Source organism: Massilia varians (assembly GCF_027923905.1).
GTDB classification, from domain to species: Bacteria; Pseudomonadota; Gammaproteobacteria; order Burkholderiales; family Burkholderiaceae_D; genus Telluria; species Telluria varians_B.
On record NZ_AP026966.1, the window covers coordinates 1,794,353 to 2,249,869 of the forward strand.

409 protein-coding genes, 4 tRNA genes, 1 other RNA gene, 3 pseudogenes and 2 riboswitches (2 of these 419 only partly in view) are annotated in these 455,517 nt (G+C 66.6%); of the genes and pseudogenes, 245 read left to right on the forward strand and 172 right to left on the reverse strand.

Annotated features, from left to right (window positions below; genetic code table 11):
* The 11 genes from pheA to MasN3_RS08270 form a co-directional block, all read left to right on the forward strand.
* Positions 1-689, forward strand: partial view of a prephenate dehydratase gene (gene pheA, locus MasN3_RS08220; RefSeq protein WP_281913474.1) — the 3' portion only. Its footprint begins 382 nt before the window's first position; 689 of the gene's 1,071 nt are visible here — the last part of the coding sequence; its start codon lies off the left edge, out of view; its stop codon occupies positions 687-689.
* Between the two features lie 24 nt (positions 690-713).
* Entirely contained in the window at positions 714-1,817 is a 1,104-nt protein-coding gene (gene hisC / locus MasN3_RS08225; RefSeq protein WP_281913475.1) for a histidinol-phosphate transaminase, read from the forward strand.
* Positions 1,817-2,722: a prephenate dehydrogenase gene (locus MasN3_RS08230; protein ID WP_281913476.1), complete on the forward strand. Its 906-nt coding sequence runs from the start codon at positions 1,817-1,819 to the stop codon at positions 2,720-2,722. The genes hisC and MasN3_RS08230 overlap by 1 nt, the downstream gene beginning before the upstream one ends.
* The gene (gene aroA / locus MasN3_RS08235; RefSeq protein WP_281913477.1) at positions 2,719-4,050 is read left to right on the forward strand and encodes a 3-phosphoshikimate 1-carboxyvinyltransferase; all 1,332 of its coding nucleotides are present in this window, start codon (positions 2,719-2,721) and stop codon (positions 4,048-4,050) included. Before MasN3_RS08230 ends, aroA begins: the two co-directional genes overlap by 4 nt.
* Before the next feature lie 63 nt (positions 4,051-4,113).
* The gene (gene cmk, locus MasN3_RS08240) at positions 4,114-4,776 is read left to right on the forward strand and encodes a (d)CMP kinase (protein ID WP_281913478.1); all 663 of its coding nucleotides are present in this window, start codon (positions 4,114-4,116) and stop codon (positions 4,774-4,776) included.
* 272 nt (positions 4,777-5,048) lie between these two features.
* Positions 5,049-6,755: a 30S ribosomal protein S1 gene (rpsA, locus tag MasN3_RS08245; protein WP_281913479.1), complete on the forward strand. Its 1,707-nt coding sequence runs from the start codon at positions 5,049-5,051 to the stop codon at positions 6,753-6,755.
* A 21-nt stretch (positions 6,756-6,776) separates the two neighbouring features.
* Positions 6,777-7,082: an integration host factor subunit beta gene (locus MasN3_RS08250; RefSeq protein WP_036216108.1), complete on the forward strand. Its 306-nt coding sequence runs from the start codon at positions 6,777-6,779 to the stop codon at positions 7,080-7,082.
* A 174-nt stretch (positions 7,083-7,256) separates the two neighbouring features.
* Positions 7,257-7,574 carry a LapA family protein gene (locus MasN3_RS08255; RefSeq protein WP_281913480.1) on the forward strand — a complete coding sequence of 106 codons (318 nt, stop codon included), beginning with the start codon at positions 7,257-7,259 and terminating at the stop codon, positions 7,572-7,574.
* A 31-nt stretch (positions 7,575-7,605) separates the two neighbouring features.
* Positions 7,606-8,781: a lipopolysaccharide assembly protein LapB gene (gene lapB / locus MasN3_RS08260; protein WP_281913481.1), complete on the forward strand. Its 1,176-nt coding sequence runs from the start codon at positions 7,606-7,608 to the stop codon at positions 8,779-8,781.
* 13 nt (positions 8,782-8,794) lie between these two features.
* Entirely contained in the window at positions 8,795-9,772 is a 978-nt protein-coding gene (gene rfaE1 / locus MasN3_RS08265) for a D-glycero-beta-D-manno-heptose-7-phosphate kinase (RefSeq protein ID WP_281913482.1), read from the forward strand.
* 102 nt (positions 9,773-9,874) lie between these two features.
* Positions 9,875-10,234, forward strand: a complete 360-nt coding sequence (locus MasN3_RS08270) for a ComEA family DNA-binding protein (RefSeq protein ID WP_281913483.1) — start codon at positions 9,875-9,877, stop codon at positions 10,232-10,234.
* 48 nt (positions 10,235-10,282) lie between these two features.
* Here the strand turns inward: MasN3_RS08270 and MasN3_RS08275 are convergent, their stop codons facing one another.
* On the reverse strand, positions 10,283-10,645 hold the full coding sequence (locus MasN3_RS08275) for a hypothetical protein (protein ID WP_281913484.1): 363 nt from the start codon (positions 10,643-10,645) through the stop codon (positions 10,283-10,285).
* Between the two features lie 196 nt (positions 10,646-10,841).
* On the opposite strand from MasN3_RS08275, the gene MasN3_RS08280 reads away from it, so the two are divergent.
* Complete coding sequence (locus tag MasN3_RS08280) at positions 10,842-12,221, forward strand: M28 family metallopeptidase (protein WP_281913485.1); 1,380 nt, start codon at positions 10,842-10,844, stop codon at positions 12,219-12,221.
* 253 nt (positions 12,222-12,474) lie between these two features.
* Positions 12,475-13,377 carry a cysteine synthase CysM gene (cysM, locus tag MasN3_RS08285; RefSeq protein ID WP_281913486.1) on the forward strand — a complete coding sequence of 301 codons (903 nt, stop codon included), beginning with the start codon at positions 12,475-12,477 and terminating at the stop codon, positions 13,375-13,377.
* A 169-nt stretch (positions 13,378-13,546) separates the two neighbouring features.
* Here cysM and MasN3_RS08290 read toward each other — a convergent pair whose 3' ends face one another.
* The 5 genes from MasN3_RS08290 to MasN3_RS08310 all read right to left on the reverse strand — a co-directional run bounded on the left by MasN3_RS08290 (position 13,547) and on the right by MasN3_RS08310 (position 19,465).
* Positions 13,547-13,882: a hypothetical protein gene (locus MasN3_RS08290; protein ID WP_036216124.1), complete on the reverse strand. Its 336-nt coding sequence runs from the start codon at positions 13,880-13,882 to the stop codon at positions 13,547-13,549.
* Positions 13,883-14,331: 449 nt separating this feature from the next.
* Positions 14,332-15,531 carry a lytic murein transglycosylase B gene (gene mltB, locus MasN3_RS08295; RefSeq protein ID WP_281913487.1) on the reverse strand — a complete coding sequence of 400 codons (1,200 nt, stop codon included), beginning with the start codon at positions 15,529-15,531 and terminating at the stop codon, positions 14,332-14,334.
* The gene (locus MasN3_RS08300) at positions 15,528-17,537 is read right to left on the reverse strand and encodes a transglutaminase TgpA family protein (RefSeq protein WP_281913488.1); all 2,010 of its coding nucleotides are present in this window, start codon (positions 17,535-17,537) and stop codon (positions 15,528-15,530) included. Before MasN3_RS08300 ends, mltB begins: the two co-directional genes overlap by 4 nt.
* Complete coding sequence (locus MasN3_RS08305) at positions 17,534-18,544, reverse strand: DUF58 domain-containing protein (RefSeq protein WP_281913489.1); 1,011 nt, start codon at positions 18,542-18,544, stop codon at positions 17,534-17,536. The genes MasN3_RS08300 and MasN3_RS08305 overlap by 4 nt, the downstream gene beginning before the upstream one ends.
* Positions 18,545-19,465 (reverse strand): AAA family ATPase, encoded by a 921-nt coding sequence (locus MasN3_RS08310; RefSeq protein ID WP_281913490.1) that lies wholly within the window; start codon positions 19,463-19,465, stop codon positions 18,545-18,547.
* Positions 19,466-19,623: 158 nt separating this feature from the next.
* Between MasN3_RS08310 and MasN3_RS08315 the strand changes: the two genes are divergently transcribed.
* From MasN3_RS08315 to MasN3_RS08330, 4 genes are all read left to right on the forward strand, one after another.
* Positions 19,624-20,553, forward strand: a complete 930-nt coding sequence (locus tag MasN3_RS08315; RefSeq protein ID WP_281913491.1) for a histone deacetylase family protein — start codon at positions 19,624-19,626, stop codon at positions 20,551-20,553.
* Positions 20,554-20,657: 104 nt separating this feature from the next.
* Positions 20,658-21,539, forward strand: coding sequence for a hypothetical protein (locus MasN3_RS08320; RefSeq protein ID WP_281913492.1), 882 nt, complete (start codon positions 20,658-20,660; stop codon positions 21,537-21,539).
* Positions 21,540-21,734: 195 nt separating this feature from the next.
* A complete protein-coding gene (locus MasN3_RS08325; protein ID WP_281913493.1) occupies positions 21,735-22,610 on the forward strand; it encodes a hypothetical protein in 876 nt (291 codons plus the stop codon).
* Positions 22,600-23,823: a hypothetical protein gene (locus MasN3_RS08330; RefSeq protein ID WP_281913495.1), complete on the forward strand. Its 1,224-nt coding sequence runs from the start codon at positions 22,600-22,602 to the stop codon at positions 23,821-23,823. Before MasN3_RS08325 ends, MasN3_RS08330 begins: the two co-directional genes overlap by 11 nt.
* Positions 23,824-23,833: 10 nt before the next feature.
* Here the strand turns inward: MasN3_RS08330 and MasN3_RS08335 are convergent, their stop codons facing one another.
* The gene (locus MasN3_RS08335; RefSeq protein ID WP_281913497.1) at positions 23,834-23,986 is read right to left on the reverse strand and encodes a hypothetical protein; all 153 of its coding nucleotides are present in this window, start codon (positions 23,984-23,986) and stop codon (positions 23,834-23,836) included.
* A 169-nt stretch (positions 23,987-24,155) separates the two neighbouring features.
* Here MasN3_RS08335 and ylqF point away from each other — a divergent pair, with 169 nt between their 5' ends.
* Positions 24,156-25,103, forward strand: coding sequence for a ribosome biogenesis GTPase YlqF (gene ylqF, locus MasN3_RS08340; protein WP_281913499.1), 948 nt, complete (start codon positions 24,156-24,158; stop codon positions 25,101-25,103).
* 65 nt (positions 25,104-25,168) lie between these two features.
* Here the strand turns inward: ylqF and MasN3_RS08345 are convergent, their stop codons facing one another.
* Both MasN3_RS08345 and MasN3_RS08350 read right to left on the reverse strand, forming a co-directional pair.
* Positions 25,169-26,092: a hypothetical protein gene (locus MasN3_RS08345; protein WP_281913500.1), complete on the reverse strand. Its 924-nt coding sequence runs from the start codon at positions 26,090-26,092 to the stop codon at positions 25,169-25,171.
* Positions 26,089-28,302, reverse strand: a complete 2,214-nt coding sequence (locus tag MasN3_RS08350) for a M1 family metallopeptidase (protein ID WP_281913501.1) — start codon at positions 28,300-28,302, stop codon at positions 26,089-26,091. The genes MasN3_RS08345 and MasN3_RS08350 overlap by 4 nt, the downstream gene beginning before the upstream one ends.
* Positions 28,303-28,428: 126 nt before the next feature.
* Positions 28,429-28,667: riboswitch (cobalamin riboswitch) on the forward strand.
* 85 nt (positions 28,668-28,752) lie between these two features.
* Between MasN3_RS08350 and MasN3_RS08355 the strand changes: the two genes are divergently transcribed.
* The 4 genes from MasN3_RS08355 to MasN3_RS08370 all read left to right on the forward strand — a co-directional run bounded on the left by MasN3_RS08355 (position 28,753) and on the right by MasN3_RS08370 (position 32,769).
* Complete coding sequence (locus MasN3_RS08355; protein WP_281913502.1) at positions 28,753-30,738, forward strand: TonB-dependent receptor family protein; 1,986 nt, start codon at positions 28,753-28,755, stop codon at positions 30,736-30,738.
* Positions 30,738-31,625 carry a cobalamin-binding protein gene (locus MasN3_RS08360; protein ID WP_281913503.1) on the forward strand — a complete coding sequence of 296 codons (888 nt, stop codon included), beginning with the start codon at positions 30,738-30,740 and terminating at the stop codon, positions 31,623-31,625. The genes MasN3_RS08355 and MasN3_RS08360 overlap by 1 nt, the downstream gene beginning before the upstream one ends.
* Before the next feature lie 125 nt (positions 31,626-31,750).
* On the forward strand, positions 31,751-32,413 hold the full coding sequence (locus MasN3_RS08365) for a thiol:disulfide interchange protein DsbA/DsbL (protein WP_281913504.1): 663 nt from the start codon (positions 31,751-31,753) through the stop codon (positions 32,411-32,413).
* Positions 32,410-32,769 carry a hypothetical protein gene (locus MasN3_RS08370; protein WP_281913505.1) on the forward strand — a complete coding sequence of 120 codons (360 nt, stop codon included), beginning with the start codon at positions 32,410-32,412 and terminating at the stop codon, positions 32,767-32,769. Before MasN3_RS08365 ends, MasN3_RS08370 begins: the two co-directional genes overlap by 4 nt.
* 3 nt (positions 32,770-32,772) lie before the next feature.
* Here the strand turns inward: MasN3_RS08370 and MasN3_RS08375 are convergent, their stop codons facing one another.
* Positions 32,773-33,357: a DUF6151 family protein gene (locus MasN3_RS08375; RefSeq protein ID WP_281913506.1), complete on the reverse strand. Its 585-nt coding sequence runs from the start codon at positions 33,355-33,357 to the stop codon at positions 32,773-32,775.
* A gap of 1 nt (position 33,358) precedes the next feature.
* Positions 33,359-34,738 (reverse strand): ATP-binding protein, encoded by a 1,380-nt coding sequence (locus MasN3_RS08380; RefSeq protein ID WP_281913507.1) that lies wholly within the window; start codon positions 34,736-34,738, stop codon positions 33,359-33,361.
* 288 nt (positions 34,739-35,026) lie between these two features.
* On the opposite strand from MasN3_RS08380, the gene MasN3_RS08385 reads away from it, so the two are divergent.
* The 3 genes from MasN3_RS08385 (at position 35,027) to MasN3_RS08395 (ending at position 37,872) form a co-directional block, all read left to right on the forward strand.
* Positions 35,027-36,259 carry a hypothetical protein gene (locus MasN3_RS08385; RefSeq protein WP_281913509.1) on the forward strand — a complete coding sequence of 411 codons (1,233 nt, stop codon included), beginning with the start codon at positions 35,027-35,029 and terminating at the stop codon, positions 36,257-36,259.
* Between the two features lie 69 nt (positions 36,260-36,328).
* Positions 36,329-37,174, forward strand: coding sequence for a MipA/OmpV family protein (locus tag MasN3_RS08390; protein ID WP_281913510.1), 846 nt, complete (start codon positions 36,329-36,331; stop codon positions 37,172-37,174).
* A complete protein-coding gene (locus MasN3_RS08395; RefSeq protein WP_281913511.1) occupies positions 37,174-37,872 on the forward strand; it encodes a hypothetical protein in 699 nt (232 codons plus the stop codon). The genes MasN3_RS08390 and MasN3_RS08395 overlap by 1 nt, the downstream gene beginning before the upstream one ends.
* Here MasN3_RS08395 and MasN3_RS08400 read toward each other — a convergent pair whose 3' ends face one another.
* Positions 37,873-38,562, reverse strand: a complete 690-nt coding sequence (locus MasN3_RS08400; protein WP_281913512.1) for a response regulator transcription factor — start codon at positions 38,560-38,562, stop codon at positions 37,873-37,875.
* Between the two features lie 168 nt (positions 38,563-38,730).
* Here MasN3_RS08400 and MasN3_RS08405 point away from each other — a divergent pair, with 168 nt between their 5' ends.
* On the forward strand, positions 38,731-40,704 hold the full coding sequence (locus MasN3_RS08405; RefSeq protein ID WP_281913514.1) for a S9 family peptidase: 1,974 nt from the start codon (positions 38,731-38,733) through the stop codon (positions 40,702-40,704).
* A gap of 107 nt (positions 40,705-40,811) precedes the next feature.
* Here the strand turns inward: MasN3_RS08405 and MasN3_RS08410 are convergent, their stop codons facing one another.
* A complete protein-coding gene (locus tag MasN3_RS08410; RefSeq protein ID WP_281913515.1) occupies positions 40,812-41,882 on the reverse strand; it encodes a tartrate dehydrogenase in 1,071 nt (356 codons plus the stop codon).
* Positions 41,883-41,976: 94 nt separating this feature from the next.
* Here MasN3_RS08410 and MasN3_RS08415 point away from each other — a divergent pair, with 94 nt between their 5' ends.
* The 4 genes from MasN3_RS08415 to MasN3_RS08430 all read left to right on the forward strand — a co-directional run bounded on the left by MasN3_RS08415 (position 41,977) and on the right by MasN3_RS08430 (position 46,576).
* Entirely contained in the window at positions 41,977-42,906 is a 930-nt protein-coding gene (locus MasN3_RS08415) for a LysR substrate-binding domain-containing protein (protein ID WP_281913516.1), read from the forward strand.
* Between the two features lie 262 nt (positions 42,907-43,168).
* On the forward strand, positions 43,169-44,569 hold the full coding sequence (locus MasN3_RS08420; RefSeq protein ID WP_281913518.1) for an alpha/beta hydrolase family protein: 1,401 nt from the start codon (positions 43,169-43,171) through the stop codon (positions 44,567-44,569).
* A gap of 4 nt (positions 44,570-44,573) precedes the next feature.
* Complete coding sequence (locus MasN3_RS08425; RefSeq protein WP_281913519.1) at positions 44,574-45,803, forward strand: sensor histidine kinase; 1,230 nt, start codon at positions 44,574-44,576, stop codon at positions 45,801-45,803.
* Positions 45,804-45,805: 2 nt separating this feature from the next.
* Positions 45,806-46,576 (forward strand): LytR/AlgR family response regulator transcription factor, encoded by a 771-nt coding sequence (locus tag MasN3_RS08430; RefSeq protein WP_281914462.1) that lies wholly within the window; start codon positions 45,806-45,808, stop codon positions 46,574-46,576.
* Between the two features lie 6 nt (positions 46,577-46,582).
* Here the strand turns inward: MasN3_RS08430 and MasN3_RS08435 are convergent, their stop codons facing one another.
* From MasN3_RS08435 to MasN3_RS08445, 3 genes are all read right to left on the reverse strand, one after another.
* Positions 46,583-47,044: a Rid family detoxifying hydrolase gene (locus MasN3_RS08435; protein WP_281913521.1), complete on the reverse strand. Its 462-nt coding sequence runs from the start codon at positions 47,042-47,044 to the stop codon at positions 46,583-46,585.
* Between the two features lie 121 nt (positions 47,045-47,165).
* Entirely contained in the window at positions 47,166-47,765 is a 600-nt protein-coding gene (locus MasN3_RS08440) for a response regulator transcription factor (RefSeq protein ID WP_281913523.1), read from the reverse strand.
* Between the two features lie 7 nt (positions 47,766-47,772).
* Positions 47,773-49,902 carry a sensor histidine kinase gene (locus MasN3_RS08445; RefSeq protein WP_281913524.1) on the reverse strand — a complete coding sequence of 710 codons (2,130 nt, stop codon included), beginning with the start codon at positions 49,900-49,902 and terminating at the stop codon, positions 47,773-47,775.
* 183 nt (positions 49,903-50,085) lie between these two features.
* Here MasN3_RS08445 and MasN3_RS08450 point away from each other — a divergent pair, with 183 nt between their 5' ends.
* Positions 50,086-51,423 carry an MFS transporter gene (locus MasN3_RS08450; RefSeq protein ID WP_281913525.1) on the forward strand — a complete coding sequence of 446 codons (1,338 nt, stop codon included), beginning with the start codon at positions 50,086-50,088 and terminating at the stop codon, positions 51,421-51,423.
* 73 nt (positions 51,424-51,496) lie between these two features.
* On the opposite strand, the gene dmeF is transcribed toward MasN3_RS08450, so the two are convergent.
* From dmeF to xseA, 5 genes are all read right to left on the reverse strand, one after another.
* The gene (gene dmeF, locus MasN3_RS08455; RefSeq protein WP_281913526.1) at positions 51,497-52,486 is read right to left on the reverse strand and encodes a CDF family Co(II)/Ni(II) efflux transporter DmeF; all 990 of its coding nucleotides are present in this window, start codon (positions 52,484-52,486) and stop codon (positions 51,497-51,499) included.
* 22 nt (positions 52,487-52,508) lie between these two features.
* A complete protein-coding gene (locus tag MasN3_RS08460; RefSeq protein ID WP_281913527.1) occupies positions 52,509-52,685 on the reverse strand; it encodes a DUF1289 domain-containing protein in 177 nt (58 codons plus the stop codon).
* A gap of 7 nt (positions 52,686-52,692) precedes the next feature.
* Positions 52,693-52,968: a metal/formaldehyde-sensitive transcriptional repressor gene (locus MasN3_RS08465; RefSeq protein ID WP_281913528.1), complete on the reverse strand. Its 276-nt coding sequence runs from the start codon at positions 52,966-52,968 to the stop codon at positions 52,693-52,695.
* Positions 52,969-53,264: 296 nt separating this feature from the next.
* Positions 53,265-53,843 (reverse strand): superoxide dismutase, encoded by a 579-nt coding sequence (locus MasN3_RS08470; RefSeq protein WP_281913529.1) that lies wholly within the window; start codon positions 53,841-53,843, stop codon positions 53,265-53,267.
* 85 nt (positions 53,844-53,928) lie between these two features.
* A complete protein-coding gene (gene xseA, locus MasN3_RS08475) occupies positions 53,929-55,302 on the reverse strand; it encodes an exodeoxyribonuclease VII large subunit (RefSeq protein WP_281913530.1) in 1,374 nt (457 codons plus the stop codon).
* Between the two features lie 1,261 nt (positions 55,303-56,563).
* Between xseA and MasN3_RS08480 the strand changes: the two genes are divergently transcribed.
* The 6 genes from MasN3_RS08480 to adk all read left to right on the forward strand — a co-directional run bounded on the left by MasN3_RS08480 (position 56,564) and on the right by adk (position 60,417).
* Positions 56,564-57,169: a MotA/TolQ/ExbB proton channel family protein gene (locus tag MasN3_RS08480; protein WP_281913531.1), complete on the forward strand. Its 606-nt coding sequence runs from the start codon at positions 56,564-56,566 to the stop codon at positions 57,167-57,169.
* A complete protein-coding gene (locus MasN3_RS08485) occupies positions 57,169-57,612 on the forward strand; it encodes an ExbD/TolR family protein (protein ID WP_281914463.1) in 444 nt (147 codons plus the stop codon). The genes MasN3_RS08480 and MasN3_RS08485 overlap by 1 nt, the downstream gene beginning before the upstream one ends.
* 30 nt (positions 57,613-57,642) lie before the next feature.
* Positions 57,643-58,671, forward strand: coding sequence for a tetraacyldisaccharide 4'-kinase (lpxK, locus tag MasN3_RS08490; RefSeq protein WP_281913532.1), 1,029 nt, complete (start codon positions 57,643-57,645; stop codon positions 58,669-58,671).
* Positions 58,652-58,822, forward strand: a complete 171-nt coding sequence (locus MasN3_RS08495) for a Trm112 family protein (RefSeq protein WP_224946452.1) — start codon at positions 58,652-58,654, stop codon at positions 58,820-58,822. Before lpxK ends, MasN3_RS08495 begins: the two co-directional genes overlap by 20 nt.
* Positions 58,823-58,826: 4 nt before the next feature.
* A complete protein-coding gene (gene kdsB / locus MasN3_RS08500) occupies positions 58,827-59,579 on the forward strand; it encodes a 3-deoxy-manno-octulosonate cytidylyltransferase (protein WP_281913533.1) in 753 nt (250 codons plus the stop codon).
* Between the two features lie 181 nt (positions 59,580-59,760).
* Entirely contained in the window at positions 59,761-60,417 is a 657-nt protein-coding gene (gene adk, locus MasN3_RS08505) for an adenylate kinase (RefSeq protein ID WP_281913534.1), read from the forward strand.
* A gap of 221 nt (positions 60,418-60,638) precedes the next feature.
* Here adk and MasN3_RS08510 read toward each other — a convergent pair whose 3' ends face one another.
* Positions 60,639-61,151, reverse strand: coding sequence for a DsbA family protein (locus tag MasN3_RS08510; RefSeq protein ID WP_281913535.1), 513 nt, complete (start codon positions 61,149-61,151; stop codon positions 60,639-60,641).
* A gap of 163 nt (positions 61,152-61,314) precedes the next feature.
* Here MasN3_RS08510 and MasN3_RS08515 point away from each other — a divergent pair, with 163 nt between their 5' ends.
* The 41 genes from MasN3_RS08515 to MasN3_RS08715 all read left to right on the forward strand — a co-directional run bounded on the left by MasN3_RS08515 (position 61,315) and on the right by MasN3_RS08715 (position 115,853).
* Positions 61,315-61,989 carry a hypothetical protein gene (locus tag MasN3_RS08515; protein ID WP_281913536.1) on the forward strand — a complete coding sequence of 225 codons (675 nt, stop codon included), beginning with the start codon at positions 61,315-61,317 and terminating at the stop codon, positions 61,987-61,989.
* 140 nt (positions 61,990-62,129) lie between these two features.
* Complete coding sequence (locus MasN3_RS08520) at positions 62,130-62,888, forward strand: 3-hydroxyacyl-CoA dehydrogenase (protein ID WP_281913537.1); 759 nt, start codon at positions 62,130-62,132, stop codon at positions 62,886-62,888.
* Positions 62,889-62,983: 95 nt separating this feature from the next.
* Positions 62,984-64,768 (forward strand): gamma-glutamyltransferase, encoded by a 1,785-nt coding sequence (gene ggt, locus MasN3_RS08525; protein WP_281913538.1) that lies wholly within the window; start codon positions 62,984-62,986, stop codon positions 64,766-64,768.
* Positions 64,769-64,781: 13 nt separating this feature from the next.
* Positions 64,782-65,390, forward strand: a complete 609-nt coding sequence (locus tag MasN3_RS08530; RefSeq protein WP_281913539.1) for a class I SAM-dependent DNA methyltransferase — start codon at positions 64,782-64,784, stop codon at positions 65,388-65,390.
* Positions 65,391-65,539: 149 nt separating this feature from the next.
* Positions 65,540-66,685, forward strand: coding sequence for a patatin-like phospholipase family protein (locus MasN3_RS08535; protein WP_281914464.1), 1,146 nt, complete (start codon positions 65,540-65,542; stop codon positions 66,683-66,685).
* Positions 66,682-70,956, forward strand: a complete 4,275-nt coding sequence (locus tag MasN3_RS08540; RefSeq protein WP_281913540.1) for a hybrid sensor histidine kinase/response regulator — start codon at positions 66,682-66,684, stop codon at positions 70,954-70,956. Before MasN3_RS08535 ends, MasN3_RS08540 begins: the two co-directional genes overlap by 4 nt.
* Before the next feature lie 51 nt (positions 70,957-71,007).
* Entirely contained in the window at positions 71,008-71,685 is a 678-nt protein-coding gene (locus MasN3_RS08545) for a response regulator transcription factor (protein WP_281913541.1), read from the forward strand.
* Between the two features lie 82 nt (positions 71,686-71,767).
* Positions 71,768-73,405 (forward strand): AMP-binding protein, encoded by a 1,638-nt coding sequence (locus MasN3_RS08550; protein ID WP_281913542.1) that lies wholly within the window; start codon positions 71,768-71,770, stop codon positions 73,403-73,405.
* 6 nt (positions 73,406-73,411) lie between these two features.
* On the forward strand, positions 73,412-73,915 hold the full coding sequence (locus MasN3_RS08555; RefSeq protein WP_281913543.1) for a MarR family winged helix-turn-helix transcriptional regulator: 504 nt from the start codon (positions 73,412-73,414) through the stop codon (positions 73,913-73,915).
* A gap of 88 nt (positions 73,916-74,003) precedes the next feature.
* Positions 74,004-74,078: transfer RNA gene (locus MasN3_RS08560), tRNA-Arg, on the forward strand.
* 134 nt (positions 74,079-74,212) lie between these two features.
* The gene (locus tag MasN3_RS08565; protein ID WP_281913544.1) at positions 74,213-76,969 is read left to right on the forward strand and encodes a PAS domain-containing hybrid sensor histidine kinase/response regulator; all 2,757 of its coding nucleotides are present in this window, start codon (positions 74,213-74,215) and stop codon (positions 76,967-76,969) included.
* A 116-nt stretch (positions 76,970-77,085) separates the two neighbouring features.
* The gene (locus MasN3_RS08570; RefSeq protein WP_281913545.1) at positions 77,086-79,047 is read left to right on the forward strand and encodes an ATP-binding cassette domain-containing protein; all 1,962 of its coding nucleotides are present in this window, start codon (positions 77,086-77,088) and stop codon (positions 79,045-79,047) included.
* 36 nt (positions 79,048-79,083) lie between these two features.
* The gene (locus tag MasN3_RS08575) at positions 79,084-79,824 is read left to right on the forward strand and encodes a CAAX prenyl protease-related protein (protein WP_281913546.1); all 741 of its coding nucleotides are present in this window, start codon (positions 79,084-79,086) and stop codon (positions 79,822-79,824) included.
* A 56-nt stretch (positions 79,825-79,880) separates the two neighbouring features.
* Entirely contained in the window at positions 79,881-81,104 is a 1,224-nt protein-coding gene (epsL, locus tag MasN3_RS08580) for an XrtB/PEP-CTERM-associated polysaccharide biosynthesis outer membrane protein EpsL (protein WP_281913547.1), read from the forward strand.
* A gap of 19 nt (positions 81,105-81,123) precedes the next feature.
* On the forward strand, positions 81,124-82,506 hold the full coding sequence (locus MasN3_RS08585; protein ID WP_281913548.1) for an undecaprenyl-phosphate glucose phosphotransferase: 1,383 nt from the start codon (positions 81,124-81,126) through the stop codon (positions 82,504-82,506).
* A gap of 275 nt (positions 82,507-82,781) precedes the next feature.
* A complete protein-coding gene (gene gmd, locus MasN3_RS08590; protein WP_281913549.1) occupies positions 82,782-83,897 on the forward strand; it encodes a GDP-mannose 4,6-dehydratase in 1,116 nt (371 codons plus the stop codon).
* Between the two features lie 2 nt (positions 83,898-83,899).
* Positions 83,900-84,937, forward strand: a complete 1,038-nt coding sequence (gene fcl / locus MasN3_RS08595) for a GDP-L-fucose synthase (RefSeq protein WP_281913550.1) — start codon at positions 83,900-83,902, stop codon at positions 84,935-84,937.
* 169 nt (positions 84,938-85,106) lie between these two features.
* Positions 85,107-86,171 (forward strand): EpsD family peptidyl-prolyl cis-trans isomerase, encoded by a 1,065-nt coding sequence (locus tag MasN3_RS08600; protein WP_281913552.1) that lies wholly within the window; start codon positions 85,107-85,109, stop codon positions 86,169-86,171.
* 47 nt (positions 86,172-86,218) lie between these two features.
* A complete protein-coding gene (gene epsE / locus MasN3_RS08605; RefSeq protein WP_281913553.1) occupies positions 86,219-87,007 on the forward strand; it encodes a polysaccharide export protein EpsE in 789 nt (262 codons plus the stop codon).
* Positions 87,008-87,197: 190 nt separating this feature from the next.
* A complete protein-coding gene (gene epsF / locus MasN3_RS08610) occupies positions 87,198-88,604 on the forward strand; it encodes a chain length determinant protein EpsF (RefSeq protein WP_281913555.1) in 1,407 nt (468 codons plus the stop codon).
* 48 nt (positions 88,605-88,652) lie between these two features.
* Positions 88,653-89,552, forward strand: a complete 900-nt coding sequence (gene epsG, locus MasN3_RS08615) for a chain length determinant protein tyrosine kinase EpsG (protein WP_281913556.1) — start codon at positions 88,653-88,655, stop codon at positions 89,550-89,552.
* A gap of 1 nt (position 89,553) precedes the next feature.
* Positions 89,554-90,537, forward strand: coding sequence for an exosortase B (gene xrtB / locus MasN3_RS08620; protein ID WP_281913557.1), 984 nt, complete (start codon positions 89,554-89,556; stop codon positions 90,535-90,537).
* A complete protein-coding gene (gene epsI / locus MasN3_RS08625; RefSeq protein WP_281913558.1) occupies positions 90,534-91,286 on the forward strand; it encodes an exosortase-associated protein EpsI, B-type in 753 nt (250 codons plus the stop codon). The genes xrtB and epsI overlap by 4 nt, the downstream gene beginning before the upstream one ends.
* Positions 91,287-91,310: 24 nt before the next feature.
* Complete coding sequence (locus tag MasN3_RS08630) at positions 91,311-92,774, forward strand: O-antigen ligase family protein (protein ID WP_281913559.1); 1,464 nt, start codon at positions 91,311-91,313, stop codon at positions 92,772-92,774.
* Positions 92,774-94,297, forward strand: coding sequence for an oligosaccharide flippase family protein (locus MasN3_RS08635; protein ID WP_281913561.1), 1,524 nt, complete (start codon positions 92,774-92,776; stop codon positions 94,295-94,297). The genes MasN3_RS08630 and MasN3_RS08635 overlap by 1 nt, the downstream gene beginning before the upstream one ends.
* Before the next feature lie 3 nt (positions 94,298-94,300).
* Complete coding sequence (locus MasN3_RS08640; RefSeq protein ID WP_281913563.1) at positions 94,301-95,521, forward strand: glycosyltransferase family 4 protein; 1,221 nt, start codon at positions 94,301-94,303, stop codon at positions 95,519-95,521.
* Positions 95,511-96,332 carry a glycosyltransferase family 2 protein gene (locus tag MasN3_RS08645; protein WP_281913564.1) on the forward strand — a complete coding sequence of 274 codons (822 nt, stop codon included), beginning with the start codon at positions 95,511-95,513 and terminating at the stop codon, positions 96,330-96,332. The genes MasN3_RS08640 and MasN3_RS08645 overlap by 11 nt, the downstream gene beginning before the upstream one ends.
* Positions 96,333-96,622: 290 nt before the next feature.
* Positions 96,623-98,857: a DUF4962 domain-containing protein gene (locus MasN3_RS08650; protein WP_281913565.1), complete on the forward strand. Its 2,235-nt coding sequence runs from the start codon at positions 96,623-96,625 to the stop codon at positions 98,855-98,857.
* A 120-nt stretch (positions 98,858-98,977) separates the two neighbouring features.
* A complete protein-coding gene (locus tag MasN3_RS08655) occupies positions 98,978-99,838 on the forward strand; it encodes a beta-1,6-N-acetylglucosaminyltransferase (RefSeq protein WP_281913566.1) in 861 nt (286 codons plus the stop codon).
* Positions 99,825-100,784 carry a cation diffusion facilitator family transporter gene (locus MasN3_RS08660; protein ID WP_281913567.1) on the forward strand — a complete coding sequence of 320 codons (960 nt, stop codon included), beginning with the start codon at positions 99,825-99,827 and terminating at the stop codon, positions 100,782-100,784. Before MasN3_RS08655 ends, MasN3_RS08660 begins: the two co-directional genes overlap by 14 nt.
* 122 nt (positions 100,785-100,906) lie before the next feature.
* Positions 100,907-102,124 (forward strand): glycosyltransferase, encoded by a 1,218-nt coding sequence (locus MasN3_RS08665; RefSeq protein WP_281913568.1) that lies wholly within the window; start codon positions 100,907-100,909, stop codon positions 102,122-102,124.
* 126 nt (positions 102,125-102,250) lie between these two features.
* Positions 102,251-103,357 (forward strand): glycosyltransferase, encoded by a 1,107-nt coding sequence (locus MasN3_RS08670; RefSeq protein ID WP_281913570.1) that lies wholly within the window; start codon positions 102,251-102,253, stop codon positions 103,355-103,357.
* 38 nt (positions 103,358-103,395) lie between these two features.
* Positions 103,396-105,360, forward strand: coding sequence for a heparinase II/III family protein (locus MasN3_RS08675; RefSeq protein WP_281913571.1), 1,965 nt, complete (start codon positions 103,396-103,398; stop codon positions 105,358-105,360).
* 26 nt (positions 105,361-105,386) lie between these two features.
* Positions 105,387-106,187 carry a WecB/TagA/CpsF family glycosyltransferase gene (locus MasN3_RS08680; RefSeq protein WP_281913572.1) on the forward strand — a complete coding sequence of 267 codons (801 nt, stop codon included), beginning with the start codon at positions 105,387-105,389 and terminating at the stop codon, positions 106,185-106,187.
* Between the two features lie 196 nt (positions 106,188-106,383).
* Complete coding sequence (gene galE, locus MasN3_RS08685) at positions 106,384-107,382, forward strand: UDP-glucose 4-epimerase GalE (protein WP_281913573.1); 999 nt, start codon at positions 106,384-106,386, stop codon at positions 107,380-107,382.
* 36 nt (positions 107,383-107,418) lie between these two features.
* Entirely contained in the window at positions 107,419-108,597 is a 1,179-nt protein-coding gene (locus MasN3_RS08690) for an NDP-sugar synthase (protein ID WP_281913574.1), read from the forward strand.
* Positions 108,594-110,012, forward strand: coding sequence for a mannose-1-phosphate guanylyltransferase/mannose-6-phosphate isomerase (locus MasN3_RS08695; protein ID WP_281913575.1), 1,419 nt, complete (start codon positions 108,594-108,596; stop codon positions 110,010-110,012). Before MasN3_RS08690 ends, MasN3_RS08695 begins: the two co-directional genes overlap by 4 nt.
* Before the next feature lie 106 nt (positions 110,013-110,118).
* Entirely contained in the window at positions 110,119-110,859 is a 741-nt protein-coding gene (locus tag MasN3_RS08700) for a PEP_CTERM-anchored TLD domain-containing protein (protein ID WP_281913576.1), read from the forward strand.
* Positions 110,860-110,954: 95 nt separating this feature from the next.
* A complete protein-coding gene (locus MasN3_RS08705) occupies positions 110,955-112,001 on the forward strand; it encodes a TIGR03790 family protein (RefSeq protein ID WP_281913577.1) in 1,047 nt (348 codons plus the stop codon).
* Between the two features lie 200 nt (positions 112,002-112,201).
* On the forward strand, positions 112,202-115,207 hold the full coding sequence (locus MasN3_RS08710; RefSeq protein ID WP_281913579.1) for an ExeM/NucH family extracellular endonuclease: 3,006 nt from the start codon (positions 112,202-112,204) through the stop codon (positions 115,205-115,207).
* Between the two features lie 22 nt (positions 115,208-115,229).
* Positions 115,230-115,853, forward strand: coding sequence for an NF038129 family PEP-CTERM protein (locus MasN3_RS08715; RefSeq protein ID WP_281913580.1), 624 nt, complete (start codon positions 115,230-115,232; stop codon positions 115,851-115,853).
* 118 nt (positions 115,854-115,971) lie between these two features.
* Here the strand turns inward: MasN3_RS08715 and MasN3_RS08720 are convergent, their stop codons facing one another.
* Positions 115,972-116,304: a hypothetical protein gene (locus MasN3_RS08720; RefSeq protein ID WP_281913581.1), complete on the reverse strand. Its 333-nt coding sequence runs from the start codon at positions 116,302-116,304 to the stop codon at positions 115,972-115,974.
* Between the two features lie 321 nt (positions 116,305-116,625).
* Between MasN3_RS08720 and MasN3_RS08725 the strand changes: the two genes are divergently transcribed.
* From MasN3_RS08725 to MasN3_RS08790, 15 genes are all read left to right on the forward strand, one after another.
* Entirely contained in the window at positions 116,626-117,051 is a 426-nt protein-coding gene (locus tag MasN3_RS08725) for a hypothetical protein (RefSeq protein ID WP_281913582.1), read from the forward strand.
* Positions 117,052-117,200: 149 nt separating this feature from the next.
* The gene (gene gspG / locus MasN3_RS08730) at positions 117,201-117,665 is read left to right on the forward strand and encodes a type II secretion system major pseudopilin GspG (RefSeq protein WP_281913584.1); all 465 of its coding nucleotides are present in this window, start codon (positions 117,201-117,203) and stop codon (positions 117,663-117,665) included.
* A gap of 66 nt (positions 117,666-117,731) precedes the next feature.
* Positions 117,732-118,934 (forward strand): type II secretion system F family protein, encoded by a 1,203-nt coding sequence (locus MasN3_RS08735; protein ID WP_281913585.1) that lies wholly within the window; start codon positions 117,732-117,734, stop codon positions 118,932-118,934.
* Entirely contained in the window at positions 118,931-120,625 is a 1,695-nt protein-coding gene (locus tag MasN3_RS08740) for a GspE/PulE family protein (RefSeq protein ID WP_281913586.1), read from the forward strand. The genes MasN3_RS08735 and MasN3_RS08740 overlap by 4 nt, the downstream gene beginning before the upstream one ends.
* Entirely contained in the window at positions 120,618-121,424 is an 807-nt protein-coding gene (locus MasN3_RS08745) for a hypothetical protein (protein ID WP_281913588.1), read from the forward strand. The genes MasN3_RS08740 and MasN3_RS08745 overlap by 8 nt, the downstream gene beginning before the upstream one ends.
* Positions 121,421-121,981, forward strand: coding sequence for a PilN domain-containing protein (locus MasN3_RS08750; protein WP_281913589.1), 561 nt, complete (start codon positions 121,421-121,423; stop codon positions 121,979-121,981). Before MasN3_RS08745 ends, MasN3_RS08750 begins: the two co-directional genes overlap by 4 nt.
* Positions 121,978-122,553: a hypothetical protein gene (locus MasN3_RS08755; RefSeq protein WP_281913590.1), complete on the forward strand. Its 576-nt coding sequence runs from the start codon at positions 121,978-121,980 to the stop codon at positions 122,551-122,553. Before MasN3_RS08750 ends, MasN3_RS08755 begins: the two co-directional genes overlap by 4 nt.
* On the forward strand, positions 122,550-123,092 hold the full coding sequence (locus MasN3_RS08760) for a hypothetical protein (RefSeq protein ID WP_281913591.1): 543 nt from the start codon (positions 122,550-122,552) through the stop codon (positions 123,090-123,092). The genes MasN3_RS08755 and MasN3_RS08760 overlap by 4 nt, the downstream gene beginning before the upstream one ends.
* A 41-nt stretch (positions 123,093-123,133) precedes the next feature.
* Positions 123,134-125,134: a secretin N-terminal domain-containing protein gene (locus tag MasN3_RS08765; protein ID WP_281914465.1), complete on the forward strand. Its 2,001-nt coding sequence runs from the start codon at positions 123,134-123,136 to the stop codon at positions 125,132-125,134.
* Positions 125,134-125,604, forward strand: a complete 471-nt coding sequence (locus MasN3_RS08770) for a type II secretion system protein (RefSeq protein ID WP_281913592.1) — start codon at positions 125,134-125,136, stop codon at positions 125,602-125,604. The genes MasN3_RS08765 and MasN3_RS08770 overlap by 1 nt, the downstream gene beginning before the upstream one ends.
* 5 nt (positions 125,605-125,609) lie before the next feature.
* Positions 125,610-125,993: a type II secretion system protein gene (locus tag MasN3_RS08775; protein ID WP_281913593.1), complete on the forward strand. Its 384-nt coding sequence runs from the start codon at positions 125,610-125,612 to the stop codon at positions 125,991-125,993.
* Positions 125,994-125,995: 2 nt separating this feature from the next.
* A complete protein-coding gene (locus MasN3_RS08780) occupies positions 125,996-126,718 on the forward strand; it encodes a type II secretion system protein (protein ID WP_281913594.1) in 723 nt (240 codons plus the stop codon).
* Positions 126,719-126,832: 114 nt separating this feature from the next.
* Positions 126,833-127,102: a hypothetical protein gene (locus MasN3_RS25205; RefSeq protein ID WP_307730412.1), complete on the forward strand. Its 270-nt coding sequence runs from the start codon at positions 126,833-126,835 to the stop codon at positions 127,100-127,102.
* Between the two features lie 9 nt (positions 127,103-127,111).
* Positions 127,112-128,509, forward strand: coding sequence for a glycosyltransferase family 39 protein (locus tag MasN3_RS08785; RefSeq protein WP_307730420.1), 1,398 nt, complete (start codon positions 127,112-127,114; stop codon positions 128,507-128,509).
* Between the two features lie 38 nt (positions 128,510-128,547).
* Positions 128,548-129,594, forward strand: a complete 1,047-nt coding sequence (locus MasN3_RS08790) for a bifunctional UDP-4-keto-pentose/UDP-xylose synthase (RefSeq protein ID WP_281913595.1) — start codon at positions 128,548-128,550, stop codon at positions 129,592-129,594.
* A 59-nt stretch (positions 129,595-129,653) separates the two neighbouring features.
* Here MasN3_RS08790 and MasN3_RS08795 read toward each other — a convergent pair whose 3' ends face one another.
* The 4 genes from MasN3_RS08795 to murJ all read right to left on the reverse strand — a co-directional run bounded on the left by MasN3_RS08795 (position 129,654) and on the right by murJ (position 134,322).
* A complete protein-coding gene (locus tag MasN3_RS08795) occupies positions 129,654-130,592 on the reverse strand; it encodes a xylanase (RefSeq protein WP_281913596.1) in 939 nt (312 codons plus the stop codon).
* Between the two features lies 1 nt (position 130,593).
* Positions 130,594-131,508, reverse strand: coding sequence for a formyltransferase (locus MasN3_RS08800; RefSeq protein ID WP_281913598.1), 915 nt, complete (start codon positions 131,506-131,508; stop codon positions 130,594-130,596).
* 9 nt (positions 131,509-131,517) lie between these two features.
* The gene (locus tag MasN3_RS08805) at positions 131,518-132,543 is read right to left on the reverse strand and encodes a glycosyltransferase (RefSeq protein ID WP_281913600.1); all 1,026 of its coding nucleotides are present in this window, start codon (positions 132,541-132,543) and stop codon (positions 131,518-131,520) included.
* Positions 132,544-132,771: 228 nt separating this feature from the next.
* Positions 132,772-134,322, reverse strand: coding sequence for a murein biosynthesis integral membrane protein MurJ (gene murJ, locus MasN3_RS08810; protein ID WP_281913602.1), 1,551 nt, complete (start codon positions 134,320-134,322; stop codon positions 132,772-132,774).
* A 230-nt stretch (positions 134,323-134,552) separates the two neighbouring features.
* On the opposite strand from murJ, the gene rpsT reads away from it, so the two are divergent.
* A complete protein-coding gene (gene rpsT / locus MasN3_RS08815; protein ID WP_027864728.1) occupies positions 134,553-134,819 on the forward strand; it encodes a 30S ribosomal protein S20 in 267 nt (88 codons plus the stop codon).
* A 300-nt stretch (positions 134,820-135,119) separates the two neighbouring features.
* Positions 135,120-137,354 (forward strand): NADP-dependent isocitrate dehydrogenase, encoded by a 2,235-nt coding sequence (locus tag MasN3_RS08820; RefSeq protein ID WP_281913605.1) that lies wholly within the window; start codon positions 135,120-135,122, stop codon positions 137,352-137,354.
* A 120-nt stretch (positions 137,355-137,474) separates the two neighbouring features.
* On the opposite strand, the gene MasN3_RS08825 is transcribed toward MasN3_RS08820, so the two are convergent.
* A complete protein-coding gene (locus MasN3_RS08825) occupies positions 137,475-138,023 on the reverse strand; it encodes a pseudouridine synthase (RefSeq protein WP_281913608.1) in 549 nt (182 codons plus the stop codon).
* A gap of 173 nt (positions 138,024-138,196) precedes the next feature.
* Here MasN3_RS08825 and icd point away from each other — a divergent pair, with 173 nt between their 5' ends.
* The gene (icd, locus tag MasN3_RS08830) at positions 138,197-139,450 is read left to right on the forward strand and encodes an NADP-dependent isocitrate dehydrogenase (RefSeq protein WP_281914466.1); all 1,254 of its coding nucleotides are present in this window, start codon (positions 138,197-138,199) and stop codon (positions 139,448-139,450) included.
* 36 nt (positions 139,451-139,486) lie between these two features.
* Positions 139,487-139,618, forward strand: a complete 132-nt coding sequence (locus tag MasN3_RS08835; protein WP_281913610.1) for a hypothetical protein — start codon at positions 139,487-139,489, stop codon at positions 139,616-139,618.
* A 60-nt stretch (positions 139,619-139,678) separates the two neighbouring features.
* Here the strand turns inward: MasN3_RS08835 and cspE are convergent, their stop codons facing one another.
* Positions 139,679-139,882: a transcription antiterminator/RNA stability regulator CspE gene (cspE, locus tag MasN3_RS08840; RefSeq protein ID WP_020653506.1), complete on the reverse strand. Its 204-nt coding sequence runs from the start codon at positions 139,880-139,882 to the stop codon at positions 139,679-139,681.
* A 319-nt stretch (positions 139,883-140,201) separates the two neighbouring features.
* Between cspE and clpS the strand changes: the two genes are divergently transcribed.
* The 4 genes from clpS to MasN3_RS08860 all read left to right on the forward strand — a co-directional run bounded on the left by clpS (position 140,202) and on the right by MasN3_RS08860 (position 148,043).
* Entirely contained in the window at positions 140,202-140,504 is a 303-nt protein-coding gene (clpS, locus tag MasN3_RS08845) for an ATP-dependent Clp protease adapter ClpS (RefSeq protein WP_027864722.1), read from the forward strand.
* Complete coding sequence (gene clpA / locus MasN3_RS08850; protein WP_281913616.1) at positions 140,501-142,801, forward strand: ATP-dependent Clp protease ATP-binding subunit ClpA; 2,301 nt, start codon at positions 140,501-140,503, stop codon at positions 142,799-142,801. The genes clpS and clpA overlap by 4 nt, the downstream gene beginning before the upstream one ends.
* A 121-nt stretch (positions 142,802-142,922) precedes the next feature.
* Positions 142,923-146,327, forward strand: a complete 3,405-nt coding sequence (locus tag MasN3_RS08855; protein ID WP_281913617.1) for a S41 family peptidase — start codon at positions 142,923-142,925, stop codon at positions 146,325-146,327.
* A gap of 105 nt (positions 146,328-146,432) precedes the next feature.
* Entirely contained in the window at positions 146,433-148,043 is a 1,611-nt protein-coding gene (locus MasN3_RS08860) for a methyl-accepting chemotaxis protein (RefSeq protein ID WP_281913619.1), read from the forward strand.
* On the opposite strand, the gene MasN3_RS08865 is transcribed toward MasN3_RS08860, so the two are convergent.
* From MasN3_RS08865 to MasN3_RS08875, 3 genes are all read right to left on the reverse strand, one after another.
* Positions 148,044-149,480 carry a PA domain-containing protein gene (locus MasN3_RS08865; RefSeq protein ID WP_281913620.1) on the reverse strand — a complete coding sequence of 479 codons (1,437 nt, stop codon included), beginning with the start codon at positions 149,478-149,480 and terminating at the stop codon, positions 148,044-148,046.
* The gene (locus MasN3_RS08870; protein WP_281913621.1) at positions 149,467-149,889 is read right to left on the reverse strand and encodes a post-PEP-CTERM-1 domain-containing protein; all 423 of its coding nucleotides are present in this window, start codon (positions 149,887-149,889) and stop codon (positions 149,467-149,469) included. Before MasN3_RS08870 ends, MasN3_RS08865 begins: the two co-directional genes overlap by 14 nt.
* Positions 149,890-150,288: 399 nt before the next feature.
* Entirely contained in the window at positions 150,289-150,741 is a 453-nt protein-coding gene (locus MasN3_RS08875; RefSeq protein ID WP_281913623.1) for an FKBP-type peptidyl-prolyl cis-trans isomerase, read from the reverse strand.
* 95 nt (positions 150,742-150,836) lie between these two features.
* On the opposite strand from MasN3_RS08875, the gene MasN3_RS08880 reads away from it, so the two are divergent.
* From MasN3_RS08880 to MasN3_RS08895, 4 genes are all read left to right on the forward strand, one after another.
* A complete protein-coding gene (locus MasN3_RS08880) occupies positions 150,837-151,301 on the forward strand; it encodes a DUF2127 domain-containing protein (protein WP_281913624.1) in 465 nt (154 codons plus the stop codon).
* Positions 151,302-151,330: 29 nt separating this feature from the next.
* Positions 151,331-152,644, forward strand: coding sequence for a family 1 glycosylhydrolase (locus tag MasN3_RS08885; RefSeq protein ID WP_281913625.1), 1,314 nt, complete (start codon positions 151,331-151,333; stop codon positions 152,642-152,644).
* 8 nt (positions 152,645-152,652) lie between these two features.
* On the forward strand, positions 152,653-153,387 hold the full coding sequence (locus MasN3_RS08890) for an SDR family NAD(P)-dependent oxidoreductase (RefSeq protein WP_281913626.1): 735 nt from the start codon (positions 152,653-152,655) through the stop codon (positions 153,385-153,387).
* Between the two features lie 218 nt (positions 153,388-153,605).
* Positions 153,606-154,751 carry a GGDEF domain-containing protein gene (locus MasN3_RS08895; RefSeq protein WP_281913628.1) on the forward strand — a complete coding sequence of 382 codons (1,146 nt, stop codon included), beginning with the start codon at positions 153,606-153,608 and terminating at the stop codon, positions 154,749-154,751.
* On the opposite strand, the gene MasN3_RS08900 is transcribed toward MasN3_RS08895, so the two are convergent.
* The 3 genes from MasN3_RS08900 to prpR all read right to left on the reverse strand — a co-directional run bounded on the left by MasN3_RS08900 (position 154,752) and on the right by prpR (position 159,181).
* Positions 154,752-155,924 (reverse strand): trans-sulfuration enzyme family protein, encoded by a 1,173-nt coding sequence (locus MasN3_RS08900; RefSeq protein WP_281913629.1) that lies wholly within the window; start codon positions 155,922-155,924, stop codon positions 154,752-154,754.
* Complete coding sequence (locus tag MasN3_RS08905) at positions 155,921-157,300, reverse strand: cystathionine beta-synthase (protein WP_281913630.1); 1,380 nt, start codon at positions 157,298-157,300, stop codon at positions 155,921-155,923. Before MasN3_RS08905 ends, MasN3_RS08900 begins: the two co-directional genes overlap by 4 nt.
* A gap of 270 nt (positions 157,301-157,570) precedes the next feature.
* The gene (gene prpR / locus MasN3_RS08910) at positions 157,571-159,181 is read right to left on the reverse strand and encodes a propionate catabolism operon regulatory protein PrpR (RefSeq protein WP_281913631.1); all 1,611 of its coding nucleotides are present in this window, start codon (positions 159,179-159,181) and stop codon (positions 157,571-157,573) included.
* Between the two features lie 161 nt (positions 159,182-159,342).
* On the opposite strand from prpR, the gene MasN3_RS08915 reads away from it, so the two are divergent.
* The 7 genes from MasN3_RS08915 to MasN3_RS08945 all read left to right on the forward strand — a co-directional run bounded on the left by MasN3_RS08915 (position 159,343) and on the right by MasN3_RS08945 (position 170,321).
* A complete protein-coding gene (locus MasN3_RS08915; protein WP_281913633.1) occupies positions 159,343-159,681 on the forward strand; it encodes a DUF485 domain-containing protein in 339 nt (112 codons plus the stop codon).
* Positions 159,678-161,339, forward strand: a complete 1,662-nt coding sequence (locus MasN3_RS08920) for a cation acetate symporter (RefSeq protein WP_281913634.1) — start codon at positions 159,678-159,680, stop codon at positions 161,337-161,339. The genes MasN3_RS08915 and MasN3_RS08920 overlap by 4 nt, the downstream gene beginning before the upstream one ends.
* A 203-nt stretch (positions 161,340-161,542) precedes the next feature.
* On the forward strand, positions 161,543-162,433 hold the full coding sequence (gene prpB, locus MasN3_RS08925; RefSeq protein WP_281913636.1) for a methylisocitrate lyase: 891 nt from the start codon (positions 161,543-161,545) through the stop codon (positions 162,431-162,433).
* Between the two features lie 23 nt (positions 162,434-162,456).
* The gene (gene prpC, locus MasN3_RS08930) at positions 162,457-163,617 is read left to right on the forward strand and encodes a bifunctional 2-methylcitrate synthase/citrate synthase (RefSeq protein ID WP_281913638.1); all 1,161 of its coding nucleotides are present in this window, start codon (positions 162,457-162,459) and stop codon (positions 163,615-163,617) included.
* A gap of 18 nt (positions 163,618-163,635) precedes the next feature.
* A complete protein-coding gene (gene acnD, locus MasN3_RS08935; RefSeq protein ID WP_281913639.1) occupies positions 163,636-166,242 on the forward strand; it encodes a Fe/S-dependent 2-methylisocitrate dehydratase AcnD in 2,607 nt (868 codons plus the stop codon).
* Between the two features lie 123 nt (positions 166,243-166,365).
* Entirely contained in the window at positions 166,366-167,571 is a 1,206-nt protein-coding gene (gene prpF, locus MasN3_RS08940; protein WP_281913640.1) for a 2-methylaconitate cis-trans isomerase PrpF, read from the forward strand.
* 140 nt (positions 167,572-167,711) lie between these two features.
* Positions 167,712-170,321 (forward strand): sensor domain-containing protein, encoded by a 2,610-nt coding sequence (locus tag MasN3_RS08945; RefSeq protein ID WP_281913641.1) that lies wholly within the window; start codon positions 167,712-167,714, stop codon positions 170,319-170,321.
* 3 nt (positions 170,322-170,324) lie between these two features.
* Here the strand turns inward: MasN3_RS08945 and xth are convergent, their stop codons facing one another.
* Positions 170,325-171,092, reverse strand: coding sequence for an exodeoxyribonuclease III (gene xth, locus MasN3_RS08950; RefSeq protein ID WP_281914468.1), 768 nt, complete (start codon positions 171,090-171,092; stop codon positions 170,325-170,327).
* 500 nt (positions 171,093-171,592) lie between these two features.
* Between xth and MasN3_RS08955 the strand changes: the two genes are divergently transcribed.
* The 3 genes from MasN3_RS08955 to MasN3_RS08965 all read left to right on the forward strand — a co-directional run bounded on the left by MasN3_RS08955 (position 171,593) and on the right by MasN3_RS08965 (position 172,696).
* Positions 171,593-171,943, forward strand: a complete 351-nt coding sequence (locus tag MasN3_RS08955; RefSeq protein ID WP_281913643.1) for a hypothetical protein — start codon at positions 171,593-171,595, stop codon at positions 171,941-171,943.
* Positions 171,944-172,168: a DUF1653 domain-containing protein gene (locus tag MasN3_RS08960; RefSeq protein WP_281913644.1), complete on the forward strand. Its 225-nt coding sequence runs from the start codon at positions 171,944-171,946 to the stop codon at positions 172,166-172,168.
* Between the two features lie 69 nt (positions 172,169-172,237).
* On the forward strand, positions 172,238-172,696 hold the full coding sequence (locus MasN3_RS08965; protein ID WP_281913645.1) for a hypothetical protein: 459 nt from the start codon (positions 172,238-172,240) through the stop codon (positions 172,694-172,696).
* A 100-nt stretch (positions 172,697-172,796) separates the two neighbouring features.
* Here MasN3_RS08965 and MasN3_RS08970 read toward each other — a convergent pair whose 3' ends face one another.
* Positions 172,797-174,299 (reverse strand): leucyl aminopeptidase, encoded by a 1,503-nt coding sequence (locus tag MasN3_RS08970; protein ID WP_281913646.1) that lies wholly within the window; start codon positions 174,297-174,299, stop codon positions 172,797-172,799.
* 76 nt (positions 174,300-174,375) lie between these two features.
* Here MasN3_RS08970 and lptF point away from each other — a divergent pair, with 76 nt between their 5' ends.
* From lptF to MasN3_RS08990, 4 genes are all read left to right on the forward strand, one after another.
* The gene (lptF, locus tag MasN3_RS08975; RefSeq protein ID WP_281913647.1) at positions 174,376-175,542 is read left to right on the forward strand and encodes an LPS export ABC transporter permease LptF; all 1,167 of its coding nucleotides are present in this window, start codon (positions 174,376-174,378) and stop codon (positions 175,540-175,542) included.
* Positions 175,539-176,723: an LPS export ABC transporter permease LptG gene (lptG, locus tag MasN3_RS08980; protein ID WP_281913648.1), complete on the forward strand. Its 1,185-nt coding sequence runs from the start codon at positions 175,539-175,541 to the stop codon at positions 176,721-176,723. The genes lptF and lptG overlap by 4 nt, the downstream gene beginning before the upstream one ends.
* A gap of 7 nt (positions 176,724-176,730) precedes the next feature.
* Complete coding sequence (locus tag MasN3_RS08985) at positions 176,731-177,099, forward strand: sirohydrochlorin chelatase (protein WP_281913649.1); 369 nt, start codon at positions 176,731-176,733, stop codon at positions 177,097-177,099.
* A gap of 200 nt (positions 177,100-177,299) precedes the next feature.
* The gene (locus MasN3_RS08990; RefSeq protein ID WP_281913650.1) at positions 177,300-179,558 is read left to right on the forward strand and encodes a DUF4214 domain-containing protein; all 2,259 of its coding nucleotides are present in this window, start codon (positions 177,300-177,302) and stop codon (positions 179,556-179,558) included.
* A 9-nt stretch (positions 179,559-179,567) separates the two neighbouring features.
* Here MasN3_RS08990 and cobA read toward each other — a convergent pair whose 3' ends face one another.
* Genes cobA through MasN3_RS09020 form a run of 6 tightly spaced genes read right to left on the reverse strand, consistent with a single transcriptional unit; the run spans position 179,568 to position 185,540 of the window.
* Positions 179,568-180,284, reverse strand: coding sequence for a uroporphyrinogen-III C-methyltransferase (cobA, locus tag MasN3_RS08995; RefSeq protein ID WP_281913651.1), 717 nt, complete (start codon positions 180,282-180,284; stop codon positions 179,568-179,570).
* A gap of 13 nt (positions 180,285-180,297) precedes the next feature.
* Positions 180,298-181,605, reverse strand: a complete 1,308-nt coding sequence (locus tag MasN3_RS09000) for a sulfate adenylyltransferase subunit 1 (protein ID WP_281913653.1) — start codon at positions 181,603-181,605, stop codon at positions 180,298-180,300.
* Positions 181,605-182,543 carry a sulfate adenylyltransferase subunit CysD gene (gene cysD, locus MasN3_RS09005; RefSeq protein WP_281913654.1) on the reverse strand — a complete coding sequence of 313 codons (939 nt, stop codon included), beginning with the start codon at positions 182,541-182,543 and terminating at the stop codon, positions 181,605-181,607. The genes MasN3_RS09000 and cysD overlap by 1 nt, the downstream gene beginning before the upstream one ends.
* 25 nt (positions 182,544-182,568) lie before the next feature.
* A complete protein-coding gene (locus MasN3_RS09010; RefSeq protein WP_281913655.1) occupies positions 182,569-183,285 on the reverse strand; it encodes a phosphoadenylyl-sulfate reductase in 717 nt (238 codons plus the stop codon).
* A 10-nt stretch (positions 183,286-183,295) separates the two neighbouring features.
* Entirely contained in the window at positions 183,296-183,859 is a 564-nt protein-coding gene (locus tag MasN3_RS09015) for a DUF934 domain-containing protein (RefSeq protein WP_281913657.1), read from the reverse strand.
* Positions 183,852-185,540: a nitrite/sulfite reductase gene (locus tag MasN3_RS09020; protein ID WP_281913658.1), complete on the reverse strand. Its 1,689-nt coding sequence runs from the start codon at positions 185,538-185,540 to the stop codon at positions 183,852-183,854. The genes MasN3_RS09015 and MasN3_RS09020 overlap by 8 nt, the downstream gene beginning before the upstream one ends.
* Positions 185,541-185,728: 188 nt before the next feature.
* Here MasN3_RS09020 and MasN3_RS09025 point away from each other — a divergent pair, with 188 nt between their 5' ends.
* The gene (locus MasN3_RS09025) at positions 185,729-186,667 is read left to right on the forward strand and encodes a CysB family HTH-type transcriptional regulator (RefSeq protein WP_281913659.1); all 939 of its coding nucleotides are present in this window, start codon (positions 185,729-185,731) and stop codon (positions 186,665-186,667) included.
* A gap of 15 nt (positions 186,668-186,682) precedes the next feature.
* On the forward strand, positions 186,683-187,342 hold the full coding sequence (locus MasN3_RS09030) for a class I SAM-dependent methyltransferase (RefSeq protein WP_281913660.1): 660 nt from the start codon (positions 186,683-186,685) through the stop codon (positions 187,340-187,342).
* A 9-nt stretch (positions 187,343-187,351) separates the two neighbouring features.
* On the opposite strand, the gene ygiD is transcribed toward MasN3_RS09030, so the two are convergent.
* On the reverse strand, positions 187,352-188,218 hold the full coding sequence (gene ygiD / locus MasN3_RS09035; RefSeq protein WP_281913661.1) for a 4,5-DOPA dioxygenase extradiol: 867 nt from the start codon (positions 188,216-188,218) through the stop codon (positions 187,352-187,354).
* A gap of 179 nt (positions 188,219-188,397) precedes the next feature.
* On the opposite strand from ygiD, the gene MasN3_RS09040 reads away from it, so the two are divergent.
* Positions 188,398-188,907, forward strand: coding sequence for a hypothetical protein (locus MasN3_RS09040; RefSeq protein WP_281913663.1), 510 nt, complete (start codon positions 188,398-188,400; stop codon positions 188,905-188,907).
* Positions 188,908-188,920: 13 nt separating this feature from the next.
* On the opposite strand, the gene nhaA is transcribed toward MasN3_RS09040, so the two are convergent.
* The 3 genes from nhaA to MasN3_RS09055 all read right to left on the reverse strand — a co-directional run bounded on the left by nhaA (position 188,921) and on the right by MasN3_RS09055 (position 192,389).
* Entirely contained in the window at positions 188,921-190,138 is a 1,218-nt protein-coding gene (gene nhaA, locus MasN3_RS09045) for a Na+/H+ antiporter NhaA (RefSeq protein WP_281913664.1), read from the reverse strand.
* A gap of 180 nt (positions 190,139-190,318) precedes the next feature.
* Positions 190,319-191,791, reverse strand: a complete 1,473-nt coding sequence (locus MasN3_RS09050) for an alanine/glycine:cation symporter family protein (protein ID WP_281913665.1) — start codon at positions 191,789-191,791, stop codon at positions 190,319-190,321.
* Between the two features lie 190 nt (positions 191,792-191,981).
* Positions 191,982-192,389, reverse strand: coding sequence for a DUF2141 domain-containing protein (locus MasN3_RS09055; RefSeq protein WP_281913666.1), 408 nt, complete (start codon positions 192,387-192,389; stop codon positions 191,982-191,984).
* Positions 192,390-192,514: 125 nt separating this feature from the next.
* Between MasN3_RS09055 and MasN3_RS09060 the strand changes: the two genes are divergently transcribed.
* Complete coding sequence (locus tag MasN3_RS09060) at positions 192,515-193,042, forward strand: sterol desaturase family protein (protein ID WP_281913668.1); 528 nt, start codon at positions 192,515-192,517, stop codon at positions 193,040-193,042.
* On the opposite strand, the gene crtB is transcribed toward MasN3_RS09060, so the two are convergent.
* From crtB to MasN3_RS09110, 10 genes are all read right to left on the reverse strand, one after another.
* A complete protein-coding gene (gene crtB, locus MasN3_RS09065; RefSeq protein WP_281913670.1) occupies positions 192,945-193,919 on the reverse strand; it encodes a 15-cis-phytoene synthase CrtB in 975 nt (324 codons plus the stop codon). The two genes, MasN3_RS09060 and crtB, sit on opposite strands and share 98 nt — an antisense overlap.
* Positions 193,916-195,469, reverse strand: a complete 1,554-nt coding sequence (locus MasN3_RS09070; protein ID WP_281913671.1) for a phytoene desaturase — start codon at positions 195,467-195,469, stop codon at positions 193,916-193,918. Before MasN3_RS09070 ends, crtB begins: the two co-directional genes overlap by 4 nt.
* A complete protein-coding gene (gene crtY, locus MasN3_RS09075) occupies positions 195,466-196,635 on the reverse strand; it encodes a lycopene beta-cyclase CrtY (protein ID WP_281913672.1) in 1,170 nt (389 codons plus the stop codon). The genes MasN3_RS09070 and crtY overlap by 4 nt, the downstream gene beginning before the upstream one ends.
* Positions 196,636-196,639: 4 nt before the next feature.
* The gene (locus MasN3_RS09080) at positions 196,640-197,947 is read right to left on the reverse strand and encodes a glycosyltransferase (RefSeq protein ID WP_281913674.1); all 1,308 of its coding nucleotides are present in this window, start codon (positions 197,945-197,947) and stop codon (positions 196,640-196,642) included.
* A 16-nt stretch (positions 197,948-197,963) separates the two neighbouring features.
* Positions 197,964-198,965 carry a polyprenyl synthetase family protein gene (locus MasN3_RS09085; protein ID WP_281913676.1) on the reverse strand — a complete coding sequence of 334 codons (1,002 nt, stop codon included), beginning with the start codon at positions 198,963-198,965 and terminating at the stop codon, positions 197,964-197,966.
* A gap of 363 nt (positions 198,966-199,328) precedes the next feature.
* Positions 199,329-200,342, reverse strand: a complete 1,014-nt coding sequence (locus MasN3_RS09090; protein WP_281913678.1) for a porin — start codon at positions 200,340-200,342, stop codon at positions 199,329-199,331.
* Positions 200,343-200,481: 139 nt separating this feature from the next.
* Positions 200,482-201,627, reverse strand: coding sequence for a PAS domain-containing sensor histidine kinase (locus tag MasN3_RS09095; protein ID WP_281913680.1), 1,146 nt, complete (start codon positions 201,625-201,627; stop codon positions 200,482-200,484).
* A gap of 151 nt (positions 201,628-201,778) precedes the next feature.
* Entirely contained in the window at positions 201,779-203,206 is a 1,428-nt protein-coding gene (locus MasN3_RS09100; RefSeq protein WP_281913681.1) for a cytochrome P450, read from the reverse strand.
* A gap of 75 nt (positions 203,207-203,281) precedes the next feature.
* Entirely contained in the window at positions 203,282-204,058 is a 777-nt protein-coding gene (locus tag MasN3_RS09105; RefSeq protein WP_281913682.1) for a LytR/AlgR family response regulator transcription factor, read from the reverse strand.
* Between the two features lie 100 nt (positions 204,059-204,158).
* Positions 204,159-205,427 carry a sensor histidine kinase gene (locus MasN3_RS09110; RefSeq protein WP_281913683.1) on the reverse strand — a complete coding sequence of 423 codons (1,269 nt, stop codon included), beginning with the start codon at positions 205,425-205,427 and terminating at the stop codon, positions 204,159-204,161.
* Between the two features lie 306 nt (positions 205,428-205,733).
* On the opposite strand from MasN3_RS09110, the pseudogene MasN3_RS09115 reads away from it, so the two are divergent.
* Positions 205,734-206,099, forward strand: a pseudogene (locus tag MasN3_RS09115) (exopolyphosphatase); the annotation flags it as partial.
* A 13-nt stretch (positions 206,100-206,112) separates the two neighbouring features.
* On the opposite strand, the gene MasN3_RS09120 reads toward MasN3_RS09115, so the two are convergent.
* The 5 genes from MasN3_RS09120 to MasN3_RS09140 all read right to left on the reverse strand — a co-directional run bounded on the left by MasN3_RS09120 (position 206,113) and on the right by MasN3_RS09140 (position 211,292).
* Positions 206,113-206,514 (reverse strand): hypothetical protein, encoded by a 402-nt coding sequence (locus MasN3_RS09120; RefSeq protein WP_281913685.1) that lies wholly within the window; start codon positions 206,512-206,514, stop codon positions 206,113-206,115.
* 2 nt (positions 206,515-206,516) lie between these two features.
* Positions 206,517-206,819, reverse strand: a complete 303-nt coding sequence (locus MasN3_RS09125) for a metalloregulator ArsR/SmtB family transcription factor (RefSeq protein ID WP_281913686.1) — start codon at positions 206,817-206,819, stop codon at positions 206,517-206,519.
* Between the two features lie 72 nt (positions 206,820-206,891).
* Positions 206,892-209,279: a sensor domain-containing protein gene (locus tag MasN3_RS09130; RefSeq protein WP_281913688.1), complete on the reverse strand. Its 2,388-nt coding sequence runs from the start codon at positions 209,277-209,279 to the stop codon at positions 206,892-206,894.
* 128 nt (positions 209,280-209,407) lie between these two features.
* On the reverse strand, positions 209,408-210,676 hold the full coding sequence (locus MasN3_RS09135; protein WP_281913689.1) for a nitronate monooxygenase: 1,269 nt from the start codon (positions 210,674-210,676) through the stop codon (positions 209,408-209,410).
* A 130-nt stretch (positions 210,677-210,806) separates the two neighbouring features.
* A complete protein-coding gene (locus tag MasN3_RS09140) occupies positions 210,807-211,292 on the reverse strand; it encodes a YajQ family cyclic di-GMP-binding protein (protein ID WP_281913690.1) in 486 nt (161 codons plus the stop codon).
* 147 nt (positions 211,293-211,439) lie between these two features.
* Between MasN3_RS09140 and murB the strand changes: the two genes are divergently transcribed.
* Together murB and MasN3_RS09150 are read left to right on the forward strand one after the other, a co-directional pair.
* Positions 211,440-212,468 carry a UDP-N-acetylmuramate dehydrogenase gene (gene murB, locus MasN3_RS09145; protein ID WP_281913691.1) on the forward strand — a complete coding sequence of 343 codons (1,029 nt, stop codon included), beginning with the start codon at positions 211,440-211,442 and terminating at the stop codon, positions 212,466-212,468.
* 11 nt (positions 212,469-212,479) lie between these two features.
* Positions 212,480-213,196, forward strand: coding sequence for an SDR family oxidoreductase (locus tag MasN3_RS09150; RefSeq protein ID WP_281913693.1), 717 nt, complete (start codon positions 212,480-212,482; stop codon positions 213,194-213,196).
* Between the two features lie 18 nt (positions 213,197-213,214).
* On the opposite strand, the gene MasN3_RS09155 is transcribed toward MasN3_RS09150, so the two are convergent.
* The 6 genes from MasN3_RS09155 to MasN3_RS09180 form a co-directional block, all read right to left on the reverse strand.
* Positions 213,215-215,848 carry a sensor domain-containing protein gene (locus MasN3_RS09155; protein WP_281913695.1) on the reverse strand — a complete coding sequence of 878 codons (2,634 nt, stop codon included), beginning with the start codon at positions 215,846-215,848 and terminating at the stop codon, positions 213,215-213,217.
* Positions 215,849-215,946: 98 nt separating this feature from the next.
* Entirely contained in the window at positions 215,947-217,179 is a 1,233-nt protein-coding gene (locus MasN3_RS09160; RefSeq protein WP_027866212.1) for an argininosuccinate synthase, read from the reverse strand.
* A gap of 104 nt (positions 217,180-217,283) precedes the next feature.
* Positions 217,284-218,210: an ornithine carbamoyltransferase gene (gene argF, locus MasN3_RS09165; protein WP_281913697.1), complete on the reverse strand. Its 927-nt coding sequence runs from the start codon at positions 218,208-218,210 to the stop codon at positions 217,284-217,286.
* A gap of 186 nt (positions 218,211-218,396) precedes the next feature.
* A complete protein-coding gene (gene rsgA / locus MasN3_RS09170) occupies positions 218,397-219,287 on the reverse strand; it encodes a ribosome small subunit-dependent GTPase A (protein WP_281913699.1) in 891 nt (296 codons plus the stop codon).
* Positions 219,284-219,616, reverse strand: coding sequence for a 4a-hydroxytetrahydrobiopterin dehydratase (locus MasN3_RS09175; protein ID WP_281913700.1), 333 nt, complete (start codon positions 219,614-219,616; stop codon positions 219,284-219,286). Before MasN3_RS09175 ends, rsgA begins: the two co-directional genes overlap by 4 nt.
* Complete coding sequence (locus MasN3_RS09180; protein WP_281913701.1) at positions 219,613-220,875, reverse strand: M48 family metallopeptidase; 1,263 nt, start codon at positions 220,873-220,875, stop codon at positions 219,613-219,615. The genes MasN3_RS09175 and MasN3_RS09180 overlap by 4 nt, the downstream gene beginning before the upstream one ends.
* A 163-nt stretch (positions 220,876-221,038) precedes the next feature.
* Between MasN3_RS09180 and orn the strand changes: the two genes are divergently transcribed.
* Together orn and MasN3_RS09190 are read left to right on the forward strand one after the other, a co-directional pair.
* Positions 221,039-221,629, forward strand: a complete 591-nt coding sequence (gene orn / locus MasN3_RS09185) for an oligoribonuclease (RefSeq protein ID WP_281913702.1) — start codon at positions 221,039-221,041, stop codon at positions 221,627-221,629.
* A 66-nt stretch (positions 221,630-221,695) separates the two neighbouring features.
* A complete protein-coding gene (locus tag MasN3_RS09190) occupies positions 221,696-224,185 on the forward strand; it encodes a hybrid sensor histidine kinase/response regulator (protein ID WP_281913703.1) in 2,490 nt (829 codons plus the stop codon).
* Here the strand turns inward: MasN3_RS09190 and MasN3_RS09195 are convergent.
* Complete coding sequence (locus tag MasN3_RS09195) at positions 224,178-224,570, reverse strand: VOC family protein (protein ID WP_281913704.1); 393 nt, start codon at positions 224,568-224,570, stop codon at positions 224,178-224,180. The two genes, MasN3_RS09190 and MasN3_RS09195, sit on opposite strands and share 8 nt — an antisense overlap.
* Before the next feature lie 11 nt (positions 224,571-224,581).
* A complete protein-coding gene (locus tag MasN3_RS09200; protein ID WP_281913705.1) occupies positions 224,582-225,538 on the reverse strand; it encodes an MBL fold metallo-hydrolase in 957 nt (318 codons plus the stop codon).
* A gap of 157 nt (positions 225,539-225,695) precedes the next feature.
* Here MasN3_RS09200 and MasN3_RS09205 point away from each other — a divergent pair, with 157 nt between their 5' ends.
* On the forward strand, positions 225,696-226,847 hold the full coding sequence (locus MasN3_RS09205) for an HPP family protein (RefSeq protein WP_281913706.1): 1,152 nt from the start codon (positions 225,696-225,698) through the stop codon (positions 226,845-226,847).
* A gap of 23 nt (positions 226,848-226,870) precedes the next feature.
* Here the strand turns inward: MasN3_RS09205 and MasN3_RS09210 are convergent, their stop codons facing one another.
* Entirely contained in the window at positions 226,871-227,563 is a 693-nt protein-coding gene (locus MasN3_RS09210; protein WP_281913707.1) for a UPF0149 family protein, read from the reverse strand.
* Positions 227,564-227,652: 89 nt separating this feature from the next.
* Here MasN3_RS09210 and MasN3_RS09215 point away from each other — a divergent pair, with 89 nt between their 5' ends.
* Both MasN3_RS09215 and MasN3_RS09220 read left to right on the forward strand, forming a co-directional pair.
* A complete protein-coding gene (locus MasN3_RS09215; RefSeq protein ID WP_281913708.1) occupies positions 227,653-228,660 on the forward strand; it encodes a serine/threonine protein kinase in 1,008 nt (335 codons plus the stop codon).
* A gap of 100 nt (positions 228,661-228,760) precedes the next feature.
* Positions 228,761-231,097, forward strand: coding sequence for a hypothetical protein (locus MasN3_RS09220; RefSeq protein ID WP_281913709.1), 2,337 nt, complete (start codon positions 228,761-228,763; stop codon positions 231,095-231,097).
* 53 nt (positions 231,098-231,150) lie between these two features.
* On the opposite strand, the gene MasN3_RS09225 is transcribed toward MasN3_RS09220, so the two are convergent.
* Entirely contained in the window at positions 231,151-231,552 is a 402-nt protein-coding gene (locus MasN3_RS09225) for a hypothetical protein (protein ID WP_281913710.1), read from the reverse strand.
* Between the two features lie 96 nt (positions 231,553-231,648).
* Positions 231,649-232,698 carry a DUF475 domain-containing protein gene (locus tag MasN3_RS09230; protein WP_281913712.1) on the reverse strand — a complete coding sequence of 350 codons (1,050 nt, stop codon included), beginning with the start codon at positions 232,696-232,698 and terminating at the stop codon, positions 231,649-231,651.
* Positions 232,699-232,877: 179 nt separating this feature from the next.
* Here MasN3_RS09230 and MasN3_RS09235 point away from each other — a divergent pair, with 179 nt between their 5' ends.
* From MasN3_RS09235 to ltrA (MasN3_RS09250), 4 genes are all read left to right on the forward strand, one after another.
* A complete protein-coding gene (locus MasN3_RS09235) occupies positions 232,878-233,297 on the forward strand; it encodes a divergent PAP2 family protein (protein ID WP_281913713.1) in 420 nt (139 codons plus the stop codon).
* A 246-nt stretch (positions 233,298-233,543) separates the two neighbouring features.
* The gene (locus MasN3_RS09240) at positions 233,544-234,728 is read left to right on the forward strand and encodes an efflux RND transporter periplasmic adaptor subunit (RefSeq protein WP_281913714.1); all 1,185 of its coding nucleotides are present in this window, start codon (positions 233,544-233,546) and stop codon (positions 234,726-234,728) included.
* Between the two features lie 30 nt (positions 234,729-234,758).
* Positions 234,759-237,965, forward strand: coding sequence for an efflux RND transporter permease subunit (locus tag MasN3_RS09245; protein ID WP_281913715.1), 3,207 nt, complete (start codon positions 234,759-234,761; stop codon positions 237,963-237,965).
* Positions 237,966-238,426: 461 nt separating this feature from the next.
* A complete protein-coding gene (gene ltrA / locus MasN3_RS09250; protein WP_370662352.1) occupies positions 238,427-239,788 on the forward strand; it encodes a group II intron reverse transcriptase/maturase in 1,362 nt (453 codons plus the stop codon).
* Positions 239,789-240,219: 431 nt separating this feature from the next.
* Here the strand turns inward: ltrA (MasN3_RS09250) and MasN3_RS09255 are convergent, their stop codons facing one another.
* The 4 genes from MasN3_RS09255 to MasN3_RS09270 form a co-directional block, all read right to left on the reverse strand.
* Entirely contained in the window at positions 240,220-240,636 is a 417-nt protein-coding gene (locus MasN3_RS09255; protein WP_281913717.1) for a hypothetical protein, read from the reverse strand.
* Between the two features lie 230 nt (positions 240,637-240,866).
* Entirely contained in the window at positions 240,867-241,865 is a 999-nt protein-coding gene (locus MasN3_RS09260; protein WP_281913718.1) for an NAD(P)H-hydrate dehydratase, read from the reverse strand.
* A gap of 9 nt (positions 241,866-241,874) precedes the next feature.
* On the reverse strand, positions 241,875-242,636 hold the full coding sequence (locus MasN3_RS09265; protein ID WP_281913719.1) for a histidine phosphatase family protein: 762 nt from the start codon (positions 242,634-242,636) through the stop codon (positions 241,875-241,877).
* Positions 242,637-242,746: 110 nt separating this feature from the next.
* The gene (locus MasN3_RS09270; protein ID WP_281913720.1) at positions 242,747-244,147 is read right to left on the reverse strand and encodes an L-cystine transporter; all 1,401 of its coding nucleotides are present in this window, start codon (positions 244,145-244,147) and stop codon (positions 242,747-242,749) included.
* A gap of 266 nt (positions 244,148-244,413) precedes the next feature.
* On the opposite strand from MasN3_RS09270, the gene MasN3_RS09275 reads away from it, so the two are divergent.
* The gene (locus MasN3_RS09275; protein ID WP_281913721.1) at positions 244,414-246,144 is read left to right on the forward strand and encodes a methyl-accepting chemotaxis protein; all 1,731 of its coding nucleotides are present in this window, start codon (positions 244,414-244,416) and stop codon (positions 246,142-246,144) included.
* 64 nt (positions 246,145-246,208) lie between these two features.
* Here the strand turns inward: MasN3_RS09275 and MasN3_RS09280 are convergent, their stop codons facing one another.
* A complete protein-coding gene (locus tag MasN3_RS09280; protein ID WP_281913722.1) occupies positions 246,209-246,391 on the reverse strand; it encodes a hypothetical protein in 183 nt (60 codons plus the stop codon).
* Between the two features lie 634 nt (positions 246,392-247,025).
* Here MasN3_RS09280 and MasN3_RS09285 point away from each other — a divergent pair.
* Positions 247,026-247,454, forward strand: coding sequence for a hypothetical protein (locus MasN3_RS09285; RefSeq protein ID WP_281913723.1), 429 nt, complete (start codon positions 247,026-247,028; stop codon positions 247,452-247,454).
* A gap of 66 nt (positions 247,455-247,520) precedes the next feature.
* Here the strand turns inward: MasN3_RS09285 and MasN3_RS09290 are convergent.
* The 9 genes from MasN3_RS09290 to MasN3_RS09330 all read right to left on the reverse strand — a co-directional run bounded on the left by MasN3_RS09290 (position 247,521) and on the right by MasN3_RS09330 (position 253,936).
* Positions 247,521-247,596 (reverse strand) — tRNA-Lys (locus MasN3_RS09290).
* Between the two features lie 71 nt (positions 247,597-247,667).
* Positions 247,668-248,423, reverse strand: coding sequence for a tol-pal system protein YbgF (gene ybgF / locus MasN3_RS09295; protein ID WP_281913724.1), 756 nt, complete (start codon positions 248,421-248,423; stop codon positions 247,668-247,670).
* Between the two features lie 112 nt (positions 248,424-248,535).
* Positions 248,536-249,060, reverse strand: coding sequence for a peptidoglycan-associated lipoprotein Pal (pal, locus tag MasN3_RS09300; RefSeq protein WP_036216443.1), 525 nt, complete (start codon positions 249,058-249,060; stop codon positions 248,536-248,538).
* Positions 249,061-249,097: 37 nt separating this feature from the next.
* Positions 249,098-250,357, reverse strand: a complete 1,260-nt coding sequence (gene tolB, locus MasN3_RS09305; protein WP_281913725.1) for a Tol-Pal system beta propeller repeat protein TolB — start codon at positions 250,355-250,357, stop codon at positions 249,098-249,100.
* A gap of 20 nt (positions 250,358-250,377) precedes the next feature.
* Positions 250,378-251,367, reverse strand: a complete 990-nt coding sequence (tolA, locus tag MasN3_RS09310) for a cell envelope integrity protein TolA (protein ID WP_281913726.1) — start codon at positions 251,365-251,367, stop codon at positions 250,378-250,380.
* A 1-nt stretch (position 251,368) separates the two neighbouring features.
* The gene (locus MasN3_RS09315; protein ID WP_281913727.1) at positions 251,369-251,800 is read right to left on the reverse strand and encodes a biopolymer transporter ExbD; all 432 of its coding nucleotides are present in this window, start codon (positions 251,798-251,800) and stop codon (positions 251,369-251,371) included.
* A gap of 16 nt (positions 251,801-251,816) precedes the next feature.
* On the reverse strand, positions 251,817-252,500 hold the full coding sequence (tolQ, locus tag MasN3_RS09320; RefSeq protein WP_036216452.1) for a protein TolQ: 684 nt from the start codon (positions 252,498-252,500) through the stop codon (positions 251,817-251,819).
* Between the two features lie 45 nt (positions 252,501-252,545).
* Positions 252,546-252,950, reverse strand: a complete 405-nt coding sequence (ybgC, locus tag MasN3_RS09325) for a tol-pal system-associated acyl-CoA thioesterase (RefSeq protein ID WP_281913729.1) — start codon at positions 252,948-252,950, stop codon at positions 252,546-252,548.
* A gap of 239 nt (positions 252,951-253,189) precedes the next feature.
* Complete coding sequence (locus MasN3_RS09330) at positions 253,190-253,936, reverse strand: SDR family oxidoreductase (protein WP_281913730.1); 747 nt, start codon at positions 253,934-253,936, stop codon at positions 253,190-253,192.
* Positions 253,937-254,070: 134 nt separating this feature from the next.
* Positions 254,071-254,189, forward strand: a riboswitch (ZMP/ZTP riboswitch).
* 95 nt (positions 254,190-254,284) lie between these two features.
* Here MasN3_RS09330 and glyA point away from each other — a divergent pair.
* From glyA to MasN3_RS09375, 9 genes are all read left to right on the forward strand, one after another.
* Complete coding sequence (gene glyA, locus MasN3_RS09335) at positions 254,285-255,532, forward strand: serine hydroxymethyltransferase (RefSeq protein ID WP_281913732.1); 1,248 nt, start codon at positions 254,285-254,287, stop codon at positions 255,530-255,532.
* Between the two features lie 48 nt (positions 255,533-255,580).
* Complete coding sequence (gene nrdR / locus MasN3_RS09340; protein ID WP_027866181.1) at positions 255,581-256,039, forward strand: transcriptional regulator NrdR; 459 nt, start codon at positions 255,581-255,583, stop codon at positions 256,037-256,039.
* A gap of 142 nt (positions 256,040-256,181) precedes the next feature.
* Entirely contained in the window at positions 256,182-256,697 is a 516-nt protein-coding gene (pilV, locus tag MasN3_RS09345; RefSeq protein ID WP_281913734.1) for a type IV pilus modification protein PilV, read from the forward strand.
* Between the two features lie 26 nt (positions 256,698-256,723).
* Entirely contained in the window at positions 256,724-257,626 is a 903-nt protein-coding gene (locus MasN3_RS09350; protein WP_281913735.1) for a PilW family protein, read from the forward strand.
* A gap of 6 nt (positions 257,627-257,632) precedes the next feature.
* Positions 257,633-258,367, forward strand: coding sequence for a pilus assembly protein (locus MasN3_RS09355; protein ID WP_281913736.1), 735 nt, complete (start codon positions 257,633-257,635; stop codon positions 258,365-258,367).
* The gene (locus MasN3_RS09360) at positions 258,364-258,813 is read left to right on the forward strand and encodes a type IV pilin protein (RefSeq protein WP_281913737.1); all 450 of its coding nucleotides are present in this window, start codon (positions 258,364-258,366) and stop codon (positions 258,811-258,813) included. The genes MasN3_RS09355 and MasN3_RS09360 overlap by 4 nt, the downstream gene beginning before the upstream one ends.
* Positions 258,801-259,379 carry a GspH/FimT family protein gene (locus MasN3_RS09365; protein ID WP_281913738.1) on the forward strand — a complete coding sequence of 193 codons (579 nt, stop codon included), beginning with the start codon at positions 258,801-258,803 and terminating at the stop codon, positions 259,377-259,379. Before MasN3_RS09360 ends, MasN3_RS09365 begins: the two co-directional genes overlap by 13 nt.
* A gap of 84 nt (positions 259,380-259,463) precedes the next feature.
* On the forward strand, positions 259,464-260,567 hold the full coding sequence (ribD, locus tag MasN3_RS09370; protein WP_281914470.1) for a bifunctional diaminohydroxyphosphoribosylaminopyrimidine deaminase/5-amino-6-(5-phosphoribosylamino)uracil reductase RibD: 1,104 nt from the start codon (positions 259,464-259,466) through the stop codon (positions 260,565-260,567).
* Positions 260,568-260,572: 5 nt separating this feature from the next.
* Positions 260,573-261,199 carry a riboflavin synthase gene (locus MasN3_RS09375; protein WP_281913739.1) on the forward strand — a complete coding sequence of 209 codons (627 nt, stop codon included), beginning with the start codon at positions 260,573-260,575 and terminating at the stop codon, positions 261,197-261,199.
* Between the two features lies 1 nt (position 261,200).
* On the opposite strand, the gene MasN3_RS09380 is transcribed toward MasN3_RS09375, so the two are convergent.
* Both MasN3_RS09380 and MasN3_RS09385 read right to left on the reverse strand, forming a co-directional pair.
* Positions 261,201-264,128 carry a M16 family metallopeptidase gene (locus tag MasN3_RS09380; RefSeq protein ID WP_281913740.1) on the reverse strand — a complete coding sequence of 976 codons (2,928 nt, stop codon included), beginning with the start codon at positions 264,126-264,128 and terminating at the stop codon, positions 261,201-261,203.
* A gap of 88 nt (positions 264,129-264,216) precedes the next feature.
* Positions 264,217-266,892 (reverse strand): two-component system response regulator, encoded by a 2,676-nt coding sequence (locus MasN3_RS09385; protein ID WP_281913741.1) that lies wholly within the window; start codon positions 266,890-266,892, stop codon positions 264,217-264,219.
* A gap of 358 nt (positions 266,893-267,250) precedes the next feature.
* Here MasN3_RS09385 and ribBA point away from each other — a divergent pair, with 358 nt between their 5' ends.
* The 5 genes from ribBA to MasN3_RS09410 all read left to right on the forward strand — a co-directional run bounded on the left by ribBA (position 267,251) and on the right by MasN3_RS09410 (position 270,553).
* Positions 267,251-268,357: a bifunctional 3,4-dihydroxy-2-butanone-4-phosphate synthase/GTP cyclohydrolase II gene (gene ribBA, locus MasN3_RS09390; protein WP_281913742.1), complete on the forward strand. Its 1,107-nt coding sequence runs from the start codon at positions 267,251-267,253 to the stop codon at positions 268,355-268,357.
* Positions 268,358-268,425: 68 nt separating this feature from the next.
* Entirely contained in the window at positions 268,426-268,905 is a 480-nt protein-coding gene (gene ribH / locus MasN3_RS09395) for a 6,7-dimethyl-8-ribityllumazine synthase (protein ID WP_281913743.1), read from the forward strand.
* A 31-nt stretch (positions 268,906-268,936) separates the two neighbouring features.
* Positions 268,937-269,407 (forward strand): transcription antitermination factor NusB, encoded by a 471-nt coding sequence (gene nusB / locus MasN3_RS09400; protein ID WP_281913744.1) that lies wholly within the window; start codon positions 268,937-268,939, stop codon positions 269,405-269,407.
* A 133-nt stretch (positions 269,408-269,540) separates the two neighbouring features.
* Positions 269,541-270,086, forward strand: coding sequence for an antitoxin Xre-like helix-turn-helix domain-containing protein (locus MasN3_RS09405; protein WP_281913745.1), 546 nt, complete (start codon positions 269,541-269,543; stop codon positions 270,084-270,086).
* Positions 270,083-270,553 carry an RES family NAD+ phosphorylase gene (locus MasN3_RS09410; RefSeq protein ID WP_281913746.1) on the forward strand — a complete coding sequence of 157 codons (471 nt, stop codon included), beginning with the start codon at positions 270,083-270,085 and terminating at the stop codon, positions 270,551-270,553. The genes MasN3_RS09405 and MasN3_RS09410 overlap by 4 nt, the downstream gene beginning before the upstream one ends.
* A 67-nt stretch (positions 270,554-270,620) precedes the next feature.
* On the opposite strand, the gene MasN3_RS09415 is transcribed toward MasN3_RS09410, so the two are convergent.
* Complete coding sequence (locus MasN3_RS09415) at positions 270,621-271,481, reverse strand: transglycosylase SLT domain-containing protein (protein WP_281914471.1); 861 nt, start codon at positions 271,479-271,481, stop codon at positions 270,621-270,623.
* 527 nt (positions 271,482-272,008) lie between these two features.
* On the opposite strand from MasN3_RS09415, the gene ubiD reads away from it, so the two are divergent.
* The 9 genes from ubiD to MasN3_RS09460 all read left to right on the forward strand — a co-directional run bounded on the left by ubiD (position 272,009) and on the right by MasN3_RS09460 (position 281,431).
* A complete protein-coding gene (gene ubiD, locus MasN3_RS09420; protein ID WP_281913748.1) occupies positions 272,009-273,493 on the forward strand; it encodes a 4-hydroxy-3-polyprenylbenzoate decarboxylase in 1,485 nt (494 codons plus the stop codon).
* 83 nt (positions 273,494-273,576) lie between these two features.
* Positions 273,577-274,263 carry a type 1 glutamine amidotransferase domain-containing protein gene (locus tag MasN3_RS09425; RefSeq protein ID WP_281913749.1) on the forward strand — a complete coding sequence of 229 codons (687 nt, stop codon included), beginning with the start codon at positions 273,577-273,579 and terminating at the stop codon, positions 274,261-274,263.
* A gap of 51 nt (positions 274,264-274,314) precedes the next feature.
* An RNA gene (gene ffs, locus MasN3_RS09430) (signal recognition particle sRNA small type) lies at positions 274,315-274,413 on the forward strand.
* A gap of 235 nt (positions 274,414-274,648) precedes the next feature.
* Positions 274,649-276,073, forward strand: a complete 1,425-nt coding sequence (locus MasN3_RS09435) for a methyl-accepting chemotaxis protein (RefSeq protein ID WP_281913750.1) — start codon at positions 274,649-274,651, stop codon at positions 276,071-276,073.
* A gap of 74 nt (positions 276,074-276,147) precedes the next feature.
* Positions 276,148-278,283: a DNA polymerase III subunit gamma/tau gene (locus MasN3_RS09440; RefSeq protein WP_281913751.1), complete on the forward strand. Its 2,136-nt coding sequence runs from the start codon at positions 276,148-276,150 to the stop codon at positions 278,281-278,283.
* A gap of 51 nt (positions 278,284-278,334) precedes the next feature.
* Entirely contained in the window at positions 278,335-278,661 is a 327-nt protein-coding gene (locus MasN3_RS09445) for a YbaB/EbfC family nucleoid-associated protein (protein ID WP_281913752.1), read from the forward strand.
* A 19-nt stretch (positions 278,662-278,680) separates the two neighbouring features.
* The gene (recR, locus tag MasN3_RS09450; protein ID WP_281913753.1) at positions 278,681-279,271 is read left to right on the forward strand and encodes a recombination mediator RecR; all 591 of its coding nucleotides are present in this window, start codon (positions 278,681-278,683) and stop codon (positions 279,269-279,271) included.
* A 137-nt stretch (positions 279,272-279,408) separates the two neighbouring features.
* Entirely contained in the window at positions 279,409-280,542 is a 1,134-nt protein-coding gene (locus MasN3_RS09455) for a glycosyltransferase (RefSeq protein WP_281913755.1), read from the forward strand.
* Between the two features lie 13 nt (positions 280,543-280,555).
* The gene (locus MasN3_RS09460; protein WP_281913756.1) at positions 280,556-281,431 is read left to right on the forward strand and encodes a polysaccharide deacetylase family protein; all 876 of its coding nucleotides are present in this window, start codon (positions 280,556-280,558) and stop codon (positions 281,429-281,431) included.
* Here the strand turns inward: MasN3_RS09460 and MasN3_RS09465 are convergent.
* A complete protein-coding gene (locus MasN3_RS09465; protein WP_281913757.1) occupies positions 281,334-281,615 on the reverse strand; it encodes a hypothetical protein in 282 nt (93 codons plus the stop codon). The two genes, MasN3_RS09460 and MasN3_RS09465, sit on opposite strands and share 98 nt — an antisense overlap.
* Positions 281,616-281,789: 174 nt before the next feature.
* Here MasN3_RS09465 and MasN3_RS09470 point away from each other — a divergent pair, with 174 nt between their 5' ends.
* Positions 281,790-284,189, forward strand: a complete 2,400-nt coding sequence (locus tag MasN3_RS09470) for a penicillin acylase family protein (protein WP_281913758.1) — start codon at positions 281,790-281,792, stop codon at positions 284,187-284,189.
* 120 nt (positions 284,190-284,309) lie between these two features.
* Here MasN3_RS09470 and MasN3_RS09475 read toward each other — a convergent pair whose 3' ends face one another.
* From MasN3_RS09475 to MasN3_RS09490, 4 genes are all read right to left on the reverse strand, one after another.
* Positions 284,310-286,499: a putative bifunctional diguanylate cyclase/phosphodiesterase gene (locus MasN3_RS09475; RefSeq protein WP_281913759.1), complete on the reverse strand. Its 2,190-nt coding sequence runs from the start codon at positions 286,497-286,499 to the stop codon at positions 284,310-284,312.
* A gap of 1 nt (position 286,500) precedes the next feature.
* Positions 286,501-289,377, reverse strand: a complete 2,877-nt coding sequence (locus MasN3_RS09480) for a hybrid sensor histidine kinase/response regulator (RefSeq protein ID WP_281913760.1) — start codon at positions 289,375-289,377, stop codon at positions 286,501-286,503.
* A gap of 274 nt (positions 289,378-289,651) precedes the next feature.
* A complete protein-coding gene (locus tag MasN3_RS09485; protein ID WP_152571087.1) occupies positions 289,652-289,858 on the reverse strand; it encodes a YbdD/YjiX family protein in 207 nt (68 codons plus the stop codon).
* Positions 289,858-291,924, reverse strand: coding sequence for a carbon starvation CstA family protein (locus MasN3_RS09490; protein ID WP_281913761.1), 2,067 nt, complete (start codon positions 291,922-291,924; stop codon positions 289,858-289,860). The genes MasN3_RS09485 and MasN3_RS09490 overlap by 1 nt, the downstream gene beginning before the upstream one ends.
* A gap of 329 nt (positions 291,925-292,253) precedes the next feature.
* Here MasN3_RS09490 and MasN3_RS09495 point away from each other — a divergent pair, with 329 nt between their 5' ends.
* From MasN3_RS09495 to MasN3_RS09520, 6 genes are all read left to right on the forward strand, one after another.
* Positions 292,254-293,618 (forward strand): cache domain-containing protein, encoded by a 1,365-nt coding sequence (locus MasN3_RS09495; protein WP_281913762.1) that lies wholly within the window; start codon positions 292,254-292,256, stop codon positions 293,616-293,618.
* On the forward strand, positions 293,615-294,253 hold the full coding sequence (locus MasN3_RS09500; RefSeq protein WP_281913764.1) for a response regulator transcription factor: 639 nt from the start codon (positions 293,615-293,617) through the stop codon (positions 294,251-294,253). Before MasN3_RS09495 ends, MasN3_RS09500 begins: the two co-directional genes overlap by 4 nt.
* 108 nt (positions 294,254-294,361) lie before the next feature.
* Positions 294,362-295,534, forward strand: a complete 1,173-nt coding sequence (locus MasN3_RS09505) for an EAL and HDOD domain-containing protein (RefSeq protein ID WP_281913765.1) — start codon at positions 294,362-294,364, stop codon at positions 295,532-295,534.
* A 1-nt stretch (position 295,535) separates the two neighbouring features.
* On the forward strand, positions 295,536-297,581 hold the full coding sequence (locus tag MasN3_RS09510) for a putative bifunctional diguanylate cyclase/phosphodiesterase (RefSeq protein ID WP_370662353.1): 2,046 nt from the start codon (positions 295,536-295,538) through the stop codon (positions 297,579-297,581).
* A 48-nt stretch (positions 297,582-297,629) separates the two neighbouring features.
* Positions 297,630-297,719 (forward strand) — tRNA-Ser (locus MasN3_RS09515).
* Positions 297,720-297,860: 141 nt separating this feature from the next.
* Positions 297,861-299,042, forward strand: coding sequence for a tyrosine-type recombinase/integrase (locus MasN3_RS09520; RefSeq protein ID WP_281913767.1), 1,182 nt, complete (start codon positions 297,861-297,863; stop codon positions 299,040-299,042).
* A gap of 246 nt (positions 299,043-299,288) precedes the next feature.
* Here the strand turns inward: MasN3_RS09520 and MasN3_RS09525 are convergent, their stop codons facing one another.
* From MasN3_RS09525 to MasN3_RS09545, 5 genes are all read right to left on the reverse strand, one after another.
* A complete protein-coding gene (locus MasN3_RS09525; protein ID WP_281913768.1) occupies positions 299,289-299,714 on the reverse strand; it encodes a hypothetical protein in 426 nt (141 codons plus the stop codon).
* Between the two features lie 112 nt (positions 299,715-299,826).
* The gene (locus MasN3_RS09530; protein WP_281913769.1) at positions 299,827-300,321 is read right to left on the reverse strand and encodes an Hcp family type VI secretion system effector; all 495 of its coding nucleotides are present in this window, start codon (positions 300,319-300,321) and stop codon (positions 299,827-299,829) included.
* Positions 300,322-300,585: 264 nt separating this feature from the next.
* The gene (istB, locus tag MasN3_RS09535) at positions 300,586-301,371 is read right to left on the reverse strand and encodes an IS21-like element helper ATPase IstB (RefSeq protein WP_281907820.1); all 786 of its coding nucleotides are present in this window, start codon (positions 301,369-301,371) and stop codon (positions 300,586-300,588) included.
* Positions 301,368-302,447: an IS21 family transposase gene (istA, locus tag MasN3_RS09540; protein ID WP_281907819.1), complete on the reverse strand. Its 1,080-nt coding sequence runs from the start codon at positions 302,445-302,447 to the stop codon at positions 301,368-301,370. The genes istB and istA overlap by 4 nt, the downstream gene beginning before the upstream one ends.
* Before the next feature lie 446 nt (positions 302,448-302,893).
* Positions 302,894-304,075, reverse strand: a complete 1,182-nt coding sequence (locus tag MasN3_RS09545) for an acyltransferase family protein (protein WP_281913771.1) — start codon at positions 304,073-304,075, stop codon at positions 302,894-302,896.
* A gap of 337 nt (positions 304,076-304,412) precedes the next feature.
* Here MasN3_RS09545 and MasN3_RS09550 point away from each other — a divergent pair, with 337 nt between their 5' ends.
* The 4 genes from MasN3_RS09550 (at position 304,413) to MasN3_RS09565 (ending at position 309,213) form a co-directional block, all read left to right on the forward strand.
* The gene (locus MasN3_RS09550; protein WP_281913772.1) at positions 304,413-305,555 is read left to right on the forward strand and encodes a TRAP transporter substrate-binding protein; all 1,143 of its coding nucleotides are present in this window, start codon (positions 304,413-304,415) and stop codon (positions 305,553-305,555) included.
* A 168-nt stretch (positions 305,556-305,723) separates the two neighbouring features.
* A complete protein-coding gene (locus MasN3_RS09555; protein ID WP_281913773.1) occupies positions 305,724-306,308 on the forward strand; it encodes a TRAP transporter small permease subunit in 585 nt (194 codons plus the stop codon).
* Positions 306,305-308,230: a TRAP transporter large permease gene (locus MasN3_RS09560; protein WP_281913775.1), complete on the forward strand. Its 1,926-nt coding sequence runs from the start codon at positions 306,305-306,307 to the stop codon at positions 308,228-308,230. Before MasN3_RS09555 ends, MasN3_RS09560 begins: the two co-directional genes overlap by 4 nt.
* A 335-nt stretch (positions 308,231-308,565) precedes the next feature.
* Positions 308,566-309,213 carry a YitT family protein gene (locus MasN3_RS09565; protein WP_281913776.1) on the forward strand — a complete coding sequence of 216 codons (648 nt, stop codon included), beginning with the start codon at positions 308,566-308,568 and terminating at the stop codon, positions 309,211-309,213.
* Between the two features lie 18 nt (positions 309,214-309,231).
* Here the strand turns inward: MasN3_RS09565 and MasN3_RS09570 are convergent.
* Positions 309,232-310,315 (reverse strand): annotated as a pseudogene (locus MasN3_RS09570) (serine hydrolase domain-containing protein).
* Positions 310,316-310,526: 211 nt separating this feature from the next.
* Here MasN3_RS09570 and MasN3_RS09575 point away from each other — a divergent pair.
* The 4 genes from MasN3_RS09575 to MasN3_RS09590 all read left to right on the forward strand — a co-directional run bounded on the left by MasN3_RS09575 (position 310,527) and on the right by MasN3_RS09590 (position 314,649).
* Positions 310,527-312,221, forward strand: a complete 1,695-nt coding sequence (locus MasN3_RS09575) for a sensor domain-containing diguanylate cyclase (protein ID WP_281913777.1) — start codon at positions 310,527-310,529, stop codon at positions 312,219-312,221.
* 19 nt (positions 312,222-312,240) lie between these two features.
* A complete protein-coding gene (locus MasN3_RS09580; protein ID WP_281913778.1) occupies positions 312,241-312,972 on the forward strand; it encodes a helix-turn-helix domain-containing protein in 732 nt (243 codons plus the stop codon).
* 226 nt (positions 312,973-313,198) lie between these two features.
* Positions 313,199-314,140 carry a porin gene (locus tag MasN3_RS09585; RefSeq protein WP_281913780.1) on the forward strand — a complete coding sequence of 314 codons (942 nt, stop codon included), beginning with the start codon at positions 313,199-313,201 and terminating at the stop codon, positions 314,138-314,140.
* Positions 314,141-314,214: 74 nt separating this feature from the next.
* Positions 314,215-314,649: a hypothetical protein gene (locus MasN3_RS09590; protein ID WP_281913781.1), complete on the forward strand. Its 435-nt coding sequence runs from the start codon at positions 314,215-314,217 to the stop codon at positions 314,647-314,649.
* Here the strand turns inward: MasN3_RS09590 and MasN3_RS09595 are convergent.
* Positions 314,611-315,630 (reverse strand): SDR family oxidoreductase, encoded by a 1,020-nt coding sequence (locus tag MasN3_RS09595; RefSeq protein WP_281913782.1) that lies wholly within the window; start codon positions 315,628-315,630, stop codon positions 314,611-314,613. The two genes, MasN3_RS09590 and MasN3_RS09595, sit on opposite strands and share 39 nt — an antisense overlap.
* Before the next feature lie 167 nt (positions 315,631-315,797).
* On the opposite strand from MasN3_RS09595, the gene MasN3_RS09600 reads away from it, so the two are divergent.
* Positions 315,798-316,352: a hypothetical protein gene (locus tag MasN3_RS09600; protein ID WP_281913783.1), complete on the forward strand. Its 555-nt coding sequence runs from the start codon at positions 315,798-315,800 to the stop codon at positions 316,350-316,352.
* A 10-nt stretch (positions 316,353-316,362) separates the two neighbouring features.
* Here MasN3_RS09600 and MasN3_RS09605 read toward each other — a convergent pair whose 3' ends face one another.
* Both MasN3_RS09605 and MasN3_RS09610 read right to left on the reverse strand, forming a co-directional pair.
* Positions 316,363-317,376, reverse strand: a complete 1,014-nt coding sequence (locus MasN3_RS09605) for a sulfate ABC transporter substrate-binding protein (RefSeq protein ID WP_281913784.1) — start codon at positions 317,374-317,376, stop codon at positions 316,363-316,365.
* 93 nt (positions 317,377-317,469) lie between these two features.
* Positions 317,470-317,682 (reverse strand): hypothetical protein, encoded by a 213-nt coding sequence (locus tag MasN3_RS09610; RefSeq protein ID WP_281913785.1) that lies wholly within the window; start codon positions 317,680-317,682, stop codon positions 317,470-317,472.
* 163 nt (positions 317,683-317,845) lie between these two features.
* Here MasN3_RS09610 and MasN3_RS09615 point away from each other — a divergent pair, with 163 nt between their 5' ends.
* Together MasN3_RS09615 and MasN3_RS09620 are read left to right on the forward strand one after the other, a co-directional pair.
* Positions 317,846-318,592, forward strand: a complete 747-nt coding sequence (locus MasN3_RS09615) for a phosphatase PAP2 family protein (protein WP_281913786.1) — start codon at positions 317,846-317,848, stop codon at positions 318,590-318,592.
* A 24-nt stretch (positions 318,593-318,616) separates the two neighbouring features.
* Positions 318,617-319,453 carry a metallophosphoesterase family protein gene (locus tag MasN3_RS09620; protein WP_281913787.1) on the forward strand — a complete coding sequence of 279 codons (837 nt, stop codon included), beginning with the start codon at positions 318,617-318,619 and terminating at the stop codon, positions 319,451-319,453.
* A 51-nt stretch (positions 319,454-319,504) separates the two neighbouring features.
* On the opposite strand, the gene cls is transcribed toward MasN3_RS09620, so the two are convergent.
* Together cls and MasN3_RS09630 are read right to left on the reverse strand one after the other, a co-directional pair.
* Positions 319,505-320,893, reverse strand: a complete 1,389-nt coding sequence (cls, locus tag MasN3_RS09625; protein ID WP_281913788.1) for a cardiolipin synthase — start codon at positions 320,891-320,893, stop codon at positions 319,505-319,507.
* Complete coding sequence (locus MasN3_RS09630; RefSeq protein WP_281913789.1) at positions 320,890-323,004, reverse strand: site-specific recombinase; 2,115 nt, start codon at positions 323,002-323,004, stop codon at positions 320,890-320,892. Before MasN3_RS09630 ends, cls begins: the two co-directional genes overlap by 4 nt.
* A 126-nt stretch (positions 323,005-323,130) precedes the next feature.
* Between MasN3_RS09630 and MasN3_RS09635 the strand changes: the two genes are divergently transcribed.
* Positions 323,131-323,967, forward strand: a complete 837-nt coding sequence (locus tag MasN3_RS09635; protein ID WP_281913790.1) for a branched-chain amino acid aminotransferase — start codon at positions 323,131-323,133, stop codon at positions 323,965-323,967.
* A 63-nt stretch (positions 323,968-324,030) separates the two neighbouring features.
* On the opposite strand, the gene MasN3_RS09640 is transcribed toward MasN3_RS09635, so the two are convergent.
* The 5 genes from MasN3_RS09640 to MasN3_RS09660 form a co-directional block, all read right to left on the reverse strand.
* Positions 324,031-324,711 carry an NUDIX domain-containing protein gene (locus MasN3_RS09640; protein ID WP_281913791.1) on the reverse strand — a complete coding sequence of 227 codons (681 nt, stop codon included), beginning with the start codon at positions 324,709-324,711 and terminating at the stop codon, positions 324,031-324,033.
* Positions 324,712-324,882: 171 nt separating this feature from the next.
* Positions 324,883-325,551 (reverse strand): OmpA family protein, encoded by a 669-nt coding sequence (locus MasN3_RS09645; RefSeq protein ID WP_281913792.1) that lies wholly within the window; start codon positions 325,549-325,551, stop codon positions 324,883-324,885.
* A 111-nt stretch (positions 325,552-325,662) separates the two neighbouring features.
* On the reverse strand, positions 325,663-325,809 hold the full coding sequence (locus MasN3_RS09650) for a lmo0937 family membrane protein (RefSeq protein ID WP_020652694.1): 147 nt from the start codon (positions 325,807-325,809) through the stop codon (positions 325,663-325,665).
* A gap of 115 nt (positions 325,810-325,924) precedes the next feature.
* Complete coding sequence (locus MasN3_RS09655; RefSeq protein ID WP_281913793.1) at positions 325,925-326,152, reverse strand: hypothetical protein; 228 nt, start codon at positions 326,150-326,152, stop codon at positions 325,925-325,927.
* A 181-nt stretch (positions 326,153-326,333) separates the two neighbouring features.
* A complete protein-coding gene (locus MasN3_RS09660) occupies positions 326,334-327,134 on the reverse strand; it encodes a glycine zipper 2TM domain-containing protein (RefSeq protein ID WP_281913794.1) in 801 nt (266 codons plus the stop codon).
* 208 nt (positions 327,135-327,342) lie between these two features.
* Between MasN3_RS09660 and MasN3_RS09665 the strand changes: the two genes are divergently transcribed.
* Complete coding sequence (locus MasN3_RS09665; RefSeq protein ID WP_281913795.1) at positions 327,343-328,071, forward strand: Crp/Fnr family transcriptional regulator; 729 nt, start codon at positions 327,343-327,345, stop codon at positions 328,069-328,071.
* Positions 328,072-328,526: 455 nt separating this feature from the next.
* Complete coding sequence (ltrA, locus tag MasN3_RS09670; RefSeq protein ID WP_281908382.1) at positions 328,527-329,894, forward strand: group II intron reverse transcriptase/maturase; 1,368 nt, start codon at positions 328,527-328,529, stop codon at positions 329,892-329,894.
* Between the two features lie 102 nt (positions 329,895-329,996).
* Here ltrA (MasN3_RS09670) and MasN3_RS09675 read toward each other — a convergent pair whose 3' ends face one another.
* The 4 genes from MasN3_RS09675 to MasN3_RS25215 form a co-directional block, all read right to left on the reverse strand.
* The gene (locus MasN3_RS09675) at positions 329,997-330,218 is read right to left on the reverse strand and encodes a glycine zipper 2TM domain-containing protein (RefSeq protein WP_281913796.1); all 222 of its coding nucleotides are present in this window, start codon (positions 330,216-330,218) and stop codon (positions 329,997-329,999) included.
* A 21-nt stretch (positions 330,219-330,239) separates the two neighbouring features.
* Complete coding sequence (locus MasN3_RS09680) at positions 330,240-330,551, reverse strand: BON domain-containing protein (protein WP_281913797.1); 312 nt, start codon at positions 330,549-330,551, stop codon at positions 330,240-330,242.
* 92 nt (positions 330,552-330,643) lie between these two features.
* Complete coding sequence (locus tag MasN3_RS25210; RefSeq protein WP_307730413.1) at positions 330,644-331,984, reverse strand: AsmA family protein; 1,341 nt, start codon at positions 331,982-331,984, stop codon at positions 330,644-330,646.
* Complete coding sequence (locus MasN3_RS25215) at positions 331,942-332,727, reverse strand: AsmA family protein (RefSeq protein WP_307730414.1); 786 nt, start codon at positions 332,725-332,727, stop codon at positions 331,942-331,944. Before MasN3_RS25215 ends, MasN3_RS25210 begins: the two co-directional genes overlap by 43 nt.
* 192 nt (positions 332,728-332,919) lie before the next feature.
* Here MasN3_RS25215 and MasN3_RS09690 point away from each other — a divergent pair, with 192 nt between their 5' ends.
* The 7 genes from MasN3_RS09690 (at position 332,920) to MasN3_RS09720 (ending at position 337,515) form a co-directional block, all read left to right on the forward strand.
* A complete protein-coding gene (locus MasN3_RS09690; RefSeq protein WP_281913798.1) occupies positions 332,920-333,330 on the forward strand; it encodes a DUF4398 domain-containing protein in 411 nt (136 codons plus the stop codon).
* 74 nt (positions 333,331-333,404) lie between these two features.
* Complete coding sequence (locus MasN3_RS09695) at positions 333,405-334,325, forward strand: OmpA family protein (RefSeq protein WP_281913799.1); 921 nt, start codon at positions 333,405-333,407, stop codon at positions 334,323-334,325.
* A gap of 35 nt (positions 334,326-334,360) precedes the next feature.
* Positions 334,361-334,894 carry a ferritin-like domain-containing protein gene (locus MasN3_RS09700; RefSeq protein ID WP_036216650.1) on the forward strand — a complete coding sequence of 178 codons (534 nt, stop codon included), beginning with the start codon at positions 334,361-334,363 and terminating at the stop codon, positions 334,892-334,894.
* Between the two features lie 43 nt (positions 334,895-334,937).
* Complete coding sequence (locus tag MasN3_RS09705; RefSeq protein ID WP_281913800.1) at positions 334,938-335,291, forward strand: DUF883 family protein; 354 nt, start codon at positions 334,938-334,940, stop codon at positions 335,289-335,291.
* Between the two features lie 18 nt (positions 335,292-335,309).
* Complete coding sequence (locus tag MasN3_RS09710) at positions 335,310-335,696, forward strand: phage holin family protein (RefSeq protein ID WP_281913801.1); 387 nt, start codon at positions 335,310-335,312, stop codon at positions 335,694-335,696.
* Positions 335,697-335,720: 24 nt separating this feature from the next.
* Positions 335,721-336,107, forward strand: a complete 387-nt coding sequence (locus MasN3_RS09715) for a hypothetical protein (RefSeq protein ID WP_281913802.1) — start codon at positions 335,721-335,723, stop codon at positions 336,105-336,107.
* A gap of 208 nt (positions 336,108-336,315) precedes the next feature.
* Positions 336,316-337,515 (forward strand): ISL3 family transposase, encoded by a 1,200-nt coding sequence (locus tag MasN3_RS09720; protein WP_370662345.1) that lies wholly within the window; start codon positions 336,316-336,318, stop codon positions 337,513-337,515.
* 133 nt (positions 337,516-337,648) lie between these two features.
* Here the strand turns inward: MasN3_RS09720 and MasN3_RS09725 are convergent, their stop codons facing one another.
* On the reverse strand, positions 337,649-338,017 hold the full coding sequence (locus MasN3_RS09725; RefSeq protein ID WP_281913803.1) for a hypothetical protein: 369 nt from the start codon (positions 338,015-338,017) through the stop codon (positions 337,649-337,651).
* A gap of 223 nt (positions 338,018-338,240) precedes the next feature.
* A complete protein-coding gene (locus tag MasN3_RS09730; protein WP_281913804.1) occupies positions 338,241-338,708 on the reverse strand; it encodes a glycine zipper 2TM domain-containing protein in 468 nt (155 codons plus the stop codon).
* Positions 338,709-338,924: 216 nt separating this feature from the next.
* On the opposite strand from MasN3_RS09730, the gene MasN3_RS09735 reads away from it, so the two are divergent.
* From MasN3_RS09735 to MasN3_RS09745, 3 genes are all read left to right on the forward strand, one after another.
* Entirely contained in the window at positions 338,925-339,473 is a 549-nt protein-coding gene (locus MasN3_RS09735) for a hypothetical protein (RefSeq protein ID WP_281913805.1), read from the forward strand.
* Positions 339,474-339,563: 90 nt separating this feature from the next.
* Positions 339,564-339,878: a BON domain-containing protein gene (locus MasN3_RS09740; RefSeq protein WP_281913807.1), complete on the forward strand. Its 315-nt coding sequence runs from the start codon at positions 339,564-339,566 to the stop codon at positions 339,876-339,878.
* 45 nt (positions 339,879-339,923) lie between these two features.
* Entirely contained in the window at positions 339,924-341,183 is a 1,260-nt protein-coding gene (locus tag MasN3_RS09745; protein ID WP_281913809.1) for an AI-2E family transporter, read from the forward strand.
* 774 nt (positions 341,184-341,957) lie between these two features.
* Here MasN3_RS09745 and MasN3_RS09750 read toward each other — a convergent pair.
* Together MasN3_RS09750 and MasN3_RS09755 are read right to left on the reverse strand one after the other, a co-directional pair.
* Positions 341,958-342,908 (reverse strand): YihY/virulence factor BrkB family protein, encoded by a 951-nt coding sequence (locus MasN3_RS09750; RefSeq protein WP_281913810.1) that lies wholly within the window; start codon positions 342,906-342,908, stop codon positions 341,958-341,960.
* 115 nt (positions 342,909-343,023) lie between these two features.
* Entirely contained in the window at positions 343,024-344,055 is a 1,032-nt protein-coding gene (locus MasN3_RS09755; RefSeq protein WP_281913811.1) for an OmpA family protein, read from the reverse strand.
* A gap of 408 nt (positions 344,056-344,463) precedes the next feature.
* Here MasN3_RS09755 and MasN3_RS09760 point away from each other — a divergent pair, with 408 nt between their 5' ends.
* The 5 genes from MasN3_RS09760 to MasN3_RS09780 all read left to right on the forward strand — a co-directional run bounded on the left by MasN3_RS09760 (position 344,464) and on the right by MasN3_RS09780 (position 348,443).
* Positions 344,464-345,069, forward strand: coding sequence for a winged helix-turn-helix domain-containing protein (locus MasN3_RS09760; RefSeq protein ID WP_281913812.1), 606 nt, complete (start codon positions 344,464-344,466; stop codon positions 345,067-345,069).
* A 211-nt stretch (positions 345,070-345,280) separates the two neighbouring features.
* Complete coding sequence (locus MasN3_RS09765; protein ID WP_281913814.1) at positions 345,281-346,042, forward strand: glutathione peroxidase; 762 nt, start codon at positions 345,281-345,283, stop codon at positions 346,040-346,042.
* A gap of 1 nt (position 346,043) precedes the next feature.
* Positions 346,044-346,943, forward strand: a complete 900-nt coding sequence (locus MasN3_RS09770; protein WP_281913815.1) for a zinc-dependent peptidase — start codon at positions 346,044-346,046, stop codon at positions 346,941-346,943.
* Positions 346,944-347,020: 77 nt separating this feature from the next.
* On the forward strand, positions 347,021-347,578 hold the full coding sequence (locus tag MasN3_RS09775) for a hypothetical protein (protein WP_281913817.1): 558 nt from the start codon (positions 347,021-347,023) through the stop codon (positions 347,576-347,578).
* 121 nt (positions 347,579-347,699) lie between these two features.
* Entirely contained in the window at positions 347,700-348,443 is a 744-nt protein-coding gene (locus tag MasN3_RS09780; protein WP_281913818.1) for a 3-oxoacyl-ACP reductase family protein, read from the forward strand.
* Positions 348,444-348,479: 36 nt separating this feature from the next.
* On the opposite strand, the gene MasN3_RS09785 is transcribed toward MasN3_RS09780, so the two are convergent.
* From MasN3_RS09785 to MasN3_RS09815, 7 genes are all read right to left on the reverse strand, one after another.
* On the reverse strand, positions 348,480-349,028 hold the full coding sequence (locus MasN3_RS09785; protein WP_281913820.1) for a hypothetical protein: 549 nt from the start codon (positions 349,026-349,028) through the stop codon (positions 348,480-348,482).
* 12 nt (positions 349,029-349,040) lie between these two features.
* Positions 349,041-349,910, reverse strand: coding sequence for a hypothetical protein (locus MasN3_RS09790; RefSeq protein WP_281913821.1), 870 nt, complete (start codon positions 349,908-349,910; stop codon positions 349,041-349,043).
* 115 nt (positions 349,911-350,025) lie between these two features.
* A complete protein-coding gene (locus MasN3_RS09795; RefSeq protein ID WP_281913823.1) occupies positions 350,026-350,391 on the reverse strand; it encodes a VOC family protein in 366 nt (121 codons plus the stop codon).
* A gap of 44 nt (positions 350,392-350,435) precedes the next feature.
* A complete protein-coding gene (gene hyi, locus MasN3_RS09800; RefSeq protein ID WP_281913824.1) occupies positions 350,436-351,242 on the reverse strand; it encodes a hydroxypyruvate isomerase in 807 nt (268 codons plus the stop codon).
* A gap of 61 nt (positions 351,243-351,303) precedes the next feature.
* Entirely contained in the window at positions 351,304-351,768 is a 465-nt protein-coding gene (locus tag MasN3_RS09805) for a MarR family winged helix-turn-helix transcriptional regulator (protein ID WP_281913825.1), read from the reverse strand.
* A 173-nt stretch (positions 351,769-351,941) separates the two neighbouring features.
* Positions 351,942-353,342: a DEAD/DEAH box helicase gene (locus tag MasN3_RS09810; protein ID WP_281913826.1), complete on the reverse strand. Its 1,401-nt coding sequence runs from the start codon at positions 353,340-353,342 to the stop codon at positions 351,942-351,944.
* A gap of 274 nt (positions 353,343-353,616) precedes the next feature.
* The gene (locus MasN3_RS09815) at positions 353,617-354,396 is read right to left on the reverse strand and encodes an inositol monophosphatase family protein (RefSeq protein ID WP_027866095.1); all 780 of its coding nucleotides are present in this window, start codon (positions 354,394-354,396) and stop codon (positions 353,617-353,619) included.
* A gap of 175 nt (positions 354,397-354,571) precedes the next feature.
* Here MasN3_RS09815 and MasN3_RS09820 point away from each other — a divergent pair, with 175 nt between their 5' ends.
* The 10 genes from MasN3_RS09820 to MasN3_RS09865 all read left to right on the forward strand — a co-directional run bounded on the left by MasN3_RS09820 (position 354,572) and on the right by MasN3_RS09865 (position 363,907).
* Complete coding sequence (locus tag MasN3_RS09820; protein ID WP_281913827.1) at positions 354,572-355,333, forward strand: RNA methyltransferase; 762 nt, start codon at positions 354,572-354,574, stop codon at positions 355,331-355,333.
* A gap of 132 nt (positions 355,334-355,465) precedes the next feature.
* The gene (locus tag MasN3_RS09825; RefSeq protein WP_281913828.1) at positions 355,466-355,984 is read left to right on the forward strand and encodes a twin-arginine translocation signal domain-containing protein; all 519 of its coding nucleotides are present in this window, start codon (positions 355,466-355,468) and stop codon (positions 355,982-355,984) included.
* Complete coding sequence (locus MasN3_RS09830; RefSeq protein ID WP_281913829.1) at positions 355,981-357,603, forward strand: GMC family oxidoreductase; 1,623 nt, start codon at positions 355,981-355,983, stop codon at positions 357,601-357,603. The genes MasN3_RS09825 and MasN3_RS09830 overlap by 4 nt, the downstream gene beginning before the upstream one ends.
* Before the next feature lie 9 nt (positions 357,604-357,612).
* Positions 357,613-358,584 carry an esterase/lipase family protein gene (locus MasN3_RS09835; RefSeq protein WP_281913830.1) on the forward strand — a complete coding sequence of 324 codons (972 nt, stop codon included), beginning with the start codon at positions 357,613-357,615 and terminating at the stop codon, positions 358,582-358,584.
* A gap of 57 nt (positions 358,585-358,641) precedes the next feature.
* Positions 358,642-359,406 carry a response regulator gene (locus MasN3_RS09840; protein WP_281913831.1) on the forward strand — a complete coding sequence of 255 codons (765 nt, stop codon included), beginning with the start codon at positions 358,642-358,644 and terminating at the stop codon, positions 359,404-359,406.
* Positions 359,407-359,464: 58 nt separating this feature from the next.
* Entirely contained in the window at positions 359,465-359,947 is a 483-nt protein-coding gene (locus tag MasN3_RS09845) for a phasin family protein (protein WP_281913832.1), read from the forward strand.
* 73 nt (positions 359,948-360,020) lie between these two features.
* Complete coding sequence (locus MasN3_RS09850; protein ID WP_281913833.1) at positions 360,021-360,716, forward strand: TetR/AcrR family transcriptional regulator; 696 nt, start codon at positions 360,021-360,023, stop codon at positions 360,714-360,716.
* A 20-nt stretch (positions 360,717-360,736) separates the two neighbouring features.
* Positions 360,737-361,291 carry a TIGR00730 family Rossman fold protein gene (locus MasN3_RS09855; protein ID WP_281913834.1) on the forward strand — a complete coding sequence of 185 codons (555 nt, stop codon included), beginning with the start codon at positions 360,737-360,739 and terminating at the stop codon, positions 361,289-361,291.
* Positions 361,292-361,380: 89 nt separating this feature from the next.
* On the forward strand, positions 361,381-362,751 hold the full coding sequence (locus MasN3_RS09860) for a DUF1800 domain-containing protein (protein WP_281913835.1): 1,371 nt from the start codon (positions 361,381-361,383) through the stop codon (positions 362,749-362,751).
* A 1-nt stretch (position 362,752) separates the two neighbouring features.
* Positions 362,753-363,907: a DUF1501 domain-containing protein gene (locus tag MasN3_RS09865; protein WP_281913837.1), complete on the forward strand. Its 1,155-nt coding sequence runs from the start codon at positions 362,753-362,755 to the stop codon at positions 363,905-363,907.
* On the opposite strand, the gene MasN3_RS09870 is transcribed toward MasN3_RS09865, so the two are convergent.
* The gene (locus MasN3_RS09870; RefSeq protein WP_281913838.1) at positions 363,884-364,813 is read right to left on the reverse strand and encodes a carbohydrate kinase family protein; all 930 of its coding nucleotides are present in this window, start codon (positions 364,811-364,813) and stop codon (positions 363,884-363,886) included. The two genes, MasN3_RS09865 and MasN3_RS09870, sit on opposite strands and share 24 nt — an antisense overlap.
* Positions 364,807-366,654 carry a glycoside hydrolase family 13 protein gene (locus tag MasN3_RS09875; protein WP_281913839.1) on the reverse strand — a complete coding sequence of 616 codons (1,848 nt, stop codon included), beginning with the start codon at positions 366,652-366,654 and terminating at the stop codon, positions 364,807-364,809. The genes MasN3_RS09870 and MasN3_RS09875 overlap by 7 nt, the downstream gene beginning before the upstream one ends.
* Positions 366,655-366,892: 238 nt before the next feature.
* Here MasN3_RS09875 and MasN3_RS09880 point away from each other — a divergent pair, with 238 nt between their 5' ends.
* The 3 genes from MasN3_RS09880 to MasN3_RS09890 are packed head-to-tail and all read left to right on the forward strand — an operon-like array spanning position 366,893 to position 368,415.
* On the forward strand, positions 366,893-367,396 hold the full coding sequence (locus tag MasN3_RS09880; RefSeq protein ID WP_370662354.1) for a DUF4142 domain-containing protein: 504 nt from the start codon (positions 366,893-366,895) through the stop codon (positions 367,394-367,396).
* 9 nt (positions 367,397-367,405) lie between these two features.
* Complete coding sequence (locus MasN3_RS09885; protein ID WP_281913842.1) at positions 367,406-367,741, forward strand: cupredoxin domain-containing protein; 336 nt, start codon at positions 367,406-367,408, stop codon at positions 367,739-367,741.
* A gap of 11 nt (positions 367,742-367,752) precedes the next feature.
* Entirely contained in the window at positions 367,753-368,415 is a 663-nt protein-coding gene (locus MasN3_RS09890; protein ID WP_281913843.1) for an RNA polymerase sigma factor, read from the forward strand.
* Positions 368,416-368,422: 7 nt separating this feature from the next.
* On the opposite strand, the gene MasN3_RS09895 is transcribed toward MasN3_RS09890, so the two are convergent.
* The 9 genes from MasN3_RS09895 to MasN3_RS09935 form a co-directional block, all read right to left on the reverse strand.
* Positions 368,423-368,806, reverse strand: coding sequence for a response regulator (locus MasN3_RS09895; protein WP_281913845.1), 384 nt, complete (start codon positions 368,804-368,806; stop codon positions 368,423-368,425).
* Positions 368,807-368,867: 61 nt separating this feature from the next.
* Complete coding sequence (locus MasN3_RS09900; protein ID WP_281913846.1) at positions 368,868-369,962, reverse strand: GGDEF domain-containing protein; 1,095 nt, start codon at positions 369,960-369,962, stop codon at positions 368,868-368,870.
* A complete protein-coding gene (locus MasN3_RS09905) occupies positions 369,959-372,652 on the reverse strand; it encodes a bifunctional diguanylate cyclase/phosphodiesterase (RefSeq protein ID WP_281913847.1) in 2,694 nt (897 codons plus the stop codon). Before MasN3_RS09905 ends, MasN3_RS09900 begins: the two co-directional genes overlap by 4 nt.
* A 4-nt stretch (positions 372,653-372,656) precedes the next feature.
* Positions 372,657-373,088: a phosphate ABC transporter substrate-binding protein gene (locus tag MasN3_RS09910; protein WP_281913848.1), complete on the reverse strand. Its 432-nt coding sequence runs from the start codon at positions 373,086-373,088 to the stop codon at positions 372,657-372,659.
* Between the two features lie 8 nt (positions 373,089-373,096).
* The gene (locus MasN3_RS09915) at positions 373,097-374,386 is read right to left on the reverse strand and encodes a hypothetical protein (protein WP_281913849.1); all 1,290 of its coding nucleotides are present in this window, start codon (positions 374,384-374,386) and stop codon (positions 373,097-373,099) included.
* A 115-nt stretch (positions 374,387-374,501) separates the two neighbouring features.
* A complete protein-coding gene (locus tag MasN3_RS09920; protein WP_281913850.1) occupies positions 374,502-375,050 on the reverse strand; it encodes a YgjP-like metallopeptidase domain-containing protein in 549 nt (182 codons plus the stop codon).
* Between the two features lie 158 nt (positions 375,051-375,208).
* Complete coding sequence (locus MasN3_RS09925; protein ID WP_281913851.1) at positions 375,209-375,547, reverse strand: KGG domain-containing protein; 339 nt, start codon at positions 375,545-375,547, stop codon at positions 375,209-375,211.
* Positions 375,548-375,690: 143 nt separating this feature from the next.
* Entirely contained in the window at positions 375,691-376,257 is a 567-nt protein-coding gene (locus MasN3_RS09930; protein ID WP_281913852.1) for a hemerythrin domain-containing protein, read from the reverse strand.
* 133 nt (positions 376,258-376,390) lie between these two features.
* A complete protein-coding gene (locus MasN3_RS09935; RefSeq protein WP_281913853.1) occupies positions 376,391-377,422 on the reverse strand; it encodes an NADP-dependent oxidoreductase in 1,032 nt (343 codons plus the stop codon).
* A gap of 137 nt (positions 377,423-377,559) precedes the next feature.
* On the opposite strand from MasN3_RS09935, the gene MasN3_RS09940 reads away from it, so the two are divergent.
* Positions 377,560-378,102: a YaeQ family protein gene (locus MasN3_RS09940; RefSeq protein WP_281913854.1), complete on the forward strand. Its 543-nt coding sequence runs from the start codon at positions 377,560-377,562 to the stop codon at positions 378,100-378,102.
* Positions 378,103-378,142: 40 nt separating this feature from the next.
* Complete coding sequence (locus MasN3_RS09945; RefSeq protein WP_281913855.1) at positions 378,143-378,592, forward strand: copper chaperone PCu(A)C; 450 nt, start codon at positions 378,143-378,145, stop codon at positions 378,590-378,592.
* 42 nt (positions 378,593-378,634) lie between these two features.
* Here the strand turns inward: MasN3_RS09945 and MasN3_RS09950 are convergent, their stop codons facing one another.
* Complete coding sequence (locus MasN3_RS09950) at positions 378,635-379,423, reverse strand: head GIN domain-containing protein (RefSeq protein WP_281913856.1); 789 nt, start codon at positions 379,421-379,423, stop codon at positions 378,635-378,637.
* Between the two features lie 217 nt (positions 379,424-379,640).
* On the opposite strand from MasN3_RS09950, the gene MasN3_RS09955 reads away from it, so the two are divergent.
* The 5 genes from MasN3_RS09955 (at position 379,641) to MasN3_RS09975 (ending at position 384,074) form a co-directional block, all read left to right on the forward strand.
* Positions 379,641-380,114: a DMT family transporter gene (locus MasN3_RS09955; protein WP_281913857.1), complete on the forward strand. Its 474-nt coding sequence runs from the start codon at positions 379,641-379,643 to the stop codon at positions 380,112-380,114.
* An 81-nt stretch (positions 380,115-380,195) separates the two neighbouring features.
* Positions 380,196-380,672, forward strand: a complete 477-nt coding sequence (locus tag MasN3_RS09960; RefSeq protein WP_281913859.1) for a DUF4118 domain-containing protein — start codon at positions 380,196-380,198, stop codon at positions 380,670-380,672.
* Positions 380,621-382,264, forward strand: coding sequence for a putative bifunctional diguanylate cyclase/phosphodiesterase (locus MasN3_RS09965; protein WP_281913860.1), 1,644 nt, complete (start codon positions 380,621-380,623; stop codon positions 382,262-382,264). Before MasN3_RS09960 ends, MasN3_RS09965 begins: the two co-directional genes overlap by 52 nt.
* Positions 382,265-382,374: 110 nt before the next feature.
* Positions 382,375-383,496, forward strand: coding sequence for a type IV pilus twitching motility protein PilT (locus MasN3_RS09970; protein ID WP_281913861.1), 1,122 nt, complete (start codon positions 382,375-382,377; stop codon positions 383,494-383,496).
* 62 nt (positions 383,497-383,558) lie between these two features.
* Complete coding sequence (locus MasN3_RS09975; RefSeq protein ID WP_281913862.1) at positions 383,559-384,074, forward strand: hypothetical protein; 516 nt, start codon at positions 383,559-383,561, stop codon at positions 384,072-384,074.
* Positions 384,075-384,080: 6 nt separating this feature from the next.
* On the opposite strand, the gene MasN3_RS09980 is transcribed toward MasN3_RS09975, so the two are convergent.
* Positions 384,081-386,918 carry a M16 family metallopeptidase gene (locus tag MasN3_RS09980; RefSeq protein WP_281913863.1) on the reverse strand — a complete coding sequence of 946 codons (2,838 nt, stop codon included), beginning with the start codon at positions 386,916-386,918 and terminating at the stop codon, positions 384,081-384,083.
* Positions 386,919-387,160: 242 nt separating this feature from the next.
* Between MasN3_RS09980 and MasN3_RS09985 the strand changes: the two genes are divergently transcribed.
* The 3 genes from MasN3_RS09985 to MasN3_RS09995 all read left to right on the forward strand — a co-directional run bounded on the left by MasN3_RS09985 (position 387,161) and on the right by MasN3_RS09995 (position 389,568).
* Positions 387,161-387,604: a DUF2231 domain-containing protein gene (locus MasN3_RS09985; RefSeq protein ID WP_281913864.1), complete on the forward strand. Its 444-nt coding sequence runs from the start codon at positions 387,161-387,163 to the stop codon at positions 387,602-387,604.
* A 29-nt stretch (positions 387,605-387,633) separates the two neighbouring features.
* Positions 387,634-388,890 carry a PQQ-dependent sugar dehydrogenase gene (locus tag MasN3_RS09990; RefSeq protein WP_370662355.1) on the forward strand — a complete coding sequence of 419 codons (1,257 nt, stop codon included), beginning with the start codon at positions 387,634-387,636 and terminating at the stop codon, positions 388,888-388,890.
* 108 nt (positions 388,891-388,998) lie between these two features.
* Complete coding sequence (locus tag MasN3_RS09995; RefSeq protein ID WP_281913866.1) at positions 388,999-389,568, forward strand: hypothetical protein; 570 nt, start codon at positions 388,999-389,001, stop codon at positions 389,566-389,568.
* Positions 389,569-389,824: 256 nt separating this feature from the next.
* On the opposite strand, the pseudogene MasN3_RS10000 reads toward MasN3_RS09995, so the two are convergent.
* The 5 genes and pseudogenes from MasN3_RS10000 to MasN3_RS10020 form a co-directional block, all read right to left on the reverse strand.
* Positions 389,825-391,252, reverse strand: a pseudogene (locus MasN3_RS10000) (IS1182 family transposase); the annotation flags it as partial.
* Positions 391,253-391,425: 173 nt separating this feature from the next.
* A complete protein-coding gene (locus tag MasN3_RS10005; protein WP_281913867.1) occupies positions 391,426-392,685 on the reverse strand; it encodes a c-type cytochrome in 1,260 nt (419 codons plus the stop codon).
* Positions 392,682-393,407 (reverse strand): c-type cytochrome, encoded by a 726-nt coding sequence (locus tag MasN3_RS10010; RefSeq protein ID WP_281913868.1) that lies wholly within the window; start codon positions 393,405-393,407, stop codon positions 392,682-392,684. The genes MasN3_RS10005 and MasN3_RS10010 overlap by 4 nt, the downstream gene beginning before the upstream one ends.
* Before the next feature lie 154 nt (positions 393,408-393,561).
* On the reverse strand, positions 393,562-394,155 hold the full coding sequence (locus MasN3_RS10015; RefSeq protein WP_281913869.1) for a 3'-5' exonuclease: 594 nt from the start codon (positions 394,153-394,155) through the stop codon (positions 393,562-393,564).
* The gene (locus MasN3_RS10020; RefSeq protein WP_370662337.1) at positions 394,155-394,724 is read right to left on the reverse strand and encodes a ProQ/FINO family protein; all 570 of its coding nucleotides are present in this window, start codon (positions 394,722-394,724) and stop codon (positions 394,155-394,157) included. Before MasN3_RS10020 ends, MasN3_RS10015 begins: the two co-directional genes overlap by 1 nt.
* 566 nt (positions 394,725-395,290) lie before the next feature.
* On the opposite strand from MasN3_RS10020, the gene rpoD reads away from it, so the two are divergent.
* The 3 genes from rpoD to MasN3_RS10035 all read left to right on the forward strand — a co-directional run bounded on the left by rpoD (position 395,291) and on the right by MasN3_RS10035 (position 401,309).
* The gene (gene rpoD, locus MasN3_RS10025; protein WP_281913871.1) at positions 395,291-398,011 is read left to right on the forward strand and encodes an RNA polymerase sigma factor RpoD; all 2,721 of its coding nucleotides are present in this window, start codon (positions 395,291-395,293) and stop codon (positions 398,009-398,011) included.
* 120 nt (positions 398,012-398,131) lie between these two features.
* On the forward strand, positions 398,132-398,908 hold the full coding sequence (locus tag MasN3_RS10030) for a transporter (protein ID WP_281913872.1): 777 nt from the start codon (positions 398,132-398,134) through the stop codon (positions 398,906-398,908).
* 205 nt (positions 398,909-399,113) lie between these two features.
* Positions 399,114-401,309: a family 10 glycosylhydrolase gene (locus MasN3_RS10035; RefSeq protein WP_281913873.1), complete on the forward strand. Its 2,196-nt coding sequence runs from the start codon at positions 399,114-399,116 to the stop codon at positions 401,307-401,309.
* A gap of 126 nt (positions 401,310-401,435) precedes the next feature.
* Here the strand turns inward: MasN3_RS10035 and ppc are convergent, their stop codons facing one another.
* Positions 401,436-404,240, reverse strand: coding sequence for a phosphoenolpyruvate carboxylase (gene ppc, locus MasN3_RS10040; RefSeq protein ID WP_281913874.1), 2,805 nt, complete (start codon positions 404,238-404,240; stop codon positions 401,436-401,438).
* 178 nt (positions 404,241-404,418) lie between these two features.
* Between ppc and hemC the strand changes: the two genes are divergently transcribed.
* The 7 genes from hemC (at position 404,419) to ppa (ending at position 409,822) form a co-directional block, all read left to right on the forward strand.
* Positions 404,419-405,411 (forward strand): hydroxymethylbilane synthase, encoded by a 993-nt coding sequence (gene hemC / locus MasN3_RS10045; protein ID WP_370662356.1) that lies wholly within the window; start codon positions 404,419-404,421, stop codon positions 405,409-405,411.
* 3 nt (positions 405,412-405,414) lie between these two features.
* On the forward strand, positions 405,415-406,188 hold the full coding sequence (locus MasN3_RS10050; RefSeq protein ID WP_281913876.1) for a uroporphyrinogen-III synthase: 774 nt from the start codon (positions 405,415-405,417) through the stop codon (positions 406,186-406,188).
* Entirely contained in the window at positions 406,185-407,309 is a 1,125-nt protein-coding gene (locus tag MasN3_RS10055) for a uroporphyrinogen-III C-methyltransferase (RefSeq protein ID WP_281913877.1), read from the forward strand. The genes MasN3_RS10050 and MasN3_RS10055 overlap by 4 nt, the downstream gene beginning before the upstream one ends.
* A gap of 1 nt (position 407,310) precedes the next feature.
* Positions 407,311-408,507 carry a heme biosynthesis protein HemY gene (locus MasN3_RS10060; RefSeq protein ID WP_281913878.1) on the forward strand — a complete coding sequence of 399 codons (1,197 nt, stop codon included), beginning with the start codon at positions 407,311-407,313 and terminating at the stop codon, positions 408,505-408,507.
* Positions 408,508-408,540: 33 nt separating this feature from the next.
* A complete protein-coding gene (locus MasN3_RS10065) occupies positions 408,541-408,687 on the forward strand; it encodes a hypothetical protein (RefSeq protein ID WP_281913880.1) in 147 nt (48 codons plus the stop codon).
* Between the two features lie 89 nt (positions 408,688-408,776).
* Positions 408,777-408,905 carry a hypothetical protein gene (locus MasN3_RS10070; RefSeq protein WP_281913881.1) on the forward strand — a complete coding sequence of 43 codons (129 nt, stop codon included), beginning with the start codon at positions 408,777-408,779 and terminating at the stop codon, positions 408,903-408,905.
* 377 nt (positions 408,906-409,282) lie between these two features.
* Complete coding sequence (ppa, locus tag MasN3_RS10075; RefSeq protein ID WP_281913882.1) at positions 409,283-409,822, forward strand: inorganic diphosphatase; 540 nt, start codon at positions 409,283-409,285, stop codon at positions 409,820-409,822.
* A gap of 97 nt (positions 409,823-409,919) precedes the next feature.
* Here ppa and MasN3_RS10080 read toward each other — a convergent pair whose 3' ends face one another.
* The 10 genes from MasN3_RS10080 to MasN3_RS10125 form a co-directional block, all read right to left on the reverse strand.
* Entirely contained in the window at positions 409,920-411,380 is a 1,461-nt protein-coding gene (locus tag MasN3_RS10080; RefSeq protein WP_281913884.1) for a PA domain-containing protein, read from the reverse strand.
* Positions 411,377-411,787: a post-PEP-CTERM-1 domain-containing protein gene (locus tag MasN3_RS10085; protein WP_281913886.1), complete on the reverse strand. Its 411-nt coding sequence runs from the start codon at positions 411,785-411,787 to the stop codon at positions 411,377-411,379. Before MasN3_RS10085 ends, MasN3_RS10080 begins: the two co-directional genes overlap by 4 nt.
* 10 nt (positions 411,788-411,797) lie before the next feature.
* Complete coding sequence (locus MasN3_RS10090) at positions 411,798-412,502, reverse strand: choice-of-anchor J family PEP-CTERM protein (protein WP_281913887.1); 705 nt, start codon at positions 412,500-412,502, stop codon at positions 411,798-411,800.
* Positions 412,503-412,845: 343 nt separating this feature from the next.
* The gene (locus MasN3_RS10095; RefSeq protein ID WP_281914472.1) at positions 412,846-413,928 is read right to left on the reverse strand and encodes a branched-chain amino acid ABC transporter permease; all 1,083 of its coding nucleotides are present in this window, start codon (positions 413,926-413,928) and stop codon (positions 412,846-412,848) included.
* Positions 413,929-413,933: 5 nt separating this feature from the next.
* Positions 413,934-414,974: a branched-chain amino acid ABC transporter permease gene (locus tag MasN3_RS10100; protein ID WP_281913889.1), complete on the reverse strand. Its 1,041-nt coding sequence runs from the start codon at positions 414,972-414,974 to the stop codon at positions 413,934-413,936.
* Between the two features lie 8 nt (positions 414,975-414,982).
* A complete protein-coding gene (locus MasN3_RS10105) occupies positions 414,983-415,720 on the reverse strand; it encodes an ABC transporter ATP-binding protein (RefSeq protein WP_281913891.1) in 738 nt (245 codons plus the stop codon).
* Positions 415,713-416,501 carry an ABC transporter ATP-binding protein gene (locus MasN3_RS10110; RefSeq protein WP_281913892.1) on the reverse strand — a complete coding sequence of 263 codons (789 nt, stop codon included), beginning with the start codon at positions 416,499-416,501 and terminating at the stop codon, positions 415,713-415,715. Before MasN3_RS10110 ends, MasN3_RS10105 begins: the two co-directional genes overlap by 8 nt.
* Before the next feature lie 13 nt (positions 416,502-416,514).
* Positions 416,515-417,717: a substrate-binding domain-containing protein gene (locus tag MasN3_RS10115; RefSeq protein ID WP_281913893.1), complete on the reverse strand. Its 1,203-nt coding sequence runs from the start codon at positions 417,715-417,717 to the stop codon at positions 416,515-416,517.
* Between the two features lie 19 nt (positions 417,718-417,736).
* Positions 417,737-418,621 (reverse strand): alpha/beta fold hydrolase, encoded by an 885-nt coding sequence (locus MasN3_RS10120; RefSeq protein ID WP_281913894.1) that lies wholly within the window; start codon positions 418,619-418,621, stop codon positions 417,737-417,739.
* Positions 418,622-418,736: 115 nt separating this feature from the next.
* Positions 418,737-421,028 (reverse strand): TonB-dependent receptor, encoded by a 2,292-nt coding sequence (locus MasN3_RS10125; RefSeq protein ID WP_281913895.1) that lies wholly within the window; start codon positions 421,026-421,028, stop codon positions 418,737-418,739.
* Positions 421,029-421,300: 272 nt separating this feature from the next.
* On the opposite strand from MasN3_RS10125, the gene MasN3_RS10130 reads away from it, so the two are divergent.
* Positions 421,301-422,203 (forward strand): LysR family transcriptional regulator, encoded by a 903-nt coding sequence (locus MasN3_RS10130; protein ID WP_281913896.1) that lies wholly within the window; start codon positions 421,301-421,303, stop codon positions 422,201-422,203.
* Positions 422,196-422,741, forward strand: a complete 546-nt coding sequence (locus MasN3_RS10135) for a GNAT family N-acetyltransferase (protein WP_281913897.1) — start codon at positions 422,196-422,198, stop codon at positions 422,739-422,741. Before MasN3_RS10130 ends, MasN3_RS10135 begins: the two co-directional genes overlap by 8 nt.
* Here the strand turns inward: MasN3_RS10135 and MasN3_RS10140 are convergent.
* From MasN3_RS10140 to MasN3_RS10150, 3 genes are all read right to left on the reverse strand, one after another.
* On the reverse strand, positions 422,738-422,908 hold the full coding sequence (locus MasN3_RS10140; RefSeq protein ID WP_281913898.1) for a hypothetical protein: 171 nt from the start codon (positions 422,906-422,908) through the stop codon (positions 422,738-422,740). The two genes, MasN3_RS10135 and MasN3_RS10140, sit on opposite strands and share 4 nt — an antisense overlap.
* Positions 422,909-423,035: 127 nt before the next feature.
* On the reverse strand, positions 423,036-423,422 hold the full coding sequence (locus MasN3_RS10145; protein ID WP_281913899.1) for a response regulator: 387 nt from the start codon (positions 423,420-423,422) through the stop codon (positions 423,036-423,038).
* Between the two features lie 69 nt (positions 423,423-423,491).
* Positions 423,492-424,631 (reverse strand): GNAT family N-acetyltransferase, encoded by a 1,140-nt coding sequence (locus MasN3_RS10150; RefSeq protein WP_281913901.1) that lies wholly within the window; start codon positions 424,629-424,631, stop codon positions 423,492-423,494.
* 51 nt (positions 424,632-424,682) lie between these two features.
* Here MasN3_RS10150 and MasN3_RS10155 point away from each other — a divergent pair, with 51 nt between their 5' ends.
* The 4 genes from MasN3_RS10155 (at position 424,683) to MasN3_RS10170 (ending at position 430,398) form a co-directional block, all read left to right on the forward strand.
* Positions 424,683-426,731 (forward strand): NAD(+) synthase, encoded by a 2,049-nt coding sequence (locus tag MasN3_RS10155; protein ID WP_281913902.1) that lies wholly within the window; start codon positions 424,683-424,685, stop codon positions 426,729-426,731.
* Positions 426,732-426,757: 26 nt separating this feature from the next.
* Positions 426,758-427,096, forward strand: a complete 339-nt coding sequence (locus tag MasN3_RS10160) for a P-II family nitrogen regulator (RefSeq protein WP_281913903.1) — start codon at positions 426,758-426,760, stop codon at positions 427,094-427,096.
* A gap of 163 nt (positions 427,097-427,259) precedes the next feature.
* Positions 427,260-428,738 (forward strand): ATPase domain-containing protein, encoded by a 1,479-nt coding sequence (locus MasN3_RS10165; RefSeq protein WP_281913905.1) that lies wholly within the window; start codon positions 427,260-427,262, stop codon positions 428,736-428,738.
* Complete coding sequence (locus MasN3_RS10170; RefSeq protein ID WP_281913907.1) at positions 428,731-430,398, forward strand: ATP-binding protein; 1,668 nt, start codon at positions 428,731-428,733, stop codon at positions 430,396-430,398. The genes MasN3_RS10165 and MasN3_RS10170 overlap by 8 nt, the downstream gene beginning before the upstream one ends.
* On the opposite strand, the gene MasN3_RS10175 is transcribed toward MasN3_RS10170, so the two are convergent.
* The 4 genes from MasN3_RS10175 to trxB all read right to left on the reverse strand — a co-directional run bounded on the left by MasN3_RS10175 (position 430,395) and on the right by trxB (position 435,097).
* The gene (locus MasN3_RS10175; RefSeq protein ID WP_281913909.1) at positions 430,395-431,000 is read right to left on the reverse strand and encodes a trimeric intracellular cation channel family protein; all 606 of its coding nucleotides are present in this window, start codon (positions 430,998-431,000) and stop codon (positions 430,395-430,397) included. The genes MasN3_RS10170 and MasN3_RS10175 overlap by 4 nt on opposite strands.
* A gap of 152 nt (positions 431,001-431,152) precedes the next feature.
* A complete protein-coding gene (locus MasN3_RS10180; protein WP_281913910.1) occupies positions 431,153-433,333 on the reverse strand; it encodes an ATP-binding protein in 2,181 nt (726 codons plus the stop codon).
* A 116-nt stretch (positions 433,334-433,449) separates the two neighbouring features.
* Entirely contained in the window at positions 433,450-434,109 is a 660-nt protein-coding gene (locus MasN3_RS10185) for a Smr/MutS family protein (protein ID WP_281913911.1), read from the reverse strand.
* A gap of 22 nt (positions 434,110-434,131) precedes the next feature.
* On the reverse strand, positions 434,132-435,097 hold the full coding sequence (gene trxB, locus MasN3_RS10190; protein ID WP_281913912.1) for a thioredoxin-disulfide reductase: 966 nt from the start codon (positions 435,095-435,097) through the stop codon (positions 434,132-434,134).
* Positions 435,098-435,304: 207 nt separating this feature from the next.
* On the opposite strand from trxB, the gene MasN3_RS10195 reads away from it, so the two are divergent.
* Both MasN3_RS10195 and lolA read left to right on the forward strand, forming a co-directional pair.
* The gene (locus MasN3_RS10195; RefSeq protein ID WP_281913914.1) at positions 435,305-437,800 is read left to right on the forward strand and encodes a DNA translocase FtsK; all 2,496 of its coding nucleotides are present in this window, start codon (positions 435,305-435,307) and stop codon (positions 437,798-437,800) included.
* A gap of 103 nt (positions 437,801-437,903) precedes the next feature.
* Positions 437,904-438,539, forward strand: a complete 636-nt coding sequence (gene lolA, locus MasN3_RS10200; RefSeq protein WP_281913916.1) for an outer membrane lipoprotein chaperone LolA — start codon at positions 437,904-437,906, stop codon at positions 438,537-438,539.
* 53 nt (positions 438,540-438,592) lie between these two features.
* Here lolA and MasN3_RS10205 read toward each other — a convergent pair whose 3' ends face one another.
* Positions 438,593-439,141: a hypothetical protein gene (locus MasN3_RS10205; RefSeq protein ID WP_281913917.1), complete on the reverse strand. Its 549-nt coding sequence runs from the start codon at positions 439,139-439,141 to the stop codon at positions 438,593-438,595.
* Positions 439,142-439,289: 148 nt separating this feature from the next.
* On the opposite strand from MasN3_RS10205, the gene MasN3_RS10210 reads away from it, so the two are divergent.
* The gene (locus MasN3_RS10210) at positions 439,290-440,594 is read left to right on the forward strand and encodes a replication-associated recombination protein A (protein ID WP_281913919.1); all 1,305 of its coding nucleotides are present in this window, start codon (positions 439,290-439,292) and stop codon (positions 440,592-440,594) included.
* Between the two features lie 82 nt (positions 440,595-440,676).
* Here MasN3_RS10210 and MasN3_RS10215 read toward each other — a convergent pair whose 3' ends face one another.
* The 3 genes from MasN3_RS10215 to MasN3_RS10225 all read right to left on the reverse strand — a co-directional run bounded on the left by MasN3_RS10215 (position 440,677) and on the right by MasN3_RS10225 (position 443,613).
* Entirely contained in the window at positions 440,677-442,044 is a 1,368-nt protein-coding gene (locus MasN3_RS10215; RefSeq protein WP_281913920.1) for a choice-of-anchor Q domain-containing protein, read from the reverse strand.
* 195 nt (positions 442,045-442,239) lie between these two features.
* Positions 442,240-443,376 carry a right-handed parallel beta-helix repeat-containing protein gene (locus MasN3_RS10220; protein WP_281913922.1) on the reverse strand — a complete coding sequence of 379 codons (1,137 nt, stop codon included), beginning with the start codon at positions 443,374-443,376 and terminating at the stop codon, positions 442,240-442,242.
* Positions 443,377-443,457: 81 nt separating this feature from the next.
* Positions 443,458-443,613 carry a hypothetical protein gene (locus MasN3_RS10225; protein WP_281913923.1) on the reverse strand — a complete coding sequence of 52 codons (156 nt, stop codon included), beginning with the start codon at positions 443,611-443,613 and terminating at the stop codon, positions 443,458-443,460.
* A gap of 64 nt (positions 443,614-443,677) precedes the next feature.
* Between MasN3_RS10225 and MasN3_RS10230 the strand changes: the two genes are divergently transcribed.
* The 7 genes from MasN3_RS10230 (at position 443,678) to MasN3_RS10260 (ending at position 450,204) form a co-directional block, all read left to right on the forward strand.
* A complete protein-coding gene (locus MasN3_RS10230) occupies positions 443,678-444,994 on the forward strand; it encodes a lipopolysaccharide biosynthesis protein (protein WP_281913924.1) in 1,317 nt (438 codons plus the stop codon).
* Complete coding sequence (locus MasN3_RS10235; protein WP_281913925.1) at positions 444,991-446,310, forward strand: glycosyltransferase; 1,320 nt, start codon at positions 444,991-444,993, stop codon at positions 446,308-446,310. The genes MasN3_RS10230 and MasN3_RS10235 overlap by 4 nt, the downstream gene beginning before the upstream one ends.
* Before the next feature lie 26 nt (positions 446,311-446,336).
* Positions 446,337-447,545 carry a hypothetical protein gene (locus MasN3_RS10240; RefSeq protein WP_281913927.1) on the forward strand — a complete coding sequence of 403 codons (1,209 nt, stop codon included), beginning with the start codon at positions 446,337-446,339 and terminating at the stop codon, positions 447,543-447,545.
* 138 nt (positions 447,546-447,683) lie between these two features.
* Entirely contained in the window at positions 447,684-447,881 is a 198-nt protein-coding gene (locus MasN3_RS10245) for a hypothetical protein (RefSeq protein ID WP_281913928.1), read from the forward strand.
* 132 nt (positions 447,882-448,013) lie between these two features.
* Entirely contained in the window at positions 448,014-449,309 is a 1,296-nt protein-coding gene (gene serS, locus MasN3_RS10250; RefSeq protein WP_281913930.1) for a serine--tRNA ligase, read from the forward strand.
* Between the two features lie 94 nt (positions 449,310-449,403).
* Positions 449,404-449,493 (forward strand) — tRNA-Ser (locus MasN3_RS10255).
* 318 nt (positions 449,494-449,811) lie between these two features.
* The gene (locus MasN3_RS10260; protein ID WP_281913931.1) at positions 449,812-450,204 is read left to right on the forward strand and encodes an Arm DNA-binding domain-containing protein; all 393 of its coding nucleotides are present in this window, start codon (positions 449,812-449,814) and stop codon (positions 450,202-450,204) included.
* A gap of 185 nt (positions 450,205-450,389) precedes the next feature.
* Here the strand turns inward: MasN3_RS10260 and MasN3_RS10265 are convergent, their stop codons facing one another.
* The 6 genes in view from MasN3_RS10265 to MasN3_RS10290 are tightly spaced (at most 22 nt apart) and all read right to left on the reverse strand, a layout consistent with a single transcriptional unit that may run on beyond the window.
* The gene (locus tag MasN3_RS10265; protein WP_281913932.1) at positions 450,390-450,647 is read right to left on the reverse strand and encodes a PAAR domain-containing protein; all 258 of its coding nucleotides are present in this window, start codon (positions 450,645-450,647) and stop codon (positions 450,390-450,392) included.
* 22 nt (positions 450,648-450,669) lie between these two features.
* Positions 450,670-452,364 carry a phospholipase effector Tle1 domain-containing protein gene (locus MasN3_RS10270; protein ID WP_281913933.1) on the reverse strand — a complete coding sequence of 565 codons (1,695 nt, stop codon included), beginning with the start codon at positions 452,362-452,364 and terminating at the stop codon, positions 450,670-450,672.
* Positions 452,361-452,981, reverse strand: coding sequence for a DUF3304 domain-containing protein (locus MasN3_RS10275; protein ID WP_281913935.1), 621 nt, complete (start codon positions 452,979-452,981; stop codon positions 452,361-452,363). The genes MasN3_RS10270 and MasN3_RS10275 overlap by 4 nt, the downstream gene beginning before the upstream one ends.
* A gap of 12 nt (positions 452,982-452,993) precedes the next feature.
* Positions 452,994-453,884 (reverse strand): DUF4123 domain-containing protein, encoded by an 891-nt coding sequence (locus tag MasN3_RS10280; protein ID WP_281913936.1) that lies wholly within the window; start codon positions 453,882-453,884, stop codon positions 452,994-452,996.
* The gene (locus tag MasN3_RS10285; protein ID WP_281913938.1) at positions 453,881-455,152 is read right to left on the reverse strand and encodes a DUF2345 domain-containing protein; all 1,272 of its coding nucleotides are present in this window, start codon (positions 455,150-455,152) and stop codon (positions 453,881-453,883) included. The genes MasN3_RS10280 and MasN3_RS10285 overlap by 4 nt, the downstream gene beginning before the upstream one ends.
* Positions 455,149-455,517, reverse strand: partial view of a type VI secretion system Vgr family protein gene (locus MasN3_RS10290; protein ID WP_281913940.1) — the 3' portion only. Its footprint extends 1,041 nt past the window's final position; the window shows 369 of its 1,410 coding nt (coding positions 1,042-1,410); its start codon lies beyond the right edge, outside the window — the gene reads right to left on this strand; the stop codon is at positions 455,149-455,151. The genes MasN3_RS10285 and MasN3_RS10290 overlap by 4 nt, the downstream gene beginning before the upstream one ends.

Below are 455,517 nucleotides of genomic sequence, written 5' to 3' on the forward strand. Positions count from 1 at the left end.
AGGCCGGCACCGCCGACTTCGGCGTGGTGCCCGTCGAGAACTCGTCCGAGGGCGCGATCAACCGCACCCTCGACCTGATGCTGGCCACCACCACGGTCATCAGCGGCGAGATCTCGATCCCGGTCCACCATAGCCTGATGACGAAGACCGGTTCCATGGACGGCGTCACGGTCGTGTGCGCCCACTCGCAGGCGCTGGCCCAGTGCCAGGTGTGGCTGAACCTGCACCATCCCGGCATCGAGCGCCGCGCCGTGGCCTCCAACGCGGAAGCGGCGATCCTGGCCAGCCAGGACCCGAGCGTGGCGGCGATCGCCAGCGAGATGGCGGGCGAGCAGTACCAGCTCGGCGTGGTGCAGGCCCACATCCAGGACGACCCGCACAACCGCACCCGCTTCGCCGTGATCGGCAGCCTCGAGACCGGCCCGTCGGGGCGCGACCATACCGCCATCGTGCTGGCCGTGCCGAACAAGGCGGGCGCCGTCTACAACCTGCTGGCCCCGCTCGCGAAGCACGGCGTGTCGATGACGCGTTTTGAATCGCGCCCGGCGCGCATCGGCACCTGGGAGTACTACTTCTACGTCGACATCGAGGGCCACGTGCGCGATGCCGCCGTCGCCCGCGCCCTCGACGAGCTGAAGGACAACGCCGCCTTCTTCAAGGTGCTGGGCTCCTACCCGCAAAGTCTTTAATTTCCATTTTTATTCGAGAATCCCATGTCGCAATTCGGTCCAGATTACGTCCGCGCCATCGCCCCTTACCAGGCCGGCAAACCCATCGCTGAAGTGGCCCGCGAGTTCGGCCTCGACGAAGCCAAGATCGTCAAGCTCGCCTCCAACGAGAATCCCTTCGGCATCCCCGAGTCGAGCCGCGCCGCCATGGCGCAGGCCGCCGCCGACCTCGGCCGCTATCCGGACGCCAACGGTTTCGAGCTGAAGGCCGCGCTGTCCGCACGCTACGACGTGCCGGCCGACTGGATCACCCTGGGCAACGGCAGCAACGACATCCTGGAAATCGCTGCCCATGCCTTCGTGCAGAAAGGCGAATCGGTCGTGTACGCGCAGTACTCCTTCGCCGTGTACGCGCTGGCTACCCAGGGCGTGGGCGGGCGCGCCATCGTGGTGCCAGCCAAGGATTACGGCCACGACCTGGACGCCATGGCGGCGGCCATCGAGCCCGATACCCGCATGGTCTACCTCGCCAACCCGAACAACCCGACCGGCACCTTCATCCCGGCCGCCGAGATCGAAGCCTTCCTGCAGAAAGTCCCGAGTAACGTGGTCGTGGTGCTGGACGAGGCCTACAACGAATACCTGGCGCCCGAGCACCAGTTCGAGTCGAGCCAGTGGGTGCGCAAGTACCCGAACCTGATCGTCTCGCGCACCTTCTCCAAGGCCTACGGCCTGGCCGGCCTGCGCGTGGGCTTTGCCATCGCCCAGCCGGCGGTGACGGACCTGATGAACCGCATCCGCCAACCTTTCAACGTCAACTCGCTAGCCCAGGCCGCGGCGGTCGCCGCGCTGAACGACAAGGATTTCCTCGAGAAGGGCGCGCAGAACAACGCGGAAGGGTACAAGCAGCTGACCGCCGCCTTCGACGAGCTCGGCCTGGAATATGTCCCTTCGTTCGGCAACTTCGTGCTGGTGAAGGTGGGTATGGATGACCAGGCCGGCGCGCGCGTCAACCTGGCGCTGCTCAAGCAGGGCGTGATCGTGCGCCCGGTCGGCAACTACGGCCTGCCCCAGTGGCTGCGCATCTCGATCGGCCTGCCGGAAGAGAATGCCGCCTTCATCGCAGCGCTCAGGAAGGTTCTCGGCTAATGATCGACCGGCTCGTCGTCGTCGGCGTCGGCCTGATCGGCGGTTCCTTCGCGCTGGCCCTCAAGCAGGCGGGCGTGGTGCGCAGCGTGGCTGGACTGGGCCGTGAGCCGGCGGCAATGGCGCGTGCGCTCGCGCTGGGCATCGTGGACGAGGTCTGCGAGACCCCGCAGCAAGCCATGCGCGGCGCCGACCTGGTGCTGCTGGCCGCCCCGGTCGGGCAGACCGGGGCGATCCTCGCTTCTCTGCTGCCGTATCTGGAGCCGCACACCGTCCTCACCGATGCCGGCAGCACCAAATGCGACGTGGTGGCCAGCGCGCGCGCGGCGCTGGGCGAGCGCATCCGGCAGTTCGTGCCCGGCCACCCAATCGCGGGCAGCGAATCCAACGGTCCGGATGCCGCGCGCGCCGAGCTGTACCGCGGCAAGAAGACCGTGCTCACGCCGCTGCCCGAAAACCCGGCAGGCGACGTCGAGCGCGTGGCCGCGGCGTGGCGCCACTGCGGTGCGCTCATCCATACCTTGAGCCCGCAGGACCACGACCGCGTGTTCGCCGCCGTCAGCCACCTGCCGCACCTGCTGGCCTATGCGCTGGTGGACGACATCGCCGCCAAGCCGCATGCCGGCCTGCTGTTCCAATACGCCGCCAGTGGCTTTCGCGACTTCACCCGGATCGCCGGCTCCTCGCCCGAAATGTGGCGCGACATCAGCCTGGCCAACCGCGAGGCCTTGCTCACCGAGCTCGATGCCTATCTGGCACAATTGACTTCATTGCGGGCGACGCTTGCCGCCGCCGATGGACGCGGCCTCGAAGCCGTCTTCGCCAACGCCCAGCGTGCGCGGCGCGAATGGATCGAGGCGATCGAGGCCGGCTCGCCGCCGCCCCCGCAGAACCAGGACATAGAATGACGCAGTCTAAACACTACCCGCAGCATATCGACCTTGAACCCGTGATCCATGTGGAAGGATCGGTGCGCCTGCCGGGCTCCAAGAGCATCTCGAACCGCACGCTGCTGCTGGCCGCGTTATCAAGGGGCACGACCCTCATTCACGACCTGCTGGCTTCCGACGACACCATGGTGATGCTGGGCGCGCTGCGCTCGCTGGGCATCCAGTGGGATGAAGTGGACGAGCGCACCGTGGCCGTGCACGGCAATGGCGGCGTGCTGCCGGTCCACGAGGCCGACCTCTTCATGGGCAACGCCGGCACCGCGATCCGTCCGCTGACGGCGGCCCTGGCCGTGATCGGCGGCGACTACACCCTGCACGGCGTCTCGCGCATGCACGAGCGCCCGATCGGCGACCTGGTCGATGCGCTCAACGAGGTCGGCGCCCAGATCGCGTACACGGGGGAGCCGGGCTTCCCGCCGCTGCGCATCAAGCGCGGCCGCATCGCGGCCAACCGCATGGCGGTGCGCGGCAACGTGTCGAGCCAGTTCCTGACCGCGCTCCTGATGGCCGCGCCCCTGATGGCGACCACCCATGCGGTGTCGATCGACGTGGTCGGCGAGCTGATCTCCAAGCCCTACATCGAGATCACCCTGAACCTGATGCGCCGTTTCGGCGTGACGGTCGAGCAGAACGGCTGGGCCTCGTTCACCGTGCAGCCGGGCCAGCGCTATGCATCGCCCGGCAGCATCCACGTCGAGGGCGACGCGTCCTCGGCCTCCTACTTCCTGGCGGCCGGCGCGATTGCCGGCGGCCCGGTACGGGTGGAAGGCGTGGGCCAGAACAGTATCCAGGGCGACGTGCGCTTCGCCGACGCGCTCGAGCGCATGGGCGCCATCATCACGCGCGGCGAGAACTGGATCGAGGCGCGTTCGAACGGCGTCTTGAAAGCCATCGACGCCGACTTCAACCACATCCCGGATGCGGCGATGACCATTGCCGTGGCCGCGCTGTACGCGGACGGCCCCAGCACGCTGCGCAACATCGCCAGCTGGCGGGTGAAGGAAACCGACCGCCTGGCCGCGATGGCGCTCGAGTTGCGCAAGCTCGGCGCCGAGGTGGAGGAGGGGCCGGACTACATCCGCATCACCCCGCCGGAACAGCTCAAACCCGCCACCATCGACACCTACGACGACCACCGGATGGCGATGTGCTTCTCGCTGGCTTCGCTGGACGGCGCGGCACGCAGGGGAAATGCCATGCGCATCAACGACCCGAAATGCGTGGCCAAGACCTTCCCGGAATACTTCGAGGCCTTCGCCGGCATCGCGAAGAACGAACTGTTTTGAACACGGCGTCGCGGGGGAAACAGTAGAATGCCGACTGGACCGTTTTACCCCCGCGACCATCACATGCCAAATAATCCCATTCCCGTCATCGCCATCGACGGCCCGACCGCTTCCGGCAAGGGCACCGTTGCCGCCAAGGTCGCCGAGCGCCTGGGCTTCCACCTGCTCGACTCGGGCGCCCTGTATCGCCTGACGGCGCTGCAGGCGCTGCGCCGCGGCATCGAGCTGCGCGACGAGCACGGCATCGCCAAGCTGGCCGAACACCTGCCGGCGCGCTTCGTCGGCGGCGACATCTTCCTCAACAACGAGAACGTCACCGGGGCGATCCGGGCGGAAGAAGTTGGCAACATGGCATCGAAGATCGCCGCCTTGCCGACCGTGCGCCAGGCCCTGTATGCGCTGCAACTGGGCTTTCGCGAGACACCGGGCCTGGTGGCCGACGGGCGCGATATGGGCACGGTGATCTTTCCCGGCGCGAAATTAAAAGTGTTCTTGACCGCAAGCGTCGAGGCGCGTGCGCAACGCCGGTATAAGCAATTGATTGACAAAGGATTTTCTGCTAATATGGACGATCTCCTGAAGGATTTGAAGGAGCGGGACGAGCGCGACACCAAGCGCGCCATCGCTCCCCTGGTCCCGGCGGAGGATGCGCACATGCTCGATACCTCGAACATGTCGGCGCTTGACGCGGTCGAACAGGTGTTGGCCTGGTATGCGCATGCATGAGTTTTAGTGTTTTGAATTGTCTTCGTTGCCCATGGCGGCGAGGACTTTCCGCGCAGGCGGATCCGAGTTCTGTGCATCATCGTCGGCTTGAGTCATCGCCAGATGGCTGCGCTGCGAAACCCGGTTCTGCTTCGTGGTGGTGAGGGTCCCAGGACCGTCATCTTGCAGGGTGCCTGCGGCGGCAATTCCGCCATCGCAGGTGTGTGTCAACCTAACCCCAGTTCAGTCCGCACCATTGCCGGCCTGCTGGGCTAACTCGAGTAATAACCTTTATGTCTACTGCAACCAATCAAGATACCGGCATGGAAAGCTTCGCCGCCCTTTTCGAAGAATCGCTGTCGCGTCAAGACATGCGTTCGGGCGAAGTCATCTCGGCTGAAGTCGTGCGCCTGGATCACAACTTCGTGATCGTCAACGCCGGCCTGAAGTCGGAAGCCTTCATTCCGGTCGACGAATTCAAGAATGACCAGGGCGAACTGGAAGTCCAGATCGGCGACTTCGTTTCCGTGGCCATCGAATCGCTCGAAAACGGTTTCGGCGATACCATCCTGTCGCGCGACAAGGCCAAGCGCCTGGCATCGTGGCTGGCTCTGGAAAAAGCAATGGAGTCGGGCGAGATCGTCACCGGCACCGTCAACGGTAAAGTCAAAGGCGGCCTGACCGTCCTGACCAACGGCATCCGCGCATTCCTGCCGGGTTCGCTGGTCGACACCCGTCCGGTCAAGGACACCACCCCGTTCGAAGGCAAGACCCTGGAATTCAAGGTCATCAAGCTGGACCGCAAGCGTAACAACGTCGTCCTGTCGCGTCGCGCCGTCATCGAAGCATCGATGGGCGAAGAGCGCGCCAAGCTGATGGAAACCCTGAAAGAAGGCACCGTGGTCACCGGCGTCGTCAAGAACATCACCGACTACGGTGCGTTCGTCGACCTGGGCGGCATCGACGGCCTGCTGCACATCACCGACCTGGCATGGCGTCGCGTGCGTCACCCGTCGGAAGTGCTGTCGGTTGGCCAGGAAATCACCGCCAAGGTCCTCAAGTACGACCAGGAAAAGAACCGCGTTTCGCTGGGCGTCAAGCAGCTGGGCGACGATCCGTGGACCGGTCTGTCGCGTCGCTACCCGCAGGGCACCCGTCTGTTCGGCAAGGTCACCAACCTGACCGACTACGGCGCGTTCGTGGAAGTCGAGCAGGGCATCGAAGGCCTGGTGCACGTCTCGGAAATGGACTGGACCAACAAGAACGTGGCTCCGAACAAGGTTGTCCAGCTGGGCGACGAAGTCGAAGTCATGGTCCTGGAAATCGACGAAGAGCGTCGTCGTATCTCGCTGGGCATGAAGCAGTGCAAGGCGAATCCGTGGGACGACTTCGGCATGACCCACAAGAAGGGCGACAAGGTCAAGGGTTCGATCAAGTCGATCACCGACTTCGGCGTGTTCATCGGCCTGCCGGGCAACATCGACGGCCTGGTGCACCTGTCGGACCTGTCCTGGACCGAAGCCGGCGAAGAAGCCGTGCGCAAGTTCAAGAAGGGCGACGAGCTGGAAGCCGTCGTGCTGGCCATCGACGTCGAGCGCGAGCGTGTCTCGCTGGGCGTCAAGCAGCTGGAAGGCGACCCGTTCAACAACTTCGCTTCGCTGAACGACAAGGGCACCCTGGTCACCGGCACCGTGAAGTCGGTTGAGCCGAAAGGCGCCGTGATCGCGCTGAACGACGAAGTCGAAGGCTACCTGCGCGCTTCGGAAATCTCGCGTGACCGCGTGGAAGACGCCGGCACCCACCTGAAAGTGGGCGACAAGGTCGAAGCCCTGGTCATCAACATCGATCGCAAGGCTCGCAGCATCCAGCTGTCGATCAAGGCGAAAGACAGCGCTGACACCCAGGAAGCAATGAACAAGCTGGCAGCCGACAACAGCGCCGCTTCGGGCACCACCAGCCTGGGCGCACTGCTGAAGGCCAAGTTCGACAACAAGGGCTAATCACCTTTTCGAGGCGACCAGATGACCAAGTCCGAGCTGATCAACCGCCTGGCTGAGCGCTATTCTCAGCTGGTGGCGAAAGATGCCGAGTTTGCCGTCAAGACCATCCTCGATGCGATGACCAACGCCCTGGCGACCGGGCAGCGCATCGAGATCCGTGGTTTCGGCAGCTTTGCGCTGAACAGCCGGCCGCCACGCATCGGCCGCAACCCGAAGTCCGGCGACAAGGTGATGGTGCCCGAAAAACGGGTGCCGCACTTCAAGCCGGGCAAGCAGTTGCGCGAGCGGGTGGACGCGATGGTCGGGCAACCGATCATGGAAGACTGAGTCGTCTGCTGGCTGGCAGGCAAGAACGGCGTCCCCTTGGGGATGCCGTTTTTTTTCGTGCCTTGCCGGCAGCTTGCCGGGCCAGCGCCAGCTCGGCTTTTGAAATATCATGTCGGATATGCGACACTTTGCCTTTGTGCAAGCATTTGCACACTCACCCAGCGGGCACTGCTGATGAAATTTGTCTCCACCATTGTTGGCGTCATCCTGTTTGTCCTGTTCTTCGGCTTCGCCCTGAAGAACACGCAGGAAGTCGACCTGCATTTCTTCCTCAACTACGAACTGCGCGGCCCCCTCGTCTTGATGCTGCTGGCTTTTTTCATTGCCGGCGCCGCCCTCGGCATCCTGGCACTGACACCGACCGTGTTCCGCCAGCGCCGCCAGACCTCGCAGCACAAGAACACCATCCAAGCCCTGCAGAGCGCCGCCGGCACCGGCAACGCCCCACCGGCCCCGGATGCCGTGAACCCGGCGCAGAAGCTGGCCCCCTAAGCCGCCGCGCGCCAACACAGAACAAGAACACATGGAATTCGAACTCTGGATGCTGCTTGGCATCCCATTCATCTTCGGTCTCGGCTGGATCGCCGCCCGCGTCGACATCAATTCGCTGGTCTACGAATCGCGCACCCTGCCGCGCGGCTATTTCAAGGGCTTGAACCACCTGCTCAACGACCAGCCGGACAAGGCCATCGATTCCTTCATCGAGATCGTCAAGCTCGACCCCGAATCGGCCGACATGCACTTTGCCCTCGGCAACCTGTTCCGCCGCCGCGGCGAGATCGAGCGCGCCATCCGCGTCCACCAGAACCTGCTGGCGCGTCCCGACCTCCCGGGCGAGCAGAAGGCCCACGCCCAGTACGAACTCGGCATGGACTACCTGAAGGCCGGCCTGCTCGACCGCGCCGAGGAAACCTTCAACCTGCTGGTGGGCACCGCCTTCGAGGTGCAGGCGCGGCGCGCGCTGCTGGAAATCTACCAGCGCGAAAAGGAATGGCGCCGCGCGATCGACGTGGCCAACGGCCTGCAGGAGTCCGGCGCCGGCGCGCGCCAGAAGGAAATCGCCCAGTTCTATTGCGAACTGGCCCAGGACGCCCTGGTGCACCTGCAGCCGAGCGACGCCATGCAGCTGCTCGACAAGGCCTTGCTGGCCGACCGCTCCAGCGTGCGCGCCACCATCCTGATCGGCGACGCCCAGCTGGCCCAGGGCGATACCGAGGCGGCCCTGCTGACCTGGCGCCGCGTCGAGCAGCAGAGCGTGCCGCACGTGGCCCTGGTGGCGCAACGTTTGATGGATGGCTACCGCAAGGTGGGGCGACCACAGGAAGGCGTCAACCTGTTGCGCTCCTACCTGGCCGAAGCATCCTCGATTGACCTGATCGAGGTGGTGTTCAAGGCCGTGATCGAACTCGACGGCGTGGAAGCTGCCAAACAGCTGGTGGTCGAGGAATTGCGCCGCAACCCGACCCTGCTTGGCTTGGATAAATTGCTCGAGGCGCACCTGATGGATGCCCGCACCGAAGTATGGGAAGAGCTGTCGATGGTGAAGAACCTGGTGCAGCGCTATACCCAGAAGCTGGCGCGCTACCAGTGCAGCCACTGCGGCTTCAAGGCGCGCCAGTTCTACTGGCAGTGCCCGGGTTGCAGCCGCTGGGAAACCTACCCGCCGCGCCGCACCGAAGAACTCAATGTGATGAACTGACGCAGCCTTACCTATGACCGACCCGATCCCGAACCGCCTGCTGGCGGCAGACAGCTTCCGCCGCGCGGCGGCCCCCGAACTCTCCAGCGTGCGCCTGCTCGTGGTGGGCGACGTCATGCTCGACCGCTACTGGTTCGGCGACGTCTCGCGCATCTCGCCGGAAGCGCCGGTGCCGGTGGTGCGCATCGAGCGCCGCGAGGAGCGCCTGGGCGGCGCCGCCAACGTGGCGCGCAATGCCGCCGCGCTCGGCGCCCACACGGGCCTGCTGGGCGTGACCGGCAAGGACGAAGCGGGCGACGAGGTCGAGAAGCTGCTGCGCGAATCGTCCATCCATAGCTACATGAAGCGCGACGACGCGATCTCGACCATCATCAAGCTGCGCGTCATCGGCCGCCAGCAACAGATGGTGCGCATCGACTTCGAGGATGCGCCCACCGAGACCGTGCTGGTCGAGAAGCTCGACCAGTTCCGCGCGCTGTTGCCCGAGTACGACGTCGTGATCCTGTCCGACTACAACAAGGGCGCGCTGGCGAACGTGGCCGAGATGGTGAAAGAAGCGCGCGCGGCCGGCAAGGTCGTGCTGGTCGACCCCAAGGGCGACGATTTCAGCCCCTACCGCGGCGCGACCCTCCTGACCCCGAACCGCTCGGAACTGCAGCGCGTGGTGGGCGTCTGGAAGACCGAAGAACAATTGACTGAGAAGGCGCAGCGCCTGCGCGCCGAACTGGAACTCGACGCACTGCTGCTGACCCGCTCGGAAGAGGGCATGAGCCTGTACACCGACAAGGAGGTGCTGCACGTGCATGCCGACGCGCGCGAAGTGTTCGACGTCTCGGGCGCGGGCGACACCGTCATCGCCACGCTGGCCGCGATGCTGGGCGCGGGCGCGCCGCTGGACGAAGCGCTGGCCACCGCCAACCGCGCCGGCGGCATCGTGGTCGGCAAGCTGGGCACGGCGACCGTCACCCGCGAGGAACTGTTCCCCGGTTGAGTTCGCTCAAATCCGGGCCGTCAACGACGGCCCGGCAGCTCCGTTAGTGCGTGGGTGGATGGCGCCGCCGTCCATCATACGAAAACCTACGGAGAACATTCAATGATCAAGAAACTGGTATTCGCCATTGCCGCGCTGGTCGCCTCGACCGGCATCGCCTTCGCCCAGGTCGACGTCAACAAGGCCGATGCGGCCGCGCTGGACGGCATCAAGGGCGTGGGGCCGAGCATGTCGAAGATGATCCTCGACGAACGCGCCAAGGGCGAGTTCAAGGACTGGGCTGACTTCCAGCAGCGCGTCAAGGGCGTGGGCGGCAAGAAGGCGATGAAGCTGTCCGAGGCCGGCCTGACTGTCAACGGCAAGCCGATGGAAGCCGGCGCCGCCAAGCCGGCCAAGACGGAGAAAACCTCCGCCAAGACGGCCGCCAAGGACAAACCAGGCGAGCAGAAGGCGGCGATGTAAGAAGCCAACCCGCGGCGACGCGGGTTTTTGATGCTGGCACGCGTCGGCTTACTGGCGGATGCGGATGTCGATGTTCACCTGCGGATCGCGGCGCGCGTGGCGGCCGTCGTCGGGATAGTAGTACGAGTTCACCGGGTAATAGCCTTGATACACGACCGGGCGTTCAACGTCGTGCTCACGGTAGCGCCGATCGTCGTAGCGGCGCTCCGCGTAGCGAGCGTCCGGGCGCTTGCACTTGCGCTTTTCCTTGTATTCGCCTTTCTTCCATTTCTGCTCGACCTTGCAGTATCCATCCCAGTAGGTCTGCTTGTGTTCGCGGCTGTGACGGCCGCCCTTCCACGGATCCGCCATGGCGGCGGACGACAGCGATACAAGCGCAAGCAACAACAGTGACGTAGCCGATTTCTTCATGATGGAACTCCTTGTCTGCCTGGCTCCATACTAGACGAGCCCGGCCGGTGTCCGATTGCGACTGTGTTATCGAATGTTACAGGGCCGGCCGGCCGGCAGCGTGCCTGCGTACCCGGCAGATGTATTGACTGACACCAATCAATCCGCATGAGAAGATGTGCACGCCACTTGCACTCCATAAACCAGAAAGGTACTCATGCCTCACGCCCGCATTTCTTCCTCCCTGCTGGCCGCACTGCTCGCCGTTAGCGCCGGCACGGCCGCCGCCGCACCGGTCGCCGCGGCCCCGGACTTCAAGCGCCAGCAGCCCCAGATCAACAAGATCCTCTCCGAGATCTCGGCCAAGCGCATGGAGGCCTATGTCGCCAAGCTGGTGAGCTTCGGCACCCGCCACACGATGTCGGAAACCGAATCCGACACCCGCGGCATCGGCGCCGCGCGCCGCTGGATCAAGGCGGAACTCGAGCGCTGCGGCGCCGGCACGCCGCTGCAGGTTTCCTTCGATAGCCACATCGCCCCGGTCTCGGCCCGCATCTCGCGCCCGACCGAGATCGTCAACGTGGTCGCTACGCTGCCGGGCACCCAGGAAGCCTCGAAGGACCGCATCTACGTGGTCAGCGGCCACTACGATTCGCGCGTCAGCGACGTGATGAACTACACCGCCGATGCCCCGGGCGCCAACGATGACGCCTCCGGCACCGCGGCCACCATGGAACTGGCCTGCGTGATGGCCAAGCACAAGTTCGACGCCACCATCGTCTTCATGGCGGTCGCCGCCGAAGAGCAGGGCCTGCTGGGCGCGCGCCACTGGGCCACCCAGGCGCGCCAGAAGAACCTGAACATCGCCGGCATGTTCACCAACGACATCATCGGCAGCTCGCGCGCCGACAATGGCAAGGTGGACAACAAACAGGTGCGCCTGTTCTCGCAGAGCATCCCGGCCACCAAGGAGATGAGCGAAACCGTGCGCCAGCTGGTGGCCACCGGCGGCGACAGCGATTCGCTCTCGCGCCAGCTGGGCCGCCATATCAAGGAGATGGGCGAGCGCTACGTAAAGGGCTTCAAGGTCTCGCTGATCCATCGCGCCGACCGCTACCTGCGCGGCGGCGACCACATGCCCTTCCTGGAGCAGGGCTACGCCGCGCTGCGCTTTACCGAGCCGGCCGAGGACTTCGCGCACCAGCACCAGGACCTGCGTACCGAAAACGGCAAGGTCTACGGCGACCTGATCGAGTTTAATGATTACGACTACATCGCCAAGGTGACCAAGGTGAACGCTGCGGCACTGGCCTCGCTGGCGCTGGCACCAGGCGCGCCGCAGAACGTCAAGTTGCGCACCGACAAGCTGACCAACGACTCGACCCTGGTGTGGCAGGCGAATGCCGAACCGGACGTGGCGGGTTACCGCATCGTCTGGCGCGACACCACCGCCAGCGAGTGGCAGGGCTCGAAGTGGGTCGGGAATGTCACCGAGGCGACCATCGACCTGTCGAAAGACAACGTGTTCTTCGGCGTGCAGGCAGTCGACAAGGACGGCAACCCGAGCGTCGCCAGCTATCCGCTGCCGCAGCGCTGATTGTCGTAGGGTGGGCGGCTCCACCAGGCGGCGTGCGTTGCCGCCGGCGTGTGCGCCGCCCACGCGTTCAACCCCGGCCCGCGCAGACGCAAGGGCTGTTCGAGTCATGCCTGAACGCGTGGGCGGCGCAGACAATCCCGTCAGATCATGCTGCGCAGTCGAGCCGCGCCACCCGACGGACGAAGCCCGACAAATACGCCGCCTTGCCGTCCGGATTAGAATAGCGGTTTAGGAAATCGCGAGAGAGCAAGGAATGGCTTACAAGACCATCGAAGACACGATCGGCAACACCCCGCTGGTGCAACTGGTGCGCCTGCCCGGCGCGGACGCGGCTGCCCGCAACAACATCATCCTCGGCAAGCTCGAAGGCAACAACCCGGCCGGTTCGGTGAAGGACCGCGCCGCCATGTCGATGCTGCGCGGGGCCGAAGCGCGTGGCCAGATCAAGCCGGGCGATACCCTGATCGAAGCGACCAGCGGCAACACCGGCATCGCGCTGGCGATGGCGGCCGCCATCCGCGGCTACAAGATGGTGCTCCTGATGCCGGACAACCTGTCGGTCGAGCGCCGCCAGAGCATGGCGGCCTACGGCGCCAGGATCATCCTGACCCCGAAGTCGGGCGGCATGGAGTACGCGCGCGACATGGCCGAGCAGATGCAGAAGAACGGCGAGGGCATCATCCTCGACCAGTTCGGCAACCAGGACAATCCGCGCGGCCACTATGAAACCACCGGCCCCGAAATCTGGCGCGACACCGAAGGGCGCGTCACCCACTTCGTCAGCGCCATGGGCACCACCGGCACAATCATGGGCGTGTCGCGCTACCTGAAGGAACAGAACCCGGCGGTGCGCATCATCGGCGCCCAGCCGGAAGAAGGTTCCTCGATCCCGGGCATCCGCAAGTGGCCGGAAGCCTACCTCCCGAAGATCTACGACAAGGCGCGCGTGGACCAGGTGGAGCCGGTCAGCCAGGCGGCGGCCGAGCAGATGGCGCGCCGGCTGGCGGCGGAAGAGGGCATCTTCTGCGGCATCTCGGCGGCGGGCGCCTGCGAAGTGGCGCTGCGCATTTCCCAAACGGTGGAGAACGCGACCATCGTGTTCGTGGTGTGCGACCGGGGCGACCGCTACCTGTCGACCGGCGTGTTCCCGGCCTGACGCCCGACTAGCGAACGATACAAAAAAGCCATCCTGACGGATGGCTCTTTATTTTGCGCAACTTTTTTGACGTCCGGGGGCGCCCGCAGCGGTCCTGCGTTCGCAAGCACCCGGCAAGGCGCACGCCGGCGTCAAGCGGCAGGCCGGGCCTGCCGCGCCGCCGCAGCGATCACGCCTCTTTCGGCGCGGCGCCTTCCTTCGGCTTGAACTGCTTATCGCTGATGCGGAACTTGGCGCGGCGGTCGCCCATGAGGTAGCGCAGGTCGCGGATCGACAGGTCGCTGACTTCGTGCATGCGGATCAGGAGCGAAGCGCCGACCGGCAGGCGGTGGTGACGGATCTTCGAGATCACCGGCGGCGCCACTTCCAGTGCGCGCGACAGGGCTGCGTCGTTCTTCAGGCGCAGGTTCTCGATCAGAGTGTCGAGCAGGCGGTTCGGGTTGTACTGCAGGAGCTCATCGGACTCCGAATCGCTATTCATATCAATGCCGACTTGGTTTGTCATGATTCAAATTCCTATTTTGGGTTGGACGGAGCCCCATGCGGCGCTCGGCTCCAGGCTACGTTATTTCGTAATTTTCTACTCAATTGTACAACTAATTTCTAATCTGATACTCAGTAGCAATAACGATCAGATCGATTTACTCAGTATTGTTGTCTCAACGCAACAATAGCCGCAATGCAATTCTCTCACAAACTCACGGAAATAATAATTGTTTTTTGATTAATCCCAAGTGTAACGTCATCGCTGGGTTGATGCCGCACGGTATGAAAAATACTGACAGAGTACTAAGAAAAGCGGGAGTATGAAGCGATGAGGGGTGTTTCTCCAGAGAATCTGGAGAAAAGGAACGCATACCCCCGGGGAGTATAGGGACAGTGAAGCGCTTCAGGAAGGAAGAAAAGGCGGGAAGACCGTTACAAATCGATACAAAGTTTCCCGCCGAGCAATGCTCAGCCGCCGCGCGAAGCACGCACCGCGCGACCAAGCTCAATCACTGACATGGCATAGAAATAACTGCGGTTGTACTTGGTGATGGCAAAGAAGTTATCGTCGGCGACCCAGTATTCGGTGGCCTCGGCGCCGTTCTGCAGGTCGACCAGGCCGTACAGGCGCTCGGCGGACAGCGCCGACGCCGCGGTGACGCCGGCGGCGCGCAGCTCTTCCGGACGCAAGGTCGCTTGCAGGCCGCGGTCGAGCAGCGGCTCCCAGGCATGGTTGGGCGATACGTCGGCCGGCGTTACCGGACTGCCGCGGTGTTCCGGGTTCCAGCCGTGCTGGATCAGGAAATTGGCGACGCTGCCGATCGCATCGTCCGACGACTGGCGCAGGTCGATCTGGCCGTCCTTGTTGAAATCCACGCCGTATTTCAGGATATTGCCCGGCATGAACTGCGGCATGCCGACCGCGCCGGCGAAGGAGCCCAGCAGCGAGAAGGGCTCCACCCGGTGCTCGCGCGCGAAGATCAGGGTGTTCGCCAGTTCGCTGCGGAAGAAGGCCATGCGCGCAGCGCGGTTCGGCGTTTCCGGATAGGCAAACGCGAGCGTCGCCAGCGTATCGAGCACGCGGAACTTGCCGGTGTCGCGGCCGTAGATGGTCTCGACGCCGATGATGCCGACGATGATCTCGGCCGGCACGCCGTAGGCCGCTTCGGCCCGTGCCAGCGTCTCGGCGTTCTCGTTCCAGAAGCGCACGCCGGCGGCGATGCGGATCGGCTCGATGAAGCGGTCGCGGTAGGCCTGCCAGTTCTTCGGCTTGCCCGGCGGGGCCGGCTTGACCAGCTGGACCGCCGAATCGATGAAGCGCGCCTGGCCGAACAGCGATTCGAGGTAGGTCCGTTCGAAGCCGTGCTGGCTCGCCATCTCGTCCACGAATTCGCGCACCGCATGCCATTCCAGGAAATTGTGGTGCTCGCCGTCGTAGTCGATCGCGGCGGCGGCCGGGGCGGCCTTGAGCACCTTGCTGGAACGGAGGGCGACGCGCTTGCGGGCGGCCTTGTCCTTCTTGCTCCTGGCCGCGGCGGCCTTGGCTTTGGCAGCCTTGGCTTTGGCGGCCTTGGACTGGACCTGCGGATCCTTCGCGCTGGCGTGCGCCTGGCCGCTCGGGGCAAAGGCGATTGCCAGCGCGGCAAACAGGGGAACGATCGATTTCATCTAACTTGCGACAGTAATCTCTTCAAGGTAGCGGCCAGCTGGCGCGCGAGCGCGGGCTGGGGCGGCGCATAGCGCCAGGCGCTATAGCGGCGCAAGAATTCGGCGGCGGCGTCCAGTGATGGCGGGGCCAGCTGCTGCGAGGCCGCGATCCGGGCCGCGTAGGCGGTGGGCCCTTCGTCCGCTGCACGTGCCAGACCCAGGTGGGCAAGGCGCTTGCATAGGGAAGAGTATACCGCCTCGACCGGATCGTGTTCCCTGCGCAGGTACAAAATTCTTCCCAACAGCAACACTCCGGCTCCCAGCATGATCAGGCCGGCAACACGCCAGCCGGCCAGGCTCTCGCCCACGCTTTGCAGCAAGCCGCGCTGGCGTTCCGGGGTGTAGTTCAGCACCCACTGGTTCCAGCCGTTGTCGACCGCGCCCAGCGCATTGCGCAGGCGCCCCAGCAGCGAATCGCCGCCGAACATCGACAGGCCGCGCAGCGCATCGATGCCGAAGGGAGCCGGCCGCTCGACCGCGGCGGCGAGGTTGCGCCGCACCCGTTCCGGCGCCACGGCGGCGGTCGGGTCCACTCGCACCCAGCCGCGCCCGCGCAGCCAGACCTCGGCCCAGGCATGGGCATCGGACTGGCGCACCGTCACGTAGCCGTCGATCGGATTGCGTTCGCCGCCCTGGTAGCCCGTCACCACGCGCGCCGGGATGCCGGCCGCGCGCATCAGGAACACGAAGGCGCCGGAATAATGTTCGCAAAAGCCGGCGCGGGTCCCGTACAGGAATTCGTCCACCGAGTGGCGGCCCAGCAGCGGCGGCTCCAGCGTGTAGCTGTAGGGCTGCTCGCGAAAGCGTCGCAGCACCTGCTCGATGCGGCGCGCCGGCTCCGCTTCCTTGCGCAGCGCGATGCCCGCGGCCAGCGCCCGCGGGTTGTAGCCGTAGGGGAGCAGCAGCCACTGGTTGGGATCGTCGAGGGCGTCGCGGCCGTCGAGCGCATAGTCTGGATAGGAAATCATCGAATAACGCGCCCGCGCCGCCAGCGGTCGCTCAAGGCTCAGTTCCATCTGGTGCGAGACCTGGGTCTGGTAGCCCGCCACTTCCGGGATGTGGCCGGCCATCTCCAGCGCGAACAGCCAGCGCGTGTCGGACGGCTCCAGCGTCACTTCGTAGCGCTGCGCCGCGCCGCGCACGCGCAGCGAGGTGCCGGAGCGGGTGGGGATCGAGCCGCCGCGGGTCCAGGCGCTGCCGTCGAAGGCGTCCAGCACCAGGCCGCGCCAGTACAGCTGGGCCTTGGGCGGCACTGGACCTTCGAAACGCACCCGGAAGGCCGGTTCGTCGGACATCGCCAGGTTCGACATCTGCCCCGGCGCCATCCGTTCGGACAGGCCGGACCTGGCGCTGCCGTTGCCGTTGCCGCCGCCGCCCGGCATGCTCCACAGCGGCCCGCCCAGGCGCGGGAACACGAAGAACAGCAGCACCGCGATCGGCGCGGCGAATAGCAGCATCCTGGCCCCCATCGCCAGGCGCGCACCCAGTGGCGGCACCTTTCCCGTGAACTGGAACGAGAGCTGGGTGGTGAGCAGGGCCAGCACCGCCGCCACCATCAAGAGGGCGGTGCCGATGCCCTGGGCATAGAAGAAGTTGGTCAGGACCAGGAAGAAGCACAGGAAGATCACCACGTACAGGTCGCGGCGCGCGTGCATCTCGAGCATCTTGAAGGCGACCAGCAGCACCAGCATGGCCACGCCGGCGTCGCGCCCGAGCAGGGTCTTGTAGCTGAACTGGATGCCGGCCATCGCGGCGACCGCGATCGGCAGCAGCAGCATTGCCGACGGCATGCGCTTGCCGCGCAGCGTGATCGCGCCGCGCCAGGCCAGGGTGGCCGCGCACAGCAGGGACACCCACAGCGGCAGGTGCGCCGCATGCGGCGCCAGCACCAAGAGGGCGCTGCCCAGCAGCAGCAGGGTGTCCGCCTTGTCTCTCGGCAGGCGCGCCAGGGACGCCAGGCGCTTCATGCCGCTTCTCCGCTGCCGTACAGCGCCAGCGCACGCAGGCAGGCCGCCTGGTGGGCGGCGCCGTTGCCGGCGTCGTAGTGGATGGCGCCAAGCCGGAAAGCGTAGGGCAGGGCGCGCTGCTCGGCGTCCAGCACCCAGCGCGTCATGCGCGACAGGCGCAGTTCGAGGTCGAGCTGGGCGGGCAGCTGCGCGAAGTCGAGCAGCAGTTCGTCGCCCACGCCGCCTTCGAAGTGCTTGGTGACGAGCTGGCCGCCGAGGGCCGGGTCGAGCCGGGCGATCTGGCGCCAGGCCAGCTGGCGCGGCGAATCGCCCGCCTGGTAGCTGCGCACGCCGGCGAAGTCGTCGGAGCCCCCTGCGCGGCCGCTGCCGACCGCATTGCCGCTCACCGGCAGCGGCGGCGCGCCTTCTTCCGGGCGCGGATAGACCAGCGCGCGGGAGGCGGGGCGCCAAGTGCTCCAGGCGCGGAACAGGCCGAGCGGGAAGCGGGTCGACAGCACCACGCGCGCCGGCTGCAGCCAGCCGCGCGTGCTGGTCGGCACGCCCAGCAGCACGCTGGCGCTGCCGTGGGCGGCGATGTCGGCGGCGTGGCGCGGCTCGCCTTTGTTGGAGGCATCGGAAAAATCGATCCACACGCCGTAGCGCGCCAGCGCCGTGCGGTTGGCGACGTGCAGCTCGAACTGGGCTTCCTGGCCGGCGAAGACGGCCGGCACACGGCCCTGCTGCAGCGCCAGGTGGGCCAGGTTACGGTAGGTGAAGACCATGTCCACCAGGGCGCAGGACAAGGCCAGGAAGGTCAGCGCGAAGCCCAGGCCGAGGCTGTAGTTGATCGAGCCGATCAGGAGCACCAGCAGCAGGACGGCGAAGCCGATGCCGGCGCGGGTCGGCAGGATGAAGACGCGGCGCTGGCTCAGCACCACCTCGCCGGCGTCGAGCGTGCCGCGGCGCGGCAGCCATTTGCCGGTGGTGCGCCGCATCCAGCCGCGCAGGCCTCCTGCTGCGACCGCCATCTACACCGGGACCGATTTCTGCAGCTGCAGCACGAGGTCGCGGCTGGCCAGCGCCTGGCCGTGCGCCGCCTTGAGCGGACGCAGGCGGTGCGCGCAGACCGGCACCAGCACGGCCTGGATGTCTTCGGGGATCACGTGGTCGCGTCCTTCCAGCGCGGCCCAGGCGCGGCCGGCCTGCAGCAGGGCGATCGCGGCGCGCGGCGACAGGCCCTCGGCGAACAGGCCATTCTGGCGCGAGGCCTGGGCCAGCGCCTGCACGTAGGTGACCAGCGCCGGCGAGGCATGGATTTCCTTCAGGGCGCGCTGGGCCTGGGCCAGCTGCTCCGGCTGCATCGCCGGCGGGAGCGAGCGCAGCATGGCGCGCCGGTCTTCGCCCATCAGGAGGGCGCGTTCGGCGGCCGCGTCCGGATAGCCGAGCGAAAGGCACATCAGGAAGCGGTCGAGCTGCGATTCGGGCAGCGGGAAGGTGCCGACCTGGTTGGCCGGGTTCTGGGTGGCGATCACGAAGAAGGGCTCGGGCAGGGCGCGGGTGACGCCGTCGGCGCTGACCTGGCGCTCTTCCATGGCTTCGAGCAGGCCGGACTGGGTCTTGGGCGTGGCGCGGTTGATCTCGTCGGCCAGCAGCACCTGGGTGAAGATGGGGCCGGGATGGAACACGAAGTCGTTCTTCTCGCGCTCGTACACCGAGATGCCGGCCACGTCGGCGGGCAGCAGGTCGCTGGTGAACTGGACCCGGTTGAACTTCAGGCCGAGCGAGATCGCCAGCGCATGCGCCAGCGTGGTCTTGCCCACGCCGGGCAGGTCTTCGAGCAGGAGGTGGCCGCCGGCCAGCAGGCAGGTCAGGGCCAGGCGCACCTGCTGGTCCTTGCCGACCACGACCTGGGACACCTGGCGCGCCGCTGAGTGTAATTGATTGAACATGCTTGGGTTCCGGTGAGCGGCTTGGGAGTGCGGAGCAGGACGCTTGCATGGTAGATTAGCGCCATTGGCAACCTTCATACTCCGTCGGCAACAAGCCTTTGGGTCGATTCTATGCGAAACCGGCCGCAAAGGTGCGCTATGGATGAGCATTTCCCACGATGAGCACAGCAATCTACAGCCACCCCGACTGCCTGCGGCACGACATGGGGGACTGGCACCCCGAAGCGCCGGCGCGGCTGCAGGCGATCGACGACCAGCTGATCCTGGCCCGCCTGGACGGACTGATCGAGCAGCGCAGCGCCCCGCTGGCCGACATCAAGGACGTGCTGCGCAACCACACGCCCGGCGCGGTGGCGCTGGTGCGCGACAACGTGCCGGCCGAGGGCGACCACTATCCGCTCGACGGCGACACCATCCTGTGCCACCACAGCTACCAGGCGGCGCTGCGCGCGGCCGGCGCCGCGGTGGCCGCGACCGATGCCGTGATCGCGGGCGAAGTGGACAATGCCTTCTGCTCGGTGCGCCCGCCGGGGCACCATGCGACGCCGACCGAGCCGATGGGCTTCTGCTTGTTCAATAACGTCGCCATCGCGGCGCGCCACGCGCTGGAGGTGCACGGGCTGGAGCGCGTGGCCATCGTCGACTTCGACGTCCACCATGGCAACGGCACGGCGGACAGCTTCCGCAACGACCCGCGGGTGCTGATGGTGAGCCTGTTCCAGCACCCGTTCTATCCCTACTGCGACCCGGAACCGATCACGGCCACCAGCGTCAACATCCCGGTGCCGGCGCTCAGCGACGGCGACACGGTGCGCCAGCTGGTGCAGGAGCACTGGCTGCCGGCGCTGCACCGCTTCCAGCCGCAGATGATCTTCGTGTCGGCCGGCTTCGACGGCCACCGCGAGGACGACATGGGCGGCATCGGCCTGGTGGAAAGCGACTATGCCTGGATCACGCACCAGGTGATGGCCATCGCCAAGCAGTACGCGCGCGGGCGCATCGTCAGCTGCCTCGAGGGCGGCTATGCGCTGTCGGCGCTCGGGCGCAGCGTGGTGGCGCACCTGAAGGCGCTCGCCGAGCTCGACTAAAGCGCGCCTCGCTGGCGGGCCCGGCGCGGAACGTCCCTCCCGCCGCGTCATCTAATCCTTCACGGCTTCGCCGCCATGGCGAAGCGATCGACAAGGAGAAGAAGATGAGACCGATCCGTACCTGCTGCGCGCTGTTCCTGTTCTCCGCATCCGGCCTGGCAGCCGCCACCAACTACACGCTCTGGATCAACGGCCGCGCCGGCGGCGCCGTCGGCGCCATCGGCAACTACGAGGACTTCAGCTACTGGGGGCCGGCCTCGACCCCGGCCGGCGTCAACAAGAAGGCCGTCAACTGGGACGGCCGCAGCAGCATCGCTTCCCAGAGCGGCACGGTACGTAACGCGCTCGACTGCTTCTGCACCGGCGGCAACTGGTGCTATATCGTCACCTACAGCGCCGGCGACCTGATGCTGGGCTACACGCTGGCCAATTACGGCGGCACGCCGCGCCTGAAGAAGAACGCGGTTCCGAACGCGAACGGGGTATGTGGCAACAGCGACGGCGGCGCCCAGACCGGCTGGAACATCCGCTGGGTGCGCGCCGCGGCCGGGGCGGCGGGCGGATCCGAGCTGTCCGACGCCGGTTCCTGGACCACCTCGGAGCCGCTGGTGCAGGACCTCAAGACCGCCACCGCGCGCGCCATGTACAACCACAACGACACCCGCAACATCTGGTTCTACATGTACGCCGGCGCCAGGGGCACGCTCTACTCGGGCCTGCTGCCGGGCCAGGACGACGAGGTCGTCGCCTACCACAGCAGCGGCGGCGTGGCCGGCAGTTCCGGCCGCTCCCTGTGCAATCCGGGCGACTGGTTCTGCAACGACCTCACCCTGGGCACCGCCAACAACCAGGGCGGCAGCGCCAAGTGGGGCTATCACTCGGTGCTGTTCCGTGACGACGGTGAGGACTATAACCACTATATGAAGGGCAACTGGGGCGGCGTGGTGGGCGTGGTGCGCGACGCCGTGGTGAATTCGGCGCAGTAGCGTCTTGCGCCAGCGCGGGCGCGGGTCCATGCCATCGGCATCGACCCTGCGCGCGCGCATATTTCCTGCGAAAAATACCGCTGCCGGACCTGCCCGCAACACTGGCAATCGTGCAAATTGACACGTCTGTATGCCAAGCGTACTGTCGAACTCAACCGTAGAACCTACGGTCACAACGACCATAAGGAGAAGACAGTGAGACAAATACGCATGTTGTGTGCGCTGTGCCTGATGTTGGTAACGAGCTGGGCGTCTAGCGCGAACTACACTCTCTGGATCAACGGCCGCACCGGCGGCGGGGCGATCGGCAACTACAACGATTTCACCTACTGGGGCCCGTCCACCACGGCGGCCGGGGTCAACAAGAAGGCCGTCAACTGGGACGGCCGCAGCAGCATCGCTTCCCAGAGCGGCACCGTGCGCAATGCGCTCGACTGCTTCTGCACCGGCGCCAACTGGTGCTACGTCGTCACCCACAGCGCCGGCGACCTGATGATGGGCTACACCCTGGCCAACTACGGCGGCTCGGCGCGCCTGAAGAAGAACGCCAGCCCTGCCAGCAACGGCGTGTGCGGCAACAGCGACGGCAGCTCGCAGACCGGATGGAACATCAAGTGGGTGCGCGCCGCCTCCGGCGCCGCCGGCGGCTCGGAGCTGTCCGACGCCGGTTCCTGGACTACCTCGGAGCCGCTGGTGCAGGACCTCAAGACCACCACCGCGCGCGCCATGTACAACCACAACACCACCCGCAACGTCTGGTTCTACATGTATGCGGCGGGCAAGGGCACCGCCTATTCGGGCATCCTGCCGGGCCAGGACGACGAAGCCGTCGCCTACCACAGCACTGGCGGCGTGGCCGGAAGCGCCGGCGGTTCCTACTGCAACCCGAGCGACTGGTTCTGCAACGACCTGACGCTCGGCACCGCGGCCAACGAGGGCGGCAGCGCCAAGTGGAGCTACCATTCGGTGGTCTTCCGTGACGACAGCGAAGCCTACAACCACTACGCCAACGGCAACTGGGGCGGGATCGTGGGCGTCGTGCGCAGCGCCGTGGTGAACAGTGCCCTCTAAGTCTGCCAAAGCGCTGATCGGCCTGGGCGTGGCGCTCGCCGCCGCGCTCGGCCTGTGGCTCGGGCGCGGCGAACCGGAGGCCGCGCCGCAGGCTGCCGCCAGCCCGCCGCCCGCCGGCCCGCGCTTCTTCGGCCCGGTGCCGGAACCCGGCCCGGCGATCCCCAGCGGGCGCGCCGAGCGGCGCCGCCAGCTGGTCGAGCACGTCCAGCTGACCGACCACACCTATTGCAGTTACCTGGAGGGCAGCCGCTATCCCATGGATTCGCGCCCGGCCGCGCAGAATCCGGACCAGTTGCACCCGAACCAGCCCGTCGCCGAGATGCACCCGATGCGCCTTGACGGCGGCGGCACCAACGGCAGCGTGTTCCTGCAGACCTCGCAGTCGCGCGTCTACCTGGCAGCCGGCGAAGCCGCCGCCTTTTCGCTGCGCGCCGTCGATGCGCAGGGCGCCACCGTGCCGCTCGTGATCACGCGCGCGCTGGCCCAGGGCATGACCTACGGCGGCAGCCGCCCGACTCCGCAGGTGGCCCTGACCTTCGCCGACGATGGCGGCGGCGCCGACCCGGTGGCCGGCGACCAGTCCTACGCCGCCGTCCTGGCGCCAGGCCAGACCGGCCTGGCGGGCTTTCACGGCACCATCCGCACCGAGGTCCGCTACAACGCCGGCGGGCGCAATGGCTTCGCCCTGTTCGACGTGATCTACACGCCGGTGCTGCCGGCCAGCTGGACCGGCCAGGTGCGCGAAGCGGTCGAGAACGGCTCGCTCAGCTTCTACCTCGGCCTGGAGGTGCGCCAGCCGGGCCGCTACATCGTCACCGGCCGGGTCGACGATGCGCGCGGCCAGCCGTTCGCGCTGGCCACCTTCAACGAGGTGCTGGCCGTCGGCACGCGCGAAGTGAAACTGACCGTGTTCGGCAGGCTGATGACGGACGAGCGGCCGGCGCTGCCGCTGCGGCTGCGCGACGTCGACGGCTACCTGCTGCGCGAGAACGTGGACCCGGACCGCCTGCTGTTGCCGCGCCTGGAAGGGCAGGTGTTTGCCAGCCGCACCCAGAGCATGAAGGGCGTGTCGGATGCCGAGTGGCAGAGCGAGGAACGGTCGCGCTACCTGCTTGAGTACGCGAAGGACCGCAACGCGGCGCGCGAACAGCTGGCCGCCTTCGATCCGGGCCAGCCGCTGCCGCCGAGCGCTTGCGTCCCGGCGGCCAGGTGAGGCTGCGGCATCAACCCATCAGGAGGGGGAAGCGGTCGACCAGGCAGGCGGCGCCGACCATGGCGCACAGGACGCCGAAGGCGCACCAGCGCCCCAGCGACTTCTTCGGCGGTAGCTCGACCGCCGCCCAGCGCGGCGGCGAATTCCTCGGCATATGACGCATGACGATTCTCCAGAAATGCGGCCCGGCGGGCGGAACCTGAAGTGTGCGCCGCGCCCTAAGGTGAAGCATTGCTAGTGATCAATGGATTGTGCGTTCAGATGTGCTGTTGTTTCACAAGCCGGCCGCCAGCGTAAAATAGCGTCCTGACTGAAGATTTGGAAAGTAGAGCATGTCGATACAATGGTTCCCGGGGCATATGAACGCGGCCAAGAAGGAAGCCGCCGAGCAGATGGAGAACACCGACCTGGTGATCGAAGTCCTCGACGCCCGCCTGCCCGAGGCGAGCTGCAACCCGCTGGTGGAGGAGCTGCGCAAGTTCCGCCAGCGTCCCTGCCTCAAGATTCTGAACAAGACCGACCTGGCCGACCCGGTGGCCACGGCGGCCTGGAAGGCCTTCTACGATGCGCAGGAAGGCGTGACCGCCTACCCGATGACGACCAAGCGGCCGAACGAGGTGGCGCGCATCCCCGACATCTGCCAGTCGCTGGCGCCGCACCGGGGCGTGCCGACCAAGCCGCTGCGCATCATGATCATGGGGATCCCGAACGTCGGCAAGTCGACCCTGATGAACGCCCTGCTCAAGAAGCGGGTGGCCAAGGTGGGCGACGAACCGGCCGTCACCAAGACCCAGCAGAAGCTCTACCTCGGCAAGCATATCGTGCTGGTCGACACCCCCGGCATGCTGTGGCCGAAGATCGCCATGGCGAGCGACGGCCTGATGCTGGCCGCGAGCCATGCGGTCGGCTCGAACGCGCTGATCGAGGAAGAAGTGGCGGAATACCTGGCCAACCTGCTGCTCGAGCGCTATCCGCAACTGCTCACGGCGAGGTACGGCTTCAAGACCGAGGGGCTGGACGGCATCGCCGTGATCGAGCACGTGGCCCAGCGCCGCGGTTTCCGCATGCGCGGCGGCGAGTTCGACTACGAAAAGGCGGCACACGTGCTGCTGCACGACTACCGCACCGGGGCGCTGGGACGCATCAGCCTCGAGACGCCGGACAGCCGCGCCGCGGCGCTGGCGCGCCATGCCGCAGAAGTGGCGGAAAAGGCCCGCATCGCCGAGGAAAAAGCGGCGTTGAAGGCGGAAGAGGCGATGCGCGGCAAGCGCGGGACCTGAGGACTTTCGTAGGGTGTGCGGCTCTGCCGCACACGCGTTCAACGCAACGATGCGTTGCAGGGACGCTAGCGTGGGCCGGCTCCCCTGGCCAGCTCCATCAACCCGAACAGGCGCGCGCAGCGCATCCAGGCCAGCGCCAGCACCGCCAGCTGGGCCAGCAGCAGCCCGCCGAGGAAGCTGCCAGCGCCCAGCGCCGGGACGTTCAGGCGCGCCACCGCCAGCGCGCCGGCGAGCAGCAGCCCAAGCACCGTGATCACGGCATACAGGCCGAGGACGGCAAACGGGCGGCGCACGATCAGGCCCAGCCCGTCGCACCAGGCCAGCACCGCCGAGCTGCGGCGGCGGTCCAGCGCCAGCACCGCGCGGCCGGCGTCGAGCGTCGCATGGGCCAGCAGCACGAGCAGGGCGACGATCAGCGAGGCCGCCAGGGCCGCATTGCTTGCGGTCGACTCGAGCACGGCGCCGGGCTGCTCGGCGACCGAAGCCGCCATGCCACCCAGGAAAACCGCCGCGCCGAGCGGCACGATGGCCCACAGCAGCATGCGCAGCAGGCGCCCGTACTCGCGCACGCCGCCGGCGGCCAGCGCCGCGAAGGCGAGCGGCGCCGGCGCGCGCGCGGCGCTGATGGCCGCGCCGGTCAGGAAGGGCGACAGCAGCAGCGTCATCACGAGGGCCACGATGCCGCCCGCACTCACGGCCGAGGCGTGCTGGCTGTGCAGGGCCACCAGGTCCGCAATGGCTACCCCGTCGAGGCGCTGGGCCAGGGCCGTGGCGTGCACCGAGCGGTCGAAGGCGGCGCCCAGCATGGTCCAGAGGGGCAGGGCGGCAACCAGCGTGGGCAGCAGCAGGGCCAGCAGCCAGAGCAGCAGGAGGCGCCATTGCAGGGCCGGACGCAGGGCGGCGCCCACTGCACGCAAGCCGGCATGGCCGCGTGACGTGGAAGTGTGCGGCGCCTGCGCGGGCGCCAGGGAAGCGGTCGTGGTCGTCATACGGTGGCGATGAAGGACAGGATGAGTTGGAAGAAGGCTGCAGCGTCGCTGGTCCAGCGGGTCGATGCGCTGCGCTTGGGGTCGATTGTGCGGCTGTCGTCGAGCTTGTTGACGTCGAGGTAGTGGCTGCGGCGCGGGTCGAGCTCGGCCGAGATGGCGCGCGCCGGCCTGACCCAGGTGAATGTGCGCCATTTCTCGTCCGGCGAGGCGGCGTTCCAGGCCACGGTCTCGCTGCTGCCGTCGGCGAAGCGCACCACCAGGGTCTGCGGCACGCTGGCGCCGTCGCGGCGCACGGTCACCCGGGTACGCCAGGGGAAGGGGCCGCCCTGCCTGGCCTTGGGATTGGCCTTGGTCCAGTCGGCGCGCAGCCTGGCGATGCGCTCGTCCACCGCCGCCTGGCTCTCTTCGACGCGCTTGCCGTCCACCACGCGGGTGCCGGCCAGCGGCAGCTCTTCTTCGCTCGACAGCCTGGCCAGCTTGTCGTCGACGCGCGCGGCCGCATAGACCTGCTGCGCAAAGACCTCTTCGACTGCGGCGCGCTCGCCGCTGCCGTCCGCCAGCGCCTCGCGCAGGTCGGCAATGCTGGGGTGGCGGAACTTCCAGCGCCGGTAGTATTCCTTGAAGCCGCGCTCCATGGCCTCGCTGCCGATGCGCTGCTCCAGGTCGCGCATCACGGTGGCGCTGCGGGTGTAGACCGGATCGATGCCCTGCAGGCGTTGCCAGGCGTTCTGGCCGGGCGCATCCAGCGGCCGCTCACGCGGGGCGAACAGGCGCATGGCGTCGAAGCCCTCGAATCCCGGATCGAAGCCGATCCGCTTCAGGAAGCCGGGGGCGGGATGGACCTTCTGTCCGCGGTCGCGCATCGCGCGGTTTTCCCAGTAGGCGGTCAGGCCTTCGTCGAGCATCGGCTCCTCGAACTCGTTGCTGGCCAGGATGCCCTGGAAGAAGTTGTGGCCGAGTTCGTGAATCGTCACGGCGTCCAGTTCATATTCCTGCAGCGACTTGGGCGGAACCGCCGCATAGCCGGACGCGGTGATGAAGGTCGGGTACTCCATGCCGCCGGCTTCCTGCGCGTTGTAGGGCGGGATCACGACGGTCAGCGTGCGGTAGGGGTAGGGGCCGAGCTTGCGCGAGAAATAGGCCAGCGAATCCTTGGCCGCCTTCATGACCGGCCTGGCGCTGGCCTCGTATTCCTGCGGGTACAGCACCTGCACCGTCACGATCGGGCTGCCGGGACCGGTCCAGGTCTCCACCAGCGGGCGGCCGCTGCGCTTGTCCGCAGTCCAGGCGAAGTCGTGCACGTCGTGCTGCACGTAGCGGTGCGTCAGCAAGCCGTTCTTCTCCACGGGCGCACCCTGCAGCGCGCCGGTCGCGCCCACCGTATAGCCCTTCGGCACGGTCAGGCTCACGTCGTAGCTGCCGAAATCGGCGTAGAACTCGGACTCCATGTGGAATTCGTGCGCATTCCAGCGTGGCGCGGTGGCGCCGCGCTCGCCCGGCAGTTCGAGCACCGCGATCTTCGGGAACCACTGGGCCACCAGGTGGAAGCTGCCGTAGTAGCCGGTGCGCGCGATCACGCGCGGCAGCTGGGTGGTGAAGGCCATGTCGAGCGTGGTCGAGGCGCCGGGGGCGACCGCCTCGGGCAGGTCGAGGCGCGCCACCGTGTGGTCGGTGGGCGGTCCCCCGTCCGGCTGGACGAAGCGCCATGGCACGGTGGCGCCGCCCTGGCTCACGCTGCGCAGCGCGATGTGGCCCCATTCGCCGTCGCCGATCTCGGCGCCGCTGCGGAAACGTTCGCCGCGCTGGCGCTGCTCGGTGAAAAAGCTGCTGCCTTCGCCTTCGAAGGCGTTCATGTAGAGGTGTATGTAGATGCTGCGTACCGGGACCGCGCTGCGGTTGCGCCAGGTGAGCTGCTGCTGGCCGGCGATCACGTGCTTGTCCGGGTCGAGCGTGGCGCTGATGCGGTAGCTGGCCACGCGCTCGGACAGGGTCGCGTGGTCGCCGCTGCGGATGCCACCCCAGGCATTCGGGCTGCTCGGCGCCGTAACGGCAGCGGCGTTCGGCGCGGCCAGCGCGATGCCGTCGAGCGAAGGCGTGGCCGCGGGCGGGGGCGCGTCGGCCTGGGCTAGCCAGGCGCCGGCGCCGCCGAAGGCCAGCAGTGCGGCGCATGCCAGCGCGCGCAGGCCTTGTCGCTTTCTTTTGATCTGCATGCAGGACTCCCTGTTGTCGATGTTGTATTTATATGAGCGCGACTATATCCAGAACATCGGCGAATTGCCATGCGCAGGGAATGGAAGCACAAAATACGACAACGAAATGCAGGAAAGCTTGTCAGGTTATAATCTCGCCGTTCTGGTGCCCGCGCATGCGCTCCGCATGTGCAGTTAAACGGGAAACACGAGGCAAAGGCGCTGCGCGCCCGCGCCGAGATGTGCTGCCCCCGCAACGGTCAACAAGCACGGCTTCGCATACGCGAAGCTGTAGGCTGCCTCGATAACCACTGTGCCCGGCGGCATAGGAAGGTGGGGCGGTCCGTCTTGCAAGCCCGGATACCGGCCAGACAGGTGGAAGCGAGCGCATGCGAGCAGCATGGCGGCGCCTTCCGTTGAACTCCGGCGTGCGGGGACGCAGGTCGGTGCCATTACCGAGAACATCCGAACATGAAATCTGCTGTCGTACCACGCAGCGCGCCGGTCGTGAAGCCGCTCGCGCTGGCTTGCGCCCTGTCGCTGTCCATCCTTGCCGCCGACGCCCTTGCCCAGGACACCCTGCCGTCGATCGTCATCACCGGCGCGCGCTTCCCGGCGCAGGCCGCCAGTGCGCCGATCGGCGCGACCGTGATCACCCGTGAGGACATCCGCCGCTCCGGCGCCGCCGACGTCAATGCGGCGATCCGCAAGGTCGGCGGCGTCTACGGACGCCAGAGCCTGGACGCGTCGCCCGACTTCGCGCTCGACCTGCGCGGCTTCGGCGCGAACAGCGCCCAGAACCTGGTGATCCTGGTCGACGGCGTGCGCCTGAACGAGAACGAGCTGACCAATGCGGTGCTGTCGAGCATCCCGGTCGACACCGTCGAGCGCATCGAGATCCAGCGCGGCGCCAGCAGCGTGCTGTACGGCGAAGGCGCGACCGGCGGCGTGATCAACATCATCACGCGCCGGGCCGCTGGGAACGGCACCCGCGGCTCGGTCTTCGCCGAGGCGGGGCGCTTCGACGCCCACGACCTGCGCGCCTCGCTGACTCACGGCGCCGGTCCGCTGTCGTTCGACCTGGCGCTGGCCGACCGCGGCACCGACAACTACCGCGCCAACAGCGAGTTCAAGCAGAAGACCGCTAGCGGCGGCGTCCAGTATGCCTACGGCGCCGGCCGCGCCGGCCTGCGCTTCGAACGCTCGCGCCAGGACGCGCGCTTCCCGGGTTCGCTCACCGAGGCCCAGTTCCTGGCCGATCCGCGCCAGGCCTCCACGCCGGACGACTCCGGCACCCTCGACACCGACCGCATCAGTGCCTTTGTCGAGCACCGCGTGGGCGGCTTCGAACTGGCCGCCGAACTGGCGCACCGCGAACGCGAAGTCGCCGCCAGTTACTTCTACACCGGCGGCGTCACCCGTGTCGCCTACGACGCCAGCCAGACCCAGTTCTCGCCGCGCCTGCGCCACACGGCCGCCCTGGGCGACAAGCGCAACGAACTGGTGGTCGGGATCGACCTGGCGCGCTGGGAACGTCAGACCGCGTCCAACTTCTCGCAGGGCGACGCCGAGCAGGACTCGCGCGCCATCTACCTGCGCAACGAGCTGCTGTGGAACGCGTCGCAGGGTGTGCTGCAAAACGCGCGCCTGGCGATCGGTGGCCGCCACGAAAGCTTCACCAAGGATTATTCCGACCCGCTGGCCTTCCCGCCGGTGGTGAACGAGCACCGCAGGCAGTCGGTCAATGCCTGGTCGCTGGAAGGCAGCGTCGATCCGATGCCGCAGGTGACCGTGTTCGCCAAGCTGGGCCGCAGCTACCGCATCGCCAACGTCGACGAGAACAGCCTGCGCGCGGGCCTCGAGGTGCTGGCGCCGCAGACCTCGCGCGACCTGGAGCTGGGCGTGAGTGCCGGCGGCGCCGACCGCCAGCTGACCGCGCGCCTGTTTCGCCACCGCCTGAAGGACGAGATCTTCTACGACCCGACCATTGGCTGGGGCGCCAACACCAACCTCGACCCGACCCGCCGCCAGGGCTTCGAGCTCGAGGGCCAGCAAGCCCTGACCCCGGACCTGCGCCTCTCCGCCAAGTGGCAGCGCGTGGACGCCGAGTTCACCGGCGGCCCGAATGCCGGCCGCGAGATGGTGCTGGTGCCGAAGAACGTCGTCACCGTGCGCGCCGCCTGGACTCCGGCGAGCGCCCACAGCGCCGACATCGGCGCCCAGTGGGTGGACAGCCAGCGCTACGGCAGCGACTTCAGCAACAGCTGCGGCGCCCGCATCCCCTCGTACACGACCGTCGACGCACGCTACGCCTACCGCGTGAGCGGCTGGGAAGCGGCCGTCAGCGCGCTCAACCTGACCGACCGCCAGTACTACAGCAATGCCTTCGGCTGCCGCTCGGGCATCTACCCGAGCGATGGCCGCCAGCTGAAGCTGTCGCTGCGCTACGACTTCTGATGCGCGCGCCCCGACTCGTGTTCGCCGCGCTGCTGTTGGGAGCGGCGGCCGGCGCCCAGGCCGCGGTGAGCGTGGTCGACGATGCCGGCCGCCGCGTCACCGTGGAGCAGCCGGCCCGGCGCGTGATCTCGATGGCGCCGCATGCCACCGAACTGCTGTTCGCGGCCGGCGGCGGCGCGCGCGTGGTCGGGGCGATGAACTACAGCGACTATCCGGAAGCGGCCAGGAAGATTCCGCTGGTGGGCAGCAACAGCGTGATCGACATGGAGCGGGTGCTGGCCCTGCGGCCCGACCTGATCGTGGTCTGGCACAGCGGGAACACGGCGCGCCAGATCGCCCAGCTCGAATCGCTGGGCGTGCCGGTGTTCCACAGCGAGCCGCGCACGCTGGGACAGGTCGCCGACAACGTCGAGCGCCTGGGCCGGCTGCTGGGCACCGGGGCGGCCGCCGACGCCGCCGCCGGGGCCCTGCGCATCCGGCTCAAGGGGCTGGAAGCACGCTATGCCCGGCGTTCGCCGGTCACGGTGTTCTACCAGATCTGGGACCAGCCGCTGTACACCCTCAACGATGCCCAGATCGCCAGCGACGCGATCCGGGTCTGCGGCGGGCGCAACGTGTTCGGCGCCTTGAAGGCGGTGGCGCCGGAAGTCGGCATCGAAGCGGTGCTGCAGGCCGATCCGGAGGCGATCATGGCGGGCAAGCGTTACGATCCTGCCAACCCGGGCCTGAAGCTGTGGGAACCGTACAAGAGCATGACGGCGGTCAAGCGGGGCAACCTGCTGACGGTGGACGGCGAACTGCTGACCCGGCCCGGGCCCAGGGCGATCGATGGCGCGGCCCGGCTGTGCGAGGCCCTGGAGGGCGTGCGCCAGCGCCGGCCACGATAGCAATGCCCCCGTATCGCCCGCGTTAATTCGGTAAGCAAATGCAAAATTCAGCCCTTCCTCAGAATGACGGGCCGAAAAAGTGGTAATCTCCCGGCGTTTGCTCAATCTATTGTGGAAGGAAACCTATGCGTTCTCTGCGTTTTGCCCTCATCGCCGCCACCATGGTCGCCAGCACCGCGATCGCGTCGCCAGCCGATCCGAAGAACGGTGTCGACTACCAGACCCTGGCCGCGCCGCAGCCGGTGCAGGCGACGGGCAAGAAGGTCGAGGTCCTCGAGTTCTTCGCGTACCACTGCCCGGCCTGCAATATGCTGGAGCCGACCCTCAAGCAGTGGGTCAAGAAGCAGGGCGACAACATCGTCATGCGCCGTGTGCCGCTGCCTTTCCAGGGCCCGGCCGACCCGGAAGCACGCCTGTTCCTGACCCTCGAAGCGATGGGCAAGCTCGACCAGTACCATGATCGCGTGTTCCAGGCCGTGCACGTGCAGCGCCAGCGCCTGATGAAGGATGACCAGATCATCGAGTGGGCGGTCAAGAACGGTCTCGACAAGGCCAAGTTCATGGAAACCTGGAACTCCTTCGGCGTGACCACCAAGCTGCGCCGCCTGCAGCAGACCGCCAGCGCCTACAAGGTGAGCGGCACCCCGACCATCATCATCGACGGCAAGTACGTGGTGTCGCCGGGCCAGATCCAGGAATCGAACAAGATCCAGGACGTCAACCAGCTGATGCAGGCGACCTCCCAGGTCCTGGACAAGCTCGTCGAGCGGGCAGCCAAGACCAAATGAGTAAAGACGTCGAACGCGAAGTCCTCAAGATGTACGATGGGTCCCGGCCCAACGAGGACGACCTGTTTGAGACCAGCTATGTGAACCACATTGCGTGGTCGGTGGCGGTGCTCTGCACGGGCATCGCCATCTGGCTCGCCATTGCCCTCGTCAATGCCGAGAACCAGCGCTACGCCCTGATGAGCAACAAATGCCCCGATCCACTCTTCAAGGGCGGCATCGACAAGGCCTGTCTCGTGACCGTGCGTTCGCGCGACCACTGGTGGGAACACCTGTGGTACGGGATGACGCACGTGAGCGGCCAGTACGACGAGCACGTCTCGCGTTATCCCTCCCGGCGCGCGCCCGAACGCTGAACCCTAGGGGTTCAGCGCCTTTCGTTCTTCCAGCGACAGCACTTGCGGCGGCGTCACCGGCTCGCTCGTGCCCGGCCGGAAGAAGGGATTCTCCCGGTAGCTGCCGCCCAGGCGCGCCTTCATGAGCATCGTTCCGATCCTGCACACGGCCCAGGCCGTGCCCAGTACGCTCGACTTCACGGGCCCCTTGGCCGACCCTGTCTCGACCCGGCAGCGCAGCGGGCCAAGCTGGCGCGCGAGCTCCGCATCGGACGCATCCAGGCAGGTCCGCACCAGTCCCAGGTAGGAGGTGCGCGGATCGCGCGGCGTGTTGCCGACCGGGGTGCGGCAGCAGTTCGCATACCAGCGGTATAGCCCTTGGGGGCTGAGCGACATGCAGGCCAGGTGCTCGAGGCCCGCGTCGAAGCGCACGGCGGCGGGCAGGGTGGCGGCCACCTCGGTGCCACCGAGCGGGTCGAGCACGCTCGTCCCCAGGAAGCGGCCATAGGCCTGGCAATCCTTGCAATAGCAGACGGCACGCGCGGCCACGCGCCTGGCGTCGACCTGGCCGCGCAGCTTGCCGCAGCGGCAGCGTAGAGCGATCGTCATCTTACCCCTCCCTGTCCGGCGAATCCTCGCAGCGGCCCGCGTCGGCGCGTGTCCGCTCGGCTTGTCCTTCCTGTCCCGTATCGAGCGGCAGCGTGATCACGAAGCGCGCCCCGCCCAGCGGCGCGCTGTCCGCGCGCAGGCTGCCGCCGTGCAGCGCCACCGCCTTGCGCGCGATCGACAGACCGAGGCCAAAGCCGCCGGTGGCGCGGTCGCGGCTGCGGTCGAGCCGGTAGAACGGCTCGAAGACCCTGTCGCGCTCATCGAGCGGGATGCCGGGACCGTCGTCGTCGACCGTGATCTCGACGCCGTCGCCGCTGCGCGCCGCCGCCAGTAGTATGCGGCCGGCCGCATATTTTTGCGCGTTGCGCAGCAGGTTGCAGACGGCGCGCGCCAGCAGGCGGCGGTCGAGCGCGAGCTCGCCCAGGTCCTCGGCCAGCACGCAGTCGAGCGCGTGCGGCGAAGGAGGCAGCATCTCGAGGCAGTCGCGCAGTACCGTATCGAGCCGGACCGGCTCGCGCTGCAGCTGGCGTGTGCTGTCGAGTTTACTCATGTCGAGCAGCTCACCCACCAGGGAATTCAGTTCGCGCAGGTCGCCTTCCATCGCCCGGATGCGCTTGCCCAGGTCGGGGTCTCTGGCGCGCGCATCCAGCAGCTCCAGGCCGAATTCGAGCCGCGCGATCGGCGTGCGCAATTCGTGCGACACCGAGTGCAGCAGGCTTTTCTGCGCTTCCAGCAGGTCTTCGATGCGGTCGGCCATGTGGTTGATGCGTTCGGCCAGCGGATAGATGCTGGCCGAGGGCTTCATCTGCGAACGCGCGCTCAGCTTGCCGCTGCCGAACTCGTCGGCCATGCGCGACAGCGACTGCAAGCCTTGCCAGTGCGAGCGCGACCACAGCGCGATCGGCACCAGGAGCGCGATCGCCACGATCACGTAGCGCAGCGCTTCCATCGTGAGCGCTTTGCCGATGTCCACCGGCAGGTCCTGCGCATGCAGCACTTCCTCGTTGCTGCCGATGTAGCGCTGGCCGTCGAGGTCGACGCGGCGGTAGAAGCCGCGATTGGCGGGATCGAGCACCAGTTCGCCGCGCTCGAGCAGGGCGCGCCGGCCGGCCGGCAGGGCGCTGCGTGCCTGTGCCAGCGGAATCAGGTCGTAGCGCACATCGGACACGACGCGCACGTTGTTCAGGCGCGCCAGCCATTCGTCGCTTGGGGCCTGGTCAATGTACTGTTCCAGCAGGAAGATCTGGGCGGCCGCCTGGCGGCGTGCGATGTCCTCGAGCGGATCCCCGAACAGCCGGCTGAAGGCGAAATAGATCACGAAGGTGGCCGCCGTGATCGAGAGCATGACCAGCACGAAGAAACGGAAGAATATCCGGTTCACGTGCCCATCCCGCATAACTGCTTGTTACGAAACGCTGCCAAACACATAGTATCTCCTTGGCAGCATTGTATAGGAGCAGGTGCCTCTTAGGAATCTTCCTACCGGCTTTCCTCTCGCTTACAAATTGCAGACAATTCCTCGACAGTTCGAGGGGGAATGCAGGGCGTGGACTTCCTATGATGCTCAACATCAGGTTAAGGATTTTTATCTGGTTTTCCGTTTGCCCGCCTGATATGCGAGTGTCGGCGGGTTTTTTTATATCTAAGGGAACGATCGGTGGAGAAGAAAATGAGGAAGTTTCGACGCACTCTGATCAACGCCGCCGCCGTCATCGGCGTGGGCGTGGCTTTGGCAGCCTGCGGCGGCGGCGGTGAAGACATTGCCGTCATGAAGAACCAGACCGCAGGGCTGGGCATTGCGGTCGGCGAGCCCAATGGCGGCATGCCGGTCGTTTCCGAGTACATCAAGATGGCCCAGGAAGCATCCTGCGCATCGACCCGCAACAATCTGTATGTCGTCGACAGCAAGTACGTGCTGTGGGACCGCGCCGGCAACTGCGCCGACAACTCCACTGGCCAGACCCTGATGGGCGCGACCCCGCAGGCCGTGCTGTGCACCTCGGGCGACACGATCGCCGGCCCGCGCACCAGCTGCCTCGATGCGAGCGTACGCCCCCTGTTCGACACCATGCTGAAGAACCTCGACAAGGCCGACCTGGGCCTGGGCGCCGGCCACAAGGTCGAGCCGGTCGGCTTCCTGCCCAAGTCGGGCACTCCGGTCGCCTTCCAGACCATCGTCAGCGAAAGCTTCTCGAACATCGAGACGGCGCGCGAAGTCGTGATCAAGGACGCGGCCGCGTGGTCGGCCCTGTGGTCCGAACACAGCAAGACCCGCATCGCAGCGCCGCAAGTCGATTTCTCGCGCCACATGCTGGTGGCGGTATTCCAGGGCAGCGGCAATCCGGGCTGCGGCAGCTTCGACGTGGTGCACGTCGGCGCGAAAGACGGCAAGCTGCTGGTCGAATACGAGATCCGCGACATGTCGCCGGTCATGCTGTGCCTGGCCGCCGTGACCCAGCCGATGCGCGTGGTCGCGGTGCCGAAGATCGATGCGCCGGTCGAGTTCCGCAAGATCGTCAACGACTACGTCAACTTCACCACGGTCGAGCCGCATGTGCGCACCGGCATCCTCGAGCAGCGCAATGTCGTGGTGCGCGACGAGGCGGCCTGGACGCGCCTGTGGGCCGAACATGCCGGCAGCGAGCATGCCTTGCCGAAGATCGATTTCAAGGAGCAGATGGTGATCGGCGTGTTCCGCGGTCCCAAGCCCAGTACCTGCCACGGCGGCGGCGTCGCCAACGTGAGCTTCCGGAACGGCAAGCTGCAGGTGGGCGTGGTCGACACCGTGCCCGGCCCCGGCGTCTTCTGCGGCATGATGATCGTCCACCCGGCGCACCTGGTGATCGTCAAGCGCAGCGAGGCGCCGGTGGAATTCGTCACAGAAACCCGATCCACCCAGTAACAATGCGTGAGAGTTCGGCTTGCCCGACGTAAAATGTTGGATTGCCGAACTCTGCCGATTGTGAACGACATGAAGAAGCTTTTCGCCCTGGTTCTGGCTGTCTCGGGCAGCGCCGCAAGCGCACAGACGCCGACCACCAACCCGATGCCCGACGGCAGCCGCGATATGTATGCGGGGCTGGGCGTCGTGTCGGCGCCGCGGTACGAGGGGGCGGACAGCAGGAAGATCAGGGCATTGCCGGTGCTTCAGGCCCAATGGAGCAACGGCATGTTTGTTTCCGGCATGAGCGCCGGAATGCACCTGTCCGCCAGACCGCTGGTCGAATACGGTCCGCTGCTGGCCGTTCATCCGCGCCGCACCGCATCGGGCACCGGCTCCATCGTCGGCGGCGTCGATGCCTTTGCCACGCTGCTGCCGTCGACCGAGCGCGCCATGAAGAGCCCGAATCCGCTGGCCGGCATGGAAGAGATCAAGGCGCGTCTTGAAGCGGGCGCTTTCTTCAATGTGTATCTGTCGCCGCAATGGCGCCTGACCAGCAGCGTGCTGGCCGGCGCCGGCAACGACCGCAACGGCGTGCGTGGCGAGTTCGGCATCCAGCGCCTGGCGATGCAGCTGGCCCCGCACCACACGCTGTCGCTGTCGGCCGGCCTGGGGCTGGCCAACCGCGCCTACCAGCAGAGCTACTTCGGCGTCAGCGCCGAGCAGGCCGCGAGCAGCGGCAACCGCTTCTACCGCCCGGACGGCGGCCTGAAGGACCTGCGCATCGGCGCGCGCTGGAACTGGGCGCTGTCGCCCTCGTGGATGCTGACATCGAGCGTGCAGGGCACGCGCCTGATGGGCGACACCCGCCGCAGCCCGCTCGTCGAGCGGCCCGACAACCTGACGGTTTCGACCGCCTTCGCCTACCGGTTCTGATGATGCGATTCGCTCACGCCACCGCATGCGTACTGCTCCTGAGCTCGGCCAGCCTGGCCGCGGCGCAGGCGCTTGCGCCGGCGTCGGAGTGGGCGAGCTACCGCGACGCCTACCGCAGCCTGGTCGTGTTCGAGAAATACGGCGGCGCCAAGAACCTGCTGCAGAACCACCTGCAACTGCTGCCGCGCGAGAAAGGCGCGTTGGGAGAGGGCCTGCAACTGGTCCTGACGGGCAAGACCGTACAGACCAGCCTGGCGCTCGACGCCCTGGGACGCGGCGTGCTGCCCCTGGTGAAGGCCGCCTACGACGACAACGCCGTGCTGGCGCCGAACCGCAAGATCGGCCCTTTCAGCCTGCGTGCCCGGGTGAGCATCGCGCCGCGGGCGGACAACGTCTACGACACGGACGAGCTGCGCGCCGCCTGCGCCCAGGCCCTGTCCTATGCCCGCCACGTCGATGCCACGGCGCGCTCGCGCCAGTGCGTGGGGGTGCGCATGGTGTTCCCGAAGAAGGGCGTGGAGGCCTCGGTCAAGCTGCGCCGTCCGGACGGCGAGCAGGCGCTGCCGCTCACGCCTGGTGCGGCCTTCGGCGGCGACCTCGATGCCGACTTCCCGACCGTGAACTACCGCTTCGGCGCCGAGCGGGCGCAGGTGATCACCTATAGCGCGCCGCTGGCGATCGTGCCGCTGTTCGAGTGATCAATCCCAGGCCGACGGCGAGAACAGATAGCCTTCGCCCCACACCGTCTTGATCTTTTCCGAATCGGCGTCCTCGAACTTGCGGCGCAGCTTGGAGATGCAGTTGTCGATGCTGCGGTCCAGCCCATCGAATTCGATCCCGCGCATCTTCTTGAGCAGCGCGTCGCGCGACAGCACGCGGCCGGCGGCTTCGGCCAGCACCAGCAGCAGCTTGTATTCTGTATTCGACAGCACGCAGGGTTCGCCGCGCCAGACCACGCTGCGGTCGCTGGTGACGATGCGCAGCGCGCCGAACTGCAGCACGCGCGCATCAAGCCCGCCCTTGGCCTGGGCCGTGCGCCGCAGCAGGGCGCGCAGGCGCGCCAGCAGCACGCGCGGCTGCACCGGCTTGTTGACGAAATCGTCGGCGCCCTGTTCCAGGCCCGAGACTTCGTCGTAGGAGTCCTCGCGCGCGGTCAGGATCAGGATCGGCACTTCGGACACTTCGCGGATCCGGCGGCACACCACCATGCCGTCCAGACCCGGCAGCATCAGGTCGAGCACGACCACGTCGGGCGAGAGCGTCTTGAAACGCTCCAGCGCCTGGTCGCCGCGCGTGACCAGGTCGACCGCGAATTCATAGCCGGACAGGTATTCAGTGACGAGCTCGGCCAGGCGTGCATCGTCTTCCACTAACATCACTCGGTACATGCTTGTATCTCCTCCGTCCGAGATTGTATAGAACTCGTTGCCCGACAGCACAACCCCTACAAAGAGGGGACATTTGCTTACAGTTCGGTGACAATGATGCGCTCGCCCCACCATCGTGTAAAGTTGAAGTGCAGTAACGCCAACAACCCATGCATCGGAGACCACCGGATGAGACTTCACCGCCGCCCGCTCGGGCTGACCCTGATCGCCACCTTGTTTCTCGCCGCCGGCCCGGCCGCGGCCCAGGAGAGCGCCGTCGCACCCCCGGCCGCGATGGTGCTGGAAAACGTGCCGCCGGTGCCTGCCAGCCTGGCCAGCCAGGTGGCGAAGTACAACGACTTCAAGCCGACCTCGTTCGCGTCCTGGCACCCGACCAGGCTCGAGATGATCGTCTCGCGCCGCCACAACAACACGCCCCAGCTGTTCCGCGTCGCCAAACCGGGTGCGCCGCTCGCATTGATGACCGATTACGCCGAGCCGGTGCGCTCGGCCCAGTACGAGCCGCGTCATGGCAAGTACTATGTGTTCGGCCGCGATGCCGGCGGCAACGAGGTGTTCCGCGCCTACCGCCGCGAGGTCGGCAGCCTGGATGCGATTCCGGTCACGCCGGACAACCGCCGGGTGCAGGACACCGCCTGGGCCAGGAAGAGCGGCCGGCTGCTGTACGTGACGGTGCCGGTGGGCCGCCAGGGCTCGAACGACCAGATCAGCTCCACGGTCAGCATCGTCGACCCGACGCAGCCGGAGCAGGCGCGCGTGCTGGCCGAGCTGCCGGGCGGCGGCTGGGGCTCCTTCGAATTCTCGCACGACGACAAGCAGCTGGTGTACAGCGAGTACGTGTCGGCCAACGAATCCTACCTGTGGCTGATGGACGTCGCCAGCGGCAAGAGCCGGCGCCTGACCGAGCAGGGTGGAGAGAAGGTCGCCTACGGCAATGCCAGGTTCGCGCGCGACGGCAAGGGCATCTACACGACCAGCGACCGCGGTTCGGAGTTCCAGCGCCTGGTCTACATCGACATCGCCAGCGGCAAGGAGACCGTGCTGACGCCTGGCATCAACTGGGACATCGACAGCTTCGACCTGACCGAGGACGGCAAGCTGCTCGCGTTTGTCGCCAACGAGGACGGCACGAGCGTGCTGCGCATGATGCGAACGGCGGACCGCAAGCTGGTGGCGCAGCCGGAGCTGCCGATGGGTGTCATCGGGCGCATCGAGTGGCACAAGGACAGCCGCCACCTGGCGCTGTCGCTGGCCTCGGCGCGCAGCCCGTCGGAGGTCTACAGCGTCGACGCGAAGACGAGCGCCGTGACGCGCTGGACCCGGCACGAGAAGATGGAGGTGGACATGAACAAGTTCGCCGAGCCCTCGCTGGTGCGCTGGAAGTCGTTCGACGGCCGCGAGATCTCGGGCTTCGTCTACCGTCCGGACGCCGCCAGGTTCCCGGGCAAGCGCCCGGTGCTGATCAATATCCACGGCGGTCCGGAAGGGCAGTCGACGCCGGGCTTTTTGGGCCGCAACAACTACTTCACCGACGAGATGGGCCTGACGGTGATCTACCCGAACGTGCGCGGCTCGACCGGCTACGGCAAGAGCTTCCTGAAGCTGGACAACGGCAAGCTGCGTGAAGACTCGGTGAAGGACATCGGCGCGCTGCTCGACTGGATCGCGGCCCAGCCCGACATGGACGCCTCGCGCGTGGCGGTGATGGGCGGCTCCTACGGCGGCTACATGACCCTGGCCGTATCGACCATGTACCCGGAGCGCATCGCCGCCAGCATCGACATCGTCGGCATCTCGAACTTCGTCACCTTCCTCGAGCGCACCGAGAGCTACCGCCGCGACCTGCGCCGCGTGGAGTACGGCGACGAGCGCGACCCCGAGATGCGCAAGTGGATGGAAGCGACGGCGCCGGCCAACAACGCGTCGAAGATCAAGAAGCCGCTGTTCGTCGTGCAGGGCAAGAACGACCCGCGCGTGCCCTGGCAGGAGGCCGACCAGATCGTGGCCACGGTGAAGAAGAACGGCACGCCGGTGTGGTACATGACGGCGAACGACGAAGGACACGGTTTCGGCAAGAAGGCCAATGCCGACTACCTGTTCTATGCGACGATCGATTTCTTCAATACGTACTTACTGAAATAAACTGTAGGGTGGTCGGCTATGCCGACCGCGCGTTCAAGTCACGTACGCCGGCCTGCTCCGTGGTTTGTATTCGGTCCTTGAACGCGCGGACGGCGAAGCCGTCCACCCTACGCAGTAACGAGATACGCCGCGATCGCTTTCCCCACCTCGGTCGTATCCGCCGTCCCGCCCATGTCCGGCGTGCGCGGCCCGTTCACCAGGCAGTGCTCGATCGCGCGCAGCAGCGCATCGTGCGCATCCTTGTACCCCAGGAACTCCAGCATCATCGCCCCCGACCAGATCATGGCGATCGGGTTGGCGATGTTCCTGCCGTAGATGTCGGGCGCCGAGCCGTGCACCGGCTCGAACAGCGAGGGGAAGCTGCGCTCGGGATTCAGGTTGGCCGAGGGAGCGATGCCGATCGTGCCGGTGCAGGCCGGGCCCAGGTCCGACAGGATGTCGCCGAACAGGTTCGAGGCCACCACCACGTCGAAACGCTCGGGCGACAGCACGAAGCGCGCCGCCAGGATGTCGACGTGGTACTTGTCCCAGCGGACATCCGGATACGCTGCTCCAACAGCGGCCACGCGCTCGTCCCAGTAGGGCATCGAGATCGCGATGCCGTTCGACTTGGTGGCGGCGGTCAGGTGCTGCTTCGGGCGGCGCTGGGCCAGGTCGAAGGCGTACTTGAGGATGCGGTCGGTGCCCTTGCGGGTGAAGATGGCTTCCTGCAGCACCAGCTCGCGCTCGGTGCCCTCGAACATGCGTCCGCCCACCGCCGAGTATTCGCCTTCGGTATTCTCCCTCACCACGTAGAAGTCGATGTCGCCCGGCTTCTTATTGGCGAGCGGGCAGGGCACGCCCGGCATCAGGCGCACCGGGCGCAGGTTGACGTACTGGTCGAACTCGCGCCGGAACTTGAGCAGCGAGCCCCACAGCGAGATGTGGTCGGGAACAAGGTCGGGCCAGCCGACCGCGCCGAAGAAGATCGCGTCGACGCCGTCGAGTTGCTGTTTCCAGTCGTCCGGCATCATCTTGCCGTGCTCGCGGTAGTAGTCGCAGCTGGCCCATGCGAAGGTGACGAACTCCAGCGGGATGCCGAAGCGCCGCGCCGCCGCCTCGACGGCGCGCAAGCCCTCGGGCATGACCTCCTTGCCGATGCCGTCTCCGGCGATCACGGCGATCCTGTGCTGCTGCATGGCTGGCTCCTGTGGGTGTTGAGTGTCGGCTCAGCATAGCAAGAATACGCCACGTTTATAATCCACCGTGGTGTGGCCTTATGGAACACGAATCGTGAATAATCAAATCGAAAACGGTGACCTGGCGGTCTTTGTGGAAGTAGTCCGCAGGGGTAGCTTCAGCGGGGCGGCGCACAGCCTGGGCATGTCCGCGGCCTTTGTCAGCAAGCGCATCGGCATACTGGAAGCGCAGCTCGGGGTGCGGCTGTTCGCGCGCTCCACGCAGCGCGTGGTGATCACCGAGGAGGGCGAGCAGGTCTATGCCAGGGCCCAGCTGATCCTGGCGCAGCTCGACGACATGCTCGACGACGTCGCCGAGCGGCGCCAGGAGCCGGCCGGGCGCCTGCGCATCTGCAGCAGCTTCGGTTTCGGGCGCAACGTGGTCGCGCCCGTGGTCGCCAGGCTGGCCGCCAGCCACCCGAAGCTGCAGATCCGCCTGGAGGTGTTCGACCGCCTGGTCGACACAGTGGCGGAAGGCTTCGACCTGGACGTGCGCATCGGCGACGACCTGCCGCCGCAGCTGGTGGCGCGCAAGCTGATGGACAACCACCGCATCCTGTGCGCGGCGCCAGGCTATATCGCGCGCCACGGCATGCCGAAGTCGCTGAAGGTACTCGCCAGCCACCAGTGCCTGGCGATCAAGGAGCGCGACCACCCGTTCGGCACCTGGCGCCTGCGCGGCAAAGGCGGGGAGGAGACGGTGCGGGTATCCGGCCCGCTCTCGACCAACCACGGCGAAATCGCGCTGCGCTGGGCGGTCGAAGGCGCGGGCATCGTGCTGCGTTCGCTGTGGGATGCGCGCGCCTACCTGGAGAGCGGCGCGCTGGTGCAGGTTCTGCCCGACTACACCCAGCCGGCCAGCGTGTGGGCCGTGTATCCGCAGCGCCTGAGCGGATCGGGCAGGGTGCGCGTGTGCGTCGACTTCCTGCGCCGGCACCTGGGGCAGCCGGACGCCCGGCTTGGCGCGGACGGTGCGCTTCGCTAAGATGCCATCTCATCCTTACCAACCCGTCAGGACAGATTGTGTGGCTACCCGGAGACCCGATACCTGAACTCGTGGCCAGCACGAGGCGCCCCCGGTGGTGGCGGGCAAGCGTCATTCCCTGACGGGCAGTGTTCGTGTAGCCGCGTTCATGCCGGGGCAAGCCGCGTCCATGTCATCCAAACCGGGATTCGCCGCATCGCGCCGCGCCGCAGCCCCGGCCCCGCTAGAGTAGGCGTTCCAAATCCGAAGAGAGAGACCGCGCATGAAATCGACCCTGCTTGGCCTGCTGGCCAGCTTCGCCCTGGCCGCCGGCCCCGCCCACGCCGTCGACGCCAGCGGCCACTGGAAAGGCCGCATCGCCGATTCCCTGAACGTGCAACTGGAGTTCGCCCGGGCGGCCGACGGCAGGTGGGAAGGAAAACTGGCGGTGCCCCAGCAGGGCTTCAAGACGCCAGTCGAGCAGCTGGAAGTCGGCGCGGAGCAGCTCGGGTTCAGACTGCCGCAACTGAACGCCGGTTTCACGGCGCGCTGGAGCGAACAGGACCAGGCCTGGATCGGCACCTGGAGCCAGAACGGCCAGACGCTGCCGCTGCGCCTCGAGCGCACCGATGCCGCGGCGCTCAAGCCGAAGCGTCCGCAGCTGGAAGCGATCGCCGCGCGCCAGCCGAGCTATGCCAGCGTCGAGGTCGGCTTCGCCAACCCGGCGGGTGGCCACGTTCTCGCCGGCACCTTGACCGTCCCCCAGGGCAAGGGGCCGTTCCCGGCGGTCGTGCTGGTGCATGGCTCCGGTCCCGTCGACCGCGACGAGACCGTCCGCGAGCACAAGCCCTTCCTGGTGCTGGCCGACCACCTGAGCCGCCAGGGCATCGCGGTCCTGCGCTACGACAAGCGCGGCGTCGGCAAGTCCGGCGGCGTGTACAAGCTGGCGACGACCCAGGACTTCGCCACCGATGCCGAGGCCGCGCTCGCCTTCCTGCGCGGCCGGCCCGAGATCGATGCGAAACGGATCGGCATGCTCGGCCACTCGGAAGGCGGCATGATCGCGCCGATGGTGGCGGCGCGCGACCCAGGCCTGGCCTTCGTCGTGATGCTGGCGGCTCCCGGGGTGCGCGGCGAACTGCTGATGGTCGAACAGATCGCGCTGGGAACGAAAGCCGCGGGGATGCCGGACGAGGCGGTGGCCAGGGAGCGTGAGCTGAACCGCGCGGTATTCGCGGCCATCCTGGCCGAGCCAAGCCCGGCGCTGGCCGGCGAAAAGGCGCGCCGCATGATGGAAGCGGCCGAACGCGATGGGCTGCTGTCGCCCGGGACCGCCGCGGCGCGCGCCAGCCTGTTCGCTTCGCCCTGGTTCCATGCCTTCCTGCGGCACGAACCCGGCCCGGTCCTGCGCGCCGTGCGCCAGCCCATCCTGGTGCTGAACGGCGAGCGCGACCTGCAGGTGCCGGCCGCGATGAACCTTGCCGCCATCCGCACGGCGCTCGCGGGTAATGGGCGCGCCGTGGTGAAGGAACTGCCGGCGCTGAACCACCTGGACCAGACCGCGCGCACCGGGGCCGGCAGCGAATACGCCGAGATCGAGGAAAGCCTCGCGCCGCTCGCGCTCGACACCGTCAGCGACTGGATCCTGGCAAGGGTCAAGGCGCCGCGCGACAGCATAAAATAGCCAAATGGAAAACAACGCCCCAGCCGACCACGAATCACCGCTTCCGTCCAGCCTCGCCGCCAGGCTGGGAGGATGGTCGCATCGCGCCCAGCAGTATCCGGTATTCGGCAAGACCTGGTACGGCTACCGCATGCGCTCGTTCCGGGTCCCGATGATCCTGTTGGCGCTGGTGCTGGTCATGCTGGCCGCGCTGGTTCCCAAGCCGCCGCCCGAGGTCAACCCGCTGGCCTTCTGGTTCACCTTCCCGGCCATCTGGCTGGTGGTGGCCACCGCCCTGGCGCTGGGACGCGGCCTGGCGGTGCTGGTGCGGGCGCGCGGCTGGCGTCCGCGGCGCGAAGCGGCCGGCATCGTGTGCGCATTGCTGCTGGGGGTGCTGCTGGCCTGGTCGCTGACGCCTTTCGTGAGGACCGGCGGCCAGCCGGCGTCAGGACAGGCGTCGGCCGAACTGCGGGCCGAGCAGGAGCGCGACAACCGCGTGGTCAACCTGGCGATCTGGTTCCCGGTGCTGGTCTGGCTGGCCGGTCCCTTCGACCTGGCCGCCTATTTCCGCCAGCGCGGCTTGCTGCGCGAGGCCGCCCTGCAGGCGCAGGCCGAGCGCTACAAGCACCAGCGCAACGAAGTCGAGGTGAAGCTGGCGGTGCTGGCCAGCCAGGTCGAGCCCCACTTCCTGTTCAACACCCTGTCGGGCGTGCGCGCCGCCATGCTGTCCGATCCGGATCGCGGCATCGTCATGATCGACCACCTGATCGACTACCTGCGCTCGACCATCCCGCAACTGCGCGCCGACGGCGCCAGCACCTTCGTCACCCTCGGCTCGCAATGCGATTCGGTGCGCGCCTACCTGGGCGTGATTGCAGCGCGCATGCCGCGCCTGCATGCCGAGGTGGCGTGCCCGCCGGAGCTGCGCGCCGCCCCGATTCCGCCCCTGATGCTGATCTCGCTGGTGGAGAACGCGGTCAAGCATGGCATCGAGCCGAAGAAGGGGCCAGCGACGATCCGGGTCTGGGCCGCCTGCCGCGAGACAGATGGCGCGCGGATGCTGGCGCTGAGTGTGAGCGACGATGGCGTGGGCTTTCGCGCGTCGAGCGGCAGCGGCATCGGCCTGGCGAACATCCGCGAGCGCCTGACCCACCTGTACGGCGGCACCGCCGCGCTCGAACTGCGCGCCGGCGAGGAAGGCGGCGTGGTGGCCAGCATCGTGCTGCCGCTGGCCGCGACCATGGAGGGAGCGTGAACATGCCGACCGCGATCATCGCCGACGACGAAGACCTGCAGCGTGCCGAACTGCAGCGCCTGCTGGCCCTGGCCTGGCCGGAGCTCGAGATCGTCGCCTCCGTGGAAGACGGCAGCGAGGCGCTGGCCGCGATCGCCGAGCTGGAGCCCAGCGTGGCCTTCCTCGACATCCGCATGCCCGGCATCAGCGGACTCGAAGTCGCCCGCGCCAGCGGGGGAAAAGCCTGCGTCGTCTTCACGACCGCCTACGACAGCCACGCGCTCGAAGCCTTCGACCTCGGCGCCGTCGACTACCTGCTCAAGCCGGTCAACGGGGCCCGGCTGGAACAGGCCTTGCAGCGCGTGCGGGCCCAGCTCGACACCAAGGGCGGCAGCGCCGAGCGCGCCAAAAGCTGGATGGAACTCGACCATCGGCTGCGGCCGAACGCCGCCCAGGAGCGCATCCGCTGGATCAGCTGCACTGCGGGGAACATCATCAAGCTGTTCCCGATCGACGAGATCCTGTTCTTCGAATCGGACACGCGCTATACGCGGGTGGTCACGGCCACGGACGAGGGCCTGATCAGGATGCCGATCAAGGACCTGGTTGCCGGCCTGGATCCCGACCAGTTCTGGCAGATCCGGCGCGGCACCCTGGTGTGCGCCCGCGCCATCGCGCGCATCCGTCGGGACGAAGCGGGCGGCTTCGTGGTGGAGCTGCGCGCGCATCCGGCGCAGCTGAAGGTCGGCCAGACCTATGCCTGGCGCTTCCGCAACGAAGTGCTGATCCGCTGATGCGGGTTAGCGGCGCCCTGCAATGACCGCGATCTCGATCTTGGCGTCGCGCGGCAGGCGCGCCACCTGGATCGTGGCGCGGGCCGGCGGATCCTTGGTGAAATACTGGGCGTAGACGGCGTTCATGCCGGCGAACTCATTCAGGTCCTGCATGTACACCGTGCTCGACAGGACGTCCTCGTAGCTCAGGCCCTGCGAGGCCAGGCCCGCCCCGATGTAGTCGAGCACATGTTTCGTCTGCTCCTCGATCGTGGCGCCCTCGAGCGCAGTGCCGGCCCGGTTCAGGGCGATGATGCCCGAGAAATAGATGTGGTTGCCGTAGCCGATCATCTGGGAATAGGGGCCGATCGGCGGATAGATCTGGTCGGTCCTGAGCACTTCCTTGCGCGGCGTGGGTGTCGTACAGCCGCCCAGCGCGCAGGCGCCGGCGGCAAGGCACAGGGCCATCAGTAAGCGTTTCTTGTCCACGTACACTCCTCGGTGAAGGCATTGCGCTTCATTTAACGCCGGCCGGGAGCGCGCGCGGGGCGAACTCGGGTTTGATTGATGATGGTCAATTGCCTAGAGGCGCAGAAGCGACAGGACGTCTTCAGTCGAGCCAGGGATGCGCCGCCAGCCAGCGGCCCAGCTCGTTGTCATTGGCGCATTGCAGCTTGTTGAAGATGTTGGCGCGGTGGGTCTCCACCGAACGGTGGCTGCAGGGCGGCACCAGCATGCGCGCGATCTCCTTGTTGGGCTGGCCCAGGCCCACCAGTTTCGCCACCTCGCGCTCGCGCGGCGTCAGCTCGGCCCACCGGCGCAGCGCCTGGGCGCGGGCCCGGGCCAGCGCGGCGGCGGCGGGGAGCTTGTCGAGCAGCTGCCGGGTGTCCGGCTTTTCCACCCAGTCGTAGGCGCCGCGCCGCACCGCTTCCAGGGCGGTCGGGATGTCGCCGTGCGCCGACAGGAACAGGGTGACCAGCGGACTGTGCGCCGCAAGCAGGCGTTCGAAGACTTCCAGGCCGCTCATCCCGCCCATGCGCAGGTCGAGGATGACGCAGCCCGGCTGGTGCAGGTCGACGGTGTCGAGAAAGGCCTCGCCGGACTCGAAGGCCTGCACCGCCATGCCCTGCGAGAACAGCAGCAGGAGCAGGGAGCGGCGCAGGGCTTCGTCGTCGTCGACGACGTACAGGGTCAGGGGCGCTTCTTTCATGGTGCTTTCATGGTTCGGTGGGCAGGGTGAAGGAAAAGACGGCGCCGCCCTCAAGCCGGTTGTCGACGCCGATGGCGCCGCCGTGGGCCTCGACGATGCTGCGGCAGATGTTCAGGCCCAGTCCGAGGCCATCGGGCCTGGTGGTGAAGAAGGGGGCGAAGACCTGCTCGCGCTGCTCGGGCGCAATGCCCGGTCCGCGGTCGGCGACGCTGATGAGCAGTCCCTGCGCGCTGCGGCGGCAGGCCAGCTCGATGACGCGGCGCTGGCGCGGCTGGTCCTGCACGGCGTGCATGGCGTTATGGATCAGGTTGACGAGGACCTGCTCGAGCAGGACCCGGTCGCCGCGCACCCGGGCGCCGGCGTCCATGCGCAGCAGGCGCAGGGTGACGCCCTGGCTTTTCAGCTCTGGCTCGAGCAAGGCTTGCGCATGGGTGATCACGCTGTCGATCGCCAGGCTTTCGTATTGGGCCCGCTGGGGGTTGATGAAGGCGCGTACCCGCTTGACGATTTCGCTGGCGCGCTGCGACTGCCCGACGATCTCGTCGAGCGCGCCTGGCAGCAGCTCGGATTGGCCTTGCACGGCCAGGGCGCGCGCGGCGACGGCGAAATTGGACAGGGCCATGAGCGGCTGGTTGAGTTCATGCGCCAGCGTCGAGGCCATCTCGCCCACGCTGGCCAGGCGCGCGCTGCGCTGCAGGCGCAGTTCCTGGTCGCGCTGGCGGGCTTCGGCCTGCTTCTGCGCGGTGATGTCCACGACCGAACTCATCCAGCCCCGGTGCACGCCCTGGGCATCGACCAGCGGGGCGGTATAGACCATCGTGATCACGTCGTGCCCGTCCTTGTGGCGGATGCGCGACTCGAAGCCGTGCGGCGCGGCGCGCCCCTGCAGGGCATCTTCGCTTTCGCGCGCCTGCTTTTCCAGGTCGTCCGGATGCCAGTAGGGGTAGGGCGGCCGGCAGCCGAGCAGTTCCTCGGCGCTGTAGCCGACCATGGCGCACAGCGCCGGATTGACGTAGATGATCTTCCCGTCCGGATCGCGGGCGCGCATGCCCACCAGCAACGAATCTTCCATCGCCTTGCGGAAGGCGTGCGCTTCTTCCAGGTCGCGGGTGCGCTCCTCGACCCGGCGTTCCAGCTCGATGCGCGCGCTGCGCTGTTCGACGAAGCGCTTTTCGCGCAGCCGCCAGTACGACAGGCCGAGCAGCAGCAGCGCCATGGCCAGCGCCGTCAGCGCGAGCGCGGAGCGGCGCGCCTGCGCCACCTCCTTCATGCTCGAGGTCACGGTGAGGGTCCAGCCCAGTTCCGGCAGCGGGGTGTCGAGCGCGAGCAGGCTCCTGGCTTGCCCCCGCACCTCGGTGCGCAGGACGAAGCCCGGCATGCCGGGAAGCGCCTCGGGCTTCCATGGCAGGACGCCGAAGCGGGTGCGCTTGCCGTACTGGCCGTGTTCGGCGATCCAGCGGGCGTCTTGCGCGGACACCGGCCGGATAGCCTGGTACAGCCATGCGGGCTCGCCGCTCAGGAAGACGATGCCGCGGCTGTCCCTGAGCACGACCGGTTCCGGCCCGCGCATCCAGGTGGCCTGCAGCGCCTCCAGGCTGATCTTGACCACCGCCACCCCGAGGATGGCGCCGTCGATGCGCACGGGTTCCGCGATGAACAGCCCGGACTGGCCGGTGGTGAGCCCGAGGCCATAGAACAATCCGCGCCGGCCCTGCACGGCATCTTCGAAGTAGGCCCGCTGCCGATAGTTCTGTCCGACGAAGCTCGAGGGGGTGTTCCAGTTGCTGGCGGCCAGCGTCAAGCCGTCGCGGTCGACCAGGTAGAGCGCCGCCGCGCCGGTGGTCGCCTGCAGGTCGGCGAAATACGCGTTGACGCGCGCCTGCAGGGCGGCATCCCACGGGGCGCGCAGCAGCTCCTGCACGCCCGGGTGACGCGCCACGGCATGCGGCAAGAAGTCGTGCTTCTCGACCAGGCCGCGCAGGCCCAGCGCCTGCGCGGCGGCGGCCTGGCGCAGTGCCTGGGTCTTGGCGTCCAGCTCGCGCTGCCCGGCCCAGTGTCCCGCGGCCGCGATCAGGACCAGCGCTCCCACGGCGGCAAGGAGCCCGCGCCAGTAACGAACGATGAACGGGCGCGCCATTCGATTTTCCTTTGAATCAGATCACGAGACGATAGCAGTTGCGCCGGCGCTTTGGAATGCTTCTGCGTAGTTTTACGGAGGCGGCAAGGGCGACATCCCGGATGCGCGCCGCGCCGCCGCGCGCGATAGTCAGGGCCTGGAAACGGGAGACGCGTCGATCTCCCGTGCATCACAGGAGACAACATGACTGCAGTCACAACGAGGGCGGCCGTCGACGGCCAGGCCCAGGCCGGGGAACGGATTTCCGGCAAGCGCTTGCGCGCCATCTTCGTCGGCTCGTCCGGCAACCTGGTCGAGTGGTTCGATTTCTACTGCTACTCGGCGTTCGCGCTGTATTTCGCCAGTTCCTTCTTTCCGGCCCAGGACCCGACCGCGCAGATGATGTCCACCGCCGGCATCTTTGCCCTCGGCTTCTTCGTGCGCCCGATCGGCGGCATCCTGTTCGGCCGCCTGGCCGACCGGCGCGGCCGCAGGACGGCCCTGATGGCCTCGGTCCTGCTCATGTGCTTCGGCTCGCTCATCATCGCCTGCGCGCCCACCTACGCCACCGCCGGCATCCTGTCGCCCTGCCTGCTGCTGCTGGCGCGCCTGCTGCAGGGCCTGAGCCTGGGCGGCGAGTACGGCGCCAGCGCCACCTACCTGTCGGAAATGGCGGACTCCAAGCACCGCGGCTTCTATGCCAGCTTCCAGTACGTGACCCTGATCGGCGGCCAGCTGCTGGCGCTGCTGCTCCTGCTGGTGCTGCAGCGTTTCCTGCTCTCGGACGAACAGCTGCGTGCCTGGGGCTGGCGGATTCCCTTCTTCATCGGTGCGACCCTGGCCGTGCTGGCGCTGACCATGCGCCACAACATGCCCGAGACCGACTCCTTCGAGGCGGCGCGCAAGAAGGCCAAGAAGATGGGCGGCCTGCAGCAGCTGATGCAGCACCCGCGCGAGGTCCTCCTGGTGATCGGCCTGACCATGGGCGGCACGCTGGCCTTCTACGTCTACACCACCTACATGCAGAAATTCCTGCGCCTGTCGGTGGGCCTGACCGACGCCCAGACCACGGCGGTGTCCGCAGGCTCGCTGCTGTTCGCCATGTGCCTGCAGCCGCTGTACGGCGCGCTGTCCGACCGCATCGGCCGCCGTCCGCTGCTGGTGGGCTTCGCGCTGCTCGGCACCCTGTTCACGGTGCCGCTGCTCACCGCGATTCGCAATGCCTCAGGCCCATGGGAAGCTTTCGCCCTGATCGCCTGCGCCTGGATCATCGTGTCCGGCTACACCTCGATCAACGCGCTGGTGAAGGCCGAGCTGTTCCCGGCCACCATCCGCGCCACCGGCGTCGGCGTGCCGTACGCCTTCGCGGTGTCGGTGTTCGGCGGGACGGCCGAGTACCTGGCGCTGTGGTTCAAGTCGATCAACCTGGAAAGCGGCTTCTACTGGTATGCCACCGGCGTGATCGCCTGCACCCTGGTGGTGTGCTGGTTCATGCGCGATACCGCGGCGAATTCGCGGATCGATGCGGAGGCGCGCGGCTAGGCGATCGCTTCTGCCCGCTTGAGAAGCAAACGGCCCGCCATGGCGGGCCGTTTGGCTTTTTCCAGCTGCTACGCTAGCTTGCGTTGTCGGGCCGATAATGCACTTCGATCGTCGCGTGCACAATTTCTTCGTGAATGCCCAGTTGCTCACGTAGCTTGACTGGTGTCAGGGCCGGGTCATTCGTCACGAGGCTCAAGGCACAGGAATAGAACTGCTTGCCGACGCGCCAGACGTGCAAGTCGACCAGTCTGGTATAGCCTGCAGTCGACGCTGCTGCTACGACCTCGCGAATTTCCTCGACAACCGGGGTGTCCATTTCGCGGTCGAGCAAGACTTTTCCGGTCTCGACGATCAGGTTCTTTGCCCACATCGCGACGAGCACCGCGCCGACAATACCCATCACCGGATCGAGCCAGGACCAGCCAAACGCCCATCCGCCAGCCAGCGCGCCGATCGCCAGCACCGATGTCGCCGCGTCTGCAATCACGTGGATATAGGCGGACTTCAGGTTCAGGTCATGATGACCGTGTCCATGATCGTCATGCGCATGCGCATGTCCATGGTGATGATGCCCGTGGCCGTGGCCGTGATCGTGGTGGGCATGGCCAAGGATCAATGCGCAAACCACGTTCACGACCAGGCCCAGGATGGCGATGACGATCGCTTCCCGATAGTGGATGGGTTCGGGCGTGAAGATGCGCTCGATCGAACTGAATGCCATCAATGCCGCAATCCCGAGCAGGAAGACGGCGCTCGTATAGCCCGCCAGGACTTCGATCTTCCACGTGCCAAAGGCAAAGCGCGGATCCTTCGCATATGTGCGTGCGGCGGAGTAAGCGAATGCGCTCAGGCCGATCGCCAGCGCATGGGAACTCATGTGCCAGCCGTCCGCCAGCAGCGCCATCGAATTGAACCACCAGCCGGCGGCGATCTCCACCACCATCATGGACGCGGTGATCCACATGACCAGGCGCGTGCCGCGCTCGGCGGCATTGCTGCCCTGGTCGAAGATGTGGTCGTGTGCGAGGTCGTCGACAGTGTGTTGATGAGTCAGGTCTTGCATGAAGTTTCCTCCGCCGGCCGTGCTATCGGCCATCCAGTTTTTTCTCGCGCCGCGCGCGTTCGTTGATGATCTGGTGCCTGCGGTGATCGGTCATCTTCTTCCACTCGCGCGCCTCGGCAAGCGTGCGCAGGCATCCGGTACAGAAGCCGGTCTTGCCGTCGAACTGGCATAGTTCGACGCAGGGTGATTTCACAGCCATGGAAAACCTACTTCAAATACGCTCGAATCACTTCGAGCAGTTCGTCTGCGCCTTCGCCACGCTCCGCTTCCGTCAGGTCGCGTGCCGCGAGGTGTTCCCGCACGTGATCCTCGATGACTTCGGCCATCAAGCCGTTCATGGCGCCCCGGCTGGCTGCCAGTAAATGCAAGACCTCCGCGCACCCGGCTTCGGCCTCCAATGCGCGCTCGATCGCCTCGACCTGGCCGCGGATGCGGCGTACGCGAGCGAGCAATTTCGCTTTTTCTCGTGCGGTGTGCGACAACTGTGGGCCTCCGTTTATAGGGTGGGGGGGTATATTATCAGAGGGTTCGGACGAACGCTCATCTTCCAGCTGGCGCAAGGGGACCGATCGATGCTTGTCGGCGGCACGCCTGTTGCCGGGCGCTTCGCTGCTACCGTCGTGCCACTCCAACCTATTTCTACACGTCGGATACTGCACCCAGGCGCTTTTGACGAGCCCGAAACGACACAGCCCGCGCAAGGCGGGCTGTGAGTCTCATTGTGTTCCGATCATTATCAAGTTGTTCTGAACTTAATGATGAGGAACAACGAGAAGGCTTACGCCATGTTCTGGTTCACGAAGTCCCAGTTGGCGACATTCCAGAACGCGTCCAGGAACTTGGCGCGCGCGTTGCGGTAGTCGATGTAGTAGGCGTGCTCCCAGACGTCGGCGGTCAGCAGAGGCTTGTCCGAGGTGGTCAGCGGGGTGCCGGCGTTCGAGGTGTTGACGATGTCGACGCTGCCGTCGGCCTTCTGCACCAGCCAGGTCCAGCCCGAGCCGAAGTTGCCCAGTGCCGACTTGTTGAACTCTTCCTTGAACTTGTCGAACGAACCCCACTTGGCGTTGATTGCCTCAAGCGCCTTGCCGGTCGGAGCGCCGCCGCCGTTCGGGGTCATGCAGTTCCAGAAGAAGGTGTGGTTCCACACCTGGGCCGAGTTGTTGAACACACCACCGGACGACTTCTGGATGATCTCTTCCAGGGACATGTTTTCGTACTCGGTCCCCTTGATCATGTTGTTCAGGTTGGTGACATAGGTCTGGTGGTGCTTGCCGTGGTGATATTCCAGGGTCTCGGCCGAGATGTGCGGCTGCAGAGCATCCTTAGCGTACGGCAGTGGCGGCAGGGTATGTTCCATGTTCAATTCCTTGTGCGTTGGTTGGACGGGTTTTGTTCCAAAACCGCGCTATTCTAAACCGGATAGCGCGACGTTGCATGCTTGGCTAGTCATTCGGATCACCCAGCGCGGTCTGTACGCTGGACACGACGATGTCGGCCGTGCCGCCGGCCAGCCGCAGGCTCAGCTTGTTGCGCGCCTTGACCTGCGCCGGGTCGCGCAGCACCTCGCCCTTGACGTTGCGGACGATGGCATAGCCGCGCTCGAGCGTGCGTTGCGGGTTCAGCAGTTCCAGCTGGGCCGCCAGGGCCTCGAGAGCGTCGCGCCGCCGTTTGACGGCGTTGCACAGGCTGGTGTTCAGGTGGCGGCCGTCCGACTGCAGCTGTGCGCGCATGGCCCGCATGTCGGGGCGATGGCGCATCCAGCGCTGCTGCAGCTGGGCCAGCATCAGGTTCTGGCGGTTCACCGGGGTGCGCACCGCATGGGTCAGCGCGGCCGCCATCGACAGCAGCTTCACGCGCTGGTGGCGGATCTGGGTAGTCGGACTCAACAGGCGCCGGCTATAGCCGTCCAGGCTCTGGCTGGCGTCCGACAGCGTGCGGCGCATGGCGCGGCGCAGGTCCTGGGCGTCGCCCGACAAGGAGGCGAGCCAGTCGGCGCGCGGGGTGACCGCCAGTTCCGCGGCGGCGGTCGGGGTGGCGGCGCGCACGTCGGCGGCGAAGTCGGCGATGGTGACGTCGGTCTCGTGGCCCACGCCCGAGATCACCGGAATCTGGCAGGCGTCGATGGCGCGCGCCACGCATTCCTCGTTGAAGCTCCACAGGTCTTCGATCGAACCGCCGCCGCGGCATACCAGCAGCACGTCGGCTTCCTGCCGGCTTGATGCCGATTGAATCGCTTCGGCGATCTTGTCGGCGGCGAACTGGCCCTGCACCGGGGCCGGGTAGAGGATCACGCGCACGTGCGGCGCACGGCGGCGCAGGGCGGTGAGCACGTCGCGCAGGGCCGCGGCCTGGGGGCTGGTGACGATGCCGATGGTGCGCGGGAACAGCGGCAGCGCTCGCTTGCGCTCCTGGTCGAACAGGCCCTGGGCCTGGAGCTTTTCCTTGAGCCGCAGGAAGGCTTCGTAGAGCTGGCCGACGCCGGCGCGGCGGATGGTCTCGACATTGATCTGGTAGTCGCCGCGCGCGCCATACAGGGTGACCAGGGCGCGCACCTCGACCTTGTCGCCTTCGCGCGGAACGAAGCCGGCGTACTGGGCGCGGCTGCGGAACATCACGGCGCGCACCTGGGCGGCATCGTCCTTCAGCGTGAAATACCAGTGGCCGGAACTGGCGCGCGTGAAGTTCGAGATCTCGCCGCCGATCCAGACCAGGGGAAAACTCCGTTCGAGCAGGCGCGCGACCTGCTGGTTCAGGGTCGTCACGCTCAGGACGGGTGGGGCGGTATAGGCGAAGTCGGCGTCGCTTTGGAATTCCATGGGGCTGCGTGGCTGCTTGGGTAAAGCTGATGCTTATGTCACATCTTGGCGAAAACGACAAGGGCCGGCAGGCAGGCGTGCGCGGGCTCATACCGTCTTGTCCGAGATGAAGCGTTGTTGCCAGTTTTCAATGCATTCTATTGAAAGCCTTTAAAATCAATGGCTTGCAGAGCTCTCTTCAGGCTTTGACGCGAGTTTATCCACAAAATCTGTGGGCAACTCATCCATAAGACCCAAGCGTGCTCAAGAATGGGGCTTGGGTCTCACTTCCCTTATGCGTCAAGTACTTAGCGCCCCTATGCCGAGCTTGAGCACATTGTTGTCCACAAAATATGTGCATATCGCAGATGTAAATACGAGGCCGGACGGGCGGGCGGCAAACGGCGCTCTGCTGCTCAAAAATGACGCTAGGAAATTTTATCCTTATAGATCATGGGCTTAAGGGTGTCAGGGACTCCTTGCACACAATTTTGTCCACAAAAAGTGTGCACAAAGGTGGCGGTAGGGCCAGACCAGAGGCTCAATATTGCCTTGAAAGTAATGAAAGGGCCGGCGCGGCGCCCACAAACATGGCGTTCCGAGCATTTGCATCTTTCGCAGGCAGTGCCATCTGATCTCCTATGAATCAATGACTTAGCTGCTTGCATACAGCATTCATCACATCCTTATCCACAAAAAATGTGCAGATGTGAACTTTCTTAACCACTAGATCCTCAGTGCAGAATAAGTCATGCATGAAAGGGCAGACTTGCACACAATCGCTTGCATTAATGCTGAGTGATGAAATTTTATGCAGTGATGTTTTATTGAGTTAGATCAAGCACTTAGCTGTTGAAACAGACCCTTGCTCACACTTTTGTCCACAAAAAATGTGAGGAACCGCACACCGCCGTACGTTTGAGGACAAGCTGCGACACTGCCTATTTTTTGCGCTTAGGAAATTTCTTTAGGCGAAACAAGTACTTAGCTGCTACCAGATGCCATTGCGCACAATTTTGTCCACAGAATTTGTTCGTAAGTGCAAACGCTTGAGCTAGATCAATATCATCTCCAACAACGCGCTTGCACGCGAAGCATGCTCATCCGATAGCTGCCGTTTTCTTGCGCAGGCGCAGAAAGTCTTTTTAAATCAAGGATCTGTGATCCAGAAGCGGGCCTTGCGCACATTTTTATCCACAGAAGCTGTGTAGAACCACACTTGCCGCACTGCTGGCAACTTGTTACATTGCTGAACTGATTTTCTTTCCCACAGGAGTTTCTTTTGCTCGCCATTTTCCAAGCTGCAGGCTGGCCCATCTGGTTCTTGCTGATTGCCTCGATCATTGCCGTCGCGCTGATCGTGGAACGCCTGCTCTACCTGCGCCGCGAGAAGATTCTCCCGAAGGCATTGCTGGATGAAGTGATTCGCGTCTACCGCGCCGGCAAGGTCACGCCCGACGTGGTCGACAAGCTCGAACACAATTCCCCGCTCGGCACCGTACTGGCCGCCGCGCTGCGCAACGTCGACGCCTCGCGCGACGTCATGAAGGAATCCATCGAGGAAGCCGGCCGCGGCGTCGCCCACGGCCTCGAGCGTTTCCTGACCACCCTCGGCACCATCGCGTCGCTGGCTCCGCTGCTGGGCCTGTTCGGCACGGTGGTCGGCATGATCGAGATCTTCGGCGCGCAAAGCCCGACCGGCAACAACCCGGCCCAGCTGGCGCACGGCATCTCGGTGGCGCTGTACAACACCGGCTTCGGTCTGGCCATCGCCATGCCGGCCCTGGTGTTCTACCGCCACTTCCGTTCCTCGGTCGACAGCTTCATCGTCGAGATGGAACTGCAGGCCGTGAAATTCGTCGACGTCGTGCACGGGACCCGCAAATGATGAACTTCCGCCGCGGCCGCCAGCGCGAGGAACCGGAGATCAACCTGATTCCGTTCATCGACGTGCTGCTGGTCGTCCTGATCTTCCTGATGGTCTCGACCACCTACAGCAAGTTCACCGAGCTGCAGATCACCCTGCCCACGGCCGACGCAGAGAAGGTGCAGGAGCGCCCCTTCGAGATCAACGTCACCATCGACGCCAAGGGCAACTACACGGTGAACAACGTGCCGGTGGCCTTCCACAGCGTGGCCGGCCTGGCCGACGACCTGAAGAACGCCGCCCGCAGCGCCGGCCCCAACGGCCAGCCCGCCAACGATCCGGTGGTGATCGTCAACGCCGACCAGTTCGCGATGCACCAGATGGTCATCAACGTGCTGGAAGCGGCGCGCGTGGCCGGCTACGACAAGCTGACCTTCGCCGCCCAGACCGGCGCCAAAAAGTAAGCAGGCGGGCGCCGCGGCGTCCGCTCCTCCATGGCATCCAAGCTCGAATCCACTCTCACCCGCGCCTGGCTGCGGCGCGGCCCGCTGGCGCTGGCCCTGCTGCCGCTGGCGCTGCTGTTCCGCGTCCTGGCCGGCCTGCGCACGCTCCTGTACCGCCTCAAGCTCAAGAAGAGCGAACGCCTGCCGGTGCCCGTCATCGTGGTCGGCAACATCTTCATCGGCGGGACCGGCAAGACGCCGCTGACCATCTGGCTGGCGGACAGCCTGCGCGGCGCCGGCCTGCGCCCGGGCGTGATCTCGCGCGGCCACGGCGGTGCGGCCGAGACGCCGCGCGAAGTCACGCCGCAGTCGCGTCCCGAGGAAGTGGGCGACGAGCCGCTCCTGATCGCGGCGCGCGCCGGCTGCCCGGTGGTGGTCGGGCGCCAGCGGGCGCAGGCGGGCAGGGCGCTGCTCACCAGCCACCCGGAAGTCGACGTCCTGATCACCGACGACGGCCTGCAGCACTACGCCTTGGCGCGCGACGTCGAGATCGTCCTGTTCGACGGCCGCGGCGTCGGCAACGGCTGGCTGCTGCCGGCCGGGCCGCTGCGCGAACCGCCCTCGCGGCGCCGCGATTTCACGGTGGTGAACGCGCCCGAGATCACCCCGAGGCTGGCGCGCGCCGTCGGCGGCCAGCCTTTCCAGATGCAGCTGGCGGGCGATTTCGCCGAACCCCTGATGCGGCCGCAAGACTGCCTTCCCTTGGGGCGCCTGAAGGGCCGCCGCATCGTCGCGGCCGCCGGTATCGGCAATCCGGGCCGCTTCTTCGCCATGCTGCGCGGCGCCGGCCTGGACTTCCGGGAACTGCCGCTGCCCGACCACCACGACTTCCTCGACCGGCCTTTCGACGGACTCGACGCCGATGTCATCCTGATCACGGAGAAGGATGCAGTAAAATGTCGGCAACTTGATAACCTGAAGGACGACCCGCGCTTGTGGGTCGTGCCCGTGACGGCGCGGATCGACCCCGCGCTGGCCGAACAAATCGTGGAGAAATGTCGTGGACGCTCGACTGCTTGATATCCTGGTCTGCCCGCTGTGCAAGGGCCCACTCCAGTACGACAAGAAGGCGCAGGAACTCATCTGCAGCCCGGACCGCCTTGCTTACCCGATCCGGGATGGCATTCCGATCATGTGGGCCGACCAGGCGCGCAAGGTCGAACCGGTGTAAGCGGATGGGTTTTACCGTCATCATCCCGGCCCGCCTGGCCTCGACCCGCCTGCCGAACAAGCCGCTGGCCGACCTCGGCGGCAAGCCGATGGTGGTGCGCGTGGCCGAGCGCGCGCGCGCATCGGGCGCTGCCCGCATCATCGTCGCCACCGATCACCCCGACATCCTGGCGGCCTGCGAAGCGCACGACATCGAAGCCTGCATGACCCGCGCCGACCATCCTTCCGGCACCGACCGCATCGCCGAAGTCGCGCACAAGCTGGGCCTGGCGCCAGGCGAGGTGGTGGTCAACCTGCAGGGCGACGAACCGCTGATCGACCCGGCGCTGCTGTCCGCCTGCGCCGCGCGCATCGTCGACGGCGTGCCGATGGCCACCGTGGCCCACCCGATCGTCGACGTGGCCGAGGTGTTCAACCCGAACGTGGTCAAGGTCGTGCTCGACAAGGCGGGCAGGGCGCTGTATTTCTCGCGCGCCACCATTCCCTGGCACCGCGACGCCTTCGCCGCATCCCAAGAGGCGCTGCCGGCCGGCTATGCGCCGCTGCGCCACGTCGGCCTCTATGCCTACAGCAACGCCTTCCTCCAGGCCTATCCGGCACTGGAAAGTTCCCCCCTTGAAACCATCGAGGCGCTGGAACAGCTGCGCGTGCTGTGGCACGGCTACCCGATCGCCGTGCACATCACGGACAGCGCGCCGCCCGCCGGCGTCGATACGCCGGACGACCTCGAGCGCGTGCGCCGTCACTACGCTGCCTGAACTTTCTTACGCCAGTTTTACATTGTCTGCGCTATGTCAAAACGAGCTGGCGGAGGCTCCGGGGATTGGCGTTAAAGCTGACTTTTGTGGTAACTTTCGTGTCAAGTAGTCAGATATGCATCAATCACAATCGTCTGCCAACATAAAAATTATCAACATCCTCTAAGAATCTAGGAAACTCATGCGTCTCATTCTGTTAGGAGCACCCGGTGCCGGTAAAGGCACCCAGGCTAATTTCATCAAGGAAAAGTTCAACATTCCGCAGATTTCCACCGGCGACATGCTGCGTGCCGCGATCAAGGCCGGAACCGAACTGGGCCTGGCTGCCAAGAAGGTGATGGACGCGGGCCAGCTGGTGTCGGACGACATCATCATCGGCCTGGTGAAAGAGCGCCTGAAGGACACCGACTGCGCCAACGGCTACCTGTTCGACGGCTTCCCGCGCACCATCGCGCAGGCCGACGCCATGAAGGACAGCGGCGTGCAGATCGACTACGTGCTGGAAATCGACGTGCCTGACGAACTGATCGTCGAGCGTATGTCGGGCCGCCGCACCCACCAGGCATCGGGCCGCGTGTACCACACCAAGTTCAATCCGCCGAAGGTCGACGGCGTCGACGACGTCACCGGCGAGCCGCTGGTGCAGCGCGACGACGACAAGGAAGAGACCGTCCAGAAGCGCCTGGCCGTGTACCACAACCAGACCGAAGTGCTGCTCGGCTACTACAACAAGTGGGCCCAGTCGGGCCTGCCGGGTGCGCCGAAATACCGCAAGATTTCGGGCGTCGGCCCGGTCGAGCAGGTACGTGACGCAGCCTTCGCGGCGCTGTCGGAATAAACACTCAACAAGTTGATCAAACGGCCCCAAGGGGTAATGCCGGTCACTTAAGAGTCAGTGCTCATCCGTAGGGTGGGCGGGTCTCCCGCCCACGCGTTCAAATCAAAGTACTGCAGCCTGTTCGACTGTTCATATCACAACTATCACCGCGTGGGCGGGGAACCCGCCCACCCTACAATGATCGCTAACTGACTGGCATTACCCCAAGGGGCCGTTTTTCGTTATAGATAGCGCTCGACGGCCGCCGTCAGCGACTCCCGGTCCGAATCCCCCTGGTAGCGTTCGCCGTTGATGAAGAAGCTCGGCGTCCCGCTCGCCCCCAGCGACTTTGCTTCTTCCGCCTGCGCCTGGACCCGCTCGCGGTGCCTGCGCTCGGCGATGTCGGCGTCGAAGCGCGCCGCATCCAGCCCCAGGCCCTGCGCCAGCAGCGGCAGCTGGCCCGGCGCCATCTGCGCCTGGTGCTCGAACAGGCTGTCGTGCATTTCCCAGAACTTGCCCTGGGCGCCCGCCGCCTCCGCCGCCTCGGCCGCGCTTTCCGCATACGGGTGCATGCCGAGCGGCAGGTGGCGGTAGACCAGCGCGATGCGCTCGCCATGCTGCTGCTGCAACCCGCTCAGTGTCGGGTGGGCCCGCGCGCAGTAGGGGCACTGGAAATCCCCATATTCGATGATGACGATGTCGGCATCGGGATTGCCGCGCACGTGGTCGCCTTCCACGATCTCTACCTGCCTCATGCCCGCTCCCGTGAATGTGATGGGTTGGATATTCGCACGCTGCTCCGCAGGCGCGCCGCCCGTTACCGCCCGACAATCATGTGAGGAAGTGTTTCGCGTGCGCCGATGGCGGGCATGCGGGCAGATAATGGACTGACCACTATCCATTCGCCCGAGGTGTACCATGCGTCCCATCCAGTCCGTGATTGCCGTGCTGTTCGCGCTGGGGTCGGCGGCAGCGCTGGCCCAGAATCAGGTGCCGGCCCAGCCGCCGACCGGCAAGCCGGTCGACGACAGCGCCAGCTATGGCCCCGTGCTCGACCCGCAGCAGCCGACTGCGCCCACCACCCGGGAGCCGACCCGGGCCAGCACGCAGGCGGCGGGCGAGGCCCGGCCGCAGGCGCAGGAAGAGCGCGCCGGCCAGCCGCCAGTCACCAGCAAGCAGAACGACGTCGACCCATCGGCCCGTCCCGCTCCGGGAAGCGGGCAGCCGGCGACCCCGGCGCCGCCGCAGCCGCAGCCGCAGCCGCAAACCCAGCAGCCCAAGACCCAGCAGGAACTCCAGGGCAAGCCCGAGCGCCAGCAGCACACCAGGAAGCAGGCCCAGCGCCGTCCGGGCGCGGTCCAGCGCATCGACGCCACGCCCGGCATTCCCGCACCGGCGCCCGCGCCGATCCCGCGCGCCGGGGCGGCGGCTAGCTCCGTCGGTCCGCAGTCGAGCCAGGTAGTCAGCTGCGTGGGCGGCACCTGTACCGACGTCAACGGCACGACCTACAACGCGGGCGGTCCGGGCAATGTCGCGGTCAGCAGCAGCGGCCGCGCCTGCACGACCAACGGCACCACGGTGCAGTGCCTTTGATCCGACCGGATCATCGCGCTCGCGGGATGGTTTTTCCTGCCAAAAGTTCGTTACAATGCCGGCTGTTTGACGTTTACGTTAACGTAATGTCCGCGTAAGCCGTCATCACAGCGGCACTAGAACTTTTAAAAGGGAAAACCATGCAAATTCAGAACAATGTGTTCATCGTGACCGGTGGCGCGTCGGGCCTGGGAGCAGCCACGGCGCGCATGATCACGGAAGCGGGCGGCAAGGTCGTCATCGCCGACGTGCAGGTCGAGGCCGGCGCCGCGCTGGCGGCCGAGTTGGGCGGGCAGTTCGTCAAATGCGACGTCACGCAGGAAGCGGACGGCCTGGCGGTCGTGGAAGCGGCCACCAAGCTGGGCAGCTTGCGCGGCCTGGTCAACTGCGCTGGCGTGGCGCCGGCCGTCAAGACCGTCGGCAAGGACGGTCCGCACCCGCTGGACGCCTTCCAGCGCGCGGTGAACATCAACCTGGTCGGTACCTTCAACATGTGCCGCCTGGCGGCCGACGCCATGGGCAAAACCGAAGCATCGGAATACGGCGAGCGCGGCATCATCATCAACACCGCCTCGGTCGCGGCCTTCGACGGCCAGATCGGCCAGGCCGCCTACGGTTCCTCGAAAGCGGCGGTGGCCGGCATGACCCTGCCGATGGCGCGCGACCTGGCGCGCAGCGGCATCCGCGTGATGACCATCGCTCCGGGCATTTTCGAGACCCCGATGCTGATGGGCATGCCGCAGGAAGTGCGCGACTCGCTGGGCAAGATGGTGCCGTTCCCGCCGCGCCTCGGCATGCCGAAGGAGTACGCCCACCTGGCCAAGGCCATCATCGAGAACGTGATGCTCAACGGCGAAACGATCCGCCTGGACGGCGCGATCCGCATGCAGCCGAAGTGATCGTCTCCTGAACGCTCCTGCCAATTGTTGTACGATTGGCAGATGTCGGGCGCGTGGCGCAAGCCGCGCGCCCGTTTTGCTTTTGGAGAAACGATTTGAACGACACGAAGTTGCGCGCTACCGTCCTGGCCCTGGCGCTGGCCTTTACCGCCCAGCCGTTGCTGGCGCAGGATACCCGCCAGGCAGCCCCGGAAGCCGCCACCGGCTACACCGCCAAGGCCGGCTGGCCCGCCAAGAAATACATGGTGGCCGCGGCCAATCCGCTGGCGGTGCAGGCCGGCTACCAGATCCTGCAACAGGGCGGCAGCGCGATCGACGCGGCAATCGCCACCCAGCTGGTGCTGACCCTGGTCGAGCCGCAGTCGTCCGGCATCGGCGGCGGCGCTTTCCTGGTCCACTACGACGGCCGCAAGACCCAGGCCTTCGATGGCCGCGAGACCGCGCCCTCGAAGGCCGACGAGCGCCTGTTCCAGCGTCCCGACGGCACGCCGCTGTCGCGCGTCGAGGGCATCGTCGGCGGCCGTTCGACCGGCGCGCCGGGCGTGCTGCGCATGCTCGAACTGGCGCACAAGGAGCACGGCAAGCTGCCCTGGAAGACGCTGTTCGCGCCCGCCATCCGCTTGTCGGAACAGGGCTTCGCGGTCAGCCCGCGCCTGCACGCGCTGCTGTCCGGCGACCGTTACCTGCGCCAGGATCCGGAGGCCGCGCGCTACTTCTACGGCAACGGCGGCCAGCCCTGGCCGGTCGGCCACATCCTGAAGAACCCGGCGCTGGCCGCCACCTTGCGCGAGATCGCCGAGGGCGGCGCCGATGCCTTCTATACCGGCCGGATCGCGCGCGACATCGCCGCCAAGGTGCAGGGCCACCCCACCAACCCGGGCCTGCTCAGCGCCGCCGACATCGCCGCCTACCAGCCGAAAGTGCGCACCCCGGTGTGCAGCGATTATCGCGCCTACACGGTATGCGGCATGCCGCCGCCTTCTTCCGGGGGCATCGCCGTCGCCCAGATGCTGGGCATGTTCGAGACCTTCGACATGAAGGCGCTCGCGCCGGCCAATGGCGTGCCCGGGCCGGATGCGGTGCACGTGTTCAGCGAAGTGGGGCGCCTGGCCTACGCGGACCGCAACCGCTACGCCGCCGACAGCGACTTCGTGCCGCTGCCCGGACGCGGCGTGCCCAGCCTGATCGACAAGACCTACCTGGCCACGCGCGCCAAACTGGTGGGGACGCGCTCGATGGGCGAGGCGCCGGCGGGCAAGCCGCCCGGCATGGAGATGGCCTGGCACTGGGGCAAGGACAACGCCATCGAGACGCCATCGACCTCGCACCTGTCGGTGGTCGACGGCTACGGCATGGGCCTGGCGATGACCACGACCGTCGAGGATGCCTTCGGCTCGCGCCAGATGGTGGACGGCTTCATCCTCAACAACCAGTTGACCGATTTCTCGTTCGCTTCAAGGGACGCCGACGGCCCGATCGCCAACCGGGTGGAAGCCGGCAAGCGCCCGCGCAGCGCGATGTCGCCCACGGTCGTGTTCGACCGCAAGAGTGGCAAGCTGGTCCTGACGGTCGGTTCGCCCGGCGGCCCGGCCATCATCAACTACGTCGCCAAGGTGCTGGTCGGGACGCTCGACTGGGACATGAACGTGCAGCAGGCGATCGCGATGCCGAACTTCGGCAGCCGCAACGGCCCGACCGAGCTCGAAGCGGGGCGCTTCCCGTCGACCACCATCGAGGCGCTGGGTGCGCGCGGCCACAAAGTGCGCCTGGGCGAGCAGACCTCGGGCCTGCACGGCATCCAGCGCATCCAGGTGCACGGCGTGCCGCTGTGGTACGGCGGGGCCGATCCGCGCCGCGAAGGCGTGGCGCAGGGGGACTGAGCGGAACATCCGGATGCCGCACCCGTCGACCGCCGCCGCCTACGACCAGCTGGCCGAACGCTGGCTGGACGGGGTATTCGACGGCAGCAACGGCCTGCGCCAGCACCAACGGGCGCTCGCTTTTCTGGCGCCGGCGGCCGGCGGCTGGGCGCTCAACGTCGGCTGCGGCTGCAGTAGCCGCTTCAACCGGCTGCTGCGCACGCATGGCCTGCGCATCGAAGGCGTCGACGTGTCGGCGCGCATGCTCGAACTGGCCCGGGCCGCCGACCCGGAAGTGGTCCTGCACCATGCCGACATCCGCGACTGGCCGCTTCCCCGCAGCTACCGTTTCATGACGGCGTGGGACAGCATCTGGCATGTCCGCCTGGCGCAGCAGCGCGCCCTCATGCGCAAGCTGCTGCGCGCGCTCGAGCCGGGCGGCGTGTTCATCTTCAGCGCGGGCGGCACGGACGAGGCCGGCGAGCATGTCGACGCGACGATGGGCCCCGAGCTCCGTTACAGCACGTTGGGGATACGGGGCCTGCTTGCGCTCATCCACGAAGCGGACTGCGATTGCCGCCACCTCGAATTCGACCAGCATCCCGAACAACACCTGTTCGTCATTGTGCAACGTCGAGCATGACGATACATCATTGCTTAATTGCAATGATGTACCTTTCAACAAGGAGGGGGCTGCCAACGTCGGCGAAAACCAACTTCCCAGTATTTATTTCCCAAGAGATACCCGACTTTTGCTAAGCTGCGCGGGTGGACAGTGGAGCAAAAACAGGCCTGGTCCTCACAGGCGGTGGAGCACGCGCCGCCTATCAGGCCGGCGTGATGCATGCGATCGCCCGCATTCTTGCCGACGCCGGCCGTCCGGCCCTGCGCTCGCCCTTCGACATTATCTGCGGCACCTCGGCCGGCGCGCTCAACGCCACCGCGCTGGCCTGCCGCGCCGACGACTTCAGCAGCGCCGTGCGCGGCCTGCTGAACGTCTGGGAAGGCGTCAACGCCCACCAGGTCTACCGCGCCGATTCGCTGGGCGTGCTGCGTTCGGGCGCGCGCTGGCTGTCGCTGCTGTCCTTCGGCTGGCTGCTGCGCAAGTGGCACGCCTCGCCGCCCCAGTCGCTGCTCGACAACACCCCGCTGGCCGGCCTGCTGCACCGCGTCCTCGACCTGCCGCGCCTGGATGCCGCGCTGGCCGACGGCGTCCTGCATGCGCTGGCGATCACCGCGTCCTCGTATAGCAGCGGGCATCACATCACCTTCTACCAGGCCGCGCGCGAGATCGCGCCCTGGCTGCGACACCAGCGCCTGGCGTTGTCGACCCAGATCAGCGTCGAGCACCTGCTGGCCTCCAGCGCCATTCCCTTCATCTTTCCGGCGGTGCCGCTCTACCTGGGCGGACGGCGCGAATACTGCGGTGACGGCTCGATGCGCCAGCTGGCGCCGATCGCGCCGGCCATCCACCTGGGCGCGGCGCGGGTGCTGGTGGTGGGGGCGGGGCGCATGTCGGAGCGCGCGGTCGACCCGGCGCCGAACACCGGCTATCCGAGCCTGGCGCAGATCGCCGGCCATGCGCTGTCCTCGATCTTCCTCGACAGCCTGGCCGCCGACATCGAGCGCCTGCAGCGCGTCAACCAGACGCTCGAGCGCGTGCCGCCGGAGGCCCGCGCGGCGCTGCCGCTGCGCCGCGTGGAGCTCCTGGTGATCGCGCCGTCCGAACGCCTCGACGACATCGCGCTGCGCCACGTGCACAGCCTGCCGTCGCCGGTGCGCACGCTGCTGGGCGGGATCGGCGCGCTCGAGACCCGCGGCGCGGCGCTGGCCTCCTACCTGCTGTTCGAGGGCAGCTATACGCGCGAGCTGATCCGACTCGGCGAACGCGATACCCTGGCCCGGCGCGACGACGTGCTGGCCTTCTTCCCCGCATGAGCGCGCTGCTTCGACTGTTCGCGGCGGCGCTGCTGCTGGTGCTGGGGGCGGGCGCGCTGGCCGGCCCGCTGCGCCCGACCCTGCGTTTCCAGCACCTGTCGGTGGCCGAGGGCCTGGCCCAGGAGACGGTGCTGGCGGTGGTGCAGGACCGCGACGGCTTCATGTGGTTCGGCACCCAGCACGGCCTGTCGCGCTTCGACGGCTACCGCGTCATCAACTACCGCACCGTGCCCGGCAAGCCGCGCTCGCTGTCGAACAGCTGGGTGCGCGTGCTGCACCTGGACCGCCACGGCCGCCTGTGGCTGGGCACCGACGGCGGCCTGAACCTGTACGACCCGGTGACCCAGTCCTTCACCCTGTTCGTGCCGGAAGAGACCGCCCGGCGCGGCAATGGCAACCGCCACATCAACGCCATCATCGGCGACGGCCGCGACGGCCTGTGGATCGGCACCAACGACGGACTGCAGTATTTCGACACCACGCTGCGCCGCTTCACCACCTGGCACCACGAGCGCGGCAACGAAGCGAGCCTGAGCGACGACAACGTCAATGCGCTGGCGCTGGACGCAGGCGGGCGCCTGTGGATCGGCACCGGCGGCGGACTCGACAGCCTGGCCACCGGCCCGGGCGCCGGGCGCGCCCGCATCGAGCACCATCCTTCCGACCTGGGGCCGCGCGGCAATCCGGTGCATGCGCTGATGGTGGACGGCCAGCAGCGCCTGTGGATCGGGCGCCTGGGCGGGCTGGAACGGCGCGTGCTCGAGGGACCGGAGGCGGGCAAGCTGCGCCGCTTCGGCCTCGAGGACGGCATCGGCCCGTGGTGGATCACGACCCTGTACCGCGATGCCGCCAACGAGATCTGGATCGGCACCCACGACGACGGCCTGCTGCGCTGGCGCGGCCACGAGGACAAATTCGAGAGCCACCGCCACGTGGTCAGCGACCGCCACAGCCTGGGCGACAACCAGGTCGCTTCGCTGTACCGCGACCGTCTCGGCACCTTCTGGGTCGGCACCTGGTACGCCGGCGTGTCGCGCGTGGACCTGGGCAGCGGCGGCTTCGCCCGCATCGTGCGCCGTGGCGACCTGCCCGACACCCTGGCCGACAACAAGGCGCGCGCGCTGCTCGGCGACGGCAACAAGCTCTGGGTCGGCACCGCCACCGCGCTCAACCACGTCGACCCGGCCACCGGCGAAGCCAGCGTCTACCGCCCCGATCCGCGCAATCCGAACAGCCTGGCCGACCTGCCGGCCAGCGCGCTCGCGCGCGACGGCGCCGGCCGCGTGTGGATCGGCAGCCGCACCGGCCTGACCTCGTTCGACCCCGTCAGTCGCCGTTTCGAGCGCCTGGCGCTGTCGGGCGACGCCGACGCCAACAACGTGCGCGCCCTGTATGCCTCGCCGGACGGCGGCATCTGGGTCGCCACCCGCGGCGGCCTGCACCGGCTCGACCCGGCCACCCGCAAGACCGAGCACTGGCGCCACGACCCGGGCAAGTCCACCAGCCTGGCCGACGATATCGTGCGGCCGATGCTGCTGGACCGGCGCGGCCGCATGTGGATCGGCACCTTCGACGGCCTCGACCTGATGGACCGCGCCAGCGGGCGCTTCCGCCACTTCCGCCACGATCCCTACGACGCCGCCAGCCTGAGCCACGACGAGGTGCACGCGCTGTTCGAGGACAGCCGCGGCGACGTCTGGGTCGGCACCGCGGTGGGCCTGAACCGCATGGTCACCGCGGCCGACGGATCGGTGAGCTTCGTGCGCTACACCACGCGCGAAGGCCTGCTCGACGACGCGGTCGCGGCGATCCTGGAGGACGGCGACGGCCGCCTGTGGGTCAGCACCACCAGCGGCATTTCCTGCTTTGATCCTGCCGCCAACCGCTGGCGCAACTACACGGCCGCCGACGGGCTCACCGAGGGCGCCTTCTTCGACTCGTCGGCGGTGCGCGGCCCGGACGGCATCCTCTACTTCGGCGGCTTCAACGGCATCACGGCCTTCGACCCGCGCGCGATCCGCGACAACCGGGTGGCGCCGCGCCCGGTCATCACCGGCCTGACGATCTTCAACCGCCCGGTCGAGCAGGTGCTGCCCGGCGCGCTCAAGGGACCGGTCGAGCATGCCGAGACGGTGACGCTGCCGGCCGGCGCCTCGGTGTTCTCGCTCGAGTTCTCGGCGCTGCACTTCGCCGCGCCCGAGCGCAACCGCTTCGCCTACCGCCTCGACGGCTTCGACCAGGACTGGGTCTACGAGGATGCCGCCAGGCGCTTCGCCACCTATACCAACCTGGATCCGGGCACCTACGTGTTCCGGCTGCGCGCGGCCAACAAGGACGGGGTCTGGAGCGAGCAGGTGGCGGCGCTGGCGATCACCATCGAGCCGCCGCCCTGGGGCACGCCGTGGTTCCGCGCGATCGCCGTGCTGCTGCTGGCGGCCCTCGGCTACCTGGGGGTGCGGATGCGCATGTCGGGCCTGCAGCGCCAGAAAGAGCAGCTGGCGCGCCAGGTGGGCGCGCGCACCGAGCAGGTCGAGCAGCAGAACCGCATGCTCGAGCGCCAGACCGAGGAATTGCGTGACCAGGGGCAACGGGTCCGCCAGCAGTCCAACGAATTGGCGCGCGCCTACCGCGCGCTGCAGGAGAACGAGGAATTCCTGCGCCAGGCCAAGCAGCGCGCCGAGGATGCGACGCGCCAGAAGTCCGAGTTCCTGGCCAACATGAGCCACGAGATGCGCACCCCGCTGGCGGGCGTGATCGGCATGCTCGGCTTCGCGCTGCGCGACGCCTCGCTGCGCGCGACCACGCGCGAGCAGATCCAGCGCGGCCAGGGCAATGCCGAGGCGCTGCTGGCGATCATCAACGATCTGCTCGACTTCTCCAAGATCGAGGCGGGCAAGCTGAGCATCGAGAACATCGACTTCGACCTGCATGCCGTCATCCGCAACGTGGCCAGTTTGTTCGAGGAGCAGGCCGCGGGAAAAAGCATCGGTTTCAAGGTGGCCTTCGAGGACGCGCTGCCGCGCTTCGTGCTGGGCGACCCGACCCGCTTGCGCCAGGTGCTGGTCAACCTGGTCGGGAATGCCTTCAAGTTCACCCGCTCGGGCACGGTCGACCTGCGGGTCGAGCTGCGTGCGGACGACCAGGTGCGCGGCGAGGGCTGGAACATGGTGCGTTTCACGGTGCGCGACACCGGCATCGGCATTCCGGCCGATGCGCTGCCGCGCCTGTTCCAGAAATTCGAACAGGCCGACACCACCACCACGCGCCGCTACGGCGGCACCGGCCTGGGGCTGGCGATCTGCCGCCAGCTGGTGGCCCTGATGGGCGGTTCGATCGCGGTCAACAGCATCGAAGGCAAGGGCAGCACCTTCAGCGTGCTAGTGCCGCTGGCCGACGGCGTCGAGCCGCCGCACCTGGAGCAGGCGCCGCGCGCGCCGCATACCCATCGCCTGCGCATCCTGTGCGCCGAGGATTTCGCGACCAACCAGATCATCGCCCGCACCATGGTCGAGGACATGGGGCACCAGATCGACATTGCCGACAATGGCCTGCTGGCCGTGGCCGCCTGCGCCCGCACGCGCTACGACCTGGTGCTGATGGACGGACGCATGCCCGAGATGGACGGCGCCACCGCGACCCGCCTGATCCGCGCCGGCGGCACGCCCGACGCCAGGGTGCTGGACCCGCACCTGATGATCGTGGCCCTGACCGCCAACGCCAGCGGCGAAGACCGGGCGCGCTACCTGGCCTGCGGCATGGACGCCTTCCTGACCAAGCCGATCGACGAGGACGCGCTGCACCAGCAGATCTCGCGCGCCATCGAACGCCAGCTGGGGCGCGGCATCGCGCTGGCGCCGATGCCCGCCGCCGAACCTGCTGCGGGCGAGCCGGCGCCGGCCTCGCCGCTGGCCGCGCTGGATGCGATGTTCGGGGTCGCCCCGGCGCCCACCCAGGCCCCATCGCCCGACGCGGCGGCGCCGGCCAATGCCGGCCGCCGTGCCGACGACCTGGCCGCGCGCCTGCGCGCCGCCTTTGCCGCCGACTTGCCGCGCCGCCGCACCGAGCTGGCGGCGGCCCTGGACAGCGACGACCTGGAAGCGGCGGGCAGGGTGCTGCACGGCCTGCGCGGCAGCGCCGCCTACCTGGGCGAAACCGCGCTCGGCCAGTTGTGCGCCGAGCTGGAAGCGGCCGCCGACGCGGGCGACCGCGCGCGCCTGCTGGCCGGGCTGGCGCGCCTGGGCGTGCAGCTGGCCGTCTTCCAGCCCACGTGAATCACCTTTCACTATAATGGCGCTCGACAGGGGCCAAGGGGGCAGCGGAACATGAAAGTGCTGGCGGTGGACGACGACGTGGTATCGCGCATGATGCTGATGCATCTGGTGGACAGCTGCGGTCAATACGAGATCGTGGAGGCGGAGGACGGCGAGGACGCCTGGCGGCGCCTGGCCGCCGGCCTGCGCCCCGGCATCGTGTTCTGCGACCTGCGCATGCCCAGGCTCGACGGCATGGCGCTGCTGGCGCGGGTGCGCGCCGCGCGCCACGATCCTGCGCTGCAGGCGCTGCCCTTCGTGCTGGTGTCGGCGGCGTCGGACGCCGATACGCTGGCCGAGGCCGGGCGCCTCGGCGCCGACGGCTACATCGTCAAGCCCTTCGCCGCGGGGCAGGTGCGGACCCAGCTCGCGCGCCTGGCGCCCCTGGACGAGGAAGCGGCCTCGGTGCTGCAGCGCCTCGTCATCACGCCCGAGCGCCTGCTGGCCTATCTCGGCGGCCTGCAGCGCCAGCTCGAGGAAGCCGGGCCGGCCCTGGCGGCACTGCCCCTGGACCGGGACGCGCGCCTGGAGCGCCTGGCCGAAGGCTGCGCCACGCTCGGACTGGCCGGCAGCGCGGCGCGACTGCGCGCCGTGATCGCGGGCGGCGATGCGCAGGCGCTCCAGGCAGCGCTCGCGCAGGCGCTCGGGGCGGTCGGCCGCCAGCGGCAGCGCGCGCAAGCTATCGTATAAATACGCTTGCTGGCAAATTACTTTAGATTTAAAGTAAGGCGCGATCGCTGCACCATTGCCGGAACCTCTACAAGGGCCAGACATGACCGACGCCTCCGCAGCACTTGCGCCGTCCGGCTACGCCGACGGCTTCGCCCGCGCCAAGCTGCCGCCTCCCGGCGAGTGGCCTGAATTCCGTTTCGACCTGCCCGAGCTGCGCTACCCGCCGCGCCTGAACAGCGTGGCCGTGCTGTTCGATGCCGCCGCGGCGCGCGGCTGGGACGCGCGCACGGCCCTGGTCGGCCAGCGCGAGCGTCTCAGCTATGCCCAACTGGGCGCGCGGGTCGACCGCATCGCCCACGTGCTGCGTCGCGACCTGGGGCTGGCGACCGGCAGCCGCGTGCTGCTGCGCGGCGCCAACTGTCCCATGATGGCGGCCTGCATCCTGGCCGTGATCAAGGCCGGCTGCATCGCGGTGCCGACCATGCCGCTGCTGCGCGCCCGCGAACTGGGCGTCATCGCCGGCCGCGCGCGGGTCGACGCGGTGCTGTGCGCGGCCTCGCTGCGCCTCGAGGTCGATGCGATGGAGCCGGGCGGCCTGCCTCTGCTGCTGTTCGACGGCGATGCGCCCGATTCGCTGGAGGCGCGCATGGCGGCCCATGACGATCCGTTCGAAGCGCCCGACACCGCCGCCGACGACGTCTGCCTGATCAGCTTCACTTCCGGCACCACCGGCGTGCCGAAGGGGACCATGCACTTCCACCGCGACCTGCTGGCGATCTGCGACTGCTTCCCGCGCCACACCCTGCGCGCGCGGCTGGAGGACGTTTTCATCGGCACGCCGCCGCTGGCCTTCACCTTCGGCCTGGGCGGACTGCTGCTGTTCCCGCTGCGCGTGGGCGCCAGCGCCGTGCTGCTCGAGCGCTTGAGCCCGGAAAGCCTGCTGGCGGCGATCCGGGAACACCGCGCCACGGTGTGCTTCACCGCGCCCACCTACTACCGCCAGATGGCCCAGCTGGCCGGGCGCATGGAAGCGGGCAGCCTGCGCAGCCTGAGCCGCAGCGTGTCGGCCGGCGAGGCGCTGCCGATCGCCACCCGCGAGGCCTGGAAGCTTGCCACCGGCCTGGACATGATCGACGGGATCGGCGCCACCGAGATGCTGCACATCTTCATTTCCGCCGCCGGCGCCGATACCAGGCCGGGCGCGACCGGCAAGCCGGTGCCCGGCTACCAGGCCTGCATCCTCGACGAGCAGGGCCGGCCGGTGGGACCGGGCGTGGTCGGGCGGCTGGCGGTGAAAGGCCCGACCGGCTGCCGCTACCTGGACGATCCGCGCCAGCGCAACTACGTGCAGGACGGCTGGAACATCACCGGCGACGCCTACGAGATGGACGCCGACGGCTATTTCTACTACCGCTCGCGGCTGGACGACATGATCATCTCGGCCGGCTACAACATCGCCGGCGCCGAGGTCGAGGAAGCGCTGCTGCACCACCCGGCGGTGGCCGAATGCGGCGTGGTGGGGCGTCCCGACGAGGAGCGCGGGCAGGTGGTCGAGGCCCACGTGGTGCTCAAGCCGGGCGTGGCGGCCAGCGGCGAGCTGGCGGCGGCGCTGCAGGAATTCGTCAAGGCCCGGATCGCCCCGTACAAGTATCCGCGCGTGGTGCGGTTTCGCGAACAGCTGCCGCGCACCGAAACCGGTAAACTGCAACGGTTTAAATTACGCATGGATGCGGCTTAAGGAACTATGTCCGATCTCGACGACGGGGAAGAGCAGGAACTCGACCTGGCAAGCCGGCTGACCCAGGATCACCATCAGTCGCTCAAGCTGTGGCTGCGCATGCTGTCCTGCACGGTGCGCATCGAGAACGAGATCCGCTCGCGGCTGCGCGCCAGCTTCGGCATCACGCTGCCGCGCTTCGACCTGATGGCCCAGCTCGAGCGCCATCCGGACGGCCTGCGCATGGGGGAACTGTCGCGGCGCATGATGGTCACCGGCGGCAACGTCACCGGCATCACCGACCAGCTCGAGCGCGAAGGGCTGGTGCTGCGCGTGCCCGACCCGCACGACCGCCGCGCCTGGGCGGTGCGCCTGACCCCGGCCGGCCGCGCCGCCTTCGCCGAGATGGCGGCCGTGCATGAGCGCTGGATCGACGAGATGCTGGCCGATATCCCGCAGCAAGACAAAACCAGCCTGATCGCGCTGCTGGCATCGATGAAACAGCGCCTCAACACCGGCGACGGGCGCTAGCGGCGAATCCTGTGTGCCACTGTTTTGATTTGGCAAGGCGGCTGGTACAATACAGGACTGCACCTGCGCGCACGCGCGGGAGCGATGTGTCGCCATAGTACAATGGATAGTACAAGGTCCTCCTAAGACTTAGATGCAGGTTCGATTCCTGCTGGCGACACCATCCTTTTACGCCCGTCCGGGCGTGGTTTTCTCCCAGTTCGGCTATACTTTTTCGCGCGGCCCTTGCCCGGCCGCGCCTCCTGCTTCCGTGGCCCGGCCCTGGCGGCGTTCCTGCTTCCCAACCGGACCCACACGATGTTCCTCACCGCTTCCTCCCCCGGCCAGCCCGGCGCCGTCGAAACCCTGATGGCCGGGCACGACTGGCGCACCGCGGCTTGCGGCGAGCCCGGCGGCTGGGAGCCGGCGCTCCAGCATGCGGTACGCCAGATGCTCGACTCGGCCGTCGCCACCTTCATCGTCTGGGGCAGCGGGGAAACCTTCCTGTACAACGATGCCTACGTGCCGGTGCTGGGCGGGCGCCATCCTGGCGCGCTGGGCCGGCCGTTTGCCGAGGTGTGGCCGGAATCCTATCCCGAGGTGGCCGGGGCGGTGGCCCAGGCGATGGCGGGGCGCACGGCCAGCTTCACGCATGCGCCCTTCGTCGTCACCCGCAACGGCGCCGAGGAGCAGGCCTGGTTCTCGTTCAGCTATTCGCCGCTGCGGCGCCTGGACGGCACGGTGCGCGGCTTCGTGTGCGCGGTCACCGAGACCACCGACCTCGATGCCATCCAGCGCAGCGAGGCGGCCCTGCGCGACGCCCAGATGCGGCTCGAAGGCGCGCTCGGCGCCGCCCAGGTCGCGACCTGGAACTGGAACGTGCGCGAGAACCGCCTGTATGCCGACGCCAACCTGGCCCGCCTGTACGGCGTGCCGGAAGCGGACATCGATGGCGGACCGGTCGAGGCCTACCTGGCGGCGATCCACCCCGACGACGTGGCCCGGGTGCAGGCGCGCATCGCGGACGCGCTGGCGACCGGCGACGCCTTCGACGACAGTTACCGCGTGCGCGGCGCGGACGGCCGCTGGCGCCACGTCGAGGCGCGCGGCAAGGTGAGCTTCGGGGACGACGGACAGGCCGAGTGGCTGCCGGGCGTGGCGCTCGACGTCACGGCCCAGAAAGAGGCCGAAGCCGGCCTGCGGCGCAGCGAGACGCGGTTCCGGCGCCTGGCCGAATCGAACGTGCTCGGCATCGTGCAATACCGCTTCGACGGCACCCTGACCGCGTCGAACGATGCCTTCCTCGACCTCCTGGGGGTGACGCGCGCCGACTTCGAGCGCACCGGCCTGTCCTGGCGCGCCCTGACGCCGCCCGAATGGCACGAGGCCGACGAGCGCGGCTGGGCCGAGCTGCGCGCGACCGGCGTGATGGCGCCGTACGAAAAGGAATACCTGCGCAGCGACGGCAGCCGCGCCGCGGTCTACCTCGGCGCCGCCAACGTCGACGGTAGCCTCGACGAGGGCATCGCCTACATGCTCGACATCTCCGGCATCCGCAGCGCCGAGCGCGCCCTCAAGGAAAGCGAGGCGCGCTTCCGGGTGATCGCCAATGCCATGCCGCAATCGGTGTGGTCGACCCGTCCGGACGGCTTCCACGACTACTACAACGACCAGTGGTACGCGTTCACCGGCACGCCCCACGGTTCGACCGACGGGGCCGGCTGGAATGCCCTGTTCCATGCGGACGACCAGGCGCTGGCCTGGGAAAGATGGCGCCATTCGCTGGACACCGGCGAACCCTACGAGATCGAATACCGCCTGCGCCACCATACCGGCGGCTACCGCTGGGTGCTGGGGCGCGCGCTGCCGGTGCGCGGCGAGGATGGCGCCATCGTGCGCTGGATGGGCACCTGCACCGACATTCACGAGCAGAAGCTGACCCAGCAAGCGCTGCAGGAAGCCGACCGCCGCAAGGACGAGTTCCTGGCCATGCTGGCGCACGAGCTGCGCAACCCGCTGGCGCCGATCGCCACCGCCGCGTCGCTGCTGGCGATGGCGGCGCAGGATCCGGCGCGGGTGCGCCAGGTGGGCGCGGTGATCTCGCGCCAGACCGCCCACATGACCGGCCTGATCGACGACCTGATGGACGTCTCGCGCGTCACGCGCGGCCTGGTCAGCCTGGAGCGCGAAGAGCTGCCGCTGTCGCAGGTGGTCGACGACGCCGTCGAACAGGTGCGTCCGCTGCTCGAGGGCCGGGCGCACCGGCTCGAGGTGCGCCTGGGCGCCGCCGGCGCGACCGTGAGCGGCGACCGCAAGCGCCTGGTGCAGGTGCTGGCCAACATCCTCGGCAATGCCGCCCGGTATACGCCGGCCGGCGGCCACATCGTGCTCTCCAGCAGCATCGAGGATGGCTGCGCCGTGCTGGCGGTGCGCGACAACGGCATCGGCATGGCGCCCGAGCTGGTGGCCAGCGCCTTCGAACTGTTTTACCAGGGCAAGCGCAGCCCGGACCGCTCGCAGGGCGGGCTCGGGATCGGGCTGGCCCTGGTGCGCAGCCTGGTCGAGCTGCACGGCGGCAGCGTGGCGGCGGCCAGCGAAGGCGAAGGGCGCGGCAGCACCTTCACGCTCAGGCTGCCGTTGCCGGAGCAGGGCGCCCGCGCGGCAGGGCCGGCGGGCGGCCATGCGCCGCAGCAGGCTCCGGCCGCGCTGCGCGTGCTGGTGGTCGACGACAATACCGATGCGGCGGAACTGGTGGCGATGTTCCTGGGACTGCTCGGCTACGAAGTCAGCGTCGAGTTTGGTGCGGCGGCGGCGCTCGAGCGCGCGCGCCAGCTGATGCCGCACGTCTGCCTGCTCGACATCGGCCTGCCCGGCATGGACGGCAAGGAACTGGCGCGCCGCCTGCGCCGGCTGCCCGGCCTCGAGCAGGTCAGGCTGGCGGCCATGACCGGCTACGGCCAGCCGCACGACCGCCGCGAAACCGAAGCGGCGGGCTTCGACGTCCACTTCGTCAAGCCGGTCGAGACCGAGGCGCTGGCGGCCTGGCTGGCCGAGGTGGAAACGCCCCACGCCTGAGATGCGGCGGCCGCCGCGGCGGCAGGCCGCCGAAACCCCGGCGCCAGTCGGTACAATGGCGTCTTCTTTCAACATTTTGCGCCCGCCGCCTTGCGTGTCGGGCAGGTTCACGGATCATGGCTGTCATTTCCCTCACTCAAGCGCAGCTGGCCTTCGGCCACGTCGCGCTGCTCGACCACGCTGACTTTTCCCTGGAGGCCGGCGAGCGCGTCGGCCTGATCGGCCGCAACGGCACCGGCAAATCCTCGCTGCTCAAGATCATCTCGGGCCGCTCCAGGCTCGACGACGGCCTGCTGGTCATGCAGCAGGGCATCAAGATCGCCTACGTCGAGCAGGAGCCCGTGTTCGATCCGGAATCCAGCGTGTTCGACGCGGTGGCCGCCGGCATGGGCGAGCAGCAGGCCATGCTGGCCGAGTACGAGTCCCTCACCGGGCAGTTCGGCGGCGACAACGACGAGGCCTTGATGGAGCGCATGCACGAGATCCAGCTCAAGCTCGACGCCATCGACGGCTGGAACCTGGCGCACAAGGTCGACACCACCCTCGACCGCCTCGGCCTGAACCGCGAAGCGAAGATGGGCACGCTGTCGGGCGGCATGCAAAAGCGCGTGGCGCTGGCCGTGGCCCTGGTGTCCAGCCCCGACGTGCTGCTGCTCGACGAGCCGACCAACCACCTCGACTTTACTTCGATCAAGTGGCTGGAGGGCCTGCTGCGCGAATTCCGCGGCTCGGTGCTGTTCATCACCCACGACCGCAGCTTCCTCGACAACGTCGCCACCCGCATCATCGAGCTCGACCGCGGCCGCCTGCTCTCGTTCCCGGGCAACTTCTCGACCTACCAGGAGCGCAAGCGCGAACTGCTGGCCAACGAGGAAGTCGAGAACGCCAAGTTCGACAAGTTCCTGGCCCAGGAAGAGGTCTGGATCCGCAAGGGCGTGCAGGCCCGCCGTACCCGCGACGAAGGCCGGGTGCGCCGCCTGGAAACGCTGCGCCTGCAGCGCGCCGCGCGCCGCGAGCAGCAGGGCACGGTCCGTCTCGACGTCGGCGCCGGCGAGCGCTCGGGCAAGATCGTTGCCGAGCTGGAAAATATCTCCAAGTCGTACGGTGAGAAAGTCATCGTCAGCAACTTCACCGGCACGATCCTGCGCGGCGACAAGGTTGGGCTGATCGGGCCCAACGGCGCAGGCAAGACCACGCTGCTGAAGATCATCCTGGGTGACGAGACTGCCGACAGCGGCTCGGCCAAGCTGGGGACCAAGCTGAACGTCGCCTATTTCGACCAGATGCGCGCCCAGCTCAACGACGAGGCCAGCCTGGCCGACACCATCTCGCCGGGCAGCGACTGGGTCGAGATCAACGGCCAGAAGAAGCACGTGATGACCTATCTCAGCGACTTCCTGTTCGCGCCGGAACGCGCGCGCTCGCCCGTGAAATCGCTCTCGGGCGGCGAGCGCAACCGCCTGCTGCTGGCGCGCCTGTTCGCCAAGCCGGCCAACTGCCTGGTGCTGGATGAACCGACCAACGACCTCGACATCGAAACCCTCGAACTGCTCGAAGAATTGCTCGAGGAATACACCGGCACCGTCTTCCTGGTCAGCCACGACCGCACCTTCCTCGACAACGTCGTGACCCAGGTGATCGTTGCTGAAGGGAACGGACTGTGGCGCGAATACGTCGGCGGCTATACCGATTGGGAACGTACGCGCGCCAGCGAGTCCGCGGCTGCGGCGAAGTCCGCCACTCCCGCAAAGGGCGCTGCGACCACCCCGGCGGCGGTGCCCGCCGCGGCAGCCAAAGCTGGTGAAATGTCATCTACCGCACAGAGCGGGTCTGGTAAAAAGGTAAAGTTGAGCTACAAGGAACAGCGCGAACTGGAGGAACTTCCCCAGCTCATCGCGACTCTTGAAGATGAGCAGTCGGCGATCACGGCCCAGCTGAATTCGCCCGACTTCTACAAGCAGAATCCCGGCGATGCGCGCCGCCTGAGCGAGCGCCACGCCGAGATCGACGACCTGCTGCTCGACGCCCTCGACCGCTGGGAGCGCATCGAAGCCCGCGCAAGGGGTGAGCAGCAATAACGAACCGGGCAGGCCAGGCGCCTGCATTACAAGGATATGACCGAGCACAACGATCCGAGCACTGCTCCATCCTCCGCTCCATCCGCAGCCCATGCGTTATCGGTCGACGCACCCCTCTTCAGCCGCGCCGCCTGGGCGCGGATCCTGCCTTTCGGCGCCTACATCTTCTTTATCATCCTCGGCGACATGCTCGAGCGGACCGGCCTGTCGCGCGCCGAGCTGCGCTGGCTCTACCCGGTGCAGATCGGCGTCGTCGCCGTCCTGCTGGCGGTGTTCTGGCGCCGCTACCACGAGCTGCGCGCGCCGCTGCCGGGCGCGGCGCAGCTGCTGGTGTCGGTGCTGGTCGGCATCGTGGTTCTGGTTCTCTGGATTAACCTGGACGCCCCCTGGATGACGGCGGGCGCGAGCCCCGGCTACGACCCGCGCACCAACGGCGAGCTCGACTGGCTCCTGATCGTGATCCGCATCGCCGGCGCGGCCCTGGTGGTGCCCGTCATGGAAGAACTGTTCTGGCGCTCCTTCGTCATGCGCTGGGTCGATGCCGCCGACTTCGAAGCGCTGGAGCCGGCGCGGGTCGGCATCAAGGGTTTCCTGGTATCGGTCGTCCTGTTTGGTTTCGAGCACAACCTGTGGCTGGCCGGCATCGTGGCCGGCGTCGCCTACAGTCTCCTTTACATGCGTCACCGCAACCTGTGGTCCGCGGTGATCGCCCACGCTGTCACCAATGGCCTGCTGGGCGCCTGGGTGGTATCGACCGGCAGCTGGGCCTTCTGGTAATCCGCACGCGAAGCCTCACCACCTCAAGCGCAATGACCTCAGAAGAGACAAACAACATGAAGCCTTTACGCCACCCATCCCTCCGTCCGATCGCCTTGTTCATCGGCGCCATGTTCATGCTTCCGGCCCACCAGGCCGCCGCCCAGCAGCAGCCGGAAGAAGGCTTGAAGCTGTACGGCGGCATCGGCTGGGGCTACGACGACAACCTGCTGCGCGTGCCCGACAACCGCCCGGCCTTCGGCGGCAAGCGCAGCGACCGCTGGCGCCAGGCCGAGGCTGGCGTCGTGTACAACAAGCGCATCAGCCGCCAGCGGGTGGCGGTGGTGGCCAAGGCCTCCAAGGTCGATTTCGACTTCTTCAAGCAGCTCGACTACGACGGCCGCGACCTGCAGGCCACCTGGTTCTGGGAACTCGGCAACAAGTTCGAAGGGCAGGCCGGCACCCTGTACGACCGCACGCTGGCCTCGTACACCGACTTCTTCAGCGACGAGCGCAACGTGCGCGAGCGCCGCCGCAAGTGGTTCGACGCCGGCTGGAAGATGCACCCGAGCTGGAAGCTGCGCACCGGCTTCACCAATGAGCGCTACGAATACGAACTGGTGCGCCAGCGCTGGAACAACCGCACCGAGAAGACCTCCGAGGTCGAGCTGCTGTACCGGCCCAAGAGCGGCAGTTCGGTCGGCCTGGTGGCGCGCCGCATCAAGGGCGAGTACCCGTTCCGGCGCCCGACGACGATCGGCGTGCTGAACGACGACTTCACCCAGGACGAACTGAAAGTGCGCGTCAACTGGTACGCCACCGGTTCGACCAGCGTGCAGGCGCTGGCCGGCTACGTGCGGCGCGAACAGCCTTCGTTCGGCGAGGGCAAGACCAGCGGCTTCAACGGCCGCGTGAACGCCTATTACCAGCCGCGCGGCAAGGTGACCTACAACGCTTCGCTGTGGCGCGAATTCGCCCCGATCGAAAGCACCATCGTCAGCTACACCCTGAACCGCGGCGCCAGCATCGGCGCCACCTGGCAGGCCACCGGCAAGATCAAGGTCGACGCCAACGCCGCCTACGAGCAGCGCGCCTACAACCCGCGCTCGGTCGCGGCAAGCGGGCTGTCCGACCTGGACGACTCCCTGAAGACGGCCAGCCTGCGCGCCACCTGGCAGGTCAAGCGCAAGATCGCGCTCTCGGCCGGCTGGCAATACCAGTCGCGCAGCGGTTCGCAGACGCTGAACCTGGGCAAATTCGACGCCAACACCGTGATGGTGAACGCGAACGTGCTGTTCTGAAGTACCCATGAAGTGACTTATGACGGTCAACGACATTCCGATCATCTCGTTTTTCCAGCGCGTGCTCGATCCCCTGATCATCATGGGGACCCTATACCTGGCCACGCTGTATTACCAGGAGCCGTTTTCCGGGTATTCGCTGGTGCTGATGATCCTGGCGTTCTTCATCTCGTCGTCGGTCTACCAGCACGTCGATCCCTACCGCACTTGGCGCAGCGGCCGCATGCTGGCCTATGCGCGCGACACGGTGTTCGGCTGGTGCCTGACCATCGCGGTGCTGTATTTCCTGGGGTCGGCCAGCGGCCTGAAGTACTTCTACGACGAGCGCGTGCTGCTGGCCTGGTTCATTGCCACGCCGGTGACGATCCTGGCCAGCCACCTGGCGGTGCGCAAGGCCACCGGCAGCCGCGACCGCAAGCGCGAAGTACGCTCGATCGTGGTGGTCGGGATCAACGACGTCGGCATCAAGTTCGCCAAGGTGTGCGGGCGCCACCCGAACCTGTTCATGGAAGTCTGCGGCTTCTTCGAGGATCGCAACGACGAGCGCCGTCCGAGCGAAATCGGGCATCCGGTGCTGGGCGGCATGGCCGACGTCTGCGCCTACGTGCGCCAGCACAACATCAAGATGATCTTCATTAGCCAGCCGATCTCGGCCCAGCCGCGCATCCGCAAGCTGATCGACGAACTGAAAGACACCACCGCCTCGGTCTATTTCCTGCCGGATGTCTACGTGTTCGACCTGATGCAGGCCAGGTTCGACACCGTCGGCGGCATGCCCGTGATCGCGATCAGCGAGACCCCTTTCATGGGCTGGAACAGCGTGATCAAGCGCGGCAGCGACATCGTGATCGGCAGCATCATCCTGGTGCTGCTGGCGCCGCTGATGCTGGTCATCGCGATCGCCGTGAAGCTCACCTCGACAGGACCGGTGATCTTCCGCCAGCGCCGCTATGGCCTGTATGGCGAAGAAATCTACGTCTACAAATTCCGCTCGATGACCGTGACCGAGGATGGCCCGAACGTGGTGCAGGCGCAAAAGAACGACCAGCGCGTGACCCCGATCGGCGGCTTCCTGCGGCGAACCTCGCTGGACGAACTGCCGCAGTTCATCAACGTGCTGCAGGGACGCATGAGCCTGGTCGGGCCGCGCCCCCACGCGGTGGCCCACAACGAGCAGTATCGCAAGCTGATCAAGGGCTACATGCTGCGCCACAAGGTGCGCCCCGGGATCACCGGCTGGGCCCAAGTGAACGGCCTGCGTGGCGAGACCGCAACGCTCGACAAGATGGAAGCGCGCATCCAGTACGACCTCGATTACCTGCGCAACTGGTCGCTGTGGCTCGACCTGTGGATCATCATCAAGACGGTGAAAGTGGTGCTGACGCGCGAGAACGCTCACTGAGCACGGATTGAACCCGGCGTTGCGGCGGGCATCGAATAGCAGGATGATGGACGGATCGGCGTCAGCACTAAATGATATTAATTGCGCTCAATATGCGCTTATTTACCGGTGAAAACACTTTAAATTCAGATTGGCAAGTATTCGCTTAAGGTCAACTTAAAATTGACGCGCACGATTGGACGCTTGCTTGCATGACCACACGAGCTGCGTAGAATCGTTGATGAGTTTGCAACTGTCGGGGCCGGTGTTTGCCTGGTTCCGTGAGGGAAAACAATATGAAGAAAGCACTGATTACCGGCGTCACCGGCCAGGATGGTTCCTACCTGGCGGAGCTGCTGCTCGAAAAAGGCTACGAGGTCCACGGCATCAAGCGCCGCGCCTCTCTGTTCAACACCGGGCGCATCGACCACATCTACCAGGATCCGCACGCCGACAATCCGCGTTTTTTTCTCCACTATGGCGACCTCACCGATACCTCCAACCTGACCCGCATCCTGCAGCAGGTGCAGCCGGACGAGGTCTACAACCTGGGCGCGATGAGCCACGTGGCCGTCTCCTTCGAGTCGCCCGAGTACACCGCCGACGTCGACGGCATCGGCACCCTGCGCCTGCTGGAAGCGATCCGCTTCCTGGGGCTGGAAAAGAAGACCCGTTTCTACCAGGCCTCGACCTCCGAGCTGTATGGCCTGGTCCAGGAGATCCCGCAGCGCGAGAGCACGCCTTTCTATCCGCGCAGCCCGTACGCGGTGGCCAAGCTGTACGCCTACTGGATCACGGTGAACTACCGCGAGGCCTACGGCATGTACGCCTGCAACGGCATCCTGTTCAACCACGAATCGCCGCGCCGCGGCGAGACCTTCGTCACCCGCAAGATCACCCGCGCCCTGGCCAACATCGCCCAGGGCCTCGAGCCCCAGCTCTTCCTCGGTAACCTCGATGCGCTGCGCGACTGGGGCCATGCCCGCGACTACGTCCACATGCAGTGGCTGATGCTGCAGCAGGACAAGCCCGAAGACTTCGTGATCGCCACCGGGCGCCAGTATGCGGTGCGCGATTTCGTCGAGATCGCCGCACGCGAGCTCGGCATCGAGATCGCCTGGCAAGGGCAGGGCGTCGAGGAGCGCGGCCTGGTGGCGTCCGTCCGCGGCGAGAAGGCGCCGGGCGTGGTGGTGGGCCAGCCGATCGTGGCGGTGGACCCGCAATATTTCCGTCCGACCGAGGTCGAGACCCTGCTGGGCGACCCGAGCCGTGCGCGCGAGTGCCTCGGCTGGATACCTTCGACCAGTTTCGAAGCGATGGTGCAGGAGATGGTGGCGCACGACCTGGACACGGCGCGCCGCCACAAGCTGCTCGCATCGCATGGCTACAACGTTGCACTTTCACTGGAGTAAGCGTGTCGAATAATCAGCCTCGTATCTATGTCGCCGGCCATCGTGGCCTGGTCGGCTCCGCCATCGTGCGCGTCCTGCGCGCTCAAGGACACACCGACATCGTCACCCGTACCCATGCCGAACTGGAACTCACCGACCAGGCACAGGTACGCGAATTCTTCCGTACCGAACAGATCGACCAGGTCTACCTGGCCGCGGCCAAGGTGGGCGGCATCCACGCCAACAATACCTATCCGGCCGAATTTATCTACGACAACATGATGGTGCAGGCCAATGTCGTGCATGAAGCATGGCGCGCCGGCGTCCAGAAGCTGCTGTTCCTCGGGTCCTCCTGCATCTATCCACGCCTGGCGGCCCAGCCGATCCGCGAGGAATACCTGATGAACGGCATCCTCGAGCCGACCAACGAACCCTATGCCATGGCCAAGATTGCCGGCATCAAGCTGTGCGAGAGCTACAACCGCCAGTACGGCACCGACTACCGCAGCGTGATGCCGACCAATCTGTACGGCCCGGGCGACAACTATCACCCGGAAAACAGCCACGTGATCCCGGCCCTGCTGCGCCGCTTCCACGAAGCGCGCGAAAACAATGCGCCGGAAGTGGTGATCTGGGGCAGCGGCAAGCCGATGCGCGAGTTCCTGTACGTGGACGACATGGCCTCCGCCAGCGTCTACGTGATGAATCTGCCGATTGACGTGTATGCGGCCAACACCGACCCGATGCATTCGCACATCAACGTCGGCACCGGCCAGGACGTCACCATCGCCGAGCTGGCCCGGCTGGTGGGCGAGACCGTGGGCTACCGCGGCCGCATCGTGTTCGATGCCGGCAAGCCGGACGGTACGCCGCGCAAGCTGCTCGACGTATCCAAGCTGGCCGCGCTCGGCTGGCGCGCCAGCACGCCGCTGCAGGAAGGCCTGCGCCGTGCCTACGACGCCTTCGTCGCCGAGCAGGAAGCGGAAGAGGCCGGTCCGCAGGACGTGCCGGCCCAACTGCTGGGACGCCCGGGAGCCGGTGCGGCACGGGCTGTGGCATGAAGCGCGCAACATGTCGCGGTAGCAGTTTGTTAATTGACGAACAGAGGGCGAATCGTGCGGAACCCAGAATGGATGAGTCCTGAACCTGCTCCGTGATCCGGGGCAGTTTACGAATAACAAAAGGAACACGCGGCGGGCTCGCCCGCTAACCAACGTCGAGGAAACTATCTTGAAAACCTTCCATTTGGCAGCCAAACCCACTTCCTTCCCAAGCCCCAGGCGCCTGCTGTCCGCGGCGGCGCTGGTGTTGTGCGCGACGACCCTGGCCGCTTGCAGCAAGGATGAAGCACCCAAGGAGTCGAAGCCCGGCCAGGCCCTGGCCAGCGTCAACGGCGAAGAGATCACTGTCCTGCAGCTCAACGAGGAGCTGCAGCGCCTGGGCGTCGGCGCCCAGCAGCAGCAGACGGCCGGCAAGCAGGTCTTGCAGGCCCTGATCGACCGTGAACTGCTGGAGGGCGAGGCTGCCAAGGAAAAGCTCGACCGTGATCCGAAGGTGATGCAGGCCATCGAACGGGCGCGCTCGCTGATCATCGCCCAGGCCTACATGCAAAAGCGCATCGGCGAGCCGCAGCGTCCCTCGCAGGCCGAAGTGGAAGACTATTTCAACAAGAACCCGCAGTTCTTCAGCAACCGCAAGCAGTTCGCCATGAACGAGCTGATCCTCGCGGCCAGCGACCTGACCCCGGAAGTGCGCGCCGCCGCCGACAGCGCCAAGTCGCTGGAAGAAGTGGCCGTGTTCCTCGACGCGCGCAACATCAAGTACGGCCGCGCCCAGGTCACGCGCAGCACCGCCGACCTGAACGCGCAGCTGTCGGCCAAGCTGCTGTCGATGCAGAAGGGCCAGTTGTTCGCGGTGAAGGAAGGCGACCGCGCCATGCTGATCTCGATCGCCGAAGTGCGCGACGCGCCGGTCACGCTGGCCATCGCCGCGCCGCAGATCACCCAATACCTGATGAACAAGAAGAACAAGGAACTGGCCGCCGCCGAGATCCAGCGCCTGCGCGGCACCGCCAAGATCGCGTACCTGAACAAGGAATACGAGCCCAACCCGAACGCTCCGGCGGGCGGCGCCCCGGCGGCGCTGGCGGCGGGTACGCCAGCCGGCGCGGTGGAGCCAGGCGCGACCGCCGTGGCAACGGCGCCGGCCGGCCAGTCCTCGATCGCGCCGCCAGCCGACACCGGCCCTGCGACCGACAAGTCGGCGCTCGAACGCGGCGTGGCCGGCCTGAAGTAATCCGCATCATCGACTCATCGACCCAAAAACAAATAGAAGGAGCAATCATGAAACGATTCGTCAAGTGGATGATGGCCACCGCGCTCGTGCTGAGCATGGGTGTCGCCGCTGCCGCCGAGGTGCTGCTGGGACCGGGCGACGTGGTCAAGCTGTCGGTCTACGGCAGCCCCGACCTCTCGCTCGAGACCCGCGTCAGCGAAAGCGGCAACATCACCTTCCCGCTGCTGGGGCAGGTCGCGGTGGGCGGCCTGTCGGTCGCCGCGGCCGAGAAGAAGATCGGCGACATGCTCGAGAAGGGCGGCTACCTCAAGAAGGCCCAGGTCAACATGCTGGTGACCACCCTGGCCAGCCAGCAGGTGTCGGTGCTGGGCTATGTGAACCGTCCGGGCCGCTACGCGGTGGAGGGGCGCCGCAAGGTGCTCGACCTGCTGGCCATGGCCGGCGGCATCCACGGCGACGGCGGCGACATCATCAACCTGGTGCGCACCCGCGACGGCAACACCACGCGCGAGACCATCGACGTGGTCGACATGGTCCGCAAGGGCGAGCTGAACAAGGATTACGAAGTGGCCGGCGGCGACATCATCTATGTCGAGCGCGCCCCGCGCGCCTACGTCACCGGCGAAGTCCAGCGTCCGGGACCGTTCCGCCTCGAGCGCGGCATGACCGTGCAGCAGGCCGTTTCGGCCGGCGGTGGCCTGAGCATGCGTGGCAGCAATAACGGCATGAAAGTTACCCGCAAGGATGGCAATGGCAACCCGGTGACGATTGATGTCAAGGCAAGCGATCCCGTACAAGTGGACGATGTCATCGTCGTCCGCGAGTCCTGGTTCTGACGTTGGTTTACGTAGCGTGGGCGGCTCAGCCGCCCACGCGGTCAAATCACGGTACTGCAGCCTGCGCGGCTATTCATTATCCGACTATCACCGCGTGGGCGGGGAACCCGCCCACCCTACGAAACGCTGTTTAAAGCTTCACCCGTTTTGTCCACCCCGCTGTCAAGGCATCTGATGCAAAGGTAAGGCCATGAACGTTCATCAATTCCTGCTGATCCTGCTTGCCAGGAAGAAGATCATCCTGGGGACCCTGCTGGTCACCGTCCTGCTCGCGCTGGGCTGGAGCCTGATCCAGCAGAAGACCTACAAGGCAACCGCATCCGTGCTGTTGAACTACAAGGGCGTGGACCCGGTCAGCGGACTTACCATGCCCGGCAACCTGATGCCGGGCTATATGGCCACCCAGATGGACATCATCACCAGCAAGAACGTGGCGCTGCGGGTAGTCGATTCGCTGCGCCTGGCTTCCAGCCCGGCCGTGCAGGCCCAGTGGCGCGAAGCCAGCGAAGGCAAGGGCACGGTGCGCGACTGGCTGGCCGACCTGCTGCTGAAGAAGCTCGAGATCATGCCTTCGCGCGAATCGAGCGTGGTCGAGATCAGCTTCAAGGGTGCCGACCCGGCCTTCGCCGCCGCCGTCGCGAATGCCTTCGCCGACGAATACCAGAAGATCAGCGTCCAGCTCAAGACCGAGCCGGCCAAGAAGGCCTCGTCCTATTTCAACGAACAGACCAAGCAGCTGCGCGACAACCTGGAAGCCGCACAGGCGCGCCTGTCGAAATACCAGCAGGAGAAGGGCATCGTCAGCCTCGACAACAACCGGGTGGACGTCGAGCTGTCGCGCCTGAGCGACCTGTCGGCCCAGCTGGTCGCGGCCCAGACCCAGGCCATGGAAGCCAGCTCGCGCGAACGCATGGCCACTGGGGTCGGCTCGCCCGACGTCGCCAACAACGCCCTGGTGCAGAGCCTGCGCGTGAGCCTGGCGAGCGGCGAGGCCAAGCTGGCCGAAGCGGCCTCGCGCTACGGCCGCAACCACCCGGCCTACCAGTCGGCCCAGGCCGAGGTGAGCAAGATGCGCGCCGAACTGAATGCCGCGCTGGGCAGCGTGTCGAAGAGCGTGGGCGCCAATGCCCAGGTCTACCGCCAGCGCGAGGCCGAGCTGCGCGCCGAACTGGCCGCCCAGAAGACCCGCGTGCTCGAGCTGAACCGCACCCGCGACGAACTCGGCGTGCTGCTGAAAGACCTCGACAGCGCCCAGCGCGCGTTCGACGCCGCCAGCAACCGCTTCTCGCAGACCCGTATCGAGGCCCAGGCCGAGCAGTCCGACATCTCGATCCTGAACCCGGCGGTGCCGCCGACCGCGCCCTCGGGCCCGCGCGTGCTGCTCAACACCCTGGTGTCGATCCTGCTGGGCACCATCCTCGGCGTCGGCCTGGCCCTGCTGCTGGAGCTGATCAACCGTCCGGTCCGCTCGACCGGCGACGTCAAGGACATGCTGGGCATCCCGGTGCTCGGCACCATCGAATGGCGCATGAAGCGTCCGCGCAGCGGCGGCATCCGCGCGCTGATGACCCCGCGCCGCCTGCTGCGCCTGAACTGAGGCGCACGGCGCGCGCGCATCCGAACCAGACAAGAATAGGACACGACCATGAATTCATCCGTGCTATCCGCATTGCCGACCGGTGCACCCCATGAGGGCGCACTGCACAACGGGGCTCAGGCCGATTCGAGCATGGGCGCATTGCTGCTCGATTCCGGCAAGCTCACCCCCGAGAGTGCCGAGCGTGTCCTGCGCATGCAGAAGGACCTCGGGATCCGCTTCGGCGAAGCCGCCGTGCGCCTGGGCCTGGTGAGCGAGGAAGACATCCAGCAGGTGCTGGCGCGCCAGTTCTCCTATCCTTATCTGCAGAAAGGGCAGGCCAACCTGTCGCCCAAGCTGGTGGCCGCCTACGACCCGTTCTCGCCGCAGGTCGAAGCCCTCCGGGCGATCCGCAGCCAGCTGATGCTGCGCTGGTTCGCCCGCGGACGGCGCGCCCTGGCGATCGCCGGCGTCACCCCGGAAGACGGTTCCAGCCTGTTCGCGGCCAACCTGGCGGTGGTGTTCTCCCAGCTGGGCGAGCAGACCCTGCTGGTGGACGCCAACCTGCGCAGCCCGCGCCAGCAGGAGATGTTCGGGGTCAAGCCGCGCCAGGGCCTGTCCGACCTGCTGGCCGGCCGCGCCGACCTCGACGTGATCCAGCGCGTTCCCGCTTTCGTCGACCTGTCCCTGATGCCGGCCGGTACGCTGCCGCCGAACCCGCAGGAACTGCTGGCGCGCGAAGGCTTCCGCAACCTGAACACCCAGCTCGAGTCGCGCTACGACGTGGTGCTGTACGACCTGCCGCCGTTTGCCAGCGGCGCCGATGCGCTGGCCGTGGCCGGGCGCGCCGGCGGCGTGCTGCTGGTGGCCTGCAAGCACCGCACCCGTATTTCCAACATCAGCCGCATGGCCGAGCAGATGGCCGAATCCGGTGCCGAAGTGGTCGGCTCGGTGGTGGTGGAGTTCTGAGATGGCGACGGCGGCACCAGATCACGCAAGGGCGCAGGCGGAACTCCCGCCCCCGACCCTGGCAGGGACCCTCGATGGCCTGAAGGGCTCCGTTTCCGAGTGGTGGCCGGTGTATGCCGGCCTGGCGATCCTGTTCGGTCCCACTTTCTACAGTCTGTTCACCGGCGCCTGGATCAGCGAAGAGCAGGGCCACGGACCCATCATTTTCTTCCTGGCGCTCTGGCTCATCTGGCGCAAATGGCCCGAGGTCATGGCCGCGGTCGGTTCCAAGCCCGAGGGCAGCTGGGCCGGCTGGCCGGTGCTGGCGATCGGCCTGATGTTCCACCTGCTGGGCCGCTCGCAGAAGATCCTGATGTTCGAGGTGGCCTCGATCGTGGTGGTGATGGCGGCCCTGGTGCTGCTCAAGTTCGGCAGCCGCGCACTGCGCGTGCTGTGGTTCCCGTTCTTCTTCATGCTGTTCCTGATCCCGCTGCCGAGCGAGCTGGTGGCGGCGGTGACGATGCCGATGAAGATGGCGGTGTCCTGGGTGACCGAGCACATCCTGTTCGCGCTGGGCTATCCGATCTCGCGCTCGGGCGTGGTGCTGCAGATGGGCCAGTACCAGCTGCTGGTGGCCGATGCCTGCGCCGGCCTGCAGACCCTGCTGACGCTGGAAGCGCTCGGCCTGTTCTACCTGAACCTGATGCGCCACCCGTCGGCCTTCCGCAACATCACGCTGGCGATCCTGATCGTCCCGATCTCGTTCACGGCCAACGTGATCCGCGTGATCGCCCTGACCCTGATCACCTATTACTTCGGCGATGCCGCCGGCCAGGGCTTCCTGCACGGCTTCGCCGGCATGGTGCTGTTCGTCACCGCGCTGCTGCTGATCCTGGCAGTCGACAACGGCCTGCAATGGTGGATCAAGCGCCGCGGCAAGCGCGGCGGCGGCCCGGGCGCGGGCGGCGGCCGCCGCATGCCGGGCACCCTGAAGGAGGCAACATGAACCGCCGTTTCGCCATCAGCGTGGTGCTGGGCCTGGCCATGGCCGGCACCTCGGCCCTGACCGGGGCGCTCACCCCGAAGCCGCGGGTGCTGCAGCCGCATGAGCAGTTCAGCCTGGAACAAATGATCCCGCAGCGCTTCGGCGACTGGCGCATCGACCCCTCGGTGGTGCCGCTCGCGCCCGATCCGGAGCAGCAGAGCATGCTGGAAAAGATCTATGACCAGACCCTGTCGCGCACCTACATCAACAGCCAGGGACAGCGCGTGATGCTGTCGATCGCCTATGGCGGCGACCAGAGCAAGGCGCTGCAGCTGCACCTGCCCGAAGTCTGCTACGTGGCCCAGGGCTTCCAGATGCAGAAGGACGCCGAGGACAGCCTGGCGACCCGTTTCGGCGAGCTGCCGGTCAAGCGCCTGGTGGCGCGCCTGCACGAGCGCAACGAGCCGATCACCTACTGGATCACGATCGGCGAGCACGCCGCGCGCGCCGGCATCCAGCAGAAGCTGCGCCGCCTGGCCTACGGCCTGTCGGGAGAAATCCCGGACGGCATGCTGGTGAGGGTCTCGACCATCCAGGCCAACGAGACCCAGGCCTACGGGGTGCAGGACCGCTTCGTCGCCGAGATGCTGGGCGTCATGGCGCCGCGCGACCGTACCCGCCTGCTGGGCGCGGACCTGGCGGGTGCACCGGAAACCGCCCCCGCCGCCGCCGCGGCGGCGCCGGCGGCGCACGGCGCGGCGCGTGGCTGACACAGGGGAAAGACAACAGCGCCGATGAACACGATCCTCCCATACATTTATTACTCGCTGCCGTGGGCCTTCATCATCGGCCTGTCGATCGCAGCCGTCGCGGGGATCGGCATCGGTATCGCATGGCCGCGTTTCCTGGTCTACCCCTACCTGGCGGTCTACTTCTGCATGAACTCCACCAGCTACGGGAACATGGCGATCTTCGCCACCCGCAGCATCTACAGCCGCGGCTCCGGCCTGCTGCTGTTCGGCCTGGTGCTGTGGTACGTGCTGGGCGCCTGGGCCTGCGCCCGGGTGGCGGCCACCTTCCAGCGCTATCCGACCCCGGCCTGCAACCTGCGGCCCTGGTTCTGGGCCTGGTTCGCGCTGCTGCTCGGCCACCTCGCCGTGGGCCTGATGAACGGCGTCACGGTGGCCGAGGCCCTGACGCCGCAGGGCTTCTCGAACATCGTCTGGATGGCGCCGCTGATCTCGCTGATGCTGCTGTCCTTCCGCACCCGCGAACACCTGCTCGAGCTGACCCATTTCATCCTGATCGTGGGCCTGTGCCGCTCGCTGTTCGGCCTGGTGCGCTGGGCCGCCTTCGGGGGCGACCCGAACAACGTGTATGCGAACCTGAACGCGATCAAGATCCGCCTGACCTTCTTCGACATCAACGACAGCCTGGTGTGCACGATCGCCTTCGCGATCGCCGCCGTCCACCTGTTCCAGACCGTCAAGACCGACCGCCCGAAATTCTGGCGCGCCATCGAGTGGATGACCTTGATCTCCACCGCGCTGTGCATCCTGCTGTCCTACCGCCGCAGCGCCTGGATCGGCTTCATGCTGGCCTTCCTGGTGATCATGATGCGCTTCCCGCTCAAGCGCCGCATGCAGCTGATGACCGCCGGGCTGCCGGTGGTCGGGGCCGCGCTCACCTACGTCGCGGTCCAGCGCCTGTCGCAGACCAAGGGGGCCGGCAGCGGCCTGTCCAGCCTGGTCTACGACATGCAGTCCAAGCGCTTCGGGCCCGAGAGCGAGCGGGTGCTGGAACTGAAGTTCGCGCTGGGCGACTTCCTGGCCAACCCGATCACCGGCATCGGCACCTGGGGCAGGTACACCGGCTACCAGTACATCTCGTGGCAGCAGAACCCGGACGGCGGCCTGTTCCTGCATAGCGGGGTGCTGCACATCGCCCTCAAGAGCGGCCTGATCGGCATGGCGCTGCTGTTCGGCACCTTGATCACCTTCGTGCTGTTCGCGCGCCGCGCTCTCAAGCAATTACCGCCGGAACTGCTTGGCCTGGCCACGGCCGGGGTGGCGGGGCTCGCCTTCATGATTCCCGACTTCCTGATCGGCACGCCGTTCCCGCAGGTGCGCACCAGCCAGATGCTGGCCATCTGCATCGCCCTGCCTTACCTGGCGATGGCGGTGGCCAGGGCGACGCCGGTCACCAGGCCCGCGGTGAAACCCTTCACGCCGCCGCGTCCCCACCTGGTGCCCGCCTGATGAACCTGCGTCTTGCCCGTAACGCCTGGTCGAACCTGCTCGGCGCGGCCATCCCCGCGCTGGTCATGCTCGGCACCGTGCCCCTGGTGGTCAAGGGCCTGGGCGACGCCGGCTACGGCCTGTATTCGCTGGTCACGGCCATCGTCGGCTATTTCGCCGTCATCGACATCAACGTCACCGCCGGGTCGGTCAAGTACATCGCCGAGCACAATGCGCGCAAGGACGACGAACGCATCCACGAGACGGTGTCCTTCGGCCTCGCTACCTACGCGGGCATCGGCCTGCTGGGCGCGCTCGGCCTGTTCTTCAGCGCCGGCTGGCTGGTCGGCGGCGTGTTCGCGGTGCCCCAGCACCTGGTTCCCGAAGCGACCGCCACCTTGCGGCTGGCCGCGCTCGGCTTCCTGGCCGGCCAGCTGCAGAGCTACCTGAACAGCGTGCCGCAGTCGCTGATGCGCTACGACATCTCGGCGCGCCTGGAAATGGTGTTCGGCACCCTGGTGCCCCTGGCCACCGTCGGCGTGCTGCTGCTCGGCTACGGGCTGTTCGAGGTGATCCTGCTGCGGGTGGCCGCCAGCACCCTGCATTGTTCGATCCTGTGGGGCGCGATCCGGCGCCTGCTGCCCGGGCTGCGCTGGCGCTGGCCGGGAAGCGCCTTCCGCAATGCGCTGCTGGGCTTCTCGGCCTACTCCTTCCTGTCGCGCTTTGCCACGCTGTCCTATGCCCATGCCGACAAGCTGATCATCGGCGCCCTGGTGGGCGTCACCGGCCTGGCGTATTTCACGGTGGCAGCCACGCTCGCCAACCGCGTGCTGAGCCTGACCTTCCGCCTGTCGGGCGTGTTCTTCCCGGCGGCCAGCGCGCTGGCCGCCAGCGGAGAGTATGCGCGCCTCGACCGCGTCTACCTGAAGGCGACCCGCTACGTGGTCTTCCTGAACGCCGCGATCCTGGTGCTGGTGGCCGTGTTCGCGCACCAGATTCTCGGCTACTGGATGAACGAGGACTTCGCCCGCGCCGGCGCGATGGTGCTGGCCGTGATGGCGCTGTCCCAGTTCGTCGACTCGCTCACCAGCCTGCCGTCGCTGGTCAACGACGGCATGGGCCACCCGCGCGTGTCCGGCCTGTTCGCCGTCACCCGCGCCCTGGCCGGCCTGGCCATCGTCTACACCGGCGTGGCTGGCTGGGGCATCGATGGCGCCGCCTGGGGCCACCTGGTGGCCTCGCTCGTCTTTACCAGCGTGTTCCTGGTCTACGTCCATGGCCGCACCGTGCCGACCACCCTCGGACGGCTGCTGGGGCAGGGCTATGCGCCGGGCCTGTTCGGCGTGGTCCTGGTGGCGGTCGCCGCCACCGCCGCCGAGCAGCTGTTCGACCGCGGCGCCTGGGATTTCGTGTTCATTCTCGGCGTGACCGTGCTGCTGCTGGGCGTGCACGGCGCGCTGTTCGTCGTCGAGCGCGACGACCGGCTGATGGCATGGTCGCGCCTGAAGGCCGGCTGGTCGCGCTGGCAGGCGAAAGGAGCCTAGATTTTGCGGATATTGATGGTGTCGGAAGATTTGCCGGGCGCCCAGCTCGGCGGCCTGGCCAAGCATGTCGTCACGCTGTCGAATGCCCTGCTCGAAGAAGGCCACCACGTGGACATCATGGGCCGCTCGGACCGGGCCCACCCGAAAAGCGCCGAGGAAATCGGCTTCCACGGGCAATTCATCCCCGGGTTCGACTTCCGCCGGGTCGGCTGGAAGGAAGCCCAGCTGGGCTTTTTCAACCCCGCCAAGCGGCCCTGGTTCGCCGCCAGGGTGGCGCGCGCGCTGTCCGCGCATGCGCGCAGGATCGGCGACTACGACGTGGTGCACTACCACGGCCACCTGCCCATGACCGGGCTGTATGTCGATGCCGGCCTGAACTTCGTCCAGACCCGCCACGACCAGGGCAGCGAATGCGTGACCCACCTGCGCTTCAGAAACGGCGCCGTGTGCGAGGCGACCTCGCCGCGCGCCTGCGCCGGCTGCGCCCACGCGGCGCCGGGGCCGGTGCGCACCCTGTTGTCCGGCCACGCGGTGGCGCGCTACCGGGGCGAGACCGAGCGCACGTTCGCGCAGCACAAGACGATCTTCGTGTCGGACTTCCTGCGCCGCCAGTTCCTGCGCACGCTGCCGCATGCGGACCTGGGGCGCTCGCGCGTGATCCACAACTTCATCAATTACCGCAAGCTGGCGCGCCTGGCCAGCGCCAGCGGCGCCCCCAGGCCGGGGCAGGTGCTGCTGGCCGGGCGCATCGATACCGGCAAGGGCTTCGCCGAATTCCTGGCCGCGGCGCGCGCGCGCCTGCCGGCCGGGGCGCAGCTGCTGGTGGTCGGCGACGGCCCGCTGCGCGCGCGCCTGGAGGCCGAGTATGCGAGCGAACAGATACGCTTCCTCGGCTGGCAAGCGAACCAGGACGTGGTGGCCCTGACCGCCACCAGCCATGCCTGCGTGGTGCCCTCGGTGTGGGAAGAACCCTGCGGCACCACCATTCTCGAAGCGCTGGCACTGGGCCGACCCTGCCTGGCCCTGGCGCGCGGCGGCAACCCCGAGCTTGCCGTCTACGAGTCCTATCCCGGCCAGCTGCGCCTGGCCACGTCGATGGAGGAGCTGGTCACGCAGCTCGTCGACGAACTGGCGCGGCCGGCCCAGGCGCGTCCATTGCCGGCAATCGCCGGGATGGACGTTTTCCAGGCCCTTCCCAAGATCGTGGACTTCTATGCACAATAATTCTTCGACCCCTGCCGCCGGCAAGCCGACTTTTTCCATCGTTACCTGCACCTGGAACAGTGCCGCGACCCTGGCCGATACCCTGGCCTCGGTCCAGGCCCAGACCTGCCAGGACTACGAACACATTTTCGTGGACGGCGGCTCCACCGACGAGACCCTCGACATGATCGCCGCCTACATGCGCGACAGGCCAGGCAACAAGCGGGTGCTGCGCGACGTCGGCGGCGGCATCAGCCGCGCCATGAACCAGGGCATCGAAGCGGCACGGGGCGAGTACATCGCCCATCTGCATTCGGACGATTATTACAACGGGCCCGACGTGCTGGCCACCGTCAAGCGCGCCTTCGACGAGGCCCAGGCGGCAGAGCGGCCGGTGGACTGGGTGTACGGGAACATCCAGGTCCTGAAGGACGGCAAGATGGTGCCGCCGTACGCGATGCCGGCCTTTTCCTACCGCTCTTTCGTGGCCGGGCGCAGCTCGATCCCGCACCCGGCCGTGTTCATCCGCAAGTCGGCGTTCGAGCGCGTGGGGGCCTTCGATGAGAAGCTCAAGTACGCCATGGACATCGACTTGTGGCTGCGCCTGGGCGCGGTGGCGCGCCCGGCCATGATCGACCAGCCCCTGACCGTGTTCCGCGACCATGCGGGCAGCGTGTCCTCGGCCAACCGCCTGAAGGCGCGCCAGGAAGAATTCAACGTGCGCCGACGCCACATGGACAAGGCGCCACTGGCCTTCGGTATTTACTGCCTGCGCTACCTGAAACGGGTGCGCGAGCTGCAGGCCGAGGCGCGCGCCGTGCCGGCGCAATGAAAGGAGATAGCTTTCCGACAGCTTTGCCGTTTTGTCTTTCCAGGCAGTTTAGAGTCGTTAGAAGCCTGCAAATATTATTCGGTAAAAGTTGAAAATTTGTCGTGGGATTTCCGCAAAGCAAGGAAGAAATGTGTGATTTCTTTGGGGAATTTGCCTGTGCTCAACTTACTTTGGGGTAGCATAACTGCTGTCAAGTAAGTAGTTTCTGTAGCGCAGCCAATTGTTCTCCCGCCAGCCGGCCAGCCCGGCCTGGCGCATGGATGTCAAGATTTTTTTCTCGGAGTACCCACATGCAATTTCAACGGAAGAGCCTGGTCCTGATGGCCGCTGTCGCCTCGCTGTTCGCGAGCGTTTCCGCGCGTGCCGACTGGGTCCAGTCGACCGATCCCCTGGTTGTGCAGGCCAAGCCTGAAATGAACTCGGTGCAGGCGCAGAATCCTCCTGGCTTCACCTGGGCCCGCCATGCGACCGGTCCGGCCAGCTACGAGGTCGAGATCACGCCGGTGGGCGGCACTCCGACCCGCGCCGTGGTCGAGCGCAACTGGTACCTGCCGACCAAGGCTTTGGCCCTCGGCAACTACACCTGGCGCGTGCGCCCGGTGGGCAGCAACGAATGGTCGACCCCGCGCAACTTCTCGATCACCAGCAAGTCGACCAAGTTCGAGGTGCCGGACAACGCGACGCTGCGCAGCCGCATCCTGTCGAAAGCGCGTCCGCGTTCGCTGCCGTCCTCGGTGACCCCGTTCTCGACCTGGAACTATGCCAAGCGCACCACCCTCGAACCCTACCTGAGCCGCCTCGGCAACGAAGTCAAGGCCCAGGTCAGCGCCGTGCCGAGCCTGTCGGACTCGCGCTGGAACATCGTCATCACCTCGCCGCTGACCGCCGCCATGGCCTCGCAGCAGACCGACGTGCGCCAGCGCATCAACGAAGCGACCCGCCAGATGGAAGCGGCGGCGCTGATGTACAAGCTCAAGGGCGAGAGCCAGTTCCTGACCGAGGCGCTGCGCCGTGGCGACGAACTCGCCGCCCTCAATCCGTCCGGCCCGACCAGCTACGCCAACCAGGACCAGGCCACCCGCCAGATCGCCTGGGGCCTGGCCAAGACCATCGACCTGCTGGGCGGCGCGCTGGACGGCACCCGCAAGGCGCGCTGGCTCGGCGCGATCAAGATCCGCACCACCGAGATCTACAACAACCTGGCCGGCGACAACGGCCGCCTCGACCAGTATCCGTTCGACTCGCATGGCAACACCAGCCTGGTGTTCCTGGTCCTGATCTCGACCCTGACCCTGGGCGACATCCCGGACGCCGAGAAGTGGTTCGACTTCTCCTTCCGCGCCTACGCCCTGAGCCCGAACCCGTGGAGCGGCCCGGAAGGCGGCTACGCCAACGGCACCGCCTATGCCGAGTACGCGGCCGGCTACCTGCTGGCCCTGTGGGACCCGCTGACCCATGCCAGCGGCGTGAACTTCTTCGGCAAGCCCTGGACCCTGGGTTTTCTCGACTTCGCGATGGAATTCACCCCGCCGGGCGCGCGTACCCATGCCTTCGGCGACGCTTCGGAAACCAAGCCGGACCCGCGCGTGCTCCGCGCCTTTGCCACCCGCATGTGGTCGCCGCGCGCCGCCTGGTACGTGAAGAACACCACCGGCATGGAAGACGCGATGTCGCTGCTGCAGGCCGAATACCCGCTGCCGGTCACCTATACCAGCTGGCTGGAAGCGCCCCAGAACTCGGCCTATTACCCGAGCATCGGCTGGGTCGCCATGCACAGCGACCTGGGTTCGAGCGCGCGCATCTCGACCTTCTTCAAGTCCAGCCCCTACGGCTCGTTCAACCACAGCCATGGCGACCAGAACGGCCTGCTGCTGTCGATCGCCGGCCAGCCGATGCTGGTCAAGGCCGGCTGGTACGACTGGTACGGCTCGCCGTACTGGACCGACTGGTACCACCAGACCCGCTCGCAGAACGCGATCACCTTCGACGGCGGCAAGGGCCAGATGGTGACCGGCTACCGCGAGCAGCTGCAGCGCAACGGCAGGATCACCGCCTTCACCGCCCAGCCGACCTATGACTATGCCGAAGGCGATGCCACCCCGTCCTATGGCGGCCAGCTGACCATGGCCAAGCGCCAGGTCTGGCACCTGCGCAATGCCGGCAACGCCATTCTGGTGCGCGACCGCCTGTCCAGCACCGTGGCCCGCACCTACGAGTGGAACATCCACACGCCGGTGATCATGACGGTCGAGAATGCCCAGAACGTCAAGATCGTGGCCGGCGGACAGTCGCTGTGCCTGCGTTCGCTGAACGGCGACGCCAGTTTCGCCAAGTGGATCGGCCCGGGCGCCAAGACCAACGTGATCGAAGACCACGGCGCCTTCTACCTGAAGGCCAATGCCAACACCACCGCCGAGTACCTGGTGCTGCTCGACGTCGGCTGCAAGAAGCCGGCCGTGAACATCTCGACCTCGGGTTCGGTGCGCACCGTGACGGTGGGCGGCCAGTCGGTGACCATCAACTAGATGTAAGCGGGCGCTGTTCCCCCTGCGTGCCATGCTAGACTCGGCGCGCGGCACAAGTCCCCTGCGGCCCACGCCGCAGGGGACTTTTTTCATTGGCGGTCGCCAAGGCGGGAGAGAGTGATGAAGCAGGTATTCCTGATCTGTGCGCACAAGGACGTCGAGCAGCTCAATGCGCTGGTCGAGGCCTTGTCCGACCCCGACTTCACGGTCTACGTCCACCTCGACCGCAAGAGCGCGCTCGACCCGGCCGACCTGCATCGCGCCGCGCGCCAGGTGGCGCCGCGCATCGACGTGCGCTGGGGCGGCTTCTCGCAGGTAGAGGCCACCCTGGTGTCGCTGCGCCAGATCCTGCGCGAGCAGCCCGACTTCGACAAGCTCGTCTTCCTCTCGGCCCAGGACTTCCCGCTGCTGCCCAACGCCCTGCTCAAGCGCGAACTCGTTCGCTTGAAGGAGCATGAATTGCTGGAGACGGCGCCGATCCGCCCGGGCGGCTGGAACGTCGACTTCCGCTACCAGTTCTTCTACCGCGAAGGGGGAGGGCAGCTGGAGCGCCTGGCCTGCGGCCTGGCCAACCGCGTCCTGCGCGCCACCGGGCGCCGCCGCCGCATGCCGGACGGCTTCGCGCCGCATGGGGGATCGTCCTGGTGGGCCTTGTCGCGCGGCTGCGTGGCCGAGGTGCTGCGCCTGCTCGACGCCCACCCGCGCCTGACGCGCTTCATGCGCACCGTCCAGTGCCCCGACGAGATGCTGTTCCAGACCCTGGTCATGCATTCGCGCTTCGCCGACCGGGTACTGTCCGATAACTTCCGCTACGTGCAGTGGCCGGAACAGGGGGCGCGCAATCCCAAGGTCCTGGACGCCGGCGACTTCGAGCGCATCCGCGCCTCGCATGCGCATTTTTGCCGCAAGCTGGACAGCCAGGCCAGCGCGGCGCTGCTGCCGCAGCTGGTGCAATGGAAGGAAAGCCGTGCCGCCGCCTGAGGAGTCCGGCCATCCAGACGGGACGCCGCGGCGCGGATCCCAGAAGGTCATCTACGCCGCGATCGTCGCCAACCTCGGCATCGCGACCGCCAAGTTCATCGTCGCCGGCATCACCGGCAGCGCCGCCATGGTGGCCGAAGGCATCCACTCGGCCGTGGACACCGGCAACGAATTCCTGCTGCTGCTGGGCGAGCGGCGCAGCAGCCGCCCGGCCGACCGCAAGCATCCCTTCGGCTATGGCAAGTCGCTGTATTTCTGGGCCCTGATCGTGGCCTTGTCGGTGTTTTCGCTGGGTGGCGGGCTGTCGATCTACCATGGACTCGATGCGCTGGAAAACCCGCCGCCGCTGGAGGACCCGTTGTGGAACTATGTCGTGCTGGGCGTGGCCGCCGTGTTCGAAGGCTATAGCTGGAACGTGTCGCGCAAGGCCCTGAATGCCGTGCGCAAGCCGGGAACGACGCTATGGCAGGCGGTCCGCGCCAGCAAGGATGCCTCGGTCTTCACGGTCTTCATCGAGGATTCCGCCGCGCTGCTGGGCCTGGCGATCGCCGCGCTCGGCATCGCGCTGGGGCATTACTTCGACAATCCTTACGCCGACCCGGCCGCTTCGATCCTGATCGGCCTCCTCCTGATCGGCGCGGCCATCATGCTGGCGCGCGAAACCGGCGCCCTGCTGGTCGGCGAGAGCATCGACCGCGACCAGCTGGCGGCGCTGTATGCGCTGTTTCGCAGCGAGCCGGCGCTGGACAGCGTGAGCAGCCTGCGCACCATGCAGATGGGACCCGAGGAAGTCCTGCTGGCGGCGTCGGTGCAGTTCCGGCGCGGTATGCGCATCGACGAGGTAGAACAGGCGATCGCCCGGATCGAGAGCGCGGTCGCCAGTGCGCATCCGGTGATCCGCCAGATTTATTTCGAGGCCTCGGCGCTGCGCACGTCGATGCGCTGAAGCGCGCAACGCCGCCTTTTTGCCCCCGGGTGTGCTGTAGCGCACATAAGCGTGCCGCGCCCGAGCCGTGCTCGCCAGCGCCTGCGCTAGAATCGGCTGGCCTCGCTCATCCTGAGAACCGTATGCGCAAGCCCCTGTCCATCGCCTTCATCGTCCGTGATCCCCTGCCGCCGCTGCGTGCCGACCTGGCGACCCTGTTCGGCGCCGAGATGCCGCGCTACGGGGTGAACACCGAACTGGTGGGCCAGGCGGGCAGCGAGGCAGGCAGCCCATGGCCGGCCGGGGGCATGCACACGGTCGGCAGCCTGAAGTCGCGCTTCGCCGCGATCATGTCGCCCGTATGGGACTTGCGCGGCCTGCTGCGCGCCCGGCGGCGCGGGCGGCCGGACTGCATCCAGGTGCGCGACAAGATCGCTTCCGGCCTGCTCGGGCGGATCGCCGCCGCTGTGCTGCGGGTCCCTTTTGTTTACTGGATGTCCTTCCCGATCGTCGAAGGCTTCGAGGTGCGGCGCGACGAGATCGGCCGCCGCGGCAAGGGGCTGCTGTGGTTCGGCCATGCCCTGCGCGCCTGGGCCTCGCGCTTCGTCATCTACCGCCTGGTGCTGCCGGGCGCGCGCCACATCTTCGTGCAGAGCGAGGCCATGGCCGACTGGATGGCGAACCAGGGTTTCGAACGCGCGCGCATGACCGCGGTGCCGATGGGCGTCGATGCGGGCCTGTTCGACCGCGACAGCGTCGAGCCGGTGATCGATCCGCGCCTGGACGGGCGCCGCGTCATCCTGTATCTCGGCCGCATCGCCCAGGCGCGCCGCTCGGACTTCCTGCTGGACGTGGCCGAGCGGCTCAAGGACAGGTTTCCCGACCTGCTCCTGGTGATGGCCGGCGACGCCGCCTCGCACGACGAAATGGCCTGGATGCGCGCCCAGATCGCGCGCCGCGGCATCGAACGGCACGTGCTGCTGACCGGCTGGCTGCCCCAGCGCACCGCGCTCGGCTATGCGGTACGGGCCGAGGTCGGGCTCTCGCCGATCCCGCGCAGCACCCTGTTCGACGTCTCCTCGCCGACCAAGCTGGTGGAGTACCTGGCGCTGGGCATCCCCAGCGTCGCCAACGACATCCCCGACCAGCAACTGGTCATCGACGAGAGCAGGGCGGGCCTGTGCGCCCCGATGGAAGCGGCGCCGTTTGCCGCTGCGGTCGAGCGCCTGTTGCAGGACAAGGCGCTCGCCGCCGAGTTGGCGAAACGTGGTCCAGCGTACGTAAGAAGCAACCGGACCTATGCTATTCTGGGTCGGATTGTTGCAGAAACGTACACAAAAATCCTGCCGCGCCAGAAGTGATTCGGCAACACTTCGGTCCGCCAGGCATCGTATCGTGCGCTTCCTGGAGTAAATACCGTTGTACTATCCAAAACAATTTCTAATCTGCAAATACGTTTGCAGGGACCTGAAGGAAAGGCACATGGCATGAACCGGGCATCGGCACCAGCAGCGCCAGCGGCGACGCACGCGTCGCCCAAAGTGCTCATGCTGGGCACCGAGCCTGGCGGACGCGGCGGTGTTGCCACCGTGGTCTCGCTGCTGCGCCAGAACGGCCTGTTCGAGCGCGAAGGCGTCTGCTACGTGCCGACCCATGCCGAAGGCAGCCGCGCCGTCCGGATCGGCGCCGCCTGCAAGGGCTTGCTGCGCACCCTGGCCTGCCTGGCGCGGCGCCCCGACGTCGTGCACGCGCACGCGGCCTCGAACGGCAGCTTCGCGCGCAAGTCGGTGCTGCTGGCCCTGTCGCGCGCGCGCGGCGCCAAGACCGTCTTTCACCTGCATGGCGCCTGCTTCGACCGTTTCATCGAGCGCTCAAGCCCGCTGCAACGGCGCTGGATCCGCCACACGCTCGAGAAGAGCTCGGTCGTCATCGCGCTCTCCAGCCGCTGGGCCGCGTACCTGGCGAGCTTCGCGCCGCGCGCCAACATCGTCGTGATCCCGAACTCCGTGCCGCTGCCGCCTCCGGCACAGGAAGCGCCCGAGCCGGGCCGCATCCTCTTCCTGGGCCAGGTCGAGCCGCGCAAGGGCATCTACGAACTGCTCGAAGCGCTCGCGCTGCTGCGCGCACGCTTTCCCCATGTCCGGCTGGCGATCGGCGGGCAGGGCGAGCTGGAACAGGTGCAGGGCCGCGCCGCGGCCCTGGGCGTGGCCGACCTGATCAGCGAGCTGGGCTGGGTGACCGCCCAGCGCAAGCAGGAGGAACTGGCGCGTGCATCCATCTTCTGCCTGCCTTCGCATGCCGAAGGTTTGCCGATGGCCCTGCTGGAGGCGATGGCGGCCGGCAAGGCGGTGGTCAGCACCGGCGTCGGCGGCATTCCGGATGCGCTGCGCGACGGCGACAACGGCTTGATGGTCGAGCCGGGGAATGTGGCATCGCTGGCGGCCGCCCTTGGCAGGCTGCTCGGCGACGAAGCCGAGCGTCGGCGCCTGGGCGCGCGCGCCCGCGCCACCATCGAGCAGGAATTCGAGTCCGGCGTCGTGATCGGACAACTATCAGCGGTGTACCGGCAACTGCGCCAAAGCGCAACTGCCTGAGAGCATCGCGACCAACTTCGCAAGGCGAGGGGAGAGCTATGAACGCAACAGGAAGCTTGGGTTGGCTGGTGAACCGGCTGCGCTGCATGTCGGTGGCCGAAGTGGGCTACCGTGTCCGCCAGGCGGCCGCGACCAGGATGGGCCGGCGCATGGCCGGCCGCACGGCGCCCGCGCCGCTGCCGCGCGCCCGCACGCTGGCCGTGCATGGGGCACCCACCCTGGATGGCGCCGAAATCGAGGCCCTGCTGCTCGATGCCGACCGCATCTGCGCCGGCCACGTGGTGCTGTTCGCCGAGCGCCGCTTCGACGTCGGCGTGCCCACTGCCTGGAACCGCGATCCCGACACCGGCGTCGTCGGCCCCTCGGTGTATGCCGGCGACATCGCGATCACCAACCGCGAGCTGGTCGGCGACATCAAGCACGTGTGGGAGCTGAACCGCCACCTGCACCTGGTGCGCCTGGCCCAGGCCTGGGCCTTGACGCGCGATTCGCGCTGGCTGCATGCGCTCGAACAGCAGCTGCGCAGCTGGCTGGAGCAATGCCCGCCGCTTACCGGTCCCAACTGGACCAGTTCGCTGGAACTGGGCATCCGCCTGATCAACTGGAGCCTGGTATGGCAGCTGGTGGGCGGCGAGAACAGTCCGCTGTTCGAGGGCGAGTCGGGCCAGAAACTGCGCGCCGACTGGCAGGGCAGCATCCATGCCCACTGCCGCAGCATCGCGCGCCACCTGTCGCGCCACTCCTCGGCCAACAACCACCTGATCGGCGAGCTGGCCGGCCTGTACGTGGGCGCCAGCACCTGGCCGTGCTGGAAGGAGTCGGCCGACTGGCTAGAGCAGGCGCGCCGCGAGCTCGAACGCGAGGCCGTGCTGCAATTCTCGCGCGACGGCGTCAACCGCGAGCAGGCATTTGCCTACCACATCTTCTCGAGCGAATTCCTGTTCGTCGCCGGCCTGATGGGCCAGGCCTGCGGCCAGCCTTTCCCGCGCCCCTACTGGGCCTCGCTGCAGCGCGCGCTGCGCTTCCTGCGCTCGGTGCGCGACGTGGGCGGCAACGTGCCGGCGGTGGGCGATGCCGACGACGGCTGCGTGTTCCGCCTCGACGCCTCCGGCATGGACCGCGCCGCCCAGCTGCTGGCGCTGGGCGACACCGTGTTCGGGGCCCACGCCGACAACCATCCCGGCGTGCGCTGGCTGCTGCACGCGCTGCCCGGCCCGCGCCCCGACTGCGACCCGCACGAGGTCGACAGCGGCTGGGCCTTCCCGGACGGCGGCTACCTCCTGTTCGGCAACCATTTCGGCGAGCACCAGGAAATCAAGGGCATGCTCGACTGCGGCCCGCTCGGCTACCTCGGCATCGCCGCCCACGGCCATGCCGACGCGCTGGCGATGACGCTCTCGGTGGCCGGCGAGGAATGCCTGATCGATCCCGGCACCTATTCCTACTGGCAGGATCAGAAGTGGCGCGACTACTTCCGCGGCACGTCAAGCCACAACACGGTGCGCATCGACGGCCAGGACCAGTCCGTCAGCGGCGGCCGCTTCATGTGGCTGCGCAAGGCCCAGGCGCACATCGAACGCATGCCCAGCAGCCCGGGCGACTTCGATTTCCGCGGCTCGCACGACGGCTATACCCGCCTGTCGGACCCGGTGCGCCACATGCGCAGCGTGCGCTTCGACGGCGCCAGCAACACCCTGACCGTGCGCGACGAGGTCTCGGCGCGCAAGCAGCACAAGGTCGAGCTGTTCTGGCACTTCGCGCCCGAGCTCGACGTGCGCCTGACCAGCCATGGCCTGTCGGTGCGCGGCAAGCGCTTCGTGCTGCAGATGGGTGTCAGCGGCGCCGACCTGCAGCTGGAACTGGTGCGCGGGGCCGAGAACCCGCCGCTCGGCTGGTGCTCGCGCACCTATGAATCGAAGCGGGCTTGCGAAGTACTTCGTATCACGACGGTATCGTCCGCCGTCCCTGTCGAATGCAGGTTTACAATAACGTTCCTGCATTAACAAAAAGTTATCATTGGGAAAACCGCATGAACGCACAGACCCCGCATAGCACGCCGGCCGGCCAGGACCGCATCACCCTGATGGGCTGCCAGGTCGACAACCTGACGATGGAAGAAACCTTGGGCAAGGTCGAAGGCTTCATCGGGTCCGGGTTGCCACACCAGCACGTGGTGGTCAACGTCGACAAGCTGGTCAAGGCCAGCCGCGACCCGGAACTGCGCAGCATCATCAACGACTGCGCGCTGGTCAACGTGGACGGCATGCCGGTGGTGTGGGCCTCGCGCCTGCTCGGCAAGCCGCTCAAGGAGCGGGTCGCCGGGGTCGACCTGTTCGAGGCCCTGATGCGGCGCGCGGGCGAGAAGGGGTGGCGCGTGTTCCTGCTGGGCGCGCGCGAGGAAGTCGTCAGCAAGGTGGCCGAAACCTATACCCGCAAGTACCCGGCGCTCAGGCTGGCGGGTTACCGCAACGGCTACTGGAAGGGCGAAGAGGAAGAGCGTGCGGTGGCGGAGCAGATCCGTCTAAGCAATGCCGACCTGCTGTTCGTGGCGATCAGTTCGCCCAAGAAAGAACAGTTCCTCGGTAAATACCAGGCCCATATGCGGATTCCGTTCGCGATGGGTGTCGGCGGCACCTTCGATGTCGCCATCGGCAAGGTGAAGCGGGCCCCGCTGTGGATGCAGAAATCCGGGCTCGAGTGGTTCTACCGCTTCCTGCAGGAGCCGCGCCGCATGTTCCGGCGCTACTTTATCGACGACATGGCTTTCATCAAGCTGTTTTTCAAGGAAGCATGGTCGACCAGCCGGGGCAGGCAAGTCAAACAAGGATAGCGCGACCGCAGAAGCCGCGCGCGCAAGAATACAAAAAGCCCCAAGACAAGAACGGACGGAGACCGCATCATCGACCCTGACCGCCCCATGGCGGCCGGCGCAGGTGTCGTGCGTGGGTTTTCGGGGCAGCGGTGATATGCTACGCCATTGATTGCCACATTATTAATACATTTTATATATCACAGAGAGAAACACAATGAAGATCCTGGTTACTGGCGGTATGGGCTACATCGGCTCGCATACCGTCGTCGAGCTGCAGAACGCGGGCCACGACGTGGTGGTGGTGGACAACCTGTCCAACGCGGTCGCATCGGTGCAGGAGCGTGTGCAGCGCATCACGGACAAGCCCTTCGTCTTCGAAAAAGCCGACATCCGCGACCGCGCGGCGATGGAGCGCATCTTCGGCCTGCACAAGGTCGACGCCGTGATCCATTTCGCCGGCCTGAAGGCGGTCGGCGAATCGGTGGCGCAGCCGCTGCGCTACTACGACAACAACGTCAACGGCAGCGTGATCCTGTTCGAGACGATGGCCAAGTTCGGCGTGCAGACCATCGTGTTCTCGTCCTCGGCCACCGTGTACGGCGACCCGGCCTCGGTGCCGATCCGCGAAGACTTCCCGCTCTCGGCCACCAATCCCTACGGCCGCAGCAAGCTGATGATCGAAGACATCCTGCGCGACCTGTCCAAGGCTGAACCGGGCTGGCGCATCGCGCTGCTGCGCTACTTCAACCCGGTCGGCGCCCACGAGAGCGGCCTGATCGGCGAAGAGCCGAACGGCATCCCGAACAACCTCGTTCCCTACATCGCCCAGGTCGCCAACGGCCAGCGCGAGAAGCTGTCCGTGTTCGGCGGCGACTACCCGACCCCGGACGGCACCGGCCTGCGCGACTACATCCACGTGGTGGACCTCGCGATCGGCCACGTGAAAACCCTCGATCGCCTGGCCAAGGAACCGGGCATCGTCACCTACAACCTTGGCACCGGCCGTGGCAACAGCGTGCTGGAAATGGTGCGCGCCTTCGAGCAGGCCTGCGGCCGCCCGATTCCCTACCAGATCGTCGAGCGCCGCCCCGGCGACGTGGCCCAGTGCTACGCCGACCCGGCCAAGGCGCGCGAAGAGCTGGGCTGGACTGCCGAGCGCGACGTCGCCCAGATGTGCGCCGACGTGTGGCGCTACCAAACCACTGCCAAGTAAGCACAGCCAAACAACCCATATGTAAAGGACGGTCTGATGAAAGCCATGATTCTCGCTGCAGGCAAGGGCACGCGTGTGCGTCCGCTCACCTATGACCTGCCAAAACCCATGATTCCATTGCTGGGCAAACCGGTGATGGCCTACCTCGTCGAACACCTGAAAAAGCATGGCGTGACCGAAATCATGGTCAACGTCAGCTGGCTGCACGAAAAGATCGAGGAATACTTCGGGGAAGGCCACCAGTTCGGCGTCCAGATCGGCTACTCTTTCGAGGGCTACATCAAGGACGACGGCGAAGTCGTGCCCGAGCCGATCGGTTCGGCCGGCGGCATGAAGAAGATCCAGGAATTCGGCGGCTTCTTCGACGACACCACCATCGTGCTGTGCGGCGACGCCCTGATCGACCTCGACCTGAAGGCCGCGCTGCTCGAGCACCGCCGCAAGGGCGCCATGGCCACGGTCATCACCAAGGAAGTCCCGTGGGACAAGGTCTCGTCCTATGGCGTGGTGGTCACCGACGCCCAAGGGCGCATCACCGAGTTCCAGGAAAAGCCGAGCGAAGCCGAAGCCAAGTCCAACTTCATCTCCACCGGCATCTACATCTTCGAGCCGGAAGTCATCGACCTGATTCCTTCCGGGGTGCCGTTCGACATCGGTTCCGAACTGTTCCCGCTGCTGGCCGAGCGCGGCCTGCCGTTCTATGCCCAGGGCCGCCCCTTCAACTGGCTCGACATCGGCACCATGAGCGACTACTGGGAAGTGCTGCAGACCGTGCTGACCGGCGAGGTCAACCACATGGACGTGCCGGGCATCCAGATCGAGCCGGGCGTCTGGACCGGCCTGAACACCAGCATCGACTGGGAAGGCACCACCATCGAAGGCCCGGTCTACATCGGTTCCAACGTCAAGATCGAAGCCGGCGCCCGCATCGTCGGCCCGACCTGGATCGGCCACGGCAGCCACATCTGCGAAGGCGCCGAGGTCGTGCGTAGCATGTTGTTCGAATACACACGGGTGTTGCATGATGTAACATTGCATGAAATGATCGTTTTCAAAGACTACAGTGTCGACCGCAAGGGCGAGATGAAGCATGCCTCCGAGTACTCGTCGCAGGAATGGCTGAATGCGCGCGATCGCCGCCGTTCGGTCCGCAAGGAAATTGACGGCGTCGCCCAGAACGCCATTCAAAAGATCAAAGAGAAAGTTAGCGCATGAAAATTTATCCAGTCATCCTCTCCGGCGGCGCCGGTACCCGTCTGTGGCCGTTGTCGCGCGCCGTGCTGCCCAAGCAGCTGCTGCCGCTGGTAGCGGACCGGACCATGCTGCAGGAAACTGCGCTGCGGGTGGCCGAATGGCCGGGAGTGATGGCGCCGCTGGTCGTGTGCGGCAATGACCACCGCTTCATGGTGGCCGAACAACTGCGCGAGATCGGCATCACCCCGCTCGGCATCCTGCTCGAGCCGGTCGGCCGCAATACCGCCCCGGCGGTGGCCGCGGCCGCCCACTACCTGAAGTCGATCGACCCCGAAGCGCTCATGCTGGTGCTGCCGGCCGACCACGTGATCGAAAACGGCGCCGCCTTCCGCGACGCGGTCGAACGCGCCGTCACGCTGGTGGGCCAGGGCGCCCTGGCCACCTTCGGCGTCGTGCCGAAGACCCCGGAAACCGGCTACGGCTACATCCGCCGCGGCGAACAGGTCGCCGGTTGCGGCGAGTGCTACAAGGTGGCGCGCTTCGTCGAGAAGCCGGATGCCGCCACCGCGCAAGGCTTCCTGGACGAGGGCGGCTACTACTGGAACAGCGGCATGTTCATGTTCCATGCCGAGCGTTTCCTGCAAGAGCTGCAGCAGCATGCGCCGGCCATTGCCGAGGCTGCCGAGAAGGCCGTCAGCACGGGGTATCGCGACCTCGACTTCTGCCGCCTGGAAGAAAAGGCGTTCTCGGACAGCCCGTCCGATTCGATCGACTACGCGGTGATGGAAAAGACCCGTGACGCCGCCGTGGTGCCCGCCGACATCGGCTGGAACGACGTCGGCTCCTGGTCGGCGCTGTGGGAAGTGCAGCCGAAGGATGCCAACGGCAATGCCCAGCGCGGCGACGTCTACCTCGACGGCGTCAAGAATTCGCTGGTGCGCGCCGAATCGCGCATCGTGGCCGTGGTCGGCGTGGAAGACCTGGTCGTGGTGGAAACCCAGGATGCGGTGCTGGTCACCCACAAGGACCAGGTGCAGCGCGTCAAGCAGGTGGTCGACCACCTCAAGTCCAAGGCGCGTACCGAGCACCTGCACCATACGCGGGTCTACCGCCCATGGGGACACTACGAGGGCATCGATGCGGGCGACCGCTTCCAGGTCAAGCGCATCACCGTCAAGCCGGGCGAGAAGCTCTCGCTGCAGATGCACCACCACCGCGCCGAGCACTGGGTCGTGGTGTCGGGCACCGCGCGCGTCACCTGCGGCGAGAAGGTCTGCCTGCTGTCGGAGAACGAATCGACCTACATCCCGATCGGCGTCACCCACCGCCTGGAAAACCCGGGCAAGCTGCCGCTGGATCTCATCGAGGTGCAGTCCGGCAGCTACCTCGGCGAGGACGACATCGTCCGCTTCGAGGATATCTACCAGCGCGCCTGACAGCCTGCGTCATAGCGCCGCGTCCGCTTGCATAGCGGAACCGTGCGAACCCCTTGCGGAACGCGGGCATACAATGCCCGCAACTGAACCGAGCGAGGGGGCATCCATGAAAACAATGCTTGCGGCATCGGGCCTGGCCCTGACCATGACCCTGGGTCTGGCCGCGCCGGCCGCGCATGCCCAGAACGGCACGCCGCTGCTGGACCTGACCCTGTATGGCCAACTCGAGCGCTGGCTCGGCGCCGGCCCGCTGGACCTGCGCAACATCTATACCCGCGAGCAGGGCCACAATTCGCGCGACTTCCATGCCGCCGCCGACGGCGCCGGCATGAACTTCACGCTGATGCAGGTCACCAACGACTTCGGCCAGAGCTGGGTCGTGGGCGGCTACAATCCGCAGAGCTGGTCGTCGACCGACGGCTGGCACGAAACGCCGCGCGACTGGCAGCGCACCGCCTTCATCTTCAACTTCACCGACGCCAAGCTGTGGCGCCAGGTCCTGTCCGACGACATCCTGCCCAACCGCGGCCTGCGCCAGACCTTCAACGAACCCAACCATGGCCCGACCTTCGGCGCCGGGCCCGACCTGTTCGTCAACGACCGCCTGAATGCCGCGCTGTCCTGGCAGGTGAGCTATGGCGACGGACTGTCCGAGGGCACCAGCATCATCGACGGCAGCACCGGCGGCCAGCTGTTCCGGATCGACGCCCTCGAGGTGTATTCGATCTCGCTGGTGCCGGAACCCGGCAGCACGGCGATGTTCATCGGCGGCCTGGGCGTGCTGGGCTGGGCGGCATGGCGGCGCCGCGCCGCCGCGGTCCCCGCCGGCAAGACGCGCAAGCCTTGAGGAGCAGGCTGCGGATCCTTGCATGACGTTTTGGCAAGCTGTGGCATGATGGTGGCGGAGCCCGGCTCCGCCATTCGTCCACCTTGCGACCATCCATGCGACTGAACCTGCCAACCGCCTGGCGTGCGCCTTTGCGCGCCATCTTTGCCTGCTGCCTTGCCGCTGTCCTCCACGCGCCGGCCGCCCATGCCGCCGTGTCCGCTCTCAAGCCCGAGCAACTGGCCATCGTCATCAATGACGCGGATCCGAACAGCGTCGCCGTCGGCGCCTACTACCGCAAGCGCCGCGACATCCCGGCGGCGAACGTGGTGCACGTGCGCATTCCCGGCAAACCGAAGTCGATCAGTCCCGCCCAGTTCCGCCTGTTGAAGGAAGAGATCGACAGCCAGCTCAGGCCCGGCGTCCAGGCGGTGCTGATGGTCTGGACCGCGCCCTATGCGGTGGACTGCAATGCGATTACCGGCGCCTACACCCTCGGCTTCGACGGCGGCCAGTGCGCCAAGACCTGCGCGCCCGGCCAGCCCAGTCCTTATTTCAACAGCAAATCGGCACAACCCTTCAGCGATCACGGGATGCGCATCTCGATGCTGCTGCCCACCGAGTCCGTACAGCAGGCGAAAGCGCTGATCGACCGCGGCGTCGCGGCGGGCTTTCGCACCGTGCCGGCCACCGCCTACTATCTTGCCACCTCGGAAAAGGCGCGCAACACCCGCGTCGGTTTCTTCCCGCGTCCCGGCCGCATCCCCGGCCGCCGCCTGTCCACCCGCGTCATGCAGGCCGACGTGCTGGAAGGGGTGAAGGACGTGCTGGTCTACCAGACCGGCATGGCGCATGTTGCCAAGCTCGAGACGCTCGGCTTCGTGCCCGGCGCCCTGGCTGATCACCTGACCTCGCTGGGCGGCGACCTGCTCGGCAGCAGCCAGATGAGCAGCCTGCGCTGGCTCGAAGCCGGCGCTACCGCGAGCTACGGCACCGTCAGCGAGCCCTGCAACCACTGGCAGAAATTCCCCAATCCTTCCGTCCTGCTGCGCCATTACCTGAGCGGCAACAGCGCCATCGAAGCCTACTGGAAGAGTGTTGCGTGGCCAACACAGGGTCTCTTCATTGGTGAGCCCCTGGCGGCGCCATACCGTTCCCGCTGAAACCAGGCTCTTTCCTATGGGAGATGGGGCTATGCACACTCCCATTCCTTCCCCATGCGCGTGTTGCAAAAAAGATGACAAAAAATATTGTCATCAGGATGTAAATTTATTCATTTAATATCAATTTTGCTAATGATAAATTGCATTCTGCTAATGCATTTCCCCTTAAACACGTAGCAGGACACTTCTTCAGGGATCCCATGACCAAGTACGCCGCATTGCCCCTTTCTCCTGGCCGTCTCACCGTGCTGGCGGGTTTGCTCGCCTGCCTGTCGGTGCCGGCGTTCGCCGAATCGCCCAACGTCGTCATCAGTCAGGTCTATGGCGCCGGCGGGAATGGCACCAACGTCGCTACCTACAGGCACGACTTCATCGAGCTGTTCAATCGCAGCGGCGCCACGGTGGATATCGGTAACTGGAGTGTGCAGTACGCATCCAGCGGTGGAAGTTCCTGGCAGGTGACGCGCATCCCGGCCGGCACCTTGCTCGAGCCGGGTCAGTATTTCCTGGTCCGTCAGGCGGCAGGCAGCGACACCACCAGGCCGGAGACCCCGTCCGACCTGAACGGCAGCATCTCAATGGCCGCCAGCGCCGGCAAGGTGGCGCTGGCGAACAGCACCACCGCCCTGAGCGGCACCAAGCCGGCCAGCGCAGCGCTCGTCGACCTGGTCGGCTACGGCAACGGCACGGTCGGATTCGAAGGCGATGCGCCGACCGCCAGCATCGGCAATGCCACGTCGGCCTCGCGCCTGGGCAACGGTTGCCAGGATAGCGACCAGAACGGCGCCGACTTCAGTGTCGGCGCGGTTGTCCCGCGCACCAGCACCAGCCCGCGCCACCAGTGCTCGCCGAGCGGTCCGGTCGCGGAGCCGATCGTTGCGAGCTGTCCGGCGGGCCTGCAGGTCCAGCAGGGCAGCGGCGCTTCGGCGCTGCTGTCGGCCAGCGACAAGGACAGCATTGTCAACAATGCCGTGATCGCCTCGGGCGCCACATCCGGCATCGTGCTGGCCGGCCTGGCGCCGGCCGCCGGCATCGGCGGCAGCGCCACTGTGACCCTGCAGGTCGACGCCGCGGTCGCGGCCGGCAGCTACCCGGTCAAGGTCAGCTTCACCAACAACGACAGCCAGGAGGCGAGCTGCACGGTCACCGTGAGCGTGGCCGGCCAGCTCAGCATTCCGAAGATCCAGGGCAGCGGGGCGACCAGCCCCTACGCCGGCACCGTGCAGTCGACCGAAGGCGTCGTGACGGCCCGGCTGGGCAACAGCCTGTTCGTGCAGGACCCGGTCGGCGACGGCGACCCGACCACCTCGGACGGCATCTACGTCTTCAACAACAATGCCGCGCTGGTCAACGGCATCAATCCGGGCGACCGCGTGCGCGTCAGCGGCAAGGTCACCGAATACCGCCCAAGCGGCGCCAACCGTAGCTATACCGAGCTGACCGAGATCGCGCCGGTCGTCAAACTGGCCAGCGGCCAGTCGGTGACGCCGACCAATATCGAACTGCCCAATCAGGACCTGGCGCGCTTCGAAGGCATGCTGGTGCGCTTCGTGACCGACCTGACCGTCAACCAGAACAAGTACCTGGGCGACCGCGGCGAACTGACCCTCGCCTACGGCCGCCGCGAGAACCCGACCAACCGCTATCCGGCCGGTTCGCCCGAAGCGGCGGCGCTGGCCCAGCAGCATGCGGCCAACGAGATCGTGCTGGACGACGGCATCTTCACCGCCCCGGCCGTCATTCCCTACCTCGGCGAGGACAATACCGTGCGCGCCGGCGACACGGTAAGCGGCCTGACCGGCGTGCTCGACTACGGTTCGATCGGCGGCGGCGGCGCGGCCTTCAAACTGCAGCCGACCGAAGCCCCGCGTTTCTCGCGCACCAATCCGCGTCCACTCGCGCCGACCCTGCCGGCCGGCGTCAAGGTCGCCAGCGCGAACGTGCTGAATTTCTTCACGACGTTCACCAACGGCGGCGACGCCTGGGGCCGCACCGGCCAGGGCTGCACGATCGGTGCGCGCACCTCGGCCAGCGAGTGCCGCGGCGCCGACAACATGGCCGAGTTCCTGCGCCAGCGTAATCAGATCGTGGCCTCGCTCAAAAGCCTGGATGCGGACGTCGTGGGTCTGATGGAAATCCAGAACAACGGCGACGTTGCCGTCAACTACCTGGTCGAGCAGCTCAATGCCGCGATCGGCCAGCCGGTCTATGCAGCCGTGCCGGCGCCTGCCGCTACCGGCACCGACGCCATTCGCGTGGCCATGATCTACAAGCCTGCCGTGGTCTCGCTGGTGGGCGGCGCGCTGTCCGATGGCGACCGCATCAACAACCGTCCGCCCATGGCCCAGACCTTCAAGGCCGGCAACGGCGCCAGGTTCTCCGTGGTCGTCAACCATTTCAAGTCAAAGGCCAGCTGCAGCGGCGCCAGCGGCGGCGACCTCGATCCGGGCAACGGCCAGGGCTGCTGGGATACCACCCGCGTCAACCAGGCGGCACGCCTGGCGGATTATTTCATCCCGCAAGTGGTGCAGGCCGCAGGCGACCCCGACGTGCTGGTGATCGGCGACCTGAACGCCTATGCCTTCGAGAATCCGATCAACCTGCTGACCGGCAGGGGCTTCGTCAACCAGATCGAACGCTTCGTCCGCCCGCTCGGCATGCCGTATTCCTATGTGTTCGATGGCCAGGCCGGCTACCTCGACCACGCGCTGGCCAGCGCTTCGCTGAGCCCGCAGGTAGCCGGTGCAGCCGAATGGCACAACAATGCCGATGAGCCGGAGCACATCGACTACAACCTGGGCGACACCGAGCAGGATCCGTACCGCGAAGGGGCCTACCGCGCCTCGGACCATGACCCGGTGGTCGTCAGTCTGGCGCTCACTCCGGCCTTCAGCGATGTCACCGCTTCGGTCGACGTGGCCCAGAGCGGCCTGACGATGAACCGCGCCACCCTGAAGTACACCGGCAAGATCACCTTCACCAACACCGGCGCCGCAGCGCTGGCCGGGCCGCTGCGTTTCGTACTGCAGGGCCTCACCGATGGCGTCACGCTCGACGGCGCCGCAGGCACGTTCAACGGTGCGCCTTACGTCACGCTGCCGGAATCGCTCGCCCCGGGCGCCAGCATCACCGTGACCACCACGTTCAGCAACCCGTCCAAGAAGGCGATCGGCTACACGCCGAAGCTGTACTCGGGCACGTTCTAATTAAAACCAGGGAAAGCACAACATGAACAACTTCAAGAACTTCTTCCTGCGCGCACTGTTGGCGCTGGCTGTCCTGAGCGCGGCTCCCGCCGCGCTGGCGGGACCGATCTACCGCGTCACCCTGAACACCGGCTGGGCCGGCCAGGCCGGCTTCCTCGACATGAGTTTCGGCGGCCTGATCGGCGCCGGCAGCTCGGTGGCGCGCGTTTCCAACCTGCAGGGGAACTTCGACGGCGCGCTTGATCCGTATTTCGAGCCGGATGACGGCCTCGGCCTGGGCAGCGAGCGCGCCAACGGCAGCCGCGCCGGCGGCTTTACCCTGGTGGCCGGCGACACGCTGGCCCTGGTCAGCCAGGCGGTGACCTTCGGCGACAGCTTCAGCTTCGACCTGCAATTCGATATCGCAGGGAGCGGCCTGGCCTCGGACTTCGCGATTGGCCTGCTCGACCTGGACTTCGCTCCGCTGACCTGGGGCGACGCAGCCTTGGTTTTCACCATCACGCCGGCCGGCGCGGTGAGCTTCATCGGCGCTGAACTGGCCCAGGTGCAGATCATCAATGAAGTGCCGGAGCCGTCGGACTGGGCTCTGGTGCTGACCGGCCTGTTCCTGATCGGCGCGATGCGCCGCATGCAGGCACGCCGCTGAACCCTTTTCAGGGCTCTGAACACCTGCCGGCAGGCAGGTGTTCTTGTTTAGGACGTGGGATTGCCTGACGAGGAAACGGGCGGCACCGGCTGCGCCGCCGCGGGGGAGGGCGGGTCGATCAGGACTGGGTCAGGCCATTGCCTTCGGCCGCTGCGCGGCGCATGGCGTCGATGCGGTAGGCTTCGGCGTTGCCGTCGATGATGCGCAGGCTGCGGCAGCCTTCGGCGGCGCAGTCCGGGACCGGGTTGTTCGGGCCGGTGGCGGCGGCAACGGCCGGGCCGGTCGACACGGCAGTGGACTGCGGGACGGTAGCAGCTGTGGCGACGCCCAGGTCGCTCTGGACTGCCGCGCCGAGCGTCATTGGGGTCTGGGTCTCCTGCTGGCCCGCGCCGCAGGCGGTCAGGAGGGCGGTCAGGGCGATGGCGGAGAAAGTACGGAAGGAGATGTTCATGGTCTGTCTGTTGAGCAAGCTCGTCTGTAACGAATCCTATTGTAGTGAGTAAATTTTTCCAGTGCTCAATTATTTTCGTTAGTGAACAGCAAATATTAAGATTTAGAAACAGAAATGCGCGAAGTTGGCGGGTTTTGGCGACAGTTCGTACATCTGTTTTTAAGGAAATAAAAAGTTCTTGTGGGAAATTGATGTTCTGCGGCAACGATTGAGTGTTGCTGTGCAACGACGTGTCCTCGCTTTTCCGGTCATCGTGGCCAGCCGGGCCATGCGTGCAGGGATTCGCTTGACCACATGTTGGCAAGCAGGGAAGATGAACGTATGCGAAAACTCATCCTTATCTTCCTGCTCGCCTGTTCCGCCTGCGCCAGCCAGGCCCAGGATCCCGGCCGCAAGGCCATTCCGGCGCCGGCAGGCGCCAGCGCCGGCGGGGCTAGCGGCGGCGACACCCTGGCGCGCCTGCGCGCGCTGGCCGGGGGCGGCGCCTGCACCGAGTCCGGCCAGTGCCGCACCCTGCCGGTCGGGGCCATGGCTTGCGGCGGTCCGGAGGGCTACCTGCCGTATTCGATGTCGGGCACCGACGAGAAAGCCCTGCGCGCCCTGGGCGAGCAGTACCAGGCCGAGCGTCAGGCCGCCAACAAGGCGGGCGGCATGATGTCCATCTGCCGCCACCTGCCCGACCCGGGGGCGGTATGCGTCAGCGGCAGCTGCCAGCTGGGGGCAGCGGCGCCGGCGGCGGCGCGCTGAGCGCCGCGCAGCGCTCGCGCAAGCGGGAGGCGCCGCGTGGCTGCAATCGTGGCTGTCGATGGCAAAAAATAAAGAAATGTTGTCTTGGCATCGAGCGCCGTGTTAGCCTTCCATGCCAAGGTTTTCGTATGTGCAATAGGAGTCGGTCGATGCATTTAGTATTGGAACAGCATGCCGGACAGCGGGCCGCGCCGCGCCGCGCGCGTGGCGCCCAGGCAGGCTTCACCCTGCTTGAACTGCTGGTGGTGATCGTGATCATCGGCCTGCTCGCAGCTTATGTCGGCCCCAAGTATTTCTCGCAGCTCGGCAAGTCCGAAGTGACGGTGGCGAAGGCGCAGATCGACGCCTTCGACAAGGCGCTCGACACCTACCGCCTCGACGTCGGCCGCTACCCCAGCGCGGAGGAAGGCCTGAATGCCCTGATGGCCGCGCCGCCGAGCGCGGGCGCCAAGTGGAACGGCCCCTACCTGAAGAAGGGCGTGCCGCAGGATCCCTGGGGCCGTCCGTTCCAGTATCGTTCGCCGGGCAGCAAGGGTGAATACGAAATCCTGTCCCTCGGTAAAGATGGCCAGCCGGGCGGCACCGGCGACAATGCCGATATTTCGTCGAACTGAACGCGTCTTGCCAGCACGCCGCCGTTCCTGACCGTCCAGACCTGAAACTCAGCCGGGCCCGCTTTCATGCAGTTCGCCGTTCGCACCCTTGCGCCCGACATGTCGATCTCGAACCTGGTCGTCGATGCCGCCGACGCGCTCGACGCGCGCCGTCAGGTCGAGGCGCGCGGGCTGTTCGTCAGCGCCGTCGAACCGGCGCGCAGCTCGCCCTTCGCCGGCCTGCGCTTCGGGCGCCAGGGCGGCGGCAAGCTGTCGCTGGTCCTGTTCAGCCAGGAACTCCTGGCCCTGCTCAACGCGGGCCTGGGCATCGTCGAGGGCCTGGAAGCGCTGCTCGAGAAGGAAGCCAGCCCGGGCGCGCGCGGCGTGCTCGAACGCCTGCTCGCCGGCCTGCGCGAGGGCAAGCGCTTTTCCAGCGTGCTGGCCGCCCAACCCGCTTTGTTCCCGCCGCTCTACGTCGGCATCGTGCGCGCCGCCGAAGGCACCAGCGACCTGCCGCGGGCCCTGGCGCGCTACATCGACTACCAGCAGCGCATCGACCTGGTGCGCGCCAAGATCGTCAGCGCTTCCATCTATCCGGTGATCCTGCTGTTGGTGGGCGGCGGCGTGAGCGCCTTCCTGATCGGCTACGTGGTGCCCAAGTTCGCCGAGGTCTACCAGGGGGCAGGGCGCACGCTGCCCTGGATGTCGCAGCTGCTGCTCGACTGGGGCCAGTTCGCCTCCAGGCACGGCAGCGCGATCCTGGTCGCGGCGCTGCTGGCCATCGTGGCAGCCTTCGCCGGCGTGCGTCACATGGTGCGCAGCGGCGGTATCAACCGCCTCCTGGTGCGCCTGCCCGGCATCGGCGAGCGCGCCCGCATCTATGAGTTGTCGCGCCTCTACCTGACCCTCGGCATGCTGACCGAAGGCGGCATCACCATCGTCGGCGCCATCGAGACCGTGCATCCGATGGTGTCCGGCAGCGTGCGCAAGGGTCTGCTGCATGCGCGCGCCGCCATCGAATCCGGCCAGCCGCTGTCCAATGCGTTCGAAGCCAACGGCCTGACGACGCCGATCTCGCTGCGCATGCTGCGCGTGGGCGAGCGCACCGGCGACATGGGACCCATGCTGACCCAGTCGGCCGCCTTCTACGACGGCGAGATCACACGCTGGATCGACCGCTTCACCCGTACTTTCGAGCCGCTCCTGATGGCGGCCATCGGGCTGGTGGTGGGCGCCATCGTGGTGCTGCTCTACATGCCGATTTTCGATCTTGCCGGAGACATGTCTTGAACGCGCCGCAGGATAAATTGCTCGATCCCGCGCTGCTGGCGCGCGCCCGTGCGCAGGCGGCCGTGTCGCGGCGCGGCCTGGTGGCCGAACTCGAGGGACTGACCGGGCTCGAGCCGCGCGGCATCATCCGCGAGCTGGCGGCACCGTTCGCGCTGCCGGTGATGGAAACCGCCGCCATGCTGGCCCAGTCTCCGGCCTTCGACCTGCTGCCGCTGGCCGCGGCCATGGCGCGCCACTGCGTGCTGCTGCGCGACGCGGCCGGGCGCCTGACGGGCGTGCTGTCCGATCCCTTCGACCTCGACCTGCAGACCTGGCTCGGGGCCCAGGCGCGCGCCACCGCCAGCCGTCCGCTCGACCTGTGCCTGGCGCTGCAGTCCGATATCCAGGCCTATCTGTCCAAGCAGGAGGAATCGGCGCGCGCGGTGGACAGCCTGGTGGGCGGCGATGCCGAGGCCCGGCGCGACGGCAAGACGGCCCAGGTGCTGTCCTTCGCCTCGGTGTCGGAAAGCGGCAGCCCGGCCGTCAAGCTGGTCAATTCGACGCTCTACGACGCGCTCAAGGCCGGCGCCTCCGACATCCACCTGGAGAGCACGGCCGGCGGCCTTGCCGTGAAATACCGCGTCGACGGGGTGCTCGACCACGCGGCCACGGTGGGCGGCATCGAGCTGGCCGAGCACATCATCTCGCGCCTGAAGGTGCTGGCCGAGCTCGACATCGCCGAACGCCGCATCCCGCAGGACGGCAGCTTCCGGGTCGAGTCCGGCGGACGCGACATCGACCTGCGCGTCTCGATCATGCCCAGCATCCATGGCGAGGACGCGGTGATCCGTATCCTCGACAAGCGCGCCATGATCGAGTCCTATGGCGCGCTCACGCTCGAAGCCCTGGGCTTCGACGCGCCTTCGCTGGCCTCGCTGCGCGCGCTGGCGCAAGAAGCCTACGGCATGCTCCTGGTGACCGGTCCGACCGGCTCGGGGAAGACCACCACCCTGTACGCGGCGCTCACCGAGATCCACAACGGGCGCGAGAAGATCATCACCATCGAGGACCCGGTCGAGTACCAGCTGCCGGGCATCCTGCAGATCCCGGTCAACGAGAAGAAAGGCCTGACTTTCGCGAAGGGCCTGCGTTCGATCCTGCGCCACGACCCCGACAAGATCATGGTCGGCGAGATCCGCGACCGCGAGACCGCCGAGATCGCGGTGCAGTCGGCGCTGACCGGCCACCTGGTGCTGACGACCGTCCACGCCAACAACGTGTTCGACGTGTTCGGCCGTTTCACCCACATGGGCATCGATCCTTACGCCTTCGTGTCGGCCCTGAACGGCATCTGGGCCCAGCGCCTGATCCGCATGAACTGCCCGCACTGCGCGGCGCGCTACCAGCCCGACGCGGCGGAACTGGCCTCGGTACACCTGGCGCGCGAGGATGTCGAGGGCTACGTCTTCATGCGCGGCAAGGGCTGCGGCGACTGCCGCGGCACCGGCTACCGCGGACGCCGTTCGATCGCCGAGATATTGACCCTGAACGACGAGATCCGCGAGCTGATCGTCGACAAGCAGCCGATCCGCCGCATCAAGGCCGCGGCCCACGCCAACGGCACCCGCAGCCTGCGCCTGGCCGCGCTCGACCTGGTCAGGCGCGGCGCCACCACCATCGACGAGATCAAGCGGGTGACCTTGCATGCATAGGAAGTTCGGACAGTCCCTGCGCCTGGGGGTGGCCGCCGACGGCCTGGCGCTGCTGCGCGTGAGCGGCTGGCCGCGCGCGGGCGCCGAGGTGTTGCGCTTGCTGCCGCTCGAAGCCGGCGCCCCGGATGCGCTGGGCAAGGGCCTGCGCGCGCTGCTGGGCGAATGCGATCCGCGCCGCTGGCCGGTGAGCGTGGTGCTGGCCGACGAGCTGGTGCGCATGTGGCAGGTGCCGCCGCCGCCGGGAGCGACGCGCATGGGCGACCTGCGGGCCGCCGCGGCGCTGCGCCACCAGCACCTGTTCGGCGCGCCCCCGCTCGAGTGGCGCATCAGCGCCGACTGGGATGCGGCGCGTCCCTTCCTGGCGGCCGCCGCGCCGGAAGCGCTGCTGGGGCTGCTGGAGTCCCTGGGGCGCGAGCACCGCTTCCACCTGGTCGAGGTGGCGCCGCAGTTCGTGGCCGCGATGAACGCCTGGCGCCGCGAGCGCCGTCCGGGCGCCTGGTTCGGCCTGGTGCATGGCGGCGTGCTGTCGATCGCCGCCTACGAGGGCAGTTCCCTGGCCGCGGTGCGCACCGCCTTGATCCCGCAAGGGGCCGACCGCGACTGGCTGGAAGCCCACGTCGCGCGTGAGGCATTGCGGCTCGGGGTGGGGCGGCCGGAGCGCATCCAGCTGTGCGGCGCGGCACCTGGAGGCTGGGCCAGCGCGGCCGGCCGGCTGAAATTCGCCTGCACCCTGCTGGAAGACGACAGCGCCGACTGGCCACTGCACGTGCGCCTGGCGCGCACCGGGATCGCATCATGAAGCGCACCGACATCGATTTTGCGCCGCGCACGCTGCGGCGCGCCCTGTTCCGGGTGCCGCCGCGCTTCGCCGCCCTGCTGGTGCCCACCGCCTGCCTGTGCTTCGGGCTGGTATCGCAGGTCGTCAACTACCAGGAAGAGCGCGCGCAGCTGGAGGCGCTGCAGGCCGCCATCGCCGCACGCCCGAGCGCCGTGCGTCCGTTGCCGGTGGCGGCGGCGCCGAAGTTCACCGTGTCCGAGGCCCAGGCCCAGGCCGTCAACGACGCCGTCATGCAGCTCAACCTGCCGTGGCGCGACCTGGTCGAAGCGGTGCGGGCCGCCACGCCGGGCAACGTTGCCCTGCTGGCGCTGGAGCCGGACGCCAAGCGCCGCACCCTGCGCATCACGGCCGAGGCGAAGAACAGCGACGACATGCTGGCCTACGTGGCGAAGATGGAAGAGCAGGGCTGGTTCGCCTCGAGCGCCCTGGTGCGCCACGAGATCGCCGAGCAGGAGCCGAACCGGCCGCTGCGCTTCCAGATCAGTGCCCAATGGGGTACGGGCGGGGGCAGCCAATGAAGGACCTGAACCTGTCCGCGCTGTGGCTGCGCATCGTGCTGGCGCTGCGTCGCACGAATCCGGTCGTGGCCGGCGCAATCGCGCTGGCATTGGGCGTCACGGTGGCGATCTTCTTGATGCTGCGGGCGCTGGCCGGCCTCGACGAACAGTACGAAACGGCGCGCCGTCAGGCCGCCATGCCGCCGCCGGCGCCCAGGGCGCTTGCGGCGCCCGCGCCGAGCGCCGACCAGAACCTGGCGCATTTCTATGCATCGCTGGGCGAGCGCGGCAAGGTCGAACGCCAGCTCAAGACCCTGTTCGCGCTGGCCGAGAAGAACGGCCTGACCCTGCGCCAGGGCGAGTACCGCGGCAGCCAGGACCGGGCAGGGCGCTTCTTCACCTACCAGATCACGCTGCCGGTGACGGGCCGCTACGGCGCGATCTGGCAGTTCGCCTTCGACGCGCTGCGCGCGCTGCCGCATGCCTCGCTCGACGACGTGGCGTTCCGGCGCGACGCGATCGGCAACGAGGCCGTGGAGGCGCGCCTGCGCCTGACGCTCTACCAGTCCGCGACGCCGGGAGCGCCGCGATGAAGCCGCGCCATATCGCGATGGGCGTGGCCCTGGTGGCCGCCGCCGTCCTGGCGGTCTTCGGCGACAACAGTCCCGAGGACGTGGTGGCCGAACCGGTCGAGCGCGCGCGGGCGCCGGCGTCCGGCGCTGGCGCACCAGACCCGCAAACCAGGCCGGACAAGGCGTCGGAGAACACCGTGGCGATCCTGCGCCTGGTCCCGCGCGAGGTGCTGATCGGCGACGGCGACGACCGCTTCGACGGGGACGGGAATGGTGTGTTCGCGCGCCAGGACTGGACCCCGCCGCCCCCGCCGCCGGCCCCCGCGCCGCCGCCGCCGCCGCCGACTGCGCCGCCCTTGCCCTTCACCTTCATCGGCAAGTCGCTGCAGGACGGCGTCTGGGAGATCTACCTGGCCCGCGGCGACCGTACCCATCTCGTGCGCGAGAACACCGTCATCGACGGCATGTACCGCGTCGACGCGATCAGGCCGCCGGTGCTGACCCTGACTTACCTGCCGCTGAACCAGGTTCAGCAGCTCAATATTGGAGTGTTCGACTGATGCTTCGCTTAGTTTCGCCCACGAAGGCACATGTGCTGGGCATGGCCCTGGCGGCGGTGTTGATCGGCGGCTGCGCCGGCCAGCGCGCCTACCAGGAAGGCAATGCACTGGTGGCGCAGGACCAGGTGGCGGCCGGGCTGGCGAAATACCAGGAGGCGGTGGCCGCCGACCCGGGCAACCCCCAGTACCGGACCGCCTGGCTGCGCGCGCGCGACACGGCGGCCAACCGCCTGGTCCAGCAGGCGGAAAGCGCGCTCGCCAACAACCAGGTCGAGCAGGCGCTGGAGGATTACCGCCGCGTGCTGGCCTTCGATCCGGCCAACGAGCGCGCCAGAGCCGGCCTGCGCCAGGTCGAGGCCGACCGCCGCCACGGCATCCTGCTGCAGGAGGCGCGCAGCGCGTTCGACAAGGGCGAGTTCGACACCGCGCGCCAGAAGCTGTCGGCGATCCTGACCGAGCGCCCGGCGCACGAGCCGGCGCGCCTCCTGATGCTGGAGGTGGACGAGAAGGCGGCGGCAAGCCCTGCCGGGGAAGCGGCGCTGGCCGCGTCCTTCCGCAAGCCGATCAGCCTGGAATTCCGCGATGCCCCGCTGAAGCAGATTTTCGAAGTCATCTCGCGCCACGCCGGCCTGAACTTCGTGTTCGACAAGGACGTCAAGGCCGACCAGCGCAGCTCGATCTTCCTGAAGAACAGCACGGTCGAGGCGGCGGTCTACTACCTCCTGATGACCAACCAGCTCGAGCGCCAGGTCATGGACAGCAACACCATCCTGATCTACCCGAACGTGGCGGCCAAGCTGAAGGAATACCAGGAGATGACGGTCAAGACCTTCTTCCTGGCCAATGCCGACGCCAAGAACATCGCCAACACCTTCAAGACCATCCTCAAGTCGCGCGACGTGGTGGTGGACGAGAAGCTCAACCTGGTGATCCTGCGCGACAGCCCGGAAGCGGTGCGCGTGGCGACCCAGCTGGTGGCGCTGCAGGACGTACCCGAGCCGGAAGTGATGCTGGAAGTGGAGGTGCTGGAGATCAAGCGCAGCCGCCTGGTCGACCTCGGCATCGCATGGCCGAAGTCGGTGTCCTTCACGCCGCTGGCGAACCTCGATGGCGAGCCGGTCTCGATCGACCAGCTGCGCGGCCTGAACCGCGGCAACATCGGCGTCGTCAGCGACCTCACCGCCACCGTCAATGCCAACAAGACCGACGGCGACTCGAATATCCTGGCCAATCCGCGCATCCGCGTGCGCAACAAGGAAAAGGCCAAGGTCGTCATCGGCGACAAGATCCCCAACATCTCGACCACGATCTCGTCGGGCGTGGGCGGTTTCGCCTCCGAGTCGGTCAACTACATCGACGTCGGCCTGACCCTGAACGTCGAACCCACCATCTACCTGAACAACGAGGTCGGCATCCGCATCTCGCTCGAGGTCAGCACCCTGGGCGACTCGGTGCGGACCAACTCCGGCACCGTGGCCTACCGCATCGGCACCCGCTCGGCGACCACCTTCCTGCAGCTCAAGGATGGCGAGAACCAGGTGCTGGCCGGCCTGATCAGCAATGAGGACCGCTCCAGCGGCAGCAAGCTGCCGGGCATCGGCGACCTGCCGATCGTCGGCCGCCTGTTCGGCAGCACGCGCGACACCAGCGACCGCACCGAGATCGTGCTGTCGATTACCCCGCGCCTGGTGCGCACGGTGCAGCGCCCGGCCGCCGCGGTCTCCGAGTTCGGCGCCGGCACCGAGGCCAGCTTCCGGCGCCGTCCGGACAGCACGGCGCGCGCCTTGGCGCCCGCTGCGGCTGTCCGTGCCGCCGCGACGGTGCAGGGCACTGCCCCGGCAGCACCTGCGCCGGCCGCCGGGTCGCCGGCCGCCGGAGCGCCGGATCGCCCGATCTCGGTGCCGCCCTCGCAGCTGCCCGTCACGCCGCAGAGCGGCTCGCCGCAATCCGGTCCGCCGCCGTCGGCGACCGCGCCCGCGCCCAACCTGCAGGTGGTCCCGGTGGCGCCGCCGCCGCCCGCGAACCCGGCCACGCAGAACTGATGTCCATGCGCGGCTTCACCCTCATCGAGCTCCTGGTGACGCTGGCGATCCTGGCCCTGCTGGGAACGCTGGTGGTGCCGGTGGCCCAGGTCACGGCCCAGCGCCGCGACGAGGTGGAGCTGCGCCGCGCCCTGCGCGAGATCCGCGCCGGCATCGACGCCTACAAGAAGGCCAGCGACGAGGGCCGCGTGGCCAAGGCCGCGGGCGCCACCGGCTACCCGCCGCGCCTGGAGATGCTGGTCGAGGGCGTGCGCGACCAGAAGAGTCCGAAACAGGCGCAGATCTACTTCATGCGCCGGCTGCCGCGCGACCCCTTCCACGCCGATCCGGCGGTATCGAATGCCGAGACCTGGGGCAAGCGCAGCTATGCCAGCGAAGCGCACGAGCCGAAGGAGGGCGACGACGTCTACGACGTGTACTCGATGTCCGGGAAAACGGCCCTGAACGGCACTCCCTACAACAAGTGGTGAATCCGATGTCCAAGCTCACGCGCCTGCGCGCCTTCACCCTGATCGAACTGCTGGTGGTGCTCGGCATCGTGGCCCTGCTGTTGACGCTGGCGGTGCCGCGCTTCTTCCCGAGCATCGACGCCACCCGCGACAGCATCCTCGAAGAGAACCTGCGCAATACGCGCGCGGTCATCGACCAGTACCGGGCGGACACCGGGCGCTATCCGGATTCGCTCGAGCAACTGGTCGAGAAGAAGTACTTGCGCGAGCTGCCGATGGACCCGATTACCGAGAGCCGCGAGAGCTGGATCGTGGAGCCGCCGCAGGAGGAAGAGCAGGGCGAAGTCGGCAACATCAGGAGCGGCGCGCCGGGCAAGGGCCGCAAGGGCACGCCCTACGCGGAGTGGTAGCGGTGCGCGCCCGCCGCCAGGCCGGCTTCACCTACCTCGGCCTGATCATCTTCGTCTTCATCCTGGGCATGGTCGGCGCGGCCACGCTGAAGATCGGTTCGCTGCTGCAGCGCGCCCATGCGGAGCAGGAGCTGCTCGAGATCGGCTATCAGTTCAGCACGGCGCTGCGGACCTATGCCGAAGCGACGCCGCGCGGCCAGCCGGCCCAGCCATTGACCTTGCAGGAACTGCTGCGCGACACGCGTTTTCCGAATCCGCGCCGGCACCTGCGCAAGATCTTCGTCGACCCGGTCAGCGGCAAGGACGAATGGGGACTGGTGCGGGCGGGTGACGGCGGGCGCATCCTGGGCGTGTACAGCCTGTCGCAGGCAAGGCCGCTCAAGGTGGCCAATTTCGACCAACGCTTCCCCGGCTTCGGGAACCGCGAACACATCGCCGACTGGAAGTTCATGGCCGAGCAGCAGGGCGCGGCGGCGCCGCTTCAGCCGCCGGCCATGGCGCCGCAGCCACAGCCGGGCGCCGCACCGCCGGCGCCGCCGGCGCCGCAGACACCGGCAGCGCCGCCCGCCGCCGAGCCGCCACCGCCCGTGCCGGAGCCGGAAGCGGCGCGGGACGAGCCGCCCGCGGAGGAGCCGGCGCCCGACAAGCCGGCCGAGGCGGACGAAGCGACGGAACCGAAGGAACCGAAGGAGCCGCCGGGCCAATCGCAGGACTCGGGCCACTAGGACGCTGTCCCGACAGGGAGCGCCGCGGTTCCCGGCGACGATAGAGCAGGCTCAAATCCAGGCACTGCGACGCGACGACAATGGACAGCGCCTGGACTTCCGAGACTTCCTCACATGCCTGCCTTATCCCATGCCAGCACCGCCGCGCTGCGGGCACCGCCAGCCTGGACACGGATCCTGCCCTGGACGCTGGGCGCGGGCTTCGTCCTCGTCTTGTGCTCGGTGCTGGGCTTGCGCACCCTGGTGCCGCCCGACGAGGGACGCTACGCCGAAATGGCGCGCGAAATGTTCGTGAGCAAAGACTGGATCACGCCGCGCCTGAACGGCATCAAGTATTTCGAGAAGCCGCCGCTGCAGACCTGGATGACGGCGCTGTCCTTCTAGCTGTTCGGCCTGGGCGAATGGCAGGCACGCCTGTGGAGCTGCCTGGCCGGGCTGGCCGGCGTCGGCATGACCGGCTGGACGGCCCGGCGCCTGTACGGGCCCCGCGTCGGCCTGTACGCCGCCGCGGTCCTCGGTTCCAGCCTGTACTGGGTGGCTTGCAGCCAGATCAGTTCTCTGGACATGGGCCTGGCGGGCATGACCACGCTGGCGCTGTGCTGCCTGCTGCTGGCCCAGCGCGACGGGGCGGCGCCGGCCGAGCGGCATCGCTGGATGCTGGCATGCTGGGCGGCCATGGCGCTGGCCGTGCTGTCCAAGGGCCTGGTCGGCATCGTGTTGCCGGCCGGGGCGCTCGCCTGCCATGCGCTCGCCATGCGTGACCCACTGGCGTGGCGCCGCCTGTACCCGGTCAGCGGCGGCCTGCTGTTCCTCGCCATCGCTGCACCCTGGTTCGTGCTGGTCTGGATGCACAATCCGGAGCACCCGCGGTTCTTCTTCATCCACGAACACGTCGAGCGCTTCCTGTTCAAGGAGCATCGCCGCGAAGCCCCATGGTGGTTCTTCCTGGCCTTGCTGGCGATGGGCAGCATTCCCTGGCTCGGCGTGCTGCCGCACAGCCTGGCGGCGGTGCGGCGCGGCGCCGGCCGGTTCCAGCCCCGCGTGCTGGTGCTGGCCTGGGTGCTGTTTACCCTCGTCTTCTTCAGCGCCTCCAGTTCCAAACTGCCGGGCTATATCCTGCCGGTCTTTCCGGCCCTGGCCCTGCTGATCGCGCTGTTTCTCGCCGAGGCCGGGCGCCGCCACCTGGCCGCCGGCGCCGCCGTGCTGTGCCTGCTGGGCCTCCTCTTGCTGGTGTTCGGTCCGATGCACGGGCGCCTGAAGATACGCGCCGGCGAGGCCGCGGCGTACGCGGCCTGCCAGCCGTGGATAGTCGGCGCCGGCCTGGCGGCGCTGGCCGGTGGCGCGCTTGGGCTGTACTGCGCGCTGCGGATGCGCCGCGATGGCGTGGTGCTGGCACTGGCGGTGGCCGGCTTCGTCTCGGTCCAGCTCCTGCTGGCGGGATACGAACCGATCGGACGCCTGCGCGCGGGAACCGCGCTGGTACCGGCCATGCGCGCCGAACTACGGGCCGACAGCATCGTCTATTCGGTGGGGACCTACGAACAATCCCTGAGTTTTTATCTGCAGCGGACCGTCGTATTGGTGAACTACCGGGACGAGTTCGACTTCGGCCTGCGCCAGGAGCCCGGCCTGGCGATCGCCTCCATCGCCGAGTTCGAGCGGCGCTGGCGGCAGAACCGGCCGGCACTCGCGATCGTGTCGCCAAGCGTGCTGCGCGAGCTGCGGCACCGGCAACTGCCCTTGCGCCTGGTCGCATCGGATGCGCGCCGCAGCATCATCACCAATCGCTGAGTGCGAGACAGCGCCGCCATCCACAGCCTGGAAACATGATGAAAAAAATCCTCATCCTTGGCGTCAACGGCTTCATTGGCCATCACCTGTCGCAGCGCATCCTGCGAACGACCGACTGGGAAGTGTATGGCATGGACATGCACAGCGACCGCATCGCCGATTTGCTGGGGCAGCGGCGCATGCACTTCTTCGAAGGCGACATCACCATCAACCTGGAATGGGTCGAGTACCACGTCAAGAAATGCGACGTGATCCTGCCGCTGGTGGCGGTGGCGACACCGGCGGTCTACGTCAGGGACCCGCTGCACGTGTTCGAGCTCGATTTCGAGGCCAACCTGCCGATCGTGCGCTGGGCAGCCAGGTACGGCAAGCACCTGGTGTTTCCCTCGACCTCGGAAGTGTATGGCATGAGCCGCGATGCCGAGTTCGATCCGGAGTGCTCCGAACTCGTCTATGGCCCGATCAACAAACCGCGCTGGATCTACGCCTGCGCCAAACAGCTGATGGATCGCGTGATCTGGGGCTACGGCATGGCCGGCCTGAACTTCACGCTGTTCCGTCCTTTCAACTGGATCGGATCTGGCCTGGATTCGATCCATGCGGCGAAAGAGGGCAGTTCGCGCGTGCTGACCCAGTTCCTCGGCCATATCGTGCGCGGGGAAGCGATCCACCTGGTGGATGGGGGCGAGCAGAAGCGGACCTTCACCTACGTCGACGATGGCATCGACGCCTTGCAGGCCATCATACGCAATACGGACGGCAAGGCCAGCGGTCAGATCTACAACATCGGTAATCCGGCGAACAACTGCTCGATCCGCGAGCTGGCCAATATGATGCTGGCCCTGGCCTCGGAGTATCCCGAGTATGCCGAGATGGCCGGCAAGGTGCGGCTGGTCGAGACCAGTTCCTGCGTCTATTACGGCGCCGGCTACCAGGACGTGCTGCAGCGCGTGCCGAAGATCGACAATACCCAGGCCGACCTGGACTGGTCCCCACGCACGGGCCTGGAAGAAGTGCTGCGCCGCATCTTCGATGCCTATCGCGACCAGGTCACCCAGGCCCGTGCCCTGACTAACGGCCCATGAGCACGGGGCCATGAGCAACGGGCCATGAACCGGGCCGGCTGGCAGCGGGGGCAGGGCCCTCAGCGTGGCGCCCTGTCGATGATCAGCTCGCCCGAGCGCCCGGGCACCGTGCCCCAGCATGGCGCCAGTTCCGGCAGCACGGCTTGCCGGACCGTCTCGTGGTAGGCGGCCATCGACGCCAAGCGGTAGCCCTGGGCCGCCCAGCCGGCCAACAGGTGTTCGAAAGCCGGCGCCAGCCTTTGGCCCTCCAGTTCGGCATGCAGGGTATACACGTGGTCGCGATGCCGGTTCGCCGTCAGCTGCAGCAGGTGAGCGGCAACATTGCTCCCGTCGAGCCGCCGGCCGCCGATCGTGCGCCCGAGCAGTTCGTCCAGTGTCGGCAGGGTCGTGGGCATCTGGATGCAGGATCCGCCCGGCAGGCGGTAGGGGCCGGAGCGCGGGTCGAGCAGGGTGCCGTCGTCGCGCAGCAGGGCGCGGCCATCGGAGGCATAGCGGTAGCCGGCCTTGTCGTGGCGGGCAAAGGCATGCGGGTTCATCTGCCAGCCGGCAGCCCCGCAGGTGGGCGCCGCCGCGCCGAACACCTCGACGTAGCGCCGTTCGGCGGCTTCCATCATGCGGCCGGTCCAGGCAGGGTCGCCCGTGCGTGCGCGATCCTGCCAGGCCACGTGATCCCAGGCGTGGATGCCGCATTCGAAACCGGCATCGCGTGCACAGCGCATGTCGGCGCCGGCCGCCTTGCCGATATCGGGACCGGGCAGCAGCACCCCGTACATCAGGGTCTTGATGCCGTAATGGCTCACGACCGAGCTGCGCGCGACCTTCCCGAGGAAGCCAGGCCGCAGCGCGCGCCGCAGCGCCCGGCCCGTGTGGTCCGGGCCGAGCGAAAACAGGAAGCTGGCGCCGGCGCCGCGCGCGGCGAGCATGCGTACCAGCCTCGGGACGCCTTCGCGGGTGCCGCGCAAGGTGTCGACGTCGACCTTGAGGACGAGCAGCGCCATGTCAGCCCGGCTTGGTGAGCAGGGCGTCCAGTTCGGCCGGTCCGATGCGCCGGCCATCGGCCAGCAGGCTGTGGATGGCCAGTGCATGGCCATCGCCGCAGATGCCGAGGATGGCGCCGTCGACCACCGCCAGCCCGGGCGCGGCGGGGGGGCGCAGTGATCCCTTCGCCAGGCGCGCATGCTCGATCACGCAGCGGCGCCCGCCGACCTCGGTGAAGGCCCCGGGATAGGGAGGCGCGACCGCGCGGTGCAGGTTGTAGACCTGCTGCGCGGGGAGGGACCAGTCGATCCTGCCGTCTTCCGGCCGGCGCCCCCCAAAGTAGCTGCCCCGGATCAGTTCGTTGGGTAGGCGCGGCGCGCGGCCTGCCAGCAGCGCCGGCAAGGCCTTCACCAGGACCATTTCGGCCGCGACGACGACCTTGCCGAACACCTCGAAGGCGGTATCGTCGGGCAGGATCGGCACCGCCTGCTGCGCCACGATCGGGCCGGCGTCCGGCCGGGCCGTCATTTCGTGCAGCGTGGCGCCGGTCTCGCTGGCGCCATGCAGGACTGCCCAGTTGACGGGGGCGCGGCCGCGGTAGTGCGGCAGCAGCGAGCCATGCATGTTGAAGCCCGGCGCCAGCTCCAGCACGGCCTGGGACAGCAGGTGGCGATAGTAGAAGCTGAAGATGAGGTCCGGGCGTGCTTGCTCGATGCGGGCCGGCAGTTCGGGCGCGCCGGCTTCCGGCATGATGCAGGGAATGCCTTCCAGCCGGCACAGCGCCGCCACCGAACCGAACCAGGTGTTTTCACCCGGGTCGTCGCGATGGGTGACGACCAGGGCGATATCGACCCCGCCGGCGAGCAGCACCTTGAGGCAGCGCACCCCGACGTCGTGGTAGGCAAAGGCGACGATGCGCCTGGGTGGAGAGCGCATGGTGTCCCCTTATCGACAGCGTGCGCATGCCTGCGCATTTTTGTCCGTATATTTGTCCGGTCCGGGCGTGTCCTGCAGGATGGCGGCCACCACGTAGCGTGGCCGCGCCCGCACCTGCTGATGGATGCGGCCGACGTACTCGCCGACCAGCCCGATGCCGAACAGGATGATGCCGTTGAAGAAAAAGGCGATCGCGAACAGCGTGAAGACGCCTTCGGCTTCGGCGCCGAAGGCGAGGCGGCGCAGCGCCAGCACCAGCACGAGCAGCCCGGACAGCAAGGACATGGCCATGCCCAGCAGCGAAAAGCACTGCAGCGGCACCAGCGAAAAGCCGGTGATCAGGTCGAAGTTCAGGCGGATCAGGCCGTACAAGCCGTATTTGGAGCGCCCGGCCGTGCGCGCCTCGTGTTCGACCACGATCTCGGCCGGATTGCGGGCGAAACGGTAGGCGAGCGCAGGCACGAAGGTGTTGACCTCGCCGCACAGCTTGACCAGCTCGACCACGTTGCGGCCGTAGGCCCGCAGCATATTGCCCTGGTCGGTGATGCGGATGCTGGTGATCTTCGCCCGCAGCCGGTTCATGAGGCGCGAGCACAGCCGGCGCCAGGCGGAATCCTGGCGCCGGCGGCGGATCGATCCGACGTAATCGTGCCCTGCGCGCATGCAGGCCAGCAGCTTGGGGATTTCTTCGGGGGGATTCTGGAGGTCGGCGTCGAGCGTGACCACGATCTCGCCGCGGGCCTGTTCGAAGCCCGCGAGGATCGCCATGTGCTGGCCGTAGTTGCCGTTGAGCAGGAGCACGCGGGTCTCGCGCGGGCGCCGCCGGTACTGTTCGGTCAGGATTGCCGCCGAAGCGTCGCGGCTGCCGTCTTCGATGAAGACGATCTCGTAGCGCAGGCCAAGCGCGTCCAGGGCGGGATACAGGCGGGCGAACAGCCTGGCCAGGACCGCTTCCTCGTTGTAGACGGGGATGACGACGGAGACGGCGGGCGCGTCGGCCGCCGATGGCTGTTGCGCATGCTGTTGGTAGGGCATTCCGGATTCCGTGCGGGAGTGGCCTCTCGGTGCCGTTGATCTCGAAGAACCAAGCCGGCGCGCCGTGACGGTAAAGTCAGCGGCGCAACGCGGTACCGAACAGCATAAAGCCTTCCCCTCGTGGGATCGCTTGATCTTCGACAGGCGTGCGCAGAAAGCTCCCCAACTGCGCACCGTGGGCTGCCGACAAGCATCACCGGGACCAGGGTCGGCGGTCCCGGGCGGCGCTTATTTGGCGCGGCGCTTGAAGTCGCGCGGCCGGAAGCCCAGCGCCAGCAGTACCGCGAAATAGGCGGCAGCGGCCACCGCGATGATCGCCGCCAGCGCGCCGGCCCGCAGCAGCGGCGTGGCGCGCAGCGCGATCCAGTCGAACTGGGCCTGGCCGAACCAGGACACGGCGCCCATCACGCTCACCGCGACCAGCAGCTTGAGGAAGAACTTACCCCAGCCCGGCTGCGGCACGTAGATGTGGCGCCGGCGCAGCCCGGTGTAGAGAAAAGCCGCGTTGACGCAGGCGCCCACGCCGATCGACAGCGCCAGGCCCGCCACCCCGAACAGCGGTACGAACACGAGGTTGAGCAGCTGGGTCGCCACCATCACGCCGACCGCGATCTTGACCGGGGTGCGCACTTCCTGGCGCGCATAGAAGGCCGGCGCCAGGGTCTTGACCAGGATGAAGCCGAGCAGGCCGGCGCTGTAGGCCATCAGCGGCAGCGCCGAGTGGGACACGTCGGCGGCGCTGAACACGCCATAGTGGAACAGGGTGGCGATCATCGGCACCGCCAGCGTCGCCATGCCGACCGAGGAGGGCAGGGCCAGCAGGAAGGTCAGGCGCAGGCCCCAGTCCAGCAGCGAGGAGTATTCCTGGGTGTCGCCCTCGGTATTCGCCTTGGCCAGGCTCGGCAGCAGGATGGTGCCCAGCGCCACGCCCAGCAGGGCGGTAGGGAATTCCATCAGGCGGTCGGCGTACTGCAGGGCCGTCACCGCGCCGGCGGCCAGGCTGGCCGCGATGGTGGTGTTGATCAGGAGGCTGATCTGGGCCGCCGACACCGCGAACACGGCCGGCCCCATCTTGCCGAGCATGCGGCGCACGCCGCTGTCGCGCAGGCCGGTCAAGGGGTTGAGCGAGAGGCGCGGCAGCATGCCGAGCTTCATCAGCGACGGGATCTGGATCGCCACCTGGGCCAGGCCGCCCACGCACACGCCCACCGCCATCGCGTAGATCGGCTGCTCGAAATGATCGGCCAGCACCAGCGCCGAGACGATGAAGGAAATGTTCAGGAGCACCGGTGTGATCGCCGGGATCTTGAAGTTGCGCCAGGTATTGAGCACGCCGCTGGCCAGGGCCACGAAGGCCATGCAGACGATGTAGGGGAACATCATGCGCGTCATGAGCACCGCGGCGTCGAAGGCAGCCGGCTCGCGCTGCAGGCCGCCGCCGATCAGGTAGATCAGCACCGGCGCTCCGAGGATGCCGAGCAGGCTGGTGAGCACCGTCGCCCAGATCAGGACCGTGGCCACATGATCGACCAGGGTCTTGGTGGCGGCCGAGCCATGCCTGGTCTTGTACTCGGTCAGGATCGGCACGAAGGCCTGCGAGAACGCGCCTTCCGCGAACAGCCGGCGCAGCAGGTTGGGCAGGCGAAAGGCGATGTTGAAGGCGTCGGTGAAATTCGAGGCGCCGAAGGTGGCGGCAAACAGGCTGTCGCGCAGCAGACCGGTGACGCGGGACACCATGGTCATGCTGGAAATAGCGGCGAGGGTACGGAGCAGGTTCATGGCCCGGGATTATACTTGGGCAACAGTCCGGAAAGCGCGGCCGCACGTGCTCCGGGGCGACAATGTCTGAATTATGAATTGCCCTAAACGCTTTCCTTCGCTATAATCGTGGGCTGTACTGAATTCTGTTAGCAGACACGAATCGTTGGGCAGGCACTCGTCGGACATGAGGCGCCAGTTTCACTCGCGAATGTTTGCAAACGCAACTTGACCCCGATTTAGGAAATTTCATGGCAAATACCGCACAGGCGCGCAAACGCGCTCGTCAAGCAGTTAAGCAAAACGCGCACAACTCGTCGCAGCGTTCGACCCTGCGTACCGCAATCAAGGCAGTTCGCAAGGCCATCCAGGCTGGCGACAAGGCCGCTGCAACCACCATCTTCCAGCAGTCCGTGTCGACCATCGACAGCATCGCTGACAAGAAGATCATCCACAAGAACAAGGCCGCCCGCCACAAGAGCCGCCTGGCTGCTGCCCTGAAGGCACTGTCCGCTTAATTAGCGAGGTGCGTGCGGCCTAGGCCGCGCAGGCAGTTCTGTGCAGAGCAAGACCCGCCCGACTTCGGTCCTGGCGGGTTTTGTCGTTTGTCGCATATGCTCGGGCTCGCTCCGAATCCGCCCCCTTCGGCAGGCGCTCTAAAGTTCAAAACCCATGGCGCACAGTAAAATACTGGTGCATAATGTGAAACGCCGTCTTATGTCTTATAGAAGACTTCGCGAAGTCTCGACTCCAAGACCTGAGCGTTACCACCTGTTTTTGACATCGTGCGACCCGCGCGATCATCGAGGAAAAAGCGTATGAGCAGTGATCCGACCATCATCTACACCCTGACCGACGAGGCCCCGCTGCTGGCGACCCACGCCTTCCTGCCTGTCGTCAGCACCTTCACCAAGCCGGCAGGCATCAAGGTCGAGCAGAGCGACATCTCGGTCGCCGCCCGTATCCTGGCGCAGTTCCCGGAAAACCTGACCCCGGAACAGCGCGTCCCGGACGCCTTGAGCGAGCTGGGCAAGAAGACCCTGGAGCCGGACGCGAACATCATCAAGCTGCCGAACATCTCGGCCTCGGTGGGCCAGCTGACCGCCGCCATCAAGGAACTGCAGGCCAAGGGCTACAACCTGCCGGACTACCCAGCCGACCCGAAGACCGACGAAGAGCGGGCCATCAAGGCCCGCTACGCCAAGTGCATCGGCTCGTCGGTGAACCCGGTCCTGCGCGAAGGTAACTCGGACCGCCGCGCACCAAAAGCGGTCAAGGAATACGCACGCAAGAACCCGCACTCGATGGGCGAATGGTCGCAGGCATCGCGCACCCACGTGTCGCACATGACCCACGGCGACTTCTACCACGGCGAAAAGTCGATGACCCTGGACGCCGCCCGCGACGTCAAGATGGAACTGGTCACCAAGTCGGGCCAGACCATCGTGCTGAAGCCGAAGGTCGCGCTGCAGGCCGGCGAGATCATCGACTCGATGTTCATGAGCCGCAAGGCCCTGCTGGCCTTCTACGAGAAGCAGATCGAAGACGCCAAGAACACCGGCGTGCTGTTCTCGCTGCACGTCAAGGCGACCATGATGAAGGTCTCGCACCCGATCGTGTTCGGCCACTGCGTGCGCATGTTCTACAAGGAAGCGTTCGAGAAGCACGGCGCCCTGTTCGACAGCCTCGGCATCAACGTCAACAACGGCATGGCCGACCTGTACAACAAGATCGCCGACCTGCCGGCCTCGCAGCGCGAAGAGATCGAGCGCGACCTGCACGCCTGCCAGGAACACCGTCCGGCGCTGGCCATGGTCGACTCGGCCAAGGGCATCACCAACTTCCACTCGCCGAACGACGTGATCGTCGACGCATCGATGCCGGCCATGATCCGCGCCGGCGGCAAGATGTACGGCGCCGACGGCCGCCTGAAGGAAGTCAAGGCGGTGATCCCGGAATCGACTTTTGCGCGCATCTACCAGGAAGTGATCAACTTCTGCAAATGGCACGGCGCATTCGACCCGCGCACCATGGGCACCGTCCCGAACGTGGGCCTGATGGCGCAGCAGGCCGAGGAATACGGCTCGCACGACAAGACCTTCGAAATCCAGGAAGACGGCGTGGCCAACATCGTCGACCTCGCCACCGGCGAAGTGCTGCTGTCGCAGAACGTCGAGCAGGGCGACATCTGGCGCATGTGCCAGGTGAAGGACGCGCCGATCCGCGACTGGGTCAAGCTGGCGGTCACCCGCGCGCGCAACTCGGGCATGCCGGCCGTGTTCTGGCTGGACCCGTACCGTCCGCACGAGAACGAGCTGATCAAGAAGGTCAAGACCTACCTGAAGGATCACGACACCAGCGGCCTGGACATCCAGATCATGTCGCAGGTTCGTGCCATGCGCTACACCCTGGAGCGCGTCTCGCGCGGCCTGGACACCATCTCGGTGACCGGCAACATCCTGCGCGACTACCTGACCGACCTGTTCCCGATCCTGGAACTGGGCACCAGCGCCAAGATGCTGTCGATCGTCCCGCTGATGGCCGGCGGCGGCATGTACGAAACCGGCGCGGGCGGCTCGGCTCCCAAGCACGTGCAGCAGCTGGTGGAAGAGAACCACCTGCGCTGGGATTCGCTGGGCGAATTCCTGGCGCTGGCCGTGTCGCTGGAAGACCTGGGCCTGAAGACCGGCAACAACAAAGCCAAGGTGCTGGCCAAGACCCTGGACACCGCCACCGGCCGCCTGCTGGACAACCGCAAGGGCCCGTCGCCGAAGACCGGTGAGCTCGACAACCGCGGCAGCCAGTTCTACCTGTCGATGTACTGGGCGCAAGAACTGGCCGCGCAGACCGAGGATGCCGAACTGGCAGCCAAGTTTGCGCCGCTGGCCAAGCAGCTGGCGGAGAACGAGCAGAAGATCGTTGCCGAACTCTTGGAAGTGCAGGGCAAGCCGGTCGACATCGGCGGCTACTACAAGGCCGACGACGCCAAGGTGAAAGCCGTGATGCGTCCGAGCGCGACCTTCAACGCTGCGCTGGAGTCGTTCGCCGCCTGAGCGATCGACTGCATCGCATGAAAACGCCGACCTGCGGGTCGGCGTTTTTTGTAGGGTGGTCGGCTATGCCGACCGCGCGTTCAACCACACCATGCGCCGTCACGACGCATCCGAGTCGAACTACGAGTAAGCGACTTCTATAAATTCGCCCGGCATCAAGGGATGCGTCGCCAGCGAAAACGGCCCGATGCTCGAGCGCACCAGCCGCAAGGTCGGCAATCCCACCGCCGCCGTCATCCTGCGCACCTGCCGGTTTTTCCCTTCCTCCAGCGTGACCGCGATCCAGCTGGTGGGCTTGTCCTGGCGCGCGCGGATCGGCGGATTGCGCGGCCACAGCCAGGCCGGTTCGGCGATGCGCACCGCGCGGCACGGCTTGGTCACGAAGTCGCCCAGGTCCAGCGGCGCCTGCAGCCGCGCCAGGGCGGCGCCGTCGGCCACGCCGTCCACCTGCACCAGGTAGGTCTTGGCTTCCTTGTGGTCGGGATGGGCGATTCGGTGCTGCAGCTTGCCGTCGTCGGTCAGCAGCATCAGGCCCTCGCTGTCGGCATCCAGCCGGCCGGCCGGGTAGATGTTCGGGATGTCCAGGTAGTTGGCGAGGGTCTCGCGCTCATCCTGGGTGGAGAACTGGCACAGGACCTGGAAGGGTTTATTGAAGAGGATCAGAGGCATGGAGTGCGAATCGGTACATAAAAGGTGCTGCGTAGCGCCTCGGAAAATACTGGTGCATAATGCAAGATGCTGGGAAGCTGTCTTATACAAGACTTGCAGGCATATTCCACATTGTAGATGAAATGCAGGCGACGCCGGATGCGGCCTGCCACGCGACCACATGGGAGAGCATGATGTACCAACATATCAAGGTCCCGGCCGACGGCCAGAAAATCAGCGTCAACGCCGACTTCTCGCTGAACGTGCCGGACAATCCGGTCATTCCGTACATCGTGGGTGACGGCACCGGCGTCGACATCACCCCGGTCATGCTCAAGGTGGTGGATGCGGCCGTGGCCAAAGCCTATGGCGGCGCGCGGAGAATCAGCTGGATGGAAATCTACGCCGGCGAAAAATCGACCCAGGTCTACGGCCCGGATGTCTGGCTGCCCGCCGAGACCCTCGAGGTGGTGAAGGACTACGTGGTGTCGATCAAGGGCCCCTTGACCACCCCGGTGGGCGGCGGCATCCGCTCGCTCAACGTCGCGCTGCGCCAGGAACTCGACCTGTACGTCTGCCTGCGCCCGGTGCGCTATTTTGCCGGCGTGCCTTCGCCGCTGAAGCAGCCGGAAAAGACCGACATGGTGATCTTCCGCGAGAACTCGGAAGACATCTATGCCGGCATCGAGTGGGCCGAAGGCTCGGACGGCGTCAAGAAAGTGATCAAGTTCCTGACCGAAGAGATGGGCGTCAAGAAGATCCGCTTCCCGGAGACCTCGGGCCTGGGGATCAAGCCGGTCTCGCGCGAAGGCACCGAGCGCCTGGTGCGCAAGGCGATCCAGTACGCGATCGACAACGACAAGCCCTCGGTGACCCTGGTCCACAAGGGCAACATCATGAAATATACCGAGGGCGGTTTCCGCGACTGGGGCTATGCGCTGGCGCAGCGCGAATTCGGCGCCGAGCTTATCGACGGCGGCCCATGGTGCAAGTTCAAGAACCCGAAGAGCGGCCGCGAGATCACGATCAAGGATTCGATCGCCGACGCCTTCCTGCAGCAGATCCTGCTGCGCCCGGCCGAGTACAGCGTGATCGCCACCCTGAACCTGAACGGCGACTACATCTCCGACGCGCTGGCGGCCCAGGTCGGCGGCATCGGCATCGCGCCGGGCGCCAACATGTCGGATTCGGTGGCCATGTTCGAGGCGACCCACGGCACCGCGCCGAAGTATGCCGGCAAGGACTACGTCAATCCGGGTTCGCTCATCCTGTCGGCGGAGATGATGCTGCGCCATATGGGGTGGACCGAAGCGGCCGATCTCATCATCAGGGCGATGGAACGTGCGATCACCTCGAAAAAAGTCACCTACGACTTCGCGCGCCTGATGGAAGGCGCGACGCAGGTGTCGTGCTCGGGCTTCGGCGAAGTGATGATCGAGCAGATGTAAAGGCCCCATCCAGGCTTCGGCCAGGATGAGCGCCCCGTGCGTCTCCGCGCGCGGGGCATCTTTTTTCTGGAGGCGGCGATTGCAGACTGCGAGCGCATCGCCGCACTGTTGAAAGACACCCGCGACTTCTCGGCGGAACTGGCTTATGCTCGTACCCGGGATGCATAAAATACAGGGGCGAAAAAAACCCCGCCGTGGCGGGGTTCTTCGCTTCCGGGAGGGGAAAGATTACATGCCCTGGATGTTGGAAGCTTGCTTGCCTTTCGGGCCTTGCGTGACTTCGAATTGGACTTTTTGACCTTCTTTGAGGGTCTTAAAACCGTTCATATTGATCGCGGAGAAGTGTGCGAACAGATCCTCGCCGCCGTCATCAGGAGTGATGAAGCCAAAGCCTTTGGAATCATTGAACCACTTAACAGTACCAGTTGCCATAAAAGAACTTTCAAATTTTAACTAATCACACGAGCCATAAAAGCAAGAAGCTTCTTGCCCCCTCCTCAGCCTGCTCACTTCTTATCAACAAGTACATAAGTACAATGTCAATGACTGCATTGTTGGTGGAATAATCATTGAAGTCAAGCGGTTTTGGGGGGCTGTTGCCAAATTTTTCACGGCAGAGGTATCACGACTCTTGATTTCGTCAATTGGATCGCCATCTGCGCATTCATCGGAAAACCAGTAACATGGAAGCACATGAAAACAAGCTGATGTTTACGCTTGGCACAGATATTGAAAGCATTAGAATACGCCCATGGCTACGAAGCATGACACCGAACAGCTGCTGGAGCGGCAAACTGTAAAACCGCCACCCTTATATCAGGTGGCGTTGCTGAACGACGACTACACGCCGATGGAATTCGTGGTTGCGATCATCCAGGAGTACTTCAACAAGGATCGCGAAACGGCGACCCAGATCATGCTTTCCGTGCATCGGCACGGCAAGGGCGTCTGTGGGGTGTTTTCCAAAGATATAGCGTGTACCAAAGTGGAGTTTGTCTTAACGCATGCGCGTAAGGCAGGGCACCCCCTGCAGTGCGTGATGGAGGAAGTATGATTGCGCAGGAACTTGAAGTATCTCTACACATGGCCTTTGTCGAAGCTCGCCAGGCCCGCCACGAGTTCATTACCGTGGAACACCTGCTGCTGGCCCTGCTCGACAACCCATCAGCCGCCGAAGTCCTGCGTGCGTGCGCGGTCAATATCGAAGACCTGCGCAAGACTTTGACTAATTTTATCGGTGACAACACCCCGACCGTGCCCGGCACGGGCGAGGTCGACACCCAGCCGACACTCGGATTCCAGCGCGTGATCCAGCGTGCGATCATGCACGTCCAGTCGGCCTCGAACGGCAAGAAGGAAGTCACCGGCGCGAATGTGCTGGTGGCGATCTTCGGCGAGAAGGATTCGCACGCCGTCTACTACCTGCACCAGCAGGGCGTGACCCGTCTCGACGTGGTCAATTTCATCTCGCACGGCGTGCGCAAGGACCAGCAGCTCGACACCAGCAAGGCGTCGGAAGGCGTGGAAGAAGCGCAGGTCGAAGGCCAGGCCAAGGAAAGCCCGCTCGACCAGTTCACCCAGAACCTGAACAAGTCGGCCGCCGACGGCAAGATCGATCCGCTGATCGGCCGCGAGGAAGAGGTCGACCGCGTGATCCAGATCCTGTGCCGCCGCCGCAAGAACAATCCGCTGCTGGTGGGCGAGGCCGGTGTCGGCAAGACTGCCATCGCCGAGGGCCTGGCATGGCGCATCGTCCAGGAAGACGTGCCCGAGATCCTGCAGAACGCCGTCGTGTATTCGCTCGACATGGGCGCGCTGCTGGCCGGCACCAAGTACCGCGGCGACTTCGAGCAGCGTTTGAAAGCGGTGCTCAAGCAGCTCAAGGACACCCCGAACGGCATCCTGTTCATCGACGAGATCCACACGATCATCGGCGCGGGTTCCGCCTCGGGCGGCACCCTGGATGCGTCCAACCTGCTGAAACCGGCGCTGGCCAACGGCCAACTGAAGTGCATCGGCGCGACCACGTTCACGGAATTCCGCGGCGTGTTCGAGAAAGACCATGCGCTGTCCCGCCGCTTCCAGAAGGTCGACGTCAACGAACCTTCGGTCGAGCAGACCGTGGCGATCCTGCGCGGCCTGAAATCGCGCTTCGAAGAGCACCATGGCGTGAAGTATTCGGCCTCGGCGCTGTCGACCGCGGCCGAGCTGGCGGCGCGCTTCATCAATGACCGCCACCTGCCGGACAAGGCCATCGACGTCATCGACGAAGCGGGCGCGGCCCAGCGCATCCTGCCGAAGTCGAAGCAGAAGAAGACCATCGGCAAGACCGAGATCGAGGACATCATCGCGAAAATCGCGCGGATCCCTCCGCAGACCGTCAACCAGGACGACCGCAGCAAGCTGCAGACCATCGACCGCGACCTGCGCAACGTGGTGTTCGGCCAGGATCCGGCCATCGACGCGCTGGCCTCGGCCATCAAGATGGCGCGTGCCGGCCTCGGCAAGCAGGACAAGCCGATCGGCTCCTTCCTGTTCTCGGGTCCGACCGGCGTCGGCAAGACCGAGGTCGCCAAGCAGCTGGCCTTCATCCTGGGCATCGAGCTGGTGCGCTTCGACATGTCCGAGTACATGGAGCGCCACGCGGTGTCGCGCCTGATCGGTGCGCCGCCGGGCTACGTCGGCTTCGACCAGGGCGGCCTGCTGACCGAGGCCATCACCAAGAAGCCGCACGCGGTGCTTCTGCTGGACGAGATCGAGAAGGCCCACCCGGACATTTTCAACATCCTGCTGCAGGTGATGGACCACGGCACCCTGACCGACAACAACGGACGCAAGGCCGACTTCCGCAACGTGATCATCATCATGACCACCAATGCGGGCGCCGAAAGCCTGACCAAGCGCTCGGTGGGCTTCGTGGACAGCAAGGCGGCAGGCGACGAGATGGCCGACATCAAGCGCATGTTCACGCCGGAGTTCCGCAACCGCCTGGACGCGATCATCAGCTTCCGCGCGCTGGACGAAGACATCATCCTGCGTGTCGTGGACAAGTTCCTGATGCAGCTGGAAGAGCAGCTGCACGAGAAGAAGGTGGAAGCCGTCTTCACCGAGAAGCTGCGCAAGTTCCTCGGCAAGAAGGGCTTCGACCCGCTGATGGGCGCCCGTCCGATGTCGCGCCTGATCCAGGACATGATCCGCAAGGCGCTGGCCGACGAGCTGCTGTTCGGCCGCCTGGTCAACGGTGGCCGCGTGACGGTGGACCTGAACGAGAAGGACGACGTCGTCCTCGAGTTCCCGGAAGGGGACGCGTTGCCGCCGCCGGCTCCGGCCGAGACGGTCGAGATCGAATAAGCTTCGGCCTCCTCACAAAAGCCGCGCCTCGAGCGCGGCTTTTTTTTGCACGTATGCACACCGCGCGCGCCATCGCCTGTGGCAAACTCTTCCTCTTGAGTAAACCTTGCCACTGCAAAACATGCCCCTGTCCCACACCATCCTTGCCCTGTCGCTCGCCCTGATCGGCAGCCAGGCCGCCGCCGCCGACCCCTACTACCGTTTCCCCGCCATCCGCGGCGACAACATCGTCTTCACCGCCGAGGGCGACCTGTGGCGCACGACGACCAGGGGCGGCACGGCGACCCGCCTGACCACGCATCCTTCCAGCGAGACCCAGGCCGCGATCTCGCACGACGGCCAGCACGTCGCCTTCGCCGCCTCGTATGAAGGCGCGCAGGAAGCCTATGTGATGCCGATCGGGGGCGGCCTGCCCAAGCGCATCACTTTCGAAAACGGCGGCGTGAGCGTGCTGGGCTGGACCGCGCAGGGCGAAGTCCTGGTGAGTACCGAAAATTCGGTGGGACCGTCGAAACACCGTATCGTTGCCGCCCTCGACCCGGTGAAGATGACGCGCCGCGTGCTGCCGCTGGCCGACGCCAACGATGCCGTGCTGAGCGACGACGGCCGCACCGTGTTCTTCACGCGCATGGGCCTGTCGATGACCAACGACAACGTCAAGGCCTACCGCGGCGGCGCCCATGCCCAGCTGTGGCGCTATGAGCTCGGCGGCAAGGGCGAGGCCACGCGCCTGTTCAAGGACGACCATGCCAACAACCGCCGCGCCATGTGGCATCAAGGCCGCATCTACTTCATCAGCGATACCGGCGGCGCCGACAACCTCTGGTCCGCGCTGCCCGACGGCAGCGACCGCAGGCAGCACACCGGGCACACCGAATGGGACGTGCGCACCGCCTCGCTGGGCGACGGCCGCATCGCCTACCAGCTGGGCGCCGACCTGCGCGTGTTCGACATCGCCAGCGGCAGCGATACGCTCGTGAAGGCCAGCCTGGTCTCGGACTTCGACCAGCAGCGCACCCGCCGCGTGCACTCGCCGCTCGACGCGCTCACCAATATCGATGTCGCCAACAAGGCCCAGCGCATCGTGCTGACCGCGCGCGGCAAGGTGACCATTGCCGGCACCGGCAGCTACCGCCGGGTCGAGATCGCGGTGCCGGACGGGGCGCGTGCCCGCGGCGCCGTGTTCAGCCACGATGACAAGTGGATCTATGCTTTTGTGGACACCACCGGCGAGAACGAGATCTGGCGCTATGCCGCCGACGGTTCCGGCAAGGGCGAGCGCCTCACCATCGACGGCGCCAGCCACCGTTCGGGCATCTACCCGTCGCCCGACGGCAGGTTTCTAGCCCACACCGACAAGAAGGGCCGCACCTGGCTGCTCGACCTGCAGTCCAGGACCAACGTCATCATCGACGATGCCAAGCAGGTCGGCGCCGACCGTCCGGACCAGGTGGTGTGGTCGCCGGACAGCCGCAACCTGGCGTTCGTGCGCGTCGGCAGCAGCGAGCAGCGCAACCAGATCGGCCTGTACAACCTGGCCGGCAAGACCATGGCCTTCGTCACCACCGACCGCTACACGGCCAACTCGCCGGTGTTTTCGCCGGACGGCAAGTGGCTGTACTTCCTGTCCTCGCGCCACTTCAACGTGGGTAATGGCGGTCCCTGGGGCGACCGCAACATGGGGCCGGTGTTCGATCGCCGCGTCGGCATCTTTGCGCTGGCGCTGCAGCCGGGCGTGCGCTTCCCCTTCAAGCCCGAGGACGAACTGACCAAGCCGGAAGTGGCCTCGCCCGAAGCCGCCGCGCGCGCCGCGGTCCAGACCCCGGGCAAGGACGAAGCCGACAAGACCGCCGCCGTCGCCGCGGCCGCGGCCGCCACCGCCGCCGCGAATGCCGCGGACGCCAAGCCCAGGGCCGCGCCGACTCCCGCCATCGACTACGCCGGCCTGCGCGAGCGCCTGTACGAAGTGCCGGTCGCGCCGGGCAACTACCGCGCCCTGGCCGTCGACGAGAAGCGCCTGTACGTCCTCGAGTCGGACAACGGCCGCAGCGGCGCGCTCAAGACCCTCGAGATTTCGCGCAGCAGCCCGCAGTTCGAGACCTTCGTCAACAACGTGCGCGAGTTCGGCCTGAGCACCGACCGCAAGCACGTGTTCTACCGCACCTTCAACGCCAACGGACCGGGCGAGATGCTGATCGTCGCCGCCGGCGCCAAGGCCCCGGCCGACGTGTCGAAGGCGCGCATCAAGATCGACGACTGGGCGGTGAGCACCAACCCGCGCCTGGAGTGGAAGCAGATGTTCAACGACGCCTGGCGCATGCACCGCGACTTCCTGTACGACGCCAACATGCGCGGCGTCGACTGGGTGGCGGTGCGCCAGCGCTACGCGCCGCTGGTCGAGCGCGTGACCGACCGCGCCGAACTGGACGACGTGCTGGGCATGATGGTGGGCGAAGTGGGCGCGCTGCACTCGCAGATCCGGCCGGGCGACGTGCGCCGCGCGGGCGGCGAGGGCGTGCCGTCGAGCCTGGGCGCGGTGTTGTCGCGGGTCGCAGACGGCTTCCGGGTCGACCGCGTCTACCGCAGCGAGCCGGAACTGCCGCTTGAAGCCGGCCCGCTGGCCGCGCCCGACGTGGGCGTGAAAGAAGGCGACGTCATCACGGCCGTCAACGGCAAGCTGCTGGCGGAGGCGCGCGACATCGCCGACCTGCTGCTCGACCAGGCCGACAAGCAGGTGCTGCTGCACGTGAAGAGCCAGAACGGACCGGTGCGCCCGGTCATCGTCACGCCGGTCAACATGGCGCGCCACGCCAGCCTGCGCTATGCGGACTGGGAGCAGGGCCGGGCCCAGCAGGTCGAGCAGGCCTCGAAAGGGAAGTTCGGCTACCTGCACCTGCGCGCCATGGCGGCGCGCGACATCAACGCGTTTGCGCGCGACTTCTACGCCAACATCAACAAGGAAGGCCTGATCATCGACGTGCGCCGCAACAACGGCGGCAACATCGACAGCTGGATCATCGAGAAGCTGCTGCGCCGCTCGTGGGCGTTCTGGAGCGCGAACGGCAACCTGCCGCAGTCGAACATGCAGAACACCTTCCGCGGCCACCTGGTGGTGCTGATGGACGAGCTGACCTACTCGGACGGCGAAACCTTCGCCGCCGGCGTCAAGGCCCTGAAACTGGGGCCGCTGGTGGGCAAGCGCACCGCCGGCGCCGGCGTCTGGCTCAGCGACGGCAACAACCTGTCCGACAACGGCATGGCGCGGGTGGCCGAGTTCGGCCAGTTCTCGAGCGACGGCGAATGGCTGATCGAGGGTGTCGGCGTGGCGCCGGACGTCGAGGTCGACAACCTGCCGCACGAAACCTTCGAGGGCCGCGACCGCCAGCTGGAAGTGGCGATCGGACTGCTCGAGCAGAAGCTCAAGGAGCAGCCGGTCAAGCCGTGGAAGCCGGCGGCGATCCCGGCGCTCAAGCGCCAGTGGGATGCCGGCGAAGCGGCCGGCAAGGCGCCGCCGGCCAACAAGTAAGCGTCCCGCACCCGTGACATTCGCCCGGGCGGATGTCACGGAATTTCATCGCCCTGTCATATTGCATTTTTAGACTGCAAGTATCCGATCAACTCGATACTTGCCATGCACCTCGCGAAGCTCCAGACCGGCACCAAGATCCTCGGCGCCTTCGGCATCGTCTCCTTTCTCCTCCTGATCATCTCGGCCGTGGCGCTGTGGCGCATGCAGTCCAACGATGCCCTCACCGCCGACCTGGTCTACGACAAGCTGGCCAGGCAGCAACTGGCTTCCGAACTGCTCGGCGTGGAACGCCTGAACGGCTCGCGCACGCTCGCCATCGCGCGCAGCGACAGCCTGGAGCTGGCGGACTATTTCGGCGCCCAGCTGGCCCAGGGCAGGCAGGCCGCCGCGGCGCTGGAGGCGAAGCTGGCCAAGCTGCCGCGCAGCGCACGCGAAGCCGCCCTGGTCGGCGCGGCGGAAGGACACAAGGCGGCGCTGGCCAAGGTGCAGGCCGCGCTGTTCCAGGCCAAGGAGCTGGGCCAGACCGGCGTCGTCGAGCAGCTCGTCAGCGGCGACTGGGAGCGCCACTACCAGGCTCACGCCGGCGCGCTCGAGGCCCTGCTGGCGCACGAAACCGGTGAAGCGCATCGCCTCGCCGCGGAATCGGCTGCCGCCTCGGCCTTCGGCAAGGCGCTGGTGCTGGCGCTCGGCCTGGGCGCCCTCGTCATCGGCGCGCTGCTCGCCTGGCTGCTGACCCGGAACATCGTCGGCCCACTGCAGCAGGCCGTCAGCCTGGCCGAGCAGGTAGCGAAGGGCGACCTGCGTCCGCTCATCCGCCATGGGCGCGGGGACGAGATCGGCCGCCTGTTCGACGCCCTCAACGGCATGACCGGCGGGGTCGCCGCCACGGTGTCCCAGGTGCTGGCCGGCTCGCGGGCCATCGATTCGGCATCGGGCGAGATCGCCGACGGCAACCAGGACCTGTCGCGCCGCACCGAGCGCCAGGCTTCGAGCCTGCGCCAGACCGTCGGCGCGATGGAAGAGCTGAGCGAGGCGATCGCCCGCAACAATGCCAGCGCCCGCTCTGCCAACGCGCTGGCCCAGTCGGCATCGAAGGTCGCCACCCGCAGCGCCGAAGCGGTGCAGGAGCTGGTGGCGCGCATGGAGACGATCAAAAGCTCGGCCGACAAGATCACCGACATCACGGGCATGATCGACAGCATCGCCTTCCAGACCAATATCCTGGCCCTGAACGCGGCGGTGGAAGCGGCGCGCGCTGGGGCCGAGGGGCGCGGCTTTGCGGTGGTGGCGGCCGAGGTGCGCAGCCTGGCCCAGCATTCGGCCACGGCGGCCAGGGAAATCAAGGGCTTGATCAAGGCCTCGAGCGAGGAAATCGCCGCCGGCACCGATATCGCCGGCGCCGCCGGCGAGACCATGCGCGCCGTGCTGGCGCACGTGCACGACGTGGCCGGCCTGCTCGACACCATCTCCACCGCCAGCGGCGAGCAGGCCAGCGGCGTGGCCCAGGTCAGCCAGGCGATCGCCGAGATGGACGAATCGACGCAGCAGAACGCCGCCATGGTGGAGCAGGCCGCGGCGGCGGCCGAGTCGATGCGCCGGCAGGCGGCCGAGCTGTCGGAACTGGTGGCGACCTTCAAGCTGCGCCAGGACGCGCAGGGGGACGAAAAAAAGCCGCCTGCGGGCAGGCGGCTTGCGCTCGAGGCGGCCGGCTGATTACCAGCCGATGTCCTTGAACAGTTCCATCGTCAGGTCGGTCGGCGCCGTCACCGAGTGGGTCAGGTCGGCATTGATCGACGGTTCCATCAGCTGGTTGCGGGTGGTCGTGGTGTTGTAGTGCGACACCGACGAGCCCGACTGGAACGGATTCGGCGTGAACATCGTGACGCGGCCCTGTGCATCCGCGCCCGAGAGCTGGGTCTTGGAGCGCTCGAATTTGCCCACGGTGCCGTTCGCATTGCCGTTCGGCTTGGTCAGGCTGGCCAGGATCCGGGCGCCGTCGGCCTGGGTCACGCGCAGGGCCGGGATGGTGATCGACGGATCGGCGCCGCCCAGGCCGGCGACTGCGCCCGGTGCGTTGTCGGCCACGATCACGCCGATCGCGCCGGCGTCCTGGGCGTTCTTGACCTTGACCGTGAAGCCGCAGGTGCCGCGGCTGACCAGGGCGATCTTGCGACGCACCGCTTCGGCGTTGGCTGCGTTGAACGGCGTGCAGGCCGAGCCCGGGCTGTCGGGCTGCAGGGCGACCGCGGCGATCTGCCCGGTCAGCGGCGACTTGTCGATCTTCGGACCGAAGTCGGCTTCGCCGACGGCGTACAGGTCGCCGGATGGCGAATCGGCGCCGGCGCCGATCACGCGCAGCTGCGCGGTCGCGGTCAGGACCGAAGGCGCGGCCGCGGTCACGCGGGCGCCGGTCCACGACAGGCCGCTCGGCTTGAGGGCCGATGCCGCGCGCTCGGCGTTGGTCATGTCGACCCAGCGCTTGCCGGTCGTGTTATCGAGCAGGAAGTGGTCCCAGGCCGACGGATAACCGGCGAACGGGGCGCCGGTCTGGCCGTTGGTGAAGGTCTGGAAGCCCAGGCCGTGACCCATCTCGTGCAGCAGGGTGGCGACGAAGTCGATGTCGTTGCCTTCGTTCGCATCCAGGCCCAGGTAGAACTTGCTGCCTGCCAGGCAGTTCGGCTTGCCCAGGTCGGAGTTGAAGCGTGCATTGATCTGGCCGCCCGGGGTGTCCGAGATCTCGCTGCCGTACAGCTTGTTGGCCAGGGCGTACGAGTACAGGGTCGCCGGCTTCGGCGCACCCGGGAAGTCGGCGAACACCTGGGTGGCGCCGGCGCTGCCCAGCACGGCGCTGGTGGCGGTACAGGTCAGGGGAATGAACTGTGCGTTGATGACGATCGGCACGTTGCTGTTCAGGGTGGCGCCCCAGATGTTGGCTGCATGCGTGAACGCGATCAGGCGCTGCTGGCCGAGCGTGGTGCCGGTATTGCCGCCGACAGGCGCTGCCGGGGTCCTGTCGTTGAAGCCGACGCCAGGCGCATTCAGGTTGTTGATGACGATCTTCGCCGCCGCCTGGGCCGTGCCCATGCTGCCGCATGCCAGGGCCAGGGCCGCGGCCGCCAAGGTGAGGCTTGGACGCTTATTGGACTTCATTCTGGTGCTCCTCGGCGTGGGTGGAAACCGGGGTGGAGAGGGCGGCTTCGGCAGCATGCGCGCCGTGGGTGCATTCCGCTTCGAGCTTGCCGTCCGCGGTGCGGCGCACCACGGTGTGCATCATCGACTCTTCATCGACGTGGGCGGCGACGACGCCATTTTGCTGCAGGCGGGCCACGCCGGTTGCCGGAGCGCCAGAGGCGACGCGGGCGGCCTTTTGGGCTTCACGCTCGGCCTTGCGCAGCGCGTTGAGCTCTTGCATTTCGGCGGCGGTGGCATTGCGCAGCTTGCCGGTGCGCGGGTCCTTGGCGACAGTCTGGCCTTCCTGTCCGGCGGCAAACGCCGAACCGGCGAACGCCAGCGCCGCAAGGGCGATGGCGCTACGCAGCATGGATACACGGATTTGCATGTTGTCTCTTCTCTCAGAAAAATATACGTCAATCGATATAACTTTCTTTCCCCGCCTCTAGAGCCGGTTGTCAACAACTATAGCTTTGGAAATAATGAAATTGTGCAAAAAACTTAAAAATTTTGTATCTTTGTTTCAGTCGATGTGCATATAAAATTCGGTTTTCTCTGTCAAAAGGCGGATGTAAATACGGCGTTCTTGCGCGTTGTTTTTGTGCGCAAGGTGCAGCAGGCAAAAGTGTGGTATTGACGGGCGCGCAGTCCTGGACTAGGACGGGCCATGCGGGGAAGGGGGCCTGCAAGCCGGGCTTGCGAGACGGGAAGACGGGCGCCGGGATCGGCCGAAAAAGCGGGAAGGTACAGGCGCCGGCGGCATCGCCGGCGCCATCGAAACCGGTGCTCAGCGCACCTCGAGCAGTTCGACGTCGAAGATCAGGTTGGCATTCGGCGGGATCGGCCCGGCGCCCGAGCTGCCGTAGCCGAGGCTGGCGGGAATGATGAGGGTGCGCTTGCCGCCGACCTTCATGCCGGCCACGCCCGCATCCCAGCCCGGGATGACCTGGCCGCCGCCGAGCTGGAAGGTGAACGGATCGCGTCCGCTCGAGGAATCGAACTGGGCGCCGCGCTTCGATTCGGTATTCGGCTCGTATAGCCAGCCCGTGTAGTGGACCACGACGGTCGCACCGTCGGTGGCTTCCTTGCCGGTACCGGCCACGGTGTCGATCTTTTGCAGCGCCACGCTGTCGGCGGCTGCGGCTGCGGTTGCGGCGGGGGGCGTGTCGGCGCGCTTGCAGCCGGTGACGGCCAGGCTCATGCTCAAGCCAAGGATGCAGTAGGAGATCAGCTGTTTCAAGGTATTCTTTCGTAAAAGGGACAAGAACGAAGGCAGCGGCAGTATACATGGCGATCGCGCCATGACAAGCCTTGCCGGGACCTAGGGGAGAACGCATGCGCCTGTCGCAGGGACTTCGCGCCGTGGCCGCGCTCGAGGCGGCCAAGGGCCTGGTGGTGCTGTTGACCGGCGTCGGCCTGTTCGCGCTGGTGCACCGCGACGTCCAGCGTCTTGCCGAGCTGCTGGTCGCGCATGCGCACCTGAACCCCGCCGCCCACACGCCCCGGGTGTTCATCGAGCTGGCCGGCCGGCTGGACGACGCGCGCCTGCTGCAGCTTGCGGCGGCGGCCCTCGCTTACGCGAGCCTGCGCGTGGTCGAGGCCTATGGCCTGTGGCACGGCCGGGCATGGGCGGAAGGCCTGGCGGCGGCCAGCGGCGCCCTCTATCTGCCGTTCGAACTGGACGAGCTAGCCCGCCGTCCCGGCCTGCTGAGCGCCGCCCTGCTGGCCGTTAACCTGGCGATTGTCGCTTTCATGGTCTACAGTTTGAAGAGACGGCGCGCGGCGCGGCGCTCCGATTGACATGGCGTGACCCATCCACGGGACGACATATGGTATCGAACCAACCCGGATTCCTCTTTGCCACCGGCATCGAGAACAGCATCCCGACCATCGATGGCGGCCGGGTCCGCATGGACGAGATGGACAAATGCGGGCATTACCGCCAGTGGCGGCGCGACTTCGACCTGGTGCAGGAAATCGGCATCCGCTTTCTGCGCTATGGTCCCCCGCTGCATACGACGCTGCTCGGTGCGGGGCGTCACGACTGGTCGTTTGCCGACACCGTGTTTCCCGACCTGCGCCGCCGCGGCCTGGTGCCGATCGTCGACCTGTGCCATTTCGGCCTGCCCGATTTTCTGGGCGACTTCCAGAACCCGGACTTTCCCGCGATTTTCGCCGACTATGCGCGCGCCTTTGCCCAGCGCTATCCCTGGGTCCAGTTGTACACGCCGGTCAACGAGATGTCGATCTGCGCCCTGTTTTCCGCCCTGTACGGCTGGTGGAACGAGCAGCTGCGCAGCGACCGGGCTTTCGTTACCGCCCTCAAGCACGTCGTGAAGGCCAACCTGCTGGCCATGCGCGCCATCCTCGAGGTGCGCGCCGATGCGCTGTTCGTCCAGAGCGAGTCGACCGAATACTTCCATGCCCGCTCGCCCGCGGCGATCGGCCCGGCCGAAACCAGGAACGCGCGGCGCTTCCTGTCGCTGGACCTGAACTATGGCCGTCGCGTCGACTCCACCATGTACGAGTACCTGATGGACAACGGCATGACGCGCGACGAATACCACTTCTTCCTGAACAACAATCTCAAGCATCACTGCATCATGGGGAACGATTATTACCAGACCAACGAACACCATGTGTCGGCCGACGGCTCGACCATGGCATCGGGGGAAATCTTCGGCTACGCCGTGATCACGCACCAGTACTACAACCGCTACCGGCTGCCGGTGATGCATACCGAAACCAATCTGTGCCAGGGACCGTGCGGCGACGAGGCCGTCAAATGGCTGCGCAAGGAGTGGGCCAACGTGCTGCGGGTACGCAACAACGGCGTGCCCCTGGTCGGGTTCACCTGGTATTCCCTGACCGACCAGGTCGACTGGGACACCGGCCTGCGCGAGAACAACGGCCACGTGAACGCCCTCGGCCTCGCCGACCTCGACCGCCGGCTGCGTCCGGTCGGGCAGGCCTACCGCGACCTGATCCGCGACTGGACCGAAGTGCTGCCGACCCAGAGCGTGTGCCTGCAGGTGCCGCTGGCCCTCGACGACGACTACCCCGGATTCGATTTCGCCGCGCCGGCAATGCATCCGGCCGAGCAGGCGCAGGCCGCCACCGGCGCACCCCGGAACACGGAATAGGAGGACCCATGCGTTTCGAAGGCAAAGTCGTACTCGTCACCGGCGCCGCCGGCGGCATCGGCCTGGCCGCGGCGCAGCGCTTTGCCGCCGAGGGCGCCAGCCTGGCGCTGGTCGACCGCGATGCGCAGGCGCTGGCGGCGGCCGCCTCCGCGCTCCAGGGCAGTCGCGGCGGCGTCATCGAGCTGGCATGCGACGTCGGCGTGGAGCAGCAGGTCGGCGCCGCCGTCGCGCGCGTCATGGGGCGCTTCGGGCGGCTCGACGCGGTGGTCAACAACGCCGGACTGATGGTCTTCAAGCCCATCGCGGAACTCGACGCGGCCGACTGGACGAAGGTGCTGCAGGTCGACCTGCTCGGCGCCTTCTTCTTCATCAAGCAGGCCTTCCTGCACATGGGGCAGGGCGGGGCGGTCGTCAACGTGGCGAGCGTGCACGCCCTCGAGACCGAAGTCAACGTGGCGCCCTACGCCGCCGCCAAGGCCGCCCTGCTGTCGCTGACGCGCTCGGCGGCGCTGGAGGGCGGACCCAAGGGCATCCGGGTCAATGCCGTGCTCCCCGGCGCGGTCGACACCCCGATGCTGTGGAGTAACCCGGAGGTGCAATCCGGGGCCGAACGCGTCGACGCGGCCGAGGTGGGCAAGCCCGCCGATATCGCCGCCGCGATCGCCTTCCTGGCGTCCAGCGACGCCGCCTTCGTCCAGGGCGCTTCCCTGCTGGCCGACGGCGGGCGCCTGTGCCGGCTGTGAGGGTGACGCGAGCACATGCGCGACGCGCGGCATGGCGCAGGTCGTCCCTGCAAAAAAATTTGCATATGTGAACGTTTAATGCGTTCATTTTATTTCCAAATGGACATCAAAGTGGGATTGCGCGGTACAATCGCCGTTTGTCCTGGCGCGCGGCAAGCGCAGGCGCCGCCCATCCGTCATTCAATCCAGAGTATCCCGTGCCGTATCAAGATCCGTCCATGCAGCGTCCCACCATAGCCGCACGGCGTGCCGAATTCGCGGACCCGGCGTTCGAGCGGCGTTTCCTGGAGCATGTCCTTCCGGAGCGCAATACCCAGCTGAAGGCAAGCCTGCTCCTGGCAGCCTTCTTCTTCGTCGCGTTCGGCATTACCGACATCGCCACCCTGGGCCCGGGTACGACCGCATGGGTGCTGGTGGCGCTGCGCGTGGGCGCCGCGCTGGTGGGGCTGGCCGGCTACGCCGTCATTTCGCGTCGTCCGCGCTCGGCACGGGTCTCGGAACTGGTTGCCTGTTTCGCACTGTTGGCGGCGCTTGCCGTGTTCATGCTCGCGGTCTGGCACCAGCCCGCCGCGATGCCGTGGAATACCATGTCGTATGCGTTGATGCTGATGGTGGTCTACGTCATCTTCCCGAACCGCCTTGCCTACGCCCTGGTCCTCGGGACCGGCTCCAGCATCGTTTTCGCCGCCATGCTCTTCGTCCACTTTCCGCTCAGGCAGGACGACCTGCTGACCCTGGCCTTGCTGCTCATCTGTAGCAACGTCATCGGGTATATCGCGGCGCGCCGTTACCACATCGCCCAGCGCGAGCAGTTCCATGCCACGGTCTTGCTGCAACAGCTGGCCGAGCGCGATGCGCTGACCGGCTGCTTCAACCGCCGGGTATTGCAGCGCGGCTTGCTGGATGCCGAACTGGCACAGGCGCGTGGCAAGGGAACGGCCCTGTCGGTCATCCTGTGCGACATCGACCACTTCAAGCGCATCAATGACACCCACGGCCACGCATCCGGCGACGCGGTGCTGGACAAGTTCGCGGGCTTGCTGCGGGCGATGACGCGCGAGTCGATCGACAGCGTCATCCGCTACGGCGGAGAAGAATTCCTGGTGGTGCTGCCCCAAACCGACCTGGCCGGTGCGCAAGCGCTGGCCGAGCGCATCCGCACGGCGTTTGCCTCCAGCGCGACGCCGATGCCGGACGGCAGCGTCGTGCTGGCCACCGCCAGCTTCGGCATCGCCACCGTGCCAGAGCGGGCACCCCGTCCGCCTGCGCGCTACGAGACCCTGGTCGGCGCCGCCGACGTCGAGCTGTATGCCGTCAAGCGCGGCGGGCGCAATGGGGTGCGCGCGACCAGTGTGCTGGGGTGATCAGACCGCGGCCAGCGCGCGGCGCAAATCCTCGCGTTGGTCTTCCAGGTGCTCGATCCCGACCGACAGGCGGATCAAGCCGTCGCCGATGCCCAGCTCGGCGCGCTGCTCGGCCGGGATGCTGGCGTGGGTCATCAGCGCAGGGTGCTCGATCAGGCTCTCGACGCCGCCCAGGCTCTCGGCCAGGGTGAACACCTCGCAGGCTTCCAGGAAGCGCCTGCTGCCGGCCAGGTCGGTGGCCAGGTCGATCGACACGATGCCCCCGAAGCCGTTCATCTGGCGCCGCGCCAGCGCGTGCTGCGGGTGCGATTCCAGGCCCGGATAGAACACCTTGCGTACCTTCGGCTCGTGCTCGAGCCACTGGGCCAGCGCCAGCGCGTTGGCGCTGCTGCGCTCCACCCGCAGGGCCAGGGTCTTGATCCCGCGCAGCACCAGGAAGCTGTCGAACGGACCCTGGATGGCGCCCACGGCGTTCTGGATGAAGCCGAGCCCCTCGGCCAGGGCCGCATGGCGCTCCTCCCTGCCGACCACCGCCACGCCGCCGATCACGTCGGAGTGGCCGTTCATGTACTTGGTGGTCGAGTGCACCACGATGTCGAAGCCGAGTTCCAGCGGACGCTGGACAATCGGGCTGGCGAAGGTGTTGTCGCACACGGTGATGATGCCGCGCGCGCGGCACAGGGCCGCGATGGCCGCCAGGTCGGCCAGCTTGAGCATCGGGTTGGTCGGCGTCTCCACCCACACCAGCCTGGTTTCAGGCGTGAGCGCCTTGCCGAGCGCGTCCGGATCGGTCAGGTCGGCGTAGGCGAAGCTGTGGCCGGCGCTCTTCCTGCGCACGCGCTCGAACAGGCGGAAGGTGCCGCCGTACATGTCGTCGCCGGCCACGATGTGCGAGTTCGCCGGCAGCAGTTCCAGCACCGCCGCGATCGCGGCCAGGCCGGAGGCGAAGGCGAAGGCCGCGCTGCCGCTTTCGATGTCGGCCACGCAGCGCTCCAGGGCCCAGCGGGTCGGGTTGTGCGAGCGGCCGTAGTCCAGGCCCTTGTGCACGCCCGGGCTCTCCTGGCGGAAGGTCGAGGTGGCGAAGATCGGCGGCATCACGGCGCCGGTAGCCGGCTCCGGCGCCTGGCCGCCGTGGATCACGCGGGTGGCAATGTGCTTTTTCTGGTCCGTCATGAAAGCGTCCTACGAAGGTGGTTGAGCAGGTCATAGCGCGTGACCAGGCCGTAGAAGCGTTCGCCGTCATGGATCACGGCGGTCAGCCCGCGGTCGAGGATCTCGCGCAGGTGGCCCATGCTGGCTGTGGGCAGCAGGGTCTGGAGCGAGGAAGTCATCGTGCTCGACACCGGTGCGCTGAAGTGCTTGGGTTCGGCGCTGACGTGCAGCAGCAGGTCGGACTCGTCGATCAGGCCGGCCAGCCGGCCCTTGTCGTCGATCACGGGCAGCTGCTGCAGGTCGGCGTTGCGCATGCGGTTGAAGGCGGTGAGCAGGGTGTCGGAGGGCGATACGGTGACCACTTCGCCCTCGTCGTAGCGGCGGCCGATCAGGTCGCGCAGGTCGCCCGTCCTGGGGCGCGTGATCAAGCCCTGGTCGACCATCCAGCCGTCGCTGTACACCTTGCTCAGGTAGCGGGTGCCGGTGTCGCACACGAAGGTGACGACGCGTTTCGGGCGGGTCTGCTCGCGGCAGTAGAGCAGGGCGGTGGCCAGCAGGGTGCCGGTCGAGGAGCCGGCCAGGATGCCTTCCTGCTGCAGCAGCAGGCGCGCGGTGCCGAAGCTTTCCTCGTCGGGAATGGTGTAGGCCTTCTTCACGCGCGACAGGTCGGCGATGCCGGGAATGAAATCCTCGCCGATGCCCTCGACCGCCCAGGAGCCGGCATCAAGGCGCAGCACGCCCGTGTTGACGTAGTCGGCCAGGATCGAGCCCTGCGGGTCGGCCAGCACGAATTCCAGGTTGGGCTGGGTTTTCCTGAAATAGCGCGACAGGCCGGTGAGGGTGCCGGAGGAGCCGACCCCGACCACGATGGCGTCGAGCTTGTGGTTGACCTGGTCCCAGATCTCGGGACCGGTGGTGGTCTCGTGGGCGCGCGGGTTGGCCGGGTTGTTGAACTGGTCGGCGAACCAGGCGCCGGGAATCTCCCGTGCCAGGCGCGCCGCATAGTCCTGGTAGTACTCGGGGTGGCCCTTGCCGACGTCGGAGCGGGTCAGGTGGATTTCGGCGCCGAGCGCCTTGAGGTGCAGGATCTTCTCGGCCGCCATCTTGTCGGGGACGACCAGCACCACGCGGTAGCCCTTGATGCGCGCCACCAGGGCCAGCCCCAGGCCGGTATTGCCGGCGGTGGCCTCGACCACGGTGCCGCCCGGCTCCAGCAAGCCGTCGTGCTCGGCCTGCTCGATCATGGCGCGGCCGATGCGGTCCTTGATGGAGCCGCCGGGATTCTGGGATTCGAGCTTCAGGAACAGCTGGCAGGGACCGGTGTCGATCCGGGTTACTTCGATCAGGGGGGTGTCACCGATCAGGGAAAACAAAGCCGCTTGCGACGCATGTTGCATAGTGCCTCCGTCAGGCCGGGCCGGGCCCGGGCGGTGCGCCGCTTCATGGGCGGGCGCTAGTCGAAGAGCTGGCGCTTGTTCGTATCAATGGGCGCCAGGCCATGTAAAAAAGTCATGATACGGCGATAATTTAACACGGTGTTGATCCAGCGCGGGGTCGGTTTTGTAGGGTGGACGGCTTCGCCGTCCGCGCGTCCACATCACGTATGCAAGGCGGAGGAGCGATGATGCTGGGGCTGGTTGAACGCGCGGGCGGGAGACCCGCCCACCCTACGGATTCTCGCTTCTCAAGCGTCGCCACAGGGTCGTGCGGCTGATCCCCAGGTGCCGGGCAGCGGCATCGCGCTGGCCGCCGAAGCGCGCCAGCACTTCGGCGATGCTCTCTGATTCCGCCCGGGGCGCCGGCGGAGCCGCTGTCTTTTCCATCCCTTTCGCTAGCTCAGGGGCAATCGACACCAGGAAACTTGGCGTCAGCGCCTGCAGCGGCTCCGCCGCCAGGAATAGCGCCAGCCGCTCCATCAGGTTGCGCAGCTCGCGCACGTTGCCCGGCCAGCCATAGGCTTCGAGCAGCGGGGCGCAGGCCCGCATCTCGGCGTGCAGGTTCGGGTGCGGCCTGGCGCCCAGCGCCGCCAGCGCATTCTTGAGCGACCATTCGCCGAGCGGCACGATGTCGGCACGCCGTTCGCGCAGCGGCGGCAAGGACAGGCGCAGCACCGCCAGCCGGTAGAACAGGTCGGCGCGGAAACGCCCCTCGCGCACGCGCGCTTCCAGGTCGCAGTGGGTGGCGCTGATCACGCGCAGTTCGACCGGCACCGGCCGGGTGCCGCCCACGCGCATCACTTCGCGCTCTTCGAGCACGCGCAGCAGGCGCGTCTGCAGGCCGAGCGGCATTTCGCCGATCTCGTCGAGGAACAGGGTGCCGCCGTTGGCCGCTTCGAACAGGCCGGCATGGCCGCCGCGGCGCGCGCCGGTGAAGGCGCCTTCCTCGTGGCCGAACAGTTCGGACTCCAGCAGCGATTCCGCGATCGCGCCGCAGTTCACCGCCACGAAAGGACGGTTGGCGGCGCGCGCCGGGCCCTCGCGGTGGATGGCCTGCGCCACCAGTTCCTTGCCGCTGCCGGTCTCGCCCTGGATCAGCACCGTGGCCGGCGAGCGCGCGTACAGCACCACGGTCTGGCGCAGGCGTTCCATCGCCTGCGATTCGCCGCGCAGGTCGTGCAGGCCGCGCCGCGCGCGGCGTGCGTCCGCGCCGGCGATGCGGCGGCCGCGGCTCGCTTCCAGGCGGGTCAGGCGCGCCATTTCGAGCGCGTCGTCGAAGGCCTGGCGGATCGAGGCGGCCGAGTACAGGAACACGGCGGGCAAACCCGCTTCCTCGGCCAGGTCGGTGATCAAGCCGGCGCCGACGATCACCTCGACCCCAAGCGCCTTGAGTTCGTTGAGGGAGGCGCGCGCGTCTTCCTCGGTCACGTAGGTGCGCTGGGCGATCGCGATGCCGAAGGTGTCGGCGAACTCGGCCAGTTCGCGCAGCGGCGCCTGGTAGGTAATCACGCCGATGCGGCTGGAGACGCGGCGGGCGCGCGCCAGGGCCTGCATCACGTCGAAGCCGCTGGCCTTGGCCACCACCACCGGCACCGAGATCCGGCCCTTGAGGTAGGCGGCGTTCGAACCGGCGGCGATCACCACGTCGCAGCGCTCGGTCGCGAGGCGCTCGCGCAGCCTGCGCGCGGCTTCGTCGAAGCCGAGGTGGACCGGCTCGATCGTCGCCAGGTGGTCGTATTCGAGGGTGATGTCGCGGAACAGGTCGGACAGACGCGACACCGACACGGTCCAGATGACCGGCTTGTCGCCGCCCTCGCCGTGGCTGCGTGTGGATGAACTCATGCGGCAAGTGTAGCCGATTCCATGCGCCAGCCTTGAACTTGCGGGGCCGGCCGCTGTCAGTTACGCGTAAGCCAGCGTAAGAATGAGGTAAGGGCACACCCGTAGGATTGGATCCAGGCCTGAATACCAGGCATCACCAGAATAGATAACAGGAGACACAAGTGGATCAAGACATCGTTCGGCGGGTCAAAGCCGACCCCAACTATCGCAAGCTGGTCACGAAGCGTTCGCGCTTCGGCTGGATGCTCACCTGGAGCATGATGGTCGTGTACTACGGCTTCACCCTGCTCTGCGCCTTCGACAAGGAATTCATGGGCAGCCGCATCGGCGCCGGCGTCATGACCTGGGGCATCCCCCTGGGCCTGTTCGTGATCCTGTTCACCGTCGTGGTCACCGCCATCTACGTGCGCCGCGCCAACAGCGAGTACGACCAGCTGACCGAGGCCATCAAGGCCAACGTGGCCGGCGGCAACGGCGGTGGAAAGAAGGTGGCGGCATGAAGACCCTGCACCGTCTCGTCCTCGCGCCGGCGCTGCTGCTTGCCGGCGGCGCCGCCCTGGCCGCGCCCGACCTCGGCCAGGCCACCAAGCAGGCCACCAACTGGACCGCGATCAGCATGTTCGCGATCTTCGTGGTGCTGACCCTGTTCATCACCAAGTGGGCCGCCGCCAAGACCCGCTCGGCCTCCGACTTCTACACCGCCGGCGGCGGCATTTCCGGCTTCCAGAACGGCCTGGCGATCGCCGGCGACTTCATGTCGGCGGCAAGCTTCCTCGGCATTTCCGCCGCCGTGTTCCTGGACGGCTTCGACGGCCTGATCTACGCGATCGGCTTCCTGGTCGGCTGGCCGGTCATCACTTTCCTGATGGCCGAGCGCCTGCGCAACCTGGGCCGCTACACCTTCGCCGACGTGGCCGCCTACCGCTTCCACCAGAAGCCGATCCGCGTGTTCGCGGCCTCCGGCACCCTGGTGGTGGTGGCCTTCTACCTGATCGCGCAGATGGTCGGCGCCGGCCAACTGATCAAGCTGCTGTTCGGCCTGGAATACTGGATCGCCGTCGTCATCGTCGGCGTCCTGATGATGGTCTACGTGCTGTTCGGCGGCATGACCGCGACCACCTGGGTGCAGATCATCAAGGCGGTGCTGCTGCTGTCGGGCGCTTCCTACATGGCCTTCGCGGTGCTGGCGCAGTACAACTTCAGCCCGGAACAGCTGTTCTCGGCCGCCACCGAAGTGCACGCCAAGGGCGATTCCATCATGGGCCCGGGCACCTTCCTGAAAGACCCGATCTCGGCGATCTCCTTCGGCATGGCGCTGATGTTCGGCACCGCCGGCCTGCCGCACATCCTGATGCGCTTCTTCACCGTCCCGAGCGCGAAGGAGGCGCGCAAGTCGGTGCTGTGGGCCACCACCTGGATCGGCTACTTCTACATCCTGACCTTCATCATCGGCTTCGGCGCGATCGTGCTGGTCGGTACCAACCCGGCCTTCAAGGATGCGGCCGGCAAGCTCCTCGGCGGCAACAACATGGCGGCGGTGCACCTGGCCAATGCCGTGGGCGGCGATATCTTCCTGGGCTTCATCTCGGCAGTGGCCTTCGCGACCATCCTGGCGGTGGTGGCCGGCCTGACCCTGTCGGGCGCCTCGGCGGTGTCGCACGACCTGTACGCCACCGTGTTCAAGAAAGGCAAGGCCAACAGCGCCGACGAACTGAAGGTCTCGAAGATCACCACCATCGCGCTGGGCGTGATCGCAGTGCTGCTCGGGATCGCGTTCGAAAAGCAGAACGTCGCCTTCATGGTGTCGCTGGCCTTCGCGATCGCGGCCTCGGCCAACTTCCCGGTGCTGTTCATGTCGGTGCTGTGGAAGGATTGCACCACCCGCGGCGCCACCGTCGGCGGCTTCCTGGGCCTGGCGACGGCGGTCGTGCTGACCCTGGTGTCGAAGTCGGTGTGGGTCGACGTGCTGGGCAACGCCACGGCGATCTTCCCCTATACCTCGCCGGCGATCTTCTCGATGGCGGTCGGCTTCTTCGGCATCTGGTTCTTCTCGGTGACCGACAAGAGCCCGCGCGCCGCGATCGACAAGGCCGGCTTCGAAGCGCAGGAAGTGCGTTCGGAAACCGGTATCGGTGCGGCCGCGGCAAGCGCACACTAAGCGCCTACGCCCGAACCAAACCCCGCTGCGGCGGGGTTTTTTTGTTGCTACAATGTTTCATTGGTGTTTCACGTTTCGTTTCACTGAAACATGTGAGAGGAGGTGGACGCGCCAAGTCCTTGATTTTCAAGCAAAGCCGCGCTGGCACACCAATTGCATTAAGAAGGACATATCCGATCAACCCTCCATTCGAAAGCTTCAGCATGAGCCACTACTCCGCCGGCGCCGCGTTCCGCCAGGCCGTCCAGGAAGAATCCCCGCTGCAGGTCATCGGCGCCATCAACGCCAACCACGCGCTGCTGGCCAAGCGTGCCGGCTACCGCGCCATCTACCTGTCGGGAGGCGGCGTCGCCGCCGGTTCCCTGGGCCTGCCGGACCTCGGCATCTCGAGCCTGGAAGATGTCCTGATCGACGTGCGCCGCATCACCGACGTGTGCGACCTGCCATTGCTGGTCGACATCGACACCGGTTTCGGCGCCTCGGCCTTCAACGTCGCGCGCACCGTGCGCTCGCTCATCAAGGCCGGCGCCGCCGCCTGCCACATCGAGGACCAGGTCGGCGCCAAGCGCTGCGGCCACCGTCCGGGCAAGGAAATCGTCAGCAAGGACGAGATGGTCGACCGCGTGAAGGCGGCCGCCGACGCCCGTACCGACGAGCAGTTCGTCATCATGGCGCGCACCGACGCACTGGCTGTGGAAGGCCTGGACGCCGCCATCGAGCGCGCCGTTGCCTGCGTGGAAGCCGGCGCCGACATGATCTTCCCCGAAGCCATGACCAGCCTCGAGATGTATAAACAGTTCGCCGATGCCGTGAAGGTGCCGGTGCTGGCCAACATCACCGAGTTCGGCGCGACCCCGCTGTTCACGCTGGACGAGCTGCGCAGCGCCGGCGTCGGCATCGCCCTGTACCCGCTGTCGGCCTTCCGCGCCATGAACAAGGCGGCCGAGAACGTCTACAACGCGATCCGCCGCGACGGCACCCAGAAGAACGTGCTCGACACCATGCAGACCCGCGCCGAACTGTACGACCGCATCGACTACCACAGCTACGAACAGAAACTGGACGCGCTGTTCGCCCAGAAGAAGACCAAATAATTCGCTATCAGGAGAGCCTAAGCATGAGCACCCAGAACAACGAGACCCCAACGTTCAAGCCGAAGAAATCGGTGGCCCTGTCCGGCGTCGCCGCCGGCAATACCGCGCTGTGCTCGGTCGGCAAGAGCGGCAACGATCTGCACTACCGCGGCTACGACATCCTGGACGTCGCCACCACCTGCGAATTCGAAGAGATCGCCTACCTGCTGGTGCACGGCAAGCTGCCCACCAGTGCCGAACTGAAGGGCTACAAGGCCAAGCTGAAATCGCTGCGCGGCCTGCCGCAGGCGGTCAAGAGCGCGCTGGAAGCGCTGCCGGCCGCCGCCCATCCGATGGACGTGATGCGCAGCGGCGTGTCGGTGCTGGGCTGCACCCTGCCGGAAAAGGACGACCACAACATCCCGGGCGCGCGCGACATCGCCGACCGCCTGATGGCCTCCTTCGGGTCCATGCTGCTGTACTGGTACCACTTCAGCCATAGCGGCCGCCGCATCGAGGTCGAGACCGACGACGATTCGATCGGCGGCCACTTCCTGCACCTGCTGCATGGCGAAAAGCCGCGCGAGTCCTGGGTGCGCGCGATGCACACCTCGCTGATCCTGTACGCCGAGCACGAATTCAACGCCTCGACCTTCACCTCGCGCGTGATCGCCGGCACCGGCTCGGACATCCACTCGGCCATCACCGGCGCGATCGGCGCGCTGCGCGGACCGAAGCACGGCGGCGCCAACGAAGTGGCCCTGGACATCCAGAAGCGCTACGAGAACGCCGACGAGGCCGAAGCCGACATCCGCAACCGCGTCGCCAACAAGGAAGTCGTGATCGGCTTCGGCCACCCGGTGTACACCATCAGCGACCCGCGCAACGTGGTGATCAAGGAAGTGGCGCGCACCCTGTCGCAGGAAGCCGGCTCGATGAAGATGTTCGACATCGCCGAGCGCCTGGAATCGGTGATGTGGGAAGTCAAGAAAATGTTCCCGAACCTGGACTGGTTCTCGGCCGTCTCTTACCACATGATGGGCGTGCCGACCGCCATGTTCACGCCGCTGTTCGTGATCTCGCGCACCTCCGGCTGGGCCGCGCACATCATCGAGCAGCGTATCGACAACAAGATCATCCGCCCGAGCGCGAACTACGTGGGTCCGGAAGACCTGCAGTTCGTGCCGATCGCCGATCGCAAGTAAGTGACCGAACGACGAATCATGAACACCAATCACCGCAAACCCCTCCCGGGCACCTCGCTGGACTACTTCGACACGCGCGCCGCGGTCGAGGCCATCCAGCCCGGCGCCTATGACACGCTGCCCTATACCTCGCGCGTGCTGGCCGAGAACCTGGTGCGCCGCTGCGACCCGGCCAGCATGACCGACAGCCTCAAGCAGATCATCGAGCGCAAGCGCGACCTCGACTTCCCCTGGTTCCCGGCGCGCGTGGTCTGCCACGACATCCTGGGCCAGACCGCCCTGGTCGACCTGGCCGGCCTGCGCGACGCCATCGCAGGGCAGGGCGGCGACCCGGCCCTGGTCAATCCGGTGGTGCCGACCCAGCTGGTGGTGGACCACTCGCTGGCCGTCGAGTGCGGCGGCTTCGACCCGGACGCCTTCGCCAAGAACCGCGCCATCGAGGACCGCCGCAACGAGGACCGCTTCCACTTCATCGAGTGGACCAAGAAGGCCTTCCAGAACGTCGACGTGATCCCGCCGGGCAACGGCATCCTGCACCAGATCAACCTCGAGCGCATGTCGCCCGTGATCCAGAGCGAGAAGGGCGTGGCCTATCCGGACACCCTGGTCGGCACCGATTCGCACACCCCGATGGTCGATGCCCTGGGCGTGATCGCCATCGGCGTGGGCGGCCTGGAAGCGGAGAGCGTCATGCTGGGCCGTGCCTCGTACATGCGCCTGCCGGACATCGTCGGCGTCGAGCTGACCGGCAAAGCGCAGCCCGGCATCACCGCCACCGACATCGTGCTGGCGCTGACCGAGTTCCTGCGCAAGGCGAAGGTGGTATCAAGCTACCTCGAGTTCTACGGCGAAGGCGCCGCGAGCCTGACCCTGGGCGACCGCGCCACCATCTCGAACATGGCGCCCGAATTCGGCGCCACCGCCGCGATGTTCTACATCGACGAGCAGACCATCAAGTACCTGCGCCTGACCGGCCGCGAGGAAGAGACCGTGCAGCTGGTGGAAAGCTATGCCAAGCAAGCCGGCCTGTGGGCCGACAGCTTGACGAACGCCCAGTACGAGCGCGTGCTCTCGTTCGACCTGTCCTCGGTGGTGCGCAACATCGCCGGTCCGTCGAACCCCCACAAGCGCGTGCCGACCTCGGAACTGGCCGAGCGCGGCATTGCCGGCAAGGTGGAAAACGAAGCCGGCCTGATGCCGGATGGCGCCGTGATCATCGCGGCGATCACCAGCTGCACCAACACCAACAACCCGCGCAACATGATCGCGGCCGGCCTGATTGCCCGCAACGCCAACCGCGCGGGACTGGTCCGCAAGCCCTGGGTCAAGAGTTCGCTCGCGCCGGGTTCCAAGGCCGTGGCCCTGTACCTGGAAGAAGCCGGCCTGATGCCCGAGCTGGAAAAGCTGGGCTTCGGCGTGGTCGCCTTTGCCTGCACCACCTGCAATGGCATGAGCGGCGCGCTCGAGCCGACGATCCAGCAGGAGATCATCGAGCGCGACCTGTACGCGACCGCCGTCCTGTCGGGCAACCGCAACTTCGACGGCCGCATCCACCCCTACGCCAAGCAGGCCTTCCTGGCTTCGCCGCCGCTGGTGGTGGCTTACGCGATCGCCGGCACCATCCGTTTCGACATCGAGAAGGACGTGCTGGGCCTGGATGCTTCTGGTAAAGAAATCCGCCTGGCCGACCTGTGGCCGTCGGACGAAGAGATCGATGCCGTAGTGGCAAACAGCGTCAAGCCGGAGCAGTTCCGCAAGGTCTACACGCCGATGTTCGCGCGCGTGGCCGACGACGGAGAACAGGTCAGCCCGCTGTACGACTGGCGCCCGCAGAGCACCTATATCCGCCGTCCGCCCTACTGGGAAGGCGCACTGGCCGGCGAGCGCACGCTTTCCGGCATGCGTCCGCTGGCCATCCTGGGCGACAACATCACCACCGACCACCTGTCGCCGTCGAACGCGATCCTGCTGGACTCGGCCGCCGGCGAATACCTGGCCAAGATGGGCCTGCCGGAAGAGGACTTCAATTCCTACGCGACCCACCGCGGCGACCACCTGACCGCGCAGCGCGCCACCTTCGCCAATCCGACCCTGAAGAACGAGATGGTGAAAGACGCCATGGGCAACGTGAAAGCCGGGTCCTTGGCGCGCATCGAGCCGGAAGGGGAGGTGACGCGCATGTGGGAAGCGATCGAGACCTACATGGAGCGCAAGCAGCCCCTGATCGTGATCGCCGGCGCCGACTACGGCCAGGGCTCCTCGCGCGACTGGGCGGCCAAGGGCGTGCGCCTGGCGGGCGTGGAAGCGATCGTGGCCGAAGGCTTCGAGCGCATCCACCGCACCAACCTGGTCGGCATGGGCGTGCTGCCGCTCGAGTTCAAGCCGGGCGTGAACCGCATGAGCCTGGGGCTGGACGGCACCGAAACCTTCGACGTGATCGGCGAACGCACGCCGCGCACCGACCTGATCCTGGTCGTCCACCGCAGCAACGGCGAGCGCGTCGAGGTCCCGGTGACCTGCCGCCTCGACACCGCCGAGGAAGTGGCGATCTATGAGGCGGGCGGGGTGTTGCAGCGCTTCGCGCAGGATTTCCTCGAGTCGTCGGTTCCGAAAGTCGCCGCATAATTGCGAACGTGATTTGAACGCGTGGGCGGGGGACCCGCCCACCCGAACATCGATACCCGTAGGGTGGGAAGGTTCCCTGCCCACGCGTTCAACCAGCGTTTGCATGGCCAAACAAGGATTCATATGGCACACACCCCCCAAATCAAGATCCCCGCCACCTACATGCGTGGCGGCACCAGCAAAGGCGTGTTCTTCCGCCTGCAAGACCTCCCGGAAGCCGCGCGCATGCCCGGCCCGGCGCGCGACGCGCTCCTGCTGCGCGTGATCGGCAGCCCCGACCCCTACGGCAAGCAGATCGACGGCATGGGCGGCGCCACCTCCAGCACCAGCAAAACCGTGATCGTCGACCGCAGTACCCGCCCGGATCACGACGTCGACTACCTGTTCGGCCAGGTCGCGATCGACAAGGCTTTCGTCGACTGGAGCGGCAATTGCGGCAACCTGTCCTCGGCGGTCGGCTCGTTCGCCATCGCCAGCGGCCTGGTCGACCCGGCGCGCGTGCCGCGGGACGGCATGGCGACTGTACGCATCTGGCAGGCCAACATCGGCAAGACCATCGTCGCCCACGTCCCGGTCACGAACGGCGAAGTGCAGGAAACCGGCGACTTCGAACTCGACGGCGTGACCTTCCCGGCGGCCGAGGTGCAGCTGGAATTCCTCGACCCGGCGGCCGAGGAGGAGGGCGCCGGCGCGGGTGTGGCAAGTTCGATGTTCCCGACCGGGAACCTGGTCGACGAGCTGGATGTCCCGGGCGTCGGGCGGCTGCAGGCGACCATGATCAACGCCGGCATCCCGACCATCTTCGTGAACGCCGAGGCGATCGGCTACATCGGCACCGAGCTGCAGGAGGCCATCAACGGCGACCCGCGCGCGCTGGCCATGTTCGAGACCATCCGCGCCCACGGCGCCCTGCGCATGGGCCTGATCGCCAGCATCGAAGAGGCGGCCAAGCGCCAGCACACACCCAAGGTGGCCTTCGTGGCGAAGCCGGCGGGCTATGTCTCATCGAGCGGCAAGCAGGTGTCGGCGTCCGACATCGACCTCCTGGTGCGCGCGCTCTCGATGGGCAAGCTGCACCACGCGATGATGGGCACGGCCGCGGTGGCGATCGGCACCGCCGCCGCCATTCCCGGCACCCTGGTCAACCTGGCGGCCGGTGGCGGCGAGCGCGTGGCGGTGCGCTTCGGCCACCCCTCCGGTACCCTGCGGGTCGGGGCGGAAGCGGTGCAGTCGAACGGCGAATGGAGCGTCGCCAAAGCGATCATGAGCCGCAGCGCACGCGTGCTGATGGAAGGCTGGGTGCGCGTCCCGGGCGATTATTTCGAATAAACTCGAAGAAATGCTCGATGAAACGATTGATGGGCCGCAACAACACGGCCCATCATTTGTGCTTTTTAGTTTTGGAGCATCACGGCTTTGTGGTTTATGATTTCCAAATTGGCAAGTTAGCCGCGAGACAATCAGGAACCATGGACCGACACTCCGGCGAGCTCCAGCTCGCAGCGGGCAGCGCCTCTGCCGACCCGGCGCCGCCGCTTGACGCGCGCGATCTCGAGCAGGACATGCTGCGCATCGCCCTGCGCGACCAGCACGCCATCCTGGAAAACGCCCCGGTCGGCATCGTGTTTACGCTGCCGGGGCAGTTCAAGTCCTGCAATCCGCGCATCTGCGAGATGCTCGACTATTCCTACTCCGAACTGAGCCGCCTGCGTCCGGCCGACATCTTCACCTCGCCCGATGCCTACCAGGCGCTGGTGTCGGAAGCCTATCCCGTGCTGGCCACCGGCGGCCTGTACGAGAAGGGCGAGCACCCCTTCCGCCGGCGCGACGGCTCGATCATGTGGGCGCGCCTGCGCGGCCGCGCGGTCGACCCCGGCGCGCGCGAGGCCGGCACCATCTGGATCGCCGAGGACGTGACGCAGACGCGCCAGGCCATGATCGAGGTCCAGGCCATCATGACCAATGCCACGATCGGCATCATGTTCTCGCGCAACCGCGTGATCCAGCGCTACAACCCGGCCTTTGCCGCCATGTTCGGCTGGCGCGACGGCGAGGCGCTGGGGCGCTCGACCCGTATCCTGTACCCGGACGACGACAGTTTCGTCGCGGGCGGCGCGCGCTCCTGTCCGCAGCTGGCGCGCGGCCTGCCGTACCGCGTCGAACTGGAACTGGTGCGCAAGGACGGCGCGCCGATCTGGGTGCAGGTCAACGGCTACCTGTTCAATCCGGACGACCCGGACCTGGGCACCGTGTGGATGTACGAGGACCGCACGCGCGAGAAAGAGGATGAGGTCCAGCTGCGCAATGCGCTGATGGAGAACCGCGCCATCCTCGACAACGCGGTGCTCGGCATCGCGGTGGTCGAGAACGGCGTCACCCTGCATTGCAACAGCAAGATGGAAGAGCTGTTCGGCAGTCCCGCCGGCGGCATGGATGGCGCCCCGGTGCGCTCCCTGTATCCGGACGAGGCCAGCTGGAGGCTGGCGCGCCTCGACACCGCGCGCAGCTTCGGCGCGGGCCAGGTGCACACGGCGGAATACCGGATGGCGCGGCGCGACGGCACCCTGTTCTGGGCGCGCCTGTCGGGCCGCCTGTTCGACGCCGACCAGCGCAGCGGACGCAGCGTCTGGCTGATCGACGACGTCACCGCGCGGCGCGAGGCGGCCGACGCGATCCGGCGCGCGCGCGACGAGCTCGAGATCCGGGTGGCCGAGCGCACCGCCGAACTGGCCGGGGCCAACGCCTTGCTGCAGGAGGAGATCGCGGAACGGCGCCAGGCCGAGGCGCGGGCGCACCACATGGCCTACCACGACAGCCTGACCGGGCTGCCGAACCGCGCGCTGCTGTCCGACCGGCTCGAGTGCGCGCTGCGCGCGGCCCACCGGAGCGGACGCAAGCTGGCCGTGATGTTCCTCGACCTCGACCGCTTCAAGACCATCAACGACTCGCTCGGCCACGCCACCGGCGACCAGCTGCTGCGCGAGGTCACGCGGCGCCTGTGCACGGCGGTGCGCGACAGCGACACCGTGGCGCGCCTCGGCGGCGACGAGTTCGTGGTGCTGCTGCCGGATGTCGGCGGCGCGCGCGACTGCGCGCAGGTGGCCGACAAGATCATCGACCTGCTGGCCACCCCGTTCCCGTTCGACGGCCGCAGCCTGCACATCACGCCCTCGATCGGCATCTGCCTGTGCCCCGACGACGGCGACGACGTCGACACCCTGATGCGCCATGCCGACGCGGCGATGTACCACGCCAAGGCCCTGGGGCGCAACAACTACCAGTTCTTCGACCAGCGCATGAACCAGGCGGCGGCGCGCCGCTTCGAGCTGGAATCCAACCTGCGCGGGGCGCTCGCGCGCGAGGAATTCGAGCTGCACTACCAGCCCATCATCGAAACCGCCACGCGCCGCCTGCACGGGCTCGAGGTGCTGCTGCGCTGGCGCCGGGACGGCCGGCTGCTGGTGGGGCCGGACGAATTCATCCCGATCCTGGAAGAGAACGGGATGATCGTGCCGGTGGGGGAGTGGGTGGTCCGCAGTGCCTGCGAACAGAGCATCGCCTGGCAGCGCCAGGGCCTGCTGGCGGTCCCGCTGGCGATCAACCTGTCGGCGCGCCAGTTCATGCATGACGCTCTGGTGTCGTCGATCCGCCGCATCGTCGGCGAGACCGGCATCGATCCCGCGCTGGTGGAATTCGAGTTGACCGAGACCGCGCTGATGCAGCACGGCGGCCAGACGCTCGAGATCCTGCGCCAGATCAACGACATGGGCATGTGCCTGTCGATCGACGATTTCGGCACCGGTTACTCGAGCCTGGCTTACCTGAAGCGCTTCCCGGTCCGCAAGATCAAGATCGACCGCGCCTTCGTGCGCGAGCTGGAAGCCAGTGCGGAAGACCGCGCCATCGTGGCGGCGGTGATGGCGCTGGCCAACAGCCTGGGGCTGTCGGTGGTGGCCGAAGGCGTCGAGACCGAGGGGCAGCTCGCGCTGCTGGGCGGCTACGGTTGCCAGTTCGCGCAGGGCTACCTGTTCGCGCGGCCACTTCCGGCCCTTGATGTGGCGCGGCTGCTGGCCGCTTGAGGGTCAGTCCGCGAGGGTCGCGACCACCGGCGCATGGTCCGACGGCTGTTCCCACTTGCGGGTGTCGCGGTCGATGTGGCAGGCCGTGCAGCGTTTCGCCAGCGCCTCGGTGAGCAGGATGTGGTCGATGCGCAGCCCGCGGTTGCGGCGGAAGGCCAGGTTGCGGTAGTCCCACCAGCTGTACTGCTTGTCCGGCTGCTCGAACAGGCGGAAGGCATCCTGCAAGCCCAGCTCCATCAGCGCCGCGAGCGCCGCGCGTTCCGGCGCGGTGAAGTGGATGTGGTTTTCCCATTCGCTTGGCTCGTGCACGTCGCGCGCTTCTGGGGCGATGTTGTAGTCGCCCAGCACGGCCAGCGCTGGATGCCTGCGCATTTCCTCGGTCACCCAGGTGTGCAGCCCTTCCAGCCAGGCCATCTTGTAGGCGAACTTGTCGCTGCCGATCTCCTGGCCGTTCACCACATAGGCGCAGATGATGCGCATGCCGGCGATGGTCGCGGCGATCAGGCGCTGCTGCTCGTCTTCGAAATGGGGATTGCCGATCAAGACGTCCTCGATCGGGTGCTTCGAGAGGATCGCCACGCCGTTATAGGTTTTCTGGCCGGCAAAAACGACGTGGTAGCCGGCCGCGTTGATCTCGGCCAGCGGGAATTTGTCGTCGGTGAGCTTGGTCTCCTGGATGCACAGGACGTCGACCGGATTGGCTTCCAGCCAGGTGAGCAGGTGCTGGAGGCGGACTTTCAGCGAATTGACGTTCCAGGTGGCGATCTTCATGGGCACGGGATAGGTGGCAAAGGCGGCATCATAAACCGTTTGCAGGACCAGCGGAGGGCCGGCGGCGCCATCACTTTCATGCATGCCAATTCGCCGATGTATTCTCGATGAATAAACGCCAATAATATGACAGTTGTATTTATGCCAGTCACGCGGCAACTGTTAATAAATAGCCACTAACATTGCGTACAATGCAAGGCGCTATGCTAGAATAACTTAATAGAATAATAAAAAATTGACGATTTTATGCTGTGCGGGCTGTAAAAATGTTCGCAAAAGAATTAAACTAGCGCCGAAGCATTTAACACTGTTTCTGTGTGGAATATAATAATTGCGTTAGGGCAACTAACGCTGTACTATTTGCCCACCCAGAAATAAGTTCGGTTGCCGCATGCTCGTTGAATCGTGCGCACATGTTGGCAAGATGCAAAATGGTACTATTCGGAATCTTGTTTTTTCGATAGCAAATGAACCCGAACGCCGATTTACAAAGGACTGAAATGCGCAATGCATTCGAAGCGTGGGCCCAACGCGAAGGCCACATCACGCGCCGCCGCGAAGACAAGCCCGAGGAATACCTCGTCTATGAAACCCAGCGCCGCTGGGTGATCTGGCAGGCAGCCCTGACGCATGGCGCCAAGGCCGCGGCCGAGGCGCCGTCGAAGTTCGCCAGGGACGCCGAGCAAAAGCCTGCGGTGACGCAAGACGAAGCCGCGGTGCGCAACCGCGTGCTCAACGAAGTGCTCGACGCCTTCAGCGAGCTGGATGAAGCCGCCGGCATGGAAGGCGTGCTGAAGGTCATCCAGGGCCTCAAGAAGAAGCAGAAGACGCTGGAAGAGACCAAGGCCTGAGTGGGTCTTGCCAGGCGCTACCGCCACTACAAGGGCGGCATCTACGAGCTGGTCTGCGAGGCCGTCATGGAAGCGGACCACACGCCCGTGATGGTCTATCGCGGCCAGGACGGCGCCGTCTGGGTGCGTCCGCGCGCCGCCTTCTTCGAGACCGTCAGCGTCGACGGCGCGGCCGTGCCGCGCTTCAGTGCGCTTCCCGCAGCCATGGACGACCAGGAGCCTTAGGCGCTCCAACCCTTCAGGATCTGCTTGTGCCTGCCGTTAATGGAGGCATACAGCATTTCTGGTGGCTCCATGGCGCGTTTTCCCCGGTTGTTCCTCTCATTCCTGTGTGCACCCCTGGTGCTGGGCGCTTGCGCCACCGTGTCGGATGCGCCCCTGCAGCAGCAGGTCGAACTGCACGCCGTGCTCGATTACCAGGAAGTCTCCGGTGTCGGTTGCCTTCTGAGCAATAATCTCGGCCGCTGGTTCGTGGTGGCGCCCGGGCGCGTCACCATCGCGCGCAGCGCCGAGCCGCTGGTCGTGAGCTGCAAGAAGGCGGGAATCGGGATGGGCCAGGAAGCCTTCGGCTCGCGTCCCGATGCGATGAGCCTGATGGGCAATGTGGTGATCAGCGCCGGCATGGGCATCGCGGTGGACAAGTACTCGGGCGCCAGCTGGGCCTATCCCGCCAACCTGACCGTGTTGATGACGCCGGCAAAGCCGCCCGCGGAACTGGCGGCGGCCGAACGGGTACAGAGTCCGGTATTCTGAAAGAAACATAGCCCCGCATGCGGGGCTATGTTGTTCGTGAAATAATATTTCACCGATGACGCCATGATGAAAGAATATTTCATCATGGCGTTTTCACGTCTTACACGCGGTTCATCAGGAAGGTGGTCAGGAGCGGCACCGGACGGCCGGTCGCGCCCTTGTTCGCACCCGACTTCCAGGCGGTGCCGGCGATGTCCAGGTGAGCCCAGGTGTACTTGCGGGTGAAGTTTTCCAGGAAGCAGGCCGCGGTGATCGAGGCCGCGCCCGGGGTGCCGATGTTGGCCAGGTCGGCGAAGTTCGACTTGAGCTGCTCGTTGTAGTTCTCGCCCAGCGGGAAGCGCCATGCGACGTCGCCGGCCTGCTTGCCGGCGTCCAGCAGTTCCTGGGCCAGGGCGTCGTGGGCCTCGTCGTGGCGGGTGAACAGGCCGCTGGTGTGGTGGCCGAGGGCAATGACGCAGGCGCCGGTGAGGGTGGCGACGTCGACCACGGCGGCCGGCTTGAAGCGCTCGGCGTAGGTGAGGGCGTCGCACAGGATCAGGCGGCCTTCGGCGTCGGTATTCAGGATTTCGATGGTCAGGCCGTTCATCGAGGTCACGATGTCACCCGGCTTGCTGGCGCGGCCGGACGGCATGTTTTCGCAGGCCGCCACGATGCCGATCACGTTCAGCTTCAGATTCATCTCGCCGATCGCGCGGAAGGTGCCCAGCACTGAGCCGGCGCCGCACATGTCGTACTTCATCTCGTCCATGCCGGGACCGGCCTTGATCGAGATGCCGCCGGTGTCGAAGGTGATGCCCTTGCCGACCAGCACGGTCGGCGCATCCTTCTTGTTGCCGCCCATGTGCTTGAGCACGATGAACTTCGGCGCTTCGTCGCTGCCCTTGGCCACCGACAGGAAACTGCCCATCTTCAGCGCTTCGAGCTGCTTGCGTTCCAGGACTTCGATCTCGAAGCCATACTGGTCGGCCAGCTGGCGCGCGGTGTTGGCCAGGTAGGTCGGGGTGCAGACGTTGGGAGACAGGTTGCCCAGTTCCTTGGTCAGCGCCATGCCGTTCGAGATCGCGATGGCCTGGGCCAGGGTCGGCTTGAGCGCAGTGGCGGCGTTCGCGGCGTCGGCCGCGATGACGATTTTGCGCACGCCGCTGGCCGCCGGGTCCTTCTTGCTCTTCTGCGTATCAGTACGGTGCTCGGTCTCGTTGGCCGCGATCACGAGTGCGCGCACCGCCCAGTTGACGTCGCGGTCTTTCACATCCGCCAGCGGGAATGCGATAATGGCATCCTGGCTGCCCAGGGTGGCGAATACCTTCAGGCTGGCCGCGAGCGCGGTGCTGTAGTTCTTTTCGCTGATTTCCTCGGCCGTGCCCATGCCGACCAGCAGCACGCGTGCCGCGCTCACGCCCTTCAGGCCGCGCAGCAGCAGGGTCGAACCGGCCTTGCCGCTGATGTCGCCGGACTTGAGCGCCGCGGTGATGTCGCCGCCGGCATCGAGCGCCTTGGCAGCCTGCGACAGGGTCTTGTTTTCGAACACGGCAACCGCCACCACGCCGGCTTTCGCGGCGGCCAGGGTGGTCTTGGTGTCGAATGCTTTTATGCTAAAGTCCATTTTTGGTTCTCCGGTTTGATTTCGCGGCGCATTTGCAAACAAACGTGCCTAACCTGCAATTATAGCTATATATTGAATGATCTTTCGACGCGCCCTGCAACGTGAATTGGCCAGTTCGGCCGGCGCCACCTTTACGGTGCTGTTCACGATCCTTGTCACCTGGACGCTCATCAAAGTCCTCGGCACGGCCGCCGGCGGCAAGGTCGACCCCAGCGACGTCCTGGCCCTCATCGGTTTCGCCATCCTCAATTACCTTCCCACCATCCTGACCCTCACGGTCTTCATTTCGGTGCTGGCCGCGGTCACGCGCAGCTACCGCGATTCCGAAATGGTGGTCTGGTTCGCTTCGGGCGCCTCGCTGATGCGCTGGATCCGCCCGGTGCTCACCTTCGGCCTGCCGATCGTGGCCGTGGTGGCCGCGCTGTCGCTGGTGGCGGCGCCGTGGGCGGCCCTGAAGCGCGCCGAATTCGTGGAGCGCTTCCAGAAGCGCGAAGACCTCAAGCGCGTGGCGCCCGGCCAGTTCCGCGAATCCTCGTCCAGCGACCGGGTGTTCTTCGTCGAGCGTTCCACCACCGGCGCCACCGTGGTGCAGAACGTATTCGTCAATTCGCAGGACAAGAACGGCAATACCTCGGTCGTGGTCGCCAAGGAAGGCGTGATCGAGTCCGATGGCAGGGGCGGCCAGTACCTGGTGCTGAGCAATGGCCGGCGCTATTCCGGCACCCCGGGGCAGGCCGACTTCCAGTCGATGGAGTTCGACCGCTACAAGATGCGCGTCGCCACCCGGGTGCCGGTGCTCGGCACCGACACGCCGGCCAACGCCTTGCCCACCTCGGTGCTGCTGCAGGTCGAGAACCAGTACACCCGCGCCGAGCTGCTGGCGCGCATCTCGGCGCCGATCATCTGCCTGGTGCTGATGCTGCTGGCGATCCCGCTCGGCTTCGTCAACCCGCGCGCCGGCAGTTCGGCCAACATGATCCTGGCGCTGCTGATCTTCTTTACCTACTTAAACCTGAACAAGATGATGGAGAAGAGCGTCCAGCGCGGCAGGTTCGATTTCGACATGGCCTGGTGGCCGCTGCACCTGGCCGCCGCGCTCACGGTCGCGGTGCTGTTCGCCTGGCGCCTGAACGTCAATCACCCCTGGCATCCGCTGGCGCTGCTAGGCGCCTGGAAGCGCCGCCGCGGCGGGCATGGCAAGGCGCCGGCAGCCCAGGCGCTGGCGAAGGCGGAGGCCGAATGAGCATCCTGCAACGCTACTTCGCGGTTAACATCCTGCAGGCGGTCGCCTTCGTGGCGGTCGCCTTCCTCGCCCTGATCTCCTTCATGGACCTCACCGCCGAGCTGCCTTCGGTGGGCAAGGGCGGCTACGAGTTCGAGCACGCGCTGATGTACGTGCTGCTGCTGGTGCCCGGCAACGTCTACCAGGTGATGCCGGTGGCGGCCCTGATCGGCACCATCTACACGATGGCGCAGTTCGCCTCGAGCTCCGAGTTCACCATCATGCGCGCTTCCTCGATGTCCACGCGCATGGCGGCCTGGATGCTGTTCAAGGTCGGCATCGTGCTGGTCCTGATCACCTTCGTCTTCGGCGAACTGATCACGCCGCGCACCGCGCCGCTGGCCGAGCGCGTGCGCCTGGCCGCCAAGGGCTCGACCATGTCGGGCGAGTTCCGCTCCGGCATGTGGACCAAGGACAGCATTCATGCCGAGGGCGTCAAGGGCCCGGTGATCGGCACCCGCTTCTTCAACGTGCGCCAGGTCCGCTCCGACGGTCAGCTGGTCGACGTGCGCCTGTACGAATTCGACGCCAACATGCGCATGCGCGCCCTGATCACCGCCAATGGCGGCAGCTACCGCGGCAACAATACCTGGCGCCTGACCGGCGTCACCGAGACCATGTTCACCAACAGCCGCGTGCTGCCGGCGCCGGGCGCCCCGGTGCCGCAGGGGCAGTCGGTCGCCGCCACCTTCGGCCAGGAGACCTCCGCCGTCGCCACCCGCAAGCTCGACAGCCTCGACCTGGCCTCGGAAATCACCCCCAAGATCCTGTCGGTGTCGCGCTCCGACCCCGAACGCATGTCGGCCAACGAACTGGCCGTCTACACCCGCCACCTGGCCGAGAACCGCCAGGAGACCGGGCGCTTCAAGGTGGCATTCTGGAAGAAGCTCATCGATCCGCTGTCGATCCTGGTGCTGATGGCGCTGGCGCTGCCCTTCGCCTACCTGCACACGCGCAGCGGCGGCGTGAGCCTCAAGATTTTTGTCGGCATCATGATCGGCGTCGGCTTCCTGCTGCTGAACGCCTTGTTCTCGAACCTGGGCGTCCTGACCGCGCTGCCGGCCTTCTTCACGGCGGCGGCACCGAGCCTGCTGTTCCTGCTGCTGGCGATCGGCGCCCTGATGTGGGTGGAAAGGCATTGACAAGCACATGACACGCGCACTCGTCCTGTTCGCCCACGGCGCCCGCGCCCAGAGCTGGGCCGCACCCTTCGAGCGCCTGCGCGCGCAGTCGCAGGCCAGGCTGCCGGACGTGCCGGTGCGCCTGGCTTTCCTCGAACTGATGGAACCGCGCCTGCCCGCCGCCGTCGACGCCCTGGTGGGCGAGGGCGTCGACCATGTCACGGTGGTGCCGGTATTCCTGGGACAGGGCGGCCACCTGCTGCGCGACCTGCCGCAACTGGCGGACGCCATCCGGGCCGCCCATCCCGGGCTGCGCCTGGAACTGGCCGGCGCCATCGGCGAAGACCCGCAGGTGCAGGCGGCCATGACCGACTACTGCATCCGCGCGCTGGACTAATGTACATTTGCCGTCCTGTCCAGTTTATGCTGGCAAGGCATTAACAGGCTTGGCAAAGCCGGCAATATTACGTTGGATTCGCGTCATATTGCCACATGGAATTTAATTTCCATCTTTAAAGTTAGGTTGCCGTAGGTCATCATCGTTTCTGTCCAGTGCCGCGCATGCCCGCGCGGCCCGCTTTCAGAAACTTGCCGCCCATGAGCACCGATACCACCGATTACGCGCCCGTCGGCATCCTCGACGACCGCGATGTCCTGTTCACCACCCTGCGCAGCGGCGACGTCGCCGCTACCCTGACCCCGATCGACTGGGGACTGCTGACCGGCGGCCGCTGGGTCATCGACGCCCAGTCGGTGCCGGGCCTGTTTTCGGTTTCCTACAACCCGGCCACGGACACCACGGCGCGCCTGATCCTCAACGACGCGGCGCTGCTGCCGGCGGCCGGCAGTGGCGTGGCGGTCACCGTGCATTACTACGACCGCAACCAGATCGACGGCTACGGCAATCCGCTGCCGGGCAAGGGTGTCGCCGAGACCCTGGTGTACAACGTCGAAGCGGGCAGCTCGCGCGACCTGCCCGGCTTCGGCGGCGAGTTTGCCCTCGGTGCGGCGGCGCCTGCCGCCAACCCCGAGCTGGCGACGCTGTCGACCGGCGCCTTCATCGCGGTCTGGCAGGGGCCCAAGGCCAGCGTGGTCGGCCAGCTGCGCAGCGCGGACGGCGCCGCGCTGGGACCGGTCTTCGCCATCAGTTCAAGCAGCGACGCCGCGGTGGAAGGCGCGCCCGCGGTGGCCGCGCTGGCCGATGGGCGTTCGGTGGTGGCCTACACCAGCACCGACGGCCTTGGCACCCGCATCGCCTACCGCGTCCTCGACGCCGGCGGCAGGCCGGGCGCCGAGATCGTCGTGGGCGCAGCCGGCCCGGATACGGCCATGCCCGACGTGGCCGCATTGCGCGACGGTTCCTTCGCAGTCGCCTGGCGCAGCGGCGGCCAGGTGCACGTGCGCAGCGCCGACGCCAACGGCAACCCGCTGGGCGCCGAGCAGGTCTACGGCACGCTGGGGACGGCCTTCAGCCCGAGCATCGCCGCCGGCGCCGGCGGCTACGTCGTCGCCTGGGGCGAGCTGGGCGACGGCAACGTCTATGCCGCGCAGGCCGGCGGCGCGACCATCCTGGTCAGCGGCGACGGACTGGCCGCCAGCATCGCCACGGCGGCGCCGCAGCCGAGCGTCACCGTGCTGGCCGGGGGCGGCTTCGTGGTGACCTGGGACAGCTATGCCAATTCCCCCTGGGGCTTCGCGAGCAGCGACATCTTCTTCCAGCGCTTCGACGCCGCCGGCCAGCGCCTGGGCGGGATGACGCAGGCGAACCTGGATGGCGGCGGCGGCCGCTTCGAGGCGAACACGGTCGCACTGGCCGACGGCGGCTTCCTGGTCGCATGGCAGAGCGCCGGCGGCGATTTCGACGGCAACGGCGTCTTCGGCCGGCGCTTCGGCGCCGATGGCGCCGCGCTCGACGCGCGCGAATTCGGGATCAACGAAATGCGCCAGGGCGACCAGGCCAACCCGGTGCTGAGCGTACTGGCCAACGGCGGATTCGCGGCCGCCTGGGTCGATACCCAGGCCGACGGCAGCGTCCAGGTCGAAGCGCGTGTGCTGGCCGGGAGCGCGCCGGCGGCAGGTACGGCGCCGGAACCGGCTCCGGCCCCTGTCCCGGCTCTGGCGCCAGCTCCGGCCCCGGCCCCGGCCCCGGCGCCAGCGCCGATCGTGACCCCGTCCCCCGCGCCGTCCCCGGGTTCGGGCGGCACCGGCACCAGCACGGGCAGCGGCTCCGCGGTCGCCGGCACGGTGCACGGCAGCGATGGCGCCAACCTGATCAAGTCCATCGCCGGCAAGCAGAAAATCGACGGCCTGGGCGGCATCGACACCGTCGAGTACGGCGGCTACAGGAGCCTGTTCGACATCACGCGCGGCGCGGCCGGCACCACCGTCGTCGACCGCTTCGGCGCCGGCGGCACCGACACGCTGGTCAACGTCGAGCGCCTGCAATTCGCCGACGTCTCGGTGGCATTGGACATCGAGGGTACGGCTGGCCAGGCTTACCGCCTGTACCGGGCGGCATTCGACCGCGCACCGGACAAGGCGGGCGTGGGTTACTGGATCAAGATGATGGATGCGGGCCAGACCCTGGAGCAGGTGGCGGCGGGCTTCGCGGGCAGCGACGAATTCAAGAGCCTGTACGGCGCCAACGCGAGCGACGCGCAGTTCGTGGGCCTGCTCTATAACAACGTGCTGCACCGCAGCGCCGAAGGCGCGGGTTACGATTACTGGATGAATGTCCTGACCGAGCTGCACACCCCGCGCGAGCAGGTGCTGGCCTTCTTCAGCGAAAGCGCGGAGAACCAGGCGCAGGTGATCGGGTCGATCCAGAACGGGATCGAGTTCCTGCCCTGGGGCTGAGGCAGGTCCTTACGATTGGTGTTCGCGCTTGGCGAGCGCCTCGCCCAGCATCACCAGCACCGGCCCATGCCCCGGCTCCAGGCCGCGCGCCAGATCGGATAAGCGCAAGCGCAGGATACGTTCATCCGCCCGGCTGCAGTTTTCCACCACTACCACCGGCAGGTCCGGGCGCCGTCCTTCCGCCAGCAGGCGCTCGGCGGTGGCCGCGGCTTCGCGCCCGCCCATGTATTGCACCAGGGTGTCGGTCTCGGGCAAGGCCGGGTGATCGGGCTGGCCTTGGGCGGTGCTGGACGTGAAGAAGGCGACGCTGCGCGCCACGCCGCGCTTGGTCAGCGGCTGCTTGGTCGCCGCCGCCGCCGCGACCGCGGTGGTGATGCCGGGGACGACTTCGACCTCGATGCCGGCCGCTTCCAGCGCGCGCAATTCCTCGTCGGCGCGCCCGAACAGCATCGGGTCGCCGCCCTTCAGGCGCACCACCTGCCTGAATTTGCCGGCGCATTCGACCAGCTGCTGGTTGATCAGGGTTTGCGCCGTGGAGCGCTGGCCCGAGCGCTTGCCGACCGAGATCAGCTCGGCCTGGCGGCACAAGGCCAGCATCTCGGGCGTGACCAGGGCGTCATAGAGCACGACGTCGGCCTGCGCGAGCAGGCGCGCGCCGCGTACGGTGATGAGGTCGGCGGCACCGGGTCCGGCTCCTACCAGATAGACTTTGCCCAGTGCCCCCATACGCTTCCTTCGCTTATTGATCCAGACGGATCATACCCGCTGCGACGGTCTGGTGGGTGACTTCGTCGATCAGGATGAAGGCGCCCGTTGCGCGGTTGTCGCAATAGGCGTCGGCCGCCAGCGGCTGCTGGACGGAGAGCTGCACGGTGGCGATGTCGTTCAGCTTCAGGCCCTCTGCCGCGTGGCGTTGCTGGGTGTTGACGTCCAGGATGCTGTCGACCTGCTTGACCTTGGCGGCGGTCTGGCGGGTACCATGTTTGATCCAGTACTTGCGGCGCAGGTCCAGCGGCTCGTCCGACATCCAGCACACGTCCGCTACCACCTGCTTGAGCTGGGTTGCCGGCTGCTCGGCGCTGGCGAGCAGGTCGCCACGCGAGATGTCCAGGTACTCGTTCAGCAGCAGGGTGACCGACTGGCCGGCCACGGCCGATTGCAGGGAACCGTCGAAGGTGACGATCTCCTTGACGGTCGCCTGCTGGCCCGAAGGCTGCACCACCAGCTTGTCGCCGACCGAGACCTTGCCCGACTCGATGCGGCCCATGTAGCCGCGGAAGTCCTTGGCTTCGTGGCCGTTGTGGCGCGCCACCAGTTGCACCGGGAAGCGCAGCGGGGCGGCGTGCGATTCGTCGTAGACCGACAGGCCTTCGAGCAGCTCGATCAGGGTCGGGCCCCCGTACCACGGCATCCGCTCGGAGGCGAGCACCACGTTGTCGCCGCTGAGTGCCGACAGCGGGATCGCGGTGACGTCCTTCAGGCCCAGCGACCGGGCGAATGCGCCGTAGGCCGCCACGATGCGCTCGTACACGGTCTGGTCGTAGTTCACCAGGTCCATCTTGTTGACGGCCACGATCACGTGCTCGATCTGCAGCAGCTTGGCGATGGTCGAGTGGCGCTTGGTTTGCGTGAGCAGGCTCACGCTGCCGTCCTCGCCCAGCTTCACCTTGGAGACGTCCACCAGGATGATCACGGCGTCCGCGGTCGAGGCGCCGGTCACCATGTTGCGGGTGTACTGCTCGTGGCCCGGGGTGTCGGCGATGATGAACTTGCGCTTCGGCGTGGCGAAGTAGCGGTAGGCCACGTCGATGGTGATGCCCTGTTCGCGCTCGGCTTCCAGGCCGTCGGTCAGCAGCGACAGGTCGATGGTGTCGCCCACGGTGCGCTTGTGCTTCGAGCGCGAGACGGCGGCCAGCTGGTCGGCGAAGATGCCCTTGCTGTCGTACAGCAGGCGGCCGATCAGGGTGCTCTTGCCGTCGTCCACCGAGCCGGCGGTAATGAAGCGCAGCAGACCGCGCTGGTTCAAGTTGTCAGTCATGGCGTTCATCAGAAATATCCTTGCTTCTTGCGTTTTTCCATCGAGGCTTCGGAGGTCTGGTCGTCCATCCGGGTCGCGCCGCGTTCGGTCACTTCGGTGACGGCGGTTTCGGAGATGATGTTCTCCACCGTGCTGGCACTCGACGCCACCGGGCAGGTGCAGGAGATGTCGCCCACGGTGCGGAAGCGCACGGTGCGGGTCTCGACGGTTTCGCCTTCACGGGCAGGGGTCAGTGGGGTCAGCGGCACCAGCAGGCCGTTACGCGGGATCACCTGGCGCTGGTGCGCGAAGTAGATCGGGGGCAGGGCCAGCTTTTCGCGGGCGATGTACTGCCACACGTCGAGTTCGGTCCAGTTCGAGATCGGGAACACGCGCATGTTCTCGCCCGGATGGACGCGGGTGTTATACAGGTCCCACAGTTCCGGACGCTGGGCCTTCGGGTCCCACTGGCCGAACTCGTCGCGGAAGGAGAAGATGCGCTCCTTGGCGCGCGCCTTTTCCTCGTCGCGGCGGGCGCCGCCGATGCAGGCGTCGAAACCGTGTTCGGCGATGGTTTCCAGCAGGGTCACGGCCTGGGCCGCGTTGCGCGAATCGGTTTGCGGGTTGCGCAGGCGCACGGTGCCGCGCCGGATCGACTCCTCGACCGAGCCGACGATCAGGCGCTCGCCCAGTTCCGCGACGCGGGCGTCGCGGAAGGCGATCACTTCGTCGAAGTTGTGGCCGGTGTCGATGTGCACCAGCGGGAACGGGAATTTGCCCGGGCGGAAGGCCTTTTCGGCCAGGCGCAGCAGGACAACCGAATCCTTGCCGCCCGAGAACAGCAGGGCAGGATTGCTGCATTCGGCGGCCACCTCGCGCAGGATATGGATGGCCTCGGACTCGAGGGCGTCGAGATGGCGCGCGTTCATGTCGGTGAGCACGCCCGCGTTGTCGAATACTGTCGTCATATTGTTTTGCCTGATAGAGGGCGGATCACGCCGCCACGGATTTGATGCGAATGAGTTTGCCGTCGACCACGTGCAGGCCGCATTCCTTCGATTCTGGGTTCTCCCACCACCAGCGGCCGGCGCGCACGTCCTCGCCCGGCTGGATCGCGCGGGTGCAGGGTTCGCAGCCGATCGAGGGGTAGCCGCGGTCGTGCAGGGCGTTGTAGGGCACCTTATTACTGCGCAGGTATTCCCAGACGTTTTCCTCGGACCAGTCGGCCAGCGGGTTGAACTTCTGCAGGCCGTGCGCGGCATCGTCTTCCTGCACGGCCAGTTCGGCGCGGGTGGTCGACTGGGCGCGGCGCTGGCCGGTGATCCAGGCCTTGTTGCCGGCCAGGGCACGCCCTAAAGGCTCGACCTTGCGCACGCGGCAGCATTCCTTGCGCATCTCGACGCTGTCGTAGAAGGCGTTCAGGCCGTTTTGCGCCACGTAGGCGTCGACCGCTTCCGGCTGCGGGCGGAACAAGGCGATCTGGTAGCCGTAGGTCTCGCGCACTCTGGCCAGCATGTCCAGCGTTTCGGCATGCAGGCGCCCGGTCTCGAGCGAGAAGATCCCGATCGGCAGTTTCGCTTTGAGGATCAGGTCGGTCAGGACCATGTCCTCGGCCGCCAGGCTCGATGCGAACACGGCGGGCGCGTAGTCGCGGGCGATGCGCGCCAGGATGGCGTTCGTTTCTTCGACGCGGCGGTGCAGGTCGCTCATGGTGCTTTCCTTAGATGCCGGCGCCGACGTCGGTGAGTTCCGGCGGCGTGCCACGCGGCGCGCGGCGGAACAGCGGCAGCGGCTGGTCGACCGAGGCCTGGTAGGTTTCCGAGAACACGGTCAGGCCCTTGAGCGCATCGATGATGCTGCGGTCCTGGCGGGTGGCGAAGGCGTCGAAGCCGACCCGCGACATGGGCCACAGCTGGTCGCGCAGCACGTCGCCGATCGCGCGCAGCTCGCCGGTATAGGCCAGGCGCTTGCGCAAATTGAAGGCGGTCGAGTAGCCGCGGCCGTCCGAGAACTTCGGGAAGTCCACGGCCACCACGCCAAAGCGGTGCAGGTCGTCCTTGAGCGCGGCCGCCTGTTCGTCTGGCGCCAGCCAGACGCCGATGTCGGCGCGGCCGGACAGGGCGGCGCGCTGGGCCTGCCATACGGTCAGCGGCACGATGACGCGGCCTTCCGGCACTTCCACGGTGTCCGGTGCTTCGCCTTCCACCAGGCGCAGCACGCTCCAGTCGTCCTCGACCACGTCGCGGTGTTTGATGATCTGCTTGTGCAGGACGAGATTAGGCATAGTGGTCTTCCCCAACCAGTTCGCCCGCCGCGATCGGCGTGGCATAGACATGTTCCTTGAACGGCGTGATGCCGAGGCGCTGCACGGCATCGACGAAACGTTCGCCTTCGAAGCGCTCGCGCACGTAGACTTCGAGCAGGCGGCCGACCACTTCCGGCATCTGCACGGCCGAGAAGGACGGGCCGATGATCTTGCCGATGGCCGAATGATTGCCCTGCGAGCCGCCGATCGACACCTGGTACCACTCGCTGCCGTCCTTGTCGACGCCCAGGATGCCGATCGCGCCCACGTGGTGGTGGCCGCAGGCGTTGATGCAGCCCGAGATGTTCAGTTCGATGTCGCCGATGTCGTGCTGGAAGTCGAGGTTGTCGAAGCGTTCCGCGATGGCGGCCGCGATCGGGAGCGACTTGGCGTTCGCCAGCGAGCAGAAGTCGCCGCCCGGGCAGGCGATGATGTCGGTCAGCAGGCCGATGTTCGGCGTGGCCAGGCCCTTGGCCTTGGCCAGCTGCCACAGTTCGAACAGCTTCGACTGCTCGACGTCGGCCAGCACCAGGTTCTGCTCGTGGGTCACGCGCAGTTCGCCGAAGCTGTACTTGTCGGCCAGGTCGGCCACGAAGTCCATCTGTTCGGCGGTGGCGTCGCCCGGCGGCACGCCGGTCTTCTTGAGCGACAGCACCACGGCGGCATAGCCCGGGACCTTGTGCGGCTTGACGTTGCGGTTGACCCAGTTGGCGAAGGCGCGGTTGTCCGCGTGCTGGGCGCTCACGTCGATGTCGTCCAGCTTGGCGTAGCCGTGCGGCTGGAACCATTGGGCGACGCGGTCGAATTCTTCCTGGCTCAGGGTTTCCGGACCGTCTTTCAGGTCGGCCCACTCGGCCTCGACCTGGCGCGTGAATTCCTCGACGCCCAGCGCCTTCAGCAGGATCTTGATGCGGGCCTTGTACTTGTTGTCGCGGCGGCCGTGCTGGTTGTACACGCGCATCACGGCTTCGGTATAGGTCAGCAGGTGCTGCCAGGGCAGGAAGTCGCGGATGACCGAGCCCAGGATCGGGGTACGGCCCATGCCGCCGCCGGCCATGAACTTGAAGCCGACTTCGCCCGCATCGTTGCGCACCAGGGTCAGGCCGATGTCGTGGATGGCGATCGCGGCGCGGTCTTCCAGGGCGCCGTTGATGGCCACCTTGAACTTGCGCGGCAGGGCGATGAACTCGGGGTGGAAGGTGCTCCATTGACGCAGGATTTCGGCGAAGGGGCGCGGATCGATGATCTCGTCGGCCGCCACGCCCGCGAATTCATCGGTAGTAATGTTGCGGATGCAGTTGCCGGACGTCTGGATGGCGTGCATCTCGACCGAGGCCAGGTCTTCCAGGATTTGCGGAGTTTGCTCCAGCTCAATCCAGTTGTACTGGATGTTCTGGCGGGTAGTGAAATGGCCGTAGCCGCGGTCGTACTTACGGGCAATATGAGCGAACATGCGCATCTGCTTCGACGCCAGCAGGCCATAGGGCACCGCCACGCGCAGCATGTAGGCGTGGCGCTGCATGTAGAGGCCGTTCTGCAGGCGCAGGGGGATGAATTCTTCCTCGGTCAGCTCACCGTTCAGGCGCCGTTCCACCTGGCTGCGGTACTGCGCGATGCGTTCGCGCACGATGAGATGGTCGTAGTGGTCGTAGCGGTACATGGTCTCGTCCAGTGAGGGCAGACCGTTGTTACACCGTCCACCCGATAAATGGTTGGCCAAGTGTACGGATGGGTGCTTATATTCCAAACTACGGAGAATTCATTTGCTTATATGCGTAACTTGAATAAGCATCTTAAAATGTCATCTGCTGACGCTTTAACAAGACCTATAGGACAACCGACCACCACATGAACCTTCACCAGCTGCGCTTCGTGCGCGAAGCCGTACGCCAGAACTACAACCTGACCGATGCGGCCAAGGCGCTGTTTACCTCCCAGCCGGGGGTGTCGAAAGCGATCATCGAGCTCGAGGAGGAGCTCGGCGTCGACATCTTCACCCGCCACGGCAAGCGCATCCGCGGGCTGACCGAGCCGGGCCGCCTGGTCCTGCAGTCGGTCGAGCTGATCATGCAGGAGATCGACAGCCTCAAGCGCATCGGCAAGGAATACGCGGCCCACGACAGCGGCAGCTTCACCATCGCCACCACCCACACCCAGGCGCGCTACATGCTGCCCAAGGTGGTGCAGGCCTTCATGCAGAAGTTTCCCAAGGTGCGCCTGTCTTTATTGCAGGGTAATCCGAAGCAGATTGCCGACATGGTCAAGAACGACCAGGCCGACCTGGCCATCGCCACCGAGTCGATCGCCGCCATCGAAGGCCTGATTACGCTGCCGTGCTACCAGTGGGAACACGTGCTGGTGGTGCCGGTCGAGCATCCACTGCTGCGCTCGAGAGCCGTGTCGCTGGAGGAAATCGCCAGCTACCCGGTCATCACCTACGACGCCGCCTTTGCCGGCCGCAGCAAGATCGACCATGCCTTCGGCCTGCGCAGCTTGAAGCCGGACGTCTTGCTGGAAGCCATCGATGCCGACGTCATCAAGACCTATGTCGAGCTGGGCATGGGCGTGGGCATCATCGCCGGCATGGCCTTCGACCCCGAACGCGACCGCAACCTGCGCGCCATTCCCGTCGGCCACCTGTTCGGCATGAACACCTCGCGCGTGGCGGTCAAACAAGGTGCCTACCTGCGCAGCTACATTTATACCTTCATCGAGCTGCTCGCCCCGACCCTCAACCGCAAGATGGTCGAGTCCGCCATGCGCGGCGGCGAGAACTACGAACTGTAATTACAAGGAAACACCATGAGCACCAACCCTGTCGCCGATTTCTATACCGCGATTGCGGAACATTACGACGCCCAGTTCCACGACGAGAGCGACGAAGACCGCCAGGACGACCTCGACGACGTCGCCGAACAGGTCGGCGAGCTGTTGCGCGGCCACACCGTGCTGGAACTGGGCTGCGGCACCGGCTACTTCACCGACGTGATCGCCGAGACGGCGCAATCGGTGCTGGCCACCGACATCAGCGAAGCGATGCTCAACGTCGCGCGCGAGCACGGGGAAGGGCTGGAGAACGTGCAGTACCGCGTGGCCGATGCGCTGAATTTGCCGACCGACCTCGGTAAATTTACGGCGGTATTCGCCGGCTTCCTGTGGTCGCATTTCAAGAAGGAAGAGCAGGACGCCTTCATCGCCGGCCTGCGCGCCCGCGTCGGCTCGAACGCACTGCTGGTGCTGATCGACGACGAGTACGTCGAGGGCGCCAGCCCGACGGTCGCACGCACCGATGCCCAGGGCAATACCTGGGCCCAGTTCGTCGACGCCGAAGGCAAGCGCCACGAGCTGCCCAAGAACTACCCGACCGACAGCGCGCTGCGCAAGCGCCTCGGCACGGCGGTGCGCGAGATCAAGATCGGCCGCTGGGACAGCTGCTGGGCGCTGACCTGCCGCCTGAAGTGATCGGCACCCTCAGATATTCGTCTGCTCCGGGGGCACCCGGTCCGGCAGCGTCTGCGAGTCCGCCCCGTCCCCGGGCCGGGACGGCGGCCGCATGCCGACCACGTAACTCGTCATGCTGAGCGAACCGAGCGCCCTTGCCTCGGCAAACGGGGCGGCCATTTCGCCGCTGGCCTGGCACAGGCCGGCAAGGTAGGCCAGGGGCAGGAAATGCTCGGGTGTGGGCACGGCGAGCGCGTAATCTTGCGCGGATTCGACCCCGGCCAGCTCGCTAGGGGCGCTCGTCATCAGATCGCGCACGCGGGCGTCGAAGCGGTCTGCCCAATCGAAGCCTTGGTTGCCGCGCGCCCAGTCGACCAGGCGCAGATTGTGGACGACGTTGCCGCTTCCCAGGATCAGGACGCCGCGATCGCGCAGCGGCGACAGGCGCGCGCCCAGGTCCATGTGGTAGGCGAGCGGGGCGCCCGCATGGATCGACATCTGCACCACCGGCACGTCCGCCTCGGGGAAGACATGTGCCAGGACCGACCAGGTGCCGTGGTCGAGCCCCCAGCTGTCCATGTCCATGCCGATATAGGTGGGTTGCAGCAGTTCGGCGACTTCATGCGCGAGGTCGGGGCTGCCCGGCGCGGGATAGTCGAAGGCAAACAGCTCCTTCGGAAAGCCGTAGAAGTCGTGGATCACCTTGGGACGCGGCATTGCGGTGACCGCGCTGCCCTGGATGAACCAGTGCGCCGAGATGGCCAGCACGGCGCGCGGCCGTGGCAGCACGCGCCCAAGCGCGCGCCAGGTATCCGTGAACTCGTTGATTTCGAGCGTGTTCATCGGCGAACCGTGGCCGATGAAGACGGCGGGCATGCGGGGACCGCTGGTCGACATGGTGCTCTCTCCTTGGCCGCGCTGCGGCAGATCCGGTGTGGTCGATGGTACACCGGGATCGCGGCGCGCGGCGATCCCCATGGCCGGACACCCTTGCCCGGACCAGGCCGGCGACACCATCTTGCAAGATTGACTACAGTTGAGTGACCCTTCAACGACTTGCACAGGAGCCCCTCACAATGAACTTTCGCAGCCTGCTTTCCTCCGTACTGATCGGCGCTGTCGCCAGCGCCCGCTCGATGACCCCGATGGCCACCATCGCCACCGCCCGCATGGCCAAGCGCGACACCCCGGGCGAACTGTTCCTGCTCGACCGCCCGCTGTTCAAGTACGGCGCACTGGCGATGGGCGCGGGTGAGCTGATCGGCGACAAGATGAAAACCGCGCCCGACCGCACCGTGTTCCTGGGCTTGCTGGCGCGGGTCATGAGCGCCGGCATCGCCGGCGCCGCGCTCGCGCCGCGCGGCCACGAAAAGGCCGGCGCGGCGGCTGCGGTTGCCACCGCCGTGCCGCTGGCCTACCTGACCCTGGCCGGCCGCAAGCAGGCCATGGCGCGCATGGGGCAGACCCGCAGCGGACTGATCGAAGACGCGCTGATCGTCGCCGCCGGCAGCGCCATCGTGGCCTTGTCGACCCGCGGGCAGCACGAGCATGGGCGCACGCCGCTGCAGCGCGCCACCGCCCGCTGAGCGACGCTGCTTTTTAGCGGGGCGCCTCGTCCGCCTCGAAATCCAGCGTATCGGTATCGCGGTCCGTGGCCAGCGGCCCGCCCAGCAGCTTGAGCCAGGTGAAGCCGGCGACGCCCGCCACCAATGATGCGACCAGGATCGCCATCTTGGAGGCGTTGATGGTGTCGCCCGCGCCGACGAAGGCGAGGTTGGTGATGAAGATCGACATCGTGAAGCCGATTCCGCCCAGCAGGCCGGCGCCCAGGATGTGGCGCCAGGCCAGGTCCAGCGGCAGCCGGCACAGCCCGAGCGCGACCGCCGCAAAGCTGAACAGGAAGATCCCGACCGGCTTGCCGGCGACCAGGCCGAGGATGATGCCGAGGCTGTTCGCGCTGAGCAGTTCGGTTTCCCACCCGGCCCCGATGATGATGCCGGTATTGGCCAGCGCGAAGATCGGCAGGATCAGGAAGGTCACCGGCTTGTGCAGGATGTGTTCCAGCCGGTGCGAGGGCGACTGAGCATCGTCTTCCCTGCTTGAATACGGGATCGTGAAGGCCAGCAGGACACCCGCGATGGTCGCGTGCACGCCGGACTCCAGCATCAGGAACCACATCAGCGCGCCACCCGCTATGTACGGCAGCAGCGCCATCACGCGCAGCACCCGGTTCAGCGCCAGCAAGCCGGCGAACACGGCCAGCGCCCCCAGCAGGTACAGGAAGGACAGCTCGGCGGTATAGAACAGGGCGATGACGACGATCGCCCCGAGGTCGTCCATGACGGCCAGCGCGGTCAGGAAGATCTTCAGCGAAGCCGGCACCCGGCTGCCCAGCAGGGCCAGCACGCCGAGCGCGAAGGCGATGTCGGTGGCCATCGGGATGCCGACGCCGGCCTGGGTCGCCGTGCCGGCGTTCAGGCCGAAGTGGATCAGGGCGGGCACTGCGATGCCGCCCGCGGCGGCCAGCATCGGCAGCATGGCGTTTCTCAGGTCGGACAATTCGCCGTTGACCAGCTCGCGCTTCAGTTCAAGGCCGATCAAGAGGAAGAAGATCGCCATCAGGGCGTCGTTGACCCAGTGCTCGATGCTCAGTCCGGCGACGTACTGGTGCCAGAAGCCGAGCCAGGCGGGGCCGAGCGTGGAGTTGGCGACCGACAGCGAGAGGATCGTGCAGAGGATCAGGATGATGCCGCCGGCCTTGCTCGACGCGAAGAATTCCTTGAAGCTCAGCGAGAGGGGGCGTTCGATGCGGATCATGCAGCCTCCATGGCGGCATGACGGGAAACGGAGGTGGAGATGGGATGGACGTTGTGCATGGGATGGTCGCGCATAAACCGCGTGGCGGCCCGACCATCGCGCATCCTGTCGTGCCTTGCGCGGCACGATCACCCGCGGTCATGATACCACGCCCGGCAGGCCGGGCGTGGCCTGCCGTGCTTAGCGGACGGTTTCCGCGGTCTTGTCCTGCGCTGCCGCCTGGCTGTTGCGCTGCACCCAGTAGTCGGCGTTCTTGATGCCGAGCGCCACCGGATCGAAGACCGGGTCCTTGCCCTGGGCCTTCTGGGCCTCGTAGTCGCGCAGGCACTTGAAGGCCACGTTGCGCATCAGGAGGATGGCGATGATGTTCAGCCAGGCCATCAGGCCCACGCCCAGGTCGCCCAGCGCCCAGGCCGCATCGGCGGTGCGGACGGTGCCGTAGAAGGTGGCGGCGATGATGCACAGCTTCAGCACGAAGGCCATCCACGGGCGGCTGGTGGCGCGGTTGATGTAGGCGATGTTGGTCTCGGCGATGTAGTAGTAGGCCACGATCGTCGTGAAGGCGAAGAACAGCAGGGCGATGGCGACGAACAGCGCACCGAAGCCCGGCATGATGTTTTCCAGCGCGGTCTGGACATAGCCCGGACCGGCGGCCACGCCCTGCACGCCGGTGAACATCGGGGTGCCGTCCGGCGCCTGGACGTTGTACTGGCCGGTGATCAGGAGCATGAAGGCGGTGGCCGAGCACACGAACAGGGTGTCGACGTAGACCGAGAAGCCCTGCACCAGGCCCTGCTTGGCCGGATGGCTCACTTCCGCCGCCGACGAGGCGTGGGGGCCGGTGCCCTGGCCGGCTTCGTTCGAATACACGCCGCGCTTGACGCCCCACTGGATCGCCATGCCGATGATGGCGCCGAAGCCGGCGTCCATCGCGAAGGCCGAGCGGAAGATCAGGCCCAGTACGTTCGGCAGCTGCTCGATGTGGAGGGCGACGATGATGCAGGCCACCACGATGTAGCCGAGCGCCATGAAGGGCACCACGTATTCGGCGAAGGTGGCGATGCGCTTGACGCCGCCGAAGATGATGAAGGCCAGGGCGATCGCCAGCAGCGCGCCGGTGACGGTGGTATCGACCCCGGCGGCGGTCTTGAGGCTTTCGGCGATCGAATTGGCCTGCACGCCCGGCAGCAGCAGGCCGGTGGCGATGACGGTCACGAACGCGAACAGCAGGGCGTACCATTTCACGCCCAGGCCCTTTTCGATGTAGAAGGCGGGGCCGCCGCGGTACTGCTTGTTGATCGATTCCTTGTACACCTGGCCCAGGGTCGATTCGACGAAGGCCGAGCTGGCGCCGAGGAAGGCCACCATCCACATCCAGAACACGGCGCCGGGGCCGCCGAAGGTGATGGCGGTGGCGACGCCGGCGATGTTGCCGGTGCCGACGCGGCCGGCCAGCGTCATGGTCAGGGCCTGGAAGGAGGACACGCCCTGGTCGGAGCTTTTTCCGTCCATCATCAGGCGGGTCATTTCCCGCAAGTGACGCAGTTGCAGGAAGCGCGAACGGACGGAGAAATACAGCCCGGTGCCCAGGCACAGCGCGATCAGCGCCGTGCTCCAGACATATTCATTCAGGGTAGTGACCAACTCATTCATTTACTTGTTTCCCCGGAGCAAGGAGGTACGGGCTTTGTGGGCCCGTCTTCGTGTTGTGAACATGGCCGGAAACGCTGCCCGGCCTCTCGTGGAGTGCAAAGATACCTGAAGAGTTAATCGATTCCTATCCTTATTTTTGCCTTCCCACGTCATGCCTCACAAACGTGCACGGCAGCACATTCCGGGTGCGTCAGTGCAGCTTGATGGGCGCTACCGTGGTGCCTTCGCGCACTTCGATGGCGGCCTCGTCGAAACCCGGCGGGCCGAAGCGGCCGGCGGCGTCGCGGCTGAAGCCGTAGTTTTCGGTGGGGATGCCGAGGAAGTTGCGGTCGAGCTGATTGTTCCCGTTCTCGTCCTGGTAAGCCAGCACCGCCCAGGTACCGGGCGGGATGTCCTTGAAGCCGATCACGGTCTCGCCGGCCTGGGCCGGCACCGAGGCATGGTGGGCGCACTGCTTGAGGAAGCGCTCGCGGTCGCACACGGCGACGTTGATCTTGCCCTTGCCGGCGGCGACGTTCGATACCCGGACCTCGACCGTGGCGGCCGATGCGGGGAGGGACGCCAGCAGCAGGGCGCAGGAAAGCAGGAGGTGACGCATGGGTGTCCTTTCATGGATGAAGAATGCTTGTACCGTCGCTGAACCGCGGCGCGCTGTGTGCGCCGCTTGCGCGGGGCGGCGCCTGTGGTAGGCTCGACGTATTCCGTTTATCGTGTCTATCTGCCATGCTGCTCAATGCCCTCATCGTCGTGCTCACCGTCGTGCTGATGGAAGTGTTTTCCATCGTCGCGCACAAGTATGTGATGCATGGCTTCGGCTGGGGCTGGCACCGCTCGCACCACGAACCGCGCAGCGGCTGGTTCGAGAAGAACGACCTGTACGCCGTGGTGTTCGCGGGCGTGGCGATTGCCCTGATCTGGTTCGGCACCGAAGGCGCCTGGCCGCTGCAGTGGATCGGCGCCGGCATGACCGCCTACGGCGCCCTGTACTTCGTCGCCCACGACGGCCTGGTGCACCAGCGCTGGCCATTCCGCTACACGCCGCGCAGCGGCTACCTCAAGCGCCTGTACCAGGCCCATCGCATGCATCATGCGGTCGAGGGCAAGGACGGCGCCGTCTCCTTCGGCTTCCTGTACGCGCCCCCGGTCCACAAGCTCAAGCAGGCCTTGCATGCGCGGCACGGGGGACGTCCACCGCGCCGCCAGGACGCTGCCACAGCGCCGGATCGCGCGGCCGCGCCGCAGGACCACTGAAGCGCGAGCCGAGGGCGCTTGCCGCTCCCTTCGCCAGCAGCCACAGCTTGGCCGCCTTGCCGGTGCCGGTGCGCTCGTCCCAGGCATGCGCGCCGCGCCGCTTGACCTCGATGCCGATCTGCCGATACACGTTGCGCGCGCTGGCGATCGCCCAGGCCGAGCGCAGCGGCAGGGCGGCGATGCCCGCGCCGGCCGACGCGTAATAGGGTTCGGCATGGTCCACCAGGCGCGCCGCCAGCCTGGCCAGCTGCGCGCGGTGGCGCGGCTCGGCCAGCTCATTGGGCGGGATGCCGGCCTCGCGCAGCCACTGCGCCGGCAGGTAGCAGCGGCCCATGCAGGCGTCCTCGACAATGTCGCGCGCAATATTGGTCAGCTGGAATGCCAGCCCCAGGTCGCAGGCGCGGTCCAGCACGCGCGGATCGTGCGCGCCCATGATCGAGGCCATCATCAGGCCGACCACGCCGGCCACGTGGTAGCAGTAGCGCAGGGTGTCGTCGATGGTCTCGTAGTGCGTCTCCTGTACGTCCATCGCGAAGCCGGCCAGGTGGTCGAGCGCGAAGCGCGGGTCGATGCGGTGGCGCAGCGCGACTTCCTGGAAGGCGGCGAAGGCCGGGTCGCGCATCGCTTCGCCAAGGTAGGCGCGCCGGGTCTGGTCTTCCAGCACGGCCAGCTTGGCGGCGGCGTCGCGCGGCGCGCCGCCCGGCAGGTTGAAGCCGAGCTCCTGGCCGTCGACGACGTCGTCGCAGTGGCGGCACCAGGCATACAGCATCAGCACGCTGCGCCGGGTTCTAGGGGCGAACAGGCGCGCCGCCGCGGCAAAGCTCTTGGACCCGACCTCGATGGTGCGGGTCGCATGGTCCATCAGGTCTTGACTCATGCGCGCAGCTCCCGCACCGCCGGCGCCGGCGCGCGCGACTGCGCGGCCTCGGCGAGCATCAAGCCGGCGGTCGCCTTGGCCGAGCCGATCACGCCCGGCACCCCGGCGCCCGGGTGGGTGCCGGCGCCCACCAGATAGAGGTTGGACAGCTCGCCGTCGCGGTTGTGCGGGCGGAACCAGGCGCTCTGGGTCAGGATCGGTTCGAGCGAGAAGGCCGAGCCCAGGTGGGCATTGAGCTGGTCGCGGAAGTCGACCGGGGTGAAGAAGCGGCTGGTGACGAGCTGGCTGCGCAGGCCCGGCATGTAGCGCTCTTCGAGGTAGTCGAAGATGCGGTCGCGGTAGCGCGGGCCTTCGACGGACCAGTCGATCGGCGCATTGCCCAGGTGCGGCACCGGCGCCAGCACGTAGTGGCTGCCGCAGCCGGGCGGCGCCAAGGAAGGATCGGTGACGCAGGGCGCGTGCAGGTAGAGCGAGAAGTCCTCGGCCAGTTCCTGCCCCTGGAAGATGTCCTTGATCAGCGCGCGGTAGCGCGGGCCGAAGCAGACCGTGTGGTGCTGCAGCTGCTCGTGGTGCTTGTCCAGGCCGAAGTAGAGCACGAACAGCGAATTGCTGAAGCGCTTTTTCTGCAGCGCCGCGCCTTGCTGCGCGCCGCGCGGGTGCTGGCCGAGCAGCTTGGCATAGGTGTGCACCACGTCCGCGTTCGAGGCCACCGCATCGGCGCCAAACAGGCGGCCGTCTTCGACCCGCACCCCGGTGACCCGGTTGCCGGCGGCTTCGATCTGCGCCACCGGCGCGTTCAGCTCGATGCGTCCGCCGATGTCCTGGAACAGCTTGACCATGCCGCGCACCAGGGCGCCGGTGCCGCCGCGCGGGAACCACACGCCCCATTGCCGCTCCAATGCGTGGATCAGCGTGTAGATCGAACTCGTGGCGAACGGATTGCCGCCCACCAGCAGCGAATGGAAGGAGAAGGCCTGGCGCAGCTGCTCGTCCTGGATGAACTTCGCCACCAGGCCGTATACGCTGCGCCAGGCCTGCAGGCGCGCCAGCTGCGGGCCGGCCGCGATCATGTCGCGGAACGACAGGAAAGGCACGGCCCCAAGCTTCAGGTAGCCCTCGTCGAACACGGCCTTCGAATAGGCCAGGAAGCGGCGGTAGCCTTCCACGTCGGCCGGATTGCGCGCGTGGATCTGGCGGTCGAGCGCTTCCTGGTCGTTGGCGTAGTCGAAGTGGCTGCCATCTTCCCAGCACAGGCGGTAGAAGGGGGCGACCGGGAGCAGCTCGACGTAGTCGGACAGGCGCTTGCCGGCCAGGGTGAACAGTTCCTCGATGCAGGAGGGATCGGTGATCACGGTGGGGCCGGCGTCGAAGACGAAACCTTCATCCTCGTAGACATAGGCGCGCCCGCCCGGCTTGTCGCGCTTTTCCAGAAGCGTGACCTGCATGCCGCTGGCCTGCAGGCGGATGGCGAGGGCGAGGCCGCCGAAGCCGGCGCCGATCACCACGGCCCGTTTGCCTTGTTCGATGCGTTCGCTTGTAAACTGACTCATGCTGGTTTCCTGATCTGGTCGGGGTGGATCTTGCATGCCGCCACCAGGGCTTGCGCCACCGGCACCGGCGGTTTGCCGCTGAGCACGCGCGCCTTGTCGGCCAGGCGCGGCCGGCCGGCATAGAAGCGGGCGATCAGCGGCGCCGGCAGGCGGTAGAAGCGCTGCATGACGCGCCAGCGCTGTTCCGGGCGGCCGGCGAGAAAGAGCATGCGGTTGAGCAGGCGGAAGAAGCGCTGGCCCTGCCATTCGCGCCGCGCTTCCATGCGGATCGCCGCGAACAGCTGCGGCGCCTCGAACGCGCCCAAGGCCGCGATGCGCTCGGCCAGGCGCACCGCGTGCGGCAGCGAATAGCCGGTGGTCGGGTGGAACAGGCCGGCGCGCAGGCCGCTGCTGGGCTGCCCGGCCAGCTCGTCCCAAAAGGCGTCGAAGTCGCCGGCCAGCACGATCGGCAGCGAGCCGTGTTCCTCGCGCACGACCTGCGCTACCTGCCAGCCGCGCGCCGCCACGTAGGCCGCGATGTTGGCGCGCAGCCGCTCGGGCTGCCAGGCGGCGCTGTCGACATAATGGGTGTCCTCGACCAGCAGCCGGTCCGGGCCGAACGGCAGCAGGTAGACGAAACGGTAGCCGCCTTGCTGCTCGACCGCCGCGTCCATGATGACGGGGTGGGTCAGGCCGTGCGGCGCGGCCAGGCGCAGCTCCTGGCCGAGAAAAGTCTGGTAGCCGAGCGACAGGTGGCTGCTGGGCCGCATGCCGCGCCCGTCGATGACGGCGCGCGCGTGGATGGTCCGGCCATCGTCCAGGCGCACGCTGGTGGGCGTGAGCGAGGCGATGCGCACGCGGGTGAGCAGGGCGGCGCCGAGCGCCGGCTCGATGACCCGCGCGAAATCGCTCGATGCGATGCTGGCGTAGCCGCCTTCGAGCGTGCGCGCCAGTTCGGGGAAGGCGACGTCGTAGCGCGGCCAGCGCTGCGTGACGAGCGGGGCGATCCAGGCCGCCTGGGCCGGGTCCAGGTCGCTGTCGTGGAAGGACCAGGTATGGTTGCCGCCGATGTGCTCGCCGCTTTCGAGCAGCAGAATGCGCAGCTCCGGACGCAGGCTGCGCAGGCGCCAGGCCAGCAGGCCGTTGGCCAGTCCCCCGCCGGCCAGCACCAGGTCGTAGTCGGGCATGGGCTTATCCAAGGCTGGCCGCATCCATGGCAAGCGGCCGGCGCGGGCCCGGCAGGGCCGCCTCGATGATGTCGGCCGCGCGCAGCGTGCCGCCGGCGCCGGCAAGGCTGTCGCCCAGGGCGTCCAGGCGCGTGCGGAAGCCGTCCTCGTCGAGCAGGCGGCGCAGCAGGCGCGCCAGGTGGGCGCTGCCGGTGAAGCGCGCAGACGCCTTCAGGCCGATGCCGGCGTGGACGATGCGCGCGGCGGTGCCGGGCTGGTCGAAGGCGATCGGCAGGGCCAGGATCGGCGTGCGCGCGGCGATCGCATCCATCACGGTGTTCGAGCCCGCGTGCGAGACCACGGCGTCGGCGCGCGCCAGCACCGCCTGCTGGTCGGCGAAAGCGCAGACCCAGGTGGCGCCGGCCTTTTCGAGGATGCGCTCCTGGCTGCCATCCAGGGCGCCGCAGTGGGCCACCAGAAGCTGCGCGTCGAGACTGCGGCAGGCATGCGCGATGCGCTTGAACAGCGCCAGACGTCCGCCCTGCATGGTGCCCAGCGAGGCGAACACGAAGGGCTTGCCGGCCGCGATCGCGGGCAGGAAGTGCCGGTGCGCGCTGCCGGCGTGCGCGCCGGTCGGGCGCAGCGGGCCGACGTGGTGGAAGTGCGGCGGCAAGGCGCGGCGCGGGAAGTCGAAGGCGCCGATGGTCTGGCTGACCTGGGCCAGGGGCGACAGGCATTCGTGCAGGCCATCGCGCTCGCCCAAGCCGAGCCGGCGCGCGTTGGCGGCAATGCTGCGGCGGTGTGGGCTCATCATCCAGTCGTAGACGCGGGTGCTGCCCTCGTAGATGCTGCGCGTGCGCTCGTCCTCGGCGTAGTCGAAGGGCATGACGGCCAGCGGGATGCCGGGCTCGCGGTTCACCGGCAGGGCGCAGGCCACCGAGACGAAGGGCAGGCCGAGTCCCTCGGCGACCAGGCCCCCGGCCGCTTCCATCTGGTCGGCGATGATGGCGTCAATCCCGAGCGCGTCGATCGCGCGCGGCAGTTCGCGGCACAGCATGTCGGTGCTGCCCGCCATGTCGAGGATGACGCGGCGCAGGCCGAGCGGGCCGCCCGGGTTGGCGGCGCGGCGCAGCACGGCGGCCAGCGAGCCGGGAGGATGGGTGGCCGCGCCCACCGCATGGAAGCCGATGCGCGGATCGGCGACGTAGGCGAGCGCATCCGGCTGGTGCACGAAGGTGACGCAGTGGCCGCGTTGCGCCAGCTCGCCGGCGAGCGCGCTCAGCGCGCTGAAATGACTGTAGAACGCGGGTGCGACGACCCCGAAGTGCGCCATGGGATGTCTTCCGCTTTCAGTTCGCCACGGCTTCGCGGCTGCGTGCGGCATCGACGCCGGCTGCGGGAGCCTCGGCGGCAACATGCTTGCGCGCGCGGCCAGGCGCGAACAGGCTTTCCACGAACAGGCAGGTCGCGGCCCTGGGACCGAGGGCGGCCACCAGGTGCTGCTGCGCCTCGTGCAGGTGCCTGGCCAGGCGCCGCTGCGTTTCCTCGACGCCGAGCGAGGCCAGCACGGTGGCCTTGCCGAGGTCCTTGCCGGTGTCCTTGCCGCTCTCCATGCCGGTCAGGGCCAGGTCCTTGCCCGGCAGGTCGATCAGGTCGTCGCGGATCTGGAAGGCATGGCCGGCCGCCAGCGCGAAGGCGCGCAGCGAGGCCGCCACGCGCTCGTCGGCCTGGCAGACGATGGCCGCCATGTCGACGGCGACGCCGAGCAGCACCCCGGTCTTGAGTTCGTTGGTGGTGGCAATGGCATCGAGCGTGCGCGCGCCGCCGTGCAGGTCCTGGAACTGGCCGCGCACCAGGCCCTGGGTGCCGACGGTCTCGGCCAGCTTGGCCACCAGGCGGCTGCGGGTGACCGGAGGAATGTCGGCGGCGCCCGCCAGCACGCCGAAGGCACGGCTCAGCAAGGCGACCGATGCCAGGATGGCGACGTCTTCGCCGTACTGGACATGGACGGCCGGCTTGCCGCGCCGCAGCTGGGCATTGTCCATGCAGGGCAGGTCGTCGAGCACCAGCGAAGCGGCATGCACCATTTCGACCGCACAGGCGACGTCGGCCAGTGCCGGCGAATTGCAGCCGAGGTCGCGCGCCACCAGCATCACCAAGAGCGGGCGCATGCGCTTGCCCGCGCCAAGTGCGCCGGCGCGCATGGCCGCGCCAAGCAGGTCGGCCTGGTCACCGGATTCGGCCAGCAGGAAGGCCATACGCTCTTCGACGCGCTCGCGCAGCGCCAGCACGCCGTGTGGATCCGGTTCATCGCCTGGGGCCAGGGCGAAGCCATTGATGGAAGCGTTCATGGCTCCGTTGAACCGCTGTGACTTTCGTGTCATTTGCTACCCCCTTATCGTCGAGAGCCAGAACAAGAATTGCTAAATTTGCCGACGATCATACCGGAAGCAATGTTGGGAATTCGATAATTTTTTCAATTGTGTGCGCGGGTCTTGAGGTGCATGCGTGCTGCAGCCTGCGAACCACCGCATCAATGTAGCAAACGTATTAAACTTGAAAATTAGGCCAGATTCGCTTGCGCCACGCACGGTCAGCGGGTCAAGCGCGGGACGAGGATGGTGCGCTCCGGCTCAGGGCCGGGTCAAACATAGACAAAGGCCGGCAAGGCCGGCCTTCCTGGGACATGCGGCGCCGCGCCGCATGGGAGTCGTTTAGAACGAGTGGCGGATGCCCACGTTGAACACGCGCGGATCGGCGCCCAGCGCCGTTGCCGGCGGCGCCAGGGTCACCGACGACGAGGTGATGCCGAAGGCCGCGCGGCCGTTGTTGCGCAGCTGGGCGTAGGTCGTGTAGATGTTGGTGCGCTTCGACAGCGCATAGGTGTACCCCACCGAGACGGTCGTGCCCTTGGCGCCGCTTTCCAGCTTTTGCTGCTGGAAATTGATGAGGAACTTGCTCGGGCCGGCGGTATAGGTGCCGCCCAGGTTGGCGTTCTTGTACTCGTTGTTGGCGCCGGTCGGGTCCGCGACCAGGTAGTTGCCCTTCACTTCGAAGGCGCCGAAGCTGTAGCCCGCGCCGAACGCGTATTCCTTGTCGTCGCCGGTCGCCAGGCGCTCGAGCTGGTGGTAGCCGGCGCCCAGGTACAGGCCGCCGTTCTTGTATTCCAGCGACACGCCCATCAGGTCGCCCGACGGGTCGACGGTTTTTTCGCCGGTCGAGTAGGCGGCGTTGACGGTGAAGCCGCCCGCCGCGTTGCTCTTGTAGTTGACCGAGTTGGCCAGACGGCGGGTCAGGCGGCCGCTGGTGAAGGCCGACAGGTTGCTGCCGTACAGGCCCTGGCCGAGGGCGTCGCTGGCGGCGGCCACGGCGGCGATCGGGCTGTATTCGCGGCCCACGGTCAGGGTGCCGAAGCTGCCTTGCAGGCCGACCACGGCGCGGCGGCCGAACATGGTCGAATCGGCGGCGCCGGTATCCAGGGCAACGCCCGCTTCGATGTTGAACAGTGCTTTCAGGCCATTGCCCAGATCTTCGGTGCCGCGGAAGCCGATCCGGCTGCTCGACTGGTTGCCCGAGTTGATCACGGTGCGGCTGTCTTCACCCGGTGCGTCGGTGTCTTCCACGGCGATTGCTGCATCCATCACGCCGTAGATCTGGACGTTGGTCTGGGCGTTGGCGAACAGTGGCAGGGAGGACAGCATCGCAGCTGCCAGGTACTTGAACTTCATGAAGAGCTCCTTTGGTTTGGACAGGATGTCGAGTTCTCAATAAACTCAGATCGACGCGGATCTTACCTAGCGAATATGTCGACTTAATGACATGTTGCTATGTGACACGCTGATATGCCCAAGGGCCAAGGGCGCTGCTTTAATTGTCGGCGTTCTCCCGGATGATGCGCCCGGCCAGCGGCAGCGCGATCTCGATGGTGGTGCCGGACATGCCTTCGCTGCTGATGGTGATCTCGCCGTGCATGGCCCAGACCCGCTCGCGCATGCCCACCAGGCCGAGCGATTCCTTCTTTTCCATGTCTTCGGAGCGGATGCCGCGGCCGTCGTCGCGGATGGTCAGGAGCAGTTCGTCGTCCAGGCGGTCGAGGTTGAGCAGGACCTGGGTCGCCCCCGCGTGGCGCGCGATATTGGTGAGCGCCTCTTGCACGATGCGGAACACGGCGGTGCTGGCGGTATCGTCCAGGCGCAGCTCGGCTTCCTCGGCGAGCAGGGTGCAGGCGATGCCGTGGCGTTCGACGAAATCGTCGCGCAGGCCCTGCAGCGCGAAGTACAGGCCGCCTTCGTCGAGCGCGCGCGGGCGCAGGTTGGTGGCGATGCGGCGCAGCGAGGCGATCGCCATCATCAGGTTGGTTTCCATGCCCTCGATCAGGCGCTGGCTCGGCTCGGGCAGCCTGGCGTTCCCCTGCAGCAGGGTCAGGTCCATGCGCAGCGAGGCCAATAGCTGTCCGAGGTCGTCGTGCAGCTCGCGCGCGATGTGGGTGCGCTCTTCTTCGCGGATGGTCTGCAGCGCCGAGGACAGCTGGCGCAGCTGGTCGTGCGAGCGCGCCAGCTTCTGCTGCACCAGGTGGCGCTCGGAGACGTCGCGCAGGATCACGGTGCAGACTTCGTGCCCGTCGTGTTCGATGGTGGAGATCGAGCCCTCGATCGGGAACAGCTGGCCGTTGGCGCGGATGCCGGTGACCGCGTAGTCGGTGGCGCGCCGCCCCGCGCGCCCGCCGCCGGCCGGGAAGTAGTCGCAGGGCGCCCTGGCATTGCGCACCGGCGCCTGGATGAAGCGGGCCAGCGAGCTGCCCTGCATGACGCTGACGCTGCTGGCGAACATCTGGGCCGCGGCCGGGTTGGCGAACAGGATCACGGCCCCTTCGTCGATCGAGAGGATGGCGTCGCTGGCGCTGTGCACGATGCGCCGGCCGTCGAAGGCGCGCGCGGGGCGATGCACGTTGCGCGCACGGCGCAGCGCCGCAACGGCCTGGCCGGCGCAATATCCGCCCAGGAAAGAGAACACGAGAACGGCCGTGCCCGGACCGCGCCGGCGCACGCGCCGCTGTGGTGGCCGCTGAATGCTCATGCAGAAGCTGAAAGGAAAGGCCTGGAGGCCGGGAGCTCTACATTACCTTGCGGCGGCGTACAGCGGATTGAGGCCACACAAGGCCGTTTTAGCCTAGCCGGAAGCGGAGCGCAAAATTGTTCAGCGTCCCGGGCAGCCTTTCCGGGTCCAGCGCCAGCCCCCCAGTCTGCGCCAGCGGGCGAGCTCCGAGCAGGGTAGCCAGCATGGCGCTGCTCAGCATCAGCACCAGGTGGCGCCCCGGACACATCACCGGACCGTCGCTGAAGGGGATCAGCGGCCAGTCCTGACCGGCGGTCCGGCCGTCCAGCCACAGCTCCGGCGTGAAGCGGTCTGCATGCTCCAGGCGGGTATCGTCGCGGTGGAAGAAGGGCGCGTGGATCAGGACGCCGGTGTCGGCCGGCATGCTGCCGTGCTCCCAGCGCGTCTCGGATGTGCTCTGGCGCAGCACCATGGGCGTGGTCGGCCACAGGCGCAGCGCTTCCAGCATGCAGGCGCGCAGGAAGGGCAGGGGCTGCCCGGGCCGGCGCGCCGCGATCTCCTCGCGGGCGCGCGCCAGCTGTGCGGGATGGCTGGCCAGCAGGGCCAGGGCGCGGAAACTGGCCATCACGGCTGCGTCGAAAGCGAACAGCCATTGCGGCACCTGCTGGCGCGGCGCGGTGGTGGCGCTGCGCGTGATCCCCGCCATGTAGCCGGCCAGGCTGCCCGGCTCGGCGCGCTCGAGGTAGGTCTGGATGCGGGCCAGGAAACGCTCGCGCCTGGCAGGCATTTTCGGGTGGAAGCCGGCCCAGTTGGCGGCTCCGCGCAGGCGTACGATCAGGGCCTGCAGTTCCTGGTCCTCGGCGGCGCTGTTGCCCAGTACCACGCGCCGGATCAGGCGGTACCAGCCTTCGGACCAGGTTTTCCAGTCGAGCGTGCCGCCGGCCTGCGCCAGCATGCGCGCCGCTTCTTCCTCGACGGTGGGCAGGAAGCTGGCGGCCATCCGGTGCATCGGATGCGCGGTGTCGAGCGCGGCCTCGTTGAAGCGGCGCCGGTCGGCGCGCTCGGGACCGGTCGACAGCAGCACGCCCTTCGGTTCGAAGTGCGAGAGCGCGGCGCGCTTTTCGGTGCTGACGGCGGAGAACGGAACCGGCGACTCGTCCAGCACGCGCTGGGCGTGGGCCGGATCCAGCACCACCGCCTGCTTGCGGATCGGCAGCGGCAGCATCAAGGGGCCGGGGCCGTACTTGTCGCGCAGCTTCTGCATGCGCCGGATGGCGCGGCGGTGCGTGTCGAAGCGCTCCGCCAGGGCCATCATGGGCGGACGGCGGATGATCACCCCTTGCGCCACCACTGGGGCGAAGACCTCGAGCCCGAGGGCGAGCGTGTCGCGCAGGCTGGCGCGCGGCAAGCCGTCATCGTGATTGGCGTAGGCGGCGGGAGCGGTCCGGGCGATGCGCCGGCCGGCAGCCAGTCCGGTGCCGAAGGCGCCGAGCACGCCGGCGGCCAGCAGCAGGGTGTCCTTGCGCAAATTCCTCATGGTTCATCCTGTCGAGTACGTAAAACTTGACTGTACGACAATTGACAAGACGGGCGCGCACGGGCGCCGGCAGGACTACATCTGCTTGAACAGGTGCAGGAAGCTGCGGCTGACTTCCAGCTTCTCCGGCCTGCCCTTGACCAGCACCAGGTGCCGGCCGCGGATATCGCGCGTCACCCCGTCGATCGCGTTGACGTTGACCAGGGTGGCGCGGTGGATCTGCCAGAACAGGGAAGGATCGAGCTCTTCGGCCAGGTCGCGCACCGGCTTGCGGATCAGGGCTTCGAAGCTGGCGGTCTGGACGCAGGTGTACTTCTCGTCCGAGCGGAAGAACAGGATATCCTCCACCGGAATCATGCGCAGGTCCTGGCCGATGCTGGCCTGGATCCACTGCAGGTGCTTGGGCTTGGGCGCGGCGATCTTCTCGGCCAGCTGCGACAGCATGGCCTGCACGCTGTCGTTGACGCTGGCTTTTTCGTTGGGACGCTCCAGGCGCTGCTTCAGGCGGTCGACGGTGAGCTTCAGACGCTCCGGCTCGGTGGGTTTCAGCACGTAATCGATGGCGCCGCGCTCGAAGGCTTCCACCGCGTACTGGTCGTAGGCGGTGACGAACACGATCTGGCTGCGCTCGCCGATGTCGCGCGCCGCTTCCATCCCGGTCTTGCCCGGCATGCGGATGTCGAGGAAGGTCAGGTCCGGCTTCAGCTGCTCGACCAGTTCCACCGCCTCCTCGCCATTCTTGGCTTCGCCAATGATGTCGAGTTCCGGCCAGACCTCGGACAGGCGCAGGCGCAGCTGGTCACGCATGAGTCGTTCGTCGTCGGCGATGATCGCGGTAGGTGCGGTTGGCATGCTGGTCCCTGTAGCTAGGTGATGATTTGTTGATTATTCAATGAAACAGCGCGCCAGGCAAGCATCCGCCCGGGCGCCGGCCCCGGCCATGCAGGGCGGGTCAGCCCGCCCTGGCGAGCTGGTAAGGCACCTCGATCATGGCGATCACGCCGCTCGGGCTGTTGGCCGCGATGTGCAGCTGGCCGGCGTCGCCGTGCAGCAGCTTGAGGCGGTCGCGGATGGTCTGCAATCCGAGGCCGGTGCCGTCGCTGGGCATCACCCCGAAACCGACGCCGTCGTCGGTGACGGTGACGAGCAGCTTGCTGTCGACCACTTCGGCCTGGATCTTGAGGGTGCCGCCTTCCGGCTTGCATTCGAGGCCGTGCTTGATCGCGTTCTCGACCATCGACTGCAGCATCATCGGCGGGAAGGCCGCGCTGCGCAGGCCGTCCGGCACCTGCATCACCACCGTCAGGCGCTCTTCCATGCGCATCTTGAGCAGGGCCAGGTAGGCCGTGACCATGTCCACCTCGCGCCCGAGGCCGGTGACGACGGCGTTGTCGCGCATCTGGGGCAGCACCGCGCGCAGGTACTGGATCAGGCTGCGCTGCATGGCCGAGGCGCGCGGCGGGTCGACCTGGATCAGGTGCTCGACCGAGGCCAGGGTGTTGAACAGGAAGTGGGGCTCGACCTGGGCCTGCATCATCTGCATCTTGGTTTCCGACAGCTGGCGCTGCATGGCTTCGCGCTCGGCCGCGGCGTTGGCCAGCTGGGATTGCGCCTCGGCGCGCTTCTTGCCTCCCACCAGGGCCTTGGTGCCGAACAGGGCCAGCACGAACAGCAGCACGAAGTTCATGAACCAGGTCGAGGCCTGCTTGTGGTAGCGCGACACCTTCTGCTCGGCGGCGTCTTCCACGGCGGCATCGATTGCGTTCGACAATTCCTCGCTGATCTGCGGCGGCAATTCGATGTGGACCGATTCGCTGCCGCTGCCCGCGCCCGCCGGCGCGCTCGGGGCCGCCGGCGCGGCCGGGGCGGGCGGCGCGTCGGGCGCGTCGGGTGCGCCTTCGGCGTCCGGCGGGGCGGGCGGTTCCGGCGGCGTCGCGCTGCGCGGCCGGTTGCGCGGATGGAAGCGGATCCCGCTTTCGTCGATCAGGATGGCGGCGTCGCCGCCGCGCCGCTCGCGCTCGGCGCGCGACACGTATTCTTCAGCGGGCCCGGAGAACAGTTCTTCCTGCAGGATGGCCCCGGCGGTCAGGGTCAGGATCGCAAACAGGAAAAACTTCCACCACGACAGCTGGGTCACCCAGGTCGCCACGGCGTCGAAGCCGCGGTAGAGCCACGACAGGACGCTCGAAAAATAATGCGGATTGGTGTTCCTGGCTTGCATATCGATCTTCGCTGTTGGTGCAAGCGGCGAGTGTACCTCTTCGCCACTGGCGCGTGCCGGAAATACAACATCTCCGACGTCTACGACTGTTGGGATGATGCAACTTTACCCCGCGCCCGCCCTGGCGGCCAGTACCGTGCGACAGCCTGCACGATCCGGGGAATGGATGGCGTCCATCCGGGCCAGGATGCGTCAGCGCAAAAGCTGAGATACGATGCTGACAAACGGAAACGTTGCAAGGTATGATCTTTCGACCGCAGTCCCGCTTTCCGACTCCAGAAAGGAAGTGCCGATGTCTGCACCACGCTGTACTTCGAGCACAGCGAGCGTTGCAAGGAACAGATCCGGCGCTGCGCCCGCGTCCACCGCAACCTGGTGGTGCTCGACCTGCGCGGCGAGGAGGTGATCTACGCCGGCAACCGCTTCATCATCTACGCCTTGTTCCCCGAGACCAATATCTCGATCCACGTGCCGTGGGGTGTCAAGCAGCAGAACACCGTGTTTGCCACCGGCAAGTCGATCCTGAACCGGACCTCGAACACCAATATCGGCGCCCTGATGCTGGAATACGGCGGGGGCGGGCACGAGAACGCCGGCACCTGCCAGGTGGACAACGAGATGGCCGAGGACGTGCTGGGCGCCCTGGTCAACCGGATCAACAAGGACGGCTGAGCGGGAAGCCGGCCTAGCCGGCGCGGCGCGCACCGATACGGATGCAGCCGAGCGCGGCGCAGGTCACCGCCGTGCCCAGCGCCAGGCCGCCAACCATCCCCGCCACGCCGATCGGGGCGGCCAGCCAGGCCAGCATGTAGCCCAGTCCGCCCAACACCAGGGCCCAGCCGGCAAAGCGGCGCGCGGCCTGGTCGGCGGCAGGCGAAGCGCAGCGCATGCGCGCCGCCAGCGCCTTCGGGATCGCGTTCGCATACACCACCACGATTGCGCCCAGCAGGACGCCGGCAAGGCGCCGTGCCCATTCCGGGTCGAGGTAGGCCGGCGCGGCCCAGGTCAGCAGGCTGGATGCGCCAAGGATGCAGGCAGCCGCCAGCACGGCGCGGCACAGGTGGGAAAGGCGGGACGAGGGCTTCATGCTTACTCCTTCTCTGGTGCAACAGCGGGAGGATCGGGCCGGCTGACCTTCAGTCCGAAGGCCTGCGCGAATCCCAGCAGGGCGTCTTCGAGCACCGACAGCCTGAGCCGGTAGGTGATGCTGCGGCCGTGTTTTTCCGGCTCGATCAGCCCGGCCGCGACCAGCACGGCAAAGTGGGCCGACATGGTCGGCTTGGACACGTCGAACAGCTCGGCCAGCTCGCCCGCGCCCATCGGTCCCTTCTGCAGGTGCTGGAGGACGGCGCGGCGGGTCGGATCGGACAAGGCTTTGAAAACGGAAGTCATGATCGATTATTAGCTAAATATCGAACTATCGCAAGGTTTTTCGTCTTGGCGGCGCCGGATGACGGAGCGGGGTCACGCCTGATGGCGCTGGCCGAGCATCTCGCGCACCGCCTCGGGCGGCAATGGCTCGCTGAACCACTGTCCCTGCAGCTGGTCGCAGCCGTGCGAGCGCAGGAATTCGACCTGCGCCTCGGTCTCGACCGCTTCGCCCACCACTGCCAGGTCGAGGTTGTGGCCGATGTCGATCAGGGTCTTGGCCAGCCGGCTGCCGCCGTTGCCGTCGCCCTCGCGGGCGATCTCGTGCACCGCCGCCTTCGAGAGTTTGACCTGGCGCACCGACAGCTGGCGCAGGAAGGACAGGTCGGAAATCCCCTTGCCGAACTCGTCGAGCGAGAGCGCCACGCCGACTTCGCGCAGCTGCGCCGACAGGTCGCGCCCCAGTCCCGGATTGCGGATCAGGTCGGCCTCGGGGATCTCGACCTCCAGGCTGCCGGGCGGCAGCCCGTAGCGCGCCATGCGCTCGGCCAGGCCGGGAATGAAGCCGTGCTGGCTGTACTCGCGGTGCGAGACGTTCACCGATACCGGCAGGCCGGTGTAGCCGAGCTGGCCCAGTTCGCGCAGGAAGGCGCAGGCCTGGTCCAGCACCCAGTTGCCGATCTCGATCATCTTGCCCGATTCCTCGGCCTCGGCCAGGAAGGCGGCCGGCAGCATGATGCCGTGCTTCGGGTGGCGCCAGCGCAGCAGCGCCTCGAAGCCGCGCACCTTGCCGCTCCTGGCGTCCATGCGGGGCTGGAACAGCAGGAACAGTTCGTCGTGCTCGAGGGCGCTGCGGATGCTGTCGGCCAGGGCGGCGCGCTTCTGGCTTGCCGAGCGCATCTCGGGCGAGTAGAAGTGCACGCCGCCGCCGTTGCCCTTGATGTGGTACATCGCCATGTCGGCCGCGCGCACCAGCTCGGCGGGCGTGGCGCCGTCCTGCGGGAACAGCGCCACGCCCAGGCTGGCGCCGACCGCGATCTCGTTGCCGCCGAAGGCCACCGGCATCGTCATCGCGCGCCGCAGGCGCTCGGCCATGCGCAAGGTGAAGCGCACCGAGGGCTGGTCGACCAGCACCAGCACGAACTCGTCGCCCGACATGCGCGCCACCGTGTCGCTGTCGCGCACCGCCGCCAGCAGGCGGCGTCCGACCACCTTGAGCACCATGTCGCCGGCTTCGTGGCCGAAGGTGTCGTTGATGGTCTTGAAGTTGTCCAGGTCGACCAGGATGGTCGCCACCATGGAACCGTGGCGCTGGGCCAGGTGGACTGCGTGGTCGAGGCGGTCCCACAGCAGATTGCGGTTGGCCAGGCCGGTGAGGTGATCGTGGTTGATCTCGTGCTCGAGGTGCTCGGTACGCTGCTTGGTGGCGGTGACGTCCTGCAAGATGCCGATGAAGTGAGTGACTTCGCCGTGCTCGTCGCGCACCGGGGTGATGGAGAGGTCGTTCCAGAAGATCTCGCCGTTCTTGCGCATATTGCGAAAGACCACGTTGACCGCGCGCCGCTCGGCCAGCGCCAGGCGCACCTGGCTGCGCTCGTGGGCGTCGAAATCGGGCGCCCGCATGAAGCGCGCGTCGCGCCCGATCGCTTCAAGGGCCGAATAGCCGGCGATGCACTCGAAGGCCGGGTTGACGTACTCGATGATGTTGTCGCGCCCGACACAGCGGGTGATGACGATGCCATTGTTGGCCGCATGCAGCGCGCGCTCGCGCAGGAGCAGCTGGCGCTCCTTCTCGCGGCGCTTGGCGATGCTCAGGCCCATCCCGAACAGGTACTGGTCGCCGTTGCAGCCCACGCGCGCGCCGCCGACGATGACCGGCGTCTCGCGCCCGCTGCGCGAGACGTAGTTCATCTCCATCGCCACCTCGGCGCCCTCGTCGAACACGCGGCGGAAGTTTTCCCTGGCCTGGGCGCGCTCGCGCGGCTCGAACATGTCGAACACATGGGCGGCGGCCAGCTCGTCCGGCGTCATTTCGGTCATGCGTTCCAGGTTGGCGTTCCAGAGGATGAAGCGGCCGTCGCGATTGATCGCGTAGAAGGTGCCGGGCAGCAGGTCGACCACCTCGGACAGCGGCGTATTGCCGACCCGCTCGGCTTCGGAGAGCGCATCGGCCGCGGCGATGAAGACGGTGACGCTCCAGCCCCGCGCTTCGCCGCCGGCGTCGTACTGGCGCAGCAGGCCCAGGCTGGCCCGGCCTTCGCGCCCGCCGGCAAAGCGCATCCGCAAGGTGGCGCCGCCGGCGGCGGCCAGGGCCGCCCAGCCGGGATCGGGCTCGCCGCCGGCGACCAGGTCGAGGAGGGCGCGTCCCGGCGCCTGCGCCAGGGGCCAGCCGAACAGCGTCGCGCATGCGGGATTCCAGGTCACGACCTTGCCTTCGTCATCGGCCAGGAAGCAGACCTGCGCGGACGGTTCGATGGTGGACATGCCGGGACCCTTCGCGAAAACGCTCGTGGGATCTCCAGCTTACACGCCTTCGCAAGCGGCGGGCGCAAAACACACAAGCCACGGCGAACCGTGGCTTGTAGGATACTGAACAGCGTCTGGCGCGCCCGTCAGGCCGCAACGTGCTCCTGTTTCGGCGGCAGCGCGATCTGGTTGTCGACGCTGAACTGATAGTCCTCGAACACGTGCTGGGCCGACAGGATCTGGTAGCTGCCGTCCGCCAGGCGGTGGGTGGTGTCCTTCAGGCGGTAGGTGGTGTGGCCGCAGGTCCAGCAGTTGAAGTTGCGCATGTGGGTGCACAGGCAGGTCTTGTCGAACACCGTGATGTTCTTGCCGTCTGGACTGGCCTGCACTTCGCGGTTGTACGAGTTGATGTAGGCGCAGTTGCCGGTGGCGTCCAGCAGATAGCCATAGGATTCGCAGCCTGGGCGGATGCCGGAACCGATCGCCGGCGTGCTTTTCAGCATACGCATCGGGTAGCCGGTCGGCGAGACGCCGTTGACGATGATGTCTTCTTCGCTGGCGCGGAAGTATTCCTGCTTGACGTGGTCCGGCATGCCGCATTCGTGGGTGACGGTGAAGCGGGTCGCCACCTGCACGCCGCCGGCGCCTTTTTCCAGAAAGCCGGCCGCGTCGGTGCCGGTGAAGATGCCGCCCGCGGCGATCACCGGGATGTCGAGCTGCTCGGCGCGCATGTAGGCATGGACTTCGTCCATGATGGTGTGCAGGTCGTACTGCTTCCAGTCGTCGATGCCGAAGCCCAGGTGGCCGCCGGCCAGCGGGCCTTCGACGATGACGTAGTCGGGCAGGCGGTTCAGGCGCGAGACCTTTTTCAGGAACAGCTGCAGCGCGCGCACCGACGAAACGATGATGCCCAGGTAGGTAGAGCGGAAGCGCGGGTGATCCTTGATCAGCTCGAAGGAACCCAGGTGCAGGCCGGCCGACATGGTGATGCCGTCGATGCCGGCGTCCATCGCCGCCGACAGGCGGGTGCGCAGGGTTTCCTTGGGCGCGTTCATGGTCAGCTTTTCCATGCAGTTCACGAAGATCAGGCCATCGCCCTTCTTCGCTTCCATGGTCGAGCCCACGTGCAGGCGGGTCGCCTCGGCCAGGCGGTCCAGGTCGAACTGGACCACTGCCTTGTTCATGTTGTTGATGTTGAACTTGTAGAGCTTGGTCTTGTCCTTGACGAAGGTGGTGTCGAACTTGCGGTCCGACACGTCCTGCACCATCGCATCCGAGATGTGACCGATGCCGCCCAGGCGGGCGGCCTCGAGGGCCAGTTCCGAGGTCGAGATGTCCACGCCCATCCCGCCGATCATGATGGGCACATATTCCTTGTTGCCCAGTTTCAGGCGGAAATCATCAACACGTTTCATTGCAATCCTTAAACCGCCGTAGTTCCCTACGCGTACATATGCATCGACCAGCCGCGCTCCTGCGCGGCCGTCATTCTACCCCAAGGCGGGGCAGGGTTTGCGCAGCCGGATGACTGCGGGTGAGCTCGTTTTAGTCACGGAAGTTGTTGAAGGCCAGCGGCAGCTCCTGCACGTCCTTGCGCAGCAGGGCCATGGCAGCCTGCAGGTCGTCGCGCTTGGCGCCGGTGACGCGCACCGATTCGCCCTGGATGCTGGCCTGCACCTTCATCTTGCTTTCCTTGATGAGCTTGGTGATCTTCTTCGCGTCTTCGGTCTCGATGCCGTTGCGCACCTTGATGACCTGCTTGACCTTGTCGCCGCCGATCTTCTCGATCTTGCCTTCGTCGAGGAAGCGCACGTCGACCTTGCGCTTGGCCATCTTGTTGATCAGGACGTCCTTGACCTGGCCCAGCTGGAAATCGGAATCGGCGAACAGGGTCAGTTCCTTTTCCTTCTGCTCGACATTGGCCGAGCTGCCCTTGAAGTCGAAGCGGGTGGTGATTTCCTTGTTCGATTGTTCGACAGCATTCTTCACTTCGACCATGTCTGCTTCGCAGACGACATCAAACGATGGCATGGCGGTTTCCTTTTTTCTTGTAAAGCTAACTAGATGAATCCCTCTATTTTAACGGACAACCCCTTCCGCGGGCCATCACATTTACCCGGAAGGCAACGGTCCCGGGCATGCTTGCCCCTATAATGTCCAAAAAACACCCCTCACGCCATGCAAGCCGACCTGCCCATCCTCGACGATTATTCCCTCGCATCCCTGAACACCTTCCGCATTCCGGCGCGCGCCCGTCACTACCTGCGGGTGGATGGGGCGGCCCAGCTCGAGGCCGTGCGGCGCGACCCGGCGCTGGGCGCCCTGCCGCGCCTGGTGCTGGGCGGCGGCAGCAACATGCTGTTTACCCGCGACTTCGACGGCATCGTCCTGCACATGACGGGCCAGGGCAGGGAGGTGCTGGGCGAACAGGACGGCCGCATCCTGGTGCGGGCCCAGGCGGGCGAGAACTGGCACGCTTTCGTCGCGTGGACCCTGGCCCAGGGGCTGGGCGGGCTGGAAAACCTGTCCCTGATCCCCGGCACGGTCGGCGCGGCGCCGATCCAGAACGTGGGGGCGTACGGGACCGAAACCAGGGACGTCTTCCATTGCCTGACGGCCTACGACATGGCCAGCGGCGACGTGCGCACCCTGGACGCCGCCGCCTGCCGCTTCGCCTACCGCGACAGCCTGTTCAAGCATCCGGAAGGGCGCGAACTGGTGGTGCTGGACGTCACGTTCGCGCTGCCGGCGGCCTGGGTCCCGAACCTGCGCTACGCCGAGCTGGCCCGGGCGGTGGAAGAGGCCGGACTCACCGCGCCGACGCCGCAGGACATCGGGCGCACCGTCGAGGCGATCCGGCGCCGCAAGCTGCCCGACCCGGGCGAGATCGGCAATGCCGGCAGCTTCTTCAAGAATCCGGTGGTGAGCAGGGAACACTGCGCACGCTTGCTGGCCGAATTTCCGCAACTGGTGCACCATGCGCAGGCGGACGGCAGCGAGAAGCTGGCGGCCGGCTGGCTGATCGACCAGTGCGGCTGGAAGGGCCGGGCGCTGGGGGCTGCGGGCGTGTACCCGAAACAGGCGCTGGTGCTGGTCAACCTGGGCGGCGCCCGGGGCGAGGACGTGGTGCGGCTGGCGCGCGCGATCCAGGAAGACGTCAAGGCGCGCTATGGCGTGGCGCTGGAGCCGGAACCGGTATTCATTTAACGGAGGCGGGCATGATCAAGGCAGTCGTGACGGGCCACAGCCGTGGCCTGGGCGCCGCGGTGGCGGCGGAACTGGTGGCGCGCGGCATCCCCGTGCTGGGGCTGGCGCGCGGGCATGCGGAGATTGGGGAAGGGATGGAGCAGGCCGTGGTCGACCTGGGCGACGCGCAAGCACTGGGCGCCTGGCTGGGCGGGCACACGCTGCGCTCCTTCCTGGCCGGCTGCGACACGGCGCTGCTGGTCAACAATGCCGGCGTGGTGACGCCGGTCGGGCCGCTGGCCGAGCAGGACCCGGTGGCGGCGCTGCGCGCGGCCACGCTGAACGTCGGCGCGCCGCTGGCGCTATCAAGCGCTTTCGTGCAGGCCGCCCCGCAGGCCGAACGGCGCATCCTGCACATCTCGAGCGGGGCCGGGCGCAGCGCCTATCCGGGCTGGAGCGTCTACTGCGCCACCAAGGCCGCGCTCGACCAGCATGCGCGCGCGGTGGCGCTCGACGGCGACCCGTGGGTGCGCTGTGTCAGCCTGGCGCCGGGCGTGATCGATACCGACATGCAGGCCGAGATCCGGGCCACGCCGGACACGAAATTCCCGCTCAAGCAGCGCTTCGTCGACATGAAGGAGGGCGGGGTGCTGGTGTCGCCAAGTGACTGCGCGGTGAGGCTGGTGAACTGCCTGCTGGCGGAGCGCTTCGGGCACGAGCCGGTCGACGACCTGCGCAACAGCGCCTAGCGCAACAAGGCCTGGCAGCTACCAGGCCAGCATGGTCTCGAACAGGTCGGCCGGCACCGGCCGCGAGAACAGGTAGCCCTGCGCGTAGTCGCAGCCGGCGCGGCTCAGGGCCGCGCACTGCTCCGGCGTCTCCACTCCTTCGGCAATGACCTTCAGTCCCAGCTTGTGCGCCATGACGATGATGGTCTCGGTGATCGTGCGGCTGAAGTTGTCGTGCACCAGTTCCTTCACAAAAGACTGGTCGATCTTCAGGTAGTCGATGTCGAGGCGCTTCAGGTAGCTCATCGAGGAATAGCCGGTGCCGAAATCGTCGATCGACACCTGCATGCCGCTCGACTGCAGGGCCGCCAGCTTGGCCAGCACGGTGTCCGACAGGTTCAGCAGCAGGCCTTCGGTGATCTCGACGTTGATGCAGCGCGCTCCCAGGCGGATCTCGTCCAGGTAGGCCACCCAGTCGGCGCAATCGGCCTGGGTCTGGGTCTGGGTCTGGAATTGCACCGGCGACTTGTTGATGCTGACCTGGAAGTCGCGCCCCAGCATGTCCGACCAGCGCTTCGAATAGTGGGCCGCGGTGCGGAACACCCAGTCGCCGATCTCGTGAATCAGGCCGGATTCCTCCGCCACGCCGATGAAGGTGTCCGGCGACAGCAGGGCCCCGGAAGCATGGCGCCAGCGCAGCAGGGCCTCGGCCTTGACGATCCGGTTCGAGGACAGGTCGACGATCGGCTGGAAATACAGTTCGAGCTGCTCGCCGGGGACGGCATTGCGCAGCTCGGCGAGCAGCTTGAGGCGCCGGATCGCGGCCGCCTGCATGTTCGCCTCGAAGAAGGTCAGCTGGTTGCGCCCGCCTGACTTGGAGCGGTACATCGCGTGGTCGGCGTTGCGCATCAGTTCCTCCGGATCGCGCGCGTCCTCGGGGTAGCGGGCGATGCCGATGCTGCCGGCGATGTACAGGAGTTCCTGCTGGATCGGAAAGGGCTGGGCGAGCGCATCGAGGATTGCCTGCGCCACCGCCTCGACGTGGGCCAGTTCGCGCGTTTCGCTCAGGATCACCGTGAATTCGTCGCCGCCGAGGCGCGCCACGGTGTCGCCCTTGCGCACGCAGGCCCGGATGCGCTGCGCCGCCTCGACCAGCAGCAGGTCGCCGGCGTCGTGGCCGAGCAGGTCGTTGACTTCCTTGAAGCGGTCGAGGTCGATGAACAGCAGCGCGACTTCGCCGCGCTCGTCCTCGGCGCGCCGGATCGCGTGCTCGAGGCGGTCGCGGAACAGGGCCCGGTTGGGCAGGCCGGTCAGGGTATCGTAGTGGGCGCGCCGTTCCAGCTTCTCGGTGAACTGGCGGATGGTCTCTTCGCTGTGCTTGCGGCTGCTGATGTCGTCGATGAAGCCGTACCAGATAGTGCCGCCATCGAGGCCCGGGGAGGGCGTCGCGATCACTTCGCGCCAGCAGTGGCCGCCGTCGGGAAGCTCGACCTGGAATTCGGCCCGCAGCGGCTGCATCCCGGCGGCCGAGCGCTCCAGGGCGCGGCGCAGGCGCACCCGGTGCTGCGGCACGATGCGCGCCGCCAGGCAGCCGAGGTCGGCCTGGATGGCGCTTGGCGCCAGTTCGAACAGGGTGTGCGCCATGTCGCTGATGAAGGGGCAGGCGAAGCTGCCGTCGGCGCGGTGCTCCAGTTCGAACAGGGCGCCCGGGACCTGCTGCGCCAGCTGGGCGAGCCGCTCATGGCTCTTCTCCAGCGCCTGCCGCATGCGGTAGGCCTCGGTGATGTCGGTGATGGTGCCGATCATGCGCAGCGGCTGCCCCTGCGCATCGCGTGCGACGATGCTGCCGCGCGAGCGCACCCGGATCCAGTCGCCGGTGAAGCGGCGGATCCGGTATTCGCAGGTGTAGAGCGCTTCGTTGCCGGCCAGGTAGCGCTCGATGCAGCGCCGCACGTGGGCGTTGTCGTCGGGGTGGATGCGGCTGGTCCAGATCTTCGGCGTGGCGCCGTCCGGGTTGCCGCTGGCGCCCATGATCTCCTTCCACTTGGCCGAGAAGGTGACCGAATTCTCGTCCATCCGCCAGTCCCAGACACCTTCGCCGGTCCCGTTCAGGGCCAGCACCAGTCGCTCTTCCTCGCGCCGCAGCGACTCGGCCAGCCGCCCCTGGGTGGCGAAGGCTTCCTCCAGCGCACGGTGGGCCTGCTGCAGCTTTTCCTCGCGGTTGATGACGTCGGAAATGTCGTGCACGGTGCCGACCAGGTCGGTGCAGCGGCCCGCGGCGTCGAACACCGGCGTGATCGAGACCCGTCCGACCTTGCGGCCGGCCGGATAGTCGCTGTGCTCTTCCCAGCGCTGGATCTGGCCGCTGCGGATCGCGTTGCGGTAATGCTCGAGCACGATCGACAGCGAGGGTTCGGGGATGACTTCGTCGACGGTCTTGCCGATGACCTGCTCGGGCGTGAGGTGGGTGGTCTTGTAGAAGGCCGGGTTCACGTAGGTGAAGCGAAAGGTGTCCGTTCCCTCGACCGCGTACTGGTAGACGACGTCCTCGATGTTGCGGTAGATGATGGCGATCGCGTCGGCCTGGGGCGTGGCCGGCCGCGCGGAGGATTCGCCCGCGGCGCCGGCGCCGGGGTGCGCCTGGATATTGCCTGTGTCGTTGTCGGGATGCATGCGCGTTGTTGAGAGGGCAATGGTGCCATTCTAGCGCGGATGGGACAGGCCACGAAAAAAGCCGCCTGATGAGGCGGCTTTCGAGAGGGAAATAAAGCTTACTTGCCGCGTGCCGCGCGCGCTTTGGCAGCGATGCGCATGCGCAGCGCGTTCAGCTTGATGAAGCCGCCCGCGTCCGCCTGGTTGTAGGCGCCGCCGTCTTCATCGAAGGTGGCGATGTTCATGTCGAACAGCGAATCGGTCTTCGAATCGCGCGACACCACGATCACGTTGCCCTTGTAGAGCTTCACGCGCACCCAGCCGTTCACGGTCTGCTGGGTGTGGTCGATCAGGGTCTGCAGCGCGACGCGCTCCGGCGCCCACCAGTAGCCGTTATAGATCAGCGACGCATAGCGCGGCATCAGGTCGTCCTTCAGGTGCGCGACTTCGCGGTCCAGGGTAATCGATTCGATCGCACGGTGGGCCTTGAGCATGATGGTGCCGCCCGGGGTCTCGTAGCAGCCGCGCGACTTCATGCCGACGTAGCGATTTTCCACTAAGTCGAGCCGGCCGATGCCGTGCTTGCCGCCCAGGCGGTTCAGCTCGGTCAGGACTTCGGCGGCGCTCATGCGCTTGCCGTTCAGGGCCACGATGTCGCCCTTTTCGTATTCGATGTCGAGGTACTCGGCTTCGTTCGGCGCCTGCTCGGGCGACACCGACCAGCGCCACATCGATTCCTCGGCTTCCGCGCTCGGGTTCTCCAGGTGGCGGCCTTCAAAACTGATGTGCAGCAGGTTGGCGTCCATCGAGTAGGGCGCGCCGCCGTTCTTGTGCTTCATGTCGATCTCGATGCCGGCATCTTCCGCGTACTTCAGCAGCTTCTCGCGCGACAGCAGGTCCCACTCGCGCCACGGGGCGATGATCTTGACGTCGGGTTTCAGCGCGTAGGCGCCCAGTTCGAAACGCACCTGGTCGTTGCCCTTGCCGGTCGCGCCGTGCGAGATGGCGTCGGCGCCGGTCTCGTTGGCGATCTCGATCAGACGCTTGGCGATCAGCGGACGCGCGATCGAGGTGCCCAGCAGGTATTCGCCTTCGTACACGGTATTGGCGCGGAACATCGGGAACACGAAGTCGCGCACGAATTCTTCGCGCACGTCGTCGATGTAGATGTTTTCGGGCTTGATGCCGAACTTGATCGCCTTGGCGCGCGCAGGCTCCAGTTCTTCGCCCTGGCCGAGGTCGGCGGTGAAGGTGACGATTTCGCAGTTGTAGTGATCCTGCAGCCATTTGAGGATGACCGAGGTATCGAGGCCGCCGGAGTAGGCAAGGACTACTTTTTTAATGTCGCTCATGGAAGATTCCAGTGTGGAGGGGGAGGTGGGATCGGGATGGTCAGCCGGCCCGCCTGTGGAAGCAAGGGGCCGACGATCAAACTAAGGGTTGTGGGTGATGAAAATTAGTTGTCTTCGATGCGGCCGAGCAGCAGGTATTCGATCAGCGCCTTCTGCACGTGCAGGCGGTTTTCCGCCTCGTCCCAGACCACCGATTGCGGGCCGTCGATGACGCCGGCCGATACTTCTTCGCCGCGGTGCGCCGGCAGGCAGTGCATGAACAGCGCGTCCGGGGCGGCGCGCGCCATCTTGGCTTCGTCCACGATGAAGCCGTCGAAGGCCTTCATGCGCTCGGCGTTTTCCTTCTCGTAGCCCATGCTGGTCCAGACGTCGGTGTTGACCAGGTGCGCGCCTTCGCAGGCGCTAGAGGGGTTGTCGAACAGGGTGTAGCGCTGGGTGGACACGAGCTTCGGATCCAGGTCGTAGCCCTTCGGGGTCGAGACGTTCAGGTGGAAGCCGAACACCTCGGCCGCCTGCAGCCAGGAGTACAGCATGTTGTTGGCGTCGCCGATCCAGGCCACCGTCTTGCCGGCGATCGGGCCGCGGTGCTCGTAGAAGGTGAAGATGTCGGCCAGCACCTGGCAGGGGTGGTGTTCGTTGGTCAGGCCGTTGATGACCGGGACGCGCGAATGCGCCGCGAAGCGCTCGATGATGTCCTGGCCGAAGGTGCGCACCATGATGATGTCGCACATGCGCGACATGACCTGGCCCGCGTCTTCCACCGGCTCGCCGCGGCCCAGCTGGCTGTCGCGGGTGTTCAGGTAGATCGCCGCGCCGCCCAGCTGGTGCATGCCGGCCTCGAAAGAGAGGCGGGTACGGGTCGAGCTCTTCTCGAACACCATCACCAGGGTGCGGTCGACCAGCGGGTGGTAGACCTCGTAGGCCTTGAACTTGCGCTTGATGACCTTCGCGCGCTCGATGACGTATTCGAATTCATCCAGCGAGAAGTCGGAGAACTGCAGGAAATGCTTGATGGGCTTTGCGACTGGCATATCGTCTGTGCGTCTTTGCTTGAGTGTTATCCCTTGAATTATAAGGGTTTTTGCTTTCCGTAGGGTGGGCGGCTCTGCCGCCCACCGGTGATTGTTATCGGTGGAACATCCGCGCGGGCTGATCTTGCACTGATTGACCGCGTGGGCGGAACCCGCCCACCCTACAACGGCCTGACTCGTCTATGATTAATACAGAGTCTGCGATGATTCGTGCAGCAACTGCGCATACAGCTCGTGGCGCATCTTCGCGATCCGGCCTTCCCCGACCGCGCCCAGCACCGCGCATTGCGGCTCGGCCAGGTGGCGGCAGTTGTAGTACTTGCAACCGCCGAGATAAGGCTTGAACTCGACGAAGGCGCGTTCCAGCATGCCTTCGGTCAGGTGGTACAGCCCGAATTCCTGGAAGCCCGGCGAATCGATGATCGAGGCGCCGCCGGGCAGCCAGTACAGGCGGGTAAACGTGGTGGTGTGCTTGCCGGTGTCCAGGGCTTCCGAGATCTCGCGCACGGCGATGTCGGCGTCCGGCACCAGCAGGTTGATCAGGGACGACTTGCCCATGCCCGACTGGCCGATGAAGATCGACGATTGCCCGGCCAGCAGCGGCATCAGGGTCTCGACCGCGTGCTCCGGACGGGCGCGCGCCGACAGCTCGTGCACCGGATAGCCGAGCGCGCCATACAGGCCGGCGCGCTCGCGGGCGCGCGCCAGCGGCGGCTCCACGTCGACCTTGTTCAGGATGATGTGGGCCTCGATGCCGGCCGCCTCGGCCGCCACCAGGGCGCGCGAGACCAGGTCGTCGGCGAAGCTCGGCTCGGTGGCGACGACGATGAACAGGCGCGAGATGTTCGCCGCCAGCAGTTTCGACTTGTACTGGTCGGAGCGGTACAGCAGGGTGGTGCGCTCGGCGATCTTTTCGATCACGGCCTGGTCGTTCGACGTGCGCTTGAGAATCACGACGTCGCCCACCGCCACATTGGTCTTCTTGCCGCGCGTGACGCACTGCAGCTTCTCGCCGTCGGCGTCGGCCAGGTAATGGCGGCCATGGGCCGCGATGATGGTTGCGGTCAATTCGCTCATGCGCCCGGGCCCTGCACGTAGATGGCATCCGCCCGGGCGGCGCAGATGAAGTCGTTGTCGCTCAGGGCGCCGCCGGCCGAATGGGTGGTGTAGGCAAGCCGGCAGCGGCGGTAGCCGACCGTCATTTCGGGATGATGGTTCTGCTGCTCGGCCATTGCGGCGATGGCATTCACGAAGGCGATCGTCGCGCGGTCGTCGGCGAAGGTGTAGTCACGGACGATGCTGCCGCCCTCGGCCTGCCATTCGGGCAGGTCGAGCAGGCGCGCCCCGATCGTGGCTGGGTCCAGCGCGGCTGCGCCGTGGATGCAGTGTTGGTGGATGAGCTTCATGCGGCCGCCATGGTCAGGTGTTTCACCCGCACCGAGGCCGGCGGGTGCGAATCGTAGAAGGCCGAATGCAAGGGGTCCGGCGTCAGGGTCGAGGCGTTGTCTTCGTACATCTTGACCAGGGCCGAGACCAGGTGGCTGCTATCGGTATGCTTTGCGGCGAAGGCGTCGGCCTCGAATTCGTGCTTGCGCGACGTGATGGAACCGAGCGGCGAGAGCACGAAGGTGAACACCGGCAGCACCAGCGCGAACAGGATCAGGGCCATGCCGTCGTTCGACGCGTTCATCATCGGCAGCACGCCCAGGCCGGTGTAGAACCAGGCCTGGTTCTTCAGGTAGCCCAGTAGCGCCAGGAAGGCCAGCGACAGGGCGAACATCACCATGATGCGCTTGACGATGTGGCGCAGCTTGAAGTGGCCCAGTTCGTGCGCCAGCACGGCTTCGATCTCGTGCGGATCGAGGCGCGACAGCAGGGTGTCGAAGAAGACGATGCGCTTGTTCGACCCGAAACCGGAGAAGTAGGCGTTGCCATGCGCGCTGCGCTTGCTGCCGTCCATCACGAACAAACCTTTCGAGGCGAAGCCGACGCGCGCCATCAGGCCTTCGATGCGTTCCTTGAGACTGGCGTCCTGCAGCGGGGTGAACTTGTTGAACATGGGGGCGATCACGCTCGGGTAGAGCACCATCATCAACAGCTGGAAGCCGCTCCACACGCACCAGGCCCACAGCCACCACAGGTCGCCGCTTCGCTCCATCAGCGCCAGGATCACCCACAGCAGCGGCAGGCCGATCACGGCGCCGAGCAGCAGGCCCTTGCACATGTCGGCGATCCACAGGCCGGGCGTCATCTTGTTGAAGCCGAAGCGCTGTTCCAGCACGAACTGGCGGTACCAGTCGAAGGGCAGGTCGAGCAGGCCGGACACCACGGCAAAGGCCACCACCAGGGCCATCTGGTGCGCCATGCCCGGGCCGGTGAGGCCGAGCAGGGACATCGACAAGGCCTGCAATCCGCCCAGCAGGGTAAAGCCGATCAGCACCACGCCGCCCCACAGCATCGAGGCGATGCCGAGCCGGGTCCTGGCCACGGTGTAGTCGGCCGCCTTCTGGTGCGCCGCCAGCGGCACCTTTGGCGCAAACTCGGCCGGTACGCTGGCGCGGTGGCGCAGCACGTGCCGGATGTGCCGGTTGGCCAGCCAGAAGCGCACGCCCAAGGTCAGCGCAAAGAATACGACGAACAAAACCGAAAACCCGAGTGAAGACATGCTGTGCCTGTGAGAAAATGCAGGATTACGCGAACAACTCAACGCGTCTAACAAAACCGCCAGGGCAAGGCGCACCGTCGAAGACAGTACGCTAGTACGGCGAGACGGTGCAACGCCGCCATGGTGGGAATTGTTAGGCGCGTAAATGAACCAAGAGAGAATTATGTCACAAGCTACACAAACCGAAGGCACAGGCGCAGGCGCGGCCGTCCGTCCGAACGAGTTCAACCTGGTCTGGGTCGACATGGAAATGACCGGCCTGGACCCGGACAACGACCGCATCATCGAAGTGGCCGTGATCGTCACCGATCCGGAGCTGAACGTCATCGCCGAAGGTCCGGTCTTCGCCATCCACCAGTCGGACGAGACCCTGGACAAGATGGACAACTGGAACAAGGGCACCCATGGCCGCTCGGGCCTGATCGACCGCGTCAGGGCCTCGACCGTGACCGAAGCCCAGGCCGAGCTGGAACTGATCGCCTTCCTGAAAAAGTATGTCCCGGCCAACAAGTCACCGATGTGCGGCAACTCGATCTGCCAGGACCGCCGCTTCATGGCGCGCGGCATGCCGAAGCTGGAAGCCTTCTTCCACTACCGTAACCTGGACGTGTCGACCCTGAAGGAGCTGTGCCGCCGCTGGAAGCCCGAGCTCGCCTCCGGCTTCAAGAAGCACCAGAAGCACACCGCGCTGGCCGACATCGTCGAGTCGATCGAAGAGCTGCGCTACTACCGCGAGCACTTCATCAAAGTCTGATATGCATGGTTTGCCTGTCTTGCAGAAATGCATCTCAGGCAATAAAAGCTGTGCGACAATCGGCCCATGTCCTCTCCCACGCACACGATCGATGACGGCATGCGCATGCGCATCCGCCGTCATGACTGGAGCCAGACCCCGCTCGGTCCGCCCGGGGAATGGCCGCCGGCGCTGCGCACGGCCGTGGACATGGTGCTGCACTCGGCCTTCCCGATGTTCCTGGCCTGGGGGCCGGACCTGATCTTCCTCTACAACGACGCCTACGTGCCGCTGCTCGGGCAAAAGCACGGGCGCGCGCTCGGCGAACCCTTCCGCGACCTGTGGTCCGAGGTCTGGAAGGACATGGTGCCGCTGATCGACCGCGCCCTGTCGGGCAAACCGGTCTACTTCGAAGACATGCCGATGACCGTGATGCGGCGCGGCTATCCGGAGCGGGCCAGCTTCACCTTCTCGCATGCGCCCCTGATCGGCGACGACGGCCAGGTGGCGGGCCTGTTCTGCACCGTGATGGAAACCACGCGCCGCGTCGCCAGCGAGCGCCGCGCGGCCTTCGAGCTTACCGTCTCCGATGCGCTGCGTCCGCTTGCCTCGAGCGAGGAAGTCATCGCCACCGCCAGCGCGCTGCTGGGCGGCGAGCTGCACGCGGACCGGGTGGTGTACGCCGAGATGAACGACGCCACCGGGCGCTTCTCGGTGCCGCGCTGGTGGTCGCGCGACGGCCGCCAATGGACCCAGCCCAGTTTCAGCCTCGACGAATTCGGCCCCGCGGTGGGCGCGGCGCTGCGCGCGGGCGACGTGGTGCGCATCCACGACAGCGCGCGCGACGTGCGCACCATCGGCTACCGCAGCGCCTACATCGCCGACCGCATCGGTGCGCTGCTGGTGGTGCCGCTGGTCAAATCCGGCCGGCTGACGGCCTGCCTCGGGATCGACTGCGTGCTTGCGCGCCACTGGAGCGACGACGACCTGCAGCTGGCGCGCGATGTCGCCGAGCGCACCTGGGGGGCGGCCGAGACCGCGCGCGCCCAGGCCGCGCTGCGCGCCGAACGCGACCGCAGCCGCAACATCTTCGACACCATCGCCGAAGGCTTCGCCGTGTTCGACGCCGACTGGAACATCGTCGAGATGAACGCCGAGGGCCTGCGCCTGTGCCGGGTGAAGGCGGAAGAGACGATCGGGCGCAGCCACTGGGATGTTTTTCCGCACACGGTCGACATGGAGCTGGGCCGGATGTACCGCGAAGTCATGCAAACCCGGGTGGCATCGGCCGCGATCTATTCGTATCCTTTCCCGGACGGCCAGCGCATCTGGACCGAGGTGCGCGCTTACCCGATGCCGGACGGCAGCATCGCCTCCTTCTTCCGCGACATCACCGACCGCAAGCTGGCCGAGGAAAAACTGGTCGAGGCCGACCGCCGCAAGGACGAATTTCTGGCCATGCTGGCGCACGAGCTGCGCAACCCGCTGGCGCCGATCAGCGCCGCCGCCGAGCTGCTGCGCATCGGCACGCTCGGCGAGGAGCGGGTGCGCCAGAGCAGCAACATCATCGGGCGCCAGGTGCGCCACATGACGCGCCTGGTGGACGATCTGCTGGATGTCTCGCGCGTGACGCGCGGCCTGATCACGCTCGAGCGGGCCGAGGTCGGCATGCGCGGCGTGGTGCAGGAAGCGGTGGAGCAGGTCAGGCCGGCGATCGACGCCAGGCGCCAGCGCCTGTCGGTGCACCTGCCGCCCTCGTGGGCGCAGGTAGAAGGCGACAAGGCGCGCCTGGTGCAGGTGGTGGCCAATGTGCTCGGCAACGCCACCAAGTACACACCGGAAGGGCGCGCGATCGACCTGCGGGCCGAGGTGCGGGGCGAGGGCGGCAAGGGCGTGCTGGTGATCGGCGTGCGTGACGAAGGCATCGGCATGGACCGCGAACTGAGCGCCAGGGTGTTCGACCTGTTCGCGCAGGGCGAGCGTTCGTCCGACCGTTCCCAGGGCGGCCTGGGCCTGGGGCTGGCGCTGGTGCGCAACCTGGTCGAGCTGCACGGCGGCATGGTCGGCTGTTCGAGCCCGGGACCGGGCAAGGGCAGCAGCTTCGTCATCACGCTGCCGCTGCTGCCGGAAGCCGTGTCCGCCCCGCGGCAGCAAGGGCCGGCGCCCGCGCCGGCGGCGCAGGCCGGGGTCTTGCGCGTGCTGGTGGTGGATGACAACGTGGATGCCGCCGAGACGCTCGGCCTGCTGCTGGCGGCCCACGGCCACGAGGTGGTGGTCGAGCACGAGCCGCTGCGGGCGCTGGAGCGCGCCCGGCGGGTGGCGCCCGACGTCTGCCTGCTCGACATCGGCCTGCCCGGGATGGATGGCCACGAACTGGCGCGGCGCCTGCGCGCCCAGCCGGAAACCGCGGCCAGCATGCTGGTGGCCATCACCGGCTACGGCCAGCAGCAGGACCGCGACGCGGCCTTCGCCGCGGGCTTCCAGCACCACCTGGTCAAGCCGGTCGACGTCGACGCGCTGGCGCGCCTGCTGGAGGGCGTACAGGCGGCGCCGCAGGACGCCCGGGTGCCTACTTGACGCGGTAGGCTGCGCAGAGCTTGTTGCCGTCCGGGTCGCGCACGTAGGCAAGGTAGATGTTGCCCAGGCTGATCTCGCGCAGGCCCGGCGCTTCCTCGATCGAGGTGCCGCCATGGGCCACGGCGACGTCATGGAATTCCCGCACCTGCTCGGGCGAACTGCACTTGAAGCCGATGGTGCCGCCGTTGGCCGGCGTCGCCGGCTCGCCGTTGATCGGCTCGCTGATGCCGAAGCTGCTGCCTTCGTGGCGATAGAACAGCCGCTTGTGGCCGCTCGGCGCCTCGTTGCGGAAACCCTCGCCCGCACCCAGGACGCCCAGGACGGCATCGTAAAAACGTTTCGAGCGCTCGATATCGTTCGAGCCGACCATGACGTGATTCAGCATTGTCTTTCCTTTCAGCGCATCTGGGTGTAGTTGACCGGGACGTAGCGGTAGCCCTTGCCTTCGGTGTGCAGGTAGCCCAGGCCCGGGAACTGCAGGTGGGCGCCGCCGATCATGTAGCCGCCCTTGGCCGCGGCGTCGAATTCCTTCTTGCGGGTGGCGGCGGCGGCCTTCTGGTCGCCGTCGAACTGGATGGTCACGGCCGGGTTTTCCATCTGCACCGCCGCCACGTGGATCAGGTCGCCGATCACGAGCAGCTTCTGGCCGCCGCTTTCGACCAGGTAGCTGGTATGGCCCGGGGTGTGGCCGCCGGTCGGATTCGCGCGGATGCCCGGCACCAGTTCAGCGCTGCCTTCGAAAGGCTTGAAGCGGCCGGCCTTCACGTAGGGGCCGAGCGCGGCCTGGGCGCCCTTGAACGTGTCCTTGTCCTTGGCCTTGTCCATGTTCACCTGGCTCAGCCAATGGTCCGATTCCAGCTTGTTGGCGCGCACGATGGCCTTGCTGAACACGGCCGCCGAGTCCTTCACCAGGCCGCCGGCGTGGTCGCCGTGGAAATGGGTCAGGTAGATCTCGTCGACCTGGTCCGGCGTGTAGCCGGCCGCTTTCATGTTCGCCACCAGCTTGCCCAGGGTCGGGCCGAAGAAGGAGCCGGCGCCGGTGTCGATCAGGACCAGCTTGCCGCCGGTGTTGATGAGGTAGGCATTGTCCGAGGTTTCCAGCATCGGCTTCAGGTGCGCCCTGGCCAGGGTCTCCCGGGTTTTCTTCGGATCCTGGGCCAGCAGCTGGTCGACCGGCAGGTCCACGGTGCCGTCCGACAGCGGGGTGATCTCGAACTGGCCCAGCATCATGCGCGACCAGCCCGGGGCCGGGGTTTTCGCCATCGGGGCAGCGGCCAGGGCCGGGGTGGCAATGCAGATTGCCAGTGCGGCGGCCGCCAGCGTGGACAGGGTGCGTCGTGGAATGGTGTTCATCGTGGGTCCTCGTTGTTGGTTGCTGCGGCAAGCCGGCCGCAGTGCGTTGCTTATCCTACATGATTGCTTGTCGGAATGCTTACCGTCCGCGTGGGGGAATACGCGTTCGCGCAAGCTGTGGTGTAATGGCAGGTTCCCAATGTTGCAAAACGTATCCATGTTCTCGATGTTGTCGCAGTTGCCGAAGTTATTGGAAAGGCTGGGGCGCCTGCGCCCCGCCGGACCGACTTCCTTCACCCGGCAGGTGCCCGCCGCCCTCGGCGCGCTGCTGACCCTGCTGCTCACCGCACTGGCCAGCCGCGCCGCGCTCGGCGCCGCGGCGGTGCATTCGCTGCCCTTCCTGATCGCGCCGATGGCCGCGTCCGCGGTGCTGCTGTTCTGCCTGCCGGCGGCGCCGCTGGCCCAGCCCTGGCCCGTCATCGGCGGCAACGTCGTGTCGGCCCTGGTCGGCGTGGCCTGCGCGCAGGCCGCCGACCCGCTGGTGGCGGCGCCGCTGGCCGGGGGCCTGGCGATCGCCGCGATGGCCACGCTGCGCTGCCTGCATCCGCCCGGCGGCGCGGTGGCCGTGACCGCCGTGCTGGGCGGAGCGGCGGTGGCCAAGGCCGGCTTCTGGTTCGCGCTGGCCCCGGTGGGCCTGAATTCGGTGCTGATGGTGCTCGGCGCGGTGGCCTGGAACCGGCTGTCCGGACACCATTATCCGCACGTGCAGCCTGCCGCCCGCCCGCCCGAGGAAAAGGCGGGCTTTGCGCAGGAAGACCTGGATGCGGCGCTGGACAGCTATGGCGAGGCGCTCGACGTCAGCCGCGACGACCTGGCCACGATCTTCGCCGAGACCGAGCAGCGCGCTAGCGCGCGCCGCGCGCGCCGGCATCGCTGCGCTGAACTGGCGCATCCGGTACCCACCACCCTGGATCCGGACATGCCGCTGGCGGCGGCGCGGGCGCTCCTGGTGCGCCACGGCCTGCCGGCGCTGCCGGTGGTGGACGCGGCCGGCTGCCTGACCGGCGTGCTCAGCATGGCGGGCCTGGTGGCGGCCGGCGGCAGCGCCAGCCGGCCCTTGCCGGCGCGGGCGCGGCGGGCGACGGCGCTACTGTTCGGGCGCGATACGGCGCCGACGGTCGGCCAGCTGGCCGAGGCGGATTTCGTCGCCGTGCCGGGCGCGGCGCCGGTCACGGCGCTGCTGGCGCGCTTCCACGAGGGGGCGAAGCAGGTATTCGTGGTGGACGAGGAGGGCCGGCTGGCGGGGATGGTGCAGCCGGGCGACCTGCTGGTGGGGCTGGATCTGGGATTGCAGGAAGCGGCCGCCTGATCTTCCGGCGGCCGTGACAGGACTCAGTCGGCGTCCGCGCCGCAGCACTTCTTGTACTTCTTGCCGCTGCCGCAAGGGCAGTCGTCGTTGCGGCCGACCTTCGGCTCCTCGCGCTTGACGGTCTCGACCGCGCCCTTGCGGCGCGGCGCCCAGTATCGGTAGATGGCCGGGATGTTGGCTTCGATGTCCAGCGCCAGCTGGTGCGCCTTGCGCGGGTCTTCGACTTCCGGCAGTTCGGATTCCTCGATCTCGTCGGCGCCGAGCAGGTAGATCGGGCGCATCAGTTCGGCCACTTCCGAATCCCAGATGGCTTCCCAGGAGCCTGGGCGCAGTTCCATGCCTTCCCAGAAGCCCCAGCACCAGGCTTCGGCGTCGATCAGGGCGTCGCCGTCGACCTCGTGCTCGCAGAACAGCGGCTCGAACTCTTTCGGTGCGGCTTCGAAGGTGATCAGGACTTCGTTCATGAAACGCATGATCAGGTTGATGATGCGCTGCTCTTCCTTCGGGTTCTTCCAGTTCGGCGCCTGCTTGCCGTCCTCGCCCCAGACGCGCGGGAGCCATTCGGCCGGCATGATGGTTTCCGGGCCGATCGCGATCGCGGTCAGGTAGCCGTGCAGGGTGTCCATCGTCATCGCGTCCTCGGGGGAGCGGTCGGACAGCAGGAACTGGTCGAGTTCGTCGAATTCTTTATCGGTAAGGGGCTCGTCGAGATGCATGGGGTGCTCTTGTTGCGGTTGAAGGCGCCAGTGTAACGCCTGCGGAGGCGAACCGCATAGAAAAGCGCGGCGGCGCGTACAATGCGGCGATGGAGAATCCGACTACCGAATCAAACAGCCACGCCCATCCGTTCGCCCGGCTCGACCCGCAAACGGTGCTGGAGGCCGTCGAGAGCGTCGGCCTGTACGGCGACGGCCGCCTGCTGGCGCTCAACAGCTACGAGAACCGCGTCTACCAGGTCGGCCTGGAAGAGGGGGCGCCGGTGGTGGTCAAGTTCTACCGGCCGGAGCGCTGGAGCGATGCCGCCATCCTCGAGGAGCACGCCTTCGTGGAAGAGCTGGCGCAGCAGGAAATCCCGGTGGTGCCGGCGACCAGCATCGGCGGGCGCACGCTGCACGACTTCGCCGGCTACCGCTTTTCGGTGTTTCCGCGCCGCGGCGGACGGGCGCCGGAACTGGGCGACTCCGCCACCCTCGAATGGATCGGGCGCTTCATCGGCCGCATCCACGCAGTCGGCGCGGCCCGGCCTTACCAGTACCGGCCCGAGATCAACCCGCAGACCTTCGGCCGCGAGCCCTTTGAATTCCTGCGCGCCAAGGGCTTCATCCCGCCCGAGCTGGCCGCCACCTACGCCAGCGTGGCCCTGCAGGCGCTCGACGGCGTGGCGCGCTGCTACGAGCGGGCCGGCGCGCTGCCGCCCCTGCGCCTGCACGGCGACTGCCACGGCGGCAACGTGCTGTGGACCCCGGACGGCCCGCACTTCGTCGACTTCGACGACAGCCGCATGGGGCCGGCGGTGCAGGACCTGTGGATGCTGCTCTCGGGCGAACGCCAGGAGATGGTGGGCCAGATGGCCGACGTGCTGGCCGGCTACGAGGATTTCTGCGACTTCCATCCGCGCCAGCTCTACCTGGTCGAGGCCTTGCGCACGCTGCGCCTGATCCATTATTCGGCCTGGCTGGCGATGCGCTGGGACGACCCGGCCTTCCCGGCGGCTTTCCCATGGTTCAACACCCAGCGCTACTGGCAGGACCGCATCCTCGAGCTGCGCGAGCAGGTGGCGCTGATGGACGAGCCGCCCCTGTGGCCCGTATAGCCGGAATTGCGGCGCTTTTGCCGTCCAGTTCGGCGTGACACGCGGGCGCGATTTCCCGGATAATCAGGTGGACGCAGCCTGCGTCTCACCGAGAACAAGCATGGAACCCATCAAGCCCGAGCACGACGACACCGACTTCACGATCGACCTGGAGCATGCGCGCACGGACCATGCCGGGGGCATCGCTCCTGAGGCCCCGGCCGCCCGCGGCCCGATGGACATGCGCGAGATCCACGAAGCCATCGCCCGCGTCGAGGCCGAAGCCAAGGCCAATGTCGCGGCCGAGAGCCGCGCCCACGCCGAGGCGCGCGCCCGTTCGCTGGCTGAGGAGCGCGCCGCGCTGGATGCGGCCGCGACCGCCGCCGCGCTGGCCAATGCCCAGGCCTCCGAGGAGGCGATCGCCGCCGACCGCGACCGCCTGGAGTCGCTGCGCGCCGCCGCCCATGCCTCCAGCGAGCGGCTGGCGGCGATCCGCCAGGAGACCGCCGAGCTGCGTGCCCGCGTGCAGCAGGAAACCGAGACCCGCGTGGCGCTCGAAACCCGCGCCCGCGCCGAGGAAGAAGCACGGCGCCGCGCTGCCGCCCAGGTGGAAGCCCAGGCCGAGATGGCGGCCCAGGCCGCCCGCGCCGCCGAGGAACTGCTGGCGCAGACCGAGCAGGCGCGCCTGCAGGCGGCCGAGCGCATGGCGGCGGTCGAAGCGGCCAAGGAAGAAGTGCTGCACAACGCCAGCGCCGACGCGCGCGTGGCGATCCTGGCGCGCGAGCGCGAGCGCGCCGAACGCGGCGCCCGCCAGACCGCCGAGAAACTGGCCCAGGCCGAAGCCGAGGCCCTGGAACTGACCCAGCAGCGCGAGCGCGCCGACCAGGTGGCGCTGGCATCGAGCTTCGCGCGTGCCGCGGCCGAGGCGCGCGCGCTGGAAGAAGCGCGCGCCCTGGCCCACATCGAACAGGAGCGCGAGGCGATCGCACTGGCCCAGGCCGAGTCCGAGCGCGTCGCGGCCCAGTCGCTGCGCATGCGCCTGCAGACCGAAAAGGAATTGCGCGACGCCGCCACCCACCGCGAACGCCTGGAACAGATGGCGGCCGCCGCGGCGCAGGCCCGGCGCGAGGCCGAAACCCGGATCCTGGCGGCGACCGAGGCGCGCATCGAGGCCGACCGCAGGCTGCGCGAGGTGGCCGAGGAACGCGCGCGCGCCGAAGAAGAGGCAAGCCAGCAGGTGCAGGCGCGGCTGGAAGCCGAAGCCCTGGCCGCCGGCCACGCGCGCGAGCGGGCCGCCGCCGACGAGGCGGCCAGCCAGGCGGCCGCGCGCCAGATGGAAGAAGAGCAGCGCCAGCGCGCGCTGGCCGAGGAGCGCGCAGGTCTGGCCCAGGCCGCGGCCGCCGCGCAGGCAGAGGAAAACGCATTGGAAGAGGCGGCGATGGCCGCCGTGCGCCGCCAGGCCGAGGCGCAGCAGGAGGCGCTGGCAGCGGCCCAGGGCCGCGCCGAACAGGCCGAGCGCCTGGCCCGGGCCGAACGCGAGCGCGTGGCCAGCGAGGAAGCGGCGCTGCTGCGGGAACAGGAACGCCTGCAGGCCGAGCAGGAACTGACGCGGGCCGCCGAGGCGCGTGCGCAGGCGGAGCAGGCGGCTGCCGCGCAGTTGAGGGAGCAGTGCGAGGCCGAGCGGCGCGCCCAGGCCGCGCAGCAGGCGGCCCTGGAAGCGCAGGCGGCGCAGGCGCGCGCCGCGATCGAGGAAGCGCAGCATGCCGAGGCCGCGGCCAGCGCGCAGCAGGTCCAGGCGCGCCGGGCGGCCGAGCTGGCCCAGGCGCAGGCCGAACGTGCCGAGCTTGAGCGCCGCCAGCAGGAATTAACCGAGGCTGCACTACGCGAGGAACGCGCCGCCACCGAGGCCGCGCGCGAATCGCTGGCCCTGGTCGAGCGCAAGCTGGCCGCGCAGCGCCAGCAGGCGGCATCCGACGCGCGCGCCAACGAGGCGGCCAGTGCGCGCCTGGCCTCGGAGCAGGCGGCGGCCCAGGCTGCCGAGGCGCGCGCCGCGGCCGAGGAAGAACAGGCCCGGCTGGCGCGCGAGCGGGAGGTGGCGGAGCAGGCCGCGCTGCAGGCCGCGGTCGAGAAACGCGACGCCCAGCGCGCGCTTCTGGAACACGCCCAGCGCCACGCCGAGATGCAGCGCAAGGCGGCCGAGGCGACCCGGCGCATGGCCGACACGCGCCGCCAACTGGCCGAGCTGGAAGCGCAGCGCCATGACGAGCAGGCGGGGGAACTGGCGGCGCTCGACCGCGCCCTCGGCGAACGCAAGGCCGAGGCCGAGCACCGGGTGGCCTCGGTGAACATCACGCGCGAAGTGCTGGGACGCTTCAAGAGCACGCCGCCGGCCTCGGCGTCACAGGCGGTGACGCGGCTGGCGGACGTGATCCTGAATCAGAGGAAGAACAAGGAATGATGCCGGTGATATGTCATGCATATCACTGACACCTGATTGATACGTAAAACGTATTACTGCGCGGCGGCCTCGCTCGGGGCCACCGGATTCACCGGCCCGATGCTGGCCCGGGTCGCAAAATAGCCGGTCTCGCCGAAGCACGAAGTCGGAATGCCCACGTGCTGCTCATAGGTGATCTGCACCCGCTGGCCCATCGCACTCTGCAGCTGCTTGACCACCGCGTCGTCGCGCACGGTGAAGGCGAAGCGTTCCGGAATCGCGCCCGGCATGCTCGACAGCAGGATCTCGCCTTCCCAGGTCTTGCACAGCCAGCCCTTCTTGGAGAACTTCTGCAGGTAGCCCGCGCGTTCGCCTTCCGAGTACGACCAGCTCAGGGTGAACCAGGTGTACAGCGCGAACAGCACGATGATCGCGGCAAGGGCGGACAGGAGCAGGGCGGTAGCGCGTTTCGGCATGGTTTTCGGCATCAAGAGTGTGAATTGTCAGGTTGGCAGCATCGCAGCCGGGCACATTCTGCCATGGATGGACAAAATCACAAACTGCCGGCGACCTCAGGCCACCTCCCTGGCCCCCTCATGCGCCATGCGCTTGCGGTAGCGCACCGAGGACCACAGCGACACCAGGATGAAGGCCAGCCCCGACAGCCCGGTGAACCATTCCGGAATGTGATAGTGGACGCTGGCAAACATGATCAAGGCCAGGATGCCGATCGCGTAATGGGCGCCGTGCTCCAGGAACACGAACTCTTCCAGCGTGCCCTTGTAGACCAGGAACACCGTCATCGAACGCACGAACATGGCGCCGATGGCCAGGCCCAGCATGATGATGACGACGTCGTTGGTGATCGCGAAGGCCCCGATCACGCCGTCGAAGCTGAACGAGGCGTCCAGCACCTCGAGGTAAAGGAAGCCGCCGATGCTGCCCTGGGCAATCATCTTGCCTACCGCCGGGTCTTCTTCTTCCTTCTCCAGCAGGCCGCTCAGCCACTGCACGCCAATGTAGATCAGGATGCCCGTGATGCCGGCGACCAGGACCGGCAGCTTGCGCGCCGGCTCGATCAGGTACATGGCGCCGCACACCGCCAGCAGGGTCAGGGCGATGGCCAGGCCCTCGGTGCCGTACTTGCCGACCTTTTCCTCGACCCAGCCGAGCCAGTGCAGCTCTTTTTGTTCGTCGAACAGGAAATTCAGGAAGACCAGCAGCAGGAAGGCGCCCCCGAACGCCGCCACCTCGGCGTGCTTCTCGGTCAGGTGGCGCGAATATTCGGTGGGATTGTCGATCGCCATGTGCCAGACCTCGACCAGGCCCAGCCCGGTTGCCGCCGACACGATGACGAGCGGGAACAGCAGGCGCATGCCGAACACCGCCACCAGGATGCCGACGGTGAGGAAGAGCTTGCGCCAGAACTCGTTCCAGCCGCGCAGGACGGAGGCGTTGACGACCGCATTGTCGAAGGAAAGCGAGACCTCGAGCACGCCCAGCACGGCCGTGATCCAGAGCGCCTGCAGCAGTCCCGGCATGCCGCGGTGCTCGTAGCCCCACCAGCCGGCCAGGCCCATCAGGATGACCGTCACCGCGATCGACAACCGGAAATGCCGCATACTGCCCCCTTGCCTGTCTAGTTTAGTGACGAGAATATTACCGAAGCAGCTGAGGCGGCGGCGCTACGGATGTCCTCCATCCGGCATCGTTTTTATATCGGTAAGAGCTTGCTTCTGAGATAATTCCGCCCGGCATTACCCAGCATTCTTTCTCTCCCTCGTCGTACCTGGATTTGGACATGGATCTCGCATACCTCGTAACACCCGTGCTGACCTGGATGGTGGTCGGCCCGATCAAGTTCCTGATTACCAGCGCGCGCCAGCGCCGCTGGGCCTTCAACCTGGTGGGCAACGGCGGCTTCCCCAGCAACCACAGCTCCGTGGTCACCAGCATGGCCACCCTGATCGCGCTGCGCGAAGGCATCGGCCATCCGGCCTTCGGCGTGGCGGTGACCCTGGCCTTCATCGTGATGATCGACGCCAACAGCCTGCGCCAGCACGTGGGTCGCCAGGCCGCGGCGATCAACAAGCTGGCCTGCGACACCGTTGGGCACACCGTCCTGCGCGAGCGCATGGGCCACACCCTGGTGGAGATCGGCGGCGGCATCGCCACCGGCATCGGGATGGGCTTCCTGATCCACGCCATCTTCGGCGCCTGAGGCCGGGAAGCGTACGCCGGCGGACACTGTCGGACGTCCGCCTGTCCGCGCCTTGTCCACATTTGGCCACATTCCAGTCCGCCTGGAATGCAGCTCGTCGCAAAATATCGCATTTCATCCCTCGATTTCCGCAGTACGCAGCGTCGTCTCTTGAAGTTGGCAGGGCACTACTGAATACTGCGCGCTGACTGTTCATATTCACATATTTACAAGAACACATACCGAGTCCTTCTCTGGAGAACCACAATGCTGCGCAAAACCCTACTCGTCCTTGCCATCGCCTCGGCGCTCGCTGCCTGCAGCAAGGAGTCCAAGGAGCCCGCCAAGCCGGGCCAGGAAACTGCCCAGGCCGGCGGCAAGGCCGATCCCAAGGACAATCGTCCCGCGCAGCTGAAGGTCGCGTCGGAAGACGTGCTGACCATCCAGAGCGATACCCTGTCGAGCGGCCCGGTGGTCACCGGCTCGATCCAGCCGGAGCGCAAGGCCGACCTGCGCGCCGAAGTCTCGGCCGTGGTCCTGCAGGTCCTGAAAGAGAACGGCGAGCCGGTCAAGCGCGGCGACGTGCTGGTGCGCCTGGATGAAACCGCGATCCGCGATACCGTGGCGTCCGCCGACGAAGCGGTGCGCGCCGCCAGCCAGGCCCTCGACCAGGCCACCCGCCAGCTCGAGCGCATGAAGACCCTGCGCGCCTCGGGCATGACCTCGGCCGTCGGCCTGGACGAGGCCGAAGTGCGCCGCAATAGCGCCCAGAGCGAGCTGTCGGCCGCCCGTTCGCGCTCCGCCACCGCGCGCCAGCAGCTCTCGCGCACCGTGGTGCGCGCGCCCTTCGACGGCATCGTCTCCGAGCGTAAAGTGTCGGCCGGCGACACCGCCACCATCGGCAAGGAACTGGTCAAGGTCATCGACCCGAACAGCATGCGCTTCCAGGCGAGGGTCTCGGCCGACGAGATCGCCAACGTGAAGCTCGGCCAGAAGGTCAATTTCCGCGTCAACGGCTACGGCGAGCAGCAGTTCGCCGGCATCGTCAAGCGCATCGACCCGGCCGCCAACGCCATCACCCGCCAGGTCGAGGTGGTGGTGGAGTTCGCCGACAAGGCCCAGCCGCGCGTGGCCGGCCTGTACGCCGAAGGCCGCATCGATGCCCAGAGTACCAACGCCCTGATGCTGCCGGAAGCCGCGCTGGTCAAGGCCGGCGACAGCGCCTACACCTGGCGCATCAAGGACAAGACCCTGAACAAGGTCCCGCTGGTGGTCGGCGCGCGCGATCCGCGCACCGGCAACGTCGAAGTCAGGCAGGGCCTGGCGGCGGGCGACATCGTGCTGCGTTCCCCGACCTCGAACCTGAAGGATGGCCAGAAGGTCGAGATGCCGGCCGCCGTGGTGGCCAGCGCGGCCAGCGCCGCCACTGCGGTCCCGGTGCAGGGCAAGTAAGGAACACAGGACAACCAAGGATTATTAAAAATGTTCCTCTCCAATTTTAGTGTCAAGCGACCCGTCGCGACGGTCGTCATGATCGTGGCGATGATGCTGGTCGGCCTGCTGGCGCTGTCCAAGCTCAAGGTCAACCAGAACCCGGACGTCGAGCGTCCGGCCCTGTCGGTCAACATCCCGTATCCGGGCGCCTCGCCCGAGACCGTCGAACGCGAGATCACCAACCGCATCGAAAAGCAGCTGCTGGCGATCCAGGGCGTCAACAAGATCACCTCCAACTCCTTCGAAGGCGGCGTGTCGTTCTTCATGGACTTCAATTTCGGCCGCAACATCATCGAAGCCTCGGACGACGTGCGCAACGCGATCGCCGCGGTGCGCTACAAGCTGCCGGTCGAGATGCGCGAGCCGGTGCTGCGGCGCTGGGACATCAACGCCCAGCCGGTGATGCAGCTGTCGCTGTCCTCGACCACGCAGTCGCACGCCGATATCTCGCGCTATGCCGAGGACGTGCTGGCCGACAAGTTCCGCGCCATCCCGGGCGCCTCGACCGTGAACGTGAACGGCGCCCTGCGCCGCGAGCTGTCGGTCCTGCTGCGCGCCGAGAAGCTGCGTGAATATAACGTCTCGGTGTCGGAAGTCACCAACGCCCTGCGCACCCAGAACACCAATGCGCCGGTGGGCAAGCTGCGCAGCGAACTGGACGAGAAGGGCATCCGCCTGGTCGGCCGCATCGAGCGTCCGGAAGACTTTTCGCAGATCGTGGTCAAGCGCAACGGCGACCAGATCGTGCGCCTGAACCAGGTGGCCGAGATCAAGGACGGCTTTGCCGACATCAACAGCCTGTCGATCCGTAGCGGCAAGCCGAACGTCGGTATCAACATCGCCCGCTCGCCCGATGCCTCGACCGTCTCGCTGGCCAAGAAGGTGCACCTGGTGGTGGCCGAGGCCAACAAGGAAATGCCGCAAGGTACCAAGCTCGAAGTCGTCGACGACGGCGGCGAAAACGCCCAGAGCAGCCTGGACAACGTGATCGAGGCCCTGGTGCTGGGCGCGATCCTGACCATCTTCGTGGTGTACGCTTTCCTGAATTCCTGGCGCTCGACCCTGATCACCGCGCTGGCGCTGCCGACCTCGGTGCTGGCCGCCTTCATCGCCGTGTGGTTGTGCGGCTTCACGCTGAACTTCATGACCCTGCTGGGCCTGTCGCTGGCGATCGGCGTGCTGATCGACGATGCGATCGTGGTGCGGGAAAACATCGTGCGCCACATGGAAATGGGTTCGGACCGCCGTACCGCCGCGCTCGAAGGCACGGCCGAGATCGGCCTGGCCGTGGCCGCGACCACCTTCTCGATCATGGCCGTGTTCGTGCCGGTGGCCTTCATGCCGGGCGTGTCCGGTGAATGGTTCCGCCCGTTCGCCCTGACTGTGACCTGCTCGGTGATCGTGTCGCTCCTGATCTCCTTCACGCTCGACCCGATGCTGTCGGCCTACTGGGGCGACCCGCCCGACCACGCCCATGCGCCGAAGAAGGGCCTGAGCCTGGTGCTGCAGCGCTTCAACACCTGGTTCGACCACCAGGCCGACCGCTACGGCCGCGTGATCGAGTGGGCGCTGCACCACCGCAAGTGGATGGGGGCGATCGCCGTGCTCAGCTTCGCCGGCGCCATCGGCCTGCACATGGCCTTCGGCGGCTCGAGCTTCATGCCGAAATCGGACTGGGGCACCATCATGGTCGAGATCCGCACGCCGGCCTCGTCCAGCCTGGAATATTCGCGCCGCAAGGTGGAAGCTGCCGCCGAGATCGCCCGTTCGATCCCGGAGACCGAAGACACCAACAGCTACGTGGACCTGAGCGGCGGCCGCGTCTATGTCGACATCGGCAAGCGCAGCAAGCGTGAGCGCAGCGGTGCCGAGATCGGCGCCGAACTGCGCGCCAAGATCGCTCCGCTGGTCGGCGCCGAATACGTCGTCATCGACGACCTGGGCGGCGGCGGCAAGCCGGTCCAGATCGAGTTCACCGGTCCGGATTCGCGCAAGCTGATGGAACTGACCTCGGCCTACATGGAGAAGCTGCGCCAGGTGCCGGGCGCCGTCGACGTGACCCTGTCGGAACAGGATCCGAAGAACGAACTGCAGATCGTGCTCGACCGCGGCCTGGCCAACGCCATGGGCATTTCGGTGAACGACGCCGCCCAGGCACTGCGCGTGGCCTTCGCCGGCATCGAGGTGGGCGACTGGGTCGACCCGACCAGCGAGACCCGCGACGTCGCCGTGCGCCTGCACCCGGACGACCGCGTCAACACCGACAGCATCGAGCGCCTGCCGATCGCGGTGGCCGGCACCGGCATGATGGTGCCGCTCGAGCAGATCGCCAGCATCACCATGGGCAAGGGCCCGGCCGGTATCCGCCACAAGGATGGCGAGCGCCTGATCACGGTGTCCGCCAACGCCCAGGGCCGTTCGCCTGGCGAAGTGACCGCCGACGCCATGAAACTGGCGAAGAGCTTCGACTTCCCGCCGGGCTATGGCCTGGCCCTGGGCGGCCAGGGTGAGGACCAGCAGGAACTGTTCAGGGAAATGATGATCGCCCTGTTCTCGGGCATCCTGCTGATGTACCTGATCCTGGTGATGCAGTTCGGTTCCTTCACCGCACCGATCGGCGTGATGCTGTCGCTGCCGCTGTCCCTGATCGGCGTGGTGCTGGCCCTGATCCTGACCAAGAACACGCTCAACCTGATGAGCATGATCGGCGTGCTCATGTTGATGGGCCTGGTGGCGAAGAATGCGATCCTGCTGATCGACGCCGCCCGTGCGCTGGAGAAGGAAGGCATGGACCGCGAGGAAGCGCTGATGGCCGCCGGCCGCAAGCGCCTGCGTCCGATCCTGATGACGACCTTCGCCCTGATCGCGGGTATGTTCCCGGTGGCGATGGCCTTCGGCGACGCTGGCCAGTTCTACCAGCCGCTGGCGATCGCCATCATCGGCGGCGTGATCACCTCGACGCTGCTGACCCTGCTGGTCGTGCCGACCTTCTACGACAGCATCGAGATCGCCCGCGACCGCATGTTCGCGAAGTTCCAGCGCCGCGCCAAGCGCCACAACGTGGCCCTGGCCTTCCTGATGACCTTCGTCGAAGCCATCCTGACCCTGGTCTTCGTGCGCCTGGTCTTCCGCGGCATCGTCCGCATCGGCCGCTTCGTGACCGGCCGCGGCCGCGGCACCCCGCAGCCGGCCTGAGCCGTACCGGCTTCACCGCACAAAGCCAGCCTTCGGGCTGGCTTTTTTCATGGGTGCGCCCAGCATGGGCGCACTCCTGCGGGTGAAAGTCCCGCCGCGAGCTGACCACAGTGAGCGAAGTGAAGCGCAACTGCGGAAGGGTAACCGACCGTGGGAAGGAAGCGTGGAGCATAAGTCACGAGCCGAGGAACACGAACCGCATAGAAGGCGCTGCCGAGCAGGGCGAGCGGGCCCATAACCGCGAAGCTCTTGTGGTCAAAGCAAAGCGGCGTAGATGCGGCGGCTGTGTGATGAAGGAGTGCGGCCCATACCTGGGGACGCCCCGCCTTGTGCCTGAAAGGGCGACGAAAAAAAAATCGGAGCGGGGTCTCAGCAGAGGTCATAGTAGTCGGAGGTAGCGCCGGGAAGGCTCGACTCCGCCGACGAAGGACCAAACGAGTGGGAGTGAATCCGATATGCCGATGCAGAAGGTACAGCGTCAGATGCCCGCTAACGCGGGGCGGGAAGCCGTAGGGCAAGGTGAAGCCATGCTCGATGCTTTCAGCGACGAAGCGTTCTGCCCGCGGCATGCAACCGGAAACACGGGGTCGGCGCTGTTGCAAGCGGCGCTGACGACAGAGAACCTGCGGCGGGCGTTCAAGCGTGTGCGGGCCAACAAGGGAGCTGCCGGCGTGGATGGACTGGACATTGACCAGACTTCACGGCGGCTGGCGACCGAATGGCCACACATACGGGAACAACTGCTGACGGGGACGTACCGGCCCAGCCCGGTACGTCGGGTGACGATACCGAAGCCTGACGGTGGCGAGCGCGAGCTCGGCATCCCGACGGTGACGGATCGCCTGATCCAGCAAGCACTATTGCAGGTGCTGCAACCGATCCTTGACCCCACTTTCAGTGAGCACAGCTATGGTTTTCGGCCGGGCAGGCGTGCGCAGGATGCGGTGTTAGCCGCTCAGGCATACGTCCAGTCCGGGTTGAGAATCGTGGTGGACGTGGACTTGTCGAAATTCTTCGACCGGGTCAACCATGACATCCTGATCGATCGCCTGAAGAAACGCATCGACGACGCCCGAGTGATCCGGCTGGTCCGTGCCTATCTGAACAGCGGCATCATGGAGCATGGCGTGGTGCAGGAGCGAAGCGAAGGAACGCCGCAAGGCGGGCCATTGAGTCCGCTGCTTGCCAACGTGATGCTCGATGAAGTGGACAAGGAACTGGAACGGCGCGGCCATCGCTTTGCACGCTACGCCGACGATGCGAATGTGTATGTGCGCAGCAGGCGGGCGGGTGAGCGGGTGATGGGGCTGCTGCGGCGCTGCTATGCCAAGTTGCACCTCGTGGTCAACGAGGGCAAGAGCGCGGTAGCTAGCGTCTTCGGCCGCAAGTTCCTCGGTTACAGCCTATGGGTGGCGCGTGGAGGCGAGATCAAACGCAAGGTGGCGGAAAAGCCGCTGCAAGCGTTCAAGCAACGTATTCGGGAGCTGACCTGCCGTTCCGGCGGACGCAGCATGCCGGATGTGGTGCGGGGACTGCGCTCCTATATGCTGGGTTGGAGAGGGTATTTCCAGCTGGCGCAAACCCCAAAGGTCTGGCGCGGACTCGATGAATGGTTGCGGCACAGGCTGCGAGCTATCCAGCTCAAGCACTGGAAACGCGGAAGCACCATGTATCGGGAACTGCTCAAGCTTGGGGCTTGGCCGTCGGCAGCAAGGCACGTGGCGGCGAACAGCCGCCGCTGGTGGCACAACAGCGATAGGCTACTCAAAACAGTGATGACTATCGGCTATTTCGACCGACTGGGCGTACCTCGCCTGTCTTGACCTCAACTACTCGAACCGCCCGGTGCGGACCCGCATGCCGGGTGGTGTGGCAGGGGAGCGGCCCTCAGGGCCGTCCCCTATGCCGATCCCATGCCACGGGGTCAGGTCTGACATTTGGACACGAACTCGACCGTTACGCTGGTGCCCATGCCACGGGGTCTGCCACGGGGTCAGGTCTGACATTCGGACACGAACTCGACCGTTACGCTGGTGTATTGCTCGGCCCGTGTCTGAATGTCAGACCTGACCCTCACAGGGGGCGCTGAAGCGTCGTGGAGGAAATGGAAGAGGAGAGGCCAAACAGGAAACGACTAAGCCAGCCCTGCCGGGCTGGCGATCGCCGCTGTGGAGAACGGCACGAAACCGGCTTCCCGAGAGGAAGTCCCGAAGCCCGCGGCGCGGGCTCCGTTCGTTGCCAGGTGGAGGGCGGATCAGCCGCCGCTGCTTGGCGGGGTGGTGGTGCCGGTGCCGGTGGTGCCGGTGGTGCCCGAGGTGCCGGTGCCGGTGGTGCCGGTTGCGCCAGTGCCGGTGCCGGTGGTGCCGGTGCCGGTAGTGCCCGTGCCCATGTCGGTACCCGTGGTGCCGGTAGTGCCGGTGGCGCCGGTGCCGGTGGTGCCAGTACCCATGTCGGTGCCGGTGGTGCCGGTGGTGCCGGTGCCAGTGGCGCCGGTGCCGGTGTCACCCGTGGTGCCGGTGGCGCCCGAGGTGCTGCTCGGGGCGGTGGCCGAGGTGTCCGGCGTGGTGGTCGTGGTGTCGGTCGCCGGCTCGTTCTTGCGGCAAGCGCCCAGCAGGGAGGCCAACACGGCAGCAGTCAGCAGGATTTTTGGTGCTTTGGTCAGTGCTTTCATTGTTTAAACTCCTCGTTCACGTCTATCTTGTGCCGCAGCGTCCAGGTGAGGCCTTGGAACACTGCGACGCCAGGTGAGGTCCTCTGAGGGTTCGGGAACCCAGCAGTGGAACCATCAGGGAACCGACGCAACACGCGGCCCCGGTCAGTGCACGATCCGACTCCATTAGACTGGTAGTCCGGCCGCCGGTTCGAATCGCACACTGTCGTGCTTGCTGAAGAGCAGGGCTGTCAGAACGCCGCTCCCCAACCCACCGGCGTGGGCCGGATGGTCTCGCTGCCGCCGGCATCCTTGCCGGCGATGTGTTCCAGGAGCGCGGGTATCTCCTGCGATATTTCCCGCGCTAGATATCCCAATGTGCCCATGCGTTCGGCGAGGCGTTCGCCGGCACGCGCATGCAGTGCCACGCCCCAGCAGGTGGCCTGGTCCAGCGGCGCGCCGCGGGCGGCGAGGCCGGCGATGATACCGGCCAGCACGTCGCCCGAGCCGGAGATGGCCAGGCCAACATTGCCGCCTTCATGCTGGTACAACGTTCCATCCGGCGTTGCGATGACAGTGCGCGCACCTTTTAATGCGACCACCGCGTTCCAGGCCCGCGCCGCTTCCAGTGCGCGCGGGTCGGGCGCGGCCGTGATGTCGCCCTTGGGCGTCCCGGTCAGGTGCGCCATCTCGCCCGCGTGCGGGGTGAGGATGACCGGACGCTCGAAGCGCCAGGGCATGCCGGACGGCCAGGGCGCGGGCGGATGCAGCAGCGCGCCCATGGCGCAGGCGTCCAGCACCACCTGGGTGCCGGCCGCGTCCAGGCGCGGCAGCAGCGCATGCACCAGGGCCGCGGTGGCCGGCTCGTCGCGCATGCCCGGCCCGACCAGCACCGCGTCGACGCGCTCGGCCAGCGGGTCGAGGGAGGCGACGGCGTCCATGCTGAAGCCGGCGCTGGCGTGCTCGGGCAGGCCGATCACGCGCGCCTCGGGCATGGCCAGGGCCACCAGCTGGGCCACGCTGCGGCCGGTGGCGATGGTGAGCTTGCCGGCGCCCGCGCGCAGGGCCGCGGTGGCGGCCAGGATGACCGCGCCCGGCATCTCGCAAGAGCCGCCCAGCACCAGCACGTGGCCGCGGATTTCCTTGTCGCCTTCGACGGCCGGCATCGGCACCGGCCAGCCCCGCAACAGGGCTGAGTCGACGTCGTGCACGGCAGTGGCGCGGTCAGGCGTGTCGATGAGCGTTTCCATGGGATGGGCTTAAGCCTTCGGTGCGGCAGGCAGGTCCTTGCTGGCGGTGACGGGGGTGCCGGTCGATTCGAGCGGCGCCACGAAATTCACGAGGCGCAGGGCCAGATGGCCGCCCTTGCCGAGATCGGGGTCGTATTCGTAGGAGGTGACCGAGCAGTTCGGCACGTCGCTGGCGCGGTCGAACTCGAGGATGGTTTTTTCGTCGAGGCGCTCGAACAGGTAGCGGAAGCAATTGACCGTCACTTGGTGCGCGACGATCAGCACGCGCTCGCGGCAGAACTCGCGGTTCAGGGTGTCGACCACGCTGCGCAGGCGCAGGATCACGTCGCACCAGCTCTCGCCGCCGGGCGGGCGGAAATAGAACTTGCCGACGTGCTGGCGCTGTTCGTACAGATCGGGATGGTGGTGCGCGATGCCGTAGGTAGTGAGACGGTCGAGGATGCCGAATTCCTTTTCGCGCAGGCGCTCGTCGGATTCGACCACCAGCCGCGAACGGTCCAGGCGCTGCATCAGGATGTTGGCGGTCTCGGCGGCGCGGACGTAGGGCGAATGCAGCACCACCGTCGGCTGCTGCTCCGGCGGCAGCGCGGCGAACCAGGAAGCGAGCGCCTCGGACTGGCGCTCGCCCAGCTCGGACAGGGGCACATCGACGTCGCGGTCCGCAATGTCGATGAGGTGGCCCGCAGAGGCTTCTGCGAGATCACGCGCGACGTTGCCGGCGCTCTGTCCATGCCTGACCAGCCAGACTTCCTGTGGCCACTTCTGTTCCATTACACGCCCGTCTTTGATATTGACATGACATCATCATAGACGGATTCTACGGGCCGAAAGCGCACGATTGCAGGCTTTCCCGGCAGGCTCGCCGCGGCGTCGGAGCCCTCTTACACGGCTTGCGATTCGCTATCTAAATTGATTTCCGCGTCGCTACGAAACACGCGCATATCGGTCTCTCCGAGGATGCGGCTGGTGAGCGTGCCGGCGGTAATCGAACCGCTGACGTTGAGGGCGGTGCGGCCCATGTCGATCAGGGGTTCCACCGAAATCAGGAGACCGGCCAGCGCCACCGGCAAATCCATCGCCGACAGCACGATCAGGGCGGCGAAGGTGGCGCCGCCGCCGACGCCGGCCACGCCGATCGAACCGAAGGCAATGATCGCCAGCAGCGGCAGCAGGAAGGATGCGGTGAACGGATCGATGCCGACGGTCGGCGCGATCATCACCGCCAGCATGGCCGGATAGATGCCGGCGCAGCCGTTCTGGCCCATGGTGGCGCCGAACGAGGCGGCGAAGTTGGCGATGCCTTCCGGGGTGCCGAGGCGCGCCGTCTGGGTCGCCACGCTCATCGGGATCGAGCCGGCGCTGGTGCGCGAGGTGAAGGCGAAGGCCAGCACCGGGAAGATTTTCACCACGTAGCGCAGCGGGTTCAGGCCGCTGCCCGCGACCAGCAGCAGGTGCACCAGGAACATCAGCGCCAGCGCACAGTAGGAGGCGGCCACGAAACTGGCCAGGCTGAGGATGTCCTGCAGGCTCGAACCGGCCACCATCTTGGTCATCAGGGCGAACACGCCAAAGGGCGTCAGGCGCAGCACCAGCGTGACCATGCGCATCACGATCACGTGGGCCACGTGCACGAAGCCGCTGAAGGAGGCGAACACCTCGGGCTTCTTGCCGGCGATGCCGGTGGCCGAGATGCCGATGAAGATCGAGAACACCACCACCGCGATGGTGGAGGTGGTGCGCGCCCCGGTCATGTCGAGAAAGGGATTGGCCGGAATAAAGGACAGCAGCATCGACGGCAGCGAGATTTCCTGCGCCGTCGCCAGCTTGCCCTGCAGGTATTCGCCGCGGGCGATTTCGGCGGCCGAGCTGGTCAAGCCGACCGCACTCAGGCCGAACAGCTTGGCCATCAGGATGCCGATCGCGGCTGCCACGATGGTGGTGGCGAGCAGGATGCCGATCGTCAGCGTGCTGATGGCGCCGAGCGAGGCGGCGTTGCGCAGCTTGAGGATGGCCTGCACGATCGAGACCATGATCAGGGGAATCACGATCATCTGGAGCAGTTTCACGTAGCCGCTGCCGAGCACGTCCAGCCAGGCATTGGTGCCGGCGACCGCGGGCGAGCCGGCGCCGTAGACGGCCTGCATGGCCGCCCCCAGCACCACGCCGAGTCCGAGGCCGGTAAACACCCGCTTGGTGAAGGACACGTGCGTCGCCTGCAGGCGATAGAGCAGCACGCAGACGAGCAGTGCGAGGACCAGGTTGATTAGGACGGGAAAGTTCATTGGAGCCTTTGCGGGGCAGCTCATGCGCTGCGGAAATCAATCGCAGCATTCTATAGGCAAAATGGCAGCGCCGCTGCGCAGGCAAACAATGCGCTTCGGCCCTGGTCGTTTCCGGGCCAGTGACTATCACTGTGTTTGAATGGGCTGATTTGTAGTAGATGAGCAACGTTGCAGCGTGAGAAAACCCGGAACATGATGTATTCGTCATGGGTAAGAATGCATTTCCACAATACAATAAATGTTACATTCACCCACTACATCTTTCCATGCTTAAAAACCTTACCATCAAGACTCGTCTCATCCTCGTGCTTGTGTTCCTGGCGGCCGAGCTGATCGCCGGCGCGGCGATCGGCCTCTACAGCCTCGAAAGAGCGAACGCCGAGTTGAAGGACCTGCACGATAACCGGGTCGTCGCGCTAAGCCAGCTCAGCCGGGTGATGCAACTGGTCACGCTCGACCAGCTGCTGGTCGCCAAGGCGGCGCCGCTGGAAGACAGCGGCAAGCGCAAGGAGATGATGGCGGAAGTGGACGCGAACGTCGCGGAAATGGCGGCGAACTGGAAGGCCTACGAGGCGACCAAGCTGACGTCCGAGGAAGAGATCCTGAGCGCGCAGTTCGGCAAGGCGTACCAAGCCTTCATGGTCCAGGCCCTGCAGCCGGCGGTCGCCGCGGTGCACGCGGGCGATGCCGCCCGGGCGAGCCAGATCGTGTCCGGCGACATGGCCCGCCTGTTCCAGCCGCTGCGCCAGGCCGGCGAGGGCCTGGTCGCGCTGCAGCAGCGCGTCGCCAAGCAAGAGTACGAAGCCTCGCAGCGGACCTACGAGACCGTGCGCCTGCTGTGCCTGGCCGGCCTGGTGTGCGGCCTGATCATGGCCGCCGTGGTCGGCTGGATGCTGGTGCGCGCGATCGTGCGTCCGCTCGAGCAGGCCGTGCGGATCGCCGGCGCGGTGGCGGCGGGCGACCTGACCGAGAAGATCGAGGTCGCCTCGAAGGACGAGACCGGCCGCCTGCTGCAGGCCCTGAAGGACATGAATGCCTCGCTGGTGCAGATCGTGACCCGGGTGCGCGCCGGCACCGACACCATCGCCACGGCTTCCGGCGAAATCGCCGCCGGCAACCTCGACCTGTCCAGCCGCACCGAGCAGCAGGCCGGTTCGCTGGAAGAAACCGCTTCGTCGATGGAAGAGCTGACCTCGACCGTCAAGCAGAACGCCGACAATGCGCGCCAGGCCAATGCGCTGGCGGTCTCGGCCCAGCAGGTGGCGGGCAAGGGCGGCGAGGTGGTGCAGCAGGTGGTGCACACCATGGGCGCGATCAACAGCTCGGCAACCCGTATCGTGGACATCATCGCGGTCATCGACGGCATCGCCTTCCAGACCAATATCCTGGCACTGAATGCCGCGGTGGAAGCGGCGCGCGCCGGCGAACAAGGGCGCGGTTTCGCCGTGGTCGCGGGCGAGGTGCGCAACCTGGCGCAGCGCAGCGCCGCGGCGGCCAAGGAGATCAAGACGCTGATCGACGACTCGGTCGAGAAGGTGCAGATCGGCTCGGAGCTGGTGGACCGCGCCGGCGCGACCATGGCGGACATCGTGCAAAGCGTCGGCCGCGTGACCGACATCATGGCCGAGATCACCGCCGCCAGCCAGGAACAGACCGCCGGGATCGAGCAGATCAACAGCGCCGTGTTGCAGATGGACCAGGTGACGCAGCAGAACGCCGCGCTGGTCGAGGAGGCCTCGGCGGCGGCCCAGTCGCTGCAGCAGGAAGCGGCCGAACTGGCGCAGGCGGTCGGCATCTTCCGGCTCGATGCGCAGGCAGCGCCGGCACGGCCATCGGTAGCGGCGCCAGGCGTGGCGCGCGTGGCGAGCTCGCTGCCGGCCGTACGTCCGGCCAAGGGCGGGGCCCCGGCACGGCGCGCGGCCAAGGCGGCCGCGGCGCAGCCGGCACCCAAGGCCGCACAGGCCGTGGAAGCGGGCGAAGGCTGGGAAACGTTCTGACGGCGTTCAGGCGGGCAGTAGTGGCCCGTCAATGGAACAGCGGGCTGACTAGCGCGTGTCGCGTTTATTCGAGCGTGATGAACAGGGCGGCCATGCCGAGGCACAGGCCGACGGCCACGCCGATGCGCTGGCGCAGGCGGCGGCTGTTCGAGACGATGCTTTTTGCGAAGGTGCGTTTCGGTGCGCGCGGATTGCTGCGGTCGACGGTGCCCGGGTGGATGCGTGGATGCGAGTGTTCGGTGTTCATGTTGATTCCTTTTGCCGTCTCCATCGGAGACAGGCTTGCAATAGGTTGACGATAGGTGCTGGAGCGTTTGCTGACAGGAGAATCCGGCTCGGACGCGCTCGGCGCGCCGGCTGTTCAGGCAGGCAGGGCAGTGCAGGCGTAGCGCGTGCGTCTGTCCGAAGCGTGCAGATGAGAAGTGATCGACATGCAATGCCAGTAACGCTTCACGATAAAATCCAGTCCGCGATGCACCTGGTGAACAGGCGCATCTGATGTTGTCTATTTTACATGTGTGCCCGACGAATACAAGAGCGCACACAATTGCTTACGACTTCAAGCTGTTTCTTCGAATAAACAATATGTGCCCATCCCTCTGCAATGTCAAGCAATTGCACTCAAGCGTAGGGAGTAACCAACAGTAGGGGCTGCAAGCTGGCGAATCGTATGACCGGCGAGGTCATCAAGAGTTCGAAAATGATACAAAAAACAAGCTAATATTGCCTTTTTTGTATCATATCCGTCCAGTCTGGTTTTTATCAGGTCCAGACCGTTTGGTGATGTCGACGCTTCAGCACTTGTGGAGAGCGAACCCTGCCCTAGACTGGATGCAGCCCCTGGCACAGCCAGGGCCCTCCCGTGTTGTGAAGGAACGATCATGCAAGCTCCGAACCCCCTCGTGATGGCACTTGCCGTCTCCGCGGCCTTGTTGACGGCCGACGCCGCCGCCCAGTCCCGCCAGCCTCCCCTCAGCAGTGTGCCGATGTCGAGCGTGCAAGTAACAGCGCCGGCGCGGACCTTCCGCGTCTACCAGGACGATCTCGACGCAGTGCGCGGCATCTATGCCATGTCCAACGGCTGGCGTTTGCAGGTCAGCCCGGCGCCTGGCGGCATCTCGGCGCAAATAGGGCGGGAGCGGGCCATGCGCCTGGTTGCCGTATCGCCCGATGAATACGCTTCGCATGACGGCAACGTAACGATGGATTTCAACCGGGGCAACAGCGGCGACGACATGGTGATGACTTATGTGCCTGACCCGCGCTTGGCCCAGGTCATCGTCGTCAAGGCGACGCTGGCACAACGATGAGTGCGCCGGCCGCATGATCGGCAAAAACAAAAACGCCAGCCCGAAGGCTGGCGTTTCTGCTGATTCTGGTAGGCCGTGCTGGGCTCGAACCAGCGACCAACGGATTAAAAGTCCGCTGCTCTACCAACTGAGCTAACGACCCGAAGAAGCAAGATTATAGGGTGCGTCGCGCCCGCTGTCAAATGCCGCATAGCATCATGACGGGCGCAGGCATCACTTCAGCGACGCCAGGCGGTCCTTGGCCGTGCGGGCCGCGCTCGATTCCGGATACTTCGACACCAGCTGCTGCAGCGCCTTCTTCGCGTTCTTGTTGTCCTTCAGCAGGGCATAGCTGCTGCCGATGTTCAGCATCGCGTCCGGCGCCTTGGGGCTGCTGGCATAGGTGGAGGTGACCACTTCCTGGGCCGCGATGGCCTTCTTGTAGTCGCCCAGCGCGTACCAGGCGTTGCCCAGCCAGTACTGCGCATTGGCGGCATAGGCCGATTCCGGGTAGCGGCGCACGAAGTCCTGCAGGGCCGCGGTCGCGCCCTTGTAGTCGCCGGACTGGAACATGGCGGTCGCGCTGTCGTAGGCGGTCTTTTCCGACGGCAGCACCGAGGCCACCTGGCCGTCGACGGTTTCCTGCTGCGGCTCGACCTTCTTCAGGCGCGCGTCGAGGTCGGCGTACAGCTGCCTCTGGCTTTCCTGGGCGCGGGTGATCTGGTTGGCCAGCACTTCGATCTGGCCGCGCAGGCGCGCGATTTCCTGCATGGTCTGCTCGTGCTGGTTCAGCATGTCGAGCTGGACCGTCCTGTCCGACTTGGTGTCGATCTGGGCTTTCAGGTCACGGGCCACGGCATCGACCTTGGCGCGCAGGTCGAGGATGGCCTTGCGTGCTTCGTTGTCGTCGAGCAGGCCGGCGGACGCCTGCAGCGGCATCCAGGCTGCCAGGACCAGGCAGGCAAGACGGGACGGGGACAGTTTCATCATGACAGTTCTTTCCGGTTGCAGAGTAAAAACGGGGCGGATGCAGTCTGCACTGCCGTCCGCCCCGCTGTCAATCGGCTCAGGCTTAAGCCGTATCAGCCGATTTGATCAACTATTACTGATAAACGATGTCGGCGCGGCGGTTCTGAGCCCACGCCTCTTCGTTGCTGCCGGTTGCCTTCGGCTTTTCTTCGCCCAGCGAGACGGCTTCCATCTGGTTGTCCGACACGCCCAGTGCGGCCATCGCGCGACGGACGGCTTCGGCACGCTTCTGGCCCAGGGCCAGGTTGTACTCGGTGCCGCCGCGTTCGTCGGTGTTGCCTTGGATCAGGATCTTGCGGCCGGTGTTCTTGGTCAGGTATTGCGAGTGGTTGGCAACCACCGGCTTGCCGTCTTCGCGCACGACGAAGCTGTCGTAGTCGAAGTAGATGCTGCGGTTGGCCAGCACGCCTTGCGGATCGTTCAGCGGGTCGACGTTGCCGGTTTCGACCGGGCGGATGACGCGTTCCGGTTCAGCCTGGGCGACAGGCGCCGGGGTCGGGGTCTTTTCGACGACCGGGGTTTCCTGCAGCTTGGTCGACGAGCAGGCGGTCAGCAGGACAGCCGAAGCGATGAGGGCCAATTTCTGGAAGTTGCGCATGGTTTTTCTCCTTGTCTATTAAAGTTGTACTGCTTTTTTACTTCATGAAGGGACCCCAGCTGGGCTCCCGAATGTTTCCCGCATTGGTGGTCAGGCGCTGCTTGACCCGTCCATCCACCGAGACCACGGCCAGCGAGGCACGCCCGCCGCCCTTGGTCGCATACATGATGTACTTGCCGTTAGGCGAAAAACTCGGTTCGGTGGCCCCATCGGCCAGGCGGAGTTCCTGGCCCGAGGCCAGGTCCATCGCATAAAGGGAGAAATTGCCGTTGCGCTGGGAAATCCAGGCCAGGGTCTTGCCGTCTGGCGACACGCGCGGGCTGATGTTGTAGTTGCCGTTGAACGTGACGCGGGTGGCATTGCCGCCCGCGACGCTCATCTTGTAGATCTGCGGACCGCCGCTGCGGTCGCTCATGAAGTAAATGCTTTGCCCGTCGGCCGAGAATTGCGGTTCGCTGTCGATCGCCGGATTATTGGTCAGGCGGCGATGGCCGCTGCCGTCCGGACGCACGGTGTAGATCTCGGTGTTGCCGTCTTTCGAGAGGGCCACGGCGAGCATGCTGCCGTCCGGCGACCAGGCCGGCGCCGAGTTGTTGCCCTTGACGTTGGAGATCACGTTGCGGCGGCCGGTCATCAGGTCCTGCAGGTAGACCACCGGTTTGCGGTCTTCCAGCGAGACGTAGGCGACCTTGGTGCCGTCTGGCGACCAGGCCGGCGAGATAATCGATTCGCGGCCGTGGGCGGCCACGATCTCGTTCTCGCCGTCGGCGTCGGCCACCACCAGCGCGCTACCGCTGCCGCTGTTCTTGACGTAGGCGATGCGGGTCGAGAAGATGCCGCGCACGCCGGTCAGCTTTTCGTAGATGTCGTCGGCGATGCGGTGGGCCTGCAGGCGCACGTACTTCGGCTGCACTTCGCCGCCCAGTTGCGAGATCGGCGCGCCCTTGACGGTGTCGTGCAGCTTGTAGCGGATCGCGAAGCGGCCGTCCGGGCTGCGGCTGACGCTGCCGACCACCAGCGCGTCGGCGCCGCTGGCGCGGAAGGCGGACAGGTCGACGCTGGCGCTGTCGCTGATGGTCTGGCGCGCATCGATGACCTTGAAGATGCCGCTGCGCTCGAGGTCGGCGCGGATGATGTCGGAGACGTCGTCCTGCGCCAGGTTTTCGTCGGCGAAGGCCGCGACCGCGACCGGGATCTGGTTGCTGCCGACACCGGCGATCTCGACCTTGATCTGGGCATGGCTCGCCGTTCCCATCAGGAGGGTGGCGCTAAACAGCAGGTAATGGAGTTTTTTCATAGTCTGTCGTTGAAACCGAATCAGTCGTAATCTTTCATCGAGAAATTGACATCAAGTACGCGCTCGACCGTCCCGTCCTTTTTCTTGGGAAGCGGCGATGCCTTTTTGATACCATTTTCCACTGCTCTGTCAAACTCAGGCACACCGCTGCTTTTCACCAGGCGCACCGACATGATTTCACCGGTCGGCAACTGCTCCACCTTGAACACGGCCTTCGGATTGCCCGGCATCGTGGTGCTGCCGCCGTAGGCGGTGGCGCTCTTGATGGCGGCGGTGATCGCGGCCACGTAGCCCGAATCGGCCTTCGGTGCGGTCGACTTCTCGGCCGTGCCGGTGCTGCCCATGGCGCCGGCCATGCGTTTCAGGTCTTCCTGGCGCAGCTTCTCGAGCTTGGCGGCCTCGGCCTTCTCGGCGGCGGCCTTCTGCTTCTTGGCTTCGGCCAGCTTGGCGGCTTCTTCCTTCCTTTTCTTCTCGGCTTCTTCCTTCTTCGCGAGTTCTTTCTTCTGGCGCTCGGCTTCCTCTTTTTTCTTCTTCTCGGCTTCTTCCTTCTTGGCGAGTTCCTTGCGTTCCTGTTCCTTGCGCAATTCTTCCTTGCGCTCACGTTCTTTCTTCTCGGCCAGCTCGCGCTGTTCCTTTTCCTTGCGTTCCTTCTCGCGCTGCAGCTTGATGTCCGGCTCGACCGGCGCGGGACGTTCCACCGGCGGCGGTTCCACCGGACGCGGCGGCGGGGCCGGCACCGGGGCAGATTCCGGTTCCGGCTCCGGCTCCGGGGCGGGCGGCAGCGGGAGCGCCGGCGCGGCGGCGCTCTGGACCGACATGTCCCAGACTTCGGCCTCGACGGCGACCGGCTCGTTGCTCTGCCAGCTGATGCCGAAGTACAGGAAGCCCAGCAAGACGGCGTGCACCGCCACTGCCAGCAGGAAGGCGGGCAGGCGGCTCGGTTCCGGCGGCACGCGGTAGGGCGTGCCGGCGCTGGCTGGCTGGGTGGCGGGCTTCATTGCGGCAGACATGTCACTTGGTGGCCAGTCCCACCCGGTTGATGCCCATCTTCTTCGCTTCGGAAATCAGCTGGATCACATCGTCGTACTTGCTCTCGCGGTCGCCCTCGATCAGGACCGGATAGTCCGGATTCTCCTCGTGCAGCGCGCGCAGGCGGGCCAGCAGGGCGGTGCGGTCGGCCACGTCTTCCATGGCGGCCTTCTGCTTGCCACCGACGCCGATCGACAGCCTGTTGTCGGGCTGGACCGCGACGCGGATATAGGTGTCCGGCGGCAGCGCCGATTTCTCGGCGGCCGGCAGATTCACCACGCTCGGCGCCTCGTTGGCCGGCACCGCCATGAAGATGATGAGCAGCACCAGCATCACGTCGATGTAGGGCACGACGTTGATTTCGGATTTGAAAGCGCGTTTGCGTCCGCTGCGCAGGCTGCTGTTAAAGGCCATCCCGGTTCCCCTCGCTTCAGCGCGCCTGGCGCTGCAGGATGTTCGAGAATTCTTCCACGAAGCTCTCGAAGCGGATCGCCAGGCGATCGATGTCGTGGGTGAAGCGGTTGTACGCCACCACTGCCGGAATTGCGGCGAACAGGCCGATCGCGGTGGCGATCAGCGCTTCGGCAATGCCGGGCGCGACCACGGCCAGGGTGGCCTGCTGCACGTTGGCCAGGCCACGGAAGGCGTTCATGATGCCCCACACGGTGCCGAGCAGGCCGATGTAAGGGGACACCGAGCCGACCGAGGCCAGGAAGTTCAGGTGGATGTCGAGGGCGTCGAGTTCGCGCTGGAAGGCGGCGCGCATGGCGCGGCGCGAGCCGTCCAGCACCGGACCCATGTCGTTCATGTCGCGCGCGGCCTGCTTGCCCTTGATGAATTCGCCCATGCCCGATTCGAAGATGCGGGCCAGCGGGCCGCTCTGGTCGCGCTGGGCGCTGGCGCTCTGGTGCAGGGTGTGCAGGTTGCCGCCGGCCCAGAAGCTGCGTTCGAACTGCTCGGTCTGGCTGCGCGCGGCGCGCAGGGCGAAAGTCTTGCGGAAGATATAGGTCCAGCTGACGATCGAGAGGATCAGCAACAGGGCCATGATCAGCTGCACCAGCACGTGGGCATTGGAGATCAGGGCGGTCAGCGAAAGGTCTGGAGTCTCGGTCATCGGGTGGAAGTCTGTTGTCTAATATCTTGTCAAATGAATATGCGCCTACGCGGCGCGCATTTTATCAGCAGCCTGCTCGGGAAGCGAACGCGGGCGCATGGTGGCGGTGTCGACGCAGCCGACCTTGACGCTGGCGCTGGTGAGCAGCAGCTCGCCCTTCCAGGCCTGCTGGGCGAACTGGACCGATGCGCGGCCGAGCTTTTCGACCGTGGTGCGAATGGTCAGCACGTCGTCCAGGCGCGCCGGCGCATGGTAGTCCAGGGAAGCCCTCTTGACGACGAAGGCGGCGCCCTCGGCCTCCAGCAATTCCTGCTGGCCGACGCCTGCCGCACGCAGCCATTCGGTGCGCGCACGTTCAAAGAACTTCAGGTAATTGGCGTAAAACACGATGCCACCGGCGTCGGTATCTTCGTAATAGACCCTGACTGTCCAGTCAAAAGCTGAAGGCATTTCCCCTGCCATTTAAATGAAAATAGGAAACATTTTACGCGATTTTTACCCTCCTTATGTACGTTTGCGAACATATAGGAAGGAAATGGTCGGGCGTGCCTATCGGTAAGGCAATGTTGGCGCGTAATAGTAGACGTGAAACATAGCCGAAAGGCCAATAACTGTAACACTTTCTCACAATTGCAGAGCGCCCGATACACGCCAGCAATATCGGGGATGTCCTGGCGTGGGCGGGATGATCAGGTGCGCTTGATGGCGAAGGGCGAGAAGCCCTGGCAGGTCGGCATCAGTTCGATGCTGTTCACGTTCACGTGCGGCGGCAGGGTCGCGATCCAGTAGGCCGTGGCGGCGATGTCCTCGGCGCTCAGCGGCGTCGTGCCTTCGTACACCTTGGCCGCGGCCGCGTCGTCGCCCTTGAAGCGCACGTTCGAGAACTCGGTGCCGCCGCACAGTCCCGGCGCCAGGTTGGTGGCGCGCACGCCGGTGCCGACCAGGTCGGCGCGCAGGTTCAGGGTGAACTGTTCCACGAAGGCCTTGGTGGCGCCGTACACGTTGCCGCCCGGGTAGGGGTAGTGGCCCGCCACCGAGCCCAGGTTGATGACCAGGCCGCTTGAGCGCGCCACCATGCCGGGGAGCACGGCGCGGGTCATGGTCACCAGGCCCTGGCAGTTAGTGGCGATCATGGTGTCCCAGTCTTCCAGCGGCACCTCGTGCGCCGGCTTGGTGTTCAGCGCCAGGCCCGCATTGTTGATGAGCACGTCGATGTCGCGCCAGCCTTCCGGCAGGCTGCTCAAAGCGGCCTCGATCGAGGCGCGGCTGGTGACGTCCAGGGTAACCGCCAGGGCGCTGTTGCCCAGTTCGCGTGCCAGCTCTTCGACGCGCTCGGTGCGGCGCGCGGCGAGGATGGCGCGGTGGCCGTTCTGGACGAAGATGCGCGCCATCGCGGCGCCGAAGCCGGCCGAAGCGCCGGTAATAAAGACGATCATGGTGGGTCCTGAGGGCAGAGGAGCTGAAAATTGTAGCCGAAATAGTCAGGATCCCGCTGGCCGCCCCGAGCTTGTTAAGACGACAGCAGTTTCCTTGCCCTAAGAGGCCCGGATCACATACAATCAGCTGAATTCACGTCTCACGTAACTGGCGAAACGCCGTGCGTCCGCATCCTGATGGCGGCCCGCGGCAAAGGTGGAGTCCCACCGGGGAACCTGAGACGCCAACTCGCCGTTCGCCTGGGCAGCCACAACTGGTACGTGTCGTATCGGGCTGCCTTGCGCCGCTGGTCCCGCTGCCCGCACTGCGCTGCCGTTGCCTGGTATTTCTCTCGATTGGAGTTTTACATGTTTGCAAAAGATCACACGCTCGCCAATGTCGACCCGGAACTGTGGGATGCCATCCAGAAGGAAAACGTTCGCCAGCAAGACCACATCGAACTGATCGCTTCGGAAAACTACACCTCGCCGGCGGTGATGGAAGCGCAGGGCTCGCAGCTGACCAACAAGTACGCCGAAGGCTATCCGGGCAAGCGCTACTACGGTGGCTGCGAATACGTCGACGTCGCCGAGCAGCTGGCGATCGACCGCCTCAAGCAGCTGTTCGGCGCGGAAGCCGCCAACGTCCAGCCGAATTCGGGTTCGCAGGCCAACCAGGGCGTGTTCTTCGCCATGCTGAAACCCGGCGACACCATCATGGGCATGTCGCTGGCCGAAGGCGGTCACCTGACCCACGGCATGGCGCTGAACATGTCGGGCAAATGGTTCAACGTCGTTTCTTACGGCCTGACCGAGCAGGAAGACATCGACTACGAGGCCATGGAACGCCTGGCGCGCGAGCACAAGCCGAAGATGATCATCGCCGGCGCTTCCGCTTTTGCCCTGCGCATCGACTTCGAGCGCTTCGCCCGTATCGCCAAGGAAGTCGGCGCCTACTTCATGGTCGACATGGCCCACTACGCCGGCCTGATCGCCGCGGGCGAGTACCCGAACCCGGTGCCGCACGCCGACTTCGTCACCTCGACCACCCACAAGTCGCTGCGCGGCCCGCGCGGCGGCATCATCCTGATGAAGGCCGAGTACGAAAAGCAGATCAACTCGGCGATCTTCCCGGGCATCCAGGGCGGTCCGCTGATGCACGTGATCGCCGGCAAGGCCGTGGCCTTCAAGGAAGCGCTGTCGCCGGAGTTCAAGGAATACCAGAAGCAGGTGGTCAAGAACGCCAAGGCCCTGGCCGACACCCTGACCGAGCGCGGCCTGCGCATCGTCTCGGGCCGTACCGAGTCGCACGTGATGCTGGTCGACCTGCGTTCGAAAGGCCTGACCGGCAAGGAAGCGGAAGCGATCCTGGGCCAGGCACACATGACCTGCAACAAGAACGGCATCCCGAACGACCCGCAAAAACCTTTCGTCACCTCGGGCATCCGCCTCGGCAGCCCGGCCTTCACCACCCGCGGCTTCAAGGAAGAAGACGCGGTCAAGGTGGGCCACCTGATTGCCGACGTGCTGGACAACCCGCACGACGCCGCGACCATCGAGCGCGTCAAGGTGGAAGTCAAGAAGCTGACCGACAAGTACCCGGTCTACGCGAAGTAAGCAACCCAGGGGCCGCTCGCTGCGGCCCTTTTTGAATCCCCGGCGCCCATGAAATGTCCGTTCTGCCAGCATGAAGATACCCAGGTCCTCGACACCCGCGTGTCGGAGGAGGGGGACGCCATCCGCCGGCGGCGGCGCTGCGCCAAGTGCGACAAGCGCTTCACCACCTACGAGCGCATCGAGCTGTCGATGCCGATCATCGTCAAGAAGAACGGCAGCCGCACCGAGTTCTCGTCGAACAAGCTGCGCGGCAGCCTGATGCTGGCCTTGCGCAAGCGCCCGGTCGCGGCCGAAGCGATCGACACGGCAGTGGCCACCATCGAGGAAAAGCTCCTGACCAGCGGCTTGCGCGAGGTGGACACCGGCTACGTCGGCGAGCTGGTGATGCAGGAACTCAAGCGCCTCGACAAGATCGCCTATATCCGCTTTGCCTCGGTGTACAAGAATTTCGAAGACCTGGCCGAGTTCCAGGAGGCGATCGCCGAAGTCGGCCAGCCGCGGAAATAGCAAGCGCGCAAGCGCGGCTATCTAAACTCAGCAGTTCCCCGAACCCGATTGCGCCAGCTCACGGCTGGCCCCGCCACGCCTGATAACTTCGCAGCTCGCAAGCGCAAGCCGCTTGCGCAGGCTAACCACGGAGGAGGGCGCGGTGCAGGTTAAGGCTCATGGTTTTACGCTGGCCGAGGTGCTGGTTGCCTTGTTCGTGCTGGCGGTCGGCATCGTCGGCGCGGGCGCCACGCAGCTCACTGCCGAGCGCACCCGCCAGCAGTCGGCGCTGATGTCCGAGGCGGCCCAGCTGGCCGCCGCGCTGTCGGCGCGCATGCAGGTCAATCCGGCCGTGGCCAGCCTGCCGGACGGCGCCAATCCCTATCTAGGTTTGTCGTACGACGCGGCGAGCGGTCCGCCCGCGGCCGGCACCGCTTGCTTCGCGGCCGCCTGCACGCCGGCCCAGCTGGCCGAGTTCGACCTGCATGAAATCCGCCAGGCGGTCCACGCACAGTTTCCGGGCGGCCGCATCGCGGTCTGCCGCGACGGCGCCCCCTGGGACAGCGCCGGCAAGCGCTGGCGCTGGAGTTGCGACGGCGCTGCCGGCGCGCTGCCGGTCGTCAAGCTGGGCTGGCAGGGCACGGGCGACGCGCCCGGCTACGTCGGGGTGCTCCGATGAGGACGCGCACGCAGGCGCAGCGGGGCATGAGCATGCCCGAACTGCTGGTCGCCCTGGGCGTCGGCCTGGGCGTGCTGCTCGCCGCCGCCAGCCTGTTCATCTGGGCCAATCGCGCCTTCGCCGTGCAGGTGGAGACGGCCGCGATGGACGACGCCGGACGCTACGCGCTCGAGGCGATCGCGCGCGCCGTGCGTCAGTTGGCGGCGGCCGACTGGGAAGGGCAGGGCGGCGGCCCGGATCCGGCGGCTCCGCCACGCCTGTCCGGGCTTGATGCCCGCAGGGTCAGCCAGGCCGGCTTCGGCATCGACAATGCGCCGGTCGACGCCGTCAACGGCAGCGACGTGCTGGCGATCCGCTTCCCGGGCACCGGCGCGCCGCCCAACGGCGACGGCACCAGCCTCGATTGCGCCGGCTTCGCCGTGCACCGCGACGAGGAAGGCTGGAGCATCTTCTACGTCGCCCGCAATACCCAGGGCGACACCGAGCTGCGCTGCAAATACCGTGGCGCGCATGCCTGGTCGGCGGACGCGGTGGTCGGCGCCGTCGACGGCTTCCAGGTGCTGTACGGGCTCGATGGCGACGCCGACGGTACGCCCGAGCGTTACCTGAACGCCAGCGCGCTGGCCGGCCTGGACGCGGGCCTGGTGCTGGCAGGCAGCACCCCGGCCGAGCGCGACGCCGACCTGCGCCGGCGCACCCACTGGAAAAAGATCGCCAGCGTGCGCGTGGCCCTGTTGCTGCGCGGGCCGGCCAGCAGGCTCGCCTCGGCACGCGCGCTGGTGTACGAGCTGTTCGGGCGCGACTATGGCGCCCTCGCGGACCTCGATGCCGGCACTCGCCTGCAGGAGGCGGCCCTGTCCGGCGCCGACGGGCCGCGCTACCGCAAGGTGTTCGGCACCACGATCGCCTTGCCCGCACGCCTGCGCTGAGGCCGCATGCGCACCGTCATCCACCTGTCATGCCGCGCCGGCCAGCGCGGCGTCGCGTTGCTCACGGCGCTGCTGCTGATGCTGGCCGTGCTGCTGGGCAGCATCGCCGCGGCGCGCACGGCGATCAGCGGGGCACGCGCCGCCGGCCATGAGCGCGACCGGCTGCTGGCGCTGCAGGCCGCGATGGCGGCCCTGGCCGATGCCGAGCAGGACATCGAAGGCGGCCAGGATCCGGCCTCGGCACGCGCCGCCGCGCTGGCACACGCCACCCCGGCCGCCTTCGCCGCCGGCTGCCGGGGCGGCGCTCCCTACGAGGGCCTGTGCGAACACGCGCCGCAGGCCGACGCGCTGTTCGCCCTGCTGGCGGACGACGAGGGGCCGGCGGTCGCGCTCGGAAGCTTCACGGGCGCGCTGCTTCCGGCCGGCGAGGGCGCGCTGCCGGCCCGGGCGCCGCGCTACCTGGTCGAACGGCTGTCGTCCGTGCCCGGTGCGCTGCTGTACCGGGTGAGCGCGCTCGGTTTCGGCAGCATGGCGAGCACCCAGGTGGCGCTCCAGGCCTATTACCGCAAGCTGCTGCCCAGTACGCCGCCGCCGGGGCAGGAGGAGGAAACCGTGCCGCAAGCGGCGGCGCCCGCGCCGCCGGCCTTGCCGGGCACGGCGGGCGGAGCGGGCATCCGGGTGGGCTGGCGCGAGATCGGCAACTGGCACGAGTCCGTGGCAGCGGGGGCGGAGGGACGATGAAGCGCAGTCGTGGGTTCACGCTGGTGGAACTGCTGGTGGTGCTGGCGATCGTCGCTATCCTGGCCGCGATCGCCTATCCGGGATATGCCCGTCACCTGGTCAAGGCGCGCCGGGTCGAAGCCCAGCTGGCGCTGGTCGACACCATGCAGCGCCAGGAACAGTACCGCGCCCTGCACCATACCTATGTGGCCTTCTCGGCGGCCTCGGTCGACCCGGACAGCCGCCAGTTCCGCTGGTGGCTGGGCGCCACGGCGCAGGACAGCGCCTACGAGCTCGAAGGACGCGCCTGCGAGGGGGAGGCCATCACCCAATGCATCGAACTGCGCGCCCGGCCGGGCACCGCGAACGTCGACACGGGCTTTCGCGATCCGGACTGCGGCGTGCTGAGCTTCGACAGCCGGGGAATACAGGGCGCCAGCGGCGGCGGGCGGCGATGCTGGCCGTGAACGCCCCGGTCGCGCGCCGGAGCGGCAGCGGCGCCACGCTGGCCGAGCTGGCCGTGGTGCTGGCGATTGCCGCCGTGGCGTTTGCGGTCGCCGCGCCGGACCTGCATGCCCTGCTGGCTGCCCAGCAGATCACGGCGGCCGCCGGCGAGCTGCATGACGCCATCCTGCATACGCGGGCCCAGGCGATCGCCCGCAACGAACGGGTCAAGCTGGCGCCGCGCGATCCCGCCGGGGCCGACTGGACGCGCGGCTGGACGGTGTTCATCGACCGCGACGGCGACCGCCAGCCGGGCGCGCTTGATGAGATCCTGGCCGTCCACGGTCCGCTGCCGGAAGGCCTGCGGATCGACTTTTCCTTCACCCAGCCAGCGCCGCCCCATTACATCGCCTACAATGGCGCCGGACGCAGCTGCAGCGACAGCAACAGCGGCGCGTCACGGCTCGGTACGCTGTCGCTGTTTCACGGCGGGCATGTCCGGCGTATTAAAATCAACATGCTCGGACGCGTGCGGCAGTGCAACCCGGCACGCGACGACGGCTGCGACGGCGCCCTGGCGCCTCGCTAGTCCCCGGCTGCGGGCCGGGCCTTGATAGCGGAACGGAACACCTTGGCAAACGACACGGCACAGATTCACAACGATACCGAGGGCATGGCGCTGGCCCTGGCCTGGGCGGCGAAAGGCATGCACATCACGGCGCCGAATCCCCGGGTCGGCTGCGTGCTCGTGCGCGACGGCGTCGTGATCGGCGCCGGCCACACCCAGCCGGCGGGCCAGGCGCATGCCGAGATCGAGGCGATGCGCGACGCGCGCCAGCGCGGCCACGACCTGGCCGGCGCCACCGCCTACGTCACGCTGGAGCCCTGCAGCCATTACGGGCGCACTCCGCCGTGCTCGAACGCGCTGGTGCAGGCCGGCATTGGGCGCGTGGTGGCGGCCATGCTCGACCCCAATCCGCTGGTCGCCGGCCGCGGCCTGGCCCAGCTGGAGGCGGCCGGCATCGCCGTCACCTCGGGTATTCTGGCCGAACAGGCCCATGAGCTGAACATCGGTTTCTTCTCGCGCATGCGGCGCGGCCTGCCCTGGGTGCGCCTGAAGGTCGCCGCCAGCCTGGACGGCGCCACCGCGCTGGCCGGCGGCGAAAGCCAGTGGATCACCGGGCCGGATGCGCGCGCCGACGGCCATGCCTGGCGCGCCCGCGCGCAGGCGATCCTGACCGGCATCGGTACGGTCAAGGCCGACGATCCGCAGCTGACCGTGCGCGGCATCGAGACCCCCTTGCCGCCGCGCCGCGTGATCGTCGACAGCCGGCTCGAGATCGATCCCGGGGCGCGCATCCTGCAGGGCGAACCCTGCTGGATCGTCGCCGCCGCCGAATCGGAGCGGGCCGCGGCCTTGCGCGCCCTGGGTCACGAGCTCATCATTCTGCCGAACGCGCAGGGCAAGGTCGACCTGCCGGCCCTGATGCGCGAGCTGGGCCGCCGCGAGATCAACGAAGTGCACGTGGAAGCCGGTTCGAAGCTGAACGCGTCGATGGTGCGCGAAGGCTGCGTCGACGAACTGCTGGTCTACCTGGCTCCCAGCCTGATCGGGCCGGGGCAGGGCATGTTCGCGCTGCCGGCGCTGGCGCGCCTGGCCGACCAGCGCCGGCTGCGTTTTCACGACGTGGCGCGGGTCGGCGACGACATCCGCATCCTGGCCCGCTTCGCGCAACCCGTCATTCACACTGAATTCACCGAACACACTGAGGAATAAGCCGTATGTTTACTGGAATCGTCGCTGCCGTCGGCAACATCACGTCGGTCACCCCGCTGGAGGGCGGCTCGTTCGCGGGCGTGCGCCTGGAAGTCGATGCCGGCCCGCTGGGGCTGGCGGACGTCGCGCTGGGCGACTCGATCGCCATCAACGGCGCCTGCATGACCGTGGTCGCCAAGACCGACCGGGCCTTCACCGTGGACGTCTCGCGCGAAAGCCTGAGCAAGACCGTCGGCCTCGAAGCGCCCGGCGAAGTCAACCTGGAGAAGGCCCTGACCCTGGCCGAGCGCCTGGGCGGCCACCTGGTCTCCGGCCACGTGGACGGCCTGGGCACTGTGCACAGCTTCGAACCGGTGGGCGAATCGCGCGAACTCGTCATCGACGCGCCGCGCGAGCTGGCCAAGTTCCTGGCCTACAAGGGCTCGGTGGTGGTCAACGGCGTCTCGCTGACGGTCAACCGCGTCGAGGATCTCGAAGGCGAGGGCGGCAAGGTGTGCCGCTTCTCGATCAACCTGATCCCGCACACGATCGAGGTCACCACCCTCAAGCACCTGGCGGCCGGCTCCAGGGTGAACCTGGAGATCGACCTGATCGCGCGCTACGTGGAGCGCATGCTGTCGGCGAAGGGATGAATCAACCGCCCGGCGCCGCGACGGCGGCGCCGGATGCCGCCACCGCCGTCGCCGCCCCCTTCTCGGGATTGAGCACCACCTGCACGTAGTTCTGCGCGTTGAAGTAGCGCCGCGCCGCCACCCGGATGTCCTCGGCCGACAAGGCCTGCACCTGCTTCTCGACGTCCAGGATCGCGCCCGGGTCGGTGCCTTCGCTCAGCGCCGACTGCAGGTGCGACAGCCAGTAGCCGTTCTCGCGCAGCGAGCCGCGATGGTTCTGGATCCAGTTGCGTTTCACCTTGTCGAGGTCGGCCGCCTCGGGCTCGGTGGCCTGCAGACGCTCGATCTCGGCGAAGGTCGCGGCGATCACCTTGTCCACGTTTTCGGGCCCGGTCGGCAGCGTGACGCCGATCGAGTAATTCCCGTACGGGATCTTGCTCAGCACGCCGGAGGCGCCGCCGCCGTAGATCAGCGCCATCTTTTCGCGCAGCACCTCGATGATGCGCAGGTTGAGCACCTCGAGCAGCGCCGCCAGGCGCAGCTGTTCGGCATCGCTAAACTCGGCCTTGCCGGTGAAGGTCAGCGACACCGTGCTTTTCGGCTCGGAGCCGCTGCGCACCTCGCGCTTGACCACGCCGGTGGCCGGGCGCAGGCCGACGTCGCGGTAGGCCACCGTGAGCTCGGGCGTGGGCAGGCTGCCGAGGTAGGTCGCCAGCAGCGGCTTCAGGGCTGCCACGTCGAAACTGCCGACCAGGATGAAGGTGAGGTCGCGGGCGCTGGAAAAGCGCTGGCGGAAGATCTCGATGCTGCGGTCGAGGTCGATCTGCTCGTATTCCTCGGCCTTCAGGGTGCGCGGCGCGCGCGGGTGCATGTTGTACAGCGCCGCCATCACGGCGTCGCCGAAGTGCGCGCCGGGCTGCGCGGCCTGGTTGCGCGCCTGCTCGACCTGCTTGCCGACGTAGGAACGGAACAAAGCCTCGTCGCGCCGCACGTCCTGGAATTTCAGCCAGGTCAGCTGCAGCATGGTCTCGATGTCGGTCGCGCCCGAGGCGCCCACTACCACGTCGGTGTAGTTGGCCAGGCCGACGTTCACCTGGGCCGCCTTGCCCGCCAGGATCTTGCGCATGTCGAGCGGGGTGAAGTCCTTCACCCCCATGCTGGCCACGATCGCATTGGCGAAGCGCGCATTCAGGATGTCCTGGTCACCGAACAGGCTCTGGCCGCCGAAGCGGGCGGCGCTCATCAAGACCTGGTCGTTGCGGAAGTCGGTCGGCTTGAGGATCACCTTGACGCCGTTGGACAGACTCAGGCGGGTCAGGCCGAGCGCCTTGTCATGCGACTCGGCCACGATGGCGCCGGGCTTCGGCGGACGCTCCATCAGGCGCGCCGCCACCGCCTTCTCGTCGTGCGCCAGGACCTCGGCGCGCTCGGCGCCGGCCACCGCCGCCAGCAACTGGGCGCCTTGCGGGGTGTCGGGACGGGTCACGCCGGTGTACAGCACCAGCTTGCCCGAATCCGCGGGAATGGTGCGGCGTGCGTAGGCATTGACCTCGTCGAGGCTGATGCCGGGCAGCAGCTCCCTGACGTAGCGGTATTCGGTGTCGATGCCGGGGATCGCCTCCTGCTGCAGGAAGTTGCGGATGTATTCGGCGGCGTAGGTGCCGGAATCGCTCTTGGCGCGCTCGTTCCAGGCCTGCTCGTAGTTGCGCATCAGGCTCTTCTTGACCCGCTCCAGCTCCGCCGCGCCGAAGCCGTGGCGGCGCGCGCGCTCGTTCTCCTCGACCAGGGCGGTGAGCGCCGCTTCGGCGCCGCGCGGTCCCAGCGCGGCCGAGGCGTTGTAGGAGCGGTAGCGCGGGGTCAGCTTGCCGAGCGAGCTGCTGGCGCCCATGAAGGGCGGCTCCGGCAACTGCGACAGTTCCTGCAGGCGCTGGTTGAGCATGCTTGAAAACAGCGACTGCACCAGGTCGTCGCGGTAGGCGCGGATGGTGCCGGCCTCGGCCACCGGCTGGACCGGGTAGCGGATCAGCACCGCATTGCCGCTGGCTTCCGGGTCGGTCACCACCAGCGCCTCGGTGGCCGGGCGTGCGGGAATCTCGGCATAGGCGCGCGGACGCGCCGACACCGGGTTCTTGAGGTGGGCGAAATGCGCCTTGATCAGCTTTTCGGCCTGCGCCGGGTCGATGTCGCCGACCGCCACCACCGCCATCAGGTCGGGACGGTACCAGTCGCGGTAGAAGCGGGTTAGGGCTTCCGGCTTGAAGCTGCGCAGCACCTCTTCGGTGCCGATCGGCAGACGCTCGGCGTATTTCGAGCCGTTGAAGATCGCCGGCATGATCTGCTTGCCCATGCGGTCCGACGCCCCTTTGCCGAGGCGCAGTTCTTCCAGCACGATGCCGCGCTCCTTCTCGACGGCCTCGGGATCGAAGCGCAGGCCATGGGCCCAGTCTTCCAGCACCTGGAAAGCCTTGGCCACGTGCTCGGGCTTGTCGGTGGGGATGGGCAGGATGTAGACGGTCTCGTCGAACGAGGTATAGGCGTTCAGGTCGGCGCCGAAGCCGACGCCGATCGACTGCAGGTAGGACACCAGCTCATGCTTGCGGAAGTTGGTCGAGCCGTTGAAGGCCATGTGCTCGACAAAATGGGCCATGCCGCGCTGGTCCTCGTCTTCCAGAATGGAGCCGGCCTTGACCACCAGGCGCAGCTCGAGCTTGCGTTCGGGCCGCGCATTGCGCTGGATGTAATAGGTCAGGCCGTTGGCAAGCTTGCCCACCTTGACCTGCGGCCCGACCGGGATCGGCGCGTCCAGGCGCAGCGGCGCAGCCGCGACGGTGCTGGCCTTGGCGGGAGCCGGGGCCGCAAGGGCAAGGCTGGCCAGCGAGTGCGCACAGAGCAGCGCGGCCAGGCAGAGGGCAGCCGGGCCACTGCGGCCGCGCACGACGTTCTTGCTCATCGGGAATCCAATTCTAGGGATGAGCATGCATTCTACCGCGCACACCCCGGGAAACTGTTGCGCAGTCGTGTATGCATGCTTGGGAAGATCACAGCGCCACGCGCCCCTTGAACAGCAGCGCCGCCATCTCGTGGGCCGGCACCGGGCGGCTGTACAGGTAGCCCTGCATCACGTCGCAGCCGATCAGGCCCAGGAAGTCGCGCTGCCCGACCGTTTCCACGCCCTCGGCCACGACCGCCAGCGACAGGCCCTGGGCCAGCGCGATGGTGGCCTGGGCGATGGCCGCGCTGCGCTGCTCGGTGGTGATGTTGCGGACAAAGGTCTGGTCGATCTTCAGCTTGTCGAGCGGGAAGCGCGACAGGTAGCCGAGCGAGGAATAGCCGGTGCCGAAGTCGTCCAGCGAGAGCGACACGCCGAGGGCGCGCAGCTCGGCCATCTCGGTCTCGGCCACCGCGCTGTCGCCCAGCATCACGCTCTCGGTCAGCTCCACCTCCAGGTAGCGCGGCGCCAGGCCGCTCTCCATCAGGGCCTTGCGCACGATCGTGCTCACCGCGCCCGACTTGAACTGGTTGGCCGAGACGTTGACGGCAACCCGCACCGGCGGCAGGCCGGCGTTTTGCCAGGCCTTGTTCTGGAAACAGGCCTGGCGGATCACCCACTCGCCGATCGGGTGGATCAGGCCCGTGTCCTCGGCCAGCGGAATGAAGTCGGCCGGGGAAACGGTGCCGATTTCCTCGCTGCGCCAGCGCAGCAGGGCTTCCATGCCCACCACGCTGCCGTCCAGGCGCGAGACCTGGGGCTGGTAGTGCAGGGCCAGCTCGTCGCGCTCGATCGCGCGCCGCAGGCGCGTCTCCAGCGCCAGCCAGCGCAGCGCCTGGGCATTCATCTCGCCCTTGAAGAAGCGGAAGCCGTTGCGTCCCGCTTCCTTCATCTCGCTGAGCGCGGCGTCGGCCGCCTTCAGCAGGTCGCCGGGGGCATTGCCGTCGCGCGGGAAGATGCTGATGCCGACGCTGCCGGTGACCACCACGTCGTGCCCGTCCACCGAGTGCGGCTGGGCGATGGCGTCGATCAGGCGGCGTGCGGCCATGATGATGTCGTCGTTGTCGTGGCAAGCGGTGAGCAGCAGCACGAATTCGTCGCCGGACAGGCGCGCCAGGGTGTCGGTCGGACCGGCGATGCTACCGACCCGGCGCGCTACCTCGCGCAGCACGGCGTCGCCCGCCGCGTGCCCCAGGCTGTCGTTGATGCGCGAGAGGCGGTCGACGTTAAACAAGAGCAATGCGAGCTGGCCGTCGCCCAGCCGTGCGGCGGCCATCGCCTGCTGCAGGCGGTCGTTGAACAGCGAGCGGTTCGGCAGCAGCGTGAGGGCGTCGTGGTTGGACAGGAAGTCGAGCTGGTGGTGCGCGGCCTTCAGTGCCGACAGGTCGGTCGAGACCGAGACGTAGGCGGTCAGCTTGCCGGATTCGTCGCGCACGGCGCTGATGCTGAGGCGCTCCGGATAGACCTCGCCGTTCTTGCGGCGGTTCCAGATTTCGCCGCGCCACTGGTCTTCCTGCTCGAGGCAGTGCCACATGTCGCGGTAAAACGAGGCGTCGTGCCGGCCCGAGCGCAGGATGCGCGGGTTCTGGCCCAGTATCTCGGATTCGCGGTAGCCGGTGATCTGCTCGAAGGCGGGGTTGATGGCGACGATGCAGGCCTCGGCATCGGTCATCAGGATGCCTTCCTGGGTGCTGTCGAAGACCTGGCGCGCCAGGTCGAGCCGGTGCTCGCTGTCGCGCAAGGCCTTGTCGGCATCGGCGCGCGCCAGGGCCTCCAGCTGCAGCTGGGTGGCGTGGCGCTGCACCACGTCGTATAAATTCAGGTTTTCATAGGCCACCGCCAGCTGGGCGGCCAGCGCGGTGGCCCAGCGCCCCTCCTCGTCGGTGAAGCTCGGGGCGCCCGGACGGCGCGCGCAGTACAGCCAGCCGTGCGGATGCTGCAGGTCGTGCACCTGCAGGCCGAGGAAGCTGCCCATGGCCGGATGGCGGGACGGAATGCCGTCCAGCAGGGGATCGCCCTGGGTCAGGCGCAGCGGAGCCCGGGCGCGCAGCAGCATGCCGGGCAACCGGGCTTCGTCCAGCGCGTGCGCAACGAGCAGTTCGGGCGCCAGCGCCCAGGTGTCGAGGTGGCGCACGCCGCGTTCGCCCCGGTCGAGCAGGCACAGCGCGGCAAAGTCGGCATGCAGCACGCGCCGTGCGGCGTCCAGGAAGGATGCCGCCAGGGTCTCGACGCGGCGCTCGCCGATCAGGGCCAGGCACATGCGTTCCAGCTCGGCCAGGCGCGCGCCCAGGTCGAAGGGCAGGGCGCGCTCGCGTTCCGGGGCCGAATCCGGCAGCGGCAGCGGCGGAGCGCCCTCGAGCACGCCCAGTTCGGCATTGATGGCATCGATGATCTGCTGCGGGTCGGCCGGTTTGGGCAAGACGGTGGCGACGCCGCTGCGCGCCGCCATCGCCTTGGTTTCGCGCTCCGCATAGACGGCGGAGAAGAAGATCACGCGGATGCCGCGCAGGTCGGCGTCCTGGCGCAGCTGCTGGACCAGCTCGTAGCCATCCATGACCGGCATCAGGATGTCGGTAATGATCAGGTCGGGACGCCGGGCGCGCGCCAGCGCCAGGGCCTGGGCGCCGTCTTCGGCCTCGAGCAGGCAGTGGCCGGTGAAGCCGAGCAGCGCATTCAGGAAGGCGCGGTTGCTCGGCCGGTCGTCGACGATCAGAATCGTGGCCATCAGTCCTGGCCCTCCCCTTGCGAAAGCAGGCGGCGGCTGAACGAATGCGGAACGACCGCCATGGCTACTCCAGTAAATGGCCGCAGGGCGCCGCGGGAAGGCCTCGGCGCCACATGTGGCCGCAATGTCTTTATCATAATCGAGTCGTGCTTGGACGCGCTCTTTGTTGCGTGTCGGAAACTTAGCTTAGCAATTCTCACTGCATGAATATACGCGAATTGTTGCGCGTTGCTTTATGGCAACGGGCGTTGACGAATTCGCAGTGCTGTGATGATGAGTATCGCCAGCGCTTCGGTTGAACGACGGTAAATCCTTTAAAATAGCGGATTACGCAAAACTCCCGTTTCAAGGAATCCGTATGTCTATCTCCAGCACCGAGGAAATCGTTGCCGAATTGCGCGCAGGGCGCATGGTCATTCTTGTCGATGAAGAAGACCGCGAGAACGAGGGCGACCTGGTGCTTGCCGCCGATTTCGTCACTCCGGAAGCGATCAATTTCATGATCCGCCATGCGCGCGGCCTGGTCTGCCTGACCCTGACCGAGGAGCGCTGCGACGAACTGGCGCTGCCGATGATGACCTCGAAGAACGGGACTTCCTTCGGCACCAATTTCACGGTATCGATCGAAGCGGCTGAAGGCGTCACCACCGGTATTTCCGCGGCCGACCGCGCACGTACTATCCAGGTGGCGGTGAACAAGGGCACGACGCCGGACGACCTGGTCCAGCCGGGCCACATCTTCCCGCTGCGCGCCCAGAAGGGCGGCGTCCTGATGCGCGCCGGCCATACCGAAGCCGGCTGCGACCTGACCGAGATGGCCGGCCTGACCCCGGCCTCGGTGATCTGCGAGATCATCAAGGAAGACGGCACCATGGCGCGCCTGCCGGACCTGATCGAATTCGCCAGGGAACACAAGCTGAAGATCGGCACCATCGCCGACCTGATCCATTACCGCAGCCAGAACGAAAGCCTGGTCGAGCGCGTGGCCGAGCGCCCCCTGAGCACCCCCTACGGCGAGTTCAAGCTGGTCGCCTACCGCGACAAGCCCAGCGGCGCGGCCCACCTGGCCCTGGTACATGGTGAACTGTCGCGCGACAAGGAAGCCCTGGTGCGCGTGCACCAGCCGGTGTCGATCCTCGACGTGCTGGGCGACTGCGCCTCGACCCACTCCTGGGACCTGGCCTCGGCCATGAAGGCGATCCAGGGCGGCGAATCGGGCGCCATCGTGCTGCTCAACTGCGGCGAGACCGCCGACCAGCTGTTCGCGCAGTTCGCCCCGCGCGACACCAGCGCGCGGAGCAGCCGCGCGGCCTCGATGGACCTGCGCACCTACGGCATCGGCGCCCAGATCCTGCGCAACCTCGGCGTCGGAAAGATGCAGCTGCTGGCCAACCCGCGCAAGATGCCGTCGATGACCGGCTTCGACCTGGAAGTGACGGGCTACCTGCCGCAGCCGGCGGCGTGAGTACGGCGCGTCGGACCAGGAATACACACTAATATATATACACACACATCGAGAAGAAGAGGTCAGCCATGACGGTAGGAACTTTTGAAAGCAATCTGGCGGGTGAGGGCCTGCGCATCGGCATCGTGCAGGCACGATTCAACGCCGACATCGGCCACGGCCTGCTGTCGTCCTGCCTGGCCGAACTGAAGCGCCTGGGCGTGTCCGACGAGGACATCCTCCACATCACCGTGCCGGGTGCGCTGGAAGTGCCGCTGGCCCTGCAGAAGATGGCCGAGACCCAGCAGTTCGATGCGCTGATCGCGCTGGGCGCGGTGATCCGCGGCGAGACCTACCACTTCGAGCTGGTGTCGAACGAATCGGGCGCGGGCATCACCCGCATCGGCCTGGATTACGGCATGCCGATCGCCAACGCCATCCTCACCACCGAGAACGACGAGCAGGCCGAAGCCCGCATGGCCGAAAAGGGCGCCGACGCGGCGCGCGTCGCGGTCGAGATGTCGAACCTGCTGTTCGCGCTGGAAGAGCTGCAAGCCGAAGACGAATAAAAGCGCGCCAAGAATAAAGGAAGGGAAGCACATGACCGACAAGACCACGCACGCCAACCCGAGCAAGAACCGCACGCCGCGTCACCGCGCGCGCGAGTTCGCGCTGCAGGGCCTGTACCAATGGCTGCTCAACAATGAACCGGCCCGCACGGTCGTCACCAACATCCGCGGTGCCCACGGTTTCGACAAGGCCGACGGCGAATTCTTCAGCGAGCTGCTGAACGGCACCATCGCTACCTCGGTCGAGCTGCGCGAAGTCATCGCGCCGCTGATCGACCGCGGCGTGGCCGAACTGTCGCCGATCGAGCATGGCGTGCTGCTGCTGGGCGCCTACGAGCTGAAGAACCATCCGGAAATCCCGTACCGCGTCGTCATCAATGAAGCGGTCGAGCTGACCAAGTCCTTCGGCGGCATCGACGGCCACAAGTACGTCAACGGCGTGCTGGACAAGCTGGCATCGGCCCTGCGTCCGGACGAAGTGGGAGCGGACGCGCGCCGCTGATTCCCGACTGTGGATATTGCGCAAAAAGCCACCGTGGCACCGCCCGGTGGCTTTTTTATTTTTCAGCCCGGCGCCTGCGTCGGTTGATTTGACGTCTCATTTGAGCTAACCTGAAGGCTCAAAGGAGACGGTCATGGGTGAAGCTTTACGTAAGTACGCGGCCCGCCGAGACAAGGACGGATTCGTCGGCGACGCCGAGGCGGCCGTGGCGCGGCCTGGCACGCGGGGCGGAATGGACGCCGTGATCGAGGCGACCGTTATGCATAGTTTCCAGTCCGGCGCGCGCGAACGCATCGATGAAATCCGGCAGGGCGTTCCAGCCCGCCGCATCGGCGAACTCTCCGGCGCCATGGACGTCCCCAAGGAGCGCCTCGTCGATTCCCTCGGCTTGTCGCGCGCGACAGTCAACCGCAAGGCGCAACGTGGGGAAGCGCTGTCGCGCGAGGAATCCGAGCGCGTCGTCGGCATGCAGGCGCTGATAGGGCAGGTGCAGGCCATGGTCGCCGGCGGCGGCGCATCCGACGCCGGCTTCGACGCGGCGCGCTGGCTGGCACAGTGGCTGGCTCAGCCGCTGCCGGCACTGGGCGGCGACACCCCGGCCAGCTACCTGGATACCGTCGAAGGACAGAAACTGGTCGGCAAACTGCTGGCAATGGCGGAGAGCGGAGCCTACGCGTGAACCGGGCCGTATGGCGCATCGCCGCGGTCACCCCTCATTACACGGCAGACGACCTATCCGGAACGGGCGCCAAGCTGACGGGCGGACGCTGGAACTCCATCGGCAATCCGGTTGTATACAGTTCGGAAAGCATCGCGCTGGCGCTGCACGAAACCGTGGTGCACCTGCGCGCGGCCGGACTGCCGCTCAACCGCTACCTGGTACGGATCGACGTGCCTGACGAGCTCTGGAAAGCGCGCGTGATTCTGGCCGATCCGCCGGTCGACTGGGATGCGCTGCCGCATGGCATGCCCAGCGTGCATGCCGGCGACGCCTGGTTGATGGGCGGCGCGAGCGCCCTCATGGCAGTGCCGTCGATCATCGTTCCAGAAGAATTCAATGTCCTCATCAATCCCCAGCATCCGGATGCGCGCCGCCTGAAGGCGAGCATGTTGCGCTTGTGGCGCTACGACCAGCGCCTGTTCTGATGATCAGACGCTCCAGAACAAAAAAGCCACCGCGAGCGGTGGCCGGTGAGGAGTGTTCTGCACGGCGTTACAGGGTCGCCAGCGCTTCCGAACCGTGGTTCTCGGCCTTCGCCGGTGCGGCCGGCGCCTCGGTCGGGCTGGCTGCGGGAGCCTGCTTGACCAGGGTCGTTTGCGGCAGCGGACGCGGATTGGTGGTCGGGACCTTGTGGCCCTTGGCAACCTGCTTGAGCTTCTTGTACTCGGCCAGCACCTTGGCGCCATAACCGGAATCGGTTTCCAGGTCGGCCGCGCCGACGTAGGTCTTCAGGCCGCCTTCGACGGAACCGGTGCGCTTGACGTAGTCCTTCAGGATCAGGGCGCCCACCTTGATGTTGGCGACCGGATTCAGGGCTGCTTGCTGGCCGCCCACTTGTTCGAATTTGTCGTGATGGACCTTGGCCATGACTTGCATCAAGCCCTTGGCGCCCATCGGGCTCTCGGCGAACGGGTTCAGGCCCGATTCGATCGCCATCACGGCCAGGATCAGGAGCGGATCCAGTTTGACCTCATGCGCCGTCATGTAGGCGGTCGACACCAGCATGTTGGCGGCATCGCTGGCGACGCGGTAGCGCTTGCTCAGCCAGGAGGTGACCCATTGCTGCTGCTTGGTGTTGCCGAGGTGCTGGGCGCTGGCCTGGGTCGTTTCGACGGCCTCCGCGATGTCGGCCACGGCCGGCGCCGGCGCCGGCGCGGCCTTGGCCACCACCACGACCTCGGGTTCCGGATGCAGCATGTCCGAGACGCGCTTGGCGACGTCTTCGTTGGTATAGAGCAGCGCGAGCATTGCGATTGCCGAGAGACCGAATACGGTCAGGGTGTTGCGTGCGGTATTCAAGACACCGCGTGCCGTTTTGCTCACGGAAGACCACGTGACTGGCTGGCTGGCCATGGTTTGCACGAGCCTTGCGCTCGTGATGAAACGATTGATCATCGAATTCCCCTTGTCGCGGCGAAAAGCAGTCCTGTCACAGCGTCTCTGGCGAGATGTGCGCTGCGTCGGGTTACTGAATGCCGTGCATCAGAAATATCGTAGGTCGCCGCCTTGCGGCCGACTAACGCCGTCATTGCTTTGCTACAGCTGGCTGCTTTGAAACCCGTGCGGGTGGAACCAGTGGCTCAACAACTGTCTCGGGGGATTGGGCAGACGCCCAGTGAAAACACTCCTCAAAATGTCATGTGGGGCCCCGACCCCGTGAATGCATGAGAACAGCTAAAATCATGTCAGAAAGACTGCCTGCCTCATCAAGTAGGACGGATTCTAGTGGCTCACTTATACCAAGTCAACCCTAGCACGAACCGTTCTTATTACTTTTAGTTCTGATTGCCAAGACGAAATTTTGAAAAGTCTTGCTAAATCAGCTACTTGGCATGGTGTCTTGAACATGCTTCTACTGACGAGATTACGATCAAAACTTGATGAAATATTCAGATTTGCGGGACTTTATGGCTCAGCTCGAGCGAATGGGCGAGCTCAAGCATGTTGGCGTACCGGTGTCGCCCCACCTCGAGATGACGGAGATCTGCGACCGCACCCTGCGCGCCGAAGGGCCCGCGCTGCTGTTCGAGGAGCCCACCGGCCATACCATCCCCGTGCTGGGCAACCTGTTCGGCACCCCGCGCCGGGTGGCGCTTGGCATGGGCGCGGAAGACGTGGGCGAACTGCGCCGCATCGGCCACGTGCTGGCGCGCCTGAAGGAGCCGGAGCCGCCCAAGGGCTTCAAGGACATCATGGGCCTCGGTTCGCTGGTCAAGGCGGTCTGGGACATGGCGCCGAAAGAAGTGAAGGGCGCCTCCTGCCAGGAAATCGTCTGGGAAGGGCAGGACGTCGACCTGGCGCGCCTGCCGATCCAGCACTGCTGGCCGGGCGACATCGCCCCGCTTATTACATGGGGCCTGGTGATTACCAAGGGACCGCACAAGAAGCGCCAGAACCTGGGCATCTACCGCCAGCAGGTCCTTGGCCGCAACAAGGTGATCATGCGCTGGCTGGCGCACCGCGGCGGCGCCCTCGATTTCCGCGAGCATGCGCTGGCCAACCCGGGCAAGCCGTATCCGGTGGCGGTGGCGCTGGGCGCCGATCCGGCCACCATCCTGGGCGCGGTCACCCCGGTGCCGGACAGCCTGTCCGAATACCAGTTCGCCGGCCTGCTGCGCGGCCAGCGCACCACGCTCACCAAGGCCATCGGCAGCGAATTGCGGGTGCCGGCGTCCAGCGAAATCGTGCTCGAAGGGCATATCTACCCTGACGCGAACCACCCGTCCGGCTTCGAGCATGCGCTCGAGGGCCCGTATGGCGACCACACCGGCTATTACAACGAGCAGGACAGCTTCCCGGTATTCACCATCGACCGCATCACGATGCGGCGCGATCCGATCTACCACTCGACCTACACCGGCAAACCGCCCGACGAGCCGGCGGTGCTGGGCGTGGCGCTGAACGAGGTCTTCATTCCGCTGCTGCAGAAGCAGTTCAGCGAGATCACCGACTTCTACCTGCCGCCGGAGGGCTGCAGCTACCGGATGGCGGTGGTGCAGATGAAGAAGCAGTATGCCGGCCACGCCAAGCGCGTGATGTTCGGGGTCTGGAGTTTCCTGCGCCAGTTCATGTATACCAAGTTCATCGTCGTCGTGGACGAGGACGTCGACGTGCGCGACTGGAAGGAAGTCATCTGGGCCATCACAACCCGGGTCGACCCGACCCGCGACACGGTCCTGGTCGACAACACCCCGATCGACTACCTCGACTTCGCTTCGCCGATCAGTGGCCTGGGCAGCAAGATGGGGATCGACGCCACCAACAAGTGGCCGGGCGAGACCAACCGCGAGTGGGGCACGCCGATCGCCATGACGCCGGAGGTCAAGGCGCGCGTGGACGACATCTGGGGGACGCTGGGACTGTAGGAGCCGGCGGGCTTCCGTGCGACGCGTGGAGCAGGGGACGGCTAGACTGCCCTTTTGACTATGACTGCGCACATGGAGGCCCGATGAACATCCTGATGGTGCTGACCTCGCACGACCGCCTCGGCGACACCGGCAAGAAAACCGGTTTCTGGCTGGAGGAATTCGCTGCTCCCTATTATGTATTCAAGGATGCCGGCGCGACCCTGACGCTGGCCTCGCCCGCGGGCGGGCAGCCGCCGCTCGACCCGAAGAGCGACGAGCCCGATGCGCAGACCGAAGCGACCCGGCGCTTCCGCGCCGACCCCCAGGCCCAGCAGGCGCTGGCCAATACCGTCACCTTGTCGGGCGTGCGCGCGCAAGACTTCGACGCCGTGTTCTATCCCGGCGGCCACGGCCCGCTATGGGACCTGGCCGGGGATGCCGATTCGATCCGCCTGATCGAAACCATGATCGCCGCCGGCAAACCGGTGGCGGCGGTCTGTCATGCCCCCGGCGTGCTGGCGCAGGTCAAGGGCGTGGATGGCGACCTCTTGGTCAAGGGCAAGCGCGTGACCGGTTTCACCAACACGGAGGAGGCGGCTGTCGGCCTCACCGAGGTGGTGCCTTTCCTGGTCGAGGACATGCTGGTGAAAAATGGTGGCCAATACAGCAAGACGGATGACTGGCAGCCCTATGTGGTGACCGACGGCTTGCTTGTCACGGGACAGAATCCGGCATCCTCCGAAGCGGGCGCGCATGCCTTGCTGGCATTGCTGAAGGACCGCGGCTAGGCTTTGCAAGATCCGGCCCCAAAAACGGTGGGGTCGGGTATAATGCTTGCTGGCGGGCCCCTGCGCATTGTGGCATGGTTTACCTGGTCAGGTCGGGAACGAAGCAGCCAAAGCCGTTCACCGCAAGTGCCGCAGATCAGGCTCGCCTCCTTCCTTTCTTTTTTCTTCCCCTGCGTATTCTTCCTGCCCAAGGCTCGTACCCTTGCGCATGCTGGCGCTCGTCAGTTCCAACCGTTTTCTTTGCGACCGCCTGCAACATTCTCACCAATTGTTGCATTCTGTTGACAGATTTGCCGGATAAATTGTCATATTTGACGATATATATGGCCGTGTGGAACTTTTCTTGATTCAATCTCAGGTATCCTACATACGGAGTTTGCTGATCATGGAAAATCGCGTCTCGCTGCACCAGCACTATCTGCGCGCGGATCGCCTGATGGTGGGAATACTCTGGGGCCTGTTCGCGATGGCGCTTGCCTTGTCCGGTATGTACAACACCCTGCGCTGGGCCTTGCTGGTCGGCCTGCCGGCGGCGGGCATTCCGACCGCGCTGGTGCTGCTCGCCGGCGGCAGCCGGGCCAGCCGGATGAGCGTGGCGGTGGCGCTCATGGTGTTCAGTGCGCTCCATATCCACCAGGCCGCCGGGCAAACCGAGCTGCATTTCGGTATCTTCGTGCTGCTCGCCTTCCTGCTGTGCTACCGCGATTGGGCGGTCATCGTCGTCGCCGCCGCAGTGGTGGCGCTGCATCACCTGGCGTTCAACCATCTGCAGGAACTCGGCTTCGGCGTGCGCTGCATGGCCGAGCCAGGTCTTGACATGGTGCTGGTGCACGCCGCCTACGTGGTGGCGGAGAGCGCGCTGCTGTGCTACCTGGCCCAGTTGCTGCGCCGCGACGCGCTGCAATCGGCCGAGTTGAGCATCAGCGTCAGGCTGATGCGCGGCAGCGAGGGAGCGATCAGCCTGGAGCCCGGATTGTTGCCGGCTTCCAGCAAGAGCGGGCGCGCCTTGCAGGGCGTGGTCGGCCTGCTGCAGGAAGCCATGGGGCGGGTGCAGCGCGGCGTGCAGGCGACCGCCGCGACCTCGTCCGAGATCGCCAGGACCAACGCCGAACTGGCCGCGCGGACGGGCGAGCAGGCTGCCGCCATCCATGCCACGGTGCAGTCGATGGCGCAGCTCACCGGCTCCGTCAGCCAGAATGCCGAGCATGCGCGCCTTGCCAGCGAGCTGGCCGGCAGCGCATCGGAAGTCGCGGCCCGGGGCGGCCAGGTGGTGGCGCAGGTCGTCGACAGGATGCAGGCCATCGACGCGTCCTCGCGCCGGATCGGCGATATCATCTCGGTCATCGACGGCATCGCCTTCCAGACCAACATCCTGGCGCTGAACGCCGCCGTCGAGGCCGCACGTGCGGGCGAGCAGGGGCGCGGCTTCGCGGTCGTCGCCAGCGAGGTGCGCAGCCTGGCGCAGCGTTCGGCGACGGCGGCGCGCGAAATCAAGGGGCTGATCGAAGCATCGGGCGCGCAGGTCAGCGCCGGCAGCGCCCTGGCGCAACAAGCGGGCCAGACCATGGAGCAGGTGGTCGATGGCGTGCACAAGGTGTCGAGCCTGATCGCCGGGATCAGCGATGCCAGCCGCGAGCAGGCCGGCGGCATTGCCGCGATCGGGCAGGCCATGCAGGGCATGGATGCCCTTACGCGCGGCAATACCAAGCGGGTCGACGACGCCGCCGACGCCGCGCAGCGGCTGGCCGCGCAGGCCGAGCACCTGGCCCAGGTGGTAGGCGCCTTCCGCCTGGGGCGGCCGGGCGCCTGAAGATTTACTGTAGTTGCTATGAAGCACTGCCGCGGAATGTTCGCGGCAGTCGCCAACTGCGGTAAAATCCCGGCATGTCCTATCAAGTCCTCGCCCGCAAATACCGTCCCAAGAACTTCGAAACGCTGGTCGGCCAGGAGCACGTCGTCCGTGCCCTGACCCATGCGCTCAGGACCGGCCGCCTGCACCACGCCTACCTGTTCACGGGAACGCGCGGGGTCGGCAAGACGACGCTGTCGCGTATCCTGGCCAAGTCGCTCAACTGCGTCGGGCCTGACGGCCAGGGCGGGATCACGCCGGAGCCCTGCGGAGCGTGCGAAGCCTGCCGCGCCATCGATGCCGGGCGCTTCGTCGACTACATCGAGATGGATGCGGCCTCCAACCGCGGCGTGGACGAGATGGCCCAGCTGCTGGAACAGGCGGTGTACGCGCCGAGCAATGCGCGCTTCAAGGTCTACATGATCGACGAGGTGCACATGCTCACCAACCACGCGTTCAACGCGATGCTGAAAACGCTCGAGGAACCGCCGCCGCACGTCAAATTCATCCTGGCGACCACCGACCCGCAGAAGATCCCGGTGACGGTGCTGTCGCGCTGCCTGCAGTTCAACCTCAAGCAGATGCCGCCCGGCCATATCGTCGGCCACCTGGAAAACATCCTCGGCCAGGAAGGCGTCACCTATGAGCAGCCAGCCCTGCGCCTGCTGGCGCAAGGCGCCCACGGTTCGATGCGCGACGCGCTGTCCCTGACCGACCAGGCGATCGCCTATGCCGCCGGCCAGGTCACGCTCGATGCGGTGCAGGGCATGCTGGGTGCGCTCGACCAGTCCTATCTGGTGCGCCTGCTGGACGCGCTGCTGGCGCAGGACGGCGCCGACCTGATGGCGGTGGCCGACGAGATGGCCAGCCGCAGCCTGTCGTACAACGGCGCGCTGCAGGACCTCGGCACCCTGCTGCACCGGATCGCACTGGCGCAGTCGGTGCCTTCCGCGGTGCCGCAAGACCTGCCGGAACTGAACGACATCTTGCGCCTGGCCCAGGCCTTCGACGCGCAGGAAGTGCAGCTGTATTACCAGATCGCCGTGCACGGCCGCAACGAGATCGGCCTGGCGCCCGACGAGTATGCTGGCTTCACCATGACCCTGCTGCGCATGCTGGCCTTCCGCCCGGGGCAGGGCGGCGCCGAACTGCCGGCCAGCGCGCCGGCCGCCAGCGTGGCGACGGGCCAGGCGCCGTCCGCACGGGCCGCCGCGGTGGCCGCCGCCAGCCATGCGGCGGTGGCGCCGGCGCGCCCGGCACCGTCCGCGCCCCCGGCGCCGTCCGCAACGTCGGCACCGGCCGCATCCGGCCCGGCGCCGGCCATGAGTTCCGCGCGCGCCGCGATCAATGCGGCACTGGAAGCTGCGCGCGCCGCTTCCGGCCGCAGCGGCGGCGCCAAGCCGCGTCCCGAAGCCGCACCGGCGCCGGCCGCCGCGCCGCCGGCGTCAGCGCCTGCGCCCGCCGCGCCCCCGCCGGCGCCCGGCCCGTCGGCCGCCATGGGGGCAGGCCGTCCGGGCTTGGGCTCGACGCCGCCGTGGGAGCAGCCGCAAGCTGCCCAGCCGCCGCAGCCGCCGCAAGCCGTCCAGCAGATGCAGCCGCCGCAGGCGCGCATGCAGGCGGCGCCGAGCGATGACGAGCCGCCTTCCTGGGTCACCGAATTTTCCGACGACACGGCAGTTGCCGCCGAAGCGCCGGCCGCCGTCACGGCGCCGCCGCCGGTGCGCGCGCAGACCGCGCCGCCGCATGCCTACGTGGTCACGCCGGTGCCGGCCATCGGCTGGGACGGCAACTGGCCGGCGCTGGCCGCCAGCCTGCCGCTGCGCGGCGTGGCACAGCAGCTGGCCCTGCAGACCGAACTGATCGAATGCGTGGCGCACGAACAGGCCGCGACCTTCCGCCTGCGGGTGCCGGTCGACACCCTGCGCGCCAGCGGCAACAGCGAGAAGCTGACGGCCGCGCTGCAGGAACACTTCCCCTCGGTGCGCGTCAGCCTCGATACCGAGATCGGCCCGACCTGGTACACCGCCGCGGCCGAGGCCAAGGCGGCGCGCGAGGAACGCCAGCGCCAGGCCGAAGCCCTGGTCGCCGCCGATCCCTTCGTGCAGGCGATGGAGCGGACCTTCGGCGCCTTCGTCGTGCCCGGCTCGGTGAAGCCGGCCGCAGCCACCTGAGCTCTTGAATCCATTGAATCAACCACTAAGCACTTTTTGGAGATACCGACCATGATGAAAAACCAGCTCGCAGGCCTGATGAAACAGGCGCAAGCCATGCAGGACAACATGAAGAAGGCGCAGGAGCAGCTGGCTCAGATCGAAGTCGAAGGCCAGTCGGGCGCCGGCCTGGTCAAGGTCGTCATGACCTGCAAGAACGACGTCAAGCGCGTCACCATCGACCCTTCGCTGCTGGGCGACGACCGCGACATGCTGGAAGACCTGGTCGCGGCCGCGTTCAACGACGCCGTGCGCAAGGCCGAAGCCACCGCTGCCGAGAAGATGAGCGGCCTGACCGCCGGCATGCCGCTGCCGCCGGGCTTCAAGATGCCGTTCTAAGAGAAGGTAAGAAAACCTCATGTCCAGCTCGCTCGACTTCCTGACCGAGGCGCTGCGGCGCCTACCCGGCATTGGTCCGAAGTCGGCGCAACGCATGGCCTTCCACCTGCTGCAGCATGACCGCGAAGGCGCGGCCATGCTGTCGCGCGCGCTGTACCAGGCGGTGGACACGGTCCACCACTGCGCCATGTGCAATACCTTCGCCGACACCGAAGTGTGCGATCTGTGCGCCGACGAGGCGCGCGACCGTGCGCTGCTGTGCGTCGTCGAAACCCCTGCCGACCAGATGATGATCGAGCAGACCATGACCTACAAGGGCCTGTATTTCGTGCTGATGGGGCGGCTCTCGCCGCTGGACGGCATCGGCCCGCGCGACCTGCATCTCGACAAGCTGGTCGGACGCGCCACCGACGGCGTGGTCGATGAGGTAGTGCTCGCAACCAATTTCACCAACGAGGGCGAAGCCACCGCCCACTACATCAGCGAGATGCTCAAGGCGCGCGGGCTGAAGGTCAGCCGGCTGGCGCGCGGCGTGCCCGTCGGCGGCGAGCTCGAGTATGTCGATGCCGGCACGATAGCGCGCGCCATGCTGGATCGCCGCAGCGCATAATTTCCCTGTAAAGACGACGACTGGTAGCGGACGGCCGGCCAGGTTCCGCGGATGCCTGTGCGTGCGCGCAAGCTTCACCGGCGGACCGCTGCTATGTTGGTATTTTTCAGCAGACCCTGAACCTGTCAGGTTCTTACATGCATCTTGTCGACATCACGATGTTCTATGCCGCCGAGGGGGGCGGTGTCAGCACCTACCTGAACGCCAAGTCGCGCTGGCTTGCGCGTTACGGCTGGGCGCGGCATACCATCTTCAGTCCCAACGTGGCCGAGGGCGAAGCGCCTACCCGGGTGCGGGTGCCTGCGGTGGCGCTGCCCGGCATCCACGGCTACCGCATGCCGGTCTCGGTGGCGGCGGCGGCGCGGCGCCTGCGCGCGGCCCGGCCCGACCTGATCGAGGTGGGCGATGCCGGCCACAGTGCCTGGGCGGCATTGCGGCTGCGCCAGCAGCTCGGCATTCCGGCCATCGCCTTCTACCATTCCGACCTGCCGCGCCTGGTACAGAACCGCTTTGGTGAAACCATTTCCCACGGCACCTGCAAATACCTCGCCCACCTGTATGGAGAGTTCGATACCGTGCTGGCGCCAAGCCGGCTGATGGTGCACCAGCTGGCCGACATGGGTGTCACGCATGCTCTGCACCAGCCGCTCGGCATCGACAGCGAGATCTTCCACCCGCGGCGGCGGCGCGACAGCCTGCGGGCCGAGCTCGGCCTGCCGGAAGACGCGCGCCTGCTGGTCTATGCCGGCCGCTTCACGGCCGACAAGAAGCTGAGCTATCTGATCGAGGCCGTGCGCAAGCTCGGCGAGCCCTACCACCTGCTGCTGGTCGGGGGCGGGGCGCCGCTGCCGCGGCATGTCCGGCTGCGTTTCCTGCCCTTCCAGCGCGACCAGTGCGCGCTGGCCGGGCTGCTGGCCAGCTGCGACGTGCTGGTGCATCCGGGCGACTGCGAAACCTTCGGCCTGATCGTGCTGGAGGCGATGGCCTGCGGCCTGCCGGTGGTGGGCACCAGCGGAGGCGGGGTGGCCGAGCTGGTGGACGAGCAGACCGGCATCCTGGCGCGTCCCAACGACGCGGACAGCCTGGCCGGCGCCATCGAAGCCCTCTATGGGCGCGACCTGGTGCGCCTGTCCGCCAACGCGCGGCGCAAGGCGCACGAGCACTATGACTGGAGCCAGGTCTTCCCGCAACTGATGCACCGCTATGGCAGTCTGCTCGCGGCGCGCCCGGGAGCCGCGCGCGTGCTGGAGCGGGTCCTGGCCCCCGACTGAGATGGACGCGCGAGTGGCAGATCATTCGGGAGATGATTCGCCAGCTGGCGCGCAGCGGCCGGCCCTGTGCGTCTCGATCCACGACGTGGCCCCGGCCACCTGGGACGAGTGCAGCCGCCTGGCGCAGGCCATGCGCGAGGTGGCGGCGCTGCCCCTGACCTGGCTGGTGGTGCCCCAGTACCACCGCGCCGGCGGCGACCCGGCGCGCATGGAAGCAGGCCTTGAACGGGCGCTGGCGCAAGGGGACGAGCTCGCGCTGCACGGCTACACCCATCTGGATACCGCACCGCGCGGTCCCGGCCTGAGCGAGCGTTTCTTGCGTACCAAATATAGCCATGAAGGCGAGTTCGCGGCCCTGCCGGCGGACGAGGCGGCGCGCCGCATCCAGTGCGGACTCGACTGGTTCGCCGAGCGCGGCTGGCCGGTGCACGGCTTCGTGCCGCCGGCCTGGCTGATGGGCGAGGGCGCCTGGCAGGCCCTGCGCGCTTTCGATTTCGATTACACCACGACCTTCCTGCGCTTTCACCTGCTCGGCGCGGGCAAGGCAGGCAGCGGCGCGGCGGTGCTGTCGCCCTCGCTGGTCTACGCGGCGCGCAACCGCGCCGGCCGGCTGGCGTCGCCCCTGTTGGCGGACATGCTGGGGCTGGCGCTGGCGTGCCGTCCGCTCATCCGTCTGAGCCTGCATCCGCCGGACGTGCGCCATCCGCGGCTGCTGCGCCATGCGCAGGCCACGGTCGAGCAGCTGCTAGCGACCCACACGGCCATGACCAAGGCCGCGTTCGCGCACAGGCTTACCAGTACGGTCCCCAGTAGCCTCCACCGCGCCAGTGACGCCCACCCCAGCCGCCATAGTACGAGGGAGCCTGGCGCAGTTCCTCGCGCGTGCTGAGCTGCAGCACGCAATCGCGCCACTGGTCGCTGTTCTGTGCATAGCCGAGGCGCGAGCAGGCCGGACCGTAGATGGTCATCAGCTCGGCCATTTCCGACTGCATGCGCTCGGCGCGTTGCTGCGGCGTGGAGCAGGCAGCCAGTCCCAGGGTCATTGCCAGTGCCGCATACTTTGCCATTTGCATGATCGCCTCCTTCGTCCGCCGCCCTGGCGGTTTGGTTCCAGTATAAAACTGCATCTGGGGATACGTCGTGCGTAAATCAATCGTGCGACACCGCGTATTTCTTGAACAAATCCGGTTCGCCGGGAAACCCTGTTTTCTGGCAAGATAGCCCCAAAAACAAAGGGGAAACACAGCATGCGCCAGCGCCGATGGAAGACCTGGACCCTGCGCGGGCTTGCCGGATTGGCCGCGCTGGTGCTGCTGGCGCTGGCCGCCGGCTGGCTGTACTTGCGCGCCAGCCTGGCGCAGCTCGACGGCGAGCGCAGGGCGCCCGGCATGCAGGGCGCGGTGACGGTGGCGCGCGACGCCGCCGGCGTGCCCTTCATCAGCGGCGCCAGCCGCGCCGACGTGGCCTATGCGACCGGCTTCGTCCACGCCCAGGAACGCTTCTTCCAGATGGACCTGCTGCGCCGCACCGCCGCCGGCGAACTGGCCGAGCTGTTCGGCCCGCGCGCGCTGCCGCTGGACCGCTCGCGCCGCCTGCACCGCTTCCGCGCCCGTGCCCGGCTGGCCCTGGCGCGCCTGCCGGCAAGCGAGCGCGCCCTGCTGGAGCGCTACGTGGCCGGCGTCAACGACGGCCTTGGCGCGCTGCGCGCCAGGCCGTTCGAGTACGCCCTGACCGGTACCGGCGCGCGCCCCTGGAGCGCCGCCGATTCGCTGTTGGTCATCTGGGCGATGTATATCGACCTGCAGGGCAACCAGGAGCCGCGCGAATTGGCCCGCGGCTGGCTGCGCGCCAACAGCGACCCGGCCCAGCTGGCCTTCCTGCTGCCGGAAGCGAGCCGCTGGGATGCGACGCTGGACGCCGCGGCCGGCGTGGCCTTGCCAGCCGAGGCCCCGCTGCCGCCCAGGGCGCCGGCCTGGTGGGGCGCGGCTGCAGGAGCGCCGGCCCAGCTGGCAGGCGCCGCCTTCGTCGATGCGGTCGGCAGCAACAACTACGCAGTGGCAGGCAGCCGCAGCGCCAGCGGCGCGGCCATCGTCGCCGACGACATGCACCTCGGCCTGCAGCTGCCCAACATCTGGTACCGCCTGGCGCTGCGCTTCCCCGACCCGAAGGGCGGACAGCGGCGCCTGGCCGGCGTCAGCCTGCCCGGTGCGCCGCCGAGCATCATCGTCGGCAGCAACGGGCAGGTCGCCTGGGCCTTCACCAACAGCTATGCCGACCTGGTCGACCTGGTGCCGCTCGGCCTGGATGCCGCGCGCCCGGGACAGGTGCGCTTGCCCGGCGGCTGGGAGATCCCTGCCAGCCACGTCGAGCTGATCGCCGTGAAGGGCGCCAAGGCCGAGCGCCTGGTGGTGCGCGAGACCTCGCTGGGCCCGATCCGCGCGGCCGGCGGGCGCCAGTACGCGGTGCACTGGATCGCGCACCACCCGGATGCGATCAACCTCCAGCACCTGAAGCTGGAGATGGCCGGCAGCGTGGACGAGGCGCTGGCCATCGCCGCCATCGACGGCATCCCGGCCCAGAACTTCGTGGCGGGCGACACCGCCGGCAACATCGGCTGGACCATCGCCGGCCTGCTGCCACAGCGCACGGCGCCGGCACTGGCCACCAGCTTCCCGCTGGAGGATGGCGTGCCTACCTGGCATGCGACGCTGGCGCCGCAGCGCTATCCGCGCGTGCTCAATCCGGCCGATGGCCAGATCACCACCGCCAACAGCCGCCAGCTGATGGGCGCGGGCGCCGAGCTGATCGGCGACGGCGGCTTCGACCTCGGCGCGCGCAACCGCCAGCTGGCGGACTCCCTGCGCGCGCTCGGGCCGAAGCTTGACGTGCGCCAGGCGTCGAGCGCGGCGCTGGACGACCGCGCCCTCTTCATCGGGCGCTGGCGCGAGCGCGCACTCGGGGCGCTCGACCCGCAGGCGCTCAGGGGCCAGCCGCAGCGCGCCGAGTTCCGCCGCCTGCTCGAGAGCAGCTGGGACGGCCGCGCCAGCGTCGATTCGGTTGGCTACCGGCTGGCGCGCAACTATATGTGGGCCCTGAACGAGCTGCTGTTCGGGCGCGTCAACCGGGAGCTGGCCGCGCTCGACCCGAAAGCCACGCTGGCCAGCGCCACCAGCCGCTGGCCGGAGGTGCTCGCGCGCCTGCTCGATGCCCGTCCCGCCGGCTGGCTGCCGCCGGGCTATCGCGACTGGCGCGCCGTGGAGCTGGCCGCGGTCGACCGCGTGATCCAGGACCTGACGCAAGACGGGCAGGCAATGGCGCAGGCCACCTGGGGCCGGCGCAATACGGCGGCGATCGCGCATCCAATCGGCATCGCGCTGCCCGCCCTGGCCCCGCTGCTGGGGGCGCCGGCCGACCAGCTGGCGGGCGACTCGAACATGCCGCGCGTGGCGGGACCGAAGTTCGGGCAATCGGAGCGCCTGACGGTGTCGCCGGGGCGCGAAGAGGAGGGCCTGTACAACATGCCGGGCGGGCAGAGCGGGCATCCGCTATCGCCCTTCTTCCTGGCCGGGCACAAGGCGTGGGTGGAGGCGAAGCCGGTGCCCTTGCTGCCGGGGGCGCCCAAGCACGTGTTGAAATTTGTCCCGTAGGGTGGCCGGCTCTGCCGGCCGCGCGTTCAACCACACGATGACATGACGCGGCGTCTGTTCGAGCACTGTTTGAACACACGGACGGCGAAGCGTGATCTGGTCCACTGGACCAGATCACCTCTACTTAGACGGTAGCAACAGCGGCGCCTGCAGCATCCCGGTGATCGTCTCCGCGCTCGACGGATGCCCCAGGAAGTATCCCTGCACCATGTCGCAGCCATACTGCTCGAGCAGCAGCAGCTGTTCCCCGGTCTCGACGCCCTCGGCCACCACCACCATCTTGAGCCCGTGGGCCATCGCGATGATGGCGCGGGTGATGGCCGCGTTCTCCGAATCCTGCGGCAGGCCGTTGATGAAGCTGCGGTCGATCTTCAGCGCGCGCACGTCGAAACGCTTCAGGTAGTTCATCGACGAGTAGCCGGTGCCGAAGTCGTCGATCGACAGGTACACGCCGATGCCGCGCAGCTGTTCCAGCGTGACGAGGGTGGCGCGCGCGTCGTCCATCAGCGTGCCCTCGGTGAGCTCGAGCTCCAGCAGGCGCGGTTCCAGCCCGGCGTCGAGCAGGGCCGAGTGCACCATCTGCGACAGGTTCTCGTCCTTGAACTGCCTGGCCGAGAGGTTGACCGCCATGCGGATCATGCGCTGGGCGTGGCGCTGCCAGATTCTCGCCTGGCGGCAGGCGGTGCGCAGCACCCATTCGCCGATCGGCACGATCAGGCCGGTCTCTTCGGCCAGCGGGATGAACTCGGTCGGCGGCACCAGCCCGCGCTCCGGGTGGCGCCAGCGCACCAGCGCCTCGACCCCGACGATCTCGGAAGTGCGCACGTCGCGCTGCGGCTGGTACACCAGGTACAGTTCGTCGTTCTGCAGCGCGCGGCGCAATCCGACCTCGAGCTTCACGTGGCTCATGATCTGCATGGTCAGCGAGGAGCTGTACAGCTTCGCGTTGTTCTTGCCGCAGTTCTTGGCGTGGTACATCGCAGTGTCGGCGAACTTGAGCAGCGAGCCACAATCGTCGCCGTCTTCCGGGAACAGCGAGATGCCGATGCTGGCGGTCACGAAAATCTCGTTGCCCTCGATCAGAAAGGGGCGCCGCATCGCCTCCTTCACGCGATGCGCCACGTTCAGCGCGTGCTCGACCCGCTCCAGGTCAGGGATCAGGATGGTGAACTCGTCGCCGCCCAGGCGCGCCAGATTGGTGGTGTGCTCGGTCTTGTCGCCGCTCGAGCCATCCCCGCGCGACACCAGGTCGCTGGGCCGGGTGGTCTCGCGCAGGCGCTCGGACACCATCTTGAGCAGCTGGTCGCCGGCATTGTGGCCCAGCGTGTCGTTGATGCGCTTGAAGGCGTCGAGGTCCATGAACAGCACCGCGAACTTCTTGTTGCCGATCTTCGAGCGCTGCAGCTCGCGTTCCAGCGTCTCCAGGAAGGCCTGGCGGTTCGGGATGCCGGTCAGGCTGTCGCAGTAGGCCAGGCGCCGGATCTGCTCTTCGGCGCGCTTGCGTTCGCTGATGTCGCGCACCAGGCCGAGCACCTGCGCGTCGCTGGTGGCGACCAGCCGCGCCTCGAAGTGCTGGACCTCGCCGCAATGTTCGAGCTCGTACTCGACCGAGCGCACCTGGCGGCTGGCCAGCACGGTGCGCATCTGTTCCAGCATGCGCGCCGCAATGGCGGGCGGCAGCACGTCGGTGATGTGCTTGCCGATGCAGGGCTGCGGCGCGGCCTGCCTGCGTCCCGGCCGGCCCCGGCCCGGACGCTCGTGGCCCGGCCGCTCGTGGCCCGGCCGCTCGTGGCCCGGCTCGTAGTCGAGGTAGAAGCCGTCGCGGTCGAGGCGGAAGAAGGTGTCTGGGATGGCGGCCAGCACCGCCCGGTTCTGGGCGTCGGCGATGCGCAGCCGGGCGATGGCGTCGCTGGCGCGCAGCACGTAGAGCACGCGGTGGCCGAGGATCGGCCAGTTGATCGGCTTGGACACGAAGTCGGTGGCGCCGGCCTCGTAGGCGCGCGTGACCGCCTCCAGGTCGTCGCCGCCGGTGACCATCACGATCGGCACGCTATTGCCCTCGGACGCCGATCCGACTTCGGCGGCGCGGATCGCCTCGCAGGCGGCGAAACCGTCCATGCGCGGCATCTCGACGTCCATCAGGATCAGGTCGGGCGTGCGTGCGAGCGCCAGCTCGACCGCCGCCGCGCCGTCGGCCGCCTCGATCGCGTCCAGCCTGACCTGGGCCAGCATCTCGAGCATCAGCATGCGCATGACCGGGTCGTCGTCGGCGACCAGGACCGTTCCGCGCTTCGGTGGAGAGGAAGGCATTCTAGGTTTCCTTTTCAAGCATGGCGTGGAGCGAATGGCGCACGGTCTGGAACTCGTGTTCCATGTCGGTGAGGATGCGGTCCGCGCCATCGACCGTGTCGGCGCGCCCGAGCTGTTCGAGTTCCCTGCACAGCATCGCCAGGCGCGCGGCGCCGATGTTGGCGCTGGCCGATTTCAGGCTGTGGGCGACGCGCCGCACGCTGCCGGAATCCATGCCCTCGACCGCATCGCGCAGCGTCGCCAGGTGGCGCGGCGTGTCGCCCACGTAGGCGGCGATCACCTTTTGCACCAGCAGATCGCCGCCTTCGCGGCTGAGCGCCCGGATGTTGTCGAGCGCGATCCGGTTGACCGACTCGCGCTGGATCACCTCCACCGCTTCCTTCGGCAGGCGCGGCGGCGCATCCAGATGGTGGCTGGTGGCCGCCAGCGGCATTCCGACCCATCGGCCGAGCACCGCCGCCAGCTGCTGCTGGGTGAAGGGTTTCGAGAGGTAGTCGTCCATGCCGGCGGCCAGGCAGGCCTCGCGGTCGCCCTGCAGCGCGTTGGCGGTGATCGCGATGACCGGCAGGGTGCGTGCGCGGCCCGCTTCGCGTTCGTGGCGGCGGATCGCGGCGGTGGCCGCGAAGCCGTCCATCACCGGCATCTGGCAATCCATCAACACCGCATCGAAGCCGCCGGCGCGTACCGCCTGCAGCGCTTCCTGGCCATTGCGGGCGCAGGTCGCTTCGATGCCCAGGCTTTCCAGCATTGCCTTCGCCACTTCGACGTTGACCGGGTTGTCCTCCGCCAGCAGGACGCGCCGCGCGCGCGCGCGCTGCGCCGGGCGTGGCGTGGCCGGCGCAGCTGCCGGCCTGGCCGGCGCCGCCGCAGGGGCAGCCGCGGCCGGCATCGGGCCTGGCGCGCCGGCGCCGGGCGCGTGCAGGCGCGCCGCGCAGGCGGCCAGGCAGGCGACCATGTCGGCCGCGCGCGCCGGCTTGACCAGCTGGTAGGCGACGCCGGCGGCGCGCCGCTGGACCGGATCGGCCGCCAGGCGCTCGGGGCTGACCAGCACGATGTGGGTGGCGCGCGCGCCGGCATCGGCCTTGATCGAGGCTGCCAGCGCCAGGCCGCTGGTATGGGTCATCTCCATGTCGATGACGGCGGCGTCGTAGGGGCGGCCGCTTCTGGCCGCACTCAGCAGGCGCTCGTAGCCGGCGGCCGCGCTGGCGGCGCCGTCGGCGGCCGCATGCCAGGCGCGCAGCTGCTGGGCCAGGTCTTCGCGGCTTTCCTCCTGTTCGTCCACGACCAGCACGCGCAGCCCCTCCAGCGTGTGCTGGCGGTGGCCGGGCGCATCGGGATCCACGCGGCGCTTGTCGAAGCTGACCGTGAACCAGAAGATCGAGCCGCGCGTGGGCGCGTTGTCGACGCCGATGGCGCCGCCCATCAGCTCCACCAGCTGCTTCGAGATCGCCAGGCCCAGGCCGGTGCCGCCGTAGCGGCGCGTGGTCGAATCGTCGGCCTGCGAGAAGGCCTCGAACAGGCGCGCCCGCGCTTCACGCGAGATGCCGATGCCGGTGTCGTGCACTTCGAAGCGCAGCATCACCGACTGGGTGTCTTCGCCGGCCACGCGCACCCGCGCCAGGATGCGGCCTTCGTCGGTGAACTTGATGGCGTTGCCGAGCAGGTTCGCCATGATCTGGCGCAGCCGGTTCGGGTCGCCGCAGATCGCCACCGGGATGTCGTTGGCGATGTCGAAATCGAAGCCGATGCCCTTGCCCGCCGCCTGGGGGGTATACACGTTGTGGATGTCGTCCAGCAGGTCCCACAGGTTGAAATTGATGTACTCGATGGTCAGCTTGCCGGCCTCGATCTTGGAGAAGTCGAGGATGTCGTTGATGATCACCAGGAGGTGCTCGCCCGAGCGCTTGACCAGGGTGGTGTAGTTGCGCTGGGCCTCGGTGAGCGGCGTCGCCAGCAGCATCTCGGTCATTCCCAGCACGCCGTTCATGGGCGTGCGGATTTCGTGGCTCATGGTGGCCAGGAAAGCGCTCTTGGCGCGGCTGGCCGCCTCGGCCGCATTCTTGGCCTTTTCCAGCTGCTCGGTGCGTACGCCGACCTGGCGTTCCAGCTCGTCGCGGTGGTGCAGCAGGGCGGCGCCGCGGTCCTCGATCTGGGCCATCATGGTATTGAAGCTGTCGATCAGCTGACCCAGTTCATCGGTGCGCTGGTGCGCGATGCGCAGGCTGTAGTTCTGGCTGGTGGAGACCTTCTGCGCGGCCAGGATCAGTTTCGTCACCGGATCGGCGATGCTGCGCTTGAAGCGGCCGGCCATGGCCACCGCGACCACCAGCGACACCAGCATCGCCAGGCCCATCACCGCCAGCCCGGCGAGGATGTCGATCCAGGTCGCGACAAGGTCGGTCTCGATCATGACCACGCCCACCTGCAATTCGCCCGCCGTCACCGGCTGGTACAGGCGCATGCGGCGCGACAGCAGGACCTGGGCTTTGGCATTGGCGGCGGCCAGGGCGTCGGCATCGGTCCCGTCCAGGGCCTCGGGCGCGGCCAGGTCCTCGGCGGGACTGTCGCTGGCCGCCAGGTACTGCGCGAAGGGCTTGCCGTCGCGGTCGTACAGGATGGCGGAAGCGATGTCGCTCTTGGCCGCCAGTGCGCCGAGTGCATTGCGGGCCCGCGCTTTGTCGCGCAGCAGCAGGTAGTCGGCGCTGCTGGCCGCGATGACCTGGGCGAAGGTCCGCAGCTGTATCGCCGCTTCCTTGCGGTGGTTCGCCACCGAGGTCGCGGCAAAGGCTGCGAACACGAACAGCAGTGCGGTCGCGGTCGAGAGCAGCGAGATGATGGTCAGCTTCTGGTTCAGGCTGGAGCGCTCGAAGTTCGGCATTCTGATCCCGCAGGCACGTCGGAACAGCCCGGCGCCGGACGACGCAGGGCTTCCTTGCGGAATGCAAATTCCCGCAAGAAAAAAATATACGTTCAAGGAGATGGGGTAGCGTTGACGGAGGTCAATATACGTAGGGCACAAGCACGAGGCATGTGCCAATCAGCGACAAGCTTGACCGCATTGACGACATCGCGGGCCGCTGAAACAACAGAGGGACGCCGCGGCGTCCCCCGATGGACCCCGTGGGGTCCATGTGTGATGCATCAAGCCGTCTTCAGCAGCAGGTGGCCCGCTTGCCGCCGTAGCGTGCTTCCTGGCGCTCGCGGAAGAACTCCTCATAAGTCATCGGCGTCTGGTCCGGATGGGTACGTTCCATGTGCGCCAGGTAGGTGTCGTACTCGGGCAGGCCGACCATCAGGCGCATGCTCTGCCCGAGGTACTTGCCTGCTTCCTTGCCTGCTTCCAGCAAAGCGCCGAACATCATGGCACCTGTGGAGCAGGCATCGCGACGTACGGGGTCTCCTGTGCGGTCGGGCTGTTGCTCGCGCGGGCAGCCATGACGGTGCGCACGCCATACACCAGCACCGCCAGCACCACGAACATGAAGAAGCCCGACAGCGTCGCGTTGACGTAGTCGTTGAAGATGATGCGCTCCATCTGCTCGATGGTCTTGGCCGGCGCCAGCACCGTGCCGGCGTCGTGCGCGGCCTGGAACTTGTCGGCGTGGGCCAGGAACCCGACCTTCGGATCGGCGGCAAAGATCTTCTGCCAGCCGGCGGTCAGGGTGCAGGCCAGCAGCCACAGGGTCGGCACCACGGTGATCCAGGCGTACTGGGCACGCTTCATCTTGTACAGCACGCAGGTGCCCAGCATCAGCGCGATACCGGCCAGCATCTGGTTGGCGATGCCGAACAGCGGCCACAGGGTATTGATGCCGCCCAGCGGATCGACCACGCCCTGGTACAGGAAGTAGCCCCAGGCGGCCACGCACAGGCCGGTGGCCAGCAGGTTGGCCGGGAGCGACTCGGTGCGCTTGAGCGAGGGGGCAAAGGCGCCCAGCAGGTCCTGCAGCATGAAGCGGCCGGCGCGGGTGCCCGCGTCCACCGCGGTCAGGATGAACAGGGCCTCGAACAGGATCGCGAAGTGGTACCAGAAGGCCATCATGGCCTGGCCGCCCACCACGTTCGACAGGATGTGGGCCATGCCCACCGCCAGCGTCGGGGCGCCGCCGGCGCGCGAGATGATGGTGTTCTCGCCGACGTCGCGGGCCATCTGCTCGAGCGTTTCGGGGGTGATCACGAAGCCCATCTGCGACACCGCGGCGGCCGCCGAGTGCGCGGTGGTGCCCAGCACCGCGGCCGGGCTGTTCATCGCAAAGTACACGCCCGGGTCGATGGTGCTTGCTGCCACCAGCGCCATGATTGCCACGAACGATTCCATCAGCATGCCGCCGTAGCCGATGAAGCGGGCGTGGGTTTCGTTCTCGATCATCTTCGGGGTGGTGCCCGAGGAGATCAGCGCGTGGAAGCCCGACACCGCGCCGCAGGCGATGGTGATGAACAGGAAGGGGAACAGGTTGCCCGACCAGACCGGGCCGCTGCCGTCGATGAACTTGGTCACGGCCGGCATGCGCAGGTCCGGAGCGACGATCACGATGCCGATCGCCAGCGCCACGATGGTGCCGATCTTCAGGAAGGTGGACAGGTAGTCACGCGGCGCCAGCAGCAGCCACACCGGGATGACCGAGGCGACGAAGCCGTAGCCGATCAGCATCCAGGTCAGCTGGGTGCCGGTGAAGTCGAACATCGGCGCCAGGGTCGGCGAATCGTGCACCCACTGGCCGCCGACGATGGCCAGCATCAGGAGCACGAAGCCGATGATCGAAACCTCGCCGATGCGGCCGACGCGCGCGTAGCGCGAGTACAGGCCCATGAACAGCGCGATCGGGATCGTCGCCAGCACGGTGAAGCTGCCCCACGGCGAGTGGGTCAGCGCCTTCACCACGATCAGCGCCAGCACCGCCAGGATGATGACCATGATCATGAAGGTGCCCAGCAGCGCGATCAGGCCCGGGATCTCGCCCATTTCGGACTTGATCAGGTCGCCGAGCGAACGGCCGTCGCGGCGGGTGGACATGAACAGCACGATGAAGTCCTGGACGGCGCCGGCGAAGACGACGCCGGCCAGGATCCACATCATGCCCGGCAGGTAGCCCATCTGGGCCGCCAGCACCGGGCCCACCAGCGGGCCGGCGCCGGCGATCGCGGCGAAGTGGTGGCCGTACAGGACGTACTTGTTGGTCGGGACATAGTCCAGGCCGTCGTTGTACTTGTAGGCGGGAGTCTGGCGCTTGGGATCGAGTTGCAGGGCCTTGTAGGCGATGAACCGGCTGTAGAAACGGTAGGCGATCAGGTAGACGCAGACTGCCGCTGCGACGATCCAGATCGCGTTGATGGTCTCGCCTTGCTTGACGGCGATGAAACCGAGCGAAAATGCGCCCAGGATCGACAGGGCGATCCAGCCGAGCGCGCTCGACATGCTTTTCATGGTGCTCCTCCGAGGATGTTTGACTACTTCTTGCACCGGTCCCGTACGATGTCGACCGGCGGTTTTTTGGACAGCGTACCGGAGAGTATGTTGCACCAATATCAGCGCCACAAGCGCACCATTACGCAGTGCCTACGTAGTATTACGTAGCGGGGCGGCCCCGGCAGCCGTTCCGTTTCCCCCTTAAAATGTGTGCTGGAAATCAGTCAAGCGTAGGGTGGGCGGGTTCCCCGCCCACGCGGTGATAGTTAGCGGAGAAATGCCGCGGACGATGATTCCACCTGTTGACCGCGTGGGCGGCACAGCCGCCCACCCTACGGAAAACTCCGATGAAATTAAGGCAGAAGGTCATCGTGCTGGCGATCGGGCCGCTGATCCTGGCGCTGTGCGCCATCGCCCTGTTCGTGCGCCAGCAGGGCGCCGAACTGGCCCGCCAGCAGCGCGCCACCATCCAGCAGGCCTACCTGGCCAGCAAGGAAGCCGAGTTGCGCCATTACGTGGCCCTGGCCACGCAGTCGATCGGCCACCTGGTGCGCAGCGGGCGCAACGATCCTGCCACCCTGGAAGAGGCCAAGCGCATCCTCGCTTCCTTGAGCTTCGGCGACGACGGCTATTTCTTCGTCTACGACATGCAGGGCCGCAGCCTGATGCATCCGCGCCAGCCCGAGCTGGTGGGCACCGATATGTGGAACTGGGTCGACGCCGACGGTGTACCGACCATCCAGCGCCTGATCGAACGGGCCCGCGCCGGCGGAGGCTTTCACCGCTATACCTGGGCCAAGCCATCCTCGCATCGGCCGGCGCCCAAGCTCGGCTACGTGGTGCCGGTGGCGCACTGGGGCTGGATGATGGGCACCGGGATCTACCTGGACGACGTCGAGGCCGCGCTGGCCAAGGTCGATGCCCAGCAGTCGCGCAATATCGGCGAGACCCTGCTGTGGATCGCCGGCCTGGCCGTGTTGACATCAAGCGCGGTGGCCTGCGGGGGCGTCGTGCTCAACCTGCGCGAGTTGCGCGTGGCCGACGCCAAGCTCAAGGCGCTGGCCCAGCGCGTGGTCGAGTCGCAGGAAGACGAGCGCGCGCGCCTGTCGCGCGACCTGCACGACGGGATCAGCCAGGCGCTGGTCTCGGTCAAGCTGCAGCTGGAAGCGGGCATCATCCGCCTGGACGGCGACCCGGCCCAGCAGTTGCAGGCGCGCGGCGCGCTCGAGCGCACCGTCGAGCAGGTGAAGGAGGTGCTGTGCGAAGTGCGCCGCATTTCGCACGACCTGCGCCCGGCGCTGCTGGACGACCTGGGCCTGGCGCCCGCGCTCGATCACCTGGCCGGCGAGTTCGGACGCCACAGCGGCATGCCGGTGCGCTTCCGCGCCGAAGGGGCGGTGGACGCGCTGCCCGAAATGGCCGGCACGGTGCTGTTTCGGATCGCCCAGGAGGCGCTCACCAACGTCGAGCGCCATGCCGGCGCGCGCCGGGTGGAGATGGGCCTGGTGCGGCGCGGCCGCTGCCTGACGCTCAGCATCGCCGACGATGGCGGCGGCTTCGACGCCCACGACATCGCCCGACACCCGCAGCGCGGCATCGGCCTGCGCAACATGATGGAAAGGATGGAAGCGATCGGCGGCCGGCTGGCGATCGATTCCTCGCCGCTCGGCACCCGCGTGGAGGCCAGCATCGATTTGGAAGAGCAGACATGAACGAAGCGTCGGAAATTAAGATCCTCCTGGTGGACGACCACCCCCTGGTGCGCGACGGGCTGCGCGCGCGCCTGGAAGCCGCGCCGCGCCTGCGCGTGGTGGGCGAGGCCGGATCCGGCCAGGAAGCCATCGCGCAGGCCGGCGCCTGCCGGCCCGACCTGGTGCTGATGGACGTGAACATGAAGGGCGGCAGCGGCATCGAGGCCACCGCGCGCCTGCTGCAGCACCATCCCGGCCTGGCGGTGCTGGTCCTGTCGATGCACGACAAGCCGGAATACGTCACCCAGGCGATCCAGGCCGGCGCGCGGGGCTATGTGCTCAAGGACGCGCCCGGCAAGGACATCGTGCTGGCGATCGACACCGTGATGGGCGGCGGCATCTACTACAGCGCCGCGCTGGCGCGCCAGTTGGCCAGCCCGGCGGCGTCAAACGACGTCCTGACCGTGCGCGAGCAGCAAGTCCTGGAGCATATCGCCGGCGGCGAATCGAACAAGCAGATTGCCCGCGCGCTCGAACTGTCGGTGCGCACCGTCGAGACCCACCGGCTGAACATCAAGCGCAAGCTCGGCATCGAAGGGCAGGCCGAGCTGATCCGCTTTGCCGTCCAGCACGCCGAAAATCGCGCTTATGTCTGAGGGGATACACAAAGTATCTCCAAAGAAATAAAAGATGTTGCTTTCTGATAATCCGTCGAATAAGATTGACCGAATATCACCCAGAGCCTGAGTATCGAAAGCATAAACATGGCCGAGCCGGACCCTTACTCGTTTCCGCTGGTAGCAATCGACCCGGTCGCCAATGGGCAGAGCGAGTGGGTAGCGCTTTGCCTGCGGGTCGAGGGCGGCGCGGACCTGCCGCAGCGACTGCAGGCCGTGTTCGGCACGCCCGACCTGCTGGCCGCGATCGCTCCGCTCGACGCTCTCCTGATGCTCGACCATCCCGCCGCCTTGAGCCCGCCCGTGCTGGCCCTGATGCCGGCCAACCGCATCGGCTTCGTCATCGCCGCCCAGGCCCTGCTCGACGAGGGCGTCGGGCGCCGCCTCACCGAACTGCACGGACTCGGCTACCGCCTCTGGCTCGACGGCCCGCCGCCAAGCGGCGCCACGCTGCCGCCGGCGCTGCGCACGATCGCGCGCGACTGCGCCCGCGATCCGATGCCGGCAGGGCGGCCGGCCGCGCTGTTCGGCCCGCACCTGGCGCGCCGCGTCGACAGCGCCGCCAGTTTCAGCCAGAGCGAGATGGCCGGCTTCGACTGGTTCAGCGGCGACTACCCGTACGACCCGCTGCTTGCCGGCGGCGACCGGCCGGACGGCAGCTCGCGCCGCCGCATCCTGACCCTGCTCGGCCTGTTGTCGCGCGACGCCGATTCGCGCGAACTCGAGCAGCAGCTCAAGCAGGATCCGACCCTGTCCTATCACCTGCTCAAGCTGGTCAATTCGGCCGCGTTTGCCGTGAGCACCCAGATCACCAGCTTCAACCAGGCCATCAACCTGCTCGGCCGGCGCCAGCTGCAGCGCTGGCTGCAACTGCTGCTGTACGCGCGCCAGCAGGCCGACGGCCTGCCGAACCTGCTGCTGCCGCTGGCGGCACGCCGCGCCGCGCAGCTGGAAGCGCTGTGCAAGGCGACCGGGGCAGAACGCGACGACTGCGACCTGGCCTTCATGGCCGGCGTCTTCTCGCTGCTCGACCGGCTGCTGCACATGCCCATGACGGAGATCGTCGCCGACCTGAACCTGCCGGAGCACGTATCGGGCGCGCTGCTGGAGCGCAGCGGCCGGCTCGGCGCCTGGCTGCGCCTGACGGAAACCCATCCTTCGCTTGAAGCCCTCGAGGCGGCGGGCATCGATCCCGCCGGCTGGTGGAGCAGCCAGTTGAACGCCTATCACTGGGCGATCCAGGTGGGACGCAATGTCTGACATGCAGGCGCTCGCCGCGCTCGACGCATCGCTCGACTTCATCGGCGCCACGAGCGCCGCCGGCGACGCCGTCCTGCGCCTGCGCGGCGCCGCCCTCCACGATGAACTGGGCCGCATCGCGGCCGCGCTGCTGGGCAGCCCGGTCGGGCGCTTCCTGCCCGGCGCCGGCGTCGGGGGCCTGCAGGGCAGCTTCCAGCTGCTGCGCCAGGTGGTGGCGGGGGCGTCGGAACAGTTCGGCGTCTACGAAGTGGCGGGGCGCGACGCCTACACCAGCGACGACGCGCGCCGGCTGGCCGGCCTGGCCCACCTGACGGCCTCCCTGCTGCAGGTGCATTCGCTGGCGGTGCGCTCGACCCACGCCTACGCGCAGATGGAAGCCCAGCTCGCGCACCAGTCGCAGATCCTCGACCAGATCCACGAGTCGGTGCTGACCATGGACCAGATGGGCTACATCACCAGCTGGAACCGCGGCGCCGAGGAGCTGTTCGGCTACACCGCGCTGGAAGCGATCGGCCGCAACATCCTGTTCCTCTACGCCGACGAGGACGAGGGCTTCCACGACAGCTTCGCGGAGCAGGGCGGGCGCATGATGGAAGTACGGCGCCGCAAGAAATCGGGCGAGGTGTTCTGGGCCAGCCTGTCGCTCTCGCCGCTGCGCGACCTGGCCGAGCGCCCGATCGGCCTGATCGCCTACCTCACCGACATCACGGAACGCAAGCAGGCCGAGGAACAGCTGCACCACCTGGCCTACTACGACGAGCTCACCGGCCTGCCGAACCGCACCCTGTTCGCGCGCCTGGTCGACCAGGCCCTGATGGTCGCGCAGCGCAACGAGGCCGCCGGCTGCGTGCTGTTCATCGACCTGAACCGCTTCAAGCGCATCAACGACACCCTGGGCAGGAAGATCGGCGACGAACTGCTGCGCCAGGCGGCCCAGCGCTTCCGCGCTACCCTGCGCGACGAAGACGTGGTGGCGCGCCTGTCCGGCGACGAATTCGCGGTGGGACTGTTCGACATCCGCCAGCACTTCGAAGCCACCACGGTGGCGCAGAAGCTGCAGGCGGCCCTGGATGCGCCCTTCCTGATCGGCGGCCACGACCTGCGCGTGGGCGCCAGCATCGGCATCAGCGTCTATCCCCAGGACGGCAGCGAGGCCGAGACCCTGCTCGGACTGGCGGACATCGCGATGGAGCGGGCCAAGAAAGGCCAGGCCGATCCGGACCGCAGCGTCGCCTTCTACAGCCAGGACATGAACCAGGGCATGCAGGAGCGCATGCGCATCGAATCCGGCCTGCGCCAGGCGCTGGGCAACGGCGAGCTGATTCTGTACTACCAGCCGAAGTTCGAGCTCGGCAGCGACCGCATCGTCGGCGCCGAAGCGCTGGTGCGCTGGGTGCACCCGACCCGCGGCATCGTGCCGCCGAGCGAATTCATTCCGCTGGCCGAGAGCACCGGCCTGATCGTGCAGGTGGGGGAGTGGGTGCTGGAGCAGGCCTGCGCCCAGGCCGCGATCTGGCAGCGTTCCGGCGTGGCGCCGCTGCGCCTGGCGGTGAACGTCTCGGCGCGCGAATTCACGTCTTCGCTCCCGGACCGCGTGGCCGACACCCTGGCACGCTACCAGCTCGATGCCTCGTGGCTGGAGCTGGAGATCACCGAGAGCACGCTGATGCACGACTTCGAGCGGGTGACGGCGATCATGGACCGCATCCACCAGCTGGGCGTGGCGCTGTCGCTGGACGATTTCGGCACCGGCTACTCGAGCCTGTCCTACCTGAAGCGCTTCCCGATCGATACGCTCAAGATCGATCGCTCGTTCACCTTCGGCATCCCGGACGACCCGAGCGATTGCGCGATCGCGGGGACCATCGTCAGCATGGCGCAGCAATTGGGCTTGCGCGTGATCGCGGAAGGGGTGGAGACGCTGGAGCAGCTGGCCTTCCTGCGCGCCTCGGGGTGCGACGAGGTGCAGGGTTACCTGTACAGCAAGCCGCTGCCGGCTGTGGACTTCGAGCGTTGTCTGCGGGAGAACTGGCTGTTGGTGGCTTGAATGTACTGCCCGGCACTAGTGAATTATGTATAATGCCGGTTCCTCACAGGAAGCGTGGCCGAGTGGTTGAAGGCAGCAGTCTTGAAAACTGCCGACGGGGGAACCCGTTCGTGAGTTCGAATCTCACCGCTTCCGCCAATTCGTCGTCAAATACGGTCCCTCTAATTCCTCATTTGCCCTGGCTTCATAGGGAAATCACGCAACAGTCGTCCACCGTTGTCCAACGGAAAACGCTAAAATCCGCTTGTTCCGTGTGGGTAGGAATGTGGGTAGGATTTCGTGGCAAGACTGATCGAAAAATTATCACCTCTTGAAGTAAGCAAGAAGACAAAGCCGGGTTACTACGCCGACGGAGCAGGGCTGTGGCTGCAAGTGTCGCCCACTGGCTCCAAAAGCTGGATATTCCGCTACACAATCGCCGGAAAGCAGCGAGAGATGGGGCTGGGGCCGTTTCACACGGTATCGCTAGCAGAGGCGCGCACAAAAGCCAAGGAATGCCGCCTGGCCCTGCACGAAGGGAAAGACCCGTTGGAGTTGAAGCGGTCAGCCAAGTTGGCGGCGGCGCTCGATAGAGCACGCCTGATGACGTTCGACCAGTGCGCGGCGGCGTACATTGCGGCCCATCGCGCAAGCTGGAGCAATCCCAAGCACGTGAGCCAGTGGGAAAACACGCTTGCGACCTATGCCAGCCCGATCATTGGCGCTTTGCCGGTTGCGGAGGTGGACACGCCGCTTGTCGTCAAAGTGCTTAGTCCGATCTGGCAGACGAAGACTGAAACAGCGACTCGTCTGCGAGGCCGAATCGAAAATATCCTGGACTGGGCAACGGTCAGCAAGTACCGCACTGGCGAGAACCCGGCACGCTGGCGCGGCCACCTTGAGAACGTGCTAGCCAACCCGAACAAGATAGCGCCGGTAGTACACCATCCAGCCTTGCCATGGCAGGAAATTGGCGCGTTTATGGCAGAGCTACGGACAAGGCCCGGAAGGGCAGCTTGCGCCCTCGAATTTTTAATCTTAACCGGGGTCCGGTCGGGCAGCGTTCGCGGTACGCGCTGGGACGAGATCGACTTCGATCGGCGCGTTTGGACCGTTCCAGCAAGCCGGATGAAGAGTAAGCAAGAGTTTCGCGTCCCGCTCTCGTCTGCTGCGCTGGCGCTGCTCGGCAGCATGCCACGGACAGGGGAGCTGGTGTTCCCGGGGCGGAAGGCTGACAGCCCCCAATCGGACATGACTTTGACCGCTGTACTGCGTCGGATGGGGCGCGAAGATATCAGCGTGCACGGCTTTCGCTCAACCTTCCGTGACTGGTGTTCGGAATCGCTTACCAACTCTTTCCCGCATGAGGTTATCGAGCAGTCGCTTGCGCACACGTTGCCGAACAAGGTTGAGGCGGTGCATACCCTGCGAAGCTACACTATCGCCAAGCAGGCTGCCCTGTTGAAAGCCGCAAGCGAATAAAGCCGTTCAATACATACTCTGCCCAAGGTGTGGTGCACTGATAGCGCAGGGAAGCACGTTAGTCCCCGGTTTTGCTAGGCGCGTCCTTGTTGCGTAACTTTCGGCGAAGGCGGGCATTGTCTGCCGTTACAGCAACAAGGGCGATGGTCGCGAGTGCACATGGGGCATGGCTTCCTAGGTAATGCCAAAAGGCCCACGCCAAGAAGGCGGCGACAATGCCAGCCCCAACGAGAGAGAGTGAATCCCTCATCTAATCGCTCCATGACGTTTGAAACTTGTTGGGGAAGAACCGTTTGGGTTATGTATGCCGGGTAACCGTTCTAGTACGGGAGCAAGCCATGGCCGCTTGAATCCCCATCTGGCAGCCTCCACAAGTGCGTCTCCAAGCGATGTGCCTCGCCCAAGACAGCGCCCCGTCGCAACCGCAAGACTGCCGATTACTGCTCCGGCATAGAAGGCGGCTGAACAAGCGGCAATCACACCGAGCTTTTCCAGCTTCGTACCGGCCCCAATAAGTTCTTTTAAGGTAACCTTACGGCCGAACTTGTCGATCAAGCCAAGCAGAACCGTTATCGTTCCTACAGCGGTTTGCAAATTCCCATAGAGGCTCTCGGGCGCGGGCACGCCGAGAGCGTCCATGTTTTCTTTGAAATATTTGTAAAAGTCCGACATTCGTCAGCCTCCAGACAAAATAGTGTAATGCCTCTTTGCGGCGTTCTGAACAACATGAGCGCCGAAGAGACGCTGGTTGCTGACGCCAGCATGTTTGTCGTCTATCGCTCGGTTATGCAACGACCTTGTTCGTTGACAGATCCCATCCGCCTGCGGTACTGCCACCCGCGCCGCCGCTGATTTTCTGCTGGGTGTATTTCCACGTCACTTTCGCGAATTTCAAGCGCAAGTGCTCTTGCATGCCACCGCTCGGTTGCAGGCCCGGTTTGACCGAGCCGATCAAAACGTGCTCTAACACCATCTCGAAATACTTAACCCGTTCCCCACTGCCGTCCGCGCGGAAGAATTCGAATTTCGCTTTCGGGATCGTCTTGCCCATTGCACAGTGTTGCAGTAGGACAGGTGTAGATAAGTCCGTGAGCTTGAAAACCAGAACCTCGTCGAATTCGGCGCGGGCTGACGTGTGACCACCAGCGGTTGAAGCTACTGGACTGCGTGGTTGATCGACGCCGAAATCCACGTCCAGGCACTCGATCCATTCCTTGTGCTTGTCGTCCATCGACTCGCCTTTGATGCCCTCGATTTGCAAATATGCGTCAACTGCCATGATGAAAGGTCTCCTGTTGGTGAACTACTTACTTGGGCTGCTCTGGCGTTTGTGAAGCTTGCGGCTGCGGTTGGGCTTCATGAGGACCCGCAGGGATAGCGCCGCCCATGTCCCCCGCTGCGCTAACGCATTGTCTAGAGGCTCACCATAGGCGCACAAGGCGGCCCCCAGAACGCGTGTCAACGGCGATTGAAAACTGATACAGATATCGTCGTGCCAGCGATTTAAAACTGATACACCGCCGTCGCCGAACACGGTCCGTGTTCAGCCCATTTCTGCAACATCATTCCCCCTCATCATCCCGGCCTGTCGCTGGTGCTTCAGCCGGTAGCTTTCGCCGGCAATCGGCACGATGTGCGCATGGTGCAGTAGCCTATCGAGCAGGGCCGCGGTCAGCGTCGTATCCTGCGCAAAGGTCGTGTCCCATTGCCCAAACGGCAGGTTGCTGGTCACGATCAGGCTGCTGCGTTCGTACAGGGCCGCGATCACTTGGAAGAACAGGTTCGCCTGCTCCCGGTTCATCGGCAAGTAGCCGATCTCGTCGATGATCAAGAGCCGGTATGCTTTGATCGCGCGATGCATCACCGCTTTCAAATTGTTCTGGGTATGCGCCGTCGTCAACGCCAGCATCAGGTCGGCCGCCGTGGTGAAGCGCGTCTTGATGCCGGCCTGGGTGGCCTTGTAACCGAGTGCCATCGCCAGGTGCGTCTTGCCCACGCCGCTGGGGCCGACCAGCACCACGTTCTCATGTCGCTCAACGAAGCCCAGGCCAGCCAGCTCCTCGACCTGACTGCGTTTCACGCCTTTGGCGAAGTCATAGTTAAACTCGTCCAGCGTCTTCACCGCTGGGAATCCTGCCAGTCGGGTCATCGTGCTTTGCTTGCGCACGTTGCGCCCGGCGACTTCCTCCCTCAGCAGGCCCTCCAGGAAGTCGCTGTAGGCCATTTCCTGCTTCGCTGCCTTCTGCGTTGCAGCGCCGTAGCCCTGGGCCACGAACGGCAGGTTCAGGCTCTCGCACAACGCCGCGATACGCTCGTGCTGCAGGTTCATGCCGCCACTCCTTCCGTTACCCGTACCAGCAGCGCGTCATACACCTGCAACGGATGCTGTACTGGAGATGGCTGGGCGATCCGCTCCACCACTGCCGCCGGCCGCGGCACCGTAGGTGCTGCGGCGGTCGGTTGCGGCCTGGCTGCCGCGATGTCCGCACGCCACGGTGCCGGCAGCGCTTGCAGATGCTCCACTTCCCGCTTCAATGCTTCAGCTGGTGGCTCGCCAGTCGTACCGTGGATGCGCGCATTGGCCACCTCGCGCAGCCAGTGGGCCACTTCCACATTGGCCGTTACGACGTCGAGCTTCTGGCCGCTTTGCGCCAGCCGGCTCGCCAGCGGCACATAGAACGAGCGGCGCAGGTAGCCATTGAAGCGTTCGACTTTTCCCTTGGTCTTGGCCCGGTACGGCTGGCACAGCTTGATCACGAAACCGCTATGCCTGGCAAAGTCCAGGAAGCCGGCGTGGAAGCGGTGCTCGCCTTCGCCGTACGCATCGCGCTCCAGCACCACTGTTTTCATGTTGTCGTACAGGACCCGCCGCGTCACGCCCCCAAACGCCGCAAAAGCGCGCTCATGGCAGGCGATCAGGGTTTCCACCTTCATGTTGCTGACGAACTCCACGTAGCTGGCCCGGCTAAAACCGAGCGTCGCGCAGAACGCATGTAACGGCGCGCTGCCTTTGCGGAATTCAACCCAGTCCACCTGCAGCTGCTCGCCCATCGCCGTCTCGAAGCGCACCACCGGGTCGGCCGGAGGCGCCGGGCGCAAGGTGCGCACGAAGGCGCGCAACTGGCTCATGCCGCCCTCGTAGCCGCGCGCGGCGATCTCGCGGTACAGCACGGTGGCCGGTATCACGTCGGGCTGAGCAGCTTGCTGCCGATCCTTCAGGTACTGCTCGAATTGCGCCAGCTTCGTCTTGCGCTTCACTTTGCGTTCGTACTTCGGCACAGCCTCCAGGGCCAGATGCCGGCGCACCGTGTTCACTGCGCAGCCTACCTCGGCGGCGATCTGCCGAAGGCTTAACCCATGCTTCTTCAGGAGTTGGATTTCCACGTACACCTCTTTGGATTTCAAGGCCGCTCCGCAAAGCGGCCATCTTCTCAAAATGGTGTATCAGTTTTCAATCGCTGCCTGTATCAGTTTACAACCGCTGCTGACAACGCGGACAGGGGTGTCGGCATGACGGCGCCGCTCAACGCTGCGTCGAGCGATCCAGCCGCGTAGAAGGGCGCGCTCTTGCATGAGATGCCTCATGGAATACGGTAACGGGGCATTGTTGCCCGTCTTGCTCTAAGGCGGATTGCAAGAAGTCAACGCTACTGCTGAGTACGGTCAAGAATAACTGCGAAGGGGGTAGAAATGTGGGTAGTCTGGATGTAGAGGAAATGTTGTCTTATGAATCAATGACTTAGGGCGTAAATTGGCGGACACCGCTTCCGCCAAGCATACTGAACTAAAGCCCCACAAGTTGGGGCTTTTTCGTTCCTCTGCAGGAGCGAAGAATGTCCTCCGCTTGCCCGTCACCTTTGACTGAAATAGGGCTCGCCCGCAGACGCCAGCACCATCCGCTTGACGAAGCGCCGCAGCCGGTAAGTATGCGCCTCGAACGGCAGGTGAAAGAGGTAGGCGACCACCACGATCGCGACGAACAGCGCCGCGTAGACGATCAGGGACGCAGGATCGCTCGTCGACAGGGTCTGCGTCCCGCTAGGGCCATGCAGGAACTCGGCCAGGTGAATCAGGGGATAGTGGATCACATACAGCGTGAACGAAAACGGCGCCAGCAGTCCGGCAAGCTTCGCCAGGCGGTTCCCCATGCGCGCCTGATCCGCGGGAAACTGCAGGCTCGACAGCAGGCAAAGGAAGAGCACGCTGAACAGCAGGTCTTCCGTGAACGTTGCCGCAACCAGGGTGCCGATACTGCCGCTCAAGCGGAAATGGACGGCCAGCCCAAGGATCACGACGATCAACAGGAAGCGCGCGGCGCGCCCCATTTCAATGCGGATCCGCGAAAACAGCACACCGAGCAGCCAGATCAGGAAATACAGCATCAGGTCGAACAGCAGCAGGTAGCCGATGAGGGCACAGGCGGCCAGCCCGGCCACCTTCGTGATGCCCCGCTGCGCGATGGCCGGCAGCAGCAACAGGGGAAACAGGGCGTAGTACCACATCTCGTTCGACAGGCTCCACAGCGAGAAATTGCCGCCGAAGCGGGGGACCGCCATGCCCTGCAAGCCGAACAGATTGCCCCAGAACGTGCTCCACGAATATTCGTTATCCGGCGCATAGCTGATCCGGCCCGGGTCGACCGTCTGCGTGATGGTGCCGATCGCCAGCGTGAGCACGAAGGCCGGCACCAGGACGATCCACATGCGGGTCAGCCGGTCGATCGCATACGAGATCATGCAGTTGGGCTCGCCGAGTTTGTTCAGCAGGCTACCGCCCACGAGCCAGCCGCTCAGCAGGAAGAAGATCACGACCGCGATGTGCGAGAACCCGGTGAAGAAGGCCAGGCCCTGGTACCAGAGCGATGGGTCGGCCACGGTTTTCAGGCTCGGGAACAGTTCTCCACGGAGGTGGGCGGCGACCACCTGGAGGGCGGCGAGGCTGCGCAGGGCCGATATCAGGACCGAATGCTGGTAGCTTTCGTTCAGGTTGGTCCTGTCCAGCAGGCAGATGCTCATGGCACACGCAGGATGCATGGTCTCCTCCTGTTGTAAGTCAAACGTTTTGATCCTAGCCCGTCAATTGCGTAGTCGGCTTGAGGGCGCACAGGCCCGTCGCGCCTTGCGCACACTGTGCAGCCGGGTGGTCCTGGGGAGCGCTGTTGCATCCGGACGGCGGCCCGACAACAGCGATGCTTGACAGAAAAATAAAACGGCCCGATCCTCGTAAACCAAGTGGTAGAAATCCGTAAGGAAACAAGCCCATGCTGCGAGTCGGCATGCAGATATTTACAGAAGGAGAAGTCCGCCCATCAGCCAGCTGTTGTACGTGTAGCGATTCAATCGTGTAAAAAAACCAGACAGGAGACAGACGATGAAGCAGCGTAACGACGATTCAAAGAAGCCAGCATCCACCCGCCGCAAGTTCCTCGGCACCGCCGCCGCCGGCACCACCCTCGCGGTCCCGATGATCGCCACCGCCCAAACGCCAAAGCAGATGCGCTTCCAGAGTACCTGGCCCAGCAAGGACATCTTCCACGAATACGCGCTCGACTTCGCCAAGAAGGTCAACGACATGACCGGCGGCGAATTGAGAATCGAGGTGCTGCCCGCCGGCGCCGTCGTGCCCGCCTTCGGCCTGCTCGATGCGGTCTCCAAGGGCACCCTGGACGGCGGCCACGGCGTCATGGGCTACAACTACGGCAAGCAGAGCGCCATCGCGCTGTGGACCTCGGGGCCGGCCTTCGGCATGGACGCCAACATGGTGCTGGCCTGGCACAAGTATGGCGGCGGCAAGGCGCTGCTGGCCGAGCTGTACAAGAGCATCGGCGCCAACGTCGTCTCCTTCCTCACCGGTCCGATGCCGACCCAGCCGCTGGGCTGGTTCAAGAAACCGATCAGCAAGGTCGAAGACCTGAAGGGCCTGAAGTTCCGCACCAACGGACTGGCGATCGACATGTTCACGGCCATGGGCGCAGCGGTGAACGCGCTGCCGGCCGGCGAGATCGTCCCGGCCATGGACCGCGGCCTGCTGGACGGCGCCGAATTCAACAACGCCAGCTCGGACCGGGTGCTGGGTTTTCCGGACGTGTCCAAGGTCTGCATGCTGCAAAGCTTCCACCAGAGCTCCGAGCAGTTCGAGGTCACCTTCAACAAGACCAGGTATGACGCGCTGCCGGCCAAGATGAAGGCGATCATCGAGAACGCCGTGGAGGCGGCCTCGAGCGACATGTCGTGGAAGGCGGTCGACCGCTATTCCAAGGACTACGCCGGCATGCAGTCCCAGAATGGGGTCAAGTTCTACAAGACCCCGGACTCGGTGCTGCAGGCGCAGCTGGCCGTGTGGGACCAGGTGGTGGCCAGGAAGGGCGCCGACAATCCGCTGTTCAAGAAGGTCGAGGCGTCGATGCGCGCCTTTGCCGAGCGCGCGATGAAATGGGACATGGACACCAACAACCCGCGCCGCATGGCTTACAACCACTACTTCGGCCGCAAGGCTCCGCCGAAAAAGGCGTAAGCGTCTTTGTAGGGTGGTCGGATCTCCCGACCGCGCGTTCAAACCGTGCATGTGCGGACAATGCGCCTTTCAACGTGTTGTCGGACGCGCGGGCGGCGAAGCCGACCACCCTACACGTGCCCGTGCCATCCATCGATGGCTGTTCGTCGTCGCGACCGGAGCAGCTCCATGCAGAACATTTTGTTGTTTGTCGACCGGGTCAGCAGCTGGGTCGGCCAGGCCTTCTCCTGGCTGATCGTCGCGCTTACCTTCCTCATCAGCTGGGAAGTCTTCGCGCGCTACGCCCTGAATACGCCCAATCCCTGGGCCTTCGACCTGATGATCATGATGTACGGCGCCGCCTTCATGATGGCCGGCGCCTACACGCTGGCCAAGAACGGCCACGTGCGCGGCGACGTGCTGTACATCTTCTTCCCGCCGCGCCTGCAGGCCGGCCTCGACCTGATCCTGTACTTCGTCTTCTTCATTCCCGGCGTGCTGGCCCTGGTCTGGGCCGGCACCACCTACGCGGCCGAGTCGCTCGCCATCCGCGAACACTCGACCCTCACCGCCAACGGCCCGCCGCTGTACCCCTTCAAGATGGTGATTCCCTTGGCCGGCGTGCTGCTCCTGCTGCAGGGTTTTGTGGAGATCGTGCGTTGCGTCGTCTGTCTGCGCAGGGGCGCATGGCCGGCGCGCGAGGCCGACGTCGAGGAAGTCGACGTCGACAAGCTCAAGGCGACCGTGAACGCACCGGGGGAGCGCACGCCATGAGGAAGGAAATCTGGTTCGGCCTGTCGATCCTGGTGGCGATCGTCATCGCCCTGTTCGTGCTGATGCCGGCGCCAGGCGCGATGACCAACGGCCACCTGGGCCTCCTGATGCTGGCGCTGGTGGTGGTGGCCATCATGCTCGGCTTTCCCACGGCGTTTACCCTGATGGGCATGGGGGGGATGTTCGCCTGGTTCGCCTACCACAGCCAGAACCCCGACCTGGCGGTGCAGCAGACCCTCGACCTGATGGTGCAGCGGGCCTACTCGGTGATGGCCAACGACGTGCTCATTTCGATCCCGCTGTTCATCTTCATGGGCTACCTGGTGGAGCGCGCCAACCTGATCGAGCGGTTGTTCAAGAGCCTGCACCTGGCGATGGCGCGCGTGCCCGGCTCGCTGGCGGTGGCCACTATCGTCACCTGCGCCGTGTTCGCCACCGCCACCGGCATCGTGGGCGCGGTGGTCACCCTCATGGGCCTGCTGGCGATGCCGGCCATGCTCAAGGCGGGCTACAGCACCCAGCTGACGGCCGGCTGCATCACGGCGGGCGGCTGCCTGGGTATCCTGATTCCGCCCTCGGTGCTCCTGATCGTCTACGGCGCGACGGCCGGCGTCTCGGTGGTCCAGCTGTATGCGGGCGCCTTCTTCCCGGGGATCATGCTGGCGGCGCTGTATGTCGGCTACGTGCTGATCATCGCCAAGCTCAAGCCGGGCATGGCGCCGCCGCTGCCGGCATCCGAGCGCGTCGTCGCGCTGCCGGCCTATGCGCAGGCGATCCCCGGCGCCTACGGCAAGAGCGCGCTGCCGGCCCTGGTGCGTGCCTTCAAGGGCCGGCGCGCCGCCGATGTCCCAAGCCGCACCCTGGCCTCGCACCTGTTCGTCGCACTGCTGCCGGCACTGGCCTTTGCCGCCGTCATGGGCCTGAGCTACCGGATCGTCACCGCGCCGGATGCTCCACGAACGGAGCTGGTCGAGATGGGCGCGCAGCAGGAATTCGACAGCGCGGCCAGCGTCGAGGAGGGTGGGTTGCAGGAACCGCCCGCCGAGGGCGAGCTGGCCGAGCCGCCGGTGGAAGGGGAGGCGGCGCCGCTCCCGGCAGCCGGCGCAACGCCTGTTGCGGCGGCCGCCGACGTGGCGATCCCCGCAGCGGCGCCGGAGCCGGTCGCCAAGCCGGCGTCCAGGGCCTACTGGATCACGTTTGCCTTGGTGGCTGCAGCGCTGGCCATCTTCTACGTGTTCTTCAGCGTCGCGCGCCTCGAGATCTTCAAGATGCTGCTCGGCTCATTGTTCCCGCTGGTGATCCTGATCCTGGCGGTGCTGGGCAGCATCGTGTTCGGCCTGGCCACGCCGACCGAGGCGGCGGCAATGGGCGCCTTCGGCGGCCTGATCCTGGCGATCGCCTACCGCCGCTTTAACTTCAATCTGCTGCGCGAATCGGCCCACCTCACCACCAAGACCACGGCCATGGTCTGCTGGCTGTTTGTCGGCTCCAGCATCTTCTCGGCCGCCTTTGCCCTGCTGGGCGGGCAGGAGATCATCAACGACTGGGTGCTGGGCATGGACCTGACGCCGGTGCAGTTCATGATCCTGGCCCAGGTGGTGATCTTCCTGCTCGGCTGGCCGCTGGAATGGACCGAGATCATCGTGATCTTCATGCCGATCTTCGTGCCGCTGCTCCAGCACTTCAACATCGACCCGCTGTTCTTCGGCCTCCTGGTGGCAATGAACCTGCAGACCGCCTTCCTGTCGCCGCCGGTGGCGATGTCGGCCTTCTATCTGAAGGGCGTGTCGCCGCCGCACGTCACGCTGAACCAGATTTTCCTGGGGATGCTGCCCTTCATGGGATTGCAGATACTGGGGATCATCCTGCTGTATACCTTTCCGGCGATCGGCATGTGGCTGCCGGAAGTGCTGTACAAATAAGACGGATCATGGGTGCGGCCCGTTAGGGCCGCACCCGTCATGCCGTTTATCTTCCCCATCAAGTTATGCGCCGCATGAATGGCTGACATGCGGAACGCGAAGTTTCATTGCGGTGCAACATCGATAATAATGGCGGGCTGTACCCAGCAATACCCCTCCACGTTCCCGGATCTTGCCACCACAAGTGCCATGCTCCGGCAGCGCCGACGCCCCCGACTTTGTAGACCCATTGTGAGGAACATGACGCATCATCTCCAGCCCGGCTCGACTTCCTACCGATTTGACCCATGCGCCCCGCATGCGTCGGCGCATGTGTCGGGTACCGAGGTGGCGCGATGATGCAGGGCGCGTGGCAAGCGCAGGCGGCCCAGGGCAAGAACGTGGTCTCGATCAAGCCGCACACCCTGTTCGACGACGTCTACGGGATCGTGGTCGGCGTGCTGTTCGTCGCGATGGGCGTCCTGCTGCTGCAGGCCGCGGGCCTGATCACGGGCGGGGTGGCCGGCATCTCGCTGCTGGTGTCCTACGTGTCCGGTTATTCGGTCGGCCTGCTGTTCATGCTCATCAACCTGCCGTTTTTCCTGTTCGGCTACCTGTTCATGGGCGCGCGCTTCACCATCAAGTCGCTGCTCGGCAGCATCCTGATCATGGCCCTGCTCAAGCTGATGCCGAGCGGCCTGGTGATCGGCCACGTCCATCCGATGGTCGCGGCGCTGGGCGGCGGCACCTTCTGCGGCATGGGCATCCTGGCGCTGGCGCGCCACGGCGCCGGCGTGGGCGGCACCGGCATCGTCACCCTGTGGCTGCAGAAGCGCTACGGCATCAATGCCGGCCGCACCCAGGTGGCGATCGACGCCGTGATCCTGCTGGCGGCGCTGGCCATCGTGTCGCCCGAACTGGTGGGCTGGTCCTCGCTGAGCGCGATCGCCATGAGCAGCATGGTCATGGCATGGCACCGCCCGGGCCGTTATTTCGGCAACTAAGACCGCAACCAAGACCATCTACGGCTGGTACCAGCCGTATTCCCAGCGCCACGGCATGTCCGTCTCGCCCAGCACCCGCCGGGCGAGCTCGGGATAGATCCGCTCGGCGCGCACGTCGTTGGCCAGCATGACCACGCAGCGCTGGCCGTGCTCCAGGCACAGCACCATGTTGCCGGTGCTGTCATTGTGCCCACCCTTGAACCATGCCGGCCCGCTGCGGTCAAGGAAGGTCACCACGCCCAGGCCTGCAGCCAGCGACTGCGGCCAAGTGGCCGGCGGCGCGGCGAGCGTCGGGAACTGGCCGGCGGAGCCGATCGGCAGCGCGGCCCGCACCATCATGGCGCGCGCTGCCGCGCTCAATCCCTCTCCCCGTACGATACCCGCCCACAGGCGCGCCTGGTCCTCGATGGTGGTGTCCATCGAACCCGCCGCGCTCGGGCGGCTGCGCGCGTCGTGCGCTTCCATCTTGCCGTCCAGGGTATAGCCGTCGGCCAGGTTGTCCGCGAAATCCGCGCGCCACTGCATGCTGGTGTTGCGCATGCCGAAGCGGTCGAATACGCGGCGCTGCATTTCCCGGCCGGTGTCCAGGCCCAGGCCGCGCTCGACCACCAGCTGCAGGATATAAGTGGAAGCGCAGCTTGCGGTCCGGCTCCAGCCAGCGGAAGTTGGCGAAGCCGGACGAATGGGTGAGCAGGATGCGCGGCGTCAGCTTGCGCCAGCGTTCGTCGTTCGCCAGGTCGGAGAAATCCCATGGCTGCCTGTCGTAGGCGGGAAGGGGCTGCGGCAACAGGGCGGGCAAGGGCGCGTCGAGGTCGAGCTTTCCTTCATCCACCAGCTGCAGCAGCATGTAGGCAAAGGCGGCCTTGGTGAGCGAGGCGCCATACATCACCGTCTGCGGCGTGAGCGGCAGGCCGCGTTCCACGCTGCGCTTGCCGTAGGCCTGCACGCTGACGACCCGGCCGCGGTCGATGCTTGCCAGCGCCAGTCCCTGTACGTTCTCGCGCGCCAGGCGCCGTACTTCATCGTCGGAGATGCGGGAAACCGAAGGCGCAGCCGCGCATCCGAGAAGCAGGCAGGCCGACACGCACAGTGCTGTTTTCATCGATGCTCCGAAACGGTAGTGGGCGCGCTCATGCTACACCGGCAGGGCCGCCCGTGGTCGGTGCCGCAGATTAACGAACTTGGCGTGCTATTTTGTTGCGTTGCCGCAAATAATAATTCACCAGCAATAAGTAATGCCGATAGGTATTTATTTATCGGTAGGAAATTAGTTAGAATGGTCGGTTTATTGCATCGCATCGCAAGCTTCGTCCATGAGCGGCCTCTTCGGAAAAATGCGTTTGTCCAGCCTGATGACCCTGGCCGTCTGTGCCACGGTCGCGCTCACGGTCGCGCTGCAGCTGGTGCTGGTGAACCATTTCGCCGTGCGCCAGGCGCGTGAAGAAGCCCAGCTGCGCCTGCAGCAGCTGTCCTGGCAGATGCGCGATTCGCTCAACCGCGTGATTGAGCAGGCCACCCGCGACACCCGCCTGCTGGCCGAACTGCCGCAGGTGCGCTATTCGAGCGACGCTGACGCTAGCCGTGCGGTGCTGGAAAGCCTGCAGCGCAGTTTCCCGGACTATGCCTGGATCGGGATCGCTAACCTCGACGGCAAGGTGGTGGCCTCGACCGGCCGCATGCTGGAGGGGGGCGACGTCAGCAAGCGCCCCTGGTTCACCGCCGGGATCCGCGCCGTGCACGCGTCCGACTACCATCCCGCGGTGCTGCTCGAGAAGATCCTGCCGCGCAAGCCCGACCCCTGGCGCTTCGTCGATGCATCCGGTCCGATCGTCGATGCCGGCGGCAGGCCGGTAGCCGTGCTCGGCCTGCACCTGAGCTGGGAATGGGCGCGCAGCCATGCGCGCAAGCTGCTCACGCCGGCGCTGCGCGAATACGGCGCCGAGATCCTCGTGGTGCGCGACGATGGCACCGTCATGCTCGGGCCGGCGGCGCTGGTCGAAACGAAGGTGGAGACCGCCAGCCTGCGCCTGGCGCAGCAGGGCCAGACCGGATCGCTGCGCGAGGTCTGGCCGGACGGCCGCGCCTACCTGACCGGCTACAGCCAGACCGGCGACGGGCGCGATCCGGCCTCGCTGCGCTGGACCGTGCTGGTGCGCCAGACCGAGGACCGGGCGCTGGCGGGCGCGGAAGACCTGAAGCGGCGCATGCTCGGCTGGAGCGCGCTGCTGGCGCTGGTGCTGGCCGGCGCCGCGGCGCTGATGGCGCGCCACCTGGTGCGGCCGATGACGGCGCTGCGCGAGGCGATCGAAGGCGTCACCGCGGCCACGCGAAGCGGCAAGGAGCCGCCGCCGATCCCGCAGGTGCACGGCTTCCTCGAAACGCAGATCCTGTCGCGCACGATGCGCGAACTGGTGCAGAACGAGGTCACGCACCGCAAGGCGCTGCTGGCCATGAACGAGCGCCTCGAGCTGGCGGTGGCCGAGCGCACCGCCGAACTGCAGGCGCTGCTGCTGCGCGACGTGCTCACCGGCCTGCCGAACCGGCGCGCGCTGCTGGCGGCGCTGCCCGAGGCGATGAGCCGCGCGCGCCGCGTGGGACGCCCGTGCGCGCTGCTGTTCCTGGACATGGACGGGTTCAAGGCCGTTAACGACAACCACGGCCACGAGGAGGGCGACGAGCTGCTGCGCCAGTTCGGCGAGCGCCTGGCCCAGGGCGTGCGCAAGACCGACATGGTGGCGCGCCTGGCCGGCGACGAATTCGTCGTGGTGCTGGAAATGCTCACCGACGCGCTGCACGCCGAGGACACCGCGCGCAAGCTGCTCGAACGCCTGAAGGAACCCTACCTGCTACGCAGCGCCGCCGTGACGGTCGGCGCCAGCATCGGCATCGCGCTGCACCGGCCGCAGGATCCGGCCGACGTCGATGCCTGGCTGGCACGCGCCGACCACGCGATGTACGCGGTCAAGCGCAGCGGCAAGAACGGCATCGCACTCGCGGCCGTGGTCTGATCCTGCTACGATCGCCCGCATGTCCGAGATCACCCACCTCATCGCCACCCTCAAGCGCGAACTCAAACAGCAGGGCAAGACCTACCGCGACGTCGCCGAGGCCCTCGCCTTGTCCGAGCCGAGCGTCAAGCGCCTGTTCGCCACCGGGCAGTTCACGCTCGAGCGCCTGGTCGAGATCTGCTCCCTGGTCGGCCTGACGCTGTCCGAGCTGGCGCAGGAAGCAGGGCAGGGCCACCAGCGGCTGCGTACCTTGAGCCCGGCGCAGGAACGCGAGCTGGTCTCCGATGCGCGCCTGCTGTTGGTGACGGTGTGCGCGCTGAACCACTGGACCATGGCCGAGATGCTGCAGGCCTACCGGCTGAGCGAAGCCGAATGCGTGCAGCTGCTGCTGCGCCTCGACCGACTGGCCTTGATCACCCTCCTGCCCGGCAACCGCATCCGCCTGAACGTGGCGCGCGACTTCGACTGGCTGCCGGGCGGCCCGATCCGCCAGTACTTCCGCGAGCAGGGCATGCCTGAATTCATCGACTGCGCCTTCGCCCAGCCGGGCGACGCGCTCGACTTCGTGCACGGCATGCTGACCGAGAGCGCGCGGGCCAAGCTGCAAGGAGAAATGCGGCAACTGCGGGCGCGCTTTGCCCAACTGCACGAGGAAAGCCTGGCGGCGCCGCTGCCGCAGCGCCGCGGCACCGGCTTGCTGCTGGCCTTGCGCGAGTGGGAGCCGGCCGCGTTCGCGGGCTTGCGCCGCTAGCCAGCCGTCCGGCAACAAAACGGCCTCGCGTCTGCGAGGTTTTATGAAACCCTCTTGTGCCCTTGCGCTCACCGGTGTAGAACGGTGGGTAAGCCGGAAGATTCGGCTCAGACGGATCCGATGCCGCCTTTCTTGAATACGCCTGGACGACTGTGGTTTTATGTGAGGTAGTAGACAGATCAGTCCGTCAAAGAAGGGAATGATGGCTTCAGAGAGGGAATGAGCCATGAAGATGTCCATCGTCGCATGCGCCGTGCTCGGAGCGAGCGCGGCATGCGCCTCGGCCCAGAATGCGGCTGCTCCCGACAGGGGCACCGATGCGCGCGAGGCAGTCAGGGAAGCCAGGGAAGCCGGCGGCACGGCGGATGCGCCGGCAATTTTCACGCTGGAGTCAAGGCATGAGTCGCAGCAGCGCCGCACCGACGGGGCGCGGCTGCTGGGCGCGGGACGCCAGTACAACCTCGATTTCCGCACGCTGAGCGAGGTCGGCGACCCCTTCCACGGCGGCCTGGCAGGTGCAAGCAGCGGCGCCGAGGACGCGCGCCGCAGCAGCGACAGCGTCATCTACCAGAGCCGCTTCAACGGCTTCACGGCCGGTTCGTCCTGGGGCAAGGGCGACATTGACGGCTCGCCCTCGGGCCGCGCCTGGGGCATGACTGTCGGCTTCAAGGCCGGCCCGATCACGATCCGCGCGGCGCACCAGAACCGCAACGTGGCCAAGGTCACCCGCATCAATCCGGTCGACATCAGCATGGCCGCGAAGAATTCCATCATCGCCGCCAACATGCGCTTCGACTGGGGCACCGCCTACGCGGCCTACAGCGCCAACCGCGGCTGGGGCAGCTCGCCGCTGTTCAACCCGGACAATCCCTACGGCGCCGGCATCAGCAGTACTCCGTCCACCGACAGCCGCGACGTGCTGGCCGGGGTGGCGGTGCCGGTCGGCCATGCGACCACCCTGCTGGCTTCCTACATCCGCAAGAACGACCGCGACCCGGCCAACCGCGACGCCCGCCAGATCGCGGTGGGGGCGACCTACGCGATTTCGCGCAAGATGGATTTCTACGCCGCGTATTCGCACATCCGCCAGCAGAGCGGCATCCAGAACGCCAATGTGCGCCAGGGCGGCGGCGGAGCGATCAACCTGGGGATGCGGCGCGCCTTCTGAGCTTGTACGCGGCGACGCCATGTTGCAAAAACCGGTAGCCTGTCCCCATGGCTAAACCACGTTTTGGAGGCAACATGACAGGCGCAAGCACACTTGATCCGGATAACTTCCCGGAACGTCCAGACCGTAGTCTCGGCAAGGGACACGGCATCGATTCCCTCGGCCCGAGCGACATTTCCGACACCGGCAGCGACGTGGTCGGCGGCCCCGGCTTTGCCGAAGCGCTTGACCCGGACCAGACCCTCGAATTCGACCAGGGCACCACCTCGGACATGGAACAGAGCCACGCCGGCGGCACCGCCGGCCCGGACGTCGGCGACGCCGACTTCTCCGGCGACAGCGACATGGGCGGCACCGGCGAGCGCGCCGCGGCCGGGCGCGACGAGGTCGGCAAGGACGGCGCCGACATCGACACCGACCAGGTGCTGTCCATCCCCGATCTGCCGCTGACCGAGGAGGACACCGATTTCTTAACGACCAAACCGCCGCGCGAGGCTGAAGGCGGCTAACAGGGCGCCGCCGCCCACCAGGGCGGTGGTCAAGGGCGAGGAGCGCAGGCTGGTCCTGGTGTACAGGCTGCGCTCGTGCACGTTCTGCGGCATGCCCTGGCGCTGGCGCAGTTCGGCCGACTCGTCCGGCTTGTAGAGGGCATCGCGGCGGTTCGGCGCGGTGGGGCGATCCGACTTCTGCTGCTTGAACATACTGGCGTTCATGTAGCGGTCGAACAGGGCCGGCATCAGCTTGGAGCCGGCCGCGATCATCTTCGAGGCGCCGCCGGCGTAGGCGTCGCGTTTCGGATGCTCGGCGCAGTACAGGATGGCGTCGGCCACCACTTCCGGCGCGTAGATCGGCGGCGGCAGCGCTGGTTCCTTGTCCATGTAATTGCGCGCGTGGACCGCGAACATGGTGTCGATCGCGGCCGGGCGCACCAGCGTGACCGCCAGCGGCGCGCCTTCCTTTTCCACTTCCATGCGCAGCGCATCGGTGAAGCCCTTCACCGCATGCTTGGAGGCCGCATACATGCCCTGCATCGGGATGGCGCGTTCCGACACTTCGCTGCCGACGTTGATGATGGCGCCGCCGTGACGCCTCATGCGCCGCAACGCTTCCAGCGAGCCATTGACGGTGCCCCAGAAATTGGTCTGGAACAGGCGGTGGTGGTCTTCCGGCTTGACTTCTTCGAGCCGGCCGAACACCGAGATGCCGGCATTGTTCACCCAGGTGTCGATGCGTCCGAAGCGCGCCATGGCCTTCTCGCCGATCTTCTCGACGTCGGCGATGTTGCCGACGTCGGCGGCCACGGTCTCGACCATGACGCCGCGGCTGCGCAGTTCGTCCGCCAGTTCGTCGAGGGCGTCCTTGCTGCGCGCCGCCAGCACCAGGCGGGCGCCGCGTGCGGCGGCCATGCGGGCGGTGGTCAGGCCGATGCCGCTGGTGGCGCCGGTGATGACCATGACCTGATCGTGGAGTTTCCTGAGTCTGATTGCCATGACGTACATCCTTTTCAAGTGAGTGAAGAGGACTGCCCGCGGCGTCGGCCGCAGGACAGGCCGTTGATGAACGGTCACATCCTAGCCCGGCTGGATAATCCGGCGTTTTCGCTTGCCTTGCGGATATTTTTAGTCTTACAGTGGCCGTCACTGATAACACGACGCTCATGACCCGCTACCCGTCGCCTTTGGATTCCGAACCCTTGCATATCGTCTGCCCGCCCGCGAGGCGGCTGCCGATCGTTGCGGTGTCCTGTGCCGGCCTGGCGATGCTGGCCTGGCTCGGGTTCAGACTGTTCGACGGTCCGTCGGAACATTTTTCCTGGTTCAAGGTGTGGCTGCTGGTACTGGTGGGAACCGCCATGGCGGCGCTCCTGTACCGCAACCTGTTCGTGCGCGACGAGCTCATGCTCTACCGGGATCAGGCCGAAGACTGGGCGCTGGAGCACGAGGACATGCTGGTGCTGGTTGCAGGCAAGGTGCGTTCGGTGCGCATCGCGCCCTTGCCGGCGCTGCGCTCGAATTCGCCCGAGGGGGAATACATCGCGATGGGTATCGGAAGCGGATTGATCGAGATCGAGACCGTGGACGGCTGCTACCGCTTCGGCGCCGGGCTCGACGGGGACAGGACGACGCTCACCGCGACGCGGATCGCCGCCTGTTGTGGCCTGCTGCAATCGGGCCCGCAGTGGCGGGCGGCGCCGCAAGGCGGCCGCCCGTGAAGATGACGGCTCAGCGGCCCGGCGCGTAGATCTGGTCGAACAGGCCGCCGTCTGCGAAGTGCGCCTTCTGCGCCTGGGCCCAGCCGCCCAGCTCGGAGATCGAAAACAGCTTCACGTTCGGGAACTGCGACGCATATTTCTTGGCGAACTTGTCCACTGCCGGACGGTAGTAGTTCTTGGCGACGATGTCCTGCGCTTCATCGGTGTACAGGAACTCGAGGTAGGCCTGCGCCACCTTGCGGGTGCCCTTCTTGTCGACGTTCTTGTCGACCACGGCCACCGGCGGTTCGGCCAGAATGCTGATCGACGGCGCCACGATCTCGAACTTGTCCGGGCCCAGCTCGCGCAGGGCCAGCAGGGCTTCGTTTTCCCAGGCCAGCAGCACGTCGCCGATGCCGCGCTCGACGAAGGTGGTGGTGGCGCCGCGCGCGCCCGAGTCGAGCACCGGCACGTTCTTGTACAGCCTGGCCAGGTAATCCTTGGCGCTGGCGGGCGAGCCGCCCGGCTGGCGCAGCGCGTAGCCGTAGGCCGCCAGGTGGTTCCAGCGCGCGCCGCCCGAGGTCTTCGGATTCGGCGTGATCACCGCCACGCCCGGCTTGACGAGGTCGCCCCAGTCGCGGATCTTTTTCGGGTTATCCTTGCGCACCAGGAATACGATGGTCGAGGTGTAGGGCGCGCTGCGGTAAGCCAGGCGCTTCTGCCAGTCGGGCGCAATCAAACCCTTTTCGCTGATAGCATCGATGTCGTAGGCCAACGCCAGCGTGACGACGTCGGCCGACAGGCCATCGATGACGGCGCGCGCCTGCTTGCCTGAACCGCCATGCGACTGCTTGACCGTGACGTTGTCGCCGGTCTTCGCCTTCCATTGGCGGGCAAAGGCGGCATCGATGTCCTGGTACAGTTCGCGCGTCGGATCGTAGGACACGTTGAGCAGGGTGACGTCTGCGGCTGCGGCCGGTCCGCTCAGCAGTGGAGCCGACAGCGTCAGAGCGGCCAGCGAGAGGAGGAAGGTTGTGCGAAGCATGTCGTTCTTTCAGAGGGCAGTTTGGAGCCTTCAGCTTACGGCTCAGTTCCCCCTGAAGGAACGAATTTATTCGCCTAACAATATGCGAATTTTTTAGTGCGCTTTCGACAGGATGAGCAGCCAGCGCTTGAACAGCAGGATTTCCAGATGACCTGCTTCAACGCCGGTATCGCATTCGATGATCGGATTCACCGCGTAGAAGCGCTTGCGGAAATCACGGGTGATCAGGAGTTCGCGACGGCCGAGGCGGACCATAAAAGGGACAGGTGCATATTCCAGGCCGAAGTTGCTGTTCAGAGTGGTCATGGTGCTTCCTTTTTATTAAAAACGTTGAAGTGAGTAAAGAATATCACAACCACTGTATAAATCCACAGGTACTGGTTGGATATACAGTAAATTTTTATTGTTGTGGTTTTTTCGCCAAGACCCCACATAGGGAAGCGCATCCGCGAAACCACCCGAAGCAGGCATGACCAACTACATCCTTCCCCGACTCCACCGTTTTGCCGCCGCCCGCTTTTCCCCCGAAGGAGCGTATGGCCTGCACCTGACCGCCGGCGTGGTCATGCTCTTGCTGGCGACCGCGGTGTTCGCCCAGATGGCTGGCGCCGTCGTCGCCGGCGCCCCGATCACCCGGCTCGACGTCGAGGTCGCCAACTGGCTGCACGCGCACGCGCGCGCCAACGAGGGCCTGCGCGCATTCCTGATGCTGCTGACCCACATGCACAGCACGCCCGGCATCCTGGCCATGGCCCTGTTGGCCGGCATCTGGCTGCTCAGGCGCGGGCACCGCTACTGGACGGTGGCGCTGCTTGCCAGCGTGCCGGGCGGCCAGATCCTCAATGTGCTGCTGAAGCACAGCTTCGAGCGCGCGCGCCCGCATTTCGCCGAGCCCTTGCTGGAACTGAGCACCTATAGTTTCCCCAGCGGCCACGCGATGGGCGCGACGGTGCTGTACGGCTTCCTCGCCTGCTATGCGGCGCGCCAGGCGCGTTCCTGGTGGGGCAGGGTGCTGCCCTTCGCGCTGGCGCTGGCCATGGTGGCGACGGTCGCGTTCTCGAGGATGTATCTTGGAGTCCATTATTTGTCCGACGTGCTGGCGGCATTCGCCGAAGGCTGCGGCTGGCTGGCGATCTGCATCACCGGCGCCGCCACCTTCCACCGGCGCCGGCGCGCGCGGGCGCCGCTGCGGCCGGCGCCGCCGCAGGACATCTGAACCAACGCTCAACCCGGGGAAAAGATGCGCACTCTCGTACACCTGTCGGACCTGCATTTCGGCCGCGTCGACCACAGCCTGCTGGCGCCGCTGCGCCAACTGATCGAACGGATCGATCCGGACGTGCTGGTGGTCTCGGGCGACCTGACCCAGCGCGCCAGGCCGGAACAGTTCGAAGAGGCGCGCGCCTTCCTCGACACGCTGCCGGGCCCGCAGATCATCGTGCCGGGCAACCACGACATTTCGCTGTACAACGTGTTCCGCCGCTTCGTGAAGCCGCTATCGCGCTACCGGCGCTACATCACGGACGACCTCGATCCGTTCTACCTGGACGAGGAGATCGCCGTGGTGGGCGTCAACACGGCGCGCTCCTTCACCATCAAGGACGGCAAGGTCAGCCGCGACCAGCTGGACGTGGTGCGCCGGCAGCTGGCGGATGTCCCGCCGGAGATCACGCGCATCATCGTCGCCCACCATCCTTTCGACCTGCCCGACCACTTCGAGGAACGCGACCTGGTGAACCGGGCGCCGCGCGCCATGCAGGCCTTTTCGGAGTGCGGTGTGGACATCCTGATGGGCGGACACATGCATGCCAGCCACGCCGGCAGCACGGCGGCGCGCTACCAGTTGAGCGAGTATGCGGCGCTGGTGGTGCAGGCGGGGACGGCCACCTCGACCCGCGGGCGGGGCGAGGTGAACTCGTTCAACGTGCTGCGGGTGGAGCCGCAGAAGGTCGAGATCGACCGCTACGGCTGGGACGTGGTACACGGGCACTTCGAGATGATGGCCACCGAGAAGTTCATGCGCACCGGCAGCGTGTGGACCCCGCACATCGATGGCCTGATGGCGGCGGGGCTGTAAGCACCAAGGTATCTCGTAGGGTGGGCGGGTTCCCCGCCCACGCGTTCAACATCAGATCCAGTACTCCGCCAGCCGCCCGATGAATTCGCGCAGCCGGTCCTTCCATGGGCGGTCGCGCCACTGGTCCAGCGTCACTTCCTTGGAGCTGCGCAGGTCTTCGTTGAAGGCCGCTTCCATGTCCTTGCCGAAGGCCGGGTCCAGCACCACCACGTTCAGCTCGTAGTTGTGGATGAAGCTGCGGCGGTCGATGTTGGCCGAGCCGATGGTGGACCAGATCCCGTCGATCACCGCCGTCTTGGCGTGCAGCACCGCCACCTGCAGCTGGTAGATCCGGACCCCGCCCGCCAGCAGCTCGTCGTAGAAGGCCTGGCCGGCGTACATGATCAGGTCATGGTCGGACACGCCCGGCAGCACCAGTTTCACGTCCACGCCGCGCTTGGCCGCGGCGACCAGCGAATCGACGATCTGCCGGTCCGGCACGAAGTAGGCCGAGGTGATGTGGATCGATTTCTTGGCCTCGTTCATGGCCACCATCAGCGACTTGTAGATTTCCGAATCGCGGTCCGGCGAGGTGGCCAGCACCCGCATCACCTTGTCGCCCGCCGGCGCCAGGCGCGGGAAGTACTCGGCAGGGGGCAGCTCGCCGGCATCCTGGTGCACCCAGTTGTCGATGAAAGCATACTGCAGCGCGGCCACGGCCGGTCCCTCGATGCGGATGTGGGTATCGCGCCAGCCGACCTGGTCGGCGTCGACCGCCTCGGGCTTCTTGCGCGAGCGGAACAGCGAACTGTTGGCATAGGTCTCGCTGATGTTGATGCCGCCGGTGAAGCCGACGCGCCCGTCCACCACCATGATCTTGCGGTGGTCGCGGTTGTTCAGCTGCCAGGCGCCGGGTCGCTGCAGCGGATTGACCGGATTGAAGATCAGCACGTTGATGCCGGCGCCGCGCAGGCGCTCGAAGAACTCCTTGGGGGTGGCCAGGGTGCCGACGCCGTCGGCGATGATGTTGACGACCACGCCCTGGCGCCGCTTTTCCATCAGCAGTTCGGCGAACTGCATGCCGATCGGGTCGCGGTCGAAAATGTAGGTCTCGAGGTTGATCGAGGACTTGGCCTCGCGCGCCGCCGCCATCATCTCGCGCATGGTGGCGGGCCCGTCGAACAGCAGCGTCACCTTGTTGCCGGGGATGAGCGGGGCGCCGGTCGCCTGTTCCTCCAGCACCGCCAGTTGCTTCAGGTCGGGCGAGGCGTTGGCCCAGCGCTTGCGCAGCAGTTGGGCTGCCTGTTTGTTGTCCAGCATGCCGCGCGGCGTGGCCACCGCCGGCGTTGCCTTGGCCGGGCCGTCGGGCAGCGATTGCGCATCGGGCAGGGACTTGCACGAGGCGACCACGCAGACGAAGGCCAGGAAGGCGAGGAAGGAAGTCAGGCGCTTGTTGTTCATTTCGTGTCCCTCATGATGAGTTCACTGCTGGAGTCGCGGCTGATCGGCTGCTGCTTGGGGCCGAGGAAGAAATCGATGGGCGCCGCGATCAGGTGGCGGCCCAGCGCCTGGATCAGCAGGATGCCGCGCTTGAAGCGGATCTTGCGGGCGCGCATCGCCACCCACAGCGCCAGGCCGAAGCTGACCAGGAGGTTGACCGCGCCGATCAGGAGCACGCCGGAGGCGGCATTGACCACCACCTCGAGCGGCACGTGGTAGTCGAGGCCGACGAGGGCGGTGGCCAGGTTGGCGGTCGAGAAGGTGACGTGGCGGATGTCGAGGGGCAGGCCGAGCAGGAAGCCGATCGTGCCGGTCATGCCGAGCATCAAGCCGAAGAAGAAATTACCCATCAGGCCTCCCAGGTTGTCCTCGATATAGCCGGCGAAGCGGCCGAGCCGTTCCTCGCCCATCAGGCGGCGCAGGCGGCGCAGCTGGCGCACGCGCTGGCCCATGCGGGTATACAGCGCCTTGTTGTCGTAGTAGCCCGAGATCAGGCCCGCCAGGAACAGCCAGACGCCGGCGATCGCCGCATAGAACAGGGCAAGGCTGTGGATCGGATCGACGTCCATGAGCAGGTGGTGGGCCTTGACCGGGTCGACGATGTGGTTGCCGTTGATCGCCTTGTAGCCGACCGCGATCGCCCAGGCCACTGGAAAGGCCAGCAGCACGTTGCCGAGCACGGCTACTATCTGGGTACGGAAGACCTTGGTGACAAGGTCCGCCAGACTGTCCACGTCCAGCCCGCGCCCGTTGTCGGCGCGCTGCAGCGAGGCGGCGATGTGCTGCGCGGTCATCGCGGGCTGCTTGGTCGCCACCGTAAAGTGCAGCACGTAGATGAGGATGAAGCCCAGCGAGTAGTTCATGCTGAACAGGAAGGCCTCGACCAGGGGCGCGGTGTGCAGGTAGCCCAGCATGATCTTGAACATCGCCATGAAGCCGACGATGAAGCCGGCTCCCGAGGCGGCCACGAACATGTGGCGCAGGTCGCGCCGGGTTTCGGCGATGTAGTGTTCGCCGGTGCGGCTGGCGTTCTCGGTGACATTGCGAGCTAGCAAGTCCACATTGTCGCGCAGCAGGCCACGGACCCGGTACTTGGCGTTGTGCGCCGCGATCAGTTCTTCCGCCAGCGCGACGGCCGCCAGGCGGCGGCCGCTGGCCACCGGCTGCTCCGGCTTGGCGGCGCGGGTGGCCACCGCGACCAGGTCCACGCTCGGCGCGCTCGGCAGCGAACCGCTCAGGTCCACCAGGTAGAGCAGCTTGTGCAGCCGGTCGATGCTCTGGTGTAGCGCCACCAGCAGGTAGGTCAGGGCCACGCTGGTGCCGGTCGACCGGGCGCCGCGGCGGATCTTCAGCACCACGTCCTCGCACTGGTCGAGCATCACCAGGAGGTGGCGCGCGTCTTCCGGCTGTTCGATCTTGCCGTCCAGGTAGCGGGCATATTCGTCGAGGTAGCGGTTGACCTCGATGTTCTGCATCAGAAAGGGCGAGTCGAAATCCTCGATCGCGCTGTGGCTGTGGATCAGGCGCGGCTCCAGGCCCAGGGCGCAGATGCGGCACGACAGGGTGCGGATCGCGTCCAGCAGGCCCATCAGGGTAACGTAGCGCGCCTGGTCGGGCGTTGCGTCTTCGGCCGGCGGGGCATTGGCGATGACGTCGAACAGCTCCATCCAGTCCGCGGTCGGGACCATGCAGATCCACTGGTGGTCGTCCTCGTCGTACAGCACCTGGTCGAGCGCATCCGACAGGTAGAGGTCGTTCAATGCCGGCGGCAGGAAGCGGTAGGTGACCCGCCGCTTCAGTTCGGTGACGAAACCGTCGTTGGAGAGGATGCCGATGTCGGTGTACAGGCTGGTGTGGCGGCGCCGTTCCAGCAGGGTGGTGAGGTAGCGCCGCAAGGACCAGGCCTGCGACGGATTGCCCTTGAGCAGCTGGGTCAGCGTGCGCACGTTTTGGGCCGGATCGTCCGCCTTTTGCCAGACCCAGCGATTACGCGGGCGCAGGCAATCGACCAGGTCGACCAGGAGGTCGAGGTCGTCGCTGTCGGGATCGATTCGTTCAAGAATGGCGAGCATTGGTAATGTTGATACTGGAAAGCCATAGTGTACGCGAGGCAAAGCCGAACCATGGTTCGCCACCGAACAATGAACCCGTCGAAAGCGGTACACTGATGGACTGTATCAATGTAAAAAGAGGCATGCATGTACCTGACTTATTTCAACGGACAATGGACTGAAGGCAATGTGCCGCTGTACGGCGCGATGGACCACAGCCTGTGGCTGGGCTCCTCGGTCTTCGACGGCGCGCGCGCCATGGGCGGCAAGCTGCCCGACCTGCGTCCGCACCTGGAACGCGTGATCGTATCGAGCGAGAAGCTGGGCCTGCGCTGCCCCTTGAGCGTGGACGAGATGGAAGCGCTGGTGCGCGAAGGCGTGGCCAAGTTCCCGCAAGACGCCGAACTGTATATCCGCCCGCTGGTGTTCGGCACCGAGGGCTTCCTGATTCCGGTCGCCGAGGCCAGCCAGTTCGCCCTGACGATCTTCGACGCGCCGCTGCTGCCGTTCACCGGGTTCTCGAGCTGCCTGTCGACCCTGCGCCGCCCGCAGCCGGACATGGCGCCCACCGATGCCAAGGCCTCGGCCCTGTACGCCAACTCGACCCGCGCCATGCGCGAAGCCAAGGCGCGCGGCTTCGACCAGGCGATCATGCTCGACGCCGACGGCAACGTGGCCGAGTTCGCGGCCTCGAACCTGTTCATCGTCGCCGACGACGGCGCCGTGGTGACGCCCAGGCTGAACGGCACCTTCCTGGCCGGCATTACCCGCGCGCGCGTGATCGCGCTGCTCGCTTCCGAGGGCGTGCAGGTGCAGGAGCGCAGCGTGGCGCCGGAGGAATTATTGACCGCCCGCGAGATCTTCAGTACCGGCAACTACGGCAAGGTGACGCCGTGCACGCGCTATGAAGACCGCACGCTCGAGGCGGGCCCGGTGGCGCGCCGTGCGCGCGAGCTGTACCTGGCGTTCACCGAAACCACCTGACGCCGCATTGCGCTTTTCGTAGGGTGGGCGGCTTGCCGCCCACGCGGTGATAGCTGCAGGGTGCTATGTTGCGGCGGTGCTGGCAATAATTGACCGCGTGGGCGGGAAAACAGTCCACTGGACTATTTTCCCCCGTCCACCCGAATACGGGTCGTTTGGCACTTGCAACTCCTCGCGCAGGAATTGCAGCAGGATCACCGTCTTGGCATCGGCGATGCAGCCCGCCTTCACCTGTCTGAAAGTCTCGTCGACATCCATCCCGAGGACTTCGATGTCCTCGCCTTCCTCTTCCTTCCCGCCCCCCGGGCCCTGGCGGTCGCGTTCCCCGTATTCGCCCAGGAAGCAGTGCACCGTTTCCGTCAGCGACGAGGGATTCGGGAAAAATTCGATCATCTTGCGCAGGGCCCGGCCGCGAAACCCGGTCTCCTCGCACAGCTCGGCGCGCGCCTGCTCGCCGGGGGCGGTGTCATCCAGGTTGCCGGCCGGGACTTCGATCACGGAGCCGTCGTGGCCGGCCAGATGCGCGCCAATGCGGAACTGGCGGGTGAGCAGGACGGTGCGTCGCTCGCGGTTGTAGAGCAGCACGGCGGTGCCGCCGGCATTCGCGTAGACCTCGCGGGTGTGTTCCTGCACGCTGCCGTCGCGGCGGCGCTGGGTGAAGCTGACTTTCTTGAGCTGGCAGTAATCGTCGGACAGGATTTCCTGCTTGAGGATGCGGATGGGATTGGGATCGTCGTCTTGCATGGAGGGCTCCGGATGCGCTGGTGGACGACTATAGCGCCGCCGGCGAATCGCCAGCGTCCGGGTGGGTAAGCGGCTGCCATGAAAAAAGCCGCCGGGCTCTCGCCAGGCGGCTTTCGTTCAAGCTGACCGTTCGATCAGAACTTGCAGCTTGCGCTTACGCCAGGACGTGGATCAGCCCTGGCCGCGTTCCGCGACGTAGATCTCGACGCGGCGGTTGCGTGCACGGCTCGAGGCATCGCTGTTCGATGCGATCGGCTCGCGCGAGCCGCGGCCTTCGATCGTGATGCGGCCCGGGTTGACGCCGCGCGCAGCCAGGTAGTCGCGGGTACGGGCGGCACGGTCGACCGACAGCGGCTGGTTGATCGCATCGGTGCCGGTATTGTCGGTATGGCCGATGATGACCACGGTGGTGCCCGGGTTTTCCTGCAGCGTGGAGGCGAAGCGGTCGAGCACCGGCTGGAAGTTCGACTTGATGTCGGAACGGCCGGTATCGAACGAGACGTCGCTCGGGATATCGAGCTTCAGACGGTTGTCGGCGGTCTGGCTGACCTGCACGCCGGTGCCCTGGGTGGCCTGCTCCATGGCCTGTTTCTGTGCTTCCATGCGCTTGGACCAGATATTGCCGATCACCGCGCCGGCCGCGGCGCCGATCGCCGCGCCGCCCGCGGCGCGCTTGCCGCCGCCGCCGCTGGTGCTGGCCCCGACGATGCCGCCCAGGGCAGCGCCGATGCCGGCGCCCTGTGCGGTGCCGCGCTGGGTCGCGCTCATGTCGGCGCAGCCGGTCGCGGTAAAGGCCACGAGGGAAGCGGCGATCACGGATTTAGTCAGTTTGTTTTGCATGGTGGTTCTCCTTAACAAAAAATCCGCTTCGCGGTCATGCTTGCCGAGGCAAGCCTGCAGGCATGACTGAGAAGCGGATTGGTCTTACGAAAATTGATCAATAATAAACAACTATATACCTCGTCCGCTGATCAGGCGCACCAGGATCATGATCACGGCGACGACCAACAGGATATGGATGAAGCCGCCGATGGTGTACGAAGTCACCAGTCCGAGCAGCCAGAGAACAATCAGAATAACGGCAATTGTATACAACATGATGTTGCTCCTCCGTAAAATCACGCGCTTCGGCGTCGTGAGTCCAGTATGCCGCTGCCCACTGCTGGCCTCTGTACGATGGCGTACTTACTGCGAAATCAGTTCTTCGCGAACATCATGCATGGCCATTTTCCTTGCGCAAGCCCGGGATCCAACCCATGAAACCGATCAGCCCGGTGACCCCGATCAGGCAGGTAACCAGGCCGCCTGCTACCAGGAACAGCACGTCTTGCGGCTGCAGCCCGCCGGCCGCTGCGTCGGCCGGCGGATGCGCCGACAGGAGGCCAAATGCCGCCACGATCATTCCCCAGACGATGATGCCAATCCATGCCATGCTGTTCATGATGCTTCCCCTTCGAGATGGTTATTATGTGCACCGCACGCAGTGATAGCGTCCTGTCATTGTCGGGTTAGCTCATCCATTGGTCCGTGCGCTGCCGCACATTGCTTTTAGAAAATTATTTAGATGAAATAAAAGCCGGGAGGCTCGCGCCGTCCCGGCTTGATTGCATTGAGAAAGAAGCTCAGGCAACCGAACGCAGGCGGCCTTTCACGATGCGCACGCGGTCGCCGCTGCGCCATGCCGGCGGGCTGCTCTGGCGGAAGGTGCGCAGGGTGCCGTCGTCGAGGCGCACGCGGATTTCGTAGCTGGTGCTGGCCTTCATATTGCCTTCGACCTGGTTGCCGACCACGGCGCCGCCGATGGCGCCCGCGGCGGTCGCGATGGTGCGGCCGGAGCCGCCGCCGATCTGGTTACCCAGCAGGCCGCCGATGACGGCGCCACCGGCGGCGCCCAGTCCGCTGCCTTCGGCACGCTGCTTGATGGTGCGGACCGACTCGACGTTGCCGCAGTTCGAGCACCAGTTGCGGCCGCTGTCGGCCGCGGCCACCTGTACCGTTTTCTTGGCCGGCTTGCCGACCGGCTCCTCGACCACGCGTTCGACCACGCGCGCGGGTGCCGGCGCCGCCGCCACGGGTGCCGGCGTGTAGTTCGCCGCTGGCGCATAGGCCTGGGCCGGCTGAACCGGATAGTCGGCCGGCGCGGCGGTGTTCGGCGCCTGCACGTAGCCCGGCGCGAGTTGCTGGCCGGGCAGGTTGCCGGCCGCGCCCGGCGCCGGCTGCGGCGCTCCCTGCGGCAGGGTCGAGGCCAGCGCCAGGCGCTCGGCTTCGCTCAGCTGGCGCTCCTTGTTGCCGCCCACCGACGAGGGAATCCAGCCCAGGATCGCCGCGGTGCCGACCAGGCAGAACAGCAGGACCGCCAGCGCGGCCAGGATCATCAGCGGATGCATGCGTTCGCGTGCGGACGGGTTGGGGGAGGTGTTCATGCTGGTTCCTTTCGGAGAAGTTCTTGTTGAGGCCGGATACGAGACGCGCTGGCGGCCTGTGCATTGAGAGATTGTCCTCAGGAACAACAAGCGGTTCCGTGCGTCACCGTACATACCAGATCGGAGCGGGACGGTTACGCTGACCTAAATTGTTTGCAAATGTATCCGACAGACGGTTGGGTTGATGTTGTCCCCACGCGAGAAACACATGAATTTTGCCGCACCGCCGCCGATTGCCGAACACAACAGCAACCTCTTGCTGGCCGCGCTGCCGCCGCAGGAACTGGCGCAGATCCTGCCGCTGCTCGAGCCCGTCACCGTCGCGGTCGGCGACGTGCTGTGCGAGGCTGGCGAGCCGCTGCGCCACATCTATTTCCCCCATGACTGCCTGATTTCCCTGATGGGCGTGGCCGAAGGCCGCATGACGCTGGAGGTGGGCCTGGTGGGACGCGAAGGCATGGTCGGCGCCACGGTGGCCCTCGGCCACGATACCACCCAGGTGCGCGCCATCGTCCAGCGCGCCGGCAGCGCCAGCCGCATGGACAGCGCGCGCTTTCGCGCCGAGGTGGCGCACAATCCTTCGCTGCAGCGCGTGCTCTACCGTTACACCGACACGCAGTTGGCCCAGGCGATCCAGATCGCCGTCTGCAGCCGTTTCCACGTACTCGAGGCGCGTCTGGCGCGCTCGCTGCTGGTCACGCGCGACCGCCTGCAGTCGGACAAATTCCACTTGACCCATGAATTCCTCGCGCATGCGCTTGGCGTGCGCCGCGTCGGCGTCACCAAGGCCGCCAGCGCGCTGCAGCAGCAGGGGCTGATCAACTACAGCCGCGGGAACATCGAGATCCTCGATCCTGAAGGCCTGGCGGCGGCCTCGTGCACCTGCTACGAGATCGTGAGGGAAGCGGGCACCCAGCCCATCCACGGTGTCATGTAAACCCTGCCGGCACCATGAAAAAAGCCTGGCATCGCCAGGCTTTCTTGTCATGGTGCGCCCAGCATGGGCGCACTCCTGCGGGTGCAAGTCCCGTCGCGAGCTGACCACAGTGAGCGAAGTGAAGCGCAACTGCATGAGGGTAACCGAGTGTGGGAAGGAAGCGTGGAGCGTAAATCATGAGCCGAGGAACACGAATCGCATAGAAGGCGTTGCCGATCAGGGCGAGCGGGCCATGAATCGCGAAGCTCTTGTGGTCAAGGAGAGGTGGCGTAGATGCGGCGGTTGTGTGATGAAGGAGTGCGGCCCTTACCTGGGGACGCCCCGCCTTGTGCCTGAAAGGGCGACGAAAAAAAAAATCGGAGCGGGGTCTCAGCAGAGGTCATAGTAGTTGGAGGTAGCGCCGGGAAGGCTCGACTCCGCCGACGAAGGACCAAACGAGTAGGAGTGAATCCGATATGTCGATGCAGAAGGCACAGCGTCAGATGCCCGCTAACGCGGGGCGGGAAGCCGTAGGGCAAGGTGAAGCCATGCTCGATGCTTTCAGCGACGAAGCGTTCTGCCCGCGGCATGCAACCGGAGGCACAGGGTCGGCGCTGCTGCAAACGGCGCTGACGACAGAGAACTTGCGGCGGGCGTTCAAGCGTGTACGGGCCAATAAGGGAGCTGCCGGCGTGGATGGACTGGACATTGACCAGACCTCGCGTCTACTGGCGACCGAGTGGCTGCACATACGTGAACAACTGCTTGCAGGGACGTATCGGCCCAGCCCGGTACGTCGGGTGACGATTCCGAAGCCCGATGGTGGCGAGCGCGAGCTCGGCATTCCGACGGTGACGGATCGCCTGATCCAGCAAGCACTGCTACAGGTGCTGCAGCCGATCCTTGACCCCACTTTCAGTGAGCACAGCTATGGTTTTCGGCCGGGCAGGCGTGCGCAGGATGCGGTGTTAGCCGCTCAGGCATACGTCCAGTCCGGGTTGAGAATCGTGGTGGACGTGGACTTGTCGAAATTCTTCGACCGGGTCAACCATGACATCCTGATCGATCGCCTGAAGAAACGCATCGACGACGCCCGAGTGATCCGGCTGGTCCGTGCCTATCTGAACAGCGGCATCATGGACCATGGCGTGGTGCAGGAGCGAAGCGAAGGAACGCCGCAAGGCGGGCCATTGAGTCCGCTGCTTGCCAACGTGATGCTCGATGAAGTGGACAAGGAACTGGAACGGCGCGGCCATCGCTTTGCACGCTACGCCGACGATGCGAATGTGTATGTGCGCAGCAGGCGGGCGGGTGAGCGGGTGATGGGGCTGCTGCGGCGCTGCTATGCCAAGTTGCACCTCGTGGTCAACGAGGGCAAGAGCGCGGTAGCTAGCGTCTTCGGCCGCAAGTTCCTCGGTTACAGCCTGTGGGTGGCGCGTGGAGGCGAAATCAAACGCAAGGTGGCTGACAAGCCGCTGCAAGCGTTCAAGCAACGTATTCGGGAGCTGACCTGCCGTTCCGGCGGACGCAGCATGCCGGATGTGGTGCAGGGACTTCGTTCCTATATGCTGGGTTGGAAAGGGTACTTCCAGTTGGCGCAAACCCCAAAGGTCTGGCGCGGACTCGATGAATGGTTGCGGCACAGGCTGCGAGCTATCCAGCTCAAGCACTGGAAACGCGGAAGCACCATGTATCGGGAACTGCTCAAGCTTGGGGCTTGGCCGTCGGCAGCAAGGCACGTGGCGGCGAACAGCCGCCGCTGGTGGCACAACAGCGATAGGCTACTCAAAACAGTGATGACTATCGGCTATTTCGACCGACTGGGCGTACCCCGCCTGTCTTGACCTCAACTACTCGAACCGCCCGGTGCGGACCCGCATGCCGGGTGGTGTGGCAGGGGAGCGGCCCTCAGGGCCGTCCCCTATGCCGATCGCGTCAGGCAGCGATCAGTTGGTCTTGCCAACCTGGTTGCCGACCACGCCGCCCACGGCTGCGCCGCCAACGGTGCCGACTGCGCTGCCGCCGGTCAGGGCGCCACCGATCACGGCGCCGGCGCCGGCGCCGATCGCGGTGTTCTTGTCCTGCTGCGACATGCCGGCGCAGCCGGTCAGGCCCAGGGCTGCGGTTGCCAGGGTTGCGGTCACTGCCAGTTGTTTGATGGTTTTCATGTTGATCTCCTTTACGGTGGGTTATTTCAAGCGCAGGTCATTCTTGACCGACTTCACGCCCTTTACGGTCCGGGCAACCGATGCCGCGGCCGCCACACTGTCCGCCGAGCTGACGAATCCGCTCAGCTGTACAACGCCTTGCACGGTCTCGACCTCGATGTCGAAGACGCTCAGCGTCGGTTCACGGACGATGGCGGCCTTGACACCGGCGGTGATGGTGGCGTCGTCCACGTACTGCGCCACCGGTCCACCGCCGCCCGAGGTCGCGCATCCCGCGACCTGGCCCAGGGTCAGCATGACCGCCAGGGCGGTCGTGATACCAAATCGCTTCATGCGGCAGTGTTCGTCGAGTCCATGTGAGCAAGATACCGTTTTGCGTCTGTACTGATCTGTTCGACAACACACAGTGCCATGTAAAAAATGTTTCAGCGGAGCTGGGTCTTGCCCGGCGGCGGCGCCTTCGGCTTCTCGCGCGCGTCCGACAGCAGGCGGGCGCAGTCGCTGTCCTCGCCCGGGCCGGTATTGATGAGCGGGAGCAGGGCCGCTGCCGGCGCCGCGATGGCCGCCAGCGCGATGGCGCTACCGGCCTTCATTGCCAACACACCCTTATCCACCGACACATCCGGCTGGCTGAACGGACCGCGCACGTAGAAGGGCGAGCGTAAGGAGATCAGGCGCAGGCCCTTGGTCTTCGGATCGATGCGCAAGTCCAGCTGCTCGTTGGCCAGGTTGATGCTGCCCTCGATGTTGATCAGCGCTTCCTTGGTGTCGACCACGAAGTAGCGCGTGCGTGCCAGGCCGTTGGTGACGCCGAAATCGGTGGCCATGCAGTTGAGCTGCACCTGCTTGTCGCCGAACAGCTTGGTGATGACGATGTTGGCCACGTTCAGGCCCATCATCTCCAGCATCATCTTGCTGACCTGGCCCTGGCTGATCAGGGTCTTGAGTTCGCCGTTCGAACCGGCCAGCAGGCTGGACACGGAATTGCCCTGGGCGGTGAGACTGGCGTCGCCGCTGATGCTGCCCACCGAGGCCTGCAGCTGCTCGATCTTCGGGAACAGCTTCTTGATCTCGATTTTCCGGGCCGTGACCTTGGCCTGGGCCTTGATCGCCTTCGGTCCCTGGCGCCCGCGGCCGTCGAGGCGGATGTTCGAGCGCACGGTACCCCCGGCCATGGCGAATTCCAGCGGCTCGAGGTCGAGCACCGCATTGTCCATCTTTAAATGGGTCGACAGCTTGCTGATCGGGAAGGCGGTGTCGCGGACGATGCGGTCGGCGGCGAAGCGCACGTCGGCGTCGAGCTTGTTCCAGCGTTCGGTCTTGAATTCCTCGACCGGCAGTACCTTGCCGCCCGGCTGCACCGCGTCGGCATTGCGCTCCTTCTTGGCGGCGTTGGAGTCGGCGCCGATCAGCGGCGCCAGGTCGGCGAACACCAGCTGGCGCGAGCGGACATTGCCCGACAGCTTGGGCCGTGCCCCGCCGGTGGCGTATTCCAGGCGCCCGCCGATGTCCGAGTCCCCGACCTTGCCCTCGAAGTCCTCGTACACCCAGCGCGCGGTGCGCTTGCCCTCGCGTTCCTCGCCCAGGGTGCCGGTCAGGCGCCCCGATGTCGAGAACGGACCGGTGGTGGGCAGGACCACGCCGGTGAAGTGATACAGCTGGTCCATGCTGGGGCCGGCCAGTTCCAGCTTCAGGTCGATGGCCGCCAGTTTCGCCGGGCGCGTCACCGTGCCCTCGAGCGCGATCCGCGTCTTGCCCGAGCGCATCTGGGCTGAACCGGGTAGGGCGTGCTCTGCTGCTTGAGCGAGAGCACCGCGCCAGCCTTGCCGCCACCGCTGACCTTGGCGCCGTTATAGGTACCGTCGAGGGTCCAGCCGACGCCGTAGCGCCCGCCATTCTCGAGCGTGCGCACCTTGGCCGTCACGTCGGCCTTCGTCACCGCGTCCTTGATGTGCACGATGCCGTCGGTCAGCACCACGCGATCGAGGTCGAGCGTCCACTTGGATTTTTCTTCCTTGCGCCTGAAGGTCCAGTTGTTGCGCTGCTCGTCCAGGCGCAGCAGGTCCACGCGCGGGCCGTCGAAGCGCAGCAGCGGGATGTTGATGGTCTTCGACAGCAGGGCGAAGGGATTGACCGAGAACGAGAATCGGCGCGCGCTGCCGGAATCCTGCGCCGGCAGGTCGGCCGGGTTGCCGACATGGGTGTCGTTGGCGATCAGGTGCGGCCAGGGAATGTGGTCGCGCCAGGTGCGTTCGGACGGCGCCATAGTCTTGGCGGGCCGCACCCATTCGACGTCGAGGTTGCCGCGGATCTCGAAGGGGCGTTCGATGGCCTCGCTGACCTTGGCATTGATCCAGGGGCGGGCGCGGTTCCAGTCGAAGGTGAGGATGAACACGATGGCGATCACCGGAATGGCGATCAGGATGCCCAGGATGCTCAACAGTATCTTGCTGCTCGTGCGGCGCGCCGGACGACGGCCCTGCGCCGCCTGCTTGTCGGTCTCGACCATGGCGGACTTTCGGTGGTAGGTAGGTGCAGGCCAGCTTAGCGCAAACGCCTCGCCACCCAATGTGCGCTGCCTAACGCTCTCCTGTTGAGCAAACCCCGACCGGCGGGGCAATGTGCGCCAGCGAACCGAAGGCAAGAGATAACAGGTTTATAACGTTACCAAGGACATTTCCTCATCAACAGGAGAAAAGCGATGGACCAAGAACATGCGATGCGTCGTCTCTTGACGCCACTGGCTGCCTGCGCCGTGCTGGTGCTGGCCGGTTGCGCCAGCCCGCAGAAAGCGCCTGCGACCGCCGACGTGGCGGTGTCGCGCAATGCCGTCGAGAACGCCGTGTCGGCCGGCGCCGCCGAGCTGGCCCCGGCCGAGATCACCGCGGCCCGCGACAAGATGGTGCGTGCCAACGCGGCCCTGGCGGCCAAGGACTACAAGCTGGCCCGCGAGCTGGCGATCCAGGCCCAGGCCGATGCCAAGCTGGCGCAGAGCAAGGCCAATTCGGCCAAGGCCACCGCGGCCGCCAACGCCCTCGATGCCGACCTGCGCGTGCTGCGCGAGGAAGTCGAGCGCGCCAATGCGCCGTCGGCTACGACCTCGACGCAGTAAGCCACCCGGAATAAGAAGAAGTTCCCTTCATTGACCGCCGCGCCAGCGCGGCGCCCAGGAAAAAAGGACAAGCCATGAAAACCCGTTCCACGATGTCGCTGCTGGCCGCCGCCGTGCTGGTCACGGCCTGCGCCACCGCCCCGATGACCACGCCGACGCTGGACCAGGCGCGCGCCGATTTCGTCTCCGCCAACAACAACCCGCAGGTCGCGCAGTATGCGCCGCTCGAATTCAAGCAGGCCAGCGACGCGCTCGACCAGGCCAACGCCGCGGCCGCGCGCCGCGAAGCGGTGGCCGACGTCGACCGCCTGGCCTACGTGGCCAAGCAGCGCGTCGCCACCGCGGTGGAAGTTGCCAGGGCAAAGGCGGCGGAAGCCGACATCGCCAACGCATCGCGCGAACGCGACCAGGTCCGCCTGGCGGCCCGCACCGCGGAGGCCGACCGCGCCAAGCGCGAAGCCGAGGCCGCCCAGGCCCAGGCCGCGCAAGCCCAGGCCCAGGCCCAGGCTGCCCAGCAGCAGGCCGCCGCCGCCCAGCAGCAGAACGCCGCGCTGGCCCAGCGCGCAGCGGTACTGGAAGCCATGCTGGTCGAACTGCATGCCGTCAAGACCGAGCGCGGCTATGTCGTGACGATCGGCGACGTGCTGTTCGCCACCAACCAGTCGACCCTGACGCCGAACGGCATGTCGACCTTGCGCAAACTGGCCGACGTCATGGCGCAGAACCCGAACCGTACCGTGCTGGTCGAAGGGTTTACGGATAGTACCGGCAGCTCCTCGTACAACCAGGAGCTGTCGCAGCGCCGTGCCGAAGCCGTGGCCTCGGCGCTGGGCTCGATGGGTGTGCCGCGCGACCGCATCGCCATGCGTGCCTATGGCGAGGCCTTCCCGGTGGCCCCGAACGACACGGCGTCCAACCGCCAGCTCAACCGCCGGGTCGAGATCGTGCTGTCGAACGAGAATGCTGGAATCCCGCCACGCACCGCGGGGCGTTGAGCTGTTAATTGCAACCGGTTTCACGAGGTAACACTATGGAAGAAACGAAACACCTGGCGCATGGCTTCGACGTCGGGGCGATCCGCCGCGCGGCGGCCAACCTCGACGACGGCGCCGTCACCGAGGGCTACCAGGCCGACCGCGAGGCGGTCATCGCGATGCTGAACGACGCGCTGGCCACCGAACTGCTGTGCGTGCTGCGCTACAAGCGCCACTACTACACCGTGAGCGGCCCGAACACCGGCCACATCAAGGCCGAGTTCCTCGAGCACGCCCAGCAAGAGCAGGACCATGCCGACCGCATCGCCGAGCGCATCGTGCAGCTCAACGGATCGCCGAACTTCAATCCGGCCACGCTGACCGCGCGCAGCCACGCCGAGTACGACGATTCCGACGACGTGCAGGCGATGATCCGCGCCGATCTGATCGCCGAGCGCGTGGCCATTGAATCCTATCGCCAGATGATCCAGGCGATCGGCGACCGCGATCCGACGACGACCAAGATGCTCACCGACATCATGGCCGTCGAAGAGGAGCATGCCGACGACATGCGCGACCTGCTGGCCTGAGCCGGCTTTACACATTCACCCATCGATAACAATGGAGCACACCATGCTTGACACCACCCGCAGTAACCTGAAATCCCACGCCCACGGCTACCAGTTCGACAGCAATGCCGCCGACGCATCGTCGGACATGAAGGCACTGGTGCGCGACGCCCAGTCGATGCTGAGCGCCGCCGCCGCCCTGACGGGCGACAAGGCGGACGAACTGCGCAGCCGCGGCATGGAGTTGCTCGACCGCGCACTGGGCCGCGCCAGCCACTACCAGGGCCAGGCGATGGAAAGAGGCAGGGAACTGGCCCACGACGCCGATGTCTACGTGAAGGACAACCCATATCGTACGCTCGCGGTTGCCGCCGGTATCGGCGTGCTGCTCGGCGTCCTCCTGAGCCGTAAGCAGTAAGCGCAACCGGGGACCGCCATGCAAAAAGACGACACCGTCGTGCATACCCCCGGCCTCATGGGCGGGATCTCCAGCCTCATGAAGAGCTTGTTTGGCCTGGTGGTATCGCGCGTGGAACTGGCCGCGCTCGAGCTGTCCGAGGTGCGCAACCACCTGATCGAACTCGTGGCCCTGTTCGGCGCGGCCATCCTGGCGATCTGGTTCGCCATCGCCTACGGCACCGCGACCATCGTCGCGCTGGCATGGGACGACATGGGCTGGAAGATCCTGCTGATCCTGTTCGTCGTGTTCCTGGTCATCACCGGCGTCCTGGTGGCGAAGGGCCTGGCCCTGCTCAAGCAGGACAAGCTCTCCTTCCCGGCAACCATGAAGGAACTGAAGAACGACCGCGACATGCTGCTCTAAGCGGCGACACGAAGGAGGGGAAACATGCACAATCAAGATGGAACGACCGGACTGGCCGGCCACAAGCACAGCCTGGATCCGGTGGCGCGTAAACAGGAGCTGCTGCGCGAGGGCGAGTTCTTCCGCAGTAACGTGGCGCACGCGCGGGCGCAGATCCGTTACGCGGCGCGCCCCGAAGTGATGCTGCACAGCACGATCGATCACGCCACCTGGGCCCTGCGCGCACGCGCCGACGCCCTGCTGAAGCCGACCGGCACCAGCGTGTCGGTGCTGATGCCTTACGGCCTGGCGCTGTTCAACTTCATCCGCCAGCGCAAGCTGGGCAAGCCCGCCGGCGCCGCCGCCATCCTGCTGGGTGTGGTGGGCTGGTACATGAACAAGCGCCGTGTCCAGCATCAAGGCGTAAGCTGACACGGCAAAAAGTCAAACCGAACCAATATGGTGGGGCTTGAGCGGCGTCGCAATCATTGATTGCACGCCGTTTTTTTTGGTTCTTCGCGGGGAATGGGGGAAGACGGGGTTGACGATCTAATCGGGAGGTGGTGGCGGTGGCCTGATGTTGGTAGATTGATAGTCGCCAAACAAATCAGTCTATCAAACCACCGCCATGCTCAATGCTATGTCGTCTGTCCCGTTTTGGGAAGGCCATATTGTCGACACCGTCCAAGAACAAGAAGACGGATCACTGTTAATCGTTCTCGATACCTGCCCGGCAAGGGATGCTGTGTGCGGAGCGTGCCACCAGCCTTGCGCCCTGGTGCATGAGCGCCGAAGGCGTAAGGTGCGCGATCGCGACGTTCTGGACAAGCGCGTCTGGCTCGATGTGCCGGTACGGCGGCTGGACTGCCATCACTGCAATGCACGAGTGGCCGAGCACATTGTTTGGCTCGACCGCCGGGCGCGCATCACGCACCGCGTGCGTCTGTGGGTCGAGGCGCTGGCGCAGTTGCTGCCCATAGCCCATATAGCCCGGTTGACCGGGCTGCACTGGCATACCATCAAAGAGATTGATCATCGGCGACTAAAGCAGCTGCACGGCGACTTCTCGGCGGTGGGCGTACGCCGCTTGGTCATGGACGAATTTGCCCTGCACAAGGGCCATCGCTACGCTACCGTGGCCATGGATGCCGAGCGTATGCGCGTCTTGTGGGTTGGGGAAGGCAACAGCCGGGAAGCGATCCGGCCATTCTTTGAGCTGCTGGGCGAGCAAGGCTGCCAGCGAATCGAGGCGGTGGCCATGGATATGAACACGGCCATGGACCTTGAAGTGCGTCAGCAATGTCCAAACGCGGAGGTGGTCTACGATTTGTTTCATGTCGTGGCCCGCTTCGGCCGCGAAGTCGTCGACCGGGTGCGCGTCGATCAAGCCAATACGTTACGGGCCGAACCAAAAGCGCGCCAGGTCATCAAGCGTAGCCGCTGGCTGTTACTACGCAACCGCGACAACCTCAAGGCCGAACAGGCCGTCAAGCTTGAAGAACTGCTCGCCGCCAATCAGCCGCTGGCAACGGTCTACCTGCTCAAGACCGAACTGAAAGAGATCTGGTATGCGCCATCGGTCCGGGAAGGTGCTCGTCGATGGAAGGCTTGGCTCAAACTCGCCTTGGAAAGCCATATCACACCGCTGATCCAGTTTGCCAAACGGCTGGCCAAGTACCGGCGCGGCATTCTGGCTTCGGCCATCTATCCGATGAACTCATCGATCCTGGAAGGCGTCAACAACCGCATCAAAGTCATCAAGCGCATGGCCTACGGATTTCGGGATGCATCCTACTTCTTCCTGAAAATCAAGGATGCGTTTCCCGGCAAAACGCGATGAACCTTTTTTTTCGCCACTAAGGATGAGTTCAGAAACGCCTCAGGACCTCATGCCGGAGCTGAACGCGCGCAGGGCAAAGCCGGCTGCGCCGCGCCGGTACACCCTAGGTTCAGATCAGCGCTGCGGACACGACTCAGGGAGTCTGCCCATCCACCCGCGCCTTGGCCTGCGCCATGTCGCGCTGGTAGATCACGCGCGCTTCCTGCATGCAGGCATTGCGTTCGGCGGCCGGTGCCTTCTTGCAGGCATTCCGCGCTTCCTGCAGTGCCGCGCCGATTTCCTTCTGCAGTGTGCGCATGCGGGCCTGGCTGGTCGCGTCTTCGCGGTACCAGCGTGCCGGATCGCCCTGGGCGATTTCGCGCGCCTGCTTGCTGGCGGCGGCGGGATCGACCAGGCTGTCGTTGCTGGTCCGGGCTTGGGTGGGAGTCTGGGCGTGGGCGAGCAGGGCGGCGCCGAGCAGGCAGGCACAGGCCCCGCGCAACGCGGTCGATAGGATACGCATGATGTCCTCCATGGACGGAAGAAGTGCCGCGGCGAGGCCTGCCGCAGCGCAAAGGAAGGGCGCGCCGGGCCGGTGAACAGCACGGCCAGCACGGGGACCGGCGCCCCGTCGTTGCGGTCGGGCGATGCCCTTGCAGGCATGCGCAGTGGAGAAGACGGCGGTCCGCCGCTTCCCCCGACTTGCAAGCGCCCGTGGCGCTCAGCTGCCTGAGCGCCGGTGCCGGTCAGTAGCGATAGACACGGCCGTCGACGATGCGCACGCGGTTGCCCACGCGCAGGTCGTAGACGCTGTCCTGGTTCACGGCGCGGTACTCGCCGTTATCCATGCGCACATTGATCTGATACATCTCGGTGCCGCCGCCGGCCTGGCGGTTGCGCTCGACATTGTTGCCGATCGCCGCGCCGGCGACGCCGCCGGCAACGGTCGCCGCGGTCCGGCCGCTGCCGCTGCCGACCTGGTTGCCGGCCAGCGCGCCGACCACGCCGCCCAGGATCGCGCCGGCGCCGCTGGTGCGGTTCTCGCCCTGGACCACCTGGATCGACTCGATCGTGCCATAGCCCATCGAAACGTTGTTGTAGCCGCTGTTGTAGCCGTTGTTCGACGCGTACGGGTTCGACGAGGTACTGGCGCAGCCGGTAAGGAGGGCGGTGGAAGCCAGCACGGCAACAGCAAGAGTACGGGTTGCTTTCATGTTGTTCTCCTGATAAGTGTATGGCTCCAGCTTAGCCACGGCCGCGCAAGGGGTCTGTGCGTTGCCTAACCGTCCTTGCCCCATGTATTTAACTGAAATGTTGAGCCAAATACGGATGAGTTGTTGCTGGTAAGTTGCTGTGTTCGGCAGCGAACAGAAAACGCGGCAGTCCACGTGTAAAACGTCATTAGCGTGTTGACAAATGGAGAATAAAAAATGAAAACATCCCATGCATTCCTGCTCGTTGGCGCCGCGCTCGCCTGGGCTGGTTCGGCAAGGGCGCAAGCCATGCCGGACGCGAGGACGGTCTTCGAACAAGCCAAGGCCACGGCCGAAGCGAACTACAAATCGGCGCGTGCGCGCTGCGGCCAGATTGCCGGCAACCCGCATGAGCTGTGCATGGCCGAGGCCAAGGCCGAACGCGTGCGTGTCGAGGAAGAAGCCGGGGCCGCCTACAAGAACACCCTGTCGGCCTACACCAAGGCCCGCCTGCGCATCGCGTCCGCCAATTACGACCGCGACAAGGTGCGCTGCGCCGCCGTCACCGGCAACGACCGCGACGTGTGCATGGAGCAGGCCAAGGCCACCCTGATCGCTGCGCAGGCCGATGCCAAGGCCGACCGCAAGGCCATCGAAGCGCGCCAGGATGCGCGCGAGGACAAGCTTGCCGCCGAATACCGTGTCGCGATGCAGAAATGCGACGCCTACGCCGGCGCCGTCAAGGACCAGTGCGTCACCGCTGCCAAGACCGCGTTCGGAAAATGATCCTGCGGGCCGGCGTGCCGGTACCGCCCACTTGCCCGCATGGGCTTTGCATGTAGTTAGACCACCGTAGTTATTAATCAAGGAGCTATCATGAAAATTGCACAACGCCTCGTCACCGCCGCCTTCACTGCCGCCGTCGCCATCACCGCCGTGGGTTGCACCTCGAACCCGACCGCGAAAACCGCGGGCGAGTACGTCGACGACGCCATGATCACCACCAAGGTCAAGGCCGCCTTCGCCGCCGACCCGACCGTCAAGGCGACCGAAGTGAACGTCGAAACCTACAAGGGCGACGTCCAGCTGTCGGGCTTCGTGGCCGAGCCGGGCGACGCACAGCGCGCCGTGGAAATCGCGCGCGGCGTCAAAGGTGTAACCTCCGTAAAGAACGACATCCGCGTCAAGTAATCCCCAGCGCCGGGGCGGCCCGGCTCCATTGTCAAGGCACGATCCATGCAGCTCGCACCATCCGAACCTGTCGAACCAGCTGCAAACGCACCCGACAATGCCGCCCCGGCGGCGCCGGCTCCCGCTTCTTCGGGACCAGGCGCCGAGCCCGGCCCTGCAGGCGACGAGCTCACGACGAACGTGGGCGGCCTGCGGTTGCCGATCCACGTCAATGCCCGCGGGCTCTCGCTGGGCATCATCGCCACCATCGCCAGCCTGTTCGCGCTCCAGTGGGCGCAAAAATTCTTCGTGCCGCTCCTGCTCGGCATCTTCATCGCCTACACCCTCAATCCGGTCGTGCGCTGGCTCGAACGCTGGCACGTCAAGCGCGTCATCGGCGCCACCCTGGTCACCGCGCTCATCATGGGCGCCCTGGGCGGCACCCTGTACCGGCTGCAGGGCGAATTCTTCAACATCATCGACGAGCTGCCGACCCTGACGACCAAGGTCACCAAAATACTGACCAACAGCACCGGCCAGCGCTCGACCATCCAGCAGGTGCAGGCGGCAGCGGCCGAGATCGAGCGCGCCGCCTCCAGCGCCACCGGCGGCGACGAGCGCCGCGCGATCCAGAAGCGCACCCAGTCGGTCCCGCCCGTGCCCGCGGCGGGCGGCGGCATTCGGGTGATGGACTGGGTGCTGGCCGGCTCGATCGGCCTGGCCACCTTCCTGTCGCAGGCGACCATGGTGGTGTTCCTGGTGTTCTTCCTGCTGCTCGCGGGCGACACCTTCAAGCGCAAGCTGGTCAAGCTTACCGGGCCTTCGCTGACGCGCAAAAAAGTGACCGTCCACATCCTGGACGACATGAACAATGCCATCCAGATGTACATGTTCATGCTCCTGGTGACCAACGTGCTGCTGGCGCTGCTGACCTGGGCGGCGCTGCGCGCGATCGGGCTCGAGAATGCCGGCGCCTGGGCGGCCTTTGCCGGCGTCGCCCACGTGATTCCGTATTTCGGGCCGCTCCTGATCACCATCGCGACCGGCGCAGTGGCCTTCTTCCAGTTCGAATCGCTGCGCATGGTGATCCTGGTGGCGGGTGCCTCGCTGGGCATCGCGACCCTGGTCGGCATGGTCGTGACGACCTGGATGACCGGCAAGATCGCCAAGATGAACCCGGCGGCCGTGTTCGTGAGCCTGCTGTTCTGGGGCTGGCTGTGGGGGATGTGGGGCCTGCTGCTCGGCGTGCCGGTGGTGGTGGTGCTGAAGGTGGTGGCCGAGCGGGTCGAGGGCATGGAAGCGCTGGCGGAACTGCTGGGGGAGTAATTTGGTCCAGTGGACCAAATTACGCTCGGGCGCCCCGCCGCCCGGCTAGAACCACAGTGTGCGGACCAACAGCGCCGACCAACAGCGCGAATTACGCTCGGGCGCCCGCCGCCCGGCTAGAACCACAATGTGCGGACCAACAGCGCCGACCAACAGCGCGAATTACGCTCGGGCGCCCGCCGCCCGGCTAGAACCACAATGTGCGGACCAACAGCGCCGACCAACAGCGCGAATTACGCTCGGGCGCCCCGCCGCCCGGCTAAAACCGCAGTGTGCGGACCAACAGCGCCGACCAACAGCGCGAATTACGCTCGGGCGCCCGCCGCCCGGCTAGAACCACAATGTGCGGACCAACAGCGCCGACCAACAGCGCGAATTACGCTCGGGCGCCCCGCCGCCGGGCTAGAACCACAGTGTGCGGACCAACAGCGCCGACCAACAGCGCGAATTACGCTCGGGCGCCCCGCCGCCCGGCTAGAGCCACAGTGTGCGGACCCGCAGCGCCGATCAACAGCGCGCATTACGCTCGGGCGCCCCGCCGCCCGGCTAGAACCACAGTGTGCGGACCAACAGCGCCAACCAACAGCGCGCATTACGCTCGGGCGCCCCGCCGCCCGGCTAGAACCACAGTGTGCGGACCAACAGCGCCAACCAACAGCGCGTATGACGCTCGGGCGCCCCGCCGCCCGGCTAGAACCACAGTGTGCGGACCCGCAGCGCCAACCAACAGCGCGCACCACGTAGCGCGCCCAATACCGCCGCCTACAGCGCGGATTACCCCGCGCGCCCGTTCTTCCAGACGACCGTCGGTTCCGGCGCCTCTTCCTTTTTCTTGTCCCCGGTCTCATGCGGCGGCTTGTGCTTCAGGCTGCCCATCTTGAGCGCATACTGGCGCGCGAACTCGGCGCCCAGGAAGAAGATCTGCGCCGAGTAATACACCCACAGCAGCAGGGCGATCAGCGAGCCGGCGGCGCCGAAGCTGTCCGTGGTGCCGCTGTTGCCGATATATAGGCCAATGCCGAATTTGCCGAGCGTGAACATCGCAGCCGTGCCCAGGGCGCCGATGGTGACGTCGTGCCAGGACAGCTTGACGCGCGGCAGCAGCTTGTAGATCACCCCGAACAGGGTGGCGATGACCAGGAAGCTGACGGCCCAGGCGACCCAGCCCATGACCACGGCGGCTTCCTTCCACATGCCGCCGATATACTTTTCGACGACGGCCAGCGCCGCGCTGACGACCAGCGACACCATCAGCAGGAAGCCCAGCACCAGGATCAGGCCGAAGGAGAGCAGCCGGGTGCGCACCAGGTTCCAGACGCCGGATTCCTTCGGCGGTGGCACATCCCAGATCTCGTCCAGGCTGTCCTTCAGCTCGGAAAACACGGTGGTCGCGCCGACCAGCAGCAGCACGGTGGCGACGATGGTCGCAAAGCGCCCGCTTTCCTTGTTCTGCGCCCCGGCCAGGATGGCCTGGATCGTCTCCGCCCCCTGCGGTCCGACCAGACCGCGCAACTGGTCCAGGAGCTGGCCCTGGGCGGCTTCGGTGCCGTAGAAGAGGCCGGCGACGGCGATGACCAGCACCAGCACCGGCGCCAGCGAGAACAGGGTATAGAAGGCCAGCGCCGCGCCCTTGCTCGAGGCGCGATGATCGAGCCATTCCATTACCGCGCAGCGCATCACGTGGACCAGCTCACGCGAATACGGCAGCCATTTTTTGATAGCCATGACTCCTCCAAATTGAAAAGGGGGCCGCAGCCCCCTCGAATCGAACGGTGGCGCTCATGCCGGGCCGTCCTGCCGTGCGGGACGGAAGGCGCGGCCGGGCAGGCGCTGCCGCTTGTTACTGAACGCGCTTCTCGACGGTGATCTGCTCGACCTCGACGCGGCGGTTCGGCTCCAGGCAATCGATCAGTTCCTTGCGCTTGCGCTGGTTGCACTGAACCAGCGGGTTGGCTTCGCCCTTGCCGTAGGCTTTCAGGCGGTTACCGTCCACGCCCTTGCTGATCAGGTAGTCGCGCACGGTATTGGCGCGGCGCTCGGACAGCTTCAGGTTGTATTTTTCCGAGCCCAGGCGGTCGGTGTAGCCGGTGATGTCGACGTCGGTGACGCTCGGATCGGCCTGCAGGGCGGCGGCGATTTCGTCCAGCTTCGGCGACGGCATGATCAGGTCGTACTTGTCGAACTCGAACAGCTTGGTGGCTTCGAGGGTGACCTTCTCGAAGCGCGGCGGCGGCGGCGGCGGAGCGACCGGTGCCGGTGCCGGGGCCGGGGCTTCCACCACCGGAGCCGGTGCAGGCGGCGGCGCCGGCGGTGCAAGCGGCGGGTTGAAGGCGTAGTTCAGGCCGATGGTCATGTACTTGTTGTTGATGCGGCGCACTCCGAACTGCTCGTGGTCGCGCAGGAAGCCGCGCACGGCGCGCACGTCGAACTGCATCGACCATTGCGGCGTGAGCGATGCCTGGAAGCCAAGGCCTGCGGTCAGGTAAGGCGAAGTCTTGTGGACGTTGCGCAGCGGGTTCTCCACTTTGTCGCGTTCGACGCCCAGGCCGAGCAGCACGAAGGGACGCAGTTCCTTGCGCGAGAACATCAGCAGCGCGTCCGCGCCCAGCAGTGTCTGGCGGTAGCGCGCCGGTCCGTCCTCGAAACGCACGTGGCTGCCGCCGAACTGGATGTCCCACATCTCGTTTACGGCCTTACCGAACTTCAACCCGCCACCCCAGTCACGGTCCGCCACGCCCATGCGCTTGTCCGGCTTGGCCAGGACCGCGCTCGGCTGGATGTACCACGACGGATTGATGACTTCTTGGGCCATGGAGCTGCCGGTCGCGCACAGGAGGGCGGCGGCCAGGGCGATCTTCTTCGTATTATTCACAGGTGACTCCCATAAGGTGAAGGGTTGTTGACATCGCATGCCTTGACACAGATGTTGGATAAAGATTAACAGTGCAAGTTCCGCAATCTCGGTGCGGTACCGCACCCAGCGGCGATGATCTGTGCAATTTTACAACAGTGGTAAAAATGCTACAGAGCCTTGCTGTCGCACCATTTTGGTGCGTAATTTTTTATCGCAGGAAACAAGCACGACCGGCAGCTTCTGGCAAGCGGCCTTATCAAAAATGCTTGCAGGAATGGTTCTGAATGTTGGATGGCGCACAGACCGGGATGTCTGACGCAGGCAATCTTGAGCCCAGTTAAGCGGAACCGAGGTGTTGTCAGGGTGTCATACGACACACAGCGACCCGGACCACACAGTCTCACTCTCTCAACGGAGCTCACCAATATGCATGCAACGACCCATCACAACGCGGTGCAAGGCGACATCGGCGCAGTGCACACTTCCAGCAATTCTGCGCTGATCGAACGCGTTCCCCCGCAACCGACCGAGCGCGCGCCGATCTCCCTGGCGCCCATCGAACGCGTCCGTTCGACCTCGGCCACCCAGCGCCGGATCGAAAACATGCAGAAACTGATCAACGAACTGTCGACCCATGAAATGCTGGCCGACGAAATCGCATGGTTCCTGAAATTCTCGCCGTCGGGCGCACGCAAGTACATCCGTGACCTGCGCGAAGCCGGCGTCATCGAGCTGGCACGCTACATCGAGGGCACCGCCACCTATCTGGGCAAGGCCGTGTACCAGATCTGCCCGGACCAGGAGCGCGTGAAGGCCTTCCTGGCCGCGATCTGCCAGCCGAAGCGCGAAGGCGCCGCCCCGCGCAAGGAGCGTCCGGGCCTGCGCGAGCAGAACATGGCCGGCAGCGGCCGCCACTTCCACATCCTGGCGGACGACACCCATTACGCGATCCGCGTGAACCGCAGCCCGGTCACCCGCGATCCGCTGGTGGCAGCCCTGTTCGGTCCGGCTCCGAGCCAGACCGCCAAGTAACGCGCTTAAATAAGCGCTCCCGGCCGGCCGCGGTGGAGACCCGCGGCTGCCGCCGCTCCAGACGATCGCTGTCGTCATTCAAGCCGCGCGCCGCGCGGCTTTTTGTTTTTCAAGTGAACAATTTTTGATGTGCGTGTGTTGAAATCCGGTCAATAAGCCTTACCTCCCTCCCAACGCGGCCACGACTGCCGCCATCAGGAAAGGAAGACCGATGCCAAGCACTTTACCGACTCCGGAGTCCCTGCAGGGCAGGCCGGTCCCGCGCGTGAACTTCAAGGCGCGCCCCAATGACCAATGGCAGGACGTCAGCACGGACGAGCTGTTCAAGGGCAAAACCGTGGTCGTGTTCTCCCTGCCCGGCGCCTTCACGCCCACCTGTTCCTCGACCCACCTGCCGCGCTACAACGAGCTGGCGCCGACCCTGCGCGAGAACGGCGTCGACGACATCGTCTGCATCGCCGTCAACGACGCCTTCGTGATGAACCAGTGGAAGACCGGGCAGGATGCCGGCAACATTACCCTGATCCCGGACGGCAACGGCGACTTCACCGAGGGCATGGGCATGCTGGTCGACAAGCGCGACCTGGGGTTCGGCATGCGTTCCTGGCGCTACGCAATGCTGGTCAAGGACGGCATAATCGACAAAATCTTCATCGAGCCGGAGCGCGAAGGCGACCCGTTCGAGGTGTCGGACGCCGATACAATGCTGAGCTACATCAACCCGAATGCGAAGATTCCCGAGCCGGTGGTGATGTTCTCGCGTCCCGGCTGCCCGCATTGTGCGCGCGCCAAGGCCGCCTTGCGCGAGAATGACATCGTATTCACCGATATTTCGGAAGACCAGAAAATCACGACGAGCGTGCTGCGCGGCCTGACCGGCCGTCTCACCTGGCCGCAGGTATTCGTGGGCGGCAGGCTGATCGGCGGCGCCGACGAGGTGCTGGCCTGGGTCGCATCTTCACGGGAAGCCTGAGATGGAAGGCATCATCGCCGGCCTCATCGGGGCCGGACTGCTGGCGGCATGGCTGCTGCCGAAGCTGCGCCTGCGCCGCGCCCTGGCGCGCCCGCTGGCGCCGGACCTGCTCGCCATCCTGGAGCGTAACCTGGCCCAGTATGCCCGCATGGACGCGGATCAGCAGCGGCGCCTGCAGCGCCTGGTCCAGCAGTTCCTGCACGAGAAGGCCTTCGTCGGCTGCGCTGGCCTCGAGGTGACGGACGAGATGCGCGTGACCATTGCGGCCCAGGCTTGCATGCTGGTGCTGGGACGGATGGGCGAGGCCAGCCCGGCCAACCTGTACCCGTCGCTGCACGCGGTGCTGGTCTATCCCGGCGCCTTCCTGGTGCCGCGCCGCGAGGTCGATGCCGCCGGCGTCGTCACCGAGCAGCGCCAGGACCTGCTGGGCGAGTCCTGGGGCGACGGCCGCGTGATCCTGTCCTGGGACCATGTGCGCCGCGCCGGCGCGGGTGCGGCCGACGGGCCGCCGGACCTCCACAATGTCGTCCTGCACGAATTCGCCCACCAGCTCGACAGCGAATCGGGCAGCACCAATGGCGCGCCCTACCTGGGCAGTACCGAGCGCTATCGCAGCTGGTCGGAGGTTCTGTCGCGCAACTATGCGGCCTTGCGGCGCGATGCGATGTGGGGCCAGCGCGGCGTGCTCGACCATTACGGCGCCAGCAGCCCGGCCGAGTTCTTCGCGGTGGCGACCGAAAGCTTTTTCGAGCAGCCGTGGGAACTGTGCGTGCGTCACCCGGACCTGTACGAGGAATTCCTCAAGTACTTCCGCGTCGATCCGCGCGACTGGGTGGCCGAGCCGCAGCCGGTGTTCGAGGACCCCTTCGGGCATGGCGTCGTCTACGGGCAGTGGCGCTAGCTGCGTGCGCGTCCGTACAGAGCAAGACCGGCGCGGCGAGGCATAGTTGAGCTACCAAGGATCCAGGAGAAATCGTCATGTCCACCATTATCGCAGGGCGTTTCCAGCTTCAGGATGAGGTCGACCGCGCGCGCCGCGCGCTGGCCGACGCAGGTTTCGACGACAGCCGCATCAGCGGGTTTTACCTGAGCCAGCCCGGCCAGCACGACCAGACCCCGATCGGCGGCGACCATTTGCAGTCGCCCGGCGCCAAGGAGACGCCGGAAGGCGTGGTGCAGGGTGTCGCCACCGGCGGTGCGGTCGGCGCCGTGGTCGGCGCCGCCACCACGCCTGTCACCGGGCCGCTGGGCGTGGTCGTCGGCGGCCTGGTCGGCGGGCACGTCGGCTCGCTGTTCAGCTTCTCTAAAATGAAGGAGCGTGGCGAATCGGAAGAGGGCAGCAGCGAGAACCGGGTACCGCCGCGCGAGGCGGGCATGCTGGTGGCGGTTGCCTTCGACGACGCCGGCATGACCGATCGCGCGGTCGACGTGCTGCGCCAGCTCGGCGCCCACCACATTGAGCGTGCCGAGGGCAACATCGTCGACGGCGACTGGGCCGATTTCGATCCCGGCAGCCGCCCGGAGCTGATCGCCTGACTTGATCCTGGTCAACAAGGCTTCGGAGCCGCGTCCCTACACTCGGTAGAACGCATCCCGGGGACAGTCCCGCATGGCCTGTCCTTGAAGGATGCCGTATACCAAGTCCAGGGGATCCTTCATGAGCAAACGTGTCGCCCTCGTCACCGGGGGCATGGGCGGACTCGGCACGGCCTTGTGCCGCCGCCTGCATCTCGACGGTTTCACCGTCGCCGCCACCTTTTCGCCATCCAGCCACCAGCACGTCGAGTGGATGGCCAGCCACCGCCGCGACGGCATGGAATTCATTGCCATCGAGGCCGACGTGGCCGACTTCGAGGGTGCGGGCCGCGCCGTCCAGCGCCTGCTCGAGCATGCCGGCCGTATCGACGTCCTAGTCAACAATGCCGGCGTGGCGCGTGACCGCAGCATGTGCAGGATGGGCCTGGACGACTGGCATGCGGTGATGGGCGTCAATCTCGACGGCGCTTTCAACATGGCGCGCCATACGATCGACACAATGGTCGCGCAGCGCTGGGGGCGCATCGTCAACATCGGCGCCGCCAGCGCACAGCAGGGGGCGCTGAACCAGGCCAACTATGCCGCCGCCAAGGCCGGCCTGCACGGCCTGACCAAGGCCCTGGCGCTGGAGTCGGCGCGCCACGGCGTTACCGTCAACACGGTGTCGCCGGGCTATCTCGACACGCGATCGTCGCGCGATGTGGCGCCGCAGGTGCTGCACGAGCGCATCCTGCCGCGGATTCCGGTCGGCCGGCTGGGCCAGCCCGGCGAAGTAGCGGCCATGGTGTCCTGGCTGGTGTCGGACGCGGCGGGTTTCGTCACCGGCGCCTACCTGGCGATCAATGGCGGGCAGCACATGTGCTGACGGCGGCCGCAAGGACGTGCGCCGGCCCGGCCGGCTTCAGCCTGCCTTGGCCGGGGGCTTCGGCTTGAGCGCATCCAGCGCCTTGCCATGCTTCTCGACCTTCTCGAAGGCGGCCAGAATGACCAGGGGCTGGCCGGTCGCGGCGGCGGCGGCGAGGCCCAGCAGGCCGCCCACCAGCCCCGTCACCTCGCCGATGACGCCGATCTTGCGAATCTTCTCGGCGGCGTCGGCGGTCAGCTTGACGAGCTGGGCCTGCGGCTTGCCCAGGCCCTTGACGATCAGGGCCGCGGCGTCGGCGTACAGGCCGTTGGCGCGCTGGCGCAGCAGGACTTCGTCGTCGAACAGGGCGCGCGCGCTGGCCTGCACGTGTTCGGGCACCGGGCCGCCGGCGTAGCCGCGGATTTCCTTCATCACCCGCTCGTGGAGCTGGTCGGCGCAGGCCGACAGGTGGTCGGCCAGCTCGACGATCTTCTCGGTGCTGGACAGGGCGGCGCCAGGCGTGGCGGCGGGCGCCTGTTCGACGGAAGCGGCGGCGTCGGCATTGGCCGGGGATGCGTCGCGGGAACGGGTCGGGGTGGTAGCCATCGTGTGCTCCTGTCAGTCGCCGGACAGCCCGTCGCGGATGCTGCGCAGGTCACGTCCGTAGGTGGCCAGCAGGCGCCGGATTTCCGCTTCCGACAGCTTGCCGAGGTTCTCGCGCATTTTCTGGTGCCCGAGGGCCACCTTGGTCAAGCCCTGCAGGGCCAGCTCGTAGCGGCGGTCGACCAGCTTGTATTCGGTGGCCTTGTTCAGGTAGTGCACCTTGGCGAGCGTCACCAGCATGCGGTCCGAATTGCGCGTCGAAAACGGGATCTCGACATCGAAGATGCCGAGAATCGTTTTCTTCTCATTCTCGTTGGTCTTGTAGTAGAGGCGGGTGAGCGAGATCATAGCATCGAGCAGGGTCTGCACGTCGGCGTCGCCGTCGCGCACCATGGTTTCCACGCTGCGGTTCTGGTAGCCGGAGGCGATCACCCGCGTCAGCAGCCGGGTCAGGCCGGTGTAGGCCGTGATGTGGCGCTGCTGCAGGCCGGACTCGGTATTGGCCTTGAGACCATTGCCGAGGTCGTCGATGCGCTCGGACAGGTCGTAGCGCGCATCGCCGGCCAGCAGGCTCAGGGTCTGCATGTAGAGCACCAGGGTCTTCTGGATGGCGATGAAGTCTTCGAATACCGCCTTGCGCTTGGCATCGTTCTCGCGCGCCAGCTTGTCGGCGGCGGGCGACAGGTAGGGCTGTTCGCGCTCGTAGGTGTCGCGGTAGCGGCGCGCCAGTTCGGCGTAGCCTCCCAGGCGGGCCGAGGCATCGGCGAATTCGCGCACTTCCTGCAGGCTGACCGGGCCGCCCGTGGTCGTCCCGCAGCCGCCCAGCAGCAGGCCGCACACCACGGGAAGGATGACGAGCAGGCGGATCGAGAGTTGTCGCAACATGGGGATCCTTTCTGGCCTGGGGGAGTGGCCCGAAAGTCCCCATTGTTTCAAACTCCGCGCAGCGAAGTCTTGCTTGCGGTCAATTGCCTGAGCTTACACAAGCGCGAAGCAGGCCTTATTCGACTTTGGCGGGGTTGAAATGCGGGTTCTGGATCACGCCGAACAGGTTGCCGTAGGGATCGCGCACGGTGGCGACGCGGATGCCGCCGCCGACATCCTCGACCGGCGCGTCGACGATGGCGCCCAGGGCCGCCAGGCGTGCGACTTCGGCCTCGATGTCCTGGCTGCCCCAGTAGGCGGTGGCGCCGGCGCTGCCCGGCTGGCCGTCGGGAACCAGGCCCAGCTCGAAACCGCCCACCTCGAAGCCGACGTAGAAGACTTCACTGAAGTAGGGCGCCTTGCCCAGGACCTGCTCGTACCAGGCGGCGGCCTCCGCCAGGTTGGTGACGGGGTAAATTACGGTGCGCAATCCCTGGATCATCGTGCTTCCTCGGCTGGGTGAAAGCACCGATGCTGCCTGAAGCTTCAACGCCTGTCCAGCCGGGCTGCATAGGTCTTGCGTTCGTCCTCCAGCCAGCCGAACGAGGCTTGCGTGTGTCCCTGCGGCAGGTATTCGCAGCCGACCCATCCTTCGTAGCCGAGTCCGTCCAGCAGGCGGAACAGGAAGGGGAAATTGATCTCGCCGGTGCCTGGCTGGTGGCGGCCCGGCACGTCGGCCAGCTGGACGTGCCGGATCAGGGGTAAGTGGCGGCGGATCGTTTCCGCCAGCTCGCCCTCCATCCGCTGCATGTGGTAGATGTCGTATTGCAGGCCCAGGTTGGGGGCGCCGACTTCGTCGATGACGGCCACCGCCTGGCGCGTCCCGGTGAGGAAGTAGCCGGGGATGTCGCGGTCGTTGATCGGCTCGATCAGCAGGGCGATGCCGTGTTCCCGGCAGCGCGCCGCCGCATGGCGCAGGTTGGCGACATAGGCGGCGTGGGCCCGTTCATGGCTGAGGTTTGGCGGCAGCCTGCCGGCCAGGCAGTGCAGGCGGCGCACGCCCAGCTCGAGCGCGTAGTCGAGCGCCAGGCCGACACTGTCCTGGAACTCGGCGCTGCGGCGCGGATCGCAGGCCAGGCCGCGCTCGCCCGCGGTCCAGTCGCCTGCCGGCAAATTGTGCAGCACCAGCTCCAGGCCGTAGCGCTGCAGGCGCGCGGCGATCTGCCGCGCTTCGAAGGCATAGGGAAACTGGAACTCGACCGCATCGAAGCCGGCGGCGCGCGCGGCGGCAAAGCGGTCGAGGAAGGGGAGCTCGTTGAACAGCAGGCTCAGGTTGGCGGCAAATCTCGGCATGCGGCATGGCGGGGAGTGGCGATCCCGCTATCCTAGCCGATTCGGCCTGCACTTCCTCGTCTTACTGGCCGCCCAGCTGGGCCAGCAGGGCCGAGGTCGACGCGATCTGCTCGCGCGACGGCGCACCGAGCAGCATGCGGCTGACGTTGTGCACCACCACGCCGGCGTTCATCACCAGCTCGCTGCCGGTGGGCGTGATGATGGCGTAGCCGACACGGGCGTCGCGCGGATCGCTCTGGCGGCCGACCAGGCCGATCTTTTCCAGCGGCAGCAGCGAGCGGGTCACGCCCGACGCCGTCAGGCCCAGTTTCTCGGCCAGGTCGACCCGGCGCAACCGGCCACCCGGGGCGCGTTGCAAGCTCAGCAGCAATTGGTAGTCGGCAAAACTGATGCCATGCAGGCTGCCGAGCGAACTGTCGAGGCGTCGCGACAGTGCCGCCCAGGCACGGGCCATGCGCAGGCAGAACTCGCTGGTGGGGCTGTCGAGGTCGGCAGCGGTATCGGCAGCGGGGAGGGTATCGTTCATGGTAGGGGCTAATTGTTGAGATAAAGTCGATTGCTCAAATATATGCCTGTTCCTGAATCTTGTAAAGTACTTGATTGATCAAGCATTTCAAATGGGTAAAAAAAGACCGGCGTCGATGTGTCGACGTCGGCCTTCATGCGAGGCGAGGTGGGCAGCGCGGGCTGCCCCTGCGATCAGCGCTCGCGGCGCGGTGCGGAACCGGTGCGCGGGCCGCGGCTGGCGCTGTTGCCGTTGCGGTTGCCGCCATTCGCGCCTGCAGGACGGTTGCCTGCCGGGCGAGCGCCGGCGCCGCCGCCGTTGCCGGCGCCGGCACTGCGGGCCTGGCCCTGGCCGCCGCGGTTGCCGCCCGGACGGCCGCCGCCACGGTTAGCGTGGCCCGGCGCGCCGCTGCGCAGCTGGATCGGCTGTGCTTTCGCCGTCGGGTCCGGCTCAAAGCCCGGGATCACGTGGCGGGGCAGGGTCTGCTTGATCAGCTTCTCGATGTCCTTGAGCATCTGGTGCTCGTCCACGCAGACCAGCGACACCGCTTCACCGGTCGCGCCGGCACGGCCGGTACGGCCGATCCGGTGCACGTAGTCTTCCGGCACGTTCGGCAGGTCGTAATTCACCACGTGCGGCAACTGGTCGATGTCGATGCCGCGCGCCGCGATGTCGGTCGCCACCAGCACCTGCAGGCTGCCGTCCTTGAACTCGGCCAGCGCCTTGGTGCGCGCCGACTGGCTCTTGTTGCCGTGGATGGCCATTGCGCCGATGCCGTCGCGGCCCAGCTGTTCCACCAGCTTGTTGGCGCCGTGCTTGGTGCGGGTAAACACCAGCACCTGGTGCCAGCTGTTTTCCTTGATCAGGTGCGACAGCATCGGGTGCTTCTTGTCGCGGTCGACCGGGTGGATCTTTTGCGCGATCACTTCCACGGTCGAGTTGCGGCGCGCCACTTCGATCGACTGCGGATTGTTCAGCAGGCGGTCGGCGAGGGCCTTGATGTCGTCCGAGAAGGTGGCCGAGAACAGCAGGTTCTGGCGCTTCGGCGGCAGGATGGCCAGCACCTTGCGGATGTCGTGGATGAAGCCCATGTCGAGCATGCGGTCGGCTTCGTCCAGGATCAGGATCTCGATCTTGGACAGGTCGACGGTGCCCTGGCCGGCGTGGTCGAGCAGGCGGCCCGGCGTGGCGACCAGCACGTCGACGCCCTGCTTGAGCAGCTTGATCTGCGGGTTGATGCCGACGCCGCCGAAGATCACGGCCGAATTCAGGTTGGTGTACTTGCCGTACAGGCGCACGCTTTCCTCGACCTGGGCGGCGAGTTCGCGGGTCGGGGTCAGCACCAGGGCGCGGATGGCGCGCGGGGCAGTCTTGCTCTTCAGTGCGCTGCCGACCGCATCGGTCGACAGTCGTTGCAGGATCGGCAGGGTGAAGCCGGCGGTCTTGCCGGTACCGGTCTGGGCGCCGGCCAGCAGGTCGCCGCCGTTCAGGACGGCGGGAATCGCCTGGGCCTGGATCGGGGTCGGCGAGGTATAGCCTTGTTCAGTTACCGCGCGAACGATCGCATCGGACAAACCGAGAGTAGAAAATGACATAGATTCTTTATAAAAAGCGGGCCTGCGCAACACAGCGCCGGTCCAGGCAAATCGGATTAGTCATTGCAGGCGGGACGCAGTACAAACCGCGGGAACGCCGGACGCTGCCGCGCGTGGTAGACGCGCGCTGGCAGCCGGGATTATAGAGGACTTGTTTCTCTATGGAAAGTTTCTGACCGGGACTTTCCGTCCGCTGAAGCGGGTGCACTGTCTGCACCCGGAACCACGAGGCGTATTCTACGCGAAAACGCTGCAGCCGACCTTTAAGCGCCGCTTAGGCGAACGCCGCCAGCAGCGGCACCATGGCGCCGAACACCTTCGGACCGGCGGCGATGATGTCGCCCTTGTGCAGGTAATCCGACTCGCCGTTGAACTCGCCGACGATGCCACCCGCCTCGGTCACGAGCAGGGCGCCGGCCGCGATGTCCCACACCTTCAGGCCTTTTTCGAAATAGCCGTCGATGCGGCCGGCGGCCACGTTGGCCAGTTCCAGCGCGGCCGAGCCGCCGCTGCGCACGCCGTGGCAGCGCGAGGCGACGGTTTCGTACATGCGCAGGTATTCGGCCAGCGCGCGCGGATCCGGGCCGTGGCCCGAGGCCAGCAGGGCCTTGCCGATGCGGTCCTTGCTGCTCACGCGGATGCGCTTGTCGTTCAGGTAGGCGCCGGCGCCCTTGGTGGCCGTAAACAGGTCGTTGCGCACCGGGTCGTACACCAGGGCGTTGGTGATCACGCCTTTCTGTTGCAGGGCGATCGAGATGCAGAAGTTGGGGTAGCCGTGCAGGAAGTTGGTGGTGCCGTCGATCGGGTCGATGATCCACACGTTTTCGCTCTCGTCATTCAGGTTCTTCGACGCACCCGACTCTTCCGCCAGGATGGCGTGGTCCGGGTAGGCCTTCAGCAGCGTTTCCACGATCGCCTGTTCCGACGCCTGGTCGATGTCGGTGACGAAATCGTTGTGATTTTTTTCAGAAATGGTGATGCGATCGAGGTCGAAGGACGCGCGGTTGATGACGGTGGCGGCGCGGCGGGCGGCCTTGACGGCCGTATTGAGCATTGGGTGCATGGGCTTTCCGTGGAAAAAACGCGAACGCCCACCACGCGTTGAAGCGCCGTGAACGGTCAGCTGAATAGAGAATGACAAAGAGCAAAGCGGTGCCGAACCCGTTACAATCCACGACTTTCCAGTCCCGGATCACAACAGCCCGCACCGCGCGATGGCGCTATTTTAAATGAACCCGACCGAAATCAACACATCTCTCTTCAAAAGGCTCCGTTTCGTGCTGGTCGAGACTAGCCGCGCGGGCAATGTCGGCTCGGTGGCGCGCGCCATGAAGACGATGGGCTTCGGCGAACTGGTGCTGGTGTCGCCGCGCTGCGACGATCCGCTGAACGATGCCGAGGCGGTCGCGTTCGCGAGCGGCGCGGGCGACGTGCTGGCCAATGCCCGCATCGTCGGCAGCATCGGCGAAGCGCTGGACGGCTGTAATTTCGCCGCCGCCGTGTCGGCGCGCCTGCGCGAATTCTCGCCGCCGGTGTGGACCCCGCGCGCCTTCGCCGCCCACGGGGCGGGGCAGGACGAACTGCGGCCCGCGCTTATTCTCGGCAACGAGCGGGTCGGCCTGCCGAACGAGATCGTCCAGCAGTGCAACGTCCTGATCAACATCCCCTCGAATCCGGACTATTCCTCGCTCAACCTGTCGCAGGCGGCGCAAGTGTTGGCCTACGAATGCCGCCTGGCGGCGACGGGCGACACGGTCGACGAGCGCGGCGTGGGCTTCCACGGCGATTGCGCCAGCGTGGCGCAGATCGATGGCATGTATGCCCACCTCGAAGAAGCGCTGGTGGCGATCGGCTTCCTCAACGCCAGCAACCCGAAGAAGCTGATGCCGCGCCTGAAGCGCCTGTTCTCGCGCACGGGGCTCGAGACCGAGGAGGTCAACATCCTGCGCGGTATCGCGCGCGCGATCATCGACCGGACGCCGAAGCCATAAGCGTGCAAAGAATATTTGCCTGTGGAGCCCGCGGTGCAAATATTCTTTGCAAATACTAGACGCCGGCCTCTAGTTTCCGGTCCCGCCCTGCTTTTCCTTTGACGTACACTAGGAAAAACACAAGAGGCAGCAATGGGGACATCACGACGGACTTTCCTGAAGGCCGGCGGCCTGGCCGCGCTGGCGCTGGCGGGCGGCGGCGCGCTGTATCGGGCCAGGCACAGCGGCACGCCGCATCGTTTCGCGCTCGATGGCGAAGCGCGCGCCGCCCTGCACGCGATCGTGCCGGCGCTGCTGGCCGGCGCGCTGCCGCAGGGCGCCGGTCGTGAGGCCGCGCTCACCAGGACCGTCGAAGGCGTCCACCAGGCCATCCTCGGCCTGCCGCCCGCCACCCAGAAGGAAGTGCAGGACCTGTTCGGCCTGCTCGCGCTGGCGCCCGCGCGCCGCCTGCTGACCGGCATCCAAGGCGGCTGGGAAGGGGCGCGCATCGAGGCAGTGAACGCTTGGCTGGAGGACTGGCGCCTGCACCGCCTTGGCCTGCTGCGCAGCGCCTACCACGCGCTGCACGACCTGGCGCTCGGCGCCTGGTATGCACAGCCGGCCAACTGGGCTGCCATCGGCTATCCCGGCCCGATGAAGGAGCTGGCGTGAACACGCCGATCGTCGCGGACCCAATCCAGGCCGGCCTCGCCAGGGGCTGGAAGATCGTCGACGCCGCGACACTGGCCCAGGATCGCAGGCTGGAGGCCGACGTCGTCATCGTCGGCAGCGGCGCCGGCGGCGGCGTCAGCGCCGAGATCCTGGCGCGCTCGGGACTGTCCGTGATCGTGGTGGAAGAGGGCGCCCTAAAATCCTCGCGCGACTTCAAGATGCGCGAAGCCGAAGCCTATCCCGCGCTGTACCAGGAGTCGGCCGCGCGCAAGACCGTGGACAAGGGCATCAACATCCTGCAGGGCCGCACCGTGGGCGGTTCGACGGTCGTCAACTGGACCTCGAGCTTTCGCACCCCGCCCGCCACCCTCGACTGGTGGCGCCGCTACTACGCGCTGGCAGACAGCACGCCGGAGGCGCTGGCGCCCTGGTTCGCGATGATGGAGGCGCGCCTGCACATCGCCGACTGGCCGGGCGCGCCCAACGAGAACAACGCCGTCCTGCGCCGCGGCGCCGCCAGGCTCGGCATCCCCACAGGCCTGATCCGCCGCAACGTCGACGGCTGCTGGAACCTCGGCTACTGCGGCATGGGCTGCCCGACCAATGCCAAGCAGTCGATGCTGGTGACGAGCATCCCGGCCGCGCTGGACCACGGGGCCACCCTGGTAACGCGGGCGCGCGCGCAGCAGTTCGTCATCGGGGGCGAGCGGATCGAGGAGCTGCTGTGCCAGGCCCTGGATGCGCCTGGCGTGCTGCCCACCGGCCGCGTGCTGCGCCTGCGCGCGCGCCATGTCGTGGTGGCCGGCGGCGCGATCAATTCGCCCGCGCTGCTGCTGCGCTCGCAGGCCCCCGACCCCAGCGGGCTGCTGGGCCGGCGCACCTTCCTGCACCCGACCGTCATCTCGGCCGCGTTCTTCCCGCAGCGCGTCGAGGCCTGGGCCGGCGCGCCGCAGACCGTGTACTCCGACCATTTCCTGGCTGGCCCGATGGACGGTCCGATCGGCTACAAGCTGGAAGCGCCGCCGCTGCATCCCGTGCTGTTGGCCACCACCATGAACGGCTTCGGCGAGTCGCACGCCGCCATGATGCGCGACTTTCCCCACTTGCATGGCATGCTGGCCCTGCTGCGCGACGGCTTCCACGAAGGCGCGCCGGGCGGCGCCGTGCGCCTGCGCGGCGACGGCAGCCCGGAGCTCGACTACCCATTGACCAGCTACCTGTGGGACGGCGCGCGCCGCGCGCTGCTCACGATGGCCGAGATCCAGTTCGCGGCTGGCGCCAGCAGCGTGCAGCCGGCCCACGAGATGGCGCGCCGCTACGGCTCCTGGCGCGAGGCGAAGGCCGCCATCGCGGCCCTGCCGCAGGAATTGCAGCGCACGCGCGTGGCGTCGGCCCACGTGATGGGCGGCTGCGCGATGTCGGGCGACGAGCGCCTCGGCGTCACCACGCCAGACGGCCGCTACCGCGGCCTGGCCAACCTGTCGGTGCACGACGGCTCGCTGTTCCCGACCTCGCTCGGCGCCAATCCGCAACTGACCATCTACGCCCTCGCGGCCAAGCTGGCCAGCAGCCTGGCGACGTCCCTGACCGGCAGGCCGGCGGCCCGGCCCGCGGCCTGAGGAATCGCGATGAGCGCACGCCGCCTGCTCCAGTTGCTGCTGCTCGTCCAGGCGCTTGCCGCGCTGGGCATCGGGGTGGCCGCGGTCCAGGTCTTCGGCGCCAGCCGCTGGCAGGCCCTGGCCCTGGGCCTGGGCAGCGTGGTGCTGGTGCGCCTGGCCATCAACCTCAACAACTTCTTCATGAGCGCGCGCTTCGCCAGTCCCACGCCGGGCGACTACCGGCTCGGCTTCACGGCGCGCATGCGCATGATCCTGGAAGAGTTCAGCGCCAGCATGCTGCAGTCCTCGTGGACCATGCCGCGCGCCAGCGCCCGCACCCGCATCCATCCGGGGGCGGGCACGCCGCCGGTCCTGCTCTTGCACGGCTACGGCTGCAACAGCGGCTACTGGTCGCACCTGGTGCCGCGCCTCGACGCCGCCGGCATCAGCCACGCCTCGGTCGACCTCGAACCGATCACCGGCGACATCGACGGCTACGCGCCGCTGGTCGAGCGCGCGGTGGAGGACTTGCTTGCCGCCACCGGCGCCGGCAAGGTGATCGTCGTCGCGCACAGCATGGGCGGGCTGGTGGCGCGCGCCTGGATGCGCGCCTGCGGCGCCAAGCGGGTGGCGCGCGTGATCACGCTCGGCACGCCGCACCACGGCACCTGCCTGGCCGCCTTCGGCCTCGGTCTGAATGCGGCGCAGATGCGGCGGGCAGCGCGTGCCGACCCGCCCGAATGCGCCTGGCTGCGCGTGCTCGCCGCAAACGAGGATGCGGCCGGGCGCGCCCTGGTCACCTCGATCTTCTCGCATCACGACAACATCATCGCGCCCCAGACCTCGAGCGAGCTGCCGGGCGCGCGCAACCTGGCCGTCGGCGGCGTCGGCCACGTGGCGCTGGGGCGCAATCCGCGCGTGCTCGACCTGCTGATGGAAGAGATTGCCCGCGCCCGCCGTGCGGCGGCGGGACAGGAACAGGTCAAGCGAACCCGAGGCTAGCTGTATTTACGGGCGCCGTGTTAAAGTAGGCGCAACGCCGCCACTGGAGCGCCGATCTTGGCCCGCATCCTGATCATCGAAGACAATCCAGCAAACCTTGAGCTGATGGCGTTTCTGCTCACCGCCTATGGACACAGCGCCGTCGCTACACCCGACGGCCCGCGCGGCATTGCTTGCGCCCGCGCCGCGCCGCCCGACCTGGTCGCCTGCGACGTCAACCTGCCCGGCATGGACGGCTTCGCGGTGCTGGCCGCGCTCAAGGCCGAACCCTCCCTCGCCAGGGTGCCGGTGCTGGCCGTGACCGCGCTGGCGATGGCCGGCGACCGCGAGAAGGTGCTGGCCGCCGGTTTCGACGGCTACATCAGCAAGCCGATCGAACCGGAGAGCTTCGTGGCGGAACTCGAAGCCTTCCTGCCAGCCGCCCCATCGGCGCATGCCGCCCGGCCGGCCGTCCTGCTGGTCGACGACGACCCCTTCATGCTGGCCGTGCTGGCCGACATGCTCGGCGACGAACCGGTGCGGGTGCTGAGCGCCGCGTCCGGCCTAGACGCCCTGGCCCTGCTCGAGCGCGAGCCGGTCGAGGTCATCCTGTGCGACCAGGCCATGCCGGGCATGCGCGGCACCGAGGTGCTGGCCCGGGTCGCCGCGCTGTACCCGCGCACCGTGCGGCTGATGCTGACCGGGCAGCAGGACCTGGCCGAGATCGACGCGGCGCTGCGCTCCGGTGCGGTTGACGCCCATTACGCCAAGCCGGTGTCGGCAGGCAGCCTGCGCGAACGCGTGCGCGAGGCGCTGGCGCTGCAGCGCAGCCGCGCCCTTTAGAATCCTGTTTCTAGCGTGCTTGCCTAGAATGGGCTGCACCGGATTCGCAAGGAACATCATGAGCAAGAAACTTCCCGTGGAGGACGACGACGAGGCCCTGGCCCGCGCCGTGCGCGCATCGGCCCAGCAGATCTGGCAGGCCGGACTCGGCGCCTTCGCCAAGGCCCAGGAAGCGGGCGAGGGCGGGCGCTCGTTCACGCGCCTGGTGCGCGACGGCAGCGTGCTGGCCAGCCGCGCGCGCGAGGTCGAGGAAGCCAGCGGCACCGTGGCGCGCGCCGCCGAGCGGGCCGCGCGCAGGGGCGGCCGCGGCAGCGGCTCCTGGGGCAAGCTGGAACAGGTGTTCGAGGAGCGCGTGGCGCGCGCCCTGGCCACCATCGGCGTGCCGGCCGCGAGCGAGGTCGAGGCGCTGCGCCGCCGCGTCGACGAGCTGGAGATGATGCTGGCGGAGCTCAGTGCGCGCCAGAGCGCGGCCGCGGCCCCGAAAAAACGCACGCGCCGGGTGGACAAGCGTGACGAACCCGAGGAAGAAGAAGGCGCCTGAGCGGCTTTCTATGCTGTTTCATTAACACCATTTGGTGTTATCCTCGCGGCTGGAATCACAAACTTCGCCCTTCATGCAACAAAAAGCTCCGCGCCGGACCCGCGAACGCATCCTCGAGCTCTCGCTCAGGCTGTTCAACGAGTTCGGCGAGCCGAACATCACGACGACGGTCATTGCCGAGGAGATGAACATCTCGCCCGGCAACCTGTACTATCACTTCCGAAACAAGGACGACATCGTCAACTCGATCTTCGTCCAGTTCGAGGCGGAGATCGAACGCATCCTGACGGTGCCGGCCGGGCGCCGCTCGAACATGGAGGACGTGTGGCTCTACCTGCACCTGATGTTCGAACTGATCTGGCGCTACCGCTTCTTCTACCGTGACCTGAACGACCTGCTGTCGCGCAACCGCAAGCTCGAACTGCACTTCAAGGCGATCCTGGCGCACAAGATCAAGGTGGCGCGCCAGTTGTGCGAAGACCTGCGCAGCGAAGGCTCGCTGGAAGCGGGCGACCAGCAGATCGGCGCGATGGCGACCAACATGGTGGTGGTGGCGACCTATTGGCTGTCCTATGAATACGTGCGCAACCCGCGCAAGTACAGCGAGCAGCAGGCCATCGCAGATGCGCTCGCGCGCGGCTGCTACCAGGTGCTGGCCATGCTCGGCCCCTACCTGCGCGGCGACACCCGCCTGCTGTTCGAGAAGCTGTCCGAGGAATACCTCAAGAAGCTGTCCGCCGAGGCCCGCCCCGGCGCCGAATTCCTGTAACTTTTTTTCGCTCCACGACGATGAAAACCCTGGCCGTCTACTGCGGCGCCTCGCATGGCGTCAATCCGATCTACACCGATTGCGCACGCGGCCTGGCGGCCTCGCTGGTCGAGCACAACATCGGCCTGGTCTACGGCGGCGGCAAGGTCGGCCTGATGGGCGTGATCGCCGACGAGGTGCTGCGCCTGGGCGGCGAAGCCACCGGCGTGATTCCGAAAGCCCTGCTCGACCGCGAAGTCGGCCACGCCGGCCTGACCCGCCTGTTCGTGGTCAAGGACATGCACGAACGCAAGGCCATGATGGCCGAGCTGTCCGCCGGCTTCATCGCCATGCCGGGCGGGATGGGCACGCTGGAAGAGCTGTTCGAGATGCTGACCTGGGCCCAGCTGGGCATCCATGCCAAACCGATCGGCCTGCTCAATGCGAACGGCTTCTGGGACGGCCTGGTGGGCTTCGTGCGCCACCAGAGCGCGGAAGGCTTCGTGCGGCCCGAACACCTCGACCTGATGCGGGTCGACGCCGACCCGGATGCCTTGATCCGCAGCCTGCGCGCGGCGGCAGCTCCCGCCGCCTGAGGCGAGCCCCGCATGCGGGGCGAAGAAAATAGCTGGAACTTTTTGCCCGGTCAAACGGAATACCACTATCGTCCACCTTCTTTCGCCCCATGACGCCTGCATCGATCGCCCTCAACCGCCTCGGCCTCGGCGCCCGCCCGGACGAGGGAGCGCCGGCGGACCCGCGCCGCTGGCTGCTGTCCCAGCTGGATGCCTACGATCCCTTGCCGGCGCCCTGGCGCCGTTTGCCGCATAGCGCGCAGGTCGCGGCCGACTGGGTCGCGCAAGAGCGTGCGCAGCGCCAGGCGCCGGCGGACCAGCGCGCCGGCCTGCGCGAAGCCTGGCGCCGCAAGGAGGGCGAGGCCTACCGCGCCGCCATCGGGGCGCGCGTCGCCAGCGCCTTGCAGACCCCCACGCCCTTCGTCGAACGCCTGGTGCACTTCTGGTCGAATCACTTCGCCGTGTCGGTCGACAAGGGGCCAGTGACCGGACTGGCCGGCAGCTTCGAGCGCGACGCCATCCGCCCGCACGTCCTGGGACGCTTCGACGCGCTCCTGGTGTCGGCGGTGCGCCATCCGGCCATGCTGGTCTATCTGGACCAGGCCCGCTCCACCGGCCCGGACAGTCCGGCCGGCCAGCGCGCCCGGCTCAGGCAGCGCAACAACGCGGGCCTGAACGAGAACCTGGCGCGCGAGATCCTCGAGCTGCATACGCTCGGGGTGCGCGGCGGCTACACCCAGCGCGACGTCGGCGAATTCGCACGCGCGCTCACCGGCTGGACCCTGCCCGACGATCGCGGCCAGGCCATGCCTGCGCAAGCGTTCTCGCCATTTCGCTTCGCCCCGGCGCTGCACGAACCGGGCAGCCGGCAGGTAGCGGGGCGCAGCTACCCGCCGGGCGGCGAGGAGCAGGCGCACGCCGTGCTGCGCGACCTGGCCGCGGCGCCGGCCACCGCCGAGCACATCGCCCTCAAGCTGGCGCGCCACTTCGTGGCTGACGAGCCGCCGGCGAGCCTGGTGCTGCGCCTGGCCGCGGCCTTCCGCACCAGCGGCGGCGACCTGCCCAGCATGTACCGCGAACTGGTGCTGGCGCCGGAAACCTGGGCCCCGGGCCCCGGCAAGTTCAAGTCGCCCTGGGACTGGGGCATCTCGAGCCTGCGCGCGCTGGAGCGGCGCGAGATGCCGGACCAGCAGGCGGCCGGCCTGATGAACCAGCTCGGGCAGCCGGTGTGGCGTCCCGGTTCGCCGGCCGGCTACGGCGACACGGCCGCCTCCTGGGCCGCGCCGGACGCCTTGCTGCGCCGCGTCGAAGCCGCCCAGCGCTTCGGCGCGCAGGCCGGGGCCCGGGTCGATGCGCGCGCGCTGGCGCTGCGCGTCCTGCCGGGCATTGCCGAAGGCACGCGCCAGGCGATCGCCCGTGCCGACAGCCCGGCCACGGCGCTGGCACTGCTGCTGGCTTCCCCCGACTTCCTGAGGAGATGACATGAGTCTCGACCGACGTGCCTTTCTTGCGGGCGCCACGGCGCTGCTGGCCGGGCCGCGCCTGAGCTTCGCCGGCGCCGCCATTCCGGGCGAGCGGCGCTTCGTCTTCATCATCCAGCGCGGCGCGGCCGATGGCCTGCACACCGTGATCCCGATCGCCGACCCGGGCTATGCGCGCCTGCGCGGCGCGCTGGCGATCGCGCCGGAAAGCGCGCTCCAGCTCGACGGCAGCTTCGCGCTGCATCCGTCGCTGGCCACGCTGCACGGGTTGTACGGCGCGGGCCAGGCCAGCTTCTTCCACGCCGTGGCCTCGCCTTACCGCGAGCGTTCGCACTTCGACGGCCAGAACATTCTCGAGACCGGCGGGCGCGCCGCCTATACGCTCAAGGACGGCTGGATGAACCGCCTGGTGGCCCTGCTGTCGCAGCCCGGCAGGAGCGCCATCGCCTTCGCCCCGACCGTGCCGATGGCGCTGCGGGGAAGCCTGCCGGTGCCGTCCTATGCCCCGTCCGGCCTGCCGGACGCGAACGAGGACCTGATGCTGCGCGTGCAGCAGCTGTATGCGAACGACGCCCAGCTGCATGCGCTGTGGTCCGCCGCCATGGACGCGCGCGGCATGGCGGGCAGCATGGACGGCAAGGCCAGGCGCCAGGAGCCGGGCGAACTGGGACGCATGGCTGCCGGCTTTCTGGCGCGCGCGGACGGCCCGCGCATCGCGATGATCGAGACCGGCGGCTGGGACACTCACAGCGGCCAGGCCGGCCGGCTGGCGGCCCAGCTGCGCAACCTGGATACCCTGGTGGCCGGCCTGCGCCAGGGCCTGGGCGATGCCTGGGACCATACCGTGGTGCTGGTGGCGACCGAGTTCGGCCGTACGGCGGCGGCCAACGGCACCGGCGGCACCGACCATGGCACCGGCGCGGCCGCCATGCTGCTCGGCGGCGCGGTGCAGGGCGGACGGGTCGTGGTGGACTGGCCGGGCCTGGCCCCGGGCGAGCTGTTCGAGGGGCGCGACCTGCGCCCGACGCTGGGTCTCGACACCCTGATTTCCCAGGTCTGCGCCGAGGCGTTCCGGATCGATCCGCAGCGCATGGCGCGCACCCTGTTCCCGGATGCGCCTGCGGGCAAGGCCTTAGCGCGCCTCCTGAAGGCCTGAGCCGGCGCGATAGCGCGCCAGCTCGTCCAGCCCCAGGCTGCGCTCGGCCGTCCCCTGGAAGCGGCAGGCGAACGCGCCGCCGATGGCCCCGGTGCGCATGCATTCGTCCACCGTGGCGCCCTCGAACCAGGCGTGCAGGAAGGCGGACGAGAAGGCGTCGCCGGCGCCGTTGCTGTCCACCACCGGCCCGTCCAGCCTGGCGCAGGCGGTGTGCCGGATCCGTTCCTGTCCCCGTTCCAGCACATGGCTGCCTGCCGCGCCGGCGGTTGCCACGACCAGCCGCGCCCGGCCCTCGCGCAGGATGGCGCGCATCGCGTCGAACACGCCCTCGCCCAGCGCCGCGGCGCTCAGGAACACCAGGTCGGCGCGCCGCGCGAAGCCCAGGTGATGGGGATTGGCGCCGTCCCAGTCGTGCAGGTCGGTCGACACCGGCAGGCCGAGCGCGGCGGCGTCGTCGAACAGCGCGGCGGCCCAGGGCATGATGCTCAGGTGGACGTGTTCCGAGGCCTGCATGTGCGCGAGGTAGAACGAGCGCGGCATGCGCAATGTATCGGGATGGCGCCCGTCGTACAGCGACGTCCGGCGTCCGTCCGGGGCGACCAGGTTGACGCTGCGCCGGGTGCCGCTCGGGTGGACCAGGTAGTCGAAGGGCAGACCACGCTCGCGGTAACGGGCGTGGGTCAGTTGCGCCTGCGGGTCGTCGCCGACGAAGTCGATCAGCACCGGGTGATGGCCGAGCGCCAGCAGGCCGAGGGCGACGCCGTTGCCCGTGTGGGCCACGTAATCGCACACGGGTGGCACGTGGATCGAATCGGCCGGCGCCAGCGGCAGGGCGGGGACGTGCACGACGGTGTCGATGCCGACGCCGCCGGCCACCAGCACCGGTCTGCCGCCGGCGCTCACCATGCCAGCACCACCGAGCTCATGGCTGGGAGCAGCAAGGGCGCGCCCAGGTCCACCCGGGCCTTGGTGAGGACATTGGTGGCGCTGCGCGCGCCCTTGATCATGCCGGCGAAGCGCCCCAGGTCGAGACGGGTGTCGGCGGCGTTCTTGTTGATCACCACCATCACGGTCTGGCGGCCGTCATGGCGGAAGTAGACGTAGCTGCCGTCCTTGGGCAGGTAGTGGGTCAGCTTGCCCTGCGTGACGGCGGAACTGGTCTTGCGCCAGTTGAACAGCGTGCGCACGAAGTCCTGCATGTCGCGCTGGGCCGGCGACAGGCCGGCGCCGCTGAAGGCATTCACGCGGTCGCCCGCCCAGCCGCCCGGCATGTCGGCGCGCAGCACGCCGTCGTCGCGCACTTTCGGACTGCTGGTCAAGACCTCGGTGCCGTAGAACACCTGCGGGATGCCGCGCGTGGTCGCCATCAGGATCAGGTTGGACTTGGCCAGCTCGACCTTGTTGTCGACCGTGGCCAGCATGCGGGGACGGTCGTGGTTGTCGGGGAAGACCATCAGGCGCATCGGATCGGCGTACAGGTAGTCGGCCGCGATGGTTTCGTAGATCCGGATCAGGCCCTTGTTGTACGACTCCGGCTCGGCCAGCGCCTCGCTGGCGGTATCGGACAGCGGGAAGTCCATCACGGTCGGCAGTTCGGACGCATAGCCGTCGCGGTTGACGACGCCCTTCTGCCAGTAGGCCACCATGTGGGGCCGCGCGTCCATCTCTTCGCCGACCACGTTCATGTGCGGATATTCGGCGGCAACGGCGCGGTTCCACGCGTTCAGGAAATCCTTGTCGGCATACGAATAGGTGTCCTCGCGGATGCCGGACAGGTCGGCGTACTCGATCCACCACAGCGTATTCTGGATCAGGTAGCGCGCCACCAGGCGGTTGCGCTGGTTCAGGTCGGGCATGGTCTCGACGAACCAGCCGTCGAAGAAGCGTGCCTTTTCTTCCGGCGCCGCGTGGATGTCCTGGGCCAGCGTGTGCTGGTTGTTGGTGGGCTTGAACGTGCTGCCGTGGTTGATCCAGTCGCGCGCCGGCAGGTCGCGCATCCACCAGTGGCTGGTGCCGATGTGGTTGAGCACGATATCGTGGATCACGCCCAGGCCCTTCGCCTTCGCGGCGGCGACATAGTCGCGGAATTCCTCGTTGCTGCCGAAGCGCGGATCGATCCGGTAGTAGTCGGTCAGCGCATACCCGTGGTAGGAGTAGGCCGGCTGGTTGTTCTCCAGCACCGGCGTCGGCCAGACCATGGTAAAGCCCAGGTCGCGGATATAGTCGAGATGGGCGCGCATGCCGGCCAGGTCGCCGCCATGGCGCTTGACCGGGTCGGCGCGCTCGGCCCCTTCGAGCATGCCGGCCTGGTCGTTCGCCGGGTTGCCGTTGGCGAAGCGGTCCGGCATGAGCAGGTAGATCGCATCGCCCGCGCCGAAGCTGCGGCGCTCGGCCGATCCTGGACGGCGCGGCGCCAGCCGGTAGGCGTGGCTGGTAATAACTTCCTTGCCACGCCGGAATTGCAACTGCACTTCGCCCGGGCGGGCATCCTTGCCGATGGCGAGGTTCACGAACAGGTAGTTCGGGTTGTCGGTACGCTCGACCCCGACAAGGCGCACGCCCGGGTAGGGGCGGGCCAGGACAGGCGCCAGTTCGGCGATGCGCTCGCCGTGCACCATCAGCTGGAGCCCGGGCTGTTTCATGCCGGTCCACCAGTTGGGCGGCTCGACGTGCTGGATCCGGTAAGGGCTTGCTGCGGCCCAGGCGGCCGGCAGGAAGGCAGCGATTACGAGGAAAAACCTGGGCACCAGAACCTCCATCGAAAACTGTCGATGTAGTAAAGTAACAGACAAAGTTACCAGAAACAATCGTTAACGGGGCTAAAAAGTAGTTTTATTTCTTTCGCATGCCGGTGCTAGCATGGCAAGCGCGGGGTGAACACGCGGGCTGCAACGCCAGCGCCTCACATGGCATCTAATGTCGGGAAGGACGCACGACCATCACCTTGACGAGGAGACCACCATGCATACCTTGCTGTACCAGCTCATGTCCGCCGCTGCCGTCTCGTTTGCCCTGGCAGGCAGCGCCCTGGCCCAGTCGGCGCCCGACGACGCCCAGATCGCCGGCATCGTCGTCGCCGCCAACCAGGTCGACATCGACGCCGGCAGGCTGGCCGACAAGACCAGCCACAACGCCGAGGTCAAGGCTTTCGCGAAGCAGATGGTCACCGACCACAGCGGCGTCAACAAGCAGGCCCTGGCCCTGGTGAAGAAGCTGAAGCTGACGCCACGCGACAGCGAACTGGGCAAGAGCCTGAAGCAGGGCGGCAGCGCCAACCTGGCCAAACTCGGGACGCTCAAGGGCAAGGCATTCGACCAGGCCTATGTCGCGCATGAGGTGAGCTACCACCAGGCGGTGATCGATGCGCTCGACAAGACCCTGATTCCGAACGCCAGGAACGCCGAGCTGAAAGAGACGCTGGTCAAGGTGCGCCCGGCCTTCGTGGCGCACCTGGAGCACGCGAAGCAGCTCGACGCCTCGCTCAGGTAGGAGGGCGCCATGACGCCGCGTGCGACGGCCGCGTGGACGGCGGTGCTGGCGCTGGCGCTCGCGCTATCCGGCAGCGCGGCGCCCGCGGCCCCGGCGGTGCATACCGTCGTGATCGAGGGCATGCGCTTCATCCCCGAGACGCTGGAGGTGCAGGCCGGCGACATCGTGGTCTGGCACAACCGCGATCCCTTCCCGCATACCGCCACCGCAGGCAGCGCGGGCGGCCCGGCCTCGCCCGCGATCGAGGCCGGCGCGAGCTGGCGCTTCAAGGCCGAGAAGCGCGGACGCTATCCCTACCTGTGCACGCTGCACCGCACCATGCGGGCAACGCTGGTGATCCATTGAGGAGACAAACCATGGGCAGGGTGGCCTTGAGCGCGGCCAGCGGGCCGGAATTGATGGCCCTGGTGGCGGCCGGCGAGCCGGGCGCGTTCGAGATGCTGATGCGCACCCATAACCAGCGCCTGTACCGCACCGCGCGCAGCATCCTCCGGGACGAGGCCGAGGCCGAAGACGTCGTGCAGGAAGCCTACCTGCTGGCCTACCGCAAGGCGGCGTCCTTCCGCGGCGAGGCCAGCCTGGCGACCTGGCTGACGCGCATCGTGGTGAACGAAGCGAGCGGCAGGCTGCGCAGGCGGCAACGCCGCGAGGGCATCCTGCACCTGGTGCCGGGCAGCGAGGAGGAAAGCATGGATGAGGTCCCCGAGGCCGCGGGCGGCGCGCCCGAGCAGGCCGCCTTGCGCGCGGAAGCACGCCGGCTGATCGAGGCGCGCATCGACGCGCTGCCCGAGCGGCTGCGCACCGTGTTCGTGCTGCGCGCGGTGGAGGACATGTCGGCGGTCGAGACGGCGGCGGCGCTCGGCATCCCGGAAGCGACGGTGCGCAGCTGTTTCTTCCGTGCACGCGCCATGCTGCGCGCGGCACTGGCGCGCGACTTCGACGACGCGGCCGCCTCCGCCTTTGCCTTCGACGGACTGCGCTGCGACCGTATCGTGGCGGCGGTACTGGCCCGGGTCTGACCGGGCGTCAGCAGAAACCGTGGCGTCCCAGGGCGGCCTTGAGCGCATGCCGGAATTCTCCGTAGTCGAGCGCCTTGTGCACGTACTCGATCGCGCCCAGCGCATCGGCACGGGCGCGGTCGGCCTGCAGCGTCGAGCCGGACAGGACGATGACCGGCAGGTGGCCGGCGGCGCGCCCGCGCAGGCGTTGCATCAGTTCGAATCCGTCGACGCGCGGCATCTTGATGTCGAGCAGCAGCAGGTCGAAACTCGCCTCGCCCAGGAGCCGGTAGGCCTCTTCGCCATCGCTTGCCACCACGATGCGGTGCGCCACCTCGCAGTCCTGCATGGCGCGGCGGGTCAGGGCGACATCGAGCAGCAGGTCATCGACCAGAAGTACCTTGATTATCATGCCGGCATGCTAGCAAATGGCATGGATGAGCGCCGCACCAATCGCGCGCGCCGTGGGCCCCTCAGGCGAGCACGATGCGGTCGCGCCCGGCCTCCTTGGCCTGGTAGAGCGCCTTGTCGGCGCGGTGGATGGCCTCGGCGAAGGGTTCGCCGGCGCGGCGCACGGCCAGTCCCGCCGAGAAGCTGATGCGGCGGCCCTGCAGGCCCGGCAGGGGCATGCCGTGGACGCGCTCCGCCATCCGCGCCAGCACGGCGTGCGCGTCTTCCAGCGCCGCGTCCGGCAGCAGCAGCAGGAATTCCTCGCCACCCCAGCGCGCCAGCATGTCGCCGGCGCGCAGGCAGGCGCGTGCGGTGTCGGAGAAACCGCGCAGCACGGCGTCGCCGGCGGCATGGCCATGCAGGTCGTTGACCTGCTTGAAGAAGTCGATGTCGAGCAGGGCAATGCAGCTGCCCCGGCCGTCGGGCTGGCGCCGTTCCTCGTCCGCCAGGACTTCGTGCATGCGGCGCCGGTTCACCAGCGAAGTCAGTTCGTCCACCGTGGCCAGCACCCGGATGGTCTCCAGGGCCTCGCTCAGTTCGCGGCGCTGGCGCTTCAGACGCGCGCGCAGCTTGCTCATCTCGCCGCTCAGCAGGGCGGTGGAGAGCAGGGCGCCGGCCAGGTAGCCATAGGTGAGCGCTTCGGTCGCAGGCGGGTAGCGCAGCGGATCGCCGGCCTGCATCCGGTACATGGTGGCGCCCATGCCGGCCAGGGCGGCGACCGTGAGCATCAGGGTCTGGCGTGGTTTCGCGGCGAACATGCAGAACACGATCACCACCACCGTCATCGTCAGCATGGCGGCGCGCAGCGGTCCCGAGATCGCGTAGGCGGCCATGCTGCAGGCCAGTGAGAACAGTGCCTGCGTCACCGCGAGCTGGTCGGGGGCCAGCTTGAGCCGCCCGCTGAGGCGGATCAACGCATAGAAGCCGAGCGCCCCGCCGCTGGCGGCGGCGATCAGGCGGCCGGCCGCTGCCGGGTCGGTCATGCCCAGGCGGACCTGCAGCAACAGCAGCGCAATGCAGGCGAGGTACAGCACGCAGGTCGCGCCCCAGTACTGCAGCGTGCGGCGCAGCTTCGGCTCGTCGCCGTAGAGCAGGGCGACGAGGGAGCGCAGCCTCATGCCGCTTCCTCCACGAGAGCGGCCGGCACCGCGGCCAGCAGTTCCGCAATCCGCTCCGGCGGCACCGGCCGGCTGAACAGGTAGCCCTGCATCTCGTCGCAGTCGTTGGCGCGCAGGAAGTCGCGTTGCTGCTCGGTTTCCACGCCCTCGGCGATGACGCGCAGGTTCAGCTTGTGGCCCAGCGAGATCACCGCCATCGCGATGGCCTGGTCGTCGGGACTGTCGGCCAGGTCGCTGACGAAAGTCTTGTCGATCTTGAGGCGGCTGATCGGGAAGGATTTCAGGGCCGACAAACTCGAGTAGCCGGTGCCGAAGTCGTCGATCGAGAGCGACACGCCCATGCCCTTCAGCTCGCGCATCTTGTCCACCGCGCGACCCAGATCGCGCATGATCGAGCTTTCGGTCACCTCGACTTCCAGCGCTTCCGGCGGCAGCCCGGTGTCGCGCAAGGCGCCGGCGATGCGCTCGACCAGGCGCTTTTCCTCGAACTGGCGGGCCGACACGTTGACCGAGATGCTCAGCGGCGGCAGGCCGGCGGCGCGCCAGGCCATGCCCTGGGCGCAGGCGGTGCGCACCACCCATTCGCCCAGCGGCACGATCAGGCCGCTTTCCTCGGCCAGGCCGATGAAGCGCAGCGGCGAGATCATGCCCTGCTCGGGGTGGCGCCAGCGGATCAGGGCCTCGACCCCGAACACGCGGCCGCTGCGCAGGTCGACCTTGGGCTGGTACAGCAGCTGGAACTGGCAGGCGTCGCCGGATTGATCGAGCGCCGCGCGCAGGCCCTCGAGCAGCACCAGCTTCTCTTCCACGCTGGCGTTCATCTCGCTGGCGTAGAACTGGAAGCTGTCCTTGTGTTCCTTGGCGCGGTACATCGCCGCGTCGGCGTTCATCATGAGGGTGTTGGCGTCCTGGCCGTCGCGCGGGTAGAGCACCACGCCCATGCTGCAGCTGACCTGCACTTCCTGGCCCTCGACCTCGGCCGGCTCGGTGACGGCCTGGCGCACCTTCTCCAGCAGCGGCGTGATCGCCAGCGGATCGCCCGAGATGTCGGGCAGCAGGATCACGAACTCGTCGCCGCCGAAGCGCGCCAGGGTGTCGTTGCGGCGCAGGCAGCGCGCCATGCGCTCCCCGACCACCTTCAGCAGTTCGTCGCCGGCGTTGTGGCCGAGCCCGTCGTTGACCAGCTTGAAGCCGTCCAGGTCGATGAAGGCCAGGCCCACGGCGCGGCCCTTGCGCTCGGCGTCGCGGATGGCCTGGCCGAGACGGTCGCGCAGCAGGCTGCGGTTCGGCAGGCCGGTGAGGTCGTCGTGGTGGGCCAGGTGGCGGATGCGCTGCTCGGCAAGCTTGCGCTCGGTGATGTCGCGCACGATCGCCACCACGCCGCCTTCCACCGGCACCACCTGGCGGTGCAGCCAGCGGTCCTCGGTGGGGAGCATGTGGGCCAGCCATTCGGCCTCGCGCGCCACGCCGTCGGTCGCCACCGCCGACAGGTCGTCGAAGATGCCGACACCCAGGTGGGTCGGCAGCAGCGCCGACATGCGCCGTCCCTGCATGCGCTCCTTGCCGAGGCCGGTGAGCTGTTCGGCGCGCGTGTTGGTGGTCTCGATCAGGAAGTCCATGACGCCGCCGTCCGTGCCGGCAATGGTGCGCAGCACGAAGAAGGCGTCCGGGCTGGCCTCGGAAGCGGCGGCATAGGTTTCCTGCGCCAGCCGCTCGCGCCGTCGCGCCTTGGCCAGCTGCCACGACCAGGCGCTGACCAGCGTCACGACGAACAGCAGCAGGGCGGTGCCGGCGCCGGCGCCGAGCAGCCAGGCGCGGCGCCGGGCATGGAATGCGGCCATCTGCTCGGCTTCCGACAGGCCGACCACGGCCACCAGCGGGAAACCGGCCAGGGCGCGGGTGCTGGTGTAGCGCCGCTCGCCGTCGATCGTGCCCTGGCCCAGCACGACCTGGTCGTCCCTGCCGATGGCGAGCTGCTGGCCCCACGAGACCTGTTCGCCGACGCGCACCGCGCGCACGCTGCCGTCGCTGCCGGCAACGCCCAGCAGGCCGCGCGCGCCCAGGCGCGAGTGCTCATAGGAGCTGGTGAAGAATGCCGGGTCCACCGCCACGGAGGCGACGCCGGCGAAGCGGCCGCCGTCCGCGTTGATGCGGCGCGAGAACACCACGTGCGGCTCGCGCCGGCCGACGGTGATGCTGACGTAGGGCGCGGGACTGTCCTTGTCGCGGTGCGCGGCGAACCAGGGGGCGCGCGAGACGTCGCCGCCGGGGCGGCGGTGCGGATTGCTGGCCAGCACGCGGCCATCCGCGCCGACAATCGCGACCTGGAACACCAGGCCCGGCGGCAGCAGGCCCTTGGCGCTCATCGCCGCCAGGGCGCCGCCCGGACCGTCGGTCTCGATGGCGTACTGCAGCACGCGCAGGGTCTGGTCGATGCCGCTCAGGCTGCGCGCCATCTGCGCCTCATAGGTGTCGACCAGTTCGCGGGCGGTCTCGCGGGCTGCCGCGTGCGCGGCGCGCTCCTCGGCGCCGATCATCTGGAGGGCGGCGGTCCACAGGGCCGCCACCAGCAGCAGCGCGAACAGCGGCAGCGAGATGTGGGTTTCCAGTCCGCGCCCGAGCCAGCCCAGCAGCGCGGTGCGGCGCGCGCGCGGCGGCCTGGCAGCGGTGGGCGGGGCCGGAACGCTCATCGATTCAGCGCAGCACCAGCACCGCACGCACGCTGGCATCCAGCGCGGAACGGTCGATGTAGCCGATCATGGAAGGATTGTCGGCCACCATGCGGCGCACGCTGGCGCTGTCGGCGGCTTCGCGCGGCGGCTGGCCGCGGCCGGTGAAGACCATCTTCGACCAGTGCGCCTTGAGCAGGGCCGGGCTCTTGCCGGTGACCTGGGCGTAGAACTGCTCGCGTTCGTGCGAGCCGAGGGGCAGGTCGAGCGCCACCACTTCCAGGCCGCCGGGAAAGCGTCCGGCCTGGCCGAGGAAGATCGCGGAAACCTGGTCGGGGGACAGCGCCGGCAGCGGATTGCGTGCCGAAACGATCACGACCAGTTCGGCCGAGGCATTCGCGCATGCTGCCAGCGCGAGCGCGGCGCCAGCCATCAGTTGTCGGATGCGGATACCCATGCGCGGCCTCAGAAGACGAAGTCGAGGGCCACGCTCGCCACGTGCACGGTCTCGCCCGAGCGGAAGCTGGACGACGAGTTGATCAGGGTGCCGCGCGAACCGTCGGTCGGCCGCAGCCGGTCGTACTGGAGCTTGAGCGCGGTGTCGCGGGCCAGGTCCCAGCGCAGGCCGGCGCTGAGCGTGGTCTGGATCGGGATCGTCCTCAGGTAGCCGTTCAATCCGGCGTTGAGCGCGCTGGCGGTGGCGCGCGCCCGCGCCGGCAGTCCGTCCAGCGCCAGGCCCGGGTCGCGGGTGTCGCCGTGCGCACGAGCCTTGGCGAAGCCGAGGTAAGGCGTCAGGCTGGCGAAGCGGTAGCCGCCGCCGGCATACATGGTGGTGGTCCGGCCGAGCAGCGAGTGGGTCTGGGCGTGCCCGGCTTCGGCGTTCAGGAACCACGGCCCGGGATCGTAGCTGAAACCTGCGCTGACCATGCTGACGCGCTTGTGCTCGATCGCATAGCGCTCGGCCAGCGCCACCCCTTGCGGGCCGAAGGCGCGCATGCCGGCGAAGATCTCGGCGCCGATCCCGGTCGTCAGGTGGGCGCTCAAGGCCGACAGGCGCGCGCTCAGCGGGCCGCGCTCGATGCTGTGCGACAGCCCGGCGATGCCGTGCGCCTCCACCCGGCGCTGGCCGAACAGGCGGGTGTCGGTGTGGCCGAAGAAGGCCTGGGTGGCATGGCGGGTATCGCCGGCGCCCCAGCGCCAGGTGGCGTCGATGCCGTCGCTGCTGAAGATCGGCAGGCCGCCATACACCTCGACGGGCGGACGCACCCAGGCCATGGTATAGCCGACCTTGCGGTAGTCGGCCGCCAGGAACACGGGCAGCGCGATGCGCCCCAGGCGCAGCGCCAGGTCCGGCGTGGCCTGGTACTTGACGTTGGCCCATTCGAGGCGCGGGCGGTAGTTGCCTTCCATGTTCTGCTCGCTCACCACCTGCAGCACGGCTGACCAGCGGCCCCGGGACAGGTCGAGCTGCGCGCCCAGGCGGCTGTCGACGTCCGGACTCCAGGCTTCGCTGCGGCCGGCGCCGTTGGCGCGCAGGACGGTGGAGCTGAAGTCGGCGTTGCGCACGCTCGCGTGGACGGCGCCGAGCGTGCCGAAGCCGGAAAGCTTCCATGCTGGCGCCGCTGCCGGAGCGGCCCCGGCCGCATCGCTGGCCGCCGCCTCGCCGGCCACGGCAGCCATCAGGCCGAAGGCAAGCACGCCGCCATGCAGGGCAGCCGGTAGCGCTTTGCCGGGGAAGGAAAAGGGGTACATCATGGATCAGCTTGCTGTGCGGCGGGACGGAAAGGCAGGTCCCGCGAGGAAAAACGACCTCAGACTTTACCCAACGCGACAGGCAAAGTCGATATATTTACTGTACAACAAGTTAATCCTACAAGATTTGTTGTTCGTTGGCAACGGTATCCGCGCCGCTGCTCCACAGCCGCCGGCCACCCAGGTCGAGCCAGGTGAGATAGAGCCGCAGGTCGAACTCGAGCTGGTGGTAGTGCGGTTCCATCCAGCAGCACAGCTTGTAGAAGGCCTTGTCGTGCTCCTTTTCCTTCAGGTGGGCCAGTTCGTGCACCACGATCATGCGCAGGAAGGGCAGCGGGGCGTCACGGAACACGCTGGCGATGCGGATCTCGCGCTTGGCCTTCAGGCGGCTGCCCTGGACGCGCGAGATCGCGGTGTGCAGTCCAAGGGCATGCTGCACCACGTGGATCTTGCTGTCGAAGGCGACCTTGACCACCGGTTCGGCCTGGCGCAGGTAGTCGTCCTTCAGCGCCTGCACATAGGCGTAGAGCGCCTTGTCGGTGCGGATGCCATGGGCATCGGGGTAGCGCTGCAGGAGCACCGCGTCGAGCTGGCCGGCGTCGACCAGCTGGCCGACCTGGGCGCGCAGGCTGTCGGGATAGGCAGTGAGGTAGGGAAGTCGATGCATAAGCCCGGCAATGTAACATGGCGTCGCTGCCGGCGTCTCCGGGCGGCCACGGCGCCGCTGGGCGCCGTGGCGTGGATGCATCGTTGGGGGGAAGCCTTCAGCGGCGTGCCGGGCTAGCCGAAGGTCGATGGAATGGTAAAGGGCCGGTGGAAAGCGTGTCAGCTTTCTTTGTCGCCCTGGCGGTTGCCGGCGTTCTTGGCCGCGGCGGCGGCGCGCTGGGCCGATTGCCGGCTTTCACCGCCCTTGCGCCCGATGTCGGCCATGTGCGCGCGGTTGCGGCTGACTGCCTCGCCGCCTTTCTGGCCGGCGCGGCGTGCCTCTTCCGAATCGAACTCGTGCGCGGTACCTTTCTGGTGTGCCGCCTGGCCGCCCTTGCTGGCGATTTCACGCTGCTGGTTCTGGTCCATTGCCGCGAAACCGCGCTTGGCCGGCGCCTGGCCGCTGCCCGTGCCGCCTTTCTGGGCATTGCCCTTGCCGTTCTCTTTGCTTGTCGCCATGTCGCTCTCCTTGTGTGCCCTGAGGTGTCGAAGTCTGTCGAACTGAAACGGCGAACGCGTATGGATGCGCTCGTGCCGTTTAGAGAGAAGGCTGAAGCGTAAGTTCCGTCGCGCCGGGACCGGCACCGGCGCGCCGGAGGCGCCTAGCGCGGACGCGAACGCCGTTCGCGCATGCGGCCGCTTGCGCCGCGCAGCAGGCCGCGCGGTTCCATGCCGTCGATCGCCGGCGGGGCCGCGGCGAGGTCGGATTCGAGCTGGGCGCGGCGCGCGCGCAGGCGCAGGCCCAGGGTCAGCTGGTCGGCTCCGGCGCGCGCCAGCGCCGGGAACAGCAGGTTTTCCTCGAAGGCGACGTGGCGTTCGACTTCGTCGGCCAGCACCGCGACGCAGACGTCGAAGTACTCGTCGTCCGGGAACAGGGAGGCGAGCTGCTGGGCGAGTTCGCGCGTGCTGTCGTGTTCCAGCGCCGCGTCTTCGAGCAGGCTGTCGTCGACCGCGCCGCGCAGGGCCGGGTAGAACAGTTCGTCCTCGAGCAGCGCATGCATGGCCAGGAGATCGCACAGCTCGTCGACCACGCGCTCGCGCTGCGCTTCTTCTTCGCGGTCGAGCATGGCGAAGGCGTGGAACAGGGCGCGCACGTGCGCATGGTCGGCGCGCAGCTGGGCCAGGATGCCGTCGGGCGGCTCGGCGCTCGAGTGTGAAGTCTGAACCATGTCGTCTCCGCCGCGTAATAGGGCGCGTCAAGGGCGCGTCAAGCCGGATTTGACGCGCCGCGAGGGAAGAAGTTCACTGAATTATAGGTCGCATGCTTGCCGGATCAAGGAACTTCGCGGCCGGCAGCGCGGTTCACGCCTCCGCCACCTTGAGCACCATCTTGCCGAGGTTGCGGCCTTCGAACAGCATCCGAAGCGCCTCGGGGAAGCGCTCGAAGCCTTCCACCACGTACTCGACGCTCTTCAGGCTGCCATCCTGCATCCAGCCCGCCAGGGTCGCCACGCCTTCCGCGTAGCGTGGCGCATAGTCGAACACGACCATCCCTTCCATGCGCGCGCGGTTCACCAGCAGCGCCAGGTAGTTGGCCGGGCCCTTGACCTGGCTGGTGGTGTTGTACTGCGAGATGGCGCCGCAGATCACGATGCGCGCCTTCATGTTGATGTGGGTGAGGACGGTGTCCAGGATATCGCCGCCGACGTTGTCGAAGTAGACGTCCACCCCCTGCGGGCAGTGCTCCTTCAGGCCGGCGTGTACCGAACCGGCCTTGTAGTCGATGCAGGCGTCGAAGCCCAGCTGCTCGACCACGAAGCGGCACTTCTCCTCGCCGCCGGCGATGCCGACCACGCGGCAGCCCATCTTCCTGGCCACCTGGCCGACCGTCATGCCGACCGCGCCGGCCGCGCCCGAGACCACCACGGTCTCGCCGGGCTTGGGCTGGCCCACCTCGCGCAGGCCGAAGAAGGCGGTCATGCCAGGCATGCCGAGCGCATTGAGCCAGGCCGTCGGCGGGGCGATGCGCGGGTCGATCCTGGTGAAGGCGGCGGTCTTGTCGTCGGCCGGGCCGGACCAGTAGCGCTGCACGCCGGTGCCCCCGGCGACGACATCGCCCACCGCGAAGCGCGGCGAGCGCGAGGCAACCACCACGCCCAGGCCGCCGGCGCGCATCACCTCGCCGATCGCCACCGGCCGGATATACGACTTGCCCTCGTTCATCCAGCCGCGCATGGCCGGGTCGAGCGACAGGTAGAGCACCTTGACGACGATGGCGCCTTCCGCCGGCTCGGGCACGGCTTCTTCATGGAACAGCCAGTCCTCGTTGCGCGGCATGCCGAGCGGACGGGCGGCGAGGCGGAATTGCTGGTTCGGGGGGAAGGCATTGGTCATGAGAGGCTCCGCTGATCGAATAGTCAATATTGGCAGCGTGACTATACCGCTTCTCCCGCGCCGCTCCTATACCGGTAGCGTGCGGCGCGTGCGACAATAGTGGGCTTTTCCCGTCCCACGCAACCCGAACACATTCTATGGCTCTCAAGGCAACCATCTACAAGGCCGACCTGTCGATCGCCGACATGGACCGCAACTACTACGGCGACCACACCCTGACCATCGCGCGCCACCCGTCCGAAACCGACGAGCGCGTGATGATCCGGGTGCTGGCGTATGCCCTGCATGCGGACCCGGCGCTCGTCTTCACCAAGGACCTGTTCGACGTCGAGGAGCCGGCCCTGTGGCAGAAGGACCTGACCGGCGCCATCCAGACCTGGATCGAGGTCGGGCAGCCGGACGAGAAGCGCCTGTTGAAGGCGGCGGGCCGCTCGGAGCAGGTGCTCGTGTACAGCTACAGCGCGACCAGTGACATCTGGTTCAGGGGCCTGGCCAACAAGATCGACCGGGCCAGGAACGTGGCGGTGGTGAACATCCCGAACGAGGCCAGCGTCCAGCTCGAGAAGATGGCCAAGCGCAACATGCAGCTGCAGTGCACGATCCAGGACGCCCAGGTGTGGCTGACCGACGGCGTCGACACCGTGCTGGTCGAGCGCGAATACCTGCGCGGCGGCCCGTGACGCTATAATTCCCAGTCCACCCCACTTCACTTTCGTCGCCATGAAACATCGCATCCTCGCCTTCCTTGCCGGCAGCCTGCTGTCGGTTTCCGCGTTCGCCCAGGTAAGCGTGTCCGAACCCTGGATCCGCGCCACCGTGCCGGCCCAGAAGGTGACCGGCGCCTTCATGCGCGTGCAGTCGGCCGCGCCCGCGCGCCTGGTCGGCGTGCAGACCGAGGCCGCCGGCCGCGCCGAGCTGCACGAGATGGCGATGGAAGGCCAGACCATGCGCATGCGCCGCGTGGATGCGATCGAGCTGCCGGCCGGCAAGCCGGTCAACCTGGCCAGCGGCGGCTACCACATCATGCTGATGGACCTGAAGCGCCAGATGAAGGAAGGGGAGAGCGTCGAGCTGACCCTGCAGGTACAGGACGCGGCGGGCAAGCGCCAGGACGTCAAGGTCAACGTGCCGGTGCGGCCCCTCGGCCACAGCGCCCACGCCGGACATTGACGATCCCGATGGCCGGCCGCGCCGGCCATCGGCCGGGCCCGCTCAGCGCGGCGCCGCCGCGATCCGGCGCGCATCCCCCGAGCCCACCACCGACTTGCTGACGCGCGGGTCGCCGTAGTAGTTGACGTCGCCCGAACCGGCGATGGTCATGCTCAGCTCGTGGCGCGCCCACACCGTCGCTTCTCCCGAGCCGGCCACGCTGATGCTGGCGTTGTCGGCCTGCACCCGGCCCATGTCCACGGTGCCCGAGCCGCCGATCGACACCGACAGCTTGCGCGCCTGGCCGCCGCCTGCCTTGAAGTCGCCGCTGCCGCCCAGCGTGACCGAGACCGACTCGCTGTCCAGCTGGCGTACATTGATCTCGCCCGAGCCGCCCAGGTCGATGTTCAGGCGCGGCGCGCGCAGCAGGTCGGCATCGACCGAACCCGAGCCGCCCAGCGCCAGGCGCTCGATCTGGCGGGCGTTGACGACGATCTTCAGGTTCCTGGTGCGCAGATTCAGGTTGCGCCTGGCCGGGCGGATCTTCAGGGTGCCGTTCTCCACCACCGTCTCGATCAGCGGCAGCACGTTGTCGTCGGTTTCGATCGTGACGCCTTCGCTGTCGCCCATGCGCAGCTCCAGCTTGCCCGGCACTTCGAGGGCCAGGCCGGTGAAGTGCGCCACCTGGCGCGCCTGGCGCTTGATGCTGCCGTTGCCCTCGACGCGCTCGCCGCCGAAGGACCAGCTGGCCGCCACCGAGGGGGCGGCGGCGCCGGCAAGCAGGCCGGCCACCAGGGTCGAAAGCAGCATGGCGCGCCGGATGCCGGCCGGGCGGGAAGAGGTCTTGGTCATTGCTTGTCTCCTGTTGAAGCGTTTGTCGATGCGGCCATCCTAGGCAAAGGCCGGGCAGGGCGCATCCGGGATGCGACGAAGCGCAGGGTCCACCGTCCAGAATGCACCCAGGCGGGACAGGCCGTCACACGCCCTGCGCCGTGCGTCGCTATCCCGAACGCCCGGATTGCACTAGAATCGTGCGCTTTTTGCCGGTGTGCAGCCGGTGGAGCGCGCAATGAACCTGATTTTCCTCCTGATGGCCTTCTGCGTCGGCATGGCCATGTCGATCCAGGCGGCCGTGAATACCCAACTGGCCGCATCGATCGGCGCCAACTCGGTGGTCGCCGCCCTGGTCTCCTTTGCCTGCGGCACCATCGTGCTGGCCGGGGTCGCGCTCTCGCGCGGCGGCCTGGGCCCGACCTTGGCGGCCCTGTCCGGCCAGCCGTTATGGAAGTTCGCGGGCGGCTTCCTGGGGGCCGCTTTCGTGTTCGGCACGGTGTTCCTGGCGCCGCGCATCGGCCTGCTGAGCCTGATCGTGCTGGTGATCGCCGGCCAGCTGATCACCTCGATGGCGATCGACCACTTCGGGCTGGTCAACATGGCAATGCGCAAGGTGTCGGGCGTGCGGGTGCTGGGCGCCTGCATCGTCGCGCTGGGCGTGGCCGTCACCCTGTTTGGCGACCGCATCCTGGCCGGCCTGCGTCACTGAGCGCACGCCTCGGTTCCCGCGGCTGGCGTCTTGACGCCATTGGCGTAAGATAGGCGCCTGGCCGCTACCAAGGACAGCCCCATGTTCGCGAGCAAGGCCGCCGATGGGCGCAGCGCCGGGCACCCGTATGCCATCACGCTGCTGCTCGTGGCGCTGTGCGCGTTCAGTCAATATGAAGGGCGCCACGTGTTCGGCCAGCGCGCCCCGCTGGGCCTGCTGTACCTGCCGGTCATGGCCAGCGCCATCCTGGGCGGCTTGCGCCCGGCGGTGCTGGCCTCGGTACTGTCGCTGCTGCTCTCGCCGCTGCTGGTGGCGCCGGAGTTCACCTTCATCATCGCACGCCCGCAAGATGTCGGCGCCATCCTGGTACTGGCCATGGTCTGCCTGTTCACCTGCGCCATGGCGGCCGTGCTGGAGCGCTCGGAGAACAAGGCGCGCGCCTACCTGGCCGACCTGCAGGGCAGGGAGCATACCTGCGTGCCCTGCTCGGGGCCTCGGTCCACGCCATGCTCGGCACCGGCCAGGACGGCCGGATCCAGTTCGCCAGCGACTCGGTAGCGCGCCTGTTCGACTTCGCGCCGCAGGCACTGATCGGCCAGTCCTACGAGGTGCTGGTCGTGAACGGCCTGCGCCAGATCAGGGGCGGCGGGCTGGACAACCTGTTCCACAGCGGCGCCGTGGGGCCGGTCGGCGAGATCCAGGAGATCGAGTGCCGCCGCCGGGACGGCAGCCTGTTCCCGGCCGAAGCCAGTCTGGCGCTCGCCGACGTGCCGGGCGGGCGCCTGGTGGTCAGCCATATCGCCGACATCAGCGAACGGCGCGAAGCCGAGCGCCGGGTCCTGCACGCGGCCCGCCACGATCCGCTCACCGGCCTGCCCAACCGGGCGCTGGTCTATGAGCTGGGCGCGCAGCTGCTGGCCTCGGCCAAGCGCCACGGCGACCGCATCGCCATCCTGTTCTTCGACCTCGACCGCTTCAAGCCGATCAACGACACCTACGGGCACACGATCGGCGACCGGATGCTGCAGCAGGTCGGGCAGCGCCTGAAGGACGGCTTGCGCGGCAACGACCTGGTCGGCCGGCTGGGCGGCGACGAATTCGTCGCCATCCTGGCCGATATCCGCACCGACGATGCGGTGCTGCACATGGCCACCCAGCTGCTGCATGCCCTGCGCGAACCCTACCGCATCGACACGCTCGACCTGAAGACCTCGCCCAGCATCGGCATCAGCATCTACCCGGAAGACGGCGACGAACTCGACACGCTGATCCGCCATGCCGATGCGGCGATGTACCATGCCAAGAACGCCGGCCGCAACCGCTGTCAGTTCTTCACCCAGGAAATCTACCTGCACGCGCGGCAGACCTTCGACCTCGAGCAGCGGCTGCGCCACAGCATCGCCGACAGCGACTTCGAGCTGCTCTACCAGCCCTTCATCGACCTGGGGCACAAGCGCTTCGTTGGCGTGGAGGCGCTGCTGCGCTGGCGCGACGGCGCCACCTCGGCCGGCGCGCAGGAGCGCTTCATCGCCGCCGCCGAGCGGACCGGCCTGATCACGGTGCTGGGTGACTGGGTGCTGCAGGAAGCCTGCCGCCAGCACGAAAAATGGCGCAACCTGGGCTTGCCCTCTATCCGCATCGCGGTCAACGTCTCGGCGGTGCAGTTCCGCGAGAAGAATTTCAGCGAGCGCGCCGCCGCCATCATCCGGCGCAGCGGCATCCACCCCTCCTGCATCGAGTTCGAGGTAACCGAGAGCGCCGTGATGAGCGACGTGGAAGATGCGGCGAAGATGCTGGAACGGCTCAAGGGAGACGGCGTCAGCATCGCGCTGGACGACTTCGGCACCGGTTATTCCAGCCTGAGCTACCTGTCCCAGTTCCCCATCAACAAGCTCAAGATCGACCGGTCCTTCATCCACAACATCGATACCGATTCGCGCTCGCTGCCCATCGCCGAGACCGTGATCGCGCTCGGCAAGAAGCTGGGCATGACGGTGATCGCCGAAGGCATCGAATCGCAGGCCGGCATCAAGCTGCTGGCGGACATCGGCTGCGACCTGGGACAGGGTTTCTTCATCAGCAAGCCGGTACGGCCGGACAAGCTGGTCGACTGGTACTACCAGGCGCAATACAAGCACCTGTTTGTCTAAGTTGCAAGCTGGTATCACCTCGAACATCTTTATTTCAGATTTGCAATCTTTTTGCGATGCATGGTTCTATAATGTCCGGCACTGTTTAACTTTTGCCACGTGCCGGTCAGATGGAATATCACCAGTCCTCGCAGATTCCTATCCTGTCGTACATCGAGAACGAAGACCACCCGGTATTCGGTACCCTGGTCGAGCAGATCCTGCACCTGCTGAATTCGCGCCTGGTGTTCTCGGACATCATCATCCACCAGAACAGTCCGCTGATGCTGCGCCAGCCCAAGGGCCTGGTGGCGGTGACGGATTCGCCGATCACCAAGGAAGAGCTGGAGGAATTCTTCGACGTCATCGAGCCGAACTGGGCCGAGCGCATCGCGGTCCGCGCCTTCGATCGCTCGATCGACCTGCACACGGCGCGCATCCGCGCCAACTGCTTCAGCTTCCAGGGCAAGAAGCGCCTGGGCTGCGTGATCCGGCGCTTCCCGAAGGAGCCGCTGGCGCTGTCCGAACTGGGCCTGTGGCCGGACGAGCAGGAATTCGCCCGCCTGGCCAGCGGCCTGGTCCTGATCATCGGCGATACGTGTCAAGGCAAGTCCACCACGATCGCCTCGATGATCGACGAGATCAACAAGCAGCGCTCGGGCCACATCATCACCATCGAAGACCCGGTCGAAACCCTGATCCCGCAGCGCAAGTGCATCATCACCCAGCGCGAAGTAGGCGAGGACGCCGACGTGGCCAGCTACTACCTGGGCGCGCTCGACGCGCTGCGCGAGCGCCCGGACGTGATCGTGATCGGCGAGATCCGCGACGCCGAGACGGCGCAGGAAGCCCTGGCCCTGGCCGAATCCGGCCCGCTGGTGCTGGCCACCCTGCATGCGCGCTCGACCGAGCTGGGCCTGCAGAAGATGCTGCGCCTGCTCGGCAATTCGGAAGCCCAGTCGCAGGCCCTGGCGCACGCCCTGCGCGGCGTGCTGTGCCAGGCGCTGCTGCCATCGAGGGAGGGCAACCACTACCACCTGGCGACCGAATGCCTGACTCCCAGCGCGGCCGTGACGCGCATGCTGGAAGCGGGCGACGTCGGGGCGATTCGCGCCCACATGAACGCGGGCCGCGATCCGGGCTGCCACACCATGAACGCCTCGCTCGAAGGACTGCTGGCGGCGCACAAGGTGCGGGTGGAGGATGCGCGCAACGCCACCACCGACCGGGTGGGCTTCGCCGACATGGTCTAAGCGCCGGCGCCGGGCGCTTTCCGCTATAGTCGGCTGCACGGACGTGGACCACAGGAGGGCGCTTGCGACAATTTCTGGTTCTTGCAGCGATGGTACTGGCCAGCGCATGCACGGAGCGCGCCCCGGCGCCTGCCCCGCTGCCTGCCGCTGAGGCGCCGCGCCTGAGCGCGACCGGTGTCGGCCCGATCCGCTTCGGCATGCCGCTCGCGCAGGCGCAAGCCGTGGCCGGCAAGGCCAGCCTGCCCGAGTCCTTCGATCCCGCCTGCAGCATGGTGCGCTTCGCCGCGCTGCCCGGACTGCGCTTCATGGTCGAGAACGGCACCGTCACGCGCGCCGACGCCGACCCCGGCATCCCGAACGTGCTCGGCCTGGCGGTCGGCGATACGCTCGCCCAGGTGCGGGCACGCCATCCCGGCGCGCAGCTGGCGCCCCACAAGTACGTGGAGAATGGCCATACCATCAGCATTCCCAGCGCCGACGGCGAAGCCGCCATCGTGCTGGAAGAGGAGGGCGGCAGGCTCACCAACATACGCGCCGGCCGCCAGCCGGCGGTCGGCTATGTCGAGACCTGCGGATGAAGCTGACTAGCGCGCGATCAGCACCGGCTCGTCGAAGCCCAGCTCCTTCATCCGCGGCAGCTGGGTCTTGGCGTCGCCGACCACCAGCCACACCATCTTCGACGGATCCAGGTACTTCTGCGACAGGGCCTGCACCTGAGGCAGCGTCATCGACTTGACGATGCGCTCGCGGTCCTTGACGTAGTCGGCGCGCCAGCCGTACTTGCTGATGTTGTCCAGCATGTCGAGCTTGGCGGAAGCCGTCTCGAAGGCGCGCGCATTGCTCTTGACCAGGAAGTTCCTGGTGGTCTCCAGGTCCGCTGCCGAATAGGTCGGGGCATAGTCCTGCAGGATCTGCTTCACCAGCTGGGTCGACTCGAGCGTGACGTTGCTGCGCACGCCGCTGGCGATGATGAAGGGGCCGGGGCTCTTGCTGCCGGCGAAGCTCGAGCGGATGCCGTAGGTGTAGCCTTTGCCTTCACGCAGTTCCTGGGTCAGGCGCGAGGCGAAACCGCCGCCGCCCAGGATGTAGTTGCTGACGACCGCCGGGTAGTAGTCCGGATCGGTCGCCGCCAGCGCGCGGTAGCCGATGTGCAGCACCGACTGCTTGGCATCCGGCACGTCGACGAAATAGACCTTGCCGGGCGCCTCGCCGCGCCCCGCGGTGGCCGCCGGGATGGCGACCGGCTTGGCCGTCCAGGCGCGGCTGAACGCAGCCAGCGGACGCGCCACGGCATCCTTGGGCAGCGCGCCGATCACGTGCATGCGCGCGTTCGAGGGGGACAGCCTGGTGCGGTAATACGCCTTCAGGTCGTCGATGGTGATCGCATTCACGCTCGCGCTCGTACCGAGGATGTTGCGCGAACGGATGTCGTCCTTGCCGTAGATGAGCTTGTTGAAATGGCTGCTGGCGAGCGCGTTCGGGTCGGCTTCCTGCTGGCGTATCTGGCTCAGCACGCTCTGCTTGACGAGGGCGAATTCCTTCTCGTCCCAGCGCGGCTCGAGCAGGATCTCGCGCACCAGGTCGAGCGTCGCCGCATAGTTGCGGGCCAGGGTGGTCACGCTGATGCGCACATCCTCAAGACGGGCGAAGACATTGATGCTCGCGCCCAGCTGCAAGATGGCTTCTTCCAGTTCCTGCGGGGTCTTGTTGGCGGTGCCCTGGGTCAGCATGCGCGCCATCAGGTTGGCCACGCCCACCTTGTCCGGATGGTCGAGCAGCAGGCCGCCATCGATCGCGATGTCGAACTGCACCAGCGGCACTTCCCTGTTCTCGATGCCGTAGACGCGCATGCCGTTGGCCAGCCTGGTGTCCCACACTTGCGGCACCTTCACGCTCGGGGCCGCGCCGTAGGGCGGTTCCTTGCTGCGATCGAAACTGGACGGGGTGCGGGCGTATTCGGCATTGGCGCTCGGGTCGACCTTGTCTTCCGCGCCCTGCACGACCTGTTCCTCGACCACGTCGGCCTTGCTGGAACCGCTCAGGGCCAGGTCCAGCTTGCCCTTCGGGACGAAGCTGGTGGCGACATAGGGCTTGCCCTTGATGTAGGTGTCGTACACGCGGCGCACGTCGGCGGCGCTGACGGCCAGCGTCTTCCTGACGCCTTCCTCGACATAGCCGGGGTTGCCGGTCAGGTAGTTGTATTCGGCCAGCAGGGCCGACTTGCCGAGCACGCTCGATACCGAGCTGTAGAAACGGGTCTCGAGGCCGGCCTTGATGCGGTTCAGGTCGCGCTCCGAAATGCCGTCGCGTTCGAACCTGGCGAAGGCCTGCTCGACCGCGCCGGCCACCTGGTCCAGGGGTTTACCCTCGAAGGCGCGCACGCGCAGCATGAACTGGCCCGCCAGCTCGCCGGTCTGGTTGCTTGACTGGACGCTCGGGGCCAGTTTGGCGTCTTCCACCAGCACCTGGTAGAAGGGGGCGCGCTTGGTCTGCGACAGGTATTCGGCCAGCACTTCGAGGGCGTAGGAATCCGGATGCAGGTCCTCGACCGTCGGCCAGGCCATGGTCAGCTCGGGCAGCTTGGCGAAATTGTCTTCGTGGGCCAGCTTGACGGTCTGCTTCACGACGCCTGCGCGCTTGGCCATGGCCTCGATCGGCGCGCCGCGCTTGATCTCGGAAAAATACTTCTCGACCCACTTGCGCGCCTGCTTCGGATCGAAGTCGCCCGCGATCACCAGGGTCACGTTGTTCGGCACGTACCACAGGCGGAAGAATTCCTTGACGTCGTCGAGGGTGGCGTTCTGCAGGTCTTCGAGCGAACCGATGACCTGCCAGTTGTACGGGTGGTCCGCCGGGTACAGGGCCTTGTTGATCACGTAGCGGGTGTGGCCGTAGGGCGCATTGTCGACGCCCTGGCGCTTCTCGTTCTTGACGACCTGCTTTTCCTTGGCCAGCACCGGATCGGTGACGGTGTTGATGAACCAGCCCAGCTTGTCCGCCTCGGCCCAGATCATCTTTTCCAGCGCGTCCTTGGGGACCGTCTGCAGGTAGTTGGTGCGGTCCTGCGAGGTCGAGCCGTTGGCGCCGGAGCCGCCGATGCGCGCGCTCATCTTGTCCAGGCCGCCCTTGCCGAGGTTTTCCGATTCGAGGAACAGCAGGTGCTCGAACAGGTGGGCAAAGCCGGTGCGACCGGCCTTTTCACGGGCCGAGCCCACGTGCGCCGTCAGGTTCACGGCCACTACCGGGTCGGATCGGTCGATGTGGAAGATCACGTCCAGGCCGTTGGGCAGCGTGAACTTCTGGTAGTCCACCTTCAGGCCGGCCGCCTGGCTGGCTGCCGCCGGCTTGGCGGCGTGTGCGGGGACCAGGGCGGTCGACGTGAAGCACGCGGCCAGCAGGAGGGGCAGGGGAGACATCTTCATGCAATCGGATCCTTACAAAAGAGAACGTTGGCGCGGCGCGGCCATGCGTTCCGGATGGTATTGTAATTTCCTGATTGCCACAATCATGGCAGCTTGGGACTGGTCTACCGGCACGAACGTGACATTGCTCCATCGCTCCAGGCCTGCATCAGTCCGATGATCGTCGACGCGGCCAACGATGCGCCGGGGGATTTGTATTATTGATAAGATAGGCGCAATCCAATTCATCAAGGACGACTCCCATGTCTTCTCAAGCCACGGTCGATATGACCTATCGGCGCCCCCCAGGACTGCTGCATACGGTCCTGCTCGCCGGCTCCATCCCCCTGTTCCTCGGCGCCTTGCTGAGCGATATCGCCTACCACAACACCTACCAGATCCAGTGGAACAATTTTTCGTCCTGGCTCCTGGCCGGCGCCGAGCTGTTCAGCGGACTGGCCCTGCTGTTCGCGCTGGGGAACCTGCTGCGGGCAAAGCGCAAGTCAGGGCGTCCCCTGACCTACTTCCTGGTGCTGCTGGCGACCTGGGTGCTGGGACTGATCAATGCCTTCGAACATGCTAAAGACGCCTGGGCCTCGATGCCGACCGGCCTGGTGCTGTCGATCGTCGTCACCGTGTTGAGCCTTGCCGCGGCCTGGCTGGGGCTCGGTCCGCAAGCGGGTCCACGTCATGGAGGTGTGCAATGAAGCCGACATCGACTCTCGCATGCCTGGGCATGGCCCTCCTGCTGGGTGCCTGCAGCAAGGAAGGCGGCAAGCTGGCCCACGGTCCGGACCCGAAGCTGCCCGCGCCGGAACGCGGCTTGTTGCCCGATATGAAGATCGCCGAGCCTGCGGAATGGGGCAAGCAGAAGCCGACCGTGCCACAGGGATATACCATCACCGCGATCGCGACCGGCCTGAAGATTCCGCGCCAGACCCTGGTGCTGCCGAACGGCGACATCCTGGTGGCGGAAGGGCGGGGCGGCAACGCGGCCAAGCTCAAGCCCAAGGACGTGATCGCCGGCTATATCAAAGCCCAGGGCAATACCAAGGTCAAGGGCGGCAACCGCCTGACCCTGTTGCGCGATGCCGACGGCGACGGCGTGTACGAGTTGCAGACCGTGTTCGCCGACAAACTGAATGCCCCGTACGGGCTGGCCTTCTTCGACAACAAGCTCTACGTCGCCAACCAGGACGAGCTGGTGCGCTTCGACTACACTGAAGGCCAGACCCAGGCCGGCGGGCCGCCGGTCAGCGTCGCCAGGCTGCCTTCCGAGATCAACCACCACTGGACCAAGGCGCTCACGATCAGTCCCGACGGGCGCTTTCTGTACGTCGGCATCGGCTCGAACAGCAACATCACCGAACGCGGCATGGAAGCCGAAGTCGACCGCGCCATGGTGTGGCAGGTCGATGCCGCTACCGGCGCCCACAAGCCGTACGCGACCGGCCTGCGCAACCCGACGGCGCTGGCGATCCAGCCCGGCAGCGGACAGCTGTGGGCGGTGGTCAACGAACGCGACGAGATCGGGCCGGACCTGGTGCCGGACTACCTGACCTCCGTGCGTCCGGGGGCCTTCTATGGCTGGCCGTACAGCTACTGGGGCCAGAACGTCGACACGCGGGTCAAGCCGGAGGATCCGAAGAAGGTCGCGTCCGCCGTCAAGCCGGACTACAGCCTGGGCGCGCACGTGGCCGCGCTCGGCCTGGCGTTCTCGCTGCCGGCGATGGGCCAGGCCTATGCCGACGGCGTCTTCGTCGGCGAGCACGGTAGTTGGAACCGCGCCGATCCGGTCGGATACAAGGTGATCTTCGTTCCCTTCCGCAATGGCCGTCCAGCGGGCGAGCCGGTCGATTTCGTGTCGGGCTTCCACGGCGCCGACGGCAAGACCCGGGGCCGGCCGGTCGGGGTCACCGTCGATCCGCGCGGGGCGCTGATCGTCGCCGACGACTTGTCGAATACGGTGTGGCGCGTGGTTCCCGCCAAGTAAGCTGGTGCGGCGCGCAGCATGCTTTTATGTCGCATGGATACGAGAAATTCGTATCCATGCGGATACAATGCATGTATTCGCGCAACACGGCCATGGCTGCCGCTTATCATGCTTCACCTGAAACAGCGCCCGCTCAAGCAGCTGGGCTTTGTCGGCATCACCATCATCGCGTTTCTCGGCCTGAACTGGATCAATGAGCTCCTGTTCCTCTTGCTCGAGCAAAGCAGCGGGATCAACTGGGTGTTTCTTCCCGCGGGCATCCGCCTGCTGGCGACGCTGCTGTTCGGGTTTGCCGGCTTTGTCGGCCTGCTGCTGGCGGGCTTCTACCTCAACTTCCACCATTTCGCTTTTACGGATGAAGCCCGGGCGGTGTACGGCGCAGTGGCGGGGGCGGGCGGCCCCTATCTTGCCTATCTGTTCGCCAAGCACTGGTTCGAGCTGGGGCCGCGCCTGAAGAACCTGACGGCAGGGCGGTTGCTGTTTACCGGGGTCTTGTGCGGCGTCATGAGCCCGGCTTTTCACCATGCCTTCATGTGGGTCCAGACCGGCGTGGTGGACTGGACCGCGCTGGCCGCGATGATGGTCGGCGACATCGTCGGCATCCTGGTCGTGCTCTACATTGCGAAGGGCCTGATGACCCTGACCGATCCGCGCGATGTGCAGTCGCAGTTCGATTAGGGAAGGCCTGACAGGCCGTTCGGCATGGCCCCAACAGATGGGTGGGCAGACAAGCGGAAATAGTTCGATGTGTCCGCTATCGACCCAGCCTGTGTAAAAACTCTTCAGCTGGATCCGTAAGCCGAATTGTACGGCTCACGGCCTATCCTGAAGCCTATAGAAGCGCCATAGCCTTGGCCGACCGTTTTCCAGTCCTCGGCAAGACCAGCAGCAAGAATGCTCCAAACAGCCCGGTTTGCGGCAGAAAACGGGCGTACGCCCTGATCGCCGCCAGCATTCCCTGCATGCCAAGCAGCGTGAGCAAGCGATTGAAGTTGTAGGCCAGCACATGCAAGCTCATTTCGCTCTTCACACGCTCCAAGCCTTTCGTTAGAAAATGCGTGGATCCCATCCATGCCTTGATCGTGGCATAGGGGTGCTCGACAGTCGAACGTCGGATGCGCATGGCGTCGGGCGTCTGTTCAAGGCGAGCCAGCATGTCGTCGAGCACGTCCTGATGTTCCCAGCGTGTCACACGCCGCTGTGCGCTAGGTGTGCACCTGTCCTTAAGCGGACAACCCTTGCAGTTCGAGCTCCAGTAGCGGTGATTTGTCATGCCTTTCTCGACGCTAGAAAATCGCCAAATCAAAGCTTCGCCGGCCGGGCAGCGATACTCGTTGTTTTCGGGATCGTAGATGAAGTCGGCTTTGTCGAACCTGCCATCGGCCTTGGCCCCGGAAGTCTTTGTAGGGGGAACCAAAGCACGTATGCCCGCCTCATGACAGGCCAGAATTTCTTCGCCCTTGAAGTAGCCTCGATCGGCAATCGCTGTCAACGTCGTCGTACCGATCGCTGTGCGGGCCTTCTTTGCCATGCCGGACAATTGATCGCGGTCGCTGCCATTGTTGGTGACCTCGTGCTCGACGATCAAATGGTGTTTGGCGTCGACCGCAGTTTGCACGTTATAGCCCACGATGCCTGAACCCCGCGTCATCATCGAGCGCGCGTCCGGATCGGTGAGCGAGATCTGCGTTTCGCCAGTCTTTTCCAGCTTCGCTTCGATTTCCTTAAGCGTAGCCATCTGCGATTTCAGCGCTGCGATCTTGTCGTTCAGGCGAACGCTTTTCGCTTGTGCAGCAGCCGGTTCCTGACGGTCTGCCGTGTCCAGTTCTGCCAGATAGCGGCTGATGTTCGCTTCGATCTCCGCCATCCTGCGCTTGAGCTTGGCATCGGTGAAGTTGCGGTCACTGCTGTTGACGGCCTTGAACTTGCTGCCGTCGATCGCCACGACTGCATCCGAGAACAGGTCCAATTGCTGGCGCAAGACGACGAACTGCCTGCAGACATTACGAATGGCTTTACCGTTGTCTTTGCGGAAGTTCGCTATCGTCTTGAAGTCCGGGGCAAGGCGCCTGGTCAGCCACATCAGCTCGACATTGCGCTGCGCGTCGCGTTCGAGCCTGCGACTTGACTGGATGCGGTTCAGGTAGCCGTAGATGTAGAGCTTGAGCATTACAGCGGGATGGTAGGCTGGCCGGCCGGTCTTTGCGGGTACCACCCGCGCAAACCCTAGGCCAGCTAAGTCGAGTTCATCAACGAAAACATCGACCACGCGAACCGGATTGTCCTCGGTGACGTAGTCATCCAGGTGCTCTGGCATTAGCGTGCCTTGTCCACGGTCTTCGCCCTCGATAAAGCGCTTCATTTGGCACCCCAGTGATGAGATACTTCCTCAACGTTTACCAAGCCGGGTTCGTTTACACAGTCCTGCGTTTTTACACAGCCTGGGCCGATAGCGGACAATGAGTCAGTTCAGTCTACGATACTGCTGCAACCAATACTTAAGAAGTTCTTCAGCCGCCCCGAGCGCCAGCACTGCTAATCGAGCGGCACGCTACGGTAACGGTTGACGTCCGGCGCCGACACCGGCGCCGCGTCGTTGCCCCAGCTGGCGCGCACATACGTCAGGACCGCCGCCACCTGCGCATCGTCCAGCTCGTGGCTGTAGGGCGGCATGCCGTAGGGACGCGGATTGCCGGCGGTGCCGGGCGGGAAGCCGCCATGCAGCACCATGCGGATCGCGTTCACGGCCGGGGTGAGCGTCACCGCGCGGTTGCCGGCCAGCGGCGGATAGGCCGGGGCCTTGCCCTTGCCGTCGGCGCCATGGCAATCCACGCAATACTTGCCGTACAGGCGGCGGCCCTCGGCCAGCAGCGGTTCGCTCGCGCGCTCGCTACTAGCGGCCGGTGTGGTGTCGGAGGCGGGAAGCGACTTCAGGTAGGTCGCCATGGCGCCCAGGTCGGCGCCGTTCAGGTGCTGCAGGCTGCGCGCCACCACCTCGGCCATCGGGCCGGTGGCCGTGCCGCGCGGGGATACGCCAGTCTGGAGCAGGGCGACGATGTGTTCCTTGTCCCAGTCGCCCAGGCCGGCTTCGCCGCTGGCGGTGAGCGAAGGGGCGTACCAGCCGATGGTCGGGATCAGCCCGCCCGAGAGCGTGCTGCCGGCGGCGCCAAGCCGGTTGCGCGTGCTGTGGCAGGCGCTGCAGTGGCCGAGGCCCTCGACCAGGTAGGCGCCGCGGTTCCATTCGGCGCCGCGGGTGGGCTGCGGGGTGAACACGGCCGGGCGGAAGTACAGCAGGCGCCAGCCGGCCAGCAGTGCCTGCTGGTCGTAGGGGAAGTCCAGTTCGTGCGGCTGGTTCGGCCGGCGCTGCGGCGCCAGGCTGCGGAAGTAGGCGAACAGGGCATCCGAGTCGGTGCGCGAGACCCGGGTGTAGTTGGTGTACGGGAAGGCCGGGTAGAGCAGGCGGCCGTCGCGCGACTTGCCGTTGTGCAGGGCATTCCAGAAGTCGTCGGCGCTCCACTGGCCGATGCCGGTTTCCGGGTCGGGCGTCAGGTTGGGGCCGTACAGGCGGCCGAAGGGCGTGTCGATTGCGCGCCCGCCCGCGTAGGCCGGGCCGCCGCGCGCGGTGTGGCAGGCCACGCAGTCGCCGGCACGCGCCAGGTAGGCGCCGCGCGCGATGTTCTCGGGGGTGGCGGCCCAGGCGGCGGGCGAGGTCGCGGGGATGAATTCCTCCCGCGGCCAGGCCAGCGCCACGACGGCGGCGGCAACCAGCGCCAGTACCACGGTGTAGCGTTTCATGGCGCCTCCGGTGCGCTGCCGCAGGCCAGCGGCAGGGGCCGCGCGATCGAGGCTGCCGGCCGCGGGTCGGCGGGGGCGGGCTGGGCCGCGAGCCAGTGCGACACGGCGTTCACGTCTTCCAGCGACATCCTGGCCGTGATCTCGGCCATGCAGTCCGGCGCATGGGCGCGGCGCGCCTTGTTGCGCCAGGCGCCGAACTGCGCGTTCACGTAGTCGCGCGGCAGGCCGAGCAGGCCGGGAATGGTGGGCTCGACGCCGGTCAGGCGCTGGCCGTGGCAGGCCACGCAGGCGGGCAGCTTGCGCGCGCCGTCCCCGTGCATGACCAGCTGGCGTCCGCGCTCGAGCAGCTGCGCCGATGCGCCTCCCGATTCGGCGGCGTGCGCCGCGGGCGCTTGGGCTGCGAAATGACCGGCGATCTCGCGCAGGTAGGCGTCGGGCAGGTGGTCGACCAGGTAGGTCATGAGCGGATACTGGCGCCGGCCGTCGCGGAAGTTGAGCAGCTGGTTGTACAGGTAGCCGGCCGGCTTGCCGCCGATGCGCGGGAAGTAGCTGTCGTTCACCGGATTGCCGCGCGCATCGACGCGCGCATGGCAGGAGGCGCAGGCCAGCAGGCGCTGGGCCAGGGTGTCGGGCACCTGGGCGGACGGGGCGGCCTGCGGCGTGGCCTGGAGGGCGCCCGCGGACAGGATCAGGACTGCGAACAGCATGCGGCGTCGACTCATGGATGAACTCGGCAGTAGCAATGCCGAGATAATAACGCGGAAGGGGCTGTCGTAGGGTGGTCGACTCTGCCGACCGCGCGTTCAGCTCCGGTATGGTTTGCCACAGCGCATCCGATAGTTGGACGCGCGGTCGGCGAAGCCGACCACCCTACGGCTACGAAGCGCGGCGCGGCGGCAGGCTGCTGTCGTCGGCGGGCGGCTGGGCGAGCCAGTGGCGGTACAGGCGCAGCGCCACGTGGGCGTCGTCAGCCGCGTACAGCAGCTGCTTTTCGCTCAGCTGGGGCAGGGCCCAGTTGGTGGTGGTGATGCGGCGCGACTTCTGCAGGCGCTGGCCGAAGAAACGCGCCACCGCGGTCTTGGCGCCGAGCGTGTTGCGCTCGCCGCGCCGGCGCATGGCCGTGGCCAGGTCGAGCACCTTGTGCGCGTCGATGCCGAGCTTGCTGCGCAGGCGCTTCAGGTCGTCGCCCAGGCCGAAGCCGACCTTCAGGATGCGCTCCGATTCGAGCACCGGCTTGAGCACTTCCAGCGCGGTCTGCGCGTTGGCGGCGCTGCCGATCTGGAACAGGTAGGCCAGTTCGTCGGTGGCAAGCTGCACCAGGTGCGGCCCGGTCGAAACCTCGCCCTTGGAGAAGGTCGGCTTGGATTCGGTGTCGAAACCGATCACGTCGGCCTGCGACAGCGCCGCCAGGCGGATGCCTTCGTAGGGCGGCAGCAGCTCGCTTGCGTCGGCGACGCTCGGCCCGGTCATCAGTTGCGCGAGAACTTGGCCGCGAGGGCGTTCAGCTTTTCCTGGCGCTGGCGGTTCGCCTCTTCGGCCGCGGCCGCCTCGCGCTCGGCTTTCTTGCGCTCGGCTTCCTTCTTGAAGCGTTCCTGCAGCTGTTCCTTGGCGTGCTGGCGGTGGGTGTCGGTGACTTCGGCGCCCGGGCTGCCGTCGAGGTTGTAGCGCACTTTGGCCTTTTCCATGGCGCGCAGGTAGCGCATCGAGCCGGTGTGGATGCCGAGCGCGACGCGCATGGCCTTGCGGTTCAGGTCGGGCATCTGCGCCAGCAGCTGCTTGTCGATGCCGATCGCCAGCGGCAGGCAGTCGCGGAAGGCCGGGAACTGCTGTTGCAGCTGCTTGAGCAGGGCGCGGGCGGACGGGGCCGGCGGGGCCGGGGCGGCGGCCGGCGCTTCTGCGGCAGGCGCGTCGCCGGCAGTGCTTTCCTGTGCTGGCGCCGGGGTGGACGTGTCCACGGACGGCGAGTCCGGCGTGTCAGGCGTGGCAGGAGCGGTGGTGTCGACGGTCTCGGCAGCGGTAGTGGTATTCATTGACTTCATTGTAAGAACGGGAAAGCGAAGGATAGCACGGCGCCCGACTGGCAGTGCGGGCCGTATTGTACTTGTTCCATTAATCTTGAGAATTTGATTGAAGATGGGAAGCAGACAGGCAGGCGTGCGGCCGTGAAATCGTGTATGATCCGCCCCTTGCCTTGCGCACGGCTTGCGCCGTCGCAGATGGCCCAGAGGACTGGCGACATACCTGTGACATATTCAGCTTGGTGATATCCCATATGGGATATTTCAATTATCACCAATTCTTGCAATACGGCATAATAGCGCCTTCCTCGTGTTCTTCCCTGAACATGAGATGCAAGCCCGTTTCATCCGACGGGCTTTTTTTCGTTCCGACATGCACACCGTGATTTTAAACACCGTCCATTGCTCCCCAGCCCGCCGCCACCCCGCCAGGAGTGCAGGCCGCCCTGGGGAAGACGTGCTTGAAGTCCACGTGTGCGCCCTCAGCTAGGGCCATCCCGCTTCCAAACCCACACCGGACCCGGCCGAGGGTCCCGCTGACATTGATTCGCAGGCAGCCATATGCCTCGACTGGAGAGAGCTTTACTATGAAAAACACCGCCAAGACACTGACACTGACCGCCAAGAAAGCGCCCGCCAAGGCTACGGCACAGCTGGCAGTGCCGAAAACCGCGACCTCCTACTTCCTCGAAACGGAAGCGGCGGCCAAGGTGACGGTGGTGAAGACCCGCTCGCGCCTGGCCTCGGCCAAGGCCGCGCTGGAAGCGCAGCAGGCACCTGGCGAGGTGGAAGCGGCGGCCAACGAAGCCGTGCTGGACACCCCGGCCGTCGCCGAGCCGGCGGCGCAAGCCGTCGAACCGGTCGCCGAAGTGGTTGCGGAAGCCGCGCCGCCGGCGCCGGTCGCCCAGGCCGAGGCTGCTCCAGCCGCCGAGCCGGCACCCTTCGAAGACTACACGGCCGCCGTGCCGAACGCCGCGGCGACCGTGGTCGTGCGCAAGCGCGGCTCGAAACTGGCTGCTCTGAAAGCCGCCGTTGAGGCGCCGCAGGCCGAGGCCGCGCCTGCCGCAGCAGCGCCGGCAGCCGCCGCGCCGGCCGCGGAGGAAGCGCCGGCCGCACCGAAGGTCGTGCGCACCCGTACCCGCCGCACCGACGCCAACGCACTGCCGGCGCCGGCGGTCCCGAGCACCGCCGTGGGCGCCGTCAGCGCCACCACCGACGCCGCCGCGCTGGCGGCGATCGATACCTCGGGCTACCTGCTGCCGCAGGTGAAGGTTCCGGGCCGCCGCGGCCGCAAGCCGAGCGAGTTCGTGCCGGAGAACGACGAAGTCGCGGCACTGAACGCGGTCGAGCGCGCCGAAATGAAGGCCGCCTCCAAGCTGCGCGAGCGCAAGGCCAAGGGCCTGGCCGGCGTGCTGGGCGGCGAGAACGGCTTCTCGGAAGCGGAACTGGAAAAGCGCCGCCAGCAGATCAAGAACCTGATCAACATGGGCAAGGAGCGCGGCTACCTGACCCACGCCGAGATCAACGACCAGCTGCCGGAAAACATCATCGATCCGGAAGCGATCGAAGGCATCATCGCGACCTTCAACGACATGGGCATCGCCGTCTACGAGCGCGCCCCGGAAGCGGAAATGATGCTGTTGTCGGATAACGTGCCGACCGCCACCACCGAAGACGAAGTGGAAGCGGCCGCCGCCACCGCGCTGTCGACCGTCGACTCGGACTTCGGCCGCACCACCGACCCGGTCCGCATGTACATGCGCGAAATGGGCGCGGTGTCGCTGCTGACGCGCGAAGGCGAGATCGAGATCGCCAAGCGCATCGAAGACGGCTTGAAGGACATGGTGCAGGCGATCTCGGCCTGCCCGACCACGATCTCGGAGATCATCGCCCTGTCGCACAAGATCGCCAGCGACGAGATGAAGATCGACGACGTGGTGGACGGCTTCGTCGACCTGAACGACGCCGCGCCGGCCCCGGCCGCCGCCCCGTCGCGCGCCAGCGATGACGAGGAAGAGGAAGAGGAAGTCGAGGAAGAGGAAGAAGAAGGCGCCGCCAGCGGCGGCGCGGCCGGCTACTCGGCCGAGCAGCTGGCCCAGCTGCGCAAGAGCGCGCTGGAGAAGTTCGCCCTGATCGAGAAGCAGTTCGACCGCATGGGCCACGCCTTCAAGACGGTCGGCTACGGTTCGGAAGAGTATGAAGCGGCCCAGGCCATCATCTCGAACGAGCTGCTGGGCATCCGCTTCACCGCCAAGATCGTGGAAAAGCTGTGCGACACCCTGCGCGGCCAGATGGACGAAGTGCGTTCGATCGAGCGCGCCGTGCTGGACATCTGCGTGAACCGCTGCGGCATGCCGCGCGCCCACTTCATCAAGGTCTTCCCGGGCAACGAGACCGACCTGGCATGGGGCGACCGCGAAGTCGACTGCGCCTACCCGTACAGCGCCGTCCTGAGCCGCAACCTGCCGGCGATCAAGGAACTGCAGCAGCGCATGATCGACCTGCAGGCGCGCGTGGCGCTGCCGCTGGCCGATCTGCGCCGCATCAACAAGCAGATGGCGGCGGGCGAGAAGCGCGCGCGCCAGGCCAAGCGCGAAATGACCGTGGCCAACCTGCGCCTGGTGATCTCGATCGCCAAGAAGTACATCAACCGCGGCCTGCAGTTCCTCGACCTGATCCAGGAAGGCAATATCGGCCTGCTGAAGGCGGTGGACAAGTTCGAATACCGTCGCGGCTACAAGTTCTCGACCTACGCGACCTGGTGGATCCGCCAGGCGATCACGCGCTCGATCGCGGACATGGCCCGTACCATCCGCGTGCCGGTGCACATGATCGAGACCATCAACAAGATGAACCGCATCTCGCGCCAGATCATGCAGGAAACCGGCAGCGAGCCGGACCTGCCGACCCTGGCCGCCAAGATGGAAATGCCGGAGAACAAGGTTCGCGAGATCATGAAGATCGCCAAGGAGCCAATTTCGATGGAAACCCCGATGGGCGAGGACGGCGATTCGCAGCTGGGCGACTTCATCGAGGACAACACCACCCTGGCCCCGCTGGACGCCGCGCTGCACGCCTCGATGCGCAACGTGATCAAGGAAGTGCTGGACTCGCTGACCCCGCGCGAAGCCAAGGTGCTGCGCATGCGCTACGGCGTCGAGATGTCGAACGACCACACGCTGGAAGAAGTCGGCAAGCAGTTCGACGTCACCCGCGAGCGTATCCGCCAGATCGAAGCCAAGGCGATGAGCAAGCTGCGCCAGCCTTCGCGTTCGGACAAGCTGAAGACCTTCCTGCACAACCAGTAATTTTTACCATTTGGTAAAAAATGCCGCTCAGTGTCTGCTGAGCGGCATTTTTTTCGTCCGTGCGTCGTCCGTGCCGGGTTTGCGTTATCTTTTACATAAGATTCCGACCCGGCGCACACCATGAAAGCACCCGCCATCCTCACCGCCGCCGTCGCCCTGTGCGCGGCCAGCGCCCAGGCCCAGGACAAGATCGAGTCCGACCGCCCCGACTTCGTCGAGTCGAGCAAGGTGGTCGGCAAGGGCCGCTTCCAGTTCGAAGCCGGCCTGCTGGTCGAGCGCGAACGCAACGCAGGGACGCGCGAACGCACCCTGTCGACGCCGACCCTGCTGCGTTTCGGCATCGCGGACACGCTCGAATTGCGGGTCGAGACCGACGGCCGCATGAACCGCCACAGCACGGAAGAGGGCCGGCGCACGACTGCCGCCGGCTACGGCGACACGGCGCTGGGCCTGAGCTGGCACGTGCTCGATGGCGGCGAGGGGCGGCCCTCGATGGCCGTGCTGGTCTCGGCCGAGTTCGACAGCGGCTCGCGCGCCTTCCGCGGCGACGGCGTGCGTCCCGCGCTGCGCGTGGTCGGCGAGTGGGAATTGTCGAAGGAGATGACGCTGGGCGTGATGCCCGGCATCGGCGTCGAGCGCGACGAGGGCGGGCGCTACCGCTACGGCATGCTCGGCGTCGCGCTCGAAAAGGAATTCGGCCAGCGCTGGAGCGGCTTTGCCGAAGTGGCGCTGCCGCACATCGCGCGTAGCCGCCATGGCGGCACCGAAGCGAGCTTCGATATCGGCGCCGCCTACCTCCTGTCGAAAGACGTGCAGCTGGACGCCATGCTGTCGCGTGGACTCAACAGCCGCACGCCGGACGTCGCCTTCACCGTCGGCCTGTCGATCCGGCGCTGAGCGCCGTCTCCCCGCAGATCCTCCTTGACCGGGATGTCCTCATGCATCCCAGTTATGCCGCCTGTTCCGAATTTCATTGGTTGTCAAAATTGCTCCCGCGTACTCTGTTTCGCGGATGGCAACACATCGGCGCGTGGAGAGGCGCCGGGGACCGCCACCAGCGCTCCCCTGGTGCGTTCACCTCAACCTGCAAAAAAAAGACAACATGAAAGAACTTTTGCTTGCAGCGGCAGCCGCCATGCTCGTCGCTTCCATGTCCCACGCCGATGCACAAACCGTGTCGCCCAAGCGCGAGATGCGCGGCGTGTGGATCAGCACCCACATCAGCCTGGACTGGCCGAGCCGTCTCGACACCCCGGCCCAGCAGCAGGCCAAGCTCAAGGCCATCCTGGACCACAACAAGGCGACCGGCATGAACGCCGCCTTCCTGCAGGTGCGCAGCCAGGCCGACGCCATGTACCCGAGCGAGCTGGAACCGTGGTCCTACTACCTGACCAACCAGCAGGGCCGCGCGCCCAGCCCGGCCTGGGATCCGCTGCAATTTGCGATCGACGAGACCCGCAAGCGCGGCATGGAATTCCATGCCTGGATCAATCCCTACCGCGCGGTGGCGACCGCCTCCAACCAGACCAACCCGGCGATGTACGCGCCCAACCACGTCTCGCTCGCCCATCCGGAGTGGCTGCTGACGGTCGGCACCGTCAAGATCCTGAACCCGGGCCTGCCGCAGGTGCGCGACCACGTCGTCAACGTCATCATGGACATCGTCAACCGCTACGACGTCGACGGCATCCATTTCGACGACTACTTCTACCCGAGCGGCACCACCGGCGACGCGGCCGCCTTCGCCGCCGACCCGCGTGGCTTCCCGAACACGCCCGAGGGCCTGGCCGACTGGCGCCGCGACAACATCAACCTTCTCATCGCACGCGTCAATGACAGCATCCGCGCCGTGAAACCCTGGGTGAAGTTCGGCGTCTCGCCCTCCGGCATCTACCGCAGCAGCACCGATCCGGCGGTCGGCTCGCCGACCTCGGCCGGCGCCTCGCAGCACTACAGTTCCATGTTCGCCGACACCCGCAAGTGGATCCGCGAAGGCTGGGTCGACTACCTGGCGCCGCAGGTCTACTGGTACATCGGCCAGACCGGCTCGGACTACAAGCTTCTGGTGCCGTGGTGGAACGACAACGCCTACGAGCGCCACATGTACATCGGCCTGGCCGACTACAAGATGAATACGGCCGGCTGGCTCGATCCGAACCAGATCAACAACCAGATCGCGATGAACCGCGCGCACGCGAACATCGGCGGCCAGGTCCACTTCCGCCACCAGTTCCTGCAGAACGACCCGCTCGGCTACCGCACTTCGCTGAAGGACAGCACCTATGCGCGCCCGGCACTGCTGCCGACCATGGCCTGGAAGGGCACGACGGCGCCCGCCGCACCGGCGGGACTGGCCGCCAGCACGGGCGACAACAACGCGGTGCACCTGGCCTGGGCGCCGGCGCCGGATACCGCCGACGAATTCGAGAAGACCCGCAGGTACGCCATCTACCGCTCGCCGGAGCGCGAGATGGACCTGGACAACCCGGCCAACCTGCTGGGCGTGACCGACACCGCCACCCATGCCTTCGCCGACGGCAGCGTCGCACCTGGCCAGTATTACTACTACACGGTGACGGCGCTGAACCGCCTCAGCAGCGAGAGCGCGCGCGCGGCCACGGTCAGCAACGACTTCGAGGCGCCGACCATGCGCACCCGCGATGTATCGGTACGGCTTGCGAACGGCACTGCCTCGATCGCCGCCAGCGAGCTCGATGGCGGCACCAGCGACAACTGGGGCGTGGAGTCGCTCAGCGCCTCGCGCACCAGCTTCTCATGCGCGGACATCGGCGCCCAGAAGGTGGTGCTGAGCGCCGTCGACAAGGGCGGCAACAGCGCCAGCGCGGAAGGCCTAGTGCAGGTGCTGGGCCACGTGCCGCAGCCGGCGATCAGCGTAACCCCGGGCGCGGGTGAGGCGACCGGCCTGCCGGCCAACACCATCGCGCTGGGCTACGGTCCGCAGAGCGTGAGCTTGACCGCGAGCGATGCGGCCGGCGCGTCGACCTTCAGCTGGAGCCCGGCGGGCGGGCTGTCGACCGCGACGGGCGCGGTGACCAGCTTTGCGCCGCTTGCTGCCGGCAGCTTCGTCTTCACCGCGCAGGCGGCCAGCCCGGAGAGCTGCTTCGCGCAAGCCAGCACCACGGTAAACGTGATCGATGCGCGCTGCGGCGAGGGCAAGGTAATGGTGTGTAACAAGACCGGCAGCGCGGGCAATCCGGGGGCGCAGGTGTGCGTGTCGCCGAATGCGGTGCCGGCCTTCCTGAAGAAGGGGAGTGCGCTGGGGGCGTGTGCTGGTTGATCTTGTAGGGTGGTCGGCTTCGCCGACCGCGCGTTCACATCACGGTACTGCTGCCTGTTCGGCTGTTCATCTCCCGATTGAACGCGTGTACGGCAAAGCCGTACACCCTACGAGAAGCGGCTGCGCTTAGCCGGTGTTTCTCAGCCCCGCCGCCACGCCGTTGATGGACAGGTGAATTCCGCGGTGCACGCGCGGATCCACATTGTCCCCCAGCTTGCGGCGGCGATGGATCAGTTCCACCTGCAGGTGATTCAGCGGATCGAGGTAGGCGAAGCGGTTCTGGATCGAGCGCGCCAGCAGCGGGTTGCCCGCCAGGCGCTCGCTCACGCCGGTCACCGCCTCCAGGCAGCGCAGGGTTTCGCCATGCTCGGCGGTGATGCGGCGGAAGATGCGCTCGCGCAGCTCCACGTCCGCCACCAGCCCGGCATAGCGCGAGGCGATCGCCAGGTCGGTCTTGGCCAGCACCATGTCCATGTTCGACAGCAGGGTCGCGAAGAACGGCCAGCTTCTACTCATCTCCTGCAGCAGCGTCAGGCGCTCGCCGCGCTCGCCATCGGCCAGCCAGCCGCTCACCGCGGTGCCGAAGCCGTACCAGCCCGGCAGCAGCAGGCGGCACTGGCCCCACGAGAAGCCCCAGGGAATCGCGCGCAGGTCTTCGATGCGGCGCGTCGACTTGCGCGAGGCGGGGCGCGAACCGAGGTTCAGTTCCGCGATCTCGGCGATCGGCGTCGCGCTGAAGAAGTAGTCGGTGAAGCCGGGGGTCTCGTACACCAGGTTGCGGTAGGCGCGGTAGGCGCGCGCGGACAGCTCGGCCATCACGGCCTCGTAGCGCGCCAGACGGGCTTTGTTCATCTCGTCGGCCGGGTGCGGCACCAGGCTCGCTTCCAGCGTGGCCGCCACCAGCAGCTCCAGGTTGCGCCGGCCGATCTCGGGATTCGAGAACTTCGAGGCGATGATCTCGCCCTGTTCGGTCAGGCGGATCTGGCCGTTGACCGTGCCGGGCGGCTGGGCGCGGATCGCGTCGTAGCTCGGGCCGCCGCCGCGGCCGACGGTGCCGCCGCGGCCGTGGAACAGGCGCAGCTTGACGCCCTTGGCGGCGAACACGTCGACCAGCTTCAGCTCGGCCTGGTACAGCTCCCAGTTCGAGGTCAGGAAGCCGCCGTCCTTGTTCGAGTCCGAATAGCCGAGCATGACTTCCTGCAGGCGGCCCTGCCGTTCGATGACGCCGGCTACCAGCGGGATCGACATCCATTCGTCCATGATGCCGCTGGCGCGCTGCAGGTCGGGGATGGTTTCGAACAGCGGGATCACCATCACGTCGCTGGTGCCGCTCGACACGCGCATCAGGCCGGTTTCCTTCTGCAGCAGCAGCACTTCCAGCAGGTCCGACACGGTCTCGGTGTGCGAGATGATGTAGTTACGGATTGCGCGGCTGCCGTAGCGCTGGCGGATGTCGCGCGCGGCGCGCAGGATCGCCAGTTCGGAATTGGTGTCGTCCGAATAGCTCTCGTAGGGCGAATACAGGGGGCGCGGCTGCGCCAGTTCGCGCAGCAGCAGTGCGACCTTCCGTTCTTCGCTCAGGCCGGCATAGTCGGCTTCGGCTCCCGCGCGCGTAAACAGCTCGGCCAGCACGCGCTCGTGCACGTCCGAGCTCTGGCGCATGTCGAGCGAGGCCAGGTGGAAGCCGAAGATGCGCGCGGCGCGCTTGAGGCTAGAGAGGCGCGGCTCGATCAGCACGGCGCCGTGGTTGGCGCGCAGCGAGTCGGCCAGCACCTCCAGGTCGGCCGCGAACAGGGCCGCGTCCAGGTAGGGCGGGGCTTCGCCGACTTCCTTGCGCAGGATGTGGTCGACGCCCAGTTCGCGCGCGGTGGCGGCCAGGCGCGCGTAGATGCCGATCAGGGCGCGGCGATAGGGTTCGTCGCTGCGGTGCGGGGAATTGTCGACCGAGGCGTCGGCCAGCGCCTGCATCTGCGGGGTCACCGGCACCATCAGGGTCGAGGTGGACAGTTCGGCGCCGAGGGCGTGCACCTCGTCCAGGTAGAAGTCGAGGATGGTGGTCGACTGGCGCACCAGCGCATGGCGCATGGTGTCGGCATTCACGTTGGGGTTGCCGTCGCGGTCGCCGCCAATCCAGCTGCCCATCTGCAGGTACTGGGCGTCGCCCAGCTTCGCTTCGCCGCCGTAGTAGGACGCGATCTCGTCTTCGATGTCGTCGTACAGGCCCGGCACTTCGCGCAGGAAGGTGATGCGGTAGTAGGACAGCGCATTGTCGATCTCGTCCGCCACGGTCAGCTTGGAGTAGCGCAGCATGCGGGTCTGCCACAGGGTGGCGATGCGTGCCTGCAGCAGCTGGGTATTGCGCGCCAGCTCCTTGGGTGTCAGGCCGCGGTCGCGCTCGGCCAGCAGGCGCGCGATGTCGTGCTCGGCGTCGAGGATGCTCTTGCGCTGCACTTCGGTCGGGTGGGCGGTGAGGACCGGCGAAATCAGGGCGTCCTTGAAGAAGTCCTCGACCGCCTCTTGCGGCACGCCGGCGTCACGCAGCTTGCCGAGCGCATGGCCGACACTGCCCTCGCGCGGCGCGGCGCCGCGCATCAGGTGGGCCCGGCGGCGGCGGATGTGGTGCTGGTCCTCGGCGATGTTGGCCAGGTGCGAGAAATAGGAGAAGGCGCGCACCACCGAAATGGTCTGGTCGCGCGTGAGCCGGTGCAGCAGGGTGGTGAGTTCCTCGCCGGCGACCGGGTCGGCGTCGCGGCGGAAACGCACCGCCGTCTGGCGGATGGTCTCGACCACCTCGAACACGGCTTCGCCTTCCTGTTCGCGCAGCACGTCGCCGAGCAGGCGGCCGAGCAGGCGGATATCTTCTTTCAAGGGCGCGTCCTTGTCCAGGGCGGGCTGTACGGCAGGGTTGTCTAGTGCAGCAGGGTTTTCCATATCGACCACAAATGAATTGTTAGTGCCATGGCGGTTGGCCATCGTCTGCAGGAGGCCCCATGCTAAAATTTGTGATCTTGAGCAAGGGCCGTTAACCGGCATCGTCCTGGTAGGCTAGATGACAGTGAAAGAATCCGTGTTGAAAGCAAATGAATCGGCGCAGGAAGCGCCAGCGAAGCTGACGCCTCAAAAGCTCATTATCGCATCCCGCGAGAGCCGCCTGGCCATGTGGCAGGCGGAACATGTGCGTGCCCGACTCGCCGCATTATATCCGCAGTGCAGCGTTGAAATTCTCGGAATGACAACACGCGGCGACCAGATCCTCGACCGGACGCTCTCCAAGGTAGGCGGCAAGGGCCTGTTCGTCAAGGAGCTGGAGGTGGCGATGGCCGAAGGCCGCGCCGACCTGGCCGTGCACTCGCTCAAGGACGTGCCGATGGAACTGCCGGAAGGCTTCGAGCTGGCCGCCGTGCTCGAGCGCGAAGACCCGCGCGACGCCTTTGTCTCGAACGATTACGCCGGCCTGGCCGAGCTGCCGGCAGGCAGCATCGTCGGCACCAGCAGCCTGCGCCGTCAGGCCCTGATCGCCGCGCGCTACCCGCACCTGGTCATCAAGCCGCTGCGCGGCAACCTCGACACCCGTTTGGGCAAGCTGGACCGCGGCGAATATGCCGCCATCATCCTGGCGGCGGCCGGCCTGAAGCGCCTCGGCCTGCCCCAGCGCATCCGCGCGCTCCTGGAACCCGAAGACAGCCTGCCGGCGGCCGGGCAGGGCGCGATGGCGATCGAGATCGTGAGCAGCGCGCGCAGCGACGGCGTCGACCTGCGCGCTCTCCTGGCGCCGCTGAACCACGAGGCCACCGCGCGCGCCGTCACGGCCGAGCGCAAGGTCTCGAAGATCTTCGGCGGCAGCTGCCAGATTCCGCTGGCGGCCTTCGCGACCGTCCAGGGCAGCGCCATGCGCCTGCGCGCGATGGTGGCGACCCCGGACGGTCAGCGCACCGCGCAGGCCGAGGTGGCGGGCTCCTGGGAGCATCCGGAATTCCTGGGCGAGCAGGTGGCGATCCTGCTGGAAGACCAGGATGCGCATGCGATCCTGGAAGCGTGCAAGCAGGAGGCGGCGCAGGAGACGGCCGCCGAAGCGTCGCCGGCACCAAGCCAGGGCGGCTGACACATGCCTGATCGGGCAGTCGTCATCACCCGGCCGCGCGCCCAGGCGCAGCCGCTGGCCCAGGCCGTGCGCGCGCTGGGGCGCCGCGCCGTGGTGCTGCCGCTGCTCGAGATCGCGCCGCTCGACGATAGCGCGCCGCTGCGCGCCGCGCTGGCCGGGCTTCAGTCCTGTGCGATGGTCGTGTTCGTCTCGCCGAATGCGGTCGACGCCGCCTTTGCCCACCTGGACCGCTGGCCGCCCGGCGTGCCGATCGGCGTCGTCGGGGAGGGCAGCCGCGCGGCGCTGGCCCGCCATGGGGTTACGGACGAGAACGCCACCATCCATTGCCCGCCGGATCCCGCCCACAGCGATTCGGAACACCTGCTGGCCAGCCTGGACCTGTCGGCCTTCGCCGGGCGCCGCGTGCTGATCGTGCGCGGCGACGGCGGGCGCGAACTGACCGCCGACACCTTGCGCGCGGCCGGCGCCCAGGTCGCCGCGGTCGCCGCCTACCGCCGCAGCGTGCCGCCCTTGAGCGCGGCGCTGGCGGCCGAGCTGGGCGCCTTGCTGGCAGGGCCAAACGACTGGATAATCACGAGTTCGGAAGCCTTGCGCGGCCTGGCCGGGCTGGTGCGGGAACTTGATCCCGATACCGGGCTGGTCCGCTTGCAGGCGCAGCACCTGATCGTTCCCCATGCACGCATAGCAGAGACCGCGCGCGCGCTCGGTTGCGATCGGATCACCCTGACCGGTTCTGGCGACGCACGCTTACTTGCCGCGATACAATCTCAAGAATGAACGAACAACAAAATAATCCAGAACACATCCCGTCTGGCAGCGTCGCGCTGCAGAAGGCGCCGGCGTCCGCGGCGACGGGGGAGGGGCTGATCCGGGCGCTGCAGCGCCCCCTGCCGGTGGCGGTCGCCATCCTGGCCCTGCTGCTGGCCGTGCAGACCTGGAGCTCGCACAGCCGCATCAACACGCTGCGCCGCGACATGGCGCAAAGCTTGCAAAAGGGCAATGCCGTGAATGCCGAGACCGCGGCGCTGGCGCGCGAGGTGGCGGATACGGCCAAGGAGCTGCAGATCAAGGTCGGCGTGCTGGAAAGCCGCCAGTCCGAGGCCCAGACCCAGCAGCTGGCGCTCGAGCAGCTCTACCAGGACCTGTCGAAGAACCGCGACGAGTGGGCGCTGTCCGAGGTCGAGCAGGTGCTGAACACGGCCAGCCAGCAATTGCAGCTGGCCGGCAACGTACAGGGCGCCCTGATCGCGCTTGCCAACGCCGACCGTTCGCTGGGCCGTTCCGACAAACCGCAATTCCTGAACATCCGCCGCGCCATCGGCGCCGACATCGAGCGCCTGAAAGCCTTGCCGGCGGTCGATCTGGCCGGCGTCGCGCTGCGCCTGGACAACGTCATTGCCCAGGTGGACACGCTGCCGATGCTGTCCGACGAACAGCCGCTGCTGCCGGCCGCCCCGGTACGCGAGACCCGCAGGCAGGCAGGAAGCGGCCCCGCCCCGGCGCCGGAAACCCTGGGCCTGGGTCAGCGCATGATCCAGACCTGGCGCAACTGGAGCCAGGAGATGTGGGACGACGTGCGCCAGCTGGTGCGGGTGCGCAGCGTCGACACGCCGGAAGCGCTGATGCTGTCGCCCACCGAGTCCTTCTTCGTGCGCGAAAACCTCAAGCTGCGCCTGCTGAACGCGCGCCTGGCCCTGTTGTCGCGTAACGAGACGGCTTTCCGCGATGACCTGGCCAGCAGCCAGGAGATCCTGCTCAAGTATTTCGACACGCGCTCGCGCGCCACCCAGTCGGCGCAAGGCGCGCTGCGCCAGGTGCAGGCCAACAACCTGGCGATCGAGATGCCGACCCTGTCCGAGAGCCTGAACGCGGTGCGCAACTACAAGGCGAAGCAATAAGATGCGGCTCCTCCTCTGGTTAGTCGCCCTGATGGCCGGGGCCATCGGTATCGCCGTGACGGCGCGTTTCAATCCGGGCAACGTGGTGCTGTTCTACCCGCCGCACCGGCTCGACATGTCGCTCAACCTGTTCGTGGTGCTCCTGGTGCTGCTGTTCCTGGTCGCGTACGGCCTGGTGCGGGCCCTGAAGTCGACCCTCAAGATGCCCCAGCGGGTAGCGGCCTACCGCCAGCGCAAGCGCGAGCGCGAAGGCAACAAGGGCTTGCGCGACGCGCTCAAGGCCTTGTTCGAAGGCCGCTTCGGCCACGCCGAGAAAGCCGCCATGCGCGCCGCCGAGCTGCCCGAGAACGCCGGCCTGGCGGCCCTGATCGGCGCGCGGGCCGCGCACCGCATGCGCGAACCGGCGCGCCGCGACGCCTGGCTGGCCGGCATCGTCCACGACAACGCGCTCAAGACCGCGCGCCTGATGACGGTGACCGAGCTGCTGGTCGACGACCACCAGCCGGAAGCCGCGCTCGAGGCGGTCGCCGAGCTCAATGCCAGCGGCCAGCGCCACATCCACGCGCTGCAATGGTCGATGAAGGCCCACCAGCAGGCGCGCAACTGGCCGGAAGTGCTGCGCCTGGTGCGCATCCTCGACAAGCGCAAGGCCCTGCATCCGGCGCTGTCGACGCGCCTGCGCGAGCTGGCTTACGAAGCCCTGCTGGGCGAACCGGGCCACGACGCCGAATCGATCCGCCGCGTCTGGGCCGGCGTGCCGGCCAGCGACCGCCAGGTGCCCTACATCGCGGCGCGCGCCGCCGGCGCCTTCAACGCGCGCGGCCTGCACGACGAGGCGCGCGCCATCGCCGAGGAAGCGCTCAAGGCGAATTGGGACGAGCGCGTGGTGCGCGCCTACCGCGAAGCGGCCGGACCTGCCGGCTCGCCCACCCTGCTGACCCAGATCGAGCACTGCGAAGCCTGGCTCAAGGAGCGTCCGACCGACCCCGAGCTGGCGCTGACCCTGGGTGCTCTCTGCCTCAAGCAAAAGTTGTGGGGCAAGGCCCAGCGCTACCTGGAGGGGGCGCTGTCGGACGCCACCGAGGCATCGTTGGTGCGCGAGGCGCACCTGAAACTGGCCCAGATGCACGAGGCGCTGGGGCAGGAGCAGGAAGCGGCGAATCATTACCGGCAGTGCGCGCTGGCCAGCATCCTTTGACCTCTCGTAGGGTGGGCGGCTGTACCGGGGTGCATGCTGAGCTGCGCCATCGATGCCGCCCACGCGGTGATAGGTAGCGGCAAGATCATCCCGCGCGCGATCGGAGCCGCCAGGTATCACCGCGTGGGCGGCACCGGCGACGCGGCCGGCCACTGTCACGAATGGAGCCGCCCACCCTAATGTGATGGACTCCACCCTCCCGATATCGGCATCATTGTGCCAAGCGTGCCAGATTGGGCTGGCACGCTAAAACAAGAGGGGGAGTCACCATGAATGCTAACGCCAAAGTGATTGGTTTGGATATTGCGAAGGACGTGGCCAGGGTGATCTGGGCATTGATGACGCACGGACGTCCTTATGATCCGGCCTGGTCGAAAGACACGACCAGGCCGGCTTGAAAAGATGATCTACTAACTCAGCAACAAGAAGGAGCAACACCGCCAAGTTTGCGACGATGAAGAAAGAATGATGCCAACAGGTCGGACCGGCGTCGGGTGAATCCGCTGTTCGTAGTGGCCCATCGAGGCCGTCACCCTATGAGGATCCTGGCGCGCGTATCACATCAGGGCCAGAGCACTGGAAACGCTCAACACACAGGCCGAATAGATACAAGCAAACTCTTCCTAAGGCAGAAATTCAATCTTCCTCTTGCAAATCGGGTGGAGTCCATAGATACGAACGGGATGCCGTACCGACAAGCACCTGACGCGCCATCCACTTGCCGCTTTCGCTATAATGACGCACCTTATTAAAACTTCAGCAAGCAAGGAATTCCATGAGCCTGAATAACGTCCCAGCCGGCAAAGACGTGCCGAACGACTTCAACGTCATCATCGAGATCCCGATGAACGCCGACCCGGTCAAGTACGAGGTCGACAAGGACAGCGGCGCAATCTTCGTCGACCGCTTCATGGGTACCGCCATGCACTATCCGTGCAACTACGGCTACGTGCCGCAGACCATCGCCGACGACGGCGACCCGTGCGACGTGCTCGTGATCACCCCGTTCCCGCTGCCGCCGGGCGTGGTGGTGCGCTGCCGCGCGCTGGGCGTGCTGAAGATGACCGATGACGGCGGCGGCGACGCCAAGGTCATCGCGGTGCCGGTCGAAAAAGTCCTGCCGATGTACAAGAAGATCCAGAAGCTGGAAGACCTGGAAGAACTGCGCCTGCAGCAGATCCAGCACTTCTTCGAGCACTACAAGGACCTCGAGCCGGGTAAATGGGTCAAGATCGAAGGCTGGGCCGATGCCCAAGCCGCCAAGGACGAGATTACCAACGGCGTCGAAGCGTTCAAGCGCAAGGGCCAGGAATAATCTGCCTCGCACGCCGCGTGCGCACGCGGCGTGCCTTGCAAGTGAAAGAAGCCGGCGTCCCTCATCGGGGACGCCGGCTTTTTCTTTGGCAGCGAGGCTACCACCCGATGTCGCGCAGCAGGGGGAAGGTCAGGTCACGCGGCGGCCTGACCACGTGCAGCAGGTCGGCGTTGATCGAGGGCTCCATCAGCTGGTTCGGCTTGGTTTCGGTGGTGTAGTGCGACACCGAGGAGCCCGACTGGTTGATGCTGCGGCTGTACATCAGGATGCGCCGTTGCCGGTCGGTGCCTGCCAGCCGGGTCGGGTCGAGGCCGAAGGTGGCGATGACGCCCGACATCGTGCGCGAGCGCTGCTGCAGCGCCGCCTTGATGGCGACGCCGTCGGACAGGGTGATGCGCAGCGAGGGGATCCGGATGCTCGGATCGGCGCCGCTCAGGCCGATGATGTCGCCAGGAGCATTGTCGACCACCAGCATGCCGATCGCGCCGGCCGCCTGCACGTTGCGCGCCTTGGTGACGAAATCGCAGCTGCCGCGGTCCACCAGGGCGATGTTGTTGCGCACGGCCAGGGCATTGTTGAAGCTGAGCGGCGTGCAGGCCAGCCCGGTGCCGTTCGGCTGGTCCACCACCGGCATCAACTGGCCGCTCAGGCCGCGTGCGCTCACCGGCGGACCGAAGGAGGCGTCGCCGACGTAGTAGTCGCCGCGGGCGGCCCCGGCGTTCGCGCCCCCGATGCTCAGGTTGGTGCGCGGCGCCAGCACACGCGGCACCGCCGCGGTGACGTTCGGACCGTTCCAGGACAGGCCGCGCCAGCTGATGGCCGAAATGCGGCGCTGCTCGTCGCTCATGGCCACCCAGGGCATGTTGTTGCGGTTGTTGACCAGGAAGTAGTCCCAGATCGAGGGGATGCCGAGCAACTGTTCGCCCGTTTCGTCGTCGGTAAAGGTCTGGAAGCCGAGCCCGTGCGCCATTTCGTGCAGCAGGACCGTGACCAGGTCGATCTGCCCGTTGGCGCGCCGGTCCAGGCCCAGGTAGAAGGGCGAGCCCGGCAGGCAGTCGGGGAACAGGCCGAGGCGCGAGTTGAAGCGCGCGATGATGTGCGGGTCGGTCGGCTCGCTCAGGTCTTCGCCGGCCAGCTTGCTGGCCAGCGCCGCCGGATACCAGGTGTTGGCGCGCGGGGCGTTCGGGAAGTCGGACCAGATCTGGTAGGCGCCGGCCGAACCGAGCACCGCGCCGCTGGCCGTGCAGGACAGCGGCACGAAGGCGGCGCCGACGCGGATCGTCACATTGCTGTCGAGCGTGGCGCCCCAGATGCTTGCTGCGCGCTGGAAGGCGATCAGGCGCTGGGCGCCGAGCGTGGTGCCGGTGTTTCCGCCGACCGGCGCGGCCGGCGTCGGGTCGTTGAAGCCTTCGCCCGGCGCGTTCAGGTTGACGATGACGATGGTGGCGGCCGCCTGCGCGGCGCCGGCGGCGCCGAGCGCGGCGGCGAAGGCGGCAGCCGAGCAGGCCAGCGTGAGGGCGAAGCTGCGCAGCAGCGTGGTGAACTTGGCAGCTTTCATTGACGATGCTCCTTTGGCTGGGTGGCGCCATGCTGGTGTGTGCCCTCGAGCGCATGGTCGGCGGCATGCGCGCCGTGCACGCATTGCTCCTCGAGCTTGCCGTCGGCGCCGCGCGTGACGACCGAATACACCATGCCGCGTTCGCCGAGCTGGACCGAGCGGCGGCCGCCGGGGCCGGTGACCATCTTCGGCGCGGGAGCGGCAACCGCGGCGGCCGACGCGTTGGTGCGCGGGTGCAGGGCGCGCGCCTCGTCCGCGGTGGGCGCGCGCAGCTCGCCGGTGTCGGCGTCGCGCACGACCACCATGCCCTGCTGGGCCGGGGCCGGCTGGGATTCGGCCTGCTGGGCCAGCGCGGGAAAGGCAAGCGCGGCGAGCGGCAGGAAAACTATGGATGCTGGGCTGAACATGGCATTCTCCTTAAACGGTGGGGGACGCCTCGTTGACGGATGGCGCCGGCGCCCGCCTGCGCAGGCGGCGCGCATGCGCCCCGACCGCGCCGAGACCCGCCAGCAGCATCAGGTAGGTCGACGGTTCCGGCACGGCGGTGACCACCTTGACGGTATCGAGCCCGATGTAGGAAAGCGTCTCGGCATTGCCGAGGTAGCGGAAAGCGAAGCGTCCTTCTCCTTGGACATCGAGGCTCGTCGTCCATTGCGCCCACTGGGCGGGAAAACCGGTTTCGCCGCCGATGGCCAGCAGCAGGGTGTCGAAACCGTCGGCGCTGGTGTTGCTGCCGTAGCTGAAACGCACCTCGAGCTGGTCGAAAAAGCCGGGCTCGGGGGCGCGGTTGGTAAAGAAGGACAGGGTGGTGAGGCCGTTCAGCGACAGGGTCGGGGTGATCAGCCAGTTGTCCACCAGGCCGAGGCCGTTGGCGGCGCTCAGGTAGTTGACGCCGGCGTAGGAGCCGGCTGCGCCCGACTGTGCCGGGAAAATGCTGGAATTGCCCTGGAACCATCCGTTGCCGGGCGGCGTACTGCGGTTGATCTGCGCCCAGTCGGACAGCGCTGCCACGCTGCCGAAGCCTTCGTCGAGGACGACGACGCCGGCCGCATGGCCGGGCAGCGGCGCCCACGCGGCCGCCGCAAGGAGCGCCGCGCCGGCAAGTGAGGTAAGTCTTTTCATGATTCCCCTTTCGTACTGAGCCAGAAAGAAAATGGTGGTCCACGCGCGCTGGCTGACGGCGAGTCCATGCATCGCTCAATGGTAGGAGCAGGCTGCTCGGCAAACTTGATGCTTATTCAGTGCGGGTAGGCCGGGATGGGGCTTGGCTCAAGGGCGAGAGGGGAACTAAGAGAGCGCCTAACAATTCCCCCGATGGCTGCGTTGCATCGTCTCGCCGTACTAGCGTACTGTCTTCGACGATGCGCCTTGCCCTCGGGGTTTTGTTAGGCGCTCTACATCGCGGAAAAGAGAACGGCCTCCGCGAGGGAGGCCGTGAACTGCTGCTGAGAAAATGCAGGCGGGACTACCTGGCTTGCCGCGCCAGGAAAGCGCGCAACCTCAGCTTGCCGACGATCCCGATCGGGAAGAAGTAGATCGACAGGATGAACAGCACGCCCAGCCACAGCATCCAGCGGTCGGGGTGCAGCAGCGCGGCCAGCATCGGCACGCCGGACAGCGCCTCGGAGCCTGCGCCCATCAGCCCCTGCAGGTAGTTCTGCGCGATGATGAACAGGGCCGCGCCCACCACCGCGCCGTACATCGTCCCCATGCCGCCGATGACGACGATCAGGAGGATGTCGGTCATCACCTTGAAGCCGAGCGAGGTGTCCGGTCCCACGTAGCGCAGCCACAGGGCCATCAGCGCGCCGGCCAGTGCCGCCACCAGTGCCGCCAGGCAGTTGGCCCAGATGCGGTAGGTCATGGTGCGGTAGCCCAGCGCCTCGGCGCGGAACTCGTTCTCGCGGATCGCCTGCAATACCCGGCCGAACGGCGAGTTGACCAATCGCAGCAGGAACAGGAACAGCAGCAGGCAGCCGAAGAACACCAGGTAATAGGTGAGCAGCTTGCCGTCGATCGCGCGCCCGAAGACCTCGTTTTCCATCAGCGTGAAGCCGGGCGTGAGCACTTCGGGGACGCTGAAGGTGATGCCGTCCTCGCCGCCGGTGAAGTCCGACAGCTGCGAGGCCAGCACCGCGAACGAGGACGCGACGGCCAGCGTGATCATGGCGTAGAAGATGGCGCGCACGCGCAGGGCGAACAGGCCGACCACCAGGGCCAGGGCCAGCGCCAGCAGCAGGGCGATCCCGAGGCCGCCCAGGGCCGCGCTCCAGGTCGGCTCATCCACGTGCGCCAGCCCGATGCCGATGCCGTAGGCGCCGATGCCGTAGAACATGGTGTGGGCGAAGGAGACGATGCCCGTGTAGCCCAGCAGCAGGTCGTAGGACGCCACCAGCACGATGTAGACGCAGATCGTGGCGGCGGTGTTGAGCGGGCGCGCGCCCGAGGTCAGGAAGGGCGCGAAGGCCAGTCCCAGCAGGATCAGGAGCAGGCTTGCTGCCAGCAGGCGGCTGCGCGGCATGTCGGCGGATAACAGTCGGTGCAGCATATTCATCAACCCCGCATCTTCGAGTACAGGCCGGCCGGGCGCCACAGCAGGATCGCGATCATCAGGATGATGTTCGAGACCAGGGCCACTTTGGGCGCCAGGAAGCCGGCATAGTTGGTGACCAGCGCCATCAGGAGGGCGCCGATGAAGCAGCCGCCGACCGAACCGAGGCCGCCGATGATGATGACGATGAAGATCAGGACCATCATCTCGCCGCCCATCGCGGCCGTCAGCGTTTCCTTGTACAGGCCCCACAGCACGCCGCCCATGCCGGCCAGCGCCGAGCCGGCCGCAAACACGATGACGAACAGGCGCTTGATGCGGTAGCCGAGCGCTTCGACCATCTCGCCGTTCTCGACGCCGGCGCGGATCAGGAGGCCGATCTTGCTGCGGTTCAGGGTCAGGAACATGCCCACAAACACCAGCAGGCCGATCACCACCGCCACCAGGCGGTACTTCTCGATCGCCGCGTCGCCCAGGAAGATGGCGCCGCGCAGCGCGGTCGGCAGCGGCAGGGCGATGGTCTCGGCGCCCCAGATCACGTGGATCATCTGCTCGGCCACGATCATGCCGCCCATGGTGATCAGGATCTGCTTCAGGTGCTGGCCGTAGACCGGCATGATGATCACGCGCTCGAATGCCCAGCCGAGCAGGGCGGTGACCAGCATCGCCACCGTGATGGCCAGCGCCAGTACGCCGAGGTTGATCAGGAGCGAGTCCATCTCGAGCCAGCCCTGCATCGGCAGCAGCACCATGGTGGCCGCGAAGGCGCCGACCGACACGAAGGCGCCGTGGCCGAAATTCAGCACGCTCATCAGGCCGAATACGAGGGTCAGGCCGCTCGCCATGATGAAGATCATCATGCCCATCGCCAGGCCGGCGACGGTGAGGGTGACCCAGGTGGGGAAGCTGCCGACCAGGGGCAGCATGGCCAGCATCAGGACCGGCACCAGCAGCAGCGGCGCGATGTCGCGCGGCGTCTTCGGCAAGGGCGTGTTGTTCTGCAGCGGCGTGTCCTTGCCGGCAATAGGGAGGGTTGCGTTCATGGTTATTCCTATTGATGTGAATCGAGCGAGAGGCCGAGCAGGCGCTGCTGCAGTTCGTCGTCGCCGGCAAGCGCCGCCATCGAACCGGCGTGCACGACGCGGCCGTCGTCCATCACGCTGACCGTGTCGCCCAGCGAACGGACGAAGTTGAAGTTCTGCTCGACCAATAGGATGCTGGTGCTGGTGTCCTTCAGCTCGCGGAAGGCGGCCATCAGGCTCTGGACGATGCTTGGTGCCAGCCCCTTGGTCGGCTCGTCGACCAGCAGGAGCTTGCGCGGCTCGACGATCGCGCGGGCGATCGCCACCATCTGCTTCTGGCCGCCCGAGAGGTTGCCCGCCGGGTAGTTCCAGAATTTCTTCAGGGCCGGGAAAAAGCCGCAGATCCAGTCCACGCGCGCCGCGTCGAGCGGGCCGTTGCGGGCGGCCAGGTACAGGTTCTCGCGCACCGTCAGGTCGGAGAACACGGCCATGCTCTCCGGCACGTAGGCCACGCCCAGGCGGGAGATGTCGGGCGTGGCCATCTTCGTGATGTCGTGGCCGTCGAAGGTGATCGCGCCGGCGCTGGCCTTCCACAGGCCCATGATGGTGCGCAGGGTGGTGGTCTTGCCGGCGCCGTTGCGGCCCAGCAGGATCGACAGGCCGCCGCGCGGGACCACCAGGTCGACGCCTTGCAGGATATGGTACTGGCCGATGTGGGTGTGCACGCCCTTCAGGACGAGCAGCGGCTCGTTGGACGTATTACGCATGTGCTGCGCTGTTTTCAGGTTCGGGTGTTCCAAGATAGGCTTCCTGTACGATCTTCGATTGCATCACCTCGGCCGGTCTGCCGTCCGCCACCAGCGTGCCGTTGTGCAGCACGATGATGCGGTCGGCCAGGGCGCGCACCACATCCATCTTGTGCTCGACCAGCAGCACGGTCTTGTTGCGCTCCTGCTTGACCGCATGGATCAGGTCGAGCACCACCGGCACCTCGTCCACGCTCATGCCGGCGGTGGGCTCGTCGAACATCATGATGCTCGGTTCCAGCGCCAGCAGGATCGCGACTTCCAGCTTGCGCTGGTCGCCGTGCGAGAGCGTTGCCACCCAGGCGTCGCGGCGCCCGATCAGGGCCACGCGCTCCAGGTAGTGTTCGGCGCGCGCAATCAGTTCCTTGTGGCTCGACCAGATCGAGAGGAAGTTCAGCCCCAGGCCGGCGCGGCTCTGCACCGCCAGGCGCACGTTCTCCATTACCGTCAGGTTGGGGAACAGGTTGGTGAGCTGGAAGGCCCGGCCTACGCCCAGGCGGGTGCGCCTGGCGGCACCGGCGCGGGTGATGTCCTGACCATTGACGAACACACTGCCCGAGGTGGCGGGCAGCTGGCCCGACATCAGGTTGAAGTAGGTGGTCTTGCCGGCGCCGTTGGGGCCGACGATCACAGTCAGGGTGCCGGGATGGAAGTCCGCCGTCACCGCGTTCACCGCGACGTGGCCGCCGAAGCGGATCGTCAGGTCGCGGGTCGACAGGGACGGCTGCGTCTTCGCTTGCATTGGCTCCGTCATGTCAGCGCTTGTTCCGCACCGGCAGCGGCAGTTCGGACGCCGGGATCTCGCGCACCAGTTCCAGCAGGTCCCACTCGTTCTTCTGGTCCTTTTTGATGCGGAAGTGGTACATCGGCTGGATCGCCTGGTGGTCTTCCTTGCGGAAGCTCATCCGGCCCTTGGGCGTCTCGAAGGACAGGCCTTCCATGGCCGCCACCATCTCGTCGCCGTTCTTCGCATTGGGCGCCTTGGACAGCGCCGCAAAAACGGCGCCGGCCGCGGCCATCCCCCCGGCGGTGAACATATCGGGCGGCATCTTGTAGCGCTTGGTATGTTCCGCCACCAGCCAGTCGTTCATCTTGTTCTTCGGGAAGCCGTAGTAGTAATTGATGGTGCCTTCGGTGCCGGCGAAATTCTTCCAGGTCTTCATCACGGGCAGGATGTTGCCGCCCGGGGCCAGCACGATGCCGAAGCGTTCCGGCTTCATGTCGGCGATCTTGTTCAGCGGGTTCGGGCCCGCCCACACGATCTGCAGCACGCGCGGCTGCGGTTTGTCCTTGAGCTTGTCGAACAGGCGCTGGGCCGGCGCGGTGAAGTCGGTGGCGGTGGCCGGCGCGTACTCCTCGTGCACCACCACGCCCTTGCTGCCGGTGGTCTTGAGCGCCTCTTTGGCCGCTTCGATGGCGTCGCGTCCGAACGCGTAGTCCTGCGCCAGGAAACCGACGCTGCCGCTCTTGAAGGTGCTGGCGGCGGCCAGCGCGTCCTGCATCGAGCTGCGCGCGGTCCGGAAGATGTACTTGTTCCACTTTTCCTGGGTGATCGCGTCGGCCACGGCCGGCTCCACGATCAGCACTTTCTTGTATTCCTTCGCGACCGGCAGCATGGCGATGGCCGAGCCCGACGAGGTGGTGCCGACCGCGAGGTCGACCTTGTCGTCGCCGTAGGCTTCGGCCAGCAGGGTGCGCCCCAGCGAGGGGTTGGACTGGTCGTCCTTGACGATGACCTTGATTCTCCGGCCGTTGATCTGCATGGTGCCGCCGGTGAGGTATTCGAGGCCCATCATGAAGCCGGTCTCGGTTTCCTTGGCGTAGGCTTCGAGGGGGCCGGTCTTGCCGGCGATGAGGGCGATCTTCAGGTCCTTGCCCTGGGCGTGCACGCCGGGGGCGGCGCTCGCGGCGAACGCCGCCACGATGGCGATGCTCAGGGGTTTGATCAGGTGGTGCATGTCGGTCTCCTTGTGATTCTTACGGTAGCTTGGCCAGGAAGGCGCGGATCGCCTCCAGCGCTTCCGGCTCAGTGAGCATGGGCGCATGGCCGACGTTCGGCACTTCCGCGTAGTGCAGTTCCGGGGCCGCCTTGCGCATCCAGTCGGCCTGTTCCTGCTCGACCAGGTCGGACAGCGCGCCGCGCACCAGGAGGGTAGGGCGGCGCCGCGCCAGCCGGCGGAAGGCCATGCGTGCGGCCAGCGAGGTCGGACGCAGTTTACCCGTCTGTATCGCACTCGCGATATTCGGATCGTAACGCAGCGCCAGCTGTCCGTCATCCTTCTGTTCGAAGGCGCGGCGCGCCCACTTGCCCCATTCCTCGCTTGAATTGGCCGGGAAGGCGCAGGCGTTGATGTCGCGCAGGTAGTCGGCGGCGGCGTCCCAGGATGCGAAGGTATTGCAGCGGCCGGCGTAGCCGGCAATGCGCCGCAGGCCGCGCACCGACAGCACCGGGCCGACGTCGTTGAGGATGGCGGCGGCGATCAGGTCGAGGCGGCGCGCCGCCACCGTCATGGTGATCAGGCCGCCCATCGAGGTGCCGACGAAGATGGCGCGCGACAGGCCCAGTTCGGCCGCCAGCTTGACGATGTCGCCGGCGTAGACTGCCGGGTTGTAGTTGTCGGGATTTGGATCGTGCGCCGAATGGCCTCGGCCACGCACGTCGACCGCGATCACGCGCCGCCCCATGGCGGACAGCAGTGGCGCGAGTTCGTCGAAGTCGGCGGAATTGCGTGTCAGGCCGTGGATGCAGATCACCGGCAGCAGCGCGCTTACGCCGGCATCCGGGCTGGTCGCCGGATAATCGCGCGCGTACAGCGCCAGCCCGTCGCTGCTGGTGTAGCTGATTGGTGTGTAGTTAGACACGCTGGCTTGTATCCTGTGAGTCGTTCGGGTCGTGGTCAGCATTTCGCCGGGCGGCAAGCCTTCCGGCCGGCGCCGGGAGGCGCCAGCCTGGAGATTGCAGCCCTTCGGGAAGCGCTTAGAAGCGGTACTCGAGCGTTGCCGAGACCTGGCGTGGGTTGCCGTAGAACGCGGTCAGGGTGCCTTCGTTGCCCAGGGTCGGGAACAGGTAGCCGCCGGTCTTGTAGTGCTTGTCGCTCAGGTTCTTGCCGTGCAGGCCGACGCGGACCTTGCCATCAAGGCGGGTCCAGACGATGCTCGCGTCATACAGCTTGTACGATTCCTGGTCCAGCAGCGATGCGGTCTCGAACTGGGCGGTGGCGCCCTTGTACGAGGCGCTGCCGATCAGCGACAGCTTGCCGCCATAGCCTGCGACCGGCATCGGGATGTCGTAGTTGAAGCGCAGGTTGGCCGAGTTCTTCGGGGTGTTCTGGAAGGTGCGCTGGCTTGCCACGTTGACGCCGGCCGCGATGTATTCCTTGTACTCGGCGTCGATGTAGCTGTACATGCCGGCGATCATGAAGTTCGGGGTCAGGTTGGCCACGGCTTCCAGTTCGGCGCCCTTGATCTTGGCCTTGCCGGCGTTGGTGGTCACGCCGGCGAAGCTGTCGTCCTTGCCGTCGCCGTCGGTGTCGATCGCCACCGAACCCGGGATCTGCACGTCCTGGTAGTCGCTGTAGAACACCGCCGCGTTGGTGGTGATGCGGCCGCCGTTGAAGGCCGACTTCAGGCCCAGTTCGTAGGTCTCGATGGTCTCCGGCTCGTAGCCGCGCTTGGCCACCGCCAGCGGCAGCTTGGTGCCGACCATGTTCAGGCGCGGTTCGAAGCCGCCGCCCTTGAAGCCTTCCGAGTAGGAGGCGTAGACGTTGTGATCCTGGTTCAGCTTGTAGTTGACGGCCACGCGCGGGGTGAATTTCTTGTCCTCGCGCTTCAGGATGCCGCCGCGCAGGTCGGTGTCGGTGCGGAACAGGATGGCGCCGACGTTGCCCAGGGCCGGCGTGCCCTTGTTGCCCAGGTAGATCTGGCGCAGCACTTCGGCTTCGCGCTTGTCGACCGTGTAGCGGCCGCCCAGCGAGACGCTGAAGGCGTCGGTGACGTTGTAGCTGCCGTCGGCGTAGATCGCCCAGGCCTTGGTGTCGATGTCGCCCATCGTGTAGGTCGAGGTCGGGACCGCGCCGCCCAGGATGGTGTCGAAGTGGTTGAAGGCGTTGGCGTCGATGTAATAGACGCCGGCCACGCCCTGCAGGCGGTCGCCGTTGTAGGTGAGGTTGAATTCCTGGCTGAACTGCTTGTTGGTGTACAGGGCCGGGACTTCCATGTCGACCACCGCCAGCGAGTCGAAATCGATCGGCGCGTAGGACTTGTCCTTGCGCGAGGCCGTGATCGATTTCACGGTCCACTCGTTGTTGATGGTGTATTCGACGGTGGCCGAAACGCCGTGCGCCTTGACTTCCTGGTCGTGGCCCAGCGCCTTCATCAGGTTGGCGCGGGTGTCGTAGACGTTCGACAGGATCGGGGCGCCGCTGGTGCGGCCGACGATCAGGCGGTGGCCGTTCTTCGGGCTGGAGTCGTCCTGGGTGACGTCGCCGGCGATGCGGATGAACAGGTCCTGGTTGGGGGTGAACTCGGCCGACAGGCGGGCCGCCGTCACATCCTTGTCGTAATTCTCGCCGCCGGTGGTCAGGTTCTTGCCGAAGCCGTCGCGCTTGAAGCGGGCGAAGGTGCCGCCGATGCGCGCGGTTTCCGAGATCGGGGTGCTGGCGGTGGCGACGAGTTCCTTCTGGCCGTACTGGCCGATGGTGGCGCGCAGGCGCGCATCGGTTTGCGGCGCCAGCCTGCGGGTGACGTACTTGACGGCGCCGCCGATGGTGTTGCGGCCGTACAGCGTGCCCTGCGGGCCGCGCAGCACTTCGATGCGCTCGACGTCGTAGATATCGGCCACGGCCGCCTGCGGCCTGGCCAGGTAGATGTCGTCGATGTAGATGCCGACGCCCGATTCGAAGCCGGCCAGCGGATCGGCCTGGCCGACGCCGCGGATGAAGGCGGTCAGGGTCGAGTTGGTGGCGCGCGAGGCCTTCAGGGTGGTGTTCGGCAGGGCGGTTGCGAGGGCGGTGATGTCCGGCGTGGCGACCTTGGAGAGCTGGTCGGCGCTGAAGGCCGTGACCGAGACCGGCACGTCCTGCAGGGTTTCTTCGCGGCGGCGGGCGGTCACGACGACCTTGTTGACGCCGCCTTCTTCGGCACTCGCCACCGGCGGGGCCGTGGTGGCTTCCTGGGCAATGGCGACGTTGCCGCCGGACAGGACCAGCAGGGCCACGGCGGACTGGATTGCGGGGTTCAGCAGCTTCAGTTTGTTCTTGGTCAGACGCATCGATGTCTCCTCATTTTTTGATAGCGGCATGCGTTCAGGTTTTCGCATGGTCAGCAGTGTGCCTTGCTCCGGTTTGGTTAGATAGTCAACAATCGCCAACCCCTTTGTGCAAAAATGCACAGCCCGCTGCACCGGGCGGGTGCGCGGGTTGAAGAGGGAGGAGGGGAGGCGTGCACCGTTTGTGCGCTGCCGCATGGCAAAAGCGCCAAATGATTGCAGGGGGAATGTGCACTAGTGCACAATATGCTTATTGATATCGAACAACTCGCCCGATGAATACGCTGCCTGAATGGACCGACCTGCGTTTCTTCCTGGAGCTGGCGCGCGCCGGCACCTTGTCGGGCGCCTCGCGCCGGCTGGAAGTGGAACACACGACCGTGGCGCGCCGCATCGACCGGCTCGAGGCCCAGCTCGGTTCGACCCTGTTCGACCGCTCGCGCGAAGGCTACGAGCTGACCGAGGTCGGGCGCGCACTGCTGCCCCATGCCGAGGCGATGGAAGGCGCGGCGCTGGCGGCGGCCGAACAGATCGGCGGGGCCGAGGTGGCGGCGCACGGCGTGGTGCGGCTCGGCGTGCCCGAGGTGTTTGGGGTGCGGGTGGTGGCGCCGCTGCTGGCCAGGCTCCTGGCCCAGCATCCCGACCTGTCGATCGACCTGCTGGCGCTGCCCAGCTTCGCCAACCTGGCCAACCGCGAGGCCGACCTCGGCGTCACGATGGATGCCCCCACCACCGGCCGCTACATGGTGACGCGGCTGGCTTCCTTCCACTTCTACCTGTATGCCTCGCCGGGCTACCTGGCCCGGCATCCGACTATCCGCACCCAGGCCGACCTGGCCGGCCACGACTTCGTCGATTACGTGCAGGACCGGCTGGCCAGCCGCGAACTGTCCTACCTGAACGAGCTGGGTTTCACGCCGCGGCGGCGCATGTGCTGCTCGGGCATGACGGCGCAGCTGGAAGCCGCGTCGCTCGGCATGGGCCTGATGATGGCGCCGCCCTATGCGGTGCCCGACAACGGCCGCCTGGTGCGGGTGCTGCCGGATTTTCACGCCGAGCGCGCATTCTGGCTGGCGGCGCCGACCGACCTGTACCGGCTGCGGCGCGTGAAGGTGGTGTGGAACCTGCTGCGCGAATGCGCGGAGAACCATCCGGACCTGTTCGTGGCGGGTGACTGAGAGGATGAACGACATGATCCGGCATTTCCAGCCGCAGGACCGCGACGCCGTCAATGCTCTGGCGTGCGCCGCCTTCGCCCAGTACCGGCACGCCTACCAGGACTGGCCCACGTTCAACGAGCGCCTTGCGCGCATGGCCGACCTGGCAGGCCAGGCCGACCTGATGGTGGCCGAGTCGGCGGGGCAGGTGCTCGGGGCGGTCGTGCACGTCGGCCCGCGCCAGCCGCGCAGTGCGGTCTTTCCCGAGGACTGGTCGGTGATCCGGATGCTGGTGGTCGCGCCCGCCCATCGTGGCCGGGGCGTCGGGCAGCAGCTGATCGCGGCCTGCCTGCGCTGCGCCCTGCGTGACCGGTCCCCTGCGGTCGGCCTGCATACCAGTCCCATCATGACGACGGCGCTGCGCCTGTACCTGCACCTGGGCTTCACGCGCGACCGCGCGCTCGACCCGATCCACGGCGTGCCCTACGCCCGCCATGTGCTGCCGGCGGCGGGCGTGCAGGCAGCGCTCGGCCGGCTCGCCGGCCCGGCCCGGGGCTAGACGCCGCCCGCTCCATGCAGGAAGCCGCGCACGAAGCTCTCGACGCCGGCGCCGAACCAGAGGCACAGCGCAGCGCCGAGCAGCAGGTTGCGGTTGCTCTTGCGGTAGCCGAGGACGAGGAGGACCAGGCCGGTGAATTCAAGGAGGTAAGCAAGGACTTCGGTCATGTCGGTGCCGCGGCAGCTTGTTGAAAGGACGCGATTGTAGCGGCGCGCAGTCGGCCGAAGATGCACACATTTCCACACTATCCGGATCTGCTCGTTGCGGATGACGCGGCCAGGTGACAGGCGTGCGTCAGGCAGTGAGTCCGTTGCGCTCGAGCGTGCGAGCGAGATCGGCGTGAAAGGCCGAGAAGTCCAGCGCCTTTTCGACGAAACCGCAGGCCCCGAGCATGCGGGTGCGCACCTGGTCCGAACCGCTGCGCGAACTCGACAGGACGATAATGGGAATGTCGGACAGGAAGGGTTTGGAGGAGAGTTCTTTCAGCACTTCGAAGCCATCCACCTTGGGCAAGGCCAGGTCCAGCAGGATGACGTCGAAGTCGCGGGTTTGGTCCAGTGTTTTCAAGGCTTGTTCGCCATCGGATACCACCGTTACCTGATAGTCGCTGTCGCAACGCTGCAGCGCGCGCTGGGTCAGCTCCGCATCCAGCGGCAGGTCATCTACGATCAGAACTTTCATCAACGGAGTGTACCCGAATTGCGCGACTGTGTCGAAAGTTCACATTTTCGCCTGTCCGCCCCGTCCGCCTTAGCGTCCCGACCGGAACGGATTGCGCTCGTTCAGTTCGTCCATGTAGTCGTCGATCCCGCCTCGTTCCCGCTCCAGGAAGCGCTCGACCGCGTCCGCGAACGAAGGGTGGGCCAGCCAGTGCGCCGACCAGGTGCGGATGGGCAGGAAGCCGCGCGCCATCTTGTGCTCGCCCTGGGCGCCGCCCTCGAAGGTCCCGATGCCTTGTTCGATGCAGAACTCGAGGGGCTGGTAATAGGCCGCCTCGAAGTGCAGGCAGGGCACGTGTTCCAGTTCGCCCCAGTAGCGCCCGAACAGCGTGCTCTCGCTGTGGATGACCAGCGAGGCTGCGATGTCGCGCCCGGCGCGCGAGGCGATGACGAGCAGGATGTTGCCGGGCATGCTGCTGCCCAAGCGCCGGAAGAAGTCCAGGTTCAGGTAGGGCGTCGAGTAGTGCGCCTTGTAGGTGTGGCGGTAGCAGCGGTTGAACAGCACCCAGTCGGCGTCGGTCGCGTCGACCCCGCGCACGCGCCGCAGGCTGACGCCCGCTTCGCGCACTTTTCTCCGCTCGGCGCGGATGTTCTTGCGCTTTTTCTGTTCGAGGGTGGCCAGGAAGTCTTCGAAAGTGTCATATCCCCCGTTCAGCCAGTGGAACTGCACCCCGCTGCGCAGCATGAAGCCGGCCTGCTGCAACTGGCGCGCCTGCGCTTCGGGCGGGAACAGCACGTGGGTCGAGGAGACTTCGCTCGCGCCCTGCGTCGCCACCAGCACCTCGACCAGCGCGGCCCGGGTGGCATCGCTGACCGCCAGCAGGCGCGGACCCGCCACCGGCGTGAACGGGATCGCCGAGAGCAGCTTCGGATAGTACGCGACCCCGTGCCGGTGATAGGCGTCGGCCCAGGCCCAGTCGAACACGTACTCGCCGTAGGAGTGACCCTTGACGTACAGGGGCAGGGCGGCTGCCAGCCGTTCGCCCTCGTACAGGACGATGTATTGCGGCTGCCAGCCGGTCTCGGGCGACGCGCTGCCCGATTCGTGCAGCGCGTGCAGGAAGGCATGAGACAGGAAGGGGTTCGGATTTTCCTGTGCCGCGACCAGCGCGTCCCACTGCTGTGCGTCAAGCTCGGACAAGGAGGAAACGATATGCGTGCGATAATTCAAAATGACATCCCTAACGAATTGATGAGCGACGACTTCGCGAAAGTCTCACCAATGAACAACCGATTCTTCAATCTCTACACCCACCACTTTGCACGGGTCGCGGTGGCCATCCCGCGCTGCCGCATCGCCGACCCGGCCTTCAACGTCGGACAGACCCTGACGCTGGCCCGCCAGGCCGCCGACGAAGGCGCCGTGCTGGTGGCCTTTCCCGAGCTGGGGATCTCGAGCTACAGCTGCGACGACCTGTTCCACCAGCGCGCGCTGCTCGACGCTTGCCTCGCGGGCCTGGCGACGATCATCGAGGCCTCGAAGGCGCTGCCGCTGGCGCTGGTCGTCGGCCTGCCCCTGAAGGTCAACCACCAGCTCTTCAATTGCGCCGCCGTGGTCGCGAATGGCCGGGTGCTGGGCGTGGTGCCCAAGAGTTTCCTGCCTAATTATGGCGAGTTTTACGAATCCAGGCAGTTCAGTGCGGCCGATTGCGCGGCGGTCGAGCAAATCGACCTGTTCGGCGCGCAGGTGCCGTTCGGCCCGAACCTGCTGTTCGAGATCGAGAACCTGCCCTTGTTCCGGTTCCATGTCGAGATCTGCGAAGACGTCTGGGTGCCGATTCCGCCGTCCTCGTTCGCGGCGATGGCCGGCGCCACGGTGCTGGTCAACCTCTCGGCCTCGAACGTCGTGGTGGGCAAGAGCGGCTACCGCCACCAGCTGGTGAGCCAGCAGTCGGCGCGCTGCCTGGCGGCCTACCTCTACACCTCGGCCGGTTTCGGCGAGTCGAGCAACGACATGGCCTGGGACGGTCAGTCGCTCATCTACGAGAAGGGCGAGCTGCTGGCCGAATCGGAACGCTTCAGCCAGGACTCGCACCTGATCTGCGCCGACGTCGACCTCGACCGCCTGTCGAACGAGCGCATGCACGCGACCACCTTCGCGCAGTCGGTGCGCCGCCACGCGGACGAGGTGTCCAAGTTCCGCCTCGTGCAGTTCAGGATCGCATTGCCGCTCGAGCGCGACCTGCCCCTGGGCCGCGCCGTCGAGCGCTTCCCCTACGTGCCTGCCGACCAGGCGCGCCGGGACGAGCGCTGCACCGAGGTCTACAACATCCAGGTGCAGGCCTTGATCCAGCGCCTGTCGAGCACCGGTATCAAGAAGGTCGTCATCGGCGTGTCGGGCGGCCTCGACTCGACCCATGCGCTGCTGGTCTGCGCCAAGGCCATGGACCGCCTTGGCCTGCCGCGCACCAACATCCTGGCCTATACGATGCCGGGCTTCGCCACCAGCGAGCGCACGCTCAAGCAGGCCAACGCGCTGATGGCGGCGGTCGGCTGCAGCGCCCAGCTGATCGACATCCGCCCGAGCTGCATCCAGATGCTCAAGGACCTCGGCCACCCCTACGTGGAGGGCAAGGCGGAGTACGACATCACGTTCGAGAACGTGCAGGCGGGCGAGCGCACCAACCACCTGTTCCGCCTGGCGAATTTCCACAACGGGATCGTGATCGGCACCGGCGACCTGTCCGAACTGGCGCTGGGCTGGTGCACCTATGGCGTGGGCGACCACATGTCGCACTACAACGTCAATGCGAGTGTGCCGAAGACCCTGATCTCCTACCTGGTGCGCTGGGTGGCCGAGACCGGTGCGGTGGTCGAGAACGGCGCGCAGGTGCTGCTCGATATCCTCGACACCGAAATCAGCCCGGAACTGGTGCCGGGCGGAGACAAGGACGGCAAGCCGGCCCAGAAAACCGAGGACAGCATTGGCCCCTACGAGCTGCAGGACTTCAACCTGTACTACACGATCCGCTACGGCTTCAAGCCGAGCAAGGTGGCGTACCTGGCCTGGAGCGCCTGGCACGACCGCGAGCAGGGCCGGTGGCCGAACGCGGCCACCGTGCGCAACCAGTACGAGCTCGGTGCGATCAAGAAGAACCTGGGCATCTTCCTGTGGCGCTTCTTCAAGACCAGCCAGTTCAAGCGCACCTGCGTGCCCAACGGACCCAAGGTCGGCAACGGCGGCTCGCTGTCCCCGCGCGGCGACTGGCGCGCGCCCTCGGACGCCGAGGCAACCGTGTGGATGGACGACCTCGAGAACATTCCCGACTAAACCCTGTTTTTTAGAGAGACAAGAACATGAAACAGATTACCTGCGTGATCAAGCCGTTCAAGCTGGACGAGGTGCGCGAAGCGCTGGCCGAAGTGAACGTCACCGGCCTGACCGTGACCGAAGTGAAGGGCTTCGGCCGCCAGAAGGGCCACACCGAGCTGTATCGCGGCGCCGAGTACGTGGTGGACTTCCTGCCGAAAGTGAAGATCGAGGTGGTGGTGGACGACGGCATGGCCGACGGCGTGGTCGACGCCATCATCAAGGCGGCGCGCACCGGCAAGATCGGCGACGGCAAGATCTTTGTCCAGAACGTCGAGCAGGTGATCCGTATCCGCACCGGCGAGACCGGGCCCGACGCCGTCTGAGGCATGCTCCAGGTTCGCTGCCGTTGTAGGTCTATTCTTGCTTGACGAGAAGCCGCGCGCCCAATCGGGTCGCGCTGGAACTGAGCTATTATGCATAAAAATTGTCTAAGTGGCATGTTTTGTGTTGTAACTCGCTCTACCGACCAACAACAGAGAGAACGACATGAGCGACCTGGAAAAAATCCATACCGGCATCCCCGAGCTCGACATGGTCTTGCGCGGCGGCTTGCCGAAACAGCGTATTCACCTGGTCGAGGGCCGTCCCGGCACCGGCAAGACCACGATTGGCCTGCGCTTCCTGATCGACGGCGCGGAAAAGGGCGAGAAGTGCCTGTACATCTCGCTGTCCGAGACGGTCGAGGAACTGCGCGCCACCGCGACCAGCCATGGCTGGTCGCTGGACGGCATCGTGCTGCGCGAAGTGGTGCCGGCGGAAGCCCAGCTCGGGCGCCAGCAAAGCGTGCTGTTCCCGTCCGAGGTCGAACTGGGCCAGACCATCTCGGCGATCACCGAGGCGGTGCTGGAAACGGCGCCGAGCCGGGTGGTGATCGATTCGATGTCGGAACTGCGCATGGTCGCCGACGACCCGATGCGCTACCGGCGCCAGATCGTCGCCCTGAAGCGCTTCCTGCTGGGGCAGAACTGCACCACGCTCTTGATGGACGACCTGACCGACGAACCGCGCCAGTACGACCTGCAAGGCACGGTGCACGGCGTGATCACGCTGGAGCAGCGCGAACGCGAATTCGGCGCGGCGCGCCGGCGCCTGCGGGTGGTCAAGATGCGCGGCGCCGAGTTCCAGAGCGGCTGGCACGATTTCGCCATCACCGAGCGCGAGGTGTACGTGTTTCCCAGCCTGATCGCGGACGAGCACAAGGGCGAGCGCACCCGCGATACGATCACCAGCGAGATCCCGGCCCTGGACGCGATGCTGGGCGGCGGCCTGATGCGCGGCACCTCGGTGATGATCCTCGGGCCCACCGGGGTCGGCAAGTCCTCGCTGGCCCTGCAGTACGCCAACGTGGCGGCCGACCGCAACGAGCACGTCGCCTACTTCGCCTTCGATGAGTCCCGGGAAACCCTGATCGACCGGGCCAACGGCCTGTCGATGCGCGCCGCCGATGCGATCGGCAACGGCACCATTTACTGGGAGCGCATCAATCCTTCGCGCATCTCGCCGGGAGAATTCATCTGGAAGGTGCGGCGCCAGGTCGAGGACCACGGCGCGGCCGTGGTCGTGATCGACAGCCTGAATTCCTATCTCGAGACCATGCACGAGGAAAAGGCGCTTATGCTGCAGATGCACGAGCTGCTCAGCTACCTGTCGCACCAGGGCGTGCTGTCGATCCTGATCGTGGGCCAGAGCGGCCTGCTCGACAACGTGGGCGACCCGCTTGACATCGCCTTCATCAGCGACACCGTGATCCTGATGCGCTATTTCGAGGCCGAAGGCGAAGTGCGCAAGGCGATCTCGATCGTCAAGAAGCGTCCCGGGCGCCATGAAAGCAGCATCCGCGAGTTTTCCCTCACCAGCGCCGGTGTCGCGGTCGGCCCGCAGCTGGGCGCGCTGGAGGGCGTGCTGACCGGCGTGCCGCGCAGCGCGCCGGACGAGTCGGCCCCGCCGCCGGTGCAGCATGACTGACCCGCGCCAGCCCGGCGCCAGCGTGGTCGCCGCCATCTGCGCGCCCTTCGGCTACGACGAACAGGCGCTGGCCGGCCTGCTGGCGGAGTGGGGCGCGCAGGCGCGGCCCTGTGCCGACGGCGCGCAGCTGGCCGCCGCGGTGGCCGACCCCGGCGTCTGGCTGCTGCTGCTGACCGACGACGCCCTGGAGACGCATGCCACGCCGCTGGCCGCGGCGCTGCAGGCCCAGCCCGCATGGTCGGACATGCCGCTGATCGTGCTCAGCGCACAGGCGGGCAGCGGCGGCTCGCACCTGCAATGGAACTTCCTGCGCCAGTTCGCGAATATCACGGTGCTGGGGCGGCCGGGTTCCGCCAACGTCCTGCGCAGCGCCTTCGACGCCGCCTGCCGGGCGCGCGCCTGGCAGTACACGGTGCGCGACCAGATGCAGACCCTGTCGGGCGCGGCCACGCTGCTGGAGCAGCGGGTGCTGGAACGCACCGCCGAACTGGTCGCCGAAACCGAAACCCGCAAGCGCGTCGAGAGCGCCCTGAACGAGGCGCGCAAGCTGGAAGCGATCGGGCGGCTCACCGGCGGCGTGGCCCATGACTTCAACAACCTGCTGCAGGTGATCCAGGGCTCGACCACCCTGCTGCCGCTGGTCGAGCCGGGCGGCGAACGCTGGCAGCGCGCCCTGCATGCGATCCAGCGCGCGGCCTCGCGTGGCGCCAAGCTGACCCACCAGCTGCTTGCCTTCGGACGGCGCCAGGCATTGAGCGGGGGCGCGCTCGACATCGCGCGCCAGCTCGACGAGATGCAGGACCTGCTGCAGCAGTCGCTGCGCGAACGGATCGCGCTGCGACTGGAGGTCGAACCGGGCCTGTGGCTGGCCGATGCCGACCTGACGCAGCTCGAGGTGGCGCTGCTCAACCTGGCCGTCAACGCCAAGGACGCGATGCCGGACGGCGGCGCGGTGACCATCCAGGCCCGCAATCTCGGCCTGCCGTCGCCGGACTTGCCGCAACTGGAGTTGAGCGGCGAGTTCGTCTGGCTCACCGTGCTCGATACCGGCGCCGGCATGGCGCCCGAGGTGGCGCGCCAGGCCTTCGATCCCTTCTTCACCACCAAGCCGGTCGGCGCCGGCACCGGCCTGGGCTTGAGCCAGGTGTACGGCTTCGCCAAGCAGTCGGGCGGCACCGCCTGGATCGACAGCTCGCCGCAAGGGACGAAGGTGTCGATCCTGCTGCCGCGCAGCACGGCGCACAGGGTCGAGGACAAGGACGAGCCGGACAGCACGGCGCCGCTGGTGTCGGGCGCGCGCGTGCTGTACGTCGAGGACGACGACGAAGTGGCCGACACCACCATGGAGCTTCTCGAGAACCTGGGCTGCGAGGTCAAGCTGGCGCGCGACGCCGCGCAGGCGCTGCAGCATCCGCTGGGCGGCTTCGACCTGCTGTTCTCGGACGTGGTCATGCCGGGCGCGATGGACGGCATCGGCCTGGCGCGCCAGGTGCGCGCGCTCTATCCGGAGATGCCGATCCTGCTGGCGAGCGGCTATGTGCTGGCCCCCGAGCGCCTGCAGGGCCTGCATATCACCGTCCTGGCCAAGCCGTACACGCAGGAGGAGCTGCGCAAGGCACTGGCGCGGCTGCTGTCCGCGCGCGGGGAGCGGGGCGGCTAGCGCCCCATCCGCAAATCGAACTTCCAGGTAAGCAGGCGCAGCCCGCTGATGAACAGGGCGCTCGACCACAGCGCGAAGTCGGGCTCCACGCCGTACTTGCCCATCATGAGATACAGCCAGTTGCCGAGGAAGGCGCAGATCGCATAGGGCTTGCCGTCGCGGAACACCATCGGCACCTCGTTGCAGACGATGTCGCGCAGCACGCCGCCGAAGATCCCGGTGATCACCCCCATCATCGAGGCGATGAACAGCGGCATGCCGGCCGCCAGCGCGGCGGACACGCCGGCCACGGAGAACAGGCCCAGGCCCACCGCGTCGGCGATCACGATCAGGCGTTCCGAGACGATGTGGCGCAGGGTGCGGATCACGGGGGAGGCGACCAGCGCCAGCACGAAGATCAGGATCGCGTATTCCTGGTGGATGACCCAGAACAGGGGACGGCGGTCGAGCAGGATGTCGCGCAGGGTGCCGCCGCCGAAGGCGGTGATGAAGGCCACCGTGAAGACGCCCACCAGGTCCATGCGCTTGCGGCGCGCTTCGATGAAGCCGGAGAAGGCGCCGACCAGGATCGCCATGATTTCGATGAACTTGATGAGGGTCATGCGGTAATGAAGAGCGGACAGTGTTGCTAGACTACCATGCCGCTCTACATTTTCGGTAGGGTGGTCGGCTCCGCCGACCGCGCGTTCAGCTCCGGCAAGCACGGCCACAGCGCGTCCGGGAGTTGGACGCGCGCACGGCGAAGCCGTGCACCCTACAGCAGAGGCAAACGCACCGAGAAAATGACCTCGTTTCCATCGTGGCGGTAGGCGATCTCGCCATGGTGCTCGCGTACAATCTGCTGCGCGATGTACAGCCCCAGGCCCATGCCGGTGCGGTTGCGCGGGTTGTTCAGCGAGGCGCGCTTGAAAGGGTTGAACAGCGTCGCCACCAGTTCCGGCGCGATCGGGGCGCCCGCATTGCTGACGTCGACCACCGCCTCCTTGCCCTCCACCCGCACGCAGACGCGTACCGGCTTGCCCACCTCGCCATGGTGGCGCGCATTGCTGAGCAGGTTGGACAGCACTTGCGCCATCCGCCCGCTGTCGGCATTCACCATCGCCTGCTCGTCGCAGGTCAGCTGGTAGGGGATGGTCGGGTAGGCCAGGCGCGCCTCGTCGATCAGGTCTTCCACCAGGGCGGTCAGGTCGACCGGTTCGAGCGCCACGCCCAGGCCCAGGCCGCCGTCGATCCGGCTCATGTCGAGCACCTGCGTGATCATGCGCTGCATGCGGCTGGTGGAAGACTGGATGCGCTTGCCCAGGGTCGGCTGGCTGTTGCCCTTCTCGAGCACCATGCCGGCCATGTTGATCGAATGGAGCGGGTCGCGCAGGTCGTGGCCGAGCATGGCCAGCAACTGGGCGCGCGTGGCTTCGGTCTGGGCGCGGCGCGAGGTCATCACGCGCACCAGCTCGGCCAGGGTCAGGCGCGCATTGGCCAGGATGGTCGCTTCCCAGGGATGCGCGTGGCCGCGCACGGTTTCAAACCAGGCGTCAAAAGAGCCGCGCGGGGTCAGGCGCTCGCCCAGCGGGCCGAAGGTCGTGGTCTTTTCGGGGCGGCCGCCCCAGGCGACCTGTTCGATCTGTTCGACCCGCAGCAGCAGATTCCAGCCGTTGGCGGCCGGGTCGAAGGGCAGGGCCAGCAAACCGACCCACTTGCCGAGCCGCCCGCGGATCGCTTCCGGCCAGTCGTCCAGCTTCTCGCGCACCACCACCTCGTGCGCGCCCTCGGGCAGCGAGGCGATGATCGCCTCGGCCAGCTCTTGAGGCAGGTCGCCCCGGACCTGCACCTTGTGATAGTAGCTGGTGACCTGGGCCTGGGCCTGGTTCGCGTCCAGAACGGCGTTGGAGAAGCGGCCGAAGGTCTCGAGCGGATCGTCTTCCAGCAGCAGGTCTTCGACCAGCTCCGTGCGGGTCGAGGCGGAGCGCTCGATCATCTCGCTTTCCAGGCGCGACTCGATGCTGTGGATGGTCGATGCCATCACCTGGGCCAGCACGTCGCAGGCCATGCGGATCGAGTAGGGCACGAGTTTGCGCGCCATGTGGTGGCAGGCGATCAGTCCCCACAGCCGGCCGTTGATGACGATCGACACGCTCATCGACGCGCCGACGCCCATGTTCTTCAGGTACTCGATGTGGATCGGCGAGACGCTGCGCAGCACGGCATGGCTCATGTCGAGCGGCAGCGCATCCGGCGTGCCCAGCAGCGGCACCATGGTGTCGTCGACATCGATGATCGAACGCAGCGTGTTCAGCACATACAGGCGGCGCGCCTGGGCCGGGATGTCCGAGGCCGGGTAGCGCTGGCCGAGGTAGGGCACGATATCCCCGCGCCGGGCTTCGGCCACCACGTCGCCGCTGTCGTCCGGGCGGAAACGGTAGGCCATCACGCGGTCGAAGCCGGTGAACGCGCGGATCTGGTCCACCGCGATCGACAGCAGGCCTTCGATGCTCTTCTGGCGGCGCAGGCGGTCGATCGAGGCATGCGCCTTCACCGCGAACAGCGCCACTTCGTCGGTGCTGGCCTCGCGCTGCTCGAATTCGGCGATCACCCGGCCGAAGGCGGCGTGCACGACGCAGTCGAAATCGGCATCGCCGATCCAGACCGGAACCATGGACGGCGTGACTTCCGGTTCGCCCGGTCCGAGGTAATCGACCAGCAGTTCGAGCGCCGCCGCCGGCAGGTCGAGTGCGGCATAGGGCGCGCCGAGTTCGGGTGCGAGGCCGAGCATGGCCGGGGCGTTGGCGCTCCAGCCTTCCAGCGTACCGTCGATGGTGAAAAAGAGGAGGGCGCCATGGGGCTGGATCGAGCCGGGGAGGTGGATCGGCTCGTCGGCGCAGTTCAGCAGGTCGACCTGACGGCCGTGCTCCATGGGAATCACGGTAGTACCCTTCAATTCGCCACCATTCCCTTCTCGTCAATTCCGGCAAAATGCCGGTCGAGCGAATTTTACATCTAATACATATCAGGACACATATTATTGTTGTGTCATGTCGCACTCTGTGCGGCGGCTCACTCGAGCAGGGCGGGGCGCAGCAGGACGATCAGGGCACCGTGGCCGCCGTCTTTCTTTCCTGCAACGCAAAAGGCGACGACGTCGCTTTTTTGCACCAGCCAGCTGTGCACGATCCCGCGCAGGACCGGCTGGCCTTGCGGGGAACCGTAGCCGATGCCGTGGACGATGCGCACGCAGCGCACGCCGCGCCGGTTGGCGCGGTGGAGAAAGTCGGTGAGGGCGTCGCGCGCCCCGTCGCGGTTCAGGCCATGCAGGTCGAGTTCGTCCTGCACGGGCCAGTGGCGCTTGCGCAGCTTCTTGACCACGTCCGGCCCCACGCCCGGCTGGGCGTAGCTCAGCGACGGGTCCTCGTCGAGCAGGCCGTCGACGTCGAACTCGTCGGACAGCGACTCGCGCAGCACCGCGGCGATTTCCTCCTCCTCGGTGAGCGGGGTACGGTCGCGGAAAGCGCGGTCGGAGGCCACGTACACCGGACGGTAGACGTAGCGGTCCGATTCGGGAATCTTGGTGACGCCCTGCATCGCGCCGCGGAACTCCACGGCGCGTTCGCGCGCGATCCGCTCGCGCTTCTCGCGCTCGGCCCGTTCGATGGCGCGCAGGCGCTCGTCTTCCTTGAGCTTGTCGCGCAAGCCCTTCAACTCGGAAAAGTCCTTCATGCCGCCATCGTACCGTGAGTCTTTATTTCGGGTCGTCTTCCAGCGCTTCCAGGTAGCGCTGCGCGTCGAGCGCGGCCATGCAGCCGGTGCCCGAGCTGGTGATTGCCTGGCGGTACACGTGGTCCTGCACGTCGCCGGCGGCGAACACGCCCGGCACGTTGGTGGCGGTGGCCATGCCTTCCAGGCCCGAGCGGGTCTTGATGTAGCCGTTCTGCATGTCCAGCTGGCCTTCGAAGATGCCGGTGTTCGGCTTGTGGCCGATCGCCACGAACAGGCCGTGCACGGCGATGTCCTTGGCCGTGCCGGTCTCGGTGGACTTGATGCGCAGGCCGGTCACGCCGCTGTTGTCGCCCAGCACCTCATCCAGGGTGTGGTTCAGCTCGAGCACGATCTTGCCTTCCTGGACCTTGTGCATCAGGCGGTCGACCAGGATCGGCTCGGCGCGGAACTTGTCGCGGCGGTGGATCAGGGTGACCTTGGAGGCGATGCCGGCCAGGTACAGGGCTTCCTCGACCGCGGTGTTGCCGCCGCCGATCACCGCGACTTCCTGGTTGCGGTAGAAGAAACCGTCGCAGGTGGCGCAAGCCGACACGCCCTTGCCCATGAAGGCCTGTTCCGACGGCAGGCCGAGGTACTGGGCCGAGGCGCCGGTGGCGATGATCAGGGCGTCGCAGGTGTATTCGTTGCTGTCGCCGAGCAGGCGGATCGGCTTCTCGTTCAGGAAGGTCGTGTGGATGTGGTCGAACACGATCTCGGTGTTGAAGCGTTCCGCATGCTGCAGCAGGCGCTGCATCAGCTCCGGTCCCTGCACGCCCAGCGGGTCGCCCGGCCAGTTCTCGACGTCGGTCGTGGTCATCAGCTGGCCGCCCTGTTCGACGCCGGTGACCAGCATCGGGCTCAGGTTGGCGCGCGCGGCGTACACCGCTGCGCTGTAGCCGGCAGGACCGGAACCGAGAATCAGGACTTTGGCGTGTTTGGAAGTAGTCATGGGAGGCTTCAATAAGAGATGAACAAGCGGAAACTGGGGGCGGCCTTCAGAAAGATCAAGGCTCGGTTTGCAACACCAGATTATAGACGATGATGCACACGAGCATGAATCGTAGGCCAGCCCAGCCGTATATGGCTTAGAATGGGCGGATTGTCGATAGCGAACACTTCTGTTTCGCTTTCCATGTCACTTTCGTAGTACCGAGCAATGAGCAAGAACAGCCAAGCCAGCACTTCCGGATACACCCGCACTGCGCAATCCACACGCGCCCGCCAGCCCCTGCCTGGCCGGCTGTCGCGACTCCTGTCGGAAGCGCGCTGGATCGCCATGGCCGTGGCCTTCCTGTATTTCGTGCTTATTTTATTAAGCTACAACAAGGGTGACCCGGGCTGGTCGCATGCCAATGCCGTCCCCAAGATCGCCAACCTGGGCGGCAAGGCCGGCGCCTGGCTGTCCGACCTGCTGCTGTTCATCTTCGGTTTCTCGGCCTGGTGGTGGGGCGTGATCTTCCTGCGCGGGGTCTGGAAGGGCTGGCGCCGCCTGACCGACAAGCTGGGCGCGGTCAGCGAGGAGCCGCATCATGCCGGCGAGATGTACGTGCGCTGGACCGGATTCGCCATCATGCTGGCCGGCAGCCTGGGCCTGGAATACCTGCGCCTGTGGTCCTGGAACGTCGAGCTGCCGCGCGCCGCCGGCGGCGTGCTGGGCCAGCTGATCGGCCATTCGGCCCACGTCGCCTTCGGCTTCACCGGCGCGACCCTGCTGCTCCTGCTGCTGTTCGGCCTGGGCTTCTCGCTGTTCTTCCAGGTGTCCTGGCTGGCCGTGGCCGAGCGCATCGGCGAGTCGGTCGAGAACACGATCGGCTGGTTCCACATGCGCATGGAAGACCACGAGGACCGCAAGCAGGGCGAAGCGGCCGCCGTCAAGCGCGACGAGCTGGTGGTCAACGAGCGCCAGAAGTACACCGAAAAGCATCCGGCCCCGCCGCCGATCGTCAAGGCCGAGCCGTCGCTGGAGCCGCGCGCCGAGCCGACCCAGGCGGCCCCTCAGGTGCCCCAGGTCCTGCCGCCGTCGACGCCGGCTTCGCTCGCCATGCCGGCGCCGTCGGCCCAGGCCCCGGTGCCGTCGATCAAGATCGAGCCGCAGATGACCAGCGTGCCGAAATCCGAGCGCGCCCAGAAGGAAATGCAGACCCCGCTGTTCCACGAGCTGGCGGGCGACGGCGGCCTGCCGCCGCTGGCGCTGCTGGACGAAGCCCCGCCGGCACAGGAGGCGGTGGCGGTCGAGACCCTGGAATTCACCAGCCGCCTGATCGAAAAGAAGCTGTCCGACTTCGGCGTCGAAGCCAAGGTCGTGGCCGCCTACCCGGGGCCGGTGGTCACCCGCTACGAGATCGAGCCGGCCACCGGCGTGAAGGGCAGCCAGATCGTCAACCTGGCGCGCGACCTGGCGCGTTCGCTGTCGCTGACTTCGATCCGGGTGGTCGAGACCATCCCGGGCAAGAACTACATGGCGCTCGAGCTGCCGAATCCGAAGCGCCAGATCGTGCGCCTGTCGGAGATCGTCGGTTCCAAGGTCTATGGCGACAGCGCATCAAGCCTGACCGTCGCCCTGGGCAAGGACATCGCCGGTAAACCAGTCTGCGCCGACCTGGCCAAGATGCCGCACCTCCTGGTGGCGGGCACCACCGGTTCGGGTAAATCGGTGGGCATCAACGCGACCATCCTGTCCTTGCTCTACAAATCCGACCCGGCGGACGTGCGCCTGATCCTGATCGACCCGAAGATGCTGGAGATGTCGGTGTACGAAGGCATCCCGCACCTGTTGGCGCCGGTGGTGACCGACATGCGCCAGGCGGGCCACGCCCTGAACTGGGCGGTCAACGAGATGGAGCGCCGCTACAAGCTCATGTCCAAGCTTGGCGTGCGCAACCTGGCCGGCTACAACGGCAAGATCGTGGAGGCGGCCAAGCGCGAGGAACACATCCCGAACCCGTTCTCGATCACCCCGGACGCGCCCGAGCCGCTCGAGAAGCTGCCGACCATCGTCATCATCATCGACGAGCTGGCCGACCTGATGATGGTCGTGGGTAAGAAGGTGGAAGAACTGATCGCCCGCATCGCGCAGAAGGCGCGCGCGGCCGGCATCCACCTGATCCTGGCGACCCAGCGGCCGTCGGTGGACGTGATCACCGGCCTGATCAAGGCAAATATCCCGACCCGCATCGCCTTCCAGGTCTCCTCGAAGATCGACTCGCGCACCATTCTCGACCAGATGGGCGCGGAAACGCTGCTGGGCATGGGCGACATGCTGTACATGCCGCCGGGTACCGGCCTGCCGGTCCGCGTGCACGGCGCCTTCGTCTCGGACGACGAAGTGCATCGAGTTGTAAAACATCTCCAGTCGCTGGGAGAACCGAACTATATTGAAGGCATCCTGGAAGGCGGTACGCTGGAAGAGGGCAATGCCGACGGCATCCCGGCGGGCGAGGGCGGCGGCGAATCCGACGCGCTCTACGACCAGGCCGTGGCCGTGGTGCTCAAGAACCGCAAGGCCTCGATCTCGCTGGTCCAGCGCCACCTGCGCATCGGCTACAACCGTGCGGCCCGCCTGATCGAGCAGATGGAGCAGAACGGCATGGTGTCGCCGATGCAGTCGAACGGCAACCGCGACATCCTCGTGCCGGCCACGACCGCCGAATAACCGGTCTGTCACCGTATGTGGGCGGGTCGTGATGCGGTCCACTGGACCGCATCACCCCACGCGGTCTACGTACGGCGGCAAGGCCACAACAAGAGGAATGTATATGAAATTCACGACTTACCGATTCGCAGCACTCATCGCAACGACCGCATTTGCCCTGTCGGCCAACGCCGGCGCCGCCGCCCTCGACCAGTTCAAGAGCTTCGTCGCCAGCACCAAGTCGGCCAAGGGCGAATTCACCCAGCAGCAGCTGACCAAATCCAAGAGCGGCAAGGCGGCGCCGGTCTCGAGCGGCACGTTCGTGTTCGCCCGTCCCGGCAAGTTCATCTGGACCTACCAGAAGCCCTATGAACAGCTGCTGCAGGCCGATGGCGAGACGCTCTACATCTACGACAAGGACCTGAACCAGGTCAGCACCCGCAAGCTGGGCAACGCCCTGGGTTCGTCGCCGGCCGCCATCCTGTTCGGCAGCAACGACCTGGAAAAGAACTTCACCCTCTCGGAAGCCGGCGAGCGCGACGGCGCCGAATGGCTGACCGCGGTACCGAAGAGCAAGGACACCACCTTCGAGCAGATCGGCATCGGCCTGAAGGGCGGGGTGCCGGTGGCGATGGAGCTGAAGGACCAGTTCGGCCAGGTCTCGCTGCTGAAGTTCACCAACTTCCAGCGCAACCCGGCGCTGGGCGCCCAGCAGTTCACCTTCTCGGTGCCGAAGGGCGCCGACGTCGTCAACCAGTAAATCCCGCTGCCGGGCGCCCGGCAGGATCGCGCTTGACGTCGACAGGCCCGGTCTCAGTAAATGGTGGTGCGCAGGTCGATGTGCTTGATCGGTTCGAGCGCAAGGAAGCTGGCGCCGGTCGGCGCAGCCTGCAGGGTCACCCAGACCGTGTGCTCCTCGTAAAAATAAGAGCGGTTGGAACCGGCGACCGAGGCGCGAAAGCGCCCGTTCCAGTCGATCCGGACCGCGTCGCCCAGCCCGCCTTCGAACAGGGGCGAGGCCAGCCAGGCCGGCCACCTGGTCCTGAGCATGCTGTCCCACGGCCGCGACAGGGACACGGCGAACCCGTCGCCCACGCGCCAGGCCTTCAGGTTGTCCGGCCGGGCAGGGCGGTCGTGGGCCCAGGCCGGATCGTCCAGGCTGCGCACCAGGTGGCGCGGGACGAAGCCGTTTTCTTCCAGCGCCGCCACCTCGTGGCGGATCGTGGCCCCGCCGCCCAAGATGGGCAGGGTGTGCTCGCGCGGCGCGGCCAGCCGCGGCCCGGCATCGGCGGCGGCGCGCGAGGCCTTGGTCCACCTGGACCAGACGTCCTGGACCATCAGGACGGGCGCGGGATGCTTCATGGGGCGGCTCCGGCATGGAAACGGGGAGTCATTATAGGACAGGCGCCGCCCGGGCCGACCGTCTCTGCCGCGTGCATCGGCTACACTAGGCACATGCACAACACTTCGCACTATTTCTCCTTTCCCTCGCGCGTCCCGGGAGCGCATCATGGATGACCTGTTCAAGAACGAGCCCGCCCCGCCGCTGGCCGAAGCCCTGCGTCCGCGCACCATCGACGAAGTCATCGGCCAGAGCCACCTGCTCGGCCCCGGCAAGCCGCTGAACCTGGTGTTCAAGTCTGGCAAGCCGCATTCGATGATCCTGTGGGGACCGCCGGGCGTGGGCAAGACCACGCTGGCGCGCCTGACCGCCTATGCCTTCGACTGCGAGTTCATCGCGCTGTCGGCGGTGCTCTCGGGCGTGAAGGACATCCGCGCCGCCGTCGAGCAGGCCGAGCACTACCTCCAGCAGGGCAAGCACACCATCCTGTTCATCGACGAGATCCACCGTTTCAACAAGTCGCAGCAGGACGCCTTGCTGCCCTTCGTGGAATCGGGCCTGGTGACCCTGATCGGCGCCACCACCGAGAACCCTTCGTTCGAGGTCAACTCGGCGCTGCTGTCGCGCTCCCAGGTCTACGTGCTCAAGGCCTTGAGCGACGAGGAGATGCGCCAGCTATTGAAGCGCGCCCAGCAGCGCGTGCTGCAGCACCTGACGTTCGACGAGGTTGCGGTCGATACCCTGGTCGGCTATGCGGACGGCGATGCGCGCCGCTTCCTCAACCTGCTGGAGCAGACCAAGACCTCGAGCGACACGGCCGGCGTCACCCGCATCACCGCGGAGTTCGTCGAGAACGCGCTGACGCTCAACGCACGGCGCTTCGACAAGGGCGGCGACAATTTCTACGACCAGATCTCGGCCCTGCACAAGTCGGTGCGCGGCTCGCATCCGGACGCGGCCCTGTACTGGCTGTGCCGCATGCTCGACGGCGGCGCCGACGCCAAGTACCTGTCGCGCCGCATCGTGCGCATGGCCTGGGAAGACATCGGTCTGGCCGACCCGCGCGCCCTCCAGATCGCCAACGATGCCGCCACCACCTATGAACGCCTCGGTTCGCCCGAAGGCGAGCTGGCCCTGGGCCAGGCCGTGATCTACCTGGCGATCGCCGCCAAGAGCAATGCCGGCTACAACGCGTTCAACGAAGCGATGGCCTTCGTGAAGAAGGACAAGTCGCGCGAGGTGCCGGTCCATCTGCGCAACGCGCCCACCAAGCTGATGAAGGAACTCGGCTACGGCCACGCCTACCGCTATGCCCACGACGAGCCGCATGCCTATGCGGCGGGCGAGACCTACCTGCCGGACGGGATGCGCGAGCCGGGCTGGTACCGGCCGGTGCCGCGCGGGGTGGAGTCGAAGATCGCCGACAAGCTCGCCTTCCTGCGCAGCCTCGACGACGAGGCCGGCGGGTCCTGACGAAAAAGCCCCACGATGGGCTGGCCATCGCGGGGCTGTGCAGGGTGGGGCGGAGCCGTTCTGGTTCCGCCTGGCCTCGAAATCAGTAGTTCTCGTAGGCGCCGATGTCCCATGCGCCGCCCTTCGGACGCAGCGCGTTGTCGATGTCGACCGTCGGGGCGGCGGTCTTGATGCCCTTGTTCACGGCTGGCGACGTGCTCTGCAGGCGATAGTCGCCGGTGCCGGTCGGGTTGTAGCTGACGAACTTCGGCTCGGCGTTGACGGTGCCGGTAGCGCTGCCGACGCGCAGCGAGATGGCCGAGCCGTTGCCGTAGACCAGGTTGTTCGCGGTGACGTTGCCCGAGCCGATGCAGCTCTGGCCCGAGTAGCAGTACTGCGAGATGCCCTGGCGCGGGTTCTTGTACACGATGTTGTTGATGACCTTCGTGTTCTTCAGCTGGATGTTGCCCGGCTTGTCGCCCACCCCGGTGACGATGCCGCCGCCCATGCTGCTCGAGCCGTTGGCGAACACGGTGTTGTTGGCGATGGTCGAATCGGTCGCGGCATGCCACAGGTGGATGCCGTAGGCCGAGGCGCGGTAGACGATGTTGTTCATGATCTTGCTGCCGCGGTTCGACGAGTAGATACCCTGAACGCCGTTGCAGCCGCCCGGCTTGCCGATGTCGTGCACCACGTTGCCGATGATGTCGCCGGCCGCGCTGGTGTAGCTGGCGTTGACGATGCCGGCGCCGCCGGAACCCGTGCAGCCGCCCGAGACGGTGATGTGGTGGACGCGGTTGTTGGTCACCAGCGTGTTCGAACCCATGTTCTGGATGCCCAGGCGGCCCGGGCCGCTGATGTCGAAGCCGTTGATCTCGACGTAGCTGCCGTTATTCAGCCACATCACTTCCTTGCCGGTGCCGACGATCTTGGCGCCCCACTTGGTGTCGGACACGAAGCGGATCGGGGCGCTCGAGGTGCCGCTGAGCCTGGTCGTGACGTTGCCGTTGTAAGTGCCTGGCGCCACGTGCACGGTGGTGTTTGCCTTGGCGACCGAGGCGGCCTTGTTGATGGTTTTGAAAGGACGCGCCTGGGTGCCCGGGTTCGAGTCCGAACCGGTGGTGGCCACGTACAGGTGATAGAACGAGGTCTTGGCGGTGGAGTCGGTGCGGTTCTGATATTCCTGGCTGCTCATCAGGGCGACGCGCACGGTGTCCAGCGGCATGCCATTGTTGACGTGGCCGGCCCAGTAGGCGAGGCCGGCGGTGTCCGGCTCGCGGCCGAGCAGCGTACGGTAGAGTTCGGTGACCTGGTCGACCGAGCTCGTCGCGGCGGCAACAGTCGCTTCGGATGCCATGGCGTTGTCGGCGGCGTAGGCGGTGCTGCCAAGGGCGGTCAGCAGGACGGCTGCGCTGCAGCAAAGGAGTGCGTTGACGCGGGCATTCGAAGCAAAGTTGACTACGTTTTTCATTAGAGAGTTTCCTTCTCAAAAAAGTAAAAGCGAACCTTTGAGAGCAGGAAACTGCGGGAGTTCAATTTTTTTGGAGAAAAATTTTCCGGTGATAATAATTCCGCAAAAACTGTTTCGAATGTGAAAGCGAAAGCGATATGAAAGGGTTAACCGATATCGAGAGGCGCGAGCGCCCTTGGCCGCCAAGTCGGGCGCTCAGTGTTGATAAGCTCCGATGTCCACTGCGGGCGCGCGCGGCCGGCTCACCCCTTCGATATCGGTCGGGGGCGCAAGGGCAACCACCCCACGTTTGCGGGCCGGTGAATCCTTGCGCAGGCGATAGTTGCCTTTGCCATCAGGTCGGAAATCGACAAACAGAGGATCTTGGGTAATCGTTCCAATATCTTTCCCAACCAACATTTCAATTTTTGCAGCATTTCCGAAAACAAGATTGTGCGCGACGAGATTGTCGGCGCCGATGCAGGACTCGCCGGGATAGCAATATTGCCGGATCGACGCGCGCGGATGGTAGGCGACGATGTTGTTGATCACCTTGGTTTCCGTCATCACCACATTTCCCGGCGCATCGCCGGTTCCCAGCACGATGCCCCCGCCGGTCGTGGTTGAACCGTTCGCGAACACCGTGTTGTTCGCGACGACGACCTTGTTGGCGGCATGCCAGAGATGGATGCCCCATGCCGAGGCGCGATAGACGACGTTGTTGTAGATCTTGCCGCGCAGGTTGGAGTAATAGATGCCCTGGACACCCGAGCAGGTGCCCGGCTCGCCGATGTCGTGCACCAGGTTGCCGCTGATTTCGCCGTCCGAGGCCTGGTAGTTGCTGAATACGATGCCGCCGCCGCCCTTGCTGCTGCAGCCGCCCGTGACCGTCAGGTCATGCACGTGGTTGTTGAGCACGCGCACCCAGGAGCCGTAGTTCAGGATGCCGTTACGTCCGCTGCCGCTGACGTCGAAGCCGGCAATCTCGACGTGCTCGCCATGGTTTTCCCAGACCGCCTCAAGGCCGCTTCCGATGATCCGGGCGCCCCACTTGACCGTCGAGACATAGCGGATCGGCGCGCTGGGCGTGCCGCTCTTCATCGACTTGATGTTCTCGCGGTAGGTGCCGGGGGCGACGTGGACGGTACTGCCCGGAACCGCGCGCCGGGCGGCAGCGCCGATGGTCTGCAGCGGCGCGCCTTCGGCGCCGGGGTTGTTGTCGTTTCCGCCGGGAGCGACGAACAGGGCACGCGGGTCGACCGGCTGCTCGAGCGAGATACATGCCTTGAGGCCGAGGCCGGCCACCAGCAGGGTGCAGGCGATCAGCGGATACCGAAAGGTTTGCAGGTTCATTGTCTCTGACGATAGGACGAGCGCGGCGCCGTGGCCGCCGGGATCCCGAGCTTAAACCGGCGCACGATTGCGGACCTTGCGTTAGGCCGAGCATTCCTGCATTCCGTCGTTGTTTAATTTTGGCAATTGATTCGCCACGCTTGCCGGCTTGATCGTGCGCAGCATGTCGCGATGACGGGTCCGGATAATGAAGCGCAGGCGCCAAGGCAAGCGCACGCGCTGGCGCAAGCGGCACATGGCGTGGCGTCTTCATCCGCATCCGAATCCGACAGCGAGCACCAAGACAGCGACGACAAGCCCTATGCTGACCCAAATGAAGAGCCTGCTTGCGTCGCTGCCACTCGGCCGCAGCCCCGACGCGCGCCGCAACCTCTCGACCGCCATCGGCTCGACGATGCTGCGCCAGATGCTCTCGAGCGCCTTGTACTTCGTCGCCTTGTGGATCACCACGCGCCAGCTCGGCCCGCACCACAACGGCCTCCTGGTGACGGCCCTGCTGCTGCCGCAAACCCTGTACGCCGTCCTGAACCTGGGCCTGGCCTCCAGCCATGTCTACCACATGAGCAGCGGAACTCCGGATGCCGCGGCCATGCGCCGCGTGAACTGGATCCTGGCCTGCACCCTGTGGGGCGTGGCCGTGCTCGCGCTCGCGCTGAGCAGCGACGTCATGGTCGGGCGCTACCTGCCGGGCACGAGCAAGGACACGGCCTTGTTTGCCAGTCTGCTGTTCCCGGCCATGCTGCTGGCGGCCTGGACCGTATCGCTGATCCAGGGCGCGCGCGACTACACCACCTTCAACAAGACCGCGCTGATCCAGCCCTTCACCTTCTGCGCGGGCGTGCTGGCGCTGGGCGCCGCGGGCGCGATCAGCGTCGTCGCGGTGCTGAGCTGCCATATCCTGAGCCAGGCCGCCTTGTGGCTGGCCAGCGAAACGCGGGTGCGGCGCTACCCGGCCGCAGCTCCCGGCGGCGCGCTCGACCTGGCGCGGATGATCGGCTATGGGCTGCGGGCGCACCTGAGCAACGTGATCACTTTCCTCAACTACAGGGTCGGCTTGTATACGGTCAGCCTGCTGCTCGATCCATCCGCGGCCGGCATCTACGCGCTCTCGGTGCAGCTGGCCGAGGCGCTGTGGCTGATCGCGAGCGCGGCATCGGTGGTCGTGTTCCCGGAATCGGCGGCGGCCAACGGCACGCCCGCGGCGCTGCGCCAGATGGTGGGCCGCATCGCGCGGGCCGTGTTCAAGATCACGCTCGTGGTGGGCGTGCTGGCGGCGGGGCTATCCACCGTGCTGATTCCCTGGGCTTTCGGGAAGGATTACGCGGGCGCCGTCCTTCCCTTCATTGTCCTGTTACCGGGAATTATCACCTGGAGCTACATGAACGTCATTGCCAACTCGCTGGCGGGCATGGGCCGGCAGGGCGTCAACATCGTGGGGGCCACCTTGTCCCTGGTACTCAATGGCGTGGGCTGCATGCTGGCGATCCCGGCCTACGGCATGTGGGGGGCGGCGCTGGCCGCCAGCGTGGCGTTCACGGCCACGGCCGCTTACACGGTGTTCATGTACCGGCGCATCATGACCAAGCGTATCGCGCAGGCCGGAGGAGACAAGGGATGACGAAGAAGATGCTGATGGTGACCTCGCTGTATCCGTATGGGAATGGCGAGACCTTTATTACAGCCGAGCTCGAACACGTCGCCCACCACCTCGGCCATATCGAGATCGTACCCGGCTTCTATTCCCGCGACGCGGCGCCGCGTCCGGCCTGGCAGCCGGTCAACCTGGCCTATGCGGACGGGCGCTGGGGGGCGCTGCGGGTGCCGCGGATGCTCGCCGCGCTCGTGATGAGCCTGTTCAAGTACCGCTGGCTGTCCGACTTCAGGCTGATCCTGAAGCGGCGCGGCAAGCTGGCGAATATCAAGGAACTGGTCCGCGCGCTCTACCGGGCCAATATGTTCGAGCGCTTCCTGAAGCAGCAGGCGCGCGCGGGCAAGGACGGCTACGACCTCATCTATTTCTACTGGCTGGTGCCCGAAATCCTCGGGGCGGCGCGCTTCTGCCGGACGTCGGGCGGGAGCGCCCGGGTGGTCTGCCGCGCCCACCGGGGCGACCTGTACGAGGAAGTCAAGCCTGCCGGCTACGCCGGGCTGCGGCGCGAGATCATCGCCGAGGTCGACGCGATCTACTGCATCTCCGACCACGGCAAGCATTACCTGGAGCAGCACTATGCGCATCTGGCTGCGAAATTCCACCTCGCGCGGCTCGGGGTCAACGATCCGGGCTTCCTGAACCACCAGCCCGGCGCCGGCCCGCTGAGCATCGTGTCCTGCTCCTTCGTCATCGCCAGCAAGCGCCTGCACCTGCTGGTCGACGCCATCGCGCAGCTGCTGGCGGCCGATCCCCTGCTGCAGGTGCGCTGGACGCACGTCGGCAACGGCCCCTTGCTCGAGGCGGTGCAGGCCCATGCGGCAAGCCGCCTCGGGCCGCGCGCGCAGGCGCTGTTCAAGGGCTACCTCACGCAGGCCGAACTGATGGACCTGTACCGCGAGGACAGGTTCGACCTCATCGTCAACGTGAGCGACAGCGAAGGCATCCCGGTGAGCCTGATGGAGGCCGCTTCGGCCGGCATCCCGATCGTGGCCACCGACGTCGGGGGCAGCGCGGAGATCATCGGCGGCGGCAACGGCGTACTAGTGCCGGCCGATGCCGACGCGGCCACCATCGCGGCCGCCATCGCCCGCTTCCAGGACCGCGGCGCCGCCGTCGCCTGGCGCCGCGCTGCGCGCCGCTTCTGGGACGAGCGTTTCAACGCGGCCGTCAACTACGACCGCTTCGGGCGCCTGCTTGCCGGCTTGCCCGGTGCGCCGGCCGCCGGCGGCGCGCCGCAGGCCGCGGCAGCGGCAGGGCAGGGCGGCGACCGGGTGGCCGGCTGAGGCGCCACGCACGCAAGGGAGGGAGCATGACAGCGCATCCACCAGCACGGACCAGCCGTATCCCGGCAGCCCTGGCGTTGTTCGTCTCGCTGTTCCTGCTGTTTACCCCCTTCGAGCAGGGCGGGCCGAATCCGAGCATGTTCCCGAAGTATTTCTCGGCGGGCGTCTCGGCGCTGGCGCTGGCGCCCCTGTTCGTCATCACCAGGCTGCGCTTCCGGGTGGAGAGCCAGCTGGTGCTGGTGACGCTTGCGATGTTCGCCTTCCATGCGCTGGTCGTGAAACCCGTGCCGTTTCACTTCCTGTTGCTGGTCCTGCTGAACGTGATGCTGGCCGTCTTCATCTATGAGGCAAGCTTCGCCTGGCGCGCCGAGTTCAGGACGGCGGTTTCCTGGCTACTCTTGCTCAATGCGGTGGTCATCGCGGCCCAGGCATTGATGTTTCACCTGCTGGGCGCGCCGATCTTCGACTTCCACAAGATGATCTTCGGCTCCAACAGCCGCTTCGTCGAGGATTACCTCAACATCGCACGCTTCTCCGGCCTGCACGTCGAGCCCGGCACCTATGCCAACTACATCGGCTGCCTGACGGCGATCCTGATGCTGACCTCCGAGTTCAGCGCCCGGTTCGTCGCCCTGTGCTTCGTGGCCGTGCTGTCGGTGTTCGTGACCAACTCCGGCTCGTCGGTCTATTTTGTGCCGGTCATGGTCCTGCTCCTCGGCTACCTGTGGCATTCCAAGGTGCGCCTCATCCATGTGGTCGTGCTGGCCGCCTCGCTGTGCGCCTACCTGCTGCTGTCGGGCGTGCTCGAGCACCTCGAGACGCGTTTCTTCGAGCAGGACGACGGCAGCTTGTCGCACCGGATCGACGGCGTGAACGCGTGGCTGGCCCTGACCCTGGAAGAGAAACTGATCGGCGTGGGTTTTGCGGAGGATCCCTGCGTGCGCTGCTACTACCAGGACATCGGCATGATCTTCAACCTGCTGACCCGCGGCGGTATCGTCGTCCTGCTCGCCTTTGCCCTGGTGATCGGACGCATGCTCGTCGCCAACGGCCTGGTCCTCTCCGTGCTCCTGATGCTCATCCCCATCAACGAGAAGATGTTCTTCTACGAGACACCGATCTGGCTTTTCATCCTGTTCGCCATGACGCCCTTCGTGCGCCGGAGCGCGCCGCGCCGCGCCACGACGGACGAGGCCGTGGGCGGCATCGCCGCCGCGTCCGCGCCGCGCCCTTGAGGCCGCGCCGAGCGCCTTGTCCGCCCTTACTGCACTTGATGCCGCGGTTTCGGCACTTCATCGCAAGTCGATGGCGGCCCGAGGGGCGTGGCGCTAAAGTTCGAGCATACCAACGTTGCCTCACCAAGGGAGAACACCATGAACATCCGTAAAAACTTCGAAGCCATCTTCCTGGCCGCCGCCGCACTGGGCCTGGTCGCCAGCTACGCCACCGCCGCCGCCCGTCCGGTCGAGGTCGTCAAGCACGAATCCGCGATCCTGATCGACTCCACCATGCACGTGGTGGTCGTCAAGGCGCCGCGCCTGAGCGTCGCCGAAAAAGCCGGCCTGAAGTAATGCAGGGAAGGGCTGGCGCTCGGCCCGGCAGGACGGCACAGCAAGCCCTTGCCGATTTTTCCCAAGCGCTCGCTAGGATTCCCTGTCGGCTTGGTACAATTGTGTTTTCGACATACGCAAGCCCAACCCGACATGATTGACATCCAACTTCTCCGCAAAGACATCGACACCGTCGCCGCGCGCCTCGCGACCCGCAAGTTCCAGCTCGACGTGGCCGGGTTCAACGCCCTCGAGGCGGAACGCAAGGCGATCCAGACGCGCACCGAGGAATTGCAGGGCAAGCGCAATTCGCTGTCCAAGCAGATCGGCATGATGAAGGGCAAGGGCGAAGACACCACGGCCGTGATGGCGGAAGTGGCCGGCCTGGGCGACGAACTGAAGGCCAACGAAGGGCTGCTGGCCGATGTCCAGGCAAAACTGGCGCGCTTCATGGAAGCGGTGCCGAACCTGCCGCACGAAAGCACGCCACAGGGAACGGACGAATCGGGCAACGTCGAAGTGCGCAAGGTGGGCACCCCGCGCAGCTTCGACTTCGACGTGAAGGACCACGTCGATATCGGCGAAAAGCTGGGCCTGGACTTCGACACCGCCACCAAGCTGACCGGTTCGCGCTTCTCGATGATGAAGGGCGGCATGGCGCGCCTGCATCGCGCGCTGGCCCAGTACATGCTCGACACCCACACCGGCCGGCACGGCTACCTGGAATGCTACACCCCGTACATGGTCAACGCCGACTCGCTGCGCGGCACCGGCCAGCTGCCGAAGTTCGAAGCCGACCTGTTCTCGGTGAAGAAGGGCGGCGCCGAAGGCGAGGGCGAGAATTTCTACCTGATCCCGACCTCGGAGGTTTCGCTGACCAACGTGGTGCGCGACGAGATCGTGGCGCTGGACCAGCTGCCGCTGAAGATGACCGCGCACACCCCGTGCTTCCGCTCGGAAGCCGGCAGCTACGGCCGCGACACCCGCGGCATGATCCGCCAGCACCAGTTCGACAAGGTCGAGCTGGTCCAGGTGGTGCATCCGGAGCAGTCCTATGCGGCGCTGGAAGAGATGGTCGGCCAGGCCGAGTTCGTCCTGACCTCGCTGGGACTGCCGTACCGCGTCATGTCCCTGTGCACCGGCGACATGGGCTTCTCGGCCGCCAAGACCTACGACCTCGAAGTCTGGCTGCCAGCGCAGAACACCTACCGCGAGATCTCCTCGCTGTCGAACTGCGAAGCCTTCCAGGCGCGCCGCATGCAGGCCCGTTTCCGCAACGCCGCCGGCAAGCCGGAACTGCTGCACACCCTGAACGGTTCCGGCCTGGCCGTGGGCCGCACCCTGGTGGCGGTGCTGGAGAACTACCAGCAGGCCGATGGCAGCGTGATCATTCCGGAAGTGCTGCGTCCGTATATGGGCGGGATGGAGCGTCTGACAGCTGCCGCCTAAGTTTTTCTGCCGCGGACGAATTTGCTCTTCCGTTTTTGCAAGAGCATCGCTATAATGCGTGCTCTCGCTGACAAGCGACCGCAGCACCGATTTAGGAGAGGTGGCAGAGTGGTCGAATGTACCTGACTCGAAATCAGGCGTACGGGTGACCGTACCGTGGGTTCGAATCCCACCCTCTCCGCCAGTAAATAAAAAGGGCTCCCTCGGGAGCCATTTTTATTTGCGCGCGGAGAGGAGGGAGCCCCCTGCGGGGCTCCCGTGTGGGATTCGAAGCCTCGCGCATACTTGCGCGAGGGCGGCCCGCGGCACGTGGGCGAATCCCACCCTCTCCGCCAGACTAAAGTCCCTAGATGTTTAGGGACATCAAAGAACCCGCTGTTCTCATAGAGGCAGCGGGTTTTTTGTTGCCTAATACTGTCCAGTACCGTCCCCCAGGAGCCAGCATCCTTGGGGGCTCGTTTGGGGGCCCCGTTGGGGCTCCCTTGGACAGGAGGCCCCAAAAATGCCCAAGCGCGTACCGCCGCTGACCCAGCTGCAGATCAAGAACGCCAAGCCGCGCGAGAAGCCCTACAAGCTCGCCGATGGTGGGGGCCTGTACCTCGAGGTCACGCCAAGCGGCGGCAAGCACTGGCGCATGAAGTACCGCCAGCCCAACGGCAAGGAAAACAAGCTTCACTTCGGCGCCTTCCCGGCCGTGTCGCTCTTGACGCGCGCGAGCGGCGCGACAGTGCCCGCCAGCTCCTGGCCGCGGATGCCGCAAACACCTTCGAGCAAGTGGCGCGCGAATGGCATCAGACGATGCTTGCGCAGTGGCCCCAGACCGCGCGCGATATCCTCCATCGTTTCGAACAGGGGGCTGCGTCAATTCAGCACTGCCGAGGTAAGAAAGCAGTAATGCATTTCCCTGTAACTTAACATTTGAACCTATGACAAACGGATTAAAAGTCGCCAAGGCGGATAGGTAAGTCTAATCGATGACTTGCGGGTCTTGGCAAACTCAGAAGTCAAGCTTAACCAAAATGGAAAATACCAATGGTTTTTGAATTTAGGTTACAAATTCGTCATAACCCCAGATGCCGGTCAGATCGATGAAATCAGCTTGGCGCCGCACGCAGTGAGGTCCTGATCGTATGCAACTTGCTTTCCATGGTGCCTACGCGTGCTGCTGCTTGGCAGGATTGGAAACTTTCCTTTGCATTGAGGGCAATGGGTGGAATCGCCTTCGACAGCGACCCGCTTGCCCAGTACCGTGAAGTCCTGCGCCGCCGAGATGACTTCTCCGCCGTGCGTCGTTTTGTCGCCAAGCCGGATGACACCGCGCCCTCGATGGTCTTTCATGCTGGCCTCGTCCGAAAAAAAGTCACGCGACGTTGCGCGCCGCATCGGCATCCTGATTGGCTGCGATAAGCGCCTCGTCATTACCCAGGAAGATTTTTCGATAGCGCCAATAGCCTGTCAGTTCCAGTGTTGGCGAATTGAATCCGGCCAGCGAATCATGCACATAGCCGTCAAACAGGGCGGCAAACGAAGGCGGCGTCGCTGTGGCGCGCTGTGCCCGGGCAAACACCTCCCGGGCTTCCGGGTCCAATGCGCTGGTCGTCACAAGGTCTTTTCGCGCACCGGTATTGAAGACGTCCTTGACCACCGCGAGTGTCCGCTGGCCCAGGCCCATCGCAGCCGATCGCAGCATGGCGGCAGCGTCATTAATCAGGCTCTTGTTGAAGGCAAGCAGAATTTCCCGGTCGGACTGGCTGGCTCGCTTGACCTGGTTGGTCGTGTGAAAATGGTTACGCATCTGCCATCGCCAGTTGAGATACGGCTGGAGCCATTCGTACATGGGGCGTGGCGCGAGCGTGGCTTGCGCAAGGAATTCGTCGTAGGCTTTGGCCAGGTCGGGATGGATGGCGAATGGGTCATGGGCACCAGATTTGATTTTAGGTTTTTTCATCGGGGCGCCAGCCGCTACCGCGCAATCGAACATGTGATTCAGCGGTATCTGGGACAGCTTCAGGGAGTCGCCGTGCCGGGGATGATCTCCCACCGAGATGCCGAGCTCACCCGGCCGGTAGCCGCCACCGACATCGCTGTGCGAGCCCGGATAGGCATGCTGACTCCATCCTGCGGGCAGCTTCCCGTCGACGCCGATTTCATCCAGGGGGAAGTTGCGGCGGAGCTCATGCATTGCGATCATGTGAACGCAATTCGGCACGGAGGCTGGTACGCGCAACGACCCGCCACTCGCCCAGGCGCCATGTCCGCCGGTCGAGTTGGCGAGCAGCGCCGAGGTGCCGGACCAGAATCCCGCGGAGGCTACGGTGTCGATCAGCCCGACAAAGCGAAAGCGCAGGGGCACGCCGGCCAGACGGCCACCGACCAGCAATTCGTCCAGCCAGTGGCAGAATACCCTGGCTTCCGCCGCCCCCCTGGAAAACCCGAATACGTCGAGGAAGCATTCGACCACACGGGGCTTTCTGCCCTTGAGTTTTGCTTCCAGAAGTTGGGCCTGCCGCGTCAGAAACGCACGGCGGTCGCTGTCGTTGGACAGCGCCGCTTGCAGCAGGCCGCTGCGTGTGCCGAGCTTGGCAAGGCAGTCTCTATCGTCTGCGTCGGTCACATTGCGGCCGTTACGGCATAAGGCGAGCACGGCGCCTTCGTCAAACATGAGGCTGTTGAAACAACGCCGGTGTAGCGCATTGAAAACGGCCAACAGGCCGAAAATGACCCGCTCTTCACAGCCAAAAGCACACCCTGCGCCCATGACGCTTTCCTCATGTTCGCCGATGTCGGGGAATGGCGTCCCGACACCAGGAACGTATATCGGATAATAGCCCATTTCTTTTGCGCCAAGGTAGGCGTCATGCAGCCGTGCGATGTTGCTTTCTCCGTAATTTCGACTATCACGGTCTTTATTGTTGCGAGTTCCATCAAAGAAAAGTCCGATGTTCAACGTGACTTCGCACTTCTTGAAATCGCAGTCGTAATCCGGAACGATTCGCTTTATTCCAGAGATCGGCGCGCCTCTTGTGGGCGCGATGATGACATCGGCCCGTTTCATCGCCAGTTCCCATATTTTGCCCGGTCGCGGGCATCTTCTCGATCAAGCTCCGCGTGTTCTTCGGCGGTAAAAATCTCTTTAACAGGCGTCCCTGCCGTCGCTAAAAGGCTCTCTTTAGCATCGCTCCACCGAATCGGGTGCTCATCCGCGGTATGATCAAACGGACTTACGACAATGCGTACGCGACCATTGGAAAAGAAGTGAACAAATAACAACCCTGGCTCCCGATACGACTCCACCGGCACCTGCGCACGATATATGCCAGCTGACTCCACCGTTTCTTCTTCCGCAGGGTCTGTTGGCTTGATTATGCGATACGCCTCCCAGCGAACGTCCGCTTTCAATCCGGGGTACCAGTGTTTTGGGAGCGTGACACAGCATGTCAAACCGCCGCCGCCGCCTTCCTCGCCGACCTTACCGTAATAACGTTTATCAACGTAGAATTCGTGAATCAGATGGTCCGAACCCAGGTGCTGGACCCCGACGATCGAAGCAGGCATACGGTCGCCGCTTTTGGAACGAGCGTGAAGTAATGTGTAAGACCCAAGCAACACCCCTATGGCCAGTAAAGACACAATGGGATGCAACCGCACAAAAGAGAGGATAGGAATTTTCATAATGCCTCTGTGTCAGATAACAATCGGGACTGCATTCGAATCGCCCCCCGCAGTGGCTCCTTGGCTGGCCCAGCTGCGTCTTGCCTGGAGATCGTCGACGAGTTCCCGCAATTTGCTTCGAAACGCGCTGACTTCATTCATGGCAAGGAATTCGGCGACCTCATGCCGTCGCAGGATGGCGCCTTTGGTCAGGAGCGTGGCCTCGGTCAGGAACATCAAAATAGGGGGATGCGCGTTGCCGGCGGCCCGCCAGGCGCGACGCGCCGCTTGCGCCCATTCGTGCTGCTGAACCGCGTTGCCGGGCAAGGCCTCGCCATTGCGCATCATGTTCACCTTGGCGATGACATGATCCGGTTCGCTTGCCTCGTCCAGGGCCAGCAGCTGATCCTGGCCCAGGCACAGGGGCGTCGGCGCAACCGCAGTAGCCGCGGCCGGTGGCAGCGGCGCAAGCGCTCCGGAACGGTGGTGGATGTGCCAACGGGCAACCGGTGCTCGCATCGTGGTCCACTGTACCGGCGTCAGTATTTTCGAGAGCGGCGCGAGAACCGCACAGTCCGCATACCTGAGCGTGAATTGCTTGCCCTGTGGGTCGAGAATGAAAATGAACCGGCCCAGATGATGGGCAAGCTCGCCGATATCCAGCGCCGACTCGATGATCGACACGTGCAGCGCAGGCTTGCGCGCGTTCACGAAGTGCATGACGCGATCGAGATCGCCGCCTTCATATGCGGCTTCGAGGTCGACCAGAAGTGGGCTGACCGCCAGGGCACGCTCTGGATAAATCGGCGCCAGCCATGCCGGGCGGCTTCCGGGAGCATCCTCGGTGTAGCTTGTCGATACCTCGGCCAGCATGCCGTTGTCGATCAGGAGATAGACGGAACCATTCGAAGTACCCTGGCTCATTCTGCCTCCACCAATGGGCTATGGGCGCGTACTGCCGCCAGCATGCAAGGGATGCAGATATCGTGATGCGGCAATTCGTCGGGGAACTGGGTTTGCTGCGCTCGTTTCGGGAAGGTCTGGTGATCGGCAGCGTAGATGTGGCTGTTTCCTGTCGTGCTGCCGATAATTCCCTCTTCGCTGATTTTCAGTTCACTGCCACCGCCGTAGAGACAGACACCCTTCCTGGCCTTGATGTTGATCCAGTCCGTCGTGCTGATCAGTTCCATCACCTTTTTTGCCAGCAGCTCGATGGTGCCGTCCTGCGCTTCGGTCTGTATGTTTCCGCGTGCGGCAATGTGCTTCATGCCGCCGTCGTTGGCAAACACGCTGACGCCCTGCGCCGCGCGTAGCGATGTTTGTCCGCCGGCAGTGAGCTGCGTGTCCGCAGCCGTGATGAGGTAGGCGTTCTTTTCCGCGCCGAGCGCCAAGTTGTCATTGCTTGCCACGACATTCCCTGCAGGACCGCTGACTGCGACAATCGGCGCGCCGCCCGGGCCGCCGCCTGACGCTGCAGCGGCATTCGTTCCTTGGTCCAGGTGTCTGAGCTTGTCAACCAGTTGCGCCAGTTGCGGGCCGCTTGCCGGGTCTTTGGAATGGGTTTCCGCGAGCTTCGCGAGCTGGTCAGCAATATCGCGCAACCCGTCAGCAAGGCCAATCAATTCGGCCCGGTCCAGCTGTTTGCCTTCGGCCTGGTGACTATCGCTTGCGGTGATCAGCACGCCTTTGCCGCCCCGAATCGCCACGGCCTTGTCGCTACGCAGCTCAGCGCCTTCGCCTCGGGGGCGCCGATCTTCCCCCCTTGGATGCGTCAGCCATCCGAGATTCAGCTGCGAAGCGCCATCGTCGCTGGCCAGCTGGGCGCTGATTTCGCGCGGTGTATCGTCGAACCGGAGCTGGTTCATGCGCCCGCCGTGGATCTCCTGGCTATGCATGCCCGAAAGAAAACGCGTTAATGGCAAGTTGGCGCGCTTGCTCAAGGGGGGAGGCAATGCGTGCCCATTGAAAAGCTGGCAAATAATGATGGGCTTGTCTGGGTCGCCGCCGAGAAAGGCCACCAGGACTTCGGTCCCCACCCGGGGTAGCGCCAGGGTGCCGCAATGCGAGGAGCCATTGCCGGCCCAATTCGTGGCCACCCGCACCCAGGCGGAGTCCGCATCCGTGTCCGATGCGCCCGCGCCTTGTGCGTGCTGATGGTCTTCCGGACGTGTTGCAGGAAATCGAATCTTCACGCGGCCAAGTTCGTCGCAATGAACGACCTCGTTTTCCCGGCCAACCACGATTGCAATCTGCAGACAGGGTCGCGTAGGTCGGTGCGCGCGTCAAATGTCGGAACGATCGGGATCGTGCGCCGTACCGCCTCGAATCGCATTTGAAAACGGTTTGCGTTATCTCCGCTGGAAAGATCGGTGGGCGCGCCCGCTGTACCACGCCAGTCATTGGAAACGAACAGCCGTTGAATCCGTTCTTCCAGGCTTTTCGGCAGGTTGTTCTGCGCCTTGACTTCGATTGACGTGATGATGAAATCGCGCTCGGCGGCAGGATGACCGTTGATTTCCGGATGGTCGCTGATGGTGAAGTATTCGCCAGCACAGAA

Excerpts from the sequence above, each read along its gene's own strand:
- hisC (WP_281913475.1), top strand. The coding sequence starts at position 714 with ATGTCGCAATTCGGTCCAGATTACGTCCGCGCCATCGCCCCTTACCAG.
- MasN3_RS08230 (WP_281913476.1), top strand. The coding sequence starts at position 1,817 with ATGATCGACCGGCTCGTCGTCGTCGGCGTCGGCCTGATCGGCGGTTCC.
- aroA (WP_281913477.1), top strand. The coding sequence starts at position 2,719 with ATGACGCAGTCTAAACACTACCCGCAGCATATCGACCTTGAACCCGTG.
- cmk (WP_281913478.1), top strand. The coding sequence starts at position 4,114 with ATGCCAAATAATCCCATTCCCGTCATCGCCATCGACGGCCCGACCGCT.
- rpsA (WP_281913479.1), top strand. The coding sequence starts at position 5,049 with ATGTCTACTGCAACCAATCAAGATACCGGCATGGAAAGCTTCGCCGCC.
- MasN3_RS08250 (WP_036216108.1), top strand. The coding sequence starts at position 6,777 with ATGACCAAGTCCGAGCTGATCAACCGCCTGGCTGAGCGCTATTCTCAG.
- MasN3_RS08255 (WP_281913480.1), top strand. The coding sequence starts at position 7,257 with ATGAAATTTGTCTCCACCATTGTTGGCGTCATCCTGTTTGTCCTGTTC.
- lapB (WP_281913481.1), top strand. The coding sequence starts at position 7,606 with ATGGAATTCGAACTCTGGATGCTGCTTGGCATCCCATTCATCTTCGGT.
- rfaE1 (WP_281913482.1), top strand. The coding sequence starts at position 8,795 with ATGACCGACCCGATCCCGAACCGCCTGCTGGCGGCAGACAGCTTCCGC.
- MasN3_RS08270 (WP_281913483.1), top strand. The coding sequence starts at position 9,875 with ATGATCAAGAAACTGGTATTCGCCATTGCCGCGCTGGTCGCCTCGACC.
- MasN3_RS08275 (WP_281913484.1), bottom strand. The coding sequence starts at position 10,645 with ATGAAGAAATCGGCTACGTCACTGTTGTTGCTTGCGCTTGTATCGCTG.
- MasN3_RS08280 (WP_281913485.1), top strand. The coding sequence starts at position 10,842 with ATGCCTCACGCCCGCATTTCTTCCTCCCTGCTGGCCGCACTGCTCGCC.
- cysM (WP_281913486.1), top strand. The coding sequence starts at position 12,475 with ATGGCTTACAAGACCATCGAAGACACGATCGGCAACACCCCGCTGGTG.
- MasN3_RS08290 (WP_036216124.1), bottom strand. The coding sequence starts at position 13,882 with ATGACAAACCAAGTCGGCATTGATATGAATAGCGATTCGGAGTCCGAT.
- mltB (WP_281913487.1), bottom strand. The coding sequence starts at position 15,531 with ATGAAATCGATCGTTCCCCTGTTTGCCGCGCTGGCAATCGCCTTTGCC.
- MasN3_RS08300 (WP_281913488.1), bottom strand. The coding sequence starts at position 17,537 with ATGAAGCGCCTGGCGTCCCTGGCGCGCCTGCCGAGAGACAAGGCGGAC.
- MasN3_RS08305 (WP_281913489.1), bottom strand. The coding sequence starts at position 18,544 with ATGGCGGTCGCAGCAGGAGGCCTGCGCGGCTGGATGCGGCGCACCACC.
- MasN3_RS08310 (WP_281913490.1), bottom strand. The coding sequence starts at position 19,465 with ATGTTCAATCAATTACACTCAGCGGCGCGCCAGGTGTCCCAGGTCGTG.
- MasN3_RS08315 (WP_281913491.1), top strand. The coding sequence starts at position 19,624 with ATGAGCACAGCAATCTACAGCCACCCCGACTGCCTGCGGCACGACATG.
- MasN3_RS08320 (WP_281913492.1), top strand. The coding sequence starts at position 20,658 with ATGAGACCGATCCGTACCTGCTGCGCGCTGTTCCTGTTCTCCGCATCC.
- MasN3_RS08335 (WP_281913497.1), bottom strand. The coding sequence starts at position 23,986 with ATGCGTCATATGCCGAGGAATTCGCCGCCGCGCTGGGCGGCGGTCGAG.
- ylqF (WP_281913499.1), top strand. The coding sequence starts at position 24,156 with ATGTCGATACAATGGTTCCCGGGGCATATGAACGCGGCCAAGAAGGAA.
- MasN3_RS08345 (WP_281913500.1), bottom strand. The coding sequence starts at position 26,092 with ATGACGACCACGACCGCTTCCCTGGCGCCCGCGCAGGCGCCGCACACT.
- MasN3_RS08350 (WP_281913501.1), bottom strand. The coding sequence starts at position 28,302 with ATGCAGATCAAAAGAAAGCGACAAGGCCTGCGCGCGCTGGCATGCGCC.
- MasN3_RS08355 (WP_281913502.1), top strand. The coding sequence starts at position 28,753 with ATGAAATCTGCTGTCGTACCACGCAGCGCGCCGGTCGTGAAGCCGCTC.
- MasN3_RS08360 (WP_281913503.1), top strand. The coding sequence starts at position 30,738 with ATGCGCGCGCCCCGACTCGTGTTCGCCGCGCTGCTGTTGGGAGCGGCG.
- MasN3_RS08365 (WP_281913504.1), top strand. The coding sequence starts at position 31,751 with ATGCGTTCTCTGCGTTTTGCCCTCATCGCCGCCACCATGGTCGCCAGC.
- MasN3_RS08370 (WP_281913505.1), top strand. The coding sequence starts at position 32,410 with ATGAGTAAAGACGTCGAACGCGAAGTCCTCAAGATGTACGATGGGTCC.
- MasN3_RS08375 (WP_281913506.1), bottom strand. The coding sequence starts at position 33,357 with ATGACGATCGCTCTACGCTGCCGCTGCGGCAAGCTGCGCGGCCAGGTC.
- MasN3_RS08385 (WP_281913509.1), top strand. The coding sequence starts at position 35,027 with ATGAGGAAGTTTCGACGCACTCTGATCAACGCCGCCGCCGTCATCGGC.
- MasN3_RS08390 (WP_281913510.1), top strand. The coding sequence starts at position 36,329 with ATGAAGAAGCTTTTCGCCCTGGTTCTGGCTGTCTCGGGCAGCGCCGCA.
- MasN3_RS08395 (WP_281913511.1), top strand. The coding sequence starts at position 37,174 with ATGATGCGATTCGCTCACGCCACCGCATGCGTACTGCTCCTGAGCTCG.
- MasN3_RS08400 (WP_281913512.1), bottom strand. The coding sequence starts at position 38,562 with ATGTACCGAGTGATGTTAGTGGAAGACGATGCACGCCTGGCCGAGCTC.
- MasN3_RS08405 (WP_281913514.1), top strand. The coding sequence starts at position 38,731 with ATGAGACTTCACCGCCGCCCGCTCGGGCTGACCCTGATCGCCACCTTG.
- MasN3_RS08410 (WP_281913515.1), bottom strand. The coding sequence starts at position 41,882 with ATGCAGCAGCACAGGATCGCCGTGATCGCCGGAGACGGCATCGGCAAG.
- MasN3_RS08420 (WP_281913518.1), top strand. The coding sequence starts at position 43,169 with ATGAAATCGACCCTGCTTGGCCTGCTGGCCAGCTTCGCCCTGGCCGCC.
- MasN3_RS08425 (WP_281913519.1), top strand. The coding sequence starts at position 44,574 with ATGGAAAACAACGCCCCAGCCGACCACGAATCACCGCTTCCGTCCAGC.
- MasN3_RS08430 (WP_281914462.1), top strand. The coding sequence starts at position 45,806 with ATGCCGACCGCGATCATCGCCGACGACGAAGACCTGCAGCGTGCCGAA.
- MasN3_RS08440 (WP_281913523.1), bottom strand. The coding sequence starts at position 47,765 with ATGAAAGAAGCGCCCCTGACCCTGTACGTCGTCGACGACGACGAAGCC.
- MasN3_RS08445 (WP_281913524.1), bottom strand. The coding sequence starts at position 49,902 with ATGGCGCGCCCGTTCATCGTTCGTTACTGGCGCGGGCTCCTTGCCGCC.
- MasN3_RS08450 (WP_281913525.1), top strand. The coding sequence starts at position 50,086 with ATGACTGCAGTCACAACGAGGGCGGCCGTCGACGGCCAGGCCCAGGCC.
- dmeF (WP_281913526.1), bottom strand. The coding sequence starts at position 52,486 with ATGCAAGACCTGACTCATCAACACACTGTCGACGACCTCGCACACGAC.
- MasN3_RS08460 (WP_281913527.1), bottom strand. The coding sequence starts at position 52,685 with ATGGCTGTGAAATCACCCTGCGTCGAACTATGCCAGTTCGACGGCAAG.
- MasN3_RS08470 (WP_281913529.1), bottom strand. The coding sequence starts at position 53,843 with ATGGAACATACCCTGCCGCCACTGCCGTACGCTAAGGATGCTCTGCAG.
- xseA (WP_281913530.1), bottom strand. The coding sequence starts at position 55,302 with ATGGAATTCCAAAGCGACGCCGACTTCGCCTATACCGCCCCACCCGTC.
- MasN3_RS08485 (WP_281914463.1), top strand. The coding sequence starts at position 57,169 with ATGAACTTCCGCCGCGGCCGCCAGCGCGAGGAACCGGAGATCAACCTG.
- lpxK (WP_281913532.1), top strand. The coding sequence starts at position 57,643 with ATGGCATCCAAGCTCGAATCCACTCTCACCCGCGCCTGGCTGCGGCGC.
- kdsB (WP_281913533.1), top strand. The coding sequence starts at position 58,827 with ATGGGTTTTACCGTCATCATCCCGGCCCGCCTGGCCTCGACCCGCCTG.
- adk (WP_281913534.1), top strand. The coding sequence starts at position 59,761 with ATGCGTCTCATTCTGTTAGGAGCACCCGGTGCCGGTAAAGGCACCCAG.
- MasN3_RS08510 (WP_281913535.1), bottom strand. The coding sequence starts at position 61,151 with ATGAGGCAGGTAGAGATCGTGGAAGGCGACCACGTGCGCGGCAATCCC.
- MasN3_RS08515 (WP_281913536.1), top strand. The coding sequence starts at position 61,315 with ATGCGTCCCATCCAGTCCGTGATTGCCGTGCTGTTCGCGCTGGGGTCG.
- MasN3_RS08520 (WP_281913537.1), top strand. The coding sequence starts at position 62,130 with ATGCAAATTCAGAACAATGTGTTCATCGTGACCGGTGGCGCGTCGGGC.
- MasN3_RS08530 (WP_281913539.1), top strand. The coding sequence starts at position 64,782 with ATGCCGCACCCGTCGACCGCCGCCGCCTACGACCAGCTGGCCGAACGC.
- MasN3_RS08540 (WP_281913540.1), top strand. The coding sequence starts at position 66,682 with ATGAGCGCGCTGCTTCGACTGTTCGCGGCGGCGCTGCTGCTGGTGCTG.
- MasN3_RS08545 (WP_281913541.1), top strand. The coding sequence starts at position 71,008 with ATGAAAGTGCTGGCGGTGGACGACGACGTGGTATCGCGCATGATGCTG.
- MasN3_RS08550 (WP_281913542.1), top strand. The coding sequence starts at position 71,768 with ATGACCGACGCCTCCGCAGCACTTGCGCCGTCCGGCTACGCCGACGGC.
- MasN3_RS08555 (WP_281913543.1), top strand. The coding sequence starts at position 73,412 with ATGTCCGATCTCGACGACGGGGAAGAGCAGGAACTCGACCTGGCAAGC.
- MasN3_RS08565 (WP_281913544.1), top strand. The coding sequence starts at position 74,213 with ATGTTCCTCACCGCTTCCTCCCCCGGCCAGCCCGGCGCCGTCGAAACC.
- MasN3_RS08570 (WP_281913545.1), top strand. The coding sequence starts at position 77,086 with ATGGCTGTCATTTCCCTCACTCAAGCGCAGCTGGCCTTCGGCCACGTC.
- MasN3_RS08575 (WP_281913546.1), top strand. The coding sequence starts at position 79,084 with ATGACCGAGCACAACGATCCGAGCACTGCTCCATCCTCCGCTCCATCC.
- epsL (WP_281913547.1), top strand. The coding sequence starts at position 79,881 with ATGAAGCCTTTACGCCACCCATCCCTCCGTCCGATCGCCTTGTTCATC.
- MasN3_RS08585 (WP_281913548.1), top strand. The coding sequence starts at position 81,124 with ATGACGGTCAACGACATTCCGATCATCTCGTTTTTCCAGCGCGTGCTC.
- gmd (WP_281913549.1), top strand. The coding sequence starts at position 82,782 with ATGAAGAAAGCACTGATTACCGGCGTCACCGGCCAGGATGGTTCCTAC.
- epsE (WP_281913553.1), top strand. The coding sequence starts at position 86,219 with ATGAAACGATTCGTCAAGTGGATGATGGCCACCGCGCTCGTGCTGAGC.
- epsF (WP_281913555.1), top strand. The coding sequence starts at position 87,198 with ATGAACGTTCATCAATTCCTGCTGATCCTGCTTGCCAGGAAGAAGATC.
- epsG (WP_281913556.1), top strand. The coding sequence starts at position 88,653 with ATGAATTCATCCGTGCTATCCGCATTGCCGACCGGTGCACCCCATGAG.
- xrtB (WP_281913557.1), top strand. The coding sequence starts at position 89,554 with ATGGCGACGGCGGCACCAGATCACGCAAGGGCGCAGGCGGAACTCCCG.
- epsI (WP_281913558.1), top strand. The coding sequence starts at position 90,534 with ATGAACCGCCGTTTCGCCATCAGCGTGGTGCTGGGCCTGGCCATGGCC.
- MasN3_RS08630 (WP_281913559.1), top strand. The coding sequence starts at position 91,311 with ATGAACACGATCCTCCCATACATTTATTACTCGCTGCCGTGGGCCTTC.
- MasN3_RS08635 (WP_281913561.1), top strand. The coding sequence starts at position 92,774 with ATGAACCTGCGTCTTGCCCGTAACGCCTGGTCGAACCTGCTCGGCGCG.
- MasN3_RS08645 (WP_281913564.1), top strand. The coding sequence starts at position 95,511 with ATGCACAATAATTCTTCGACCCCTGCCGCCGGCAAGCCGACTTTTTCC.
- MasN3_RS08650 (WP_281913565.1), top strand. The coding sequence starts at position 96,623 with ATGCAATTTCAACGGAAGAGCCTGGTCCTGATGGCCGCTGTCGCCTCG.
- MasN3_RS08655 (WP_281913566.1), top strand. The coding sequence starts at position 98,978 with ATGAAGCAGGTATTCCTGATCTGTGCGCACAAGGACGTCGAGCAGCTC.
- MasN3_RS08665 (WP_281913568.1), top strand. The coding sequence starts at position 100,907 with ATGCGCAAGCCCCTGTCCATCGCCTTCATCGTCCGTGATCCCCTGCCG.
- MasN3_RS08670 (WP_281913570.1), top strand. The coding sequence starts at position 102,251 with ATGAACCGGGCATCGGCACCAGCAGCGCCAGCGGCGACGCACGCGTCG.
- MasN3_RS08675 (WP_281913571.1), top strand. The coding sequence starts at position 103,396 with ATGAACGCAACAGGAAGCTTGGGTTGGCTGGTGAACCGGCTGCGCTGC.
- MasN3_RS08680 (WP_281913572.1), top strand. The coding sequence starts at position 105,387 with ATGAACGCACAGACCCCGCATAGCACGCCGGCCGGCCAGGACCGCATC.
- galE (WP_281913573.1), top strand. The coding sequence starts at position 106,384 with ATGAAGATCCTGGTTACTGGCGGTATGGGCTACATCGGCTCGCATACC.
- MasN3_RS08690 (WP_281913574.1), top strand. The coding sequence starts at position 107,419 with ATGAAAGCCATGATTCTCGCTGCAGGCAAGGGCACGCGTGTGCGTCCG.
- MasN3_RS08695 (WP_281913575.1), top strand. The coding sequence starts at position 108,594 with ATGAAAATTTATCCAGTCATCCTCTCCGGCGGCGCCGGTACCCGTCTG.
- MasN3_RS08700 (WP_281913576.1), top strand. The coding sequence starts at position 110,119 with ATGAAAACAATGCTTGCGGCATCGGGCCTGGCCCTGACCATGACCCTG.
- MasN3_RS08705 (WP_281913577.1), top strand. The coding sequence starts at position 110,955 with ATGCGACTGAACCTGCCAACCGCCTGGCGTGCGCCTTTGCGCGCCATC.
- MasN3_RS08710 (WP_281913579.1), top strand. The coding sequence starts at position 112,202 with ATGACCAAGTACGCCGCATTGCCCCTTTCTCCTGGCCGTCTCACCGTG.
- MasN3_RS08715 (WP_281913580.1), top strand. The coding sequence starts at position 115,230 with ATGAACAACTTCAAGAACTTCTTCCTGCGCGCACTGTTGGCGCTGGCT.
- MasN3_RS08720 (WP_281913581.1), bottom strand. The coding sequence starts at position 116,304 with ATGAACATCTCCTTCCGTACTTTCTCCGCCATCGCCCTGACCGCCCTC.
- MasN3_RS08725 (WP_281913582.1), top strand. The coding sequence starts at position 116,626 with ATGCGAAAACTCATCCTTATCTTCCTGCTCGCCTGTTCCGCCTGCGCC.
- gspG (WP_281913584.1), top strand. The coding sequence starts at position 117,201 with ATGCATTTAGTATTGGAACAGCATGCCGGACAGCGGGCCGCGCCGCGC.
- MasN3_RS08735 (WP_281913585.1), top strand. The coding sequence starts at position 117,732 with ATGCAGTTCGCCGTTCGCACCCTTGCGCCCGACATGTCGATCTCGAAC.
- MasN3_RS08745 (WP_281913588.1), top strand. The coding sequence starts at position 120,618 with ATGCATAGGAAGTTCGGACAGTCCCTGCGCCTGGGGGTGGCCGCCGAC.
- MasN3_RS08750 (WP_281913589.1), top strand. The coding sequence starts at position 121,421 with ATGAAGCGCACCGACATCGATTTTGCGCCGCGCACGCTGCGGCGCGCC.
- MasN3_RS08755 (WP_281913590.1), top strand. The coding sequence starts at position 121,978 with ATGAAGGACCTGAACCTGTCCGCGCTGTGGCTGCGCATCGTGCTGGCG.
- MasN3_RS08760 (WP_281913591.1), top strand. The coding sequence starts at position 122,550 with ATGAAGCCGCGCCATATCGCGATGGGCGTGGCCCTGGTGGCCGCCGCC.
- MasN3_RS08765 (WP_281914465.1), top strand. The coding sequence starts at position 123,134 with ATGGCCCTGGCGGCGGTGTTGATCGGCGGCTGCGCCGGCCAGCGCGCC.
- MasN3_RS08770 (WP_281913592.1), top strand. The coding sequence starts at position 125,134 with ATGTCCATGCGCGGCTTCACCCTCATCGAGCTCCTGGTGACGCTGGCG.
- MasN3_RS08775 (WP_281913593.1), top strand. The coding sequence starts at position 125,610 with ATGTCCAAGCTCACGCGCCTGCGCGCCTTCACCCTGATCGAACTGCTG.
- MasN3_RS25205 (WP_307730412.1), top strand. The coding sequence starts at position 126,833 with ATGCCTGCCTTATCCCATGCCAGCACCGCCGCGCTGCGGGCACCGCCA.
- MasN3_RS08790 (WP_281913595.1), top strand. The coding sequence starts at position 128,548 with ATGAAAAAAATCCTCATCCTTGGCGTCAACGGCTTCATTGGCCATCAC.
- MasN3_RS08795 (WP_281913596.1), bottom strand. The coding sequence starts at position 130,592 with ATGGCGCTGCTCGTCCTCAAGGTCGACGTCGACACCTTGCGCGGCACC.
- MasN3_RS08800 (WP_281913598.1), bottom strand. The coding sequence starts at position 131,508 with ATGCGCTCTCCACCCAGGCGCATCGTCGCCTTTGCCTACCACGACGTC.
- MasN3_RS08805 (WP_281913600.1), bottom strand. The coding sequence starts at position 132,543 with ATGCCCTACCAACAGCATGCGCAACAGCCATCGGCGGCCGACGCGCCC.
- murJ (WP_281913602.1), bottom strand. The coding sequence starts at position 134,322 with ATGAACCTGCTCCGTACCCTCGCCGCTATTTCCAGCATGACCATGGTG.
- rpsT (WP_027864728.1), top strand. The coding sequence starts at position 134,553 with ATGGCAAATACCGCACAGGCGCGCAAACGCGCTCGTCAAGCAGTTAAG.
- MasN3_RS08820 (WP_281913605.1), top strand. The coding sequence starts at position 135,120 with ATGAGCAGTGATCCGACCATCATCTACACCCTGACCGACGAGGCCCCG.
- MasN3_RS08825 (WP_281913608.1), bottom strand. The coding sequence starts at position 138,023 with ATGCCTCTGATCCTCTTCAATAAACCCTTCCAGGTCCTGTGCCAGTTC.
- icd (WP_281914466.1), top strand. The coding sequence starts at position 138,197 with ATGTACCAACATATCAAGGTCCCGGCCGACGGCCAGAAAATCAGCGTC.
- cspE (WP_020653506.1), bottom strand. The coding sequence starts at position 139,882 with ATGGCAACTGGTACTGTTAAGTGGTTCAATGATTCCAAAGGCTTTGGC.
- clpS (WP_027864722.1), top strand. The coding sequence starts at position 140,202 with ATGGCTACGAAGCATGACACCGAACAGCTGCTGGAGCGGCAAACTGTA.
- clpA (WP_281913616.1), top strand. The coding sequence starts at position 140,501 with ATGATTGCGCAGGAACTTGAAGTATCTCTACACATGGCCTTTGTCGAA.
- MasN3_RS08855 (WP_281913617.1), top strand. The coding sequence starts at position 142,923 with ATGCCCCTGTCCCACACCATCCTTGCCCTGTCGCTCGCCCTGATCGGC.
- MasN3_RS08860 (WP_281913619.1), top strand. The coding sequence starts at position 146,433 with ATGCACCTCGCGAAGCTCCAGACCGGCACCAAGATCCTCGGCGCCTTC.
- MasN3_RS08865 (WP_281913620.1), bottom strand. The coding sequence starts at position 149,480 with ATGAAGTCCAATAAGCGTCCAAGCCTCACCTTGGCGGCCGCGGCCCTG.
- MasN3_RS08870 (WP_281913621.1), bottom strand. The coding sequence starts at position 149,889 with ATGCAAATCCGTGTATCCATGCTGCGTAGCGCCATCGCCCTTGCGGCG.
- MasN3_RS08880 (WP_281913624.1), top strand. The coding sequence starts at position 150,837 with ATGCGCCTGTCGCAGGGACTTCGCGCCGTGGCCGCGCTCGAGGCGGCC.
- MasN3_RS08885 (WP_281913625.1), top strand. The coding sequence starts at position 151,331 with ATGGTATCGAACCAACCCGGATTCCTCTTTGCCACCGGCATCGAGAAC.
- MasN3_RS08890 (WP_281913626.1), top strand. The coding sequence starts at position 152,653 with ATGCGTTTCGAAGGCAAAGTCGTACTCGTCACCGGCGCCGCCGGCGGC.
- MasN3_RS08895 (WP_281913628.1), top strand. The coding sequence starts at position 153,606 with ATGCAGCGTCCCACCATAGCCGCACGGCGTGCCGAATTCGCGGACCCG.
- MasN3_RS08900 (WP_281913629.1), bottom strand. The coding sequence starts at position 155,924 with ATGACGGACCAGAAAAAGCACATTGCCACCCGCGTGATCCACGGCGGC.
- MasN3_RS08905 (WP_281913630.1), bottom strand. The coding sequence starts at position 157,300 with ATGCAACATGCGTCGCAAGCGGCTTTGTTTTCCCTGATCGGTGACACC.
- prpR (WP_281913631.1), bottom strand. The coding sequence starts at position 159,181 with ATGAGTTCATCCACACGCAGCCACGGCGAGGGCGGCGACAAGCCGGTC.
- MasN3_RS08920 (WP_281913634.1), top strand. The coding sequence starts at position 159,678 with ATGAAGACCCTGCACCGTCTCGTCCTCGCGCCGGCGCTGCTGCTTGCC.
- prpB (WP_281913636.1), top strand. The coding sequence starts at position 161,543 with ATGAGCCACTACTCCGCCGGCGCCGCGTTCCGCCAGGCCGTCCAGGAA.
- prpC (WP_281913638.1), top strand. The coding sequence starts at position 162,457 with ATGAGCACCCAGAACAACGAGACCCCAACGTTCAAGCCGAAGAAATCG.
- acnD (WP_281913639.1), top strand. The coding sequence starts at position 163,636 with ATGAACACCAATCACCGCAAACCCCTCCCGGGCACCTCGCTGGACTAC.
- prpF (WP_281913640.1), top strand. The coding sequence starts at position 166,366 with ATGGCACACACCCCCCAAATCAAGATCCCCGCCACCTACATGCGTGGC.
- MasN3_RS08945 (WP_281913641.1), top strand. The coding sequence starts at position 167,712 with ATGGACCGACACTCCGGCGAGCTCCAGCTCGCAGCGGGCAGCGCCTCT.
- xth (WP_281914468.1), bottom strand. The coding sequence starts at position 171,092 with ATGAAGATCGCCACCTGGAACGTCAATTCGCTGAAAGTCCGCCTCCAG.
- MasN3_RS08955 (WP_281913643.1), top strand. The coding sequence starts at position 171,593 with ATGCGCAATGCATTCGAAGCGTGGGCCCAACGCGAAGGCCACATCACG.
- MasN3_RS08965 (WP_281913645.1), top strand. The coding sequence starts at position 172,238 with ATGGCGCGTTTTCCCCGGTTGTTCCTCTCATTCCTGTGTGCACCCCTG.
- MasN3_RS08970 (WP_281913646.1), bottom strand. The coding sequence starts at position 174,299 with ATGGACTTTAGCATAAAAGCATTCGACACCAAGACCACCCTGGCCGCC.
- lptF (WP_281913647.1), top strand. The coding sequence starts at position 174,376 with ATGATCTTTCGACGCGCCCTGCAACGTGAATTGGCCAGTTCGGCCGGC.
- lptG (WP_281913648.1), top strand. The coding sequence starts at position 175,539 with ATGAGCATCCTGCAACGCTACTTCGCGGTTAACATCCTGCAGGCGGTC.
- MasN3_RS08985 (WP_281913649.1), top strand. The coding sequence starts at position 176,731 with ATGACACGCGCACTCGTCCTGTTCGCCCACGGCGCCCGCGCCCAGAGC.
- MasN3_RS08990 (WP_281913650.1), top strand. The coding sequence starts at position 177,300 with ATGAGCACCGATACCACCGATTACGCGCCCGTCGGCATCCTCGACGAC.
- cobA (WP_281913651.1), bottom strand. The coding sequence starts at position 180,284 with ATGGGGGCACTGGGCAAAGTCTATCTGGTAGGAGCCGGACCCGGTGCC.
- MasN3_RS09000 (WP_281913653.1), bottom strand. The coding sequence starts at position 181,605 with ATGAACGCCATGACTGACAACTTGAACCAGCGCGGTCTGCTGCGCTTC.
- cysD (WP_281913654.1), bottom strand. The coding sequence starts at position 182,543 with ATGACGACAGTATTCGACAACGCGGGCGTGCTCACCGACATGAACGCG.
- MasN3_RS09010 (WP_281913655.1), bottom strand. The coding sequence starts at position 183,285 with ATGAGCGACCTGCACCGCCGCGTCGAAGAAACGAACGCCATCCTGGCG.
- MasN3_RS09015 (WP_281913657.1), bottom strand. The coding sequence starts at position 183,859 with ATGCCTAATCTCGTCCTGCACAAGCAGATCATCAAACACCGCGACGTG.
- MasN3_RS09020 (WP_281913658.1), bottom strand. The coding sequence starts at position 185,540 with ATGTACCGCTACGACCACTACGACCATCTCATCGTGCGCGAACGCATC.
- MasN3_RS09025 (WP_281913659.1), top strand. The coding sequence starts at position 185,729 with ATGAACCTTCACCAGCTGCGCTTCGTGCGCGAAGCCGTACGCCAGAAC.
- MasN3_RS09030 (WP_281913660.1), top strand. The coding sequence starts at position 186,683 with ATGAGCACCAACCCTGTCGCCGATTTCTATACCGCGATTGCGGAACAT.
- ygiD (WP_281913661.1), bottom strand. The coding sequence starts at position 188,218 with ATGTCGACCAGCGGTCCCCGCATGCCCGCCGTCTTCATCGGCCACGGT.
- MasN3_RS09040 (WP_281913663.1), top strand. The coding sequence starts at position 188,398 with ATGAACTTTCGCAGCCTGCTTTCCTCCGTACTGATCGGCGCTGTCGCC.
- nhaA (WP_281913664.1), bottom strand. The coding sequence starts at position 190,138 with ATGATCCGCATCGAACGCCCCCTCTCGCTGAGCTTCAAGGAATTCTTC.
- MasN3_RS09050 (WP_281913665.1), bottom strand. The coding sequence starts at position 191,791 with ATGAATGAGTTGGTCACTACCCTGAATGAATATGTCTGGAGCACGGCG.
- MasN3_RS09055 (WP_281913666.1), bottom strand. The coding sequence starts at position 192,389 with ATGCGTCACCTCCTGCTTTCCTGCGCCCTGCTGCTGGCGTCCCTCCCC.
- MasN3_RS09060 (WP_281913668.1), top strand. The coding sequence starts at position 192,515 with ATGCTGCTCAATGCCCTCATCGTCGTGCTCACCGTCGTGCTGATGGAA.
- crtB (WP_281913670.1), bottom strand. The coding sequence starts at position 193,919 with ATGAGTCAAGACCTGATGGACCATGCGACCCGCACCATCGAGGTCGGG.
- MasN3_RS09070 (WP_281913671.1), bottom strand. The coding sequence starts at position 195,469 with ATGAGTCAGTTTACAAGCGAACGCATCGAACAAGGCAAACGGGCCGTG.
- crtY (WP_281913672.1), bottom strand. The coding sequence starts at position 196,635 with ATGCCCGACTACGACCTGGTGCTGGCCGGCGGGGGACTGGCCAACGGC.
- MasN3_RS09080 (WP_281913674.1), bottom strand. The coding sequence starts at position 197,947 with ATGGCGCACTTCGGGGTCGTCGCACCCGCGTTCTACAGTCATTTCAGC.
- MasN3_RS09085 (WP_281913676.1), bottom strand. The coding sequence starts at position 198,965 with ATGAACGCTTCCATCAATGGCTTCGCCCTGGCCCCAGGCGATGAACCG.
- MasN3_RS09090 (WP_281913678.1), bottom strand. The coding sequence starts at position 200,342 with ATGAAGTTCAAGTACCTGGCAGCTGCGATGCTGTCCTCCCTGCCACTG.
- MasN3_RS09100 (WP_281913681.1), bottom strand. The coding sequence starts at position 203,206 with ATGAGGAATTTGCGCAAGGACACCCTGCTGCTGGCCGCCGGCGTGCTC.
- MasN3_RS09105 (WP_281913682.1), bottom strand. The coding sequence starts at position 204,058 with ATGCCAACCGCACCTACCGCGATCATCGCCGACGACGAACGACTCATG.
- MasN3_RS09110 (WP_281913683.1), bottom strand. The coding sequence starts at position 205,427 with ATGCAAGCCAGGAACACCAATCCGCATTATTTTTCGAGCGTCCTGTCG.
- MasN3_RS09120 (WP_281913685.1), bottom strand. The coding sequence starts at position 206,514 with ATGAAGCCCTCGTCCCGCCTTTCCCACCTGTGCCGCGCCGTGCTGGCG.
- MasN3_RS09125 (WP_281913686.1), bottom strand. The coding sequence starts at position 206,819 with ATGACTTCCGTTTTCAAAGCCTTGTCCGATCCGACCCGCCGCGCCGTC.
- MasN3_RS09130 (WP_281913688.1), bottom strand. The coding sequence starts at position 209,279 with ATGTCCACCATCGAACCGTCCGCGCAGGTCTGCTTCCTGGCCGATGAC.
- MasN3_RS09135 (WP_281913689.1), bottom strand. The coding sequence starts at position 210,676 with ATGAAACGTGTTGATGATTTCCGCCTGAAACTGGGCAACAAGGAATAT.
- MasN3_RS09140 (WP_281913690.1), bottom strand. The coding sequence starts at position 211,292 with ATGCCATCGTTTGATGTCGTCTGCGAAGCAGACATGGTCGAAGTGAAG.
- murB (WP_281913691.1), top strand. The coding sequence starts at position 211,440 with ATGCAAGCCGACCTGCCCATCCTCGACGATTATTCCCTCGCATCCCTG.
- MasN3_RS09150 (WP_281913693.1), top strand. The coding sequence starts at position 212,480 with ATGATCAAGGCAGTCGTGACGGGCCACAGCCGTGGCCTGGGCGCCGCG.
- MasN3_RS09155 (WP_281913695.1), bottom strand. The coding sequence starts at position 215,848 with ATGCATCCCGACAACGACACAGGCAATATCCAGGCGCACCCCGGCGCC.
- MasN3_RS09160 (WP_027866212.1), bottom strand. The coding sequence starts at position 217,179 with ATGAGCGACATTAAAAAAGTAGTCCTTGCCTACTCCGGCGGCCTCGAT.
- argF (WP_281913697.1), bottom strand. The coding sequence starts at position 218,210 with ATGCCAGTCGCAAAGCCCATCAAGCATTTCCTGCAGTTCTCCGACTTC.
- rsgA (WP_281913699.1), bottom strand. The coding sequence starts at position 219,287 with ATGAGCGAATTGACCGCAACCATCATCGCGGCCCATGGCCGCCATTAC.
- MasN3_RS09175 (WP_281913700.1), bottom strand. The coding sequence starts at position 219,616 with ATGAAGCTCATCCACCAACACTGCATCCACGGCGCAGCCGCGCTGGAC.
- MasN3_RS09180 (WP_281913701.1), bottom strand. The coding sequence starts at position 220,875 with ATGTCTTCACTCGGGTTTTCGGTTTTGTTCGTCGTATTCTTTGCGCTG.
- orn (WP_281913702.1), top strand. The coding sequence starts at position 221,039 with ATGTCACAAGCTACACAAACCGAAGGCACAGGCGCAGGCGCGGCCGTC.
- MasN3_RS09190 (WP_281913703.1), top strand. The coding sequence starts at position 221,696 with ATGTCCTCTCCCACGCACACGATCGATGACGGCATGCGCATGCGCATC.
- MasN3_RS09195 (WP_281913704.1), bottom strand. The coding sequence starts at position 224,570 with ATGCTGAATCACGTCATGGTCGGCTCGAACGATATCGAGCGCTCGAAA.
- MasN3_RS09200 (WP_281913705.1), bottom strand. The coding sequence starts at position 225,538 with ATGAACACCATTCCACGACGCACCCTGTCCACGCTGGCGGCCGCCGCA.
- MasN3_RS09205 (WP_281913706.1), top strand. The coding sequence starts at position 225,696 with ATGTTCTCGATGTTGTCGCAGTTGCCGAAGTTATTGGAAAGGCTGGGG.
- MasN3_RS09210 (WP_281913707.1), bottom strand. The coding sequence starts at position 227,563 with ATGCATCTCGACGAGCCCCTTACCGATAAAGAATTCGACGAACTCGAC.
- MasN3_RS09215 (WP_281913708.1), top strand. The coding sequence starts at position 227,653 with ATGGAGAATCCGACTACCGAATCAAACAGCCACGCCCATCCGTTCGCC.
- MasN3_RS09220 (WP_281913709.1), top strand. The coding sequence starts at position 228,761 with ATGGAACCCATCAAGCCCGAGCACGACGACACCGACTTCACGATCGAC.
- MasN3_RS09225 (WP_281913710.1), bottom strand. The coding sequence starts at position 231,552 with ATGCCGAAACGCGCTACCGCCCTGCTCCTGTCCGCCCTTGCCGCGATC.
- MasN3_RS09230 (WP_281913712.1), bottom strand. The coding sequence starts at position 232,698 with ATGCGGCATTTCCGGTTGTCGATCGCGGTGACGGTCATCCTGATGGGC.
- MasN3_RS09235 (WP_281913713.1), top strand. The coding sequence starts at position 232,878 with ATGGATCTCGCATACCTCGTAACACCCGTGCTGACCTGGATGGTGGTC.
- MasN3_RS09240 (WP_281913714.1), top strand. The coding sequence starts at position 233,544 with ATGCTGCGCAAAACCCTACTCGTCCTTGCCATCGCCTCGGCGCTCGCT.
- MasN3_RS09245 (WP_281913715.1), top strand. The coding sequence starts at position 234,759 with ATGTTCCTCTCCAATTTTAGTGTCAAGCGACCCGTCGCGACGGTCGTC.
- ltrA (WP_370662352.1), top strand. The coding sequence starts at position 238,427 with ATGCAGAAGGTACAGCGTCAGATGCCCGCTAACGCGGGGCGGGAAGCC.
- MasN3_RS09255 (WP_281913717.1), bottom strand. The coding sequence starts at position 240,636 with ATGAAAGCACTGACCAAAGCACCAAAAATCCTGCTGACTGCTGCCGTG.
- MasN3_RS09260 (WP_281913718.1), bottom strand. The coding sequence starts at position 241,865 with ATGGAAACGCTCATCGACACGCCTGACCGCGCCACTGCCGTGCACGAC.
- MasN3_RS09265 (WP_281913719.1), bottom strand. The coding sequence starts at position 242,636 with ATGGAACAGAAGTGGCCACAGGAAGTCTGGCTGGTCAGGCATGGACAG.
- MasN3_RS09270 (WP_281913720.1), bottom strand. The coding sequence starts at position 244,147 with ATGAACTTTCCCGTCCTAATCAACCTGGTCCTCGCACTGCTCGTCTGC.
- MasN3_RS09275 (WP_281913721.1), top strand. The coding sequence starts at position 244,414 with ATGCTTAAAAACCTTACCATCAAGACTCGTCTCATCCTCGTGCTTGTG.
- MasN3_RS09280 (WP_281913722.1), bottom strand. The coding sequence starts at position 246,391 with ATGAACACCGAACACTCGCATCCACGCATCCACCCGGGCACCGTCGAC.
- MasN3_RS09285 (WP_281913723.1), top strand. The coding sequence starts at position 247,026 with ATGCAAGCTCCGAACCCCCTCGTGATGGCACTTGCCGTCTCCGCGGCC.
- ybgF (WP_281913724.1), bottom strand. The coding sequence starts at position 248,423 with ATGATGAAACTGTCCCCGTCCCGTCTTGCCTGCCTGGTCCTGGCAGCC.
- pal (WP_036216443.1), bottom strand. The coding sequence starts at position 249,060 with ATGCGCAACTTCCAGAAATTGGCCCTCATCGCTTCGGCTGTCCTGCTG.
- tolB (WP_281913725.1), bottom strand. The coding sequence starts at position 250,357 with ATGAAAAAACTCCATTACCTGCTGTTTAGCGCCACCCTCCTGATGGGA.
- tolA (WP_281913726.1), bottom strand. The coding sequence starts at position 251,367 with ATGTCTGCCGCAATGAAGCCCGCCACCCAGCCAGCCAGCGCCGGCACG.
- MasN3_RS09315 (WP_281913727.1), bottom strand. The coding sequence starts at position 251,800 with ATGGCCTTTAACAGCAGCCTGCGCAGCGGACGCAAACGCGCTTTCAAA.
- tolQ (WP_036216452.1), bottom strand. The coding sequence starts at position 252,500 with ATGACCGAGACTCCAGACCTTTCGCTGACCGCCCTGATCTCCAATGCC.
- ybgC (WP_281913729.1), bottom strand. The coding sequence starts at position 252,950 with ATGCCTTCAGCTTTTGACTGGACAGTCAGGGTCTATTACGAAGATACC.
- MasN3_RS09330 (WP_281913730.1), bottom strand. The coding sequence starts at position 253,936 with ATGATCGTCTTTATTACCGGCGCTTCGGCCGGCTTCGGCGCCGCGATG.
- glyA (WP_281913732.1), top strand. The coding sequence starts at position 254,285 with ATGTTTGCAAAAGATCACACGCTCGCCAATGTCGACCCGGAACTGTGG.
- nrdR (WP_027866181.1), top strand. The coding sequence starts at position 255,581 with ATGAAATGTCCGTTCTGCCAGCATGAAGATACCCAGGTCCTCGACACC.
- MasN3_RS09350 (WP_281913735.1), top strand. The coding sequence starts at position 256,724 with ATGAGCATGCCCGAACTGCTGGTCGCCCTGGGCGTCGGCCTGGGCGTG.
- MasN3_RS09355 (WP_281913736.1), top strand. The coding sequence starts at position 257,633 with ATGCGCACCGTCATCCACCTGTCATGCCGCGCCGGCCAGCGCGGCGTC.
- MasN3_RS09360 (WP_281913737.1), top strand. The coding sequence starts at position 258,364 with ATGAAGCGCAGTCGTGGGTTCACGCTGGTGGAACTGCTGGTGGTGCTG.
- MasN3_RS09365 (WP_281913738.1), top strand. The coding sequence starts at position 258,801 with ATGCTGGCCGTGAACGCCCCGGTCGCGCGCCGGAGCGGCAGCGGCGCC.
- ribD (WP_281914470.1), top strand. The coding sequence starts at position 259,464 with ATGGCGCTGGCCCTGGCCTGGGCGGCGAAAGGCATGCACATCACGGCG.
- MasN3_RS09375 (WP_281913739.1), top strand. The coding sequence starts at position 260,573 with ATGTTTACTGGAATCGTCGCTGCCGTCGGCAACATCACGTCGGTCACC.
- MasN3_RS09380 (WP_281913740.1), bottom strand. The coding sequence starts at position 264,128 with ATGAGCAAGAACGTCGTGCGCGGCCGCAGTGGCCCGGCTGCCCTCTGC.
- MasN3_RS09385 (WP_281913741.1), bottom strand. The coding sequence starts at position 266,892 with ATGGCCACGATTCTGATCGTCGACGACCGGCCGAGCAACCGCGCCTTC.
- ribBA (WP_281913742.1), top strand. The coding sequence starts at position 267,251 with ATGTCTATCTCCAGCACCGAGGAAATCGTTGCCGAATTGCGCGCAGGG.
- ribH (WP_281913743.1), top strand. The coding sequence starts at position 268,426 with ATGACGGTAGGAACTTTTGAAAGCAATCTGGCGGGTGAGGGCCTGCGC.
- nusB (WP_281913744.1), top strand. The coding sequence starts at position 268,937 with ATGACCGACAAGACCACGCACGCCAACCCGAGCAAGAACCGCACGCCG.
- MasN3_RS09405 (WP_281913745.1), top strand. The coding sequence starts at position 269,541 with ATGGGTGAAGCTTTACGTAAGTACGCGGCCCGCCGAGACAAGGACGGA.
- MasN3_RS09415 (WP_281914471.1), bottom strand. The coding sequence starts at position 271,481 with ATGGCCAGCCAGCCAGTCACGTGGTCTTCCGTGAGCAAAACGGCACGC.
- ubiD (WP_281913748.1), top strand. The coding sequence starts at position 272,009 with ATGAAATATTCAGATTTGCGGGACTTTATGGCTCAGCTCGAGCGAATG.
- MasN3_RS09425 (WP_281913749.1), top strand. The coding sequence starts at position 273,577 with ATGAACATCCTGATGGTGCTGACCTCGCACGACCGCCTCGGCGACACC.
- MasN3_RS09435 (WP_281913750.1), top strand. The coding sequence starts at position 274,649 with ATGGAAAATCGCGTCTCGCTGCACCAGCACTATCTGCGCGCGGATCGC.
- MasN3_RS09440 (WP_281913751.1), top strand. The coding sequence starts at position 276,148 with ATGTCCTATCAAGTCCTCGCCCGCAAATACCGTCCCAAGAACTTCGAA.
- MasN3_RS09445 (WP_281913752.1), top strand. The coding sequence starts at position 278,335 with ATGATGAAAAACCAGCTCGCAGGCCTGATGAAACAGGCGCAAGCCATG.
- recR (WP_281913753.1), top strand. The coding sequence starts at position 278,681 with ATGTCCAGCTCGCTCGACTTCCTGACCGAGGCGCTGCGGCGCCTACCC.
- MasN3_RS09455 (WP_281913755.1), top strand. The coding sequence starts at position 279,409 with ATGCATCTTGTCGACATCACGATGTTCTATGCCGCCGAGGGGGGCGGT.
- MasN3_RS09465 (WP_281913757.1), bottom strand. The coding sequence starts at position 281,615 with ATGCAAATGGCAAAGTATGCGGCACTGGCAATGACCCTGGGACTGGCT.
- MasN3_RS09470 (WP_281913758.1), top strand. The coding sequence starts at position 281,790 with ATGCGCCAGCGCCGATGGAAGACCTGGACCCTGCGCGGGCTTGCCGGA.
- MasN3_RS09475 (WP_281913759.1), bottom strand. The coding sequence starts at position 286,499 with ATGCCTTCCTCTCCACCGAAGCGCGGAACGGTCCTGGTCGCCGACGAC.
- MasN3_RS09480 (WP_281913760.1), bottom strand. The coding sequence starts at position 289,377 with ATGCCGAACTTCGAGCGCTCCAGCCTGAACCAGAAGCTGACCATCATC.
- MasN3_RS09485 (WP_152571087.1), bottom strand. The coding sequence starts at position 289,858 with ATGTTCGGCGCTTTGCTGGAAGCAGGCAAGGAAGCAGGCAAGTACCTC.
- MasN3_RS09490 (WP_281913761.1), bottom strand. The coding sequence starts at position 291,924 with ATGAAAAGCATGTCGAGCGCGCTCGGCTGGATCGCCCTGTCGATCCTG.
- MasN3_RS09495 (WP_281913762.1), top strand. The coding sequence starts at position 292,254 with ATGAAATTAAGGCAGAAGGTCATCGTGCTGGCGATCGGGCCGCTGATC.
- MasN3_RS09500 (WP_281913764.1), top strand. The coding sequence starts at position 293,615 with ATGAACGAAGCGTCGGAAATTAAGATCCTCCTGGTGGACGACCACCCC.
- MasN3_RS09505 (WP_281913765.1), top strand. The coding sequence starts at position 294,362 with ATGGCCGAGCCGGACCCTTACTCGTTTCCGCTGGTAGCAATCGACCCG.
- MasN3_RS09510 (WP_370662353.1), top strand. The coding sequence starts at position 295,536 with ATGCAGGCGCTCGCCGCGCTCGACGCATCGCTCGACTTCATCGGCGCC.
- MasN3_RS09525 (WP_281913768.1), bottom strand. The coding sequence starts at position 299,714 with ATGTCGGACTTTTACAAATATTTCAAAGAAAACATGGACGCTCTCGGC.
- MasN3_RS09530 (WP_281913769.1), bottom strand. The coding sequence starts at position 300,321 with ATGGCAGTTGACGCATATTTGCAAATCGAGGGCATCAAAGGCGAGTCG.
- istB (WP_281907820.1), bottom strand. The coding sequence starts at position 301,371 with ATGAACCTGCAGCACGAGCGTATCGCGGCGTTGTGCGAGAGCCTGAAC.
- MasN3_RS09545 (WP_281913771.1), bottom strand. The coding sequence starts at position 304,075 with ATGCATCCTGCGTGTGCCATGAGCATCTGCCTGCTGGACAGGACCAAC.
- MasN3_RS09550 (WP_281913772.1), top strand. The coding sequence starts at position 304,413 with ATGAAGCAGCGTAACGACGATTCAAAGAAGCCAGCATCCACCCGCCGC.
- MasN3_RS09555 (WP_281913773.1), top strand. The coding sequence starts at position 305,724 with ATGCAGAACATTTTGTTGTTTGTCGACCGGGTCAGCAGCTGGGTCGGC.
- MasN3_RS09560 (WP_281913775.1), top strand. The coding sequence starts at position 306,305 with ATGAGGAAGGAAATCTGGTTCGGCCTGTCGATCCTGGTGGCGATCGTC.
- MasN3_RS09565 (WP_281913776.1), top strand. The coding sequence starts at position 308,566 with ATGATGCAGGGCGCGTGGCAAGCGCAGGCGGCCCAGGGCAAGAACGTG.
- MasN3_RS09575 (WP_281913777.1), top strand. The coding sequence starts at position 310,527 with ATGAGCGGCCTCTTCGGAAAAATGCGTTTGTCCAGCCTGATGACCCTG.
- MasN3_RS09580 (WP_281913778.1), top strand. The coding sequence starts at position 312,241 with ATGTCCGAGATCACCCACCTCATCGCCACCCTCAAGCGCGAACTCAAA.
- MasN3_RS09585 (WP_281913780.1), top strand. The coding sequence starts at position 313,199 with ATGAAGATGTCCATCGTCGCATGCGCCGTGCTCGGAGCGAGCGCGGCA.
- MasN3_RS09590 (WP_281913781.1), top strand. The coding sequence starts at position 314,215 with ATGACAGGCGCAAGCACACTTGATCCGGATAACTTCCCGGAACGTCCA.
- MasN3_RS09595 (WP_281913782.1), bottom strand. The coding sequence starts at position 315,630 with ATGGCAATCAGACTCAGGAAACTCCACGATCAGGTCATGGTCATCACC.
- MasN3_RS09600 (WP_281913783.1), top strand. The coding sequence starts at position 315,798 with ATGACCCGCTACCCGTCGCCTTTGGATTCCGAACCCTTGCATATCGTC.
- MasN3_RS09605 (WP_281913784.1), bottom strand. The coding sequence starts at position 317,376 with ATGCTTCGCACAACCTTCCTCCTCTCGCTGGCCGCTCTGACGCTGTCG.
- MasN3_RS09610 (WP_281913785.1), bottom strand. The coding sequence starts at position 317,682 with ATGACCACTCTGAACAGCAACTTCGGCCTGGAATATGCACCTGTCCCT.
- MasN3_RS09615 (WP_281913786.1), top strand. The coding sequence starts at position 317,846 with ATGACCAACTACATCCTTCCCCGACTCCACCGTTTTGCCGCCGCCCGC.
- MasN3_RS09620 (WP_281913787.1), top strand. The coding sequence starts at position 318,617 with ATGCGCACTCTCGTACACCTGTCGGACCTGCATTTCGGCCGCGTCGAC.
- cls (WP_281913788.1), bottom strand. The coding sequence starts at position 320,893 with ATGAACAACAAGCGCCTGACTTCCTTCCTCGCCTTCCTGGCCTTCGTC.
- MasN3_RS09630 (WP_281913789.1), bottom strand. The coding sequence starts at position 323,004 with ATGCTCGCCATTCTTGAACGAATCGATCCCGACAGCGACGACCTCGAC.
- MasN3_RS09635 (WP_281913790.1), top strand. The coding sequence starts at position 323,131 with ATGTACCTGACTTATTTCAACGGACAATGGACTGAAGGCAATGTGCCG.
- MasN3_RS09640 (WP_281913791.1), bottom strand. The coding sequence starts at position 324,711 with ATGCAAGACGACGATCCCAATCCCATCCGCATCCTCAAGCAGGAAATC.
- MasN3_RS09645 (WP_281913792.1), bottom strand. The coding sequence starts at position 325,551 with ATGCAAAACAAACTGACTAAATCCGTGATCGCCGCTTCCCTCGTGGCC.
- MasN3_RS09650 (WP_020652694.1), bottom strand. The coding sequence starts at position 325,809 with ATGTTGTATACAATTGCCGTTATTCTGATTGTTCTCTGGCTGCTCGGA.
- MasN3_RS09655 (WP_281913793.1), bottom strand. The coding sequence starts at position 326,152 with ATGAACAGCATGGCATGGATTGGCATCATCGTCTGGGGAATGATCGTG.
- MasN3_RS09660 (WP_281913794.1), bottom strand. The coding sequence starts at position 327,134 with ATGAACACCTCCCCCAACCCGTCCGCACGCGAACGCATGCATCCGCTG.
- MasN3_RS09665 (WP_281913795.1), top strand. The coding sequence starts at position 327,343 with ATGAATTTTGCCGCACCGCCGCCGATTGCCGAACACAACAGCAACCTC.
- ltrA (WP_281908382.1), top strand. The coding sequence starts at position 328,527 with ATGTCGATGCAGAAGGCACAGCGTCAGATGCCCGCTAACGCGGGGCGG.
- MasN3_RS09675 (WP_281913796.1), bottom strand. The coding sequence starts at position 330,218 with ATGAAAACCATCAAACAACTGGCAGTGACCGCAACCCTGGCAACCGCA.
- MasN3_RS09680 (WP_281913797.1), bottom strand. The coding sequence starts at position 330,551 with ATGAAGCGATTTGGTATCACGACCGCCCTGGCGGTCATGCTGACCCTG.
- MasN3_RS25210 (WP_307730413.1), bottom strand. The coding sequence starts at position 331,984 with ATGCGCTCGGGCAAGACGCGGATCGCGCTCGAGGGCACGGTGACGCGC.
- MasN3_RS25215 (WP_307730414.1), bottom strand. The coding sequence starts at position 332,727 with ATGGTCGAGACCGACAAGCAGGCGGCGCAGGGCCGTCGTCCGGCGCGC.
- MasN3_RS09690 (WP_281913798.1), top strand. The coding sequence starts at position 332,920 with ATGGACCAAGAACATGCGATGCGTCGTCTCTTGACGCCACTGGCTGCC.
- MasN3_RS09695 (WP_281913799.1), top strand. The coding sequence starts at position 333,405 with ATGAAAACCCGTTCCACGATGTCGCTGCTGGCCGCCGCCGTGCTGGTC.
- MasN3_RS09700 (WP_036216650.1), top strand. The coding sequence starts at position 334,361 with ATGGAAGAAACGAAACACCTGGCGCATGGCTTCGACGTCGGGGCGATC.
- MasN3_RS09705 (WP_281913800.1), top strand. The coding sequence starts at position 334,938 with ATGCTTGACACCACCCGCAGTAACCTGAAATCCCACGCCCACGGCTAC.
- MasN3_RS09710 (WP_281913801.1), top strand. The coding sequence starts at position 335,310 with ATGCAAAAAGACGACACCGTCGTGCATACCCCCGGCCTCATGGGCGGG.
- MasN3_RS09715 (WP_281913802.1), top strand. The coding sequence starts at position 335,721 with ATGCACAATCAAGATGGAACGACCGGACTGGCCGGCCACAAGCACAGC.
- MasN3_RS09720 (WP_370662345.1), top strand. The coding sequence starts at position 336,316 with ATGTCGTCTGTCCCGTTTTGGGAAGGCCATATTGTCGACACCGTCCAA.
- MasN3_RS09725 (WP_281913803.1), bottom strand. The coding sequence starts at position 338,017 with ATGCGTATCCTATCGACCGCGTTGCGCGGGGCCTGTGCCTGCCTGCTC.
- MasN3_RS09730 (WP_281913804.1), bottom strand. The coding sequence starts at position 338,708 with ATGAAAGCAACCCGTACTCTTGCTGTTGCCGTGCTGGCTTCCACCGCC.
- MasN3_RS09735 (WP_281913805.1), top strand. The coding sequence starts at position 338,925 with ATGAAAACATCCCATGCATTCCTGCTCGTTGGCGCCGCGCTCGCCTGG.
- MasN3_RS09740 (WP_281913807.1), top strand. The coding sequence starts at position 339,564 with ATGAAAATTGCACAACGCCTCGTCACCGCCGCCTTCACTGCCGCCGTC.
- MasN3_RS09745 (WP_281913809.1), top strand. The coding sequence starts at position 339,924 with ATGCAGCTCGCACCATCCGAACCTGTCGAACCAGCTGCAAACGCACCC.
- MasN3_RS09750 (WP_281913810.1), bottom strand. The coding sequence starts at position 342,908 with ATGGCTATCAAAAAATGGCTGCCGTATTCGCGTGAGCTGGTCCACGTG.
- MasN3_RS09760 (WP_281913812.1), top strand. The coding sequence starts at position 344,464 with ATGCATGCAACGACCCATCACAACGCGGTGCAAGGCGACATCGGCGCA.
- MasN3_RS09765 (WP_281913814.1), top strand. The coding sequence starts at position 345,281 with ATGCCAAGCACTTTACCGACTCCGGAGTCCCTGCAGGGCAGGCCGGTC.
- MasN3_RS09770 (WP_281913815.1), top strand. The coding sequence starts at position 346,044 with ATGGAAGGCATCATCGCCGGCCTCATCGGGGCCGGACTGCTGGCGGCA.
- MasN3_RS09775 (WP_281913817.1), top strand. The coding sequence starts at position 347,021 with ATGTCCACCATTATCGCAGGGCGTTTCCAGCTTCAGGATGAGGTCGAC.
- MasN3_RS09780 (WP_281913818.1), top strand. The coding sequence starts at position 347,700 with ATGAGCAAACGTGTCGCCCTCGTCACCGGGGGCATGGGCGGACTCGGC.
- MasN3_RS09785 (WP_281913820.1), bottom strand. The coding sequence starts at position 349,028 with ATGGCTACCACCCCGACCCGTTCCCGCGACGCATCCCCGGCCAATGCC.
- MasN3_RS09790 (WP_281913821.1), bottom strand. The coding sequence starts at position 349,910 with ATGTTGCGACAACTCTCGATCCGCCTGCTCGTCATCCTTCCCGTGGTG.
- MasN3_RS09795 (WP_281913823.1), bottom strand. The coding sequence starts at position 350,391 with ATGATCCAGGGATTGCGCACCGTAATTTACCCCGTCACCAACCTGGCG.
- hyi (WP_281913824.1), bottom strand. The coding sequence starts at position 351,242 with ATGCCGAGATTTGCCGCCAACCTGAGCCTGCTGTTCAACGAGCTCCCC.
- MasN3_RS09805 (WP_281913825.1), bottom strand. The coding sequence starts at position 351,768 with ATGAACGATACCCTCCCCGCTGCCGATACCGCTGCCGACCTCGACAGC.
- MasN3_RS09810 (WP_281913826.1), bottom strand. The coding sequence starts at position 353,342 with ATGTCATTTTCTACTCTCGGTTTGTCCGATGCGATCGTTCGCGCGGTA.
- MasN3_RS09815 (WP_027866095.1), bottom strand. The coding sequence starts at position 354,396 with ATGCTCAATACGGCCGTCAAGGCCGCCCGCCGCGCCGCCACCGTCATC.
- MasN3_RS09820 (WP_281913827.1), top strand. The coding sequence starts at position 354,572 with ATGAACCCGACCGAAATCAACACATCTCTCTTCAAAAGGCTCCGTTTC.
- MasN3_RS09825 (WP_281913828.1), top strand. The coding sequence starts at position 355,466 with ATGGGGACATCACGACGGACTTTCCTGAAGGCCGGCGGCCTGGCCGCG.
- MasN3_RS09835 (WP_281913830.1), top strand. The coding sequence starts at position 357,613 with ATGAGCGCACGCCGCCTGCTCCAGTTGCTGCTGCTCGTCCAGGCGCTT.
- MasN3_RS09845 (WP_281913832.1), top strand. The coding sequence starts at position 359,465 with ATGAGCAAGAAACTTCCCGTGGAGGACGACGACGAGGCCCTGGCCCGC.
- MasN3_RS09850 (WP_281913833.1), top strand. The coding sequence starts at position 360,021 with ATGCAACAAAAAGCTCCGCGCCGGACCCGCGAACGCATCCTCGAGCTC.
- MasN3_RS09855 (WP_281913834.1), top strand. The coding sequence starts at position 360,737 with ATGAAAACCCTGGCCGTCTACTGCGGCGCCTCGCATGGCGTCAATCCG.
- MasN3_RS09860 (WP_281913835.1), top strand. The coding sequence starts at position 361,381 with ATGACGCCTGCATCGATCGCCCTCAACCGCCTCGGCCTCGGCGCCCGC.
- MasN3_RS09865 (WP_281913837.1), top strand. The coding sequence starts at position 362,753 with ATGAGTCTCGACCGACGTGCCTTTCTTGCGGGCGCCACGGCGCTGCTG.
- MasN3_RS09870 (WP_281913838.1), bottom strand. The coding sequence starts at position 364,813 with ATGGTGAGCGCCGGCGGCAGACCGGTGCTGGTGGCCGGCGGCGTCGGC.
- MasN3_RS09880 (WP_370662354.1), top strand. The coding sequence starts at position 366,893 with ATGTCCGCCGCTGCCGTCTCGTTTGCCCTGGCAGGCAGCGCCCTGGCC.
- MasN3_RS09885 (WP_281913842.1), top strand. The coding sequence starts at position 367,406 with ATGACGCCGCGTGCGACGGCCGCGTGGACGGCGGTGCTGGCGCTGGCG.
- MasN3_RS09890 (WP_281913843.1), top strand. The coding sequence starts at position 367,753 with ATGGGCAGGGTGGCCTTGAGCGCGGCCAGCGGGCCGGAATTGATGGCC.
- MasN3_RS09895 (WP_281913845.1), bottom strand. The coding sequence starts at position 368,806 with ATGATAATCAAGGTACTTCTGGTCGATGACCTGCTGCTCGATGTCGCC.
- MasN3_RS09900 (WP_281913846.1), bottom strand. The coding sequence starts at position 369,962 with ATGAGGCTGCGCTCCCTCGTCGCCCTGCTCTACGGCGACGAGCCGAAG.
- MasN3_RS09905 (WP_281913847.1), bottom strand. The coding sequence starts at position 372,652 with ATGAGCGTTCCGGCCCCGCCCACCGCTGCCAGGCCGCCGCGCGCGCGC.
- MasN3_RS09910 (WP_281913848.1), bottom strand. The coding sequence starts at position 373,088 with ATGGGTATCCGCATCCGACAACTGATGGCTGGCGCCGCGCTCGCGCTG.
- MasN3_RS09915 (WP_281913849.1), bottom strand. The coding sequence starts at position 374,386 with ATGATGTACCCCTTTTCCTTCCCCGGCAAAGCGCTACCGGCTGCCCTG.
- MasN3_RS09920 (WP_281913850.1), bottom strand. The coding sequence starts at position 375,050 with ATGCATCGACTTCCCTACCTCACTGCCTATCCCGACAGCCTGCGCGCC.
- MasN3_RS09925 (WP_281913851.1), bottom strand. The coding sequence starts at position 375,547 with ATGGCGACAAGCAAAGAGAACGGCAAGGGCAATGCCCAGAAAGGCGGC.
- MasN3_RS09930 (WP_281913852.1), bottom strand. The coding sequence starts at position 376,257 with ATGGTTCAGACTTCACACTCGAGCGCCGAGCCGCCCGACGGCATCCTG.
- MasN3_RS09935 (WP_281913853.1), bottom strand. The coding sequence starts at position 377,422 with ATGACCAATGCCTTCCCCCCGAACCAGCAATTCCGCCTCGCCGCCCGT.
- MasN3_RS09940 (WP_281913854.1), top strand. The coding sequence starts at position 377,560 with ATGGCTCTCAAGGCAACCATCTACAAGGCCGACCTGTCGATCGCCGAC.
- MasN3_RS09945 (WP_281913855.1), top strand. The coding sequence starts at position 378,143 with ATGAAACATCGCATCCTCGCCTTCCTTGCCGGCAGCCTGCTGTCGGTT.
- MasN3_RS09950 (WP_281913856.1), bottom strand. The coding sequence starts at position 379,423 with ATGACCAAGACCTCTTCCCGCCCGGCCGGCATCCGGCGCGCCATGCTG.
- MasN3_RS09955 (WP_281913857.1), top strand. The coding sequence starts at position 379,641 with ATGAACCTGATTTTCCTCCTGATGGCCTTCTGCGTCGGCATGGCCATG.
- MasN3_RS09960 (WP_281913859.1), top strand. The coding sequence starts at position 380,196 with ATGTTCGCGAGCAAGGCCGCCGATGGGCGCAGCGCCGGGCACCCGTAT.
- MasN3_RS09965 (WP_281913860.1), top strand. The coding sequence starts at position 380,621 with ATGCTCGGCACCGGCCAGGACGGCCGGATCCAGTTCGCCAGCGACTCG.
- MasN3_RS09970 (WP_281913861.1), top strand. The coding sequence starts at position 382,375 with ATGGAATATCACCAGTCCTCGCAGATTCCTATCCTGTCGTACATCGAG.
- MasN3_RS09980 (WP_281913863.1), bottom strand. The coding sequence starts at position 386,918 with ATGAAGATGTCTCCCCTGCCCCTCCTGCTGGCCGCGTGCTTCACGTCG.
- MasN3_RS09985 (WP_281913864.1), top strand. The coding sequence starts at position 387,161 with ATGTCTTCTCAAGCCACGGTCGATATGACCTATCGGCGCCCCCCAGGA.
- MasN3_RS09990 (WP_370662355.1), top strand. The coding sequence starts at position 387,634 with ATGGCCCTCCTGCTGGGTGCCTGCAGCAAGGAAGGCGGCAAGCTGGCC.
- MasN3_RS09995 (WP_281913866.1), top strand. The coding sequence starts at position 388,999 with ATGCTTCACCTGAAACAGCGCCCGCTCAAGCAGCTGGGCTTTGTCGGC.
- MasN3_RS10005 (WP_281913867.1), bottom strand. The coding sequence starts at position 392,685 with ATGAAACGCTACACCGTGGTACTGGCGCTGGTTGCCGCCGCCGTCGTG.
- MasN3_RS10010 (WP_281913868.1), bottom strand. The coding sequence starts at position 393,407 with ATGAGTCGACGCCGCATGCTGTTCGCAGTCCTGATCCTGTCCGCGGGC.
- MasN3_RS10015 (WP_281913869.1), bottom strand. The coding sequence starts at position 394,155 with ATGACCGGGCCGAGCGTCGCCGACGCAAGCGAGCTGCTGCCGCCCTAC.
- MasN3_RS10020 (WP_370662337.1), bottom strand. The coding sequence starts at position 394,724 with ATGAAGTCAATGAATACCACTACCGCTGCCGAGACCGTCGACACCACC.
- rpoD (WP_281913871.1), top strand. The coding sequence starts at position 395,291 with ATGAAAAACACCGCCAAGACACTGACACTGACCGCCAAGAAAGCGCCC.
- MasN3_RS10030 (WP_281913872.1), top strand. The coding sequence starts at position 398,132 with ATGAAAGCACCCGCCATCCTCACCGCCGCCGTCGCCCTGTGCGCGGCC.
- MasN3_RS10035 (WP_281913873.1), top strand. The coding sequence starts at position 399,114 with ATGAAAGAACTTTTGCTTGCAGCGGCAGCCGCCATGCTCGTCGCTTCC.
- ppc (WP_281913874.1), bottom strand. The coding sequence starts at position 404,240 with ATGGAAAACCCTGCTGCACTAGACAACCCTGCCGTACAGCCCGCCCTG.
- MasN3_RS10050 (WP_281913876.1), top strand. The coding sequence starts at position 405,415 with ATGCCTGATCGGGCAGTCGTCATCACCCGGCCGCGCGCCCAGGCGCAG.
- MasN3_RS10055 (WP_281913877.1), top strand. The coding sequence starts at position 406,185 with ATGAACGAACAACAAAATAATCCAGAACACATCCCGTCTGGCAGCGTC.
- MasN3_RS10060 (WP_281913878.1), top strand. The coding sequence starts at position 407,311 with ATGCGGCTCCTCCTCTGGTTAGTCGCCCTGATGGCCGGGGCCATCGGT.
- MasN3_RS10065 (WP_281913880.1), top strand. The coding sequence starts at position 408,541 with ATGCTGAGCTGCGCCATCGATGCCGCCCACGCGGTGATAGGTAGCGGC.
- MasN3_RS10070 (WP_281913881.1), top strand. The coding sequence starts at position 408,777 with ATGAATGCTAACGCCAAAGTGATTGGTTTGGATATTGCGAAGGACGTG.
- ppa (WP_281913882.1), top strand. The coding sequence starts at position 409,283 with ATGAGCCTGAATAACGTCCCAGCCGGCAAAGACGTGCCGAACGACTTC.
- MasN3_RS10080 (WP_281913884.1), bottom strand. The coding sequence starts at position 411,380 with ATGAAAGCTGCCAAGTTCACCACGCTGCTGCGCAGCTTCGCCCTCACG.
- MasN3_RS10085 (WP_281913886.1), bottom strand. The coding sequence starts at position 411,787 with ATGTTCAGCCCAGCATCCATAGTTTTCCTGCCGCTCGCCGCGCTTGCC.
- MasN3_RS10090 (WP_281913887.1), bottom strand. The coding sequence starts at position 412,502 with ATGAAAAGACTTACCTCACTTGCCGGCGCGGCGCTCCTTGCGGCGGCC.
- MasN3_RS10095 (WP_281914472.1), bottom strand. The coding sequence starts at position 413,928 with ATGCTGCACCGACTGTTATCCGCCGACATGCCGCGCAGCCGCCTGCTG.
- MasN3_RS10100 (WP_281913889.1), bottom strand. The coding sequence starts at position 414,974 with ATGAACGCAACCCTCCCTATTGCCGGCAAGGACACGCCGCTGCAGAAC.
- MasN3_RS10105 (WP_281913891.1), bottom strand. The coding sequence starts at position 415,720 with ATGCGTAATACGTCCAACGAGCCGCTGCTCGTCCTGAAGGGCGTGCAC.
- MasN3_RS10110 (WP_281913892.1), bottom strand. The coding sequence starts at position 416,501 with ATGCAAGCGAAGACGCAGCCGTCCCTGTCGACCCGCGACCTGACGATC.
- MasN3_RS10115 (WP_281913893.1), bottom strand. The coding sequence starts at position 417,717 with ATGCACCACCTGATCAAACCCCTGAGCATCGCCATCGTGGCGGCGTTC.
- MasN3_RS10125 (WP_281913895.1), bottom strand. The coding sequence starts at position 421,028 with ATGCGTCTGACCAAGAACAAACTGAAGCTGCTGAACCCCGCAATCCAG.
- MasN3_RS10130 (WP_281913896.1), top strand. The coding sequence starts at position 421,301 with ATGAATACGCTGCCTGAATGGACCGACCTGCGTTTCTTCCTGGAGCTG.
- MasN3_RS10140 (WP_281913898.1), bottom strand. The coding sequence starts at position 422,908 with ATGACCGAAGTCCTTGCTTACCTCCTTGAATTCACCGGCCTGGTCCTC.
- MasN3_RS10145 (WP_281913899.1), bottom strand. The coding sequence starts at position 423,422 with ATGAAAGTTCTGATCGTAGATGACCTGCCGCTGGATGCGGAGCTGACC.
- MasN3_RS10155 (WP_281913902.1), top strand. The coding sequence starts at position 424,683 with ATGAACAACCGATTCTTCAATCTCTACACCCACCACTTTGCACGGGTC.
- MasN3_RS10160 (WP_281913903.1), top strand. The coding sequence starts at position 426,758 with ATGAAACAGATTACCTGCGTGATCAAGCCGTTCAAGCTGGACGAGGTG.
- MasN3_RS10165 (WP_281913905.1), top strand. The coding sequence starts at position 427,260 with ATGAGCGACCTGGAAAAAATCCATACCGGCATCCCCGAGCTCGACATG.
- MasN3_RS10170 (WP_281913907.1), top strand. The coding sequence starts at position 428,731 with ATGACTGACCCGCGCCAGCCCGGCGCCAGCGTGGTCGCCGCCATCTGC.
- MasN3_RS10175 (WP_281913909.1), bottom strand. The coding sequence starts at position 431,000 with ATGACCCTCATCAAGTTCATCGAAATCATGGCGATCCTGGTCGGCGCC.
- MasN3_RS10185 (WP_281913911.1), bottom strand. The coding sequence starts at position 434,109 with ATGAAGGACTTTTCCGAGTTGAAGGGCTTGCGCGACAAGCTCAAGGAA.
- trxB (WP_281913912.1), bottom strand. The coding sequence starts at position 435,097 with ATGACTACTTCCAAACACGCCAAAGTCCTGATTCTCGGTTCCGGTCCT.
- MasN3_RS10195 (WP_281913914.1), top strand. The coding sequence starts at position 435,305 with ATGAGCAAGAACAGCCAAGCCAGCACTTCCGGATACACCCGCACTGCG.
- lolA (WP_281913916.1), top strand. The coding sequence starts at position 437,904 with ATGAAATTCACGACTTACCGATTCGCAGCACTCATCGCAACGACCGCA.
- MasN3_RS10205 (WP_281913917.1), bottom strand. The coding sequence starts at position 439,141 with ATGAAGCATCCCGCGCCCGTCCTGATGGTCCAGGACGTCTGGTCCAGG.
- MasN3_RS10210 (WP_281913919.1), top strand. The coding sequence starts at position 439,290 with ATGGATGACCTGTTCAAGAACGAGCCCGCCCCGCCGCTGGCCGAAGCC.
- MasN3_RS10215 (WP_281913920.1), bottom strand. The coding sequence starts at position 442,044 with ATGAAAAACGTAGTCAACTTTGCTTCGAATGCCCGCGTCAACGCACTC.
- MasN3_RS10220 (WP_281913922.1), bottom strand. The coding sequence starts at position 443,376 with ATGAACCTGCAAACCTTTCGGTATCCGCTGATCGCCTGCACCCTGCTG.
- MasN3_RS10225 (WP_281913923.1), bottom strand. The coding sequence starts at position 443,613 with ATGTGCCGCTTGCGCCAGCGCGTGCGCTTGCCTTGGCGCCTGCGCTTC.
- MasN3_RS10230 (WP_281913924.1), top strand. The coding sequence starts at position 443,678 with ATGCTGACCCAAATGAAGAGCCTGCTTGCGTCGCTGCCACTCGGCCGC.
- MasN3_RS10235 (WP_281913925.1), top strand. The coding sequence starts at position 444,991 with ATGACGAAGAAGATGCTGATGGTGACCTCGCTGTATCCGTATGGGAAT.
- MasN3_RS10240 (WP_281913927.1), top strand. The coding sequence starts at position 446,337 with ATGACAGCGCATCCACCAGCACGGACCAGCCGTATCCCGGCAGCCCTG.
- MasN3_RS10245 (WP_281913928.1), top strand. The coding sequence starts at position 447,684 with ATGAACATCCGTAAAAACTTCGAAGCCATCTTCCTGGCCGCCGCCGCA.
- serS (WP_281913930.1), top strand. The coding sequence starts at position 448,014 with ATGATTGACATCCAACTTCTCCGCAAAGACATCGACACCGTCGCCGCG.
- MasN3_RS10260 (WP_281913931.1), top strand. The coding sequence starts at position 449,812 with ATGCCCAAGCGCGTACCGCCGCTGACCCAGCTGCAGATCAAGAACGCC.
- MasN3_RS10265 (WP_281913932.1), bottom strand. The coding sequence starts at position 450,647 with ATGAAAGACCATCGAGGGCGCGGTGTCATCCGGCTTGGCGACAAAACG.
- MasN3_RS10270 (WP_281913933.1), bottom strand. The coding sequence starts at position 452,364 with ATGAAACGGGCCGATGTCATCATCGCGCCCACAAGAGGCGCGCCGATC.
- MasN3_RS10275 (WP_281913935.1), bottom strand. The coding sequence starts at position 452,981 with ATGAAAATTCCTATCCTCTCTTTTGTGCGGTTGCATCCCATTGTGTCT.
- MasN3_RS10280 (WP_281913936.1), bottom strand. The coding sequence starts at position 453,884 with ATGAGCCAGGGTACTTCGAATGGTTCCGTCTATCTCCTGATCGACAAC.